The following is a 461,373-nucleotide window of genomic DNA, read 5'->3' as shown; positions in this document are numbered from 1 at the left end:
TGTACTCGTCCGCCGAGATACAGGAGAGAAACATACGGTCTCAATCGAAAACTTACAATCGCAAATTCAAGAAATCTTAGCTGCAATCCAACAAAGCCTATTTGAAAAAGCGAAAAAACACCGCGAAGAGAAAACGTCGGTTGCTGTTACTTTCGATGAATTTAAAGAAAGTCTTACAAACAATGGTGGTTTCATAAAGGCAATGTGGTGCGGGGAAGAGGCATGCGAGAACTTCATTAAAGATGAAACAGGTGCAACATCACGCTGCATGCCGTTTGAACAAGAAAAGCTCTCGGACAAATGCGTGTGCTGCGAACAAGAAGGAAAGCATCTTGTCTACTGGGCGAAGGCTTATTAATTCAACGTCTATCGTACAAAAAAAAGGGGGGACAGACCCGAGTCTGTCCCCCCTCTTTTTTTTTCACTCCCTCTATGCAAAAAATTATTTCTGTATAAAATAGATAGAGTGACAATGAATCTAGTAAGGGGAGTAGTTTTATGAAAAATACGTGGAAAGCTTATCGTTCTCCGATCATTTTACTCATTGCGATAATAATCGGAAGTGTGATCGGTTCAGTGATGGGCAAGGATGCGGCGGTTCTTAAGCCGTTTGGGGACTTATTTTTAAATGTTATGTTCATGATCGTTGTTCCGCTTGTTTTCTTTTCGATCTCAGCGAGCGTCGCGAACATGGCTGGAGCAAAACGATTTGGCAAGATCATAAGCTCAATGCTGATCGTTTTTACGTTAACAGGTACGATCGCTGCCGTTACAAGTATGGCTGGAATCAAGCTGTTTCCTCCGTCTGAAGGTGTTAATATTGATCTCGTTAAACCTGATGCGGCAAATGAAGATGTTTCGATCGGTGATCAATTAGTCAGCACAGTTACGGTGCCTGATTTCGTTGATCTTTTGAGCCGTGCGAACATGCTTGCACTTATTCTTTTTTCTGTATTATTAGGACTTGCAACATCAAAAGTAGGAGAGAAGGCTAAGCCTCTAGCAAATTTCCTCACAGCGGGAAGTGAAGTAACTCTTCAGATGGTGAAATACGTGATGTATTATGCGCCAATTGGTCTTGGGGCTTACTTCGCGGCACTCGTTGGAGAATTCGGACCTACGTTGCTAGGTTCCTATTTTAAAGCAGTACTATTCTATTATCCATTTTCCATTCTGTACTTCTTTGGTTTCTTTACGCTTTATGCTTGGATGGCACAGGGCAAGCTTGGTATTCGAGTGTTCTGGAAAAACATGCTTTCACCGTCAGTTACAAGTCTTGCAACATGCAGTTCAGCTGCAAGTATACCGGTTAACTTAGAAGCGACGAAAAAGATGGGTGTTCCTGATGATATTGCAGAAACAACAATTCCGCTTGGTGCAACGCTTCATAAGGATGGATCAGTCATTGGCGGCGTGCTTAAAATCACTTTCCTTTTTGGGATTTTCGGGATGGATTTTTCGGGGATCGACACATACTTCCTTGTTGGTGCGGTAGCGCTTTTAGTAGGTATGGTAATGGGAGCGATTCCTCAAGGCGGACTGATCGCTGAGATGCTGATTCTGTCGTTGTTTGGTTTCCCGGTTGAGGCACTCCCGATTATTGCTGCGATTTCTGCTATTATTGATCCTCCCGCAACATTGCTGAACGCAACGGGTGACAATGTAGCAAGCATGATGACAGCGCGTTTAGTGGAAGGGAAGAACTGGCTTGCAAAGAAAGTTTCTCCGTTAAAGGAACAAAAAGGCGCGTAAAAATATAAGACTGTTTTTTTAAAGTCTGTTTCTCAAGGTTGTTGTTGATTTCCGTTCCAGGAGTCTCGCTTTCCGCGGGGCGTCCGGAAAGCCCCCTGCCACGTTGCGCCTTAGGGGTCTTACCTGTCCTGCTCGTCCCGCAGGAGTCTCGATCCTTGCACTCCAATCAACCATCTAAGAAGTGACTTTACAAAAAACATCACAACAAAGCCCTCCAACTCAGGATATGAGTGAAGGGCTTTTCTTTATAACATTCTCTCTTCCGCAAGGATGCCTCTTAAGTGTCCTGCATCACCATATTTGCAGATACGCAGATACTCACCCCACACACGAGATCTTCCTTCGGGTGTCAGATGCCAGTTATCTCGCGTTATCCCCTCACCGCTGTAAACAGCCGGAAATCCAAAGGGAACAAATCGAACTGTCTCAGGCAAATGTTTCTGCAGCGTACGAATCTGCCTGCCGGCTCCATGTTCTTTCGTTATAACAAGCAATGAATTTATCATTGTAAAATCGAATTCATCAAGTGCATATATAACATTTTCCATAGAGTTACTGGATCGATCTTCAAAAAAAATGCTTTCTTCAGGCACTCCGGCTTCCATTATTTTTCTCCTGATCACATGTGATTCCGGTGCTGTTCGTTCTTCCCATGATGCATGCTTTTTTCCGGTCGGACTGACTCCGCCGGTTACAACAAATGTGCTGCTTAATCCCATATGATAAGCTTCAATCGCTTTTTCCCAATGTCCTGGATGTGTTCCGCCAAAAACAAAAACAGCGTCACACGGCTCTGGCTTGTCATCATAATAAAAAGCAATATCAGTCAGCCAATCGATCTGCTTCTTCGTAAATTCAGGTACACTTTTCGGTTCTTTCGCAATAAGCGGATTCATTCTATTCCTCCTAAGCCGTTGCTTTCACAGCAGTTTTAGTAGCATAGAACCTTGTGAATGCCATCTGGAACAGAAACATACCCATAATTCCTGACAATAGATACAAACTTCCCATCGTCCAAGACGGTAAAAACGCTCCGATCGTAAGGCCGAGTGAACCAGCGATTTTTGCCGCTTGAAAAACAAGACCGTTCATCGCCATATACGAACTTCTCTTCGTCTCATCCGCCAAATCTGCCAAGAAAGCCTGGCGGATCGGAACGTAAAGCAGTTCGCCGATCGTGTACAGAAGAACAGCACTCATCAGAATGCCCATAGAGTTGGATGCACCAACAATAGCGTAGCCTACAGAATACAGTGACAACCCAATAAAGAAAACTTTCATATCATTAAACCGTTTCATCTGTTTAGTGAGCCATATGGTTAATAAAACGACAAGCACTGTGTTTTCAGTAGAAAGCCAGCTCAGCATTCGAATACCTGTCATTTCAAACGAAAAGCCATTCCAGAAGGTTAGAGTACGGACTGCAAACTCTTGATCCAGCCGGACGCCGATATAGTTATGCATCTGGAACTCTAATGACATAATACAGATGCTGCCTGCAACATATAGCATGAACGTTTTATCATGCATGACAGACCGGTAGTTTTCAATCACTTCACGCAAAACATTTCGTTTTTCAGAACTCACCGCAGCACGTTTTGTCTCAAACGACTCGGTCATCCAATACGTAACAAGAATCCATGTGAAAACAGAAACAAAAGTTAGCACTAAAAACAGTTCGAAGCGATGAGATTTAAACAGCAATCCGCCTACGATTGCTCCTAAAGCAATCGATAAATTGATAGACCAATAGTTTAAGCTGTACATAAACTTCCGGTTTTCAGGTGTGCTCACATCGATCAGCATGGCTTCAGCTGCCGGATTCATCAGTCCCGAGCTGACACTGGAAACCAACATCATAGTAAATGTCAGCCAGACTGAATCAAGAAACGGCGAATTGGCCAGTGCCATAACAGCAAATGCAGCAACCTGAATGCCCTGCGCTGTTACCATCACTTTTTTCCTGCCGACCCTGTCAGCAATATAGCCTCCATAAAAACTAACAAATAGTGAAACTAACACGTTAACGATTAAAAGAATACCAGCTAATACTTGGCCGACCTTCATAGAAAAGTAGATCGCCATGAATGGAAATATCATCGTGCCAACAATCCTCGTTAGAAAGGATGTTATGATCCGGATCTTTATATTCCGGTGTAATTCTCTAAAACCCATAAAAAGTCACTCTCCTTATTTCCAATTTTATCTAGAAAAAGGAGAAGAAAAAGGGTAAACTTTTTATTATTATTTCCCCTTTTAATTGTTTGGAGGTAACCCTATGAAACTGCTGGAATATTATGTGAGTCTTCGGCTGCATCAAAAAGAAAATGACTACACAGACACAATGAAGATAACCGTTCAAGAACTTGCTGATGTTTTGTGCTGTACAGAACGAAATATTAAAATTCTTTTGAAACGTATGACAGCAGAAAACTGGCTCACTTGGAAACCTGGAAGAGGGAGGGGAAACACTTCAACTCTCACTTTCCATCATGATATACGTACTGGGATTCTTGAAATATTTCATCAAATGCTGGAGAAAGAGGACTTGAACGCGGCTATTAATCTATTAAAAGAAAATCTTTCAGAGGATATTAAAGAGGAACTTCACCACACGCTCAACACTTATTTTGGCTATCAGGAGAAAGGACCAGAAACCGCGAAAGATGTTCTCAAGATTCCAATGACCCGAAAGCTATCCACACTAGATCCAGCTTTTGTATCTGTATCTTCTGAATCACACTTTGCACGGCAGATCTATGATACGCTTCTGCAGTATGATGAGAACGAAAAAAGATTTGACGCACATTTAGCTCATGATTATGACGTATCAGCAGACGGCAGGACAATAACCTTTTACTTAAGAAAAGGTGTAATGTTTCACAATGGCAAACACATGACTTCTAAAGATGTACGGTATACCTTTCAACGGTTAAAAGACCAGAACGCGAACTCGCCATGTCAATGGCAGACAGCACTTGTATCAGATGTTAGGTGCATGGGGCCGTACACGATTCAGTTTTTCTTAAAAAGGAAAACGAGGATGTTTCTTCATTTCGTGAGTTCGATCTCAATGGCTGTTCAGCCTGAAGATGAAACAGAATTGATCGGAACCGGTCCGTTCTCTGTCACAGAATATCGTGAGGATGTTCTCGTATTAGAGGCGAATACTCATTATTTTAAAGAAAGAGCATGGCTTGACCGAATTGAGATCTGGCAGATTCCTCAGAATTCAAAAGTTGATCTTCATTATGAACTGCCGTCTTCGGCAAATGAACAGGCAGGTGAAGCGGTTGACCTCTTGCAAGTTGGCTGCAACTATATCACGTTTAACTTAAACAAAGATTCCATCGTTCATAACTGGCACTTTAGAGATGCAATCTATCAATTGTTTGATATTCAGTTGATGATAAAAGAGTTAAAGAAAGACAAATTGCTGGCTGCAACCAGTCTTTTTCCTGAAAAGAGCATTGAGAATCCGCCTGCTGAAAAAACATTACAACAAGCTGCAGAATCCCTTCAAGCAACAGGCTACAACGGAGAGATCCTTAAAGTGAGTTTTTTTGATATGAAATACAGCAAGGAAGATGCAATGTGGCTAAAGAAGAGGGCGGAATCCATTGGTCTGAATCTGATGCTGCATCCTTTTCCACTGACTGAATATTACAACGAGGAAGTGACAGCAGACTCAGATATGATTATTATGGGGGAGATGTTTGAGAACAATATTGTCCTTGCATTCATTAATTTTTTTAAACATAAAGCAAGTTTCGTTAATCGTTTTTTGGCAGGGAAAGAAGGAGAGCATGTTCAGCGAATCGTGGGTCTTCTTATGGATGAAGAGGATGAGGAGAAACAAAAGAAGTACATGGACGAAATAGAACATGATCTGCACGAAAGGAGACTTGTACTGAACAGTTATCATACATACCGAAAAAAGAATTTCCCTGCGAGCCTGAAGAATGTTTCAATGAATACGTTCGGTTGGGCGGATTTCAGAAAGATCTGGATCAAACCTGCGGTAAAATAGATATACTGCTCCTGAATTTGATGAAGCCAGCTGAATTCGGCTGGCTTTTTCTTTTAAAAGTTCTTTATCACATAAAAAACGGAAAAATCACATAATTAACCTTTTTATGGAATGCGGACAACCTGTAAACAAAAAAGAAGCTCGGTTTCCCGGGCTTCTTCTCTTATTTAGAAAAATAAATTTAAAACAAAATATGATAATGCAGCAAGTGTTGCTGAGATCGGCAATGTAATACACCAAGTGATCAACATGGTCTTAGCAGTTCCCCACTTAACGCCTCTTAAACGATGAGAGGCGCCAACACCAAGAATGGAAGATGTAATTACGTGAGTTGTACTAACAGGAATCCCAAGAACTGATGCTCCAAGGATTACGGATGCACCCGTTAAATCAGCTGAAACACCGTTAACCGGACGAATCTTCATAATCTTTCCGCCAACTGTTTTGATGATCTTCCAACCGCCGACTGAAGTTCCAAGTCCCATTGCAAGAGCACAGGAAACCTGAACCCATAACTGAATATCTGTACTATCTGTGTAGCCGTTCGCGATTAAAGCCATTGTGATGATACCCATCGCCTTTTGAGCATCGTTTGTACCATGTGAATAAGCTTGGAATGCAGCAGTTACAACTTGAACTTTTCGGAAATTATTATTTGTTTTTGTTAAATTGGCATTTTTAAAGATACGTTTAATTGCATGATAAAATACAAATCCAACTGCAAATGCCAAAAGTGGAGAAAGCAATAAACCATAAATAATTTTAAGAAAACCAGAATAATGCAAAGCTTCAAACCCTGCTGCCGCAATTGCAGCACCAGCGATCGAACCGATAATCGCATGTGATGAAGAACTTGGAATTCCGTAGTACCAAGTAATCAAGTTCCAAGCGATCGCCGCAATTAGTGCGGCTAAAATTACTACTGATCCGTTTTGAAGAGTAAATGGATCTACGATGTCTTTCGTAATCGTTTTTGCTACACCTGTGAATGTCATAGCTCCGACAAAGTTCATGACAGCAGCCAGCAGAATGGCTTTTCTAGGTGTTAGGGCTTTGGTTGATACAGATGTCGCAATCGCATTGGCTGTATCATGGAAGCCGTTGATAAAGTCAAACGCTAATGCCCCAAATACGATTAGAATGGTAAGAATTAATATAGAATCGAATTCCATACCGTCACCCGTTACGCGTTTTTCATGATAATGGATTCAAGTGTATTTGCAACGTTCTGGCAGCTGTCGGCGATGCCTTCAAGTACTTCATACATTTCCTTGTACTTGATTACTTTGATAGGATCTGTTTCAGTTGCGAACAATTGACGCTGTGCTTCACGATATAGATCGTCACATTTTGATTCATAATCTTTGATCTTGATCGCATGTTCACGCATATCAAGAAGTTTTTTATCAGCAAGAAGATTTACTGTTAATAAAATCTCATCTGCACTTAATTTAATGTTTTCGACAAATTTAACCATGTACTCGTCAGGGTTTGTGATGGCATAAATATCAAATAGTGCAGAAGCCTGTTCGATGCCATCTAAAATATCATCCATGCTCATAGCAAGTGATAAGATGTCTTCTCTTTCGATAGGTGTAATAAATACTTTGTTCAATTCCATGATTACGGTATGAACATAAGAATCGCCCTTTGACTCAAGTTCTTTCAAATGATCGGCAAACTCACGCAAGTCATCTTCATTATTGATCTTGAAATCGTAGAAATAACCAGCAGATTCTTTAAGGTTACTTGCAATATCAGTAAGCATTACAGCAAACTTATCCTTTTTCTTAGTAAACATAAGTACCCTCCAAAAGAAATGTCTTTAATCCTTTTTCTTTAACCTTTTTATCCAGCAGTTATTTATGACTTTTTTAACCACCCAACACATTATACAAAAAATATGTCGAAAAAGAATGAATTGTAATCAAAAATTTACAAAATTTTTATTGGTTCATTGTTTCTTTTTACTTTACCCTAATAAAAATAGTATAAGCAGCTTTACTTTACCCTAATAAAAATAGTATAAGCAGCAAAAAAGCTTTCCTATCGAAAGCTTCTTATAAGATCTTGTTATAAAGTTGTTCTTTTATGTGGTGAGCTCTTTTTATGCTTTCTTTTAAAATAGGTCCAGTGTTTATATGATTCATCACTTCGTTTGTAGTTAACCAAAAAACACCCTCAACTTCGTCTTCGCTTTTAGAGTGTGCAACTCCGCTTTCATGCTCCGCTAACATGACAACATCCACTACTCTTTTTTCTGAGTCAGAAATAAATGAAGTGCTATGTACATAATGTAGTGTATCTTTTACGATCACACCTGTTTCTTCAAAAACCTCACGGATAGCGGTACGTTCGAGTATATCTGATGAATTCCCTTCATCTTCAACCTGTCCGCCGACAAGTGAGAGTGCTCCTGCAGCGTGCTCCTCTTTTAAACTCCTCTGGATGATCAGCCATTTATCATCTTTAAATACTGCAGCTTCAACATTAACTACAAACATTAAAAAACCCCCTATTTACTTATACGTTACTTATATCGGCAAGTTAAATCCCGGATTAAAAGCGATTCCGGACTTTTGGATTCGAGCCCAAAACTCATGGATAACCGAATGGATTTACAAGTTCGTCTATTCATTGGGCTGTGATAATCCATAGAAGAACATTTGGAAAATATCTGACGCTAATTTTTTTCCGTTTTCAGCTGTAATCATGGATATGAGCATATCGTTATTAAAAAGCTGGATATATAACATGATTGATTGCTCAGAAAGTTCTGGATTGATTTCTCCCGTTTTTTGCGCGTCCTTGATTAATTTCATAATCATAGGGATGGCATAGGACGATTGAAATTCAGTTAGATAAGATCTTAATTCCTCGTCATTTAACATCATTTCTCTAATGACTTCTGGATGAATATTAGCTACTTGCTTCGTTTTATGAAGGATGCTTGTCTTCATTTTTTCGTGAAATGAGATGTCTTTATCAAACAGTTCTTTATGAAATTCATATTGTTCGATGGTGTAATCTTTAATAACTTCCCGGAATAAAGCTTCCTTGCTGCCAAAATGGTTGTAGATCGTAACTTGTGAAACGCCAGCTTCTTTAGCGATGTCTTCGATTTTAATATCTCTAACGCCTTGCTGTTGAAATAGGGTAAAAGCGGCTTTTTTTATAGCTGTTTTCTTTTGTTCTTTTCGGCGTTCATATCCGTTCAAAACACTTCACCTCAATAATAGGATAAAACATTTTTTGAAAAATAACAAACATCATATTTCAAAAACTTCTTGCCAAAATGTTGTTACGGGTATATGATAATTTTGAAATATACGTATATAAATATTTCAAAAAGAGGGTGTGTCTTATGATAAAAGTTAAAAATTTGACCAAACGTTTTACACCAGAAAAAGGTTTGTTTGATTTGAATTTTGAAGTAAAAAAAGGTGAAGTGTTTGGCTATATCGGACCGAATGGAGCAGGCAAGTCTACCACGATCCGCCATTTGATGGGGTTTATGAAACCGGATGATGGAAGTTCCATTATCAATGATTTGGATTGTTGGGCAAAGTCAGCAGAAGTTCAAAAGCTGATTGGATATCTCCCTGGTGAAATTGTTTTTTTAGAAGGAATGAACGGGCTGGATTTTTTAAACCTTATGCAAAAAATGAGAAAACATAAGATGACTCAAAAAAGAGATGAGCTGATCGAGCGATTTCAGCTGGATGTAAAAACCCCTATCCGCAAAATGTCAAAAGGAATGAAGCAAAAAGTGGGAATCATTGCAGCCTTCATGCATGATCCAGAGGTGCTGATCTTAGACGAACCAACTTCAGGACTTGACCCGCTTATGCAGCGGGTATTCATTGACTTGATTTTAGAAGAAAAAAAGAAGAACAAAACGATTCTGATGTCATCGCACAGCTTTCAGGAGATCGAGCGCACATGTGATTCAGCTGGAATTATTAAAGATGGCAGACTTGTAGCATTAGAAGATATTTATTCACTAAGAACCGTGCAAAGAAGGATATTCGAAGTAAAAGTAAAAAAAGAATCTGACATTGAACTCATTCATCAATCCCAGCTCCAAACGGAGATCATGGGGGAAAAGACGGCTCATATCACCGTGCAAGGAAACGATCAGGAGTTTATTCAGCTTCTTAGCCGCTGTGAAGTGGAGCACGTCGATACGAGACCACAGGATTTAGAAGATATATTCATGCATTATTACGACAGAAGGGAAGTGGCGCAATGAGCTGGTCTCTCTATCTTTCGATGATGAAAAGCCATGCGAAAATGCTCGGTGGTTTCATTTACGGTGCAGTCGCTTATATTGTATTGATCATCTGGATCTACCCTTCTATAGCTGACATGAAGGGGTTTAATGACATGATTAATGCGCTCCCAGAGGGTATGCGCAAGCTAATCGGCATGGAAAATGGGATCAATTCACTGGCTGATTATATTGCAGGCGAATTTTATGGCATGCTGTTTTTAATCATCCTTATGGTCTATGTTATCTTAACTTCTACCCGGCTAATGGCTCGTCTAGTAGATCAAGGTTCCATGGCATATCTGCTTGCTACACCGAATTCAAGGGTTAAAGTTGCAGCTACCCAAGCTGCAGTGATCATTACCGGGTTAGCGTTGATTGTTGCTTTTACTACACTTAGCGGTATCGCCGCAAGTGAATGGCTGATTTCGGGTTATGAGCTTGATGTTCCATCATTTATTACATTTAATGTATTAACATTCCTCATCTTTCTGGTGATTGCCGGATATTGTTTCTTCATTTCATCTTCGTTTAATGATGAGAAAAAGGCACTTGGCATATCTGCAGGGCTAACGCTTTTCTTTTATATGCTGAACATGGCAGGAAAGCTGAGTGAAGATACAGAATGGTTATTGAACTTTACTATATTTAAATTATATGACCCTATTAAAATGATTAATAATGAAACAAATGCCCTGTTAACCGGTTCGATGCTTGGAGTGGGTGCACTCCTTTTATTCGGAGGAAGTTTAATTATCTTTAAGAGAAGAAATCTTCCTTTGTAAATTTAGCTTGTAGATCATTACTAAAAGCTTCTGAAGCGGCAATCAACCCTTTCAATTTTTCTAAAAACCTGAAGCGGAATCAACCACTTTCAGATAGCCACTTTCATTTCATTCTTTGAAACAAAGAAGTATAATAAAAATAACATTTTCCGTGTCACTTTTTTGAAAGGTCCCACATAGAATAATAGGGCTAGGAACCGAATATTGGATAGTTTTCAGGCTGCTGTCGTTTAGACGGCAGCATTTCTGCTTTTATAAGGGTAATGAGGATGATTGTTATTATCAATACGTAGGAGGGAAGTTAAATGGAACTCTCTGCACGGACTCAGCTTATACTCGCAACCACGGCTGGATGTTTGATTCTATCTGCCTGGCTCGTCGAAACGTATACCCAGTCACCATTCTATGTGCTGTTCTATATACTGGCGTTTATTGTAGGCGGTTATGCAAAGGCAGTTGAAGGCATACAAGCAAGCATCGAGGAAAAACAACTGAATGTTGAACTATTAATGATGTTTGCTGCGATTGGATCGGCTACAATTGGCTACTGGGGAGAAGGCGCTGTCCTCATACTGATTTTTGCATATTCAGGTGCACTCGAAAGTTACACACTTCAAAAAAGTGATAAAGAAATCAAATCATTGATCTCCCTGCAGCCAGAAGAAGCATGGCTTATCTCAGGAGATAAAGAAACACGGGTAAATGCAGCCAGTTTAGAACCTGGTAATCTGATTAAAGTCAAACCTGGTGAAAGAATTCCAGCAGATGGCGTAGTAATGAAGGGAAAGTCTTTTGTGAACGAATCAGCTTTAACAGGAGAATCATTAGCAAAAGAGATTGAGCTATCTTCAGAAGTATTAGCTGGTACTCTAAATCAAACTGGACTTCTCGAAATTTCCGTAACGAAGCATATGAAGGATTCCGTTTTTCAAAGAATGATTGACCTTGTGAACAGGGCGCAAAGCGAAGCGCCGCCGGTTCAACGGAAGATCGAAGAATTTGAAGCGAAATATGTCTTATTTGTATTATTAGCTGCAGCATTAACGGTGCTGGTTCCGGGTTCGACCGGTATATGGAGTTATTCAGAATCGTTGTACCGTGCGTGTGTTTTACTGGTCGTAGCATCACCATGTGCACTTGTTGCCTCGACTATGCCCGCATTGCTTGCTTCACTCTCAAATGCAGCCAAGCAAGGGATTCTTTTCAAAAGTGGGATTTTCCTTGAAAAGTTAAGTATGGTAAATGTGATTGCCTTTGATAAAACAGGAACACTTACAGAAGGTAACCCATCTGTAACGGCGGTAAAGTACGTACATCCTTCGATAAAAGAAGAAATTTTGATTCCAATTATATATACGATAGAAAAAAACAGTACGCATCCATTAGCAAAAGCGATATTAAACAAATTAGAGCCGGATTATAAAGATAACAAGAAAGAGCTCATCTCTTATGAAGATATTCCTGGCTTAGGGGTTAAAGCGGAAGCTGCTGGTATTCAATGGAAGATTGGCAGCAGGGAAATGACTGGAATAACTGAAAAAATCGAGTCAAAGTTAATCGCAGATCTAACGAAAGATGATGAAGTTACAGGTCAGACGGTAGTTTATGTCACCGCTGATGATGAACTCGCAGCGGTTTTTTTAATAGGGGATACTGTTCGCGATGAGACAATCGATGCTATTAAGGCTCTGAAACAAAAGCAAATATTAACGCTCATGCTGACCGGAGATTCGAAGCGAGGAGCCGAAATGATAGGCAGACTTGCAAAAGTAGATGAAGTGGGCTACTCCTGCATGCCTGAAGATAAAGTGAATACGGTCAAAAGATGGAAAGAGCGTCACGCTGTAGTGGCTATGATTGGTGATGGTGTAAATGATGCTCCTGCTCTGGCTGTTGCAGATGTGGGCGTCGCGATGGGAATGGGGAGTGACGCAGCGATAGAAACAGCTGATGTGGTGCTAGTGAAAAATGATCTAAGCAAGCTGTTATACGCCATGCATCTATCAGAGCGGTTAGCAAAAATCGTTAAACAAAACATCGTGTTTTCAATTGGTGTTATCCTTTTCTTGCTGCTAGCAAATTCCTTTCAAGTTTTAACACTGCCTTTTGGGGTGATCGGACATGAAGGGAGTACAATACTTGTCATTCTAAACGGACTTAGGCTTTTGAAAGGATAAGAAAGGGACTGCTAAAAGTAAGTTTAACTTACTTTTGGTAGACCAATGTTTAACAAAATAGTCATTAAAAAAGAGGCATGACTCAAAAATATGAGTCATGACTCTTGTAGTCTACATCAAAATTTATTATTTACATCACTTTGCTTTTTCTCATAGGACGTGGAATCTGTTCCAGTCATTGTACGTGGTTTTACAACAGCAGTGTTTTGTTCTGAAGACTGAGTGCTGTATCCGTCTTTTTCAGCTTCTTTTTTTGCTTCATTAATCGCTGTTTTTGTTTCACTCTTTGCTTCTTTAACCGTATTTTTCGCTTCCTGCAGCTTTTGTCGGGCAGAAACTGACATGCTGCTGGATTTATCTTTCATAGATTCAACTGCGTCTTTTGCGTCCATCTGGCCAAGCTTGGCTTTTAGCATCGTCTCATCTTTCTTTTGCATTGTACGCTCTTTCAGCTTGATAGAAGTGTCACGTAAATCGTTTCTGAACTCATTGCCTTTCTTTGGTGCATATAGAAGTGCTGCAGCAGCACCTACTAAACTCCCGACTACAAGTCCAGTTGCGAACCTAGATCCAGAACCCTTTTTGTTATCATATGTTTCACGTGTTTGGAAATCGGAATGCGTAAATACCGGCTCCGCTGTTGTAGTATGTGTTGTGTAATTATTTTCGTTATGCATTATCAATTCCTCCTTTTATGCTTGTATACAAATCGTACCCGGATGTGCAAAAAGTTAAACACTTTCGCCGTAAATGTCTTGCTAGATAAAGGAGTTTGTCCGAATGAAGACATAGAAAAAGCCGGGCTATACCCGGCAGGTTTTCTATTTATTTCATTAACTCTTAAGTTCAGGAAGCATTCGGATTTCCTCATTCATTGATGATTTACAAATGGGGCATTGAGGTTCTTTTTGCAAAGAAAAGTCAGCGCGCATCCAGCATGAGCAGCCGTCACTCGTGCATGCCCACACCTTCGTTTCTACGTCTGGAATCGGCTCTGCAGGTTGTTTTGAAAAAAAAGCCATAGATATCCCCCTTTTCTGTTCTACTTATAGTATACGCCTAAAAGAGGAAAAATATGTATCATTTTGATTACATATTTAAAATTAGTTCACTTTTTGCTGAGATTTCTTTCGCCCAGCGAGCGTGAATCACCTTTATTTCATTGGGTGAATGAATGGTTATGTCTGATTTTAAGTACCATAAATAGTCTGCTATTTTGTTAATATGATTTAATAAAACACGCCCCTTAAGCATGATCGTGCCATCATCAAGTTTAACGATAAACTGCTTAAGAAAAGGATGCGAGATGCAGTAATCCGTTTTTTTAGGTTCAATTTCAGCAACAAGTTCTACATAGGAACGCGGAGTGATTTTCGCTGCCCAGTTATGGATTGTAATATCAGTAAAGTCTTTAATATCCATAGGTTCATAATTAATGACGGCTTGGTGGATATCTGAAAGATTAAATACATGAAAATCTGTCAGCGAGTAGCAATAGGCAGGACAGAACCACTCTCCATCTTCATTATAGATCCCGATAGGCTGGATGTTGCAGTATGTTTTCGAACCTTGAATATGGTAAAGCACTGTAACGATCTTTTGCTTTATTGCCGCTTCAAGCATTACTGGTGCATGTAAACTTCGCTCAGGAAGGGGGAATTGAACAGAAATGCGTTTTTGAACGTGTTCCCAGTTATCTTTAGCATCTGCTGGCAAGTATTGTAGAAGTTTATTAGAGACAGATCTGCTTTGAATTTGAAAAGGAAAACTTTCTGATCCGTAGGAGTGAAGACCATATAAAATTGCAGAGGCTTCCATCTCAGTGAACCCAATAGGCGGAAGTATCCGGTCGTTTTCAATCCGATATCCGCCATGAGGACCGAACTCGGAAATGATCGGCAATCCCATCTCCATAAGTCTTAATAGATCACGCTGTATGGTACGGGTAGAAACTTGAAATTCTACCGCTAATTCTTTTAAGGTAAATTGTTTTTTAGTATTAATAGATAGTAATAATCTTTCTAATCTTTTTATCTTTGACATGTTTGACCCCTATGTGTTGTATTCAAACTTTTGTACTACTCGGTTGTTTTTTATATCGTACATAATTACTGAATTGTTAGTGTTTCACCGAATAAAGTCGAAATAATAGATTAAAAACAAAATAACACGTTATCCATTGCAGATAACGTGTTAAGTGTAAGTATGAAAAGTAGTAAGACTAAGCTGCGATTAATTGTTAGGGGCAGGGTGTTTGAGGTATTAGTTTTTTACGATTGAAGAAAGATGTTCAATACATTCAACCATATCAGCTAGCTGTTTTTCAGTAAGCTGGGACATGTATTTTGTTAAAACACCATTTCTCTTTTCCTGAATCATTTCAAAAGCATCTAAACCAGCTTGGTTAAGATGAACATAAACAATTCGGCGATCTAATTCCGAACGATACCGGTCAACTAATCCTCTTTTAACAAGTCTGTCAATGATGACGGTAGTAGCACTTGCACGAACTTTCATAGCGTCGGCAATTTCAGAAACGGTCCATTTCTCACGAGTAGAAAGTGTCTTCAAAATTTGAAATTGTGTAGAGGTAATCTCTTCTTCTTCCCAAATTTCGGGTTTCAACACGTCCATGATTTCTACAAAAGCCTTCTCTATCCGCTCTACTTCTATTAAAACATTTCTACTTTCTGCTACCACTTTCACAGTACTGCCTCCTTAGCTTACATTACTCCTATTTTAATATAAATTTCCGATAAGTTCCATTAATATGTAGTATAAAGTATCTAGTTCCCGATGTGTATCTCTGCGCTAGTATTTAAACTATTGAAATATAGATTTAATTTAGCAATAAAAATATATTACTGCCGTATTAGAGGATTTCTTTAATGAATATCTAATAGAAAAAAAGAGAGAAAAAAGGGGGAAGAAAAATGGCACGTATTGCTTGGATTACGGACAGTACAAGCTGTATTACACAAGAAGAAGCGAAGCAGCTTGGCATACATATTATACCTGTATCGGTCATATATGGAGAAGAGGTATACAAAGATGGTGTTGATATCACACCAGATGAATTTTATACAAAATTGGAAAAAATTACCGAACTTCCGAAAACAAGTCAGCCGACAGTTGGTGAGTTTTCTGATTTCTATGAAGTTCTTAAGCACGATTATGACTGTGGGATCGCTGTACATGTGTCAGAAAAATTCAGCGGTACGATCAACGGATCAAGGCTAGGATCAGACATGGCAGATTTTCCTGTACATATCGTAGATTCGAAAATCACTTCTGAAGCTATGAAACAGCTTGTGTTAAAAGGAAAACGTTTAGAAGAAGAAGGGCTTGCTCCAGAAGAGATCGCTTCACGATTAAGAGAATCTGCAGATCATGTTAAAGGGTATGTGTGCATTGGAAGTTTAGAGCAGCTGAGACGTGGAGGCAGATTATCTGGTGCAAGTTTCTTGGTGGGAAACCTCCTGCAGATTAAACCTATTCTAACATTTGACGATGGATCTCTCGTACCGTTTGAAAAAATTAGAACTCTAAAAAAAGCAGAGTCGCGAGTACTCGCCCTTTTTGAAGAGGCAGCGGCAAGAACATCTGTAAATGGAGTAAGTGTTGTTTATAGCGGTTCATCCGAAAAAGCAGAAGACTGGCTGCAACTTTTGAAAGAAAAATATCCAGACATTACGATAAACCTGGGACAGCTTAGTCCAGCGATCGGTGTGCACGTTGGAGCAGGCACTCTTGGCATCCTATGGTTTGAGGAATAAGGTTATTCAGGTAAAGGTGTAAAAAGTAACAGGGGACAGACCCGGGTCTGTCCCCTGTTGCTTTTTTATGATTTTTTACGGACTGCTGCCACGATTAGTATAAACCAAATGAGCAGCAGGGGAAGCAGGTAATGCATTTCCTGGAACAGCTCCAAAGAAAAAAATTCTTTTAATATGGTACGAAGGTTTGTCAGGATAATAATCCCGCCGGCAAGCACACCTACTAAAGCTGGTTTTAAATGTTTTACAAGCCATGCGGCAAATGGAGCAGCAATGACACCGCCGACCATCATGGCAAGTACGATTTGCCAGTAAAGGGTTTCCCATCCGATGAACAAAAAGAAGCCGATCGATGCTGATAAGGATACTGCGAATTCGCTAAAGTTCACAGATCCGATCGCCATGCTTGGTGTCAAGTGTCTTTGGGTAAGAAGCAGTGGTGTCGTCAAAGGACCCCAGCCTCCGCCGCCTGTTGCATCTAAAAATCCGGCAGCAAACCCTACTGGTCTATAAAGTTTCCCTCTTTTTTCAGACTCTTCTTTATCAACAGGCACTGCTGAAATTTTTAACATTAGAAATCGGAATATAACATAGATGCCTATTCCAAGTAAAAATAAAGAGATGTATGGTTTAATAATCACAGCTGGTATATAGCTTAAAAAGGCAGCTCCTGAAAAAGCACCGATAGCTCCAGGAAGCACTAGTTTTTTAACAATATTCATATCAACGTTTCCAAACTTAAAATGAGAGTATCCTGAAGCAGCTGATGTTACAACTTCAGCTAAGTGAACAGAAGCGGATGCGATCGCAGGAGAAAGTCCGACCATTAAAAGGAGAGTTGTAGATGTAACACCGTATGCCATTCCGAGTGAGCCATCGATCAGCTGTGCCATCAGACCGATTAAGGCGAGCACTATTATTTTTTTCACGTATTTTCCTCCAGTAAACCGATATCCTATAGATTATGTGGACAAACGTAAATCTGTTTAGGCAAATCCCGGTGAGTCATAAGATTCCTTGTAAAATAGATAAAACACCCGCAAAACATGATTAAATAATTGTTTTTTTGATCATTTTTCGATAAGGTAGTAGACAGTGTTGCAAGTAAAGGTTAAGAGCCTTTATTTTGTGGAATAATACAAAAAAGTACGAAATACATAAAATGGAGTGATATGAACAATGGAAATCGGATTGATCGGCCTAGGTAAAATGGGCTTTAATATGGCATTGAACATGAACGATAAAGGTTATACCGTTATCGCAACTGATGTTAACAAAGACACAGTAAAAGAGATTTCTGAACAAGGCGTAAAAGGTGTAGAATCCGTAGAAGAATTAGCAAATTCATTCTCTGGAAGAAAAGCAGTTATCCTTCTTGTACCTGCAGGTGAAATCGTTGACCAAGTAATCAGCGAGCTTAAACCGCACCTTACTGAAGGGGATATTATCATTGATGCCGGAAACTCCATGTACAAGCATACACTTCGCCGCTACGAAGAGTTAAAGGCTGACGGTATTCACTTTGTGGACGTTGGTACTAGCGGCGGAACGGACGGAGCTCGCTATGGTCTTTGCGCGATGATGGGCGGAGATGATGATGCAGTAAATTATCTTGCTCCTTTATATGAGAAAATCTGTGTTGAAAAAGGATTCTTAATCACAGGCAGAGCAGGTTCTGGACACTTCTTGAAGATGGTTCATAACGGCATCGAGTACGGAATGATGCAAGCGATCGGAGAAGGTTTTGAAATCTTGGACAAGAGTGATTTCGATTATGATTATGAGGCCGTTTCGAGAGTATGGAACAACGGATCTGTAATCCGAAGCTGGCTCATCGAATTGATGGAGAACGCGTTCAGCAAACAGCCTAACCTGGAAGATATCCGCGGCGTTATGAATTCATCAGGTGAAGGAATCTGGACAATTGAAGCTGCACTTGATTATCAAGCATCAGCTCCAGTAATTGCACTTTCACAATTCATGCGTTTCCGCTCATTGGAAGATGATACGTTCCACGGCAAGGTAGTTGCTGCACTGCGTAATGAGTTCGGCGGACATGCTGTCGTGAAAAAATAATTCTTTATTAACGCTCTATTCTAAGATTGTTGCAACTGAGAGATATCGTGGAAACTTCTTCATTGAATAGTTAATTGGAGCGAAAGGACGAGACTCCGGCAGGATGAGTGGGACAGGTGAGACCGCTCATGTCGCGAGGCCACGAGGGAGCTCACCGAACACCCTGCGGAAAGCGAGTTCTGTAGCGGAAATTAACTTCTTACAAAAGCAACAAAGTTTACGAATACAGCATTTGTTTAAAGACCTCTGTGCCAGGGTAAAAAAGCAGAGGTCTTTTACTATTTTTTATTAAGAAAAACATATACTATCAATGACCTGAAAGGGATAGGAGTTTAGATTATGGAAAACAAATATGTACGTGAGTCTCGCACTGTTAAATCTTCAGTTGTCCTGCCTCCTGACACAAACAATCATGGAACACTCTTTGGAGGCAAGCTTATGGCTTATATTGATGATGTTGCAGCCATTTCTGCCATTCGTCATGCGCGCAAACACGTTGTTACAGCCTCGACGGATTCGGTTGACTTTCTGCAGCCGATTAAAGAGGGTTATTCTGTTTGCTTAGAATCATTTGTGACTTGGACGAAGACCACTTCGATGGAGGTTTTCGTGAAAGTTATCGCTGAGAACTTGTTAACAGGAGAGCGTAAAGTTTGCGCCGTTTCTTTTTTAACGTTTGTTGCCATGGGGGAGGATGGAAAGCCTACACCTGTGCCAAAAGTCATACCTGAAACAGAAGAAGAGAAATGGTTGCATGAACACGCACCAGAACGAGCGATTGCCAGAAAGAAACGCCGTGAAGAAAGCAAAAAGCTAGCAAAAGAATTTGGTGTGAAAAAGCCGTGGGATTCAATTTGAGCATAAAGATATATTTTTAAAAATTATAGATGTTAAGATTCGCAAAATGAGAATAAGGTGATATAATAAAGTTAACCTTTTTCCAGCCAGGGATACAGAACCCTGGCATTAATCTTGTTAAATTGTTTGAAGCCCCTAATTTGTTGAAAAACGAATTAGGGGCTTTTTTGTGCTGTAAATTTACATAACCATGGACCGTTCCGCAAATGCTAAGAAAAGATTGGAAAAAAGGCGGATGGTTATGCGGAATAGAAGAAAACGCCCTATTATCAAAACCCATAAAAAACTATCTGATATGATTGCGGATAAAAAAAGCGGCGAAAGTTCTTCTCTTCAAACGAAGTCAGTTGCATCAGAAGTTCAAATTCGAGCATTCAATGATAAGCAGCAACCAGTGAAAGTAGGAGAATTGAGCCCAGCCTTACATATCAATGTTGATAGAATTAAACACCGTCTTGGTAATCCGACGGACCTCATTGTCCGGGAATTTGAGTTTGAACTTGAACAGAAGGTAACAGCAACACTTATATTCCTGGAAGAGATGAACGATACACAGCTCTTAAGTGAATTTATTTTAGAACCACTGATGAATCTAACATCCGAAAAACAATCATCTCCAGTTCCCATAAACCATGCACTTCATTACATTAAGCAGAATGCACTTGCTTTAGGAAGAGTGCTAGATGTCGAAACAGAAGACGAATTGCTGGAAGCGCTGCTTGCCGGATTGAGTGTCCTATTAGTCGAAGGTAATACGAAAGGCCTAAAGATGGGCACTAACGGCGGAAAAATGAGGAACATTGAAGAGCCGACATCTGAGGTTGTTATTCGCGGTCCGAAAGAAGCTTTCACGGAATCAATAAAAACGAACATTTCATTAATCCGAAGAAAATTAAGATCACCAGATTTGCGAATTGAAAAGTTTATAGTCGGTGATATCACTAGAACAGATTTAGCCATTGTATATATGGATAACATCGTAAACCCTTTAATCGTAAAAGAAATAAAAGAAAGAATTGAACAGGTAAAAACGGATGGCCTACTTGAAACGGGCCAGCTCGAAGAATTCATACAAGACGAGACGGTTACTGTTTTCCCGCAATTGATGAGTACCGAAAGACCTGATGTGGTTATCGGAAATATATTAGAAGGACGGGTAGGCATCATTGTAAACGGAACACCATTTTCACTTATCGCACCTACGCAATTTATTCAGTTCTTTCAATCATCTGAAGACTATTACATGAGATATGACATCAGTACTTTTTTGAGACTGCTTCGTTTTTCCGTTTTTATTATTTCATTGATCGCTCCATCCATTTATATCGCACTTACAACCTTTCATCAGGCTATGATTCCAACTACATTGCTTTTTGGTATTGCTGCTCAGCGTGAAGGTGTACCTTTTCCAGCTATAGCGGAGGCACTAGTTATGGAGATTACATTTGAGATATTACGTGAGGCGGGAATTCGGATGCCCCGTGCAGTTGGTGTAGCCGTATCGATCGTTGGTGCACTTGTATTAGGACAGGCAGCTGTTCAGGCAGGACTCGTATCACCTGCTATGGTTATCGTTGTTGGGATTACAGCAGTTGCCAGTTTTGCAATTCCTTCATTTGCTGTCGCAACATCAGCCCGTTTACTCCGGTTTCCTCTGATGATTATCTCTTCAGTGTTTGGTTTTTATGGGTTAACTCTTGCACTGATCGTAATCGTTGCTCATTTAACAAGTCTGCGGTCATTCGGTATTCCATACTTAAGTCCGTTTGCTCCGATACAAACACAGGATTTAAAGGACAGCTTATTCCGATTTCCTGTCACTCATTTATTTAAGCGGCCAGAAAAGCTGGCAAAGAAAAATGCAACCCGTACGCTGCCTTATGAAGTTAAGAAAAAGAGAGAGGAGGAAACAACAAGATGAGTTTCTTGAAATGTTTCGTTCCTTTCTCCCTATGTCTTCTTTTTCTGACAGGGTGCTGGGATCAGAATGAGCTAGACGAGCTTTCAATCGTGATGGGGATGGGGATCAATATAGATAAAAAAGGGGATTTGATAGTCACATATCAGGTAGTGAACCCAACAGAAGTCGCACCTGGGGTTTCGGGCGGTGGTGGCGGAAAACAGCCTGTATTTACGGTTTATGAAACAAAAGGAAAGAATTTGATGGAAGCAACGAGAAAAGCTACTAAACAAACTTCGCGCCGTCTGTTTTTTGCACATGCCCGCATGGTTGTATTCAGCGAGAAACTAGCAAAAGAAAATATTTATGAAGCACTCGATATGATGTCGCGCGATCCGGAAGTACGTTCTACGATACAGGTTTTGATTGCAAGAAATACAACACCTTCTAAAATATTAAGAACGTTTACGGCTATAGATAAAGTGACTTCAGATGAAGTGGCTGCAATCTTAAGAATATCTGAAAAAAACTGGGGGGAAAATGTTCAGCAGGATATAAATGAAGTACTTCAATCTATTATCAATGAAGGCGGAGAACCTTTAATTAACGGAATTGAAATTACGGGTGATAAAGACCTAGCTGTTACAGCTAAAAACTATGAAGTAGGAGATCCCGCGAGAGTGAAAGTGTCAGGGATGGGTGTTTTCAAAAAAGGTAAATTAAAAGGATGGCTGGATGGACCTGAAGCAAGAGGCATTCTCTGGTTAAGAGGAAAAATTGTAAGCTCCGTTGTAACTGTACCTTGCAAAGGCAATAAAAAAGGGTATGCGATTGAAGTTGTCCGTTCCAATACTGAACTCTCAGCTTCCACTAAAAGAGATGTTCCGACAATAAATGTTGAGGTTTTTCCTGAGACGAATATCGCGGAAACAAATTGCCCGGTTAATCTTGAAAAGCCATCTGAAATATTAAAAATTGAAAAAATGTTCAACAATGTGATTGAGAAAGAAATAACGAAAACGATAAAGGCTGCACAGAATTTCAATAGTGATGTAATCGGATTTGGTGAACTGCTGTACCGGGAAAACCCTGAAAAGTGGAATCGCGTTTATAAAAAGAACTATAATCGGATTTTTCCTGAGATCCAGGTCAAAGTTAAAGTAGACTCACGGATCAGAAGATCGGGAATTCGAACTTCTCCATTTTTATTTGAGAAAAATCAAGAGAATAAGGAGGAAGTTGAATCCTCATGAAAACGTATAAGATCGATCTTCAGCAGTATTTTATTCTTATCGTGTTGTTTGAACTTGGTAGTGCTATTCTTGTCGGACTTGGGATGAATGCTGGCAGAGACGCATGGATTGCCATTTTGTTTGGTATGTTTGCAGGAATGATCTTGTTTGCAGGGTACGTCTTTCTGTATAAACAGTTTCCTGAAATGTCCTTAACGCAATATATACAAGTGTTATTCGGGAAGTATGTAGGAAAGTTTTTTGGATTTTGCTATATGCTGTACTTTTTGTACCTTGCTTCCAGAGTGTTGCGTGACTTTGGAAGTTTGCTTCTGTCAGCTGTTTTTGTACAAACACCGATTATCGTAGTGAACACCTTAATGGTCGCAACGATTGTTTATGTCTTAAAGCTTGGATTTGAGGTCCTGGCTCGAACAGGAGAAATATTTTTTGGGTTGGTTGGCTTGGTAGGAACTACATTGGCGGTATTAGTTTTATCGGCAGATCTTATGGAATACAACTACTTGCTTCCTATATTTGGAGATGGAGTTATACCTGTATTAAAAGCCGCTTTTCCAGTAACGCCGACGTTTCCTTTTGGAGAGATGATTGTTTTCACTATGCTGCTTCCTTATTTAAAAGTGAAAAACAAAAATAACGCTTTAAAGGTAGGTTTATTAGGAATGGGAGTAAGCGGTATAGTATTAAGTACGACGATTGCAATGGATATCGCCGTTCTAGGTGGACACGTCGCAACTCATGTTTACTTTCCTCTTTTAGCAGCTGTAGCGAAAATCAATCTCGGAGAATTTATACAGAGACTTGATGCATTAGTTGTATTTACATTAATCATCGGTGGATTTTTCAAGGTTGCCGTCTTTTTATATGTATCTGTAAAAGCTGCACAGGATGTATTTGGAGTTAAGGAAGAAACCACAATCATCGGACCGATAGGAGTTGTTGTCATTCTATCTTCGATTGCGATTGCATCTAATTACGTAGAACATATTAATGAAGGGTTGAATATTGTGCCTCAATTTATTCACATTCCGTTTCAGGTTGTTTTACCTGCAATCTTTATTATTGTATTCTTAATTAGAAAAAAGCAACTTAAGCATTTTGCTTCTTCTTCATCCAGCTAGACCATAGGTAAGTGACCATTGGAAGAATAAATAAAACGATTACCAGGAAGAATTCGACTTTATCCACATATTTAAAAAATGAAAAAAAGGATCGTTTGAAGATGGTTAAAGGCGGAGTGCCCATAAACCAGTCAATGCCAATTAATACGGCAATCATAGCAGTCAGTGTTATCAAATAGATGGATATAGGGTTTTTCATTTGAATCGCCTCCTGAAGAATAGTTTTAACAGTATTCTTCCTCTTATCCATCATTATAAGGGAGCGGGGAAAATGTGCGGCAGGTATTTTCTTTATTATGACAAGGATTTTATCATTGATGCTTTTAATATTGTAAATGAGTTCGATTATGAAGACCGGTTTAACATTGCTCCCGGTCAGGATGTGCTAGCGGTTGTTAAAGGAAGTATAGGGAATCGGGCAGGGTATATGAAATGGGGGCTTATCCCAAAGTGGGCGAATGATCCTAAGATCGGAAACAAGCTGATTAATGCCAGAAGCGAAACGGTTGAAGAAAAACCAAGCTTTAAAGAATCTTTCTATCAAAAAAGATGCCTGATCCCAGCAAGCGGTTTTTACGAATGGGTAAAAGAAGGCGATAAAAAACAGCCTTATCAGTTCACTATGGAAGATAACGAGCCTTTTGCTTTTGCAGGCATCTGGTCCAGGTGGAATCAGGAACCTGCTGGTGCGGGTACTGAGAAAATAACATGCTCGATATTAACAAAGGAATCTAATTCGTTCATGGGCAACTACCATCAGAGGATGCCGGTGATGCTGAGGCCAGACGAAGGGGAATTATGGCTAGAGCGCGGAACCGATAAGGACATACTATTAGCGATGCTAAGTGAAAATAACCCAGAACTTTCAGCAGAACCAGTGACAAGAGATTTAAGTACGAGATAATACCGGCTTTTTAAGGCTAATTAGCTTTAGGGGATGCCGGTTTTTTTGTTCTTTCAGAAAAGCTGTTTTTTCGTATACATTGTTGCTTTTAAGTAGTTGATTTCCGCTCTAGGCTGCTCGCTTTCCACGAGGCGTGCGGTGAGCCTCCTGCCGCTTTGCTCCATTAGAAGTCTCCACCTGACAAGATTGGAAGCTTTTGCGCTCTAAAACAGCCTGCAATGATGAAAATAGAAAGAGCTAAAAGCAACAAAGCCTTTAGAAATGAATTTAGCATTTAATAGTCCCGAAATCGGGACGGTAATTTTGGTAAAACAGAACTATATTGTAAATTCTTTGTAAGTCTTTCTAACTGTTTTAACATAAAACTAACAATTGAACCGACAAACTTGTGTTATATTCTTCATGGATTTACTAAGTTTTACATAATAAAACATAGGCAGGTGGACGGTTGTGTTAAAAAGAAAGACGAAAAAACTCACAAATATAAGTATCATCTTTGCTATGGTAATCAGTTTAATATTACCTATGCAGCAAGCATCAGCCGCTGACGTAATTTCCGTAAGCGAGGCTATTGCGAATAACAATGGTACTGCGACTGTTGAAGGTTATATTGTTGGGATCGTTAAAGCGAAAAACAGTATTCAGCATCAAGGTCCATTTTCAACAGATACAAATATTGCGATAGCAGACACACCAAATGAAACAGATACAGCAAAAATATTGCCTGTTCAACTTCCAAGTGGAAATGTTCGAACAGAACTAAATCTAAAAGCAAATCCTGAGAATTTAGGTATGAAGATTCAAATTACAGGTAGTTTAGAACTTTACTTCTCAATGCCAGGGCATAAGAGTGCAACTTCTTTTAGCTTTGTAGATGCAGCACCTCCTGAACCTCAAGTAGAAGAAGTTAAGGCATCTGTAGAAGGACAAGTTGTTTCTAAAGGAACTCAAGTAACACTTTCTTCTGCTACACCTGATGCAGCAATCTATTACACGGTAGATGGTTCAAACCCAACTGCGGATAGCACGCTTTATACTGCTCCAATCACGATAAATGAAGATGTAACTCTTAAGGCGATTGCTGTAAAAGAAGGTCTTAAGAACAGCAGCATTGCTGAATTTAAATATCAAGTAGCACTTTCAGGACTTCGAATTCATGATATCCAAGGTGCTGGTCACGATTCACCAGTGGCAAATAAAGTAGTTGAAGGTGTAGAAGGCATCGTTACAAAAGTAGTTGATGACAGAAACTTCTACATGCAAGATCTACAACCAGATAACAATTCTAATACTTCTGAAGGAATCCTTATATATCAGCCCAATCATGGACAAACGGAAGGCAATGTCGTTTCTGTAAATGGCCAAGTTAAAGAATGGGTGCTAGAAGGATACTCAGATAAATTGAAAACTGATTTAGCAATGACTGAAATCAATGCTCAATTCGGAAGTATCTCAATTTTAGAAGAACACCATGTACTTCCAAGTGCTTTAATTATCGGCATGTTCGGTCTGCAACCGCCGACAAAAGTTATTGATAACGATAAATTTGCAGAGTTTGATCCTCAAGAAGATGGAATCGACTTTTATGAAAGTCTAGAAGGTATGCTTGTAGAAATTAACAACCCGACTGTTATTGCGCCGCAAAAGTACGGCGAGCTTGTTGTTCTTCCAGATCGTGGAGAATACAGCAGACTTAATTCTGCTGGTGGATTGAACATTACTGAATTTGATTACAATCCTGAACGTATTTTCGTTGACATGGGCGATGAAAGTTTTGTTGCCAAATCAGGTGATTACTTTGAAGGTGCTATTACTGGTGTTGTAAGCTATGGTTTTAGCAACTATAAAGTTTTAACCGATGCAGAGGATCTTCCTGTTTTTGTTGAAGGGAACACAGAACCTGAAACAACTCGTATCCATGAAAAACATAAAGAACTAACTATTGCGAGCTTTAACGTTGAGAATTTTTCAGCGAATGAAAATGGAACTTCAGATGAAAAAGTTAGCAGAATTGCTGGTTCTATTGTAAATAACTTAAAATCCCCTGATATCGTAGGCCTTGTAGAAATGCAAGATGGTAATGGTTCTACAAATGATGGGACTACTGATGCAAAAGAAAGTGCTGACCGCTTAATAGCTGAAATTACAGCTCAAGGCGGACCAGAATATGTTTACACAGATATTGCTCCGGAAAACAATCAAGACGGCGGACAGCCAGGGGGTAACATTCGTGTAGGATTCATCTATAATCCAGAACGTGTTTCACTAGCTGAGGGAACAAAAGGGACGGCTACAGAGGCTGTGGATTACGAGAACGGAAAACTTACACTTAACCCAGGACGTATCGATCCAATGAATCCTGCGTTCGATGACAGCCGTAAACCTGTAGCTGCACAATTTGAGTTTAACGGTGAAGATGTAATCGTGGTTGCAAACCACTTTAACTCAAAAGGCGGTGACCAGCCGCTGTTCGGTAAGAACCAGCCTCCTGTTTTAGGAAGTGAAGTTCAGCGTAAAGAAATCGCAGCAATCGTAAACGATTTTGTTAAAGATGTAAAAGAAGAGGACAAGAATGCAAAAGTAGTTCTTCTTGGAGACTTCAACGATTTTGAATTTACAGATTCACTTGAAATATTAAAAGGAAACGAGCTTACTAATATGATTGAAAAAGTGCCGTTTAATGAGCGCTACACATACTCATACCAAGGTAACGCACAAGTACTTGATCATATTTTAGTAACGAACAACATGGCGAAGAAAACAAAGGTTGATATTGTTCATATCAACTCACAGTTCATGGAAGAACACGGACGTGCGAGTGACCATGACCCTGTGCTGATTCAAGTAAAGCTAGATAAAGTAAAATAACAATGAAACTGACCGAACAGGTAGAAATACTGCCTGTTGGTCATCTTTTTTGTCTATTTATTTTTTAATACAGTGAGAAAGTTCTGATTTCAACGAAGATAAGCGACTGTTTCTATCTCATCATTTGCATGTTGATTGGAGCGCAAGGTGCGAGACTCCTGCGGGACGAGCGGTCAGGTGGAGACTTCTAATGGCGCAAAGCGGCAGGAGGCTCACCGCACGCCCCGCGGAAAGCGAGCATCCTGGAGCGGAAATCAACTACTTTCAAAAGCAACAATGTATGCGAAAACAGCCTAAATAAAAAAAACGTACCGTGAAAGTTCAGATATCCTAAAATATGAAAAGGACTGACTCCTAGGAGTACAGTCCAGTTTTAATTAAAAAATTCGCGATTAGCGACGGTATCCGCCACCTAGTTGCTGCTCAGCCATTTGAACAAGACGTTTAGTGATTTCACCACCAACAGATCCATTCGCACGGGATGTTGTGTCTGGTCCTAGTTGAACACCAAACTCAGAAGCGATTTCATACTTCATTTGATCCAAAGCTGCTTGTGCTCCAGCTACTACTAATTCATTAGAGTTGTTGTTACGTGCCATATGTATCACCTCCTTGTAATACTAGTTTGTATATCTTTTGCAAAAATATGCATCTATTGGAAAATATTTTTATATGTCATCAATTAGATAGGTATTCGCATATTTTTTGAATAACCGACACAAAAACCATAGGATTTCGTATGATACATCATCCCCCTATTTTTATTTTCAAGAAGAGCACTGTACTGGTTTCCAGTCAGTGTTTTTCTTTCGCTCTTTTCTAAAGGATTGTTGCTTTTGCATTTTCGATTCTCATCATTTGCAAGTTGATTGGAGCGCAAGATGTGAGACTCCTTGAAAATGACAAATCACATTTTCTTCGTGCGATGTAATGCGGTCGTTGCCTTCCTTGTCCTAAGGGGCGAGCGGTCAGGTGGAAACTCCTAATGGCGCGTAGCGGCAGAAGGCTCACCGCACGCCCCGTGGAAAGCGAGCACCTGGAGCGGAAATCAACTACTTTCACTAGCAAATATTTTGAACATGCTATTTTAAGATTTTGGATTTATAATAGAGAAGGAATTTTACAGATAAGCATAGAATATCGATGCATTTAAGAGAGCGGGTGGAGAGATGGGACTTAAGAACAAAGAAAACATCATAAAATGGAAAGGAATTGCATTAGCTTTAGCTGGTGCTTCACTTTGGGGATTTTCAGGAAATGCTGCAGAGTGGATCTTCTCTCATACCGCAGTAACAGCGACATGGCTTGTATCCGTTAGAATGGTGATGGCAGGGTTGCTGCTTTTAATCTTAGTCTCCTTTAATCATAATATTTTTTCAGTTTGGAAGAACAAAAGAGACCGCATGGATTTGCTTGTTTTTTCGTTAACCGGAATGCTTGGTGCACAGTTGACGTTTTTCTTAAGCATTGAGGCTGGAAACGCACCAACAGCGACGCTTCTTCAATTTCTAGGTCCAGTATTTATTACGATTTATTTTGCATTAAAGTTCTTGAAATGGCCGAAGCGTAAAGAATGGATTGCGGTATTGATGGCACTGACAGGGACATTTCTCTTATTAACAAATGGAAAGCTGGATTACATAACTGTTTCTAAAGAAGCGATTTTCTGGGGTGTGCTTTCAGGTGTTTCAGTTGCCGTCTATACGGTATATCCAGTTAGATTATTAAAACTTTATTCATCGGCAGCAATTACGGGCTGGGCGATGCTTTTAGGCGGTTTAGCTGTTTCGATAGGGACACAGCCTTGGGAAGCAGGGTTCATAGTTTGGACCCCATCGCTTTTTTGGATGCTCGGATTCGTCGTTATATTTGGAACGCTATTGCCGTTTTATTTATATTTAGATAGTTTGAAATACATTTCTTCAACCGAAACAAGCTTGCTTGGAAGTGCTGAACCATTAGTAGCCACCATTGTTTCAGTTGTTTGGCTCGGTACCGCTTTTGGCAGTTTCCAATCGGCAGGGGGTATGCTGATCATATTAACTGTGTTTCTATTATCAATGCCGGAAAAAGGAATACTCAAAATTAATCAGACGGTCAATAAGTAGCTTTTTTGTATCACATCATTTGACTTTTTTTCTGAATCGTACCACTATGGTAGGGTACGACTTACAACAGGAGTAGATGCAAAATGAACGATAAGATTGTATTTTTTGATATAGACGGAACATTAGTAAACGATGAAAAAAAAATTCCGGAAAGCACGAAAGAAAGCATAAGCCAGCTGCAGAAAAATGGTGTGCATGTAGCTATTGCTACCGGACGCGGTCCTTTTATGTTTGAACCTATTCGAGAGGAACTTGGTTTAGATTCATTTGTAAGTTTTAACGGCTCATATGTTGTTTTTAAGGATGAAGTGATCCATAAGACACCACTGCCCGCAGAATTCATTACTAAAATTGAAAAAGAAGCAGATCGTGCAGGACATCCTCTTGTATATCTTGACCACCAAAAAGCAACATGCAATGCTGATGACCATGAGATTATAAAAAGCTGTACGTTCAACCTTATGCCGAAGTATCCGCTCTATCAACCTGGCTTCTATAAAGACAATGAAGTGTATCAGGTGCTATTATTCTGTCAGGAGCAGCATGAAAAAGCTTATCGGGAAGGCTATAAAGGAACATTTGATTTTATCCGCTGGCATGAAGATGCACTGGATATCCTGCCAACTGGCGGATCCAAAGCAAAAGGAATCGAAGCCTTTATTAAGCAGATGAATATGAAGCCTGAAAATGTATTTGCATTCGGCGATGCTTTGAATGATATTGAGATGCTGAATGCTGCAGGAACAGGTATTGCGATGGGGAACGGAATGAAAGAAGCGAAAGAAGCAGCTGACTTTGTAACAAAATCAGTTGATGATGACGGAATTTATCATGGACTCAAACATTTTGGACTCATATAATAGCAGGTAAACCCCCTTGTAGATGCAAAGGGGGTTTTTTGTGCTGCAGATTTAGGTCATACCATGCAACCTATCAGGCATTTTGAGCTAAAACTGCTGATCCAATCAACTATACAACGAAAGCGGATTTTGTTGAAATATATAGAAAAAAGTATAAATTTTGGTAAATGTGTTGAAGGGTTTTCTCCTATTTTGGCGAAAAAAGGCTTTATAGAAGCTGGAGCAGTGTCGATATAAGCTATACAGCAAGTAAAGACGTCCATATAGGAGTTGAAACAGGTGAAAGCAAACGGTAAACTGGTTAACTTGATTTTGTGTACCATCCTCATACTTTCAATGATTCCGGCTATATCAGCATCTGCCGAGAGTACGGCGACTGTAAATGCTACGAGCTTAAACGTTCGTTCAGAGCCAGCTCTTTCAGCCAAAAAGATAGGGTCATTGAAAAACGGCGACACTGTAATTGTACTGAAAACGGAAAAGGGATGGGCAAACATAAACTTCAATGGCAAAAAAGCATGGGTGAGCGCAGAATTTTTGAAGCCGAAAAAGGGTTCCGCACCAGCAGCCCAGCCGACAAATACAGAGAAACCTGCAGTTAAACAAGCTAAGGTGACAGCTACATCACTAAATGTTAGAAAAGGGCCTAGCCTTCAGCATGCTGTTGTAGGATCACTTAAGAACGGGACAGTCGTAACGATTCTAAAGCAAGATGGCAAATGGTCATCGATTACATATGGAAAGGTATCCGGCTGGGTAAGCAGTGCTTATCTCTTGGAGCAAACTTCACAGCCTCCAGCTGCCCAAAAACCGATCAATAATAATTCTGGAAACACTAGCAATAGTAAAAATGGAAAATGGGGGACGGTAACAGCAACTTATTTAAATTTCCGATCTTCTGGAAACTTAAATGCACCTATCATTGGTTCATTAAAGTATGGGACAGCGGTTCAAATTTTATCTGAATCAAACGGATGGTCTTCTGTTCAAACTTCAGATGGAAAAAAAGGATGGGTATCCTCTAAATATATTTCTGTACAAAGCGGGAGCTCTCCAGTGACTGCAGCACCTAAACCAGAAGCAAAACCACCTTCTGCACCACCTGCTTCTGTGCTTAAAAAAGTAGTGGTAATGACTGATGGAGTAAACATTCGCCAAGGTCCATCGACAGCTTATCTCATTGTTGGAAAAGCCAATCAAGGAGATGAGTATGCTTATATTCAATCAAAAAATGATTGGGTACAGCTAAAACTTCCTAACGGCAATACCGCATGGATAGCAGGCTGGCTCGTAGCCGTTCAGCAGAAGTCGTCTTCACCTAACAGCAATTCAGGAACTACAGCTCCTAAACCTTCAACGAGCGGATTAAAAGGAAAACGCATCGTTATCGATCCAGGTCATGGCGGGCATGATCCAGGTGCTCTTGGGAAAGTTCATGGAACGCACGAATCCGAACTTACCCTCATGAGTGCAAGACTCTTAGCAACAGAACTGAGTAAAGCAGGTGCTGTAGTTATTCTTACACGCAGCGACAGCAATTATATCTCACTTAACAAACGCGTTGAGATCAGTCATTATCATTTCGCAGACGCTTTTATAAGTCTCCATTATAATTCAGCACTGGATACAAGAGCATCAGGACTTATAACATTCTATTACGGTCAAAAAGACATCAAACTAGCAGATTCCGTTCATTCTGGACTTCTTAAAGCAGGTACAGGACTTCCGGGCGGGAGTGTCAGATTTGGAAACTTCCATGTATTGCGCGAAAATAAACAGCCATCTGTACTAGTTGAGTTAGGATTTCTTTCAAATTCTTTCGACGAAATGACAGTTAGAACGGACTCCTTTCAATCTAAGGCAGCTTCAGGTATTACGAACGGACTAGCAACCTATTTTCAATAACTCATGCAGCAGCTGTCTCTAACTTTGGAGACGGCTTTTTATATTTAGACTTATCACTGGATTTTACAGGCGGATTTTTTCTATAATTGAAAGCACAAATAATAAAGTAAGTTAACAATAGGTGGTGAAGGGTTTTGGAAAACTCCGGATTAATTCTTGAAGGCGGGGGAATGCGCGGTGTTTATACAGCCGGTGTTCTCGATGTATTTATGGAAAACGATCTTTATTTTCCATATGTGATCGGGGCTTCAGCAGGAGCTTGTAATGCAGTGTCCTATTTATCAAGACAACATGGAAGAAACCGTACGGTGAACCTGGAGTATAGCTCGCACCCTGAGTATATTTCTTATAAGAACTGGCTGTTTAAGAAAAAAGGTCTGTTCGGTATGGATTTTATTTTCAATGAGCTTCCCAACCGTCTTGTTCCATTTGATTATGAAGCGTTCAAAAAATCACAAGAAAGATTTGTGGTCGTCGTTACGGACTGCAGAACAGGTGAACCAGTTTACTTGAACAGAGAAGACTACAGTAAAATGGACATCTCCATGGTACTAAGAGCATCCTCTTCCATTCCTTTCATTGCGCCTATGGTTGAGCTCGAAGGCAAACATATGATGGATGGCGGCATCGCTGATCCGATCCCTGTTCATAAAGCGATGAAAGATGGAGTTAGAAAAGGTGTCGTCGTTCTTACTCAAAATCATGGCTACCGAAAGAAAAAGCCTAAAATGACGTGGGTGACTAAGCGGTTCTATCCAGAATACACAGGTTTGGATGAAAGTTTGCGAGGACGGTACATCAAATACAACGCCACACTGGATTATATTGAAGAAGAAGAGAAAAAAGGAAACCTGTTCGTACTGCGACCTTTAGAAAAGATGAAGGTAAAGCGGATAGAGCGTGATCCGAAAAGGCTCGGAGTTCTTTATGAACATGGCAGAAAAGACGCAATCGATCAGCTGGACAACTTAAGAAACTGGTTAAACAATTAGTGCTCATGATAGTGGTTGATTTCCGTTCCAGGATGCTCGCTTTCCACGGGGCGTGCGGTGAGCCCCCTCTGCGCCATGCGCCGGTAGGAGTCTCACCTGTCCAACTTCAAAGATATATCTTTGCTCCTGCGTCTACAAGTTATAGCTAGCGATGCGAGCTTCCTCGTCGCATGCCTAACGAGAAGCTTCTCAAGTGGTAGGCACGCACCTTGCACTTCAATCAACTTGTCAATGAAGCAAGGTTGCAAAATATTCAGATGTAATAATTTTATAAAGAGTGATTAAAGAAAGCTGGAATGCGGGGTTTCTCACAGAACCTTGCAGCCAGCTTTTGCTATTCTTAATATATTTTCTGTATCACTTCTTCTATATCCGGTTCTTTCATCTGAATATCAACTGGTTCGCCCCACTTTGAAACCACTTGAAGCAAAGAAGGTGAAGAAAGGACAGACCGGTCATACATGAGTATAAGTTTGTCATCTTCCCAGCGCATCTTTTCGATACCGTCAAATTCAGCCGGTAAATGCTGAGGCTTTTCCCTGTATTGCACTTCTATCACACTTGGCAACCCGATATTATGCCTTAAATCTGTAATAGAACCATCAAGTACAATCTGTCCATGATTGATCACAATTACCCGGCTGCAGAGCTGTTCGATATCATCCATATCATGTGTTGTTAAAAGGATGGTTTTCTTTTCCTTTCCGTTTAGTTCTTTTAAGAAAGACCGGATGCTTGTTTTTGCATTTACATCGAGACCGATTGTAGGTTCATCCAAAAATAAAACATCTGGGTCATGAATCATAGCCGCAGCAAGATCTCCCCGCATGCGTTGTCCCAGTGAAAGCTTTCGCACAGGTGTGTTCATAAACTGTCCGATCTGAAGCATATCGTCATACAGCTTTAAAAAAGCATGATATTTTGCATCAGGTACTTTGTACATTTCTTTTAAAATATCAAAAGAATCCCTTAGCGGGAGATCCCACCATAGCTGAGTCCGCTGACCGAATACGATTCCAATCTTTTTTGCCACTTCTTTTCTTCTTTTTTGAGGGCTAAGTCCAGCTACCTCGATGCTTCCGCCAGTTGGATGCAGGATACCAGAAAGCATTTTAATCGTTGTTGATTTCCCTGCACCGTTCGGTCCGATGTAGCCGACAAATTCGCCTTCTCCAATGTTAAAAGATATATCGTTTACAGCTTTTACAACATGATGTTTGGTAGATAGAAGGGAAGTAAATGAGCCGATGAATCCTTTTTTCGTTTCATAGATTTTAAAGTGCTTGTTTAATTGATCTGCAACTATCATAAGTTCCTCCTTAACTGCCTGTACTGTGGTAGTGCCGAATTCCGAAATGCCAGAAGCGCAGCGATAAGAATAAAAAACCGAGAGCAACTGCTGGCGGCCATGCCAGGTTCCATATGCTGCCGCCTTTATCTAATAAGAATAGGATAGGCGTGTAGTTCATAAACCCGACTGGAATAACGGTGAAGAAAATAATCTTTAACCACCCGGGATAGATATTCATCGGATAGTTTGCTGCGTTAAAGGGTGCATAAAGTGTGAATGTCTGAAAATCCTTTATTCTTTGCGTCCAGAATGCAAAAGTTGCTGTCAGAAGTCCAAGGGAAAAACAGATCACGACACCTGATGCAATAGAAATAGGCAAGTACAGCAGCAACAGAAACATATCAAAACTATCCAGGCTGAGTCCGATAATAGAAATAACAAGAATGATAACACCTTGAGCGGTCCCTCCGATTCGTGAGAGGTCAAGGTTCTTAGTTAAGAGCAGTGAAAGTGGAGAGACTGGGCGAATGAGGAGACTATCAAACTCTCCTTCTACCATATATCTTTCAAAATTATGAATCTCTACACCAAACACTCTATAAAGTGTTATGGCTACTGAAGAAATGCCATAAAGCAAACCTACTTCATAAAGATTCCAGCCTTTCACATCATTAAAACGCTGCAGGATCGCAGCGAGCAGAACGAAATCAACGGCCATGATCAATCCATAGGAAAGCGAGGATACGAGAAAATTCATTTTATATTGCATACGGGAACGCAAACTTCCTGATAACAGCTTCAAATAAAGATTCATAGCTTAACCTCCTTGAATCTCTAATTTTTGGCGTGCTCTTTCTGTAATCCATAGATTTAGCAAAGTTAATACTAAAGCCCAGAAAAGCTGAATCCAGATGACATCATTGGATGCTTTTTCAAGGAAAACCATGACTGGATAATAGATGGCACCTGCAAAAGGCAAGTACTGTGTCAAAGTCGACAAAGGTGCCGGTAGAAAATCGATAGGTACCATCTGTCCGCCAAGGCCAGCCAATAGGGTGAAGTTTACGAAATGTGCCCAGGCGACTTCCGTTGTCCAGCAAGCACTAATTCCTACCAGATAGTGTAAATTAATAGATATAATAATAGCAAGAAGTACTGAAATACATATGAATAGATAGCTTGAAAAATGTTGAGGTACATAAAAGCCAACGGTTAATGCAAACACGAGTCCGATCGGAACCGAACGAAAGAAGAAATTATAAACGAGCCGGCCGGCTTCTTGTGAGGTAACGTACAGAAAAAAGTTTGATGGTCTGGCAAGTTCAAATGAGATAGCTCCGTTTCGGACACCGTTTTGAATATTAAGTCCAGCTGTTAAAAATCCGGAAAGCCAAAGAATGCATTGTGAAGCAGCTATGTAGTATGTCATGTCCATTACATCATAGGGACTGCTTTGTTCTTTTCCTTGCAAAACACCAGCCCAGATTGCAATGAAAACAAAGCCAAAGATTGCACTGGCCGCATTGTTGATGAGATGGGCAACCTTATATTGCAAATTCGTCATAAAGCTTTTTTGTATAAGAATCCAGTAAACCATAAGTCCCCCTTTATAAAGTTGTCATTTTAGAGCGCAGAATTATAAAATAGCAAATTTTACAAAAGTTTGCAATTCTTTTTTTGGAGGTTTTTTTATGTCTTGTTCGCAGTGTCGTCCAGCAGGTGTATTTCCTAGTGAAGGTACATTTCACATCCGGACGGATCATCCTGTACTTTTACAAAGTTTGCAGCAATTTTTAGAATCACATGAATGTAACGCTAGCGTAAACCCAGAAATGGTGTCTGCAGACTATAAAAATCTTCCAAGCTTGCAAACTCTTCTTGAAGGCATGAAGACAGAGTTTAACAAGCAGGCATTACATTCTTTCTTTTGTTCAATAGAAAATGCGTCAGTTGAATCAAATCCATTCAAATCCTGGATACCACTTGGTCATCTTTATGAAAGAATTGCACAACCTGAGCTTCATCAAGTGATTCAGCAGCAATTATTTACGACATATTCTCAGCCGATCATTCATTTAGCATCCAATGAGATTTACGGATACGAATTTCTTCTCCGTCCTTTGGCAGATGGTACTGACTTCAAACCTTATGAACTTTTTCAGATGGCAGAACGATCAGGTCTTCAAGCTCTCTTAGACGGAAAAGCACGTATAGCTTCTATCCAAAATAGTGCAGATGCCGTACCTCCTGGTGTAAAAAGATTCATCAATTTCTTGCCGTCATCTATCTATGATCCAAAACATTGTTTGGCGACGACTTTTAAAGCAGCTACTGAAGCAGGAGTCGATCCACAGGATCTGGTGTTTGAAGTAGTAGAGACTGAAGAGATTGCAGATATCGATCATTTGAAAAATATTCTTGCTGCTTATCAGGAACAGGGGATGAAAGTGGCTCTTGATGATTTAGGAGCAGGACACTCGACACTATCTGTATTAAAGGAACTGCGTCCGGATTATGTAAAGATTGACCGGAAAATCGTTTCGTTCTGTGACGAAGATATAGAAAAACAACAGATGATCAGACAAATTGTGCAGGTGGCAAATGAAATAGGGGCGATCGTTTTAGCAGAAGGTATCGAGAGAAAAGAAGAGGCAGACATTGCTCGTCATTATGGAGTACAGCTTGCACAAGGCTACTATTTCGGTAAACCTGGCCCAACGGAAAAATTTATGATTTTAGCTAAATAAAGCACGCCAAAACCTTATCAAAAAAAGATAAGGTTTTTTTCATGAATATGTTGGAATTTTGTTCAACATCTAGTAATCTATACATAGATGCTTTTGTAATATAATTGTAAAATTAACGGGAAAATTTCCAAAAGGAGCGGAATGATGGTAACGAAAGCGGATCCGGAAAGAAAGAAGAAAAAAACGCAAGTACCCTTTCGTTTAAATGTCTTGTTTTTAATCGTGTTTTTTCTATTTTCCATTCTTATTCTCAGGCTTGGTGTACTCCAGATCGTGAACGGAGAAGAAAAACGATTGGAGTCTGAGGCTGTAGAAGAAGTTATTGCTAGAAAAGAAGCCCCGCGCGGCAAGCTGCTCGACAGCAACTTTCGTGAAGTGGTAGGAAACAAACCATTTTTTTCTCTCACATATACGAAGACAGTAGATACAAAAGCCGATGACACGATGCGTATCGCAAAGTGGCTCGCTAAAAGACTAGATGTAACGAAAGAGCAGGAGAAAAAGATAACAGAACGCGATAAAAAAGATTACTTTATCGCACAACATGATATTAAAGAATTAATGGAAGAACGGCTGAGCAAGAAAGAGAAGAAATTAGATGACAAAGAGCAATACAAAGCGCTTGTTGATAAGATTACTGAGGAAGAAATCGAGAATCTTTCAGCAGAAGATTTAAAAGTTCTAGCATATAAACGTGCAATGGATTCAGGCTATGCATACTCAGCTCAAAGAATTAAAACAAATTTAACGAACGAAGAGGTTTCCATCATATCAGAGAACCTTGGGGATCTGCCAGGTATCGATATCATGGCTGACTCAAAACGAATATATCCTTATGGGGAATCAGCGATATTTGGTGCGGTAAAACAAATTCCTAAAGGCAAAATGGAGTATTTCTCGAGTCTCGGCTATGACAGGAGCGACCAAGTAGGAGTCAGTGGTCTTGAAGTTCAGTATGAACAAGTACTTAGAGGGATGAAGGAGAAGTCTGTTTATCTAACAAACCCTAAAACGGGGCAAACGATTGGAGAACCGAAATCAATCGCTGGTCAGCGTGGAAAAGATATCGTTCTGACGTTGGACATGGAACTTCAATTTAGATTAGAGCGTATTTTAGAAGAAGAAATCTTAAAAGCTAAACCATTGCCAGGCAATGAGTTACTTAAGTCGGCCTATATCGTTATGATTAATCCGAAGACCGGAGAAGTTAAGGGTATAGCTGGTAAAAGATACGAAAATGGTAAATTCATCAACGATGAATACGGTGCATTGTTTAATTCCTATGAAATGGGCTCGACCGTAAAGGGAGCAACCGTATTATCAGGCTTGCAAAAAGGTCTGGTCAGTATGGGAGAACGAATTTACGATACGCCTTACACAAAATATGGTATGAATAAATCATCTTGGAAGAACATGGGAACGATCAATGATTTAGATGCCTTAAGAATGTCTTCGAACGTATATATGTTCAATATCATGGACAGGATGATCGGCCCTGAACATTATACTGATACGTATGCAGAAGCACGCTATATGTATAATCAGTTCGGATTAGGAGTCAAGACGGGAATTGACTTTCCAAATGAAGCAACCGGATATGAAGGAAAACCGCCAGAAGGTGAAATGGGTACCCTTTTTGACTTAGGAATCGGACAGTTCGATACATATACAACGATGCAACTCGTACAATATGTATCAACGATTGCAAATGGCGGATATCGTGTAAAACCTCAGCTAGTTAGAGAAATACGTGAACCTGCTACAGATGAAGATAAAGAAGGAAAATTACTGAAACGATTTGAACCTGTCATCCTGAACAAACTCGATGTTGATGAAAAATATATCAAACGCGTGCAGCAAGGATTCTGGCAAGTAATGCATGCGCCAGGCGGGACGGCAAAAAGTTATTTTGATGATGTTGAAAAGTATCATAACCCTGCAGGGAAAACAGGAACAGCCCAGCGCATTATCAAACACCCTCAAACAGGACAGCTGACAGAAAAACATAACTTAACACTAGTTGGATACGCTCCATTTGAGAACCCTGAGATTGCATTCGCAGTCGTGGTTCCTGAGGGCACACCGCGTAACGGTAACCAGCGAATTAATAAATTTATCGGTCAGCGTGCGTTAGAGGCTTATTGGGAACTAAAGAAAGAATACGGTGAAAACGCGGCTACCGTGAACGGAAATATGGAAAAAGAAAAAGAAGAAGCAGAAGGCTCAGCACAATAATGCTGAGTTTTCCTTTTTATTTAGACAAAAAGCTGTTTTCGTATACATTGTTGCTTTTGAAAGTAGTTGATTTCCACTCCAGGATGCTCGCTTTCCTCGGGGCGTGCGGTGAGCCCACTCGTTGCTTTGCGACATTGAATGGTCTCACCTGTCCCGCTGATCCCGCAGGAGTCTCGCACCTTGCGCTCCAATCAACTTGCAAATGATGAGAATAGAAAAAGCCAAAAGCAACAACCCTTTAAAAAGAGTCAAAAAAAAGCCGGACGAATCCGGCTTTTTTCCTGTTTGCTATTAGCAGAAGCAAGCTGCCCCTACAATAATCAATAGAATAAACAACACTACTACCAACGCAAAAGAATTGCCATGAGCAAAACCCATCGATTTTTCCTCCTTTAATTCTTGCAATTGTTAATTCCATACATTCTATGCCTGTTTTTATTTTCGAAGTGGGCAGGAGCGGAGAATACAGCAAAATAGGCATAAAATGTATGTTTATCACTGAAAATGTCAACGATTTGTAAAGACTGAATACTTGTGAGGGTATTCCATCTTTGTTTAAATGTAGATAGAAAGAAAATTTTTTTACAGGGAGCCAATTATGAAAAAAACGGTCTTAACCTTTCTTTTTTTATTTGTGATTGCATTTAATCTGCCTTTATCCGTATTTGCTCACTCAGATCTTGAGTCTGCGACGCCAGCAAAAGGGGAGAAGGTTACCACAGATCTTGAAGCAGTGGTTTTAACGTTTTCAACTAAAATTGAATCGTTAAGCACCATGAAATTAAAAAATGACAAAGAAGAAATTCCGCTCCAGATTAGTATTGAAGACAATCAAATGACAGGGAAAATGAACAATCGGCTTGAAAACGGTAATTATAAAGTCGAATACAAAATAATTGGAGCAGATGGTCATGTGATCGAGGGGAACTATTCGTTCTCGGTAGATCGGCCGGAACAGGCTCAGCCAAAAGAAGAACCAGAAGAAAATCAGGATAATACAGAACAAATCTTGCCAGAACAAGATAAGAAAGAACAGCCTGGAAATCCAAGCTATTTTGGGCCATTGACGATTGGATTAGTTATTGTAATTGCGATCGTTTCTTTCTTTGCTTTCAGAAGAAAAAGATAAGCAAAAAGCCTCGAATAATTCGGGGCTTTTTTGTATAGGTTAAAAGATTGAAATTAATTAACAAAGTTTATTGTTAACAAATACACTTTTTTAAAAAACTCGAGCAAATGTATAGTTTTTTCTAACTATTCTGGTATATGATGTATATTGTCTTTTATTTTTCAGAAGGGGGAAGGTGAAGATTTGGATACGTTTAAAAGACTAAAAGACTTTTATTGGCCTTATAAAAAATACTTTTACTGGTCGATCCTGACTTTGATTCTCGTCTCGGCCATTACGGTTGTGTATCCGATGGTTCTGCAGTTTACCATCGATGAAATCATTATAAAAGGTGAATACTCATACGTTCCTTATGTGGCAATCGGTTTTATCGTACTAATGGGAATAAAAGGAGCAGCTACATATTGTCATCAATATTTTGGAGATTTGTTTGGCATCAGCTCCGTTTTCCAGCTCCGAGAATCTCTGTATGAGAAGCTTCAATTTTTGCCTTTCAGTTATTATGATAACGCTAAGACGGGAGATCTCATGTCCCGGTTAACTGCAGATGTAGAGGGTTTTCGGTTCTTCCTTTCATTTGGATTTTCACAGCTTATCAATTTCGTTCTAATCATAGCATTCAGTCTTTCCGTTATGTTCTTCTATTCGATCCCGCTGGCAATCATCACACTTTGCATGATGCCGTTCCTCGCAATCGTTGTTTACAAGTTTGATAAAGAAGTACATCCCGCATTCAGGGGAATACGAAAATCAATGGCTAACCTTAACACAAAGGTTCAGGAAAACATAAGTGGAATCAACACGGTTAAGTCATTATCGAGAGAAGATTTTGAGATTAATAAATTCGATACGTCGAATGAAGACTACAAATCTCAGTTTCTGAACACATCACATATTTGGGCGAGATATTTTCCGATCATGGAGCTGATCGGGAACCTGTCAGTTGTTCTTTTGCTCGCGTATGGCGGTTATCTGGTTATCAACGGTGAACTTACTGCTGGAGAACTTGTGGCTTTCTTCAGTCTTGTATGGTACATCATGGGTCCTATTATGAATCTCGGGTTTATCATGAATACGTTCTCACAGTCAAAAGCTTCTGGGGAGCGTCTGCTTGAAGTATTAGATGAACCTCTTGAGTTAGAAGGTGAAGACCGTGATACAGCCATGGTTCGACTGGATGGAGAAGTTGCGTTTGAAAATGTAACTCATCGTTATAAAAATGAAAAAAAGGATGCTTTAAAAGATATTTCTTTTACGGTAAAACAAGGTCACACGATAGGACTGATCGGTGCGACTGGCTCTGGTAAGACGTCCATCACCCAGCTTTTATCCAGATTTTATAAGCCGGAGTCTGGAAGAATTTTAATCGATGGGAAGCCTTTAGAAAAATACTCGCTTAATACGTTAAGAAAAAATATCGGAACTGTCCTTCAGGAGTCATTCCTCTTTTCATCGACGATCAGGGACAATATTTCCTACGGTAATCCTGACGCTGATATGGATGAGATTGTGGATGCTGCCAAACGAGCACAGGCTCACGATTTTATCATGGAACTGCCAGATGGTTATGATACGATCCTTGGGGAGAGAGGACTTGGTCTTTCTGGAGGACAAAAGCAGAGGATTTCCATCGCAAGAGCTATCCTTATCGACCCTGCTATCCTCATTTTAGATGATGCAACAAGTGCGGTTGATATGGAAACTGAGTTTAAGATTCAGCGTGCTTTAAAAGAGGTCATGGATGATCGTACGACTTTTATTATTGCTCATCGAATTTCATCTTTAAAACATGCTGACGAAATATTAGTTCTTCATGAAGGGGCAGTCGTAGAGCGAGGAACTCATGATGAACTTATCCAGAAAGAATCAGGCAACTATCGCAGAATCTATGACATCCAATATCAAGACAGAAATAAAGTGTTTCAAAACAACGGGCAGGGGGTGTAGAAATGGATAAGAGAAAAAAATCAGCCCGTTTCCGTTATTCCTCTGAACAGGTGATCGACAAACCGTTTAACTGGAGTCAGATCATCAGGCTGTTCGGCTATATGAAACCATACAGCAAGAACCTGCTTCCTAAAGCGTTTATAGCGATGATGGTCACCACTGCTGTCAGACTTGCTGTTCCTGTATTCATCGGTGTGCTGACGTTTGATCATGCGATTAAGAACAAGGATACTTCACTTCTTATTACATTAATTATTGCTATATCGGCTCTATATCTCGTTTCATGGGGAGCAAATACACTCCGGATACGATGGATGAATTATTTGGGCCAATATGTGATCTATGATATTCGACAGCATCTTTTCAAACATATTCAGCGTCTGTCTCATCGTTTCTTCGATCAGCGGTCAGCAGGATCGATACTCGTGCGTATCATTAACGATGTTAACTCCCTGCAAGATTTATTTACAAACGGTGTTATTAACGTGCTTATGGATGTAATCATGCTGTTTGGAATCATCGTGATCATGTTTGTTTACAGTCCAGAGCTGACTTTGGCAATAATGGTGATTTTACCGCTAATGTTCTTCATTTCTACAAGCCTAAGAAAGAAAATAAGACGTTCGTGGCAGGTTGTCCGCATTAAGCAGGCAAAGCTGAACTCCCACTTGAACGAAAGTATTCAGGGCATAAGAGTTACAAAGTCTTACACGCAAGAAAAAGAAAACATGAGCTTTTTTAACGGCGTAAATAATGAGACATACGACAGCTGGAAAACGGCAACACAGCAGAATGCCTTGTTCCGTCCATTTGTAGAAATGTCTAACGCGATTGGTACAGCGATATTATTATGGTTTGGAGCATACCTGATCCAAGGTGAAGCTCTGGAAATTGGTGTTTTTGTTACTTTTGCCTTCTATTTAGGCATGTTCTGGGAGCCGATCTCTCGTTTAGGTCAAGTGTATAATCAGCTTTTAGTAGGGATGGCATCATCTGAACGAATCTTTGAATTCTTAGATGAACAGCCTAATGTTCACGAGAAAAAAGGTGCTTTCCAGTTTTCAAGAATTAATGGAGAAATTGAGTTCAAAAATGTTGAATTCTCTTATGATGATAAACGAAAAGCATTAAAAGGAATCGACCTAACCATTGGTGCTGGCCAGACAGTAGCTCTTGTGGGTCATACAGGCTCTGGAAAAACCACGATCGCAAACCTTGTGAGCAGGTTCTACGATCCTACATCAGGTGATGTCTTGATCGATGGGGTGAACCTGAAAGATGCAAGTTTGGGAAGTCTGCGTGAAAAGGTAAGTGTTGTTCTTCAAGATACTTTCATCTTCTCAGGAACGATCATGGAAAATATCCGGTTCGGCAGACCTGGTGCGACAGATGAAGAAGTCCAGAACGCTTCAAAAGCGGTAGGTGCACATGCCTTTATCGAAAAACTTTCGAATGGTTATGAAACCGAGGTTGAAGAGCGAGGGAATGTTTTATCAGTAGGAGAGAGGCAGCTGCTTTCCTTTGCACGTGCTTTACTCGCTGACCCTGATATTCTAATTCTGGATGAAGCGACTGCAAGTATTGATACAGAATCTGAACAAAAAATCCAAACGGCTCTAAAGACTTTGCTGAATGGAAGAACAGCAATCATAATCGCGCACAGACTTTCCACAATCAGGGAAGCGGATAACATCGTTGTCTTGGATCATGGAGAAATCATTGAGCAAGGGAATCATAACACACTCATGGATGATGAAGGAGTCTACTATCACCTCGTAGTATCCCAATTTAAAATGCTTGATGCGATATAAAAAACGCCTGGGAAATGATTCCCGGGCGTTTTGCTAATTATTGAAGCGCTTTTGATAGTGTATTAATATTTTCTTTCATGATGGATAGATAATCACGGTCTTTCTTTATATCATCTTTGGTTAGTGTTTCTAGATTGTGCAGCGTCAATGTTTTGGCTCCGACTTCTTTATTGATCATCTCAGCCACTTTGTTATTAACATTTTCTTCGAATAAGATATAACGGATCTGGTCTTTCTTAGCGCTTTGAATGATTTTTTCGATCTGATGCTGACTCGGTTCATGAGATGGTGAAAGTCCGCTGATCGCAATCTGCTCTAAATGATAACGCTCAGCCCAATATCCATAAGCTGCGTGAGATACGATAAAAGAGTTCTTAGGAGCTTCTTCAACTTTACTCTTAAATGAGGCATCCAATTCTTTTAAATCCTTAATCAATGCATCATGATTCTTTTTGAAATCATCTTTTGCGTCAGGTTTGATTTTCACTAGACCTATATAGATATTTTCCGCCATTTTTTGAGCGAGAACCGGGTCTAGCCAAATATGAGGGTCCTGTGTGCCATGTTCGTGATGCTCTTCTTCCCCGTGAGATTCTTCATCTTCATCATGTGCACCTTCTTCTTCATGCTCTTCCATGTGTGCAAGTTCAACATCCTTAGCTGCATCTACAATTGGCACATTTTCTTCTTTTAACGTATCCGCAACTGAAGAAGAGAACTCATCGGATTCCATCTTGTTGTAAACAAACGCATCGCCTTCTGTGATCTCTACCATTTTCTTAGTCGAGGGCTCATACGTATGTGCATCTGCTCCTGGTGGTATAATGGACGAAACCTCAACATGCTTTCCGCCAATTCTTTCTGTAAAATATTCTAAAGGATACATCGTTGTATATATATTTAATGTTCCATCATTTTTATCGGCACTTTTGTTCCCGCAAGCGGCTGTTGCAATCAAAACAAAAATCATGCCTATCAAGCCAAGTCTTTTCATCGGTTTTTCTCTCCTTTCAAACAATCCTTTATTATTATAAACGGAATCATTACGATTTGCAAAAAAAATTAAGAATCTATTTGCAAATTTATTTTTAAAGGATTTCTTCTCTTGAGAGATTTTGTCTAAATTCTTCATTGAATAGTTAATAGAAGCGAAAGGCCGAGACTCCTTCAGGATGAGTGGGACAGGTGAGACCACTCAATGTCGCGAGGCGACGAGATGGCTCACTGCACACCCTAAGGAAAGCGAGTTCTGTAACAGAAATTAACCTCTTACAAAAGCATCAATGTTTTACAAAAAAAGCCTTTTTAAAAGCCTTGCACAAAGAATCCGTTGAATGTAAGAGAAGAATTTAAAATAAGACAATGGTTTAATAAAGCAGACCAAGTTCCTTTTTGATATAATGAAGTAGGTGTTAGAAAAAGCGTTTAAATAAGCGTGAATCATGCTTAAAAAGGAGAGCGCGTACCAACATGAATATTGCTTTTTATTTGTTGCCGAAAGATGAAGTGAAGTACTTGAACCCTGAAGCAACTATGAGGCAGGCATTAGAGAAGTTATCTTATCACAAGTATACTTCAGTGCCGCTTGTATCAGAAGAAGGACGCTATATTGGAACGCTGACTGAAGGCGATCTTCTATGGAAGCTTAGGGAAGCATTCGAAAAAGGTTATGATGAAGTTTTAAAGACAAAGTTAACTGATGTGCCGCAGCGTATAAATAACATATCTGTATCAATCAACTCAAATATGGAAGACCTTATTACTTTGTCTACTGACCAGAACTTTATTCCTGTTACCGATGATGATGGTCATTTCATCGGTATCATAAGAAGAAGAGATATCATCAAGTATTGTTCAAATTTAATTTGGAAAAAAGAACTGACAAAAGATTAAGGCATGTGTCTTAATCTTTTTGTACATACAGGAGGAATTTTATAGGGTGAAAATCGCAGCTATAGCAGCCGGTGGTATGATTGGAGCTGTTCTCCGGTTTTGGATCGGTATTCTTCTTTATCAGCCCCATGCGCAATTTCCATTCCCCACCTTGATGATAAATCTCATCGGCAGTTTTATTCTAGGATGGTTCATTGTTCACGGATCTCAGCTGGTAAAAAATAAAACACTCGTCTTAGGGATCCAAACCGGATTTTTAGGATCTTTTACTACATTTTCAACCTTTAATGCAGAGATTGTTCTGCTTATAGATCATGGACTTTATTCGGTAGCTATCCAGTATTTCTTGATTAGTGCTGCAATGGGTATTGGAGCGGTGCTGCTTGGGATGAAATACGGTTCAGTACTTCTAAGGAAAGAAGGTGCTGAACAATGATTTTAAGCTCTATTGCTGTTGCTGCCGGTGGTGCAGCAGGAGCACTCGCTCGATACTTTGTGAGTCAGCGATTAAATAGAGAATTTCCTTGGGGAACGTTTTATGTTAATATTTTCGGATCGTTCTTGTTAGGCTGGTATGTTACAAATGAAGGGCGGGACATACTAGATTCACTGTACGCAGCCGGTTTTCTAGGAGCTCTCACGACATTCTCGACACTTCAGTTTGAGATTGTTACCCTTTATAAAAAAGATAAAAGAAAAGTTCTTCTTTATTTAGTTCTGACATACACATTAGGATTGATAGCTGCTTGGACAGGCTTTTTGGCAGCAGCAAAAATATAAGTAGAGGTTAAGGAGATACAATGAAGGAATTAGTGATTTCACTGCTTGAATGGATTATGAGTTTAGGTCATTTAGGAATTGCACTTGGATTAATGATTGAGGTCATTCCGAGTGAACTTGTTCTGTCTTACGGCGGGTACATGGTTGCCAAAGGACATCTGAATTTCACCTTGGCTGTTATTGCCGGAACAATTGGCGGAACACTGGCACAGCTGTTCTTATATTGGATGGGCTATTATGGAGGACGGCCATTTTTAGAAAAGTACGGTAGGTATATTCTAATCTCTAAAAAGCAAATTGACCTTTCAGAAAAATGGTTCAATAAATATGGTACTGGTGTTATCTTCTTTGCTCGATTTATTCCGGTTGTAAGACATGCGATCAGTATTCCAGCCGGCATTGCAAAAATGTCATTTGCGAAGTTCACCTTATTTACAACACTTGCCGTTATTCCATGGTCGATCTTTTTTATCGAATTAGGAAGCAGACTTGGAAGCAACTGGGAAGACATCAAAACAATCGCTGCCCCATACACAAGAGGAATTATGATCGCAGCAGTCGTGATCATCTTCCTGTTTATCTTGTATAAAGTGAAAAAGAAATAAGAATATGATATTGAATGAGCCCGCTTAATAAAAGCGGGTTTTATTTTGTTTAAAGGACATATTCTAAGCAAATTCGTCCAAATCATATATATCCCTACTGCGAAAAAATTTCTAAAGGAGGGAAGGGATATGGATACTTTTATTAAAAATTATCATGAAACCTATAATGCAGCAAAAGTAAACGAACTTTTGTTGCGGATTAAAGCTCATAATGAAAGATCAAATATGACAGCAAAAGTCTCGGAAGCGATGCGGAACTGCGGTTTTAACAGCGGCGACATCGAGCAGGTGCTCAAACAGCTGAGGGGGGACAGTCCCGGGGACAGACCCTAGTCAAATACACTTTAGCTTATTTTGTTTGTTTGGGGCGGACATTCGCGACCAAGGCTCATAAATCTACACGAAGACTCATAAAAAAGAACACTGCCGCTTCACATTAGGAACTTCCACTAATGAGAGCGGCTTTTCCTGATTATTTGAATGAAATTCCCGCTTAGGACAAGCATTTTCTTCACGATTTAGGCAAAAATACGATATACTACACATGAAGAGGTGATGGTTGTGGAAATTACATTAAGCGCAAAAAAGTATATTGAAGAAGTGCTTGAAATGAATAACGCAAACGGAATCCGAGTTTATTTCGCAGGTATGGGCTGAGGAGGTCCAAAGCTTGGCCTGGCTCTGGATGAGCCGGAAAACTCAGATGTTATAGAAGAAATTAACGGAATTCGTGTTGCCTTTGACCAGAGAATTAAAGATCAGACAACTGCATTAAAACTTGATTTTGAAGATTCTCAGCAAGGTTCTGGATTAATAATGGTCGGGCAGGATGAATGCTGCTAAAAACAAAAACCGCTGTCAGGTACTACGCCTGACAGCGGTTTTACTATTATTGCTGAGACTTCCGAAATCCAGCATCTATTGCTTCTTGCTCGGTGCAGAACCATTCTTCTGGTTTAGTAATTTTATAATATCTTCCGCTTTCAACATGATAGATTTTTTCTCCTGAAGAATTAATATTTCCTTTAATCGTACATTTTGAGTCAGCAGCCTCCTCAATGGGATCATCTGCTTCTTTAGATGTTTCTTCAGAAATATAACCATCCTCCTGTGAATAGTCCTCTAAACTCCAAATGCCAATCCCTTCTTGCTGAGCTTGCTTTTGAATCTTCTCGTAGTCATCCACATATTTTGTGTTTGGCTCAAAAACATATGCAACTCGAGCTAATCCTTTTTCAAGCAGTGATTTCTGAACACTTTCTCCATCTGCATACACGTATGCTAAAAGTCGTCCATACTTGTCACGTTCACCGATTCCTAGCTCGAGTTCAACATCCGATCCACTCAGCATTTCCTCAGTATGTTTGCTCGCTTCTTTACTGAAAGGCTGAACGGGTTTATTTGGATGGACACTCTCTGGGGTGTCCACTAGTAAAAATCGAACGGTTTCACTTTTGCCATCAACCTCTACTTTTATCGTGTCACCATCCACTACGTCTAGAACTTGAACGGGAATTCTATTTTTTTCAGACGATTGCAAAAGGCTGCATCCTGCGAGAATCAAGAGAATTGAAGAGAGGATCAGCCAAACTTTAAAGCTAAATTTCATATGTATCATCCTTTAATAAGCCGATTTATTGTATATGAGTTATCTGTATCTATTATAATAAAAGATAGATTGAAGAAATTATAGAATATCACATTATATGAAAAAAGTGGCGGTATTCAAGAAAGGAGATTGCCTTGAAAAAGATACATAAATTAGTTGTGATCTGTTTGGCAGTAATTTTAACACTGGCAGCGGCAGGCTGCGGGAATGACTCTAAGCTGAAAGAAGCGAAACTGGAAAATCAGAACGGTGAACCGGTAGCCGTTTTTCCTTCAGACAAACCGTCATTAATTTTCTTATTTACAACAGCTGGCTGAGGACTCTGTCAAGCTCAGCTGGTTCAGCTGAAAGAGAATGTAAATAAGTTTGAAGATATGGATGTTAACATGTATGCAGTGAGTTCTGATACGGTTGAACATTTGTCAGCACTTCACCAAGAAATGCAGCCGCCTTTCCCGTTTTTGTCCGATCCTGAATTTAAACTGATCAACCATCTGGATATGAAAGGTGAAGGCGTAGCAAAACGCGGCTATGCATTAGTCGATAAAAAAGGGAAAGTCATATTCACAAAAGTAAACGACCACTGGGGAGAGCAGATAGACCAGACGTCGAAGGAAATTCATGAAGAATATAAAAAGATAGAAAAGTAGTCTGGTGATTATCACCGGGCTTTTTTCTTTGTGACATCTGTCACAGATTCTCCATACTAGATGCACTAAAATAGGGTTATAATTACATTAGAAAGAATCAAGGAGGCAGTTCAGATGTTGAAAAAATCATTGTGGCTTGCGGCAATCGCAATACTAGCTATCGGTATCTTGGCAGCTTGCGGTGGAGGTAAAGATAAAGAAGAAGGTTCTAAAAAAGCAGAAGAAACTGTAACGATCGAAGCTAAGAACTTTGAGTTTGATCAAAAAGAATATAAAATTCCTGCGAATAAAGATGTTGCTCTAAAACTAGAAAACGTTGACGGGAATCATGCCCTTATGATTGAAGGTGAAGATGTAAACATCGCAGGTGGATCATCTGATGTTGTTAACTTAAAGCCAGGTGAATATACACTTCGCTGCAGCATTCCATGCGGAAACGGACATGCAGATATGGTTTCAACGCTTGTAGTTGAATAAAAGATAAAGCCCTCCAATCTTTGAGTTGGAGGGCTTTTTGCTAATTTAAGAAAGTGGTTGAATTTGTATAAGTTCTTTGTTGTATGGCAGTTCTTTCATGGTTGAAGCCCATAAGTTTCCGAGGAGACGCGGCATCATCTGATCGGAAGGAATGGTACCATTGTGATCGAGAAAATAAGAAAAATATAATAAATACAGCCAAGATGAAATGGGCATTAAAATATCATCAGCAAAATCCCTGCTCTCTGTAATCGTAGCAAAAGAGTGAGATTCCCAGCCAGAGATAAAACGAGAGCGCTTGCCATCAAGTTTAGATTCAATAAAATGCAGTGAATGAGCTACTTGAGGGTCATCATCTCCATCCGCATGGGCTAAACGGGACTGCACCTCTAAAGGGATTTCCTCGAGTTTATCAACTTCTACAATTACATGGCACAATGCTTTATCATAATGAGCATTCATGGGTACCCAATCATTCTTTTCCAATATCTCTACGAACGAAAGCTCTTCATCAGGAATCTTCTTATACGGTGGGCGGAATGTTTGTCTCCCATATTTAACGTTATGCAAAGAATCTTTTACAGTATAAGCTGCAGCATACCATTGATCGTTCTGATCTTTAAATAATCTTTCCCCGGAAGAAAGGGAGTAGGCGGTAAATAAGTCTTTTTTATTAAACTCATAATCCGAGAGTTTTTCTTGAACCAACGAGTCAATTACTTCGTCCTGTGGGGTTTCTATGGCTGCCAGCACAAATGTATGAATACGCAATACTGTCACGATCCTCTAGTTTTTTATTTTGTGAATGGTATCTTTTACTTCAGCAAATCCTTCTTTTACTGCCAAAAAGCTGTTCTTTTTCTGATAAAGATCATAACGAAGATAATCCTTTTTCTCCTGCAGAAGCTGCTGCTGTGTTTTTACATCGTTCATACGGGCAGTGATACTATCTCCTGTACTTTTCATTTGTTGAACCGTAGTCATGGATTCCTTTATTGCTTTGAACCCTGGAATCAAAAAGAAAACAGCAACACCTGCACAGGCTGCTAAAAATAGAAATAACCACATCATCATCAAACGCCTCCAATCATCTTTTCTTTACTAAAGTACCCGGAATTAATTAAGAAAAAACAAAAAACCAGGATATCTTTCATCCTGGTTTTATCTCTTAGGACAAGTTGAACAGCAAGTCCCGTTTTCAGTTTTGTAATAAAGGCAGCACGTTTTCCGGATTTTCGTTGGTCCACAGCCTAAAGGAGCCATAAATCGGTGAAATGGATTCTTTGTTAATCCAAAATGATAAGCTTCTGCATCCATGAAAAATGCATAGTCCTCTTGAATGCGCTGTTTCATTTCATCCGAATGATCCTCACTAAGCCATGTTTCATAAATCCAGCGTATGTATATCCAAGCATTTTCCCAAAGTGTTGCTTTAGAGATACGTGCAGATTTTGCCACGTGGTTAAGCATCACTGAAATATTTTCTTTAAAAAGAGTTTCAATCACACTTGAGCGCCAGTCTTCTCTTGATTGTGAGGAGAGCTGTGCAGAAGCATCTTTTAATGTGAATGAGGGAAGCCACATGGCATCAGAGTTATGATCGATTAAGTATACGTTCTCAATATTCATGTCAAACGATTTATTTAACATAGTCATTCCGTACAGAGAAGAGGTAAGACTGCAGTAAGCATAGCGTTTAAAAAATAGTGATGCTGTAACGGGACGCTTACTAGAGCCAATTCGCGGTCCAGTTTGATCCAAGAAATCCAGCAAATTGTCTTCGCTCAATAACTGTCCTGCAGAAATTACAGCTTCGTTCTCGAATGGTGCCTGAAAAGAAAATCGGTAGTTTGAACTGATATGCTTTTTTTCATCTGCCGTCCATCCGTTAGACTTAGGCGTACTGAGGAGTATTGACATGTCGTACAACTCGCCCCTTTCCGTATGGGATACACATTGGTGTTCCGAATACCGGATCCGGAATCACGGTACTGGACATCTGAAAGACATCTTCAACTAACTGTTCCGTCAAGATTTCTTCTGGTGCACCTTGTGCGTAAACTGATTTATCTTGAATCGCTACAATATGGTGTGCATACCTGCAAGCTAAGTTCAAATCATGAAGAACCATCACTATTGTGCGCTTTTCCTTTTCGTTTAACTCAAATAAAAGGTCTAGAATTTCTACTTGGTGTGTCATATCCAAATAGGTAGTTGGCTCATCCAGCAGAATTGTGTCAGTGCCTTGTGCGAGTGTCATAGCAATCCAAGCACGCTGGCGCTGTCCGCCTGAAAGAGAGTCTACAGGTGTTTCCATAAAAGGAAGCAGGTTTGTTGCTCTTAAAGCATTCATTACTGCTTTTTCATCTTCTGGAGACCATTGGTGAAGCCATGACTGATAAGGAAAACGACCTTGTTTCACGAGCTGCAGAACAGTCAATCCTTCAGGTGCCACTGGTCCCTGAGGGAGGATCGCAAGCTCTTTTGCTACTTGTTTTGTGGAGCGCTTTGCAATGTCTTTTCCGTTTAATAGTACGTTTCCTGATTTCGGATTTAATAGACGTGCCATAGAACGTAACAGGGTGGATTTACCGCATCCGTTGCTTCCGATAAAGACTGTGATCTTACCCTTTGGAATCTGAAGGTTTAATCCATCGATGATCGGTTCTTTTCCATAAGCTAACGTAAGGTTTGAGGTTGTTAATACAGCCATCTGTTATCCACTCCTGTTATTGGTTTTTAAATAAAAGATAAATGAAGTACGGTGCACCAATTGCTGCTGTGAAAACACCAGCCGGCACTTCTAATGGTGAGAAAAGAGTTCTGCCAGCTAAGTCCGCTAACACCACCATAATTCCGCCGATTAAAGCTGAGGCAGGGAATAATCCTCCAAATGATGATCCCGTGATTCTTCTGGCAATATGCGGTCCGATCAATCCGACAAATCCCATTGCTCCTGCAAAGGCGACAGCAGATCCTGCTAAGGCTGTACATACCATTAAAAGCATAAATCGTTCACGGTGAACCGAAATTCCTGCACCAGTTGTAAGGTCATCTCCAAATCCTTGAATGTTTAATCGCCTTACGAGAAAAATGAGAATCGGCAGCATTCCTAAAAACCAGGGAAGCATCGCCTTTACTTCTTTCCATGAAGTACCGTAAACCGTTCCTGTCAGCCAGACCGTTGCCTGGCTTGCCCGATAGATCGGTCCCATAAGCATCATTAAGGTTGTTAATGCTTGAAAGAGAGCCATCAGCCCAATGCCGATCAATATGAGTCTTATCGGTGTTACACCGTCTTTCCAAGCTAACCCGTATATTAAAAAAGCAACGATTGTCGCCCCGGCAAAAGCAAACAAAGGCAAATAATTAATACTTAATAACAAGTTGTTGCTATCGTCACTGAACATGGTTAGAAAGGCAACTGCCGCAAATCCAGCTCCGCCTGTAATACCAATCATGTCGGGTGAAGCGAGGGGATTTCTGATTACTCCTTGGAGGATAGCCCCTGATAGCGCAAGGGACGCGCCCGCGATAAAGGCGACCAATACTCTCGGGAGTCTGAACTCCGTGATGATCAGCTGATTCATTTCAAGACCTGATCCAAATAATGCTGTTAATACTTCGAATGGTGCGATGTACAGTTCACCAACGCCTATACTGACAAGCATTGAAATGAACGCTGCTAAGGCTAAAATTAAGATCGCTAATGTTGTTTTTTTATCAATTAAGTAAGAAAATGATTTTCGCTGTATTACCCAATACTTTCTCATCTATGAAAAATTCCTTTGCGAACAATGTAAATAAAGAACGGTGTACCGAGTAAAGCGGTAACTACTCCAACAGGAGCTTCTTCCGGCATGATGATGAAACGTGCCCCAATGTCAGCGAGAACAAGCATAATTCCGCCTGTTAGTGCTGAAAATGGGACGATCCATCGGTGATCGCTGCCGACTAGGTATCTTGCAAAATGCGGAACTACTATTCCTATAAAGCTGATCGGTCCGGCGATAGCAACCGAACCACCAGCAAGCAAAACAACCATAAGTGCTGCTGCGAATTTAAATATCACAGTCTTCTGACCTAAGCTGACTGCCACATCTTCACCCAGTGCAAAAGCGTTCAACTGGCGCGAGAGGAGGATGGAAACAATCCAAGCGATTAAGAGAGCAGGCATAACTTCTGCAAGCATAGAAAGCTTTCTTCCTTCAACAGAACCTGCCAGCCAAAACAAAACTTCATCAAGTGCTTTTTCGTTTGTAACTAGCATTCCTTGTGTAAGGGAAGCAAAGAGTGCTGCCATAACCGCTCCTGCTAAAGTCAGCTTAACAGGTGTTAAACCGCCTCTTCCTGCAGAGCCAAGAGCATATGCAAGACTGGAAGCTACTGCAGCTCCCAAAAAACCAATCCACATAAATTGTTGAATAGAGGTGATGCCTAAAAATGTAACACCAAATACAATGAAAAATCCTGCACCGGCATTGACCCCGAAAATATCAGGTGATGCGATTGGATTGCGGGTAAGGGCTTGCATAAGTACGCCCGCAATTCCTAAACTAATTCCTACTGCCATTCCGACAAGTGCGCGAGGAACTCGGGAAAGGTGAATGATTAAATGTTCATTTGAGCCGTTAAAAGCGGTGTATGCTTCAATTGCCATTGATAGTGAAGTGTCTGTGTAACCTAAAACAACACTCAGTACCATCGCGATTAAAGATATAAAAACACCTAAGATTAATGCGGCTGTTCTAATTTTATTACCTTGTAGTATTCCGTTCATCAGAGCCTCTTTTAATAATGAAAAATATTCTCATTTACAGTTTAAAAGTAAAATAGGTATCTGTCAATGACTTTGAAAATCATTATCAATTAGTTATTGACAACGTATACATCCTCGTATTATGATACGAATTGTAATTGATTCTCATTATCATTTACATAATTGAGAAGGGGAGAGACAACAGAATGAAAAAGACTACATACAAATGGCTAGCTCTTGCAGCCGTACTTACATTAATGCTTGCATTAGCAGCATGCGGCGGAAAAGAAAAAGCGAAAGAGGAAGAAAAATCAGGCGGATCTGATTCTTCATATAAAGTTGAACACGCAATGGGGACTACAGAAGTGAAGAGCAACAAACGTGTTGTTGTTTTGACGAATGAAGGAACTGAAGCTGTTCTAGCACTTGGCGTAAAACCAGTTGGAGCGGTTAAATCATGGTTAGGCGATCCTTGGTATGACCATATTAAGGACGATATGGATGGCGTTGAAGTAGTTGGTGACGAAAGCGCGGTTAACGTTGAGAAAATTGCTGCACTAAAACCAGACTTAATTATCGGTAACAAAATGCGTCAAGAAAAGCAGTACGATGAGCTTAATAAAATCGCACCAACTGTATTTGCTGAAGATCTTCGCGGTGACTGGAAAATTAACTTCGAACTTTATTCAAAAGCATTAAACAAAGAAGAAAAAGGTAAAGAAGTATTAGCTGCATTCGATAAGCGTATTGAAGATTTTAAAGCAGAAGCTGGCGACAAGCTGAAAACAGAAGTATCAATGGTACGTTTCATGCCTGGTAAATCTCGTATCTACCATCAGGATTCATTCTCTGGTGTAATTCTTAAGCAGATCGGATTTGCTCGTCCTGGTGATCAAAACAATCCTGACTTCGCAGAAGAAGTAACACAAGAACGCATTCCTGATATGGATGGCGACATGCTGTTCTACTTCACCTATGAAACAGGAGACGGAAAAGCAACTGAAACAGAAAAAGAATGGACAAACAACCCGCTTTGGAAAAATCTTGGAGCTGTAAAAGAAGGAAATGCACACAAAGTAAGTGACGCAATCTGGAACACAGCCGGCGGAGTAAAAGCTGCTAACCTTATGATTGATGATCTTGAGAAGTACTTTTTAGAAAAATAATACGAGACAGACATAGAGGGAGCAAACGTGCTTCCTCTATTATTTTACTTTCTTTCTAAAACTCTTTTCAAAAAGATATATGCTATTTATTTTTTCTCCTTTCTTCTTTGAAAAGTTGATTGGAGTGTAAGGTGCGAGACTCCTGCGGGATTAGCGGGACAGGTGAGACTTCTAATCGCGCAAAGCGCCGAGAAGGCTCACCGCACGCCTCGCGGAAAGCGAGTACCTGAAACGGAAATCAACACTTACATGGCAATTTGAATCGCAGAAACAGCTTTGTTGTAATAAAATATTAAATCAATGATCGTTTTCCTGTCTGAATTTTCCTATAATGAGTTTAGATAGATAAAAGGTCAGGAGATTAATGGTTATGAAGCTTTCAGGGGAGATTTTTCGCAATAAAAGTTTTTTGTATTTTTGGTTTAGTTCAATCTTAACAGCCATGGGCGACAGCATTTTTATGATCACATTAATGTGGCTGCTCGTTCAGATTTCAGGCTCACCCGTCATTGTTGGTACGTACATATTGCTTGTAACGCTGACGAAATTTTCATTTGTTTTGTTTGGAGGAGCAATAGTAGATCGGTTCTCAGTAAAGAGAATATTGATTGGATCAGCTATTGGAAGAGGCAGTATTTTGCTGTTATTGTTTGCTGTTATTGCAGCTGGAGACCCTTCTATTTATTTCTTTTATATAACGGGTGTACTTTTCGGCTTGATCGATGCAGTTAGTGAACCAGCAGGTATAACCTTCCGGACACGGCTTGTTCCAGAAAAACATTATACACAGTCTATGAGCCTTCTCATGATGGCTGGTCAGGCCGCCAGCGTTGTAGGTCCAGCTCTTGGCGCACTGCTGTATGCCATGTATGGAGCTAAAATAGCTTTCCTGTTAAATGGAATTGCATTCTTTACAGCTGCAGGTTTATTTATTTTTATTAAGATGAATGAAGAGGAGCCAGAAGAAAGAACAACTTCCTTTTTTGCAGGAATTAAAGAAGGATTTTCGTTCTTCGTTGGTGCTCCTGTTCTTGCAACAATGGCGGTCTTCGCCTTTTTTGCAAATGCAGCGGTGGGTGCTGTAATGGTAAGTCTGCCTTTTTTAATGAAGGATTTAGATTTTGGAATTAAAGGGTACGGCTGGGCACATACGTCACTTGCGGTTGGAAGTGTTGTGGCTGCAGTCATTTTTTCTTTATTTGTGATTCATAAACCTAAGCCTTATATGACGTTATTAACGTGTTTCCTGCAGGGGGCAAGTATTTTCCTGATCGGTTTCTTTTCAAAAGAGCTGGCGGTTCTTCTGCTTTTGCTTTCCATGGTCGGTTTTCTTGAAGCAGCGGTTAATGTTATCGCTCCGAGCGTAAATCATGCTTTAATTCCGCCAAAGCTGTTCGGCCGTGTAATAGGAATCATGGTCATTATTATGGGAATTTCTGAACCCATTGCAGCAGGAACCGCGGGACTTCTCATTGAAAAGATAGGAGCAGCAGATGTATTTGTGTGGGGAGGTTCAATGGAGATGCTGGTGGCTTTACTCGTGTTCTCACTCCCTTTCATCAGAAACTTTAAAGGTGATGAAAAGAGTTCGTAATTTTTTCACAATTTCGCTACTAATCTGACATAACTCGTACAAGGCAAATGGAAAAGTTTACATAAACTATATAGTAGAAGTAAATTTATTCCTGGAGGTTTTTACAATGAACAAAAAACCGTCTTATGAAAAGGAACTGCAGAAGCGAGAAATTCTAATGAAGGACGAGCAGACAAACGCCTGGTACTATGAAGATCATATTACAGCGATCGTGAATCGTGCGCGTAAGGAAGGGGCTTTTGATAATCTGGAAGGTATGGGCAAACCGCTAAATATTGATGAAGATCTTGTCTACAATCCCGAAAAAAGGCTGCACAAAGTAATGAAAGATAATAATGTTTTGCCCAATTGGGTGAAACTTGGCAAAGAGATAGACGTATTGAAAGAAGAGCTAAAAACGTACACGGTTGAATATAACATCAAAAAAACAGTAGAGTCCATTAACCAAAAAGTGTTTCAGCATAACTTGACCTGTCCGCCTACTGCACAGCGGATGAAAGTGAATCTGGAGGACGTTTTGAAGAAGTAATTGGAGGATGTATGTCTAAAATAAGCACGTTAAATGCTGAACATTATCAATGGGGGAATGCATGTGATGGATGGCATCTCCTTAAACAGGATGATCTTAGTATCATCCATGAGAAAATGCCTCCGCAGACAGCAGAGGTTAGACATTACCATGTGTTTTCCCGTCAGTTTTTCTTTATTTTAAACGGAGAAATCGTCATCGAAAAAGACGGTGAAGAATGCGTGCTCAGCGCTCATCAAGGAATAGAGATCCCCGCGGGCACACCTCATCAAGTACGAAACGAAAGCGGTGTTCCAGCTGAGTTTCTTGTCACATCCCAGCCCCCTGCACATGGAGATCGTGTCGTCGTCAAAAAAGTAAAAAGTATCAGTCATGTGACCCTTTAGCAGCCCTTGCTTAAGGGTCTTTTTCTTCTTACGCCATGTCCATCATGTCTCCGCACGAGGCTTGCACGCGGATTTTTTCTGCTGATTCTTCGTGAAAAATACAAAAGATTTTGAGACCGAACAAAAATTTCGGATAACCGAACAAAAATCAAATCTAACCGAACAAAAAAGTGCGATAACCGTACAATTTCTCTTCTCAACCGAACAATAAAAAATTACATCTAAAAATGTCCGGCTTAAAAAGTTATGTTCCATTAAAGTGAAAATGCCTTCTCATTACACTCGCATCAACTCTCTAATTAAACAATAATCCTTTTGTTATGCTGAATCGTTTCATAGGGAAAGCTACTGAAAAACGGACTGGAGCAGATGTAATGCTGAAATACTTAAAATCGAAGAACGAAACGGTCAGGCTCAAGCATTTTGAAGTTCCCGATCAGGGTGAAACGGTCTGGCTATTTTATGATTCTCCTGAAGACATGCAGCACGACTCTATTCTTGAAAGAATTGACCTTCATCATCTAGCAGTTTCTGCATTTACCACGTTTCCAGAACATCCGAGTATAAACGTGTATGCAAAACACGCTGTTGTTTCTACCTTTTACTTAGAAACGGAAAGTCTAGAACCAATCAGGATTAATCTTTTAATTGGTGAACAATATTTGATTGTGATGTCTGAACGGAAGATTCCGTTTCGAGAAGCGCTCGTAAAGGACTTTACAGAAAATCCGGAGCATATGCAGGACATCAGCTATATGCTTTATTATTTCATGAAAGATATCGTCAATTCTTATCTAGAAGTGGTCGATCAGCTTTCTAATGAATTTTTAGAGCTCGAAAAAAGTGTGTTTGTTGATCCGTTAAAACGTGAGATCGGTCATAAAGTATACCGGTGGAAAACCCGATTACACAAGTTAAGGCAATACGTGGAGGCTGAAGAGAGTATCATACAGAAGATGGGTCATGATGATTTTGAATTTGCTAATGAGGAATCAGGATTTTACTTCAAGGATCTTCTCTCAGCATTCTCAAGAGTGACAACCGCATTTGACAGTTTTAAAGAGAACTTAAAGGGTGTTCTAGATCTTCAGATGTCATTAAAATCGGATCACATGAACCGTATTATGAAGACACTTACCCTAGTAAGCGCAGTCTTTGTCCCTCTTACTTTTATCGCCGGTTTATATGGAATGAACTTTGAATATATTCCTGAACTGAAATGGCGTTATGGCTATTTCTATGTATTAACGCTTTGTTTAGCTTTAGCTGTAATGGTAATAGGTTATTTTAAGAAAAAAAGATGGTGGTGAGTTTTACATCAGGCTTTGTTGCTCTTGTAAGTCTTTAATTTCCGCTTCAGGACTCGCTTTCCGCAGGGTGTGCGGTGAGCCCATTCCCCGCTCTGCGTCATAGAATGATCTCACCTGTCCGACTCATCCTGTTGGAGTCTCGCCCTTCCGCTCCAATTAACTATTCAATGAAGAGCTTATTATATTCTTTCTGCAGCAACAATCTTTTAGTAAAGAGCCTTACATAAAAATAAGCGAGTAGCGGAAAATATAGAAAAAAGGAGGGCGTCACTTGGAGAAAAGACCTTATTATGTGAACGTTGAGAGCGGAGAGATCTTGCCTATAAAGACTGCATCAACTTTTCAGTTCGAGATATCAGCTTCAGATGAAGATGTAAGAAAACTCGAAAAAAAGTTCAGTGAGCTGGATAGTACAGCGAATGACACGTTTGTAAGAACCCATTTGCCATATGTACCTTACTCGAATGACTCTGACAATGACAGATACGATCAAAAATTAAAAGAAGCTTACCAAATTATCCATGATCTCGGTCAAGAAGAAACAAGAAAATTTATTGAAACGATGAGCTTTTGGAATCCAGAAAAACCGCAAGATCTTGAAAAAAGGCCTAAAGACGAATAGTCTTCAGGCCTTTTCATTTTATTAATAAACGAAGAATGCGATGTAAATAATGATAATGACTACTACTGTAAACCCGGCGTACGTAATAAAAACAGGGTTAAGAACCGCTGGATGTCTTGAAACAGCAGGGTTTACTTCGTCTTCAGTGTAGACTTTTTGTTTCTTTGCAACTTTCATTGTCCACCATAATCCAGCTGCAGCAACTAGGACAGCCATTGAGATAAAGAATAGTGTAAACAAAATGTTCACTCCTTAAAGCTTGTTTGTCCATATAGTGTTTGTGAATTTAGCGGGTTTCATGCATAACAACAGAATGCTGCTCAACAGCATCGAGACGCTTAAGCTCATTTCTAACAAGTGCCATAATTTTATCCTGATCATTTTTGTCAAAAATATTGTATTGGTCACTCTCGATCATCAATACAGGGGTCTTATTGTATGCTTTAATCCAGTCCTTATACTTTCCATGAAGAGTTTTGTAATAAGCTAGAAGTTCAGGGTTTTCTTCAATTTGCTCATAAGAACGGCCTCTTTGTTTAATCCGGTTTAAAACGGTATCCAGATCACTGTCTAAATAAATGAGCAGATCTTGGCGAGACTTAGGAGTTTTATCGATTTCGTTCATCATTGTTTCAAGCAGATCTTTATACGTATCAAATTCAAGCTGTGTCATATTTCCAGAGTCAAAATTCAGTTCAGCGAAAATCAAGTCTTCATATAAACTGCGGTCCAATACATTATCGGGACTTGTTCTAGCTTGGCGAATCGTTTTAAAACGTGTATTTAAAAAATAAATCTGAAGCGGGAAAGCCCATCGCTTCGGGTTTTTGTAATAATCGGGTAAAATAGGGTTATCAACGACGCTTTCGTAAAAAATCTCGCTGCTTAGCTGTTCGCTCAGAAATTCAGCATACGTAGATTTGCCTGTTCCGATCATACCTGCCATTAAAATCACGGTATATCCTCCTAAAATGAAATGCTAAAACACAATGGTGCTAAAGCGAAGAGTGGTTCATATGTATGTAAATCAATATATGGTATGTATGGCTTGTAAGCCCTTCTAAATATATCACGTATTGCAAAAGGTGAACAGAGAATGTTTGTCGGGATTATGGAGAATCACGCTTAGGGTTTAATAAATATGAAGAAATAAGTAATGGGAGGGAAGATGGGATATGACTATAAAGATTAAAGTTTATTCAGATTTCGTTTGACCATATTGTTTTTTAGCGGAGGCTCCGCTATTAAAGGCCACTAAGGATAAAGATGTCGAAATCGAATGGATGCCATTTGAATTGCATCCTTATCCAGAAGAGACGTTAAAGCCCGAGGGAAATTATATTCAGCGGGCATGGCAGGAATCTGTACTTCCACTCGCACAAAAGATGGGAGTAAAAATGATTTTGCCGAAAGTATCACCTCAGCCTCATACACACCTGGCACATGAGGGTCTTTTATATTCTAAAAAGCATCATAAAGAGCAAGAATATGCACATCGTGTCTTTATCAGTTTTTATCAAGAGGGTAAAGACATCGGAAAGATCGAAGTGCTTCGCAGTATTGCTGAAGAGTCTGGACTCGATGGAGAATCCTTTGAGCAAGCACTCGTTTCACGTGAATTCAGCAGCGAAAGAGAAGAATACTTACGGCAAGCGTTTGAAGAAGTGCAAATTACAGCTGTTCCTACAATGTTTATCGGAGATAGAGTATTAAAAGGACTGCACCCGCAGGCAAATATTGAACGTGCTCTTAGAGGAGCGATCAGGGACGAGAAGATGGAATTTTGTGATGGCGATGAATGTGAATAAAGAGCAGAAAAAAGAGCGCTTAGAAGGAACTCCTTCTTTGCGCTCTTTTTCGTTCTTAACAATGAAAAAAGGGGGTTGTTGATAGGGATGTCTATAATATAGCAAGTCTCAAAAAAATTATAAGGAATATGTGATTTTTTTGATAAACGTTATCACTTTGTGACAAAGTCGCGTTGACGGACTAAAGAAAAGCTATTATTCAAAAAATCTCGCAAGTCTCCCTCAATGCGTTGTAGCTTTTGAATGAGGTTAATTTCCACTTCAGGACTCCCTTTCCGCAGGGTGTGCGGTGAGCCCATTCGTCGCTTTGCGCCATTGAATGGTCTCACCTGTCCCACTCATCCTGCTGGAGTCTCGTCCTTCCGCTTCAATTAACTATTCAATGAAGGAGGTTCATAAAAAACTTCTTTGTAGCAACAATTCTTTAGAAAAGATCGTTTATTTTAGAAAATAACCTATAAAAAACAAAAAGAAAAAAGCCCATGTAAGGGGAGGGCTCTTTTCCGGGAAAGGGGGGTACACCTATATCAGACGAATCAAATAAAAGAAAGTTTCAAAAAATGTAAATTTTCTTTTCAATCTAACAAAAAAAAGTGATAAAGTTATAAAACAGAATAGACGAGAGAAGGAATGGAGATGAAAGGATTTTTTGCAAAGTGGCATCCAGCGGTCATTGTAATCATAACAGGAACACTCTTTACGCGCGCAGCATTTTTTATGACGATGCCATTTTTAGCGATCTATTTGTACAGCGAAAAAGGAATCGAACCTGCTATGGTAGGTTTGATTATCGGTGTCAGTGCCCTTACTGGAACTTTCGGAGGATTCTTTGGAGGGTATCTCTCTGACAGAATAGGCAGACTTCCAGTGATGACAGCTGCTATCTTAACATGGAGTATGGTTTTTGCAGGTTTTGCAATCGCTGAACAGTTATGGCACTTCTTTTTGCTGAATATGTTAAACGGTCTCTGCCGATCATGGTTTGAGCCGATTTCAAGAGCATTGCTTGCAGATGTTACTACGAAAGAAAATCGCTTGCGGGTTTTTAATGCCCGTTATTTTGCTATCAATGTTGGAGCTGCGATCGGGCCTGTTGCAGGGACATACCTTGGAACGAGTTCTTCAACGAGTGCATTCTATATCACTGCTGCAGCATATCTCGTATACGGGCTATTGATTATCGTTACGCTAAAAGGTTATTCGGCAGAATTAAAAGCCGGTGAAGAAAGGAAATTTTCTATTAAATCTGCATTGACGGTCCTGTCAAAAGATAGAATCTTGGCATTTTTTTTAATAGGAAACACAATTGTGATGATGGCACAGTCACAAATGGATACAACACTTGCGCAATATATAGGGAATGCCCCACAATTCGAAAACGGTGTTAAATTGTTTGCGTATCTAGTCGTTACAAATGCCATAACGGTGCTGATATTACAGTTTCCGGTTACGAACTATGTTCAAAGGTTTCAGCCGATGAACGCACTTCGTTTTGGAAGCATTGCCTTTAGTCTTGCTTTACTAGGATTCGGGTTATCGACAAACTGGTTTTTCCTCGTAATAAGCATGGTGTTTCTAACTGTAGGAGAAATAATCGTTTTTGTAATGAGTGACGTATTACTAGACGACCTTGCTCCAGACCATATGAGAGGTACATATTTTGGAGCGATGTCGTTTCGCTCAATCGGATTCAGTGCAGGTCCGTGGATCGGCGGTCTCCTTTTAGATGCTTTCGGTTTTGAACACGGATTCTATGTTTTTGGGAGCCTCACACTAATTTCATTATTGTCTTTGCCGTTTTTTCAATATGGGGAATCTATTCGTAAGAATTTAGCAGGTGAACAATCTGTTTCAACATAAGAGAGGAGTTTGCACACATGATTACAGGAATTGAACATACGGGGATTATGGTAACGAACATGGAAAAATCACTTTCATTTTATACGGAAATTTTAGGATTAAAGCTGCTTGATCGTTTTGATCATACAAGCGTCCCAGTAGAACTAGTATTTTTAGGATTAGAAGAGAAGGTGCTAGTTGAATTGATCGCTGGCTATCCAGAAGAAGTAACGAATGAAGGGAAAGTTCATCATCTTGCTTTCTCCGTGACGAACATCGAAGAAAAGTTCGAGATCTTAAAGGGAAAAGGCGTTCAGTTAAAAGACAATGAAATTACTGAACTGCCAAACGGAAAATACTTCTTCTTTTACGGTCCTGATGAAGAGTCGCTTGAATTCTTTGAAAGAAAATAAAATGGAGGCTGCGGAGAAATTCTCTGCAGTCTCTTTTTTAAATTGTTTGTAAAGTTTATTGAGTTCTAAAGGGAAGGAATACGAACAAAAAGAATTCTTAGTTTAAATACCAGGCAGTGTTTCCTTTAAATATTGATTAGAGCAGTATTCGACTCCGTATTTGTAGTGCCGTTCTCTTATATTTCTAGCCTTTTTAGGATCGATAGGAATTCGTTTTATTTCTGGATAAGCCTCCATGATCTTTTTCGCGATTTTGTCACCAGGCTCATCAGGGTCTGTTAATACATACACCTCATTACAAATTGTTAATGCTTCTTCAATCGCTCTTCTTTCTTTATGACGAAATGAAATGCCATTCAAAATAACAAAATGAGCATGCGGATCTACACTTTGTACTCTCAGTTGATCACTTTTTCCTTCAACAATGTATCCGGTCATAGCGCCTCCTGTAAAACTTGGATTCACTATGATTTTATGGAGTGCATATTGATAATAGTACAACTTCTAGAAATTACTCAAAAAAGGGGATTATTTATTTTGAACAGGCTTTATCTTATCACTAAAACTTTTGGTCACTGCATATGCTTGTTGTTACTGATTTATGGTTTGTTTCTATTAACGGATCAAATATTAGGAATATTACTCGGTGTGATCTTGATCGTTTCAAGTATTAAATTTTATTTGGCTAAGAGGTTCATTAAATCTAAAGCAGAAAGAATCAGACTTATATGTATCGTTATAACTGTTATTTTATCCTCAGCTCTTTTTTCTTCATTCAATTTTTTCCTTCATCATACCTTAACTCCAGATTTACCTGCACGGGCTAAAAATCAGTTTTATACAAAATCCCTTTTTTTTGATAATCAATTCTTATTTAAGAGAATTGACTTCCTTCAAACCCTTAACGTTAAATCATCGAAAGAGGCAGTAGTATTCTTTAGACCAGGAGATGAACATTTCGCAAACCTCGCCATAAAGCATATAAGAAAAGTTATCACAATGAATGAAAAGTTGATTGATGTCCACCAGCCAGTTCCGGTTACGGTTATTCTATATAGAAATCCAGAGAACTTTCAAAAACAGCTGCCCATTCATTCCTATGAAAATTTACATGGCATGTATGTTCCGACAGAAGAAACGATACATCTTTTACTTACAGATCAAATGGAAGAGAATGATGAACCTTTTTTAGAACTAACCGCACATGAGTATACTCACCATTGGATTGTAAGCTATCTGGGACAAAGGGGACTTGTTAACGGGCATTTACCTCGATGGTTTGAAGAAGGTATAGCTGAGTACGTTGGATGGGCAAGTATTGAAAAGATCCCCAGTTTTATTCCGCTTCATTTCATTCCATTTAAACGAATCCAAAGTGTAAGTGAATGGGCAAATGAAAACCGCAGAAATTCTCCGCATCTTCCATACCGCCAAAGCTATTATGCAATAGATCAGCTAGTAAGAGACGGCAATCAGTCAAAAATTAAGAATTTACTGCTGGAAAGCAATCAAAACTTCTATCGAACGTTCCAAAATGAGCTCGGTGAATCCATGGTAGAGTTTGAGGTGCGTTTCTTAAGGGATGAAATGAGGATATATAGGGAGAACAATGACTGATAGAGACTTGGAAGCAGTTAAAATGTCGGTCATTTGAAATCAATCCAAATAAAACCCTTTTTAATCCACGAGATTAAGGCATGAATCCAAAAGTTTTACCATTTTATCCACGAGTTTTAACTGCATACCCACGAGTCTGCAATCCTTGACAATTTTCGGGGATTAATCACTGTACTGCCATCCAAACAACTCCATAAAAAAGACCCAGTGAATATGGGTCATTTCTTTATCTGCTTTTAAGTTTTCGTTTTATAATCGGTAGTAATCTCTTTTTTCCTTGCTTAATCAAATAGGCAATTGCCATTCCTTTTATACCTTTACTAATGCGTCCCATGATATCAGCCTCCTTAATAACAAAGATGTTTCCTGTAATATACCCTAAACAATAGAACAGCAATCCTATTTATTTGGAATTACGGGATACTTGTCTATACGTTTGGGTTACTAGATGAATAAGCTAAATTGAGCACAAACAATATATACAGGAGATGAATATTTTGACGCAAAGATATTTTCCTTTCTTTCCGGGTCAAGGCGGAGGTCAAGGCGGAGGCCAAGGGTTTGGACCTCCAGGCGGCGGACAGGGATTCGGACCACCTGGACCTCCTCCAGGCGGACCGGGCGGTAAAGGACCAGGCGGAAAAGGCGGACCTCCAAGCGGCGGGGGAGGCGGAACGGCACCAACATCACCGCCTCCAGGTTTTACTCCTTCACAATCCCAGGCTTACAGCTTACACGGTGGAGGCGGCGGCCAAGTTGGTGCTTACGCAGTTGCACCAGTTACATTAAGGTATTGCCTGTTTCGTTACGTTTACATCTGGCCAACGTGGGGACCAGGTTTCTGGGCATGGCTTATATTCGTAGGCAGAGGTACTGCTGCAGGATTCCGCTGGACAGGACGCCGCTGGGTATACTTCGGGATGGACACTCGCCAGATCAGTTCGTTTTATTGCTATTAAAAAAGCCGCCTTTGGCGGTTTTTTTATTTGTATCTTGGATGCTGCAGAACTTCCCATGTTTGATAAGACTTTCTTTCAGCTGGTATCTTTTTTTCTAATAGGTAGTTTGCGGCTTCAATGACAAGGGGAGAACACCAACCTTCTTTTATAGATTCAGAATCCATCCATAGAACACCATCAGAATCTTGGTCAGGAATTTCAGCTAAAATTCTCTTTTGGTTTTCATCCACCGTACATAAAAAATAAACAGCCGTATGCTGAGAATACGTCCATTGTTTGTATGTCCACGGAAGTTCATAGCATCTTACACCGATTTTAATAGCGGTAAGAACCTTATAACCGGTTTCTTCTAACACCTCCCGCACAACGGTTTCAATCTCTGTTTCACCACTTTCAGGGGTACCGCCAGGAAGGTCAAGCCGGTTTTTATAAGGACCACCGTTCTTTTCTACAGTGAGCAGGTGACCATTGTCATTTGTGCAGATACAATAAATACCTTTATGTGTATGCATGATAACCTCCTTAAAAATACCTTTTCACGGTAACATGAAAAGGCATTTCGGACATTTATTCTTTTACAAGTTCATTCAATTCGGCTGTTAACGATTCTAATTTGTTGAAACTCGCAACGACTTCTTCCACACATCTGTGCTGCTCTTCTACACTTGCTAAAACTTCTTCAACAGCACCGCTTGATGTTTCTGCAGTCCCAGAAACAGATTGGATTTCTCCAACGATGTAACCTGTTGATTCATAAAGCTGATTGATCAATGTTTGTACTTGAGAGGATTGAGCAGCTACTTGATCTGTATTTATTAAAATACGCCCGAAGTTGTCCGCTGTTTTCTGGGTTGCTTCAAGACTTGAGCTAACAACACCTTGGGAGCCGTCCACAAATTGTGCAGCCTGTTTGGCTTTATTGCGTATATCACCAAGGATACTGGCAATTTGCTTAGTAGAGTTTTGTGAATCTTCAGCGAGCCTGCGAACTTCATCAGCAACAACCGCAAAACCGCGACCTTGTTCCCCAGCACGTGCAGCTTCAATGGCTGCATTCAGTGCAAGAAGATTTGTCTGTGAAGAGATTTCTTCAATGGTCGTGAGAATTCCTTCAATAGATTCGCTTTGGTCGTTCAGTTCGTGCATTAATGAGTTCGTTTGGTGCATGAGTTCACTGACTTCTTCCATCTTGGCCGACAGTTCCGAAACTTGATTTTCTCCTGCCTTAGTAACTTGTGCTGTTTCTTCAGATAATTTTTTCATATCGTTAGAGTGCTGGTATAGTCCTTTTGCAACATCGTTTGTGTTCGTTACAGACTCGTTCATCCCGCCAACACTAACTGCCTGAGACTCAACTCCTTTAGCGACTTCGGTAAAGGCGTATGTGATGTTGCTTGAGATCTCTCCGGTTCTTGTAACGTTTTCTCTAACAGACTTGCTGAAGATGTGCAGATTTTCAGTCGCTTCTTTAACCTTTGCCAATAAATGTTCAAGCATAACCTTACCATTTTCGGCCTGCTTTTCAGCTTTTCGAATATTTTCCTGCATACGCTGACCCATTTTTGCCTGGGCAACAAGAGCCCCCGTAATGACAATTAGAAAAACATTTAGTGAAATGATGATTTTAGGATCTTGCCCAGCAAACATGGAATCTTTATATTGAAAAAAGAAAAAATTGGTTAACAATACTCCGCTTACACCCGATAGTAAGATAGAAATGTAATTATGGTATAGCGTTATAACGGCAAGTGATACATAAGTCATCAAGTATGTGGATATTTTCGGATTCGAGTGTGCCATGACAACGGTTAAGATGGTTAAACCAATAACAACGTAATATTGAACAGCATGAGGCGCCCATTTTCGGTAAGTCCAAATCGTGAGTGAAAGAAGAATTACTAACCCTGATATACCGTAAAACATAACGCTGTTAATGGTTTTTGTACTCGCATATGTACTTCCGAGACCAAGAAAGTACATTCCCCATAACATTTTGGTCACAAGCTTGTTCGTTTGTAAATTTGAGGCAAATGATGGATTCAAAATTATTCATCTCCGTTTTAAAATGGTAAAGTACTTGTCTTTATATCGACATATTTTTTTAACTATTAAAGGCGTTATTGCCAGGATGTAACAATTTTTTTGTAAGTGTCGTCTAAATTAATGAGGTGATGAGTCATGACAACAAAGACATGGTTGAAGAGCTTTATTTTAGCGCTTGCGGTAATATTATCCGCCTGCAGCGGAGAAGCAAAGAATACAGAGAAAAAAGAAGCGACTAAAGAGATATCAGAAAAGGTCAAAGTCACAGATCAAAAAGAAGAACCAGCAGCAGAACCAGCTGCATCCATTGAAGAGGAAGGTACTTACATTGGACAGATCGACAATAATTCTATTGAAGTAGAAGCAGCGGGTGATACGCTTGTCCTACGATTGACTGATGAAGTACGGGATACTGTTGCAAATTTAGAAGATGGATCAAAAGTTTCGATCGTTTATAAGAAAACGAAAATGATCAATGGATTCTCGAAAAGATTACAGCTGCTGAATCTGGAACAGGTGAACCGGCTGCCTCACAAACTCTTAAATATGATGTCAATGGAAACCCGATTGAGAAGGAAGCTGCTCTGACAGAGAGTGAACAAGATTACTACTTTTATAAAATAGATGATTTTGAGTTTACTGCTGAAGAACCGCGAAAAGACGTAATGTTTGCTACAGAGTTCGCAGAAACGTTCGTCAGAATAGAACCTCTCTCAGAAGATGCATCTATCGAAGATCTTAAAAAATGGGCGCACGATGAGCTTGAGGCTGTTGGAGAAGTAAAAGAGGTAAACGGAGTCGAAACGGCAGGTCCGGCATTTGAATCTACTGAACTCTTTATTACAGCGTCAAAAGATTCCTTTAAGAAATTTATCGTTATCCAGAAGCTCGAGAGCGGAGATAAAGTGAAATACACAATCAATCTTCCAAAACATAAAAAAACGGCTGAGTGGGAGCAAGCGATTTGGGCAATGCTTTCTACTTTAAAAACAAAATAAGTGAAATAAAAGCGTTCTTATATGAGCGCTTTTTTTATTTGTCTCAGCCCAGTTAGTAGAGGATTTTTGTAAAAGATAAAGAATTTAAAGAATATACATTGAAAAAATTAAAGAACGGGGAGGGTAAACTCTTGAAAACTAAATTACATGAACTTTTATTAGGTAATAAAAGTGCACATTTGCTCTATGCCTTTAACAGTATGGATAATTACATGAAAACGGTCGTCCGTTATATCCTGGATGGGATTGCAAAAGATCAATCTATTATTCTGATTGAAAATGAGAAGTATTTACCTTTTGTAATGAGAGAGTTGAAGATTCATTTAACTGATAATGAACTAGAGAAAATTCATATCGTAAATAACTTCGATTTTTATTTTTCTACCGGAAGCTATCACCCTCCAGCAATTCTTGGTCATATAGAGAAAATGTACAAGCCTTTATTGGATCAGAACAAGTCCATACGCACCTGGACACATGTAGAATGGAGCACGATAGAGGGACCCCTCGCTATAGTGGAAGAACTTGAAAAGGTAGTCGATAAACTTTCAGCCGACTTAGGCTTGACCATAATGTGTGCGTATGAAGAAGAAGGAATGCCTGAATCACTCAGGTTATCACTGCTTAGGACACACAAATTCATACTGAATGATGATGGAGTGGATTACTCAGATTATTATGACATGGAAAATATAATCGAGATTTAGAATCATTAAAGTAGCATATGGCATATAATATTTGCAAAGGATAAAAAAGTTTCCTTAAGGAAAGATAGGTGAATGCCATGTGGTACAAAGAAAGTTCTTTATTTAAACTGCAGCAATATACACTGATTCTGCATAAGCTCGGTATATTTTCACAGGAAGATAAGGTAGATATACTGGGGAAGATCGAAAACTATAAATCAAAGATTGGGTTTAAAGAGTAGAGGTCCTCATCCGAGGAGCCTCTACTTTTTATTTAAGGTTCTTTTATAGAAGTTTATTGCTTTTAGTTTTTGTCACTTCTCTTCATTGATAAGTTGATTGGAGCGCAAGATGCGAGACTCCTGCGGGATCAGCGGGACAGGTGAGACTCCTAACGGCGCATAGCGCAGAGGAGGCTCACCGCACGCCCCGCGGAAAGCGAGCATTCTGGAGCGGAAATCAACCACTTCCAACAGCACCATAGTTAATGCAAACAGCCAAAGAAAAAAACCGGCAACAATATGCCGGTTTCATATATAAGTTATACTTATTTTTTAGTTACGTTAGCTGCTTGTGGTCCGCGAGCTCCGTCAACGATTTCGAATTCTACTTCTTGACCTTCATCAAGTGATTTGAATCCTTCAGATTGGATAGCTGAAAAGTGTACGAATACGTCGTCTCCACCTTCAACTTCGATGAAACCAAAACCTTTTTCTGCGTTAAACCATTTTACTTTACCTGTTTGCATGTGAATGCCTCCTAGAACGTTTGCACATTTGTGCCGTAATTACCAAACAACTTTCAAACTCTTTTTTAAGATGTAATCCAGTCCAATGGTTGTCACAAATATATCACAAAGTGGTTTGTCTCGCAAGGAACTATTCTGAAAAATAGGAATAAAGAGACACGTGTATTTTCTTAAAAGTTCTTCTCAAATAAAGATTGTTATTTGAGAGGAATTTTGTTCGGTTTTCTCCTTTGAGAAGTTGATAGGAGTGCAAGGTGTGAGACTCCTGCGGGATGAGTGGGACAGGTGAGACTCCTAACAGCGCAGAGCGCTAGGAGGCTCACCGCACACCCCGCGGAAAGCGAGCATCCTGGAACGGAAATCAACCCTTTCAAGACCAGCAAGTTTGCTTAAATAGCTTAATTAGACCAAAGAAAAAACCATCTTCTACTCTTCTGAGAAGGATGGTTTTAAATCATGTGAAGGACGCGTTGCTACGATGCCTGTTGCCTTAACGATCTGGTTAAGAATATTTACCCGTGATTGGTCATCAAAGTTTTGTGCTTTAACGTAAGCATAGCCATCTTCGTTTGATATATACCGGGGAGGCAAGTTGTTGAGTGTAATGGCAAAAACGTCTGCTTTACAAATCTCACATTTGCAAGGAAGCTGAAGTTGTCCCCAATAATTACGTAATGCTTCATCTACTAGTATTTCCATTGCATTTTTCACATTCATGGGTTGTTTACCCCTTTATACACAATCTATATGAATAGAATAGCTTATTCTTACTATATGTGTAAACTTTTAAATCATTTAACATGACCTTTAGACTAGTGAAAATTTTATTATATCCTGAAAACATTACTTTATTACTAAATTGACAATAATATATGATTTTTCTGAAAATATACTTGAAATCATATATGATTTGAGATTAACATAGGATTATGAATACTCTACACAAACCCAATAAACAGCAATATGCTTATCAAGTCATCCGTTCCCGCATCCTAGATGGAAGATATCCGCCAGGTCACAAGCTTGTTATTGATCAGTTGGCAAGGGAGCTTCACACGAGTGCCATTCCTGTTCGTGAGGCGATTCGGCTGCTCGAAGCTGATTCCCTAATATCTTTCAAGCCTTATTCAGGAGCGATTGTTACCCCATTTGATGAAGAAGCATATTTAGAGACGTTGTCTGTACTAGCCGTACTAGAAGGTTTTGCAACCGCAGAATCATCTAGATCCTTTCCTCATGAAAAACTCGACGAACTAAGAGCGTACACCAAGTTAATGGAAGAAGCACTTGATTCATTTGATTTTTCTCTTTTCTCCAACTACAACAAAGAGTTCCACAAACTGACCTACAAATATTGCTCAAACCGATTCTTAAAGGAACAAATTCATTCAACTTGGGAGAGACTTGGTACAGTCCGAAAGAGCGGTATGACAATGAAACCTTCCAGAATGAAACGATCCATTGCTGAACATTACCTGCTTATTGAAATGATTGAAAAAAGAGAAGATCCTGAGAAAATTGAGTCTTTTACCCGTAATCACAAGTTGAACACGCTGAAAGCTTTTCTTGAGGACAAATCCAGTCAGCCAAAACAGATCAATTATTAAGGAGGAAAAAAATGAATATTGAAGAAGTTAAAAAAACACTTCGCGGATCTATCGCGCCGATCATTACCCCGTTTCACGATGATGAGGCACTAGACCTCGATACACTTAAAAGTTTGATAGACTGGCATATTCAGTCAGGGAGTCACGGTATTTCTGTAACCGGAACAACAGGAGAGCCTTCCTCACTTACATTGAAAGAACGCGAACAAGTGATGGAAACAGCTATTAAGGCGGTGAACAAACGAGTACCGATTGTTCCCGGAACAGGCTCAACCAACCACCAAGAATCACTTCACCTTACAAAACTCGCACAAGAAATGGGAGCAGATGCTGCGATGGTTATCGTCCCATACTACAATAAACCTTCACAACATGCTCTTTACAAACATTTTAAGACCATTGCAGATAGTGTGGATATTCCGCTAATCATCTATAACATTCCTGGGAGAACAGCCGTTAATCTTGAAGTGAAGACACTTGCCCGGCTCAACGAAGATTGCCCGAACATTATCGGAGTAAAAGAATCAAATAAAGACTTTGAACACATTAATCGTGTGCTATTACACTGCGGACGTGACTTTTTGCTGTATTCAGGGATCGAACTGCTTTGTTATCCAATGCTTGCAATTGGCGGAGCGGGATACATATCTGCTACAGCAAACGTGCTTCCGTCAAAAGTAGCTGAAGTATATAACGCATGGGAAGCAGGCAACGTGGAAGAAGCAATGAAGCTTCATTACGATCTTATGCCATTGAACGATGTTCTCTTTAAAGACACGAACCCGGCACCTTTAAAAGCTGCACTTGGAATGATGGGTAAAATCAATCCAACTTTAAGAATGCCGATGGACTTGCCGGCAGAATCCTTGCAGAAGGAAATTAGATCTGTACTTGCTGACTATGGATTAGTAGAAAAAATAGGGAGTGAAGCGTAAATGAAACATGCACGAGTGATATATGAGGGAAGAGAACAAAAAGGAACAGTGACCGATGATGTAATTACGTTTTCATCAGGAAAAACGGCAAATATAAAGGACATTGATACATGGCTTCCTCCTTTTCACCCAAATAAGATGATCGGTCTCGCTCTGAACTATGCGGACCACGCAGATGAACTGGGTTTAGAGAAGCCTGCTGAACCCGTTCTGTTTATCAAACCAAATTCATCTCTAGTCGGACATAAAGGGCAAGTGTTCTATCCAGACGGTGCAACTTACATGCATTATGAAAATGAGCTTGCCGTTGTGATCGGTAAAGAAGGAAGAAATATTAAAGCAGAAAATGCGATGGAATTTGTAAGCGGTTACACGATTGCGAATGATGTAACGGTACGTGACTTTGTTAACAACTGGTACCGTCCGCCGGTACGTGCAAAGGGGCACGATACGTTCGGTCCGATGGGTCCATTTTATGTGGATGCAGCGGATATTCCTGATGTAACAAACCTCGAGCTCCGCACATATGTGAACGGTGAACTGAGACAGCAAGGCAACACGAAAGATTTGATGTATTCCATTCCAGAAATCATTGAGTTCGTGTCTTCATTCATGACACTTGAGCCGAACGATGTGATTTGGACTGGGACTCCAAAAGGAATTTCACATGTGCATCCAGGAGATGTTGTAAGGCTTGAAATCGACTATCTTGGAGCATTGGAAAACACGATTGTTGATGGACGTTCAGAAAAGGTGCCAACAGGAGGGAAGGACAATGAAGCCAGAAGTTAACGAGACGATCCGTCATTATATAAACGGACAATTCGTTTCAGGCCACACCGGTGAATTCTTTGTAAACTTGAACCCTTTTACGAATGAAAAGATCAATACAGTCAGTGAAGGAACAAAGGAAGATGTTAATCTAGCTGCCAAAGCCGCAAAAGAAGCTTTCAAGCAAGGGCCATGGGGCAAGATGAAGCAAGAAAAGCGCCTTCAGTACATCTATAAGATTGCTGAATTAATCGATCGCGATGTTGAAGAGATCGCCTTGCTGGAATCCTATGATACAGGTCTGCCGATTGCACAAACAAGAAAGATGGTCGGCCGTGCAGCAGATAACTTCAGATTTTATGCTGAGATGGTAAAAAATCGCATGTCAGGTGAAGCGTATCATGTGGACGACGAGTTCATGAACTACACCATCCAAAAGCCTGTTGGAGTCGCAGGGCTTATCACACCATGGAATGCTCCATTCATGCTTGAAACGTGGAAGATCGCTCCAGCTCTAGCAACGGGGAACACGGTTATTTTAAAACCTGCCGAGTGGTCGCCGCTGACAGCTAACAAACTAGCAGAACTGGTTGATGAAGCAGGATTGCCGCATGGTGTCTTCAACGTTGTTCACGGTTTTGGTGAAAAAGCGGGAGCTTCACTTGTAGCCCATCCTGATGTGCAGCTCATCTCTTTTACAGGAGAGACGAAAACAGGATCAGAAATTATGAAGAACGGAGCGGATTCATTAAAACGCTTCTCGATGGAACTTGGCGGCAAATCTCCTATTATCGTATTTGATGACTGTGACATGGAACGCGCGTTGGATGCTTGCGTATGGGGAATTTTCTCTTTCAACGGTGAAAGATGTACCGCTAACTCCCGCTTGTTTGTACAGGAATCTATTAAAGACGAATTCGTTGCAAAGCTGAAAGAGAGAGTAAACAACATAATCGTAGGTGACCCATCTGATCCAGATACAGAAGTGGGACCGCTTATTCATAATGATCACTATGAAAATGTGAAACGCTATTTGAAAATCGCAGAAGATGAAGGTGCTGAAGTTTACAGCCAGCAGCTCTCTGAATCTCATAAAAAAGGAAACTTCGTAGCCCCTACTCTTCTACTGAATGTGAAGAATGATATGACCGTTGCGCAAGAAGAAATCTTTGGTCCGGTACTATCCGTCATGACCTTTAAAGATGAAGCAGAAGTAATCGAATATGCAAATGACATCAAGTACGGTCTTGCCGGCTATGTCTGGACAAACGATATGAAAAAAGGACTTCGTGTGGCCAACGCTATAGAAGCGGGGATGCTGTGGGTGAATTCACAAAACGTACGTGATCTTCGCATTCCTTTCGGTGGATCCAAAAATTCCGGAATCGGCCGTGAAGGCGGACACTATGCGTTTGAGTTCTACACGGAAATGAAAGTCGTGCATGTTGCACTGGCTGATCATCACATTCAGCAGTTCGGAAAGAAAAAACAATCGCTTCAGACCGAAGCAAAACACTAAGGAGGGATTTCTTTGCCTGCACGCACGGGGGAACAATATATCCAAGGAATTACCAAGGCAAAAAATAACGTTTGGATTCATGGTAAAAAAGTGGATGACGTACCTTCTCATCCTGCGTTTAGAAACATTGTGAGATCCATTGCCAACCTGTATGACCTCCAGCATGAAAAAGCAGACAAGATGTTATATACCTCAGAGAAAACAGGTGATCAGGTAGGACTATCCTTCATCGCGCCAAAAACGGTAGAGGACCTGATCCGCCGCCGCGAGATGATTTCAGAATGGGCAGGATATACAGGCGGAATGATGGGACGCACGCCCGATTACCTGAATACAAGTGTGATGGCGTTCGGTACATCTGGAAGCTTTTTTGCTCAAGATGATCCGATGTTTGCTGAAAACGCCAAAAAGTATTATGAATATTGCAGGGAGAATGACATCAGCTTAACGCATACGCTCATTCACCCGCAAACAAACCGTTCGAAAAAGCAGTCCGAACAAAAAGACCCTTATCTATCAGCGCGTATCGTTGAAAAGAACAAAGATGGAATCGTTGTAAAAGGAGCGAGACTTCTTGCAACACTTGGCGGAGTTACCGATGAAATCGTTGTGTTTCCATCGACGTTAAATAAGGCATCCTCTGAGGATGATCCTTACGCAATGGCATTTGCGATTCCGAACAATACGGAAGGTCTTAAGTTCTTATGCCGAGAGTCCTTCGACCAAGGCAGGAGCCAGTGGGATCACCCGCTTAGTTCACGTTTTGAAGAGAGTGATGCTATCGTTGTTTTTGATAACGTACTAGTTCCTTGGGAGCGAGTATTTGTCAGCGGCAATTCTGACATTTGCAACCGCACTTATGTGGAGACGAACGCGATTGTTCATATGGCACATCAGGTTATTGCGAAGAATACTGTAAAAACAGAATTTGTTCTTGGTGTTATCTTGAATATGATGGAATCCATCGGGATCGATGTGTTCCCGCATGTTAAGGAAAAAGCGTCTGAAGTGATGCTGATCTTAGAGACGATGCGTTCTCATCTATACCGTGCAGAACACAATGCGTCGATTGACAAGTACGGCAATATGACACCTGACTTCGCTCCATTAAACGCAGCGCGTAACTGGTACCCGAAGATGTATCAGCGCATTGTGGAGATCGTGAAAATTCTTGGTGCTTCTGGCTTAATGGGAATCCCTACTAAAGCAGATTTCGATGCTGATGATATCGGCGAACTCGTTCATCGCTATACACAAGGTGCGAATATTGATGGTTATGAGCGTACACAATTATTCCGATTGGCTTGGGATATTTCGATTAGCACGTTCGGCGGACGCCAAGCTCTTTATGAATATTATTTCTTTGGCGACCCGGCGCGTATGTCGAATATTTATTATGACCAGTTCAACAAAGAGCCTTATAAAGCAATGGTAAAGGACTTTTTGAACCGTGTGAAATCCTCAAATCATAATTATACAAGTGTATAAGGAGGTGCAGACGTTGGATTTTAACATTATACGAATCGCGCGAGTGGTCATGAATGTAACTGATCTTAACTCTTCTCGTGATTTTTATGTAAATGCTCTAGGTTTCATTGAAACGGCATCCACCTCAGAATGGATGGCTTTAAGGGGATTAGAAGAACATTGTCATCATAGCCTTCTTTTGAAAAAAGCTGACAAGCCTGGTGTGCATGTCGTGAGTTATAAGGTTTGGGAAGAGGCACATCTCGATGCTTTAGAATCTTTTTTTAAAGGAAAAGGAGCTAAGGTCCTTTGGAAAGAAGCCGATAAGTCAGTTGGAATCGGCAAAACGCTATGTGTGGAAGACCCATCAGGCATTCCGGTAGAGTTTTTTGTGGAGATGGAAGGGGCTGAGCGCTGTATTCAAAAGTATGATTTGTACCGCGGGGCAAGAGTCCAGCGTATCGATCATATTAACTGTATGGTACCTGATGTGGAAGCAGCTGTAGCATTCTATACAGATGAACTCGGATTCAGAGTTTCAGAGTATACTGCAACAGAAGATGATAAGACGTGGGCTGCCTGGCTCCATAGAAAACCAACCGTTCACGATGTAGCGTTCATGAACGGTGAAGGTCCACGTTTGCACCATGTAGGTTTCTGGCTTTCAGATCCGATGAGTCTCATCCACTGCTGTGATGTAATGGCGAGTATGGGCTATGCAGATAATATCGAACGCGGTCCTGGCCGCCACGGATTATCGAATGCCTTTTTCCTATACATTCGTGACCCGGATGGAAACCGGATCGAACTTTACAATGGAGATTACTTAACGAGTGATCCGGACTTTAAACCAGTCAAGTGGGATATTAATGATCCCCGCAGACAGACGTTTTGGGGACATAAAGCGCCCGACAGCTGGTTTAACGAGGCGACTTCATTTTTAGATATGGAAACGGGTGAACCTGTAAAGCAAAAAAGCCCGACTTTGGCACAGCGCAAGCCAGACTTTGTAACTTGATCTATTAAAAAAACGAAAGCTGACTCGTTGTGAGTCAGCTTTTGCTCATCCAGCGAGATTTATGCCCGCCATACGGTTTTTACGAGCAACATATACATTGAGTCCACAAAAATTCGCAGCAGAAGTAAATTTTCCATTTCCCTTTATGAACGGTTTCCTTGATAATAGATTTATTATTAGAAACCATGCATTTTAGATATAGGTAAGAAAAAGGACTGATTTCATGTTTACATTGATTAAAGGCGGCGAGGTATATGCGCCTCATTATCTCGGTAATAAAGATATCCTCTTAGCTGCAGGGAAAATCGCAAAAATCTCAGACCACATCGAATGGCCATCATCTAATATTGATATCCATGTAATCGATGGGGCAGGGAAAATCGTTGCACCAGGATTCATTGATGCTCACGTCCATATTACAGGCGGCGGAGGAGAAGGCGGATACAGAACAAGAACACCTGAAATCTATTTATCCGATGTAACTCTTGCTGGTGTCACGACTATTGTGGGAGTCATTGGTACGGATGGAACGACCCGTACGATGACAAATTTAATCGCAAAAGCAAAGGCACTTAAAGAAGAAGGAATTTCATGTTTTGTGCACACTGGTTCTTATCAAGTACCTGTAAAAACGTTGACCGGAAGTATCGAAACTGACATCATGATGATTGATGAGGTTATCGGAGTTGGAGAGATTGCTATTGCTGACCATCGATCTTCTCAGCCCGATGTTCACGAACTTGCAAGGCTAGCTTCTCAAGCGCGTGTTGCAGGAATGCTGTCAGGGAAAGCTGGTGTAGTTAACATCCACCTCGGTGATTCAAAAAGCATGCTTTCGTTAATTGAAAAGGTAATAGAAACAACGGATCTCCCGGTGTCTCAATTTTATCCGACACATATCAACCGAAATTCTTATGTATTTGAAGCCGGAATCGAATACGCCAAAAAGGGTGGATATGTAGACTTTACGACCAGTACAACAAAACAGTTCATAGAAGAAGGCGAAGTAAAGTGCAGCGCTGGTTTGAAACGAATGCTTGACGCTGAAGTGCCTATTGAACGCATTACATTCACGTCTGATGCACAAGGAAGTTTGCCTGCTTTTAATGAACGAGGTGAATTTACCGGGCTTCGCATCGGTAAAGTGAATTCGCTGTATAAAGAAGTAAGAGATGCCGTCCTTCATGAGGGGATACCGCTTGAAACCGCCTTGCAGACAATTACAAGCAACCCAGCGAGAGTACTTAAGCTTAAAGAAAAAGGAGTCCTCGCTGAGGGCCTTCATGCTGACCTTATTCTTATGAATAAGGAAGATCTAAAAATCGATTCTGTTATAGCACTTGGGCAAGTTATGGTTCAGGACGGAAAAGCAGTTATAAAAGGAACGTTTGAGTAAAGAGGCTGACTCAAAAGTATAAAAACTTTTTAGTCATGCCTCATTTTATTCAAACCTATTTAGATAACGTACATCGTTATAAAATAGTAGATTTTCTAATAAACTCGATTAGATAACTAAATTTTGGAGATTTTATTTATTTTTTATTTTGACAAAAATAAAAAATTAGGGGCTGCCAATAGTAAGTTTACCTTACTTTTGGGACAGCCCCTTTTTCATTTTTCTGTCTGAGAAAAATATGGTAAAATTAACTGCATACATACAAAAAAATTAAGGTGGCGATCACATGGCGAAACAGGAAACACCAACAAAGTTAAGTCCTGAATTGTTTGAACACCTCCAAGGCGAGCAGCTTGTATTACTTGGTACGGTTGACGCAGAATCCAATGCTCCATCCGTGAATGCAATTTCCTGGGTAAAGAGTTTATCAGAAGAGAAAATTCGTTTTACAGTCACAAACAATTCCCGAATCGTTACTAACATTCAAGCCAATCCTAACGTAGTGATGACTGTTGTGGGGCTGGAAACCGTGTATTCGATTAACGGAAAAGCAAATATCCTAGAAAACGCTATGGCGGATGTACCTCTTAAGCTTGCAAAAATTGAAGTGGATATTGAACACGTATTTGAGAGCATGTTCTGGGGTGCTAAAATCGTCCAAGAACCCGTTTATGAAAAAACGTATAACGAAAAGAAAGCGAAAGAGCTAGATGAGCAGGTATACGCTGCTCTTATGAAGTAACTATACAGAGTAATGGGGATCAGCAGAAACCGTCTTACAGCATGTTAAGGCGGTTTTTATTATACCGAAAAGAGGGGGAGTGAAATGACCGCTGCCTGGCGTATACTGCTATTATCCGGATTGATATCTGTCTTTACCGGTATTTTCTTTGTGACGGACTTATTAAAAACGAAATCAGCGGCAGGAATGGGATTATGGGGCTACTTTCTTTTATTTTGGGGTATAGCTGCTGTCATGATCTCGCTTAAACGGCTGCCGTTTTTGGGGTTGATAAAAGTTTTAGCGGGAGCAGGTATTCTGCTTCATGGATCACTTTTTTTATACTGGCTCCTGTTTCCAGAGGGGCTTGGGCAAGAACTTGGTAAGGAAAATTCATTTTATGGAATAACTTCAGGGCTTTCAGCTGTTTTTTGCATTTTAATAATAGGGACAAAGACAAAGAAAAAAATCCGCGAGCATTCAATTTCTAAATAGTGTGCTTTTTTGAATTATGCTAAAATTATAGGAATGAAAGACTCCTTGTTTTTCCTCGATTCAGTTTTAAATGTGTTAACGATGGCAACGATGAGGGTATGAGGAAGAAAAGGGTGAGCGAACGATGGATTGGAAAAATTGGCAGCAATATTTTACAGAAGAAAACATACTTAAGTTACTTGAGCAATACCGTGATCTTGGCTTTTTGCCAGGCATTCTATTACCGATGCTTGAATCATTTATTCCAATCTTGCCATTGTTCCTTTTTGTAGCGGGCAATGCCGCTGCATACGGATTTTGGCTAGGATTTCTTTATTCATGGATCGGAGTTTGTTTAGGCTCAGCCATTGTCTTTTTGCTGGTTCGCAGATACGGCCAAAAACGATTCTTAAACTTCTTAAACAGGCATACTAACACAACTAGGATGCTGAGCTGGGTGGAACGACATGGATTTGGCATGCTTTTCTTGATCTATTGTTTTCCGTTTACGCCTTCAGCATTAGTTAATGTTATTGGAGGACTTTCTCGGATTAATATAAAAACGTTTTTTTTAGCCTTAGCACTCGGTAAACTAGTCATGATCGCAATCGTATCATTCATTGGCTACGACTTTGTCGATGTTTTGAAAAGTCCGCTAAAATTAGGATTAATTGTGTTCGGTATATTTGTCCTATGGCTAGGCGGCAAAGTAGTTGAATCCAGATTAAAACAATCAGAACATCAGGCTTGATTTATAGCCTGGTGTTTTTTACTTATGGGCTCTTCTAAAAGAGTGCAACTTAGAGTGGAAAAAAACCACTTCCAATAGCAACTATGCTAAACATTCCAAATCTTAATTCAGGCAATTTTTCACGCAGAACTTTTCCTCCGAATATAGTTTAAATGAGGAGAAGGGAGAGGGCGGTTTGGTTGAGATTAAATCAGATAAACAAATAGAAAAAATGAAACTTGCGGGAACGATCCTTGCTGAATGTCACAAAGCTTTAAGTAAAATGATCTTGCCGGGTATCACAACGACAGAAATTGATCAATTTGTGGAGCGCTTTCTTCACGAGAGAGGTGCGAAACCTGAGCAAAAAGGGTATATGGGCTATCCTTTTGCAACGTGTTCATCTGTAAACAACGAGGTCTGCCATGGTCTTCCTAATCGGAAACCATTAAAAAATGGTGATATTCTTACAGTCGATTTTGTTGTGAATCTTGATGGCTGGCTTGCTGACTCAGCATGGTCATATGGAGTTGGGAAAATAGCACCAGAATCTCAACGGTTATTGAATGCCACTAAAAAAGCATTGTATAAAGGGATTGAACATGCGCAGCCCGGTAACCGGATAGGAGATATTGGGTACGCTATTGAAACTTATGCTAACAAAAAAGGCTATTCAATTGTGAGAGAGTTCATCGGTCATGGTATTGGACGGAAAATACATGAGGAACCACAAGTACATCATGTTGGCGAACGAAATTCAGGCATTAAATTAAAAGAAGGTATGGTCATAACGATCGAGCCCATTTTTAATCAAGGGCTGCCTTTTATAACGATGGGTTCAGACGGATGGACGGCATTGACGTTCGATGGAAGCTTGTCTGCCCAATACGAACATACTGTTGCCATCACAAGAAATGGACCGATTATTTTAACGGAACAAGCTTAAAAATGTATTTGCCGCATATTCTTTATAAAAGGAATGCGGTATTTTTTTTAATTTGCAATTATTTTTTTAAAGTTACTTGACATAGACAAGTTACATATCGTAATATACTAACATAAAGTAAGTAAAATAAACTTAAGAAAGAGGGAATTATATTATGCTATCTTTAGGATTACTCATTATTCGTCTAGTTGTGGGTCTGGCTCTTGCAGCACATGGAGCGCAAAAATTGTTTGGCTGGTTTGGAGGCTATGGTTTAAAAGGAACAGGAGGCTGGCTAGAATCTATTGGAATTAAACCCGGCTATACGATGGCACTAATTGCAGGTCTTGCCGAATTTGGCGGGGGATTGCTTTTTGCAGCAGGACTCTTCACAGAAGTAGGAGCGATATTAATTGCAGCTACCATGTTAGTAGCCATCCTTAAAGTTCATTTGCAGAACGGTTTTTGGGTGACTGCTAACGGATACGAATTTAATCTAGTCCTTATAGCAGTAGTGGTAGGAGTGGCGTTAACAGGCGCAGGTACTTATTCACTGGATTATTTATGGATGAAGTAGGGAAATAGAATAAAACTAGAGAGGAAACCATCTATTTTAGGTGGTTTTTTCTTTATGAAAAACGATATGCTATGAATAAGGTTAAAACATATTGGTACATCATTTCTTTCATAGTCACACATGAAAAAATCACTTATAATGAATGAGTATTTTATAAGGAGGTGACGTTCCTTGTTTAAAGAGATGTCAGAGAACCAGATTTTATTGTATATTATTAAAAACCTGAAAGAGCTTAGAAAAAAAGAATTTCAGCTGCTTATTGATGAACTTCATCCTTATGACATTGCTAATGTATATAAGAACTTGCCTGAAAAGCATAGACATAAGTTTGTAACGTTTTTGACAACCAGACAGATTGCATCACTTATTCAAGAATTAGACAGTGACCTGCAGATGGAGATTCTGCACAAATTAGGCATCGAACGGTCATCTCATATCATGAATTTAATGGAAAATGATGACCTTGCTGACTTGCTTGGTAATTTGGATGTAAATGAAATTCAGGATTTCTTATCTTCAATGAAAGCGGATGAATCAAAAAGTGTACAGAGCTTGATGCAATATGACTCTGACACTGCCGGTGGAATTATGACCAACCGCTTCGTCTGGATTCCGAAAGTATATACGGTTCGGGATGCGGTCGAAAAACTAAAAACGTTCGCTGGTTTTGCTGAAAACATCTATTATCTCTATGTTATTGATGAAGAAAAAAAGCTGGTAGGGGTTGTTTCGTACAGAGATTTGCTGCTGGCTGAAATGGATGAAAAGATTGAAGAGATCATGTATAGCAGGGTCATTGCTGTACCTGCGGAAACGGATCAGGAAGAAGTAGCAAGAACGATTGAGCGATATGACTTTATCGCAGTTCCGGTAATTGATGAACAGGAGCGGCTGATTGGGATTGTAACCGTCGATGATGTTCTTGATGTCTTAATTGAAGAAGCAAATGAAGACATCGAAAAGCTATCAGCAACCGGTAAATCAATTGACTTTCAGACAAGCGCGATTGTAGCATCATATCGCCGTCTTCCTTGGCTGATCCTGCTCCTCTTTATTGGCATCTTATCAGGAAGCATCATCAGTACATTTGAAGGCACCATTGAAAAAGCGGTTGCCTTGACCTATTTTATGCCGATGATTGCTGGGATGACGGGGAACACAGGTACACAGTCACTTGCCGTTGTTGTCCGCGGATTAGTATCGCATGATATTGACCGGGCAACGATCACAAAGCTGATCATGCGTGAGTTTGGTGTAGGCTTTATTATCGGAATCACTTGCGGGATCTTAATTGCGATTGTCGCTTTCTTATGGAAAGGCAACATCATTTTAGGTCTGGTGGTAGGAAGCTCTCTATTTTTCACATTAATTATTGGGACGCTTGCTGGTACACTGATTCCCTTACTGCTATATCGCTTTAAGGTGGATCCAGCTGTTGCATCGGGACCTCTGATTACTACGCTGAATGATATTTTCTCGTTATTTGTTTATTTTGGAACAGCAACTATGTTTTTATCTCATCTCTTATAAAATGCTCTTTAGCATCCTTGAACGGAAATCAGCAACTTTTAAAGGCAGCATAAACATCGAAAATAGTCTTTATAAACGGTGTAGTTATTTGGTACTATGTGAATTTACGTCTTTCGTTCAATAGAAACCCTTTAAATGAAGTGCGATAATATGTAAAAACATTTTGGTTTTTCCGGAATTGGTCAGCGACGGATGTCATTCGACTAATTTCGGTTTTTTTACGCTCTATTTATAGTGGCACATTCCCCAAATTTTGGAGGAGAATGTATGCTAAATAGCTATGTTATAATAAAATAACTGAATTTTTATAAAAATGAGGTGGAAAAATGGGCTTGAATCGGGAGGCAACTGCGAGCAAGTTTGTGTCTACCATAATCCTAATAGGAATGATTATTTGGGTTTATAGCGCATTATCTATTACAAAATTTCCAGAATTGCTTATTTTTTTCACATTATTATTGTTTCTGTTTATCACTGAATTTTATCCCATTCCAATCTGGAAAGGACTTAGTGCACTTAGTTTTCCTTTGCTTTATACAATAGAAATTCTTTATGGTTGGGGAATTGCAATATTTGTGTTTGGGGGAATGGCAGGGCTTGTACAAATTTTAAACCATCGGCCGCTTCGAATCATTCTTTTTAATCCATCTCAGCTTCTGATCAGCTTTTTTGCTGCAGTTCATCTGACAGACCTCATCATGACACTATTCGAACCGGGAATGAGTGCGATATGGTATGCAGAGATAAGGATGATACTGGTTGTTATTTTATATTATGTTTTCAATAATATAATAGTAGATGCAGTTTTACTTATACGTCCGCAACTATACTCGTTTAAGATATGGAAAATAAAAACGATTTCAGAGCTGGCAGTAACACTCTTTTCCATTTTGTATATCACGTTGATGTTTATGTTAGGAAGCCAAAACCGTGGTGTGGTAGATGTGTTTTCTTATATCTTCTTCTTTTCTCCACTTGTGGCGATCGCTCTCATTTCTTCTTTTATTGCGAAATTACACCAAGAGCAGAACCGACTAAAAGCTTTATACCAAATTAGTACAACCTTTAATGCACAGCTTCCATCAAAAAATTGGCTCGAGCAGGTAGAACTACCTTTTTTAGAGTTTTTAGGGACAGATGCCGTTTTATTATTTCTAAACGATGGACGTTCATGGAGAATCGCATATGAAAACGGTGGGTACTCTTTTGTAAAAGATATTTCTGCGGATTTCATTGAACAACTTGAATCCGATCCAGTCATGCACTTATTTAATAAAAAAAATGAAGTTGATTCCTGGGCATTTTCTTATTTTAATAACGCTATTAAATCAGTGATGCTTGCTCCATTTATGGCAGAAGATGAAGTTATAGGCGTATTGATTACAGGAAGAACAAGGGCACATTCCTTTTCTGCAGTGGAGACCCAATCAATGGCGACCCTTGTAAATCAGCTTGCTGTTGCATGGAAAACGAAGCTCCTTCTATCAGAACGAGAAAAAAGGGTACTATTGGAAGAACGAAACCGCATAGCACGTGAAATTCATGACGGTATTGCACAGACTCTTGCGGGATCAGTCATGCAGCTTGAGACAGCACAACGTATTTTTTCTGTTAAACCAGAGAAGGCAAAACAATTGGTAGCCTTTAGTACAGAAAAATTAAGAGGCAGCTTAAAGGAATTAAGGGAATCCATTTATGCATTGCGCCCCTATCCAACTGAGCGTATAGGTCTTCATCATGCGATCAAATCAAAAGTAAAGTCCATTGAAAAAGATGGACACAATATTCAAATTCGTTTTCAGGAGAGAGGAACTCGAAGAATTCTCAGCACAATGGTGGAAAAAGTCATTTTCGACGTATTTCAGGAAAGCCTTCAGAACGTTTTAAAACATGCTGAGGCAACAAAAGTGGATATTCTTTTAAGCTATTCAAATGATCAGGTCTTTTTTAGAATCAAAGATGATGGGAAAGGTTTTTCTCTATATGAATCTATGATTAAAGCCCAGCAAGAACCGCATTACGGGATTTTAAACATGAATGAACAGTCTGACAGCCTGGGTGCATCGCTTCACATTGATTCAGCTAAAGGGAAAGGAACGGAAATAAAGCTTCAAATACCCCAAATAGAATCTAAGGAGGCAAATATAACATGATTACAATATTGCTTGTGGATGACCATGCTATTTTAAGAGACGGATTGAAGAATATACTGTCATTTGAAGATGACATGAAAGTTGTTGGAGAAGCGATTTCAGGAGAAGAAGCAATAAAACTCGCTGAGGAATTAGCGCCAGATGTTATCATCATGGATATTAATCTTCCAGGTATTAACGGGGTAGAGACAACAGCGATTATTAAATCGAAAAATCCCAATGCCCGCATCCTTGTTCTAACGATGTACACACACGATGAATATTTGCTATCTGCACTAAAAGCAGGTGCAGATGGATATTTATTAAAAGATGCACCATCAGAGCATGTCGTTGATGCCATTAATACCGTGTTCCGTGGAGAGTCTATGATTACTCCGAGGATGACGAAGAAACTGGTTAATATTCATCTACAGCAAACTCAATTTAAAAAAGACGAGTCGAACCTCACAGACCGTGAACAGGAAGTACTAATTGGACTCGTTGAAGGACTGAGCAATAAAGAGATTGCTGAGAAATTATTTATCAGTGACAAAACTGTAAAAATACATGTCAGTAAGATTTTTAAAAAATTAGAAGTAAAGAGCAGATCACAGGCCGTTATTTATGCGGTCCAAAATCAGCTTGTACCTATGAGATGATTGGAAAGACACTCTATGGAGTGTTTTTTTTTTAATACAAAAGCACTATAAAAATAAAACTTATCGTGAATAGAAATGCTTCAGAACAGCTGAGATAATAACAGAAACTGTTAGAAAATTCTATTAATAGGAGTGTGAACCCATGAATTTTAAGAGAATAATAACTTCTGTCATTATTGCAGCAAGCTTAATTTTGCCTTCTGTATTGCCAACACATGCTGAACCGATTCATCGTTCTCCTGCATTAGACAAAAGACTTTTACAAAGATTAACGACGGATACAGCTGTTGAAGCGATTGTCACTTTTGATAAAGAAATGAGCCAAACGGAGATTAAAACCTCATTAAAAGAAGCAGGTGTTCAAAATGGAATCATTATGAATGCTTTGCCGATTGCTGGTGTAGTGATTTCTGTAACGCAATTAGAAATATTGAAAGATAATTCGAAAGTACTTTCCGTTTATTATAACGCGCCTTTAACGTATGATAATGAAGATTCTACTGATTTAACTGGTGTTGACCGAGTTAGAGAAGATGCTGATTTTCAGAAAAAAAATGGCGGGCTTCCTGTATCCGGTAAAGGAGTAGGAGTCGTTATTAATGATAGCGGTGTTGACGGATCTCATAAAGATCACGAATTCGGAAAAAATTTAGTTCAGAATGTTGCCGGACAAGTTAACCTGCATGCGTTACATGAGATTTTACCTGTTCAGTATGTTGAAAATGTCCCTGCAACAGATAACAACTCTGGTCATGGAACGCATGTTGCAGGTATCGTTGGCGGAACTGGCGTAATGTCTGGCGGGAAATATGAAGGAGTAGCACCGGGCGCAGATTTAATCGGATATGGGAGCGGTGCAGGTCTAGCTATTTTAGACACAATCGGTGCATTTGATTATGCTCTAACACATCAAGCACAATATGGTATACGCGTAATTACAAATTCATGGGGTGATACTGGAGACATGGGGACACCATTTGATCCTGAACACCCAGTAAATATAGCTACTAAAATGTTGTATGACCGAAATATTGTTACTGTGTTCTCTGCAGGTAATTCAGGTCCAGGGGAAAATACAATAACCGGAAATTATAAAAAAGCACCATGGGTTATTACCGTAGCTGCAGGTGTAAAAGATGGCACATTAGCTGATTTTTCATCAAGAGGAACTCGAGATGTTGGTGGTTCTACAATCGTTGATGGAATGGAATTTTTATGGCGTGACCAACCGACGATTACCGCACCTGGAAAAGATATTGTTTCAACACGTGTTGCGTCTCCTGTAGGATTTCTCGGAACACCACAAGATATTCAAACAATCGATCCAGCTCATTTGCCTTATTACACAACACTAAGCGGAACTTCTATGGCTGCACCGCATGCTGCTGGGGTTGTGGCACTAATGCTGGATGCAAATCCTCTATTAACACCAAGTGATGTTAAACAAATTCTAGTAAACTCAGCAACTTCTATGAATAGTTATGAATCATGGGAAACGGGAGCCGGTTATATAAACGCTTACGACGCTGTCACGGCTTCCTTTCTAGCAAAATAAAATGAAGAGCTAGATCAGTTACTTATGCTGGTTTAGCTTTTTTGGCTTAATGTAATATAGCTGCCTATCATAGTTAACTCTTTTGTACTATATGCAAATAGTTCCAGTTTTATAGAGTTTTACAACCGATGGTGAATAGTTTTCAAATTTTACTTTTGAGATAATTTGACTAAGCGGAAAATTCAGAAAACGAAAGGAGAATTCACTTTGAGAAAAAGTATTAAAGTATTGTTTGCCTTACTTATGGTATTATCGCTTGCTCTGCCTATTAATCAACCTGGGAGGGCATCTGCACAAACGCATTCTGCGGTTATTGGAAAGTCACTTCAGAATAAATTAATTTCAGGTATAAACTCATTGGAGGTAATCGTAACGTTCCATGGGACAGGTGCACCAAAACTAGAACAGCTCGCATTATTAAAAGGAGTGGGCATTAGTAATGCGGTTACCCTAAAAACACTTCCTATGGCTGGGGTAAAAGCAAATCCAGATCAGATTCAGCAACTTGCTAAATCAAGCCAAGTTCGTTCATTGTTTTTAAATGAAAAATTAAGCTACTTTAATGCTGATGCAACTGCACTTACAGGCGTTGATAAGGTAAGAACAGACAGCTCTATGACGAAAAAAAATGGCGGTCTTCCTTTTACAGGAAAAGGTATTGGGGTTGTCGTAAATGATAGTGGTGTAGACGGTACACACAAAGACCATGAATTAGGCAAGAATTTGGTGCAAAATGTAATGGCTTCAGCAAACCTTCACTCCATCTCTGGTGTATTGCCAATCAGCTATCAAGAAAACGTCCCGAACACAGATACGAATTCAGGACATGGCACACATGTTGCCGGAACAGTTGGTGGTACTGGGGCTATGTCTGGAGGAAGATATGAAGGAGCAGCACCAGGAGCTGACTTAATTGGATATGGTTCTGGGGCAGCACTGTTCGTTTTGGATGGTATTGGTGGATTTGATTATGCGATCTCACACCAGGCGAAATATAATATACGTGTCATTACGAATTCCTGGGGGTCCTCAGGTGATTTTGAACCTGAGCATCCAATCAATATTGCTAGTAAATCCGCATATGACCGTGGTATTACCGTATTGTTCGCAGCAGGAAATTCTGGTCCTGGTGAAAATACTCACAATCCTTATTCAAAAGCACCTTGGGTTATTTCCGTAGCGGCAGGTGAGAAATCAGGAAAGCTTGCAGACTTTTCCTCTCGAGGAACAAAAAATACTGGCGGAACATTTGAAATGGATGGGAAAACATGGACTTGGAAAGACGAACCATCGATAACTGCTCCTGGAGTGGATATTGTTTCAACACGTGTTATTGCTCCAGTTTCCTCATTAGGTGCCGCAGAGGATGCAGAAGGAATTGAGCCTGCTTATGTTCCTTATTACACAACGATGAGCGGAACATCCATGGCAACACCTCATGTAGCAGGTATTACAGCGCTGCTGCTTGAAGCTGATCCAACCCTCTCTCCTCAAGAAATCAAAGCCATTCTTCAGCAAACGGCAACAAACATACCGGGTATGGAACCTTGGGAAGTTGGCGCAGGATATGTAAATGCATATGCAGCGATGGATGCAATCGTACATTCTGGTCAATATGGACAAACCGTTAATGCTGCGAGAACATTTAACAGCAATATTGAGATGTCATCTTCTAAGGAAAAATTCGCCTTAACGTATGACCCTTCAAAGTTAACGTCAACGAACCAGCATAGCTTTACGGTTAAAGAAAACTTAACAACGCTCGTTGCACAAATTCATGCAAATGGAATTGACGAAGAGACAGGGAATCCGATCAATCTTGTTTTAATTGATCCTGCAGGCAATGAGTTCAGTTCAGGCATTTCATTATTGTTCCCGTTAGAAGCGGATAGGACTGTTGTTGTAGATGCACCGAAAGCAGGAGAGTGGAAGCTTGAAATACGCGGTCTGCGGGGCGCGCAAGAAAACCCTACAGGTGGAGCTGGACTGCCGGAAGAAGTTGATGGAACCATAACGTATAAAACAGCAGGCGGATATACAGGTCTGTCCGATATTAACGGACATCCAGCAGCAAATGCGATCCAAACAGCAGTAAGTGAACGTCTCGTAGATGGGTATGCCGATGGAACATTTAAACCTGACCAGATGTTAACTCGGTCTGAACTTGCTAAATTTTTAGTGGCAGGTACGGAAATTCGTCAAAGCATTGATTCTAAGACAAATGACTATACAGATGTAACAGCTTCTGACGCGCCTTTTATCAACGCAGCAACTGCTCGTGGCGGTGCATTTAGAGATGCTAACCAAACTACAAAAGGAGTTATTTTGCCTAAAACTGCTACTGAGTTTGCTCCAAACGGCTCAGTAAACCGGGCAGAAATAGCTTATTCTCTTGTTCAAGCGCTCGGTTTAGAAAAACAGGCAGGGGAAGTTCAAACAGAAACATTGTCTGTACAATATGGAGAAGCACGTATTCCGCTTGATGATGCGGACAATATTCCTCAAGAGTTAAAAGGATACGTACAGCTCGCATTAGATTTAAACATGCTGAATGCATATTTCTCCGTGGAACAAGGACCTTACGATTTAGAACCTGTTGTACATGCAATATTCAAACCGGCGAAAGCAGTTTCCCGAGGCGATTATGCGGTTGCAGCAGTTCGCTATCATCACGCTTTCTTAAAATAAACGATTTGGTGATCGTTCGAATCCTGCAGGTTCTGCTGCAGGATTTTTTTGTTTTTGATAAGAATAAAATTGTTGCATTTTTCCATATTGGAGCTAAAATTAATAGGAATATAGGAGAGGGGACAGGAAAATGATTGTTAAAGCAGATCAGACAATGCATGAGAAAGTGATGAATTATTTGAGTGATGAACCTGCTCTTAATCTATTTATCATTGCGGATATTGAGAATTTTGGCTATGAAACTGATTTTCAGGAAATTTGGATAGAGCTGGATGATGAAGAACAAATACAAGGGATTCTTCTGCGCTATATGGGGAACTATTTGCCATATGCTAAAGGAACCATTAACGCAAAGGATTTTTCAAAGATCATAAACAAAGACACCAAATATGAAATGCTCTCTGGAAAAAAGGAGATTACTGAACAGTTCCGTCCGTATGTTAAGTTTGAACGAACAAAAGAAACGTATTTTGCTGAACTTAAAGATAATAGCTTGTTAAATAAAAACAGCAGCCGAGAGGGAATTCAGCAAGCTGGCCTTCAAGATGTGGATTCTTTAATAGAACTGAAACTGCAGATAAAAGAATTCACGATTAGAGCGACTGCAAGACAAAGTTTGGAGCAGGCTCTGAAAACAAAAACTGGACGTACTTATTTTATGAAAGAAGGTAAAATTGTCGTGTCATGCGCCTCAACAACTGCAGAAAATTCATTATCCGCTATGATCGTTGGTGTATGTTCACATCCCGAAAAAAGAAACCAAGGTCTTGCAACCCAATGCATGGAGGCACTTTGTCACGATGTTCTTTCACAAGGAAAAGCACTTTGCCTTTTCTACGATAATCCAAAAGCAGGTTCCATTTATAAAAGACTTGGATTTAAAGATATTGGCATGTGGAGTATGAATTTCCCTGTTCATATGACTGTTTCTGAAAACAACATAACAAAAGAACCACTGATAAAATAAGACAGCTTTTTAGCTGTCCCACTAATCCTAGCGGCAATCTTCTGGCTTCTTTGATTTTAAAGCTGCTCATTCTTCGTGAAGTGTACAAATGGATCTGTGACCGAACAAAAATCATGGCTAACCGTACAAAAAAGTGGGACAACCGAACAATTTCTCTTCTTAACCAAACAAAGTATATTTTGCACGAAAGAATGTCCACCTGAAAAAGACGCATCATGCGGAAGTGACAAGAGTATCCTTAATGCACTTTGCGAACACCATCTTTAGAAATGAAAAAGACGGCAAATTCCTGCGTCTTTTCTTTATGCGGATTGATCTTTTAATTCTTCTTTGCTTTCGTTTGATGTTCTTAGCGGTATTTCTTTTAAGAAGAAGAACGTAAGCAGCAGGGCAGTTCCGATCACGAGTGCTCCTGTCAGGAAGACGCCATTTAACGCATAGCTTAACGATTCTCGCAGGATCTCCATGACTTGTTTTAAAAAAACAACAGATTCTGGAGGCAAGCTGCTGAACTTTGCCATCACAGCTTCTTGATTCAACAGTACTTGAGGATTCGCCAGTTCCTTAATTTGTTCATTCATCTGAAAAGTAACATTTGGAGTGGAAGCGATCAATTTTTGGGAATTTTCGCTGAAGTGATCAGCCAGTGTGTTGTTCATTACACTTCCCATGATTGAAACACCGATTGTTCCTCCTAACTGACGGAACAACTGTACAGAGGAAGTGGAAACCCCTAAATATTTATGTTCAACTGCATTTTGAACCGTTAACGTAAAGATAGGGAACGTGATTCCAAGACCTGTTCCAACTAGAATCATATTTAGAGTAGCTGTCATATTCGTAGTTTCCGTGTCCATGAAATGCATACTCGTCATTCCGCTTGCCATGATGAATAATCCCAGCATGGCAAGTTTTTTATATTTGCCGGTCTTTGTAACAATCTGGCCGCTGATCGTACTTCCGGCAACCATCGCAAGTGTCAGGGGCATCATAACAAACCCTGATTTTGTAGCTGACGTGCCCATTACGCCTTGGATAAAGAACGGCATATACATAATTGACCCAAACATTCCTGCACCTAAGAATAATCCGATAATGTTTGAGATAGTAAAAACTTTATTTTTAAACATTTCAAGCGGAAGAACAGGACTCTTGACACGTTTTTCTGTACGGATAAACAAAATGAATGCAACGATTGTTACCCCAAAAAGTCCTATGATCTCAGGTGATAGCCATTCATATTGATTTCCGGCCCATGTGAACGAAAGCAGCAGTGGAACTACTGTTATCGTTAAAAGCAGCGACCCGGTATAATCAATAGATTCCTTTTCTTTTCTTTGTACTGATGGAAAAAGAAAATAAATAGCTGCAAAAGCTACTAACCCGAACGGAAGAAAGATCCAGAAAACCCAATGCCAATGGAAATGATCAACGATATAGCCGCCAAGGGTTGGTCCGAAAACGCTTGCCAATCCGAAAACACTGCTCATGATCCCTTGCCATTTTCCGCGCTCACGTGGAGGGAAAAGGTCGCCTACAGCTGTAAAAGCTGTTGACATGATCATCCCTCCGCCAAATCCTTGAATACCGCGGTATAGGATTAGTTCAAGGATGCTGTCTGAAACACCACAAAGCAGTGAACCGACAGTGAATACTCCAATACCTATAAGTATAAAAGGCTTGCGGCCGTATATATCAGAGAGTTTTCCTACAAGTATAGCTGTAATGCTGGATGTTAACATGAAAATGGTAAACACCCAGCTATAATATTCAACGCCGCCAAGATCTGCGATTATTCTTGGCAGTGAAGTCCCTACGATCGTCTGATTTAGAGCTGCAAAAAGCATGGCAGCCATAATAGAAATCATGATTATGATTTTTCGCCGGAGTTCGAGATGTTCCATAATCTGTTTCCCCCTATTCATCTAACAAATAATTAATAAAGTGAAGTATTTAAAAAAAGCAAAACTGCCTATCAATCAAGCAGTTTTGTAGAAGCAGCTACCATGAGCTTCATTTCTTCTTCTGATAAATGAGTAAACTTTTTAGCTAAATACTCATTTTTAATTTGATCCATCTCATCTGCAATCTTCTTGCCGTCTTCAGTAATTTCGAGATAAACGATTCTGCGGTCAGAATCGGAACGTACCCGCTGAATATAGTTTTTTCCAACAAGCCGGTCTGTAACAGCTGTTATATGGCTGGATGAAACTTTTAATTCATTGGCGATCTCAGAAGCCATTAGAGGACTGTTCTTGTGAAGAGTCTGCAGAACTGCAAATTCATTGCTGGGAATATAATCGGTATAAACTTCATTCAAACCTTTTCTGAGTGTCCGAAAAAGTCTGCGTAAACTCATTTCCAATTCGCGTTCTAAATTATTTCTTGATTGGGATTGCTCGTTAGTTTCCATATTAACACCCTTGCTTTTTGTTTCTTCTCTAAGTATATGATAATTTATATTTAATAAGAAAGAAAGTAAAAGGGTTAAGGGGAATACTAGATGAAGAATTCAACATTGTTTTTTGTACTTCTTGGTTTTGGTTTTTTAGTAGGTATCGCTTACTGGATTTGGGCAATCACAACTCAATCGCCGCCGGGCGGAATGTGAGAATAGCCTTTTCTAAAAAGTTGTAGCTTCAGGTATTTTGTTACGTTTTTTCATTGACAAATTGATTGGAGCGCAAAGTGCGTGCCTACTACATGATAAGCTTCCCGCAAGGCATGCGACGAGGAATTCACATCGGTAGCATTAACTAGACGCAGGAGCAAGGTTCCTTCTATGAAGTGGGGCAGGTGAGACTCCTTAAGGCACAAAGCGCCATGAGTCTCCCACCGCCCTCCCCGTGGAAAGTGAGCATCCTGGAGCTATAATCAAACACTAACAAGAACACCGAAGATCGCAAAAACTGTAAAAAAGTTGAGCCGTTATGGCTCTTTTTTTATGCAGAAAAACATTTATAAATGAAGGTTATTAATTTGGAGGTGTAGCTTTGAAGGAGAAATACTTGATTACAAACCAGCATATCAAAAAGGAACTTAAGCAGCGTCCAGGCGGAAACCGGACTCCTCGTTATGCAGTTGCTCATGATACAGGAAACCCAGGTTCAACAGCCAGGCAAAATTTTAACTATTTTAACAGCAGACCATTGGAAGCCTCTGCACATGTGTTTATTGACGATAAAGAAATTCTGGTTATTATCCCACTGCATGAAAAAGCCTGGCATGTTCGATCAAATGTTTCAGATGCCAATGAATGGGCGATAGGAGTAGAGTTGTGCTATGGGTCATCAATTAATTTTTCAGAAGCTTACAACCGCTATGTTTGGTTTTTTGCTTATTTGTGTGAGAAATATCAATGGAATCCAGAGATCTGCATCAAAGGACATTTTCAGCTGGATCCGAAGAGAAGAACAGACCCGCTGAACAGTTTCCATCAATACGATAAAAGCTTTCCTTTTTTTATTGAAGATGTTAAATATGAATTAAAAAAAAGGCTGGTCAATCATGATGAATTCAAAGAAACAGCAACTTCACCAGACAATCTTTTTAAAGTGCAGATCGGGGCGTTTTCATCCAGAGAGAACGCACAAAAACTTGCAGCCAAAGCTAAAGCTGCTGGTTTTGCTGTTTACATTGAACATAACTAGATGATCTGCTGTTCTTTTTTCCACGTATAATACACTAAGCCAAACCCTGCTATAACAAATAATGGTTCTAGCACAATTGCTTCAGGCCCGCTCGTTACTCTGTGCAGCTGAAAAACCCAATGGAACAAAATGTTGTCTACTGTTAAAAACAATCCTATTGCAGCAATAAATCCATGAAAAAATGAAGAATGATATCGTTTATAGATAGACAGTAATATGAATAACAAAATAATAACTCCCAAACCAACAGCCCCAATGCGTTCACTCATCGTTTCGGCCTTTAATTCCCAGGCAAAAACATTTGTGGACCAATGAGACATTGCAAAAATACCTAATATAAACCCAAACCAAATCTTCATAGTACCTCCTTACTAGTAAAAGAACAAAATCCGACATAAAATTCTAAAAACAGGTTTAACTCATGTATAATAATGGTATATAGATAAGTGGTATGCAATCATTTTTTATTCTATAGGGGGATTATAGATACGATGGAACGACAATTGCATGAATTGGGGCAAAAGATCCTTACACATAAATACGATCTTGCCAGAAAAATTGATGAAGTTAAAGCTGAGTATGGTGAACCTGTATCAGAGCTTACTGACCAGGTTTTGAAGCTTCGAGGAGATTTATTTAGTTATTTTGGGGAAGCACTTTATCAAAAAATGGAGGATGTTGAACCTCGGTTTATTGCGTGGGGAAAGATGAGCGGCGAACTTGCCGTTCAATACGAATTTCCTTTGGACATGGCTTTGAAAAGCACCCGATTCTTTCGGATTGTATTATGGGATTTCATCCGTAATGAGATTCATAATGAAAGTTTTTCAGTAGAGACCGTACTTAAAGCAGCTTCTGTTATTGATCCTTTATTAGATGAAACAGTTCATGCTTTCAGTGTTGCTTATGTTGAAAACAACAACAGAGTCCTTGGATTAGCACGTGAGGCGATTGAAGAGCTTTCTGTTCCTGTTGTCAGATTAACAAGAACTGTAGCTGTACTGCCTCTTGTCGGTACAATTGATACACACCGCTCTAAATTAATCATGGAAACGTCTCTTCAGAAATGTACAGAATTGCAAGTTGAACATTTATTTATCGACCTATCAGGCGTTCCGGTCATTGATACGATGGTTGCTCACAACCTGTTTAAGGTTATCAATTCACTTAAACTTTTAGGGGTAAAAGTTACATTGAGTGGAATGCGCCCAGAATTAGCACAAACAGTTGTATCATTAGGAATCAGCTTTGAAGGTATCTCAATTTCAGGAAATCTTTATCAGGAGCTTGAAGCAATGGGAATCGCTCAACAGCCGATTTAAGAATAAATACCTGCCATTTTATGGGCAGGTATTTTTTTCTTGTATAAAAAGAACGTTTGTTCGCATATAATAAAAAAAAGGAGGTTTTTTTAATGACGAACATGTTGTTAAGATGCATCCAGGAGAGGGCAGCCATCGAGATGATCTACTTATCAAAGAAAGGTGTGATCAGCCACAGACTTATTACTCCATATTCTTTTGACGGCAAATTAATAATAGCCTATTGCGCAGTCCGCAAACAACTTAGAACATTCGAGCTGAAAAATATTTTATCTGCGCAATTCAAATTTTTGCCTTCGTAGAATGGGGGGATAGACATGCAATATGGAAATGAAGAAGAACGTTCACTCATTGAAAAATTTGTGATGTATCCGATTATGCTTACTCTATTTGACAGAGATTTAAAAGTTGTGAATCGTTCCCCATTTAAAATAAAACGGCCTTATATTGCATTGTTGGAACAGATTATGAATCAAGTGAGCAAGGATCTTCACGATGTCCGCATTGAACTTAAAAAAAGAAAAATTAAAGTGATGGATGGACGAAGAGATCATGATATTACTGAATATGAGATATTTATCAGGGGTTATCGTGAAATTATGCGATTTCCAAACGTTCACTTAAAAAACAAAGCAGAAACCCTCATGCTGTCATATCTTCGAGTAGCATCAAAATAATCAGTACTGCTTTTATTTAGGCTCTCTTCTAAAGCGTTTATGAAGACTCTTCATTGACAAGTTGATAGGAGCGTAAGATGCGTGCCTACCACATGTTAAGCTTCTCGTAAGGCATGTGACGAGGAAGCTCACATAGGGTAGCATTAACTTGTAGACGAAGAAGCAAGGTTCCTTCTATGAAGCTCACCGCACGCCCCGCGGAAAGCGAGCATCCTGGAGCGGAAATCAACATCTTTCAAATCGCAACAAAATTAAAGAAAACAACCTTGTTTAAGTTTCCTTTTTGACTCTGTCTGTATACAATAAACGTAATGCAGAATGATATTATTACTGAAGAATATCAGAAATTGAGGAAACACATGGAACGTTTTATCCAAATGGCACGACAATTGAATAGAGAGATTATGATCGAAAGCCGCAACCCGTTTGACCCAGTATGTCCTGTGAATATACCTTTTCCGTGGAGAATACTCGGCTGCGGCAATTATGCCGCGGTATTTTATCATCCTGACTACCCGTCTTATGTGGTGAAGATCTATGGCAGAGATGAGCGTGGGCTTCTGGAAGAAAAGAAGGTCTATGAACGTTTAGGTGAACATCCGGGCTATTCGGTTTGCTATTATACAGAAAAAAGATTTTTGATTTTAAAGAGAATAGAAGGGATCACACTTTATGATTGTGTTCATAAAGGGGTCAAAATCCCTGAAAGTGTCATCCGAGATATTGATGAGGCTTTGTATTACGCTGAAAAAAGAGGACTGTTTCCGAATGATGTACATGGAAAGAACGTCATGATTTCAAAAGGAAAAGGTATAATAGTAGATGTTTCTGACTTTTATAAGAAAGTACCTTGCCGAATGTGGAAGGATTTACGAAAGGCTTATTTCAAGGTTTATAAGCCTGTTTTTTATCGTTTTCCCATTCGGATTCCGTATTTTGTTTTAAATATGATCAGAGTTGGGTATAGGTACTATCGTAAGTTAAAATTATCCATAAAAAAGGGTAATAAATAATAGTATTAAAGTCCTATAGAAAATATTGGCACAATTTACCTTGATAGGATATAATATCTATAAACGAATAGAAAACCTTTGTTTAAAGGCAAACCTGTTGAAAAACTGGGACGCAAAGCTATGGGCCTAAAGTATGAAGAAACATACAATGGCAGCCGGTTGCCAAAGGGGAACGGATATTATTGATGTTTTAAAGGTGATAGGATTTAATCTGACAAGACAGGATGGAAGTATCATGAAAACAATTCACCACCTGATATTATTGGGTGCAACTCACAGTTTTCATAAAGACTTCGCTTGTCACTGTAGATGAGTTCCGACGCTTGTCAAACATTAAATTAATATTTTAATGTTATTAAACATTAAAAGCCATTTCCCTTTATTTAAGGGTAATGGCTTTTTGTATGCAAATTTTTGAGATTTGAGGGGTTGCAATAATGGAAAACTTCCAACTAGAATTACGCACACTCAAAAAGAGCTTGTTTAAGGAATTTAAGAAGTCGATTCCAACGATGATACATACACATAAAGAACATTTAAGCCAGTTTGATGACTTCAGCTCATTTATGAACGGTTTTGTTGAACAATATGAAAAGATATTAGAGAAATTTTTGCGTGGAATCGTACATGCAGTATTTTTGCAGGAAGAACGTTTTCAGAATTTCTTGAAGCAAGCTGAACAGAAAGCATTCCGCTCAGGCATTCATTTCTTAAGGCACCAGAGAATTCCTCATCAAGCACTAGCTTGTTTTTCTACAAGTATAAGAGAATCCGTTCTGAAAGAAATGAAAAAAGTAACCGTTACCGACTCGCTGCAGGTGCAGCTGTTTATGCTGGACCGCTGGAACACGGTAGCACATCGTGCGATTACAGGTTTCTTAAGCGGGTTTTCATCTCAGCAGTTTAAAGATTTAAAAGAGATCAGTATTCGTGATCCGCTTACAAATCTATATAATCGCCGTTACTTCTATGATTGTCTTGAAAAAGAAATTAGCAAAGCTCAAAAACAAGAGGTGCCGATTACACTCGTCATGTTTGATATAAACAACTTCAAACATATCAATGATGAATATGGCCATCATGCTGGAGATGAGCTTTTACAGCAGATTGCAGAGTTATCTAAGCGATTAAAACTTTTATCAGGGTTCCGGTTTGGTGGAGATGAATTTGTATTTTTGCTGCCGGGAATAAAAGAAGAAGCCGCATACAAACTGGTTGAAAAGATGGAAAGCCAGCTGATGGCATGGAATAAATCTATTTCATTAGCATATGGTGCAATCGAACTGTTAGACGATGCTTGTGAAAATATTGACTATTACCTGCAGCTTGCTGATGAACGGATGTACAGCAATAAAAGAGAAGTTAAAGCATAGCTTCTGAGACTTATGTATGATTTTTATTAAATGGAATTTTAAGTAATATTAAGCAAGAAAGACCATGTGCTATAATTTCCTGATTATAGCAACTAAATGCAAAGGAAGATGGCAGCATGAAAGACTTATTTGTTATCACTGAACATCGTTCTGAGACCATCTCCTCACTTTTGCGATGGTTCTTTCTTATCATTTGTATACCGCTTTTTTATTACAAACCGATCGCAGATGTTTTGGATTTTAACAAAGAAACATTCCCGATCCTTTTTACAATAGGAATCCTTTACATGACATCGACACAAATTGTTTTAAACAGAGCTCCTGAAAAGTCTTTTTATTACCTCATTTTTACTAGAGGCGGAATTCTTTTCGATTATATTGCGTATGTTTGGCTCATGCAGCTGACTGGAGGCTCGGAAAGTCCATTTATGCCTGTAGGATATTTGATTGTTATTCATGCCGCCCTTTACTGGAGATTAAAAGGTTCTTTTATTCTTGGCGGTGCCAGTTTTATTGCTATTCTATACTTCTTTTTAAGAGATGGAGGATATCAAGAGACAGCACAATTTTTTCAGTTCTTTATGAATACGTCATTTTTATGGCTGATTGCTCTATATGGAGGGGTAATCGCATCTAAAGAAAGACAGTATTATTTCGAAAAAAATATGTACCAGCTGCAATCTCTCCAGGATTATCTAACAGGGTTATTAAACCACCGAAAGTTCCAGGAAGATGTTTTAGAGAAAACGAAAAAGAATGACCTATTTGCGCTGGTTCTTTGTGATATTGATCATTTCAAAGAATTTAACGATAAACACGGACATGTTATAGGTGATGAAGTCCTTAAACTTGTTGCTGCAGCATTCGAGCGATATTTACCCGCAAAAGAAGGTAAAGCTTATCGATATGGAGGAGAAGAATTTGCGTGGATCATGGAAACCGCATCTGAATATGAAGTGACACAAACGATCCTGCAGGTTAATACCCACCTTCAAATGTATCCGTATATACATAAGGATGGAGAACTTCCCGTTACATTAAGTTATGGAATTGCTTTTTATCAAAAGGAAGAACGTCCGGCAGATATTATACATCGAGCAGATACGCTCCTTTACGAAGCAAAAGCAGCAGGGAGAAACACATTAAAACTAGAACAGCAAAAAAGCGAGGAAAAGCAGCTGACCATTTAGCTGTTTTTCTTTGTTTTTATGCTCTTATTTAATAGATTGTTGCTTTTGATTTTTTCTATCTCATCTTTTGCAAGTTGATTGAAGCGCAAGGTGTGAGACTCCTACGGGACGAGCGGTCAGGTGGAGACTCCTAATGGCGCAAAGCGGCAGGAGGCTCACCGCACGCCCCGTGGAAAGCGAGCAACCTGGAGCGGAAATCAACTACTTTCAAGAGCTGCCAGGTTCACTGAAAAGCCTTTTCTTTAGGTATCCTTTAAATACCAGCCGTATTTCGTACGTTTTGAGTATACTAGCCTTTGCCCTGCTAGTAGATTGTGAGATAATAAAAGCAGAATTTGTGTTCGGAACAGGGGATGAAAAATATGAGTTTGCAATTTATTTTGGGACGATCCGGCAGCGGAAAGTCCCACTCTGTCTTTCAAGAGATACGTGAAAAACTTGCAGAAGATCCGATGGGGAGTCCTATCATCTACTTAGTGCCAGATCAGATGACCTTTCAATCTGAGTATAAGCTTGCATCAACTCCCGGATTAAATGGGATGATTCGTGCCCAGGTTTATAGTTTTTCACGTTTGGCTTGGCGCGTTCTTGGTGAAACAGGCGGAATGACAAGGATGCACATCACAAGCACTGGTGTAAGAATGATGCTCCGCAAAATAATTGAAAGCAAAAAAGAAGAACTTAAGATTTTTAGAAAAGCTTCTGAACAGAGCGGTTTTTATGAATTGCTCGAGCTTATGACAACAGAATTAAAGCGGTATTGTGTGTCATCAGAAGATCTTTCATGGAATGCAGAAACGCTGCTTTCACTTGGTCAAAAAGAGAATAACAAAAAAGTGCTCAAAGACAAGCTGTCTGACTTAAGCATCATTTCAGGCGCGCTTGAAAAAGCTCTTGCTGGAAAATACTTAGATTCTGAAGATTATTTAAAACTTCTGCAGGAGAAAATTCCTTATTCAGATACGATAAAGGATTGCGAGATTTACATAGATGGTTTCCATTCTTTTACTCCGCAAGAACTTGAAGCAGCGGCTGGTCTCATGGAGCATGCAAAGAAAGTGACAATTGCCCTGACTTCAGAGGAATCGTATCATCCGGACACTGAACCGCATGAACTGGATCTCTTTTATATGACAAAGAAGACAGCACAAGTTTTCACCCAAAAAGCAAAAGAGATGGATGTGGAGATAGAAGAGCCAATCGTGCTCTCGCAAACGCCAAAATTCACTTCTCCTGCGATTGCACATATTGAAAAACAATATGATGCGAGACCTGCGATCAGCTATTCAAACCCTGAGGGGATACATTTAGCAGCCGCAGTTAATTTAAGATCAGAAGTTGAAGGTGCAGCCAGAAAAATTATTGAACTTGTTCGTGATGAAGGATACAGATACCGGGATATTGCAGTAACCGTAAGAAATACCGGCAGTTATCAGTCTCTTATTGAAACGGTATTTTCTGATTATGGCATACCGGTTTTCTTAGACCAAAAAAAATCAATGCTTCATCATCCGCTTATTGAACTGATCCGTTCCTCATTGGACGTTGTTTTAAAGAATTGGCGGTATGAAGCTGTATTTCGTGCTGTAAAAACGGATATGCTCTATCCGCTCGATGAGATGAGAAAAACAACATCAGAGATTAGAAGTTGCATGGACGAACTGGAAAACTATGTGTTGGCTCTTGGTATTCAAGGCAGCAGATGGACAGATTCAAAGCCTTGGAAGTATAAAAGATTCAGAGGATTTGAAGCTGATGATTTTGGGAAAACGAGCCGGGATGACGAAAAAGAACAGCTGATCAATGATCTTAGAGATATGATTGTGTCACCTCTCAAAAGACTTTCAAGAGATCTATCCAAGAGTGAAACCGTAGCAGATTTTTGTACATCACTTTATAAATATTTAGAAGACCTCTCCGTTCCTATGAAACTTGAACGCTTAAGGCTTCATGCTGAATCTGAAGGGAAACTTAGAGCTGCACGTGAACATGGACAGGTATGGAATGCAGTGCTTGGCCTTTTAGATGAAATGGTAGAGCTTACTGGGAACGAGAAGCTTTCCAAAGAAATATGGATGCAGATGCTTGAGACGGGTCTTGAAAGTATGAAATTTGCTCTTGTTCCGCCATCACTCGATCAGGTACTTGCAGGAACTTTGGAGCGTTCCCGTTTTACAGATGTGAAGATTAATTTTCTATTAGGAGTTAACGACGGCATCATTCCTCTTAAACCAAAAGATGATGGTTTGTTATCTGAAGACGAAAGAGAAGCGCTTGAAAGAAATGGTGTTATGCTGGCACCTTCTGCAAGAAGAAAGCTGCTGGACGAACAATTTATGATCTACCTGGCATTAACAAATGGCAGTGACCGGCTGTTCGTGTCCTATGCGCTTGCTGATGAAGAAGGAAAAACTTTGCAGCCATCTATGGTCATCCAAAGGATGCGGGATCTATTTCCTGATCTGAAAGAGCATCTTTATCAAAATGAACCTGGTGTTGAAGAAGACCTATCTTTTGTTCAGCATCCTGTGAAAAGTGTGTCCTATTTAAGTGCACAGCTTCGGGAATGGAAGAAGGGATATCCGATCTCACCTGTTTGGTGGGATGTCTATAATTGGATCATTACTGATGATCAGTATGACCACTATGCAAAAAAAGCGATATCGAGCTTGTTCTACTTTAACCGTGAAGCACCTTTGAGCGCTTCTGTATCAAAAGACCTCTATGGTGACAGCATCTTAACGAGTATTTCGCGCATGGAGTTATTTCAGTCTTGTCCGTTTTCTCAGTTTATGTCATACGGACTGAAACTGAAGGAGCGTCAGATGTACAAATTGGAAGCGCCAGATATCGGGCAGCTGTTCCATGCTGCGTTAAAACAGATGAATGATGCACTGCAGCAGAGGAGAGTCCAGTGGAGCGATCTTTCAAAAGGTGACTGTTACCGGATGGCAGGGGATATCGTTGATCTCTTGGCTCCTCAGCTTCAGCATGAGATTCTGCTCAGCTCTAACCGCCACCTTTATATTAAGAAGAAGCTGAAAGAAGTTGTGGGCAAGGCTTCGCATATTTTAAGCGAACATGCAAAAGCGAGCGGATTTACTCCAGCAGGACTAGAGCTGGCATTCGGAACAGGCGGGACGCTGCCGCCATTAGTCTATAAACTGCCGAACGGCACAACGATGGAGGTAGTCGGACGTATCGACAGAGTGGATACTGCCGCAAGTTCAAAAGGCCTATTAATGCGTGTTATCGATTATAAATCAAGTTCAACAGGCTTAAATCTTGCTGAGCTGTATCATGGCATAGCTCTTCAGATGCTCACATATCTGGATGTTGCAGTCGCTCATTCTGAGAAATGGCTAGGACAAGAATCTATTCCTGCTGGTGTGCTCTATTTCCATGTTCATAACCCTCTTTTAAATCAAAAGAAGCTTTTGACTGCTGAAGAGATAGAAAAAGAAGTGCTGAAGAAATTCAAGATGAAGGGTCTTGTTTTAGCAGAAGAAGAGGCCGTGCAATTAATGGACAGCACGATGGATAAGCGTTCGAACATAATTCCGGTAGCACTTACGAATAACGGATTCCATAAGTCTCATTCGTCCGTTGCGTCGGCTTCCCATTTTGAAACGATGAGACAGCATGCGCGAAAAATGGCTGTCAGCTCCGGAACAGGTATTACCGACGGAGTGATTGATATCTCGCCTTATGAAATGAAAAAGAAGGTGCCTTGCACGTTCTGTTCCTATAAACCAGTTTGCCAGTTTGATCAGACACTTGAGGAAAATCAATACCGTCAGCTGAAACCAGAAAAAGATGAAATCATTTTAGAAAAAATGCAAGAGGAAGGAGGCAGCCTCATTTGAAAACATTAATTCCAAAACCGGAAGGATCAACCTGGACGGATGAACAATGGCAAGCAATCCAGGCACGAGGAGAAAATATACTTGTTGCAGCAGCGGCAGGTTCTGGGAAAACAGCCGTTCTCGTTGAAAGAATTATTACGATGATAAGAGAGCAGTCTGCAGATGTAGACAGATTGCTCATCGTTACCTTCACAAATGCCGCAGCTGCAGAAATGCGCAAGCGGATTGGAGAAGCGATTGATAAGGAGCTGACTCAACATCCTTCTTCTTTGCATCTTAGAAGACAATTGAATTTATTGAACAAAGCTTCCATCTCTACCCTTCATTCCTTTTGTATTGAAGTTTTAAGAAAGTATTATTACGAAACAGATCTTGATCCAGGGTTCAGGGTAGCTGAAGAAACAGAAGCTGAACTAATTCGACAGGAAGTGATCGAGGAGCTTTTTGAAGAAGAGTACAGCAAGGGAGAAGACCATACTTTTTATCAAGTGGTTGACGCCTATAGTTCAGATCGGAATGATATGGATCTTCAGAAACTTGTTCTCTCACTCTATGATTTTGCAAGAAGCCATCCAGACCCTGAAGGCTGGCTCGATCAAATGGCAGATACCTACGAGATCAATGCTTCATCAATCGATGACCTTCCTTGGACAAAAGAACTGCTTGCGGATATTTCCCTGCAGCTAGAAGGACTGCAAGCGATGGCAGTTCGTGCGTGTGACCTCGCGGAAATTCCAGGCGGGCCGCTCCCTTATGCAGCAACTCTCGAAGAAGATCTGGAATTTTTAAAGTCGCTGAATCATGTGAAAGAGAGCTGGCGCCAATTATACGAGGTTTTCCAAACGTATGAACCTCCAAAGTTAAAAGCGGTCAGAGGAAAAGATGTTGATGAAGAATTAAAGAATAAAGTAAAAGCAATGAGAGACACCATAAAAAAGAAAACGAGCAGTTTAAAAGAAGAATTCTTTGAACGCCATCCTGATTCGTATGTTGCACATATTGAAGAGATGGCACCGATCGTAAGAGAGCTATCATCTCTTGTAAAAGCATTCGGACGCAGATATTCATTGGCAAAGCGAGAAAAATCACTCGTCGATTTTGGAGATCTTGAGCATTATTGCCTGCAGGTATTAAAAGGTGAAGGTTCAACGATGGAAAATCCAGTTCCTTCTGATGCAGCAGCTGAATACCGCGAGCGCTTTGTAGAAGTTCTTGTGGATGAATATCAAGATACAAACTTTGTTCAGGAATCCATCGTCCGTCTTGTTTCGAAGGACGCTGGTTCAGGAAACATGTTCATGGTCGGTGATGTGAAGCAGTCTATCTACCGCTTCAGGCTTGCTGAACCGCTTCTCTTTTTATCAAAGTATAAACAGTTCACAAAAGAAGGCGGGAACGGACTTCGAATTGACCTTGCCAAGAATTTCAGAAGCCGTAACGGCGTTCTTCAGGCTACAAATTATTTGTTCAGGCAAATCATGAATGAAACAGTCGGAGAGATCGAATACAGCGAAGATGCTGAGCTTAAATTAGGTGCAGACTATTACCCGGAACAGCCCGGTAATGAACCAGAACTGATTTTGATTAATAAAAGCCAGCCTGTCATGGATGAAGAAGGTCTTGAGAGCGGTGAGCTCGAAAAATCGGATCTGGAAACCGTTCAGCTGGAAGCGCGTGTGATCGCTGAAAGAATTAAAGAAATCGTCGGGACAACAGGGAATTCTCCGCATCATGTTTTTGATAAAAAAACGAAGATGATGCGGCCTGCAAAGTACAAAGACATTGTCCTGCTTTTTAGAGCCACTTCTCAATGGGCGCCTGTTATCTTGGAAGAATTTAAACAGCAAGGAATTCCTGCACATGCTGAACTTTCAACTGGATATTTTGATGCGACGGAAATCCATGTGATGATGTCGCTTCTGAAAGTAATCGATAACCCGCTTCAAGACATCCCGCTTGCGGCGGTTCTCCGGTCTCCGGTAGTAGGTCTGACAGGTGAAGAGCTTGCAATCGTGCGGCTCATTCAAAAAAAGGACAACTATCTTGGAGCAGTCGAGCTGTACAGTCAAGAAGGAGAAAATCCAGAGATCAAAGAGAAACTTTCTTTGTTCTTAAAAAAGCTTGAATCATGGCGTCATCAGGCTCGTCAAGGGCCATTGGCAGATCTGATCTGGGACATTTATAGAGAAACGGGTTACTTTGATTATGTTGGCGGTCTTGCTGGAGGTAAACAAAGACAGGCAAACTTAAGGGCGTTATACGATCGTGCAAAAATGTATGAGAGTACTTCTTTCCGCGGGCTGTTTCGTTTCCTGCGTTTTATCGAAAGGATGCAGGAACGCGGCAAAGATCTTGGAGCAGCAAGAGCACTCGGTGAACAAGAAGACGTTGTGCGCATAATGACCATTCATAAAAGTAAAGGTCTCGAGTTTCCGATTGTTTTTGTCGGAGGCTTAAACAAGCAGTTCAACACGCGAGACCTAAAAGAAAAAGTACTGCTTCATAAAGAGCTTGGTCTCGGAACGCAATATATTAATCCGGTATATCGTGTAACCTATCCGACACTTCCCCGGTTGGCAATCATCGGCAGAAAAAAGATGGAGCTTATCGCAGAAGAAATGCGTGTCCTGTATGTTGCACTGACTCGTGCAAAAGAAAAGTTGTATCTGGTCGGAACAGTGAATGACATTGAAAAATCTGCTGAAAGCTGGAGTGATTCTCTTTATGAAGAGAACTGGCTGCTTCCTGACCATGAGCGTGCAGGAGTGAAAAGTTACCTGGATTGGATTGGACGTGCAGTTATCCGGCATAAAAATGCAGGTCCTCTATTATCCGTACTAGGTACTGCTGAACGAGGAAGAGGAGAAGTTTTCATAGATGAAACAGATTGGAAGATTACGATTCTTCCAGCGAGTTATTATGAAGAACTTGAGACAGCACAAGAGCAGAAACAAGAAGAACTGCTTTTAAGACTGCAACAATCCGAACCAGTTGAGATCTCTAGTGATGCAAAAGAGGAGATCAGCCATCGTCTAAAGTGGCAATATCATCACAAGCCTTCAACTGTAACGCGCTCCAAGCAATCTGTTACAGAGTTGAAAAAACAGTTTCAGACAGCAGATGAATACAGCAGTACTGATCTTGTAAAAGCAGCCCAGCCTGCGATCCATGAACGTCCACGATTCATGCAGGATTCTCAGTTGAATGCTGCTGAAGCCGGTACCGCTATGCATATGGTTATGCAGCATGTGGAATTTAAGAAATCTCAAACTCTGGAAGACTTGCAGGAACAGGTTGCCATGATGGAAACAAGAGAGCTTCTGACATCGGATCAAGCCCGTTATATCCAGTTAGAGCAAATAAAAGAATTTATAGATGGCCCCCTCGGACAGAGAGTCATAGAGAACGTAAACGTAAAGCGGGAAATTCCGTTCAGCATGGCACTTCCCCTTTCTGAAACAAGGGATAACTGGGGCGGGGAAGAAGAGCATGTACTTGTTCAGGGTGTTATCGACTGCCTGATAGAAGATGAAGATGGATTTATTTTAATCGACTATAAAACAGATAAGATACAGAACAGATTTACCAATGGATTTTCAGGAGCGAAAGAAACGCTCTTAAACAGATATGAAATGCAGCTGACATTGTACGCAAAAGCAATTGAAAGAATTTTAAAGAAACCGGTAAAAGAGAGCTATCTCTATTTCTTTGACGGTGGACACATTCTGCAAGTGAAATAGGGGGGATACGATGCGATTGCTTCACACCGCTGACTGGCATTTGGGACGTTCATTGGAAGGGCGCAGCAGGCTGGAAGAACAGCAAGCTTTTTTAGACGAACTAGTAGAGATTGTGTCCAGAGAAAAAATTGATGCAGTTGTTATGGCAGGGGATGTATTTGATACGGTAAATCCCCCTGCAGCTGCTGAACAGATGTTTTATGAAACACTTGCCCGGATCAGCCGAAAAGGTGAATGTCCTTTTATTGCGATAGCTGGAAACCATGATCATCCAGACAGACTCGCAGCTTCATTTCCGCTAGCGAAAGAGCTCGGCATAACGCTTGTCGGGCTTCCAACTTTAGAGCTGCAGAGGGTACCGATCAAAAGAACGGGAGAGATGCTAGAGATCGCAGCACTGCCTTACCCGTCTGAATCCCGATTGAAGATGCTGTTAAGTGAATCAGTTGAAGAGCTTGACGTTCGCAGCCAGTATGATGATTGGGTAGATTCCTACTTCAAGGAAATAACGTCTAGATATACACCTGGAAATGTGCACCTCGCAATGAGTCATCTATATGTTGCAGGAAGCAAGGAGAGCGATTCAGAGCGTCCCGTACATATTGGGGGAGCTTACACGGTCGCAGCAGAAAGTCTTCCTGCTGCAGCTCAATACGTAGCGCTTGGCCATCTGCACAGACCGCAAATCATAAAGCGTGCTAAATCAGAAGCACGTTATTCAGGATCTCCGCTATCGTACAGCTTTTCTGAGAGCGGTCAATCTAAATCTGTAACGATTGTTGATGTTGAACCAAATCAAAAAGCAAAAGTAGAAGAGATCCACTTAACATGCGGCAAACCTCTAGTAGCATGGGAAGCAAAGAACGGTGTTTCTGAAGTCTTTCAAGGCATTCAAGATGGTCTGCATCACAATTGCTGGATCGATCTGTCGGTTCATGTACAGGATGCTCTATCGATGGAGGAGATTCAAAGACTCAGAAAAGCGCATGATGGTATTGTTCATATCAAGCCGGTTTTTACAGAAACGTTAGGTGAACAGATCAGTGTTTCTGCACAAAAGCTTCCGGTAGATGAGCTTTTTACGACTTTTTATAAACGTCAGACTGGTGGAGCTGTACCTGATCCAGAACTGATTTCACTTTTCCTCGATCTCGTAGGCGAAGAAGATGGGGAAGGAGAGAATGCAGGATGAGACCACTACATTTAAGTGTTTCTGGACTCCAAAGTTTTCGTGAACCACAGACCATACCCTTTAGTGAACTTTGTTCGGGAGGCGTGTTCGGGATCTTCGGTCCAACAGGAAGCGGAAAATCAACAATTCTGGATGCAGTAACACTAGCGCTTTACGGTAAAGTGGAGCGCGCTGCTGGCGGAACACACGGAATCATGAACCAGGCTGAAGATAAACTCTCTGTTTCATTTTCTTTTCAGTTAGGTCAGGGTGATGCCGAAAAAAACTACACGGTTGAACGTTCCTACAAAAGAACAGGTGAACATACGATTCGAACGAGTACTTCTAGATTGATTGAGTCCATTAATGGTGAATCTATTGTACACGCGGACAAAGAAAGAGACGTTACAAAGCTCGTTCAAGAACTTTTAGGGCTTACGATAGAAGACTTTACTCGTGCAGTTGTACTTCCACAAGGAAAATTTGCTGAATTTTTATCGTTAAAAGGTGCAGATAGAAGACAGATGCTTCAGCGTCTTTTTCAGCTAGAAAAGTATGGCGACGTTTTAAATCAAAAGCTCAAGAAAAGAGCTGATGAACAAAAGAATCGTCTGAATGAGATTACAGCAGAACAAGCTGGATTAGGGGATGCTTCACATGAAGCATTACAGGAAGCGGAGTCGCGGCTCAAAGAAAAAGAACGAGTTCTGCTTAACATTTCAGAACTTTTAAAAACAGAAGAAGAAACATATAAACTGAAAAAAGCATTTTGGGAAACACAATCAGAAAATGAAAAACTTCTTTTAAGTCAAAAAGAGCTGGACTTGCAATTACCTGAAATGGAACAGCTGAAGCAACTTCATAAAAAAGCAGTAATGGCAGACCGTCTTACACCATATGCAGAAGAATGGCTTGAATCCAACAGGGTTAAAAAGGAACTTAGCACGGAAAAAGAACAGCTTGAACAAAATGCCGAAAAGCTCAAAAAGCTTTCTGTTGAACATGAGAAACAGTACGAACAAGCGAAAGATACAAAAGAAAAAGAAGAGCCAGAATTAATTAGAAGACTCAGCGTATTAGAAGAAGCTTTTCAGTGGGAAAAAGATCTTAATGAAAAGGAAGCAGCACTGCAGAAAGAAACTGTAAAACTTTCTGAGATGGAAAGCTCTTATTCTCTTGGGAAAAAATCAGAAGATGATGCGATCGTCTTGCTTGAAAAAGGAAAGAAAAAACAAAGTTCTTTGAAAGAAGAATTAACGACTATTGAGATCAGTCAAAGAGAACGTGCGGTAATGCAGTCTGCTCTATTGCTCTCACAGCGTTATCAGAGCTTTCATAACGAAGAACAAACCATTCAAAAAGAGCTTAAACAAGCAGTAGAAAATTTGGAATCGATGAATCAAAACATAGTACATGTAAAGGGCAAGATCAGCACGTGCGTAGAAAACTGGAAGACTCTATCTGATGATGTTTTGACTATATATAATGAAGTGCAAAATGCGATAAGAGAAAATGAAAGTCTTTCTCTATCATTGCAGGAAACACTCAAAAGAGAAAAAGAGTACCAGGAAAAATGTAAGGTTCATCATCTAGCTGCCCAGCTATCTTCGCAGTTGGAAGAGAACGAGCCATGTTCGGTTTGCGGCTCGACTGTTCACCCTTTTCCGTTTAATGAATCAAATAATGACCTAGACAGTAACGATGACAAAGTAGAATACTTAGAAGCTGCAAAAGTTACATTGCAAAACAAGCACCGTGATTTAATCCATCTTTCAGAAACGCTTGAGAAATTATCAAATAAAATCTGGTCAAAGATGAATGTGCCAAGCGAGGAAACTGCTGCAGCGCGTGATGCTGCAGTAACTGAAAGTGTAAAAACAGACAAAACCTTTGATGATGAGAAATTAAATGATCACTCCACTAAAGTAAAAGGGGCGATCCAAGATCAGCTCTCACTCGAAGACCGGTTTGAAGCACTCACATCGCGCTTTGACGAACAGCAAAAGCAGCTTGAACATTTAACGTATAACTGTGAATATACTGAAAAACAGGTAAAAGATTTACAGCGAAAAATCAAGGTCAACAAAGTGTCTGAAGAAGAGATTGCTGCTGAATGGAAAGAAGCAGAAATATCTTTTGAATTAGAGAACCTGAATGAAGTAAAGAAACAGTTTGAAAAGCGTGAAACAAGGCAGAATGAGATTCAAGAAAGTCTTAAAGTAGCTGCAGATTTTCTTGAAAAGCAAAATAGTAAAATTGAAAAAACAAAAGAAGATAACAGAAAGCTTGAATTCACCATAAATACAAGTAAGAACCAGCTCAAAATTCTAAATAAAGATATACAGCATCTTAAAGAAAAGCTGGTAGAACGCTTAGGTGATAAAAAAGCAAGTGAACAATATGAAGCCGTCAATAAACAGCTGAAAACAGTTGCGGCTTCATATAAGGATTCTGTAGAGCAATATGAGCGTTCACGAAAACTATTTTTGGAAGCTGACAAGGCATTTCATTCCACGTTGCAGCGCTTTGAAGATGCACTTAAAAGAAGCGAAAAAGCTAATGTCCAATGGAAAGAGAAACTGCAAAATTCAATTTTTAACAGCTATGAAGAGTACTCAGAATCTGTAAAAAATGAAGCTTCACAGCAACTATGGGAAGAGCAGCTGACGATTTATTCTGATCAGTGCAAAGAGGTAAAAGCAGCTATTGAAGGATTAAAAGCAAAACTTCCTGAAAAACCAATTAGTGAAGAAGAAATGCTTCAATACCAAACAGCTTTGAATGAACGGAAGCAAGAAGCTGATGCGGCGAGGGAAGCTGTAGGACAGGCAAAACAGAATTGGATTACAATTGAAAAAAACCACGCTCGTTTTAAAGAGCTCGAGAATGAAAAGCTAAAAGTGTTAGCACTTCTGGAACAAATCGGAAAGCTTCAAAGTGTGTTTAGAGGTAACGCGTTTGTTGAGTTCATGGCTGAAGAGCAGCTCATTCATGTTACGCGTGATGCATCAAGCCGGCTTTCTAAGCTCACAAGGGGGCGTTATGCGATCGAAGTTGATTCCAACAGCGGTTTTGTCATTCGAGATGATGCCAACGGCGGAATTAAAAGGCCGGTTACTTCTTTATCAGGAGGAGAAACTTTTCTGACTTCACTTGCGTTAGCACTATCCTTATCCGCACAAATACAGCTGAGAGGAAAGTTCCCGCTTCAATTTTTCTTCTTAGATGAAGGATTTGGAACGCTGGATCAAGAACTTCTCGATACTGTAGTAACAGCACTCGAAAAAGTTCAGATGGAAAACTTTGCGATTGGTGTCATATCACACGTACCTGAGTTAAAAGCAAGATTAACGAAGCGTCTTATAGTAGAACCTGCTCAACACTCTGGCAATGGGACTAGGGTAAGGCTGGACCAGTTATAAAAGAAAAGGTTCAAGGCAATTATGCCTTGAACCTTTTTTTATTCGATGATACCATGTCCGATCACATCAACATCAATCGAGGCTTTAAAATCAATTTTCGGATATACTTCTTTCCAGTTTAACTTCTCCCAAACTGGATAATGGTAGGCCATCACATGTCTGCCGACTCCGAACGGATCGCTGTTCATTTTTTGGAGTTTAACGATTACTTTCTGTGCATCTTTTGTAAGCTTTTTAGAAAGCCGTTTTTCAACATTTTCCACTTCTCCAGGTGTACCCAAGTTATCGCTAGGATACTCCGTAACGATAACTTTCATTTTTAATTTTATTTCTGCAGAAACTTTTCCTTCTGGTGTTACATCGACATCGAAAGAACGCTTATTCTTTTTAACCTTAATCGTCACATAATTCATTAATTCTGGTTTTTTGTTCTTAAAGATTTTCTTTGTTGTATTCATGGCGATTGTATGTTTTTCTCCGGTTAGCATCGTATATGTCACAGACAATGGTTCTCTTATTGTTCCGACCATCTTATGTTCATGGAACAAAGCTACACCACGAATACTTACTGTTTTTTTCAAAGGCTCTAGATAAGGGAGAGCAAAATCTTGACCAGGATCAAACATGACGGGACATACCGTCTGTATATTTTCTTTTGGAACGGTTGCAGATTCTTCGGCACTTATAATCGAATCTCTTAAGTATTCCCCAACGCCACTCGACATTTTAGGTTCTTCAAACCGGGTACTGATCACATCAGACGCTTTACCTTTTGCAACGGCTAATTTTGCATTCAAAGCGGATTTAGGATCTCGGTAAAAAACATCTAAAAGCTGATAAATATCTTTTTTTGCAGCATCTTCTCCGAAAAGAATGATCTGATTCTTGGAAGCGTCCAGCCTTTCTGCTACTCTTCTATCTAGTCTTAACCGGCTTTGCCGAGCTGTGTTGCCTGAAGCAGAGAATATTTGATTTACAATGTTCCCTTTTCCCGCTTCTGCAGCAACAGATTGAGGAACAGCTGCTGTAGTTAACACTTTTCCATCCTTTGTATAATCGAAGCCGCCAGCTGTTATAAGTTTAGTTTGATTAAGCATTGCTTGATCCCAGCAACCAGTTAGAAGAAGCAGAACGGGAAGGACAGTTAATATTTTTTTCATGAAGAAGCCGCTCCTTTCTCCTGCTTTTTCCTGAGCATGGCGATCAGTAGTAGAACGATTGGAAACATTGCAGAAAAAATGAGCGATGTAAGGCTTATATATTTATTCCAGATCAATACTTCTAGCTTTTCATTCGGAATGATTGCGATCATGGCACAAAAAATAGCTACATAAGGTGCTCCTTTTTGATGATCTTTTAGTTTAAAAAGAGTTTGTACACCTTTTGCTGTGATAAAGAGATAACTGATGAATGAAGTAGCCACTGATATGATCCACACTGATAGAAAGATCAAGTCGGTTCTTTCAATAATCGAAAACGAAAACGCTTTGAGCATATACAAGACAGGTTCAGGCACAATCACAATTTCCTCAGGGTTAAAATAAATATAAGTGGTAAAAACGATAAACGCATAAAGGACTGTTATACAAAAAGATGCAAACGAGATGACTTTTATTTTTTTGGCCGGCGTGCCGGTCGTATAAGCTAAAAACACAAGTGCCACATCAAATCCAAGAAGGGCTACTACAGCGTCAGAAGAGCTCTTAATAATGGTAAGTATTCCCGCTTGTCCGACTGGAAAAAGATAAAGAAAATGAACATCTGTATATGCGTACAAGATGAAAACGAACAAAATGAGAAGCAGTGGTGTAACAAGTACAAAAAATCTTACAATTTCTCTTGGGCTACTTGTAATAAAATAATATCCTGCGGCGGCCATAATAAAAATAATCACCCAATGAGGTGTTTCAAACAGAATCCATTTACCAACAATGCTGTTATACATGATTAAGATTAGAATTGAGATGAACGCAAAATGCATCGTGTAAATAAAGTTGAACACGAGACCTAAGTTTTTACCCATGATTTTTGGAAGAATCTCGTAAATCGTGTTCTGCGGAAATCTGTCACATAATTTCCAGATTGCCAATATTGAAAATTGAATCAACAAACCGGCAATGATCAGCGAAATCCATCCATCAATCTTAGCTTTAGTAAATAAAGAAAAGGGCAGAGATAATACACCTACACCGATTTGTGTCTGAACAACCAAAAAGAATAGCTGTCTATGCGTGATCGTATGACTATTCATGATTTATCCCACTTTCGTGTATGGTTAGCATTATCCACTTTTTGAGCAGTTACATCTTTAGGACGAGTGTTTTGTTTCCAAAACGGAGCACGTATGAACGCATCCTTTAAATCTGCTAAGTTCAAAGGAGCGATTGGGGCGAAGTAAGGCGATCCGAACGTGTAAAGTCTGCATAAATGAAAAATTAAGATCAGAAACCCGAAAACTATTCCCAAAAAACCTAATGTAGCTGCTGCAACCATGAACGGAAAACGTAAAATACGAACTGCAGCACTCATTTCATTTGACGGAACAATGTAAGCCGCAATGGCAGTAATCGCCACAACAATAATCATTAAATTTGATACAAGTCCTGCTTTAACGACAGCATCACCAATTACGAGACCACCAACGATTGCGATTGTGGAACCGATCCTGGTTGGAAGTCTTATAGATGCTTCCCGGATTAATTCAATCGTCAGCTCCATCAGAAGTGCTTCAAATAATGGGGGATAAGGGATATCCTCAAGTGAACTTTTTATCAGCAAAATGAGGCCGAACGGAATGACCTCAAAATGAAATGAAACGATAGCAATATATACAGCAGGTAATCCCATAGCAATAAAAAAACCCATGATTCGGACAAAACGGAAGAAGGAACCGATATGCCATCTTTTATTGTAATCATCTACAGATTGATAAAACGAAAAGAAATTTACAGGCATGACGTGCGCTGTAGGTGATGTGTCGTATATAAGGGCTACTCTGCCTTCCATTAAGTTTGCTGCAACACGATCTGGCCGTTCTGTACTGAGCATCTGCGGGAAAAAACTGAACGGTTTGTCTTCAATGCTCTCCTCAATATTTCCCGGAGTATAAACTGCATCAGCTTCAATGGATTTTATTCTTTTATCAACTTCCTTTACATGTTCAGGGTCACAAATATTGTCAACATATAATAAAGCGATTGTAGTATGAGTCTCTTTACCAACTTGGAGATATTTAACAGTCAATCTTGGTGTTTTTAACCGTTTTCGTACAAGTGCCAGATTCATTGACAGGTTTTCTATGAAACCTTCATGAGCACCGCGAATGATGGTTTCATTATCTGGTTCTGTTATATCTCTCTGTGTCTTCACTGGTGTTGACATGGCATAAAAACAAGATGTATCTTCAGTAAAAATAAGCGTGTTTGATTGCAGTAGCAGTTCCTGTACTTGTTTTATTTCAGTGTGCTTCTTTAGATCAATGCTCGCCATCTGTTTAAAAGAAGCAAAGTTGATTTCTTTATCAGTCACAAACAAAGGATTTAAGATCATGCTCTGGACGAGCTGTTTATCTACAATGGATTCAATATAAAGAAGAGCTATCCGGCTTTTATCAGAGGGAAGCTCAATCTCATGTGTCAATAAATCTTCAGTTGCAGAGAAAGGTTCTTTAACCTTCGTTAACATTTCATCTAGACTAAGCTTTTGAACCGTGACAGACTCGTTATCTTTCGAATTATCCTCTTGAGGGCTATCTTGCTGTATCGGAGCTTCTTTTTCTTGTATTAGCTTTTTGGGTTTCTTAAAAAAAGTCATAAAAACCTCATCCCGATTCTTGTGTAGTTTGCGTTAGTTTTTGCGGAATAAAAGCATTTATACGGAGATGTGCCTATTTTTGAAAAAATGAGTCAGAAATTGTCATTATGAGTAAAAATTTGTGATACGATATACAGATAAACAGAGAGAGAAGGGGGAGGCCGTATGACAGGAAGAGCTCAATTTATTCCTGCTTTAACAAAGCCTTATACATATTTTTCATTTTATAAAGAGTGGAAAGAAAAAGAAGGATTCTGGATTAGGTTTATTGCGATTTTAGCGGTCAGCGGATTGCTTCATGCATTATCCTTTTTTGCAGCATTTCCATCTTTTAAAACCATTTCATTCGTAGAAGCAGCAAAACTATCAGGAACAGAACAAGAACTTCTCAGATTTTTAATTTCTTTAGCGGGTGGAGTTTGGGGTATTATTGTACCGTTTCTCATTCTGCAAGCTGGAACACTATTTCTATACGCATTCTTTCGAGATATCGGCTACAAAGCTCTTTTTTATGTAATGAGTGTTGTGTATGTGCTTTTTTTAATTGGATTAGCATTCGAGCTGCCGTTTCAATTTGCTATAGGTGCTGAAGAAGTTGTTCAGCCGTTAGGTTTTGGATTTGCAGGTGTTCTGTTTTTTAAGTATGGTTTTTGGCAGGAATTGTTAAATTTAATCAATGTATTTACCCTATGGGGCTCAGTTGTCATTTACTTTGCATTAAGACAGTTATCATTTAAAGCAAAAAGCTACTGTTTAGCCGTTACAATCGGCGGATCTGTTTTCTGGATTATTTTATATTCCATATATGCTGCATTAGTCAGCGGACAATTGGTGTAAGGGGGCTAGCAAATGAATAAGTTGAAGTGGATAGCGACTGGCATAATAATTGTCCTCCTGCTTGTGATGAATTTATTAATTTTCGATAAAAAAGAGTCTTCAGCAGTTGTAGCACCAAGACTTGAGACTACACTTTCCAAAGAAAGAGATTTTTCAAAAAAACATGAAGTAACAGGAATTGCTTATTCCAAAAACACTTTCGATATTTATCAAAATGACTCATTAGGATCGATAAAAGAAATAATGGTGAACCCGGGTGATACGGTTTCTGCTGGCCAGACACTTGTTACATACGAAAACAATGAGATAGAACAAGAACTTCGAACCCTAAAAAGGGAAAAAGAAGCTGCAGATGTGCGTGCAGATCATTATTCTAGTCAGATAAGCGAATGGGAAAGTGAACTATCAAGCTTTGACGAAGAGAAAGACAGTGCTGATGCGAAAGTCAGAATTCAAGAGCAATTGAGCAATGCTGAACTTCAAGAAGAGCTTGCAGAAAATGAAAGCTCAGTAATATCCGATGAGATCAGCGATTTGGAAGATCGTCTTGATGCTCTTTCAGTAAAAAGTCCTGCAGATGGAGTAGTTTCAGAAGTTAATGGCATTCAAGACCAAAAGCCCGTTTTGACAATTGTTGGACAAGGGAACTTTGAATTGAAAGCTGCAGTTAAACAAGAGATTGCTGGTTTCGTAAAAACAGGAGATTCTGTCCAAATTGAGTCACCTGGTATTAAGAAAAAGCTTAACGGAACTGTTCAAACGGTTTTGCCAACAGACGAGGATCAGACTTTTACGTTAACAGTTCTTGTAGAGGATGAAGCTGCTTGGGTAGAGGGGCAGACTGCGAAAATCATCGTTTCTGAAAAATTAGCGGAAAACGCAGTAAGTGTTCCAAAGAAAGCTGTCTTGAAAGATGATGGTAACAAATACGTGCTAATTATCGTAAAAGAAAAGCTGTACAAGATGAAAGTTGAGACTGGTATTGAGCAAAACGGTTTCGCTCAGATAAAGAAAGGTCTTAAAAAGGACCAAGCTATCGTATTAAATCCTTCTCCAGTATTTGTTTCAGGGCAGCCGGTGTTTAAAAACTAGGACCCTTTTAGTAAACTTTGTTGGTATTTGAAAGAGTTGATTTCCGCTCCAGGATGCTCGCTTTCCACGGGGCGTGCGGTGAGCCTCCTGCCGCTTTGCGCCATTAGGAGTCTCCACCTGACCGCTCGTCCCGTAGGACAAGGAAGGGTTCGACAGCTTGACATCGCACGAAGAAAATGTGATTTTTCATTTTCGAGGATCTCGCACCTTGCGCTCCAATCAACTTGGTCAATGAAGTGTTTTTAAAATACAGCAAAAAAAATAAACAAAAAAGGGATGCGGATTACGCGTCCCTTTTTGCATGTATAAGTGATTTTGGTGCTGTGAAAATCTGTGTGTTTTGCTGTTTTGGGTCAAACAGAGCAATCAGCAAATATGATGTTTCTGGATGATGTACAATTTGCTCTGATAATGGATCGATGGCGGTTTCTGTAACAAAAGCATGCTTATAAATGTCTTTTTCAGAAAGTACCGGGAAACCTTCAATCAACTCAGGTGACTGCGCTAGCAGTGATAAAACCTTAGATGTTTCTTCTTTGTTTTGTGTATTTTCCCACCATGGCTTGCGTGGCTTAAACTGCTGGCGCTCCAGATAGTCAAGTTTCATAAGGCTTTCAGCTGCCGGCAAAGCGTGCGGTGCAGATTCTTTTAAGAATGCGATCAGTCGTTTATATAGATCTTCAAGCTGATGACCGATTCTGGACCACCCTCTTGTCTCCCAATACGTTCCGAACTCCTGGAAAAAATCAAATGGCGATTCAAACACATGGTTGATCAAATATTTTACCGTGTGATCCATTCGATGATCGTTCCAATATTTCTCCAATACGTCTTCTACTTGCTTAATGCGGATGATTTCGTCAAACGTCAGGACGTTGTTTCCTAGAATTTCATATGGAGAATGATCCATATAAACGTAATCGTGCTTCTCAGCTGTGAGACGAAGTCCTGTACCGCGAAGCATTTTCAGGAAACCTAACTGTACTTCCTCAATCCCAAACGCAAAAACATCGTTAAATGTTTTACGGAACGAACTGTAATCTTCTTCAGGCAATCCAGCGATCAAGTCTAAATGCTGAACGATCTTGCCACCGTCACGCACTGTAGTAACGGTACGGGTAAGTTTCTCGAAATTTTGTCTGCGCTGAACAAGCTCGTTTACCGCATCATTGGTTGATTGAACACCGATTTCAAATCGGAACAATCCTTTCGGAGCATGTTCATTTAAATAATCGATCACTTCTGGTCTCATAATATCTGCTGTGATCTCGAACTGGAACACGACACCAGGCCTGCGGTTCTCGATTAAAAAGGAGAACATTTCAAGCGCATAATCACGGCGAATATTGAAGGTTCTATCTACGAACTTAATAATTTTCGCTCCGTTATCCATCAAGAAGATCAAGTCATCCTTAACAAGATCAGGATTAAAATAACGGACACCTACTTCGATTGAAGATAAGCAGAATGCACATGAATAAGGACAGCCGCGGCTCGTCTCAAAATAGGTGATGCGTTTGGAAAGAGATGCTACGTCTTCCTCAAACCGAAATGGTGAAGGGACAGTTTTTAAATCCAGCTTTTCACGCGGTCCATTGATTTTCGGTTTACCATCTTTTCTGTATGCAAGACCAGCTACAGTTTCGAACGACTCGTTATTCTGAATCTGACCAAGCAAGTGTTTGAATGTTTCCTCGCCTTCATTCACAACGATAAAATCGACTTCTGGAATACGATCTAGCCAGTATGCAACATCATAAGAAACCTCTGGACCGCCGAGGACGATCTTCGTTTCAGGCTTGATCTTCTTAAACATCTGAATAACCTTGATGGTTTCTTCAATGTTCCAGATATAACAGCTGAAACCAAGGACATCTGGCTGCTGGCTGTATAGGTCTGTCACAATATTCAGCGAGGGGTCTTTTATCGTGAACTCGCGGATCGTTACAGGAAATTCAGGTTCACTGTATGCTTTTAAATATCTTAAAGCAAGACAAGTGTGTATATATTTTGCATTTAACGTACTTAGTACAGTTTTCATGGTTTCATTACCTCATTACGTTTACCCATATAACTGGGTGATTTAGATGACACACTATTTTACCATATTTTAAAACGAAGAAAAAACTAGATCTGTCTGGAATTATTAACAGCAAATTTCTTTACGGTACAAAGCCAGGAGCTATATAGTAGAACTAATCAACATGAAAGCGTTTTTTAAGAGGAGGAGTTTAGACAAAATGAAACTTGTGTCTGCAGTTCAAAATGGATATTCATTTATAGGAATGGTAAAGGATGATGCTGTAATCAATGTATCAGCTCTAGCAGCTTCAATGGAAAAAGAGATGCCTCATACCTTATTAAATGGGATTCAACAAGGAGAAGAATTCACTTCTGCTGTTCAAGATCTTGTGAATTCTGCAAAAGCCGCAGATTATACATATCCTTTGGAGGAGATTCAGCTATTAGCACCGATTCCGCGCCCTTCTAAAAATGTTTTTTGTATTGGAAAAAATTATCGTGACCATGCGATAGAAATGGGCAGCGAAGCAGATATTCCTGAAGATATCATGGTATTCTCCAAAGCTCCAACAGCAGTTATTGGTCATGGGGAGGGTATTCCGAGCCATGCGAATATTACGGATCAATTAGATTACGAAGGAGAGCTAGCCGTAGTTATCGGCAAAACGGGAACAGGAATCAGTAAGGCAGAAGCCATGGATTACGTGTTTGGCTACACAATTATCAACGATATCACAGCACGTGATCTGCAGCAGAAACATAAGCAATTTTTGCTCGGAAAAAGCTTAAATGGTACATGTCCGATGGGTCCTTGGATCGTACATCATTCTGAGATCTCAAATCCAGAGAATCTCATGATTGAAACGAAAGTAAATGGGGAAGTGCGTCAGAAAGGGAATACATCTGACTTTATTTTTGACATACGGACGATGATCGCTGAACTATCAAAAGGTATGACACTTGAAGCAGGAGACATTATCGCAACAGGGACGCCGGCTGGTGTAGGAAAAGGAATGAAACCCCCAGTGTTCCTCAAAGCCGGTGATACGATTGAAATCACAATAGAAGGAATCGGGACGCTTCGTAATGAAATAGTAGAATGAGGTCGAATTTTACTAGTTACATAGAGGAGGAATTCACATGGAAAAACTGCTTTATATTAACGGTTCATGGACAGGAAACTCTCTTGAAAAAATAGAGGTATTTAACCCTGCTAATGGCGAAGTTGTCGGTACAGTGCCATCATGCGGAAAGGAAGAGACGGATGCTGCAATTGATGCAGCTCATGACGCTTTTGCAGGATGGTCTAAACTGACTGCCTATGAGCGCGCTGACTACCTCATGAAACTTCATGACTTGATGATTGAAGAAAAAGAAGAAATCGCGGAACTGATGACGTTAGAAATGGGAAAACCATTAAAAGAATCTGTAGGTGAAGTGATGTATGCAGCTTCTTTTATCAAGTGGTACGCTGAGGAAGGCAAGCGTGTTTACGGCAGAACGATTCCCTCAAGCGCTGGAAATAAAAGAATGCAAGTATTGCGTCAGCCAGTTGGAGTAGTAGCGGCAATCACACCGTGGAACTTCCCGGCTGCCATGATCACGAGAAAGCTTGGTCCGGCACTTGCAGCAGGCTGTACATTTATCGTGAAGCCGCCAAAAGAAACCCCTCTAACCGCTATAAAACTAGTAGAACTCGCAGATAAAGCAGGCTTTCCAAAAGGGGTTATCAACCTTGTAACAGGTTCATCCTCTATTATCGGGAAAGCCATCATGGATTCTGAAAAAGTAAGAAAAGTAACATTTACGGGCTCAACAGAAATCGGGAAAAAGCTGATCGAACAAAGCGCGGCAACAGTTAAAAATGTATCGATGGAGTTAGGCGGCCATGCACCTGCAGTCGTACTTGATGATGCGGATCTGAAAAAGGCAGTAACAGGAATCGTAGCTTCAAAGTTTCGTAATGCAGGTCAAACGTGTATCTGTATCAATAGAGTTTATGTTCAGGAAAACGTATACGATGAGTTTGTAGAACTCGTTGCAGCTGAAGCAAAAAAACTAAAAGTAGGAAACGGGCTTGAAGAAGGTACAGATATCGGGCCGATCATCAATAAAGACGGCTACGAAAAAATATCTGAGCATGTGGAAAACGCTGTTAACGCCGGAGCAGAATGTGTTACTGGCGGAAAAGGAAAAGCAGAGAACGGGGCGTACTATTACGAACCGACTGTGCTGAAAAACGTAACGCAAGATATGCTTATTATGAATGAAGAGACATTCGGACCGGTTATTCCGATTCACAAGATCAGTTCTATTGAAGAAGGGATCACTCTTGCTAACACGAGTCCATTTGGCTTAGCAGCTTACGTGTACACCGAGAACATGTCAAAAGGAACTCAAATTGTTGAGGGATTAGATTACGGAATCATCGGCTGGAATGATGGGGTGCCATCAGCTGCTCAAGCACCATTTGGCGGTATGAAAGAAAGTGGCCTTGGACGTGAAGGCGGAGTCGAAGGAATGGAAGCTTACCTTGAAACGAAATATGTGAGTTTTGTTCTATAAATCTGTATAGAAACCAGGTGATTTTGATGGATTTAGGATTAAAAGGTAAAAATATACTCGTCCTTGCTTCAAGTAAAGGACTTGGTAAAGCGTGCGCATTGCAGTTTGCCAGAGAAGGTGCGAACGTCATGCTCACAAGCAGAGATGAACAGCAGTTATCACAAACCGCTGAAGAAATAAAAAGCGAAACAGGAGCAGATGTACATTATAAAAAGTGTGATATCACACAGCGGAATGAGATCGATGAACTCGTTGCAGAAACAGTAGAGAAGTTCGGAAGCATCGATGTTTTGGTGAACAATGCCGGCGGTCCGCCAGCTGGTAACTTTAACGATTTTGAAGATGAACACTGGCAGGGAGCGTTTGAACTTACACTCTTGAGCCTAGTGCGGACAGTGCGTGCGGTTACACCTAATATGAGAAAAAGTGGCGGCGGACGCATCGTCAACATTGCCTCATCTTCTTTTAAACAGCCGATCGATGGTCTGATTTTATCTAACACATTCCGTACAGCGATCAATGGCTTATCGAAGAGTCTTTCCCAAGAACTTGGAAAAGAAGGAATCCTAATTAATACGATTGGTCCAGGGCGCATCGGCACGGACCGAGTAGGTGAACTCGATCAAATGGCTGCAGAGAAGAAAGGTGTCTCTGCGGAAGAAGTGAAAGCAGCAATGGAAAGCGGCATTCCGCTAGGACGATATGGTGAGCCTGAAGAGTTTGCAAAGATGGTCGTGTTCTTGTGCTCTGGCGCTAACACGTATGTTACAGGGCAGTCATTATTGATTGATGGTGGTATGGTTAAAGCGTTGTAATATGGAAAGAAGCAGCGGCGGCTGCTTCTTTTTTGTCTAATTGAGGGGTATACAGCATGCTGAAAATGTCGAGGATTGTAGACTCGTGGATAAATGTCCAAAACTTTTTGATTGAGGGTCAAAACTCGTGGATAAACAGGTGAAACTTTTGGATTGGACCCCATTTTTTTTGGATTCAACCACTCAGTTAACGCTTAATACCCCTGACGGTATAACGTACGGCCGTTTCGGAACCTCAAACTAATGGCTTTCCATCCCATAAAAACGAAAAAGCTGACTCCATAAGAGTCAGCTCTCCATATCAATTAAACAGAAAGTACGTTTTTAATGCGCTCGATCGCCCAATCTAAGTCTTCTTCAGAAATGATCAGCGGAGGTGCGAAGCGGATGACGTTTTCATGTGTTTCCTTACATAATAAGCCTTGCTCTTTTAATTTTTCACAGTGAGAACGAGCTGGTTCGTTCAGCTCAACTCCGATAAATAACCCTTTTCCGCGAACTTCTTTAATCGCTGGGTTATCAATCTTCTTAAGCTCGCCTAGGAAATACTCACCAAGCTTTAATGAACGCTCAACCAAGTTCTCCTCAACCAGTACTTCAAGAGAAGCTACAGAAACTGCGCAAGAAAGCGGGTTTCCTCCAAATGTTGATCCGTGTGATCCAGGGTTGAATACACCAAGGATTTCGCGGTTAGCTGCCACACAAGAAATCGGCATTACGCCTCCGCCAAGTGCTTTTCCTAGAATGTACATGTCTGGCTCAACTTCTTCCCAGTCACAAGCGAACATTTTACCAGAACGGCCAAGACCAGATTGGATTTCATCCGCTACAAAAAGAACATTATCAGATTTACACAGTTCAAGAGCTTCCTTCAAGAATCCTTCACGCGGTATAACGATTCCTGCTTCACCTTGGATCGGTTCTAATACAAAAGCAGCAGTGTTAGGTGTAATCGCAGCCTTCAATGCATCTAGATCGCCGTAAGGAATTACTTTGATTCCTGGTAGCATAGGACCGAATCCGCGCTGATAATCGGGATCAGAACTCATGGATACTGCAGTCATCGTACGGCCGTGGAAGTTTCCTTCGCATACGATGATTTCCGCTTGGTTGTCAGCAACGCCTTTTACATCATATGCCCATCGGCGAACCGTTTTGATTGCTGTTTCAACAGCTTCAGCACCAGTGTTCATAGGAAGCACCATGTCTTTTTTCGTCAGGCTTGATACTTTTTCATAAAAATCACCCAGCTGATCGTTGTGGAATGCACGAGACGTAAGTGTTACTTTGTCTGCTTGATCTTTAAGAGCCTGGATGATTTTAGGGTGGCGGTGTCCTTGGTTTACCGCAGAATATGCACTAAGCATATCCATGTAACGGTTTCCTTCAGGATCTGTTACCCATACCCCTTCAGCTTTTGAAATGACGATCGGCAGTGGATGGTAGTTTTGTGCACCATACTGCTCCGTTTTAGAAATAACAGTTTCTGTGTTTTTAGTCTGTGTCTGTTTCATAGGAAACACCTCTATTCTGCAAAATTTCTCACAGTGCTATTATACCAATGAAAGTGCTTACTTTACAGGGGGAACTCTTTTGATTGTCTTGTTGGATCGACTTCGTGGTATATTAATATGGAGAATTATACATAGGAGGATATATTTATGATTCATGCACATGTTACATCTTGGTTTCTGGCTCTCATTTTGTTTTTTGTAACGTATATGCTATACAAAAAAAATGCCGGAAAAAAATCTAAAATTTTTCATATGATTCTGCGAGTTTTGTATCTAGCAATACTTGCAACAGGGGGACACTTGCTAGCTGGCTATCTTACAGATCCGGGAATTGTAAATAAAGGTCCGCTTATTATTAAAGGGACTTTAGGCTTAGTAATGATCGGATTGATGGAAATTATTCTTGTTCAACGTAAACGCGGAGAAGGCCGTTTAATGAACTGGGTGTTTTTCTGGGTATCATTGGTATTAGTATTATTCTATGGTTATATCGTACTTGGATAATTGTTTTAGAGGAAATCGTCTGATCGTATATCAGACGATTTTTTTATATGGTAAAAATAACCACCAATAGTCCTGTTAAAATATTGAACGTTGCACCGATATTAATAATGGCATTATGCCCAAAGCGATACGATTGTTCTTTTAGCAGATGAGGTGTAATCATGAGAACCATCAATTATATAGATAAAAAAGAAATTGAAATAAAGTTAAAAATGACGGAGCAATCACAAGAAATAGATGACCTCTTAGCGATGTCACACTTGGTTCAAGCGAGCGCGAAAGAAATGGAGCAGTTGAATAATACACTCCTCGAGTCTGAACAGCGGTACAAATCGTTATTCGAACACAATCCTGATATGATCTATTCAATGAATATGAACGGATATATTACGAGTGTGAATCCGGCACTTGTACAGACGTTAGGATTTTCTGAAACAGATATGCTCCAGGCTCATGCTTTAAATTTCGTATGTAAAAAAGATCATAAGCGAGTTGTTGAACATTTTCGACTTGCTATACATGATAAACCGCAGACTTTTGTTACGAGTATCAGGAAAAAAGACGGCAGCGAAATTGTTTGCAGCATTACAAACATACCGATCGTTGTGAATCAGTCTGTTGTTGGTGTGTACGGAATAAGCAAAAATATAACGTGGCAGAAAAATGCAGAAGAAAAGATTGAAAGACTTGCTTTTCATGACTCGCTTACGGGCTTGCCGAACCGAAGTCAATTCGAGAAAAGACTTCGTGAGTTTGTAGAAGAAAACCAACACACCAAGAACAAACTAGCTGTCATGTTTATAGATATTGACCATTTTAAAATTATTAATGAAAGTCTAGGTCACCATATCGGCGATGTTGTATTAAAGCATGTTAGCAAGCAGCTTAGACAGACGATTAAGGGGGAAGACCTTTTATGCCGTTTTGCAGGAGATGTGTTCACGCTTATCCTGCCAACGCTCGATAAGCCTGGAGAAGTGATAGACACAGCGAACAGAATTGGAGAAGCACTAAAAATGCCGATCTACTTAGACGGACAAGAATATACCGTCAGTGCTTCGATCGGAATCAGCATCTACCCAGACGATAGTATGGACGCGGATGTATTGATAAAAAATGCTGACATTGCCCTTCACAAGGCAAAAGAAAAAGGACGCGGCAAGCGTGAGTTTTTTACTGGTGAAATGAACGCATTTACACTTGAACGCCTTAAGCTCGAAGGCTATTTAAGAAAAGCTATTCAAAAAGGAGAGCTCCAGCCTTACTTTCAGCCGCAGCTTTGTATGAAGACGGAAAGAATTACAGGTTTCGAAGCCCTTCTACGATGGAATCACCCGGAACTTGGTCTAGTCTCACCGATGCAATTTGTTCCGCTTGCAGAAGAAATAGGATTGATAGATGACATTGGAAGATTTGTTCTCTTTGAATCTTGTAAACAGCTAAGACGCTGGCACGATGAAGGTGCACACCATCTTTCTATATCTGTAAATGTTTCAGGAAGACAGTTTCAGAGATTGTCTTTCGTGTATGAAGTAAAAGAGGCGCTGCAAACGTCAGGTATACCCGCTGAGTGTTTGCATTTGGAGTTAACCGAAAGCACGATGATTCACAATGTGCAATACAGTATAAGCATTATGCAAGAATTAAGAGAACTCGGTGTAAAGCTATCGATTGATGATTTTGGCACAGGCTATAGTTCACTCAGCTACTTAAAAGATTTTCCTGTTGATTCACTTAAAATCGATCAAAGCTTTATCCGTCACTTGAGTGATGATTTTTTCAATACAAGTGATGCTGCTATCATCAAAGCTATTATTATGATGTGTGAAGGATTATCGTTAAGCACAGTTGCAGAGGGTGTTGAAACATACGAACAGCTGAAGCTTCTTCGTGAATATGGCTGCCACACAGCACAAGGATATATCATCAGTAAACCAATGCCTGCTAATGAGGCTCAACTTTTTTTAAAAGAATTTCTTAAAATGAAAAACAGCACATCCTAATGATCCAGAGGGTGTGCTGTTTTGTTTATTAGTTATTTTCCTTCTTGAGCTCAGCTAGAGAATCTTTGTAATTATGCCTGACAATACCTTTTTCCGTAATAATAGCTGAAATATACTCAGCGGGTGTTACGTCAAAAGCAGGGTTGAATACTTTAATTCCTTCAGGTGCAATACGGATACCATTTATATGGGTGACCTCTTCTTCAGGACGCTCCTCGATCGGAATATCTTCACCGCTTGCTGTTCCTAAATCTAAAGTAGACAAAGGGCAAGCGACATAAAAGGGAATACCCAATGCTTTAGCTTGGAGAGCTAATCCGAATGTTCCGATTTTGTTCGCGGTATCTCCATTAGCAGCAACCCGGTCACAGCCGACGATGACGGCTTTAATGTTTTTTGTTTTAAGAGTATGTGCTGCCATATTGTCTGTAATCAGCGTTACATCTATATCATTTGCCTGCAGCTCCCAAGCTGTTAGACGAGATCCTTGGAGAACAGGGCGTGTTTCGTTCGCATATACGGAGAGATTCCAGCCTCTTTCTTTTGCCAGATGAAAGGGAGCAAGTGCAGTACCGTATTTACTCGTTGCAATCGCGCCAGCATTACAGATCGTCATTACTGCATCACCATCTTGTAAAAGTGAAAGAGCATATTCACCAATCTTGCGGCACGTGTTTTCATCTTCTGTCTGAATGTTAATCGCTTCTTGCTCGATCTTTTCTTTAGCATCTTCTACCGAAACAGCTTTAGATGCCACAAGAACTACACGGTCGAGTGCCCAAAATAAGTTAACAGCTGTTGGCCGGGAAGAGCCAAGGTAATTTCGCTGAACTTGCAGGTTTGATAAAAATGATCCAAGGTCATTTTCTTTCTCGCTGTTGCTCCAAAGAACAAGTCCAAAAGCCGCCGCGATGCCGATTGCAGGTGCACCCCGCACCTTAAGTTTTGAAATAGCGTCCCACACATGTTCAATGCTTGTCACATTCAAGTAAACAGTGTGATGGGGAAGCTGCTGCTGATCTAAGATAAGAAGGTGGTCCGTCCGGTATCGAACAGAAGGGACCCATTTTTCAGCTACCGTCATTCTTTATGCACCTCTAATCCAGTCCGTTAATTGAGTGATACTTGTAAACTTTCTTTGGTTTTTTATGAGATAACTTCCTAATTCAAGCGCTTTTTTCTTATAAAAAAGCTCAATATCTTTCTGTTCGATGGAATCAAGGTCGGCAACATGTGCAAGGCCGATCGTTCTTCGTATCATTTCACATCCGGCAAATCCAATCGCTTCTTGCAAGGTGTGCTGAAGGAAATTCTCAAGGACTCCTTCTGTTTTTGTAAAAGGATCTGATGACTTCTCTTGCCATAGTTCTTTAAAAGTTTTCGTGTATGTCTCCCAAGTTTTTTCGATCGTTTGAAGCAGGAAAGACTGTACAGATTCACGATGGAACGGTTCTTTTGCATGTGCGTTTTGTGAAAGGTGATTCAGAGCCAAATTCGCAAAAAAGTGCGCAAGATCAAAACCGGCTGGACCATAGAAAGCAAACTCAGGATCAATCACTTTTGTTGAGTTTTCTTTTACAAAAATACTTCCTGTATGAAGGTCGCCATGGAGGAGAATCTCAGCTCTCGTTAAGAAAGAGAATCGGAGTTGAGCGACTTCACGAAGCAAATCTTGATCTGCCCAGATTTTTTCAACATCCTTTTGAAGTTCAACAGGAAAATCGTTTGTGTCATGGTCAAAAAAAGGATCAGTAAATACTAAGTCCTCAGTTATCTTGCAAAGTTCTGGGTTAGAAAATTGCTTCACCTGTTCTTTTTTATCAAAAGGGTGCAGGTAAAAATCACTTGAATAAAAAGCGGTGTTTGCTGCAAATGTTCCGATATCATCTGCAAGTTGCGGATACGTATTCCCTTCAATCAAACCTTTTCGCAAAATGACATGGTCTGAAAGGTCTTCCATCACTGTTACAGCTAAGTGTGAATCAGAGTAATAAACTTTTGGTACGAGATGCGGAACAGACGCAGCCTCTTGCAATAAAGCATCACTTTCGATTCTGGCTCTGTCTAGGGTGAGCGGCCAGCTTTCCCCGACTACTTTTGCATATGGTAAGGCTTGTTTTACGATTAACGCTTTATTGGATATAAGATCCTCAATATGAAATACAAGATTTAAGTTGCCATCGCCTATTTCTTTTACAATGAGTTCATTTACTGCTGACTCATCGAAAAAGTTCAAAGACTTTACAACATCAATTACTGTTCGTTCGTTCAACGGTTCATACACAGATTTTACTTCAACGCTCATTTTTGTTCCCCCCGGAATGATTGAAAAATAAAAAGGACCTCTTTTCGTATAAGAAAAGAGGCCCGGAAAGACAGTTGTCCCGTGCCTCTTATCTTAGCAAAACGATCTGTTTTGCTGGAATTAGCACCGTGCCATACGCTGATTTAAGATAAAAATTCAGCGGCTCCCCTTAATAATGCGGGCGCCCCATCTCACAATGGTATTACGGTCGGTTGCTGGGTTTCATCGGGCCATATCCCTCCACCTGCTCTTGATAAGAGACCAATTATTCAGTTCGTTAAAAGCGAAATAATATTCGCGCAATTCATAATCGTTATACTACAATGTTTGGAAAGGTTTTGTCAAACTTTTTTTTGATAGCTGTTCTCGTAAATCCTGTTAGTATGAGAAGGGTTGATTTCCGCTCCAGGCACTCGCTTTCCGCGGGGCGGGCGGTGAGCCTCCTGGCGCTTTGCGCCTTTAGGAGTCTCACCTGTCCCACTTCAAAGAAGTTCTTGCTCCTGCGTCTGCAAGTTAATGCTAACGCAGTGAGCTTCCTCGTCGCATGCCTTGCGGAGAAGCTTCTCAGGTAGCAGGCACGCACCTTGCGCTCCAATCAACTATTCGGCGATGTACATTCAAAAAAGATCGACAACAACAAACCTTATGATAATGGGGAATGCTCGATTTCCCCAACGGGTAAGTTAAGCTAGCCAAATGCTCACTTAGTAAAGATCCACACGGCGGTCCTTAAATACAGGAACCTTCGCGCGCACTTCATCAACCAATTCAGGAGAGATCTCAGCAGAAAGAATTTCTTCTTCTGAAACGGAGGCCTCTGTGACAATATCGCCCCAAGGATCGATGATCATCGATTGACCTGCAAATGTGTTGTTCGGATCGCTTCCAACACGATTACAAGCTATAACATAGCATTGATTTTCGATAGCCCGGGCAATTAAAAGAGCTCGCCAGTGAGTCTGCCGTTGGATGGGCCATTGAGCAGGAACAAATAAAACTTTTGCGCCTTTTATAAAAGGCATGCGTATCCACTCAGGAAAACGGATATCATAGCAGATTGCTGCAGAAGACATCATTCCATCAACAGTGAAAATACAGCTTTCTTTGCCAGGAGCGATATATTTTTCTTCTTCCATAAGCGTAATAAGGTGTGCTTTTGAGTAAGTTCCGATATGCTGACCGTTTCTGTCGAAGCTCAGCATTGTATTATAAACATCATTACCTTTACGAAACGCTACAGATCCGCCAACAATGTTAATTCCAAATTCTTTGGCAAGTGAACCAAGCCGGTTTTTTGCTTTTTCGCCGTTTTCATCACTAATTTCGTCTAGCCGGGTCAGATCATACCCTGTATCCCAAAGTTCAGGAAGTACAATGGTGTCAGGGTTGTGAAGGATAACCGCCTCGCGAATTTTTTTCTCGATATGCTTCATATTTTTTTCGGGATTTCCGAATTGGACATCCACTTGTATACATACTATTTTCACAAAAAACACTCCTATCTGACTTGAAAATACCAAAAAAAGTCTTTACAGAATTTCCTTAAGCGTATAACATAACTGATTAGAATTTCAAGAACATTCAAATTAGACTGGAAGTGATCGTTTGAAACGTTTTGAACAGGCAGAGGTCATGGGGAAACTGCCGGAGCAATTTTTTGCTAAACTTGTAAAAAAAGTAACTCATTACGTGGAGCAAGGCTATGACATTATTAATCTGGGTCAAGGGAACCCGGACCAGCCTACACCAAGTCATATTGTTGAAGCGTTAAAAGAAGGGGCAGGCAATCCTGCATATCACAAATACTCACCGTTTCGCGGACATTCTTTTTTAAAACAGGCCGCAGCAGATTTTTATAAAAGAGAATACGGAGTAACTCTGGATTCGGAAAAAGAAGTGGCTGTATTGTTCGGAGGTAAAACGGGTTTAGTAGAGTTATCACAATGCTACTTAAACGCAGGTGACACTGCACTTGTACCAGATCCCGGCTATCCAGATTACTGGTCAGGAATTGCAATGGCAGGGGCGAAAATGGAGACAATGCCACTGTTAGCAGAGAATGCTTTTTTACCCGATTATAATCGTTTAGATGAAAATGTGCTGCAAGATGCTAAGCTTATGTTTTTAAACTATCCAAACAATCCGACCGCAGGCGTCGCTACGAAAGAGTTCTTTGAAGAGACTATTGAACTTGCAAAAAAATATGATATTTTAGTGTGCCATGATTTTGCGTACGGTGCGATTGGATTTGAAGGCAAAAGGCCAGTCAGCTTTTTAGAGGCTGATGGGGCAAAGGAAGTTGGCATTGAAATCTATACACTTTCCAAAACGTACAATATGGCTGGCTGGCGTGTCGGCTTTGCAGTCGGAAATGAGGAAGTCATTGAATCTATCAACCTTCTTCAAGATCATTTTTATGTCAGCCTATTTGGAGCAGTTCAGCATGCAGCGGCCGCTGCACTTAATGAATCCCAGGAATGCGTGCATGAGCTGGTTGCGACATATGAAAAAAGACGCGACGCTTTTATCGGCAGGTTAAAAGATAACGGGTGGAACGTTCAAGCTCCAAAAGGGTCGTTCTTCTGCTGGCTGCCAGTTCCTGAGGGATACACGTCAGAAACGTTTGCGGATCATTTACTAGAAAAAGCGCATGTTGTCGTTGCTCCAGGTATCGGATTTGGGAAAGAAGGAGACAAATACGTGCGTGCTGGATTGCTTACTTCAGAAGAAAGACTGATTGAAGCAGCTGACCGGATCGCAAAAGTCATATAAAAAATAGGTTGACAGAATCTTCATGCGCTGTCATAATCACAATTAATATTATATTCTAACAATTTGCACTCTTATTAAGAGCAGGTGGAGGGACTAGCCCGATGAAACCCGGCAACCATTCAGCTAATGATTTAGCTGAAAACGGTGCTAATTCTTGCAGTCAAATAGACTGAGAGATGAGAGGAAGCGGAACTAACGTTTATTAGCGCCCCTTCCTTTTGGATGGGGCCTTTTTATGTGCTTGAAAGGAGTTTATAAATATGGGAAAAGTAACAGCGACCTATTTGGTTCATGATAAAAAAGGAAATTTAAATAAAAAAGCGGAAGGCATTGCACTGGGATTGACAGTAGGATCTTGGACGGATCTGCCGCTGCTTGAGCAAGAACAGCTTCAAAAACATAAAGGTGTTGTAGAAAGCGTCGTTGAATTGGAGCGTGACGAAGCCACAGATCGGTTTTTAGGGAGTCAGCGTACAAGAGGATTGCTGAAGATCTCTTATCCTTCTGCAAATTTTTCTAACGATATTCCAGCGATTTTAACAACTGTCTTTGGCAAGCTGTCTCTTGATGGAGAGATTAAGCTCGTAGATTTGGAGTTTGATAAACAGCTGGAATCGAGTTTTCCGGGACCGAAGTACGGAATATCTGGAATACGTGAGATTCTAAGCGTCCAAAACCGTCCGCTGGTGATGAGTATTTTTAAAGGAGTGCTGGGAAAAGATCTCTCATTCTTTAAACAACAGCTTTATGAACAGGCAGTTGGCGGCGTCGATCTAGTGAAGGATGATGAGATTCTTTTTGATAATCCGCTGACACCTTTCGAGGATCGCATTAAAACGGCTAAAGAAGTACTGCAGCAGGTGGAAGATCGCACTGGTGAAAAAACGCTGTACGCTGTTAACTTAACGGGGAGAACAAGTGACCTGCGTGATAAAGCTAGGCGTGCAGCTGAATTAGGTGCAAATGCATTGCTCTTCAATGTACTTTCATATGGACCTGATGTGCTTCAGGAGCTGGCAGAAGATAACGAAATACCTCTTCCGATCATGGCACATCCTGCATTGTCGGGAGCATTCGGTTCATCTTCTCTTTATGGAATCGGTTATTCTGTATTGCTCGGAAAACTTTTGCGCTATGCAGGAGCAGATTTAGTATTGTTCCCTTCACCATATGGAAGTGTGGCACTTGATCGAAATGAAACACTAAACATTGCAGAAGCTTTAACGACAGAAGATATTGCGTTGAAAAAATCATTCCCGGTTCCATCAGCTGGAATTCACCCAGGATTAACGCCTGTATTGTTTAACGATTTTGGATTGGACAGTGTTATCAATGCTGGGGGAGGAATTCACGGTCATCCTGATGGAGCTGCAGGCGGGGCACGAGCATTCCGTCAGGCTGTAGATGCAGCAGCTTCAGGAAAAGATCTTGAAAACTATGCCGAGAAACACCCGGAACTTCAAAAAGCTTTGGAGTTATGGGGCGGAGTGCCTGTAACATGACACGTAAAGTAATCTTCTGTGATTTCGACGGAACTGTAACTGAGAGGGACAATATCGTAGCCATAATGGAAGAGTTCGCTCCAGATGGATGGCAGCCGATTGTAAACGATATCTTAAACGAAAGCATTTCAATTCGAGAAGGAGTAGGAAAGCTTTTCTCGCGGATTTCTTCAGACAAGAAGGAGGAAATCATTAATTTTGTTCTAACCCGTTCCAAAATTAGAGATGGTTTTCAAGAATTTATCGATTTTACGAAGCAAGAAAGCATTCCGCTTTATATCGTTAGCGGAGGCATTGATTTCTTTGTTCATCCAGTACTGAAAGATAAACTGAATCCTGAACAAATCATCTGTAATCATAGTGATTTTTCCGAAGAGCAAATTAAAATTACATGGCCAAACAAATGTGATGGACTTTGCCAGAATGATTGCGGGTGTTGCAAGCCTTCCTTTATCAGAAAGGTAGATAATCAGTTTTCCGATTATCAAAAAATAGTAATCGGTGATTCAATAACGGATCTTCAAGCGTCTAAGCTTGCTGATGTAGTTTTTGCAAGAGAATATCTAATTGAAAAATGTGAAGAAAACAATATTCGATACACACCTTTTGAAACATTCTTTGATGTGATCCATGCATTGGAAAAAGAGGAGGTAAGAAGTTGACGATACATGAACAACGCTGGAACGAACTGGCCGATGTGAAAGATGAATTAGCTGCAAGAAACTGGTTTCCTGGAACAAGTGGAAATGTATCGATAAAAGTTGAAGAGAGCCCGCTTACCTTTTATGTTTCTGCCAGCGGCAAAGATAAAACAAAACGTACGTCAGAAGATTTTTTACTCGTTGATGGAGAAGGAAAAGCAGTCGAGCAGACCTCACTTAAAGCTTCTGCAGAAACCGGCATTCACTGTGAAGTATATCGTTTAACAGATGCAGGCTGCTGTCTGCATGTTCATACCGTCGACAATAACCTGATCTCTGAGTTGTATGGAAACGAAGGCGAGATCACATTCCAAAGACAAGAACTTATTAAAGCTTTTGGTATATGGGATGAAGACGGAAGCATTACGGTCCCTATCGTTGAAAACTATGCTGATTTGACTAAGCTTTCTAAAACCGTTGCCGATGTCATTAAACCGGATACTAAAGCAGTGCTGATCCGCAATCATGGAATCACGGTTTGGGGGAAAAATGCATTTGAAGCGAAAAAACATTTAGAAGCTTTTGAGTTTCTTTTTTCTTATCATTTAAAACTTCAAACATTATCTTTTTTAAGCAAAAAATCGAAAAATAAATCATTTGGGGGCGTTAAATATGGCACAATTAAGATTTCATGACAACAACGAAAGAATCGAAAACCAAAGTGAAGTAGAAGCTTACTTAAATTCACAGGAAGTCATCTATGAAAAATGGGATATCGAAAAACTTCCTCAAAACCTTCGTGAAAACTACTCTTTAACGGATGAAGAAAAAGAAGAAGTGCTTCAGAGGTTCCAAAGCGAAATTAATGATATTTCGGAGCGCCGAGGCTACGTAACTTCAGACGTTATCTCATTGTCTGATGCAACACCAAACCTAGATGAACTGTTAAAGAACTTCCTAGCTGAGCACCATCACACAGATGATGAAGTCCGCTTTATCGTATCTGGTCATGGAATTTTTGCGATTGAAGGACCTAACGGCAGATTCTTTGATGTAGAGCTCGAGCCAGGTGACCTTATTTCTGTACCTGAAAATTACCGTCATTACTTTACGTTGCAAGAAGATCGAAAGGTAGTAGCTGTACGAATCTTCAAATCAAAAGAAGGCTGGGTGCCGATTTACGATAAGGAACCTCAGGAAGCAAAGTAATCTTAACTAAGACACATCATTTCAGATGAAATGGTGTGTTTTTTCTATATTCGGTGTTAGTAGAAGTGAGATGATGCGCGCTCGGGTAGGATTTATGCCGCTCGGGAAGATTTATGCGCGTTCGGGGAGGGTTTATGCGCGTTCGAGGAGATTTATGTGCGTTCGAGGAAATTTATGCGCGCTCGGGAAGATTTATGCGCGTTCGAGGAGATTTATGCGCGTTCGGGAAGGGTTTATGCGCGCTCAGGAAGATTTATGTGCGTTCGGGAAAATTTATGCGTGCTCGAGAAAGATTTATGCTCCTCGAAAAGATTTAAACAGTTAAACAAACGATGTCCAAGAATTATCAGCTCCAAAAAAAGAGCACCAGGACCCATCCGGTGCTCTTTCCTCATCCTTCTATCTTCTTTTCTCTTCTTAAGTTAATCAATCTGTACGTATGCAGAACGACAACCTTTAACACCGCGTAGACAGGAACCGCTAAGATTAAACCAAGCAGTCCGCCAAGACTTCCTGCAACGAGCAAGATAGAAATAATCGTAAGCGGATGGATATCAAGTTTTTTACCCATAACTTGCGGGGAGATAACATTTCCTTCAATCTGCTGTGCAATGACCATGACAACGAGGACTTTGATGACCATAGCAGGTGAATCAACAACTGCTACAATCAGCGCAGGTACAACTCCGATAATCGGACCCAAGAACGGTATCACGTTCGTAAACATGGCGATGATTGCAAGAATTAACGAATATTCGATCCCTATAATTAAATATCCGATATAAAGCATTGTTCCTACACATACACTGACTAAAATCTGTCCCTGGATATATGAGCTTAGTGCGATATCCATATCTTTTAAAATTTTTGTGCCGTTATTACGCTGCTTTTCAGGAAGTGTCTGCAGCACCATCTGAGGTGCTTTTTCACCTTCTTTTAGCATGTAGTAAAGAATAAAAGGTACGGTTACGAAAATCATGATGATGTTGGTAATGATTCCAATAAAGTTGGCGATGTTCGTTCCAATCGTTTGAACACTATTAGATAAGTAAGCAGTAACTTTATCAGAGATTTCTTTTACATCAAATTGTTCGCTTTCCTGGAATCGGTTTACCCATTCGTTCTGCTGCAGATCGTTCAGCTTTGAACGGATCGCATCAATTAACGCAGGTGTGTTCTCTACCAAGTTGCTGACCTGTCGCTGCAAGACAGGACCAATTGAATAGAACAATAATACAAACAAACCGATGGCAAGTAAGTAAATCAGCAAGATCGATAATACTTTAGGGACATTGCGTTTATGTAAAAACTGAACAACGGGCCTAAATAGATAGTACAACACTCCGCCTAATAAGAAAGGGAAAAAGAGCGTTTGTACAAGAACAACAATCGGTCTGAAAATAAAATCAATCTTTGTTCCAACTAAAATTATGAGAAAAATGAGGAGCAATCCGTAAGCGATACGAAAAAACTTCGACTGTGGCATTTAATGATCACCTTTATCTTCTGAAATATAGATTCATTATATACAAGATGGAAGAACTTGCACAAATATTTCATAACACCCGTACAAGGATAAAAGCATATGTTAAGTATTGGGCATACGCAATAGACTCGCAGTTTGCATAGAAAGGATGAAACCAATGTGCGGAATAACAGGTTGGGCAGATTGGAATCGAAACCTCATCAATGAAAAAAATGTACTTTTAAAAATGGCCACAACTTTATCCAAAAGAGGGCCTGATGCATTGAATGTCTGGAGCACAACACATGCAGGATTTGGTCACGCCCGGCTGGCTGTAGTAGATATTGCAGGCGGCGTACAGCCGATGAGCAGAAAAAAGAACAACAACAACTATACACTTTGCTATAACGGAGAACTCTACAACACGGAGGACATCCGTAAAGAGCTCTTACAGCGAGGCTACACATTTGAAGGTCATTCTGATACAGAGGTTCTCCTTGTTTCATATATAGAGTGGGGAGAAGCCTGCATTGAAAAGTTTAACGGGATATTTGCATTCGGAATATGGGATGAAGAGAAGGAGAGTTTGTTCGTCGCAAGAGATCGTTTAGGCGTTAAACCCTTCTTTTATTCAGAAAAAGGCGGTCGTTTTCTTTTTGGATCGGAACTAAAAGCGATTCTGGCTCATCCTGAAATGAAGGCAGAAGTTGATCGGGAAGGGCTTCAGGAAGTATTTGGACTCGGTCCATCCAGAACACCAGGCAATGGTGTATATAAAGGAATAAAGGAGCTGCGCCCGGCACATGCAGCAACCTATACAAAGAATGGACTGAAAATCTGGCGTTATTGGAATGTGGAAAGCAAACCTCACGAGCATTCGCTCGAAGAAACGGTTGAGAACGTAGGGAGGCTTGTAAAAGATGCTGTTACCCGTCAGCTTGTAGCAGACGTACCGGTTTGTACCTTTTTATCAGGCGGATTGGATTCAAGTGCGATTACTGCAATCGCGTCCAATCATTTTAAAGAAGAAGACAAAGGCGAACTTCACACGTTCAGCATTGATTATGAAGACAATGAAAAATATTTCAAAGCCAGCGACTATCAGCCAAACTCAGATGGTTTCTGGATTAATAAGATGGTAGTGGCAACAGGATCCACTCACCATAGCTGTGTGATAGATAACGAACTATTAATCAACCATTTGCGTGAAGCTGTCACGGTACGAGATCTTCCGGGAATGGCAGATGTGGATTCATCATTATTGTGGTTCTGCCGGCAGATTAAGCCTCAGTCTACAGTTGCTCTGTCAGGCGAATGTGCAGACGAAATTTTTGGTGGATATCCATGGTTTCATAAGGAAGAACTCATGAACCGGGATATGTTTCCTTGGATGCGCTCAACAAAAGCAAGGCAGAATCTTCTTCAGGATTCATGGGCAGATAAACTGAATCTCGCATCCTATGTCCAGCAAAGGTATGAAGAAACAATTAAAGAAACACCTGTCCTTGAAGGAGAAACGAGATTAGAAGCGAGAAGAAGAGAAATTTTTTATTTAAATATGCTATGGTTTATGACTACACTTCTTGACCGTAAAGACCGAATGAGTATGGGAGCAAGTTTAGAAGTGAGGGTGCCGTTTGCTGATCATAGAATCGTAGAGTATGCATGGAATATCCCTTGGGAAATGAAGATGCTTGCTGGAAGAGAGAAGGGGATACTGAGAAAAGCATTGACCGGTATGCTTCCAAATGACGTTTTGTATCGTAAGAAAAGTCCATATCCTAAAACCTTTCATCCGGAGTATACGGACGGCGTAAAAGACTGGCTGCAATGTATTGTAAATAAAAAGAGCTCGCCGCTTTTTGAAGTGCTGAACCGTGAGAAAGTTCAGAAAATCATAGATACGAACGGGGAAACATTCAAAGAACCTTGGTTTGGGCAGTTAATGACTGGCCCGCAGCTTATGGCACATCTGGCACAAATCGATAGCTGGCTGAGTGACTATAATGTGAATATCATAGATTAATAAAAAAAGCGGGCAAACTCAGAAGATTCCTCTTTTGAGTGACCGCTTTTTTTATATTTGCATTTCTGTGGAAGACATTTAAAACAAACTGTCCGCGTGGAATAATCATTAAAAAATAATCCCACGGTAAATCAGTTTTATCCCACGTTAAATTAATTTTTCCCACGAAAAGTGGATAGGATCCCACGAAAAATGACTTTAATCCCACGATAAGTTCTTTACACCATTTATGCGGTTTCCTCATTATTCCGCACCATATATTTATTCTGCCATTTTCGCTTTTTCCACCGTGCCAGCATAAAAAGACCGCGCAGCCATTCGTCTGCAATAAAGGCAATCCAAATACCTGCCAATCCAAGTTCGAAGACGATTCCGAGGAGGTAGGCGAGGGTTACACTTACACCCCACATGGAGATAACGCCCATCACAACCGGGAACTTAACATCACCAGCAGCTCTTAAGCTTGAAATAATGACAAGATTAAACGAACGGCCTGGTTCAAGCAAAAGTGTTAAATACAACAAAATTGTTCCATCTCTTATTACCTCAGGATTATCTGTAAAAATGGAAAGGAGAGGCTTTGCAAAAAGAGAAGCAACTCCAGCCATTAAAAAGCTGATGATCATGGCGTATGTCTGGCTTTTTATACAGGTTTTATAAGCAGAGTCATATGACTTCGCACCTATCATATGGCCAATTAAAATTTGTGTCCCCTGACCGATCGCAACAGCGAATAGGAAGATAAACATCATTATGTTAAATGTGTACACTTTTGTAGTAAGTGCAGATGTTCCGAGCAGTGTGATGAAAAAAGTAATCACCATTTGAGAACCGCTGTAGGAAAGGTGTTCACCTGCAGACGGAAGCCCAATTCTCAATACGCTTTTAATATGAAACGGAATCAGCTTGATTGAACTTGCAAAGGGCAGGGGAATAGAAGACCTCTTGAATAATAGATACAAAATAATAACCAATCCTAAAAAACGGCTGAAAACAGTGGAGATGGCGACACCCTCAACACCAAGAACAGGGAATCCAAATGCTCCGAAAATGAATAGGTAGTTTCCGATCACATTTAAGATATTCATCCCGATCGTTACATACATCGCATCCTTCGTGAACCCGTAGCTGCGAATAGCCGCACCGATTGTCATAATGACAGATTGGATAAAAGAGAAACCCCCAACGATCAGAAGATAGCTGGTCGCCTCTTTCATCAATTCAGGCGGAGTATTCATCCACTTTAAGAATGTGTCACCCCATATAAGCAGTGCTCCGCTTAACAGCAAACCAAAAAGTAAATTTGCCATAATTGACACAACGGCAACCTCGGCTGCCGTTTTTTCAAGCTTCGCACCTATAGCTTGTGCAATAACCACACTTGCACCTGTTGCAACAAAACCGAACATAACAATTACGACTGATAGCAGCTGATTTGTAAGGCCAACAGCAGCGACCGAGTGATCTGAATATTGACTCAGCATAAGAGTATCAGCGTTCCCCATCAGCATGTGAAGCAAAATCTCTATAAAAATGGGCCACGTAATGGCAAAAAGGGAAAGCTTAGCGGCTTTACTTCCATTCATGTAAATCCCTCTCCATCTAGGTGTTTAGAATATTTTCCTATTGTAGCAGAAAATTGAACGCGTGAAAGGAAATCCCCTTACTTTTTTAGTAAGGGGACGGTTTTAATTCTTTTTATACATGCTGAATCCATAAGGCAGTATTACTTCAGATGCATCATTTCCGAATAGTAATTCATAACCTTCTGGGACAACAAATGCTTTTTCAACAGGTTCATCTCCAGCGTTAAGGAGAATCATTATGCTTTCATCATAAGAAGATTTTTCATAAACGAGTGTTTTGTTATTTGCCGTGATGAATGATAGCTTGCCTTCATTCGCTAAAACTTTGTGTTCTTTGCGAAGAGAAAGGAGCGACTGAATATGATTGAAAAGATCCAAATCTTGTTTTTCTTCATCCCATTCCATGCACTTTCTGCATCCAGGGTCAGTTTCCCCAGTCATACCGATTTCATCTCCATAATAAATACAAGGAGTACCTTTGAAAGTCAGCATAAGAAGGAGGAGGAGTTTCATTTTGTCCTTATTTCCATCACAGAAGTTTAAAACCCGCTTCGTATCATGTGAGCCAAGAAGGTTAAACGCTGCTTCATTCACATTTTCAGGATACATATGCATAACAGCGGTGATTTTTTCAGAAAATACTTTTGCATCAATTGTCTCTTTTGCAACAAACTCAAGAGCTGCATTTGTAAAAGGATAGTTCATTACGGCATCGAACTGGTCACCTTGCAGCCAGTTCATCGAGTCGTGCCAGATCTCGCCTAAAATATATGCTTCAGGTTTCACGGATTTTACAGCGGTCCTAAACTCCCTCCAGAAAGAGTGGTCCACTTCGTTCGCTACATCGAGTCTCCAGCCATCAATATCAAACTCTTCAATCCAATAGCGTGTTACCTTCAGTAAATATTCACGAACTTCAGGGTTTTCCGTATTCAGCTTAGGCATCGTTTTTTCAAAAGCAAATGTATCATAATTTGGACGTGGTTCTGTCATGATTGGAAATTCTCTTAAATGAAACCAATTTTTATAGCGAGATTTCTCTTGATTTTTTAGTACATCCTGAAATGGTTCAAAATAGTATCCGCTATGATTAAATACTGCATCCAGCATCACCTTAATGCCGTTTTCATGACAAACTTTCACGAGTTTCTTAAACGTTTCCTTATCTCCGAATTGAGGATCGATTTCTAAGTAATCGATTGTATCGTATTTGTGGTTAGACTTAGCCTTAAATATAGGCGTGAAATAAATACCTGAGACACCAAGCTTCACTAGATGATCGATGTGATCGATCACACCTTGAAAATCCCCGCCAAAGAAGTTGTTTAACTTGGGTTCTTCACTGCCCCATGGTACAGCACCTTCAGGGTCGTTGCTTGTGTCACCATTCGCAAAGCGCTCCGGGAATATCTGATACCATACCGTATCTTTTACCCAGGAAGGTGCGCGAAATACATCAATCGCATTCAAGAAAGGGAAACAGAAGTAATAGGCAGTATCGTCAAACGGTGCTTCTTCATAAAAACCTTTTTCGGTATACACTACTGTTTCATCACCGTTTGAAATTTCAAAGCCGTAACGCAATCTGCGAAAAGGCGGCTGAATCTCAATAAGGTAATAATCAAACCATTCATCTGTTCCGCTTAGAGACATAGGGGAAGAAGAGGTTTGCCAACCGTCTTCCGTCCAGTCGTAAGGATCGCCATAAATTAAGGTAACTTTATCAGCATCTCCTTTTTTTGTGCGCAGACGGATATGGAGAGTCTTTTCATCATAAGCATACGCATAATTATTTCCTGCTCTGTGGTAGATCGCTTCTTTTAACATATCTTTTCTCCCTTCATTTAAAAACTTAAAGTAAGTAGTTGATCTCCCTCCAGGTAATCGCTTTCCGCGGGGCGTGCGGTGAGCCTCCTCGACGCTTTGCGTTCTTAGGAGTCTCACCTGTCCAGCTTCATGGGAGTATCCTTGCTCCTGCGTCTACAAGTAAATGCTATCGATGTGAGCTTCCTCGTCGCATGCCTTACAAGTAGCTTTTCAGGTGGTAGACACGCACCTTGAGCTCCAATCAACTTATCAATGAAGCAAATTCAAAACCTTTTAGAAACCAATAGAAAACAAACTTTCTGAAAGAAATGAAAAAAAAGGGCACAACCTATAAACTACCTAGGTTGTACCCCCTAACGCTGTACATTGCCTTCATATTGTTGAAAGTAGTATAAACCGCTTACAACTTGAAAATCAAGCAAAATGAAAGCGAATCCAAAAAAAATTAAAAAACTATTGTAAAAATTTTAAGCCAAGGTATAATGAAATTGAGCAGGTAATGCAATCGTTTTCATAAACGACAAAAAACTATATAATTCAACAGAGTTATATTTTTTTGTCAGTCTGTGCAAACGTTTGTATGCTTTGAATTTTTATATCTTATGGGGGGTACAATTCATGAAAAAGTTATTAGCATTGCCTTTAACTTTTGCTCTTGCTGCAAGTGCTCTAGCTGCTTGCGGACCGCAAGAAGACAGCACTTCAACTGGCGGTAAGAAAGAAGCTTCAAGCAAAAAGCCAGAGAAACTGGTTATCTGGGAAGACCAGGAAAAAGGTATGGGAACGAAGGATGCCATCAAAAAGTTTGAAGAGAAACACGGTATCAAAGTAGAACTAAAAGAAATTCCTATGCTTGACCAACAAGAGAAACTTCGTCTTGATGGACCAGCTAAAAAAGGACCAGATGTTATCACAACACCGCATGACCGTATCGGACCTTTAGCAATTGAAGGCTTAATTGCACCACTCAAAGTTTCTGACGATGTGACAAAGCTTTACACAGAATCATCAATTAACGCATTAACATATGACGGAAACCTTTACGGACTTCCAAAGTCAACTGAAACACCAGTATTCATCTACAATAAAAAGATGATGGATAAAGCACCTGAATCTTTAGAAGACTTAATGGCTTTCTCTAAAGGCGACAAAGGTGGAGCTCAATACGGATACCTTGCAAACTGGACAGACTTCTACTTTGCACACGGTGTACTTTCTGGATTTGGCGGATATGTATTTAAAGATGACAACGGTACATTAGATCCTAAAGACGTTGGTCTTGCGAACGAAGGTGCTGTTGAAGGATTAGATTACATCACTAGCTGGTACAACGAAGGATTGTTCCCGAAAGGTATCATTGGTGAAAAAGCTGGTTCTACAATCGATGGACTATTCACTGAAGGTAAAGCAGCGTCAGTAATGAACGGACCTTGGTCTTTCCAAGGCTATAAAGATGCTGGAATCGACATCGGTGTTGCTCCAATGCCTAAGCTTCCAAACGGTGAGTATGTAAAAACATTCATCGGGGTTAAAGGTTACAATGTAAGTGCTTTCTCTGAAAACCAAGAATGGGCTGCAAAGCTTGTTGAGTTCATTACAAACGAAGAAAACTCTAAAGTTCGTTATGAAAAGACAGCAGAAATCCCTCCAGTTGTATCTCTAATGGAGGACCCAATCATTGCAGACAACGAAGCTGCTAAAGCTGTAGCTGTTCAATCAGAGCGTGGTGTTCCAATGCCTAACATCCCTGAGATGGCAGAAGTTTGGGCTCCGGCTGCAAACGCGCTTCAATTATCTGCAACTGGCAAATCTAAGCCTCAAGCGGCATTAGACAGTGCAGTAAAAACAATCGGACAAAACATTGAAGCAAACCACAGTAAATAATATGCAATAAAAGGAAAGCGGTACCCAGTCGTCGCGGGTACTGCTTTCTCTCACTATTGTGTATGTTGGAAAGGTTTCGCTAAAAAGAATGGGTCCTGAAATCTTTCGAACTATACACAATAAAGTAAGTGGAAAAAGGAAAGGGGAAAACCTGTAATGACACACCGTAAGACGGCAGCGCTGCTGTCCATCATTCCAGGATTAGGGCAATTTTATAACAAGCAATGGGTAAAGGGGTCTGTATTTTTATTCTTGGCAGCTTGTTATTTTATTGCGTTTCTGGATTTTCTAAATATTGGACTTTGGGGAATTGTAACTTTAGGTACAGAAGTGCCAAGAGATCATTCTATATTCTTGCTTGTAAATGGTGTTATCTCATTGATTGTAGTTGCAATCGGACTGGGCTTTTATGTTTTAAACTTTTATGATGCCTATCAAAACGGCAAAAAGCGGGACATGGGGCTGCAGTTAAATACACTTCGTGAACAATATCATAACGTGATCGACAAAGGTTTTCCTTACCTTATGGTGGGACCTGGATTCTTGCTTTTAGTTTTCGTAGTTATTTTCCCGATCATATTTATGCTTCTTCTTTCATTCACGAACTATAATTTATACAACTCACCGCCTAACAAACTTGTAGACTGGGTTGGTCTTCAGACATTTATTGAAATGTTCACATTGGATATTTGGCGTGAGACGTTTATCTCTGTATTCGCTTGGACAATTATCTGGACGTTTACGGCTACAACTTTGCAAATCGGTGTGGGGATATTCCTTGCCGTACTACTTAATCAGAAAGACCTTAAGTTTAAAGGTTTAATGCGTACATTATTGATTCTCCCTTGGGCAGTACCAGCGTTTGTATCTATTCTTATCTTCTCTGGATTATTTAATGATACTTTCGGAGCAATTAATAACGATATTTTAGCAGCTGTTGGAATCGATTCCATACCTTGGATGACAGATCCGTTCTATACAAAAATTGCATTGATCTTTATTCAATCCTGGCTTGGTTTCCCGTTCGTTATGGCAATGACAACAGGAGTTCTTCAATCCATTCCTGGTGAGCTTTATGAAGCTGCTACGGTTGATGGGGCATCTACTTGGGATAAATTCAGAAAGATCACCTTGCCTATGATTCTATTTACGACAGCACCAATCTTGATCACACAATATACGTTTAACTTTAATAACTTTAATGTTATATATCTCTTCAATAATGGGGGACCTGCAGTTCCAGATCAGAATGCAGGGGGAACTGATATATTGATCTCCTGGATTTATAACTTAACGATGACATCCGCTCAATACAGCAAAGCTGCAGCGGTAACAGTAATGCTATCCATCATTATCGTTTCAGTAGCACTTTATAACTTCAGAAAGACCAAATCATTTAAGGATGAAGGAATGATTTAATATGAGTATAAAAACAGCAAATAGAATTCGTTTAACTCTGTCGTATCTTATTCTTTTAGGTGCAATTGCTGTTGTAATCTACCCGATCGTTTGGGTAGTCGGCTCTTCACTGAATCCAGGCAACAGCTTATCAAGTTCGACGATTATTCCCGAAAATGCTACCTTGGATCACTATAGAAAACTTTTTGCGGAAACAGAATATTTAACATGGTACTGGAATACGCTTAAGATCTGTTTTATTACAATGGTGCTTTCAGTGATCTTTATCGGTCTTACTGCTTATGCCTTTTCAAGATATAAGTTTGTTGGACGCAAGAACGGATTATTATTGTTCTTGATTCTGCAGATGATTCCGCAGTTCGTAGCTATTCTTGCAATCTATATTCTTGCATTCCAAGTAGGATTGTTAGATACACATCTGGCATTAATCCTTGTGTACGTTGGAGGATTAATTCCGATGAACACTTATTTGGCGAAAAACTATTATGATACGATTCCAAAAGAGCTGGATGAATCTGCACGTATTGACGGTGCCGGTCACTTCCGTATCTTCTGGCAGATTATTTTGCCGCTTTCTAAACCAATTTTAGCGGTAATTGCGTTATTCAGTTTCATATCGCCATTTGCAGATTTTATTCTGGCTTCCATTCTTATCAGCTCTGACGATAAACAAACGCTGGCAGTTGGACTGTTTAACATGATCTCAAATAAATTTGGAAATAACTTTACTCTTTTTGCGGCAGGTTCTGTATTAGTTGCGATTCCAATCGGATTGCTTTTCTTGTCGCTGCAGCGTTACTTCATCTCTGGATTAACAGCAGGCGGAACAAAAGGTTAAAAAGTATGCAACAGGAGGAACGGCGATGGGCAAAAGATTAATTTTCTTGGCTATGTCGTTTCTTCTTTTTTTATCTGTTCAAAATAAAGCGCTTGCAGAAAAAAAGGAAGAGCGGTCATGGAAAGACGAAACCATCTATTTTATTATGGTAGACCGGTTTCATAATGGTGATAAAAATAATGATTTTGAAGTTGATACATCAGACCCTGCTGCTTACCATGGCGGAGATTTTAAAGGGATTACAGAAAAGCTTGATTACCTCAAAAAACTTGGTGTAACTGCTATTTGGTTGACACCCGTTGTGAAAAATGAGGAACGTGGCTACCATGGTTATTGGACAGAAGATTTTTATGAAACCGAAGAACATTTTGGAACAAAGGAAGAACTTAAGAAGCTTGTAAAGGAAGCACATGATCGTGACATCAAAGTAATATTGGATCTTGTTGTGAATCACACTGGCTACAAACATTCTTGGCAGAGCGATCCTGAAAAAAAAGACTGGTTTCATCCCCAGGAGGAGATCAGCAATTGGGATAATCAGCAAAATGTTGAAAACGGTTGGCTAGCGGGATTGCCGGATTTAAATACAGAAAATCCAGAAACGAGAAACTACTTGCTGGACATGGCTGAATATTGGATAAAAGAAACAGATATCGACGGTTATAGACTAGATACGGTTAAGCATGTTCCAAAAGATTTTTGGATAGAGTTTTCTGAAAGAGTAAAAGAAGCCAAGTCTGATTTTTATTTGATTGGTGAGGTATGGCACAACGATCCTCGGTATATTGCAGAGTATAACAAAGCGGGAATTCAATCTTTTGTAGATTATCCTCTTTTTAATGAGATGGTAAGAATTTTTAAACAAAGCGGTCAATCCCTTTCAGAACTACACTCCGTGTGGGAAAGAAACAAATATTACTATGAAGATCCCTATATGTTAGGTAATTTCATCGATAATCATGACAACATCCGTTTTGTACGAGAAGCGCTGCTTAAACAAGAGAATCCAGAAAAAAGACTTAAGATGGCCTTGACCTATCTTTACACAGCTCCAGGAATTCCAATTCTCTATCAAGGGACAGAACATATGATGGACGGTGCGAAAGATCCTGACAACCGCCGTATGATGGACTTCAGCCAGAACAAAAAGATGGAGACCTTTACAGCAAAACTCGGTAACTTGAGACAAAAGCATCCAGCACTTCGCAGCGGAGATTTTTCCATGATAAAAGATGATGGAGCAAAAGCTGTATTTAAAAGAACGCATAAAGATGAAACGATTTATATCGTATATAACAACGATAAAAAAGACGCTGAAATCACTTTCAATGACAAGGATTTGAAAGGACATAAACTAGTTGATCTATTGAACGAAGAAGAAGCAAAAGTAAAAGGTAACAAGATGGAACTTCAAGTAAAAGGGGAAACGGCGCATATTTTCCTTTTACAAATAGATCGTTCAAACCCTTATCTCTACGCTGCAATAGCTGCAGGAGGTATTCTCGTGATCTTGTTATTGGTCTTTCTATTTAAAAAGCGAAAGTAATTATAGATAATGCGAATTCCAAAGGCTTTTCTCTATAAGATTGTTGCTTTTGAATAACTTTTCATTCTCTTCATTGACAAGTTGATTGGAGCGCTAGGAGGCTAAACGCACGCCCCGCGGAAAGCGAGCAACCTGGAGCGGAAATCAACCACTTTCAAAAGCAACCTGAAGAATCATATATCTTTTTTCCTAAGAATTCTATACAATTATGTTGGATTAAGAAAGCGTATACAGCCAGAGTATTAGTCTGAAAGGAGGACTCCCATTATGTCAGTTACCATTAAAGATGTAGCGAAATTAGCAGATGTTGCTCCTTCAACGGTATCAAGGGTTATTGCTAACAACCCGCGTATATCAGAAAAAACAAAACGAAAAGTGAAAGAAGCAATGGATTACCTTGGCTATCATCCTAACTTTAATGCTAGAAGTTTAGCTAACCGCAGCACTCAGGCAATCGGACTCGTTATGCCGAGTTCTGCAGATAAAGCTTTCCAAAACCCTTTCTTCCCGGAAGTGATTAGAGGAATCAGCACGATGGCGCACGAGCAGGAGTATGCGTTATATATGTCCACTGGAAAAACGGAGGATGAAATTTTTGATGGTGTTGTCCGCATGGTGCAGGGACGGCGTGTTGACGGTATCGTTATGCTGTATTCGAGAGTGGATGATCGGATCATGTGCTATCTGCAAGAACAGAACTTTCCTTTTACAGTAATCGGAAAACCTTTTAAAAATGCAGAAACGATTACACATATCGATAACGACAACTTTAAGGCTGGTCAGGAAATGACAGAGCACCTGCTTTCACTAGGACATGAACGTATCGGTTTTGTTGGAGGAGATTTAAATCTCGTCGTAACGATCGATCGTTTATTAGGTTATGAAAAAGCAATACGAAATGCAGGACTGCCGCATAAAGATGAATATATCGTGCACGAGGAGTTCTTAAAAGAAGGCGGTCAAGAAGCGGTAAAGGAACTGCTAGGATTAAAAGACCCGCCAACTGCGCTTCTCGTTATGGACGATCTTATGTCGTTTGGTGTTTTAAGTACATTAAACGATCTAGGTTTAAGTGTGCCAGACGATATCTCTTTATTAAGCTTCAACAATGTAATGCTTTCAGAACTTTCTTCACCTGCCTTAACTTCTGTTGATATCAATATTTTTCAGCTTGGTTATGAAGCAGCAAAAGGATTGCTCGAATGTATTCAAACACCAGGAAAACCAGCAAAACGTGTTACGGTACCATTTGAACTTGTTGAAAGACAGTCTTGTAAAAATAATTGAGTATTAAAAAAGCCTTTATCTGATGGAGTTCATTCAATCAGTTAAAGGTTTTTTTCTTTTAATGCTTGAATAACATGGGAAATAGGTTGTTTATTTTTTGCAGAGAAAAACTCTTTAAAAGGATCGCCAACTTCTTTAATTCGGTCTTGAATTACAGTTAACGGGAATAGCTCAGGACGCAGTTCTTGGGTTACTTCATGCCAATAGAGCGGGGCAGCAACGAGTGCATCTTCATTTCCTCTTACTGAATAAGGAGCAATGATGGTTTTGCCTTCCGCATGCTGGATGTAATCGATATAGCATTTGTTGCCTCTGTTCTTTTTTAGTCGTTCGATTGTGAACCAGCGAGGCTCTTTTTCAATTAAATAGTGCGCAAGGAATTCAGTGAAAAGCCGTGACTCATTAAATGTTAGTTGATCATCAGGCAATGGAATATAGATCTGCATCCCTTTATTTCCGCTTGTTTTAATAAAAGTTGTCAGGCGGAGGTTATCACAAACTTCTTTAATCATTAGTGCCGCTTCGATCGAAAGCTTAAATTCTTTCCGGGAAGGAGGATCTAGATCCATAACAATTTCTGACGGAAAAGACGTATCAGATGTCCGGTAAGGAATATGAAATTCAAAAGCAAGCTGATTTCCAAGCCATAAAAGGGTTGGCAGGTTATTGCAAACAATATAATTGATATCCTCTTCTTGAACCGTTTGAACATAATCTGGCGCATAGTCCGGACAGTTTTTTTGATAGAACCGTTCATCGCCAACTCCGTGCGGATATCTGATTACTGTTAGTGCGCGGTTCTTAAGGAAGGGAAGTATGTACGGTGCTATTCGTGTCAAATAATTGATGTATTCGACTTTAACTATATTTTGTTTTGGCCAAAGAGGCTTATCAGGACTTGTCAGTGTAACAATCTCTCCATTAACTTGGAGGTTTAGCTGTTCTTTTGCAGGCTTTCCCATGTACAATCCTCCCAGTCTACGTCAAAACGAAAACGGACAAAGCGCGGCTGTCTTAACTGATTTTTATAAACCTCTAAAAAAGAAAGCTCCACACACAGCGATGGTTCTATCATAATGATCGAGTCTGATATTCCGCTATGATTTTTTTTGACGATCTGAATAAGAGCTTCCTTCTCTTCAGGTGAGATTCCGTGTGAAAACAACCCGACAAACATGATTTGACGTTCTTTTACCACTCCAACATGGAAGAAACCGTTTTCTGTATCGTACCCTGTCAGAATAAAAGTGCTGTATTTAAGATTTTTTACCTTTACCCAGTGATTCGTCCGAGTCCCTGAAGACCACTTATTTTTAATGTTCTTCGCTACGATACCTTCGCTTTTGTTATTAATGACAGTTTGCTCAATATACTCTTTATCCTTTGTAAAAGATATAAAGTTCATAAAAGATGAGGGTATGACTACCTGGGTATCGACATCTAATGCTTCCATAAAATCCGAAAGCATTTCTTTTCTTTTTAAAAAGTGCTCGTGATAGATGTATTGTCCTTTAACAGCTAGTAAATCAAATGCACAAAAAGAGGAGGGATACAGCTTAACAGCTTGTTTGATTCTTTCGCCTTGTTTTAGCCTGCCTCTTTTTTGAATCTGTTCAAAGTTTGCTTTAAAAGGATTTTCTAATATGCATAACTCGCCATCAATTAATAATGGAAACAAGTGATCCACTTTATTTTCAAGGTTCTTTAAAAAGTCAGGAATTTCTGGAAATGTTGAGTGCAGGTAATGACCATTTCTGGATGTCAAAACAATCTTGGAATGATCCCAATAAAGAAGACAGCGGAAACCATCGTACTTTACTTCATATACCCAATCCTCTCCAACCGGAAGTTTATCAGAAAGAGAAGGGAGCATGGGTTTTAGAAAAGCAGAAATCATTAACTTGAAGCTTTCTTCTTAGCTGTCGATTTTTTCTTCTTCGTTTTCTTTTCGTCATCTGATCTTTTCTCAGATGTTTCTTTTTGTTTCTTTGTTTCTTTTTTCTTTGGTTCTTTGCCTTTACTCTCGTTGATTGAAGCTTGCAGGGCCTCCATAAGATCTACGACATTTGTCTTTGGTTTTTCTTTTGCCACTTTAACTTCATCACCAGAAATCTTACTGTTGATCAGTTCAAGAACAGCTTCACGATATTCGTCTTCATATTTGTCAGGCTCAAATGGAGCAGTTAGCTGTTCGATTAGCTGTTTAGCCATTTCAAGCTCTTTTTCGTTCAGTGAAACTTCGTCAGTTAACCCAGGAACATGGTCAACATTGCGTACTTCGTCAGGGTAAAAGATTGTTTCTAGCACCAATCCGTTTTTATACACACGTACTGCAGCAAGATGCTCTTTAGATCGGAGCGTAAACTTTGCAAGACCGATTTTGCCCGTGTCTTCCATCGCTTTTTTTAATAGAGCGAAAGATTTCGTTCCGTTTTCTCCAGGGCCAATGAAATAAGAGCGGTTGTAAAAAATCGGATCAATCTCTTCTAATTGAATGAAATCAATAATTTCTATCGACTTATCAGATACGCCAGCTAGTTCATCCAGCTCATCTTTTTCTACTACAACAAACTTTCCAGGTTCATATTCATACCCTTTCACAATTTCTTTAGTATCAACTGTTTCTTCACATACTGGGCATATCTTTTCATATTGAACAGGGCTGTGGCACTTTTCATGTAAATATCTCATCTTTATATCTTTATTTTCTGTAGCAGCAAACAGTTTAATTGGGATATTTACTAGTCCGAAGCTGATTGCACCTTTCCACATCGTATGCATGGTAACCCATCCTTTCAGGAATCGTTTACTACATAGTGTTTGATTTTCCATTAAAATAAACATCATGTATATTTTTCCAACTTTTATACACATTTCGACAATGCATTGTAGAATCATGTAAAATCCTTCATAATGGATGGCAGAGATTGATTATTTAAAGGGTGATTACTAAATGGAAAGCAGTACACATGAACAAATAAATAAGAAGCTGGCTTCGTTCCTTAGCGAGCAGAAATCGAGCATCGTTGAAAAATGGCTTGAAAATGTACTGTTGCCGCAGAATGATCCTTTTTATGAGGAAGTCAAAAAGAACGGCTATCAAACGATCGTAGAACTGATCTGTTACTTAGAAACTGGTTCACTCGACAGAGTAAGCAGTCTTACAAACAAAATGGCCAAAGAGCGAATTGAAGCAAAGGCAAACATCGGAGATTTTGTACATAACATAAATATCGGGCGGAGCATAGTATACGAGCTTTTAATGTGTTCTTTATTAAACGAACATGAAAAAGGCGAAGGTGTCCTTATGATGCAGCGTTATTTTGATCACCTTCTATTTTTAAGTGTGAAAGACTATACGGCCTTAAAGGACTCTATCATAGATAGAAAAAATCAGTTTATCCAAGAAATGCACCACGACAGGCTAACAATGCTTGGGCAGATCGCAGCAAGCTTTGCACATGAGTTCAGAAATCCGCTGACATCAGTAAAAGGATTTATTTATTTGCTTCAAAGAGAACTGAAGAAAACGGATCAATCAGATTATTATTTTGAGATTATCGAGAATGAGATACAGAGTCTGGAAGAAAAAATCACTCAGTTTCTTTATTTATCCAAAATGAGAGGTCTTGAAGATAAGCTTGTGAGTGTACCTTTAACTACACTCTTAAAAGAGATGATTGAATTTATGTATCCTCGATTCACCGAAACGAATATCATCATTCATGCTGATTTGGGTGAAGAAGTATATATTGAGGGAGACAGTTCACAGATCAAACAGGTCTTATTGAATATTCTCGTGAACGCAGTTGAAGAATTAAGTGAGTGGAACGGCGAACGTAATATAGAAGTAAAGCTGAAAAGGACTTTAGATGATAAGGCTGAACTTTCTATATGTAATAACGGAAATCCAATCCCTGAATATTTGCTGGAGAACGTATTCGAGCCTTTTGTAACAACCAAATCCCTTGGGACGGGTCTGGGATTATCTGTTTGCAAGCAGATTGTAGAAAAACATAACGGTTCAATCGAAGTAAGTTCCAAAGAAGATTTCACATGTTTTACGATAAAATTTCCAATCATATAAAAAAGCTCCCGGAACGTTCGGGAGCTTTTTTCATGCTAAAGATGGTCGGGCTTTTTTGAGTAAGGCTGTTTGCCTTTTTGTTTTATCTCATGTTCAGCTTCGTTTTTAAGCTGGTTCATCGCCTGATTATCTTCTGGTCGTTTATTATCGTCTTTTGTATACCTGTGTGTCATATAGAATCCCTCCTGTCTCTAACATCTGTCAGAAGGAAATCGATTATGCATCATGTTTCAATAAACTTTTTTAGGTGTATTTAAAAAGAATAACGCAATTGTTCCTGGTCCTGCATGTGCACCAATCGCACAGCCGATCATCGTGATTAAGATGTTTCGGTTGTCTGTTTCTGCGATTATCAATTCTTTAAGTGCTTGTGCCGTTTCTGTATCATCAGCATGGCTGATTCCAATCGTTATATCATCCAGTGACTCAGCACGTTCCTTCATAAGTTCGACCATACGTCCTAAAACTTTCTTTTTTCCTCGCAATTTTTCAAGCGGGAATAGCTTGCCGTCTTCCATATGCAGAACAGGTTTAATCTTTAGAAGAGCACCCATAACTGCGGCTGTTTTACTAACCCGGCCGCCCCGTAATAAATATTCAAGGTCATCAACGGTAAAAATAGATTCAAGATGTTTCTGATAATGCTGCAGGGTATTCAGGATTTCCTTCATTGTTTTTCCTGCTTTAGCTTCTTTGGCTGCCTCATAGACCATAAGTCCATAGCCAAGCGATGCAGCCTGACTGTCAAAAACTTCGATTTGTGCGTCAGGATATTCTTCTAGTACTTCATTTTTCATGAGGACAGCTGTTTGATACGTGCCGCTGATTCCTGAAGATAAGGTTATGTAGATGGCTTGTTGTCCATTTTTTGCATAGGAACTTAATGTTTCTTTAATAAGAGCAGGAGGGACTTGTGCTGTTTTCGGTACTGCTCCATCTTTCATATATGTATAAAGCTGTTTTGGTTCAATGTTTGACCTGTCTAAATATTCTTCATTGTTTATCTGTACGACTAATGGAAGCATTGAGATATCGTATTCATCCAAAAGTTGTTTGGGCAGATCTGAACCTGTATCCGTTATAATATGAATCATTTCATTTCACCTGCTTGGCTTTTTCTATAGTTTAACGTGTGATGGAATGAAAAGGCAATCATCATCTTTATAAAAAGGTTAATTTAGCTATTGACGGTGTTCTGCTTTTTCTGTTAAAAATGAATCTTGGACTATGAAAGGAGGACTCTCATGATCAAAGAACGTTTTCGTATCTCTGAACTAGGGATAAATGAAATGAAGACAATCTTTTTTATAATAGTAGGGGCAATCTTAAACGCAATATCACTGAATATGTTTTTGATTCCTGCAAAAGTATACGCAAGCGGATTTACTGGCGTATCTCAGCTTATTTCGTCACTGCTTGAAAATACGGCATTTCCTATTTCAACTGGTATTTTATATTTAATCTTTAATATTCCGGTTACGGTTCTCGGCTGGATGAAAGTAGGCAAGTCGTTTACGATTTACAGTTTCTTAAGCGTACTCATGATTACTTTTTTCTTAGAAATAATTCCTATCACTGTAGTTTCAACAGACATTCTACTGAACGCCGTTTTTGGTGGTGTAATTGCTGCATTAGGTGTAGGGGTTACATTAAAATATGGTGCATCAACTGGTGGATTAGATATTATTGCCATGGTTCTTTCAAGAATGAAAAACAAACCAATCGGCGGTTACTTTTTCATATTAAACGGATTAATCATTATGGCAGCAGGTTTCTTATTCGGCTGGGAAAAGGCATTGTATACGTTAGTTGCTCTCTATGTATCTTCACGTGTCATCGACGCAGTACATACTCGCCATGAAAAGCTTACTGCAATGATTGTTACGAAGAAAGGGAAAGAGATACAAGAAGCCATCCACGGACGTATGGTGCGAGGGATTACAATTATTCCTGCAAAAGGAGCTTTCTCTAACCATGATAAAGAAATGCTCATGATTGTAATAACACGCTATGAATTATACGACCTTGAGCTGGTCCTAAAAGAAGTGGACCCTAATGCTTTTACGAATATCATTCATACTCAAGGCATCTATGGATTCTTCCGCAACGACTAGGGGACAGACCCCATAAACATACAAATACACTGATTTTGTCCACACGGCACGGACATTGTCCTGGCCGTGTTTTATTTATGAATCTTTTCGTTAAAATCACCATATAAAGGTAAAAATGAATGAGAAGGTGGTGATTTGCTTGGTACAAAAATTAAAGCAAATGTTGTTAGTAATAATTACTTCATTACTCATTTTTTCGACCCTATTTGCATGCAGCAAAGAAGAGAATAAAGTTACTGGAAATGAAAGTGTGAGTTCACAGCTTAATCCTGTTATTTCTGTTCAACAGAGAAACGATGGAGTCGACTTTTTGGTAGCTTTAGAGAACCAAAGCAATCATACAGTAACACTGAACTTTAAGAGCTCTAAAATGTTTGATATTACGGTTACAGATACAACGGGAAAAGAGAATTATAGGTATTCTAAAGGCAAGAAGTATAAACAGCAGACAGTGAAGGTACAGATAAAGGCAGGAGCAAGCCATTTATGGAAGGCAAAGTGGAAGCTTTCGCCAGAGGACAGAAAAGCTGGAATATACGAAGTAAAAGCGGTATTCAACCCGAGCAAAGTCACACCAGGGAAGATTAAAACAGAAAACCTGACTGTTATAGAGAACTTGACCTTGCAATCAGGAATAGCAGATTTGAAAAATAACTCATTTAGAAATATTCACTTCACAGGGACCGATGGGGAATATAAAGTTTCTGGTGAAGCAAGAGTTTTTGAAGCGTCATTTGCCTACTTAGTTACAGAAGGTCATGAAGTGTTGGTTGAAAATCATGCCCAAACTGCAGAAGGAGCACCCGCATGGGCACCTTTTTCGTTTGAAATCAACATCCCTGAAGAAGACTTGCCGATTAATGGTACCTTGATGCTCGAACTGTTCTATTTTAGTCCGAAAGATGGCGAGAAAACAGATGTATTAGCTGTGCCGTTGGAGACATTTAAATAAAAATAGGTAGATATTGATAAGTGCATGTATTATTGCGTGCTTAGGAAGGTTTATAAGCGTTCACGAGAGATTTGTGCGCGTTCGCGGAGATTTATGACCGCCCCCGAAAATTATACCGCCGAAGTAAAACCCATAATTACAAAATGAGTACAATTAGAATCAAAAAACCAGCCCATCATACATTGGCTGGTTTCATAATTTACATATTAAGCATTTTCATTTAAAGCTTTTTCAATTTCAGGCATAAGCTGATTCCAGTCACTGTCGATTGTTTTGTTGACTGTGATGAAATTTTCAAAGCCAAAGATTGATTCTACACCGTCGATCGACAATAGCGCTTTTGCAAGAGGTGAGTCTGTATCGTCACCAACACGTGCTGATAATCTTCCTTCTAGAAACTTTTCAGATGCGTCAAACTTAATTGCGTTTGGATTTGGTGTAGGATGGATCGAAAATTCAATTGCCATAAAAAACACTCCTTCGTTTATTAAAAATTAAATGCGTATCTCTTTGAGATGATATCATGAAAATCCAATGAGTTATACAAATGCTTCGTTACAGAGTTGTTGATTCCTGTTTCTAATTCAATTGATTTTATTCCATCACGTTCGGCCCAGTAGATCAAATGAAGAAGCAGCTTGCGGGCAATCCCCTTATTTCGGTACCCTTCATGTACATACAGTTCATTGAGCCATAAATAAGGACCACCGATGCGAATGCTTATTCCCAAATTAAAAAAAGCAAGTCCGATAATAGCATCGTTTTCCTGAGCAACAATGATCCCGCTCTTATCGGGATTTTCCAGAGCAAGTTTAACTCCTGCAAGCGTTCGGGAATGTTCCTCAGGTTCACCATCCATTGTGCGCTGCTGAATAAAAAGGTGCGCAATTTCTTCGATTATATGGGATTCAGCGTCATTCGTTACTCGATATATTTTCATTTAAAATGCCCCCAAAATTACTCTTAAAACATTAAATTTAAACATAACATAACACATTATAACAAATTTATTGATGCTATGACGTTTGATAAATGGAAATTTCTTTCGAATAACTATAAAAATAGACAATAAAAAGGAGATGGGTGGGATTGAAGACTCTTGTATGTTTTGGAGACAGCATCACTTCGAAAGAAAAGAGTAAAGATGGCTCATTGCGGCTAACATCCCGATTAAGGCAGGAATTAACAGAATGGGTAGTTATGAACGCTGGTATCCCTGCTGAAACAACAAGGGCGGCTCTTGTCAGACTGCAAGATGATGTTTTGAGGCATAAGCCCGACTTTGTAACGATTTTGTTTGGTGCCAATGATTCAAGTGACCACAGACTCATCCCTTTAAAAGAATACGAAAAAAACCTTACGTACATGGTAAATAAAATCGGTGCAAAAAAAGTAATTCTGATTAGTCCTGCACCAGTTGATGAGGAAAAGCAAAAAGCAAGAACGAATGAAAGAATGAAAGCGTACGCACAAACAGTTAAAAAAGTAGCCAAGCACGAGGGGACTGCCTATGTACCTCTTTTTGAAATACTTAATGAGATGGAAATTGGCAAGTATGTTATTGAAGACGGTCTTCATTTCAATAAATATGGTTATGAAGAATTAAGTGAACTTGTTTTAAGAAAAATTAATACACTAACCGCCATAACATTTCCAAAAAAACAGCTTTCTCCATAAAAGAGGAAGCTGTTTTGTGTGTTACTGCAATTTATTTTGGTTTGAGTCTTCTTCTAGAAGATTTTGAGCATCTTCTAAGCTTAAGCCAGTTGCCTGAGAGAAGGATGAAGGCTGCCCTGTTTGAGCAGAAGTGCCAGCATGATTTGAATGAGCATCAAGTTCCTGCTGAAGTTCAGCAAGCTGAGCGCGTTCTGCATCAGAAGAATTCGCCATAGCTGAGGATAAAGCATTTTGAGCAACCTCCATATCATGGCTCGAAAGGTTCGTGTGTGATGTATGACTATTCGTGTGATTATTGTTATTCATCATCTCATTAGCTGAATTTTGAAACTTTCCAACAGCCTGCTGAACAGCATTTCTTGCCATTTGATATAATTTATTTGCCATCTTTATATGCCTCCTAGAGAGTTTCTTTCTTCTTTTTCACGCTTGCGGTCTTCTTGTTCATTTTTGCTGAATGCCATGGTCGTTTCTTGACTCACCATATCAGCACCTTGTTTAATGGTACGTTTTGAACGGCTTTTTTTACTCATTTAAAATACCTCCTTTTCTCCCGTATGTTTAGTTTTAACCGTGAAGATAACATTATGTAAAAAGAAGATGAAACAGCATATAAAAGTAATGGAAAAATAAAAAACCTCTGGAATCCCAGAGGTTTTCGGTAAACTACACCAGTTCTAATACATTTTTCAAATAGTGCGCAATTCCTTCTTCTTCATTTGTTTTCGTAACATAATTCGCCCGCTCTTTAAGTTCATCAATTGCGTTGCCCATCGCAACACCATGTCCTGCATATTCGATCATTTCAAAGTCATTGTCCTCATCACCAAACGCAATGATTCGTTCTTGTGGAATATTGTAATAAGCTGCAACTTTTTCAAGACCAGTTGCTTTATTTATTCCGGAACGAATGACTTCGATGATGTTCCATGGAGCCGCCCAGACACGCTGATCAACTACTTCGGCATGCTCCAGTTCCAGCATTTTTCTAAGATCAGCAATATGATGATCTTCAGGATGAACAAGAATTGCTGTTGGGTCCTCGGTTAATGTTTTTTGAAGATCTCCGATTTGAAGAGGATTTTCATTCATTATGAACGTATTAACAATAACTTCATCGTGTTTTCTTAAATAAACTTCATCAAGAACTTCTACCATGATGTTTTTTACCTTAAAGGTTTCACATGCTTTAATAATTCTTTGTGCGACATCGAGCTCCAAAGGTGAATGGTGAATACCGAAAGAAGCATCATGCGGATGGTGAACAAAAGCACCGTTAAAATTTACGATAGGAGTTTTTAATCCAAGCTCTTCATAATACATGTTTGATGAACGATAAGGTCTGCCAGTTGAAATGCAAACATGGTGGCCTTTTTCGATCAGTTCAAAAAGCAATGCTTTTGTCTTGCGGGGAATTTTCTTTTCATCTGTCAATAAAGTTCCATCAAGATCAAGTGCAATTAAGTATGGTTGTGTCACAAAAGTACCTGCCTTTTTATTATGCTTTACGTAAAGTGTAATATTTTCCCTTAAAAAAGTCTATTCATATAGGTCTTCATTCATGAAAATGAAGCGTGTCTCGTGATAAGATGGAAAAAAAGAGAAAGAGGAGATACATTTGGTTTCAATTCAAAAAGGAAGGATAGGGGATATCCCTTTTTTAATGGCTGAAAAAGAAGAAAATAAAGGGATGCCGCTGCCGCTCTTTATTTTTGTACATGGATACACAAGTGCAAAAGAACACAATTTGCATTTTGCATATACGCTTGCTGAAAAAGGTCTTCGTGTCATTTTGCCAGATGCTCTTTATCATGGTGAACGAATTTCTCCCAACCCTCCAAAAGTTATGGAATATGAATTTTGGAACATTGTTCATCAAGGTATTAAAGATGTAGACGACATCATAGATTGGGCAAACGAAAATAATTTGGTTTCGAATGGAGAGATCGCGGTTGGCGGGACTTCAATGGGAGCCATTATAACGTATGGTTCGCTTGTAAACAATCAGGATATTAAAGCGGGATGTGCATTAATGGGAACTCCTTCGCATGAAGATTTCGCCAGATGGCAAATCGAAAGGATCGAAAAGGCGGGGTATAAGCTGCCTCTTTCAATAGAAGAATTAGATCGATCATATGAATTAATCAGTAAATATGATCTTGTTCAAAATATGGATAAACTGAATAACAGACCATTATTTATCTGGCATAGTGAGATCGATGCCGTTATTCCATATGATTTTGCAAAGCCTTTCGTGGATCGTCTTACTGAAAATAACAGCATGTCAGTTTACATGAATGACAAGACATCTGGTCATAAAGTTTCGCGTCCTGCTTATTTGAATGCTGTTGAATGGATCGCTAAAAATATTAAAGCAAAAAAAGAAACGGTGTAGTCATTACCCCGTTTCTTCTAACTTAAGGCGATATGTTCTTTTTGGCTGGTACATATGATCAATTTCGTCAATTTGCTTTTGAAGTGAATGCATGATGCGGAGTGTCCAAACACCCTTCTCGTTAAATTCTTCTGGGATGTCGGTAATGGTTACTTTATTGCCGCTGCGGTGGTAATATTCATAAGAAACCTTCATAAATCAACATCCTTTCTATAATTTAAAAAAATAATAACAAATTTAAATAAAAAAGTAAACTGAAAAGTGTTTATTTTCTGATAATTTAAAGGAGGTACTATTTTGCCTGTTGCAAAAAGAAATCCGATTCCTGTTTCAGAAGCAATAAAAAGCATCATGAATCATACCCGTGTCTGGGGAACAGAAGAAGTCCCATTAACGGAATGTGACAATCGTATATTGGCACAAGACCTTTCTGCCACGCATGATGTACCGCCTTTTAACCGTTCACCTTATGATGGATTTGCAATTCTTTCAAAAGACACAGCAGATGCATCTGATACTCAACCCGTTAAACTTCAAGTTTTAGAAACGATAGGTGCAGGTCATGTTGCAGGTAATCAGGTGAATAGCGGAACAGCTATAAGAATCATGACTGGAGCAAAGATTCCGGATGGTGCAGATGCTGTAATTATGCTTGAACTTGTAAAAGAATTGGATGAAAATGAAAACTCCTTTATCGAAATTAAACGTACCGTAAAAGCAAACGATAATATTTCATTTAAAGGTGAAGATACAAAAGAAGGAACATTGCTTGCTGAAGCAGGCACTCGAATAACACCAGGTTTAATCGCAGTTCTTGCAACGTTCGGTCATCATACCGTCTCTGTTTTTAAAAAGCCTGTAGTGGGTATTTTATCTACTGGAACTGAACTGCTGGACATAAACGAGCCATTACAGCCCGGTAAAATTAGAAACAGCAATGCATATATGGTGGCAGCACAAGTCAGAGCAATGGGTGCAGCGGTCAAATTGTATCAACATAGGGAAGATGATTTTGAATCCCTATATGAGAATGTAAAAGAATGCTTGAAAGAATCAGATCTCTTAATTACAACTGGCGGAGTATCGGTTGGCGATTACGACTTTCTTCCCGCGATTTATGAAAAGTTGGGAGCTAAAGTTTTATTTAATAAGATTGCAATGAGACCTGGAAGTGTTACAACAGTTGCCGTTCATGAAGGCAAATGGCTCTTTGGCCTTTCAGGAAATCCTTCTGCATGCTTCGTTGGATGCGAGCTTTTTGTCAGACCTGTCATATTATCTGGGATGAAAGTAAAGAAACCACACTGTAAAGCAATTAAAGCTGTTCTTGGTGCGGACTTTCCAAAGCCTAATCCTTTTACCCGTTTCGTAAGAGCTGTTTTGACAGAAGGGTTTGATGGGAACGTTGTTACTCCGGCTGGTCTTGATAAATCTGGATCGGTTTCTTCACTTTTGAAAGCTAACTCACTCATTGTACTGCCTGGAGGAACAAGAGGGTGGGAAAAGGGAAATGAGGTTGGCGTACTATCCTGGAACGGTGAAGGGAGTGAGTGGCCATGGGATTCCCCGTTATTCTTCAAGTCGCCGGTTACCAGAACAGCGGTAAAACAACAGTCATAACAAAACTGCTGAAGCAGCTATCACAACAAAGCATAAAAACTGCGGTCATAAAGCATCACGGGCATGAAGATACACTTGACTTTAAGGATTCTGGCAAAGATACTGAAAGTCACAGAAATGCAGGGGCTTTTATTACCGGAATTTCTTCTTTAGGAGGCACTATTTTTTCAATGAATCATGAAATGCCTCTTGAAAAAGCAATTGAGATATATAAATTATTGGATATAGAGTGTGTATTAATAGAGGGTTATAAAAAAATTCAATACCCTCGTGTCCTGCTTTGCCGAAATCAAAATGACAGTGACCTTATTATAAAATCCAGTGAGCCTATTGCTGTAATTAGTGAAAAACAATTAAAGGCCGTCAGCAGTTTGCCGTATTTTTTAAGATCGGAAGAAAACATGTGGCTAGAATTTTTAATGGAGTATATAACAAGCCGGGTGAATGAGGAGAGGGCTTATCATGAAACTGTTTAATATCACAAAAGAACCGATCAACAATCAAGAAGTCATTGATAAAGTGATTCATCATAACGCAGGTGCAGTGTCCGTTTTTATTGGAACGGTAAGGGAAATGACTGGAGAAAAGCAGACACGTTATTTGGAATATGAAGCATATGTACCTATGGCAGAAAAACAGCTCGAAAAAATTGGGGATGAAATTCAAGAAAAATGGCCGAGTGCAAAAACAGCAATCACACACAGGATTGGAACACTTCAAATCTCTGATGTTGCAGTTGCGATCGCAGTTTCAACACCTCACAGACAGGATGCTTTTGAAGCTAGCCGACATGCAATCGAACGAATTAAAGAAATCGTACCAATCTGGAAAAAAGAACATTACACAGATGGGGAAGAATGGGTAGGAAATCAAAAAGGAACTAAAAAGTATCCAGAAGGCCGTCCGGAAAGGATTGAGAAATAGATGGTGCAAATTTTGCTGTTCGCAAGCCTCGCACAACAAGCGGGTACTCAAAAAGTATCATTGGATTTAGAGACACCAGTTACTGTTGAAAAGGTTAGAGACCACCTTCAAAATCAGCTCGGAGAACTTAACGGAATAGAAAATGCGCTCGTTGCTGTAAATGAAGAATATGTTGATCTTACAGTTGAAATAAAAAATGGTGACACAATCGCGTTTATCCCTCCTGTAAGCGGAGGCTAATAAATAAAAATGAAGGAATTTAACGAAAGATTATTCGTTGGATTCCTTTTTTTCTTCTATATAACATGAATAACAAAAAAGCTTTCCTGACGGGGCTATTTCACCTTGGAAAAATCCATCCATACAGAATAAATCTTTCTTACAGCTCTCACACGATCCAACATGTTCCTTCATATTTATTTTCTCCTCCGTTTAAGCCGGTTTGATTTTTTCATACGTGGCAATGAGGTTGCGGGTTGTTTTCTTAACCAGCTGATAAATTTTTTCATTTCAGGTGCATCCTTTAATGAATCCACTGTAGAATAGAGCGCTGCTAGTTCTGTATTTGTATATAGAAAGTGAATCTGTTTATGACAAGGTATACATATATGTGCGGTATCTAAAAAACGACCGCCTTCTTCTTTAGGGATTAAATGATGGACGGTTAATTCAACGGGCTGCCGTTTGCAAAGTTCACAAATACCTTTCTCCATCATATTATCAAACCCTTCTTAATTGTAGATAGTTTGCGCAAACTTTGCTGATCTTGAAAGTGGTTGACTCCCGCTCCAAGTGCTCGCTTTCCGGGGGGCGTGCGGTGAGCTTCCTCTGCGCTTCACGCCGATAGGAGTCTCACCTGTCCCGCTAATCCCCCAGGAGTCTCGCACCTTGCGCTCCAATCAACTTGCATAGAGGGGAGCAAAAAACCACAATCTTTTGAAGTAATCCGTATTGTATAAACGGGACATTGAACCAACTTCTTTTTCTTTGAATAGGATGAGTTAAAAGGAGGGCATATTATGTATCCAAATCAATTTGAAGGACAGAATCCCATTCAGCAGGCACTTGGCATAAACAAAAATCCATTTAAAAAAATATATAAAACCTGTATGAAAAACAGAAACCAGCATGTTCAGCTGATGTTGATTGATGGAATGACTTACTCAGGGTTTATAGAGTACGTAGATCAGCAAAATGTTTACTTTGCGATTCCTTATGTGGAAAATAAACCAAACGAATCTCGCAGCACCCAATCGCAATATAACGTTGCCGGTTATCAGTTATACAGATGTATGTTTCCGCTTCAGGCAGTGGCAGGAGTTTCAGGGGCATTTTAAACTTTATCCAGTATGTGAATCTTTTCTTTTTTTTAGCAAGTGTTATCACGCAAACCGCGGGTAACCTATAAAAGAAAGGAGGTTCATTAAATGGGACAGCATAAGCATTTTACACATGGTCAAAAAGCACCAAATAACGGCATTTATGTTGAGATTGGCGAGACTGGAAGCATGGTCAATGATCCTCAGCAGATTCACTTGTCAGCAGGTGACCGGTTTCCGGAAACAACAAATCACAACCGTGTATGGACATATAAAAGAAAACCATAAACATAAACAAAAACCCGGCATTCCGCCGGGTTTTCATTTTATATCTCTTCGCTTTGAGCTGGCAATAATTCACCAAGTACAGAAATTACGACTGTAAAGATAACGCCGAAGATCGATGCTTTTACAAAATCGAATGTTCCGCCTTGCATAGAGACTAGTACATAAAAAATCATATTACTTAACAATAAAGACCAGATTAACGTCCAAATATAACGCATGCTACATTCACCTCTTTATGTAAACGAATTCTTTACCCTACTGTATAGTAACAAAAGTTGAGGCAAAGGAAAAGATTCTTTACAAGAATTTATACTCGTTGTGCAAGAAATAGCAAAAATTTTCATAAAATGTTCATGCTTAACAGGATTGACAGTCATAAATAAAGAAAGGAATACATATACGTGCACTGCTGATACTTTAAATAACTATTTTAAAGAGGGGGCCGCGATATGGAGCAAAAGTGGGAAGAACTTAAAGCGTTGGAAGAACAAGACGAGAAGAACCTTACTTCGGAAGGAAAAGAGGCTCTAGAACAGCTGAAAAAAGAACTCAATTCATAAAAAACATAGGCAGATAACTTTAGCTATTTTTTTCCCTTGCATACATTAGTTAAGAAAAGCTAATGCGAGGGGAGAAATGTGAGTATCGATAAACGCACTTTCCAAATAGACAATCAATGGAATATAATCCATCTGCCAGAGCGCCCAAATGGATTTGCAGTTATGATCATCGGTGATTGCAGCCATTACGTTGACGCTCACACCAGTCTTTGGAAACAAAGCACTGAACGCGCCCATCTAATTCAATCCCTCAAAGAACAAGGCTATACGATCTTCTATTCCAACCTTTATGGACGGCATTGGGGGAGTCCAAAAGCCGTGACCCTTGCGAAAAGGCTATACCATTATGTCATGAAACACGAAATCTTAAATCCAAACATACATCTAATTGCAGAAGGCATGGGTACTTTAGTTGCACTGCGGTTAATGGAAGAAATGGAACTTCATATACGCTCTGCCATTTTTATTAATCCTTGTTTTGACTTGAAGCATCACTTTAACCACGAAATGCAAAATCGTCTTTTCTTTAAGCGGCTAGTGAGGGAAATCAGCTCTGCTTACAATGTAGAAGAACTTAAAGTCGCTCCGCTTATTGATCAACTTTCAGAAATTAATGATTTACACGCAAAAACACCGGTGAAAATATGGCATGCTGCAAGAGGAGTTTCCTTTAATTTTCGTGACCATAGCAGAATTTATGAAAAGAGAAGACTAGAAATCCGAGCTCCAATATCACTTTTAATCCAAGTACCAGAAAATACATTCAATCCCGCTAAAGCCTTTAGGGAATTTTTTAGAGAAAATGAAAAAGTGCTTTAACCCCACTGTTTCTTTTTAATAAGGCAGTGGGGTTTTTAATTGCAAAAAAAGTATCGTATTCTTAGCTTTCCTCCCATAGGATAATAAGAAGAGAAAAATGAAACTGGAGGCTCATACATGAAAAAGGCATTTGTTACAGGAGCAGCAGGTTTTATCGGTTTTCATTTGTGCAGCCGTTTGTTGGATGAAGAAGTTGATGTTGTCGGGATCGATATGGCAGAGTCGCCAGACCGTATCGATTATATTGCACGTCATGCTGGTTTTCAATATCTCCCACACGATATAAATGAAACAGATCTGCAGCCCTATACAAAAGACTGTGATGTTATCTTTCACCTTGCTTGTTCTATTAAACCTGCGGCACCGTGGGCAAATATTGAAGATGAAGTTCAAAGGCATGTTTCCGTTCTAAAAAAAGTTGCTTCGTTTGCTAACCCGCAAACTAAGCTAATATATGTTTCTTCATATGATGTGTATGGAAAGAGACAAGGAGAAGTACTCGAAAACTCTCCAAAAAATCCTGAAACACTGTTTGGCCTCATAAAATTGACAGAAGAAAATATGATAAAACAATTGGCTGAACAGCATGACTTTCCATTTGTTATCATGCGATTGCCAACAGTATACGGACCAGGGCAGCCGGAACATCACACCTATCAGCAAGTGATATCCAAGGAGGATAAACGACAAGAACAAATATCAAAAGATACCGTTACTGAAGATGTTTTGTTTGTAGAAGATGCTGCAGAAGCATTGTTTTTAGCTGGGAAAGCACCCGCCAAAAATGAAATCTACAATATTTCAAGCGGAAAACCAAATCATTGGCTCGAGGGGCTTACAGAATTGAAAGCAGAAAAGCTGACTTTCACAGAGAAAAGGAAAATGCGCATTAAGGGAGAGAAAGCTGAGCTTGAACTCGGCTTTCGAGCAAAAACTAAGATCAAAGAAGGCATACAAAAACAAATTATGTATTTTAAAAATAAAAAATCAAAGCCAAAATCAAATGAAATCTAAATTTGAAGGTGGTTCCAGACAATTAAGAAGTCTGGACCACCTTTTTATTTGGTTAGTCCTAATAAAGAGTTTCTTGAAGTGTCTATTTTCTCTATAATATAAAAGGGACAATTTTATTGCCCATTTTACATAATGAGGAGGCAGCTATACGATGAACAACGAACTTAACATGAAATTTATGCAGATTGCGATGTCTCATTTACCAGAGGCAAAAGCTTTTCTAGAGCAAAAGGGGATTGAGCTGGGAATGGAAGATATTCAGCCAATGCTTCAGCTTTTAATGAACGTCATGAATGACGCATATGAACTAGGAAAAGAAGAAAACAAATAGTATGTAAGCAAAAAGCCAACCTGAGCGGGTTGGCTTTTTTTACTTCTTTTTAAACGCAGAGAATATTGGAGATATCTGCTGAGCAACTTTCACGGATTGATCAATTACGGCAAAAATCTTATTGTAGTCCAAAGATCCTTCCTGCGTTCTGAAAGAATGTAAAAATGGGCGAGGCGGAAACGGCTGCTGAAAAGGCGCAGGCATTCCTCTAAATCCAGGCCCGCCAAAGGCTTGAGGAGGCATTCCCTGTCGCATATGAAGGGGCTGCTGCTGCCCATGAACCATCGGATAACGTCCAGAAAACTGCGGAGGATACATTGGCTGTTGTTGATGCAGAGGATTGTGCATTTTGAACCACTCCTAATATCAATTTCACCAAACTTACATTTTTCTTCTTTACAGGATATGCCCTAAGCCCTGTATTGGTGAAAGAAAACAACTTTAACTAGACAAAATAGCGGAATTGACTTAAAATTAGTACCAGGTCATAATATTTGATGTTAATTTTTATTGCTTTTTTTCGCAAGCTTTTGAAATTAGTTGATTTCCGTTACAGGATGCTCGCTTTCCGCGGGGAGTGCGGTGAGCCCACTCGTCGCCTTGCGACATTGAATGGTCTCACCTTCAAAGAAGTATGGGTGCTCCTGCGTCTACAAGCAAATCCAGACGCGGCGTGTTCCTCGTCGCATGCCTTGCAAGAAGTGTATTCAGGTGGTTGGCACGCACCTTTCACTCCAATCAACTTGTCAATGAAGAAAAGATAAGAGCCAGATCTTTTAAAAACTTAAAACAAAGGGGTAATGTTATGAATGCAGGAATCATTGGGATGGGCAGTTATATCCCGGAAAAAATTCTGGCGAACTCCGACCTTGAAAAAATGGTAGATACGAATGATGAATGGATAAGAACTCGTACCGGAATCGTAGAACGCAGAATTGCGGAAGAATCTGTGAAAACTTCTCATATGGCAAAACATGCTGCTGAAGAAGCAATGCAGGATGCGGGAATTACTGCTGAAGAGATTGATATGATTGTTGTAGCAACAGTCACACCCGATAATCCTTTTCCGTCAGTTGCTTGTCAGCTGCAAGATTATTTAGGAGCAAAAAATGCGGTTGCAATGGATGTAAGTGCAGCTTGTGCTGGATTTATTTATGGATTAGTAGTTGCAAAACAATTTATAGAAACTGGAACTTATAAGAACGTATTAGTAGTTGGGGCTGAAAAGCTATCCAAAATTACGGATTGGAAAGATAGAAATACGGCTGTTTTGTTTGGTGATGGAGCAGGTGCAGCCATCTTGTCACCAGTAAGCGAAGGAAGAGGAATTCTTTCGTTTGAACTTGGTTCTGATGGTACGGGAGCAAAGCATCTTTACCAGAATGAATTTATTCATATGAACGGACGGGAAGTTTTTAAGTTCGCTGTAAGACAGATGGGAGAAACATCGTTGAGTGTTGTTCATAAAGCAGGTCTTTCAAAAGAAGATGTAGACTTTCTGATTCCACATCAGGCAAATATAAGAATCATGGAAGCATCCAGAGAAAGACTGGAGCTCCCGAAAGAAAAAATGATCATGACCATCGATAGGTTTGGTAATACATCTTCTGCCTCAATCCCGATGGCATTAAAAGAAGCACTAAAAGATGGTAAGATAAAAGAAGATCATACAATTGTACTTGTTGGTTTTGGCGGAGGATTGACCTGGGGTGCAGTTGCACTTCGATGGGGACGATAATTGAAAATCAACAATGCTGAATAAAGGAGAGTAGGTTTTACAATGAAAAAAAGAGTCGTCGTAACTGGTTTGGGAGCCGTAACTCCTCTTGGTAATAGTGTAGAAGAAACATGGAAAAAGATTGTAGAAGGACAAAGCGGGGTAGGACCGCTAACAAGAAGAAACGCTGAAAAGTTTCCGGTAAAAGTTGCTGCAGAAGCTACTGAATTTGATCCAACTGAATTTATGGATAAACGCGATGCTCGCAGAATGGACCGTTTTACACAATTTGCAGTAGCTGCATCACTAATGGCAGTTAAAGATGCAAACCTGGATATTACTGAAGACATCGCACCTCGCGTCGGCGTATGGATTGGTTCAGGTATTGGCGGAATGGATACGCATGAAGAACAGTTTAGAATTTTTGAAGAAAAAGGCGTTAGGCGTGTTAGTCCGTTCTTTGTTCCGATGATGATACCTGATATGGCATCAGGCCAGGTTTCAATTGCAATCGGTGCTCAAGGAATGAACTCTTGTACAGTAACTGCATGTGCTTCAGGTGCAAACTCGATCGGAGATGCGTTCAAAGTTATTCAGCGCGGAGATGCAGATGTTATGGTAACTGGCGGAACTGAAGCGCCCATTACAGATATGGCATTAGCAGGGTTCTGTCAGGCAGGTGCGCTATCAACAAATCCAGACCCGAATACAGCTAGCCGTCCTTTTGATAAGAACCGAAGTGGTTTTATTATTGGAGAAGGTGCAGGTATTCTTATTCTTGAAGAATATGAATTTGCTAAAAAGCGCGGAGCTAAAATCTATGCCGAAATCGTTGGATATGGAGCAACTGGAGATGCCTATCACATCACTCAGCCAGCTCCTGGCGGCGAAGGTGGTGCGCGTGCAATGAGGCAGGCGGTTGAGGACAGCGGTCTTGCTTTAGAGGACATCTCTTACATCAATGCACATGGCACAAGTACTGATTTCAACGATAAATTCGAAACAGCTGCGATTAAAGCTGTTTTTAATGAGCAAGCATACAAGATCCCTGTAAGTTCAACTAAATCAATGACAGGACATCTGCTTGGTGCTGCAGGCGGTATTGAAGCTATTTTCTCAGTAAAAGCGATTCAAGAGAACATTCTGCCTCCAACAATTAACTATGAAACACCTGATGAAGAATGTGATCTTGATTATGTGCCAAACAAAGCAAGACAAGCGGAAGTGAAAGCTGTACTAAGCAATTCACTAGGTTTTGGCGGACATAATGCGTCACTCGTATTTAAAAAAATAGAAGAATAATGAATATGAACCCCGTTTTCATTAAGGAAACGGGGTTCTATTTTTCGATTTGCGAATTGCCTTATTTTAGAATAAAAAGGACAACCTCTGACTATACTGATTTTAAATACAAATCGGTAAAAAAGTGAGGGGTACAAATGTTATACTTACGTGATGTTTGGGTCAACTGGTTTGAAGGAGAAGAGAATGGCTATAACGTTTGTGAGTTCCATGAATGGAGAAAAGACGACTATATCGAGCTGTTGGATCAAGTACCCATTATCAAGATTGAATCAACACTTTTTCATTACATCGAAAATGATTTAAACGATCTTCCAGATGCATTATTAGAAGAAGTGCATCAAAAAGCGTATGTCAGAAAGAACAACCAGCGCGTACAGCTAGAACATTGCTTTATTATAACGGATGAGAAAAAATCGTTGATTGTAGATACAATGGGTTATAGGATACCAATACGAAAGAGCAGACTCATTCCGAGACAAGAACAGCTCGTTTTCGAAATGGCTGAGCAAACTGAAACAAAAGTTTACACATTCAGCGCAAAGCAGATGAGCAAAGAATATCACATTTTGTCACCGAATCCAGACAGCATGAGAGGGCTGACAAGAAAAGAAAGACAGTTAAAACAACTGCTCTTCATGGCCCTTGATCAATTGCATTCGACAAAAAATGTAGCTGAAATGAGATATTGGTGCACAGAGTGGATGCCTGAGCAATACGGGAAAATTCAAAGAATGGATTTTAACGAAGCATGGGACGCACTATATTGCGAATTAAAGAGCGGCTGGTCGAAGCAGCATTTAGATATGTGCGAAAGACTTGTAAAAGGCCAGCCATACTTTGAAAAGATATGGGAACTTGAAAATGGAACTCATGTAAACTGAAAAAACCAGCGGATTTTAGATTCCGCTGGTTTTTTGTATTCATTTTAGTTTTATAGAAGAACGTCGCAGTAGTCTGCTCGCTTTTTGAAAAAAAGCTTTGTTACGGTACGTGTTGTTATATCTATTAACCGTTCGCGCAAAAAACATGTACTTTTACGCATAGTGATGCCAGTTTCACGCAGGATAGCATGAATTCCACGCTGAATCTCACTGCGGTCACGCAAAAACGAAGTAGTTTCACGCACAAGATAAAGCTTCAAGTAACTTTATACACGTTTTCGAGCCAATCCCATAGCACGTTCAGCCTTATTCAGAGTTTTGTTTGCAACTCGGTTCGCTTTTTCTGCACCTCTATCAAGAATAGCATCCAATTCGTCAGACTCTAGATATTCTTTATAGCGTTCTTGTATTGGTTTTAAAGTGTTGATAATTGCTTCAGCTACACCTTGCTTGAAATCTCCGTAACCTTTTCCTTCGTATTTTTCTACAAGTGATTTAATGCTCTCACCAGTAAGCTGCGAGTAAATAGTCAGCAAGTTTGAGATACCTGGCTTCTTTTCTTTGTCATAAGCGACAACTCCATCAGAATCTGTAGTTGCTCGCTTAATCTTCTTTAAGATAACAGATTCGTCGTCCAGCATGGAGATAAAAGAATTCTGGTTCGGATCTGATTTGCTCATCTTTTTCTCAGGATCAACGAGTGACATGATTCTTGCACCTTCAGAAGCAATACGCGGTTCAGGGATAACGAAGACTTCCCGGTATTTCTTATTAAAACGTTCGGCAATATCACGTGTCAGCTCAATATGCTGTTTTTGGTCATCGCCAACTGGAACGATACTTGTATTATATAAAAGAATATCTGCTGCCATCAGTGGAGGATAAGTTAATAAGCCAGCAGAGACAGCTTCCTTGCCAGAAGACTTATCCTTAAATTGTGTCATGCGCTCCAATTCACCGATGTAGGATACGCATTGCATCATCCATCCCATTTTTGTGTGCGCCGGCACTTCTGATTGAATAAAAATAGTTGAAATTTCCGGATCAATTCCAGCTGCTAAATAAAGAGCAGCTAAATTTCGGCTGTTTCTCTTTAGCTCAACAGGATCTTGTGCAACGGTAATTGCATGCTGATTAACTACGCAAAAATAACAGTCGTGCTCATGCTGAAGCTCAACAAAATGTCTCATAGCTCCAATGTAATTGCCGATGGTTAAATTACCGCTCGGCTGTATGCCTGAAAAGATTACAGACATGATTCATCTCTCCTTTTTCTTTTGAAATCAATATAAAAAGGCCCACTCGTCGCCTTATGCAAGGGACGAATGGACCGCGGTGCCACCCTTATAATTCTCATTAAAATGAAAATCACTCGAATACGTACAGGAAATTCCGATACGCTGTCCATTTATATCGTGCGGACATCTACACGTCTGAGCCTACTAAAAGGTTCGGTCAGAATGCTCCAAAGCCCATTCCATTATGATCCACTGCCTGTTTTCACCAGTCACAGGCTCTCTGAGAGTTTTTCATAATGTACTCTTCTTCATCATCACATTAGTCATTTATTTTTAAGTAGTATACACAAATTACAATACATATGCAACGGCGATTGAAAGAAATGTTAAAAATAATCCGCTATATAAGAAAGATTTCATATAAGAAACATTTACTCTTTCTGATAGGTGAAAGTTGGTTTTAAAAGATACTTCGTCATGTACGTCAGGTGTTCTGGTTAAAGCTTTGGCTACTTTTTTAAAACTGTATGAAAAAAAGTCAAAGAATCCGCCTTTCACTACATATAGAGCAATACCGATCAAAGCAATAGAAAGTGCAAAATAAAAAAGAGTATTTACGTATTTTTCAAGGGTAAATGGTCCAGAAGATAAAAGAGCAATGATCAAAGCAATGATAACAGGGAATGCAGAAATAATTAGGATTCTTCTTTTGTGTACGTTCATTAATTAAGCCTCCAAATAGTAAAAAATACACCATGAACATCTAAAAATGTACCACGAAATTCAAAATATGCCGTCAGACTATACTCCCATTGTAACAAATGAAATATAAAATTGACGAATTATAATTCAAAACTAGGGTTTGTCTATCTGCATAGGAAATCGAGAATGTAATATTCATGCTAGTTTACATATAATTTTGGTAAAATTTGTAGAATAATCAGAAAATACACTCTCACACATTATGGGTCTTTGTGCCTATTTTTTGTTAAGGAAAAGTAAATATCATGGGCTTTTTGTAAAACTCTTAAAAAAAATAATTCCACAATTGTTTGAAAACTTGTATAATCGAACTTGTAGATGAAATGTCTGATAATTCTTGAGACTTTCGTCTGCTAACAAATTAACAGGATAAAAAGGGGAGGTCGACTCATGAAGAAGTCAAAATGGTCATTGCTTCTTACGCTAGTTCTTGTTCTTAGCATGTTCTTAGCTGCTTGTAGTGGCGGAGAAAAGAAAGAGACTGGCGAAAAGAAAGGCGGCAACGAAGGCGACAAGACTGAAAAGCCAGCTGAGCCGCAAGTACTTAACATCCTTGATGGAGAAGAAATTCCTTCAATGGACTCTTCACAAGCAACAGATTCAGTTTCATTCGAAGTAATGAACAACGTAATGGAAGGTTTATATCGTCTTGATAAAGACAACAAACCAACTCCAGGTGTTGCTCTTGAGCACAAAACAAATGAAGATGGTACAGTTTATACTTTCACATTGAACCCTGAAGCTAAATGGAGTGACGGATCTAAAGTAACTGCTAACGATTTCGTTTACTCTTGGAGAAAAGCTCTACACCCAGATACTCTTTCTGAGTATGCTTACATTATGGGACCTGTAAAGAACGCTAACGCGATCCAAACTGATGGTGACCCATTATTCGGTAAAGTAGAAGAGCTAGGTGTTAAAGCTGTTGATGAATCAACTCTTGAAGTAACTCTTGAAGCTCCAGCTCCTTATTTCTTAGGACTAACTGGGTTCGCAACATTCTATCCGCAAAAAGAAGAGTTTGTTAAAGCACAAGGCGACAAGTACGCTTTAGAAGCTAACACTCTATTATACAACGGTCCTTTCGTACTTAACGAGTGGAAACACAACGAAGGATGGCAGTACAAGAAAAACGATAACTATTGGGATAAAGACGCAGTTAAGTTAGACGAAATTAACGTTAAAATCGTTAAAGACGTTGCTACAAGCGTAAACCTATATGAAACTGGTCAAACAGATATCACTGGTCTAAGCATGGAATATGTTGACCAATACAAAGATCACGAAGATCTTTACACTCGCGGAGAAGCTACAGTATTCTTCTTGCGTTTAAACCAAAACTCTAAGAATTCTGATGCTCTTAAGAACGCAAACATCCGTAAAGCGATCGACATGGCTTATGACAAGCAATCAATGGTAGATGTACTTCTTAACAACGGATCTACACCTGCTTACTACCTAGTTCCTGGTGAGTTCACTCCAGGTCCAGACGGAGAAGACTTCCGTAAAACAAACGGCAACTTCGGTGGCTATGATTTAGAAAAAGCTAAAGAACTTTGGGCTGCTGGTCTAAAAGAACTTGGCAAAGAAACTGTAGAACTTGAGCTATTGAACTACGATTCTGATGGCGCTAAGAAGATGGGTGAGTTCTTCAAGAACCAACTTGAAAAGAACCTTCCTGGAATCAAAGTTTCTATTAAAGCACAACCATTTAAGCAAAAGCTAGAGCTAGAATCTAAAGGTGAGTATGACTTCTCTTATGCTGGTTGGGGTCCTGACTACCAAGATCCAATGACGTTCCTAGATATGTTCGTAACTGATGGAGCTCATAACCAAATGGGATACTCTAACCCAGATTATGACAAGTTAATCAACGATGCTAAGAAAGAAATGGATCAAGAGAAGCGTTGGGAAATGATGCTTGAAGCTGAGAAAGTTCTTTTCGAAGACCAAGCAATCTCTCCACTATACCAACGTGGTGTAACTGGCCTTCAAAAGCCATACGTAAAAGACTTGGCTCATCACTTATTCGGAGCTGATGTTTCTTACAAGTGGGCTTACATTGAAGGAAAACAATAAGCTCTATTGAAAAATAGTAAATAGTTTTTCTCAGGAGAGTACATGTGTTCCTGACATGTACTCTCTTTTTTGCTTGTAAACAATGATGGGATATATTGTGTGATTAAGAAAGAAATCAGAAAATGTCGAAAAAAAAATATTTTCTATTGATATAAAATATTTTGTCCCTTAAGATAGATATTACAGAAAGATTTCAGAACATTAAGTTTGAAACATTTGGGGGAGGTGTTTGTAATGTTGCGCTATATAACTAAGCGAGTGTTTGCGATGTTTTTAACACTGCTGATCATTGCAACGATTACATTCTTTTTAATGAAATTATTACCTGGTTCTCCTTTTAACAACCAAGAGAAGTTAACTGAGTCCCAGCGCTATGCACTTAACGAAAAATACGGGTTAAATGACCCGGTGCCTGTTCAATACATTAATTATTTAGGGAAATTGGCACAGGGTGATTTAGGATATACGTTCCAGTTTGATGGACGTACCGTTAATTCTATGATTGCAAACGGTATGGGCCCATCTGCAACAGTCGGGTTTGAAGCACTGGTGTTCGGAACATTAGTTGGCTTGATATTAGGGATCGCAGCAGCATTAAAGCATAACTCGTTTATTGATTACGGGGCTATGGTCATGGCTGTATTTGGAATAGCAATACCGTCCTTCGTATTTGCAGGACTTTTGCAATACTACGTTGGGGTTAAGCTTGGATGGCTACCAGTAGCATTCTGGAATGGTCCTGAGTATCACATCATGCCAGCATTCTCTCTATCCGTAGGAGTAATTGCTACAGTGGCACGTTTTATGCGTACAGAAATGCTTGAAATTTTAGGGACAGATTATATTTTAATGGCTCGATCTAAAGGGATCAGCAAACAAGCAGTTATTATTAAGCACTGTGTACGAAACAGTATGATTCCAATCATTACAATTCTTGGACCTATGGCAATCGGTCTGATTACTGGGTCACTTGTAATTGAAAATATTTTTGCAATACCTGGTATTGGTGAACAGTTCGTAAAAAGTATCAACCTAAATGACTATCCAGTTATTATGGGAACTACTTTGTTCTATAGTTTCTTAATTATTGTAATCATCTTAGTTGTCGATATCCTTTATGGAATCATCGATCCTCGTATTCGTGTTGCGGGAGGTAAATCATAATGAGCATGTCAGAACGAAAACTAACACCTGATTTATTTCGCCCTGCAAATTTAGGTACAGGTAAAGGCGAAGAAATTACGAAGCCAAGCTTAAGTTTTTGGCAGGATGCTTTTAGACGATTAAAAAAGAATAGAGCAGCGATGCTTGGACTTTTTGCAATCGTATTCATTATTGTGTTTTCACTTATTGCACCATCGTTAAGTAAGTATGGCATGGACGATCAAGAACTAATGCGTGCAAACTTACCTCCTAAAATTCCTGGATTAGAGAAGATTGGATTCCTTGGGGTAGACGGAGTAGATATTCGCGGCGTAGATCAGTATGAAATGAAGAATGTACCAGCTGAAGATAAATTTTGGTTTGGTACTGACCCGCTTGGTCGTGACCAATGGGTACGTGTTTGGAAAGGTACACAAATTTCTCTTTATATCGCATTTTTAGCAGCAACAATCGATTTAATCGTAGGTGTTGCTTACGGTGGAGTTTCTGCCTTTTATGGTGGAAGAGTAGATGACGTGATGCAGCGTGTAGTAGAAGTATTAGTAGGTATTCCGAATCTGGTTGTAATTATTTTGTTTATTATCATACTTGATCCAGGGATACTCTCAATCACACTAGCTCTCGTTATAACCGGCTGGATAGGAATGTCGCGTATCGTACGTGCGCAGATTCTTTCATTAAAAAACCGTGAATTTGTATTAGCATCAAAAACATTAGGTTCAACAAACGGCCGTTTAATTACAAAACACTTATTGCCAAATACACTTGGTGCAATCATTGTAACAAGTACATTTACAATTCCAGGTGCTATTTTCTTCGAAGCGTTTCTTAGCTTTATCGGTTTAGGTATACAGCCGCCGACTGCTTCGCTAGGTGCTTTGATTGCAGATGGATTTAGATCTTTGCGTATCTATCCTCACTTAGCGATCTATCCTGCATCCATCATGTGTATCTTGATGATCAGCTTTAACCTGCTAGGAGACGGGTTGCGTGATGCACTTGATCCGAAAATGAGAAAATAGTACAGGAAGGAGATTTTATAAATGGAAAAACTTTTAGAACTAGATAACCTTCATGTCTCCTTCCAGACGTATGGGGGAGAAGTTAAAGCAGTTCGAGGTGTAAGCCTATCTTTAGATAAAGGGGAATCACTTGCAATCGTAGGTGAATCCGGTTCTGGTAAATCAGTTACTTCAAAAGCAGTAATGAGACTTTTACCGAATAAAATTGGTTCAATTAAAGAAGGTGCAATTCGCTTCCAAGGCAAAGACCTTGCGAAAGCAACTGAGCGTGAGATGGAAAAAATTCGCGGTGCTGAAATCTCTATGATCTTCCAAGATCCGATGACATCATTGAATCCAACGATGACAATCGGGAAGCAGATCATGGAAGGATTGCGTAAGCATCAGAACATGAGCAAAAGCGAAGCAAAAGAGCGTTCGATTAATCTATTAAAGCTTGTAGGTATTCCAAATCCTGAACTCCGTGTGGATGAATATCCTCACCAATTTTCAGGCGGAATGCGCCAGCGTGTTGTTATCGCGATTGCACTAGCGTGTAACCCTAAAGTATTGATCGCGGATGAACCGACAACAGCACTTGATGTAACGATTCAAGCTCAGATCTTAGACTTGATGCGAGACCTTCAAGATAAGACAGGAACTGCAATCATCCTTATCACGCATGATTTAGGAGTAGTTGCTAACCTTGCTCAGCGTGTAGCCGTAATGTACGGTGGTATGATCGTTGAGACTGGTACTGTTGATGAAATCTTTTACAAGCCGAAACATCCATATACATGGGGGCTGTTAGCTTCCATGCCAAAATTGAATTCAGATTCAAAAGAATTATTAGCTATACCAGGAACACCGCCTGATTTAATGAATCCTCCGAAAGGATGTCCGTTTGCAGCGCGTTGTCCATATGCGATGGAAGTATGTTTGGAACATATGCCAGAGGCTACTAACGTTTCTTCATCGCACAAAGCTGCTTGCTGGTTGTTAGATGAGCGAGCACCAAAAGTTGAACCGCCTGAAGCGGCAGTAGTTGGGGGTGCTCGATAATGGCAGTTGTAGAGAGAGAAAAGTTACTAGAAGTTAAAAATCTTAAAAAGTATTTCCCAGCTGGAAAAAAGGGCGTTTTACAAGCAGTAGATGATGTATCATTTGATATTTATAAAGGTGAAACACTTGGTCTAGTAGGAGAGTCCGGATGCGGGAAATCTACTACAGGACGTACAATCATCAGACTATATGATGCAACGGATGGAGAAGTAACCTATGAAGGTGAAGACGTTCATGGAAGAAAATCCCGTTCAGAATTAAAGAAGTTCAATAGAAAAATGCAGATGATCTTCCAAGATCCATATGCATCATTGAATCCTAGAATGACAGTCAAAGATATCATTGCTGAAGGCATCGATATCCACGGCTTGGCAAAAACAAAGAAGGATCGTGACAACCGTGTTTACGAACTTCTTGAAACAGTAGGTTTGAACAGAGAGCACGCTAACCGTTATCCGCATGAGTTCTCAGGCGGTCAGCGTCAGCGTATCGGAATCGCTCGTGCACTTGCAGTAGATCCAGACTTCATCATTGCCGATGAGCCTATCTCAGCACTTGACGTTTCCATTCAAGCACAGGTTGTAAACCTAATGATGGAACTACAAAAGGAACGCGGACTTACTTATCTATTTATTGCCCATGATCTATCCATGGTTAAACATATTTCTGATCGTGTAGGTGTAATGTATTTAGGAAATATCGTAGAACTTACAACAAGTGATGAGCTATATGAAGAGCCTCTGCATCCTTATACACAAGCTCTTTTATCAGCGATTCCTGTTCCGGATCCTGAATTAGAAAGAAGCCGTGAACGAATCATCCTTGAAGGTGACGTTCCTAGCCCGATCAATCCTCCAAGCGGATGCCGATTCCGTACACGCTGCCCACATGCAATGGATGTATGTGCAGCTGTTAAGCCAAAATGGCAGGAAGCAAGAGAAGGACACTGGGTAGCTTGTCATCTATATGATGAAGAAGCTGTAAAACAAAACAATTAACACATTTAAAGCGGTCTCCGTCATTTCAGGAGATCGTTTTTTATGTTAAACTAAATTGAGTGTGTAAAGCGTATACAATATTATCGTTACACATCCCTACTATTGATTGAGAAGCAGAAAAGGGGTAAATTCATGGAACTAAGTTTTATCGTTGATAGCGCTAGTGATTTAAAAATAAATTCTGAAATAACGGAGATTCCATTAACGATTGTCCCTCTAAATGTACAGTTTGGAGAAGATCACTATTTAGATGGAGTTAATATAACAGAAGATGAATTCTATAGAAGAATGTCAAGTGAACCGGAGCTGCCTAAAACAAGCCAGCCATCACCACAATCATTCTTTGAGGCATTTCAAAAAGAGTTAAACAAAGGAAATGAAGTTTTATATATCGGTATTTCTTCAAATTTAAGCGGTACTGTTCAAAGTGCAACAATTGGCAAAAGCATGCTTTCGGAAGAGGAACAACAAAGAGTAACGATTATCGACTCTGGGATTGCTTCTGGCGGTGTACAGATCTTATTGAATGAAGCAATCGAGATGTCAAAAAATGATGTTTCCTTAAATGAAATTGTTAGTCAACTTGAAAAAACAAAAGCAGGTATTAAAGCATATGTACTTCTTGAAACACTGGAGAACCTAAAAAAAGGCGGAAGAATTTCTGCTGTTCAAGGTGCGATTGCTGGCATGCTGAATATTAAACCAATGATTTCTATTATTGATGGAGTCGTTGAAACAATAGGCAAGTTCCGTGGAAGCAAAAAAGGTTTAACGAAAATGAAAGAAATCATTTTAATTTGGAAATCGGAAAACCCTGAGAAAACACTTTATTTAATTCATAGCTTTTCTTCTACAGAAGAAGTTAAAAAAGAATTTAATGAGTTATTTGAATTAGAGAGTTTCCCAAAAGTAATCTATACCCGATTTGGAAGTACAATTGGAACGTATTCCAGTGAAAAAGCTATTGGTTTTGTAGCTTATTAATATGTAAAATGGCAAAAACACTCTTTTCCTTCTTAGGAAACAGAGTGTTTTACTTTTTCTTCTTCATTATACTCATCTACCATTTCATCTAATTTTTTGATCATGGTTAATGCTTTTATATCGCTAACAGTGCGATAGTGATGTGATCCGCCTGGTTCTTCGTCTGCTTCATCAGCAAGAGCAACAACTTTCTGCAGTGGATTTAAATGTAATGACCCAGTCGGCAGATAAGAATCTGTATGAAGTAAAATAGCCAAGGCAATCTCTTTTGCTTTTTTACGGTCTTCTCCCAATGAGACTAAAATACGGTGTGCACGTTCGGCGCCCTTTATAGCATGAATATCATTTTCCTTATACATGTCATAGTCCCAGTGGCCATTTTTGTACCATGTATAGTGTCCGATATCATGAAGAAAAGCTGCCTTAGTTGCCATATCAGGATCTACACCATGTTTCACTGCTAAACGATAAGCATGGTAAGCGGTTGAAATGGCATGTACCATACCTGAGCGCTTCACGTATTTTTGTACATTGGAATGTTTGTATAAGTCCGTTAAAGTAATTTTTCTCATAAGCGATTTCTCCTTTCCTCAAAAAATGTATATTGTTAAATACTTTACCACCCTTTGGACAATATATCAACATTTAAAATGCAAAAAAGAAGCGTGAAAACGCTTCTTTTATTTAGGGAAATATTCATTCCATCTTTCAGTTACTTTTTGATCAATATCGGGACGAGTTTCAACAACATCTGGATAGAATGGCTTCATTCTTGCATCAATGATAATCGTTCCTTCATACTTAATACGGTTCCGGTCGATCGTACTCTTAGCATAAACATCATATGCCGGATCAAAGCGTGTAAAGGTTGTCCATAAAAATTCTGCTTGAGTTGCTGCAATGGAGGCATCGTCCACTAAAAACACGAGTGGCCATTCCTTAAAGGAATCATGGCTATTAGACAACAGGTGTTCAGCAAAATCAGGAGCTTCATCAAAAGATGGCCCGCTCACAGTTAAACAGCCTCCGCAGAAAACACCAACATCATTAATCCCAGATATCGTTCCGCCTTCATAGCTTCTTTTTAACTGACGAACGGGTTCCCCTAGACCTGTCATGATGGCTTTTGAGCCTGTATTAAACTTTCGTCCTGTATAATCTAGTGTATCCATGGAAGTATCATGTATAATTAGCAAATCGCGCTCAGGAAGGAATCTCTCTAGAACCCCTTCAGCTAATTCAGCGAAATTTTGCAGGTTAACAGGTTTGTTCGTTACCATTAAAAACTTGGTTAACGTAAGCTGACCCTCTCCCATAATACGGAATGCATGTGCCAGACCTTCCTTATAATAGGATTCACGAACGACTGCACCTGCTAAAGCGTGGAATCCAGTTTCTGCATACGTCCATAAATCACGCACGCCATTCATGACTACAGGGAATAAAGGACTCATCAAACGCTGCAGATATTCTCCGATAAAATAATCTTCTTGCTTTGGTTTTCCTACTACTGTAGCAGGATAGATTGCATCTTTTCGCTTCCACATTTTATCTACGTTGAAGACAGGGAAGTCATGTGCCCATGAGTAATATCCATAATGGTCTCCAAATGGTCCTTCAGGTTCACGAACATGTGGCGGGACCACTCCGCCAAAAGCAAATTCAGCTTCTGCGATTAACGGATGAGGGTGCCCATCAACATGTGCAAGGCTTAGTTTTTCTCCCATAAGCATAGATGAAAACATGAGCTCAGGCACTGCTTCTGGAAGAGGAGCAATCGCACTGATCATTAAAGAAGGTGGGCCGCCTAAGAATAACGTAACAGGCAATGCTTGATTTTTTTGCTCTGCTTCATAATGATGGAAACCGCCGCCTTTATGAATTTGCCAGTGAATTCCGGTTTTATTCTCTTCTTTAATCTCAATCCGATACATCCCAAGGTTGTGTTCGTGTTTATCGGGATGCTCTGTATAAACGAGCGGTAAAGTAACAAAAGGATTACTGTCAAGATGCCATCCAGTCAAAGCCGGAAGATCTTTCATATTGACGTTCGTCGTAAATGTTTCGAGTATAGGTGATTTATTCTTGCCAACTTTTTTTGTTCCTAAAGATAGAACGTCCTTGATCATACCTTTTTTCTTCCATAGAACAGAAGGGGAAGGAGGCATGAGTTCATCAATAGATGAGACAAGATCTTTAACTAATTGTTCAGGCTTTGGACCGAAAGCCATATCTACACGTTTTATTGTTCCAAATAAATTTGTCACTACAGGTGTGTTTTTACCTTTAACATTTGTAAAAAGAAGAGCAGGACCTTCTTCTGCAATGATACGTCTGTGAATCTCAGGGATCTCTAAATATGGATCGACTTCTGCATGTATCTCAATAATTTCGTTTTCTTCTCTTAATTGACTCATAAAAGTTCTAAGGTTTCTATGCATTTGTACACCTCTATTATGTATGTTACCCTTGTATTATAAAGCAGTTCGGGGAAAAAATGTGAAAAAACAACCCGAAAGTTCCAGGTTGTTTCCGTTTAATTTCTTCTTTTAACTGGATTCCAGTTTTGCTGAAAAGACTTCGATTTATCCACGAAATGTGATACTTTCTTGCCGCCGAACAATTTTACCGCGATGACTTGGGAAATCGTTCCCATCAATGCTGTAATACCAACCACACATAAAGCTAACAACGTTAAATCGGTAAAGAATGATATCAAAGAGGATGCCTCCTTTTTTTACAACTCGTTCACCACGTACTTCTTTCTCTATTGTATCCCATGATAACAAAGGAAGAAAGAGGGAAAACTATATAAAATTAAAACTTAAGGAGCTGATGGGGAAACAATGAATTGGTATGAGAAGTTAAATCAATATTTTCCGATTGAAGAAATGAAATCAAAAGAACATATGGAACTTCTGCTGGATGAAAAAAGTGATATCTATCATAAAGATGAAGGAAAACATCACGTACTGATGTACGTTGAACTTCCAGACTTTGTTTTCATTGATTACTTATTTGTTTCTAAAGATGCAAGAGGTCAAGGCTTGGGCCATAAGCTTATCGAGAAATTAAAAGCAAAAGGTAAACCGATTATCTTAGAAGTTGAGCCGGTAGACTATGAAGATACAGACACTGAGAAACGACTGCGCTTTTATACACGTGAAGGATTTGAACACGCATCAAGCATTGGATACAGAAGAAGGTCTCTAGCGACTAACGAAGTGAATGAGATGGAGATCTTATTCTGGTCACCTACAGAAGAATCTGAAGAAACTATTTATGAAAACATGAAAAAGACGTATAATGAAATACACACGTACAAAGATAGTGAATTGTACGGTAAGTCTTATCAGCCAGCAAGTGAAGTGCTCACCTTGGATACAGAACCAGCGGCTCCTAAGCCAGAAATGGTAAAAGATGAGTCTTCTGAAACGCCAAGGGAATCCGCTTCCGAATAATTATTACTATTTTCCTTGTTAAAGGAGGAGCAGGCATTATGAAACAAAAAGATAAGAAGAAAAAAACAAAGCGTGAATTATGGAAAGAGATGCTTAAGAAAAACCTGAAGAATCTTAAACCAAGTATTCCGCGAAAAGGACCTGCATCACAAGTAAATAAAACAATTGCCTAAAAAGAGTGGTTAAATCCACTCTTCTTTTATTTCAGAATGTATTGTCAAAAGAGCATGCAAAGTCTGGTTTAATGGAGAGTGTCTTTGTTAGGCGTACATATTTGTATATGATTAAAAATTTTTGTACGGTGGCGAAGGAAAATTGTACGGTCATTCCACTTTTTTGTACGGTCAGCTACAATTTTTGTACGGTCATAAACCAATTGTTCTTTTCACAAAGAATTAGTAGTTAGATTTAAAGTAAGACGCTGCAATTAGATAAAATGGAGCAGAAAAAGTGTCGAAGCAACTCCATTTCCCATACATAAATGATTTCTTGCTAGGGTGGGTTCATCGCAACTTCCGCGATAATTGAACTTACTTACACCAATCAAATCTTACAAAATCAATAATGGTTATAAAAACAATCTTTTTTATGTTTTATGAAACTTATCTTCGGGTAATACGTCTATATATATGTAGAAAAATTATCGGATAAGTTGTGTAAGACAATCTGGAGATGTATTACATTTGTATGACAATTTCGTAAAAATGTACAAAAGTCTGTATAACCTCTACCGAAAATGTAAAATGTGTAGTATACTATGAATGATGATTTAATAACTTTTTTAAAGTACCTAAATCAGAGAGAGGGGAAGGAGAGTTCCAATATGGTCACACTATTTACTTCGCCGAGCTGTACATCATGCCGAAAAGCTAAAGCATGGTTAAAAGAAAATGAAATTCCTTATCAAGAAAGAAACATTTTTTCGGAACCTTTATCAATAGAAGAAGTTAAGCAAATCTTGAGAATGACAGAGGACGGTACTGACGAGATTATTTCTACTCGTTCAAAAACGTTCCAGGAACTTAACATTAATCTTGAATCCATGCCTTTGCAAGATCTATATCAATTGATTGCTGATCACCCTGGATTGTTGAGAAGACCTATTATCCTGGATGAAAAGCGTCTGCAAGTCGGCTATAACGAAGATGAAATTCGCCGTTTCTTGCCAAGAAGAGTACGTACTTTTCAGCTTATGGAAGCACAGCGTCTTGTAAATGAATAAAAGAAAAACTTCCGCTGTCAAAAGTGCGGAAGTTTTTTTATGTTCACTGTTAATAGTTATACTGTTGATTTCACCGCTTAGCCGGGACTGAAAAATGAAAATCATCTTTTATTCGTGCGGTACAGTTTTTGCTTTAGAGATCTTCTTCATTGCTTAGTTAATTGGAGCGCAAGGATGAGACTCCTGCAGGATGAGTGGGACAGGTGAGACCATTCAATGACGCAAAGCGGCGAATGGTTTTACCGCACACCCTGCGGAAAGCGAGTCCTGGAGCGGAAATTAACTTCTATCAAAAGCAACCAAAACAATCATAAAAATAATCCTGCCAGCATCTACCGGCAGGATTATTTTTCTTTACTTTGCTTTTCTTTTAATGGAATTCGTCAAAATACCTGCAAATAAGACACCGATGATTAAGAATAAATATAATCCATATTCAAGCATAGTATTATCTGCAAAAACCGTGTGAAGCATTTTTTCTTCAATGATCATACCTGCTGCGGTAAAAGCGAGTACGCCCGAACCAATATAAATTAATACAGGAAAACGTTCCATGAAGTGCAATATTATTTTACTTCCCCATATAATGATTGGTACAGATACTAATAAACCAATCACGACAAGAATAATATTTCCATGTGCTGCCCCGGCTATTGCTAAAACATTATCAAGACCCATAGCAATATCTGCGAATACAATAGTTTTAACAGCATCAGATAAATTTTTTCCTGCTTTTACATCAAGTTCTTCATCTTCTTCCAGAATAAGCTTGTACGCTATGATTAGAAGTAAAATACCGCCTGCTAGGTATAAGAATGGAATATTTAATAAATAAACAGCTACAATGGTTAATACTACACGCACTACTATAGCCAGTCCAGTTCCCAAGAATATGGCTTTATTTCTCTGTTTCTCAGGTAAGTTTCGGCTAGCAAGGGCTATAACAATAGCGTTATCGCCGCCAAGCAGAATATCAATCGCGATAATTTGTAAAAGGGATATCAGAAAATCTGTTTCCAAAAGTAAAACCCCCGTATGTAATGAAATTTCAAGTGAGTTATGGTACAATATGTTAACCTTAAAGACCATTGAATTATAGTCCAGCTTGACCATCTCCGTCAAGCAGCAGCAGTTTTTTTATAATAGATCTAGGCACAAAAAAGGGCAGTAAATACGGGCCTTTTTTATTTCCAGATTAGCTGTTTTGTCATAGAATAAGGTACAAGAGGTTTAATTGTGATTGATGTAATTTTAGTTGGGGAATAAAAGGTAATAAGCATTGCTTTTTTCTAGGGGTATTTATCCCTTCACGAACAAACCGGAGAGAAGGGAGAGAAGCAGAAATGGAAATTGAAAGAGTGAATGAGTTCACCATTAAATTTTTCATAACGTACAGAGATATTGAAGATCGCGGATTCGACCGTGAAGAAATATGGGCTGACCGCGAAAGAGGAGAAGAACTCTTCTGGGAGATGATGGACGAAGCCCACCAGCAAGAACAGTTTCCATTAGAAGGTCCTCTTTGGATTCAAGTGCAGGCTCTGGATAAAGGTCTTGAAATTATTGTGACTCGTGCACAAATGTCTAAGGATGGTAAAAAGATTGAACTTCCAATAGGTGATGATAAGTTAGACTTGCCTGTTGATCAAAATATTGAAAAATTGCTGGATCAGCAATTTCAAACAGACGAAGAAGAGTTCGATGAACTGGAGGAAGCTGAAGATGATTATTTATCTTTCTTAATTTCTTTTGGAGATTTTGAAGATGTTATTCTTCTCAGCCATACCATTGATTCTTCCTCATTTGAGAATTCGCTGTTTCACTTTGAAGGCAAGTACTATCTGTATGTGACATTCAACCCGGATGCTCCTGACAGAGAACAAGACGATCTATTAGCTCAGCTTCTGGAGTACGGCAATGACTCAGATTTGTCAGTATACCGAATTGAGGAATATGGCAAAACCATTGTTTCTGAGGCTGCTTTGGAACATGTACAAAAATATTTCAAATTATAAGTTATAACCGATTTCAGTAATATTTGAAATCGGTTATTATTTTTTTCTTTAAAGAGTATTCTCGATTTCTAATGTTTTAAAGAATAATTTTTAGAAAAGCTTAAAATGTTTTTTATGCTTCTTTCCCACATTATTAATGTAGATGTGAGGGGAGTGGTGACAAAAATGCTAGTGGCTCTATATGAAAATCAATTTGTTGATATGACTGGAGAGACTTCAAAGGAAAAATGGTACTCAATAATGAAAACTGGATTGCTTTTATGTCCCGTTTGTAAGAATAAAGTAATTCCTAAGTGCGGTCCTAAAAATGTTTGGCATTTCGCGCATCAGTCGCAAGATGCTTGTGATGGCTTGCATGAAGCGGAAACAAACTATCACTTAATGGGAAAAAAGAGTCTTTTCCATTGGTTTAAGAGAAAAGAGAAAAACCTATACTTAGAACATTATCTTCGTGATATAGCCCAAAGGCCGGATATTTACTTGGATGAAGATAAACAAGCGATTGAATTCCAATGTGCAACCTTGAATGTTGATATGTTTACTAGCAGAATTAATGGCTATCAATCAATTGGCATTGAATCTGATTGGATTTTTGGCATGAAAAGAATTAATAAGAAAAGAGAGAATTTATATTCACTGCAGATGACAGATCTTACGGCTGCCAAAAGAGACAAAACAGGAAAGCTATATTTAAATTATTTTTGTCCTTTACAGCAGCAGTTTCTTCTCCTAAGAAATATTCTACCAATCTCACAAAGAAAAGTATTAGCAGATGGATATTCATTTTCTGCAAAAAATCTGGATTTGACCATGATGTTTGATACATTAAACAGTAAAAGTTATGAGTATCGAAACCTATTGTGGAACAATCAAAAAAAGACATGGAGAATGACAGCCTATAGAAATGTCTCACCTTCAATTATGTATGTAAAGAAAGTTATGTATTTTAATCACAGGTCAATAACCTTATTTTCCCCCTTAGCAGGAATGCCTTCCTATAACTATTACTTCTTTGAGACTTCACCTTTTATTTGGCAATCCTATCTATTGTTTTTTATTGATAAATTATCTTCAACCTTTACTCTGAATCAGCTTGAAAATGAGTGTAGAAGATTAATGGCAAAACGGATCTTGTTGGAAAGAAAACTTCCTTATATAAAAGGAAGTTTTCAATGTGCCATAAAAGGATATTTAAACTTTCTGGAATCTGAACAAATTATTGAGCAAATGAATGACATTCATTATAAAAAAAAGAGACCCATTCCATATCCTAAAACGCTTGATGAAGCGTTCAAACAAGACAAAATTTTCAGTGAAAAAGCCGTAATTTTTGACTTTGTATAAGCATTTTCTGGTAATATGTAGATATACATAAGGAGAATGTTATGCATTTTCTTTAATTTTATATGGAGGTGTTTGTATGTCTCAAACAAAAACAAAATCATTGCCTAAGCGTAATGAAGTTGCCGTAGAAGATACGTGGGATTTAGAAGCAATTTACGCGTCGGATGAAGTTTGGGAAAAAGAATTTGAGGAAACGAAGCAGATGCTTCCGGAGCTTAAATCCTTTCAAGGTAAATTAGGGGAATCGGCCGAAACACTTTATACTTATCTGCAAAAACAAGATGAAGTAACTAAAAAGCTTGGTAAGCTTTATACATATGCTCATATGAGATATGACCAGGACACTACCGACTCCTTCTATCAAGGATTGAACGATCGTGCTTCTAACCTTGCCACGCAAGTAAGCAGCACTGTTTCTTTTGCAGTGCCTGAAATTTTATCTCTTTCTGAAGAAGCACTTAGTCAGTTCCTTCAAAGCTATGAGCCTCTTGCACTTTATAAACATGCACTAGACGAGATCAACCGTCAGCGTCCTCATGTGCTTTCTAAGGAAGAGGAAGCACTTTTGGCAGATGTCAGAGAGGTTGCTAATACTTCAAGCAATACTTTTGGTATGCTTAACAACGCTGATTTGAAGTTCCCTGTTATCAAAGACGAGAATGGAGAAGATATTGAAGTTACGCATGGCCGCTACATCCGTTTTCTTGAAAGCTCTGATCGCCGTGTAAGAGAAGATGCGTTTAAAGCGGTGTATGGAACGTATGATTCGTATAAAAACACTTTTGCAAGCACACTTGCGGGTACGGTAAAACGCGATAATTTCTTTGCGAAAACTCGACATTTTGAATCAGCTCGACAAGCAGCTCTAAACAACAATAATATTCCTGAAGCGGTATATGATAACTTAGTAAAAACGGTTAATGATAATCTTCACTTGCTTCACCGTTATGTCCGCCTTCGTAAAAAAGCTTTAGGTCTTGATGAGCTCCATATGTACGACTTGTACACGCCACTCGTAAAAGATGCAAAGATGGAAGTGAGCTTTAAGGAAGCACAGCAGCTTGTGTTGGACAGCTTGGATCCTATGGGTGAAGAGTATAAAACAATCGTTAAAGAAGGCTATGAAAAGCGCTGGATTGATGTTCATGAGAATGCTGGAAAGCGCAGTGGAGCGTATTCTTCTGGTGCTTATGGTACAATGCCATACATCTTAATGAACTGGCAAGACAATGTAAATAACTTGTTCACACTTACGCATGAGATCGGTCACTCCGTGCACAGCTACTATACACGTGAAAACCAGCCGTATCCGTATGCTGATTATTCTATCTTTGTTGCAGAAGTGGCATCGACATGTAATGAAGCCCTTCTAAACCATTACATGCTGCAAAAAACGACGGATAAGAAAGAAAAGCTATATCTTCTAAATCACCACTTAGAAGGATTTAGAGGTACTGTTTTCCGTCAGACGATGTTTGCTGAGTTCGAACAGGAAATCCATGTTCGCGCTGCAAAAGGTGAGCCTTTAACACCAGAACTTCTAACAAAGATCTATTACGATCTTAATGTGAAGTACTTTGGAGAAGACCTTGCGATTGATAAAGAAATTGGATTAGAATGGGCAAGAATTCCTCATTTCTATTACAACTTCTATGTATATCAATATGCTACAGGATTCTCTGCAGCTGCTTCTTTATCCAAACAGATCCTTGAAGAAGGAAAACCTGCAGTAGACAGATATCTGGAATTCTTGAAAGCAGGAAGCTCAGATTATCCGATAGAAGTATTGAAAAAAGCTGGTGTTGATATGACGACTCCAGAACCAATTGAAGATGCTCTTAAAGTATTTGAGTCTATTTTAGACGAGATGGAAGAGTTGTTGTTCGAGAAATAAAACGAAGGCTCTACAAAAACAACCTTTTTTAACCAGCTAAAAAAATCCTGTCCGGTATATCGGACAGGATTTTCTAATTTTATAAAATTCTTTTAAGTTTTGAACGGTAATTGTAGCACAGCATCGTTATCAATATGGCGATAAACAGACTTGGAACGGCCACAATTTTGGGAGCCATATTTAATAGGGAGAGTACAAAATAATAGAAACTCCCAGCTAACGAAATCAAACTAACAATAATCAGTATTAAAAACATTCAATCTCCCTCCTTGGTACATGTTATTCGGTTTTTAAGGAGGATATGCAAGCACGTCCAGAAAGAAAAAAAGAAGAACAAAACCTTTGGCCGAAACGAATAACGTTCTTTGAGCTGATCAATTTTTTTCCATACGTTTCTAGAGAAATGAGCAACAAAACAGCAATTTAGAGTGGATTCACTCCAAATTCGTTCACAATTAAGCAATTTGGCTGACGCCAAGCTTTTTTTTATGGAGTTCAAACTCTATATTTCCTGAACTTTTAGTATTAATCCCGCGAGTTTCATGGATATTCCCGCGAGTATATACAATAATCCCGCGAGTTCAGCACATATTCCCGCGAGGATGTAATTTCTAACATTTCGCTTGCTTTTACTTTCATCTCCAACGAACAAAAACAACAATCCACCAGACAAGTCAAATATAATTCCTGCAATGAGAAAAACCCGCTGATGATCTCAGCGGGTTTGAATATATCTCCAGAAAGTTCCGTACTTTACAGGGACTCGTTCAACTTTTTGCTGTAAAACAAGTCTCTTTAATTGTTTTTCAGCTTCTTCACAGCTGATTTGATAAACAACAGAAACTTCTTTCGTAGCGACAAAAGCGTAATTAGCAAGAAATTCTTCTAAGGCAGGAAGCGGTGCTGGTTCAATCGCTACTCCAGACATTTCTCTTAGGATTTCAACATAAACATCATAAGAATAACAACCGGAAATTTTAATTCCGTCATCATCTGTTTTGTCATTGAAGACAATGAGAGTAGGGATTTGAGTTACATCCATCTCTTGAGAAAACTTCAAATCGCATCTAAGCGCTTTAATAGCAGCTTCTGAAGATAAATCATTTAAGAATTCTTCTTCATCAAGGCCGACAGAACGGGCAATCTCCAATAGAACTTCCTCGTTGCCAATGTTTTGTTTGTTTAAGAACAGGTTCTCTCTAAGTTTTCTAAGAAACTTTATCCCTTGCTGTTTGCCTTGTAGTTCCGCTGCTTTAATAGCTAATGTAGCTTTATGCGGAGATGAGATGGGGTTTTCCAGCCATACATCACCATCACAGCTCATTCCTGATAATGATGCTGTTTTTTCCCATTTCTCAGCAATATGTTCAGCCGTTTTAACCCTTTCTTTTCGGTATATAGGTATTTAAAGACTCAAGACTGCCACTTACAAAATTGCGAAGTCTGAAATAGTGTCCATATTCTACTTGCAGTTTCTTAAGAACAGGTTCCAATGACCAGCATTCTGGACAAAACGGATCGATGACAGAATAGATTTCCAATGGCTTTTGACATGCTTGACTTTTGTTGGTCTCTTGATCGTCATAAAAGGAATTGGAATTATACAGTGTCAGCATTCTCGCCCCTTTCTGAATCTTCGTTCGTATTTACCATATGATAAGCTGTCATTTTTAGGCGGCTTAGTAAAAACTCTTGTAGTTCAGGTTGCAATTTTTCAATTGTCATCGCACGCTCCATACAGTTTATCCAAGCTTTTGCATGAGTATTAGTGATTGGGAACGGCATGTGACGAGCTCTAAGCATAGGATGTCCGAATTCTTCTGTATATAACGGCGGTCCGCCAAAGAACTGACTTAAAAAACGGGTCTGTTTATAAGCAGTTTCGGTTAAATCATCTGGAAACAGAGGTGACAGCATAGGATCTTTACTTACCAAACTGTAAAAAGTGGTTACAAGCTTTTCGAGTCCTTGCTTTTCTCCTAAAAGATAATATGGTGATTTTGTTTCATCAAACATGGTGCAAAAGCTCCTTGCGTTAATTTGTAAGTTTATTGTAGCAAGGTTCATGAATTGTAAGCAAACAATATGAACATTAGGAATTTTAACGCTAGAAAATGTAAGTCGAAATCTTTGTTGATCGTGGGTGGTGATTTCCGCTCCAGGAGGCTCGCTTTCCGCGGGGCGTTCGGTGAGTCTCCTATGCGCTATGCGCCGTTAGGAGTCTCACCTGACCGCTTCAAGGAAGTATCCTTGCTCCTGTGTCTAAAAGTAAATGCTAGATGTGAGATTCCTCGTCGCATGCCTAGCGAGAAGTTTCTCATGTGGTAGGCACGCACCTTGCGCTCCATTCACCTAGTCAATGAAGAAGAGTAAAAAAACTAGCATTCTTAAAGGTAGTCTTAAAGAAAAAGAAAACCCTCCATAATGGAGGGTTAAGCGAACGTCTTATATGTATTCATAACCTTTTTTACATAAGCAATGGTTTCTTTAAAAGGTGGGATGCCATTATATTTATCCACGTTTCCTGGTCCTGCGTTATAAGCTGCAAGTGCGAGCTGTTCGCTGCCATTATATTTTTCAAGCATCATCTTTAAATACTTAGTCCCAGCTTCAACGTTTTGAACAGGATCAAAGGAATTGGTGACGCCAAGACTTTTAGCAGTGGAAGGCATTAATTGCATAAGTCCTTGTGCACCTGCATGGCTTTGGGCTGTACTTTTAAAATTCGACTCATGTTTAATGACAGACCGGATTAAATTTGCGTTCACACCATATTTCTCGGCAGTGCGTTCAATCAAATCATCAAGACTTTTTGAAGGTATGTTCATTTTACCCGATGCTTGTAAAACAGGATCCACTGTACTTCTATTTGATAGATCAGAAGCAAGAGGGAATACCACAGGTACTGGACTGCTCATTAGTGCAAATTGATCCATGTTTAGTGCAGTGGCAGAGCTTACGCCATCTTTCGAATAAGCTTCATTCAGCAGTGCGGCAAAGGGGCTGGAACCTGACCCATTGTTATCGGATGAAACAGAATTTATATTGAGCTGCTGCAGAGCTTGGATTTCCATAAGTGCTTTAAAAGACTGGATATTCAAGAGGTTTCCTCCTAATAGGAATACTAATAAGGACCACATAGATAATATATGATTCCAAAATGGTTATTTTAATGAAGACTTTTCTGTAAAGAACCGATGAATCTTGCTTTTTGTTTCACGTACTGGGATGTTTTTTGATTTTAACAGCTCGAGAAATATTTGCTGTCCTTTCTTATAATCGGCAGATTCGTATTCTAATTCATAGTCGATTTTACCTAAATAATGATTTTCATCTAGAACGAGTAAACCCACTTGGTAAGGAATTTCGACCCTGTTCGTTGTTAATTCTCCTAAAAATTTTATTTCAGCAGTATCAATTTTCAGCTTGCGGAGAACTTCTGTCACTTCTCCTTCCGGCAGCGGCATTCCTCTAAGAACTTTGGGGAAAATACCATTATCTATAGTCTGATGGGTTTCAAGTATGTGTTCTTTAAACTGCTGTTTTAAAGTAAGTGTGTATGTATTCTTTTTAAAACGAATTCTTAACGCGCTCTTATGATTCTTTAATTGAAAATCTTCTGTATCAAAATAATAGTTCGTCTGATTATTAAAATCTGGTTTTTGGACCTCCAATTCACTTATGAGCTGCAGAAATTCTTCATATGTTAATAAGTTTTTAAACTCAATCTCTATTTCTTGTGACACTGTTCGATTCCTCCTGGTGCAAAATTAAGTTAAACACATTATCTCATAGCAAAACCCGCTTCTCAATTTCTTAATAATTTCTATTTTGTGTTACACTATTAGTGAAGAAACAGGAGGTTTTTATGATGATGCCACTACGAATGAATGTGCAGTCAACTGCATGGGAGCAAAACAAACTAAATTTAAATGTATCAGATGAAGTGAGCCAGCAGCTTTCCGATTGGAAAGACAGTGAAAGAATGCTTGTAGACTCTGATGGATTAGCATTTATTTATGTACTCGAGAACAAAGAAGGTTTTATCCATATCTCAATAGGGAGCAGCCATTGGGTAAATGTAAAAAAAGCATTGTTGGAAAAAGCTGTTGTCGTGGTTCGCAACGGAAAAGGAGAAGAGCTTGAACTAACTGCTTTCTCTAGCGAAATGGATTATTTGACTGATAATATTCAAGGTAACGCAAACTATGGTCAGCAAATGGAAGAAGAAGTGATTAAGATATTTGGTACAGAGGAAAAAGCTCAATGAGTATGGATTGGGAAGCTCTATTAATTCCGTATAAGCAAGCTGTTGATGAACTGAAAATTAAGTTTCGCGGGATCCGCGAACAATTTGAAAGATCAAACCAGCATTGTCCTATTGAATTTGTAACAGGAAGAGTGAAGCCCGTTAAATCGATTGTTAACAAAGCGTATCAAAAAAATATTCCAGATAAAAGTTTGGAGCAGGAGATACAGGATTTAGCTGGTTTAAGAATCATGTGTCAATTTACTGATGATATTACGACTGTTATCAATCTGCTCAGACAGCGTAACGATTTCAAGATTGTAGAAGAGAGAGATTATATTACACACAAAAAGCCAAGCGGCTACAGATCTTACCATCTCGTTATTGAGTATCCTGTCCAAGTATTAGACGGGGAGAAAAAGATATTAGTGGAAGTTCAAGTAAGAACACTTGCGATGAATTTCTGGGCGACGATCGAACACTCAATGAATTATAAGTATCAAGGACAGATTCCGGAAGATATCCGTCAACGCCTGCAAAGAGCAGCAGAAGCGGCCAATCGTCTCGATGAGGAGATGTCTCAGATCAAAGGTGAGATCCAAGAAGCGCAGTTAGTGTTCTTGGAACGCAACGATAAATCCAGTGAAACCAATCTAGGATCATAAAGGATGAGAGAGAATGAAGTTTGCCATCATTTCAAAAGGCGATAACAAATCGAATATCTTAACCGAAAAAATCCGTTCGTATTTAGAAGAATTCGAATTAGTTTATGAAGAAAAGGAACCTGAAATCGTTATTACAGTCGGCGGTGATGGAACATTGCTTCATGCTTTCCATCATTATGTACACCGCATTGATAAAACAGCGTTTGTTGGTGTTCATACTGGACACCTTGGATTTTTTGCAGATTGGCTGCCTGAAGAGGTAGAGAAGCTCGTCATACATATTGCAAAAACACCTTTTCAAATTGTGGAATATCCTCTATTGGAAGTGACCGTTCGGTACATTGATGGAATTGATGAAAAAAGATATTTGGCGGTCAACGAATGTACAGTCAAAAGTGTTGAAGGTTCACTCGTTATGGACGTTGAGATCAAGGGTGAAAAGTTTGAAACCTTCCGTGGTGACGGCTTATGTATTTCTACACCTTCTGGGAGTACGGCTTACAATAAAGCTCTTGGGGGTGCAATTATCCATCCTTCTCTTGCGTCAATCCAGCTGTCAGAGATGGCATCGATCAACAACCGCGTGTTTCGTACGATAGGTTCGCCGCTAGTACTGCCTCAACACCATACATGTATTTTGAAGCCGGTAAACGATGTTGATTTTCATATTACGATTGACCATTTATTTTTAGTGCAGAAAAAAGTAAAGTCGATTCAATATCGGGTTGCTGAAGAAAAAATAAGATTTGCTCGATTCCGCCCGTTTCCATTTTGGAAGAGGGTCAAAGAATCGTTTGTCAGTGAATAACATGAAAAACTTCTTTGAAATTTCATGGGTTGTAACTGAAGCTGAGGAATCTGTCTTATTAAGAGAGTTTTTGAAGACTAAACAAATATCTAAAGCAGCGCTGACCGATATTAAGTTTCACGGCGGCGCTCTTTTTGTGAATGAAAAAGAAGTAACGGTAAGAACTCCTCTATCAAAAGGGGATGTTGTAAAAGTTCACTTTCCACCCGAGAAACAAAGTGAATCTATGGAAGCTGAAAATATTACACTCGATATCGTTTATGAAGATGAGCATTTTCTGGCAGTAAATAAACCGCCTGGAATGCCTACTATTCCATCACTATATCAGCCGAGAGGATCGCTTGCAGCAGGCGTTTTGTTTTATTATCAGCAACATGATATTCCAGGAACTTTTCATGCTGTTAACAGACTGGACAAAGATACATCAGGCATCGTCCTTGTTGCTAAACACCGGTTTGCTCATTCATTGATGTCCAAGCAGCAAAGAGAGAAAACAATCCAACGTGAATACATTGCACTCGTTCACGGAGAATTGGAGCAAGATCTTGGGACGATAACCAGTCCGATCGGAAGAAATCCAGACAGTATTATTGAACGTATCGTAAGAGAAGATGGACAGCCGTCCATCACTCACTTTGAAAAAATAAATTATCTTTCGGATCATCATATTTCAGCCGTCAGACTTAGGCTTGAAACTGGAAGAACACATCAGATCAGAGTGCATATGGCCTCCATTGGTCATCCATTAATTGGAGACGACCTGTATGGTGGCAGTCGAGACATAATTAAACGCCAAGCTCTCCATAGCGAGACTGTTAGATTCATTCATCCATTCTGTAATGAAGAGGTCATGATTAAAGTGGATTTGCCAGATGATATGAGAAAGTTAGCTATAATATAAATTAATTTTTGCTCAAAGATACAAGCAAAGCAAGCCCCTGATTCATTTACTAGTAATGAATGGGGGTGAAAACCATGTCTGATTTACAAAAGAAAAAAGAAGAGGCAATTCCAGGTCTGATTGCAGAACCAATTCCATTGTTTCATAAGGAGTTTCCGATCATCTTCTTCTGGAACCCAAAGTGTGGATGTACAACTTTGGTGAAATGGTTTTACTTTCAAATCGGAATCTTAGATCAAGCCAATAAATATTCTGAATGGATTCATACTTATAGAGAGAACGTCTATGAATTGCAACCCAATCATAAACTCAATTTACGAAATGAACTTATGAATCTAAAAAAGGATACTTTTAAGGTAATTAGAAACCCATATAAAAGGGCAGTGAGTTCATATATTGCAGCATTAGCAATGCCTGAAATCATGAGACAGATTGCTCCAGATGTTAAAGAAGGTTTTTCCTTTAGGCAATTTTTATACAGGCTCGAGGAGATTGGTGTGGAACGGGAGATCGTTAACTCTCATGTTGCTCAGCAGTATGTAAAAGGCGAAGAGCTTTTTGTTCAAAACTATATCAAACTCGAAGATCTCAATTCTAAGTTGAGAAACATTGAAAGTAAATATAAGCTGTTGCAGTCACCATTAGATGTTCTCACTCAATCACATCATCATATTGCTCAAAAGATGAATACAACTGCAAAAGAATCTTTTGCTGATGTGAATTTACATTCATACATTCGAAACAGTACACTGCCGCCTTATCAAAATTTCTATGATGGTGAAACAAAAAAGCTAGTGTTCGAAATTTATGAACAAGATTTTATCATGTTAGGCTTTGATCCAGATCAGTTATTATAAATAAAAGGAGTGTAGTTTCATGAAAAACTGACACTCCTTTTGTTTTAATCATCAAATGAACGGAATTTCTCAGGAACAAACGGCATCGTGGAAGGTACACTAAACACTTCCATCTCGGGGTACCGTAGCGCGCTAAGCTTTCCGCCAAATACGCATCCGGTATCGATATTCCATGTGTTTTTAATATGGCGAACGTTTTCTACAGGGGTATGGCCATAAACAATTGTTAGATCACCATGGTGTTCCTTCGCCCAATCTCTCCTCACTGGTGTTCCATCTGGATTGGTTTCACCCGTAATATCTCCATACAAAACAAATGTTTTTACTTTTTTGCTCGTCTGTCCTACATAATCGGCGCGAATGCCAGCGTGGGCAACTACCAAATCACCTTTATCTAGTTCTAAATAAAGAGGAGCATTTTCGTACAGTGTGCAAAAACGTTCACTCACTGTTTTACGCAACTTATCATCAAGTGCTTCTAGTTCTGCAACAGTAGTTTCTAAGCCATGCTTCACCTGCACATTTCTTCCTAGTAAATATCGGTATAGTTTATTGCAATGATTGCCTGGAGTGTAAAATGCTAAATTTTGTTTAACAAGTTCAAAGACATGTTCCATCACTTTTATAGATTCAGGACCTCTGTCTGTGAGATCTCCCAGGAAAACGAGTTTTCTGCTTTCTTTGTGTCTAGGCAATCCCTCATTCCAATCATAGCCCAATACTTCTGTAAGGTTCCTGTATTCAGTAAAACAGCCATGGATGTCGCCGATGATATCATACTTCATATTTTTCACCTCATTCACTCTTAGGATACTTCAATGACATAAGAAAAACACCTGAAAAATCAGGTGTTATTCAAACATATATTTGGTTGTTCTCGACCTTACATTTAAAACGAGTCCAAAAGCGATCATGTATGCAAGTATCGAGCTGCCTCCATAACTGATGAACGGAAGCGGAATACCGGTGATCGGCATTACTTGTATGTTCATACCAATATTTTGGAACACTTGGAACGTAAGCATTCCGATCACTCCAGCACATAAATAACTGCCGAAAGCTTCGTTGCTCTCAAGTGCCGTGTTAATCATTCTGTATACCATCAAGAAGAATAATGAAATGACGATACTCGTTCCTAAAAATCCAAATTCCTCACCAATAATCGAGAAAATAAAGTCAGTCTGGGCTTCAGGGAGATAAACGGAACCTTCCGTGAACCCTTTACCGAAAAGCATGCCGCTGCCAATAGCAAGTAGCGCGTTACGAGTATGATATCCAGCATCTTTATGTTCGTAAGGTTCCAGCCAAGCATAGAAGCGATTCAGTTGATATTGATCAAGGATATGATCCACGAAAAACTGTGGAAAAGTGAAATATATCCATACTAGGATTGATATGAACAGAATAAAGGAAAGAATAAGGAATAGAATAATTCTCCATCTCACACCAGATACAAGTAAAAGGCTGCCTGTGATCGCCATAAAGACGAGACTTGTGCCAAGGTCGGGCTGCATGAGAACCAAAAGAGTAGGGAAGCCGGCAATTAGGGCTATTTTCCCAAGCAATAAAAGGTCTTCATGCATCGTACGGATAATATACTTTTCATTATGTGTAGCTATTGTATTTGCAATAGCAATAACAAGTGAAACTTTTACAAGTTCTGACGGCTGCAAGGCAAAAGGACCAAATCTGTACCAGCTCTGTGCACCGTTAATGTTAGGAACAATGCTCTCTGGGGCAGCAAGTATGCCGAGAAGCAGTAGTATTCCCAGTCCGTATAAATACCAGGAAAGCTTTCTGAACTGATCGAAATCTAATACCATTACTCCTACAACAGCGATACCGCCAATGAAGTACCAAACTAGCTGTTTAATAACAAAGTTGCTTCCGTATTGATCCATCATTTGAGCACTGTAGATGGCAATACAGCTTGTAATGACCATGAGGAACAAAATGAACAAAAGATTGTAATCAAGCTGCTGCCATGGAGATTTATGGTTATTCTGCATGTGGAATCGACTCCTTAAAGTAAAACAATAACATGTATTATCTTACCTAAAAACACAAGCTTTGCAAATCATTTTGAGCACAATCGTTTGACTTTTCTTTTTGAGGTTTAATATAGTAAACCAATAATAATTATGGAAATTACGGAGGTCCTATGGAAGAACATGCTTCTTTTACTTCATTAGTATTAGTTATTCTTACTGCATTTTTTATTCCGATATTACTTAGTAAGTTCAAATTGCGCGTTATTCCTGTTGTGGTAGCGGAAATCATTGCGGGAATTATCCTTGGTAAAAGCGGCTTTAATATCGTCCATCCTGATGCATGGCTGGAGATTCTATCAGTCCTTGGCTTTATCTTTTTGATGTTTTTAAGCGGTCTTGAGATTGACTTTAGCATTTTTGCTGGCGGCAATAACAAAAAGAAGAATAAAGAAGAAAGAAAAGAACCAAACCGTATTTTCGTTTCATCGGTAATTTTCCTTTTTATTCTCATCCTTTCATACGGATTATCCCTATTGTTTGTCTGGGGAGGATTTGCAGAAAGTGCGTTCTTTATGACACTTGTCATATCGACCATTTCATTGGGTGTTGTGGTACCAACACTTAAAGAAGAAAAGCTGTCTAAAACGACAATCGGACAGATCATCTTATTAGTCGCTGTAATTGCTGATCTCGTTACAATGATTTTGCTCGCTCTGTTTGTATCAATGCAATCAGGAGACCCGGGCAGAATGTGGCTGCTGCTCATTCTATTTGCAGCTGGAATAATCTTATACTTTGTTGGAAAACAGATGAGGCATCAATCATTTCTTGAAACCATGTCTAAAGGAACCATACAGCTTGATACAAGAGCTGTATTTACTCTGATCATCGTGTTAGTCGGTTTATCTGAAACAGTAGGCGCAGAAAATATCCTAGGTGCCTTTCTAGCCGGTGTACTTGTTTCTCTTCTATCACCAAATAAGCATCTTGTGCACAAGCTTGATTCATTTGGTTATGGATTCTTAATTCCTATCTTTTTTGTAATGGTAGGTGTTGAGCTTGATATCCGATCTATTTTTTCAGATTCTAAAGCACTGGCATTAATACCATTGCTGCTCGTTGCTTTATTAATTTCAAAATTTCTTCCGATTCTGTACTTGAGAAAATGGTATGATTGGAAAACGGTAACTGCAGCCGGATTTTTATTGACTTCCACGCTGTCACTCGTTATCGCCGCTGCAAAAATTGGTGAACGTATTGAAATTATAGATGCGAGAACATCTTCTGCACTTATCTTAACAGCAGTGATCAGTGCAATCATCACACCAATTTTCTTTAAAAAGTTTTTCCCGAAAAAAGAAGAGGGAGAAACAGCAAAAGAACAGCTTGTTATTGTCGGAGCTAATCAATTTACCTTGCCTTTAACATCTGAGCTCGACACAACAAGATTTGTGCAAAGAATCTATCACACAAAACAAGAAGAAAAAGATCAAAAGCAATTAGAAAGCTTCAATATAAAAGAACTTGAAAATTATGAAGAAAACACACTAAAGAAAGCAGATGTATTTAACACAGACGTTATCATTTGTGCAACGGGAAACGATGAAACGAATGAAAAACTTGCACTCCTAGCAAAAGAAGAAGGAGTTAAAAGAATTATTGCTCGAATAGAAGATCCTTCAAAACGTGATGGTCTTAAGGACGAAGGAATAGAAGTTTACTCTGTTTATTTCTCTTCTCAAGTTCTATTAAAAGCATTGATTGAAAATCCTGCTGTAGTTGATATTCTCACGACTCAAGATAACAGCTTGAATGAAATCATCGTTAGAAACAGCTCGTACCACAGAACGGCGTTAAGAAACTTCCCATTCCTAGGGGACAGTATTATCGTAAGAATCTATAGAGGAAAAGATTCCATCAACCCTCACGGTGACACAGAAATCATGCTGGGAGATAAGATGGTTGTTACAGGAAGCAAACAACAAGTTCATCAGATGAGAGAGATTCTTTCATAATAAAAGTGCTGGCAAATGCCAGTGCTTTTTATTTTTGCAAAAATGGAGCATGCTAGTAATAAAACAATAGAAAGGTGAAATCAAATATGATTCCAATTGTTTATTGCCCGAATTGTGAGGCACAGCATAATCTTAATGATGAAATACTTATTGCTCAATCGAACCAGAATGTAATTTACCGATGTCATGCATGTGGTTTTGAAGTGAAAAATATTGAGACAAGCAAAGGTTAACTAGTGAATTCTTCCTTTTTATCTGTTATACTAATTAGGACTTGGTACTAATAACAAATACTAATACTTAATTTAAAGAAACATAGACCATGGGGAGGAGATTTTTTATGTATCAACTATCATTACAAGATAAAACGTTTGTTGTTATGGGTGTTGCTAACAAAAGAAGCATTGCCTGGGGAATCGCTCAATCTCTATCAAAAGCAGGGGCGCGACTTGTATTTACATATGCAGGTGAAAGACTTGAAAAGAATGTACGTGATCTTGCGGAATCGTTAGAAAGAAATGATTCTCTTGTTTTACCATGCGACATCACAAATGATGAAGAAATTAAAAAGACCTTCACGACTTTAAAAGAAGAAGTTGGAGTAATCCACGGGTTAGCACACTGTATCGCATTCGCTAATACTGAAGAACTTAAAGGCGAATACCTGAACACTACTCGTGAAGGGTTCCTTTTGGCTCACAATATCTCTTCTTACTCCCTTACAGCAGTTGTTAAAGAAGCTCGTCCATTAATGACCGAAGGCGGAAGCATTGTTACTTTAACATATCTTGGCGGAGAAAGAGTAGTCTCCAACTATAATGTTATGGGAGTTGCAAAAGCTTCTTTAGATGCTAGTGTGAAATACTTGGCAAGTGATGTAGGAAAAGACGGAATCCGTGTTAACGCGATCTCAGCAGGTCCAATTCGTACATTAGCGGCAAAAGGGATTGGTGACTTTAACTCTGTACTAAAAGAAATCGAAGAAAGATCACCACTACGAAAAGCGAACACGCAAGAAGAAGTAGGAGATGCTGCACTTTTCTTGATGAGTGATTTGGCTCGCGGTATCACGGGTGAGATTCTTCATGTCGACAGCGGCTACAATACTATTGCACGTTAAAAGATAATAGACAAAACCCCGAATGCTCTCAATGGGATTCGGGGTTTTTTTCGCGTCCTGGACTGTATCCTATACTCTTCAGTCCTATAAAATGTTGTGGCTGTATCCTTTACTTATCAGCCTAGTACTGAAGGGGCAGTCAAGCCATTGCGAGATGGAACACAGACAATACCACAGATGCAGCGACAGTCGAATACAGATGTAATTGTATCGTTGCCCTCTCTGTGAGTTACGACTAAACAGCATGTTTTAGGGTCAAAACTTACGATTGTAAATTCTGTTGCAGGACCGCCTCCGCCTGTAACGTCAAGCCCTCGATCCGCACCTTTTAGTACAAGCCGAACTACTTGCTGTGCACCCATAGCGCATAAGTTGCCGTTCATTCTGTTATTAGCCAGCTGGTTTAAAAGTTCACAAACACAGCCAGTGCACTTTGACTTTTCTCTAGTCGTGCCAGCAGTGTCACCACCGCAACATGAGCTATTATTGAATAAACTCAATGTATTTCCTCCTTTGAAATAGATACATGTACCTGATTCCTCTCGTCTATCAGGTTAATATACTATATGGATAGTCGGACAAATGTGTAATAGGGTAATAAACCATTTTTCTTTAAATAGGCACATGGAAAAATGTTTAATCTTCCTTAAAAAGCTCTTTTCTAAAAGTTTGTTACTACAGGGAGGTTTGATGAAGTTCTTCATTGAAAAGTTGATTGCAGTGGAAGGTGCGAGTCTCCTGCGGGCCTGGCGGTCAGGTGAGACACTTAAAATGAAATGTTCGAATGTGGCTCACCGCCTGCCCCGCGGAAAGCGAGCAACCTGGAACGGAAATTAACATCTTCCAAAAACAACAAAGTTTACGAAAATAGCCTTAAAAAAAGACGTTTGTCCAAACCAAAATAAATGAGCGGCATATATTAAAGTAGGGCTTATCTATTGCCCAAGTTTTAAAGGAGTGTTTAATCTATGGCGTTAGTACATTTTGGTTTATACCGTGATTTCTTTATTAGATATTTGAGAGAACAATATGTAATAGCAGAAGTGTTTCTTGTGAATTCCAATCAGCCTCCAGGTACACCTGATTTAACGGGTGTAAGAGTTGTTGAAGTTGGTGGAGATTTTGTAGTTTTCTCACAAGCTGGTTCTGCTGGTGCTGGTTTATATGTTGTACCACTAGACAAAATATTACTTGTTGAGCTTTAGAATCAGGACTCCATGCGAAAGCATGGAGTTATTTAAATAGAAGGAAAGGAGAGTAAGATGAAAAAAATTAATCTTCTCTTTATTACAAAAGACCGTTCCCAACAGCTTGAAAGGAGCAGTTTTTACTTAGAAAACGAACTTGCAAAACTTACAAATCTCGTTGTCTGGCATGGTGACGGATACATTTTGGACATTGTTAACCAACTGCCTGCCAAACCCGATTTCATTCTGTTAAATGATTATAAGCCTGAGTATCGGCCTTTTATTAGAGGGTTAAAGGATCTTACTATCCCCCACGGTACATTAATGCATGACTTGCATTACAAGCTTTCAAAACGAAATTTTTTAATCCATCAGGAGAAACCAGCTTTAATCTTTTGCCATTATAGAGATGCGTTTAAAATGTGGCTTCCTGATCACATTAGCCGAATCATCTGGTTTCCTCATCATGTACCTTCCGATATCTTTCACATTCAACCCATTTCTAAAGATATTCCACTATTAATGATCGGTGCTGCTTATCCACACATTTATCCCTTCAGACACAAGATCGCACAGCATTATTTTAGAGATCGACGTTTTGTTCAAAGATCCCACCCTGGGTATGGAGTTGTAAAGAACGGACTTTCAGGTGAAAAATATGCCAAAGAGATCAGCAGAGCACACATTTTTTTAACATGTGATTCTATTCATCATTTTCCGTTGCTAAAATATTTTGAAGTATTGGCATGCGGTACACTTCTCGCTGCACCGGGCTCCCAAGAGTTAACAGATTTAGGCTTTGTCGATGGAAAAACGTTCGTTGCTATAGATGAGACCAATTTCAAAGAAAAAGTGGAGTATTATTTACAAAATGAAGCACTTCGTAATCAAATCGTAAAAAATGGCCTAGCTTTAATCCAACAAAGGCATACGACTGAAATAAGAGCAAAAGAAATGATCAATGCTATTCAACAATTCTTACAAAATAACAAGTAAGGAGGTATTAGTTCGCATTGAACAAAGTTTCCATCATTATTCCATTTTACAACTGTCCTTACATTTCTTTTGCTATCGAAAGTGCCATAAATCAAACGTACACGAATATCGAAATCATAGTTGTAAATGATGGTTCATCACTGCATAAAGAAAAAGTAACACCTTATTTAAATAGAATCAGATATATTGAAAAACAAAACGGTGGTACTGCCTCGGCTTTAAATATGGGAATTCAGCATGCAACAGGGGATTACTTTGCCTGGTTAAGTTCTGATGATGTATTCCATCCTTTAAAAATCGAAAAACAGCTGCATTATATGAAATCTATTAATGCTCACGCAAGTTATTCAAATTTTTATTTGATCAATGAGTCTGGAAAAATTGTTTCTTCACCTCAAGGAATGGGTTTTCCGAACACAGTTCATTTTCTAAAAAGGATGAGAAGAGGCTGCGTCATTAATGGCTGTACGGTCATGTTACACATGAATCTATTTAAGGAATTTGGTTTGTTTGATGAAACATTGCTCTACACACAAGATTATGATTTTTGGTTAAGAATACTATCAATATACCATTTTCACTATTATCCCGAGCCGCTCGTGCACTACAGAGTCCATAGCAGAATGGGTACGAAACAGCACCGAATAGATATTCGAAAAGAAATGCAAATAACTACTCAGCGACACATGGATAAAATGAATGAACTGATTAAGATTGCCATGCAAAACAGGTTTTAAAAATACACATAAAAAAAAGCCTCTTAAGAATAAGCGGCTTTTTTACTTTAATAATTTCATAAATTCATTGGCATATACGTCTAAGTTGAATAAAGAAAGATGATTCAATGCATGTTGGATGATCTCATTTCGTAATTCATGATTGTCAGTAAGCTCTATCGCTTGTTTAACCGCTGACCCAATATTACTATTCTCGTAGAATTTTCCAGTGACATTGTGGATAATGAACGCTTTTACGCCGTCTGAATCTGAAGTAAGTACAGGACATCTGCAGCTCATCGCTTCAATGACCGCATAACCAAACCCTTCTACCTTTGAAGTAGATAGCAAGAAACCGCCGCTATCTCCAATCATAGAGAAATATTCAGCCATCTGCTTATGGGGAACGTTAGCGTGAATGACTACAGAATCTGTTAGTTTATATCGGTTTATTAATTTATAAAATCTTGCCTTTTCATGATGATTCCCAAGCGTATTATCAATAAACATCCAAAACTTCGTATTCGGTTTTATTTTAGTGTACCGCATGGCAAACAACAGAAAGTCATCCCAATTCTTATTCAGTTCTAATCTTCCTACCCAGCCTATAACAGGTTGAGTCAGTCTTTGAGTTGATCGATAGCTAAATTCTTCCGTATCAAAGCAGTTATGAAAGCAAAACTTCGGATGCGCAGGATAATGAGCCTCGATCAAACTGATTAGATGAGGTGTTTGGGGATAAAGAATGCCATCTGAGAAATTCATTACAAAAGGCTTTGCCTGTGTCAGAATTTTTTCGGCGTCCTTATAACTACCCAGTCCCTGGACTTCAAAGAACAATTTACCCTTGTAACCTAAGTTTCGTATTCTTTGAAGCATCTGCATATCAGAACTTACAAAAATGGCATCAAATTGGTGATTTTTTAATATTTTCTTTATTTCACTATCATGATTCGTTATATAAGTAGGAATTTGTGAAATATTTTGCATCCCAGTTCCGTTCTGCATATACAAAAGGTGACACTCTATATCATGTTTTACGAGTGCTTTGCAGCGCTGGCGATTTAGTGTTTCCATGCCTCCGCTAGGTAAATAAAATACAAATAGAATCTTGGTTTTAGACATACGATAGCTCCTTAAAAACCCTTATAAGCTATAGTATGAAGCTTGTTTAAAAAAGTTCGGGATTTCATTTACCGCCTTTTTTTTATGAAAAGGGTAGGGGTCTAGTCCACTTTAACTTTAAAATCATAGTTTAATATAAAGTCTTAATGTTTATTAAGAAAGGAGAGTTTCATTGAAAATAGTAACTATCCTTGGGACAAGACCAGAAATTATCAGGTTAAGCTTAATTATAAAAAAACTTGATCGACTAGCAGACAAACATATTTTGGTTCATACTGGACAGAATTTTACTTATTCATTAAATGATGTGTTTTTCCAAGAATTCAATCTTAGACAGCCTGACTATATTATAATGAGACAGCAATTTTCTTTCGGAAATCAGATCGCTCATTTGTTTTCAGAACTTGAAAAGATACTGATTTATGAGAAGCCGGATAAGGTACTTGTCTTAGGTGACACCAACAGTGCGTTATCTTCGATTGTTGCCGAACGTCTAAATATACCTGTCGTTCACATGGAAGCAGGAAATCGGTGCTTTGACCTTTCTGTCCCTGAAGAAAAAAACAGAAAAGTCATTGATGCTATATCTACATTTAACTTACCGTATACGAAATACAGCCGCGAGAATTTAATCAAAGAGGGCGTACCAGTAAATAGAATCATGGTTTCGGGGAATCCAATTTATGAAGTTTTAACTCAATTTAAAGAATCAATCGATAATAGTGACATTTTGAAAAAACTTACTTTATCAGCACGAAAATACATGCTGGTAACTGCACATCGTGCGGAGAATGTGGACAATCCTAATCACTTAAAAGAAATCTTAACAGGATTGAATCTAGTCGCAGAATCTTTTCAAATGCCTGTAATATGTTCCATTCATCCAAGAACAAAATCAAAAATAATAGAAACGAACAAACTGGAGATGCATCCATTCGTACAATTTCATGAACCATTTGGTTTTTTTGACTTTGTGAAGTTGGAAAAGAATGCTTATTGTGTACTTTCTGATAGTGGGACAGTTCAAGAAGAATGCTGTTTGTTTCAAGTGCCAACTGTGACCATGCGGAATAGTACGGAGAGACCAGAAACCGTAAAATGTGGAAGCAACTGTGTATCAGGGGTTACTGCACAGCAGATCTTATCTTCAGTAAAGGTGATGACTCATGAAGAAAAGCATTGGTCAATTCCAGAGGGATATGGTGATCTGGATGTTTCAGATCGCGTAGTAAAGTTTATCTTAGGAGGAAATAGTATTGTTAAATAAAAGAATATTAATTACGGGAGGCACAGGCTCTTGGGGTCATGAACTCGTAAAGCAGCTGCTGCCAAAGGAGCCAAAAGAAATCATCGTTTTATCCCGTAATGAAGCTAGCCAGGTTGCCATGCAGAGACAATTTGATTACAATCCAAAGCTTACCTTTATGATTGGAGATATTAGAGACAAAGATTCTCTCATGAGAGCTAGTGAAGGAGTCGATTACATTTATCACCTTGCTGCTCTTAAGCATGTGCCAATCTGTGAATTGCAGCCATACGAGGCTTTAAAGAGCAATATTCAAGGGACTCAAAACGTTATTGAAACGGCAATCCATCATAAAGTTACGAAAGTTATTTATATATCAACAGACAAAGCTGCTAACCCATCTAATCTATACGGTATGACAAAAGCGATCGGCGAGAAATTAATCATTCATGCAAATCTTCTTAGCAAACATACACGGTTTGTTTGCGTAAGGGGAGGTAATGTTTTAGGAACCAACGGCAGTGTAATTCACGTATTCAAAAGCCAGATTGAAAAAAAAGGACAAGTTGGTATTACGGACTTTGAAATGACAAGATTCTTTTTAACACTTGAAGAAGCGATCAGTTTATTGTTTAAAGCTACCTTTGAAAGTGTTGGAGGCGAGATTTTTGTTATGAAAATGCCTACATGCAAAATCACTGATCTAGCTCAAGTTCTTATTGATGCTTCTGGGAAAGAAGGCATAACAATGGTTGAGCTTGGGAAGCGGCCTGGTGAGAAGCTTCACGAGATTCTGCTCTCCGAATATGAGAGCGCTACAACGGTGTACTATGATAATGAATATTTTGTTATTTTGCCAACAATTGATATAGAAGGGCTGAACCAGCATTATTCTGCTTATGAAAAAGTTGAATTAGAGAGCTATAGCTCTGAAAAAGACTTAATGACAAAAGAAGAAATCTATACAATGTTAACTGAAGGCGGTTTTCTGTCTTGAAGATAATGATAACAGGGGCAAATGGAATGGCGGGGCATATGATTGCCTCCTATTTCAAAAATAATTCACCATACGAACTGATATTAACATCCAGAGATAAAACGGCTGGCCATATTATGCTGGATGCAACGGATTTAAACCAAATTAGGGAAGTGGTTCAAACCCACAAACCGGATATCATTATCAATTGTATAGGCCTATTAAATGAATATGCAGCTATCCATCCACGTGAAGCAATTCTGGTAAATAGCCTCCTTCCTCATGAATTAGCTAAACATTTAAAAGAATACGGCGGAAAATTGATTCATATTAGTACGGATTGTGTTTTTAGCGGACATGAAGGAAACTATAACGAAGCATCTATTCCCGATGGTGTATCGATGTATGCCAAAACAAAACAGCTTGGTGAAATGAAAATGGACCCCCATTTAACCATAAGAACTTCTATAATCGGTCCAGAATTAAAAGATGGAATCGGATTGTTTCATTGGTTCATTAACCAGAAAGGGGTTATAAAGGGCTTTACCCATGTGAAATGGAATGGAGTAACTACATTAGAACTTGCTAAATTTATACATCATGCTATTGAGAACCCTCTAACAGGCCTGTACCACTTAACCGCTCCTGAAATTGTCTCCAAATTTGAACTGCTCACCCTAATAAAGCGCATCTTTCAAAAAGATAATGTTGATATTATACCTCATACAGATCCCCGAATAGACCGTACTCTTTTTAACTCCAGACAAGATTATCAGTACAAAGTTGTCCCTTATGAAAAACAGCTTCAAGAATTAAAAGACTGGTTGTCATGAAAACGATCCTCATTACAGGTGCAGCAGGTTTTACGGGTTTGCATGCCTGTCATTATTTTTCTGAAGTAGGTTATCGGGTTATAGGTACTTCAAGAAAAACGGCTAAGCATTTGAAATGGGAATTGGAGACATGTGATCTCTTAGATAAATTTCAAATTTCAAATGTTATTAAGAAATATAAACCTGATTATTGTTTGCATCTGGCAGGAGTGAATTCAGTCTCCCAGTCATGGGATGATCCATTAAATACTATTGAGATTAATGTAATTGGAACACTTAACCTTCTTGAAGCTATCCGAGTGGAAAAGCCTGATTGCAAAACGCTAATAGCCGGTTCTGCACTTTCCGGAATAAATCATCCTTACGCTGTAAGTAAACAATTTCAGCAAAACCTTTCTTTAAATTGGTGCTCTTTGTTTAAACTTCCTGTATTAGTAGCTAAACCATGTAACTTAATAGGACCAGGTCCTTCATCTGGATTCGTATCTGTGTTAGCAAAACGAATTACATTAATGGAAAAAGAAAAAAAGGCAGAAACTATTGCGATCAGTCACTTTGAGAATGCAAGGGAATTTTTAGATGTTCGGGATGCCGTTTCTGCGTATGAGATTTTATTAAATAAAGGAACAGTTAACACTACCTACGAAATTGGATCGGGGCAATGGAGTTTATTATCCGATATCACAGCAATTTATCAATCTTTGACTCAATTAGATCTAACTTTTACATCCACAAACTCCTTGCCAGATAAACCGCCAGATTTGATGAATACTGAAAAAATTAAAGAATTAAATTGGCAGAATTTTTTTTCTTTGAAAGAATCAATTGCTCACACCCTTTCCTATTACAGAACCTTAGTAGATTAAAAAAAGTGCGCTTTTAATCTTTTGAAGGGAGGTGAGAAGATGGCAAAGTTTTTAGACTTAAGAACAAGTCAAAATGCAAGTTATGCAAACTCTATTTCTGTACCTATTCTCGTAATCAATGAACCTCAGCTTATTGGCCGTATTGGATTAGCTACCCAAAATGCAGGGAGTAATATTCGTGTGGAATTGCAAGGGACTGTTTCTCTTCAGTTGCCTTTAATACCAGTCGCTACCACTGTTAATATCACTATTGTTAGAGGAACAAGCTCTAATTCACCATTGGTCTATTCTGCAACTCAATCTATGAATATAAGCGTTGTAGGTCCTCAAGTATTTACAATAAATGCATTGGATTTCAATCCAGCAGCTGCTGTGCAACTCACATATTCAATGTATGTATCTGTAACTGCTCTAGGTGTTACTCGGGTAGGACCAGAAAGTTTTTCAGGTATAGCAGCAAGCGATTAACAAAAGAAAAGAGCGTCTCCAGAGTGGGGGACGCTCTTTTTAAAATTATATACGTTTATGATAGAGAGCCATATTCATCCAATGTGTGTTGTTATTTTTTCGATTTAATTGAAATAAATGATCTTCTACTAGAGAATCAGCAGCTGTGTTGAAATCCTTTTTTAAGGAAGAACTTCTATATAGGACAGCATATGGCATATTAATTTCTATTGACGGCAATGAGCTATAAGATTGACCGGTTATGATGGGACCCGAAACCAGCCTGCCTCGGCGATTGTACCAAATCTTATGATTGGATAATAACAAGTCTGTATTTAAAGGTAAGGAATTCATTCTTTCAACCATCAAACGAAGAGCTTCAGGATCGAGCCAGTCCTCCCCCGTCATAAAAAGAACGTATTCCCCTATACAGTATTGAAGTGCGATTTCTAAGGATTTTGTTTTCCCTCGGTGTTGAAGGAGGAGGGGAACCATTCGGGAGTCATGTGTGGTATGAATAGCATCTGGTGAATGGTCTGTCGACCCGTCATCTATCACGATCAGCTGGAAATCACGATAGGTTTGCTGCTGTAAAGTTTGAATAGCGTATTTAATCGTATTTACATGATTGTGTGAATACAAAATAACACTTACTTTTGGCAGTTGTCCAATCATCTTTCGAACATCAACACTGCTTGCCATACTTTCCATTGTCAACTGTTCGGGTGGAATATTTGTTGTAAGTGCATACTTGCCGTTAAATCGATATTCCATAATATACTCTCGTAATAAGAAGAAATCGCCGTACTGCAGCAAGCGGATCCAAAAATCATGGTCTTGTACGTTCGGAAATTTATCACGATAGCCTCCTGCTTTGTTGAATGCTTCTCTTTTAAAGAGAAATGAACAGCCGATGAAACAGTTTTGAAAGATTTCTTCTTTTGGTCTCGTCATAAAATATTCTACATACTCATACCAAGCTTTCGTATAGGTGATCGGTTTCCCGTTTTCATCGATTCGTCTATAAAAGGAATAGACTAATACCGTTTCTGGGGTTGCCTGATCCATCGCGGCAACAAGCCGCTCCAGGAAGTTTGGATCATGTCTATTATCACTCGATATCCATGTAAGGTATGGGCAGTCTTGTAAAAGCTGAAAGCCCTCATTTAATGTTGGCGAGATGCCTCTGTTTACTTTACGGTCTATTATTTGATAGGGAATTGTTAATAGTTTGCTTGCTTCTTTTATAGCACTTACAGTTTCATCGTTCGGACCATCAAGTACAATCACAAGTTTATAGTCACGAAAAGTTTGTTTCTCCATTGATTCGATACATTCAAAAATATATTCCCTTTCCTGGTGATACACAGGGAGAACAACGCCTACTTTCACTAAGTTTCCTCCTAATTTGAATTGCTCTATGAATATTCATAGTGCGATACAAACATTTTATTCGTACAACACTTAAATGGACATGGTTATTCTGGCAATTAATTTCGATCAAGAGAAGAGGAGTCTATTATTCATAAATCTGCTCACGGTTTCTAGTGGGACAACATAAAATAATAAGAGTTAGCGTAAAGCTAACTCACTAATTTTCGAGGTGAAAGCTATGACCATACTTCCCCATGGCGGAAGTCTAGTAAACAGGTATATTCCTCAGGAAAGTTACCAGTTTAACGCACGGATTGATTTGGATCCTGTTTCGTTATCTGACCTGGAATGTTTGGCAATCGGGGCATTTAGTCCGCTTGATTCTTTTATGGATCAAGCCGATTATTTGTCAGTCCTTCACCATATGCGCTTAAGCAATGGACTGCCTTGGTCTCTGCCTATTACTTTGCCAGTTTCAGATGAATTAGCAAAAAAGCTAAAGAACAGTGAAGAAGCTGCTCTTTGCTATCATGAACAAATATATGGAAAGATTGAAATAAAAGAAATATATAAACCAGACCTTACGTTGGAATCACAACTGGTTTATAAAACAGAAGATGATTCGCATCCGGGAGTAAAGAGATTGAAAGAGAGGGGAAGCTGGTATGTAGCAGGACGTATAACAATGTTCCAGATGCCTGAACGAACAGTTGAATCCCAATATTATTTAAGTCCTGAGACGACGAGACAATTTTTTCGATTAAAAAAATGGGACAAGGTTGTTGCTTTTCAGACGCGAAATCCGATCCACAGAGCTCATGAATATCTTCAGAAAACGGCATTAGAAAACGTGGACGGCCTATTTTTGCATCCGCTTGTCGGGGAAACAAAACAAGATGATATTCCTGCCGTCGTGAGAATGAGATCCTATAAGGTTTTATTGGATCAATATTATCCGAAAGAACGCGTTGTGCTAGGAGTATTTCCAGGATCGATGAGATATGCTGGTCCGCGTGAAGCGATCTTTCATGCGCTGGTCAGGAAAAATTATGGCTGCACTCACATTATAATCGGGCGAGATCATGCAGGTGTGGGCAATTACTATGGGCCGTACGATGCTCATGAAATTTTTAGTCATTTTGAAAAAAAAGAGATTGGAATTACACCGTTATTTTTTGAGAATAGCTTTTATTGCTCTAAATGTGGTTCAATGGCAACGGTAAAAACCTGTCCTCACGATGATAAAGACAGGCTTATCTTATCAGGAACTAAAGTCAGAGAGAAGCTGCGGAATAACGATCTCATTCCAGGCAATTTCAGCAGACCAGAAGTCATTTCTGTGTTACGGGATTATTATGCAGATTAGCTAAGGATAGGAAGTTACGAAATTATGAATCAGCAACAGAAAAATATTAAATGGCACGGAACACGTGTAACAAAAGACATGAAGAAAAAACTTAATGGCCATAAGAGTTTTGTCCTTTGGTTCACTGGGTTATCCGGATCGGGAAAATCTACTATCGCCTCTGAAGTTGAACATATTTTATTCCAAAAAGGTTTGTCTACAGTTTTGCTCGATGGAGATAATGTAAGGCATGGCTTGAATCGAGATCTTATGTTTTCTGAAGAGGACCGGAAAGAGAACATAAGGAGATTGGGAGAAGTCGCCAAGCTTTTTGTGGATAATGGTGTCATTGTATTAGTAGCAGCGATATCCCCTGTTGAAGAAGACCGTCAGGCAGTAAGAAAGATGCTTGGCAAGGATGAATTTATAGAGATCTATGTAGACTGCAGTCTTTCTGAATGTGAGAATAGAGATCCAAAAGGGCTATACAAAAAGGTTAGGAATGGGCTGATCACAAATTTCACAGGCATATCTAACCCTTACGAAATACCATCTTCTTCTGAGATTGTGCTTCAAACCGAGTTAAAAAATATTGAGGATTGTACAAATTCTGTTATAGAATACTTGATAAAAAATAATTATATCTATTAATATAGAAAGCTGCCACCAGATAAATTTGGTGACAGCTTCTTTTATTTTGCTTTATTCGGTTTCCAAGTTACTTTTCCGCAAGAACCGCAGCCCTTTTTAACAGGGGGCTGAATAAGATTATTCTTTCCGGCATTCTTGGCTTTGTTTGCTTTGATTTCAGAATATAACTTCTGAAGATCATCCTTATTCACTTTCCATCTCTCCTCTGTCTAAATATCCTGGATGCATTGTTATTATATTCTCTTTTACGGTTGCGGTGTTTTATTTTGGCTTAAATGGACGTATGACGTTTTTTCCTTTTTCATTATTATTGTGGGGTTTAAAGGGTTGTATAGGATGTTCTTTTTTTGCAACGGATTTGAAAGGATTAATGGGCTGTGCGTTTCTTGAAGTGAGCTGACCGTGGTCATAGGTTTTTGGCACTTGTCTTGTAATGAGAGATCCTGATGAAGAAAATGGACGGATCGGGGGAACCGTAATTTTTGGTCTGTTTAGACTTTTTACAGCAGGCATTGTATTAGATTCTTCATAAAAAGAATCACCTTTAGCTTTTTTGCTCTGCTGTGTATCCTGCTTTTCAACTATATTCTCTGATAGATCAGGAGTTCTTTTTTTTATATTTTTGTGAGGCATTTGTACAGCTGCAAAACTGGGATTTATATGACTTAATACTTTATCAGCACACGACATAAATGTTGATTCTGATATGGAAGTCAACGATTCAAAAGAAAAACGCAAGAAGGATTGTATGACTAAATAGCTGATCCATTCTGTAACTTTTTCCTCAAAAGCGGGCTGTACTGCTAAGAATAGCGGGCCATCTTTGCGTTTTAGAGTAATTCCTTTATGGATGCCAGATTGTACTGGTAAACGGAAAGAAGTAGCAGGATTTAAGTAATAGAGCTGTTTATCTGGTGTATTTAATGCTAATGGCATAGGGTGGGAGGCATGGTAATCCACATATAAACGCTGATCGCATTTTACATGATCCTCTGTTGTAATACTTATCCCCGTATGCATTAAAAGTTGAACCAGCTCTTTAACTTTTTGCTGTGATAGACCTTGAATCCCTAACATAAAAGTGGAGAGAGCACCTGTTATTGTTTCTTCGTCATCAGAGATCTGAAGTCCCCAGTAAGGTAATAAAAGGCAAAGGGATTCATATTCTATTGGTGTCAAATCACACACATTATTATTGTTATACCAAACTGATTTCATAAATGATCCTCCTTGAATTCGTTACTTTAAAAATAGGCTTTCGTTCTTGTGTCATAACCCACTCTATTCCCATAGTATGTATGGAATCTTCAGATCATGATGAGGAAAGGAAGGGAAACAATGGGAAACAATCATAAACACTTGCAGGATGAGTGTATCCGCGTTCAAAAAGTTTACGACTGGGTGACAGATACACTAAACGTAAGAAAAACTGTTTCTTTTACTCCTGAACAAATTGCTGCAATAGAAGAAGCGTTGGATGATCCTTCTAAGCGTCCCCTAAGGATCGTAACCAAAGTACCTAAAACTTCACAAGCTAACGAAAACGCTGAAGCTTGCGCTGAAAATTTCTTATGCGAACAAGTAGGAGATAAAAGAGAATGTACCGTTGCGCTTAATGGAGGTTTTACAACTGCGCAGTTAGTTGAACTTCTGTTTACAACGGACATTAAAGTTCAGGTAGTAGACAGAAGCGGTGAAATTGTAACAGAATTAATAGTGAATGCTTCTGTATTTGAATCATTTGTACTGTGCTATCCAGACGGAACAGATCTTTATTGCCGTATTACAAAAATATTTGCACGCGTTCCATCGGGCACTGTTTTGTTGAACAGCCCGGCTCCGACTTCTTTTTCAATAGATATTACATTCTGCGTAGACATTCAAGTTGAAGCAGAAGTAAAACTTGAGGTACTCGCTAAATTCTGTTCTCCTCGTGAGAATGATTTAATTTGCGAAGGAAGCGAAGGTGAAATGTGTCCGGAGGCATCGTTCCCGCAACAATGTCCAGACATATATCCCAGGCCAGGCTGCATGTGTAGAGCCACAGGAAGCGCAAGCGGATTAACTGGTGATGAAGCAACAGAAGCAGGGCGTGTAGCTGTATTAGTTGACATTTGTCCTAATTATCATCTGTCAGGCAGCTCATTCCGTTTAAGTTATACCGGTACAGAAGATCAGGGAGCTTTTCAATACACAGCTACCGAATTTACTCAAGACTCACTCTGCTGTGACGAATATTCCGACGGATGGAAAATGATAATCTCCGGAAGAGGGACTGATGATTCAACTGGTGAAAATTATAATTTCAATTTAGCTATCGTACAAACAAGTGAAGGCAATCAATTTGAGGCTGAACTGATTAATTCAAAAGGCGATAGAGAATTTACAACAGGTGTTGTAACAACTGACACTGGAGAAATCACAGTCGGAAATTGTTTGCAGCACAGCTAAGGATTGATCTGAAGAAGAAGACCGCTGGTAATTAATCAGTGGTCTTTTTTGATTTTAGAAAAAGCTCATTTCTAAAAAATTGTTACTTATGGGATTTTTTGTGGAGTGCGCTTCTTTGACTATTTGATTGTTGCGTAAGGTGCGAGACTTCTCGAAAATGAAAATCCACATTTTCTTCGTGCGATGTAACGCTGTCGAAGCCTTCCTTGTCCTGCGGGATCAGCGGGACAGGTGAGACCCCGATACGCTGATTTGCCTAGGGGCTCACCGCACGCCCCGCGGAAAGCGAGCATCTTGGAGGCAGAAATCAACATCTTTTCATAGCAACAATGTTTACGAAAACAGCTTAAAAAAAAGTGAACGATTGGATAGGGTTTACATAGAATAAGGAAAGAGCCTATTTTTGCAAGGGGGAAGATGTATGGGTACAAAAGACAAACTAAGCTACGAACGGCTCATTTCCAGGATTGAGTATTACAAAGAAAAAGCCCTTGATCTAGAAAAGAAGCTTCTATTTGCAGAAGAGAAGATCGAGAATTTAGAAAATGAGATTAACAGCAATGAGTCAATTCGTCTCATTGAGGAAAAGGAAAAAGAACTTGTTAATCTGAGAGCTCAAGTCGAAGATTTTTCGAAAAAGATTAGCAGATTACAAGATCATGAGATGGAAAAAAGAATGAATGGCTACGAAGAACTTCTTAAGAATATACAAGATGAATTAAATGAAAAAGATCAACAGATTGATTTGTACCAGCAGAGGATTAAAAGTATGGAAAAAAGAATTAATATCAACCGCTCACCTGAACCTATTGTAGATGAGAATATAAATGTAGATGAAGCTAAATCTGCTGCACCTGGAAAAAAAGAAGAAAAAAGCTGCTTGAGTTACTTTGATTACTCTGTCATTTTCACAAAAGAAAAAACAGGATTTGTCAGGGGGAACTTTTATCTTGAAAACACAGGAACTGAAACTTTGGATAATCCATATATCTGCTTTCGTTTTCAGCCTGCAGAAGCTTCCTCATTAAAAGGGAAGATTATTTCGTTACTCACTTCACCTTCTCAGGAAGAAATGGCACAATCCGTATGGATGTTTATGGATAACGAATGGGCATTAGAAGCAAAAGATAGAGGAGAAATCTGGATCTGCCCATTGAGAGAAACTAAGATTAATAGTGGCGGGAAGTTAACACTTGACGATTTTCAAATACCTATTAGAAGCAAGATTGATGAAAATATCACAGTAGAAGCTTTTGTATATTTTCATAAGCAAAATTATCGAGCCAAAGCAGTCAACCATATTGCAATAAACTTTTAGTGAGACAGCCTATAACCAACTCGTAAGGCACGCATAAGATGTACTATACGAGGAGGTTGAAACATGGAAGATTGTTTTTACTGTAAGAATAATAAGAAGTATAAAAAGATTTATGCAGATAAAGTAATTATTAAAGCAGGTAAAATCATTATCCATGAAGATGAACATCATTGGGAATCTTCTAGCTCAAGCTCTCATAAACATGAATCCAGCCACAAAAAGCATGAATCTTCTTCTAGCTCCAGCTCCGGCGAATATTATGATCCATGGGAATAAGCAATTCACATGTTTATAAGAGTGCCCTTTAAAGGCGCTCTTTCTTTATTTAATAGGCTTAACTTAGAAGGAAAAGGGAAAAGAAAAAAGGAATAGATAATAAAGGAGATGTTGCAGATGGGTTATATATTACCTTATATACCAATCCAAAGAATGCAATATGCTAGTCGTATGGAAAAAGGTGAACCTGGTCTTCCTGTTGTTTCAAGTGTTCCTCCCATTCATAATGACACGGTTCATACATCTTCAAACCCAAAAAGTAGTTATACAGTCGAAGAAAAAAAGAGGTTCCACCAAGTCTTAAGTGAAATAGAAGGAAAAGGATTGATAATTAACGAAACCATTTAATAGGTTTCTTTTTTTTTGCTCTTTTTGCAAATGAACAATACTCTATCTGAGGTGATCCAGTTGGAATTTATTGAGATTAAAGAGGGTTGCTATTATTTTAAAAGTGCTGTCAATATTGGTTACATCATAAGCGAGGATAGAAGTTCAGGTATGCTGATCGACGCTGGTCTTGAGTCAGCTTCAGCCAAAAAAGCCATTCAAGTGCTGCACGATAAAGAGTTGCCGCTCACGCATTTATTTATCACACACGCTCATGCTGACCATTTTGGAGGCGCGCAATATATACAAAAAAATTATGAAGTTCACACAATAGCTCCTTCACTTGAGGAAGCGATTATGAGATATCCAGTTCTTGAGCCTATATACTTGTTTCATGGTAATACACCATTAAAAGAGATGCGGAACAAATTTTTAGAAGCTCCTTCCATACATATCGATGAAATCTGCGAGTCAGGAATTTGGAGGAATGGTTCGTTTGAAGTTGAATTTATTCATTTGCCTGGTCATAGTCATAACCAATACGGGATTTTATACAATGAGATACTTTTTGCAGCTGATGCGTTTCTCGGCAAGGAAGTTATAGAAAAACATAAGATTCCTTTTATTGTTGACTCGGCTTCAAATTTCACAACACTTGATTATCTTCTTCATGTAAAAGTAGACGGAATGCTCCCGGGACATGGTGCTTTTTTAGATAAATACGAGGATACGATTACAACGAATATCGAAGTCCACCAAAGACTATTGAGCCAACTGAATAACTTTTTGATCGCTTGCGGCACCCGCGGTCTTTCAATGGAAGATTTGGTAGCAAAAATGCTTATTAAACATGAGATTGAGCCTCCCAATCTTGGGATGTATTCTCTGTTCCGGACGGCAATTACAGCATACTTGATTCAGCTTTTTGAAGAACGGAAAGCAGTATATACGATGAAGGAAGGTCGGCCAGTTATTTTTTCGGGTCAGCCATCGGCATAATTAATAGTTTACCTTCTGACATTTCTGCATAAAGCACATCTTCAACCGATTTATAACCATGTTCATGAATCTGATTTAATAGTTTCTTTTTTGATATTCCAGCGGTAGAAAGATTATCCATATTTATTTCTCCATCTAGTATTAATGTAACGGGCAGCTCGGGCTGTTGATCGGTATGCATGTTCAAGTCTTGCCTATTTGGTGACCCGTATTGATATTTAGGCAATATGCTTAGTGTACCGTTTGTTTCTAGAATGGCATATTCTACTTCGCGAAGACTGAAATATCCTTTTTGACGGACTAAATTTTGAAGCTGATTGATATCAAGCTTGCTTTTCTTAAGCTGATCTCGGTCTAAATATCCTTTGCGAATAACAATAGTCGGCGCGCCTTCTAGCATTTTACGAGTACCTTTGAATTTTTGTGAGATGATCTCTATCAAATAAACGAGAGAACCCCATATTAAAATAGCGTATAAAATGACAAAAATAGAAGTCTCGTCATCATACATTGCATTACCCACTAATTCACCTAAAAAGATGGACGAAATAAAATCAAATGGAGTAATCTGTGAAATTTGTGTTTTTCCTAAAATTTTTGTAAGGATAAAAAGAGCTAGAAAGCCCACAATCAGTTCTGTAGTTAGTTGTCCCACATGTATGTCCATCAACCGTATCTCCTCATAATAAAAGTATTACTGTTTAGTTTTGACGAGATAAGGCGTTTATAAACTAAAAAAGTATTGATTCCGTCACTTGGACGAATTCAATACTTTTTTCATGGCTACATGCGGTATGTTGGCATCTAGAAATGGCTCAGAGGAGGTGGTTTCATACCCTAATTTTTTATAAAAGTCTTCTGCCTGAATTTGTGCATATAATATAAGGCTCGAAAAAGATTGATCAATAGCCGTCTGTTCCATAGCTCTCATCAATTCTTCACCTAATCCTTTTTTCCGGTGTGAAGAAAGGATGCAAACCCGTTCAACTTTTCCTTCTCCCTTTACTTCACGAAGTCTGGACGCTCCAACAGGCTTGCTATTTTCATCGTATAACACAAAATGAACGGCGGAATCTTCGAAATCATCGATCTCTTCGCTTTCGTCAATTTGCTGTTCCCGTACAAATACATCTCTTCTAACTTCTATTGCATCTTTGTAGCCTTGTTCATCGGATGTATACTTTTTAATCAAATTTTTTAGACACCCTTTCCAAGACGAAAAGTTTCATATACTGTCCAGTATCCATTCTCCAGCTGGTATAGAAGCTGGAAGCGATCAATTCGTTCTTCGTGTTCAATGTCAATCATACGAAGACGCTCCAATACATCTGAATGCTCTTCGTCAGATAGTTTTTGCCCCAATGTTAGATGGGGAACGAAATTATAAGGCTGCTGGTGTTCAAGCGGACCTGAGTACAACTGATCATGCAGTGACTTTAATTCTTCTGCTTCGTTTACTTTTAGGTAGATTGCATTATTAACAGGATGGAAGGAGCCCACCTTGTTAATCTTTATTGAAAACGGATTAATGTTCTGAGCAACAGAAGAGATATAGGAAATCTGATCCTGAAGCTCTTCTTCGGTCGCCTCAAAAGGTTCTTTTAATGTTATGTGAGGCGCGATAAGGGCATAGTGTGGATCGTACCTTTTTCGGTAGGAATTTACTTTATCTTGTAGATTTTTTGATGGAAAAATAGCAATACCATATTTCATAATTCTTCCTCCCTCATCTTTTGAAATAGTATACCAAATATTCTTTTTATTTCCCACAGTTAGCGATTATTGTAAAGAAATGTTAATGCTGGCACTAAATCTTTTTGCCAGTTTACCCAAAGATGGTTACCCTGAAACTCTGAGTATTCATAATCCAGCGCGAAATTCGTTAATAGCTTGTTCATCCTGCGGTTAGGTTCCAGAAAATCTTTTGTTATTCCTTCAGGGTTAGTGAAGCTATGTTCTTCATCGCCAATGGAATGATAGATCGTCAATGTTTGCATCTGTTCGATAGATTCAACGGTTTGGAGCAGTTCCTCTGGAATATAAGGCGATTGTACAATCACTTTTCCAAATGTATTCGGATATAAGAGACCAAGTTTCATAGCGACATATCCGCCAAGTGAATCTCCTATTAATCCCATGCCTGCGCCTAGTTGTAAGGTGTTGAATTTTTCATTTAGATAGGCTGTCAATTCATAGGTCATAAACCTTAAATAATTCTCGTGTTTTTCACCTGTTGGATCATATTTTGCTTTTCTGTCTTCAATTCCTTTATGGTTCACACCAATAATAATACAATCTTCTATTTGATGTTCTTCCATTAAGCGGTCAGCCGTTTTTGCCAGCTTTCCTAATTGAAAGTAATCCCTGCCATCCTGTGCGATTAGTATTGGATATTTTACTAATGGAGTGAAACGTGAAGGAAGATAGATAAGTAAATCTATTGTTTCATCTAAATATTTGCTTTGAATTTTATCGTCTGTAATGGTTCCTTTAAGAATGGCCATAAACGGACCTCCTTTGCTGACAGCATATTAAGTAAAAGCGTTTTCATTCGACTCGTATAATTGTAACATATAATGCTATAATGAAAGAATCAATACGAATGACGATTAGTAGTGAACATAAAGATGAGGTGAAGTCTGTTGAAAGATAGAGTGCACAGTAGGGAAGTCGAAGCGGCTGCTAGAAGGCTGCTGAATGAAAGAGGCGTCACCATTCCTGAGATCGCAGAAATCGTTTATGAAATGCAGATTCCATTTTCACCGGGACTTACTAAAGAAGAATGTATAGAGAGCGTTGATGCAGTCTTAATGAAAAGAGAAATTCAACACGCTATTTTAGTAGGTGTTGAACTCGATATATTGGCAGAGCAAAAAAAGCTCTCAGAACCACTGCAGAGTATCGTTGAGCAGGATGAAGGATTGTTCGGGGTGGATGAGACGATTGCCCTCGGCGCTGTATTTGGATACGGAAGCATAGCTGTTACAACTTTTGGCCACTTGGATAAATTTAAGATGGGCATTATTCAAAAGTTAGATACGAAGATAGCAAACGGTAAAGTGCATACTTTCTTAGATGATCTGGTTGCAAGTATCGCAGCCAACGCCTCAAGCCGCCTTGCACACAGACTTCGCGATAAGCAAGAGCGGCTGACAGCTGAAGAAATCGCACAGCATGAAAATGAAGAAAAAATAGGTTAATAGAGAGCCTCCGGACTGCCGGAGGTTTTTTTGTATACTTTTAAGCGGGAGTTTGTCGAAAAGTCTATAAATAGATTTGAAGGACCAAAAAAAATTTGAAGGCTCATAAAAATTGTTGGAGGACCATAAATTTTTTTGAAGGATCTTAAAAATAGTTAAAGACTCATAAATATTTTTTCAGTCTCATTAAGTCAATTTTTTATTGACAGACTAGCTGCCCTGTCGTATATTTTTAATTGTTCCGCAAAAATAGAGATCCGATAGCTCAGCTGGGAGAGCGCCACCTTGACAGGGTGGAGGTCGGGGGTTCGAACCCCTCTCGGGTCACCATAAAACATATGTATAAACCCTTGTTTACAAGGGTTTTTTTATTTTTTATTCACATGAGGTAATATTTAAAGTCCAACCACCAGCTAGACTCCCCACATCAGCTCCTGCATCATCTACGATATATAGACTCCATGTACCATTTGGATTGGTTCCATTAAATATACTCAATGCTGAACCTCCTGCTGGAACAGGAGCTGGAGCTGGGAAAGAATCACCGCCACCATAATTCGCCGGCTGGAAAGTACCCGAAACTAGAGGTGATCCGTCGGGTAAAGGAGTAGGTGCATCATCGTCTAATAAAAGGGTGACGTTAACTGCATCCCCGCTACTACCTACCTCAGACATGATGATTGCATTTTGAGAAGTTGTTGGGCCCACTAGAAGAATATCAATATCATCTGGAAAAGTATGAGAAAGATTATTTAATTGCACTGTAACTTTAATAATGGTACCCGTTAAACCTGCAACTAATATATTTGACGGATATGGAGTAGCTGTTCCGGAATCTGGGATGGTAATAGAGGCTGGATTTGAGAAGGTTGTAGTAGATTCAGTACAAGTAGTAACAGGAATTACTGCGCATATACAATTACAATCGATAATTGCAGGTGATCCGTTCCTTAATCCCGTTACGCAATGACCGTTAAATTTCAGAAAAGTAAAGGGAATTGCTGAAGATGAACCTTTTAATAGAAGTAAAAGAGAAGTTTCTGGGTGTAAATTACAGAAAACTTGACATATACAATTGTCTTTTATAAAAATAACCTCCAATCATTAAGAATATATTATTTTATGTTGTCCAAAGTTCTTTTGTGTAGGTTAAATGAACTTCTTTCTCGTCTGGTCTTAGAAACTATAAATTCTTTCTCGTATAAAATGGACGAACTTTTTAAGTCGTCCTACATAAAATATAGTGAAAAGTGATTTAAGATTTTTGAAAGGAGAAGTCTTTTTGTTTAAACGCCCTCGTATTTTCCCTAAAAAGGGAATGGGAAAGGGGCCAATCGGTCCAACAATGGGTGCCATGGGGATGGGACCAGTAATGGGAGCTATGGCACAAATGCCTCAAATGGGTGGTTGCGGATATCCTGCAGTTTCACCATCTCAATATTATCCTCCGCAAGTTTTGCCTGCACAATATAGTCCTACTAATCAACAGATGCAATATAATCAGCAAGACGTATATGTACCAATGGTTCATCCTACTCAAACAACACAGGTGAATCAGACAAACTATAAATATGTCCATTATTTCCCTCAAAGCACGAATGTTATTAACCAGGCTACTCAGCAGAACCTTTGCGGAACTACCTCGCCAATAATGGCTAATCCTTGTCCGCCTCCATGTGTTCCCTGTCCTCCGCGTCCACCATGCGGCTGGAGAAAGAAGTAAATCAGAAGCTGCCTGCACCATCGGCAGCTTTCTTTTTTTGATTCTATGGAAGTAAATTAGGGAAAGAATAGTAGTGTAAAAAATGAGCGGAGGGTTAATCATGAATTCTAATAAAAGGATTGTACTTATTACTGGAGCGGCTCAAGGAATCGGAAAACAATTAGCTGTTGATTTTGCAAAAGCGGGATGGATTCCTTCTCTTATTGATTTTGATCAGCAAGAGCTTGAGAAGACTTTAGCCGAAATACGGCTGATCGAAGCAAAAAGTATTTCTATTTTTTGCGATGTAAAAAATCCAGAAGAGATTATAAAAGCTGTATCTGAAACAAATGATAAATTAGGCGGAATACAATGTGTCGTTAATAACGCAGGAATTTCAAAATGGAAATCTCCATATGAAATATCAGTAGATGAATGGGATGAAATCATTCAGACCAATTTAAGAAGCGTTTTTTTATTTTCTAGAGAAGCAGCAAGATATATGACAAAAACAGGCGGTGGGGTAATTATTAACATGGCATCAACGCGTGCTTTCATGTCAGAACCCCATTCTGAAGCATATGCAGCAACGAAAGGCGGAATAGTAGCACTTACACATGCTCTTGCAGCCTCTTTTTCAGAGGATCATATTACCGTAAATTCAATTAGTCCCGGCTGGATCCATACGGGAGATTATTCTGAGCTAAGAAAAATCGACCATGAACAGCATCTTTCAAAAAGAGTAGGGAAACCATCTGATATTTCCAGGGCTTGCTTGTTTCTTGCAGACCCCAAAAATAATTTTATCACCGGTGAAAATTTAACAATCGATGGCGGAATGACGAGGAAAATGATTTACGAACACTAAATGTTTCCTATAGGGAAAAAGATTGCTCTAGACCCACCCGGAAACCATTCTTTATGATGAAAAAGGTATTAAATATGAAGGAGAAAAGAGAATGCAGTCTGATCAGCAAAAAAGAGTGGAACGCGGTGTTTACTACAGTTTAGGAGCATATATTTTTCTATCAATCGTGAAGCTTGTCTCAGGATTCGTTTATAGTTCTGATGCACTTATTGCTGATGGATTGAATAACGCCACTGATATTATCGCATCTATCGCGGTTTTAATCGGTTTGAAAATTTCAAGAAAGCCAGCAGACGATGATCATCCTTATGGGCATCTTCGTGCAGAAACGATAGCCTCAATGGTAGCATCTTTCATAATGGTTGTAATCGGAATAGAAGTGTTGATTTCCTCCATTAAAAAAATGTTTAAAGGTGTTGAAACAGAGCCCTCTTTAACAGCGGCTATAATCGCGTTATTTGGTGCAGCAGTTATGCTGGGAGTTTACTTTTACAATATGAAGGTTGCCAGAGAAACGGATAGCCAGGGACTAAAGGCAGCAGCACTAGATAATCGTTCTGATGCATTTGTAAGTATAGGAGCTGCAGTAGGCATTCTAGGTGCACAGATCGGAATGGCTTGGCTTGATCCTGCCGCAGCTGTTTTAGTAGGCTTAATCATTATTAAAACTGGATGGGAAATTTTCACCGAAACTTCTCATAACCTTTCAGACGGTTTTGATTACGAAGAAGGCAAAGAGATGGAGCACAAGATTTTAGATGTCGATGGTGTTGAAAACGTAGGCGATTTAAAGGCAAGAAAGCATGGCAACCGTGCGATAATAGATGTAACAATAAAGGTCGATCCTTCTCTGAATGTAGTGGAAAGCCACGAGATTACTGAGAAAATAGAGGATGCGATTAAAGAAGCTTATAATGTTGAAAGTATACAAGTTCATGTTGAACCCGAAGATGGAAAGAACAAATAAATTATTCAGGTTCAATAAACTCGATTCTATTGCCAAAAGGGTCACGAATGGAAAAGCGGTTATAACCCGGAATAGGCAGCTCTTTTTGAATGGTGATTTCTTGAGATATTAAGTGATCTTTTAAATCATTCAAACCCATCACATAAAACGCTGGATGATGTTTTCCTTTGAACACTTGATCTTCTACACCAATATGAAGTTCTTGGCTGCCGACCTGAAACCACATACCTCCGTTTTTCTTAAGAGCTTCCGGCTTAGGTATTTCCTTTAATCCAAGAACTTCTTTATAGAAAATTCTTGCTTGTGCTTCTTTGTGTGCAGGAATACATAGCTGTACATGATGGATACCTGAAATATTCATTAATATTACCCCCATTGAATGATTAATTGAAGAATGAGCATAACGGTTACAGTCCTCATTAGGATTGTAACTTGTTTTGTTTTTAGCTTAGGTGCAAGTTTAATGGCAACTTGTGCACCGCATATACTTCCGATTGTAAGAGGAATTGCAACATCCCACATATAATGACCTGCGAAAAAATAAGTAACAACAGCACCCGTACAGCTTAAGAAAGTGTTGAATCTAGTAAAAGAGACGGTGCGGATGTAAGAAAAGCCATTTCTTAAGAAAAGCTGCATCTGCATAGTGCCTTGCCCTGGACCGAACATGCCGTCATACGCTCCGATTCCAAAGAGAAATGGGTATTTTCGTGCAGGAAGCTGTTTTGCTTCGTTTTCAGGACTATTATCTTTTTTTGTTTTAATGAAAGTTAAGAATAATGCTCCGCTTAATAAGAGTAAAGCGATAATCGTTAAGTTTTCTCTTGAGATCGCTGATGCAATTAAGCCTCCGCTGATTCCGCCTAATAAACTAATAGCACCTGATAAAAAGTAAGGTTTAAGTTTTGCGTCATTTTTTCTTAATAGCACAAAAAAGCTTGAAAACGAACTGAACATGTTGGCAAACTTATTAGCAGCTATAGCTGAATGAACAGGAATTCCTAACAAAAGCATAATTGGAAAGTTGATCATTCCGCCGCTGCCAGAGAGAGTACCGATAAAAGTAGCAAAAAAACCGACTACTATCAGGATATACATGGCGACACATCCTTTCATTTCTGTTTACATATATATCCTATGTTACGGTATACTTAAATTAAATTACATAAATTGGACCAAGGTCTATAAGTAAAACTTATTGATTGAAAGAAGGCTCAACATGCAATTATCCGAGTTTCGAATTTTACATGTACTGGCAGAAGAACTAAATATGAGAAAAGCATCAGAAAGACTGTATGTATCGCAGCCGGCATTAAGCCAGCGGCTGCAATCCATTGAAAACAGTTGGGGCACCATTATATTTATCAGATCGCAAAAAGGGTTGACGCTTACTCCAGCGGGTGAAAAAATAATCTCATATGTTAATGAAGTGCTGCAAAAAGAGGAAGCGGTTAAAGAAGAACTGCAATCCCTCTCTGAGCACGTACATGGCACACTTAAATTAGCAGTAGCTTCAATCATCGGCCAGTATTGGCTGCCGCATGTTTTGAAGGAATATGTGAATCTTTACCCCCACGTTAATATTTCTCTAATTACCGGCTGGAGCTCTGAAATCATCAAGCATTTATATGAAGATCGGATTCATTTGGGAATTGTCCGAGGAAATCCCGAGTGGCGCGGCAGTAAAGAGCATATTTTATCAGATCATCTATACTTGGTTGATACTTCGATTTCATCTATTGAAGAGTTATCAGAAACATCGAAGCCTTTTATCCAATTTAAAAGCCATTCCACTTATTATCAAGAGATTCAGGATTGGTGGCACAGTCACTTTAAGACCACTCCGCAAAAGACGATCGTAGTGGACCAGATTGAAACTTGCAAGCAGATGGCATTGAACGGAATCGGCTATGCTATTTTGCCATCGATCAGCCTCAGACCAGAGGATGAGGTATTTAAAATACCACTTACAGACAAAAGAGGAAATGTACTTAAAAGAGATACGTGGCTGATCCATCATGGGATGGGTTCTGAACTGAAACAGGTAAACGTGTTTATGGAATTGATTCAGAAATTAACAAGAGAATAACGTTTGAATGTTTCTATATTTAGTGGTTTAATACAATACAGAATGACTTTTAAGGAGGACATAACAATTATGAAAATGATGGATGCAAACGAGATTATTTCATTTATTCAAAACAGCACAAAATCTACACCTGTAAAAGTTTATGTAAAAGGAAATCTTGACAATATAGATTTCGGAAGCGAAACGAAAGTATTCCCTTCAGGCAATACAGCAGTATTATTTGGGGAGTGGAAAGATATCGAAACTGCGATCCGTGCAAACGAAAGCAGCATCGAAGACTATGTAGTAGAAAATGACCGCCGCAACTCTGCGATTCCTTTATTAGATATGAAGAACATTAAGGCGCGTATCGAACCTGGTGCGATCATTCGTGATCAAGTTGAGATTGGTGACAACGCAGTTATCATGATGGGTGCTTCTATTAACATCGGTTCAGTAATCGGAGAAGGCACAATGATCGATATGAACGTTGTTCTTGGTGGACGTGCAACTGTAGGGAAGAACTGCCACATTGGTGCAGGTACTGTATTAGCGGGAGTAATTGAGCCTCCATCAGCTAAGCCGGTTGTTGTTGAAGACGATGTAGTAATCGGTGCAAACGCAGTTGTACTTGAAGGTGTTACAGTTGGTAAAGGGGCAGTTGTAGCTGCGGGTGCTATTGTTATCGAAGATGTAGAACCTTACACAGTTGTTGGAGGTACACCAGCACGTGTTCTTAAGAAGATTGATGAAAAAACAAAATCAAAAACAGAAATCAGACAAGAGCTTCGTCAATTAAACGACTAAAACATTTAGGGGATGAGTGAAGATGAAACCATTAATTGAGATCAGAAAAGACCTGCACCGTATACCGGAGCTTGGCTTTCAGGAATTTAAGACTCAAAGGTATCTGCTTGAACTCATCTCCACTTTTAAACAGGATAATCTGGAAGTTCATACGTGGGAAACGGGTATCTTTGTAAAAGTAAAAGGTAAAAATCCCGAAAAAACGATTGCTTATCGTACAGACATGGATGGACTTCCTATTACTGAAGAAACTGGCTATGAATTTTCATCCAAGCATGATGGACTGATGCATGCTTGCGGACACGATCTTCACATGACGATCGCCCTTGGTCTGTTATCCTGTTTTGCAGAAGATCCGGTAGATGATAATTTGCTGTTTATTTTTCAGCCAGCAGAAGAAGGACCGGGCGGAGCATTGCCTATGCGTGAGAGTGAGCTGTTTCAACATCTGAAGCCAGATCAGATAACGGCGCTTCATATCGCACCGGAATATCCAGTTGGAACTATTGCTGTTAAAGAAGGATTGCTATTTGCCAATACGTCAGAACTTTTTATAGATCTAACAGGAAAAGGCGGTCATGCTGCTTACCCGCATTTAAGCAATGACATGGTAGTCGCAGCAAGCCATCTTGTTACACAGATGCAGTCGATCGTTTCTCGTAATATTGATCCGCTGGATTCAGCTGTTGTTACAATCGGGAAGATCACCGGGGGAACAAAGCAAAATATCATTGCTGAAAAAGCAAGACTCGAAGGTACAATTCGAACGTTGTCTCCTGAAGCAATGGATAAAGTTAAAAAGCGGATTGAAGCACTTGTCGAAGGTATTTCTCGCGGTTTTGACTGTGAGATGGTGATCGATTATGGTTCGAACTATCGTCAAGTAGATAATGAGCCAAGCCTGACTAGAGAATTCATGGAATTTGCAAAGCAGCAAGGGACTGTGAATGTTATTGAATGTAAAGAAGCCATGACAGGGGAAGACTATGGATATTTTTTAGAAAAAATTCCTGGTTTCATGTTTTGGCTAGGGGTAGATACGCCATTCGGTCTTCATCATTCAAAATTAAAGCCGCAAGAAGAAGCTATTCAGCTTGCGGTAGACCTATTAATTCAATATTTCATCTTTAAAGGGAATAGAAATTAGGAAAACGGCCGCTGCGGTCGTTTTTTTGTTACTCGTTGGAGCAAAAAATCTATCTCAATTCAAAAATTATAGCTGCCAATCCACATATTTTTGCCCTCAATCCAAAAGTTTTTGTGATTTATCCTCGAGTCGACACAGCCACCCATAAACCGACCTGTTGCAATCACTTGATATGTCATTACATATTCCCTCTCTGAGTTGGAAACATTAACAAAAGTAAGGAGGTGGGAATATGGCTAGAATTGGTGTTGAACAATCATTAACGAATGTTTCTGATGCTCTAAGAGCTGCAGGGCATGAAGTAGTGGAACTTCGTCAGGAACAAGATGCAAACGGCTGTGATTGCTGTGTAATTTCCGGACAGGATGAGAATGTTATGGGCATGCAAAACGCGGTGACACAAGGGTCTGTCTTGAATGCTCATGGTATGTCAGCAGATGAAGTGTGTCAGGCTGTTGAAAGCAGATTACAATCGTAGCATTCCCGGGGACAGCCATGCTGCCCCTTTATTTCTGTTTAGCGTAAGTTTGAAAAGGGAATTAGTTGAGCAATCTCAATAAAATGTAATGTAAATAAAGATGGGGAGGATCTTATGCCAATCTTCAATGTACTCATGATCATTTTACTCATCATTCTAACGGCATTTTTCGTTGTGACTGAATTTGCAATCGTAAAAGTTCGCAAAACGCGGATTGACCATTTAGCTTCAGAAGGGAACAGCAAGGCATTAGCCGCTCAGAAAGTGCTGGGAAACCTGGATGGGTATCTTTCAGCCTGTCAGCTTGGGATAACGATTACTGCATTAGGTCTAGGGTGGCTTGGGGAGCCGACTGTTGAAATATTTTTAAGGCCGCTTTTCGAAAATGCTGGATTATCTGAAGCGTTAACCCACACGTTATCATTTTCAATTGCCTTTTTTCTTATTACATTTCTTCATGTTGTTTTAGGTGAGCTCGCACCAAAAACGGTGGCGATTCAAAAGGCTGAAACCATCAGTCTTGCAACAGCTAAGCCGATAATTATGTTTTACAAAATCATGTATCCGTTTATTTTTTTATTGAATGGATCCGCAAACATGCTGACGCGTTTATTTGGAATCAGTCCAGCAAGTGAGCATGAGGTTGTACATACAGAAGAAGAATTAAGGCTAATCCTTTCTGAGAGCCTTCAAGGCGGAGAAATCAATCAGTCTGAATATAGGTATGTTAACCGTATCTTTGAGTTTGATGATCGAGTAGCTAAAGAAATTATGATACCTAGAACAGAAATGGTCTGTTTGTTTATAGAAAATACATGTGAAGAAAACTTAGCCATTATGCGTGAAGAAAAGTTCACAAGGTACCCTGTAGGGAAAGATGACAAAGATCACATTGTTGGTCTTGTTAATATTAAAGAATTTTTTAATGAACATTTCAGTAATCAGCAGTTTGAACTAAAAGATTATATTCGTCCTATCATCACTGTTCATGAAACGATACCTATTCAAAAATTACTTGTGAAAATGCAAAAAGATCAAACGCATATGGCTGTTTTAGTTGATGAATACGGCGGTACAGCTGGTATAGTTACCGTAGAAGATATCTTAGAAGAAATTGTCGGGGAAATTAGAGATGAGTTTGATGTAGATGAAGAACCTGAAATACAGCAGATTTCAAAAGACAAAACTGTTGTAGATGGAAAAGTTCTGCTTTCACAAATTAATGATATGTTTGCACTAGATATTGATAACAGAGAAATCGATACAATCGGCGGGTGGGTTTTAACGAGATCCATCGATTTAGAAAAAGAGCACTCATTTAATTATGAAAGCTACCGTTTCACGATTTTAGATTTAGAAGGCAGACAGATTAAGAAAATCGGCATTGAAAAATTACCTGATTCAGAAGTTGATGAAAGCATAAATAAAGACTCCTGAGCTAATCAGGAGTCTTTGCTTTTCCATTCACCATCTTCATCTTTTTCATATTTGTTCTTTACAGCACTCCAGGCAACTTTATGCGCTGTTTCTTCTTCTTTATATTCTTCCAGTGCAGAGTTGAATGCTTCTTTATAGATTTCTTGACCATGGTGAGGGAGGTTATCCCTGACTCTTTCCGGTAAATCTTTTAATGAATCATACGGCATTAAAAATGCACCTCCTTACTGTATGATTTCCCAAGCAATCCTCAATTTAAACACTGTTATTGAGAATGTAAACATGTTATTTTGAGCGGATGATTTCACATTTTGCGTTTAACTTGCTATGATTAAGGAGAAATTAAGAAGTGGGGACAAGAACCTTATTTAAATTAATTATTATTTAATATTGACTAAAAATAAGGCTTGTACTATAATGAACCATGTAAAAAAATTAGTTTTTGGAGGGATATTTACCTATGGCAGAACGTATGGTAGCAAAACAAGCACCTCGATTTGAAATGGATGCAGTATTACCAAATAAAGAATTTGGAAAAGTAAGTCTTGAAGAGAACATGAAGAACGACAAGTGGACTGTTCTTTTTTTCTATCCAATGGACTTCACATTTGTATGCCCTACAGAAATTACATCTTTAAGCGATCGTTTTGATGAGTTTGAAGATCTTGATGCTGAAGTTATCGGTGTTTCTACTGATACAATCCACACGCACAAAGCTTGGATCAACACTCCGCGTGATATGAACGGTCTTGGAGAGTTAAAATATGCTTTGGCAGCTGATACTAACCACACAGTAGCACGTGACTACGGTGTTCTAATTGAAGAAGAAGGTATCGCACTTCGTGGTCTTTTCATCATTTCTCCTGAAGGTGAATTGATGTACTCTGTTGTTAACCACAACAACATTGGCCGTGACGTTGATGAAACATTACGTGTACTTCAAGCACTTCAAACTGGCGGACTTTGCCCAGCAAACTGGAAACCAGGTCAAAAAACTCTAGAAGTTTAATAAAAACTATTATAAGAATAACCCAGGACATGTTCTTGGGTTATTTTTCTATATTAATTTTTTTCAAGCAGGGTTATAGGAAATGGTTATAGAAGTTTCCTTTATAAATGAAATACATATGATGCTTTTAAGCTGTGTTTTGAAATGAATAATATATGGTAAAATAAGGCTAGGACAGGAAACGGAGTGATTCATTTGAAAAAACAATTTGCTGTTATTGGTCTGGGTCGTTTCGGGGGAAGTATGTGCAAGGCTTTGTCAGATCAAGGCATGGAAGTCTTAGCAATTGATATTGATGAAGACCGAGTAAACGAATTTTCAAATATTGTAACACATGCTGTAATTGCTGACTCAACAGACGAAGGGGTATTAAAAAGTCTTGGGATACGAAACTTTCAGCATGTTGTTGTTGCGATAGGTGATAATCTTCAATCCAGTATACTGACGACACTGATTTTGAAAGAGATTGGTGTTGAAAAAATCACTGTAAAAGCACAAAATGATTATCACGAAAAAGTGCTGCGAAAAATTGGAGCAGATAAGATTATTCATCCCGAGAGAGACATGGGTGTCCGCATTGCTCACCAGATTGTTTCTAACAACGTCTTGGATTATTTGGAGTTATCTGATGAACATAGTATCGTAGAACTGGTAGCAACACAGAAAATGGATGGAAAGACTTTAATCGAACTAGATATACGAGCAAGGTTTGGATGTAACGTTGTAGCAGTGAAAAGGGGAAAGGATATTTATGTCTCCCCGCAAGCTGACCAGTCGATCAGGCAGGGCGATGTTTTAATTGTGATTGGCGGAGATAAGGATATAAACCGGTTAGAAAAACAAATGGCAAATGAAGAATAAAAAAACCGTTTCCCTCTAAAAAGGGGTAACGGTTTTTGTTTGTCTATTAGATTTCCATTATGATCGGCAAGATCATAGGACGTCTTTTTGTTTTTTCGTATAAGAACGGTGCTAATGTGTCTGTAATTTCATTCTTGATTTCAGACCATTGAGTCGTGCGTTTTTCACTCATGATGTTCTGTAGATGCTTGCTTAACAAGCTTTGAGCATCATGGATAAGATCACCGGATTCACGCATATATACAAATCCGCGAGATATGATGTCTGGACCTGCTTCAATCGTGAATTCTTTCATATCCATACTTACAACAACAACGACAAGACCTTCTTCTGAAAGAATCTTGCGATCGCGAAGTACGATGTTTCCGATATCGCCAATTCCGCTTCCGTCTACATAGACAGAGCCAGACGGTATTTTTCCTGCGATCATAGCATCGTTTTGAGAAAGAGCTAATACTTCGCCGTTATCCATAATAAATGAATTTTGAGGCGGTACATCACAATCAGCAGCAAGTTTAGTATGCATTTTCAGCATTCTGTACTCACCATGGATCGGAAGGAAGTATTTAGGCTTCATTAAACGAAGCATTAATTTTTGTTCTTGCTGTCCGCCGTGACCTGAGGTATGAATGTCATTAAGTGAACCATGAATAACTTCTGCACCGGCGCGATACAATTGATTGATTGTCTTACTTACGCTAAGAGCGTTTCCAGGAATAGGTGAAGAAGAGAAAACAACTGTATCTCCTGGAATGATTTGAATCTGACGGTGAGTTCCGTTAGCGATTCTTGAAAGTGCCGCCATAGGCTCTCCCTGGCTTCCTGTACATAGTATCGTTACCTGATTGTCAGGAAGACGGTTGATCGAATTCGCGTCTACAAATGTGTTCTTAGGTGCTTTAATAAACCCAAGTTCTTGACCAACTGTAATTGCCGAGTCCATGCTTCGTCCAAATACAGCGATTTTGCGGTTGTTAGCGACAGATGCTTCTACAACTTGCTGCAATCTATGAATATTGGAAGCGAACGTAGCGAAAATAACTCGGCCTTCCATTTTTCTGAAAATATCTTGGATGCTTTCACCAACACGTCTTTCAGATAAAGTAAAACCAGGAACTTCACTGTTGGTGCTGTCAGAAAGCAAACAAAGCACGCCTTCTTTACCGATTTCAGCCATTTTCGTAATGTTCGCAGGTTCACCTACTGGCGTAAAATCGAATTTGAAGTCACCTGTATGAACGATATTTCCTGGAGGTGTCTTCACTACGATTCCATAAGCGTCAGGAATACTGTGAGTTGTTCTGAAAAAGCTCACAGACGTTTTTCTGAACTTAATCACATCATCCTCAGTGATTTCATGCATCTGTGTGCTGCGGAGAAGACCATGTTCTTCTAATTTATTTTTAATTAGTGCAAGTGCGAGTTTACCGCCATAGATCGGAATATTCACTTGTCTTAATAAATAAGGGATTCCGCCAATATGATCTTCATGTCCGTGAGTGATGAAGAGTCCTTTAATTTTTTCCTCGTTTTTTACTAGATAGGTGTAATCAGGGATTACGTAATCAATTCCAAGCAATTCATCTTCAGGAAATTTAATTCCTGCATCGATAAGGATAATTTCATCCTGAAATTGAACGGCATACGTATTTTTGCCGATTTCCCCTAAACCACCGAGGGCGAAAACGGCGGCTTGATGATTTTTTACAAATTTCATATGTTACACATTCTCCAATTCCAATGAGTTCGTTTCTTTTTCATACTCAAGAAATTTACCGTTAATTTCTTGTATGTATTCAATATTGTACTTGCGGTCAGCTAGTTTTTTACGAACATCATTTATAGTTTCTGCTTCTACGTAAACCGATTGTGTATGTTCACGGATTGGTACTTCAGTTAAGCTTGTTTGAAAAAATACTTTGAAAATCATGTTTCATGTCTCCTTACCGGTCTTTAGTATTTGAGTATCTTCGTTCTATTATAAAGGAAAGTGACATGTTTTTCATGTGTTTTTCATTACTCTTCGTTTTTGACGATGAAAAGTGAAAAATATTTACTGTCCGGGATGAGACTTTTACCCTTATAATGACAATAAGAATGGTTTATTAGTTAAGGATGAGTTTTCCGTTATTGTTTTGCTGCTTTACCCACTTTTTAAATTTCTTTAATAAACGTATTCTCTTTTTCATTTATTGCCCTCCGTTCCATTTTTTATTACTTAGTATGTGTAAAATAGAAGTTATTCAGAGAGGGAAATTGTGTCATTTTATTTGGCTGTTTTCGTATACATTGGTGCTCTTGAATGTAATTGATTTCCGCTCCAGGTTGCTCGCTTTCCACGGGGCGTGCGGTGAGCCTCCTGCCGCTTTGCGCCATTAGGAGTCTCCACCTGACCGCTTCAGGGAAGTATACTTGCTCCTGCGTCTACAAGAAAATGCATCGATGTGTGATTCCTCGTCGCATGCCTAACGAGAAGCTCCTCATGTGGTAGGCACGCACCTTGCGCTTCAATCAACTTGCAAATGAAGAAAAGAGCCTATAGAAACAATCTTTTATATTTTTATCCGCAGGAGGATTACATGAAACTTTATACAGCACTTTTTGTTTTAAGTTTAATCTGGGGAATGTCTTTTCTGTTTATTAAGGTACTGCTGGATGTATTTGATCCTTGGCAGATTGTATTCATAAGATGTGTGCTCGGCATAATTACGATAATTCCGCTTTTTCTCTTGAGTAAACAAAAACTCAAGTGGAGAGGACTGCCTCTTAAGTCTTTAATTATTGTTGGATTGCTGAATGCTGGTCTTCCATGGGGTTTGATCGCTTGGAGTGAAACTTTCTTAGACAGCGGCTATACCGCGATATTAAATGCAACAACTCCTATATGGACAGCGATGATGGGTGTTTTATTTTTTTCTGTTAAAATGCAGTGGAAACAATGGATCGGCGTCATGGTCGGATTTATAGGAATTATTTTTTTAATGGATGCCGATGCACCAGGTTTAACTCAAGAACAACTCCTTCTAGGATTTGTTCTTATGCTCATTGCTACTTGCTGTTATGGTTTCAGTTCACAATATGCTAAAAAACATCTTCAAGAAACGACAGTTTGGATTACAGCTTCAACTACTCTGTTGACAGGTTCGGTTTTAAGTGGATTAATCATGAGTTTTACAGGAGGATGGTATCTGCCAGACAATGCTTTAGAAGGAAACGTGATTTTGTCTTTAATAGGACTGGGGATGTTTGGTTCAGGCTTAGCGTACTTGTTGTATTATTACATGATCTCAGCAGGCTCAGCCGAATTTGCTACTCTCGTAACTTATCTAGTACCAGTTTCAGCAGTGGTATGGGGAAGTGTCCTTTTAAATGAGAAGATTCCGACGATTGCTTATTTTGGTTTATTTTTGATCTTTTTCGGTGTTTATCTGACTGGGAGAAAAAAGCGTAATTCAACAATTAAAATAAAGCAGAACCGTACAGCGTAAACACTCAGTTTAAAATTGAGTGTTTTTTTCTTTGTGTGTTATAATGAAAACGCATTCAAAAATGCATCTTTGTTTGAACAAAAGGAGGGAAAAGGTTGGTTACATTCTTAATTTCTATTGTTTTATTAGTTGTTGGATATTTTACGTATGGGAAATATGTTGAAAAAGTTTTTGGAATAAAGCAAGAAAGAAAAACACCGGCTTATGCACAAGAAGACGGTATTGATTACGTTCCGATGGGAACTAAATCGAATTCCCTCATTCAGTTATTGAATATAGCAGGTGTTGGTCCGATCTTTGGACCGATTTTAGGAGCTTTATATGGGCCAGTTGCATTTCTTTGGATTGTATTAGGTGCAATTTTCGCAGGTGCCGTCCATGATTATTTGACGGGTATGATTTCTATACGAAACCGTGGTGCGCACTTGCCTCAATTAGCAGGGAAATTCTTAGGAAATATTATGAAGCATGTAGTTAACGGATTTACTCTTTTATTGCTTCTTTTGGTTGGTACAGTTTTTGTAAGCGCTCCCGCTGCACTCATTCATAATCTAACCGGGAATTGGATGAGTTTAAGCGTTATCGTAGGTCTTATATTTGTTTATTACATTTTGGCAACTCTATTGCCAATTGATAAAATCATAGGACGGGTTTATCCGATTTTCGGTGCACTTCTTGTAATAAGTGCGATTGGAATCGGTGGGGGTCTTGTGATTACAGGGGCACCAATTCCAGAATTAACCCTTGAAAATATGCACCCAGATAATGTTCCGATCTTCCCGTTATTATTCTTAACGATTTCTTGCGGTGCTCTTTCAGGTTTTCATGCCACACAGTCACCAATCATTTCAAGAACAACAAAAAATGAGAAGGCTGGAAGAAAAATCTTTTATGGCATGATGATTGCTGAGGCAATTATTGCTATGATCTGGGCGGCAGCTGCAATGAGCTTGTTTGACGGGAAATCTTTATCAGCGATAATTGCTGACGGAGGTCCAGCTGCTGTAGTAAGTGAAGTTTCAGTAACGATGCTTGGAGCAGTTGGTGGAACGCTTGCTGTAATAGGAGTAATCATCTTGCCGATAACATCAGGGGATACTTCGTTTAGAAGTGCAAGAATGATTTTAGCTGATTACTTTAACATTGGGCAGAAGAAATTTTCTTCAAGACTTTGGATTGCAATTCCTATGTTTGTAGTTTCATTCCTTTTAACAAAGATTGATTTCACTTTATTATGGCGTTACTTCTCGTGGGCTAACCAGTCTACTGCAATGCTAGCATTATGGGTTGGGGCGATGTATCTGAAGCGTTCAAGAAAAAATCATTGGATTGCTACAATCCCTGCGATCTTCATGACAGTCGTAACCACAACTTATATATGCAATGCTCCAATTGGATTAGGATTGTCGATGAATGTATCTTATCTTATTGCTGGGATAGTAACTGTACTCGTAACTGTACTGTTCTTTAGAAGTAAATTTGATGAAAAAGAAGCATTAACAGTCGACGACGATCGTGAGGTTGCTTAATAATAACGAAAAAGCTGAATTCTGCCTTTTACGGGCAGAACTCAGCTTTTTTATTTGACTCTTTTTCTTTTAGATCATTTAGATTATCTTCATTGACATGTTGATTGGAGGTGTGAGACTCCTAACAGCGCAAAGCGCTAGGAGGCTCACCGCACGCCCCGCGGAAAGCGAGTACCTGGAGCGGAAATCAACCACTTACAAAAACATCAATGTTTTATCTAAAAGTTACTAAGTTTGAAGGAGGCTCAAATGGCTGTTTTTCATTGATTCGATCATAGAACATAATTCCATCAAGGTGATCTAGTTCATGTTGGAAGCAAATGCCCGGGAGTCCTTTTAATTTCAATTCAACGAGAGAACCATCGGGTGTAAAGCCTTTTACAGTTACTTTTGCATAACGAGGTACTAATCCTGGGACATCTCTGTCAACAGACAGACAACCTTCGCCCCCATCTAAGTACGTCATTTGCACCGAATGGCTGATTATCTTTGGGTTTAATAGAGCATAGCTGTACAGTTGTCCCTGTTCATCTGTCAAATGCATTGCAAATATTCGTTTTGAAACTCCGATTTGCGGAGCAGCTAGACCAATACCTGGCCTCAAATTATATTTTCCGGCAATCTCAGGATCCTGACTGTTCTTTACAAACTCCAAGAGCTTTTTAGCTGTTTCAATATCTTCTTCAGAGAATGGTGAGGATACCTCTGCAGCTTTTTGCCTAAGAACCGGATTTCCTTCCCTGACAATATCTTTCATCATTAACACAAGCAAAACCTCCGTGCCTAAAAAATTCGTTTATTCGTTTAATAGTAATTTCCTCTTATCATAACATAGAGAAAATTTATAGAAAAAGAACTGAAATTAATTTATAGGGTTATTTTTTGTGGCTATATATTGTTTACTTTCGAGAATATCGTTCGTTTCAACTACCGACTGATACAGGGAGTCGTATTTAATGAAACAGTTATGTTTTACAATGATTACAGGAATAGGAAGCCATAGCTTTAAAGTAACTGTAAACTACAATGATTCTATAGATTGACGGCATTTAACAGGTGGTGTAAACTAATTTACGTGAAAAGGGTTGTTGTGTTACTATAAATACATATTTAAGTAATACAGTTAGGATGCCATATGATGGTTTAGCTCCTGAATACAAGGGAAAACTTGAGTGGGGACACAAAGGTACGCCTAATGGCCTTTTAAAAAATATAATCCTGTCTTAAAAATGTGGCACTTTGGGCAACCTGTTATGTATGTGTGTGTTTTTAAGATAAGGGTAAATTGACAGGGTAAAAGAAAGGAAGAGGTGACTTTTCATGACGAAAACAATTGATGCTGTTCAAGATCAATTTGAAACGTTTCAGATTCTTTCTGAAGATGGAGAAGTAGTTAACGAATCAGCAATGCCTAAGTTGTCTGATGACCAGCTCCAAGAATTAATGCGCCGTATGGTTTATACGCGAATTTGGGATCAGCGTGCAATCTCTCTAAACAGACAAGGACGTCTTGGTTTCTATGCTCCAGTTGCTGGGCAAGAGGCTTCAATGCTAGGGAGTCACTTTGCATTAGATAAAGAAGACTGGATTCTTCCAGGATACCGTGATATTCCTCAAATCGTATTTCATGGTTTCCCATTATATCAAGCATTCTTATGGTCACGTGGACACTTCCAAGGCGGACAGATTCCTGAAGGTGTAAACGTATTAATGCCGCAAATTATCATCGGGGCTCAAATTATTCAAGCTGCTGGTGTAGGATTTGGTTTAAAGAAACAAGGCAAGAAAAACGTTTGTATCACTTACACAGGTGATGGCGGAGCATCTCAAGGTGACTTCTACGAAGGATTAAACTTTGCTGGTGCATATGCTGCTAACGCAATTTTTGTTGTTCAAAACAACCGATTTGCGATTTCAGTTCCAGTGGAAAAGCAATCTGCTGCAAAAACCATTGCACAAAAAGCAGTTGCAGCTGGTATTGAAGGTATTCAAGTAGATGGTATGGATGTACTTGCTGTTTACGCAGCAACACAACAAGCTCGTGAGCGTGCGATTGCAGGTGAAGGTCCAACATTAATCGAGACTCTTACTTACCGTTATGGTCCTCATACGATGGCAGGGGACGATCCTACACGCTACCGTACAAAAGATTTAGACAGTGAATGGGAGAAGAAAGATCCTCTAGTTCGTTTCAGAAAGTTCTTAGAAAAGAAGAACCTTTGGTCTGAAGAGCAAGAAAACAAAGTGGTAGAAGAAGCGAAGGAAGATATTAAAGCTTCTATTAAAAAAGCTGATGGAGCGCCTAAGCAAAAGGTTACTGACCTTATCAACTTTATGTTCGAAGAGCTTCCGTACAACCTTCGCGAGCAATTAGAACAATATACAGCAAAGGAGTCGAAATAATATGGCTCAAATGACTATGATTCAAGCAATTACAGACGCAATGCGCAATGAATTAAAAAACAATGAAAACGTACTTGTTTTCGGTGAAGACGTAGGTCAAAACGGCGGAGTTTTCCGTGCGACTGAAGGTCTTCAAAAAGAATTTGGAGAAGATCGTGTTTTTGATACTCCGCTTGCCGAGTCTGGAATTGGGGGACTGGCGATAGGTCTAGGGCTTACAGGTTTCCGTCCAGTAATGGAGATTCAATTCTTTGGATTCGTATTCGAAGTGTTTGATTCAATTGCTGCTCAAATGGCTCGTATGCGCTATCGTTCTGGAGGAGTTTATAACTCTCCTGTTACAATTCGTTCTCCATTTGGTGGAGGAGTTAAAACACCAGAACTTCACGCAGATAGCTTAGAAGGATTAATGTATCAAACTCCAGGGATTAAAGTAGTAATTCCTGCAACTCCATATGACGCAAAAGGGCTATTGATTTCTGCAATCCGTGACAACGACCCTGTTGTTTACTTAGAGCATATGAAATTATATCGTTCGTTCCGTGGTGAAGTTCCTGAAGAAGAATACACGATTGAACTAGGTAAAGCGGATGTGAAACGTGAAGGTAAAGACGTTTCCATTATTACTTATGGTGCTATGGTTCACGCTTCATTAAAAGCTGCTGATGAGCTTGAGAAAGATGGCATCTCTGCTGAAGTTATCGACCTTCGTACGATCAGCCCGCTTGATATTGACACAATTATTGCATCTGTTGAAAAAACAGGCCGTGCGATTGTTGTTCAAGAAGCTCAGAAGCAAGCAGGTATCGGAGCGTTTGTTGTAGCTGAAATTAATGACCGCGCTATTTTAAACCTGGAAGCTCCTGTACTGCGTGTAACAGCACCAGATACAGTATTCCCATATGCATCTGCAGAAGATGTTTGGATTCCAGATCATCGTGATATTGTAGACAAAGCAAAGAAAGTCTACAATTTCTAAAATATAATTGAATGTCAGCTGAAAGGGTAGTTATTAAAGACTGCTTCTTTCAGCCTTTTCACATAAACGAGTAAAATAGATTGAAAAATTGGAGGCGTTAATCGTGGCATATGAATTTAAGCTTCCCGATATTGGTGAAGGAATTCACGAAGGTGAAATTGTAAAGTGGTTTGTAAAAGCAGGGGACGCTATTAAAGAAGATGACATCCTGCTTGAAGTCCAAAATGACAAAGCCGTTGTTGAAATTCCTTCTCCTGTAGACGGTAAAGTTTTAGAGTTGAAAGTAGATGAAGGTACTGTATCTGTTGTAGGTGATGTCCTTCTAACGATTGAGGCAGAAGGTGAGATTCCTGCAGATGCACATGGCGGAAGCGAAGAAGCACCAGAGCAGCCGAAAGCTGAAGAAGAAAAAGAAGTTACAGCTGACCAAGCAAAAGAAAGCGACAAACCTGAAGCTAAAACAGATAATACTGAAGACACTGCTAAAGAAGAGCCTGCTGATGATACAAAACGTGTAATCGCTATGCCTTCTGTTCGTAAATATGCTCGTGAGAAAGAAGTAGATATCCGTAAAGTACAAGGCTCTGGAGATAACGGACGTGTACTTAAAGAAGATATCGATAAGTTTGTAAGCGGCGGTGGAGAAGCTGCAGCAGAAGCACCAGCAGCTGATAAAGAAGCACCTAAGGCGGATGCTGCTAAAAAAGAAGCTCCTAAAGCTATTCCTGCTGGAGAAATGGAAACACGCGAGAAGATCAAAGGCATCAGAAAAGCGATCTCAAAAGCGATGGTTAACTCCAAACATACAGCTCCACATGTTACACTTATGGATGAAGTGGACGTTACTGATCTTGTTGCACACCGTAAGAAGTTCAAACAAGTAGCGATGGATAAAGGTATTAAACTTACTTATCTTCCGTATGTGGTGAAAGCATTAACATCTGCACTTCGTGAGTTCCCAGTGCTCAACGCATCAATCGATGATGCGAACGAAGAAATCGTTTACAAGCACTATTACAACATCGGAATTGCTGCAGATACAGATAACGGATTAATGGTTCCCGTTGTAAAAGAAGCAGATCGCAAGTCTATCTTCAAGATCTCTTCTGAAATCAACGAATTGGCTACAAAAGCACGTGATGGTAAACTTTCTGGAGAAGAAATGAAGGGCGGATCTTGCACGATCACTAACATCGGATCTGCTGGTGGACAATGGTTCACTCCAGTAATTAATCACCCTGAAGTAGCTATCCTTGGTATCGGCCGTATCGCTGAAAAAGCAGTTGTTAAAGATGGAGAGGTAGTTGTAGCTCCAGTATTAGCTCTTTCTCTAAGCTTTGACCATCGTCTGATCGATGGTGCAACTGCACAAAATGCATTGAATCACATTAAGCGTTTGTTGAACGATCCACAACTATTAGTAATGGAGGCGTAATTCGATGGTAGTAGGAGATTTTCCAATTGAGTTAGACACACTTGTCATTGGTTCAGGTCCTGGGGGATATGTAGCGGCAATTCGCGCTGCACAATTAGGACAAAAAGTGGCTATTGCGGAAAAGGCAGAAATGGGAGGCGTTTGCTTAAACGTTGGTTGTATTCCATCTAAAGCTCTTATTAATGCAGGTCACCGTGTTGAACATGCTAATCACTCAGAAGATATGGGTATTACTGTTGAAAACGTAAAAGTTGATTTCAGCAAAGTTCAAGAATGGAAAGCTGGCATCGTTAAGAAGCTTACTGGCGGTGTTGAAGGGCTTTTAAAAGGAAACAAAGTTGAGATTATTCGTGGCGAAGCTTATTTCGTAAATGAAAACACAGTTCGTATCATGGACGAGAAGAACTCTCAAACATATACGTTTAAAAATGCAATTATTGCAACAGGTTCTCGTCCTATTGAAATCCCAGGATTCAAATGGAGTGACCGTGTAATTTCTTCCACTGGTGCACTAGCTCTTAAGGAAGTTCCTAAGAAGCTTGTTGTTATCGGCGGCGGATATATTGGAATGGAGCTTGGAACGGCTTATGCTAACTTTGGTACTGAAGTAACAATCCTTGAAGGCGGAAAACAAATCCTTCCAGGGTTCGAAAAGCAAATGAGCCAAGTTGTTTCTAAGCGCTTAAAGAAAAAAGGCAATGTGGAAGTATTTACTGAAGCAATGGCTAAAGGCGTAGAAGAAACAAAAGACGGTGTTACGGTAACAGCTGAAATCAAAGGTGAGTCAAAAACTTTTGAAGCAGATTATGTACTTGTAACAGTTGGACGCCGACCAAACACTGAAGAACTTGGTCTTGAGCAAGTTGGTGTTGAAATGACTGAACGCGGTCTTATCAAGATCAACAAAAAAGCTCAAACAAGCGTTAGCGGCATCTATGCAATCGGTGATGTAGTAGAAGGTCCAGCTCTTGCTCATAAGGCTTCTTATGAAGGTAAAGTAGCAGCTGAAGTAATCAGCGGACATGCGGCTGAAATTGATTACTTAGCGATTCCAGCAGTCGTATTCACAGATCCAGAACTAGCTTCTGTAGGTTATGATGAAAAGTCAGCAAAAGAAGCAGGGTATGAAGTGAAAGCTTCTAAATTCCCATTTGCAGCTAATGGACGAGCACTATCTATGAACGAAACGGATGGCTTCATGAAGCTTATCACTCGTAAAGAAGATGGACTTGTTTTAGGTGCACAAATTGCTGGCGGAAACGCATCTGATATGATCGCAGAACTTGGATTAGCTATTGAAGCAGGAATGACTGCAGAAGATATTGCTATGACAATTCATGCGCATCCAACTTTCGGAGAAATTTCAATGGAAGCAGCAGAAGTTGCGATCGGACTTCCTGTTCACATCGTAAAATAAAACATTTAAAACCCCTTGTATCCGCGGAAGCGGCTTACAAGGGGTTTTTTTGATTTCTACATATAAAACAAATCTGTTCATAACATTTAGTATAAAGATATACGTGGAGGATGCTATGAATGTATTTTTGTGTATTATCATTCAAATTCTGGTATGGTGCGGATATTCGCTAGTTCTTTATCTGTCACATCATGATCATTCATTTTATGAAACCGTACTCTTAGTAATGTTTTCTTATTTTAATTTTCTTATTGCTGTGAGATTTATTTCAAATAGGACAATTGGTATACATGTAACGATTTTATTTACAGCAATTTATGTTGCAGGAAGAATTGTGTTTTTATGATTTAGGTTTTTCTTCTGACAGAGCTTTTTGCAGAGAAATCATCATGAATATCATTACAAATGCAAATGGAAAAGCTGCAATGATAGAAGCTGTCTGCAATGCTTCAAGTCCCCCGGAATAAAGTAATATAGCCGCTGCAGCCGCTATAACCATACCCCAGACAAACTTCGTCTTAGAAGAAGGATCTAATCTACCATGACGTGTTTGCATCCCCAATACAAAGGTTGCAGAGTCTGCTGATGTGATAAAAAATGTACTGATTAAGAAAATAGCAAGCAGAGACATAATCATCCCGAAGGGCAGATTTTCAAATAAGGCAAATAACGCAACTTCAGTACCTTTGTCTGTAATAATTTTATTAAGCGCAACATTGTTAAAAATTTCAAGGTGCAGTGCTGCGCCTCCGAAGATCGAGAACCAAAGTGCTCCAAATAGAGTAGGGACAAGCAATACGCCTAAAATGAATTCCCGAATTGTTCTTCCTTTTGATACACGTGCTATAAAAGTACCGACAAAAGGTGCCCAAGCGATCCACCAAGCCCAATAGAAAACGGTCCAGCCTTGTATCCATCCGGCTTCACTAGGTCGGAAAGGACTTAGTTTTAAACTCATACTAGGTAAATATTGCAGATAATTACCTAAAGATTGTACAAAAACATCCATGATGAAATTAGTAGATGATGCGAACAGCAGAAACACCATCAATACTACAGCGAGCATTATATTCAGGTTGCTCAAATATTTAATTCCTTTATTAAGTCCTGTTTGTGCGGAAAGTGTAAACAAAACGGTTACTACAGCAATAATTATAAGTTGTGTAGTGAAATTATTCGCGATGTCCGTCACATAAGAAAGTCCGCCGCTTATTTGTACGGCGCCAAGTCCAAGAGACGTAGCAACACCGAAAATCGTTGCAAATACAGCGATGATATCAATTGTCTTTCCTATTGGTCCATTAACTTTATCTCCAATTAAAGGAGTAAAGATTGCACTAATAAGACCCGGTGCACCTTTTCTAAATTTGAAATAGGCTAGAGACAATCCGATCAGCGTATAAATTGCCCAAGGGTGCAGACCCCAGTGAAAAAAGCTGTAGCGCAATGCTGCTTGTGCTGAGGCTGCATTTCCGCCTTCACCGCTAGGCGGGGTATAGAAGTGGCTTATAGGCTCTGCTACGCCCCAAAAAACGAGACCAATACCCATTCCGGCACTAAATAACATCGCAAACCAGGTAATCGTGCTGTAATCTGGTTGGTCATCCGGCTCACCCAGCTTAATTTTTCCAAATTTACTGAATGCCAGATATAGCACGAAAATTAAAAAGCTAGTTGCTGAAAGCAAATAGAACCATCCAAATTTTTCTTGAAGAAAATTTTGAACCGTCGTCGCTCTTGCTTGAAATTCTTCTGGAAATAAAAATCCTATGACAATAAAAACAATTGAAATGAGTAATGAAACGATAAAAACAGTATTCGTTTGTTTTTTCATTCCTTCACCAACCTTTCTGAGTATGTATCTTTTTTATTTTTCCCTAAGGGGCCGAAAGTTTACATTGTAGTTGAAATAAAATAGGAAGTCCAATCATATGATTGAACTTCCTAACGAAATGCAAGTCTTAAATGATAAGCCTTTATTATTTTTTAGGATAATAATACATAACCCTGCCGTTAAAAAGATGAAGTTCACCCTTTAATTTTGCAGCTAAGAACTTACAAAATTCATTCGCTTTTCCTTTGTCGCCATGTGTTGAGATATCTGTAAGTTGTACTTGGATATAACATTGCTGATTTTCTGAAGAGTCTGTTTCGGAATATTTTTGTTCAAAGCCGACTCCAATCAGAATATATCTGTTTTTTCTTGAATCAATTCCTTTTAAATAGAACCATTCATTGTTAGCTTCTTCTTTCTCCTCAATCGTATAAGGAAAAGCTGCTTCGGAGTATCCCCATGAAAGCTGTTCTCCTGTTTTACTAGTAATTGATTTGTAATAATGGAACATGTCTTTAATTTCTTCTATTGTAATTATTTGTTTTTCGGATGCAGGAACAAGCTTTATGTATGCATTTTGGGACATTCGGACTCACTCCAGTTAGTCATTTTTAACAATATTTGTTCATACAATAGTTTATCATATTTCAAGAAGATTTTGACAATATAAGTTTGAAATTCATTACAAAAGGGAATTGCTCTTACATCAATTTTGAACTTAACAGGATATCAAGTCATTAAACGGCTAGGTTTGAACAACCCGATCGATGAACAATGTTTTATCATACGAGGAGGGATAACATGGAATGGTTTGAAAAATTGTATGACGAGAGTGAGTCCGTTAAGGTTAGGTTTGTAGGTTTTACAACAGATACGGTGAGATATGATTTTGGTATTGTGTACACAAATATGTTTTTCGGAAAACCGATGGTCGTGTGTATGCAAACTGGCAGATCAGCGCTGCTTGACTCGAATGATATGAGAAATCTTGAATATATTAAACAGGTATTTCATATAAAGAGCCTGAAAGAAGCTGAAGATTTAGCGCTTTTCTTTGAAGAAGCTGTTCCTCATCTTCCGGTTATCGAACAATATGATTAATGAGCACATTTTTTTAATGTGTTATACTAAAAGTGTTGACAAACGAATTGTGACATAATATTATACAGATATAAACGTAAGCGCTTTCAAAATGCGAAGGGAGATGGAACGGATGGGAGTAATCATTTGCCAAACGTGTGAGACAACAATTGAACATTTTGAAGAGGAAAAGGTAACAACATTGTATTCTAAAACATGTCCGCATTGCCAAGAGCAAGCTAAATTAAACAAATAAAAAGAAGACCTTCTGGGGTCTTCTTTTTTTGTACTATCGTATCGCTACTTGTTCTTGAATCACTTTAAGATAATTTAAATTGGCATCCTCTGGACCTTGAACAGGCAAGCCTGCCTCAAGGTTCTCTTTTATATATGCAAGGTTTTCTTTTGTAATGATTTCTCCAGGAATGAAGATTGGAATCCCTGGCGGATATACCATAACAAATTCTGCGATGATTCTACCAGCTGATTCTTCGAAAGGAACACTTTCTGTATTTGCATAAAAAGCATCACGAGGAGAGAGGGCAAGAACCGGAATATCAGGAACATGTACCGGCAAGGATTTAATCTCTTCCGTTTTTGAGGAGCTTTTTTCATTTGAAAGCTTAGTTAATGCTTCAACCAGAATCATAGTGTCTTTTTCATGGTCAGCAGTAGTAATCAGACACAAAATGTTATATAGATCCGACAATTCTACCTCGATGTTATAATGATCTCGAAGCCAAGTTTCAGCTTCATAACCTGTAATTCCAAGATCTTTTACTGAGATTAGGAGTTTAGACGGGTCGTAATCAAAGGTAGCAGAAGTACCAAGCTTTTCTTCGCCTACACAATAAAGCTTTGGTATTTCGTTTATTTTTTCTCTCGTTTGGTTTGCAAGGCGGATTGTTTTTTCAATTAGTGTATACCCTTCTGTTGCTAAACGTCTGCGTGCAGCATCCAAAGAAGCTAACAGGATATAAGAAGTAGATGTTGTTGTCATCATACTTAATATAGTTTGAACACGTTCTGGCGAGACAAGTCCTTCTTTAACATTTAAAATAGAACTGCCTGTAAGTGAACCCCCAAGTTTATGGACACTTGTTGCAGCCATATCGGCACCAGCCTGCATAGCTGACAGTGGCATATGGTCATGAAAATGGATAAGGACGCCATGTGCTTCATCTACAAGAACAGGTACATTAAAACGGTGAGCAACATTAACAATACCTTTTAAATCTGCTGCAAATCCAAAATAAGTCGGGTTAATTACAAGAACCGCTTTTGTCTCTGGGTGCTGGTTCAACGCTTTCTCTACGCTGTCAGGTGTAATCCCATGTGAAATCCCTAATTCAGGATCGATTTCCGGGTGGATAAATATAGGTGTTGCACCTGAAAATACGATGGCCGTCATAATAGATTTATGCACATTTCTCGGTACAAGAATCTTATCTCCAGGAGATACAACAGACATGATCATCGTCATAATCGCTCCGCTTGTACCTTGAACAGAGAAAAAGGTATGATCCGCACCAAACGCTTGTGCAGCAAGATCTTGAGCTTTTTTTATCATGCCTTTCGGGTGATGAAGGTCATCGAGTGGTGTGATATTTATAAGATCGATTGAAAGAGCATTAGGTCCAATGAAATTCTTGAACTCTTCATCCATTCCTTGGCCTTTTTTATGACCGGGAATATGGAATTGCAATGGATTTTTATTTGCATGTTCACGCAAGCCAGTAAATAAAGGAGTTTCATGTTGAGACAATTTTTACTACACCTCATCTATAATTAACTAAAATCAAAATCAATTATTTATAAAACAAAAGAAGTATAACAGAAAATGCATGAAGATGTAAGTAAATGATTTGATTTTCAGGAGGAGAGATCTTGTGTTTAAAACTCGTGTAACAACTTTGTTAAATATTGATTTACCAATCATTCAAGGGGGTCTGGCATATTTAGCATATTCAGACCTTGCTGCCGCCGTTTCTAATGCAGGAGGACTGGGACAAATTACAGCTATGTCACTTCCAAATAGTGATGCATTGAGAATCGAAATCAAGAAAACAAAGCAGATGACAACCCGGCCATTTGGAGTGAATTTTGCAATTGGTCAGCACGGCAGAACTTATGAGGAACAAATGGAAACAGCTATTGAAGAAGGTGTAAAGGTTATTAGTATAACTGGCGGGAATCCAGCACCTGTTTTAAAAAGATTGGAGAATACAGACATAAAGACTCTTGTATTGGTCTCAAGTAAACGCCAAGCGCTAAAAGCTGAACAGCTTGGAGCTGATGCGGTAATGGCTGTTGGTCAGGAGGGTGGAGGACATATTGGAAAAGAGGATACGGGTACCTTCGTTTTGATTCCCGAGATAGCTGAGGTCTTATCGATACCCGTTATCGGATCTGGGGGGATCGTCGATGGAAAAGGGATGATGGCTGCACTTGCTCTTGGTGCAGAAGGGATAGAAATGGGGACAAGGTTCATTGCAGTGAAAGAATGCGTGCATGCTCATCCAGCCTATAAAAAATGGATTCTTGAAAGTTCCGAAAACGATACGGTTGTGATCAAAAGAAAGTTAGGTATGCCAGGCAGGACACTTAATACACCTTTTGCATTAAAGATTGTTGAAGAAGAAAATAAAAACGGTTCTTATGAGCATCTAAAGGATTTTATCAGCGGGGAAGCGAATCAGAAATTCATTTATGAAGGTAAAAGTGAGGAAGGATTCGGCTGGGCTGGTCAAGGAGCTGGGAGGATCAATGAAGTTATATCTGTCAGTGAATTGTTCCAGCAAATAAAAGAAGAAGCAAAAGCTGTCCATCAAAAATGGAACAGCCTTTTCTAACACTTTTCTTACAATAGTGATACATACCCATACATTTAAGCAGTACGGCAATATACTAGTGGTAAGAAGCAGCTGAACTTCTGCTTCCTGCCACTTTTTTATTACAGTTGTTTCTTCAAGTTATAAAGAGGTAAAAGGGTTTTAAATGTTTCAGAAATACGTGTATACCATTCCTCTTCCGTCATAGCAACAGCTTCATCTTTTAAGATATGAACACCGCAAAGCAATTCAGCTTTTTTAACAGAACTTAAACGTTCAGCCATTTCCTTTAATCTTTTCTTTTTTACTTCGCTATGTTTATAGCTATCTGGTTTTGTGTGATCGTCAGACCAAACAAAGGTATCGGGAATCTCCTTTTTTATCTTACTAAGTTTCTTTAGAAATGTTTTGCCATACGAATCTTTTATTGGTGACTCATATATAAGAGCAAACCAGATAAAAACATGTGTTTCAAATAATCCAATCTGAAAATGTGGCAGCATTTTGTATCCTCTTTTATTCGGAGCAAAGGCTACCCATGTATCTTTTGGCGGATTTACTGTACGTCTTGCGTGTTTTGCTACATGATAGAACATTTCCTCTCCTGTTAAACCTGTAAGTTCATCAGCATACTTATCGCCAAGTGCCTCGAGTTTAGGCCGTATATGGGTAATGATTTGATCCATACGCTGCTCAAGACCATCTGTCTTAAAAACATTAAAATCCTGCTCTTTAAATCCAGTGAATGTCATGAATGGTTCCTCCTGATTAGAAAACGATACAAAAAAGTTTATCACAGAAGCTAATTTTTAAAAAAATGTTTGCATTAGATTCCGCAAAGTGCCGTTTCAATATACCTTAGTCATTCATAAAATATATAAAACATGAAAACGAAAAAAGAAAGGATGTGCCAGCGATATGAAACAAGTAATGAATACATTAAAAAGAACGGATGCAGAAAGAAGAATTCCAGTTTTAAAACTTGAGATCGACTATGAATTAGCTACCTTGTTTGATGCCTTAAAATCAAAAGATCAGAAACAAATCAATGATTCTAAACGTAAGCTCGAAAGATTAAGGCTGGAGCTCGTGAGACTTGAGGCATGATTCAAAGAAATAGCGGGTAGCAAAAACGAATCCATCATGAACGGATGGTTCGTTTTTTTGTGAACAAACCCGAATTGACATATACTATAGGAAAGGCAAGGAGTGAGACGATGGAAAATGAAAAGTGGAGAAAGATAGAACAGTTAGCTAAAGCTTGGACCGTTGAAGCCGCAGAACTATTACAGAAGTCGTTTGAAAATACACTGACGATTACATATAAATCACATATTGCTGACCTTGTCACTAATATGGATAAGAATATCGAGAAGTTTTTTATTGATAAAATACAAAAAACATTCCCTGAACACAGAGTACTAGGTGAAGAAGGGTATGGAGATGATATTCAAGATATGTCGGGTATTATTTGGATTATTGACCCGATTGATGGAACGACAAATTTTATCCATCAGCAATCAAATTTTGCAATTTCTATTGGCATCTATGAAAACGGTTCGGGAAAAATGGGTTTGATATATGATGTAGGCAGCAGAAATCTCTATTTTGCTAAAAATGGAGAAGGTGCATTTTTAAATGATTTGAAGCTCTCTAAATTAGACGAGGCAACGCTTTCTGAAGCGGTTGTGGGAGTGAATGCTACTTGGGTAGGTCCCAACAAAAGAATTAATCACGAGAACGTACAGGAAATCGTAAGGAAATCTAGAGGGACACGTTCGTACGGTTCTGCTGCAATCGAACTTGCATATGTGGCATCCGGTAAACTGGATGCTTATATGACAATGAGATTGTCACCCTGGGATTTTGCAGCGGGTCTAATTCTACTGAATGAAGTTGGAGGAATTGCGACAAATACAGATGGCAAACCGATCCAGCTGCTGAAACAGAACAGCATCCTAGCTGCAAAACCTGGTTTGCATGAAGAGATGTTAGAACATCTCATTAAATAAATGGTTGTTCTCGAAGGCTTTGTTCTTCAATGAAAAGTTAATTGGAGTGGAAGGATGAGACTCCTCGAAAATGAAAATCATATTTTCTTCGTGCGATTTATCGCTGCCGGAGCCTTCCTTGTCCTGCAGAATGAGTGGGACAGGTGAGACTATTCAATGTCGCAAGGCGATGAATGGGCTCACCGCACACCTGCGGAAAGCGAGTTCTGCAACGGAAATTAATCACTTACAAGAGCAACAAAGCTTATGAAATCAGCCTTTAAAAAAAGCCAAAAAGAAAGAGAGCTTTCTTTATGAACGCTCTCTTTGTTTTTTCTTTAATGAAAATCCATATCCCATCAAAATGAAAACAGAAATGATGGATATGATAAAAATAAGTAAACTTTTTTCGCCGATAGCCACACCCACTCCGCATATAGCAAGAGCTGTTAGAAAGGCAATAATAAAGAAAACTCCGTTCATAATGACCTCCAAATGTAAATAAATCACTCGATGCTGCATAATAAGTGTAACGAATTTACATAAAAAGAAAAAGCCTTTAAATAAATTTGTGATATAATAGTCAAGTTGAACAAAAAAAGATAAGAAAAAGAGATAGGATATAAGGAGAGAATAATTTTGAATATAAGAGATGATTTACGCAATATAGCGATTATCGCCCACGTTGACCACGGAAAAACAACTCTGGTTGATAAACTGCTTCATCAATCAGGAACTTTCCGTGACAATGAGCAAGTACATGAACGTGCAATGGACTCAAACGATTTAGAACGTGAACGCGGTATTACAATCTTGGCGAAAAACACAGCCATTAATTATAACAACAAACGCATTAATATCATGGATACTCCTGGACACGCTGACTTTGGCGGTGAAGTAGAACGTATCATGAAAATGGTAGACGGTGTTTTATTAGTAGTTGATGCTTATGAGGGCTGTATGCCTCAAACACGTTTTGTACTAAAAAAAGCGCTTGAGCAAAAGTTAACACCGATCGTAGTAGTAAACAAAATTGACCGTGATTTTGCTCGTCCTGAAGAAGTAGTAGACGAAGTAATCGATCTATTTATCGACCTTGGAGCAGAAGAAGAACAGCTTGAATTCCCGGTTGTTTATGCGTCAGCATTAAAAGGGACAGCTTCTATGGATCCAGATCCAAACAAGCAAGATGAAGATATGACAGCATTGCTTGATACAATTATTGAAACGATTCCTGCACCAGTAGATAACAGTGCTGATCCGCTTCAATTCCAGATCACAATGCTTGACTATAATGACTATCTTGGCCGTATCGGTATCGGACGTGTATTCCGCGGTACAATCAAAGTTGGACAAGCAGTATCACTTATGAAGCTTGATGGTTCTGTGAAAAAGTTCCGAGTAACTAAACTTTTCGGTTTCTTAGGGCTGAAGCGTATTGAGATCGAAGAAGCAAAGGCAGGAGATCTTATCGCAGTTTCTGGAATGGAAGAAATCAATGTTGGAGAAACAGTATGTCCTGAAGGTCAAGAAGAAGCGCTTCCGGTACTACGTATCGATGAGCCTACACTTAAGATGACGTTCTTGGTTAACAACTCTCCATTCGCTGGCCGTGAAGGTAAATGGGTAACTAGCCGTAAGATTGAAGAACGTTTAATGGCAGAATTAGAAACTGACGTAAGTTTACGTGTTGAGAATACAGATTCACCAGATGTATGGACAGTATCAGGACGCGGTGAGCTTCACCTTTCAATCTTAATCGAAAACCTCCGACGTGAAGGATTTGAACTTCAAGTATCAAAACCTGAAGTAATCATCCGTGAAATTGACGGAGTGAAGTGTGAGCCTGTTGAACGTGTTCAGATCGATATTCCTGAAGAATACACAGGTGCGATCATGGAATCTCTTGGAGACCGTAAAGGTGAAATGCTAAATATGATCAACAATGGGTCAGGACAAGTTCGTTTAGAGTTCATGGTTCCAGCTCGTGGATTGATCGGCTACACAACTGAATTTTTAACACAAACTCGCGGATACGGAATTCTAAACCATACATTCGACAGTTATAAGCCAATGGTTGCTGGAAATGTTGGCGGACGCCGTCAGGGTGTTCTTGTTTCAATGGAAAACGGAAAAGCATCTCAATACGGAATCATGGGTGTTGAGGATCGCGGAACAATTTTCGTAGAGCCTGGTACAGAAGTTTACATGGGAATGATCGTTGGAGAACATACTCGTGAGAACGATATTACTGTAAACATTGTAAAAGTGAAGCAGATGACTAACATGCGTTCAGCGAACAAAGATCAGACTGTAACAATGAAAAAGCCTCGTGTTATGACGCTTGAAGAAGCATTAGAGTACTTGAACGATGATGAGTATTGCGAAGTAACACCAGAGAGCATCCGTCTTCGTAAGAAGATTCTAGATAAGAACGAACGTGAAAGAGTAGAGAAGAAAAAGAAACTTGCTCAAGGCTAAACTTAACTTTTAAGAAGCGGGAGTGGGAATCGTGAAAGAACAAGAAATTATGAAAGCGACAGGTGAAGATTCATCCTCAATGGCTTTGCTGCTGGGGATTGAAAATGACCCTGTCAGAGCTTTCTTGCTGTTGTATTTAATCATTACAGTGCTTAGCATTATTGTTTTTAAATTAGGATTCGCAAAAAAACTGCCGCCTTTAAAATCAGCATTGATCTATTTGTTTTTAATAATCGGCTGTATGCCTTTAGCCTTCTTTGGAATAGGCCTTCCCGTTGCTGAAGGATTGATTGTGGCTGCGCTCATCTTAATTATTTACAAAGTAAGATTATATCAAAGCAAAAAAGAAAACGGCTAAAACAGGAGGTTCAACATGAAACTCACAGATGCTCTTTCCAACTGGCTAAGCATTAAAAAAGTACATGAAGAACGTCCCAATGATTTAGCTGCAGAAGATACTTTTGAATTTTTTAGTGAGATATTAAGAGAAGATCACCGGGTAAACATACAATCTGTTTCCGTTCAAGGACCTTTCTACATCGTCTTATTCGAGGTAGATGGGGTTGAATACACAGAACGATTCTTTGTTGACGCAGTGGATGCTTTATACGAAGGAATTCAAAATGAACCAAGGTTTAACGAGGAGTGCTGATTAGTCAGCGCTTCTTTTTTTATGGAGAAATGAAACAAAATATCCAATTAAGACAGCAAATAAAAGGTGTCCGATAAACCAAAGTAAAAATGGCAAGATAAATGGGGGGTGAAAAGGCTTTGTGACAGCGACATGATAAAGAGGAAAAAAGGTAAAGGACATAAAAGCGTTTATGATTACAGAAATAAGGTATGGGTGATTAAATGCTGCAGACAAAATATCAACTAAAGCAATCAAGATCACAGAAATCAAAATATGCGATACGAACTGGATCAGTAAAGAATAAATAATGTAATCAAGTAAAGGCAAAAAGTCAATATTCACTAAAAACGTATAAAGGTTTATTCCAAATCCTCGTTCTATTGTATAAAAAAAACAAGCCAGCAAGGTGCCGGCAATTGTACCATAAAAAGTCCAATCCAATAAACGGTTACCAGTCATTGTTCGTATCTGGACTTTTGTATAAAGTAAAATTACCTGTAGCTTCCCGCTGGGCAGTTTTTCTAGTGATTCGCTCTTTGCATGGTTCGCACATAAAGGTGTGTATCGGTCTATTTCGCAATTTCTTTGCAAGTGAACATTCATTTTCAATAACTTCAATATTATCGCATAATACGCATTTTACACGCATCGTATTTCACCTCTTTCAAACAGTATACCATAAAGAAAAATGTAAATTAAGTAAAGGAATTGGAGCACTGTAGTGGAGCTTGGTGGTCACTGTGTTTTCCAAGAGGACTCTAACAAAAGATGTACGACTTAAAAAGACAAACTATTTTGAATATGCAGTACTTTTTAATAATCGCACGTTAATTTGGAAAATCGCACGTTAAATGATAAATACACGATTTTCGACAAAAGCCACACTAATCAAGATAAAAAAGACTGACATGGGAATTCCCTCATCAGTCTCATTAATTTCAGCTTTCATTCAAACGCTGCGGCTGGTTTTTATCTGCTTTTTCTTGCTTTTGCTGGTCATTTTTCAACTGGCGCTCCTCTTTTTCAGAAAGCTGACTGTTATTTGTTTCAGTTGGAGAAGGTTTATCCGTTTGAAGGCTGTGCGGAACTTGCGGCATTAAACGGCCGACAATCCCTGCTAGTTCTTTAGCGATTCCCCCGATCGGATGTCCTTGTCGAATCTGTCTTCCCATTTGACGGAGTCTTTCAACAACATCAGGGTCGGCAGTTACAACTGCATTTTTGCCATTAGGATCGTTTTTAAGAGCTTCAGCAACGGAATATTTAATCGAACCAACTCGTGAATTATCAAGCTTACGGTCTACATCTATACCTACAACAGCATATGGGCCTAAAACAACAGCTGTAGCATCTTCAACACCAGGAATTCCTGTAGCTAATCCGACGAGATGACGTGATATTTCTTGAGAGCCTTTTGGCTGATCTGGTTTTTTACTTTCTGCCGTTTGATTTACTTTAGTAAGACGTGGCGTATTTTTATCAGCTTGCTGAGCATTATCGTTATTATTTTCATTCATGCAGCCAAATAGAACAAAGATTGCACTTAAGACTGCAACTATTCGTAATGTTTTCAATGAATATCAGTCCTTCCAAGTCATTTCCGTTATTTTTTGTTCATTCTTCTAACTTTATTCCTTCAAACATACATTTTTAATAGGCAGTCCATAAAAATGCACTTAATAGATAGGATTACATTTAAGTCAGGAGGCTGAATGTTGAATAAACGATACGTCCTAGATACAAACGTGCTTTTGCAGGATCCTTATTCCATACAATCTTTTGGAGACAGTGAAGTCATAATACCTGCCGTAGTTTTAGAAGAAGTGGATTCCAAGAAACGTTATATGGACGAAATTGGAAGGAATGCAAGAGAAGTTTCCCGTTTAATTGACCGTGTAAGACAGAATGGAAAACTGCATCAAGGTGTTCCTCTTGAAAATGGAGGAAAACTTCGTGTTGAGCTTAACCATAAATCTTTTCAGAGGCTTCAGGAAACGTTTGTTGAACCCACAAACGATAATCGCATATTAGCTGTTACTTTGAATTTAAAACAAGAAGAAGAGGCAAAAAAAAGCGGCATGAAAGTGATATTAGTTTCAAAAGATGTATTGGTCCGTGTTAAAGCAGATGCTCTTGGTATAGAAGCAGAAGATTTTTTAAGCGACAGGGTTATCGATAAGAATGACCAGACGTATACAGGGTATAAAGAAATTTATGTACAAGGTGAACTTCTGAGTAAATTTTATGAGAAGAATGAACTGCAGCTGATCGAACTTACAGGGCACTCCTTTTATCCCCATCAGTTTGTGATCTTAAAGGATGTATTCAGGTCGTCCGTTTCGGCTCTTGGGAAAGTAGACGAGTTCGGTAAGACTCTAAAACCCTTGCGTTATGATTCTGAGCAGATATGGGGAATCCGGGCTAGAAATGTTCAGCAAAAAATGGCATTTGAACTTTTGCTTCGAAAAGACCTTCCCCTGGTTACACTGATTGGAAAAGCAGGCACTGGTAAAACACTTATAACACTGGCTGCAGCATTGCTTCAGACAGAAGACTTGAAGGATTATATCAAATTATTTATCGCTCGTCCGATTGTACCAGTAGGAAAAGATATCGGTTATCTGCCAGGGGAAAAAGAAGAAAAGCTCAAACCTTGGATGCAGCCTGTCTATGATAATCTTGAATATCTGTTCAATACAAAAAAACAAGGTGAACTGGAAAAAATTCTAGCTGGCATTGGTTCTATACATGTTGAAGCACTCACTTACATCAGAGGAAGAAGTCTGCCAGATCAGTTTATCATTATAGATGAAGCTCAAAACCTGACTAAACATGAAGTGAAAACCATTCTTACAAGGGTAGGGGAAGGAAGCAAAATTGTTTTGCTCGGTGATCCTCAGCAAATTGATCATCCTTATTTAGATGAATTTACAAACGGATTAACATATGTGGTGGAAAAATTTAAAGATCAGGCAGTCAGCGGTCATGTGCGACTGGAAAAAGGTGAACGATCTTCATTGGCACAAATAGCAGCAGATCTGCTTTAAACGAAAAAGACAGCTCCGAAAAGAGCTGCCTTTCATTATTCCAGATAATTTTTTATAGAAGAGTGTTTATAGAAGAGTGATAGATGTAATGCGCTTAATTGGATTTTCTTTGTTTCGTCCATCTCCAAAATAAAAGTGAACAGGTCCATCTGTTTTTAATGGTTTGCCGTTTTCAGAAAAAGCCAGGTAACCATCTTGAGCTTCTTTAATTGTGATTTCAACATTTCCGTCCCCTGATTCAATGAGTACTCTTTCTGCGTCAGGGTGCGGTTGTGCATTATAGATAAAATAAGATAAAGATATAGCGAAAGAACTTGTAAGAAGAGTTTCTTTTAAAGTCGTCTTAGGTTTTTGCTTCTCTTTTTCAGATGGAGGGACAGCACCTTCCTGCAATTCTCTGTCCCAGTGGGCAGAAACGTCTTTTAAGTATTTCTCTTGCTCGCTTTCTTTGTCTCCTTTCTTATCGAACAACGTGTCCAGATCTTCTTTTCTATCATCAAAAATCCAAACACCAGGATCTAAAGTAAGCGGGTAGTTTACTTTCCCGTTAAGTGCAACTATGAATTCCATATGTACCTCCTTGATTTGAAAACGCTATTAAAAGCATAGCATGATTATGTGAATACTGTAATATGTTGATTTTTTTTAGACAAACCTTTATATTTAAAGGTAGAAATTCGTGCGAACGGAGGGATGATCATTGTCAGCTGAGATGGCAACTGGACATCGGGAAAGGGCATTTGAACTCTTAAAAGCAGATGCAGATAAAATCCTGAAATTAATTGAAGTTCAAATGGAAAACTTAACAATGCCACAATGTCCCCTCTATGAGGAAGTATTGGATACGCAAATGTTTGGTTTATCCCGTGAAATAGATTTTGCAGTCCGCTTAAATCTGGTAGAAGAAGAAGCGGGGAAACAATTATTAGAGTCGCTCGAAAAGCAGCTTACTGCATTGCACGATGCATCGATGAAAAAATGATACACAGCCAGTCCGAAAAACATTTGGACTGGATTTTTTTATATTTATGAAGAAATCTTTATTTTTAATCAAAAACTGATACAATGTTACGAAATAATATGTTTAAGAGAATGTCTCCGGGCTGAATCAATAAGAAAAAAGGTTTTATGTGTTACAATATCTAATAATTATGAATTTAGAGAGGAGAAAGGTGGAAAACGTGAAAAAAGCAGTAAGACCCTATGACTATTCTCTTTTAGTGGCCGTACTTTTGTTGTGCAGTTCTGGTTTAGTCATGATCTACAGTGCAAGTATAGGGGTAACGATAAATAAATACGATTATAGCAGCAGTTTTTTCTTTACTAGACAGCTCATCTTTTTAATTGCAGGGCTGCTTTTCATGTACTTTACAATGAGATTCAATGTACAAATCTATAAAAAAATGATGCTGCCTATCGTACTGGTGTCCATTGGAGTGCTAGTTGCCGTTTTAATTTTTGGCCGGGAAGTAAATAATGCAAAAAGCTGGTTATACATAGGACCTGTCGGAATTCAGCCTGCAGAGTTCATTAAATTAACTCTTGCCATTTATTTGGCTGCGATCTATTCAAAAAAGCAAGGCAAAATGCATGACTTTAAAAAAGGAGTCATTCCTCCTCTTAGCATCTTTGCCATAATGTTTATTTTGATCATTTTACAGCCGGATCTAGGAACGGCGCTAATTGTCGCAGGAGTAGCAGGAATTATCCTTTTCTGTTCAGGGATTAAATTTAAACATATCTTTTCAATGGCAGCTTTAGCCGGAATCGTGGGGCTCGGCATTTATTTTCAGCTGAGCGAGGAACAGCTTTCACGTTTTGATGCCGCGTATGCACCCTTTAAAAATCCAGCTGGTGATGGATATCAACTCGTTAACGGCTATATTTCTATAGCAGCTGGGGGTATTACGGGAAGCGGTCTAGGACAAAGCATTCAAAAGTACGGCTTTTTGCCTGAACCCCATACCGATTTCATTATAGCGATCATTGCAGAGGAATTAGGTTTCATAGGAGTGTTTTTAATTATTGCTCTTTTGGGGTATATCGTATTGAGGGGATTCTGGATCGGTATGCAGAGCGACGATACTTACACGAGCCTCCTAGCTTTCGGAATATCTGGAATGATCGGTATTCAAACAGTTGTTAACTTAGGAGCTGCAGTAGGTTTATTGCCTATTACTGGTGTCCCGCTTCCTTTTATATCTTATGGTGGATCTTCCCTTCTCTTGTTTCTGACATCGATGGGGATTCTAATAAATATTTCTGCAAAAGTAAAACTGAATAAGAAAGTGCCTGAAAAACAACCGAGTGTAAAGAACAAAAGCTTAAAAGCAATCTTGTAACGGTAAAAGGAGAGGAACTTGTATGAGCAGAAAAATTAGCAAAGTCTTAGTAGCAAACCGAGGAGAAATTGCAATCCGAATTTTCAGAGCATGTACAGAACTGGATATTCGAACAGTAGCAATATATTCAAAGGAAGATACTGGTTCCTACCATCGTTATAAAGCAGATGAAGCCTACCTTGTCGGGGAAGGAAAAAAACCGATAGATGCTTATCTCGATATCGAAGGAATTATTGAAATCGCAAAGGCAAATGGAGTAGATGGAATTCATCCGGGTTATGGTTTCTTATCAGAGAATAAAGAGTTTGCAGAGCGATGCCGTGAAGAGGGAATTATCTTTATCGGACCAGAAGAAAAACATCTGGATGTTTTCGGGGATAAAGTTAAAGCAAGACAAGCAGCTATTGATGCGAACATTCCGGTTATCCCAGGAAGTGATGGTCCTGTTAACTCTTTAGATGAGGTAAGGTCTTTTGCAGAACAACATGGTTTTCCAATAATTATTAAAGCATCCATGGGCGGCGGCGGCCGAGGTATGCGAATCGTAAGAAGTGAGAATTCATTAGCTGAAAGCTTTGATAGAGCAAAATCTGAAGCAAAAGCCGCTTTTGGTAAAGACGAAGTTTATGTTGAAAAATTCTTAGATAAACCAAAACATATTGAAGTACAGATCCTTGGAGACTATGAAGGAAATCTCGTTCATTTATATGAGCGTGACTGTTCCGTTCAGAGAAGACATCAAAAAGTAGTCGAGGTAGCACCAAGCGTTTCATTGACCGAGGAATTGCGCCACGAAATTTGCGAATCAGCCGTTTCCTTAATGGAGCATGTTGGATACGTGAATGCAGGCACTGTAGAGTATCTTGTTACTCCATCCGGTGAGTTTTATTTTATCGAAGTAAATCCCCGTGTACAGGTAGAGCATACCATTACTGAGATGGTAACAGGTATTGACATTGTACAATCACAAATTCTGATTGCTCAGGGCTTCTCTCTGCATAGTAAAGAATTAGGAATCCCGCAGCAACAGGATATTTATTGTCATGGTTATGCCATTCAATCACGTGTTACTACAGAAGATCCAGCAAATCAGTTCATGCCAGATACAGGAAAAATCATGGCGTACCGTTCAGGCGGCGGTTTTGGAGTAAGACTCGACGCAGGCAATGGCTACCAAGGTGCAGTCATCACGCCATTTTATGATTCGTTGCTTGTGAAAGTTTCAACATGGGCGTTGTCCTATGAACAAGCTGCATCTAAAATGTTAAGAAATTTAAAAGAATTCCGTATTCGCGGGATCAAGACTAACATAGCTTTCCTTGAGAACGTTGTAACTCACCAAAAATTCTTATCGGGAGACTATGATACTTCCTTTATTGATACGAGCAGTGAATTATTTGTGTTCCCTAAACGCAAGGATAGAGGAACAAAGATGCTTTCATATATTGGAGCGACAACGATTAATGGATTCCCTGGTCTTCAAAAACAAGAGAAGCCATCGTTTGATCAACCACGCATACCGAAAGTAAAAAATTCTGAGCCAATTCCTAATGGCACTAAACAATTGCTGGACAGTGAAGGCCCGGAAGCAGTAGCTCAATGGGTTAAAGATCAAAAGAAGCTGCTGCTTACAGATACTACATTCCGAGACGGGCATCAGTCGCTGCTGGCAACACGTGTTAGAACGAATGACCTCCTTCATATCGCAGAGCCAACTGCAAGACTTTGGCCAGATATGTTCTCAATGGAAATGTGGGGTGGAGCAACGTTTGATGTTGCATACCGTTTCTTAAATGAGGATCCGTGGGACAGGCTTTTAAAGCTTAGAGAAAAAGCTCCAAATGTATTGTTCCAAATGCTTTTAAGGGCATCGAATGCAGTCGGCTATAAAAATTATCCTGACAACGTCATTGAAGAATTTGTTAAAAAATCTGCAATGGCCGGGATAGATGTCTTTAGAATCTTTGACAGTTTAAACTGGCTTGAAGGCATGAAAGTTGCTATTCACGCAGTTCGTGAAACAGGTAAAATTGCCGAAGCAGCTATTTGCTATACAGGTGATATTCTAGATGCAAGCCGTACGAAATATGATCTGAACTATTATGTGAATCTTGCCAAGGAACTTGAACAAGAAGGAGCACATATTCTTGCTATTAAAGATATGGCAGGTCTGTTAAAGCCGCAGGCTGCTTATGATCTTGTTTCGGCCCTGAAAGATTCAATTAACATTCCAATCCATCTGCATACGCATGATACGAGCGGAAATGGTATTTATACCTATGCGAAAGCTGCAGAAGCGGGTGTAGATATTGTGGATGTTGCAGTAAGCTCAATGTCAGGTCAAACATCACAGCCAAGCGCTAACTCTTTATATTACGCTTTAACTGGAAACGAAAGACAGCCTGACTTAAACATTCAAAGTGCAAATCAGCTTTCCGCATATTGGGAAGATATCAGAAAGTATTACTCTGGCTTTGAAAACGGTATGAATGCTCCAGATCCTGAGGTATATGAACATGAAATGCCTGGCGGCCAGTTCAGTAATCTTCAGCAGCAAGCGAAAGCTGTTGGTCTAGGAGAACGCTGGGATGAAGTGAAGCAGATGTACAGAAGAGTTAATGACATGTTCGGCGATGTTGTTAAAGTTACACCGTCATCTAAAGTAGTGGGGGACATGGCACTTTATATGGTTCAAAACAACTTAACCGAGGATGAGGTGTATGAAAGAGGAGAATCACTGGACTTCCCTGATTCAGTAGTGGAATTCTTCCAAGGTCACCTCGGTCAGCCGTATCAAGGATTCCCACGAGAACTTCAGCAGATTATCTTAAAAGGCAGAGAGCCATTAACTGTAAGACCTGGCGAAACACTTGAAGCTGCTGATTTTAATGACATTAAAGAGACGTTATTCCATAAGATCAACCGCCAAGTTACAAGCTTTGATGTTCTCGCCTATGCTTTGTATCCGAAGGTTTTCTTAGACCGTGAGAAGATGTATGCTCAATTTGGAGATATATCTGTGCTGGATACTCCGACATTTTTCTATGGCATGACATTAGGCGAAGAAATTGAAGTTGAAATTGAACAAGGAAAAACCCTTATCGTAAAACTGGTTTCGATTGGGGAAGCTCAAAGTGATGGATCTAGAGTTCTCTATTTTGAGCTTAACGGACAGTCACGTGAGATTGTAGTAATTGACGAAAGTGCAAAAGTAACCGTTACAGCTAAACAAAAGGTAGATCCTTCAAATCCTTCACAAATCGGTGCTAGTATGCCAGGAACAGTAATTAAAGTGCTGGTTGAGCAAGGTGAAAAAGTGAAGAAGGGTGATCATTTGATGATTACGGAAGCCATGAAAATGGAAACAACCGTTCAAGCACCATTCGACGGCCGCGTTAAATCCATTTCTGTACAAAATGGAGAAGGCATCAGCGCTGGAGACCTATTGATCGAATTGGAAAAATAATCACTAAAAAAGGCGTCTCAATAAGAGACGTCTTTTTGTTGTATGTAGGGTGATTTTAATAGGGGGATGTTGTGAAATTTCCACGTTCGTCAATATATCTTGTTAATGGGTGAAATTATTGCCCTAAAGGGTGAAATTATTACAATAATTGGTGAATATATTCGCAGATTTCTTCAAATTGCGTTTAAAAATACCTCTGATAGTAAGTGAATAGTACAAAAAAGCTGACAGAAAAGTCCTTAAAAAGAACCTCTGTCAGCTTTTTAATAATTATTTTCGATAAACGATTAAAGTTACGAAACTAAGTGCTCCGAACAAGAAAGAAATAATTAATCCGTGTGATAATGCTACAAATAAGTTTAAGTTTGATAAGACGATCATTGCGCCAGAAACCCCTTGAAGTAAAACAAATAGTGCAGCAAACTGTAAACCTTTATTTAATGCTTTTTGATTTCTATAATGCTTCCTAGCGTGGTACCACGAGTATACGATCCACAGGAATAATACGATAGCTGCAATTCGGTGGAGAAGATGTATGCTCGCTTGAGAACCAAATTCAGCTATTGTACCGCTGCAGGACGGGAACTCTGGTCCGCATCCCATGCTTGAGCCTGTGTGCCTTACTAGCGCGCCTGTATAAACTACTGCATATAGGTAAGCAAAGAGCCAATAAAGATTCTTTTTAAATGCTGTAGAAACTCTTGCCACAAAGGGATCTTCACGTTTCTCAAAAGATAGCAGTGCAAGAAGCACCACACTGGCAAATGATACGAGTGAGAAACCAAAATGAGAAGCAAGTACAGCTGATGACTGACTCCATATAACTGCTGCGGCTCCTAGAAGACCTTGAAGAACAATGAAAAACACAGCAGATCCAGCCAGTATTTTAATTTCTTTTCTATGTGGATCTCTTTTCCACGCCCATATTGCTAAAATGATAACTAAAATTCCTAGCCATGCAGATACATAGCGGTGACTGACTTCAATGATCGTTTCAAGCTTAGGCTGAGTCGGCAGCAATTCACCATAGCAAAGGGGCCAAGAATTACCGCAGCCGTCGCCTGAATCTGTTTTTGTGACAACTGCTCCCATAAGTAAAACGAGCAGCATACCGAATGATGTAATAATAGAGAAAATTTGATAAGCTCTTTTCAATTTCATTCACCTGCTTTAGAGTTCTATAAACTTCACAAAATTGTAAAAAAATTTGCTGGTATTCATGTCAGCCTGATAGTACAAATAATATAAGGTACTGTCAGTATTAGTCGAAGTATACAAAGTACATGTTTTGTTTTATAATGTTAAAGGACATTTTCTTTACTTTCTTTGTATAATCTTATCCTATCATATGGGTAAATCAATCTACTTTACATATTGTGAACAGATAGAGACAATTTTTAACCGTTGATTTTACTTACAAGCCCATATAGAATGAATGAGGGCTTATCTTACACTTGAAGAAAGAATTGGAACTGAATTTTTCCTTAGAAGGAGGTGTATCTGTGTTGAGCAAAACACCAACTGCATATGAAGCCGCTAACAAGGTTATGGAACCAGGACCTCTTTCAGAAGCAAATCCAACGGGTACTTGGAAAGATTTTTTAACCATCGCCAAACTCGGTATTGTAATGAGCAATCTGATTACAACTTTTGCAGGATTCTTCCTGGCCCTAAAGTATAACGGTTATTTGTTTACTGACAACATTCTTACATTAGTATTGTGTATACTTGGTGCTGCTTTAGTTATTGCCGGAGGATGCTGTTTAAATAACTATATTGACAGAGATATCGATCAGCTTATGGAAAGAACAATTGAAAGACCAACTGTTACAGGCCGTATTTCTGCGAGTCAGGTCCTTTGGGTGGGAATTATTCTATCAGCTATAGGAACTGTAATGCTTGCAATGACAACGCCCACAGCTGCAGTAATTGGATTAATCGGACTCTTTGTATATGTTATCGTATATACATTGTGGCTGAAGCGCACTCACTCAATTAACACGGTTGTTGGAGGGATTTCGGGAGCAGTACCTCCGCTAATCGGCTGGGCTGCAGTAGATGCTAACCTTCATTGGGTAGCATGGATTCTATTCCTTATCATGTTCTTATGGCAGCCGCCGCATTTTCTGGCACTTGCCATGAAACGCTGCGAAGATTATCGAAAAGCAGGCATACCAATGCTTCCAGTAGTATCCGGTTTTGGGATTACTAAGCGTCAGATGATCTGGTATGTAGCTGCATTGCTTCCAGTATCTCTTTACTTATTTGATTTTGGAATGTTATATCTAATTTTGGCAGCTGTATTAGGTACAGGATGGCTAATCTTAGCACTTTCAGGATTAAAAACGAAAGATGATATGAAATGGGCCCGTATGATGTTTGTTTATTCATTGAATTACATGACAATCATGTTTGTCGCTATGATTCTAGTTAATATATAAAATCTTTGTTTACTCTCTGGAACAGCGTAAATCTGCGCTGTTCCTGTAATTGCCTTTACATAAAAGGGCTTTCAAAAAGCTATTTAGCTATTTCCATTCAAATATAATTATTTGAATTGAATAGAAAGAAGATCAGTCAAGACAGACTACAACGAGAAAGTGGGGTATATGTAGTGATGAAAAAATGGCTACAAAAAGGACGTCTGGTTTCCTTATTTGCCATGTTGGCACTCTTATTGATGGGGTGCGGAGATCCGACTCTATCGGCGTTAATTCCGCAAGGTGAAGTTGCTGACAAACAGTTCCAGCTAATGCTGATTTCAATTAGTATTATGATTCTGGTTCTAGTGGTAGTTTTCGTTCTTTATGCATTTGTATTATTAAAGTTTAGAAAGAAAAAAGGAGATACTTCAACACCTAAGCAAGTGGAAGGTAACCACATGCTTGAGTTGTTATGGACAGTGATCCCTATTCTTTTGCTAATCATTTTAGCGGTGCCAACTGTTATGAGAACGTTTGAATTTTCTGCAGATGCGAAACCAGCTTCAAAAAATGAATTGAGCATTAAAGTAACTGGACACCAATATTGGTGGGAATTTGAGTATCCAAAAGAAGAGTTAATTACTTCACAGGAATTAGTACTTCCTGCAGATACAAAAGTTCACGTGGAACTATCTTCAGCTGATGTTATCCACTCATTCTGGATTCCGTCATTAGCTGGTAAAACAGATACAAACCCTGGGGATAAAAACAAGAACTATATGTGGTTTGATACTGGAAGCAAGACAGATGTTGTTTACAAAGGTAAGTGTGCCGAGCTTTGTGGTGCATCACATGCTTTAATGGATTTCAAAGTAAGAGTTGTTTCTAAAGAAGACTATAAGAACTGGGTTGCAAGCTATAAGGCTGCAGACGGTAAATCTTCTGCTAATGCTAATGGACAACAAGTCTTTGAAAAGAACTGCTTATCTTGCCACGCTGTTGGACAAGAAGGCGGTAACACAGGACCAAGCTTAACTGGTTTTGGTGATAAAGACCGTGTAGCAGGTATCTTAGAACATAACAAAGAAAATCTGAAAGCATGGATAAAAGATCCTCAAGAAGTGAAACCAGGCAACAACATGCCAAAAGTGAACCTTTCTGATGAGGAAATTGATGCTGTTTCAGATTACTTGTTAGGTCTTAAATTGAAATAGTCTTAAGCATTGAAAAAAGGAGGTTACACCGTGGCAACTCACGAAAGTCACAAAAAGAGAAGTGGGCTAATGGATTGGCTCACTACCGTTGACCATAAAAAAATCGGTATTTTGTATCTTTTGGCTGGCGGGTTCTTCTTCTTAATCGGAGGACTTGAAGCCATCTTAATGCGTATTCAGTTAATGGAACCAGATAGCAAAATCTTCACTGGTGAACTTTACAATCAATTATTAACGATGCACGGAACAACGATGATCTTCTTGGCAGCGATGCCGATCATCTTTGGTTTTATGAACGCGATCCTTCCATTGCAGATCGGAGCGCGTGACGTAGCATTCCCATTTGTGAATGCAGTAGGTTTTTGGTTATTTTTCTTTGGCGGTCTATTGCTGAACCTAAGCTGGTTCTTAGGCGGAGCACCTGAAGCTGGATGGACAGCTTACGCACCATTGTCAACTGTTGCGGAAGATACTGGAGTGGATTTCTACGTACTGGGTCTTCAGATTGCAGGGGCAGGGACACTTGCTGGGGGTATTAACTTCCTGGTAACTGTTATTAATATGCGGGCACCTGGTATGACATTTATGCGTATGCCGTTGTTTACATGGGCTTCATTCGTAACCTCTGGACTTATTTTGTTCGCATTCCCTGCTTTGACAGTAGGTATTTTCCTACTCATGTTTGAACGTGTTTTTGATGCTAATTTCTTTAATGCGGACATGGGCGGAAACGTATTAATCTGGGAGCATATTTTCTGGATATTTGGACACCCAGAAGTATATATTTTGATCTTACCTGCATTTGGTATTATCTCTGAAATCGTATCTACCTTCTCTAGCAAACGTTTGTTTGGTTACAGTGCAATGGTATTTGCGACAGTACTCATCGGTTTCTTAGGATTTATGGTATGGGTCCACCACATGTTTACTGTTGGTCTTGGACCGGTTGCGAACTCAATCTTTGCAGTAGCAACAATGGCAATTGCGATTCCTACAGGTGTTAAGATCTTCAACTGGATCTTCACGATGTGGGGGGGACAAATCCGTTTTACAACAGCCATGCTGTTCGCAGTTGGCTTTATTCCTACGTTCGTTATGGGTGGAGTTACAGGGGTTATGCTATCTGTTCCCGCGGCAGACTATCAGTACCATGACAGTTATTTCGTAGTAGCTCACTTCCATTATGTTATCGTTGGAGGTTTGATTTTAGGATTGTTCGCCGGGTTATACTACTGGTATCCAAGAATGTTTAACCGTGTACTGAATGAAACTCTTGGAAAATGGAACTTCTGGTTGTTCTTTATCGGATTCCACCTAACGTTCTTTCCACAGCACTGGTTAGGATTGATGGGTATGCCTAGACGTGTATATACATATATGTCTGGTCAGGAACTAGATGGAGCAAACTTCGTTAGTACGATCGGTGCTATTCTTATGGGTGCTGGAACAATTGTACTATTAATTAATATCATTATTTCTGCTTCATCTAAATATGCAACAACTAAAGATCCTTGGGATGGGCGTACGCTTGAATGGGCAATGCCAGTTCCAACACCTGAATACAACTTTGCACAAACACCGCTTGTTCGTGGTCTGGATGCATTGTATGTAGAAAAGGCAGCTGGCAATGGTGAAATGACACCAGCTGAACCTGTAGGAGAAATTCATATGCCAAATGGCTCGATTCTTCCGTTTATAATGTCATTAGGTTTGTTTATTTCTGGTTTTGGATTTATTTATGCGAACTGGATTGTTGCCGGGGCTGGTTTAGGATTAGTATTAATCACAATGTTCCTTCGCTCTGTTATAGACGACCATGGATATCATATCCATAAAGAAGAAGTTGAAGCTGACATTAAAGGGGGTAGAGCTTAATGAATGCTGGAGAACGTTTAACAGATGCTAATTTTCCTGCACACCCGGAAAAAGCTACCCTTGAAGGTAAAAATAAGTTTGTAGGATTCTGGCTTTTCCTAGGTGGAGAAACTGTCCTATTTGCTACTCTTTTTGGAACGTATCTTGGTCTTAGAAATATGCATTTAGATGGTCCGTCTGGTGAAGAATTATTTTCACTGCCATTAGTATTTCTTGCAACCATGCTGCTTTTAACAAGCTCACTTACAAGTGTATATGCAGTTCTTTCATTAAAACAAAACAAAGTACGTTCTTTGCAAGGATGGTTTATCGTAACATTACTATTAGGACTTGGATTCCTGGGCCTTGAAATTTACGAGTTCATCCACTATGTTCACGAAGGACATACATTTACCAGCTCCGCATTTGGTTCTGCTTTCTATACACTAGTTGGGTTCCACGGAGGACACGTACTATTCGGGATCTTATGGATTTCTACATTATTAGCTAGAAACTGGAACAGAGGCATCACATTAGCTAACGCACCTAAGTATTATTTGTTTGCACTATACTGGCACTTTGTCGATGTTGTATGGGTATTCATTTTTACAGTTGTTTATCTAATGGGAAAGGTGGGGTAAGCAATGGCTGATCACCATAAAACTACTGAACCAACCGTACATCGTCATGAGGAGATTCAGCGTAAACTTGCCTTAAAAGAGGAACGAAAGCACCATAACGTTTCCTTTGTTATGATGATTCTTCTTACGATCGTTGCGTTTTTCGCGATTTGGAGTGACAAGATCAGTGATTCATTCGCTGTCATCTTTATCCTTACTTTGGCTGTTGTGCAAGTGTTCTTCCAGCTGTATATCTGGATGCACTTAAGCCACAAAGGCCATGACTTCCCAATTTGGGGAATGGCAAGCGGTGTTTTAGTTGCAGCAATTACAGTAGCATCCTTAATGGGAATGATCTGGACATCGTAATAATCAATGGGGCTGCTTAAATGCAGCCCTTTTTTATTTGTTACAAAATTAAGAATTGTTTCTGTATTGACATTACAAGGCTTCTAAATACTGTTATAGTTAAGACGAGCAGTACCCCTAAAGGAGATGACAAAATTGCATCATAATCATCATATGCCTTCAAGTTTAAGTGAGTTTAGCTGGAGTGAGCTTTATCCGCCATCTGTATATATCATTTCAATCCTGCTTGCCATACTTTATTTCCGATGGATCATGAAAGGAAAAGACGGAAGTAATATCGCGACTAAGTGGAATATAGCTGCAATGGTATCAGCTATTGTTCTATATATAGCTATAAAAGGAACGCCTATTCAGATATTAGGGCACCATTATCTCTTTAGTGTTCATATGGCACAAATGGCTGTATTATACCTGATGATAGCACCTTTGGTCATATTGGCTGTTCCAAAACAAAAATGGAAAAATTGGCTAGATAGAAGCCCTTTGATTTTAAGTGTTTTTAAAGCACTCACAAAACCTTTAATAGCATTGTTAGTATTTAATACTCTTTTTTCTTTTTATCATATACCGGTAGTATTTGATGCTGCTGTATCAAATGTATTTCTGCATTATACTTATCACTTTGTTCTTATCGTGACTGCTTTCACGATGTGGTGGCCGGTTCTTTGTCCTGTAAAGGAGCTTGATACGCTTTCGGATATAAAGAAGGTAGGATATGTTTTTGCGAATGGAGTTTTGATGACACCAGCCTGTGCATTGATCATGTTTGCTGATTATCAGCTATATGAGACATACAGAAATGTTCCTCAGCTTTACGCTGCAATGACTCCATCCGAGGATCAGCACGTTGGCGGTGTTACCATGAAGATTTTCCAAGAAGTCATTTATGCATTTGTATTGGGCTTAATATTCTTCAGATGGGTGAAAAAAGAACGAGCCCGTGATAAAGCCGATTTAGAAATGATAAAAAGCCAAAATAACAGACTTAATCCCGAGATGAAATAACCAGCCTATGTTCTGGTTATTTTTTTGTCAAAAAAAATGAAACGGCATGCTTTATGTAGAATGATATATAGAAGCCAATTGTGAAGGAGAAGAAAATTATGAGAATCAGCGCAAGACAGGCAGCAAGCAAATTTATAGAATCTTATTTTCCAAACTGTGAAATAGCATATTTGGCTGGCAGTGTCGTCAGAGGAGAAGAAACGGAAAGTTCCGATCTGGATATCATTATTATCGACAGCACGGTTGGAGAATCGTATCGCCAATCTCTTTTTGAATTTGGTTGGCCCATAGAAGTATTCGTCCATAATATGTTTACTTATAAAAATTTTTTCAAGGAAAATATTGATAGAGCGAGGCCATCTCTTCCTCAAATGTGTGCAGAAGGCATCATTCTTCGTGATACGGGACATGCTTCCCGGATAAAAAATGAAGCGCTCCAGATTTTAAAAGCAGGACCCACACCGTGGAAATCAAATGAAATTGAGAAGGCAAGATATCATATAACAGACCTACTAAATGATCTTGAAGGATCCAAAAATGAGATTGAGGATCTATTTATTGTGTCAAAGCTAGCCGACTTAACGCATGAATTTGTGCTTAGGGTCAACGGTCATTGGATTGGAGAAGGTAAGTGGATTATTAGGGCATTAAAGGAGTTCGATGAATCATTTGCAGATGATTTTGCCGAGGTTTTTAACCTTTATTATAGCAGCCGTGAAAAAGCAGGTGTGATTCAATTTGTTGATGAAACAATCTCTCCATACGGCGGCAGGCTTTTTGAAGGTTATTCCTCACATGCACCTGAAATCGCAGCTGAATAGAAAAAAATCCCTCATGATCAGAGGGATTTTTTTATGTTATACATGGAGTTCATTATGAAGTGCTTCAATCAACTTGTTGCATTGGTTAACGACATGTTTTGGAAACTCTTCATCATATTCGACACCGTGCGGATAATAATGCTTGCCTAAATATGGAGTGCCAAGTTCAATCTTAGCATGCGGTGTTTCAGTTTCTCCTTCAACCACATGGCAAGGAAAACGGAAATAATAAACATCGCCGTTTGTCATGTCTTCAAATTTGTAATCGTATGTAATACGGTCATAGTCCCATTGCCCTGCGCGGATCATTCCGTGGCTGTCCATGACATGTTCTAAAAGTGAGAATTCAATTACCTTCCCGTTTAAGCCGCTTTCTTCAAATTTCATTGTGAAACCTCCTAGGAAAATTCAATAAAAAATAACAATCACTTCTTAATGATATTATGAAAGCGCTAAAGATGCAATCATTGTCAAAAACATGCATATTTGTCCTTCTAACGCAAAAGATAAAAGGTATCAATATTAATATAAATGGAGGCAATATTCATGAAAAAATTAAGTGATATTATGACTAGAGATGTAGACTTTGTAACGCCTTTGGACAATGTTTACGAAGTAGCTGTAAAAATGAAACAAGATAATGTAGGTGTTATCCCAGTTTGTGAAAACGAACAGATAATAGGGGTAATTACAGACCGCGATATCGTAGTAAGAGGCGTAGCAGAGAAACGCCCAGGCTCTACTCAAGTTTCTGATATCATGAGTGAAGATTTGTATACGGGATCACCTGAAATGAGCGTGAAGGAAGCTGCTGAGCTTATGGCAGATAAACAAATCAGAAGACTTCCGATCGTAGAGAACAATAAATTGGTAGGAATCATTTCTTTAGGTGATATTTCTCTTAATAAAGAAAGTGATAATGCGGCAGGACATACTTTAAGTGAAGTTTCAGAACAGAGAGATCAATTGCAATAAAATGGGACTATCCCAAAAGTAAGGTAAACTTACTTTTGGCAGCCGCTAATTTTTTATTTTTGTCAAAATAAAAAATAAATAAAATCGTCAACATTCTAATCGAGTTTATTAGATAACCTGCTATTATATAACAATGTACGTTATCTAAATAGGTTTAAATAAAATGAGGCATGACTTAAAAGGTTTTTAATTTTGAGTCAGCCTCGTTTCTTTTATTAACCCTGTAAATCCCTCTATATGCTAAACTATAAGGAGATGAAAGACACAGGGGGAACCATTATGCGTGGATTGGTTACTTTTTTTCTATCTGTAGTGATCTTGATTGGTTTGTTTTTTTATGATGTACTGCCGGAATTTTCACTTGAAAAAGAGCCATCTGAAACTAAATTAAAATACGTAGAAGAACCATTAAAAATTCCAGAAGAAGCTTTATCTAATTGGCTTGGCAAAGATGTAGACACTTTTAAAAAGCAATGGGGGGAACCTGAAAGAGTTGACCCGTCAGCATATGATTATGAGTGGCTGATATATGGCAGCAGGAGTCCTAAAGGATACATGCAGGCTGGCGTTCAAAATGGCAAAGTAGTTACCATTTTTGCTATTGGTTCTGAGTTGAATACGAAACCTTTCACAATTGGCGATTCTTCTAACAGCATCATTCAGCAATTTCCTATTGAAAGTGACGTTACGATTAACGATGGCGCAGATTTTTTCAGATTCGAACTTTCCGAACAGGAAGTTATGCTTAGACCGCTTATTAATGTTGGAGAAGATATGTGGGTGCAATTGTACTTTGATAAATTTACAAATAAATTATCAAGTGTTAGATACACCACCTCCGATATTTTATTAAAACAAAAGCCATATTCTATTGTTTACAGGGGAGACCTTCCAGAAACTGCTGAAATATCTGAAGAAAAACAAAATAAAATTGATCATTCAGAAGAACAGCAAATTTTTGAACTGACGAATATTATCAGATTAAAATATAGTAAGAACCCGCTGCAATGGGATGAAAGTGCATCGGATGTTTCCTTCTTACATTCTAAGGATATGTTGGACCAGCAATATTTTTCACATGAGAGCAAAGATGGAAGAACTCTTTCTGACCGGCTGCAAGAAGGAAATGTTGAGTTTCAGCAAGCTGGGGAAAACATTGCTGCAAACTACACTGATGGCATCGCAGCAGTTGAGGGCTGGATGAACAGTGAGGGACATCGAAAGACAATGCTCAACGATGAATATACCCATTTAGGGGTAGGAGCTTATAAGAAGTACTATACGCAAAACTTCCTTATTCCTGCTGAATAATAAAGAAGAGCTGACTTGATGTCTCAGCTCTTCTTTATTTACGAGGTTTCATTCTGGAAGCTTAAAGAATGTTCCAGAAGCTGAAGCTATTAAGTTGCCTTTTTCATTTCTTACTTTCCCTTCCATTCGCACCAATTGACGTCCATTATGAACCACTTCGGCTCTGCAAATGAATTTTTCACCAATACCTGGGCTTAGATAATCGACTTTTAACTCAACAGTTACTGCTCCCTTTTTATTTCCAGGGACATGGCTTGCTAAAGTGCCTAAGGCTGTGTCAAGCAATGTTGCAGTAAGTCCGCCGTGAACAATTCCAATAGAGTTATCAAGCAAAGGTGAATTTGGCATTTCCATTTCCAAAGTTTTCTCATCTATAAGTGTAGTTTTGAATTGCAATAAGGAAGCGATATGAGTAAGGTTTGTATTTTCTCGTTTAGCTATCAGGCTGTTTAAAAATATTTTCATAGCCTTTTTTTCTTGATCGCTGCTTTCATCAATAAAACGGTTCAATTCGTCTTTAATATCCACAGATGCATTCCCTCAATCTTTTTTTGGCCATTTTCTAAAGAATGTTGCTTTTGTTTTTGCACTTCTTTGATATGTTGATTGGAGCGCAAGGTGCGAGACTCCTGCGGGATCAGCGGGACAGGTGAGACTCCTGATGGCGCAATGCGCAAGGAGGCTCACCGCACGCCCCGCGGAAAGCGAGCACCTGTAGCGGAAATCAACCTCTTCAAATTGCAATCTTTTAGAAAACAGCCTTTTATTTTTATTGTACCTTTTTAGGCACTGCGGAATAAAGTAAACAGAATCAACTTATAAATTTTACGAAAAATGGGCGCACCAATTACTGGGCATTTATGTATCATGTAGTAAAACATGATTCGTCAGTGGACGGCTGGGGGTGGATTCTGTGGTAAAGACTGATATCGAAAGTTTTAAGGAATTTGTGCACAAACATCCTGAATTAATAAAAGAAGTACAAAAAAATAAACGGCCTTGGAAAGAAGTTTATCAGGATTGGATTGTGTTAGGAGAAGAGCATGAAAGCTGGAATCAATATTCTAAGGAAAAGAAAAAACAGCATGATAAACGGACTTCATCTGCAAAAAAGATGAAAGCAGAGCTAACGATCGGAGATATTATCGCTGGGCTTAGCAAACTTCAAATCAACGATGTTCAGAAATACTTATCCCAATTTGGCAGTTTAATGGACGCGGTTCAGGAACTTTTACAGCAGTTTAATAATCAGTCTGACAGACCAAACCAGCTGCCGGAAAAAAAGATAAATGATTATCCTTCTTACAAAGATTAAAAGGATGTGTGTGTTGTGCGGAGAGAAATCCAGGATTACTTAAATACAAGACCTGACCTCAAATACTATATTAGAGAAAAACCGGAATGGTATAGAAAGTTAAGCCGCAATCCTTTTTCGGTGGCAGAACTGGAAGAAAGCGCGAAAGTATTTTACGGCCGTACATTTGGCCAGAGAGTAGACCGGTTTCACCAGCAGCTGCAAAACTTTGGACTTTTAATGGAATTAATCTCTGTTATGGGGGAGACGTCAGATGATGCAATGCAGCCAGATGGATTTAATCCTCCTATGCCTGAAGGGTAATCAAACAACAGGCGGATAATATAATAAAATTTGGAAAAAACTATTCCTATAAGGAGTGGTTTTTTTATGAATAAAAGAAAGGCAATGTTACTAGCCGCCTGTTTCATATTTATTGTATCTATAGTTATATTAGGGTTTAACTATAGAGATTCTGCAAAGCAAAATGAGTTAGATAATTTTGAAGCAGTTGAAGCATCAGGTGTATATCCGTTGATGGAGAAAGACTGGGCTATTAACTACCGTGTAAAAAAACAGCACATCTATGTAGAAAATATTATTCCTCGATTTTCTTTTCAAGAGAATGCTTCAAAAGGTATGGATCGTTTGAATGGGTATATGGCTGTTTTTGTAGATGGGAAATGGACGATGAATGCAAATAAGTCTATCTTTGTATTGAAAAATATGAGCGTGGGTAAACATACGATTACACTTCAGCTTAAGAAAAAAGACGGATCAGATTACGGAATTAAAAAAAATATATATGTTCATATTCGCTGACTCTTCTATCCGAAGGGTTTTTTTGTTTGGGTCTTGTAAGTTGTTAATTTCCGCTCCAGTATGCTCGCTTTCCGCAGGGCGTGCGGTGAGCCCCTTAGGCTAATCAAGCCTGCCAGGGTCTCACCTGTCACGCTGATCCCGCAGGAGTCTCGCACCTTGCGCTCCAATCAACTTGTCAATGAAGAAAGGTAACAAAATACTCAAAAGCTACAATCTTATAGAAGAGAACAGCCTTTTATTTACTTCAAATAGACGCCTGTGCTTTTAACTAGAATCATTATCCGCTATAATGTAAAAGAAACCTCATACCTAAAGGGAGGTGTGTTGTATGAGTTTAGATCAAGTTGTATTGCTGGAAGAGTCTTTAACATTAGCCGAAATGGTTTCGAGTTCCAGCGTTGCATCAGAATATAAAAAATCCAAATATATTTTGGAACAAGATAAACAAGCTCAGGAGATGATATCACGCTTTGCAGATATGAAAGAGAAATATGAAGAAGTACAAAGGTTTGGCAAATATCATCCTGACTTTCATACAGTTTCTGCACAAGTGCGTACGCTTAAAAGGGAACTTGATTTTCATGAGAACATAGCAAACTTTAAGAAGGCTGAAAAAGAGCTTGAAAAGCTTCTTATTGAGTGCAGCAGAATAATCGCCCACAGTGTTTCGGAGCAGATTAAAGTACCGACAGGCAATCCGTTTTTTGATGAGAGTTCTTGCAGCGGAGGCTGTGGATCTGGGGGATCTTGCGGGTGTGCATAGGTTTTTAAGGATTCCTTAGTCTGATACAATCAAAACATAAGTTGCCGCAACAGAACATTTTTTCCTGCGGAACCAGGAAACGCATGCGGAAAATATATAGATTTTCTTCTGATCTTACAAAATTCAGTTCCAGGGTCAGACGTTTTCCTTTCATTGATTTTACTGCATGTTTTTTCAAAATATCTGTTGCGGCTTCAAGTGATGTGTTTGGAACAACTGATACATATACAAAAGGGATGCCTGCCATAATTTTTTTTTCAATATTGATAACTTCAGGGTCTGGTTTGGTACGATTTAAAAAATCTTCCCATATGATATTTAAGTCCATACATCATCACATCCTTATTCAAGAAGTATTAGGGTAAAATATATTATCTCTGTTTTACTAATGTGTGTGTAATTAAAGAAGGTATGAAATTTTTATAAAGGGGCTTATGTTATGATTGGTAACCGTCGTGGACTTTCTGTCTTTCTCCATTCATTAAAATTCTCTAAGCAGCTGCGGCGCTACGGAAATGTTCATTACGTTTCCAGAAGACTTAAATATGCTGTTTTATATTGTGATGGAAATAAGGCAGATGAGATTGCAGCTAAGCTTGAATCACTGCACTTCGTAAAAGAAGTTAAAAAATCGCACAAACAGGAAATCAAAACTGAGTATGAAAGTAAAATTGCTGATAAAGCCAAAGAATATGATTATAAAATGGGTATTTAAAAAACAGGCAAGCAAAGCTGAATAGCTGCTGCCTGTTTTCTTTACGTTAAAGGCGGGATTAAATAGTTAAGCCTCAAGATGCCGGTCAGATAATGGAAATAGAGCTCGGTTTCAGCAAAATCTGTTGATGGTTTAACGTCAAAAGATATAATCTCCTTATTGATTTCAGCCGCTTTTGCTTCAAACAGGCTGTAGCGTTTCGAAGGTATAGGAATTCCTTCACGGCATATGTATAAAGGCTGAAATTTGCCCTCTGATGCAGGATTAAGAACTGCTGCAACTGATGCATATTCTTTGTCTTCTTTTTTTACCCTCAAACACAAAAGCTGTGAAACTCTATTTTGATTTGTTTCCATAATTTCAAAAAGCTCATATAAATCAGAATACCCTTCGCCAAGCTCAATAAATCGTTGAATCATATTAGATTGCTCCTTTCTCCTTCCTCAATGTAGCATAACAAAAAGCCGTTATAAAGGGATTTATGCATGAAAAAAAACCTGCAGCATCTGCTGCAGGTTGCCTTTAAAACAAAATCACTTCTGTTCAAAGGCGATGGGAGAGGAGAAACCGGATGAAGAACTTATGGGGAGTAAGTCTTCTCCGCGGTTGGCAACAACATCGTTCGTGATGTTGTTATATGTAGTATGACCTCTTTTATTTTGCTCTATACTTATTAGTAAAAGATTTGATTGTTTGATTACGTGTTTACTTGTGATAGGATAGGTAATGGAAAAAAGGATAAAAAGAATCAGGTGAAAAAACGTGAGAGTAATAGCAGGAGAATGCAAAGGAAGACCACTTAAGGCTGTACCAGGAACAAATACGAGACCGACTACAGATAAGATTAAGGAATCCATTTTTAACATGATCGGTCCTTTTTTTGAGGGGGGAACAGGTCTTGATCTTTATGGCGGAAGCGGAGGTCTTGGACTTGAAGCATTGAGCCGCGGTATGAATCATTTCATATTCATTGATAAAGACCAAAAAGCTATACATACTATTAAAGAAAATATTAAACAATGCAACTATGAAGAAAAAACTGAAGTATTTAGAAATGATGCAAAACGTGCGTTGAAAGCGCTTCATAAAAGAGAAGTTCAATTTAACATGATATTTCTCGACCCTCCATATGCAAAACAGATGCTAATGAAAGATATAGAAGAAATTGATAAGCTTGAACTGCTTGCAGATGATGGAAGCATTGTAACGGAACATGGATTAGACGTTTCACTGCCTGAGCAGGTTGGCAGCTTTCATTGTATAAGACAGGAAACCTACGGGAAAACGACGACGATTTCTATTTATAGACGCATTTAAGAAAATATGAGGTGAAGATTATGCCAACGACTGCAGTGTGTCCTGGAAGCTTTGATCCTGTTACAAGAGGTCATCTGGACATTATTAAACGCGGAGCAAAAGTATTCGATGAGGTAATTGTAGTAGTAGCCAACAACCAGAGCAAAGATCCTTTGTTTACAGTAGATGAAAGAATCGCTTTATTAAATGAAGTTACACAAAAGTTTCCTAATGTTAAAGTAGATTCTTTCAATGGCCTTTTGATCGATTATGTTAAAAGTATTGGTGCGAATGTCATCTTAAGAGGACTAAGAGCCGTTTCGGATTTTGAATATGAAATGAAAATAGCATCTATCAATAAAAAATTGGACGATGAGGTCGAAACATTCTTCATGATGACCAACAACCAATATTCCTTCTTAAGTTCAAGTATTGTAAAAGAAGCAGCAAAATATCATGCTAATGTATCCGATTTAGTTCCAGAAGTTGTAGAAGAAGCTCTTAAAGAAAAATATAACAGCCCCCGTTAGTAACGGAGGCTGTTTTTCTTCATATGGTTTCGATGCCAAATAAATATGGAAAGCAATAAAAACCCGAGAGTAACATAGTGGCTATGTGCCAGAATTGTCATACCGTAATTTCCAAAATCAACACTTTTATCTGTAATGAAGGCAAATGCTGGAGCAGCTCCGCTTTTAACGTGGTACAAATAAGGGAATACTAAAACACAAATAATGGCAGACAAAAATCCATGCATGATTCTCGCAATAAAGAAAGGTTTAAACTTTATATCCGTATCTGCAAGAATACTGGCAACTTGTGCCTGTACAGAAAAACCGCTAAATGCCAGGATGAAACTTGTAATCGCAGCCTGCTGTAAAATAGAGGACTGAGCAAGGCTTGTTAAATTGCTGCCAAGGGTAATTTCAAAAATTCCTTTTATTAATGGAAGACTTAATGTTTCCGATAGTGAAAACAGAAGGAAGATATAGCTCATGAGCTTTGATAAAAGATCTGCAACATGCAGAAGATCCATCATGCGGCTTAATACCGAAAACAGAATGATAAAACCGCCTATCATTAAAAGGGTTTTAGTGGATTGCTGAACCGCATCTCCTAGTAGCTGACCTATAGGGCGGTTATCAGCCAACCTTGCCTCATGCATGTGTTTAAAAGCATTTTTGATTCCTTTCCCGCGATAAGTATCAGTTTGGGTTCTTTCGTCTTTTTTCCAGCCATGAAATCTCATGATCAAGCCAACTATGAAATTGCCTAAATAATGACTGACGGCAAGAACAATGCCAAGAGCAGCATTATGGAAAAAGCCAACAGCGATTGCACTGAACATAAAAAGAGGGTTTGAACAGTTAGTAAAAGAAACGAGACGTTCTGCTTCTAAGGTAGTAATTTGTTTTTGATGCCATAGTCGGGCTGTTAATTTCGCGCCTGCAGGAAAGCCTGATGAGATCCCCATCGCCCAGACGAATCCTCCAGAACCAGGTACTCGAAAGAGAGGCCGCATGAGAGGTTCAAATAAGACACCAATAAGATGTACGACACCAAAACCCATCAAGACTTCTGATAAAATAAAAAAAGGCATTAGAGAAGGAAAGACAACATCCCACCACATTTTAAGTCCGGTCACGGATGCCATATAGGTATCTTTTGGGTATATAATAATGGAGAAGGCAATAATGATTGCTGATACAGCCAGTATTAATGATTTTAAATGTGCTTTATTCATAAGGGAGGTACTCCTCTCACCAAATATTACGCAATGCTTACTTGTCCTCATCCTTATTTATACGTATAGCGAATCTCTTTAGACCATATGTTAAAAAAAGACGATGCTTCCAAAGGAGGAGCAAAGGATGACTGAACCCAAAATCGGACTTGCTCTAGGATCTGGCGGTGCCAGAGGCTTTGCGCATCTTGGAGTGGTAAAAGCGTTAAGAGAAGCTAGAATTCCAATTGATATGGTAGCTGGAAGCAGTATGGGAGCACTTGTCGGTGCAATGGTTTGCATAGGACAAAGTGACGAAAACCTATATAAAATGGCAAATCTTTTTAAGCGGAAATATTATATGGACTACACGGTTCCTAAAATGGGCTTCATTACAGGCAAAAAAATTAAAGAATTAATAAACCTTCTTACAAAGCAAAAACATATCGAACAAACGGAAATTCCTTTGGCGATCGTAGCAACAGACTTGCTGCATGGTGAAAAAATAGTATTCAGAACAGGTCCTATAGCTGACGCTGTAAGAGCGAGCATATCTATTCCTGGAATTATGGTTCCTGAAAAGATAAATGGAAAGCTGTTAGTGGATGGCGGGGTAATTGACCGTGTGCCCGTATCTGTTGTTCGAGAGATGGGAGCAGATTTGGTTATTGCGGTGGATATATCTCATTTTAAAGCTGAGCATGAGGTATCATCTATTTTCGATGTGATTATCCAAAGCATAGATATCATGCAGCGCGAAATGGTCAGGTGGCATGAAGTATCTGCCGATATTATGATACGTCCAATGGTAGAGCAATTCAGCTCCACGGCGTTTAAAGATGTTAATGACATTATTGCTATAGGAGAGGAAGCTGGCAGAAAGCAGGTTCCGAAAATATTAGAAAAGATTAAGACGTGGAAGGAGTCATCGAATGACCATCAATAGAGAAGAGAAGAAGAAAAATTTTTTCTCGCAAAATAAGTTTGTAATCTTGTTTTTAATCGCATTTGCATTCATCGCTTTTTATCCTCTTCCTTACTACATTACTTCTCCTGGAGATGCAAGGGAGCTGGATCCGATCATCCATGTAGAAGATGGTGATGAAGATGAAGGGGTCTTTATGCTTACAACCGTATCGGTCGGAACAGCAAATATACCACAGTACATATGGGCAAAATTCAGCGATTACCGAGAAGTAATACCTGCAGATCAAATCAGAAGCGAAGATGAAACAGATGAGGAATATAACCAGAGACAGCTGCAAATGATGGAAGATTCTCAGCATGCTGCAACCATTGTTGCTTATCAAGAAGCAGGAAAGAAAGTCGACATAGAATATCATGGTGTGTATGTGACTGGAATCATGTCTGGGATGCCAGCAGAAGAAAAATTAAAAGTTGGAGATAAGATAGTAGCAGTTGACCATAAACCTGTTATGGAAACTAAAAAACTTTTAGAAGTGTTAAGTCCGAAAAAAGCAGGGGACAAAGTAGACCTGACTATTTTACGCGGTGACAAAAAGATGAGAGTCGCTTTAAACATTGAAGAGTTTCCAAAAAAGTATGTGCAAGATGAGGGTCCAAAAGCAGGACTTGGAATCACTTCACCTGTAGCAGATGTATCAATCGTAACGAATCCTATAGTTAAAATTGACACTTCTCAGATCGGAGGACCGTCTGCTGGTCTTATGTTTACTCTTGAAATCTTAGATCAGCTTACAAAAGAAGATTTAACTCATGGCAAAAAAATTGCTGGAACAGGCACGATGGACCTTCAGAGAAACGTAGGTCCAATTGGAGGGATTCAGCAGAAGATAGTAGCTGCTGACGATGCCGGAGCAGAAATATTCTTTGCGCCTGTTGAAGCCAACAACTATCGTGATGCTGTTAAAGCGCAAAAGGACATCGGTTCGAAGATGAAGATCGTGCCAGTAAAGACTTTAGATGATGCTTTGGAGTATTTGGAGAAGCTTTAATTAAAAAAAGGATGCAGGGTTCGATTTGATGGGAACTGCATCCTTTTTTATTGTTATTGGGGTTTTTTAATCGTATAAAAGAATAAGTAGCTCGTTTAGCAGGATTTATCCTAGCTAAACGAACGCCATAAGAAATTTATGAGCGATATTACTTCACCATCACCGGCGGAGTATTATACTCTTCCTTCTCGGCATCTAGCCTGTTTAATGATGCTCCTTGAGCATATACAAGGGAAGTTTTCGCCTCCATCTTTAAACCTTCAAAATCATGTTTCGAGACCGTCGTCACCAAAGGCAGTTCTAAAGATTTTTTCACTGAACCGAGATATTCCCGTCCTGTTTCTGTCATCCCTAAGATTCGCAGGTATGCAGGAGGGGCATCCAATATACGATGCATATCATCTTTCTGAATCTTATTCAGCACATGAAGACATGCTCGCTGCAGTCTTGTCCATGTATATCGCTTTGTTTTCAACCGGGTCATGAACGATTGAAAGCTTTCAGATTCCTTCATTGCCTCGATCATTCTATTTTCTAATCCTTCTTCCACTTCATAAAACCTGTTTAATTCACAAGGACTTGAAGATAATAGTTGATAACGAAGCAACGGGTAAAAACGTTCCCAGTTCATCAAAGCACCCTTATTCTGTTTTTCTTCTTTAACTAAGTCAAAGGTGAAAGCAGGCATATAGCTAGCGGCCTTTTCAATATCATGAGAGAATACAGCTTCCCGGATAGCAGTTGCACTTGCGATGTCTCCTTTTCCTAGAACAACATCATGATAATCCGCATTTTTTCGTTTTATAGTAAACGGCTTTATGGCTGAACCTAGTTCCCGGCTTGCACGTATGTATTCATACCCTAATATATTATTTGGCTTGCTGAGGTCAAGGGTCAGTGGTATATTAAGCTGTCCATAAGCTTTGGCAGCAGCTGAAGGATAGGAAAAGCCTTGTGACATATATTCGCTTACATTTGCTTGGTAATCTTGGTCTTGAGAATTTGCTAAATCAAGCGTTTCATGAAAAACCGAGACATTGCCAGATTCACTCCCAAAACAGAAGGAATCAGCACCTGCAGCCTGAAGCAAAAAGATGCTTCCGAAAGCAAACCGTGGTGCGTGGCTTGTGGCATAAGCATAAGGAAGCTCAATCACAAGATCAGCGCCTCCTAAAAGAGCCATTTTCGTTCTTTTCCATTTAGAAAGAAGAGCAGGTTCCCCGCGCTGAAGAAAATTTCCGCTCATAACCGCGATAATACAGTCAGCTTGTGTTATATTCCTGGATTCCTGCAAATGATAATAATGACCATTGTGAAAAGGGTTATATTCTACAACAACACCGGTAGCTCTCAATATTTCCACTCCCTTTAACAGACCTTGAATCTTTTACGTTTACATTGTACTAAAAACAGTTTAAAATCAAAAGCATCACTGTAAAGATATAATATTGACATTTTATATTTTGACCGATATAATTACTACTGTTGCCTTGAGGTGATAAAGACATGAAATGGTCACTACAGGAATTAAAGAATTTTTACCGTAAACCGTTAACGTTTGAACAAAATGTTGATGCGAGCGGTGTGATGGAAAAAGACCCGGAGATCAGAAGCATTGATCCTGTTTACGTAGAAGGACATGCAGATGTTACTCAACAAAAAGCCACTTTTTATTTGACCATAAAAGGAAAAATGGTGCTTCCTTGTGCAAGCACATTGGTGGATGTGGAATTTCCATTTTCGGTAAAAACGACGGAAATTTTCATTTTCGACCCGAATTACACGGAATTTGAAGATGAAGAAAGCCTTCATAAAGTCGAAGGACATTACGTTGATCTTCTCCCTGTCATCGAAGAGCATATTCTGCTTGAAAAGCCGCTGAAAATAACGGCTGGAGATGTCACAGATGGTCCTGCTCCCAAAGAGGGAAAAGGATGGCAAAGGATAACGGATGAAGACCGTCAAAACCGGGTTGACCCGAGATTGGCTGGTCTGGCTAATTTTTTTGACAAAGACAATGAATGAAAGAATAGGTTATAATGATTCTTTCAAGACCTTTAAGGAGGTGGATACAAAATGGCAGTACCTTTTCGCAGAACATCACAAACTCGCCAAGCGAAGCGTCGTACACACTATAAGCTTTCCATGCCTGGTATGGTAAAGTGTCCACAGTGCGGAGAATACAAGTTATCTCACCGTGTTTGTCGTGAGTGTGGATCTTACAAAGGAAAAGAAGTAGTTAGCAAGTAATGAAAAACAGGAAGCCTTATGCTTCCTGTTTTTTCATATACATAAAAAGAAGCGCTTTCTTTTGGAGGTGTAAAAATGAGTGAGCAGACTGTACTTTGGCATAAAGCAAATAATATAGGATGGATAACGATAAACCGGCCTTCCGTAAGAAATGCAATTAATTTTGAAGTGATGGAAAAACTATCAGCACTTTTGAATACAGCAAAAATGGATGATGATGTAAAAGTACTGATTATTACGGGAGCAGGATCAAAAGCTTTTTGTTCCGGCGGGGATCTAAGTGCTTTTCACTCATTAAAAACAGAAGAAGAAGCATTTGGGATGCTCTCTAAAATGGGAGATGTACTGGATAAAATCTTTTTCTTTCCGAAACCAACAGCAGCTCTAATAAATGGGTCAGCTGTTGGCGGAGGCTGTGAGATTGCTGCTGCTTGTGATATCAGACTAGCGCGGGCTGAATCAAAAGTTGGTTTTATACAGGGCAAACTTGGAATTACAACTGGCTGGGGTGGAGGCAGTTATCTCTTAGAAAGAATTGGTCAGCCGGAAGCAATGGATCTTCTCTATAGTTCCTCTCCAGTTACAGCTAAACAGGGAATGGACCTCGGATTCTTACAATATGTAATTAAAGGAAGCAGTAAAAAGGAAACAGAACGTTATTTAAAGAGATACACGGCTCAGCCTCTTAGTGTCATCACTTCATATAAAACCCTGCAGCTAAGTAGGCTTGACCAGCAGAAAATTAAGCAAAATGTGCAGCATGAAATAAGAAGATGTGCAAAGCTCTGGGCTTCTGATGAACATCATAGAAGAGTAGAGGCTTTCTTAAAGAAGGCTAAAATCTAAAAGATTGTGAATAAACATCTTTGAATAATTGATTGGAGCGAAAGGTGTGAGACTCCTCGAAAATGAAAATCATATTTTCTTCGTGCGATGTAACGCTGTCGAAGCCTTCCTTGTCCTGCGGGATTAGCGGGACAGGTGAGACCACGACAGGCTTGAATAGCCTAGGGGGCTCACCGCACGCCCCGCGGGAAGCGAGCATCCTGGAGCGGAAATCAACATCATCTAGCAGCAAAATAGGTTAAGAAAACAGCCTTTAAAAATAAACTTCCCCCTATTTTAGTAGAATAAAAAGTCTATCTTTTCTAGCACTAGCATATTCATATTACAAACCACTAAAATGGGGGGATCATAATGACCAATTTGCGCCAGGATGCCTGGACAAAAGACGAAGATGCGATTCTTGCAGAAGTTACACTAAGGCACATACGTGAAGGCAGTACACAGCTTGTTGCGTTTGAGGAAGTGGGAGAGAAATTATCAAGAACTCCTGCCGCCTGCGGTTTTAGATGGAACTCACTAATACGTAAACAATATGAAAAGGCGATTGCAGAAGCGAAAAAGGTTCGCAAAGAACGCAACAAGAGAAAAGGTAAACAGCTAGTTTCACAATCCGGTGATAATTCATTTTCTTTCAATACAGATGTCTACAGCAGAAATGAAGGAGAGAATAGTCTCTCACTGAATGAAATCATTTTATTTTTACAGCAGCTTCAATCAGAAGGGCCATCCGCAAAAAATTTAGAAGCAGAAAACAAAGCCCTGCTTTCAAGACTGCAGCATATGAAAAAAGAAAACGGCTCACTAAAAAATAAACTGGATAAGATTAATAAAGATTATGAATCTGTTTGCCGTGATTATAAAGAAATACTGCAGCTCATGGAAAGAGCAAGAAAAATGACGGAAGTACCTGTTAGAAATTAAAAAAAGATGGCATATGCCATCTTTTTTGCATTTTATGCAAGTCTCTGTTCACTTACTCCAGATGGATACCATACATAAGGGTTTTGTCCGCGGTCACGGTCTTGATTATATGTTACTGCCTCAAATCCCATCTTCTCCCAAAAGCTGCCTGATTGCTGTCTTCCGTTGGTTTTGATAGGCAAATTAAACGTTTTGGCAAACTCCACAAGTGCTCTTCCAAGTCCTTTTGTCTGGTAATGCGGAAGCACTTCCAGTTTCCAGAGCTCCAAATAATCTTGAGGTGGATCAAAATATTGATCATATGCCGCTTCAATCTGATATAAACTCATTCGTGCGACTAACTTATCACCGTAATAAATTCCATAGAAAGGGGACTCGCTGTCGTTTTCGATCATATTTTCTTGAAGGTCCTCGAGCATTGACAGTTCTTGTACACCATATTCTTTGAACTGTTTAAACTCTTCCAATGTTTTATAGTTAACTAATAATTTCTTAACTTCATATTGAAACATCTTCTCTCCCCCAGTCATTCTGTACTTTTCTCTATACTTATAGTATATACTAATTAGGCTAAAAATTCTTTAAAAATAAAATATTCGTTTAGTTTGCGCTTTCAAAAAAGGAAAAAAAGCCTTTTTGTCGAAAAAGGTAATGTTGACAACAGGAAGGAGGATTAACATGAAAAAAATCTTAATCGCTAACCGTGGAGAAATTGCACTACGAATTATTCAAACGTGTAAAGAAATGAATATTGAAACAGTTGCCGTTTATTCTGATGCAGACAAAGACCTCCCTTTTGTAAAGGCTGCTGATGAGGCAATACATATTGGGGAGTCACCGGTTGCCAAATCTTATTTGCAAAGTGATGCCATTTTAAAAGCCGCTATCGAGCTAAAAGTGGATGCTGTACACCCTGGGTATGGCCTTCTATCTGAAAATGACGAGTTTGCTAAAAAAATAGAAGAAGCAGGTATTAAATTTATTGGCCCCTCACCTCAAACGATCGAGTGGATGGGTGACAAAATCATGGCACGCAAAACGATGCAGCAAGCACGCGTTCCTATCGTTCCGGGTACTATCGAACCGATCGAGGATGTCGAAGAAGGCGTGAAACTAGCTGAACAGATCGGTTATCCTGTAATGCTTAAAGCAAGCAGCGGGGGTGGCGGAATCGGGATGGTAAAATGTGAAAACAAAGAAGATCTTCATAAGCATTTCGTTTCCTCGCAACAGCGGGCAAAGAACTATTTTGGCTCGGGAAGAATGTTTATTGAGAAATGCATTGAAAACGCAAGACATATCGAAGTTCAGGTGATGGGTGATACACATGGAAATATCGTTCACCTCTTTGAACGCGACTGCAGCATCCAGCGCCGAAATCAGAAAGTGGTAGAAGAATCTCCTTCACCTTTTTTAACTGAAAGTCTGCGCTCGAAAATTACAGAAGCTGCGGTTGAAGCAGCAAAAGCTGTTAATTATGTGAATGCAGGAACAGTTGAGTTTGTTGTAAGTGAGAACGGAGATTTCTACTTCCTTGAAATGAATACACGTCTTCAAGTTGAGCATCCCGTGACAGAATGTATTACTGGGCTTGATTTAGTCAGATGGCAGATTCAGATCGCACAAGGTGAAGCTTTGCCGCTTGCTCAAAATGAAATCGTGAGCAAAGGGCATGCGATGGAATTCAGACTGTATGCTGAAGATCCAGTTACCTTCTTCCCAGCGCCAGGTAATATTGAAGAATTGGTATGGCCAGAGATGGAAAACGTGAGAATTGATACAGGGTATGAAAGCGGAAACCAAGTTACACCTTTTTATGATCCAATGATCGCGAAGATTATTGTAAGCGATTCCAATCGTGCTGAATGTCTAAAAAGTGCAAAGCATTTCTTTGACAGCATTCAGATTAAAGGGCTTAAAACAAACATACCCCTTTTTCAGCAGCTTTTAGAAGAAGATGGATTCAGAAAAGGGAACTACACAACAGATTTCCTTAGCAAAAGATCAGTAAGTAAACCGTAAACAAAAAAGGAGAGAGAAACATGAAAGAAATTACAGCATCTATGGCAGGAACAGTATGGCAAGTATTAGTTAGTGTAGGCGAAGAAATTACAGCGGGACAAACTGTTATTATTTTGGAATCTATGAAAATGGAGATTCCGGTTGATGCTGCAGATGCAGGAACAGTAGAAAGCATCAAGTTTGCATCTGGAGATTTTGTAAATGAGGGAGACGTACTCGTTACGTTAAAATAAAAGTTATGCCTACATTCTGAGCGAGCGCTCACTCTCTTGAAGGAGGTACACGATGGTAGCAAAATTAGAAAATCAGCTAAAAGAGAAAATTGAACAGATAGAAGCTGGAGGAGCACAAAAGTATCATGAAAAAAACAGTGCTCAAAACAAAATGTTCGTCCGTGACCGTCTAAAACAATTATTTGATAATGGTGAATACACAGTAGAAGATGCCAAGTTTGCCAACAATCAAGCAGGTGATCTTCCTGCAGATGGTGTTGTTACTGCTATCGGAAAGATTGGCGGAAAAACAGTTTGTGTTATGGCAAATGATTCTACAGTAAAAGCGGGGTCTTGGGGAGCTCGAACTGTAGAAAAAATAATCCGAATTCAAGAAACGGCTCAAAAACTTAAAGTGCCTATGCTGTATCTTGTTGACTCAGCTGGTGCAAGAATAACTGATCAGATCGACATGTTTCCAAACCGACGCGGAGCAGGGAAAATCTTTTATAACCAAGTAAAAATGTCTGGGATGATTCCTCAAATCTGTATCTTATTTGGCCCTTCTGCTGCAGGCGGAGCTTACATTCCAGCATTCTGTGATGTCGTTATCATGGTTGACCAAAATGCTTCTATGTATTTAGGAAGTCCGCGAATGGCTGAAAAAGTTATTGGTGAAAAAGTAACTCTTGAAGAAATGGGCGGAGCAAGAATGCATTGTTCAATAAGTGGATGCGGTGATGTTCTGGCTCTCGATGAGACAGAAGCTATAGAAGAAGCTCGCCGTTATCTTTCTTATTTTCCTAGCAACTATAAAGAAAAAGCGCCGGTTTCCGAAGCTCTTTCTCCAAAAGCAGGAAGAGAGCTAGAGGAGATTGTTCCAGAAAATCAAAACGTTCCTTTTGATATGTACGAGTTTATTGATGGTTTGATTGATGAAGGCAGCTTCTTTGAGATGAAAAAGCTGTTCGCGCAAGAAATTGTTACAGGATTTGGACGTATTGACGGAAAGCCTGTTGGTATTATTGCCAATCAGCCGAAGGTGAAAGGCGGCGTATTATTTGTAGATTCAGCCGATAAAGCTGCACGTTTTATTACTCTCTGTGATGCTTTCTCCATTCCGCTTCTTTTCTTATCAGATGTTCCTGGCTTCATGATTGGGACAAAAGTTGAGCGAGCAGGAATTATCAGACACGGAGCAAAATTGATAGCTGCGATGAGCGATGTGACGGTTCCGAAAATCTCAGTAATCGTTCGTAAAGCATATGGTGCTGGCCTTTATGCAATGGCAGGTCCTGCTTTTGAACCGGACTGCTGTTTGGCGCTTCCGACAGCGCAGATTGCCGTCATGGGACCAGAAGCAGCAGTAAATGCGGTTTATTCCAATAAAATTAACGAGATTGAAGATGTGAAAGAGCGAATTCAATTCGTCCAGCAAAAACAGCAGGAATATAAAGAGCATATTGATATTTACAAGCTTGCATCAGAAATGATCATTGATGATATCGTTTCGCCTGCATCACTTAGAGACGAACTTAAGAACCGGTTTAGTTTCTATGAAAACAAAGAAATGATTTTCAGTGAACGCAAGCACCCAGTTTATCCTGTATAAAATGCACCCCTCCTTTTGAAGGAGGGGTGTTTTTAAGTAATCTACGAAGTTCTTGGAAGTGATTGATTTCCGCTCCAGGTTGCTCGCTTTCCGCGAGTGGTAAGGTGAGCGTCCTCGTGCTTTGTGCGTTCAGGAGTTTTATTTCAAGCAAGTAAATGTACTCCTGCGTCTACAAGCGAATTCTGACGAGACATGGTCCTTGTCGTTATGGTAATTACTTTTATATGGTAAAATCATACTAAGAAAATTGAAGGCAGGGAGGCATTCTATGGAAGTCGGTGTGATTGGCGGGGGCGCAATTGGCTTATTAATCTCTTATTTCCTCAAATTAAACGGGCAAGAACCTGTTATATATACACGAACCACTGCACAAGCTAAATTTTTAAATCAAAATGGAATTACATATAGGAATCAATCAAGCAATGAAAATAAAGTTAATGTTCAAGCGCGCTGCGTGCAGGAATATTCAGGTGAAGAAGCGTACTGTATCGTTTCGGTGAAACAAACTTCAATCTCGGAATTATTCTTTTTAAAAGATGAAAAATTCGAAGATGTATCATATTTGTTCTTACAGAACGGAATCAGCCATTTGAAATTCTTAGAAAGTCTTCCCCAAAAAAACCTCTCAGTGGGAGTAGTGGAGCACGGAGCACTTAAAGATGGATACTCATCTGTTAATCACCTGGGAGAAGGCAGAATTAAAGTTTCATCTTTTAAAGGTGATTCATCATCTGAGTGGGTTGAAATCCTTCACGCATTAAATTTTCCTGTCACTGCAGAGAGAGATTGGAAAGAAATGCTATACATAAAATTAATAATGAATGCCTGTATAAATCCATTAACTGCAGTCCTTAGAATACCGAACGGTCAATTGATAGAAAATGAATATGCTCTTTCAATTATGAAAGAACTTTTTGAAGAAACAATCTTAGTTTTGGAGATGAATAATAATCGAGAAGAATTATGGAAGGAATTGTTAGTCCTTTGCAGAAATACTTCCTTTAACCGTTCTTCTATGCTAAAGAGCGTCGAAAGTGGACAGCAAACCGAAATAGACAGCATAACAGGTGAAATTATAGAGCGTGCAAAAAATAGAAACATACTGGTTCCATGTTCTATGCATATGTTTAAAACTGTTAAAGCATTGGATTGGAGAGGATGAGTAATTGTCTAGTGTTTTAGGTGCGGTTATTGCTACATTCATAACTGTACCGTATCTAGTCTTTTTTGTGGTTAGAAAAAGCATCTTTAAAGTAACTAAGAAGAAAAGAAAAGCTTTTAAAGTTAGTACGGATGTAACAACCTTTTTCTTATTTCTTTCCATCGAAAGAATGACAGTTGAAATTTGGGGCCAATCTTATTATTGGGTATTAATCTTATTGTTTCTATCCGGCTGTGTAATGTTCACATTATTTATCTGGAAAAATGATTTGGACCTGTCGCTGGGGAAAATCATCAGGCTGAACTGGCGACTGCAGTTTTTAATCCTTACATTTGTTTATTTTTCACTCATGACATATGGAATAATAGATCGCATACTTGAGGCTTAGAGCATATCTTTTATAACCATAGCTGTTTCTTTGCTATACTCGTTAAGGATGTAATTGATATGCAGAAAGGAAGTACATGAATGAGACTGGAGGAAATAAAACTTCAGACATCGCCATTTCTAGAGAAGTACTTGAATGGAGATGAAGATGCTGCCAGTTTTTTTGATTATAAAGAGCCTTTTAACAACAGAGAATTTTTAGCTAGACAGCAGGAGTTAAAGAATTATACTTTTCCAAGAAACGAACTGACTGAATACTTGTATTCATACAACCGAAAGATTGGTACTTCAGACAAAACAATTAATAATATAAAAAAATTAAAAAGCAGTAATGGTTTAGCAGTGGTCGGAGGCCAGCAAGCAGGTCTTCTTACCGGACCGCTTCTCGTAATTTATAAATGTATAAGCACCATTCAGTTAGCCAAGCAGGCAGAAAAAGAGCTTGGGGTTCCTGTGGTTCCTGTATTTTGGATAGCAGGTGAAGATCATGATATGGATGAGATTAATCATGTTATGGTACCTAAGAATGATACTGCTAAGAAAATTTCATTAAAAGCTGCGTCATCAGTAAAATCATCTGCTTCACTGTGGCAATGGAATCCTGATGATGTGAAGCCTTGGCTCCAAGATGTTTTCCGTTCGTTCGGAGAAACTGCTTTCACGAATGATTTCCTTGCACAAACTGAACGTTTTCTTTACGAATCAGACTCTATCGTAACCTTTTTTGCAAAGCTGCTTTCACACTGGTTTTCAGAAGAAGGATTAATACTACTGGATTCAGGTGATTCCGAATTTAAAAAGCTTCAATCCGATTTTCTTGAACAGATGATACGCAACAATCTTGATATCGATCAGGCTTTTAGATTACAGACAAAGAAACTGAACGAGAAGGGATTCAATGATCCGATTGAGGTTCAAGAAAACAATGCTCATCTTTTTTATACAAAAAACGGGGAGCGTATTCTGTTATTTCGAGATGAATTTGGCTTCACTTCTAAAGAAAAGGACTTTATTATTTCTGAGGATGAATTACTGAAAGAAGCTGAACTTTATCCAGAAAAATTCAGTAATAATGTTGTTACTCGTCCTTTAATGCAGGAGTTCTTGCTGCCGACACTATCTTTTATCGCAGGTCCAGGAGAGATATCCTATTGGGCTGCACTCGGGAAGGTATTCCGTCATTTTGACCGTAAGATGCCTGTGTTGATGCCAAGATTGTCTATAACACTTATTCCGCAAAAGATTAATGGACTCTTATCTTCTAAAAATCTTAAAGCAGATCAGGTTTTAGTGGAAGGGACCGAAAAGTACAAAAGAGATTGGTTCAATGAAAACAGACCTGTTGAGACGAACGATTCAATAGAGACTGTTAAATCCGATATTGCAAAGTCATATTCTCAGCTGGTAAAGCTTGCTGAAGAAATAGATCCTAAACTGCTTCCCGTCGCTGAGCAAAACTTGAACCGTATATTATCTGAGGTTGATTATATCGAACAGAAGATGGAACAGCGTGTTAGAAAAAAAGTAAAGATTCCGCTAGCTGAATTTGATGACATAATGCTGCAGTTAAAACCAGGCGGAGTATTGCAAGAAAGAGTCTGGAACGTTTATCAATATATGAACGAAGAAGGTTCAGATTTAATAAAATGCCTCTTAGAGTTCCCTTATAGTTTCAATGAAAAACATAAAATTGTCTTCTTATAAAAAATAAAAAATAATTAAGAAAAAATCCTGTGAGACAGCAGGATTTTTTTTTTGTAAACGAATAATACTTGTAGTGGTGAAAAGTGGAGCGTTGTGGTAGATTTAGGGGAGAAAGTGGGGTGATCATATGTTCATGGGAGAGTATCAGCACAGCATCGATGAGAAAGGACGTATGATCATCCCCTCCAAGTTTCGTGAAGAACTTGGCACAGAGTTTATTTTGACTCGCGGATTGGATCAATGTGTATTCGGCTATCCTTTAAGTGAGTGGAAGATCATTGAGGAAAAATTAAAAGCTCTTCCGTTCACTAAAAAGGATGCCCGGGCATTTACACGGTTTTTCTTTTCTGGAGCTGCTGAATGCCAGCTTGATAAACAGGGAAGAGTGAACATTGCATCCCCGCTCAGAGACTATGCAAAACTAGAAAAGGATTGCGTAGTTATAGGTGTGTCGAATAGAATTGAGATTTGGAGCAAATCCGTTTGGGAAGAATATTTCTCGAAATCTGAAGACTCTTTCGGAGAAATTGCAGAGAGTCTTATGGACTTTGATCTATAAACCCTTAAGTTTACAGCAGAAAGGAATTTTCCATTGTTTGACCATATAACCGTTTTAAAACAAGAATCAGTAGATGCATTAAACATTAAACCAGATGGAATTTATGTTGATTGTACGTTGGGAGGGGCAGGCCATAGTGCACTTATTCTGTCCCAATTAGAAACAGGGCAATTATATGCTTTTGATCAAGATGACAAAGCGATCGAAAATGCACGGCAGGTGTTGAAAGAATATGAAGGAAAGTTCACGATCGTCCGCAGTAATTTCCGGTACATAAAAGAAGAGCTGAACCGCCTTGGGGTGCATGAAGTAGATGGGATTCTTTTCGATCTTGGGGTTTCATCACCGCAGCTTGACGAAGCAGACAGGGGATTCAGTTATCAGCATGATTCTGAATTAGATATGCGAATGGATCAGACTAGTGAACTTACAGCGAAACAAATTGTAAATGAATGGTCTTTTAACGAGTTGATGAAGATTATTTCTCGATATGGCGAAGAGAAGTTCGCTAAGCAGATTGCTAGGAAAATTGAAGCGGCTAGAGAGAAAAAAGAGATTCAAACAACCGGTGAACTTGTCGAAATAATAAAGGACGCTATACCTGCACCTGCAAGAAGAACAGGTGGCCATCCGGCAAAAAGGACATTTCAAGCCATTCGCATTGCAGTTAATGATGAACTGAACGCCTTTGAAGATGCACTTAAAGACTCCATTGAACTATTGAATATCGGTGGACGTATTGCGGTCATCACGTTTCATTCACTTGAAGATCGTGCGTGTAAAAATATACTAAAAAGAGCGAGTACTGGCCCGGAACTCCCTCCAGGGCTGCCTGTCATACCAGAGGAATACAAACCAACTTTAAAACTGATCACACGGAAACCAATAGTGCCAACAGAAAACGAGCTTGAAGAGAACAGAAGATCTCGATCAGCGAAACTTAGAATTGCCGAAAAGCAGAAATAGAGAGGAGAAATAGTATTGAGTAATTTAGCATACCAAGTTCAAAAACAACAAATACAAACACAATCACAGCCGCAAAGAAATCCTAGACCGGTCGAACAGCCATCACGCAAGCTTTTTACAAAAGGTGAAGTAATCCTGTGGGGAATGATGGGAGTTGTTCTAGTAGCTGGTCTTGTATGGCTTATTTCACTATACGCATCTGTATATCAAACAACTGCTAAGGTTGAAACCATCCAAAGAGATATAGCTGCTGAAACAAAGATCGTAGAAGATTATCACCTACAGGTAACAGAATTAAGCAACCCTGAGCGCATCATGAAAATCGCTAAGGAACAAGGTTTCATTTTCGATGATAAAAACGTAAAAGTTGTTCAGGACTAAAAAGCAGGTGTTGTTATGAAGCTGAAAAGAAAAAATGTGGGAGCGGGTATTCTTATGTTTTTGTTTACCGTGCTCTTTTTTGTTTTAACAAGCAAGTTCTTTCTCGTGGCATCTTCTCAATCTGCTGAAGGTGTAGATTTAATAGAATATGGTCAACGAAAATGGATGAAGAGCGATGTTCTTGATGCGAAGCGAGGGACGATGTTTGACAGGAATGGTGAGGTAGTTGCACAAGATATTCCTTCTTACAGTGTTATCGCGATCCTTGATAAGAACTATCCAAATCACATCAAGGATCCAGAAGAAGCCGCAGGAAAGTTAGCCAAGGTTCTGGACACTGATAAGGAAAACTTAGTTGAACTATTAAGCAAAGAAGGACGATTTCAGGTTGAGATTCCTTCAGGACGGAAGGTTTCTTACCGTAAAAAAGAACAGATTGAAGACCTGAAGATACCTGGAATTGATTTTCTGAGAGAATCCAGACGCTATTACCCGAATCAAACATTTGCCTCCCATGTTATCGGCTATACAGGAAATGGAGGAAAGGGCGTTCAAGCTGGCTTGATGGGTCTTGAAAAATCATTGAACAACTATTTGCAGGAAAAAGACGGGAAAATCACGTTTCTTGGAGATGCTTTCAGCCGGGCGATTCCTGCGAATAAAGAATCGGTTGAGAAGCCTAAACATGGTCAGGATGTCTATCTGACAATTGATGAAAAAATACAGCTATACCTGGATGAAGCTATGCAGGAAGCGGCAAAAGAATATGAACCGGAAAAAATCACAGGTATTGTTGCAGATCCTAAAACGGGAAGAATTCTGGCGATGAGCAACTACCCGGCGTTTAATCCGAATGAAAAAGATATTAAAAACTATACAAACTTTGCGGTTTCGTATCCTTTTGAACCAGGATCCACCATGAAGATCTTCACATTGGCAGCAGCTATTGAGGAAGGCAAATATAACGGAAATGAACAGTTCCAATCGGGTTCATACAAACTTCCGAATATCGGACGCCCGATCTATGATCATAACCGGAAGGGCTGGGGAACGATCACTTACAATGAAGGGGTTCAAAACTCTTCAAACGTAGCATTCTCAAAATTAGTGCGGGAAAAATTAGGCTATGAAAAATTTAGAAGCTACATCTCTAAATTTGGTTTGGATCAAAAAACAAACATTGATCTTCCTAATGAGAAGAACGGTTCTATCCTATATAACTATGAAATTGAAAAAGTAACAACTGCGTTTGGACAAGGTTCTACCATTACACCAATTCAACAGATACAGGCAGCAACAGCGATTGCTAATGGCGGCAAGATGATGCAGCCATACGTAATCGATAAAATTATGAACCCTGAAACCAAAAAGGTGGTTCTAGATAATGAACCTAAAGTTAAAGGGAAGCCAATTTCAGAAGGCACTTCCAAACAAGTCAGAGACATTTTAGAGACAGTTGTAACGGAAGGAACAGGTAAGCCATACATGATTGATGGCTATAGTGTTGCAGGTAAGACAGGTACTGCTCAGATTCCAGGGAAAGATGGAAAATACATTTCAGGATGGGGTGAGAATGTCTTTTCCTTTATTGGGATGGCGCCGAAAGATGACCCAAAACTACTAGTCTATGTCGCAGTCGAACGTCCAAAGGTTGAGTTTCCGGAAATGGGCTCTACACCAACGGCGAATATTTTTACAAGTGTTATGAAAAGCAGCCTGCAATATTTAAATATCCAGCCGGAAGCGAAAGAAAAACAAAATAAATCCAAAATGAAAAAAACATACGGCAAGGAATTGGATGATTACACAGGAAAATCTGCTAAGGAAGCTAAATCCGAACTTGAAAAGTTAGGCATGCAAGTTTCAGTTATTGGCTCTGGAGATGAGGTCATAAAGCAAGAGCCATATGAGGGAGCTTATGTCATCAAAGGAGAGCGTGTTATTTTGCGAACCTCTGGCGATGCTAAAATGCCAGATTTAACAAACTGGTCCTATATGGACATACTTCGACTGAGCAAACTTATAGGACTGAAAGAAACCATCACAGGCAGCGGATTTGCTGTCAAACAAAACGTTAAGGCAGGAAGTCCGGTAAAAGCAGGAGATTTCCTAGTGGTTCAGCTTGAAGCGCCAAAGGAAACAGAACCTGAATTAGAAGAAGATAGTGAAGAGACAGAACAGAACGGTGAAGGAACGGAACAAAACAGCGAAGAGGAAACCATAGTAACCGACTAAGTGACTATATGTTCTATGCGCTTGTGTACAAGCATATATTTGAAACGAACCATACAGAGGAGGTATTGTATGTGCGAGTTTCAAATGTAACAGTACGCAGGCGCTTAATTTTTGTTCTTGTATTTGGACTAGCATTCTTTTTTGTAATATCGGTCCGTCTTGGATATGTACAGTTCGTTTTAGGGAATATGCTTACAGATCAAGCGCTGGATTCATGGAGCCGGAATATTCCTTTTGAACCTAAGCGAGGTAAGATTCTTGATAGAAATGATGTTGTACTCGCTACTAATATCAGTGCTCCAACAGTATTTGTTGTGCCGAGGCAGGTGAAGGAGCCGGAAGAAACAGCTGGAAAGCTAGCGGCAGTCCTGAATATTTCAAAAACCGAAGTTTATAAGAGAATTACTAAAAAAGAATCGATTGTAAGAATTGATAATGGCGGCAGGAAGATCAGCAACAACAAAGCGAAAGAAGTAGAAGCATTAAATCTTTCAGGGGTGTTTGTAGCTGAAGACAGCAAGCGTCATTATCCTTACGGAGCCTATCTTTCCCATGTGCTGGGATTTGCAGGTATTGACAGTCAAGGCTTAACAGGTCTGGAACTATATTATGATGATCAATTAAATGGTAAAAAAGGACATGTTTCTTTTTTCTCTGATGCCCGCGGCAGGAGAATGCCCTCTTTATCCGATAAATATGAAAAGCCAAAAGACGGGTACGATCTGCGTCTAACAACAGATTCAAGAGTTCAGACAATCATAGAGCGAGAATTGGATATTGCACAAGCCACTTACAATGCAGATGGAGCGATCGCAATCGCTATGAACCCTAACACGGGTGAAATTTTAGGTATGAGTTCTAGACCGGATTTTGACCCGGAAGAATACAAACGTGTAGCTCCTGAAGTTTATAACCGCAACTTGCCGGTTTGGGCTCAGTATGAGCCTGGTTCCACTTTTAAGATTATTACACTTGCAGCTGCACTAGAAGAAGGGAAAGTAGACCTTGAAAATGATCACTTTCATGATCCGGGCTCTATTGAAGTTGCAGGGCGAAAGCTTAAGTGCTGGAAAGCAGGCGGCCATGGCAGCCAGAGCTTTTTAGAAGGTGTTCAAAACTCTTGTAACCCAGGCTTTGTTATTTTAGGACAGCGATTAGGAAAAGATAAACTATTCTCGTATATAAAAGATTTTGGATTTGGCGAAAAAACGGGGGTTGACCTTGCAGGTGAAGGAAAAGGGATCCTATTTTCTATTGATCGTGTGGGTCCGTTAGAACTAGCAACAACTGCTTTCGGTCAAGGGGTTTCCGTAACACCTATTCAGCAAGTTGCTGCCGTTTCTGCGGCCGTAAATGGTGGTTACTTGTACGAACCATATATAGCTAAAGAGTTAGTAGACCCTGTAACGGGTAAAGTAGTCAGTAAGCAAACTCCAAAACTTAAAAGAAAAGTAATTTCAGAAGAAACATCCAAAGAAGTCAGACACGCACTAGAAAGTGTAGTTGCTCAAGGTACAGGGAAAAATGCATTTGTTGATGGTTACCGTGTCGGGGGTAAAACAGGTACTGCACAGAAAGCAGAAGGCGGCGTCTATTTAAAAAATAATCATATCGTTTCCTTTATAGGATTGGCACCTGCGAACAAGCCTGAGATTGTCGTATACGTTGCGATTGATAACCCGAAAGAAACATTGCAGTTCGGGGGGATTGTAGCGGCTCCAATCGTTGGTAATATCATTGAAGACAGTCTTTCCGCAATGGGCGTGGAAAAACAAAAAGGGCAGATCGAGAAAGAAAAGACATGGCTGGATGCCCCTGAAGTGATCGTTCCTAATTTAGTAGGAAAGAAAACAAAAGAGCTGACAAATCTATTATACAATTTAAAAATTGAAACATCTGGCAAAGGGAATTACATCGTGCAGCAGGCTCCGCAACCAGGAGTAAAGCTTCAAGCAGGAAAAACGATCCGTTTATTTTTGGGTGACAAAAAAGATGTGGAAGATTAAAATGGAAGATGTACACATAGCCAAGCGCGTAATCTTGCCTTGGCTTATTTTTCTTAAGAAGTAGGTTTTATCTAGGGGCACTTTTCTGAACGATTATTGTCTTTGGCTTGGATTGCTCATTATCTTCATTGAGAAGTTGATTGGAGTGTAAGATGCGAGACTCCTGGGGATTTGCGTTCCAGGTGAGACACAGCAGGTGCATAGCGCCAAAGTGGCTTACCGGACGCCCCCCGGAAAGCGAGCATCTGAAACGGAGATCAACTACTTCCAAGAGCAACAAGGTCTACGGTAAAAGCCTTAAATTACTTTTTAACGATGATTAGAGGAGAGATCAGGATTAATGGAATTAAGAGAATTGCTTACATATTTAGTGAATTATGAAATGGATATTGAAGCCAATCCTGAAATTACCTCTGTTGAAATGGACTCGAGGAAAGCGGGGAAGGGCTGTCTGTTTGTTTGCATTGAAGGAGTAATATTTGACGGCCATAATTTTGCTGACACTGCTGCTAAAAATGGTGCAGCGGCTATATTAGCTGAGAAGGATATAGATGTTAACATTCCTGTAATTAAAGTTAAGAACTCTAAAAAGGCGCTCGCTGTTTTGGCAGATGCTTTTTATGGACATCCCTCACAAAAATTGCACTTAATCGGAATCACTGGAACAAATGGCAAAACAACAACATCACATCTTATTGAAAAAGTATTTCGTGATGCAGGCAGAAGTACGGGTATGATCGGTACGATTGAAATGAAAATTAAAGATCAAAGCTTTAAAGTAGCGAATACTACACCTGATTCATTATTTCTTCAAAACGCTTTCTATAGAATGACTCAGGAAAAAGTTGATGCAGCAGTAATGGAAGTATCTTCACATGCTCTTGATCAGGGACGTGTATGGGGATGTGACTTTGATATTGCCATCTTTACGAACCTTACACAGGACCACTTGGACTACCATAAGAACATGGAAGAATATCAGTTTGCTAAAAGTCTTTTGTTCTCTCAAATGGGCAATACTTATCATAAAGCAGATCGTAAGGTTGCCGTTCTTAACAACGATGATCCAGCTTCTAAAATTTTTGAGAGAGTTACATCCGCTCAAGTGATTTCTTACGGAATCGACAATGATAGCGATGTTCGTGCCTCAAACATAACGATTGGCTCACATGGAACTTCATTTACCTTGAATACTCCGAGAGGTTCTAGGGAAGTTAAGCTTAAACTTATCGGAAAATTTTCCGTTTATAATGTACTAGCAGCTATTACAGCATGCTTATTATCAGGGTTAGAACTTGATCAGATTATTTCATCTCTTGAAGAAGTAACTGGCGTTTCAGGCAGGTTCGAACCTGTAATAGCAGGGCAGGATTTTACTGTTATAGTTGACTATGCACATACACCTGACAGTTTGGAAAATGTCCTAAGAACGATCAAAGAATTTGCAAAAGGAAGTATCACCGCGATTGTAGGCTGCGGAGGCGACCGGGACAAAACAAAGCGTCCTTTAATGGCAGGCATTGCTGCAGACTTAGCGGACTCAGCTATTTTCACGAGTGATAATCCGCGCACAGAGGACCCGCTTCAGATTCTAAGGGATATGGAAGAGGGAGCAGACGAAGGAAGTTATGTGACGATTCCTGACCGAAAAAAAGCAATCGAATATGCAGTTGAGCGTGCAAAAACTAATGATGTTATACTTATAGCCGGTAAAGGCCACGAGACTTATCAAATAATTGGAAAAGACGTGTTTGAATTCGATGATAGAATCGTTGCACGTGATGCGATTAAGGCGGTGAAAAAATGAAACTGGATATTAAGGAACTGGTCGCATTAGCGGACCGCTCATCCGGTAAAAAAGAAAATATTGTATTAGAAAGTGTTTCAAAGGATACGAGACAAAAAACTGAAAACGCACTATACCTGCCAATAGCAGGAGAGCGGTTTGATGGACACGACTTTTTAATGGATGCTATTAAACAAGGGTGCATCGCTACAGTCTGGCAAGAGGGTAAAGAACTTCCTGCCGGGCTTCCAGAGGAATTCCCTGTACTTTACACAAAAGATACAATAGATTACTTGCAAAAAATATCTAAGTATTTCTTGAAAAAAGTTAATCCTGTTGTAGTTGCTGTAACGGGCAGTAATGGTAAAACTACAACTAAGGACATGATTGAAAGCGTGTCTTCTACAAATTTCAAAACATTTAAGACACAAGGAAATTATAACAATCATATTGGTCTTCCTTTAACCATCCTCGCTATGGAAGAAACAACGGAAGTTTTAATACTCGAAATGGGAATGAGCAATTTTGATGAAATTTCCCTTTTAAGTAAAATTGCTGAACCAGATGCTGCAGTTATTACAAACATCGGCGAGAGTCATCTTGAACAGCTTGGCAGCCGAGAAGGCATTGCAAAAGCAAAACTTGAGATTGCTGACGGGTTAAAGCAAGGCGGTCTGCTCATTATTGATGGTGATGAACCGCTTCTTTCACATGTAAAAGGTGAAAATGTTCTTAAAGTCGGTTTCGGAGATTCATGTACGCTTAAATTATCCAACTTGCATACCGACGCACAAGGTGTATCTTTTACATTAGAAGAGGGTACATCTGTGTATCGAATCCCAATGCTTGGGCGCCATAATATTAAAAATGCGGCATATGCAATTGCAATTGGGCATTACTTAAATATAGAAGAAAATAAGATCCAAGAAGGACTTGAAAACCTGAAAGTTACTTCAATGAGATTAGAGATGAAAAAGGGCCGAAATGGTACGCTCCTGATTAACGATGCGTATAATGCGAGTCCCACGAGTATGATAGCTGCACTTTCAACGCTTGCAGAATTAAATGATATCTCCAACAAAGTTGCTGTACTCGGAGATATGTATGAACTCGGTTCTGCTGAAGAGGAAATGCACAGAAAAGTAGCCGATCATGTTGCTCCTTCCATTAAGCATGTGATTACCATAGGAGAAAAAGGCGGCTGGATCGCAGATGAATTAAAGGAACAAAAACGAGAAGACCTTGAAATTGTTCAATGTCTGACAAAAGAAGAAGCGCAGGAACCAATTGAAAAGCTCTTATCGAAAGACACTGCTATTCTTTTTAAAGCATCAAGAGGGATGATTTTAGAAACCCTAATTTCTACATTTACAGAAGAAGAACAGGAGTCGAAAAAATGATTGAGCAAGTTTTACTATTTACATTAGTTTCATCCTTTTTAATAGCGGTATTAAGCTCACCTTTTTTTATACCTTTTTTAAGAAGGCTAAAGTTCGGACAAAGCATTCGGGATGAAGGACCGAAATCTCATCAGAAGAAACAAGGAACACCTACCATGGGTGGAATTGTTATCGTATTAGCTCTAATTGTTGCTACATATGCGATGACTGCAAAGTTTTTTACGATTACAACGGAAACACATCTTCTTCTGCTTGTTACTTTTGGCTATGCACTCATAGGATTTTTAGATGATTTTATTAAAGTTGTAAAGAAAAGAAATCTAGGATTAACTTCTAAGCAAAAGCTTATCGGACAGCTTATCATTGCGGCCCTTTTCTATTTAGGGTTAAAATTAATTGATTTTTCGACGGAAGTTGAAATTCCAGGAACAGAAATTTCGTTTGACCTTGGGTGGTTTTATCCAATCTTTGTATTATTTATGCTGATTGGTGCTTCTAATGCTGTAAATCTTACAGACGGCCTTGATGGTCTTCTTGCGGGAACGGCTGCTATCGCATTCGGAGCATTTGCAGTATTAGCTTCAACAATGCTTCAATTTGAAGCGGCAATCTTCTGTGTTGCAGTTGTTGGTGCGGTTTTAGGATTCTTAGTTTTTAATGCTCATCCTGCAAAAGTGTTTATGGGTGATACAGGTTCACTTGCACTAGGTGGTGCTATAAGCGCGGTTGCAATTTTAACGAAGATGGAAATTTTGCTTGTTATCATTGGTGGAGTTTTTGTAATCGAAACGCTTTCCGTTATGATTCAAGTCACTTCTTTTAAGCTTACAGGCAGAAGGGTCTTTAAAATGAGCCCGCTTCACCATCATTATGAACTATCCGGCTGGAGTGAATGGCGCATCGTTGTTACTTTCTGGCTTGTTGGACTTGTTTTTGCTGCTTTAGGAATTTATTTAGAGGTGTGGATTTAAATGAAAAACAAAGAGTTTTTTAAAGGTAAAAACATTTTAATCGTTGGATTGGCCAAAAGCGGTTTTGCTGCAGCAAAACTGCTTCATTCTTTTGGGGCGAATGTTGCAGTAAACGACAGACAGCCAAGAGAAGGAAATGCGGAAGCAGAAATGCTCGAGCAGATCGGTATTTTTGTAGAGTGCGGCGGACATCCATTAAGCCTGCTTGACGATGACCTTGATTTTTTAGTAAAGAATCCTGGTATCCCTTATGAAAATCCCATAATTGCGGAAGCTGTAAAACGCAATATTCCAGTATATACAGAAGTAGAGATCGCGGGTCTTATTTCTGAAGCATCTATTATTGCCATAACAGGATCTAATGGAAAAACAACAACTACGACACTTATTGGAGAGATGCTAAAGAACAGCAATAAAACACCAGTTGTTGCGGGCAATATCGGCACAGTATTCTCAGAGGTTGCTGCAAAATCAACTCCTCAAGAGATTTTGGTTGCTGAATTATCAAGCTTTCAGCTGATGGGTACTGAAAAATTCAAACCGCAGATCTCTGTCTTTTTGAATTTATTTGAAGCGCATTTGGACTATCATGGCTCAGTTGTTGAGTATGGAAAAGCTAAAGCGAAGATTACCGAGAATCAAGATCAGAACGATTTTGTTATCTACAATGCCGATGATCAGCGTGTAACAGAGCTTATGAAACATTCAAGAGCAAAGCATATTCCTTTTTCGGTTAAAAAACAGCTGAAAGAAGGAGCGTATATTAACGAAGATGCTCTTTATTTCCAGGATAGAAAGGTCATTGAACTGAAAGAAATCGTACTACCTGGAGACCATAACTTATCAAATATTATGGCGGCAGTTGCAGCGTCTATGCTTGCAGGTGCATCAACAGAACAAATTGGTAAAGTGTTAACAACCTTTACTGGTGTAACTCACCGTCTTCAATATGTGGGAGAGGTTGATGGAAGGCGTTTTTATAATGACTCAAAAGCTACGAATATATTAGCAACAAAAGCCGCACTTTCAGCTTTTGAAAAGGATGTTATCCTCCTGGCTGGAGGTCTTGACAGAGGAAATTCATTCGATGATCTCATTCCATCTTTGAAAAATGTAAAAGTACTTGTCACATTCGGTCAGACGGCAGAAAAAATGGCTGATGCAGGAAGACAAGCAGGAATAGAAACGATAAAACGTGCTGATAATGTGGAAGATGCTGTTCCCATGGCATACAGCCATTCAAAAGATGGTGACGTTATATTGCTTTCACCTGCTTGTGCAAGCTGGGATCAATATAAGACTTTTGAACAAAGAGGGGACATGTTTATCAACTCCGTGCATAAACTTAAATAAGGTTTGTACAAATAACAAGAGTTGAGGTGTTTCCCTTTGCCTGCAACGAGATCAACCCCTGATATGATCATGATTATTGTTACACTTATGCTGTTATCCGTAGGAATCATAATGGTCTATAGTGCTAGCGCAGATTTGGGACAGTATAAGATGGATGATTCATTCTTTTTTGTGAAACGGCAAATGTTATTTGCTGGAGTTGGAATTGCAGCGATGTTCTTTATTATGAATATCAACTATATGACTTGGAGAGTATGGTCGAAAATTCTTCTTATCATTTGTTTTTTCCTATTAATCGCTGTATTAATTCCAGGTGTAGGAATGGTTCGCGGAGGTGCAAGAAGCTGGATCGGCGTTGGTGCTTTTTCTATTCAGCCCTCTGAATTTATGAAGTTAGCCATGATTGTCTTTTTGGCAAAATATTTATCCGAACACCAAAAAAAGATCACATCACTTAAAAAAGGGTTGCTTCCTACGCTTTCATTAGTGATGGTCGCCTTCGGAATGATCATGCTTCAGCCTGATCTCGGTACAGGTGCAGTTATGGTTGGAACGAGTATTGTTATGCTTTTCGTTGCCGGTGCTCGAATCTCTCATTTCGTTGGAATGGGGCTAATAGGATTGATTGGCTTTGCAGGATTAATTATTTCAGCTCCGTACCGAATTAAACGGATAACCTCATTTTTAGATCCTTGGAGCGATCCATTAGGCAGCGGTTTTCAGATCATTCAGTCACTGTATGCTCTGGGTCCAGGGGGACTGTTAGGACTAGGTCTGGGACAGAGCAGGCAAAAGTTTGGATATTTGCCAGAACCGCAAACTGATTTTATTTTCGCAATTATATCAGAAGAACTAGGGTTTATCGGTGCTGTTTTTGTATTAATCCTGTTCAGTTTGCTTTTATGGAGAGGTATTAGAATTGCGCTTGGAGCACCTGACCTTTTTGGATCCTTTTTAGCAATTGGCATCATAGGAATGGTCGCAATTCAAGTAATGATCAACATTGGAGTTGTGACAGGACTTATGCCGGTAACCGGGATTACCCTTCCATTTTTAAGCTATGGAGGCTCTTCCCTGACCCTGATGCTTGCCTCGATCGGAGTAATATTGAATATCAGCCGCTACGCGCGGTATTAATACTTGAGTTTCAAAGGAAATTCTCTTATTCTAAACATAGTGAAGATTCAAGGCTACCCTGTCGCATATGACAGGGTATCTTCTTTTTCTTAAGTGTCTTTTTTAAAAGATTCCAGTTATTGGATATTTTTTCAAGATGCTTCTTTGATAAGTTGGTTGGAGCGGAAGGTGCGAGACTCCTGGGGGATCAGCGGGACAGGTGAGACTCCTATCGGCGCAAAGCGCAGAGGAGGCTCACCGCACGCCCCCCCGGAAAGCGAGCATCCTGGAGCGGAAATCAACTACTTCCAATATCATTTCTTAAGACAACATAGCAATAAACATAATTCTTATTTCGAATACTACTTTGTTGATGTTTATCAATCGTTTAAACATTGAAAAGAATAGTGCATAACATATAAATAGAGTTATGCGTGATGAATGTAGGGGGTTTTAGCATGTTAAACCAATTAGCAGATAAGTTAAAGAATGAAGACTTAGGAACCGTATTATTAAATGAACCGTTAAAGAACCACACAACACTAAAAATCGGCGGTCCAGCAGATCTTTATTTCGAACCGAAGAATATTGACGCTCTTAAAAAAGCAGTTGTTTACTTAAAGGAAGCAAATGTTCCTATTCGTGCAATCGGAAGAGGTTCTAATCTCCTTGTCGCAGACGGCGGTATTGAAGGTGCAGTCATCAAAGTAGGGGAGGGGCTGAATCACTTAAAACAAGATGATAACAAGATTACAGTTGGAGGAGGATACTCTTTAATACCTCTTGCTACTTTAATGTCCCGAGAAGCTTTTACAGGACTTGAATTCGCTGCAGGGATTCCTGGCTCTGTAGGCGGTGCTGTATTCATGAATGCGGGAGCGCATGGTTCTGATATGTCTCAAATCGTTGAAAAAGCACTTGTTCTTTTTCCTGACGGAGAACTGAAATGGCTGTCGAACGAAGAACTAGGTTTTTCATATCGTACATCTGTGCTTCAGGAAACAGGCGGAATCTGTGTTGAAGCTGTTTTGGTGTTAGAAAAAGGCGATAAGGAAACAATTATGGCTGAACTTAAAAAGAATAAAGATTATAGAAGGAATACACAGCCTTGGAATTTCCCATGCTGCGGAAGTGTTTTTCGGAATCCTCTGCCTAATTACGCTGGTCAGCTGATTGAATCGTCAGGTCTTAAAGGTACGAAGATCGGCGGTGCGCAAATATCTGAAATGCATGCTAACTTCATAGTAAATACCGGTGATGCTAAAGCACAAGATGTTCTGGAACTTATTCGTTTTATCCAAAAGACAATTAAAGAAAAGCATGGAATTGACATTGAAACAGAAGTTGAAATCATAGGGCGAAATGAATAACAAAAAATTGGATAAATAGTGCTAAATTGGGACTTATCCGTGCTATAATACAGAGAACAAGAGAAAAATGACCAACGACGTTGTAAGCGAAGAATCAGTTTCGTTTAATCCTGATAAATCGGCTGTATATGAAGCCTTTATATGTAGGGCTTGGCGTCTTTAGCCAAGTTCTTTTATTTGATTAAGATTGTTGGGCATTTGGTTTTTTCTTGTACTATATGATAAAACGGAGGAAGAGGATGGACAAGGTGAAGGTTGTCAAGATTGAGGACCGAATTCCGAAGCTGAAAGAACATCGTAAACAAAAAGCGAATCGCCGCCTGATATATTACTTGTCCTTTTTCTTCCTGTTATTAGTGGTCGTTGTATATTTTCAATCTGATTTGAGCCATGTTAAAAAAATCACGGTTTCAGGAAATTACTTTGTAACGGATGATGAGATTTTAAAAAAGAGCCAGATATCAACCAATACAAAGTACTTAAATATATCGGAAGAAAACATACAAAAAAGAATTGATTCAATTTCTGAGATAAGTTCTGTTTCCATTGAAAAGAAATTCTTTAATCATGTTGTGATCAATGTTAAAGAATATCAGCGGGTTGGTTATTTTAAAAAAGACAATACATATTATCCGATGCTGCAAAATGGAAAGATGCTTGAACCTCTTAATAAAAATGAGCGGCCGGTAAATGCTCCTGTTATTGTAAGCTGGAAAGATCCTGAGCAACTGGAGACGATGGCACAGGAACTGCAAAAGCTGCCAGAGGGAATCATTCACCGCATTTCAGAAATTACTCATACGCCTGAATCGGACAACCCTAGTAAACTGACATTATTTATGACAGACGGAAATAAAGTAGTTACTTCAATTTCTAAGTTTTCTGAAAGAATTTCTGCTTATCCTTCTTTGATAAGCGAAATAAAGCCAGATGAAAAAGGTACATTTTACTTAGGAATAAGTACGCGATTTGAACGATACAACCGAGAAGTTACGGAGGAAAAAAATGAGGAAAATTAAAGGGATGCATCTCTTTTTGTCTCTTATCCTTCTAGTTACCGGTTTCATTTTATCCTTCTCCTACCAGAGAGCTCAAGAAGAACAGAAGGAAGCCGTTCAAACTGACGAGTGGAGAAAAGAAGATTCTTTACGCAGCCAAATATTAAATCTTCAAAAAACAAACCGTGAACTGGCAAATGAACTTAAAGGTTTGCAGCAGAGCGTTGAAAAGAAAGAAAATAAATTTGCTGATCAGGAAGAGATCTCTTCTAAACTCGTAGAAGAATTGAAAGAACTGCGAATGGTAGTAGGGAATGTAAAAGTGAAAGGGGAGGGTGTAGAAGTAACACTTCAAGACTCCTCTTATATTCCAGAAGGTGAGAACCCGAATAATTATATTGTCCATGAAGAACATATTAGAAGTGTAATAGATGAACTTCATGTATCAGGGGCAGAAGCAATTGCAATCAATGGCCAGAGAATTTCACATGATACTTATATTGCTTGCATTGGACCTGTTGTAAGTGTTGATGGAAATCAGTACCCAGCACCATTTGTTATTACAGCCATTGGTAACTCATCCGCACTGGATAAATCTCTAAATCTATATATTGTAGATAAAATTGTAAATGATGGTGTGGAAGTAAGAGTGGAACAGGAAAGCGCGATCGAGATGGAGCCATTTATAACAGAAGAGGGATGAGTAAGTTGAAAGATAAACAATTTATGTTTGCAACTATTGCCCTCATTATAGGCGGAATGCTGGCGATCCAGTTTGAGACCACAAATAATCCGATCACAAGAGACACACGAGATCTTTGGGAACTAAGAGCTGATCTGGAGAAAGAAAAACAGCGTCAGCAGGAGCTTAATGAGGAACTACAGCGTTATAGCGAGCTTTTGAATAAGTATAAGACTGAAGGAAAAGACGAAAAAATCGAAGCAATGGAAAAAGCTTTGGCAGATTTAAAAAAACAGGCAGGATTAACTACAGTGAGCGGTCAAGGAATCGTAATGACTATCGAACCTTTTAATGACGAGCTAATTGGAGTAGATCGCCCTCTGCCACAGATTGACCCTGATATGCTTAGAAGACTTGTTAATGAATTGAATAGATATGACGCGAGAGAGATCAGCATCGATGGACAGCGCATTGTATCGAAAACACCGATCCGGGAAGTAAATGGTGACATTTACATAAACAACGAGCCTATTTCAACTTTTCCTATAGAAATCAAAGTACTGGCTAAAAACAATGAGAAACTGCATCAAAAGATTATTGCTTCGCTTGCTGTTGAAGAGTTTATAAGGGAAGACTTCCTTGTAGAATCTGCTCCGGCAGAAAAGGTAATACTGCCAGCATTTGATAAAGAAATAAAGGTGAAGTTTATGAAACCGGCAAAGGAGGAAACATAAGATGTGGTTACCGGTACTTGGACTTTTACTTGGTCTATTATTAGGTTTCATGTCTGATATCCGGGTCCCTCCTGAATACTCAAACTATTTATCAATAGCTGTGCTGGCAGCATTGGATACATTGTTTGGAGGTATCCGTGCTCATCTCCAAGGCAGTTTTGAAGATAAAGTGTTCATTACAGGTTTTTTCTTCAATATTTTACTGGCTGCCGGTCTGGCTTATCTAGGTGTCCACTTAGGTATTGACCTGTATCTAGCTGCAATTTTTGCATTTGGAGTAAGGCTGTTTAACAATATCGCTGTTATCAGGCGACTATTAATCTCAAAATGGTCAGACTCACGTAAAAAGGCCTAAAAAATTTGAAAAAACGGTAAAAAAAAGAGGGATAACCCGTTGTTTGTGGAATTTATTCCATAAATAAGCGAAAATGAAGGAATTTTGTTCATCTTTAACAGATGAAGATTTAATGGATGAAAGGTTAGGAGGTGCCACAGAATGAACAGCAATGAAATTTATGTAAGTTTAGACATCGGTACATCCAATATTAAAGTGATTATTGGAGAAATGACCAGTGAATCCTTTAATGTTATTGGTGTTGGCCATGCGAAATCAGCTGGAATCCGAAAAGGTTCCATTGTAGATATTGATGAAACTGTTCGTTCCATTAGAAAAGCCGTTGAACAGGCAGAAAGAATGCTAGGTATCCCAATTAATGCCGTTATCGTAGGTGTTAAAGGAAACCATATCCAGCTTCAGCCTTGTCACGGAGTTGTTGCAGTATCGAGAGAAGATCGTGAAATTGGCGATGAGGATATTGCTAGGGTAATAGAGGCAGCTCAGGTCATGTCAGTGCCTCCAGAAAGAGAAATCATCGATGTTATTCCACGGCAGTTCATTGTTGATGGAACAGATGAAATCATTGATCCAAGAGGAATGCTTGGGGTACGATTGGAAATGGAAGGAACGGTTATTACCGGTTCTAAAACCATCTTACATAACTTACTTCGATGTGTGGAACGAGCAGGACTTACAGTAGCTGATATTTGTCTTGAACCGTTAGCTACTTCATCAATCGCTCTTTCACGCGATGAAATGGAGCTTGGTGTGGCACTGATTGATATCGGCGGTGGTTCAACTACGCTTTCCGTTTTCGATCAGGGGACGATGCAATTAACTTCAGTTCTTCCGATTGGCGGAGACTTTATTACAAAGGATATTTCAATCGGTTTAAGAACATCTGCTGAAGATGCAGAAAAAATTAAACTAAAACACGGTCATTCTTTTGTCGATTATGCTTCTAAAGATGAAACATTCACCGTGTCGCAGATTGGCTCTTCACAAGAACAGGAAATTTCACAATATGAGCTTTCATTAATCATCGAGGCGCGTATGGCTGAAATTTTTGAAATGATTGATGATGAATTGCATCAGCGCGGATATTCTGAACTCCCAGGCGGTTTTGTCATTACTGGTGGAGTTGCAGCTATTCCAGGAGTATTGGAATTAGCCCAGGATATATTCCAGCAGAATGTAAGGGTTTCATTACCTGATTACATCGGTGTAAGAGAACCGAAGTTTACTGCTGGAGTTGGGCTGATACAATTTACCCACAAAAATATTAAAGTACAAGGAAAAGAAGTTGCTTCTGCATTAGCTGAAGATGCAGGGGAGCCTTTGCCAAAGAAAAAACAGTCCAGCCAGAAGCCGGCACAAGAGAAACAACCCGGCGGAATGAAATCAAAAGTGAAAGACTGGTTTGGTTTATTTTTCGAATAACTTAAGGAACTAGTCATTAGGAGGAACGCTCATGTTAGAGTTTGATATGAATATGGATCAATTGGCAACGATTAAAGTTATTGGTGTTGGCGGCGGCGGAAGCAATGCTGTTAACCGAATGATTGAACACGGAGTACAAGGTGTAGAATTTATTTGTGTGAATACAGACGCTCAAGCTTTGAACCTTTCAAAGGCGCCTGTAAAAATGCAGATTGGCACAAAGTTAACAAGAGGACTTGGAGCAGGAGCAAATCCTGATATCGGTAAAAAGGCTGCTGAAGAAAGCCGCGAACAGATCGAAGAAGCTCTTGCTGGGGCAGATATGGTGTTCGTAACGGCTGGAATGGGCGGAGGAACTGGAACAGGTGCAGCGCCAGTAGTTGCTGAAATCGCTAAAGATTTAGGCGCATTAACAGTTGGTGTTGTAACGAGACCTTTTACTTTTGAAGGCCGTAAACGTTCTACGCAGGCAGTTGGAGGAATTTCTGTATTAAAAGAAAAAGTGGATACACTTATCGTAATTCCGAATGATCGACTATTAGAAATCGTTGATAAAAATACACCAATGCTTGAAGCATTCCGTGAAGCAGATAACGTACTTCGTCAAGGTGTACAAGGTATCTCTGACTTAATCGCTGTACCAGGTTTGATTAATCTGGACTTTGCAGACGTTAAGACAATTATGACTGAACGCGGATCTGCACTGATGGGTATCGGTGTTGGCACAGGTGAAAACCGTGCAGCAGAAGCAGCAAAAAAAGCCATTTCATCTCCGCTTCTTGAAACGTCAATCGACGGAGCAAAAGGTGTATTGATGAACATTACTGGTGGAGCTAACTTAAGTCTCTACGAAGTAAACGAAGCTGCTGATATTGTTTCATCAGCATCCGACCCAGAAGTAAACATGATCTTTGGTTCTGTAATTAACGAAGAATTAAAAGATGAAATCCTTGTTACTGTAATCGCAACTGGTTTTGATGAGAACGAAAAGCTTGTGAACAATCAGCAAAGAGCTGAGCGTCCAAGAATGCAGCAATCTCCGGCATCTAATCAATCTCATTCAACCCAAAGCCAGCCGCAATCACAAGGTCAGTCTCAATCACAGTCACGTGAGGAAAGCCAGTCTGAATCAAGAAGCAATAACTCTTATTCAAATGCTGATTCAGATACGTTGGATATCCCGACATTCTTGCGTAACCGCAGCCGTAACAGAAGAAGATAGATACAAAAATAAAAGCATGTTCTCTTCAATAGAGAGCATGCTTTTTTTATTTTTAAAACCACTTATCTAAAAGAAGTCTTCGTATTCATGGTTGTTTTGTTAGTAGTTGATTTCCGCTCCAGGTTGCACGCTTTCTGCGGGGCGTGCGGTGAACCTCCTCCCGCTTTTCGCCATTAGAAGTCTCCACCTGACCGCTCGTCCGGCAGGAGTCGGCAACCTTGCGCTCCAATCAACTTGCATAAGAAGAAAACAAAAATACAGTAAAAATTTAGAAGTAACAATCTTCTAGAAGATGATGATAAAAAGATCGTTGCAACAAAGAGATATGTAAGAAGTTCCTCTTTGAAAGTTAATTGGAGCGGAAGGGCGAGACTCCAGCAGGATGAGTGGGACAGGTGAGACCATTAATGACGCAGAGCTGCGAATAGGCTCACCGCACACCCTGTGGAAAGGGAGCCCTGGAGCGGAAATTAACCTCATTCAAGAACAGTAAGGATTACAAAAATATTCTTTAGTATTTGTCATATTCTTGTCCCAAAAACGTATATCTAGCATATAAGCTTTTTTGACAAAAAAAGAGAAAATAAGAACAATACTTCTCTCATAAACTGACAGACTTTCAAACAACCTATACGTTATACTAATTTCAAAATTAAGAAAGGAGAAAACCAATGACCCTATATTTGGATGTCATTTGGTTTCTTAATTTCTGCATTGATTATGTATTGATCTCGTTAACAGCCTATGTTTTAAAACGCAATGCATCGAAAAAGAGAATCCTTCTTGCCTCTCTTCTTGCATCCAGTTACGTCGTTTTAGTTGTCTATCCAGAACTGTTGGTTTTCTCACAGCCTTTAGTAAAGTTTATTTTGTCTATAGCTATCATGATTACTGCTTTTGGCTTTAAACGTATTCGATTTGTGGTGAAAAATGTAGCGATGTTCTATTTTGTTTCCTTTGTAACGGGTGGCGGAATTTTTGCACTTCACTATTTTATGCAGAGTGATGCCGTGATTATGAATGGTGTGATTTCAACCAAAAGTACAGGAATGGGTGATCCGGTAAGCTGGTTATTTGTAGCGGCAGGTGTACCAGCTTTATGGTATTTTTCTAAGAAAAGAGTGGATGACATTACTGTGGAAAAAATGGATTCCAACAGTCTTGTCAAAGTGAAAATCTCTATTGGAGAAATCATTATTTACGCAAATGGACTTATTGATACAGGTAATAAATTATACGATCCCATTTCAAAAATGCCCGTTATGATTTTAGACATGAACATCCACAGTTCTGAATTTCCAGACGCCATTCAATCAGCTGCAAAAGATGTGATGTCAATTGGTACTGAGGATGATGATCATCCTTGGATCAGCAGATTGCGAATCGTTCCGTATCGTTCTGTAGGACATCAGCAATTTCTTGCGTGCTTAAAGCCAGATCGGATTGAAATTGAAAAAGATGATATTACAGTTTGCTCACCGCCAGGCCTTGTTGGATTAAGCTGGACTTCATTATCAAGCGAGGGCCAGTTCGATGCCATTGTGCATCCGAAAATGTATCTTCAACATGTACAAGCGTCATAGAAATCACTTGATGTGAAAGGGGAGTAAAAATGATCAGCAAATTGCGACTAAGGGTAACGATGTTTTGGTATAAGCTTTTATTTAAGCTTGGCTTAAAATCAGATGAAATTTATTACATTGGCGGCAATGAGGCGCTGCCTCCTCCATTAAGTAAAGAAGAAGAAGCAGTTTTGCTCGAAAAACTGCCTTCAGGTGATCAAGCTGCCAAGTCTCTTTTAATCGAAAGAAACTTGCGTCTTGTTGTTTACATTGCCAGAAAGTTTGAAAACACAGGAATAAATATCGAGGACTTAATAAGTATAGGTACGATAGGTTTAATTAAAGCTGTAAATACGTTTAATCCAGAAAAAAAGATAAAGCTTGCCACATATGCCTCCAGATGTATTGAGAATGAAATATTGATGTACCTGCGGCGAAATAACAAAACACGTTCTGAAGTATCCTTTGACGAACCTTTAAATGTGGATTGGGATGGCAATGAACTGCTGCTTTCAGATGTTCTGGGGACTGAAGACGATATTATTACGAGAAGAATCGAAGCAAATGTTGACCGGAAACTTTTATTAAAAGCTCTATTTACACTCAATGACAGAGAGAAACAGATCATGGAACTCCGATTCGGCCTCTCAGGTGGAGAAGAAAAAACACAAAAAGATGTAGCGGATATGCTGGGTATTTCTCAATCTTATATCTCTAGGCTAGAGAAGAGAATTATTAAAAGGCTACAAAAAGAATTTAATAAAATGGTTTAGACATTATTCTATATAGGTTATTGAATCATTAACTACTTTAATCAAATTTACAATTGCATAAATTTCCCTCCATTCGGTGATACTTAATTTGAAATTAGCTCCCGGCAGGAGGGAAAAGACTTGACAAGAAATAAAGTTGAGATTTGCGGAGTTGACACATCAAAGCTTCCTGTTTTAAAAAATCCAGAGATGCGGATCTTGTTTGATAAAATGCATAAGGGTGATCCCGATGCGCGAGAAACTCTGGTGAATGGAAACCTCAGGCTCGTACTGAGTGTGATTCAGCGATTCAACAACCGCGGAGAGCATGTTGATGATTTATTTCAAGTAGGGTGTATTGGCCTCATGAAGTCAATTGACAATTTTGATCTTGGTCAAAATGTTAAGTTTTCTACCTATGCTGTACCGATGATTATTGGTGAAATTCGGCGTTATCTTCGGGACAATAACCCAATACGTGTTTCGAGAAGCTTAAGAGATATTGCTTATAAAGCATTGCAAGTTCGTGACCAGCTCATGAATAAATTATCCCGGGAGCCAACAGCACAGCAGATTGCAGAAGCACTGGATGTACCAAAAGAAGAAGTCGTTTTTGCACTTGATGCCATCCAAGATCCTGTATCATTGTTTGAACCCATCTATAATGATGGAGGAGATCCAATTTTTGTAATGGATCAGATCAGTGATGATAAAGCGAAAGACATGCAATGGATCGAAGAAATCGCTTTAAAAGAAGGTATGAGACGTTTAAACGACAGAGAAAAAATGATATTAACTATGCGGTTCTTTCAAGGGAAGACACAGATGGAAGTGGCAGATGAAATTGGCATCTCCCAGGCCCAAGTGTCAAGACTTGAAAAAGCAGCGATATCACAGATGAACAAAAATATACAAAGCAGCTAAAACCCGTAGATTTACGGGTTTTTTTTATTACTGTGAACATGAAACTGCTTGGTCCTTCATATAATGAAAACAGAAAGGCGGGTTGTGACATGAACAAAATATCAGACTTTCAAGTTAAAGACGTTGTTAACGTAGCAAACGGAAAAAAACTAGGTCATATTGCTGATCTTGAAATTAATTTAAATACAGGAAAGATTGACGCAATCATCATTCCTGGTGCAGGGAAAATGCTTGGCTTTTTTGCAAGAGAAAATGATATTGTCATTCCATGGCGCAACATCGTTAAAATAGGTGCAGACGTAATACTCGTCAGGCATATGGAAGCAAGTGAATTAAACGAATACGTAAAAGAGCCGTTTGATCAATTGAAATAAACGGTTCTTTTTTTCTTTATTCGTTAAAATTGTGGTAAAATAAAGATAAAACTTTCCAGGAGGAATACATAGAAATGAAGACATTTAAACAAACTGGAAAGCACCTTGTTATAGAAGAATGGCAAAAAGAGAATTCATTTATTACCGCTGGTTTCACGATGCGTGATGGAGGGTATAGTCCAATGCCTTTCAACTCATTGAACATGGGATTTCATGTTAATGATGATCCCCGCTATGTACAAGATAACCGCAAAGCATTTGCCGATGAAATTAATTTCCCGGTTCAATATTGGGTAGGTTCAAAACAGGTTCATGGCACTCATATTGAAAAAGTTACAGAAGAAGACCGAGGCAAAGGCTCAATGGATTTTGAAACTGCTATCTCAGATGCGGACGGTTTGTACACAAAAGATGAGAACGTACTATTAACTTCTCTATATGCTGATTGTGTTCCGCTGTACTTTTATTCACCAAAAAACAACTTGGTCGGTCTTGCTCATGCTGGATGGCGTGGGACAGTTGGGAAAATCGGCCCTAAAATGGTCGAGCTTTGGTGTGAAAAAGAGAATGCAGACATTCATGACATTAGGGCAGCAATCGGCCCAGCAATAGGTGAATGCTGTTATGAAGTGGATGAAAAGGTTATTCGTGAAGTGAAAGAAGCATTGAAGAAAGATGAAGATCCTGATGTATTCACAGCAAATAATAATGAAAGATATCAATTAAACTTACAAAAATTAAATGAGATCCTACTTTTGCAAGCCGGAGTACTTCCAGAAAACATCATAGTCTCCCAGCAATGTACGAGCTGTGAAAATTCTTTGTTCTTTTCACACCGGAAAGATAATGGCAAGACGGGCAGAATGATGAGTTTTATAGGCAGGAAAGGAGTTAAGTAATCGTTTGAACATATTAGAAAATAAAGAAAAGATATTAGATAAGATTCAAGCTGCATGCATGAAAAAAAACAGGTCTTCAAAGGGCGTTAATCTAGTTGCAGTAACGAAATATGTAAGTAACGAAACGACGAAGAATGCTGCATTGGCAGGCGTGGAACATATCGGTGAGAACCGTATTGAAGGATTGATTGAAAAAAAGGAATATCTGGCAGACATGAATGTGAAATGGCATTTTATCGGCACACTTCAGTCTCGTAAAGTAAAAGACATTATTAATCATGTTGATTTTATCCATTCCTTAGACCGGCTCAGCTTGGCAAAGGAAATTCAAAAAAGAGCTGACAAGACGATTTCCTGTTTTGTACAAGTTAATGTAGCTGAAGAAGATTCAAAACATGGTCTAGCAGTAAAAGAAGTGATTAGTTTTGTCGATAAACTAAAAGACTACGATAAAATTAAAGTTGTAGGCCTTATGACAATGGCACCTTTTACAGAAGATGAATCGGTCGTAAGAAATGTATTCTCAACGTTAAAACAATTGCAAATAGACATTCAAAATAAAGATTTTTCTCATGCACCATGTGAGGAGCTTTCTATGGGAATGTCAAATGACTATGTGATAGCAGTTGAAGAAGGAGCAACCTTTGTTCGAATTGGAACAGACTTAGTAGGAAAAGAATTTTAGGAGGTGGAATCGATGGGAATCAAAACAAAGTTTAAGCGTTTTTTTGATCTAGAAGATGATTATGAATATGAAAATGAATATGAAGAAGAGTCTTTGGCTGAAGAGGAAGAGATTACACCATCTCATACGAAAAAAGGCAAGCCGAATGTTGTGAGCTTGCAAAGTATCCAGCAGCAGGTTAAGGTTGTTCTTGTTGAGCCGCGCGTTTATGCTGAAGCTCAAGATATAGCAGATCAGCTGAAAAATCGAAGAGCGGTAGTTATGAATTTGCAAAGAATTCCGCATGATCAAGCAAAACGAATCGTAGACTTCTTATCAGGGACTGTTTATGCGATAGGCGGAGATATCCAAAAGCTCGGACCAAATACATTTTTGTGCACGCCTGAAAACGTAGATGTTTCCGGTACGATCTCAGAAATGATGGACGAAGACTAAATCAGGCAGGTGAAATTTATTGGTATACGAAATTGCAAACGTAGTTCAGACGCTTATACAAATCTACTATTACATGATAATAGGGTACATACTTCTATCTTGGTTTCCAAACGCTAGAGAGTCTTCAATCGGTCAAGTTATTGGAAGGCTTGTAGAACCTTATCTCTCTCCGTTCCGAAAGATTATTCCGCCTTTAGGGATGATTGACCTTTCACCAATCGTAGCGCTGATGTCACTTCACTTTGCACAATATGGTGTAAGAGCTGTTGCTAGAATGCTCGCTGGCTCCTTTTAAGGCTTCTTTATGAGCATTTATCAGCACTACCGGCCAGAGGAACATGAGTTTGTTGATCGTGTAATGAGATGGAAATCGGAAACTGTGGAACGATACAGTCCGAAGCTGACTGATTTCCTTGATCCGCGTGAACAGGAAATTGTTAAAACGATCGTAGGAAACGATTCAGACGTACGCCTCTCTTTATGGGGAGGCTCTTCTTTTTCCGAACGAAAAAGAGCACTTCTTTTCCCGGAGTATTATGAAGCAGCACAAGATGATTTTCAACTCGTCTTTTATGATATTGTCTATCCATCAAAGTTCACTCAAATCGAGCATCGCGACGTACTTGGCGCTTTGATGAATATAGGAGTAAAAAGAGGCAAGTATGGCGATATCCTTATAACCGGAGATAAGGTGCAATTTGTCTGTGCAGCTGAAATATCAGGTTTTATCGAACTGAACCTTACCAAAATTGGTAAATCAGGAATTAAGCTGCATCATATAAAAAGTAATGACTTGATGGAAATTAAAACAGATTACGATGAAAGAAATGGAACGGTTTCTTCTCTCCGGTTGGATGTTATTGTTGCAGAGATCTATAACCTGTCACGTTCTAAAGCATCGCCTTTAATACAGCAAGGCCGCGTTAAATTAAATCATAAAATTACAGACCAGGCTGCGGCAGAAGTAATGGAAGGTGATGAACTCTCAGTAAGAGGTTTTGGCAGGAGTAAATTATTCGCTATTGAAGGTATGACTAAGAAAGAAAAATGGCGGATCCGGTACGGACTTTTAAAATAATTTCTGGGAATAGAAGGAATGACAGACATTTTGTCGAAATTAGGTAGAAAATAATGCATCTATGGAGGTGGCTGTTTTGCCTTTAACGCCGTTGGATATTCATAATAAGGAATTTACAAGAGGTTTCAGAGGGTATAGTGAAGATGAAGTGAATGACTTTTTAGATCAAGTCATCAAAGATTACGAAGCGGTTATTCGTGAAAAGAAAGATTTAGAGGAAACAGTTTCCAAGCTTGAAGAAAAGATTTCATACTTTAAAAACATTGAAGAAACGTTGAATAAATCCATTCTAATTGCACAAGAAACTGGTGAAGAGGTTAAGCGTACAGCTTCAAAAGAAGCACGTTTGATCGTAAAAGAAGCCGAAAAGAACGCTGACAGAATTATCAATGAATCGTTATCGAAGTCTAGAAAGATTTCAATGGAAATCGATGAATTGAAGAAGCAATCATCTGTATATCGCACACGATTTAGAATGTTGATCGAAGCACAGTTAGAGATGCTAAAGAATGATGACTGGGATTCTTTAAACGCTCCTGAAAATCTTGAAGGCTATGAACTTCAGGAAGTAAAGACAGAAGCTTGACATTCATTTAAAAAATCGCATATACTTTTGTAAGATTAATATGTGACGAAGACGGGGACAGTAAGATACTTTTCTCTATTTATAGCGAACCAGGAAAAGGTGCAAGCCTGGTATAGAGTGGTATTTGAAGATCACCCCTGAGTTCCTGTACTGAAAAACATTAGTAAGTTCAGGCGCTTCATCCACGCTACGGATGACTAAGCGGGTTTTGACTAATCAGAGCCTATTAGGGTGGTACCGCGGGTTAACCTTCTCGTCCCTACTGTAATAGTAGTGGGCGAGAAGGTTTTTTATTTGGCTCTTTTTCTGAAAAATAGTTGCGAAGTATTTTGTCACTTTTCTTCATGGGCAAGTTGATTGGAGCAGAAGGATGTGAGACTCCTGCGGGATCAGTGGGACAGGTGAGACTCCTAATGGCGCAAAGCGCAAGGAGGCTCACCGCCCGCCCCGCGGAAAGCGAGCATCCTGGAGCGGAAATCAACCACTTACAAGGACAACATATATTGCGGAAAACAGCCTTTTATTTTTACGGTAACGATATTAAGGAGGAAAAGCAATGAATTATAAAGACACTCTTTTGATGCCTAAAACGGAGTTCCCTATGCGCGGAAATCTTCCGCAGCGTGAACCTGTTGTTCAGGAGAAATGGAATGAATTAAATATCTACGAAAAAGTTATGGAAAAAACGAAGGATCTGCCGCCTTTTATCCTTCATGATGGTCCTCCTTATGCAAATGGTGATATTCATATCGGCCACGCTGAGAATAAGATTTTAAAAGATATCATCGTCCGTTTTAAATCGATGACCGGCCACTATTCTCCATATGTTCCTGGATGGGATACACATGGGCTGCCGATTGAAACGGCTCTGACAAAGAGCGGAAAAGTAAAAAGAAAAGAGCTCACAGTTGCTGAGTTCCGTAAACTTTGTGAAGAGTATGCATTAAAGCAAGTGGATCATCAGCGTGAACAATTTAAACGTCTAGGTGTTCGCGGTGATTGGGAGAATCCTTATATCACGCTTAATAAAGGATATGAAGCTAGACAGATCGAAGTTTTTGGTGAGATGGCTAAAAGAGATCTTATTTACAAAGGATTAAAGCCTGTTTACTGGTCGCCTTCATCAGAATCAGCGTTAGCTGAGGCTGAGATCGAGTATCAAGATAAGCGTTCTGCTTCCATCTATGTAGCATTTGATGTGAAAGATGGAAAGGGAGTTTTGGATGCAGATGAAAAACTCGTGATCTGGACAACTACTCCATGGACGATTCCTGCAAACCTAGGTATTTCTGTTCACCCTGAATTAGATTATGTTTCTGTTCAAACAGAGAACGGAAAATATGTTGTAGCTGAAGCTTTAGTAGAATCTCTTAAGAAAGAATTTGAGTGGGAACAAGCTGAAATTGTTAAGCGATTTAAAGGTGCAGAAATTGAACATGCGATTGCAAGCCATCCGCTTTATGGACGTGATTCACTTGTTATGCTTGGTGATCACGTAACAACTGATGCAGGTACAGGGTGTGTTCATACAGCTCCAGGACACGGAGAAGATGACTTCCTTGTAGGTAAACGCTACGGATTAGACGTATTATGCCCTGTAGACGACCGAGGTGTAATGACAAAAGACGCTCCTGGTTTTGAAGGTCTGTTCTATGATGAAGCAAATAAACCAATTACTGAGCAGCTGCAGGAAAAAGGTGCATTATTAAAGCTTTCGTTTATCACTCACTCCTATCCTCATGACTGGAGAACGAAGAAACCAGTAATTTTCCGAGCAACTGCTCAATGGTTCGCTTCTATTAAAGGAATTCGTGATGATATGCTTCGTGCGATTGAAGAAGTGAACTGGGTTCCTACTTGGGGTGAGACTCGACTTCACAACATGATCAAAGATCGTGAAGACTGGTGTATTTCCCGTCAGCGTGCATGGGGTGTGCCGATTCCGGTATTCTATGGTGAAGATGGCGAAGCGATCCTTACTGAAGAAACGATCGCTCACGTTGTAGAACTGTTTAGAGAGCATGGTTCTAACGTGTGGTTCGAAAGAGAAGCGAAAGATCTTCTTCCTGAAGGGTTCACTTCACCTCATAGTCCAAATGGCCGTTTTTCTAAAGAAACAGATATCATGGATGTTTGGTTTGATTCTGGAACATCACACTGGGGTGTTCTAGAAGAAAGAGAGAACTTAGTTCGTCCGGCAGACCTTTATCTTGAAGGATCTGACCAATATCGCGGCTGGTTTAACTCGTCACTTTCTACATCTGTTGCGATCACTGGAAAAGCTCCTTATAAAGCAGTACTCAGCCATGGATTTGTTCTCGATGGTGAAGGAAGGAAGATGAGTAAATCAATCGGTAATACTTTGGATCCGATCAAGGTGATGAAGCAGCTAGGTGCTGATATCATCAGACTTTGGGTTTCTTCTGTAGATTATCAGTCAGATGTGCGTGTATCTGATGATATTTTAAAGCAGGTAGCTGAGGTTTACCGTAAAATTAGAAATACACTTCGTTTCTTATTAGGAAACCTGCACGGATTTGATCCAAAACAGCATGCAGTTGCATTTGAAGATATGCCTGACCTTGAAAAATATATGATGGTTAAGCTGGATCAAGTCGTTGCAAAAGTTAAAAAAGCTTACGAAGAGTATCAGTTCATTACTGTTTATAATACGATCCATAACTTCTGTACGATCGAGTTAAGTTCTTTCTATCTGGATATGGCAAAAGACACGCTTTATATCCAAGCTGAAGATGATCATAAACGCAGAAGCATTCAGACTGTGTTATATGAGTCACTCATGGCTTTAACAAAACTTTCTGCACCTATTTTATCTCACACTGCAGATGAAGTTTGGGAATACATTCCTGGAGTTGAAGAAGTGAGTGTTCAACTGACTTCTGTGCCAGAAGAGAAGAACTACAAAGGTACTGAGCAGCTTGAAAAAGATTGGGATCTGTTTATGGATGTGCGTGATGAAGTGCTAAAAGCTCTTGAAGAAGCGAGAAGCCAAAAGACGATCGGTAAATCACTTACTGCATCTATTACGCTTTATCCAACTGAATCGCTTAAGCCTTGGCTTAAGAGCGTTGAAGATTTAAATAAATTATTTATCGTTTCAAAAGCGGAAGTTGGCGGCGTGAAATCGGAAGCACCAGAAAATGCGTCTTCCTTTGAACATGTGGCTGTATCAGTAACTTCAGCGGAAGGTGAAACATGTGAACGCTGCTGGGTTGTTTCAGAAGAAGTTGGCAAAAATGACAATCATCCAACACTTTGTGCAAGCTGTGCAGAAATCGTTGAAAAGAATTATGCATAACTGTTAAAGAAATCCCGCGCTAGCGCGGGATTTTTCTTTTTAAGATAGTGCAGAAATAATCCGGTGAATGGGTAAATTAAATTGTAGAACATCCGATGGCTGTGCTACAATTCAAAAAGACATATTTAATATATCGGAGGAGTTCTATTGTTTTATTATCTTTTGGCCTTGTTAATGTTCGCGGCTGATCAAGCGACAAAATGGATGATTGTTAAAAAAATGGACCTCGGCCAGTCTATACCTGTCATTGATCAAGTATTATACATAACCTCACATCGAAACAAAGGGGCTGCATTCGGTATTCTACAAGATCAGCGGTACTTTTTTATTATCATAACGATTATTGTAGTCGGAGCTGTCATCTATTATTTACAGAAGCATGCTACTGACAGATTGCTTAAAACAGCACTTGCCCTTGTTCTTGGAGGCGCATTAGGAAACTTTATCGATCGTCTTCTTCGCGGAGAAGTCGTTGATTTTGTTGATGTATATATCGGAAGCTATGATTTCCCAATTTTTAATGTGGCAGACAGTGCCTTAGTAATCGGTGTAGGTTTGATTTTTATTCAAAGTTTTATGGAAAGCAAACAGAAGGAGACAGAAAATGAGTAAATTTGAATATACGGTAACCACTGAACAAGAAGGGAACCGTATTGATAAAGTTTTATCTGATGTCCAGGATGAATGGTCACGGTCTCAGATTCAAAATTGGATTAAAGATAAAATTGTATTGCTGAACGATAAACCCGTTAAATCAAATTATAAATGTGTAACAGGTGATATTGTTGAAATCGAAATTCCTGAACCTCAGGAACTGGACGTTGTTCCAGAGGAAATGGATCTTGATGTTGTTTATGAAGACTCAGATGTCCTTGTTGTGAATAAACCAAGAGGGATGGTTGTACACCCTGCGCCAGGACACTATAACGGTACACTTGTTAATGGTCTGATGGCACATTGCAAAGATTTATCTGGTATCAACGGTGTTCTGCGCCCTGGTATCGTACATCGTATTGATAAGGATACATCAGGATTATTAATGGTTGCCAAAAATGATATGGCCCACGAATCACTCGTTAGCCAGCTTAAGGACAAAACAACAACAAGAATTTACAAAGCGATCGTTCACGGGGTTATGCCTCATGATCAAGGAACAATTGATGCTCCGATCGGCCGGGATAAAAGTGACCGCCAAAAAATGACCGTAACGGATGACAATAGCCGAAATGCTGTTACACATTTTAATGTTATAAAACGATTTACTAACTATACATTTGTTGAATGCCAGCTTGAGACTGGTAGAACGCACCAGATCCGTGTTCATATGAAGTATATTGGTTTCCCATTAGCAGGAGATCCGAAATACGGTCCATCTAAAACACTTCCAATTGAAGGACAGGCACTTCATGCTCAAACTTTGGGCTTCAATCACCCAAGAACAGGTGAATATATGGAATTTGAAAGAGAAATTCCTTCTGAAATGAGCGAGCTATTGGATTTGTTAGAGAAAAGAAGTTGACAAAGGGAACACTGTTTGTCATAATCAATGTAACTTAAATAGTCCTTTAACTTTAGTCCCGTGAGGCTGAGAAGGAAACGTTGTTAAAGAGAATCCAACAGGGATTACTCTATCCTCTCGTCATGCGTGACGGGGGGATTTTTTTATGCAAACGATGACTGTTAAAGGGATCTTGGAAAAAAGGAGGGGGCATTATGTCAAAGACAGTTTTAATGGATGACCAGGCAATCAGAAGAGCGTTGACTCGAATCGCTCATGAAATTATCGAGCGAAACAAAGGAGTCAAGAACATTGTATTAGCCGGCATAAAAACCCGTGGCGAGTTTCTTGCAAAAAGACTTGCTGAAAGAATCGAGCAAATTGAAGGCAATGCAGTTTCAGTAGGTGTGATTGATATTACGCTTTACAGAGATGATCTGAGAATCAAGACAGAAAATCAGGAGCCTGAGCTAAAAGGAACTGATATTCCTGTAGAAGTATCAGACAAAAAAATTATCTTAGTAGATGATGTTCTTTATACAGGAAGAACCGTAAGAGCTGCAATGGATGCAATTATGGATCTTGGACGAGCTTCCAGCATACAGCTTGCCGTATTAATTGACAGAGGACACCGGGAACTGCCGATCAGAGCAGACTATGTTGGCAAAAACGTTCCAACTTCAAGTGAAGAAGTTATTTCAGCTTCACTGATCGAAGTGGACGGACTTGATGAAGTAGCAATCTCAACAAATAAATAATTGACCCTTTAAATTCAGTCCAGAGAGGCTGGCAAGGGAGGTAATAAAACACGCACTGAAAGATCTGTGTGTGCGTGTGCCTCCACGGCCTCTTTTGCTAAAGCAAGAGAGGTTTTTTTATGGAAAGAATGCTTTTAAAAATGGGAGGTCATTCATAATGGATAACAATACAAAGGCAATTTTAGATGTACATGAAAAACCATCACCGGTTCAATGGCTTACATTAAGCCTGCAGCACTTGTTCGCAATGTTTGGTGCAACAGTGCTTGTACCGTTCTTAGTAGGACTTCATCCTGGAGTAGCACTTGTATCAAGCGGACTGGCAACACTTGCGTACCTCCTTGTAACTAGAGGGCAGATTCCTGCCTACCTCGGATCGAGCTTCGCATTTATAACGCCGATCTTAACTGTTAAAGCATTTGGGGGTCCTGAAGCAGCTATGCTTGGAAGCTTCCTTGCAGGTCTAGTATACGGAGTGGTCGCACTGCTCATTAAAGGTTTCGGATTTAAGTGGCTGATGCGTATTCTGCCTCCAGTAGTGGTCGGACCTGTCATTATCGTAATCGGACTTGGACTTGCAAATGTTGCTGTAGGAATGGCAATGAATGTACCCGGAACTGAAAACTACAGCTTAACTCACTTTACGGTTGCCCTATTTACACTGGCAGTGACAATCATTTGCTCCATCTTTTTTAGAGGAATCTTAGGAATCATTCCAATCTTAATCGGAATTATCGCTGGATATACATTCGCTTACTTTAGAGGCCTTGTTGATTTTACAAAAGTAGCAGAAGCAAAATGGATTCAAGCTCCTGATTTCATCGTACCGTTCGTATCGTACACTCCTGACTTTTCATGGAGTATCGCGATGATCATGATGCCTGTTGCAGCAGTAACGATTGCTGAACATATCGGACATCAGCTTGTATTATCAAAAGTAGTCGGACGCAATTTTATTGAAAAGCCAGGACTTCATCGCTCTATTTTAGGAGATGGACTTGGAGTCATGATTGGTTCCATGATCGGCGGACCGCCAGTAACGACTTACGGCGAGAACATTGGAGTATTAGCAATCACTCGAGTTTACTCGGTTTTCGTAATAGGAGGTGCTGCAGTGACAGCTATCCTGTTCGGATTCTCAGGGAAAGTAACAGCCTTAATCAGCACGATCCCAACTGCTGTAATGGGCGGAGTATCGATTCTCTTGTTTGGAATCATCGCTTCATCTGGATTAAGAATGCTTGTAGATAACAACATCGACTTTGGAAATAAAAGAAACCTGATTATTTCATCTGTCATTCTTGTGACTGGAATCGGAGGAGCGGCACTTAAGATTAATGCAAACTTTGAGATCGCTGGAATGGCACTCGCAACATTGATCGGAATCTTCTTGAATCTGGTACTGCCAGGCAAAGAAGATGACAATGAGTTAATGAATAAAATGTTTAAAACGAACGGTAACGACACAGCTGCATAATACACCTTTTAATTAAGTACGAGAGACTTAAAAGGGTGAACTTTAATAAGAGAACGTTGATTCTTTTGTTAAGAGCACCCTGAAAAAACTTTCAGGGTGCTATTTTTATGTAAAAGGAGAGTTTTGGATGAATCATCTGCTATCAATGAATGAATTGTCTATAGAAGAAATCCAGTATATTTTAAATCTTGCTGAAGAATTTAAAGGCGGTAAACAAGAGAAAGCCTTTGATCAGAAGCTGATCGCAAATTTATTTTTTGAGCCAAGTACGAGAACAAGGTTTAGTTTTGAAGCTGCTGAACACAAGCTTGGTATGAAGCCTATGAATGTTGAAGTAAGCGGATCAAGTGTTCAAAAAGGAGAATCACTTTACGACACGTTACGAACACTTGAGGAAATTGGAGTTTCCGGGTTTGTAATCAGACATCCCGAAGACCGCTACTTTGATGGCTTAGCTGAAAAAATAAACGTGCCGATTATCAATGCAGGTGATGGATGCGGCAATCATCCGACTCAATCACTTTTAGATCTGTTAACGATTCAACAAGAATTTATCGTCATACAGGGCTTAACTGTGGTCATTGTCGGAGATATTCTTCACAGCCGAGTTGCTCGCTCTAATGCGGAAGTTCTTCGGAAAATGGGTGCGAGAGTGCTATTTTCTGGACCTGAAGAATGGTTTGTTGATGAATGGAAAGATGATTTCATTCCGATGGATGAAGCAGTGGAAGCGGCTGATGTAGTAATGATGCTAAGAATACAGCATGAAAGACACAGTGCAAGCATGCTGCTGACAAAGGAAGAATATCACAAGCAATATGGTTTAACGGTAGAACGCGAACGAAGAATGAAGGAACATAGCATTATCATGCATCCAGCTCCAGTAAACCGCGGAGTTGAAATAGCGGATGAACTTGTGGAATGTGATCGCTCCAGAATATTTAAGCAAGTTCAAAATGGAGTCTTCATCCGGATGGCTGTACTTAATTGGTCACTACAATCAAACCAGGAGGCGGTAAACAATGGGTTATTTATTGAAAAACGCTAGTATTTTAGACGGGAATAACAAATTGATCAAAACAGATATCCTGATTGAAAAAGATGTGATTAAAAAAATTGTAGTGAACATTCCACCTGATCAGCATGAAGTTGTCGAAGCAGAAGGAAAACTTGTTACACCTGGTTTTGTAGATCTGCATGTTCATTTAAGAGAGCCCGGCGGTGAAAATAAAGAAACGATTGAGACTGGAACAAAAGCGGCTGTAAAAGGCGGGTATACAACGCTGGCTGCCATGCCGAATACACGGCCAGTTCCAGATACGATTGAAACGATGGAATTTGTTCAGCAAAGAATTAAAGAAACGGCGAGCTGCAGAGTTTTGCCTTATGCTTCAATCACTACTCGCCAGATCGGCAAAGAATTAACCGATTTTAGCGGGCTATTAAAAAAAGGAGCCTTTGCATTTACAGATGATGGAGTAGGAGTTCAATCAGCAGGTATGATGCTAAAGGCGATGAAAGAAGCAAAAAAGAACAATGCTGTAATCGTTGCGCATTGTGAAGACAATTCACTCCTGCCAAAAGGAGGAGCATTTCATGAAGGACATTTCACTGAAAAGGAAGGGCTGCCTGGCATACCATCTGTAAGTGAATCTGTGCATATCGCGCGTGATGTTCTGCTAGCTGAAGCAGCAAACGCAAGGTATCATGTCTGCCATGTAAGTACAAAGGAATCCGTAAGAGTAATAAAAGACGCAAAACGTGCCGGTATTAAAGTGACGGCAGAAGTAACACCTCATCACCTCATCTTAAGTGATAAAGATATTAAGAGTAATGACACTCATTATAAGATGAACCCGCCTTTAAGAAGCGAAAGTGACCGCGAGGCACTAATACAAGGCTTAAAAGAAGGAACGATTGACTTTATCGCAACTGATCATGCTCCGCACAGTGCTGAAGAGAAAAAACAGGATGTTGAACTTGCACCGTTCGGTATCGTAGGACTCGAGACTGCTTTTCCGCTTCTATACACGGAGCTTGTTTTAAACCAAGGCATTTTAACACTGCAAGAGCTGGTTGACATGATGACCAACAAACCTGCTGAGAGCTTTAATCTTCCATACGGAACACTTTTAGAAGGAGCAAAAGCAGATTTAACAATTGTTGATTTAAATAAAGAAGAAGCAATTGATGCAAAAACATTTGTTTCTAAAGGTAAAAATACACCATTTGATGGACGAGTATGCAAAGGATGGCCGGTCGCAACAATTTTTGAAGGAAAGCTTGTTTACAACAAGGAGGAGAGCTTCGTATGAAACGTTACTTAATCTTAGAAGATGGCACAATTTTTAATGGTTTAGCATTTGGATCAAACCGTGAAGCGAACGGAGAGGTTGTTTTTACAACAAGTATGACAGGCTATCAGGAAGTTCTGACAGATCCTTCATACTGCGACCAAATTATCACTTTCACTTATCCGCTAGTAGGGAATTATGGCATCAATCGTTCTGATTATGAATCCATTCGCCCGGCGGCAAGCGGAATCATTGTAAATGAACATGCGGAATTTCCTAACCATCATGAAGGAATTCAATCCTTAAGCAGCTGGCTGACGGCTAAAGATATTCCAGGGCTATACGGAATAGATACAAGAAAATTAACAAGAAAAATCAGACAGCACGGAACGTTAAAGGGAAGATTGTCCAATACGATTGAAAATGCTCAAAAAATCATCGACGAAATGAACTCAGCCCCTTTAACCACTGATCAAGTATCAAAAGTTTCGGCTAATTCACCATATCACCTTCCGAACAGCGGAAATAGAGTGGTTGTAGTGGATTTTGGAGTAAAGACAGGTATGCTGAGAGAATTATCAAGAAGATTATGCGACGTTATCGTAGTACCGTATAATACGCCTGCAGCCGATATAATCCGTCTTCAGCCAGACGGTGTTCTTTTGAGCAACGGACCTGGAGATCCAAAAGATGTCCCTGAAGGCATCACGATGATACAAGAGCTTTTAAACTACAACATCCCGATTTTAGGAATCTGCCTAGGTCACCAGCTTCTAGCCCTAGCTTGCGGCGGCAATACTGAAAAGCTGAAGTTTGGACATCGCGGATCGAATCATCCTGTAAGAGATCTTGAAACAGGTAAGATTGCCCTTACTTCACAAAACCACGGATACGCAGTTACTGAAGATTCATTAATGAACACTTCTTTGGAACTTACTCATCAGGCTGTAAACGATGGAACAGTTGAAGGGTTGAAACATAAAGTGAAACCCGCGTTTTCTATCCAATATCATCCCGAAGCGTCACCTGGACCGCAAGATTCTAATCCGATCTTTGATGACTTCATGAATATGATTAAAACAACAAAGAAAGAAGGTTTGATGCAGAATGCCTAAACGACATGATATCCGAAAAATTTTAGTAATTGGATCAGGACCGATTGTAATTGGACAAGCAGCGGAGTTTGATTATGCAGGAACACAGGCTTGCCAAGCATTAAAAGAAGAAGGATATGAAGTTGTACTTGTAAACTCAAATCCGGCAACCATTATGACAGATCCGAACATGGCGGATAAGGTATACATCGAACCTTTAACACTTGAGTTTGTATCAAGAATTATCCGTCAGGAACGCCCGGATGGTCTTCTTGCAACACTTGGGGGACAAACTGGCCTAAACATGGCCGTCGAACTCGACAATTCCGGTATTTTAGAAGAATATAACGTGGAACTATTAGGTACAAAACTGCCTTCAATTCAGCAGGCAGAAGACCGTGACCTGTTTAGAGAGCTAATGAGAGAGCTGAATGAACCAGTTCCTGAGAGCGCGATTGTCCATAACATGGATGAGGCTAGGGAGTTTGTTGAAGAACATGGATACCCGGTGATCATCCGACCTGCTTTCACACTAGGTGGAACTGGGGGCGGTATCGTAAACGATGAAGAAGAGTTCTTAGAAATCACACCGGCAGGGCTGCATGCTAGTCCGGTTGGACAAGTATTGATTGAAAAGAGTATCGCAGGATTTAAAGAAATTGAATATGAAGTGATGAGAGATAAGAACGACACTGCAATCGTTGTATGCAACATGGAAAACATTGATCCAGTGGGGATCCATACAGGAGATTCAATCGTTGTTGCACCTAGTCAAACGTTAACAGACCGAGACTATCAGCTGCTGCGCAACGCTTCATTAAAAATTATTAGAGCATTAAAAATCGAAGGCGGATGCAACGTTCAGCTGGCACTTGATCCAGATAGCTCACAATATTATGTAATCGAAGTAAATCCGAGGGTAAGCCGTTCATCAGCCTTAGCATCCAAAGCTACTGGTTATCCAATCGCAAAGCTTGCAGCTAAAATCGCTGTCGGCTACACGTTAGATGAGGTTAAAAACCCAGTAACAGGTACCACATACGCTTGTTTTGAACCTGCACTTGATTACATCGTAACGAAGATTCCAAGATGGCCGTTTGATAAGTTCGAAGGTGCGAACCGAAAACTTGGAACTCAAATGAAGGCAACAGGAGAGGTTATGGCAATCGGGCGCAACTTTGAAGAATCACTTTTAAAAGCAGTTCGTTCGCTTGAAATCTCGGCTTTCCACCTGGAAGTGAAAGAAAATCACCTTACAGAATCAGAAGTCGAAGAAAAAATTCTAAGAGCGGATGATGAAAGATTATTCTATATCGCAGAAGCATTCAGAATGGGAATCACAGTTGAGCAAATTCAAGAATGGACGAAGATGGATCTCTTCTTCCTTGAAAAATTGCACGGTATTATTTTACTGGAAGACAGGGTGAAGGAACGTAAGCATGATGCTGGAATCTTACAAAAAGCTAAGGAAAAAGGATTCAGCGACAGATGGATTGCAGAAGCTTGGGGAATGGATGAATACGACCTTTATAAATTCAGACAAAATGAAAAAATCATGCCAGTTTTTAAAATGGTAGATACTTGTGCAGCCGAATTCGAATCAGCTACACCCTACTACTACGGAACATATGGTGATGAAGATGAGTCGGTCATCACAGATAAAAAGAGTGTAGTTGTACTAGGCTCAGGGCCGATCAGAATCGGGCAGGGAATTGAATTCGACTATGCGACTGTTCATACAGTATGGGCGATTCAAGAAGCAGGTTATGAAGCAATCATCATTAATAATAACCCTGAGACGGTTTCTACAGACTTTAGCATGTCTGACAAGCTTTATTTTGAGCCATTGACTGTAGAAGATGTTATGCATGTCATTCAGCATGAAAAGCCGGAAGGAGTTATCGTCCAGTTTGGGGGACAAACAGCGATCAACCTTTCTGAAGAGCTTGAGAGAAGAGGAATCAAAATTCTTGGAACTTCGCTCGACAGTATGGATTTGGCAGAAGACAGAGAACGTTTTGAAAAAGTGATGCAAAAGCTTAACATTCCTCAGCCTGCAGGAAAAACCGCTTTTTCAGTAACAGACGCGGTAGCTATAGCATCATCAATCGGTTATCCGGTGCTCGTTCGTCCATCTTATGTACTTGGCGGACGTGCGATGGAGATTGTTTATCAGGAAAGCGAACTCCTGCAGTACATGGAGAATGCAGCAAGAGTTAATCCAGATCATCCCGTTTTAGTAGATAGATACCTTGAAGGAAAAGAGATTGAAGTTGACGCGATCTCTGACGGAACAGACGTCTTTATCCCAGGAATGATGGAGCATATAGAACGCGCAGGAGTTCACTCAGGTGACTCGATCGCCGTTTATCCTCCTCAAACACTTCCTGAAGAGATTAAACAAAAAATTATAGACAGAACGATAGCTATTGCAAAAGGCTTAAATATAGTCGGTCTTTTGAACATCCAATTTGTATGGCATAAAGATGAAGTTTACGTACTTGAAGTGAACCCTCGTTCCAGCCGCACAGTTCCATTCTTAAGCAAGATCACTGGTGTGCCGATGGCGAACACAGCAACAAAAGTGATCTTAGGTGAAAGCCTGAAGAAACAAGGGTATGAAACGGGTTATCAAAAGGAAGCAGATGAGGTGTCCGTTAAAGTTCCAGTGTTCTCATTCGCAAAACTGCGCAGGGTCGATACGTATTTAGGACCTGAAATGAAATCAACTGGGGAAGTAATGGGAAGAGATAAGAATCTTCAAAAAGCGCTTTACAAGGGTCTTATCGCATCTGGAATGAAGATTCCGGCATACGGAACTGTGCTCTTTACGGTTGCTGATAAAGATAAAGCTGAAGCACTTGATATGGTTAAAAGATTTTACGAAATCGGATACACCATTATGGCAACAGAAGGAACAGCAAGCATTATCGAAAAAGAAGGGATTCCTGTAGATGTAGTCGGCAAGATCGGTTCTGAAGGAAGAAACCTGCTTGATGTTATTCGAAAAGGTGAAGCACAGTTCGTTGTAAACACACTGACTAAAGGAAAGATCCCGGCAAGAGACGGATTCCGAATCCGAAGAGAGTGTGCTGAAAACGGAGTAGTTTGTCTGACAAACTTGGATACTTCAGTAGCACTGTTAGAAGTTCTTGAATCTATTTCATTCTCAGCTCATGCTCTTTCATCCTTCACAAAAAATGAAAAGGTGCTCGTATGAAGAAACATTTGCTAAGCATTACTTCTAATACGGAAATTGCACGAAACATCTTTGAGATGAAACTGACTGGCCCCGGTACAGCAACAATGACTGTACCTGGTCAGTTTCTCCATGTCAGTGTCGGAAAACATACATCAAAACTGCTGCGCCGTCCCCTTTCAATTTGTGATGTTGATCTTGAGAAAGAAGAAGTCACACTTTTGTACAGAGCACAAGGAGACGGAACAAAGCAACTAAGCCAAAAACAAACTGGTGAGATTGTTGATGTATTAGGACCATTGGGAAACGGTTTTTCTCTTGAATCCATTGATGAAAGTAAAACAGCATTGCTAGTCGGAGGCGGCATAGGTGTACCTCCACTCTATTATCTAGGCAAGAAATTGAGAGAAAAAGGGATGAAAGTTACATTCATTTTAGGTTATCAATCTCTTGAAGACAGCTTTTATATCGAACAGTTTCAAGAGATAGGAGAAACAATCGTTACGACCGTTGATGGATCTCTCGGCATTAAAGGATTTGTAACAGATGCAATGAATCAGCTTACTTCAGAGGAACCAGTTATCTATTCGGTTGGACCTGCTGTAATGCTCAAAGCAGTTGAACAAAAAGCACCGGGATTAAATGGATTCATCTCTTTAGAAGAAAGAATGGGCTGTGGAATAGGAGCTTGTTTCGCGTGTGTCTGCCCGACTGAAACCAGACAATCAGGCTACGTGAAAATTTGCAGCGATGGGCCAGTCTTTAAAATGGGGGAGGTTGTTTTATGAGCCGGTTAAGTGTTTCGTTGCCAGGATTGAACATGAAAAATCCAATCCTCCCAGCATCAGGCTGTTTTGGGTTCGGAAAAGAATACGCAAAATGGTATGACTTAAGCCTTTTAGGCGGGATCACGATAAAGGCTGCAACTTTAGAAGGAAGGTTTGGAAATCCTACACCCCGTGTAGCGGAAACCGAAAGCGGTATGCTGAATGCAATAGGACTTCAAAACCCGGGGGTTAAAGGAATTATAGAAAATGAACTTCCTGCGTTAGAGCCTTATAACATTCCCATCCTTGCAAACATTGCGGGATCGACTGAAGAAGAGTATATAGAAGTGACGAAGCAAATCTCAGCTTCACCACTAGTATCTGCGGTAGAATTGAATATTTCTTGTCCCAATGTTAAAGAGGGCGGAATCCAGTTCGGAACTCATTATAAATCTGCTGCTGATTTAACTAGAAAAGTGAAAAGTGTCTCTGAAAAACCTGTATACGTTAAGCTTTCTCCGAACGTATCAAATATTACAGAAATGGCTGAAGCCGTTGAAGAGGCAGGAGCTGACGGTTTATCTATGATCAACACGCTTGTGGGCATGAAGCTTGATTGGAGAACAGGAAACCCTATTTTGGCTAACAAGACAGGCGGTCTTTCAGGACCCGCGATTAAACCGGTAGCAATCCGCATGATCTATGAAGTGAGTCAAAAAGTTTCGCTGCCAATCATAGGGATGGGCGGTGTAAGTTCAGCTGAGGATGTTATGGAAATGATGTCAGCGGGAGCTTCCGCTGTTGCAGTTGGAACGGCAAACTTTGTAAATCCATATGTGTGTCCGGAAATTATTGAGAAACTTCCCAAGCTGTTAGATGAAATAGGCGTCGAACAAATCAGTGAAATGACTGGAAGGAGTTTGAGGCAATGGAAAACCCCGTTATCATCGCGTTAGACTTTGAGAATGCCGATAAAGCAAAAGAGTTTCTATCAAGTTTTGAAGGACGATCACCATACGTAAAAGTAGGAATGGAACTTTTTTATGCAGAAGGACCATCGTTTATCAAATGGCTTAAAGAAAGAAACTTTCGTATTTTCCTGGATTTAAAGCTTCATGATATTCCGACTACCGTTCATAAAGCAATGAAAGTCCTTGGAGGGCTGAAGGTAGATATTGTCAACGTACATGCTGCAGGGGGGACTGCGATGCTGAAAGCTGCTAAGGAAGGTCTGTTGGCAGCTGGTGCTCATCACACGAAATTGATCGCCGTTACTCAGCTTACGAGTACTACTGAGAAAGTACTGAGCGATGAACTTTTAATAAAAGATACAAGCTTAAACGATTGTGTTGCTCATTATGCAAAGCTGGCAAAGGATTCAGGATTAGACGGAGTAGTTTGTTCTGTTCAAGAAGCAAATTCTATTAAAAAAATTTGCGGAGACGATTTTTTAACAGTAACGCCAGGCATCAGACCTCAAGGCGCAGATACTCACGATCAGGCGCGAATTGCTACACCAGCAGAAGCAGCTAGAATGGGTTCGGATTTTATGGTTATCGGAAGAAGCATTACACAGTCGAATCAGCCAGTTAACACATATAAAGAAATTTTAAACGAATGGAGAGAAAGCTATGAAAACAACAATCGCAAAACATTTGCTTAATATCAAAGCTGTTACACTTTCACCAGAGGAACCATACACGTGGTCTTCAGGAATGAAATCTCCAATCTATTGTGATAACCGGTTGATTCTGGCTTATCCTGAACTGCGCAAACAAGTTGCTGAAGAGTTAGTATCACTGATCAAGAGGCATTATCCTGAAGCCGATGTTATTGCTGGTACAGCTACTGCTGGAATCCCGCATGCTGCATTCGTTGCAGATCAAATGAATTTACCGATGTGCTACGTAAGATCAAGTGCTAAAGCGCATGGTAAAGGAAAACAAATTGAGGGTCTAACAGAAAAAACGAAAAAAGCAGTTGTTGTCGAAGACTTAATATCTACAGGCAAAAGCTCGATTCAAGCCTGTCAGGCACTTCAAGAAGCTGGAGTGGAAGTATTAGGTGTAGCAGCAATATTCAGCTATGGACTTGAAAAAGGGTCTGAAGCTTTTGAAAAAGAAGGTCTTTCCTTTCAAACGGTCACAAATTTTAGTACATTAATAAAGGAAGCACAAGAAAGCGGTACGATTAGTGAACAAGGTCTTTCTTTATTAAAAGAATGGCAGCAAGACCCTGAGAATTGGGGAGCGGCCACTTTTTCCAAATAGTTTTCTAAGGAGAATACGATTTTGAGAAAAATGAACGGTGAAGAATTTGATGAGCTAGTATCATTTTTTGACAGCATGGCACGAACATCTTGGCTAAAAAGTGTTCATGATACTTTGAAAGAAACGACAGGATCTTGGGAAGATAAGGACATTTTAGATGTTGGTTGCGGAACGGGCAGGTTGTTGCTGCGAGGGGCACAAGAAGCAAATAAACTTGTAGGGGTTGATCTTTCATCAGAAATGGTGAAAGCGAGCATTCAGCAATTTTTCTATCATGATCTAAGCGGAAAGAGCGAGTTTTTAGTAGCGGATGCAGAAAACCTGCCTTTTGAAGATGATTCTTTTCATCTTGCATTGTCTACTTGCGTAATGTTTTTATTGCCTGATCCATCAAAAGGTATCAAGGAAATAAATCGTGTGCTCAAAAAAGACGGATATATCGCCATGCTTAATCCAAGCGAAAAGATGAGTCAAGAAAGTGCTGCTCAGTACACAAAAGAAAATGATATTTCTGGTTTCGAGAGAACTGCTCTATTGAAATGGTCGAATGTCAGTACAAGAAGACACCGATATACGGCGGATGAAATGACTGCATTGCTGGAAGAACTTCATTTTTCAGAGGTAACACATAAAGAAGTACTCGGCGGACTTGCCATTATAAGCAAGGCAAAAAAAGAGCAGGACAGCTAATCAATAGCGGTCCTGCTTTTTTGATTTAATGATTGTAACGAAAACACTTCATTGACAAGTTGATTGGAGCGCAAGGTGCGAGACTCCTGCGGGACGAGTGGGACAGGTGAGACTCCTAACGGCGCATAGCGTCAGGAGGCTCACCGCCCGCCCCGCGGAAAGCGAGTGCCTGGAGCGGAAATCAACTCTTTCAAATACAACATAGTTTTAGCAAACTTACTTTTTTAACTTGAAAACGAGATCTTCATCAGGTGTTACATACAATGTCTGCTGATTATCATAAATAACAAATCCCGGTTTTGCTCCGCTAGGTTTCTTAACATGCTTCACAAGCGTGAAATCAACTGGTACTGAACTGGAGTTTTTTGCTTTGCTGTAAAATCCAGCTAAGACTGCAGCCTCTTTTATATCTGTTTCACTAGGTTCAGTTGAACGTATTAGCACATGCGATCCAGGGATGTCTTTTGTGTGAAGCCATGTTTCGTTTGCGCGAGATAGTTTGAATGTTAAGTAGTCGTTTTGTTTATTGTTCTTTCCGACTAATATTTCTGTTCCATCACTGGAGATGAATTTTTCAGGCTGTGGTGTTTGGTTTTGTTTTTTCTTTTGCTTGCTCTGACGATGTTTTAAATAACCGCCTTCACCAAGTTCTTCTCGTATTTCTTCAACATCTTTCATCGATGCAGAATCCATCTGAACGATGAGACGCTCAAAATAGAGAAGTTCGTTCTTGGATTTTTCGATCTGATCTTTTATGATAGATACCGATTTTTTAAGCTTTCCATATTTTTTAAAATAGCTCTGGGCATTTTCAGCTGGTGTTTTTAAAGGATCAAGTTCAATTTTAACTAGAGGCTGGTCTTTACTAAAGTAATCCTCAACTTCAATTGCTTTATCGCCTTTTTTAGCCATGTACATATATGCAGTGAGAAGTTCTCCTTTACGCTGATATTCTTCAGCATTGACGGTTTGTTCAAGTTCGCGTTCTAGTTTTCCGATCTTTTTGATAATCTTTTCATATTCATTAGAAAGATATTTCTCAAGGTCGTTCGCTTGTTGTTTTATTCGATCGCGGTCAGCTTTTCCATAAAAGAAACGGTCCAGCAGTTTACTGACGGTTTCAAACGGTCGAACTTCACCCTCAATATGGGTTAAAGAAATGACCGAAAAGTATTCTTTCTTCTCATTTGTTATCATCTGCGGTTCATAACGTTTTTCAGCCAATTGATTCATCACTGATAAAAAGGCGTCAGCTACTTGTTCTTTAATAGATAAGCCGGCACGTTCTAGTATTTCTTTTGCGATTAAAGGCGAGAGACCGCTGAATCCTGCAACAAGCTGTTTGTCCAATTTTCCTTCATTCCAAGATATCTTAGTAATAAATTCTTCTTTCTCAGAAACAGAAAAGGGGTCTATTTTTTCCTGTGCAGGAGGAAGTACATACGTAAAACCAGGCAAGATGGTTCTATGCCTGTTCTGGAAACTAGGAATATGTTTGATGCTGTCTATTATTTTCTCAGACATTTCATCAGTCAAAATAATGTTTGAGTGCCTTCCCATAATTTCCACATAAAGTACTTTTGTGGTCTCATCTCCAATTTCATCCCTGTTTTTTACGGTGATCTTTATTATTCGTTCCACATCAAGCTGTTCGATTTTTTCAATAAAAGCACCTTCTAGATGTTTTCTGAGCAGCATACAAAACATAGGTGGAGTGTCAGGATTTTCGTATTGGTGTTCTGTTAGATGTATCCGTGCAAATGATGGATTTGCGGATATCAATAGTTTATGATTTTTCCCGTTTGAACGAATGGTAAATACAAGATCTGTTTTATGCGGCTGATAAACTTTTGAAATTCTTCCGGATGTTAAAGTCTCCTGAAGTTCAGCAGTTACAGCACGTGTCATTATTCCATCAAAACTCATGATAAGTTCACCTCTTATTTCTGATTCATAGTATAGCATTTTTGCGGACATGCCTGCATATAAATGGCTTTAACTAATCTTATTAGAGGTGGAAGCTATGAATTGGTACCAGCTGCCGCAAGACGAAATTGAATCAATACTCAACAGCAGGTTAGATGAAGGTCTAACGAAGAATGAGCAAGAAAAGCGATTGAAGCTTGATGGACCCAATCAGCTAGAAGAAGGTAAAAAGCAATCAGCTATCCTGATGTTCCTTGCACAGTTTAAGGATTTTATGGTGCTCGTGCTTTTGGCAGCAACATTGCTTTCTGGTTTTTTAGGCGAGTATCTGGATGCGATTGCTATAATCTTAATCGTTGTGATGAACGGAATTCTAGGGTTTATTCAAGAAAGAAAAGCAGAGAAATCCCTTGCTTCTCTAAAAGAATTATCCGCTCCGACTGCACAAGTTTTAAGAGAAGGTAAATGGGTTTCGATCGCAGCAAAAGATGTGGTTGCAGGTGATGTAGTTAAAATTAAAAGTGGAGACAGAGTTGGGGCAGACATTCGCTTGCTCAAAACATCAGGCCTTCAAATTGAAGAGTCTGCTTTAACGGGTGAATCCGTTCCTGCCCAAAAGCATAACAATATTTTAACTGCAGACGAGCTTACACTTGGAGACCAGGATAACATGGCATTTATGGGAACCATGGTAACTCGCGGAACCGGACAAGGAATCGTAGTAGCAACTGGCATGAAGACTGAGATGGGGAAGATCGCGCACCTAATACAATCGGCTGAGAACTTGGCAACTCCCCTTCAGATGAAACTTGAACAGCTCGGGAAAATATTGATAGCTTTAGCATTGCTGTTAACAGTCCTAGTTGTAATAGCTGGGGTTTTGCAGGGGCACGATCTATACAGCATGATTCTAGCAGGGGTTTCACTAGCTGTAGCAGCTATTCCTGAAGGGCTGCCTGCTATTGTTACGATTGCTCTCGCGCTAGGTGTGCAAAAGATGATCCGTAAACGAGCGATTGTACGTAAGCTTCCTTCAGTTGAAACACTTGGATGTGCTACTGTGATCTGTTCAGACAAAACAGGAACACTTACACAAAATAAAATGACGGTAAGCCGTATCTGGTCACAAGGCAGAACCTGGTCCGTCACTGATGATGGTTTTGAAGTCGCAGGATCAGGAATTAATGAAGACGGTAAACGAGGAGATAAGCTGACGGAAGTTTTAGCTTATGCTGCTCTTTGTAATAACGCTACACTTGAAGAAGGAAAGAATGGTTCGTTTGTAGAGGTTGGTGATCCGACAGAGACGGCATTATTAGTAAGCGCCTATAAAGCTGGAATTACAAAAGAATCTTTAAGTGAACAGTTTACAATTCAGCATGAGTTTCCTTTTGATTCAACAAGAAAAATGATGAGTGTCATTGTTCAGGATACAGAAGGAAATCAGATGCTCGTTGTAAAAGGTGCTCCTGACGTATTAATGGAAAAAAGCGATTATATTGTGTGGGATGATAAGAAACAGTTAATCAAGCAAGCGCACAAAGAGCGAATTAAAGAAGCGATATACGCACTAGGAAGCCAAGCTCTGAGAACGATTGCTGTTGCTGTCCGTCCTCTAAAAGAGGGGGAATATTACGCACAAGCCTCCTTTGCAGAGAGAAGCCTGACTTTTATCGGACTTCAAGGAATGATGGATCCCCCTCGTCCAGAGGTAGAAGATAGTATTAGAGACTGTCAGACTGCGGGCATTAAAACCATTATGATCACAGGTGACCATGTAGTAACTGCAGCGAGCATCGCCAAAAAGCTGAACATGCTCCCTGAAGGCGGCCGAGTAATGGAAGGTGCAGAGTTAGCACAGCTTAATGATGAAGAACTGGACAAAGTTTCAGAGAATGTTTACGTATATGCACGAGTATCTCCTGAACATAAATTAAAAATCGTAAAGTCTCTGCAAAGAAAAGGCCATGTGGTTGCGATGACAGGGGACGGCGTGAATGACGCGCCTGCCATTAAGTCTGCTAATATCGGAATTGCTATGGGGATCACCGGAACAGATGTAGCGAAAGAAGCTTCTTCTCTTGTATTGGGAGATGATAACTTTGCAACCATTCGTTCGGCCATTGAAGAAGGAAGAAACATCTATGAAAATATCCGTAAGTTTATTCGATATCTATTGGCTTCCAATGTAGGAGAAATTCTTGTAATGCTTTTTGCGATGATCATGGGACTACCTCTCCCGCTCGTACCGATCCAAATTTTGTGGGTAAACCTCGTAACAGACGGACTCCCTGCAATGGCGTTGGGTGTGGATCAGGCGGAAGAAGACGTAATGAGACGAAAACCGCGGCAGGCAAAAGAAGGGGTTTTCTCAAGAGGCCTTGGATGGAAGATCGTTTCTCGTGGGTTTTTAATCGGTGCAGCAACCATCCTAGCATTCTGGGTAACGTTAAAAGAAAATCCAGATCAGCTGATCGTGGCACAGTCAGTGGCATTTGCTACACTAGTAATGGCACAATTAATTCATGTATTTGACTGCAGAAGTGAACGTTCGGTCTTCCACAGAAATCCTTTTCAAAACGGATATCTTGTTCTAGCAGTTATCTCATCTGTTTTATTGCTGCTTGTCGTAATGTATGTTCAGCCGTTACAAGAGATTTTCCACACTGTACCGCTTTCACTGAGACAATGGCTGCTTGTACTAGGCATGGCATCTATACCAACATTTGCATTAGCAGGTTTTCAGCTGTTTAAAAGAGAAATAAGATAAAAAGAGAGCTGGCTCACTATTTTTAGGAGCTAGCTTCGTTTGTTTTTATAAAAACAAGCAAATTCTGAAAAGAATTTGCTGATTTATACGCGGTCGGGAAGATTTATACGCGCTCGGGAAGATTTATACGCGGTCGGGAAGATTTATGCGCGGTCGGGAAGATTTATGCGCGGTCGGGAAGATTTATGCGCGGTCGGGAAGATTTATGCGCGGTCGGGAAGATTTATGCGCGCCCGGGGAGGTTTATGCGCGCTCGGGAAGATTTATGCGCGCTCAGGAAGATTTATGAACGGTTCTCAGGATTTACGAGCGCTTTTTAAAATATACGAGCGATTTTCTAATATTACGAGCGATTCATAAGCGTTACTGCGTTCAACGAAATATAGGGGCTTTCACGGACCACTCCACCAAAGAGTCCCTTACTAATTTTCACGATATTTCCTCAAAATAAGGGAAAATAGTTTAGATTCTCGATTTTGTGTGCTAAAATATAGGAACATGTGTACAGTTTTTCACAATATCGTGCAATTAGCGTATGACCCGTTATTCCATTTGGCTAGAATAGTAGCAGGTTAGGGGCGGTTAAAGATGAAATTAATTAATATTGGTTACGGAAATATTGTTGCTGCTCACCGGATTATTGCGGTAGTCAGTCCAGAATCTGCACCGATAAAACGATTAATCACGGTCGCAAGAGAGAAGAACATGCTGATTGATGCTACATATGGCCGCAGAACGAGAGCGGTCGTTGTGACCGACAGTGATCATGTGATTCTGTCGGCTGTACAGCCAGAAACTGTGGCTCACAGACTGATGTCAGTTGATGAGGGCTCAGAAGAAAGTTAGGTTGTGGAGGTTTATATGGAAAAAGAAAGAGGCATTCTGTTTGTGCTTTCCGGCCCTTCTGGTGTAGGAAAGGGTACTGTTTGTAAGGCGCTCCGAGAACAAAAGCTGGACATTCAATATTCAGTTTCAGCAACTACAAGGCAGCCGCGTGAAGGCGAACGACATGGGGTAGAATACTTCTTTAAATCAAAAGAAGAGTTTTTACGCATGATTGAAAATAAAGAATTGCTTGAGTGGGCAGAATATGTCGGCAACTACTATGGAACGCCGATCGAATATGTGAACCGCACACTTGATGAAGGCAAGGACGTTATTTTAGAGATTGAAGTTCAAGGTGCACTTCAAGTGAAAAATATTTTTCCAGAAGGTGTATTTATCTTCTTAACACCACCTAGTCTTGATGAACTAAGAAACCGTATTGTCGGACGGGGCACTGAAACCGAAGATTTGATAAACAATCGCATGTCAGTGGCCAAAGAAGAGATCGAGCTTATGAAGCACTATGACTATTCTGTAGTAAATGACGAGATTGATTCAGCTTGTAACCGTATTAAAGCGATCATTACAACAGAACATTGCCGTGTAGACAGAGTTCGTCCGAAATACCAAAAAATTTTAGGAGATGACCAATAATGCTATATCCATCCATCGATTCTCTTATGGAAAAGATAGACTCAAAATACTCTCTTGTAACACTTAGTTCAAAACGTGCGAGAGAAATTCAAAAGCATGGCAACCAGCAGATTGCTAAACCTGTATCACATAAGTTTGTTGGTAAAGCACTTGAAGAAATTCAATCTGGTATCTTAACAAAAGTTGGGGAAACACCTGCTGATTAATATATAGAGCCTGAAAAAATATACAACCTTGTCTAAAGGTTGTTATTTTTTTGTTCTGCTTTCAGAAAATGTACATTGCTAGCATGAGGTTGGTAGTATAAAAAAGCAACAACTAAGGCTGACGCGAAATGCGTGGCATCATCAACGTTTTCTTTATAAAAATCCATAAAGTTTTTTAATACATATAAATGCTGTAAAATAGATGTGAATTGTTAAGCAAATGAGCGGCGGAAGGGGTTTATTATGGAAAAGAAAAAAATATTGCTTGCTGTTTCAGGCGGAATCGCTGCCTATAAAGCAGCACCTGTGGCAAGTAAATTATATCAAAGCGGATATGATGTGAAGGTTATACTCACAGAGTCTGCTCAGAAATTCATTACACCGTTAACCTTTCAAACGCTGACAAGACAAGCCGTATATACAGATACGTTTGAGGAAAAAGAACCTGCAGTTGTTAGTCATATCGATATCGCAGATTGGGCAGATCTTGTACTGATAGCTCCTGCTACGGCAAACGTTATCGGGAAACTGGCAAACGGCATCGCGGACGATATGCTCTCAACTACATTACTTGCAACAAAAGCAGATGTGCTGATTGCACCTGCTATGAATGTAAATATGTTTAATCATCCAGCTGTTAAAAAGAACATGCAAACCCTTGCTGGGTTCGGGTGGAGATTTATAGAGCCGAATGAAGGGCTGCTTGCCTGCGGATGGATTGGCAAAGGAAGGCTTGCTGAACCAGAGGAACTCATAAATGCTGTTCATATGTATTTTAAAGAGAACAGAGAAGGTCAATCTCTTCCTCTTAAAGGAAAGAATGTCATGGTAACAGCCGGTCCGACAAGGGAGGAACTGGACCCAGTCCGTTATTTTACAAACCATTCCTCAGGTAAGATGGGTTATGCGATTGCTTCTGCAGCAAAAAAACTTGGAGCAGACGTAACATTAGTAACGGGTCCTACATCTCTTGAAGTACCATCAGGAGTACAAGTTGAAAGAGTCATTTCTGCAAAAGAAATGTTTGATAAAGCAATCAGTCTTTATGGAGAACAGGATATTGTCATTAAATGTGCAGCTGTAGCAGATTATACACCTGTTACAGTTCATTCAAATAAGTTCAAGAAAAAGAATGATACGTGGACGATTGAACTTAAGAAAACAGATGATATTTTAAAAGAGCTCGGTGAGAGAAAAGAACATCAAATTCTTGTTGGATTCGCCGCCGAAACTGAAAATCTTGAAGACTATGCAAAAGATAAATTAGTAAGAAAGAATTTGGATATGGTAGTTGGAAACGATGTATCAAAAGAAGGATCAGGGTTTGGGAGTGATACAAACGAGATTGTTATGATTAAAAAAGATGGTTCCATTCGTCCGCTTCCAATTCTTTCAAAAGAACAAGCAGCGAATGAAATACTAGAAGAAGTGATGGAACTGATGAAACGATGATCGCGGCAGTCGTTGTTGATGTCCCTTCAGGAAGTGTCAATAAGACGTTTGATTATAAGGTTCCTCATGAGTTGGAGAATTGGGCAGAGCCGGGTATGCGTGTTATCGTTCCATTTGGACCAAGAAAACTGCAAGGATTTATTTTAGCTCTTAAGGAATCGTCTTCTGTAAAAGGTACAAAAAACATCACAGAAATACTTGATCCTCTTCCTGTCCTTACACCGGAACTAATAGATCTAGGTCAATGGCTGGCAGAAAACACACTAAGTTTTTATATCACTGCTTATCAGGCGATGCTTCCTGCAGCAATGAAAGCGACGTATGAAAAATTTTTCACAGTCCTTAAGCCTGAAATTTTATCTAGTGAAGTGTCTGTTCTTTTCTCGGCAAGTGGAGAACTTAGTTTAAACGAAGTAACAAAAAATCACTCTCATCTGCTTAAGGAACTTCAGGAACTGACAAAAACAGGTGTCTTGGATGTTGTCTATAAAGTAAAAGATAAAGCTAATAAAAAGAAAGTTAAATTTGTTTCACTGACAGACAAAACGAAAGCCGAAGAGCTCCTGAAACAGAATGGGAGAAGAGCCGAAAAACAAAGAGCTGTAATTTCAGAGCTTTTAAGCAGACCGCCAGGCGAATACTCCCTGCAGGAAATTCTTCATGAGACAGGTGCTTCTTTATCTTCCGTTCAGTCGCTTTGTAAAAAGGGCGCTGTTTATATGGAAGAAAAGGAAGTATATAGAGACCCTTTCCAAGGGAGAAACATAAAACAGACACAGCCGCTTCCTTTAACGGAAAACCAGCAAAACGCTATCACTCCGATTTTAGATTCTATCGAAAACAATGAACATCAAACCATACTTGTTCATGGAGTTACAGGTAGCGGAAAGACAGAGATCTACCTTCAATCTATTCAGTCTGTTTTAGATAAAGGGAAGGAAGCAATCGTTTTAGTTCCTGAGATCTCGCTCACTCCTCAGATGGTCAACAGATTTAAAGGGCGTTTTGGAAGTTCTGTTGCAGTATTGCACAGTGCTTTGTCTATCGGAGAGAAATACGATGAATGGAGAAAGATTCTTCGAAAAGAAGTTTCTGTAGTTGTTGGCGCTCGTTCTGCTGTTTTCGCTCCTTTTGAAAATTTAGGGATCGTCATCATAGACGAAGAACATGAATCAAGCTATAAGCAAGAAGATCATCCGCGATATCATGCTAGAGATGTAGCGATATGGAGAGGAAAGTATCATTCTTGTCCGATTGTACTTGGGAGTGCAACACCGGCTTTGGAAACTTATGCTAGAGCCCAAAAAGGGCGGTACAAACTTGCTGAACTAAGCTCCCGTGTTCATTCAAATCCGATGCCAGAAGTGACCATTGTGGACATGAGGGATGAGTTGAAGAACGGAAACCGCTCGATGTTTTCTAATGAATTAATGGAAAAACTAAAAGCGGGAATTGAAAAAGGAGAGCAATCTGTTCTTTTTCTTAACCGGCGCGGTTATGCCTCATTCATTTTGTGCAGAGATTGCGGATATGTAGCACAATGTCCGCATTGCGATATTTCTTTAACCTATCATAAAAGATACGGTGAATTAAAATGCCACTATTGCGGCTATAAAGAGATTACCCCTTCAGCATGTCCTTCGTGTTCCTCAGAGCACATTCGTTTTTTTGGAACAGGTACACAAAAGGTGGAAGAAGAGCTTGCTAAAGTTTTGCCTGAAGCTAGAGTGATCAGGATGGACGTAGATACAACTTCAAAAAAAGGAAGCCATGAAAAACTGCTAACTTCTTTTGGGAATGGTGAAGCAGATATTTTGCTTGGCACACAGATGATCGCAAAAGGACTTGATTTCCCAAAAGTAACATTAGTAGGCGTTTTGGCTGCTGATACGATGCTGCATCTACCTGATTTCAGAGCGTCAGAAAAAACATTTCAGCTGCTAACACAAGTGAGTGGCCGTGCAGGGAGGCATGAGCTGGAAGGGAAAGTTATTGTTCAAGGATATGACATAGAACATTACAGTATCCAGTTAGCTTCACAGCATGACTATCTCAGTTTTTATAATCATGAAATGAAAACAAGAAAACTGCATCAATATCCGCCGTTTTATTATTTGGGCCTTCTAACCTTCAGTCATTTGGAATTGATGCAGGTTGTTGAAGCAAGCGAAAAGGCAGCAAGCTTTCTATCAAAAAGACTGTCATCTGAAAGTCTCATGCTTGGTCCTGTTACATCACCGATAGCGCGTGTGAAGGATAGATATCGCTACCAGGTAATGATAAAATACAAAAATGAACCAGAGCTGAGAAGCTGGTTTGAAGAAATAATAGCTCATTTTCAAAAAGATAAAAGTATTAAAGATCTGCAGATTACTGGAGAGTTAAATGCCCAGACACTCATGTAGCAGTTAGGAGAATACGATGACAATTCTAAAGATTGTAGAACACCCAGATCCAGTTTTAGAAACAGAATGTAAACCGGTAACAGTGTTTGATAAAAAACTAAAAAAACTTGTAAACGATATGTTTGATACGATGTACGATGCAGAAGGAGTAGGGCTTGCAGCCCCTCAGATCGGGATTGCTAAACAGATTGCAGTTGTAGATGTTGGTGATGAAAAGGGGCAGATCGTGTTGATCAATCCGGTAGTAAAAGCATCATCCGGAAGCCAGACGGGACCAGAAGGCTGCTTGAGCTTCCCGGGTCTTTTCGGTGAAGTAGAACGCCCTTTTGATGTAACGGTAAAAGCACAAGATGAGAACGGAAAAGAATTTACTATAAAAGCAAACGATTTTCTTGCCAGGGCACTTCTCCATGAGATTGATCATCTGCACGGTATTTTGTTTACATCTAAAGTTATCGCATATTACGAAAACGAGGAAATGGAGAGATAGGATAACATGAAGATATTATTTATGGGAACACCTGACTTTTCCGTACCCGTACTTCGTCAGTTAGTGGAAGATGGCTATGACGTTATTGGCGTTGTTACACAGCCGGACAAGCCAGTAGGCAGAAAAAAAGAAATTAAGCAGACACCTGTTAAAGAAGAAGCGATCAAACATGGCATTCCAGTGTATCAACCCGTAAAGCTGCGTGAAAGCTATGAAGAGATTCTGGCTCTTCAACCTGATCTGATTGTTACGGCCGCTTATGGACAGATTCTGCCTAATGCAATTTTAGAAACACCTCAACATGGCTGCATCAATGTCCATGCCTCATTGCTACCGAAATACAGAGGCGGAGCGCCGATCCATAAAAGTATAATCGACGGAAATGATAAAACTGGCATCACGATTATGTACATGGTTGAAAAATTAGACGCAGGTGATATACTTACCCAAGTTGAAGTACCGATCGAAGAAAATGACCATGTAGGTTCCATGCATGACAAATTAAGTGCTGCTGGTGCAAAATTGTTATCAGAAACCATACCTTTGCTTGTTGAAGGGAAAATTACCCCAGTCCCTCAAAAGGAAGATGAAGTAACTTTTGCCTGGAACATAACTCGAGAACAGGAGAAGATCGATTGGACCCGCTCAGGGGATGAGATCTATAACCATATTCGCGGTCTCCATCCGTGGCCTGTTGCTTATACGTTATTAAACGGTCAGCCTCTTAAAGTTTGGTGGGCAGAAAAGCAAAAAACGAATGCATCTACAGAACCTGGTACTGTTATCGGCATACATGAAAATGGACTTCAAGTTGCCGCAGGAGACCAAACAAGCATTATAATTACAGACTTACAGCTTTCTGGGAAAAAGAGAATGCTTGCAAGTGATTATCTTAAAGGAGCAAGCATACCACAAGGCTTGAAATTAGGTGAATAAAGTTGGAAAACAACATACGGGCAATCGCCCTGGACGTTTTAATCAAAATAGAACAAAATCAGGCTTACTCAAATTTACAGCTGAATCAGGCGCTTCAAAAAGCAAATGTAAAAGATATTGATAAAGGTCTTTTAACGAGCATCGTTTATGGTACGATTCAGCGTAAAAACACGATCGATTTTTATTTGGATCAACTGCTGAATAAACCAATTAAGAAAAAAGACCGCTGGGTTCTATCATTGCTCAGATTGTCTATTTTTCAGATGCTTTACATGGACCGTGTTCCTGATCATGCAATCATCCATGAAGCAGCAGAAATCGCTAAACAAAGAGGACATCAAGGTCTAGCAGGTCTTGTAAACGGTATTCTGCGCAAATTACAGCGTGAGGGAACAGCTGAGATGGATAAAAAAGCAGGTGCCGGTTCAGAAAAATCGGCTTTAACTTACAGCATGCCACAGTGGCTTTTTGAACGCTGGAGCTCTCAGTTCGGAAATGAAGATGCAGAAAAAATGGCAGAATCAAACCTTTTGCCGTCACCGGTTACAGCGAGGGTAAATACGATGCTGACAACAAGAGACGAAGTTCTTCAGAAGCTGAAAGAAGAAGGAGTTTCTGCAGAAGAAGGAGAATTGTCTCCTGAGGGTATCATAATAAAAGACGGCTATCTTCCCGGAACAGAAGTATATGATAAAGGATTTGTTACGATTCAGGATGAAAGCTCTATGCTTGTTGCAAGAGTTGTCGCTCCTTTACCTGGAGAAACCATTCTCGATGCATGTGCTGCTCCAGGCGGCAAATCAACCCATATGTCAGAAATGATGAATGGAAATGGGAAAGTTGTTTCTCTGGACCTTCATGCCCATAAGATTAAATTGATTAATAAACAAGCAGAAAGACTGGGACTTAAGAATATCGAGGCTTCAGTTTTGGATGCTAGAAATGCTGGAGAAAAATTTGATGCTGCATCTTTTGACAGAGTTCTTGTTGATGCCCCCTGCAGCGGTTTTGGGGTAATACGCAAGAAACCGGATCTTAAATGGTCTAAAACAGAAGAAGATGTACTAAAGCTTGCTTCTATTCAAAAGGATATATTGGAATCTGCCTCTCAAATGGTGAAAGCTGGAGGCACCCTTGTCTACAGCACTTGTACTGTAGATCAGGAAGAAAACAGTGAAATAGCAGAATGGTTCCTGCAAAATCACCCGGAATTTGAATGGGATTCTGATTTTTCCGAAAAGATGCCAGAAAATGTGAAAACCTTTATAATAGAAGGACGATCAGATCTGCAAATTATGCCTCATTATTTTAATAGTGACGGCTTTTACATTGCGGCTTTCAGAAAAAAGACAACAGGTGGTGAGAAACATGCTTAAACCGTTAACAGATAAACAGACAAAGCCTAATATTAAACCTTCTATATTCTCATTGGAGCTTCATGAACTTGAAGCTTGGCTGACGGATATTAGAGAGCCTAAATTCAGAGGCAAACAAATCTTTGAATGGCTGTATAAAAAACGTGTGTCTTCTTTTGAGGAGATGACAAACCTTCCAACAGGTTTACGTGAGAAGCTGGAAAAAGATTTTTATATCAAACCATTAAAAGAAGTGGTACGCCAGGAATCAGCCGATGGCACGATCAAATTCTTATTTGAACTGCAAGATGGCTATTCAATCGAGACTGTACTTATGAGACATGAGTATGGAAACAGTATTTGTGTAACAACACAAGTTGGGTGCCGACTTGGCTGTACCTTCTGTGCGTCTACTTTGGGTGGATTGAAGCGCAATCTGCAAGCAGGTGAAATTGTTGCCCAGGTTCTTCAGGTTCAAAGAGCTCTAGATGTAACAGAAGAAAGAGTAAGTTCTGTTGTTGTCATGGGAATTGGAGAACCGTTTGATAATTATGAAGGACTTATGTCATTCCTTAAGATTATCAACCATGATCTTGGCCTTAATATAGGAGCGCGCCATATCACGATTTCAACAAGCGGTGTGGTTCCTTATATTTATAAATTTGCTGATGAAGGAATGCAGATTAATTTTGCCATCTCTCTTCATGCGCCGAACACAGAAACAAGAAGCCGCTTAATGCCAGTAAACAGAATGTATCCTTTAAACGAATTAATGGATTCTATTCGTTATTACATTAAGAAGACCGGCAGACGCGTAACATTTGAATATGGGTTATTTGGAAAAGTTAACGATACAGTGGAACACGCAAATGAGCTTGCAGATCTTATTAAAGATATCAAGTGCCATGTTAACTTGATTCCCGTTAACTATGTACCAGAAAGAGATTATGTAAGAACACCGAAAACACAAATATTTAAGTTCTTAGAGACGTTAACCTCAAGAGGCATTAATGCCACCATCAGAAGAGAACAAGGACATGACATTGACGCAGCATGCGGTCAGCTGCGTGCGAAGGAACGTAAAGAAGAGACGAGGTGACGGGGATATGCAAATTGCCTTTCAAACGGATGTTGGAATGGTAAGGAAGCATAATGAAGACAGCGGGGAAGTGTTCACAAAGGGTGAGCACTTTCTTGCAGTTATTGCTGATGGTATGGGCGGTCATAAGGCGGGGGATATCGCAAGTCAGGAAGCCCTTAAAGTGATTAAAGAAGCTTGGGTTCATTTTGAAGAAAACGTAGGAAATATAAAAGATTGGATTCAAAATGTACTGAGCGATACAAATAAACACATTTTTCAATTTTCTCAAGTTAACCCTGAGACTAGAGGCATGGGTACAACGATTGTAGCTGCCTTGGGAACGAAGAGTGAGATTACAGTTGCTCACATTGGTGACAGCAGATGTTATTTGTATTCAAAAGGTGAATTAAAAAGGGTTACAGACGATCATTCTCTTGTTCAAGAGCTCGTAAAATCAGGTCAGATCACAGAAGATGAAGCTGAAATTCACCCAAGACGAAACATGATTATGAAAGCTGTTGGAACCGATGAAACCGTTGAGGCAGAATTAAATGTGATCACTTGGAACTCTGGTGATTATCTCTTGCTTTGTTCAGATGGATTATCAGACAAAGTTTCTTTTAAAAAAATTAAAGAAGCATTGGATAACTCAATGGAAACCGTTGTCGAAAAGGTTGAAAAACTAATAACCTGGGCAAAAGATGCGGGTGGAGAAGATAACATAACTGCTATCCTTATTCAAAATAGTTCTGACACAGAAACAAAAGGGGAAGCAAAAGCATGATTGGAAAAAGAGTCAGTGGCCGCTACAAACTTTTAGAAGTAATTGGTGACGGCGGAATGGCCATCGTTTATCGAGCAAAAGATTTAATTCTCGATCGGGATGTTGCTGTAAAAGTTCTTCGTTCAGAGTTTAATAAGGATGAAGATTTTATTAGACGTTTTAAAAGGGAAGCAGAATCAGCTACAAGTCTGGACCATCCGAACATTGTGAGTATATATGATGTCGGAGAAGACGAAGAGATCTATTTTATTGTTATGGAGTACGTGCAAGGAAAGACACTTAAACAATACATAAAAGAACATGGGAAAATATCTGTAGAAGAATCCTTGCACATTATGAAGCAAATTGTTTCAGGTATGGCAGTTGCCCATGATCATGGAATTATTCATCGTGATATTAAACCGCACAATATCTTAATTACTGAAAATGGAACAGCGAAACTTACTGATTTCGGGATTGCGCTGGCTATTACTTCTGCAACCATTACACATACTAATTCAATATTGGGTTCTGTTCATTATTTTTCTCCTGAACAAGCTCGCGGTGGAATTGCCAATGCAAAGTCTGATATTTATTCGTTCGGAGCAGTTTTATATGAAATGGTTACAGGCAGAGTACCGTTTGTTGGTGAATCTCCGGTTTCGGTTGCGTTAAAACACCTGCAGGAAAATGTGATAGAGCCACGCAGGCTTAATCCTGAGATTCCTCAAAGTGTTGAGAACATCATTTTAAAAGCATTGGCAAAAAATCCTCTAAAAAGGTATAACAGTGCACAAGAGCTATTAATTGATATGAACTCTGCACTTTTGCCGGAACGAATGTATGTGCAAAAATGGAATGAGGACAGCGATGAGGATGAAAAAACTAAATTCATCCCACCAGTAGTTCCACCTCCTGTTGAAGAAAAACCAGTTATCAATGAAGAAGTGAAAACGCCACAAAAGAAGAAAAAGAAATGGTGGCTGATTCTTTTGATTACCTTTCTTTTACTAGGCGGAGCGGCAATCGCTGCATTTACCATATGGTCATCTGTATTTTCTGTACAAGAAGTCAATGTTCCAGATGTAGTTGGAGACGATTATGAGGATGCATTTGATCAATTAAAAGCAAAAAATCTGGATGTAAAGCGCGAAGAAATTTTTGATCCTGAAGTTGAAGACGGCCATGTAATCCGGCAGAATCCTTCTGGTGGAACGGTTGTAAAAGAACATGCAGTTATTACACTTCATGTTTCAAAAGGTCCGGAAAAGGAAGATATGCCTGATGTAGAAGGCTACAACATCGAATCAGCACAGGCACTTTTAAAAGATAAAGGATTTACGGATATTGATATCAATTATGAGGAATCTGATTCAGAGCCAGAAGGGACGGTGCTTACTCAAAGTCCTGACAGAGATGAGAAGGTAACTCCTGCTGAGACTACCGTTACTTTAACAGTCAGTTCGGGTACACCGACGGTACAAATTTCGAATTTAATCGGATTAACTCAGCAGGTTGTTCAAACATTTGCAGATAATGAGGGATTGATAGCTGAATTTACATCTGAGTATTCGGATACAGTAGAAAAAGGAAAAGTTATTTCTCAAGACCCAGCTCCTTTTACACAAGTTGAAAAGGGAGCAACGATTACTGTAGTTCTATCCGATGGCCCTGATCCAAATAAAGAAGAAGAGCCAGCTGAATCTGATGAAACTTCAGGAGACCGAACCACCACGGAAAAGATCGAAGTTAAGCTAGGCAAAAAAGAGAAAAAAGAGCCTGCCCGAGTAAGAATTGTTTATTCAGACAAAAATGCAGCAAATGAAGTTTTTGTGGAAGAAGAAATAACAGAATCAAAGGAGTATACTCTTCCTTTAACTATTGCTGAAGGCGGCACAGCTTCTTATGTTGTTTATATAAATGAAAAAGAAGCAAAGAAAGAAACAATAAATTATGATGATATTCAGGAAGGGGACGATGGTGATTAAGCATGCCTGAAGGAAGAATCGTTAAAGCGCTGGCTGGTTTTTATTACGTAAAGGAACAAGGCAAGACTGAAGTTTTCCAATGCAGGGGAAGAGGAAACTTTCGAAAGAAGAAAGTGAACCCGCTTGTTGGTGACTGGGTAGAATATGAATCCAGCAATGTTACGGATGGCTATATTCTTGATGTGAAAGAAAGAAAAAATGAATTAGTCCGTCCGCCCATCGCAAACGTAGACCAGGCAATACTCGTTTTTTCGGCAACCGAACCTGATTTTAGCACGCTTCTCTTAGACAGGTTTCTAGTTCATATAGAGGCAAATGATATTTTGCCTGTAATCTGTATTTCGAAGATGGATCTCGTCCAGGGTACTGATGACCTGGACGAGATAAACAAATATATTGAAACATATAAAAAATTAGGCTACGATGTGTTTCCGACTTCTACAAAAACAGACGACAGTCTGGAGATGTTCTACCCGCTTTTTAAAGATAAAGTAACGGTATTTGCGGGGCAATCAGGTGTCGGAAAATCGTCGTTATTAAATGCTATTAATCCAGAGCTTATGCTTGAAACGAACGAGATATCAAGTCACTTAGGACGGGGGAAACATACAACTCGCCATGTTGAGCTTATCTTGTTTGGCAACGGTCTTGTCGCTGATACACCCGGTTTCAGTTCCTTGGATTTCATGAACATTGAGGCTGAAGACTTGTCTATGTATTTTCCAGAGATGAATGAGAGGCGCGGAAATTGTAAGTTCCGCGTGTGTTCACATACTTCAGAACCTAAATGTGCTGTCAAACAGGGTGTCGAAGAAGGCGCAATTCCACAATTTCGATATGACCACTACGTGAGCTTTTTACAGGAAATAAAAGATCAAAAACGGAGGTACTAAATGGTTAAAATAGCTCCTTCCATTTTATCAGCTGACTTTTCAAAGTTAGGCGAAGAAATAAAAGCGGTTGAGATGGCCGGTGCCGATTACATCCATGTAGATGTTATGGACGGACATTTTGTACCGAATATTACGATGGGTCCTCTCGTTCTTAAAGCAATACGTCCATTGACTGAACTGCCGCTGGACGTTCATTTAATGATAGAGAATCCCGATTCATATATTGAAGAATTTGCTGATGCAGGAGCAGATATTATTACTGTTCATGTTGAAGCGGCAACTCACCTTCACAGAACGATACAACTGATTAAAGCTAAAGGTGTTAAAGCAGGTGTTGTATTAAACCCAGCTACACCAGTTGATTTAATAAAACATATCATTCATGATATCGATATGGTATTGCTTATGACCGTTAATCCTGGATTTGGCGGACAGTCATTTATCCAAAATGTTGTCCCTAAGATCAAAGAAGTTTCTGAACTAGTACAGACTCATGGGCTTAATGTAGAAATTGAGGTGGATGGCGGTGTTAATGCAGAAACTGCGCCATTATGCATTGAAGCTGGTGCCAACGTTTTAGTAGCCGGATCTGCCATATATGGGAAAAAAGATTTAAAAGATGCAATAAGCGTCATACGTGGTGTATAATTAAAGTGTTAATAAAATAAGTAACCACAGGGGGAGTCCTATTAATGGGCTGAGAGGGGAGTGTTCTCCCGACCCTTTGAACCTGAAGCTGGATAATGCCTGCGTAGGGATGTGGAGTCGTATGACTTTTTGCATTCAGATGATATGAATCTTAAAGCAACCGCACTCACATGCCGGTTGCTTTTTTTATTTTCTTCAAAACTATAAAAGAGGAGGATAAATATGAAAAACAACAACGTTGCACTATTAACTGAGATTGCTATTATGGCGGCACTTTCATTGATTTTAGGACTTATAAAATTTAATGGTGTCTGGCCGCAAGGGGGTTCTGTTTCTCTAGAAATGGTGCCGATTTTTCTTATCGCATTCAGAAGGGGATTAAAAGCTGGTGTTTTTACAGGATTAGCTGTAGGCTTGCTTCAATTGCTTGTGAACCCATATATTGTTCACCCTGCTCAGCTGATTTTAGATTACCCGCTTGCTTTTGCCTTAGCAGGTGTTGCAGGTGCATTTGCGCCTTCAATCACACAAAATAAGACGAAAAGAACCTTACTGATGGTTACAGGAATCTTTATTGGATGTGCATTGAGACTTACTTCGCATGTATTATCCGGTGTTATTTTCTTTAGTGATTTTGCCGAAGAGATGAATGTATGGCTTTATTCAATTATGTACAACGGTTCGTTTATGGTTGTCATTTTTGGTATTACATCTCTCATCGTAATTTTTATAACTAACACTGCTCCACGATTATTGCATGCGGCAAGAAAGGGATATCATCAAGCAGCATGAAAATAAGAATTGTTGCCGGTGGTCCAGATCATCTGATTCCAGAACTTAAAAGCTTTGGAACCTCGTCCGAAGATCTGTGGGTTGGCGTTGACAGAGGTACATTCATAATTTTAGAAAAAGGGATTAAGCCTGATTATGCATTCGGTGATTTTGATTCGGTTTCTGCAGCAGAAAAAGAGATAATACTAAAGTCAGATATCGCTTTAAATCAATATCAGTCAGAAAAAGATCAAACTGATATGGAATTAGCACTACAATGGGCTATGGATCAAAAGCCGGAAGAAATACTTTTGTTTGGGGCAACTGGAGGAAGGCTGGATCATGAGATGATGAATATCCAGCTGCTCTATAGAACGATAACTAGCAATGCTGAAGTGAAGATAATAGATATTAAAAATGAAATCTCGCTAAAGCTGCCTGGAACATATACGATTGAAAGAGAAGACCATTACACCTATATTTCTTTCTTAGCATTTCAGGGAGAAGTTAATGGCATCACACTTAATGGATTTAAATATCCTTTAGAAAAAGCTTCCTTGATGATGGGCTCTTCGCTCTGTATATCAAATGAGCTTGTAAATAAAAGTGGTACTTATTCTTTCGACTCTGGCATAATATTGATGGTAAAGAGCCATGATTAATTAAAATCATGGAAAACAGGCCCCGAGACACCTTTTTATAAGACGGGGAATATTGTATGTTAGGTTTTTGCTCTTATCATTTTTTATGGGCCTGGAGGAGGGGTAAGATGAAATTTTATACCATTAAACTTCCTAGATTTTTAGGAGGATTCGTACGTGCCATCTTAGGTTCTTTTAAAAAAGGATAACAAACAAAAAAAGCGCCCTGTGCGCTTTTTTTGTGTAGATAAAGATATTAGGAGAGGATGCTACGGTACGTGTTCTTAAATTTATTACACGTTCGCGCAAAAACACTGCGTTTCCACGCAAACAGTTCTTTGCTTCACGTAGAAACTAATAAATTTCACGCGGAATCTCTTTATGACCACGCAGTACTGGTCTAGTTTCACGCACGATATGTAATTAATATCATAAATCTGCACTAAAAATTGTACGGCAGCCACATATTTATTGGAATAAAAAAAACAGCAGCTTCTGCTGCCGTTCTTTTATTAAACGCGTTCTACTTTACCTGATTTAAGTGCACGAGCAGATACGTATACGCGCTTAGGCTTTCCGTCCACAAGAATGCGAACCTTTTGGACATTAGCTCCCCAGCTTTTCTTTGATTTGTTCATTGCGTGAGAACGCTTGTTACCAGTTTTAGGTCCTTTTCCAGTAATAAAACATTTACGAGCCATAGTAGATGAACCTCCTTTACAGCAAAAAAGCTTTGCATCAATTCAATCGTATGTTAAATACTAAATAATATTAGCATGACTCTCGGAGCATTGCAACATATTCATTATGGTTTTCAAGTAAATTTCCTTGACAATACTTTTTACATAGTGTGAAATGTAGTAGTCCTTTCAAAAAAACTTAATGTATAGTAAAATATTTGTTAGCCATTTAACAATTTAAAGGGGGATGTAAGCATGTCCATTGAAATGAAAACAACCTATGGTCAAATTGATATTTCTAATGAAGTGATTGCTACTATCGCTGGCGGTGCAGCAATTGATTGTTACGGAATTGTTGGCATGGCATCAAGAAAGCAATTAAAGGATGGATTAACTGAACTTTTAGGACGTGAAAATTTCTCCCGAGGGATCGTTGTCCGACAAGAGGAAGATGAAGTACATATTGATATGTATATCATTGTAAGCTACGGAACAAAGATTTCTGAAGTGGCTCATAATGTTCAGAACAAAGTGAAATATACCCTGGATCAAATGCTTGGATTGGCGGTTGACTCAGTCAATATCTATGTTCAGGGTGTCAGGGTGACAACCCCTTAGTTAGGAGGAAGTTTTGTGTCTTTAAAAGTATTAGACGGAAAAAAGTTTGCAAAAATGGTGCTCGAGGGTGCTTCAAACTTATCAAGAAATGCAGCAATGGTCGATGCACTTAATGTGTTTCCTGTACCAGATGGTGATACAGGGACAAACATGAACTTAACGATTACATCTGGTGCAAAAGAAGTTGAGAAAAACACTTCAAGTCAAATTGGCGCTGTAGCAAACGCGTTCGCTAAAGGGCTTTTAATGGGAGCAAGAGGGAACTCTGGCGTGATTCTATCTCAGTTGTTCAGAGGTTTTTCTAAAGCTATTGAAGGCAAAGAATCCATTACAGCTGCAGAGTTTGCTAATGCGTTTGACAAAGGTGTAGAAACTGCATACAAAGCTGTTATGAAGCCTGTCGAAGGTACCATTTTAACAGTTGCAAAAGATGCTGCAAAAAAAGCAGTTAAAGAAGCAAAAAAATCAGATGATGTCCTTTATATTATGAAGGAACTCGTTAAAGAATCTAAAGCTTCCTTAAACCGTACGCCAGATCTGCTTCCTGTTTTAAAAGAAGTAGGGGTAGTAGATTCAGGCGGACAAGGTCTAGTCACTGTATATGAAGGCTTTTTAGCTGTATTAGAAGGAAGAGAGCTGCCTAAAGTTTCAGTAAATGCTCCTTCCATGGGTGAACTTGTCAACGCAGAACATCACAAAGCTCAAATTCACATGAAAACGGAAGATATCCACTTTGGATACTGCACAGAGTTCATGGTTAAATTTGAAGGAAACAAGATTAAAAACAATCCATTTGATGAAACGAATTTCCGAAACGAGCTTGCTGAGCATGGAGATTCTCTTTTAGTTGTTGCTGATGATGATGTGGTTAAAGTACACATTCATACAGAACAGCCAGGTAACATGCTAACACTCGCTCACCGTTACGGAAGTTTGATCAACATAAAGATTGAAAATATGCGTGAACAGCATTCGGCAATCTTAGAAAGTGAAAATGAAGTAATTCCTTCATATTCTCAGACTGCTGAGAAAAAGAAAGAATACGGAATTGTTACAGTAGCTATGGGAGAAGGAATCGAAGAAATGTTTTCTTCTATGGGAGCATCCGTTATCCAAGGCGGACAAACGATGAACCCAAGTACGGAAGACATCGTACGAGCAATTTCTGAAGTGAATGCAGAAAAAGTATTCATTCTTCCTAACAACAGCAATATCATCATGGCTTCTGAACAGGCTGCAAGCGTTGTTGATGAAGAAGTTGTCATCATCCGCACGAAGACTGTTCCACAAGGCATCGCTTCTATCTTGGCGTTCAACCCTTCTTCAGACATGAAGGAAAACGAAAAGAAAATGAACGAAGCTATTACTTCTGTAAAGTCAGGGCAAGTAACTTATGCTGTAAGAGACACATCAATTGATGGTGTTGAGATTGCTAAAGGTGACTTTATGGGAATATCAGAAGGTAAAATCATCTCTTCAAAGAAAAATAAGCTAGAAGTAACGAAAGAGCTTTTAGAAAAAATGATGGATGAAGATTCAGAGATTGTAACCCTCATTTATGGTGAAGATTCTTCAGAAGATGAAGCACAAGAGCTTGCTGATTTCATCGAAGAAAAATTCCCGGATGCTGAAGCTGAGATCCATGACGGAAAACAGCCGATCTATTCATTTATTCTTTCAGTTGAATAAATTCTAATATCTTAGTCTAAAAGATTGTTGCACACGAGTGGGACAGGTGAGACTCCTGATGGCGCAAAGCGCTAGGAGGCTCACCGCCCGCCCCGCGGAAAGCGAGCATCCTGGAACGGAAATTAATTTCTTACAAAGCAACAAATTTGTGATACAGACAAAATGAAAGTATTCTCTCTTAAACTTAAAGTGTGATAAAGTTAAGAGGGAATACTTATTTTAATGGGAAAAAACGCAATCGAAGGAGATCGTCATGAAATATAAAAGTGTTTTTGATATTATCGGTCCCATCATGATTGGACCATCAAGTTCACATACAGCCGGTGCTGCTAGAATTGGAAGAGTAGCAAGACATTTATTTGGCAGAAAGCCGGAGTTTGCCAAGATTTCTTTTTATGGCTCATTTGCGAAAACATACCGCGGTCACGGAACTGATGTTGCTATAGTCGGCGGAATATTAGATTATGACACCTTTGATACCCGGATTGTGGATGCGCTTACAATAGCGAAGCAAGAAGGTATTGAAGTGTCGATGACTGAAGAGGACGCAGTCACAGACCACCCAAATACAGCACGAGTCATTATTGGTGATAAGGAAGGCCAGATTGAAGTTGTAGGAATTTCAATTGGCGGAGGAAAAATCGAAATCACAGAATTGAACGGATTCAGTCTGAGGCTGTCAGGCAACCATCCAGCACTTCTTATCGTCCATAATGATAAGTACGGAGCTATCGCAGGTGTTGCGAATATATTAGCGAAGCATGAGATTAACATTGGACATATGGAAGTTTCACGCAAGGAAAAAGGAAAAGAAGCATTAATGGTGATTGAAATCGATCAGAATGCAGATGAAGTGATCATCAATGAATTGAATTCTCTTCCTATCGTCCAGCAAGTCGTAAAGATACATGATTAAGAGGTGAGGAACGAATGTTTCGTAATGTAGCTGAATTAATAGAATTAGCTGAATCAAAGAAATGTAAAATTGCAGATATTATGATTGAACAAGAGATGGAAGTAACAGGCCGTTCAAGAGAAGAAGTTACTTCGTTCATGGACCGGAATTTAACTGTTATGGAAGAGGCGGTTTTACGAGGGATTACAGAAGACGTTAAGTCTCATTCTGGGTTAACTGGAGGAGATGGAAAGCTTTTGCAGGAATACATTAAGTCCGGCAAGTCCCTTTCCGGAGATCTGATGCTTGATGCTGTAAGTAAAGCAATGGCAACAAATGAAGTAAATGCTGCAATGGGAACAATCTGTGCGACGCCGACTGCCGGGTCTGCAGGAGTTGTTCCAGGAACTTTATTTGCATTAAAAGGAAAGCTTAATCCTACAAGGGAACAGATGATTGAGTATTTATTTACAGCAGGAGCTTTTGGATTTGTTGTAGCTAATAATGCATCTATTTCAGGCGCAGCAGGTGGCTGTCAAGCAGAGGTTGGGTCCGCAACTGGTATGGCAGCGGCGGCAATTGTAGAATTAGCTGGCGGAACACCTTCACAGGCAGCTGAGGCAATGGCCATTGCTTTGAAGAACATGCTTGGACTAGTTTGTGATCCAGTAGCAGGACTTGTAGAGGTTCCGTGTGTAAAAAGAAACGCGATGGGAGCAAGCAATGCAATTGTTGCAGCAGACATGGCTTTAGCTGGTATCGTAAGCAGAATTCCTTGTGATGAAGTAATAGATGCTATGTATAAGATCGGTTTGTCAATGCCTTCAGCACTTCGTGAAACCGCTCAAGGCGGTCTTGCTGCTACACCAACTGGAAGAGAGCTTGAGGCAAAAATATTCGGCATTCCACTAAACGAGAAGTAATTATGATTTTGGAGCCAATAACTGCTGTTCAAGGAATCGGTGACAAAAAAGCAGAAGAATTAGCAAGTATGGGCATTTTTAATGTCCAGGACTTAATTGAGTACTTGCCTTATCGATACGAAGATTATCAGAAAAAGGATTTATCAGAGATCGCACATGACGAAAAAGCTACTATTGAAGGGAAGGTTCATTCTGAGCCTTCTTTGCGTTATTTTCCGAAGAAAAAATCAAGACTCTCATTTCGTATGCTGATCGGCAAGTATTTAATTACTGCTGTAATCTTTAATCGTCCATTTTTAAAAAGTCAAATAAGCCTCGGGCAATCCTTAACCATTACAGGTAAATGGGACCGAAATAAAATGACGTTAACAGTGAGCGATGTTCATTTTGGGACATTTTCCGAAGACAGAAAAATAGAACCTGTTTATTCTGTTAAAGGTACATTGCATGGAAAAACCATGCGGAAATTCATTTTTCAAGCGTTCAAGCAATTTTCCGGCCAGATTCCAGACCCTTTGCCAGAAAAACTGCGTGAAGCCTATCGTTTGCCTGAAAAAGAAGCTGCATTAAAAATGATGCATTTTCCTGAGAGCTTTCAAGTGCTAAAGGCTGGTAGGAGAAGGCTTGCTTACGAGGAGCTTTTATTTTTTCAGTTTAAGATGCAGATATTCAGAAAGTGGAACAGACAGCAATCTGAAGGTGCTTCTCTTTTATATGAGAGGTCTAAAGTAGATCTGTTTATTCAGTCGCTTCCATTTCAGCTTACAGAAGCACAGCAGCGGGTGGTAGAAGAAATATTAAAGGATCTTTCTGATACGAGCAGAATGAATAGACTTTTACAAGGTGATGTCGGTTCCGGAAAAACCGTAGTCGCTGCGATTGCATTATATGCTGTTGTCACTGCAAACAGACAGGGTGCACTGATGGTACCTACTGAAATCCTTGCAGAACAACATTTTCAATCTTTAAAAGAGCTTTTTAAGCCATTTGGCATAACCGTCGCTTTGTTAACAAGTTCAGTGAAAGGAAAACTTCGAAAAGAAACACTTAGCTTGTTAAGTGAAGGTGAGATTCAGATCATGGTAGGAACACATGCCTTGATTCAAGAAGAAGTGAATTTTAAAAATCTCGGATTGGTCATAACTGATGAGCAGCATAGATTTGGTGTGAACCAGCGAAGAGTTCTTAGAGAAAAAGGAGAAAAGCCGGATGTACTCTTTATGACGGCTACTCCTATACCTCGTACACTCGCCATATCTGCGTTCGGCGATATGGATGTTTCTACAATTGATGTTATGCCAGCAGGAAGAAAACCTATCATTACGCATTGGGCAAAGCACGGAATGTTAGAACGTGTTCTTGATTTTATTAGAAAAGAGATTATCAACGGCCGACAAGCATACGTTATTTGTCCTCTTATAGAAGAATCAGAAAAAGTAGATGTTCAAAACGCGATTGATGTACATGCACAATTAAGCCAATACTTTCATGAATACGAAGTTGGGTTAATGCATGGCAGACTACATTCTTCGGAGAAAGATGAAGTGATGCGGCAGTTCGCTGCTAATCAATGCCAGATCCTCGTTTCAACAACCGTCGTTGAAGTAGGTGTTAATGTACCTAATGCTACGATTATGGTCATATATGATGCTGAAAGATTTGGTTTATCACAGCTTCACCAGTTACGAGGAAGGGTAGGCCGCGGCAGTGAACAATCATATTGTGTGCTTATCGCTGATCCTAAAACAGAAGAAGGCCAAGAACGCATGAGAATTATGACCGAAACGACAAATGGTTTTGAGCTTTCGGAAAAAGACTTAGAACTTCGCGGACCAGGAGATTTCTTTGGCAATAAACAAAGCGGTTTGCCAGCATTTAAAGTTGCCGATCTTGTACATGATTATCGGATTTTAGAGACAGCGAGAAATGATGCTGCTAAACTCGTAAATTCAGATGAATTTTGGACAGACGATTCATATGCATTAATAAGAGAGATACTTACCGATGAAGGGGTGCTGGATAAGGAAAGACTTGATTAATTCTTGAAAGATGGATACTGATACTATATACTACTATTAGTACCAGCTCTTAATAGCGGAAAGAACATACAGCAGGTACGCCAATACAAATGGCGCCTGCTTTTCTAACGCCCTTCATTTGCAGAGAGAATATCTTTCTCATAAATGGGACCTTTTTAACGGAAGAAGGAAAGTATTTATGAAAAAAACAAAACGGGAGCGGCAAGAGCTGCTAAAGGAAACGATAAAACAAACCCCTTTTATTACTGATGAGGAACTTGCGGACAAATTCAGTGTAAGTGTACAGACAATACGTCTTGACCGACTGGAACTTTCCATACCAGAGCTTCGGGAGAGGATTAAAACTGTAGCCGAAACGAAGCTGGATGATGTTAAAGCATTGCCTCTTGAGGAAGTAATCGGTGAGATTATTGATCTTCAGTTAGATGAGTCAGCTATCTCAATTCTTGATATAAAAGAAGAACATGTATTTTCACGCAACAAAATAGCGAGAGGACACCATGTCTTTGCCCAGGCGAACTCGCTTGCAGTTGCTATTATTAATGATGAACTCGCTTTAACTGCCAGGGCAAACATTCGCTTTTCGCGTACTGTAAAAGTTGGCGAAAGGATAGTAGCAAAAGCGAAAGTTACAGAAAAAGGCTCAGAACGGACAACCGTTGAAGTTAATAGCTATGTAGAAAAAGAGCTTGTTTTTAATGGTGAGTTTACGATGTATAGATCAAAACAAGATTCAAAGGAAGGAAGTTAAATCAGCATGATTATCGCAATAGATGCAATGGGCGGTGACAATGCACCGAAGGAAATAGTAAAAGGTGCATTGCTGGCTGTTGAACAATATCCTGAGCTAAAGATTACCTTGGTTGGTGACCAAGATAAAATCAATGAACATTTACCTAGCGATCATTCTTTTAAAATTATCCATACAACAGAAGTGATTGAAACAGCTGAGGAGCCAGTTCGTGCTGTACGCCGAAAAAAGGATGCTTCGATGGTATTGGCAGCAAATGAAGTGAAGACTGGCAATGCAGATGCTTATATTTCTGCGGGAAATACGGGAGCACTGATGGCAAGCGGTCTTTTTTATGTGGGAAGAATTAAAGGGATTGAACGCCCAGCGTTGGCTCCAACGCTTCCTACACTCGATGGAAAAGGATTCTTATTCCTAGACGTAGGCGCAAACATGGATGCAAAACCAGAGCATCTATTGCAATATGCACTGATGGGATCAGTCTACTGTAAGGAAGTTAGAGGAATCGATAACCCACGTGTAGGACTGCTTAACGTTGGTACTGAAAGTGAAAAAGGCAATGCTTTAACTAAAGCTGCTTTTCCTTTGCTCCAGGAAGCAAACATTAATTTTGTGGGTAACGTTGAATCTAGAGATCTTTTAATGGGCGCAGCAGACGTTGTCGTATGTGATGGTTTTGCGGGCAATCTTGTCTTAAAGTCTATTGAAGGTACTGCGATGAGCATATTCTCAATGATAAAAGAAACTCTTACATCAAGCTTTACCAGCAAAATTGCAGCAGGTGTATTAAAACCGAAGCTTAAAGGAATTAAAGATAAACTTGATTATACAGAATATGGCGGAGCAGGATTGTTCGGATTAGCCGCACCAGTTATTAAAGCACACGGTTCATCCAATGCAAATGCAATGTTAAACGCAATCAGACAAACTAAAGATATGGTAGAAAAAAGTGTTGTTAACACTATATTGAGCCATATTCAGCCTGACAGCCAAAAGGAGGAATAACTTATGGGTAAAATCGCCTTTCTTTTTCCTGGACAAGGTTCTCAATTCGCGGGGATGGGAAAACAATTAGCAGATCAAGAAACGCTTGCAAATGATATTTTTAATAAAGCAGACGAAGTTTTGAAATACGATCTTTCAACTATCATTTTTGAAGGTCCTGAAGATCTGTTAAAGAAAACAGAGAATACTCAGCCAGCATTGCTGACGGTTTCAACAGCTGTACTTGAAGTTTTTAAAAAGCATGGTATCTCTGCTGATTACACAGCAGGTCATAGTCTTGGGGAATACTCAGCACTTGTTGCAGCTGAAAGTATTTCGTTTGAAGATGCAGTTTATGCTGTTAGACACCGCGGGCTCCTAATGGAAGAAGCTGTTCCTGCTGGTGTAGGAACAATGGCAGCGGTCATCGGTTTCGATCAAGAACGTCTTGAGGCAATTACTGCAGAAATATCAGGGTCTGGAGACAGTGTACAAGTGGCTAATTTAAATTGTCCTGGTCAAATTGTTATTTCTGGTACTGTAAAAGGTGTTGAAGAAGCAGGCAGCAAAGCAAAAGAAGAAGGCGCAAAGGTTATTCCTTTACAAGTCAGCGGTCCCTTTCACTCTGCATTAATGAAACCCGCTGCGGAAAAATTTGCAGAAGTTTTATCAAAGATTACAATACATGACGCGAAAACGCCTGTAATCGCGAACGTTACGGCGAAACCTGTTACATCGAAAGAAGAAATTAAGTCCAAGCTGATTGAACAGCTATATTCTCCTGTACGCTGGGAGGAAACGATTAGAGAATTAATGGATTCGGGTGTTGATACATTCATTGAGATCGGACCTGGTAAAGTTTTATGCGGTCTTGTAAAAAAGGTAAATCGCCGAGCTAACGTATTCGCAATTGGAGATATGGATTCAATGATGCAAGCTTTGGAAAAACTGAAAGGAGAATCTGTTGATGCTTAAAGATAAATCTGTGTTAATAACAGGTGCTTCACGAGGTATTGGACGTGCAATTGCCCTTTATTTTGCAAAAAATGGCGCGAAAGTAGCGGTCAACTATTCTGGAAGCGAAGCAAAAGCCAATGAGGTAGTTGAAGAAATTAAAGCAAACGGCGGAACTGCCTTTGCGATTAAGGCTGATATTTCAAGTTCAGAAGACGTAACGAACATGGTTAAGTCTGTCTTAGGTGAATTTGGAAGCCTTGATGTACTTGTGAACAACGCGGGAATTACGAGAGATAACCTTTTAATGCGAATGAAGGAAGAGGACTGGGACGCAGTCATAAACACAAATTTAAAAGGTGTATTCTTAACAACAAAAGCTGTTACAAGACAGATGATGAAACAAAGAAACGGCCGTATTATAAATATTGCTTCAATCGTCGGTGTTTCAGGAAACGCAGGGCAGGCAAACTATGTAGCAGCTAAAGCAGGTGTTATCGGGCTTACAAAAACAACAGCGAAGGAGCTCTCTTCAAGAGGAATTACGGTTAACGCAATTGCTCCTGGTTTCATTGAAACAGATATGACAGGCAAGCTTGAAGAAGGTATTAAAGAAGATATGCTAAGAAATATTCCGCTTGCTCGCTTCGGTCAGCCTGATGATATCGCAGCCGCTGCAGCGTTTCTAGCAAGTGATTCTAGTTCATACATTACAGGCCAGACACTTCACGTTGACGGCGGAATGGTGATGTAATCCTGCTGGTTAACTTGATAATTAAGAGGCTTTTACAAAAGGATAGTCTCTGAAAAATTATTGCTTTGTCTTGACTTTTTTCTCTTCATTGAAAAGTTGATTGGAGTGCAAGGTGTGAGACTCCTGGGGGATCAGCGGGACAGGTGAGACCAAGCAATGTCGCAAGGCGACGAGTGGGCTCACCGCACGCCTCCCGGAAAGCGAGCACCTGGAACGGAAATCAACCACTTTCAAGGGCAACAAAGTCTACCCAAAACACCCTTATTTTTAGAACGAATCCCTCTAGTTTTTTTAGAGGAAAAAGCATATACTATTGAAAGGAGGTGACACACAAAATGGCAGACGTTTTAGAAAGAGTTTCAAAGATTGTTGTTGACCGTCTAGGTGTTGACGCGTCTGAGGTTAAGCCTGAAGCTTCCTTTAAAGAGGATCTAGGTGCAGACTCTCTTGATGTAGTGGAACTTGTTATGGAACTTGAGGACGAGTTCGAATTAGAAATTTCTGATGAAGATGCTGAGAAAATTGCAACTGTTGGTGACGTTGTAGATTACATAAACAGCAAACAATAAGGTTTTACGGATAAAGTCCCGTTTATAAATGCGGGGCTTTCTTCCCTTTCTGGGGAGAAAACAGCAAATAGCCCTTTTACGAGATTTTTGGAGGAAGTTTATGAAAGGTTCAAAACATCAATCAACTCAAAAGAAAACAGTTAAAAACCGGTTTAAATCGGCTTCCAAAAAGGGCATGGATGACAAATTGCGCATTCAGAAAGTAGCCCCTCTTCAGGACCGTTTAAACATTCAATTTGAAAATGTAAAACTATTAGCACAAGCTTTTACGCATTCATCATATGTGAATGAGCATCGAGGAAGAACGTTCGAGGATAATGAAAGACTGGAATTTCTAGGCGATGCTGTTCTAGAACTGACAATTTCTCAATATTTGTACAGCAAGTTTACAAGCATGAGTGAAGGTGAGCTCACAAAACTTAGAGCGGCTATCGTTTGTGAACCATCATTGGTGCTGTTTGCTAACGACCTGCACTTTGGTGACTTTGTACTATTGGGAAAAGGAGAAGAAAACACTGGTGGACGCTCACGGCCTGCCCTTTTAGCGGATGTCTTCGAGGCATTTATAGGAGCGCTGTATCTTGATCAAGGACTCGACAAGGTAAAAGAGTTTTTAAATCAGTACGTTGTACCACGGATTAACGAAGGTGCTTTTTCTCATGTGATGGATTTTAAGAGCCAGCTGCAAGAATTTGTTCAGCGTGAAGGGTTAGGTCATATCGATTATAAAATCGTACAGGAAAAAGGACCTGCGCATAACAGGGAATTTGTTTCTGAGGTCAGATTAAATGATGCTGCTTTTGGAATCGGATATGGAAGGTCTAAAAAAGAAGCCGAACAGCACGCCGCACAAGAAGCGATTGAAAAAGTTACTAAAAATGCCAATGAATAATGAAAACCCCCTTTAAATGGCGATTGCCAGGCAAGGGGGTTTCTGTTATTTCTTTTTAAGAGAAGCAAGTTCTTCGACGATGCCTTCCATATCTCTGATGCTGAATGAAGGCATTTTCATTACCATGTCATATAGTTCTTTAATATCGTCGTATTTGTTCAGTTCGTAATCTTCAGGCTGGATTAAACCGCCGTTAACCAGCTGCAGTTTCTTTTTTAAGCTTTCAATCATAAAAGCTAGATTTTCATGATTTTCATTCGTTAAGTCCATAGTGAAGCTCCTTTAGCATGTATTTAGTGAAAACTAATATTTGTGTCTGAGACCGTTCAAATAACTTTCTCTATTTTAGCATACTGTAATCTTTGTGACTATGAGAGAGTAAATCTATGATAAAATAAAACAGTTAAAGAATTTTTTTTACATAATTTAAGAATTTGAAGTTCCTTCGACGATAAGTTGATTGGAGCGGAAGGTGCGTGCCTACCACCTGAAAAGCTTCTCGTTAGGCATGCGACGAGGAAGCTCACATCGATAGCATTACTCATAGACGCAGGAGCAATAATACTTCCATGAAACAGACAGGTGAGATCATTCAATGTCATAAAGCGACGAATGGGCTCACTGCGCGCCCCGTGGAAAGCGAGCACCTGAAGCGGAAATCAACCACTTCTATAAAAATACTGAAATAACCGTTTGAACACGAACGCTTATATAAAGCATGAAAAAAGGGGGATTTAAAGATGTTCCTCAAACGAATTGATGTAGCAGGATTTAAATCATTTGCAGAGCGGATCCAAGTAGAATTTGTTCAGGGCGTAACTGCTGTTGTTGGCCCTAACGGAAGCGGAAAAAGCAATATATCAGATGCGGTAAGATGGGTGCTTGGCGAACAGTCTGCCAAGTCGCTTCGTGGCTCTAAAATGGAGGACATCATTTTTGCCGGCAGTGATAACCGCAAAGCGCTGAATGTTGCTGAAGTAACGCTCACTTTAGATAACGAAGACCAGCATCTTCCTCTTGATTATAATGAGATTTCTATTACAAGAAGAGTTTTTCGCTCAGGTGATAGTGAATACTTAATCAATAAGCAGCAATGCCGCTTAAAGGACATTGTTGAATTGTTCATGGACTCTGGACTTGGAAGAGAAGCTTTTTCTATTATTGGACAAGGCCGAGTAGAAGAAATCTTAAGCAGTAAATCTGATGAGAGAAGAAAGATTTTTGAAGAAGCAGCAGGAGTTTTGAAATATAAAACAAGAAAACAAAAGGCTGAACAAAAACTATTTGAAACTCAGGAAAACTTAAACAGAGTTGAAGACATCCTTCATGAACTTGAAGGGCAGGTTGAACCTCTAAAAATACAAGCATCAATTGCAAAAGATTATCTAGAAAAGAAACAGGAATTAGAAATCGTTGAGACTGCTGTTCTCGTTCAGGAGATAGAAGACCTTCATGAACGCTGGGAAAAACAAAAAACTTGGGTGGCAGAATTACAGAAACAAGACTCTGCACTTTCTATTAAAGTTAAGCAGGGTGAATCTGCGATTGAAAGAGCCCGACTTGATATGCAGGCAATGGATGAATCTATTGATGAACTTCAAGGTGCTCTCCTCTCAGCAAGTGAAACGCTGGAAAAACTTGAAGGGAAAAAAGAAGTTTTAAAAGAGAGAAAGAAAAACTATGATCAAAATAAAACTTCACTTTTAGAGCAGATTCAGCAGCTGAAAGTAAAAAAAGAGCAACTAGAAACACAATTGCTCTCGGAGAAGAGTATTTTAGCAGATAAAGAAAAGCAATTAAAAACGGTTCGAAAACAAGTTGCTGAGGAAGAAAGCCGTTTGAGTGTCCTTGAAATGGATGTGGAAGCAGAGCTTGAAAAACTAAAAAGTGATTATTTTGAACGCCTAAATGAACAAACGACTATCAAAAATGAAATGCGTTATATTGAAGATCAGTCTAAACAGCAAAACTTCAAAAGCAGCAGGCTGGATGAAGAGAACAATAGATTTCTTCAGCAAAGGGAAGAATTAAAGAATAAAAAAGAACTGGCAGAAAAGAGCTATAAAGAAGCTGAAACTCAACTGAAGAAGAAACAGGAAGAGTACCAGGACTTAAAATCTGCTGTATCTTTAGAAGAACAAGAAAGCCGTTCAAATCAGGAGAAATTGTATCAAGCTTATCAGTATATTCAGCAATTTAAATCGAAGAAAGAAATGCTGGAATCGATGCAAGATGAATATGCCGGCTTTATGCAAGGAGTAAAAGAAGTACTAAAGTCAAAGGAGACGCGGTTAGCTGGAATTGAGGGTGCCGTGGCCGAACTTCTTTCAGTTCCGCCTGAGGTTGAAACTGCTATTGAGACAGCCTTAGGTGCTTCCATGCAGCATGTTGTTGTCGATCATGAACAGAACGCAATGAAAGCCATCCAATTCTTAAAACAAACAAGAGCTGGAAGAGCAACATTTTTACCGTTGAACGTCATTAAAAGCCGCAATGTTTCAAGTGCGGATGTTCATAATGCACGCTCAGTTGATTCTTTTGTTGGAGTCGCAGCTGACCTCGTTCAATTTGATCAAAAGTATAAGAACATCGTTGGCAACTTATTAGGTAATATTATTATTTCAAGGGATCTGGCTGGAGCAAACGCGATTGCAAAGCAAGTGAACTATCGCTATCGAATCGTTACCCTCGAGGGGGATATTGTCAGCCCAGGCGGGTCAATGTCGGGGGGGAGCCTTAAACAGAAGAGTTCATCTCTTTTAAGCAGACAAAGAGAAGTTGAAGTCCTGACTGAAAAATTAGCTGCAATGGAGAAACAAACTCTTAGCTTAGAAGAAAAAGTTACTAATCTAAAAGCAAAAGTTACAAAAAACAAAGAAGCTTTAGACAGTCTTCAAGCTGAAGGTGAGCAGTTAAAGGAACTTGAACAAGAACTCAAAAGTAATCTCCGTGAGCTTGAGATCCAAGAAAAAAGTTTGAACGACAGGCTGCAATTGTATGATCGTGAAAAACATACGTTTGAGTCTGAGCGATCGGCCGCTGACACAAGATTAATGGATCTTAAGAAGAGGCTTGATAAAGCAGTGAAATCTGGTATTGAACTAGAGAAAACAATCGCTGATTTGACAGAAAAGAAGAAGATGCATCAATCTTCTAAAGAAGAGCTCAGAGAAACTTTGACACAATTAAAAATTAAAGCTGCCGAACTTGAGCAGCAAGTGTCAAATCAAAAAGAAAAAAGTCTGCGGTTCGAAGAAGAGTTTGCAGGTGTCCGTGCTAAAAGCAAGGAAACAGAGGAAGATTACTGGCTCCTTGAAGAAGAGATGAACTCAAGCTCGTCTGGCGAGGATTCTCTCGATGAACAGATTAAGCAAAAGAGACACGAAAAAAATACTGCATTACAACTGATAGCTGAACGCAGACAAGAAAGAACAGAGTCATTCCGTTCTATCGAAGCAATGGAAGTTGAGCTTAAAGAAGCGAAACGCCAATACAAACAGTTAAGTGATGGATTAAGAACAGAAGAAGTAAGCATAAACAGACTTGATGTGGAGCTTGAAACCCGCCTGACCCATCTTCGTGAAGAATATGAGCTGTCATATGAAGGTGCTAAACAAAAACACAAACTTGAGATGCCATTAGAAGATGCTAAACGAAAAGTAAAGCTGATCAAAATGGCAATTGAAGAGCTTGGTGTTGTAAACATTGGTGCCATTGAGGAATATGACAGAGTCAGTCAGCGTTTTAATTTCCTTACAGAACAAAGGGATGACCTGACGGAAGCTAAAAATACACTGTATGGTGTAATCTCAGAGATGGATGAAGAAATGAAGAATCGTTTTGAGGAGACCTTTACAGCCATCCGATCGCATTTTGGGGTCATTTTTAAAGAGTTATTCGGCGGCGGCCGCGCAGACCTTGTTTTGACACAGCCAGACGACATGCTTGCAACAGGTGTTGATATCATGGCGCAGCCTCCTGGTAAAAAGCTTCAGCAATTAGGGCTGTTATCTGGAGGAGAGCGTGCTTTAACTGCAATAGCATTATTGTTTGCCATCCTTAAGGTGCGTCCTGTTCCGTTTTGTATTTTGGATGAAGTCGAAGCAGCATTGGATGATGCAAACGTGAACCGTTTTGCAAAATACTTGAGGGCATTCAGTAAAGAAACACAGTTTATCGTTGTAACCCATCGAAAGGGTACAATGGAAGAAGCCGACGTATTGTATGGGGTGACCATGCAAGAATCTGGCGTTTCAAAACTTGTTTCAGTACGCTTAGAAGAAACAAAAGAACTGGTAACATCGTAGGGAGGAAATAAAGTGAGTTTTTTAAAGAAGCTAAAAGAAAAATTTTCGAATCAGCCAACAGAATCCTCTTCTGAAAAATTTAAGGATGGATTAGAAAAAACAAGGAGTTCTTTTTCATTTAAAGTAAATGACCTTTTAAAAAGGTATCGTAAAGTAGATGAAGAGTTTTTTGAAGAACTTGAAGAGATCTTAATCGGTGCAGATGTGGGAGTGCATACAGTTCTTAATATCATTGATGAACTTAAAGATGTAGCCCGCACAAGAAACATTAAGGATCCTCAAGAGCTTCGTTCAGCAATCACAGAAAAACTTGCTGAGATGCTTCAAAAAGATGATGGTGACAACAAGCTAAATTTACAAGCAGATGGAATGACAGTCATATTGTTCGTTGGTGTTAACGGAGTGGGGAAGACAACTACGATCGGGAAACTGGCCCACCAACTCAAAAATGACGGCAAGAAAGTTATTCTGGCTGCTGGAGATACGTTCCGTGCAGGTGCGATCGACCAGCTGGAAGTATGGGGAGAGCGTGCGGGTGTAGATGTTATCAAACATCATGAAGGTGCCGATCCAGCCGCGGTAATCTATGACAGCATCCAGGCAGCAAAATCAAGAAAAGCGGATGTGCTTTTATGTGATACAGCCGGGCGTCTCCAAAATAAAGTAAACTTAATGAACGAACTTTCAAAAGTAAAACGAGTGATCGAACGCGAAATACCAGGTGCGCCACACGAAGTGCTGCTAGTTGTAGATGCGACGACCGGACAGAACGCGATGAACCAAGCTAAAACATTCGGTCAATCAACAGATGTTACGGGACTTGTTTTAACAAAACTTGATGGAACAGCAAAAGGTGGAATCGTACTAGCGATCCGCCACGAATTGGATATCCCAGTAAAATTTGTTGGACTTGGAGAAAAAATTGATGACCTTCAGGAATTCGATCCGGAACAGTTTGTGTACGGATTATTCGCTGGAACAGAAGAGGAAGAAGCAGAGTAATCTCTGCTTTTTTCTTTTGGGAAGACAAAAAAGCAAAAATTTCATCTGAGGAAGACATATTTCGAAAGGGAAATTAATAATCGCATAAAAATGGAAATTAATTATGATCGTTGTTTATCTCATATAAACTACAGCAGCTAGCAACAATCTTTTCTGTTAAGAAAAAAACTTGACATCTTTTTTTTCTGGTTGTATAGTATTCACGTAAAGGCATTTCACTTAACAAGGGTTGTGAAAGTATGCTTGATAAAACGATGAGAATTAATTATCTTTTTGATTTTTACCAATCACTGTTAACCCCTAAGCAAAAGAATTATATGGGCTTATATTATTTAGACGATTATTCTCTCGGTGAAATTGCTGAACAATATAATGTCAGCCGCCAGGCCGTTTATGATAATATTAAACGGACAGAGGCGATGCTGGAAGAATACGAAGAGAAGTTAGGGCTTTTTGCAAAGTTTCAGGAACGTGAACAGTTGCTGTCATCTTTAAGAGAGCTGCTGAAAACTGAACCTGATAACGTAATTGCAATTATCGATCGCCTTGAAAATATGGAATAGGAGGCGTTCAGTGAGATGGCATTTGAAGGTTTAGCCGACCGTCTTCAGAACACTTTACAAAAAATCCGCGGAAAAGGGAAAGTAAATGAAGCGGATGTAAAGGAAATGATGAGGGAAGTACGCCTTGCTCTTCTTGAGGCGGATGTTAACTTTAAAGTGGTAAAGGATTTTGTGAAAAAGGTATCTGAACGTGCAGTTGGTCAGGAAGTGCTAAAAAGCCTGACACCTGGACAGCAAGTTGTAAAAGTGGTTAATGATGAACTTACAGCTTTGATGGGCGGAGAACAGAGCAAAATTGCTGTTTCTAACAAGCCCCCGACGGTTATTATGATGGTTGGTCTTCAAGGTGCAGGTAAAACAACCACTACAGGAAAGCTTGCGAATCATTTGCGTAAAAAACAAAATCGCAAACCGCTTCTTGCTGCAGCTGACATATACCGTCCCGCTGCGATAAAGCAGCTAGAAACACTCGGGAAACAGCTTGATTTTCCAGTACATCAATTGGGAGACCAAGTTAGCCCTGTAAAAATTGCTGAAACAGCAATTGCGAAAGCGAAAGAAGAGCATCATGACTATGTGCTCATTGATACAGCGGGGCGTTTGCATATTGATGAAACGCTCATGGATGAATTGAAGCAGGTTAAAGAAACAGCAAAACCTGATGAAATTTTCCTTGTTGTTGATGCGATGACAGGTCAAGACGCAGTAAATGTTGCAGAAAGTTTTAATGAGGCACTTGGTATTACAGGTGTGATTCTTACGAAGCTTGATGGTGACACACGCGGTGGTGCCGCGCTTTCAATTAAAGCTGTTACAGGACTTCCTATTAAATTTGTAGGTCTTGGTGAAAAGATGGATGCTCTAGAGCCGTTCCATCCGGATCGAATGGCTTCCAGAATATTAGGAATGGGCGACATGCTGACACTTATTGAAAAGGCGCAGTCCTCAGTAGATGAAGAAAAAGCTCGCGACCTTCAAAAGAAGATGCGTGATATGTCGTTCACATTTGATGATTTTCTTGATCAGATGGGACAAGTAAGAAATCTTGGCCCATTAGATGAAGTGCTTGGCATGCTTCCTGGCGCGAACAAGATGAAAGGCCTTAAGAACGTCCAGATCGATGAAAAACAAATCGGTCACGTTGAAGCTATCATTCGTTCGATGACTCTTCATGAAAGAGAACAGCCGGAGATTATCAATGCCAGCCGTAAAAGACGTATCGCTAAAGGCAGCGGACGTTCAGTACAAGAAGTAAACCGCCTTATCAAACAATTCGAGGACATGAAGAAAATGATGAAACAAATGTCCGGAATGATGAATGGCAAGAAGAAAAAAGGTGGATTTAAATTCCCTTTTATGTAAACTGAATTTTCAGGTTTACAAACCTGTCAATTTATACTATCATATTATTTTGTGTGAACAATTTTCGGAGGTGCAAGTTATAATGGCAGTAAAAATTCGTTTAAAACGTATGGGTGCTAAAAGAGCTCCTTTTTATCGTGTAGTAGTAGCAGATTCTCGTTCTCCTCGTGATGGACGTTTCATCGAAGAGATCGGAACTTACAACCCAGTTGCTAACCCAGCTGAAGTTAAAATTAACGAAGAAAAAGCTCTTGAGTGGATGACAAACGGTGCGAAGCCATCTGACACAGTTCGTAACCTATTCTCAAAAGCTGGTCTTATGGAGAAATTCCATAACGCTAAAAGCCAAAAATAATTTTGACGAAGGGGAACTGATATGACAGAGTTGATCGAAGCGATTGTGAAAGCTCTAGTTGATCACCCAGAAGAAGTTAGCGTCAAAGAGGTAAAAGAAGGACATCGCCTTGTTTATCAATTATCCGTGAACCAGACTGATATGGGGAAAGTAATCGGAAAACAAGGCAGAGTGGCCAAAGCGATTCGTACCGTTGTGAATGCAGCAGGCACGAATCAAAATAAAAGGATTTCAATCGAAATCGTCTAAAAAAGGATGAGGGACTCCCTCTTCCTTTTTTTATCTTTTAAAAAGACTCTTATCTAAAAGATTGTTGCTTTTGATCATTTTTAAATTCTTCTTCATTGAAAAGTTGATTGGAGCGCAAGGTGCGAGACTCCAGCGTGCCAGCCACCTGAAAATACATCTTGCAAGGCATGCGACGAGGAACAAGCTTCGATGTTGTTTTGCTTGCAGACGCAGGAGCACATATACTGCCTTAAGGGTGAGACTCCTGAAGGCACAAAGCGAGCATCCTGGAGCGGAAATCAACTACTTTCAAAGAGCAACAAAGCTTATGAAAAAAGTCATTTAAAAAGTATACATATCTCCATTTATGATAAACTTTAGACTAGATAATAATATGAATAAGACGTACGAGAGAAGGTTTTTAAATGACAGACAAATGGCTAAATGTCGGAAAAATTGTTAACACACACGGAATAAGAGGAGAAGTGCGTGTTATTTCTAGAACAGACTTTCCGGAAGAACGTTATAAGACAGGTAATACATTGTATGTAGAAAAAGATCCAGGAAATCTTATCCCTGTAACAATTGAATCTCATCGCAAACATAAACAGTTCGATCTCTTAACGTTTGAAGGTCTAAATAACATTAATGATGTTGAACCCTTTAAAGGATATTTGTTAAAAGTACCAAAAGAACAGCAAGTGTCTTTAGAAGAGGGAGAGTTCTTTTATCATGACATCATTGGGTGTGCTGTTTATACGGTTGATGGGGAAGAATTAGGGAAAGTGAAAGAAATTTTGTCGCCAGGTGCAAATGATGTGTGGGTGGTTAAACGCAAAGGGTTTGGCTCCGACATTTTAATACCTTATATTCCGTCAGTTGTTAAGACGGTTGATTTAGACTCTAAAAAGATTTCAATCGAACCTTTAGAAGGACTTTTCTAAATGAAAATAGATGTATTAAGCCTGTTCCCAGATATGTTTTCAGGTGTTTTTGGCCAGTCTATTTTAAAAAAAGCACAAGAAAAAAGTGCCGTTCAGTTTCAGGTACTCGATTTCCGTGAATTCTCAACAAACAAACATAGAAATGTTGATGATTACCCTTATGGCGGAGGAGCTGGGATGGTGTTGACTCCCCAGCCGTTATTTGATGCAGTTGAAACCATTACGAAAGAAACCTCTGAGAAACCAAGGGTCATACTGCTTTGTCCACAAGGCGAGAGGTTTTCTCAAAGAAAGGCGGAAGAACTTTCTAAAGAAAAGCACCTGATCTTTTTATGCGGCCATTACGAAGGCTACGACGAGCGAATCAGAGAACATTTAGTTACAGATGAGATTTCAATCGGAGACTATGTCTTAACAGGCGGAGAGCTTGGTGCGATGGTAGTAATTGACGCTGTAACAAGATTGCTTCCTGGTGTGCTTGGAAAAGAAGAATCACATCTTCAGGATTCATTCAGTACAGGTCTTTTAGAACACCCTCAATATACGAGGCCGGCAGACTTCAGAGGTATGAAGGTTCCTGATGTTCTTATGTCTGGGAACCATAAAAATATTGAAGAATGGCGAAAGAAAGAGTCTTTAAAAAGGACTTATGAAAGACGTCCTGATCTCTTGAAACACATAGAGTTAACCAAAGAAGAAGAAAATTGGCTGAGAGAAATAAAAGATAATAAAACAACTTGATACTCGTCTGATTTATATGGTATTATATTGTTTGTGGCTTATGCCCGTTTAATCCGGTGTTCCGCTGCTTGATAATCACGCAAGAACATCCATGGGAAGGGAGGCAATAAACTATGCAACAGCTTATTGCAGATCTTGCAAAAGATCAATTAAAATCAGATTTACCAAAATTCCGTTCAGGTGACACTGTACGTGTACACGTGAAAGTAATCGAGGGTACTCGTGAGCGTATCCAGCTTTTTGAAGGTGTTGTTATCAAAAAGCGTGGGTCTGGGATTTCTGAAACGTTTACTGTTCGTAAAATTTCTTACGGTGTAGGTGTGGAGCGTGCGTTCCCTGTACATTCACCTAAGATTGCGAACCTTGAAGTTGTACGTCGCGGTAAAGTACGCCGTGCTAAGCTATACTACTTGCGTGCACTTCGTGGTAAAGCAGCTCGTATTAAAGAAATTCGCTAATAATTCTCGAAAGGAGCTTGACTTACTCAAGCTCCTTTTTCCATATTATAAGTAAGGAATTTCTACAGATGGTGAGGATTAAGAATGGCTCGTACAAAAAACGAAACGTGGGAATGGATTAAAGCATTAGCTGCAGCATTGTTATTGGCAGGTATCATCCGGTTCTTCCTTTTTGCCCCTGTGGTAGTAGATGGACAATCAATGATGCCGACTCTTCATGATGGAGATCGATTAATTGTTAATAAGTTCAGCTATATGATTGGAGAACCAAACAGATTCGATATTGTAGTCTTTCACGCTACAGAAGAAAAAGATTACATAAAAAGAGTAATTGGTTTGCCAGGAGATACGATCGAGTATAAAGATGATACTCTTTATGTGAATGGCAAAAAGGTGAAAGAAGAATACTTAGAAGCATATAAGAAAAAAACAAAAGACGGAAATTTCACATATGACTTCACTTTACTGGAAGTGACCGCTAAACAAAAGGTTCCAGAAGGCCAATTGTTTGTTCTAGGTGATAATCGCCGGAACTCCAGTGACAGCCGGAACATCGGTACTGTTAGTGAAGATGAAATCTTAGGAAAAGCATCATTCCGTTTCTGGCCGTTATCGGATATAGGATTTGTAAAGTAGGGTGAACTAACATGACCATTCAATGGTTTCCGGGCCATATGGCAAAAGCGCGCCGGGAAATAACTGAAAAACTAAAAATGATCGATGTCGTTTTCGAACTTGTAGACGCCAGAATTCCATTAGCATCACGTAACCCGATGATAGATGAGATACTTGGAGAAAAGCCGCGAATTGTTTTATTAAACAAAGCAGACTTGGCAGATCCAAAAGTAACCTCGAATTGGCAAAGCTATTTTTCAGATAAAGGAATTCCATCTCTGGCAATAAACTCACAAGACGGAAAAGGGATTAAAAAAATAGAACCTATTGCACACGAACTTGTAAAAGAAAAGTTTGATAAAATGAGAGCAAAGGGAATCGTTAAACCGCGTGCTGTTCGTGCTTTAATCGTTGGAATCCCTAATGTCGGGAAATCTACAATTATTAATAGGATGGCAGGTAAGAACATTGCTGTTACTGGAGATAAGCCAGGCGTAACAAAAAAACAGCAGTGGATCAAAGCAGGTAAGACTCTTGAACTCCTGGACACACCAGGTATTCTATGGCCGAAGTTTGAGGATCCGTCGATAGGTCTCAAGCTTGCTGTAACAGGAGCGATTAAAGAAACTTTATTTGATTTTACAGAAGTTGTTTTGTTTGCTGTGAAATATTTAAATGAACATTATCAAGAACGCCTGATTGAGCGTTATAAATTATCAGACATACCCGATGATCCTCTTCGTTTATTTGAAGAGATTGGAAAAAAAAGAGGTTGCATCATGAGTGGTGGTGAAGTTGATCTCGAAAAAACGGCAGAGATTGTGCTTCGCGACCTTCGTTCAGAAAAATTGGGCCGCTTGTCTTATGAGCTGCCATCAGCAATAACTGAATAATTTGGGGTACAGGCACGTATATTCTATGTGCCTGTTTTCTTTGACTCGATAAAGTCTTTAAAGACAGTTTAGCGTGCCGATAAATAATACATAAAGAGTGTGAAAAAAATGAAGCTTTCCTTAAAAGAATGGAATCAGAAATTAAGAGACAGTTCTATCGAAGAAATAAGCGGGCTTCTTAAGCTTCTTGCTTCAGATGAGAGACAAGGTGCTAAAAAATTATTTAAAACTTATACAAGCCGTTTGTTAGAAGCGGAAGCGGAATTAAGAAGACTTGAAATCATGTGCAGTTTTGAAAAACAATGTGCAGCAAACGGCAAAAAATTAATCGCTGGTGTGGATGAAGTTGGCCGTGGCCCGTTAGCAGGACCTGTAGTAGCTGCTGCCGTTATTTTACCAGAAGGCTATATTCTAGAAGGTATAAATGACTCCAAAAAGCTCTCGGAGAAAAAACGAGAAGATTTATATAAAAGAATCGTAGAAGATGCTGTTTGCTACAGTATTCATTTAGTTCAGCCTGACAAGATCGACGAAATCAACATCTATCAGGCATCTAAACTAGCCATGTCTGAGGCAGTTTGCAAGCTAAAGGTAGAGCCAGATCAGCTTTTGATCGATGCTATGGAAATCGCTCTGCCGATCGATCAGTTAAAAATTATAAAAGGAGATGAAAAAAGCATCTCTATTGCAGCAGCTTCTATAATTGCAAAAGTTACACGGGATCGATACATGAAAAAACTAGACCAAATGTATCCTCATTATGGTTTTAAAACAAATATGGGCTACGGCACAAAAGAGCATCTTGAAGCGCTGAGAACATTCGGTGCAACTGAAATACATCGCAAAACGTTTAGTCCAGTGGGAGAAATTATTAAGTTTACCGGGAGTGAATAAGGTGTTATCGATTAACAACATCATCAATCCACAGCCGCTTACACAAAATTCAGCAACAGGTATCAATCTGAAACTAAACCAATTGTTAACTGCAAAAATTTTAGAGATTTTTCCCGATCAAACGGCAAAGATTTTATATAATGGAGCAGCTTTGCATGCCAAATTAGAGGCTCCTTTAAAGAAAGGGAACCATTATTTGTTCGAAGTTGGAGATAAGAACGGAACAATAATCTTAAAAAAAATAGATGTAGATCCCTTAAAATCAACGACTGAACAAATGCTGCAAAAGTTAAATCTTCCTCAAACCGAAAGTAACAAAAAAGCTGCTGAGTTTGTTGTCTCAGAAAAAATGCCAGTAACAAAAGAAAATGTTAAACAGGTTTCTGATATTCTTCAGCTTGCAGCAAATATTCCCTTTAAAGAGAAGAAAGAAGTCATTCATAGGATGCAAGAACTTCAGCTTCCAGCTAAGCCTGCTTCGGTTAATGCGGTCATAGCTAGTATTCAAAATAAACCAGATCAACCTGAGATGAAACAATTGTTCGATTCTCTTAAACCGTATGTACATAAAGATAAAATCATAGCAAAAACGGTTGATTTGCTTCAAAGCTTATATGGTTTTAAAACCAATCATTCAGTTTCAAAAGAAAGTCCACAAGTATCTGCCAGCTCGACAAACACAATACACGTATCAAAAGAACCTATCGTTCAGCCTGGAAATTCTGGTATAGAAATAAAAGGATTGCATAAAGAACCTAAAGATGAAGTGAAAACAAGCCAAATAAACCAGCCTCCGGCACAAAAAGCGGAAGCTTCAGTTAATGATACAAAACGCCAAGTTTCAAATGATTTCTTACAAGCTGTTCAAAAATGGTTTCAAAAATCAGGGCTGCTGCACGAAAGGAATTTTTTGAAAGATCCCTTTCAAGTAACACAAACAGAAACCTTAAAATCACACATTATGACTTTAAAACAAAATTTAGAATCACTTGGACTGCCTGAAAGTATCTCACTAAAGGCTGAACAAGCGCTCAACAAACTTACGAGTCAGCAGATTCAAAACATTCCAGCTAACGAACACCTGCATCAGTTTGTTTTGCAGATTCCACTTGGGCAGAATGAAAACCCAAGAGAGATTTCAATCCGATGGGAAGGAAAAAAACAAAACGGTCAATCATTAGACCCGGACCATTGCAGAATGGTGTTTTGGCTGGAGATGAAAAATTTAAAAGATATTGCTGTTGATGTTCAGATTCAAAACAGAATTTTGTCTTTAAAGGTTTTCAGCGGTCATCCACAAATCGAGAATCTTTCAAAAGCATTTCTTCCATCATTAAAGAAAAGCTTAAGTGAAATGAACTATACGCTATCTTCAATAACTTTTGCACAAAAACCAAAAAATGAAATAAAAATCCCTGAGTCGAACACAGGATATAAAGGGATGGATTTGCGCATATGAGGAAAAACATAAAAGAAGCTGTAGCACTTAAATATAATCCCGAAGAATCAAGTTCTCCCATAGTAACGGCCAAAGGAAAAGGTGAAACAGCAGATCGGATCGTTCAAACTGCATCAGAGCACAATATTCCGATTCAGGAAGACCCTTCACTTGTGCACTTATTATCAAAATTAGAAATCGATGAAAGCATACCAGAGGAGCTGTATGAAGTCGTTGCAGAACTTTTTGCTTTTATTTATCAAATCGATCAAGAAGCAAAATGATAAACATAATTCTTGTTTAAACGGGCATTGCTAACATAAAGGAGTGTGCACAATGCCAAAAAATAAACTTGTCGTACAGCAATCTGAGCAATTAGTTAATCAATTTAGAGAAGAGATGGCTGAAGAATTTGGACTGTACCGTCCTGCTGCGGAAAAAGAAGCGATTACACCAAAGCTTATTAAAAAACAGGAAAACGAGAAAAACAAATGAAATAAGCTTTGGAAGCTCCTATTTTCCAAAGGTAAAAAGCAGTAAAACCAAAACCGTAGCATGAAGGTTTTGGTTTTTTTATTGGCCATAAATCCTGAATGCGCTTGCAATTTTCTGAAGAATAGTAGACATAAGACGCTTGGTCTTATACAATGATAACGGTACTTTAAGTTTTCACCATGATAGGAGGATGGAGAGTAAATGAATATCCACGAATACCAAGGTAAAGAGATACTTAGAAAATATGGTGTGGCTGTTCCAAACGGAAAAGTGGCATTTTCAGTTGAAGAAGCTGTAGAAGCTGCTAAAGAACTGGGGAGCGCTGTATCTGTTGTTAAAGCACAGATTCATGCAGGCGGCCGCGGTAAAGCGGGTGGCGTAAAAGTTGCCAAGAATATTGATGAAGTGCGTACATACGCAAATGAAATTTTAGGTAAAGTTCTAGTCACTCACCAAACAGGCCCAGAAGGTAAGGAAGTTAAGCGCTTACTTATCGAAGAAGGCTGTGACATTAAAAAGGAATATTACATTGGTCTTGTGCTTGATCGTGCAACTTCAAGTGTAGTAATGATGGGATCTGAAGAAGGCGGTACTGAAATTGAAGAAGTGGCAGAAGAAACACCTGAAAAAATCTTCAAAGAAGTAATCGACCCTGCGATCGGTCTTCAGGCATTCCAGGCAAGACGTTTAGCTTATAACATTAACATTCCAACGGAACTAGTAGGTAAAGCTGTTAAGTTCATGATGGGATTATATACTGCATTCGTAGAAAAAGACTGCTCTATCGCTGAAATTAATCCATTAGTTGTTACTGGAGACGGAAACGTAATGGCACTTGATGCGAAAATGAACTTTGATTCAAATGCTTTATACCGTCATAAAGACATCTTAGAATACAGAGATTTAGAAGAAGAAGATCCAAAAGAGATTGAAGCTTCTAAATATGATCTAAGCTATATCTCACTTGATGGAAATATCGGCTGTATGGTTAATGGTGCTGGTCTAGCTATGGCGACAATGGACATCATTAAGCATTATGGCGGTGACCCTGCTAACTTCCTTGATGTTGGGGGCGGCGCTACAACTGAGAAAGTAACAGAAGCTTTCAAGATTATTCTTTCCGACAAAAATGTTAAAGGGATTTTCGTTAACATCTTTGGAGGTATTATGAAATGTGACATCATTGCAAATGGTGTTGTGGAAGCTACGAAACAAGTTGGTCTTGAACTGCCTTTAGTCGTTCGACTAGAAGGTACAAACGTTGATCTTGGTAAAAAGATCCTAAAAGAATCCGGTCTTAATATTACAGCTGCTGATTCAATGGCTGACGGTGCAGAAAAAATCGTCGCATTGGTTAAGTAACAAAGAAAACATTGCAGGAAGGATGGGAATTTAAAGCATGAGCATTTTTATTAATAAAGACACAAAAGTCATCGTTCAGGGTATTACAGGTTCCGTTGGTCTTTTCCATACGAAACAAATGCTTGAATATGGTACGAAAATTGTGGGCGGAGTTACACCTGGTAAAGGCGGAACTGAAGTTGAAGGACTTCCTGTATTCAACACAGTTGCTGATGCAGTTAAAGAAACTGGAGCTAACGCTTCTGTTATTTATGTTCCTCCAGCATTTGCTGCCGAAGCAATCATCGAAGCTGTTGATGCAGAACTTGATCTAGCTATTTGTATTACAGAAGGTATTCCTGTAATGGATATGGTTAAAGTTAAGCGTTATATGGAAGGCAAGAAAACTCGCTTAGTTGGACCAAACTGCCCGGGTGTTATCACTCCTGAAGAATGTAAGATTGGTATCATGCCTGGCTACATCCACACGAAAGGACACGTAGGTGTTGTTTCCCGCTCTGGAACATTAACATATGAAGCTGTTCATCAGCTCTCAGAGCGCGGAATTGGACAATCTACAGCTGTTGGTATCGGTGGAGACCCAGTTAACGGTACGGACTTCATTGACGTTCTAAAGGCGTTTAATGAAGATGAAGATACGTATGCAGTCATCATGATTGGTGAAATTGGCGGAACTGCAGAAGAAGAAGCTGCAGAATGGGTAAAAGCTAATATGACTAAACCTGTTGTTGGGTTCATCGGCGGACAAACAGCACCTCCTGGAAAACGTATGGGTCATGCCGGTGCGATCATTTCTGGCGGTAAAGGTACTGCAGACGAAAAGATTAAAACAATGAAGGCATGCGGAATTAAAGTTGCAGCAACACCTTCAGTAATGGGTGAAACTTTAGTTGAAGCACTTAAAGAAAACGATCTTTACGATGTTTGTGTAACAAACAAAGAAAAAGCATCAAAAGCATAAATACCATAAGAGGTGTGTACTGCATCTCTAGCAACGTGAGAAGCTCCCAGCAATAGGGAGCTTTTTCACTTTAATTAACCATTGGTTCATGAGGAGGAAAAGAATTTGGATTATGAACGCTTAATTTTTCTTCATCATTGTGAGGGTCTTACATGGAATCATTTCAAGAATATTTTAACAGCCGATCCGGAATTAGCTGATATATTTAAAATGGATGTCAAGAGCCTGATGATGTCATTTGCGTTAAGCGAGAAAATGGCAGTACGTCTTTATACCTTTATGAATCAAAAAAACAGTACATACATAATGAATGTTTTAAAGAAAAATTCAATAACTGCATTACCTTATTTTCATAAAGATTATCCTTCTAGTTTGAAAACAATATTTGATCCCCCTTGGGTACTTTATGGAAGAGGAGATTGGAGTACGCTGAAACAGGATAAAATAATAAGTGTGGTAGGGACGAGAAACCCGAGCTCTGATGGATTGGGTGCCTTAAGCAAAGTTCTTACTCCTCTGCTGAAGAATAAATGGGTAGTAGTAAGCGGGCTTGCAAGAGGGATAGATACATATGCACACCGGCTTTGTCTATTAAATGGGACGCGAACGGCTGCAGTATTAGGTTCTGGAATAAAATGCGTATACCCCACCGAAAATAACAAATTGGCAGAAGAAATTAGCAGTCAAGGTATTCTTATTTCAGAGTTTCCGCCTTATGTTCAGCCAAAACGCTGGCATTTCCCATTGCGTAACCGTATAATTAGCGGTCTCGGCAAAGCAACTCTTGTTGCTGAAGCGAGAACGAAGAGCGGGTCGCTCATTACAGCCGATCAAGCTCTGGAACAAGGAAGAGATGTCTTTGCCATTCCAGGTTCAATCCTTGAAGATTGTGCAGCAGGTACAAATTTTTTGATTCAGAACGGTGCGAAACTCGTAATGTGTGCAGAGGATATAGCAGATGAATGGACTAAACCGTTTTCATTAAATTAGGAAACAGTTTGACAAAAGCAGATACATTATTTAATAATAGGGAAGATTTCACTAAACCCTTAAAGGGGGATAAACTGTAAATGGAAAAATACTTAGTCATTGTTGAGTCTCCCGCAAAAGCAAAGACGATAAAAAAATATTTAGGGAGCAAATATGACGTAAAAGCATCTATGGGACATGTTCGTGATTTGCCTAGAAGCCAGACCGGCGTAGATGTAGATGCAAATTATGAACCTAAATACATTACTATCCGAGGAAAAGGTCCAATATTAAAGGACTTGAAAACAGCAGCCAAAAAAGCGAAACAAATCTTTCTCGCAGCTGACCCGGATCGTGAAGGTGAAGCAATCGCATGGCATCTTGCTCACAGTTTAGATATGGATTTAGATTCTGATTGCCGAGTTGTATTTAATGAGATTACTAAAACCGCGATAAAAGATTCATTTAAGAAACCAAGAAAAATCAATATGGATTTAGTAGATGCTCAGCAAGCCAGAAGAGTTCTTGACAGACTTGTTGGGTACAAAGTCAGTCCGCTATTATGGAAGAAAATTAAAAAAGGTTTAAGTGCAGGACGGGTTCAGACTGTAGCAGTCCGCTTGATTGTTGAACGCGAAAAAGAAATTGAAGCTTTTCAGCCAGAAGAATATTGGAAGATCAAAGGGATATTCAGTGCTTCAGGCGAAGACTTTGAAGCCCAGTTCTATGGGCTTAACGGCAAGAAACAAGAGCTCTCTAATGAAGAAGAAGTAAAAGATATCCTGAGTAAAATTAAAGGGAAATCTTTTACGATTGATTCCGTACAGAAGAAAGAACGGAAAAGAAATCCTTCTCCGCCTTTCATTACTTCTTCCCTGCAGCAGGAAGCTGCTAGAAAGCTTAACTTCAGAGCGAAGAAAACGATGATGCTCGCACAGCAGCTATATGAAGGGATTGACCTTGGGAAAGAAGGTACAGTCGGTTTAATCACTTATATGCGTACTGATTCTACCCGGATCTCGGATACTGCAAAAGGTGAAGCTTCAGAGTTTATCGCAAATGAATTTGGAAAACAATACGTGAACACCTCAAGAGCTGAAAAGAAGTCAGGTAAGAATGCTCAAGATGCACATGAAGCTATTCGTCCTACCTCAGTCATGTATCATCCAAAAGATTTGAAAACTTATTTATCCAGAGACCAGCTCCGTCTTTACAAGCTAATATGGGAACGTTTCCTTGCAAGTCAGATGTCCTCTGCAGTACTGGACACAATGACTGTAGACCTTCAAAACAATGGTGTAACATTCCGTGCAACAGGGTCAAAAGTAAAGTTCCCTGGATTCATGAAGGTTTATGTAGAGGGCAATGATGACGGTAAAAAAGAAGAAGACCGCATCCTTCCTGATGTACAAGAAGGTATGAAGGCTGATAAGAAAGATTTAGAGCCCACACAGCACTTTACCCAGCCGCCGCCGCGCTATACCGAAGCTAGATTAGTACGGACGATGGAAGAATTGGGGATAGGCAGACCTTCTACTTATGCTCCGACTCTCGATACGATTCAAAAGAGAGGCTATGTTGCTTTAGACGACAAGAAATTCGTTCCAACTGAGCTTGGAGAACTTGTATTAGAGATGACCCTTGAGTTTTTCCCTGAGGTCTTTAACGTCGAATTTACTGCCAAGATGGAAAGTGATCTCGATGAAGTTGAAGACGGAAATATCGATTGGATCAAGATCATTGACGAATTCTATAAAAATTTTGAGAAGAAGCTTAAAATTGCAGAAGAAGAAATGCAAAAAGTAGAAATTAAAGACGAGCCAGCAGGGGAAAACTGCGAGAAATGCGGACATGAAATGGTCTATAAGATGGGCCGCTTCGGCAAGTTCATGGCATGCTCCAATTTCCCGGATTGCAGAAACACCAAACCAATCGTTAAAGATATTGGCGTCGAATGTCCTTCTTGTCATAAAGGATCAATTGTCGAACGAAAAAGCAAAAAGAAACGAGTTTTCTATGGCTGCAACAGATATCCTGACTGTGAGTTCGTTTCATGGGACAAACCAATTGCAAGAACATGTCCGAAATGTAATAGTATGCTAGTAGAAAAGAAAACGAAAAAAGGAAAAGTCGTTCAATGCGTGTCTTGCGACTATTCCGAAGAGGAAGCAAAGTAAGGAGTTTACCATGAGCCATCAACATGTTAACGTAATCGGAGCGGGTCTTGCCGGCAGTGAAGCTGCTTGGCAGATCGCAAGCCGAGGAATAAAAGTTAAATTATATGAGATGAGACCGGTTAGACAGACCCCGGCTCATCACACTGAAAAATTTGCAGAGCTTGTATGTTCAAACTCATTGCGGGCGAATACATTAACAAATGCTGTTGGTGTATTAAAAGAAGAAATGAGAAAATTGAATTCTGTTATCATTTCATCTGCAGATGATTGTGCAGTTCCTGCAGGCGGCGCATTAGCTGTCGACCGTCACGAGTTTGCAGGGCTTGTAACAGAACGCGTAAAGAATCACCCTAATGTAGAAGTAATAACAGAAGAAGTAACAGAAATTCCTGATGGTCCGACAATTATCGCAACCGGTCCTTTAACTTCTGATCATTTATCAAAAGCTTTAAACTCTTTAACTGGCGAAGAATATTTATATTTTTACGATGCTGCAGCTCCTATCATTGAAGTGGATAGTATCAATATGGATAAGGTCTATTTAAAATCTCGCTACGATAAAGGTGAAGCAGCTTATTTAAACTGTCCGATGACTGAAGAGGAATTCGATCGTTTTTACGAAGCTCTTATTTCTTCTGAAACTGTTCCTTTAAAAGAGTTTGAAAAAGAAATCTTTTTTGAGGGCTGTATGCCTGTTGAAGTAATGGCTAAGCGAGGTAAGAAGACTCTCCTTTTCGGACCGATGAAACCCGTTGGCCTAGAAGATCCGAAAACTGGAAAGATCCCATATGCTGTCGTTCAGTTAAGACAAGACAATAGTGCAGGAACGCTATATAATATTGTAGGGTTTCAAACTCACTTGAAATGGGGACCTCAAAAAGAACTTATTCAGCTTATTCCCGGTTTAGAAAATGCAGAGGTTGTGCGTTTCGGTGTTATGCACCGGAATACATTCTTAAATTCCCCTAAACTTTTAAGAGACACATATCAGCTAAAAGAAAGAGATGATCTTTTCTTTGCAGGGCAGATGACAGGTGTTGAAGGATATGTGGAAAGTGCTGCATCAGGATTGATCGCTGGCATAAATGCGGCAAAACTCGTAAAAGGCGAGGAGTTAGCTGTTTTTCCTAGAGAAACTGCAATCGGAAGTATGGCATATTATATTACGACTGCCAACCCTGATAATTTCCAGCCGATGAATGCAAACTTTGGCCTGCTGCCCTTGCTCGAAACAAGGATTAAAAATAAGCAGGAAAGAAACAAGGCAATCGCAGAACGAGCATTGGAAACAATTCAGAATTTTATAACAAATTTGTGAACATCTATTGCTTTAGCCCCTAAGTTGTGATACGATTTAGGGGCTTTGTGAGGTGTATGAAATGGAATCAGAACGCCAGCTCGTGGTGGATTTTCTTAATTACTTGATGATTGAGAAGAACAGTTCGCCATATACGATCGAACACTATGAAAAAGATATTAATGATTTTACTTCTTTTTTGAAACAGCAAGCAATCGAAGGATTCGCTGCTGTTTCTTATGTTTTAGTTAGACATTATCTCGTGACGCTTCATGAAAAGAAGTATGCTAGAAATACCGTTGCTAGAAAGATATCTTCCATGAGAAGTTTTTACCGTTTCTTAAATCGGGAAAAAGTCGTGGAACAAAATCCTTTTGCAATGGCCTCTTTGCCTAAAAAAGCAAAAATGCTTCCTCAATTTCTTTATGAAAAAGAGTTGGAGAAGCTTTTTAATGTGTCTGACGTCAGTACGCCAATCGGACAAAGAAATCAGGCCATTCTCGAATTGCTCTATGGTACGGGTATACGTGTGAGCGAATGCTGCAAACTGCAATTGAAGGATCTTGATCTTTTTGTAGAGGCTGCATTAGTCAAGGGTAAAGGGAAAAAGGAAAGGTATGTTCCTATCGGTTCTTTTGCCAAAGAAGCATTAGAAAGATATATTAGCGATGGGCGTAAACTTTTACTAGAAAAAACAGAAAATAAAACGGATTCCCTGTTTTTGAATTATAAAGGGGAACCTTTAAGTGCGAGAAGCGTAAGAAACATATTGAATAAAATCATTGAAGAATCGTCGCTCAATATACATATCAGTCCACACGTTTTAAGGCATACTTTTGCGACACACATGCTCAATGAAGGTGCAGATTTACGAGCAGTTCAGGAACTTCTGGGACATTCACAGCTCTCATCAACACAAGTTTACACACACGTTACGAAAGACCATTTAAAAAAAATCTATAATAATGCGCATCCTCGAGCATAAAAAACAAAAAGGGAGGGATTTTTCGATGTCAACTTTTCATGCAACCACAATCTTTGCAATTCAGCACAATGGGGAAGCAGCAATGACTGGAGATGGCCAGGTAACGTTCGGCAATGCAGTCGTAATGAAACATACGGCTAAAAAAGTAAGAAAGCTGTATGGCGGGAAGGTACTTGCTGGTTTTGCCGGTTCTGTAGCAGATGCATTTACTCTTTACGAAAAGTTTGAAAGCAAACTTGAAGAGTACAGCGGCAACTTACAGCGTGCATCTGTTGAAATGGCAAAAGAATGGCGTACTGATCAAGTCTTAAGGAAACTCGAGGCATTGCTGATCGTAATGAACAAAGAGCATATGCTGCTTATTTCAGGAACAGGTGAAGTCATTGAACCTGATGACGGCATTCTAGCTATTGGCTCAGGCGGAAATTATGCGCTAGCTGCAGGAAGAGCATTGAAAAATAATGCTTCTCAGCTTTCTGCTAAAGAAATAGCGCTTGCTTCATTGCAAACAGCCGGCGAGATTTGTGTTTACACAAATACGGAGATCGTATTAGAGGAACTGTAAAATCCTATATAAGGAGTGATTTTGTTTGAACAGTCAACTAACTCCAAGGCAGATCGTTGAAAAACTCGATCAATACATTATTGGACAAAAAGATGCTAAAAAAGCAGTGGCGGTGGCTCTCAGAAACCGTTACAGAAGAAGTCTCCTGGATGATAAACTTCGCGACGAGGTATCTCCAAAAAATATTTTAATGATTGGTCCGACTGGTGTCGGTAAAACAGAGATTGCAAGAAGACTTGCAAAACTTGCTCAAGCTCCTTTTATTAAAATAGAAGCTACGAAATTTACTGAAGTCGGCTATGTTGGTCGTGATGTCGATTCCATGGTTCGTGATCTGGTTGAAACATCTGTAAGGCTTGTTAAAGAGCTTAAGATGAATGAAGTCAAAGACAAGGCCGAGCAGAATGCGAATAAGCGTCTAGTCGAACTTCTCGTCCCTGGTAAAAAGACAGAAACAAGCTATAAAAATCCTCTAGAAATGTTTTTTGGCGGAGGTAATCAAAACCAGGAACAGTCATCAGAGCAGGATGACGAAGGGAACTTAAAGCAAAGACGAAACCAAATGGCTCAAAAATTAGCTCTTGGGGAAATGGAAGATCATCTAGTAACAGTAGAAGTCGATGAGCAAAACCCTTCAATGCTTGATATGTTTCAAGGCTCTGGTCTTGAACAGGTAGGCATGAATATGCAAGACATGCTAGGTGGGATTATGCCTAAGAAAAAGAAAAAAAGAAAGCTTACAGTACGTGAAGCGAGAAAAGTTCTGACACAGGACGAAGCAGCGAAATTGATCGATATGGATGACGTAACGAGTGAAGCTGTTTATAAGACAGAACAAACAGGTATTATATTTATAGATGAGATTGATAAGATTGCCGGAAAGAATCAAAACTCTGCAGATGTCAGCAGAGAAGGTGTTCAAAGGGATATTCTTCCCATCGTAGAAGGATCCACTGTCATGACGAAATATGGCTCGATTAAGACTGATCATATTCTATTTATTGCAGCAGGAGCTTTTCACATGGCAAAACCTTCAGATCTCATTCCCGAGCTTCAAGGAAGATTTCCGATCAGAGTAGAATTAAATAGCTTGTCTGTTGAAGATTTTACACGTATATTAATAGAGCCTGATAATGCGATTGTAAAACAGTACAAAGCTCTATTAAGTACAGAAGGTATAAATGTTGAATTTTCTGACGATGCTATTGCTAAGATTGCAAGTATCGCATTTGAAGTCAATCAAGACACCGACAATATAGGTGCAAGAAGACTTCATACCATATTGGAGCGCTTACTCGAAGACTTGTCTTTTGAAGCGCCAGATATCAGTTTAGATCAAATTACCATTACACCCGAGTATGTAGAAGAAAAACTGGCTAATATCGCAAAGAATAAGGATTTAAGCCAATACATTTTATAGGATGCACTAGGAGGAAGAAATACAATGAATTTATTAAACAAAGCAAGAAGCATTAACTCAATGCTGCAGCAAACAGGTGGAAAACAAGTAAACTTTAAAGAAATGGCTGAAACACTTAGCTCAGTAATTGGTGCTAACATATTCGTAGTCAGCCGCAGAGGAAAATTATTAGGAACTGCTCTAAAACAGGATATTGAAAACGAGCGTATGAAAAAGATGATTCAAGATCGTCAATTTCCTACTGATTACACGAAGAATCTTTTTAACATCACAGAATCAATGGCTAACATTGATGTTGAAAGTGATTACACAGCTTTCCCTGTTGAGAACAAAGATTTATTCTCTACGGGCTTAACGACAGTGGTTCCTATTGTTGGTGGCGGAGAAAGATTAGGAACTCTTATTTTATCCAGACTGTCAACATCGTTTGAAGAAGATGATCTAGTATTAGCAGAGTATGGTGCAACAGTAGTTGGTATGGAGATTCTTCGCGAGAAAGCGGAAGAGATTGAAGAAGAAGCTAGAAATAAAGCTGTTGTTCAAATGGCGATCAGTTCATTATCATATAGTGAGCTTGAAGCGATCGAACACATCTTTGAAGAATTGGAAGGTAATGAAGGCTTGCTTGTAGCGAGTAAAATTGCTGACCGTGTGGGGATTACAAGATCAGTAATCGTTAACGCGCTTCGCAAGCTGGAGAGTGCGGGAGTTATCGAGTCTCGTTCACTTGGAATGAAGGGAACGTACATTAAGGTATTAAATGATAAATTCTTGCTTGAACTTGAAAAATTAAAAACTTCTTAATCATAAAGATCAAAAAACCAATCCAGACAGGGTTGGTTTTTTTATTGGACTTTTTTGCAATTCAAGCAGTTCTTGAAAGTGGTTGATTTCCGTTCCAGGATGCTCGCTTTCCGCGGGGCGTGCGGTGAGCCCACTCGTCGCTCTGCGACATTGAATGGTCTCACTTGTCCCGCTTCATGGAAGTATCCTTGCTCCTGCGTCTACAAGTAAATGCTACCGATGTGAGCTTCCTCGTCGCATGCCCAACGAGAAGCTTCTCAGGTGGTAGGCACGCACCTTGCTCTCCAATCAACCTGTCAGGAAGAGAATAAAAAAGATAGAAAGCAATTCTATAAAGAAAATAAAAAAGAAAGCAGAGCTATCTTTTAGATTAGAGCCTGCTGAATCCTTGTTGCTCTTAAAAGTCATTGGTTTCCAGGATGCACGTTTTTCAAAGATGTACATTATAAATAATCCCAAAATCAACATTCATTCAGAAAAAAGCCTTCTTTTGTTAAGACATGGACATTTTTGCTTATCTGTTAAAAAAAATGTCGATAAAAAAAGATTAGTAAAGTTGTACTGTTCGGCTAAATACGACAGGGATTTTATTACTAGATGCAGAATTAGGTATAAAGTCACGGTCGAAACATAGTGCTTTCTATCGAAAAAAGTCATTTTGGGAAAAAATACATAGACACTTTTTGGATATATCACTTAAAATATGATATAGCGGTAAGATTTAACATTAATTGAAACATCTATAGTAAAAAAGAGGGAAGTGATCAACTTGTTCTCTAGCCCTGTCATGAAAAACTTGGAAATGGCATTAGATGGATCAGCGTTAAAACAGAAAACCATTTCAAATAATTTGGCTAATGTGGACACTCCTGGATATAAAGCGAAAGAAGCCGTTTTTAAACAGGAATTTGAAAGAAGCTTAAATGCATACCGTACAAATCAGCGCCATTTTACTTTTAGTACGGATAGACCATCCTCTTTTTATGTAAAAGAGCAAGGCGGCACAACTATGAACCATAACGGAAATAATGTGGATGTTGACAAAGAGATGGCTGAACTGGCAAAGAATCAATTGTATTATCAGACACTTGTACAGCGAATAAACGGAAAGTTCAATTCAATTAAGATGGTTGTTAAAGGCGGGAGATAAAATATGGGTATGTTTGATGCACTGAATTTTTCTGCATCTGGATTAACAGCACAGCGATTGAGAATGGATGTAGCTTCTTCCAACATGGCAAATGTTGATTCGACAAGAGGCAGGTTATTAGAAAATGGGGAGTGGGAACCCTATAGACGAAAAATGGTGGTGCTGGGTTCAGGAGAGTCCAGTTTTAAAAGCATGTTTAATAAAGCAGTGAATCATAATGGAAATCTTAATGGTGTTAAGGTAAGTGAAATTAAAAATGATGAGACACCTTTTAAATCTGTTTATCAGCCAGATCATCCGGATGCAGGAGAAGATGGATTTGTACAACTTCCAAATGTGGATCCTCTAAAAGAGATGGTTGATTTAATGAGTGCGACACGTTCATACGAAGCAAATGTTACAGCATTGAATGCAGCAAAAGGAATGTATTTAAAAGCCCTTGAAATCGGCCGTTAGGAGAGGTAGCACATGGATAAAATTTCTTTAGGAACGATTCAAAGCATGAACAGTATATCTCCATCTGTAAAAACAACACCTTTTGAAGCTCAAGAAAGCTTCAAAAATTATCTGCAGGGTGCATTGGAGAATATAAGCGAGACACAAGCACAGTCTAACGCAGCTACACAAGCGTTGATGAATGGCAAAATGGATAATCTTCATCAAGTCATGATAACGGCAGAAAAAGCGAGTGTAACATTGCAGACCACTCTTGAAATTCGCAATAAAGTGGTTGAAGCGTACCAAGAAATCATGAGGATGCAAGTTTAATAGCTAATACATAATTCGAAGTGTGCATTCTATTTTGGGGGTAGCTTCAAAAAAATTTTTATTGTGTTTATCGGGGGAAAAAATGAAAGAAAAATGGAAACAAGTCACCAAGCAAATCACTGAACGTTTCAAATCGCGTTCTAATACACAAAAAGGACTAATTCTTGGCGGGATATTCATTTTTATAGCAGGCTTTATTTTTCTGACCGTGATGATGTCCAGTCCGAATCTTGTACCTTTATATACGAATCTTTCTCCGCAAGAAGCTGGGCAGATCCAAGAGAACTTAAACAGTAAAGGGATTGCCAATGAAGTACAGGATGGCGGGAAAACAATACTGGTTCCACAAGAGCAGGTAAATAATCTTCAGGTACAGCTTGCTGCTGAAGGTCTTCCTAAAAGCGGAAACATAGATTTTTCTTACTTTGGAGAAAAATCGGGTTTTGGAATTACAGATAAAGAATTCGGAGTGCTTGAAAGAGAAGCAACACAAACGGAAATTGCTAACTTAATAAAGAGTATTAATGGAGTGGATGATGCAAGTGTAATGATTACACTTCCGGAGAGCAGTGTCTGGGTGAATCAGGAAGAAGAAAAAGCATCTGCTTCTGTAGTTCTTTCATTAGGTGCTGGGGCTCGGCTAGATGAAGAACAAGTGAAAGCGCTGTATCACCTTGTATCTAAAAGTGTTGCAGATCTTCCTATGGAAAATATCGTCATCACAGACCAATACTTTAATTATTATGATTTAAACTCAGTGAACTCTACTTCTTCAGCATCTAAATATGAAGAGCAAAGAAAAATTAAACAGGATGTAGAGAGAGACCTTCAGCGCAGAGTGCAGCAAATGCTAGCTACGATCATGGGTCAGGGGAAAGTTGTAGCAACTGTAACTACTGATATTGATTTTACTGAAGAGAAACGCGAAGAAACCTTAATAGAACCTGTAGATAAAGAAAACATGAAAGGCATTGAAATAAGTGTTGAACGCATTCGTGAAACATTTACCGGCGAGGGTGCGGCTGCAGGGGGGGTATCCGGAACAGGTGATCAGGAAGTGCCAACTTACCCTGGGTCAGCTGCTGGATCTAACGGAGATTACGAAAAAGTAGAAGAACGTATCAATAATGAAGTAAATAAGATCCGAAAAGAAATTGTGGAGAGTCCTTATCAGATTCGCGATTTAGGAATTCAAGTAATGGTCGAACCTCCTAATCCAAAACAACCCGATTCATTGCCGCAAGAAAGATTAGATGATATTGAACAGATTTTGAGTGCGATCGTTAGAACGAGTATTTCAAAAGATGTTAATAGCGAGTTAACAGAAGAGCAGATTCAAGAGAAGATCTTTGTTTCTGCACAGCCTTTTAACGGCAAGCCAGACATGGAGACTGTAAAAGCTGGTATTCCATTATGGATCTATATTACAGGCGGTATCCTGCTGATCATTATTATTCTATTAATCTTCTTGCTGACACGAAAAAGAAGAGCGGACGAAGATAAAGGCACGATAGAAGAGTACGAGATGGAAGAACAGCAGACATATTATGTACCTGATGTGAATAAAGAGCAGGGTTCAGAAGGCACCGTGCGCAAAGAACAGCTAGAAAGAATGGCTAAAGAAAAACCAGAAGAGTTTGCAAAACTAGTACGAACGTGGTTGTCAGAGGAATAGGAGGTAACGAACGATGGCAAAAGGTGTAAAAGAGCTGTCAGGAAAAGAGAAAGCAGCGATCCTCGTTATCTCTTTAGGTCCTGATGTAGCAGCTCAAGTGTACAAGCATTTGAGCGAAGAAGAAATTGAAAGATTGACTCTGCAGATCTCTCAAGTGAGAAAAGTAGATTCAACCTTAAAAGAAGAGATTATCACTCAGTTTCACCAATTGGCGCTTGCGCAAGACTATATTACTCAAGGTGGTATTGGGTACGCCAAAACGGTTCTGGAAAAAGCAGTCGGCAAGGATGAAGCGATGCAGATTATTAACAGGCTTACTTCCACACTGCAAGTTAGACCGTTCGACTTTGCACGCAAAGCTGATCCTGGTCAGATTCTTAATTTTATTCAAAATGAGCATCCGCAGACGATTGCACTTATATTAGCTTACTTAGATTCATCACAGGCAGGGCAGATCTTATCTGAATTGCCGCAGGAAATGCAGGCTGATGTTGCAAAAAGAATCGCACTGATGGACAGGACTTCACCGGAAGTGATCAATGAAGTTGAACAGATCTTGGAGAGAAAGCTGTCAGCTACAGTAACTCAAGACTTCACTCAGGCAGGCGGTGTAGAAGCTGTTGTTGAAGTGCTCAATGGTGTTGACCGCAGTACAGAAAGAACGATACTTGATGCTTTAGAGATTCAAGATCCTGAACTTGCAGAAGAAATTAAGAAGAGAATGTTCGTATTTGAAGACATTGTCACACTCGATAATCGTGCGATTCAGCGCGTAATACGAGAAGTGCAGAACGAAGACTTGCTTCTCGCTCTGCGTGCATCTAGTGAAGAAGTGAAAGAAGTTATGTTTAAAAACATGTCACAGCGTATGGCTGAGAACTTTAAAGAAGAGATGGAATTCATGGGTCCTGTACGTCTGCGTGACGTTGAGGAAGCTCAATCTAGAATTGTTGGAACGATCCGCAGACTTGAAGAAGCAGGAGAACTGGTCATCGCTAGAGGCGGAGGAGATGATGTGATTGTCTAAGGTAATAAAATCTTTTAACAATCGCACGGCTAACAAAAAAGAGATCGAAACTGATGTCGTAATAGGTATCCAGCCTGTTTCTATATTTACTGCTCCATCGAGCAGTCTTATTGAAGAAGATGATGAAGCCAAGATTCAGCGATTAAAAAAAGAGGCAGCTGATCTTCTAGAAAAAGCAGAGAGCGAAGCAGACATAATAAAAGCGGAAGCTGAAATGCTTCTTCAGGAACAACAAAAAAGACTTGCAGCAGAAGAACAAGAATGGCGCTTAAAGATGGAACAAGAACTTGAGATGGCGAAACAAGAAGGCTATGAAAATGGTTTTCAGAATGGTGTAAACCAAGGGCTTGAAGATTGGAAGAAACAATTGGAAGAAGTAAAGCAATTTATTGAAAAGACAAAACAAGACTATTATCAAGTTTTAAGTGAAGCAGAACCACAGATAATTTTATTAGCGATGAAAGCAGCAGAAAAGATTATCGGACAAAAGCTTGAGGAGACACCTCAAACGTGGATATCGATCGTAAAGCAGCTTGTTAAAGAAGCACGTGAGTTTGAAGAGGTAAAATTATATGTTCCGGTTAATTGGTTCGATTTGACTCTCCAACATCGTGATGAATTGAAAAATGTGCTTCAATCCACTGCTTCTCTATTCATCTATCCTGATGAAACATTAAAAGAAAATGGAGCTGTTATTGAATTTCCGTTCGGAAAAATTGATGCCACTCTTGATGTGCAGCTGAAAGAGATAAGAGATAAGCTGCTGGAACAAATTGAGGTGACAGAAAATGAACGTTGATTACCTGCTGGAATCATTGCAATCGCTAGATTCTTTTAAAAGATACGGAAAGGTGATCCGCGTTATCGGTCTGATGATCGAATCTAAAGGACCGAAAACTTCCATTGGCGATGTTTGCTATATTCATACGGCTAATGGCAGAAAGCAAAAAATAAAAGCAGAAGTAGTCGGATTCCAAGAAGAGAATGTGCTGTTAATGCCTTTTACATACGTGAAGGATATTACCGTCGGCTCTCTTGTTGAGGCAACAGACAGACCTTTAGAAATTAAAGTGGGTCAATCATTAATCGGCAAAGTTTTAGACGGGATGGGCGTCCCGCTGGATGGAGCATCTCTTCCTAAAGGATTATTCCGGTATCCTACAGAGAATGAGCCGCCAAATCCGATGGAACGTCCTAGAATTCATGAGAGCATTCAGTTAGGTATACGTTCCATTGACAGTCTTTTGACAGTAGGCAAAGGACAGCGAGTAGGGATTTTTGCTGGAAGCGGTGTAGGAAAAAGTACTTTGCTTGGTATGGTGGCGCGAAATTCTACAGCGGATCTGAACGTGATAGCCCTTATAGGTGAACGAGGCCGCGAAGTTCTGGATTTTATCGAAAGAGATCTCGGTGAAGAAGGGTTAAAACGATCGGTTGTAATCGTTGCTACTTCTGATCAGCCAGCGTTGATGCGAATAAAAGGTGCACAGACAGCTACAGCTATTGCTGAATACTTCAGAGATCAAGGGAAGAATGTCATGCTCATGATGGATTCGGTAACACGTGTAGCCATGGCGCAGCGGGAAATCGGGCTTGCAGTAGGTGAGCCTCCTACAACAAAAGGCTACACACCAAGCGTATTCGCTGTCCTTCCTAAGCTGTTAGAGCGCTCAGGAACAAATAGAAAAGGCACGATTACAGCTTTTTATACAGTGCTTGTAGATGGAGATGACTTTAACGAACCGATTTCTGATACGGTCCGCGGGATATTGGATGGGCACTTTATCTTAGATCGGAACCTTGCAAATAAAGGTCAATTCCCGGCAGTGAATATTTTGAAAAGCATCAGCCGGGTTATGAATGATATCGTATCAAAAGAACATCGGCATGCTGCAGACCGGTTTAGAGAATTACTCTCATCCTATGTTGATGCAGAAGATCTCATTAGCATTGGAGCGTACAAGAGAGGCTCTTCTAAATCAGTCGATGAAGCCATTCAGATCTACCCAAGCATTTTAACATTTTTAAAACAGCAAGTAGATGAGGATGTAAGTTTTGATGAAGCCGTTGGGAGGCTTCTTATGGAATTCGGAAAGGATGATCTGTAATGTCGTTTCAATTTTCAATGGAAAAAGTTCTTTCAGTTAAACAAAAAGAAAAAGAATCCATTGAACTTGAGCTTGGTGAAGCCGTTCAGGCATTCGAGAGTATTGCAGAAGAAATTTATAGTCTATTAAAACGTAAAGAAGATATTGAAAATCTCTCAAATCAGCAGTTCCAGCAAAGAATCGTCGTCAATGATCTTCAAAATACGCAGCGTTTTCTTCTATCTATGTCAAATAAGATTAAAGAATTGCAGCCGGTTCTGCAAAGGGCCAGAGAAAGAATGCAGGTCATCCAGCAAAAACTGCTTCAACAGACGATCGAAGTGAAAAAGTATGAAAAATTAAAAGAAAAACAATTGAATACCTATGAAATGGAACTGACTTGGTATGAAAACAAACAGAATGATGAATTCTCCGTATTGCGCTATGCGAAGTCGTGAAAACAGGTGAGCTTATGAAACAAAATGAAAAATCAAGCAAGTTTGTATGGTTTCTCCTCGTTATTGCTGTTCCGGCAATTTTCGCTGTAACAGTATTTGGAATAGTTCTTTCTTTTATGGGAGTAAACGTGATTGAAGAAGCCAAAAACAGTGGGAAGAAAATTCCGATTGTGAAAAATGTTTTTAACGATGAAGCGCCAGCAGTTTCTGTAAGTCAGAATACTGAAAATCAATGGGAAGGTAAGTTCAAAGAGCAAGAAGAGTACATTAAAATTCTTTCCGCTGACCTTCAAAAGAAAGAAAAAGAAGTCACTGCTCTAAAGAGTGATATTGCTTTGCTGGAAAAACAAGTAGAGGATGCTGAAACGTCTGTTAAAGCAGATGAGGATGAGCAATTAAAAAAATTGTATGAAGCTATGTCAGCAAAAGATGCTGCAGCCGTAATGACTGAGATGAACAATAATGAAGTACTCGGGATTCTCACACTATTACAAGCAGAAACACAAGCTGCCATACTAGCAAAGCTTGATGCGAAAAGAGCTGCAGAGTTAACCGTATTAATGGCAAGTAATTCTCTTTAAAAGGAGGTGAAAAGCATGCAAGTGATGATGGCGCAAGTTTCAGCACCGGTTCAAATGACACAAGGCAGCAAACAAACTAGCAGTACACAAGCTCTTTTTTCGCAGTTTCTGTTAGTTCCAGAACAAATGCCAACCAACACGAGTGACGCGGCAGGCGGTAACTTAGCTGAAATTATTGCGAACCTGTTCTCAAGTATGGAAGAAATAGAGCAATTCTGGAATCCTGAAGCAGCTGAGGATCAAGATGTACAAGCATTGTTGAACGAACTGCCTGCAGAAATAAAAGAAATGATTGAGGCATTGATTAATGAACAGATCAACGATACAGAAAATATTTACACCCCTGCACCTGAGATGAAAATAGCTTTCCTTATACAAGCAATGTTCAATGACCAGCAGCACTTGTTATCACAGCCGCAGAAAAAAGAACTTACTCAGTTGATTGAAAAATGGTTTCCTGCATTAAAGCTGGAAAACAAAGATTCCCTGCCGAAACAAGTTGAGCAAATTTTTAACAACGTAAAAAAGCTGATGAATGAGAGTGGTTCAGCAGATAAAAACAATTTTCACAAAATCATGGAACAGCTTTCCACTGTGAAAAAAGTGCAGACTTTTGCTGAACAAGCATTTCAGAGATACGTACCTGTAAAACAGACAGAACATGTATCAAAAGAGTTTCAAACTGTCCAAAGTCCGTTATCTCCATTAGAACAGTGGACGTTAAAAGTACCTGCTTCTTCGGAAGAAGGACAAAAGCAGCAATTCGTTCGAGAAATACAGCAGATCATTACAAGAGGAAAGCTGATGGTAACTGAAGCTGGTTTTACGAAGATGCAGATTAAGCTGACACCAGAAAATCTGGGCACGATTGAAATTCAGCTGATTCAAAAACATGGTGAGATCGCAGCAAAGATTATAGCATCCTCTCAGGCAGCGAAAGATGTGCTGGATGGCCAGCTTGCTCAGCTGAAACAAGCTTTTGCAGGTCAAAATATTGAGTTCGAAAAGCTTGAAGTTATTTTTCAAAAGGAAGAGCAATCATTTCAATTTCATGATCAGGAAAGACAAAACCATGAAGAGCAGCATCAGCCAAATGATAAAGGAACGGATGACTCCGATAACAGCAATCTTTCATTTGAAGAACAGCTCTCGCAAATGGTTTTAAATGAAGAGGTGTGATGAATAGTGTCGAAAGTATCAGAAAATCTCATGTTATCCAACTACCAGGCTAAGACAAAACAAACAGGATCAAATATTTTAGGGAAAGATGATTTTCTTAAGATTCTTATTACCCAGCTGCAAAACCAAGATCCGACTAGTCCTATGCAGGACCGGGAATTTATCGCTCAGATGGCGAGTTTCTCCTCACTTGAGCAGATGACAAACATGAACCAGACGATGCAGCAATTTCTAACATTCCAGACAGAATCATCACTTCTTCAGCAAAGCCAGATGATTGGGAAGCAAGTGACATTTGAATCGGAAACTGTAGATGAAGAAGGCGAAAAAGTGCTAGAAGAGAAAAAAGGCACTGTTAAAGCTGTATTGTTTGAAAAAGGCTCTGTCATGCTCGAAATGAGTGACGGATCAAAGATAACGAGTTTCCAAGTTATTAAGATTACAGACCCAGCAAAATAAGAGGAGTTGATGCTATGAGCGAACGTATAACCGCTCATCAATTGTACCAGCCAACCCTTTACCCAGCACGAGCTCAACAACAGCAAGTTAGTCAAAATTCGTTCAAGTCACTTTTTGATAAAGAGTTAGATTCATCACTCACGATCAGCAAGCACGCAAAAAAGCGGCTGGAAGACAGGAATATAGAAATAACTGACGTTAACTGGAACAAAATTGGTGAAAAGATAAAAGAAGCGGGCAAAAAAGGCGTAAAAGACTCTCTTGTGATATTGAGAGATGTAACCCTTGTAGTAAATGCGCCAAACCAGACCGTGATCACAGCTTTAGGAAGAAATGAATCCGCATCCCAGATCTTCACAAATATAAATGGTGCCATCGTAATAGACGATTAAACGAGCTGGACCTTTACAGGAGGCTCACAAAAACTGCCGATTGATTGAAGCAGTTTACTAAACCAAGTAAGGGAGATAAAAACAAATGTTACGTTCTATGTACTCAGGAATCAGCGGTATGAAAAATTTTCAGGTAAAGCTTGATGTAATCGGAAACAACATCGCAAACGTAAATACATATGGCTTCAAAAAAGGCCGTACAACGTTTAAAGATCTAGTGAGTCAGCAGATTGCTGGGGCAAGTGCTCCAACTGCAGGCGCAAATGGAAGAGGTGGAGTGAATCCTAAACAAGTAGGATTGGGTTCCCAAATGGCTACAATCGATACAGTTCATACACAAGGAAGCTTACAAACAACAGGACGACCACTTGATTTAGGAATTTCTGGGGATGGTTTTTTTATAGTAAATGATGGAACTAATGACTACGTAACAAGAGCAGGAAACTTTTATTTAGATAAAAGTGGAAACTTAGTTAATTCAGATGGAATGTTTGTGATTGCAGCTGAACCAAATGCAACAAATACTGGGGTTTTAGGAACAGCAGGTAAAATTGCAATTCCAACAGATGCTAAAAGTTTCAGTATCGGACCGGATGGGATGGTGACATATATAGAAGAAGGTACAAGTACACCATTAGTAGCGGGTCAAATTTTATTAGCGAAATTTGCTAATACAGGTGGTTTAGAAAAAGCAGGCGGTAATTTATATAGAGAAACTAGTAACTCTGGAACTATTAAAAATGGAGCTGACTATACAAATGTTGCTCCTCCTGGATCTGCAGGTGCCGGTGAAGTAGTAGCCGGCGCACTCGAAATGTCCAACGTCGACTTATCTGAAGAATTCACTGAAATGATCGTGGCTCAGCGTGGATTCCAGGCGAATACTAGAATTATTACAACATCTGATGAGATCCTTCAAGAACTGGTGAATTTAAAACGCTAATGAAGGGAGGAAGGGTTAAGCATTCAGCTGCTTAGCCCTGAATTCATATGATTTCTTTAACTCAGCTAAATGGTAATACGTTTACTTTAAATGCAATTTATATTGAGCAAGTTCAATCGTTTCCTGATACGACGATTACCTTAACCACAGGGAAAAAATTTGTTGTGAAGGAAAGTGAAGAAATAGTTGCTCAAAAAGTTGCCTCATTTTACAGAGGTATCACATTGCTGCCTCTGAATGGCAATAAAGTGGAGGGTCAATAGATGGGTAAAAATAAAGCGGTAACGATCATGCTTTCCATGGTTGTAGCTATTGGCCTTGTAGGCGCAGCTGGATACTTTGGTTTTCAATACTTCTCACCTAAAACCGAAGCTTCTGAACCAACTGCTGAAGAGCTTGATAAGCTGATGGTCGAAACAGATGAGATCACGACTAATTTGGCTGATAAGTCTTATGTCAAAATCAAGTTTAAGATTCAAGCAGATAATAAGGATGCTAAAAAGGAACTTGAAAAAAGATTGTTCCAAGTTAATAACCTGATCATCTATGAAATTTCAAACAAGATAACAGAAGAACTTTCAGGACAAAAAGGGTTGATCTCACTGGAAAACACCTTGAAAACAGAGATTAATAAAGTGATGCAAGATGGGAAAGTAGTAAGAGTCTACACTACTCAAAAGATCATTCAATAATCATTAAATACGAGCATGAAAAGAGGTGAGACTCTTGGTAGATGTTTTGTCGCAAAACGAAATTGATGCTCTTCTATCCGCCCTTTCTACAGGTGAAATGGATGCAGAAGAGCTGAAAAAGGAAGAGTCAGAGAAAAAAGTAAAAGTTTACGATTTTAAAAGAGCCCTTCGGTTTTCGAAAGAGCAGATTCGAAGTTTAACTCGCTTGCATGAAAATTTCGCAAGATTGTTAACAACGTATTTTTCAGCACAGTTAAGAACATATGTACAAATCGGAGTGGCTTCAGTTGATCAGCTGCCATACGAAGAATTTATCCGGTCGGTTCCAAAGATGACTCTTTTAAATGTGTTTGAAGCTCACCCATTTGAAGGCAGAATTTTGATGGAAGTGAATCCGAATATTGCATATGCAATGCTGGACAGAGTAATGGGCGGCAGCGGTACTGGTATGAATAAGATCGAGAATTTGACGGAAATCGAAACGAGAATTATGAGTCAGCTCTTCGAAAATACGCTTGATAGTTTTAGGGAAGCGTGGACAAGCGTTATTGAATTGGATCCTTTCATGCTTGATCTGGAGGTCAATCCGCAATTTTTACAGATGGTTTCCCCAAACGAAACAGTGGTAGTGATTTCACTGAATACGACGATCGGAGAGACGAGCGGTATGATCAATATTTGTTTGCCGCATGTTGTGATTGAACCGATCATTCCAAAGCTTTCTGTAAGCCATTGGATGCAGAACAAGAAGAAAGTGCGGACTCCCGGTGAATCAGAGTTTATTGAACAAAAATTAAAAAATGCATTTCTTCCTTTTAAAGTTGAATTAGGGTCTTCAGAGATGTCGATCGAGGAATTTCTTCATCTTGCTCCAGGAGACTGCATTGAACTGGACCAGAGGATCGGACAGCCGCTTGTTATTAAAGTGGAAAACAATCCTAAGTTTTATGGTCAGCCTGGAAAGGTGAAGAAAAAGCTAGCTGTACAAATATTAGAAACCATTAAGGAGGATGAGGATCAATGGTAAGTGGAGATATGCTTTCACAAGATGAAATTGATGCTTTGCTGAATGGTGGAAGTCCTTCCTCGTCCGGAACGACAGAAACCGAAGACTACTTATCTACTATTGAACAAGATGCATTAGGTGAAATCGGAAACATCTCATTTGGAAGTGCAGCTACCGCGCTGTCAACACTTTTAAATCAAAAAGTAGAGATAACGACACCTACTGTCAGCGTTGTGAAAAGAACAGAACTAAAAGACGAATTCCCAATTCCGCATGTTGCCGTGCAGGTTACATATACAGAAGGTATTGAAGGCGCAAATCTATTAGTTATTCGCAAGTCGGATGCACAGATCATCGCAGACCTCATGCTTGGCGGTGAAGGGACTAACCCTTCGCCAGATTTTGGAGAACTGCAGTTAAGTGCAGTTGGTGAAGCAATGAACCAGATGATGGGTTCTGCATCTACATCTATGTCAACGATCTTTAATAAAAAGGTAGATATTTCTCCGCCAAAGATTGATTTTCTGGATGTTGAATCGAACACGAGCTTGATACCAGATGAAGAAATTCTAGTGAAAGTTTCGTTCCGTTTAAAAGTAGGAGAATTAATAGATTCTAATATCATGCAATTGATTGATGCTGAGTTTTCAAAGGACCTTGTACACAAATTGATGAATCCTGAACCTACAGCCGAACAGGCACCTGTTGCAGATTATAAGCCTCAAGAGGATAAGCAGCCTGTTAAACAGCCTTCTTTACAGGATCATGAAGAATCTTATGTACAAAGGGAAACGAGACCAGAACCTTCACCATCTTATAAGCCGCAGATGAGAGATGTTTCTGTAAAACCTGCAAGTTTTTCAGATTTCAGCGATTTTGGTTCCAGCCAGACTGAAACGAAGAACCTGGATATGCTTTTAGATATTCCGTTACAAGTAACGGTGGAATTAGGACGCACTAAGAAAACGATTAAGGATATTTTAGAGATGTCAGCCGGATCCATTGTAGAGCTGGATAAGTTAGCAGGAGAACCAGTAGATATCTTTGTGAATCATAAGATGATAGCAAAAGGTGAAGTAGTTGTAATAGATGAGAATTTTGGAGTTCGTGTAACCGAGATTTTAAGTCAGCGTGATCGTTTAGAAAAACTGAAATAAACAATGGAGGTAATTGAAATGGGAGAGCGTATTTTAGTTGTTGATGATGCAGCATTTATGAGAATGATGATTAAAGACATATTAGTGAAAAATGGTTTTGATGTAGTAGGAGAAGCTGCTGATGGAGCTCAAGCTATTGAAAAATTTCAGGATCTGAAACCTGATTTAGTTACAATGGATATCACAATGCCTGAAATGGATGGTATTACAGCATTAAAAGAAATTAAAAAATCACATCCTGATGCAAAAATCATTATGTGTTCTGCTATGGGCCAGCAAGCAATGGTTATTGATGCGATTCAGGCTGGAGCGAAAGATTTCATCGTTAAGCCTTTTGCAGCAGACCGTGTAATTGAAGCTATAAAGAAAACCTTGGGATAAGCAGCATACCGATGTCGAAATGGATTATATGTTTGTTTGCAGCAGTTTGCCTTTCGTTTGTACCTCATAGCGTACAAGCGGAAGGCAGCAGTCAAGGGAAAACCGTATGGGATACAGTAAATGATTCTAAGAAAAACGATAAAAAGAGTGAAAACAATAGTCCAGAAATTAATGAGCCGTCTGAGAATGAAAGTACATTTTTCATGCTCGTTAAACTTATCTTCATGCTTGGGATCGTCCTTGCAATCTTGTTTTTCGTCTTGCGATTTATTCAAAAGAAATCAGTCAGCTTTCAAGATGGTAAGAATCTTCAATCGCTCGGGGGGATCGGGGTCGGTCAAAACCGGTCTGTCCAGCTGATAAAGACAGGGAATTCTGTGCTGGTAGTAGGTGTTGGAGATACCGTTACCTTATTAAAAGAAATAACGAATGAAGAAGAAGTGAAGATGATGCTTGAACAGCGTCCTGCCCAACAAGTAAGTTCAATGGCAATTCAGCTGAAATCAAAATGGTTGAATCGCGAGGAATCATTACATAAGCCAGATGAGGTTTCTAAAGATCAAACGGTGAACTTTAAGAATTTACTGGCTTCGCTAACAAACGAAAGAAAAGAACAGCGTAAAGAAATACAGAAGGCGTTTGAGGAAGGTAAACATCATGAATGAATTTATTCCAGGTCTAGATTTGGATTTTATCAATAATAGCGATCCAGCAAACATGGAAACAACGATTCAGTTGCTGCTGCTCTTAACGGTTCTTTCACTCGCGCCAAGTATTCTTATCCTGATGACTTCTTTTACAAGAATCATAATTGTTCTTTCATTTGTAAGAACTTCACTTGCAACACAGCAGATGCCGCCGAATCAGGTATTAATCGGAATTGCACTTTTTCTTACATTTTTTATCATGGCACCTGTTATGCATGATGTGAATAAAGAAGCCATACAGCCTCTTGTGAAAGGTGAAATAACACAAAAAGAAGCTTTTAATAAAGGAAGTCTTCCTATAAAAGAATTTATGGCAAAACATACAAGGCAGAAGGATTTGATGCTATTTCTGGAATATTCAGGAGCGAAGAAGCCAGAGAGTATTCAGGATATCCCTTTAACAACACTCGTACCTGCGTTTGCGATCAGTGAATTGAAAACGGCTTTTCAGATGGGCTTCATGATTTTTGTGCCGTTTCTGATCATTGATATGGTCGTAGCTTCTGTATTAATGGCGATGGGGATGATGATGCTGCCGCCTGTTATGATTTCACTGCCATTCAAAATATTGTTGTTTGTGCTGGTGGATGGCTGGCATTTAATCGTTAAGTCATTGTTATTAAGCTATTAAAACGGGCAGGTGGAAACATGGATTCTCAATTTGTTATATCTTTAGCAGAAAAAGGAGTATACATAACACTTCTCTTATGTGGACCTTTGCTTGCTTTAGCATTAGTCGTCGGTTTGATCGTCAGTATCTTTCAAGCAACTACACAAATACAAGAACAGACTCTTGCATTTATTCCTAAGATTGTCGCCGTTCTGGTAGGTCTCGTTTTTTTTGGGCCATGGATGTTATCACAAATCCTTGCGTTTACAGCGAATATTTTTCAGAATCTGCATACGTACATAGGTTTATAACATGATAGATTTACTTTCTTTTCCGGCATTTTTATTAATACTAACTAGAGTATCGGCATTTTTTTTAACGATTCCTGTGTTTTCGAATAAAAATTTACCGGTTATGCACAAAATCGGACTTTCTCTTTTCTTATCATGGATCATGCTGTACGCCATCAGTCCAGATCCTGTCCCTATAAACGGTTTCTTTCTTCTTCTTGTCATTAAAGAGGCCATGATAGGGCTATCGATCGGATTTATTGCAGCTGTCGTCTTTTACGCACTTCAAGTAGCAGGAGGATTCATAGATCTGCAGATGGGATTTGCGATGGCAAACGTTTTTGATCCTCAGACAGGCATTCAAACGCCCTTGATGGGGAGATACCTTTATACATTTGCCATGCTCTTTCTGCTGGCGGTAGACGGGCATCATATGCTTTTAGATGGAATCTTTTATAGCTATAACTTTCTTCCGCTGGAATCACCGATCGCCAATTTCGGGAACGGAAGTATGACTAAATTTGTGGTCAGTGTCCTTTCCGGGATGTTTCTAGTAGCACTGCAGATGGCTATACCGATTGTCGGAACGCTGTTTTTAGCGGATTTGGCACTGGGAATCGTGGCAAGGACGGTTCCGCAGATGAACATCTTTGTTATCGGTCTTCCGGTAAAAATATTGATAGCTCTTGTTTTATTTTTAGTTGTTATGCCCGCCTTTTTTGTGTCGATTCAAATGCTGATCGAACAGATGCGAGATACCATGGTTAATTTAATGGAATTGTTAGGGGCTGCTTAGTCAGATGAGATACCAAATGAATTTACAGTATTTTTCACAAGAAAAAACAGAAAAAGCGACCCCGAAAAAGCGTCAGGAAAGCCGGAAAAAAGGACAAGTAGCAAAAAGTGCTGATATTAACGCTGCAATCGTATTATTTGTGTCTGTCATGTTTCTTTCATTCATGGGCGGCTGGATGGGCGAAAGATTAAAGCACCTCTTCACACATAGCCTGGACAAAAATCTTTTATATGACGTAACAGAAACAAGTATCCCAAAGCTGTTTTGGGAATTGTCGATCGAAGTTGCAATCATTCTGGCTCCGGTAATGATAGCGGCAATGGCGGCTGGTGTCATTGGAAACTACCTGCAGGTTGGATTCTTACTTTCAACCGAAGCGATTCAGATGAAACTCGAACGCATCAACCCCTTGTCAGGTTTTAAAAGGATTTATTCGGTGCGTGCGCTTGTTGAACTGTCAAAATCATTATTGAAGATTTTGCTGATTGGCGGTGTGACCTTTTTCGTCTTATGGATGGAGCGGGATGTTTACTTAAGAATGTCACTTGTAAGTATTGAAGCCTCACTTCCTGTTTTTGGCGGACTGGCCATTAAGATGGGATTTGCTGCTTCGCTCGTTTTACTGTTTCTTGCGTTTCTCGATTATATGTATCAAAAATACGACTTTGAGAAAAACATTCGAATGTCTAAACAAGATATAAAGGATGAATACAAAAAGTCTGAAGGTGACCCGAAAATCAAAGGAAAGATTAAGGAAAAACAAAGGCAGATGGGAATGAGGCGGATGATGCAGGAAGTACCAAAAGCAGATGTGATCATCACGAACCCTACTCATTACGCAATTTGCTTAAAATATGATGATTCTGGAATGGATGCACCTGTCGTTGTAGCAAAAGGTGTTGACTTGATCGCACAAAGAATTAAAGAAATCGGCAAAGAACATAATGTCGTGACAATTGAAAATAAACCTTTAGCTAGAACGCTTTATGCCAGGGTCGACATCGGGCACGTGATACCAGAGGATCTGTTTAAAGCCGTTGCAGAGATTTTAGCCTTTGTTTATCGCATCAAGAAAAAAGTGTAAGGAATGAATAGGAGAGTATACAGATGAAAGCTAGAGACATAAGTGTATTAGCGGGTGTAATCTTAATTATCGCCATGCTGGTCATACCAATGCCGACTTTTATGTTGGACTTCTTTATCATAGTAAATATTTCTCTGGCACTTTTAATTATATTGATTGCCATGAATACAACACAGCCTCTCCAGTTCTCTATATTCCCGTCATTACTTTTATTGGTGACACTTTTCAGGCTAGGGCTGAATGTTTCAACAACAAGAAGCATCTTATCTAAAGGAGATGCCGGAAATGTTGTTCATACCTTTGGAGAATTTGTCGTCGGAGGAAATATTCTCGTAGGTATAGTCGTATTTTTCATACTTATAATCATTCAATTTATCGTTATTACGAAAGGATCGGAACGTGTATCCGAAGTGGCAGCAAGATTCACACTTGATGCCATGCCTGGTAAACAAATGAGTATTGATGCTGATTTAAATGCCGGTATGATATCAGATCGGGAAGCGAAAGAAAGACGCGAAACGATAGAGCGCGAAGCGGATTTTTATGGAGCAATGGACGGTGCAAGCAAGTTTGTAAAAGGAGATGCGATTGCTGGTATTATCATCGTTCTGATTAACATGCTCTTTGGAATTATTATTGGAATGGTTCAAATGGGTCTAGGCTTTGGTGAGAGTGCGGAGATGTTTACCCGTATGACTGTTGGTGACGGATTAGTGTCGCAAATACCAGCACTTATCATATCTACTGCCACAGGTATTATCGTTACACGCGCAGCATCAGAAGGAAATCTTGGTTTCGATATCAGCAAACAGCTTCTGGCTTATCCAATCATGCTTTTTGTAGCTGGCGGAACGATCATAATGCTTGGACTTTTCACACCAATCAATGATTTTTTCACCATTACTATCGGAGGATTGCTGTCAGTTGGAGGATATTTACTCTTAAAAGCAGAGCGGGAACAAAAAGAAAAAGAAGAAGTTGTGGAAGAAGATATTCAGACAGAACAGCTTAAGAGTCCAGAGTCCGTCGTTAATCTTCTGCAGATCGACCCGATCGAGTTTGAATTCGGGTACAGTTTAATACCGCTCGCTGATACGTCTCAAGGCGGTGACTTGTTAGACAGGATCGTGATGATCAGAAGACAGCTCGCGCTGGAACTCGGAATGATCGTACCGGTTGTCAGAATCAGAGACAACATCCAGCTTCAGCCGAATGAATACAGAATAAAAATTAAAGGCAGCCAAGTCGCAAAAGGTGAGCTGCTGCTTGACCATTATCTTGCGATGAGCCCAGGTATCGATGATGAAGAAATCACAGGAATTGAAACTGTAGAACCTGCTTTCGGCCTCCCAGCTATCTGGATTGGTGAGGAAATGAAAGAAAGGGCAGAATTCTCGGGCTATACAGTTGTTGATCCGCCATCTGTGGTGTCTACTCATTTAACTGAAATCATTAAGAAGCATGCACATGAACTAATTGGAAGACAGGAAACGAAACAGCTTGTAGAACATCTAAAAGAATCCTATCCGGCGATCGTGGAAGAAGTTACTCCAGATGCACTGACGATCGGAGAAATTCAAAAAGTTTTGTCCAAATTGCTTAAAGAGCGCATCTCAATACGCAACCTAGCCATAATTTTTGAGACTTTAGCGGATTTTGCCAAGATGACTAAAGACACAGATCTTCTAACGGAGTATGTCAGACAAGGATTATCCCGGCAAATTTCTAAAAGCTATGTAGCAGAAAACGAACCGTTGCATGTTATTACGCTTGGGGGATCAGTTGAAAAAAAGATAGCAGATTCTGTTCAGCAAACCGAGCACGGCAATTATCTGTCACTCGATCCGCATGATTCACAATCAATCTTTGACAGCATCACAAGGGAATTAGAATCTGGAAGAAGCTTTGATCAGTCGATCGTCATTTTGTGTTCTCCAGCGGTAAGGATGTATGTCCGCCAGCTGATCGAACGCTACCTCCCGGATGTAGCAGTATTGTCATATAACGAATTAGAGCCTGAACTTGAGGTCAAAAGTGTTGGGGTGGTGAATATTTAATGAAGGTTAAAAAGTATACAGCAAACAGCTTGCCAGAAGCTATGAAACTAGTAAGAGCAGATCTTGGAAGCGGCGCAGTCATATTAAATACAAGGGAAGTCCAGGCTGGAGGGTTCCTTGGATTTTTTACAAAAAAGAATATCGAGATTTTTGCAGGCTTAGATCAAGACATAGATTTCCATGCTCCAAAAAAGCCAGCCGCAATAAGTATTGAACCTGTTCAAACTTCCGTTAAAGATGAAGAACTTACAGAGGAAATTCGTCAGCTGAAAAAAATGGTTCACAACATGACTGTTCAGAACAAGAATAGTGAGCCATTACCCGAATTCGCTGAAGAATGGCGATCTTTTCTCCAGCTTCAAGAACTTGACACGAGTATTTCAGAAGACCTTATAACCCAATTAACCAGCAAATATCGTTCGTTTGAATCAGATGAAGCACTAGGTTATGACTGGAATAAATGGATGACAGACTGGCTCAGTTCGCGTATGAAAAAAAGTGATTTTGGCGGTTTTCATTATGAAACGAAATTTCTAAATTTGATAGGACCTACAGGTGTTGGTAAAACGACCACAATCGCTAAAATTGGGGCAAAAGCGGTTCTGAAGGACGGCAAAAAAGTTGCTTTTATAACAACTGATACATATAGAATTGCAGCGATTGAGCAGCTGAAAACGTATGCTGAAATCTTAAACATTCCTTGTGAAGTAGCTTATACAGCTGATGACTTTAAAAAAGCAAAAGAAAAATTTAATGATTATGATTTAGTACTTGTTGATTCAGCAGGAAGAAATTTCTTAAACCGTTTTTATATCGAAGAGCTTCAAAGAATCGTTCATTTTGATAAAGATATGAAAAATTATCTCGTATTGTCGCTTACTTCAAAATATAAAGACATGGAAACAATATACAGTCAGTTTAAGAGTCTTCCTGTTCATAAAGTGATTTTTACAAAAAAAGATGAAACGACAACATTTGGTGCTATTTTAAATCTTTCCATCAATCATGGCGTTCCAATCGGCTATATAACAAACGGACAAAATGTGCCAGATGATATGTTTGAGGCAGACGCAGAAGAACTGGTCGAGATGCTATTAAAGGAAAAGCTGAAACATGATTGATCAAGCCGAGAGTCTTAGAAAGCAGTTAATGGTATCATCCGCTGAAAGCGCAAGGGTTATATCTGTTGTAAGCGGAAAAGGCGGAGTGGGCAAAACAAATATCACGGTGAACCTGGCTCTCTCCCTTATAAAAATGGGGAAAAGAGTACTCGTTATGGATCTCGATGTTGGAATGGGCAATGTGGATTTAATTTTAGGGAGAAGAGCTCCTAAGCATATTATGGATATGCTTCAAAATCAATTGTCAGTTTGGGAGATCATAGAAGAAGGCAAAGAAGGTTTGCATACGATTGCCGGGGGCAGGAATTTTGGTTCGCTTGCCCATATAACAGATGAAATGCTGGATCATTTTCTTAGTCAGCTTGAAGAACTTGAAACATTCTACGACTTTATCTTTCTTGATATGGGAGCCGGGGCTACTGAATCTGGATTGAAGTTTATTCTGTCCAGCCATGAAATACTAGTGATTGCGACGCCTGAAATCACATCTATTACAGATGCATACTCGATGATGAAGTTCATTCATGCGAAGGATAGTTCTCTTCCATTCTATCTGGCGGTTAACCGCTGTGAAAATGAGGATGAAGGGCGAGAAACTTTTCATAGATTAATGAATGTATGCAAGCAATTCTTAAATAAAGAACTTATGCATTTAGGAATGATCCCGTTAGACCAATCAGTGCTGGAATCGGTAAAGAAACAAGTTCCATTCACCTTAAATAAGCCGGCTTCTCAAGCATCACGTGCAGTTGCTGATCTAGCAAGAACTTATACAGGAGCAGCACAGCAGCAAAAAGCATCCTATAAATCATTTATCAGCAGGTTAAAGTCATTATTTAGTGAGAGGTAGATGCTAAAGTGAAACAAATTTCGGTTCTTGTAGTTGATGATTCTGCGTTTATGAGAAAGCTGATCAAAGAATTTTTATCAGAAGACCCGAGGATAAACGTTTTAGATACAGCGAGAAATGGTCAAGAGGCCATTGATAAAATCAAAAAACTAGAGCCTGATGTTGTGACGATGGATGTGGAAATGCCTGTCTTAAATGGGATAGAAGCAGTGAAAATAATTATGAAACAGCATCCTGTACCGATTATTATGCTTTCAAGTACAACAAAAGAGGGCGCTGAAAATACGATTTTAGCAATGGAAGCTGGTGCAATAGATTTTATTGCAAAACCTTCTGGAGCAATCTCACTGGATCTTCACAAAGTAAAGGCTGCATTAATTGAAAAGGTCATTACATCGTCACAAGCTAAGCTCAAACCAGTAATACAAGCGCGTATACCAAATAAGAATAGAACGAAACAGCGCATAGAAATGAAAGAGAAAAACAATCTTTCTAATCTTGTATTAATAGGAACTTCCACTGGCGGACCACGTGCATTGCAGGAAGTGATTTCTAGTCTACCGGCACATATTGATGCACCAATAATTGTTGTTCAGCATATGCCGCCGGGCTTTACACAGTCGTTAGCCAACAGGCTTGATACACTTTCTGAAGTGAAGGTGAAAGAAGCGGAACAAAATGAATCTATAAAAAAGGGAACCGTTTATATCGCACCTGGAGGGTACCATGTACGCCTGCAGGAAAAGCTGGGACAAGCATATCTCACCATCGATCAGGAACCCCCGGTAGGCGGGCACAGACCAGCTGTTAACGTGCTGTTTGAAAGCGCTGCAAAACTAAAAAACTACCATAAAGTAGCAGTCATTATGACAGGTATGGGATCTGACGGCACGCTTGGTATCGAAGAGTTAAAGAATTCGGGTCAGACAACGGTCATAGCTGAAGCGGAGGAATCGTGCATTGTATACGGAATGCCGAAAGCAGCTGTGCTGAGTAAAAAAGTAGATGAAGTCGTACATCTAGATTCAATTGCCCGTGCTATTCAGAACAATTTGTAAAATGGGAGGGTTTTAACAATGGAAATGACTCAATATCTAGACATATTTATAGAGGAAAGCAAAGAACACCTTCAAGCTATTAATCAGCAGGTGCTTCTGCTTGAAAAATCACCTGAAGAATTATCAATCGTTAATGAAATTTTTCGTTCTGCACATACGCTAAAAGGGATGTCGGCAACGATGGGTTATGAAGACCTGGCAAACTTAACACATTGCATGGAAAATGTGCTTGATGCCATCCGCAACAAAAAAATTATAGTGACTACACAAGTACTTGATGTACTGTTCACATCACTTGATCACTTAGAAGCAATGGTAGTTGAGATTTCAGAAGGGGGCAGCGGAAAGCGTGATGTCTCTGAAACCGTCAGGGATCTGGAAGCTCTTGAAAAAGGTGAAATAACAATGTCTGCGGCTCATCAAGATGATAAACCTGCTGCTTTGTCTCAGTCATTTGATCAATACGAAAAACAGATCATCTTACAATCAAAAGAACAAGGCTTTCACGCATACGAACTTTCTATCAGTCTTCGCAAGGACTGTATTTTAAAGGCAGCCAGAGTTTATATGGTATTTGAAGTGATAGAGCAAATCGGTGAGATTATAAAATCCATCCCATCTGTAGACATGCTTGAAGCAGAACAGTTTGAATCAGACTTCAAACTCTCAATTCTTACTAAAGAAAATGGAGAAGAATTAAAACAGCGGATTTTGAAAGTTTCTGAAGTTGCGGAAGTGGTTGTTTCAGAGATAAATACGGAAAGGCTTAACGACTCCGTACTTACTGAAAGTGATCATTCCTCAGAAAAACTTAACGCTGCACCAGAAGCAAAAAAAGACGACGCTTCAGCCACCAGTGCTGGCGGTTCAGCTGCTGGAAAAACAATCAGGGTTAATATTGAAAGACTTGATCAATTAATGAACCTTTTTGAAGAATTAGTTATCGACCGCGGACGCCTTGAAGAAATTTCTAAAATGCTGAAAAGTACAGAACTTAATGAAACTGTAGAACGGATGTCTCGTGTTTCAGGGGACTTGCAAAATATTATCCTTACAATGCGCATGGTGCCAGTTGAACAAGTATTTAATAGATTTCCACGCATGGTTCGCGGTCTTGCAAAAGACTTGGGCAAAAACGTAAACCTGGAGATTGTTGGTGCAGAAACAGAATTAGACCGTACTGTGATAGATGAAATCGGTGATCCTCTCGTACATTTACTGCGTAATTCTATAGACCATGGCATTGAGAAGCCATCAGTTCGAAGCGCATCAGGAAAAAGTGAAACAGGAACGATCTACTTAAGGGCTTATCATAGCGGTAACCACGTCTTTATTGAGATTGAAGATGATGGAGCAGGTATCAATCGTCAAAAAGTATTAGAAAAAGCTTTAGAAAATGGAATTATCACAAAAGAAATGTCTGAAAATTTGAGCGATAAACAGTGTTTTGAATTATTGTTCGCTTCAGGCTTTTCAACAGCAGAAGTTATTTCTGACATTTCTGGGCGCGGAGTAGGACTGGATGTTGTTAAGAACAAGATCGAGTCATTAGGAGGTTCGATCTCTGTAGATTCAACAGCAGGGTTTGGTACGATTTTTTCCATTCAGCTTCCTTTAACACTATCGATCATGTCGGTCATGCTTGTTGAAGTTCAAAAAGAAAAATATGCTATTCCGCTTTCTTCTATTATCGAGACGGCAATTATTAAAAAGGATGAGGTATTATCTGCCCATAATCAAAAGGTAATGGATTTCCGCGGAAGAGTTGTACCTTTAGTATTTATGAAAGAAATATTCGAAGTGCCATCTGCAATGGAAGCGAGTGAGTATGTTCCGGTAGTTGTAGTGAGAAAAGGGGATAAAATGGCAGCTCTTGTTGTTGATTCGTTCATTGGACAGCAAGAGATCGTTCTCAAATCTCTCGGTCAATACCTGTCATCGGTGTTCGCTATATCTGGTGCAACCATACTGGGTGATGGACAAGTAGCATTAATTCTAGATTGCAATGCACTAATCAAATAATTAGGTGGGTGTCCAAATATGTTAAACGAGCAAAAAGTAATCATATTTCAATTAAAAGATGAAGAATATGCTGTACCTGTTCAAGAAGTAAAGTCCATTGAAAGAATGCAGCATATTACAAGGATTCCAAGGACAGTTTCTTTTGTAAAAGGAGTCATCAATTTACGGGGTGTAGTAACTCCTATCATTGATTTACGTTCACGCTTTGACATAGAGGAAACCGGTTATACCGACAGAACACGAATTATCATCGTATCAGTGGGTACTATTGAAGCTGGACTTATCGTAGATTCTGCAAATGACGTTATAGATCTTGAAGCTGATTCAATAGAACCTCCTCCCGAAGTTGTTGGAGGGGTAGATGCTGAATATATACAAGGAGTTGCCAAGATAGAGAAACGTCTTCTTATCTTATTGAATCTAACTAAAGTGTTAAATCCCGAAAAGCTTGCTGTGCTTCAACCTTTAGAAAGCGGAAAGTAATATGGATTTTACAAAAATTAATCATATTCATCTAGATATTCTTCGGGAGATTGGCAACATTGGAGCGGGACATGCAGCAACTGCTTTGTCTACCATGCTGAATAAAGCGGTTGATATGAAAGTACCTTCTGTAAAAGTTATTTCTTTCGAGGAAATAACGGAGATGGTTGGCGGTTCCGAAAATATTGTAGCATCTGTTTTTTTGAGGATTGTTGGAGATGCACCAGGTTGTATGTTTTTTATGCTTCCTATTGAACAAGCTGAAAAGCTTTTAGGGGACCTATTAGGGGGAGAAGTTGTCCAGTTAACTGAAGGAGTACACTCAGAAATGACAATTTCTGCTCTTCAAGAAGTAGGCAATATCCTTTCAGGGTCATACCTTACATCATTTTCGGATTTTACAGGACTCAATCTGCAGCCATCTGTTCCGGCAACGAGTATAGATATGGCTGGAGCAATCCTTAGTTTTGGGCTTTTAGAAATATCTGCAGTAAGCGATTTTGCAATTGTAATTGATACAGCTTTTACAGATATAAAAAAATTGGATGAAGTAAAAGGACACTTTTTCTTATTGCCTGATCCTGAGTCATTCGCAAAAATTTTTAATGCACTGGGAGTTCCGATGGATGAGTGAAATTATAAAAGTTGGGATAGCGGATATCAACCTCGTATCCCCTCCCGACACAATAAGAACAACAGGTCTTGGTTCTTGCGTAGGAGTTATTATATACGATGAAGGCAGAAAAATAGCCGGAATGGCACATGTGATGCTTCCTGAATCTGCTTTGATCAAATCAAATACCACTAAATTAGGAAAATTCGCGGATACCGCTGTAAACGCACTATATGACATGCTTATAAAAAAAGGTGCTTCTGCAAAAAGCATTAAAGCGAAAATTGCGGGAGGAGCTCAAATGTTTCAATTTTCTTCGGGAAGCGAAATGATGAGGATCGGTCCTAGAAATGTTGAAAGTGTAAAGCTTCAACTTAACCAACTTGGTATTCCGCTTATATCAAGTGATGTCGGGGGAAACAGCGGGAGAACAATTGAATTTAATCCGGCAGATTATCAATTGACAATAAAAACAGTAAACAAAGGCACAAAAATTATCTAAGCCGAGAAAATCGGTAATAAAACGAGGAGGATTACCATGACGGAGTCATCTTTAGTAGAAGAACAAACTTGCTGGGAAAAGTGGAATACTAGCCGTGATCGAGAAGCAGGTGACGAATTGCTTCGTGCCTATCTGCCTCTTGTTAATTATCATGTTCAAAGAATATCGGTTGGACTGCCAAAAAGCGTCAATAAAGATGAACTCCGGTCCCTCGGGATGCTCGGTTTGTATGATGCTCTAAAGAAATTCGAGCCAGAGCGTGATCTGAAATTTGATACTTATGCTTCCTTTCGAATCCGGGGAGCAATATTAGATGGTCTTCGAAGAGAAGATTGGCTGCCACGCAGTCTTCGGGAGAAAACAAAAAAAGTAGAAGCTGCAATAGAAAAACTAGAACAAGAGAATCTTCGTTCTGTAAGTGCGAAAGAAGTTGCAGATGAGCTCGGTCTCTCAGAGAATGATGTTACAACCGTAATGTCCGAAAGTTTCATGGCTAATGTATTATCCATTGATGAAGAAAACAAGGAAACTGAGAGCAGGGAAAAAGTAAGTTATACAATAGAAGATAAAAAAGCAATAACTCCTGAAAATAGTTTGCTTCAGGAAGAACTTCACGGTGAACTTGCTCTCGTTATAAAAGAACTATCTGAAAAAGAGCAACTTGTTGTAAGTTTGTTTTACTTTGAGGAGTTAACTCTGACTGAAATTGGACAAGTGCTTGGTTTATCTACATCAAGAATTTCTCAAATTCATTCAAAAGCACTTTTTAGAATCAGGCAGGTTCTACAACGATACATGTAAGGGGTTAGAGTAATGGATCAGTGGTTCACTATAAAATTTTTAGAAAAAGATACGATAGCGATTTTAGTAAAAAAGAGCGACGTTGAAATTAATCCTGAAGAAGTAACCTATGATCGTCTAGCCGCCTGGATTAAATCAAAGAAAATTAAGCACGGTTTGAAGAGTGAGATCATTCATGAGATTGCAGGAAATATCGAGACCGTATACTTTCCATTGGAGATTGCAAAAGGAATACTTCCTGTTCATGGTAAACCTGCCATGTTGATTCCTGCTGCAGAGGCGGAATCATCTATAAATGATTCAGAAAATGCGAAGGTTGATTTTAAGCGTCTTTTCACAATTCCAACTGTTTCATTTGGACAGCTGATTGCGCGGAAACGAAAAGCTTCTGATGGTACACCCGGGATTACTGTTTTTGGTGAAACTATTCCAGCCAAAAGAGGAAAAGACTTAAAAGTTAAAAATGGGGAGAATACCGTTTTTAATGAAGACAATTTAGGAGTTTATGCAGCCGCGAGCGGTGAAGTGAGTTATAGATCAAACTGTGTGAATGTTTTTCCCGTTTATAAAGTGGACGGAGATCTGTCATTGAAAACGGGACACATTGATTTTGTTGGAAATGTTCATGTTACAGGTGATGTACCGTCGGGCTTCAAAATTAATGCACAAGGTGATGTGAGGATAGAAGGATTAGTTGAGGCAGCAGAAGTTACAGCTGGCGGCAATATTGTCGTGGGCGGCGGGGTACTCGGTCAGGGAAAAGGATCAATACGCTGCGGAGGAAACTTCACTAGTCTGTATATTAATCAAGGGAACATAATGGCAGGCGAAAATATTGAAGCTGTCCAATCTATTTTGCACAGTTACTGTGAAGCAGGAAAAAGCATCATTTGTGTAAACGGAAAAGGGAACATAGCAGGTGGTACATGTATCGCCCAGAACATGATAACTGCTAATGAAATTGGAAATGAAACGTATTCAAAAACGTTGATATATATGAAATTGCAGGAACCGCAACTCAATCAAGTATTTATTGATGATGAAAAAATAAATGAATTGCAGACTAACCTTGAAAAGCTGCAGCAGCTAAAAGATGCTTTGATCAGACAAGCAGGAAATAGTAATAGAATAGATCAGGCAACGGTCGGTAAAATAGACAATACGATCAATCAAACTTCTGCAAAATTATCAGACCTTTATATAGAGAAAAATAACTTTGCTATAAAAGATCACAGTAAATCGTCTTATGTCATAATTAAAGGAACATTGCATCCAAATGTAGAAATTAGTATGGGGAAATATAAACGAAGAGTTCAGTCTCCATTTCAATCAGCGAAAGTTTATATGGAAGAGAAAGAAATAATTATTAATTCCTTATAAAGAACGGGTGTTGAATATGAGCTTGAAATTAATAGAACTTCAAGTAGCAATCCCGCGAACTATGGATGCTGGAAAAGCCGCTTCTGATTTAGCGCAAAGAGGCATGATTCACCAAGCTCAACTTTTAGAACAAGATCGTAAAAAACAATTAACTGAATCCAGAAGGGTCTCTGCAAAAGAACGAACAGAGAATAGTGTTTTGCACACGGGGGAACATCAAACAAGTAAATCAACCCCGATGTATGCAAAGCATCCGTTTAAAGGGCAGGAAATTGATTATTCAGGATAGGTGAAAAGCTGTGAACGGTATTATATTTATTAGTCTATTATTAAATGTTGTCTGTATTTATTTAATATATTTACTTTGGAAAAAGCTTGATGAGAATCATAAAAACGCTGAATCAACTGATCATATTGAAGAGATGCTGGAGCTTTTTTCACAGGAGATGCGATACGAGAATGAGCAGCTCTACAAACTAATCTCTGACTTTAGCAGCAAAAATGAGCAGGATAAACGTGAAATTCAAGAAAAAACAAATGAAATAGGAATTGAAGCTATTAACAGTATGGCATTAAAGAATGAAAATAATGATCAAATTGATGAAGTACATAATCAGTCAGAAACAAAAACTGATACAAATAAGGTGATTATTTTAGCAAAGCAAGGTTATAATGCAGAACAAATAGCTAAAATGCTGAATAGGGGAAAAGGTGAAGTTGAGCTGCTTTTAAAATTTTATGCTTAACATGCCAAAATGACTTGCAGAATTAACGCGAAATATGTTATATTATTTCTCGGTGTTAATCACACACGTTTGCGGATTTGAACAATGTGGTGCTGCAATAAATGCAGTTATTGTTCAAAGGTGAAACAAACGGAGGGAAAAAACCTAGGAGGTGCCATTATGGCAGTAATTTCAATGAAACAATTGTTAGAAGCTGGTGTACACTTTGGTCATCAGACTCGCCGTTGGAATCCGAAAATGTCTCGTTACATTTTCACAGAAAGAAACGGTATCTACATTATCGATCTTCAAAAGACGGTAAAGAAAGTAGAAGAATGCTACAATGTTATGCGTAACATCGCAGCAGACGGCGGAAAGATTCTTTTCGTTGGTACTAAAAAGCAAGCTCAAGATTCAGTGAAGGAAGAAGCTGAACGTTCTGACATGTACTACATCAACCAACGCTGGTTGGGTGGAACTTTAACAAACTTCGGTACAATCCGCAAGCGTATCAACCGCTTGAAGGATCTTGAAAGAATGCAGGAAGACGGTACTTTTGATGTTCTTCCTAAGAAAGAAGTAATCCTTCTTAAAAAAGAAATGGAACGTCTTGAAAAGTTCTTAGGCGGAATTAAAGAAATGAACAAGCTTCCTGATGCATTATTCGTAGTTGACCCTCGTAAAGAGCGTATTGCGATTGCTGAAGCTCGTAAATTAAACATTCCGATCATCGCTATTGTTGATACTAACTGTGACCCGGATGAAGTAGATCACGTTATTCCTGGTAACGACGATGCTATCCGTGCAGTTAAACTTCTAACTGGAAAAATGGCTGATGCTATCATCGAAGCTAACCAAGGCGGAGAAGAAACAGCAGAAGCAGCTGAAGAAGAAACAACTGCTTAATTAATTTAATGGAATGCTCAAGGGTGGTAGAGGGGATGACCCTTTATCACCCTTTTTAATGTAAAAGCTTGTTGCTTAGGTCATTTTCTCTTCGTTGACAAGTTGATTTGAGTGCAAGATGCGAGACTCCAGCGGGATCACCGCACGCCCCGCGGAAAGCGAGCATTCTGTAACGGAAATCAACTACTTTCAAAAGCAACTTGTTAAAACAGCCTAATGTTTAAAAAGCACTACATATCACACAAGGAGGCAAAACACATGGCTATTACAGCTCAAATGGTTAAAGAATTGCGTGAAAAGACTGGCGCAGGTATGATGGATTGTAAAAAAGCACTAACTGAAACTGATGGAAACATGGAAGCAGCGGTAGACTACCTTCGTGAAAAAGGAATCGCTAAAGCAGCTAAAAAAGCCGATCGTATTGCAGCAGAAGGTTTAACTTCTGTTATCGTTGACGGTGACAAAGCGGTTATTCTAGAAGTAAACTCTGAAACGGATTTCGTTGCTAAGAACGAAAACTTCAAGAACCTTATCTCTGAATTAGGTAACCACTTACTAGCTACAGAGCCTGCTTCTGTTGAGGATGCATTAGCTTCTGATTACAACGGCACTACAGTTAATGACTATATTAACAGTGCAATCGCTAAAATTGGTGAGAAGATTACCCTTCGCCGTTTTGAAATCTTGAAAAAAGGTGAAAACGCAGCATTTGGTGCATACTTGCACATGGGTGGACGAATCGGTGTTCTTTCTGTAGTTGAAGGAACGACTGACGAAGAAGTTGCTAAAGACGTAGCAATGCACGTAGCAGCTGTAAACCCTAAGTATATCTCTCGTGATGAAGTTAGCGAAGAAGAAGTTTCTCGCGAGCGCAAAGTGTTGACTGAGCAAGCTCTTAACGAAGGAAAGCCTGAAAACATCGTTGCTAAAATGGTTGAAGGACGTCTTGGTAAATACTTCGAAGATATCTGCTTAAACGATCAGTCTTTTATTAAAGATCCAGATCAAAAAGTAGGTAAATATGTAGCTTCCAAAGGTGCTACTGTTAAAGCCTTCGTACGTTTTGAAGTTGGAGAAGGTCTTGAAAAGCGTGAAGACAACTTTGCTGAAGAAGTTATGTCTCAAGTGAAAAAGTAAGCACAAGGATTAAAAAGAGGGGAGCACGTTGTGTTCCTCTTTTTTTACAGAAATAACCTGGGTTTTTAATAACTCTACTTTAAAAGGTTGTTGCTTAAGCTTGTTTTTAAAAGACATCATTGACTAGTTGATTGGAGTGTAAGGTGCGAGACTCCTGGGGGATCAGCGGGACAGGTGAGACTCTTAACTGCGCAAAGCGCTAAGAGGCTCACCGCACGCCCCCCGGAAAGCGAGCACCTGAAACGGAAATCAACACTTTCAAGAGAAACGAAACATTATACAAAATAGCCTTAAAAACCAAGTAAATACATTTTTTAGGTGATGGAGGGACAAATGACTACTTCAAAATATAAACGAGTTGTCTTGAAACTTAGCGGAGAAGCGCTAGCTGGTGAACAAACATCTGGAATCGATCCAAAGATTGTTCAATCCATAGCTGAGCAAGTGAAAGAAATTGTAGAATTAGATGTAGAAGTTGCTGTAGTTGTAGGTGGTGGAAACCTATGGCGCGGTAAAACAGGCAGCGAGATGGGCATGGACCGTGCATCTGCAGATTACATGGGCATGCTTGCTACTGTGATGAATTCATTGGCTCTTCAAGACAGTCTTGAAAATATCGGGGTTCAAACAAGAGTACAGACATCAATTGAAATGCGACAGGTTGCTGAACCTTATATCAGAAGAAAAGCCATTCGTCACCTTGAAAAAAAGCGAGTAGTTATTTTTGCAGCTGGAACGGGGAATCCTTATTTCTCTACAGATACTACTGCAGCACTTAGAGCGGCTGAGATCGAAGCAGAAGTTATTTTAATGGCTAAGAATAATGTTGATGGTGTTTATTCAGCTGATCCAAAACTAGATGAAAATGCAGTTAAATATACAACGTTATCATATCTTGACTTGTTAAAAGACGGATTAGCCGTGATGGATACAACAGCTTCTTCTTTATGTATGGATAATGATATTCCTTTAGTTGTATTCTCGATCATGGAAGAAGGAAACATTAAACGTGCTGTCGCTGGTGAAAAAATTGGAACGGTAATAAGGGGGAAAAACTAAATGGCTAAAGAAGTTTTAACTCAAGCTGAAGAAAAGATGCAAAAAGCAATCGGAGCATTAAGACGTGAATACTCTACGCTTCGTGCAGGAAGAGCAAATCCTTCATTATTAGACAGAGTTCAAGTTGATTATTATGGTACACCAACTCCGATCAATCAATTAGCGGGTGTGACTACTCCAGAAGCAAGACTGTTAGTGATCCAGCCTTATGATAAAACTGCAATGGGTGATATCGAAAAGGCGATCTTAAAGTCTGATCTTGGTCTTACTCCTTCAAACGATGGTCAAGTGATTCGTATTGCTATTCCGGCGCTTACTGAAGAAAGAAGAAAAGAATTAGTTAAACTAGTTAAGAAGTTTGCAGAAGAAGCAAAAGTTGCACTTCGCAACATTCGCCGTGATGCAAACGATGATTTAAAGAAGCTTGAAAAAGAAGCAGAGATCACTGAAGATGAACTTCGCCGCTACAACGATGACGTTCAAAAGCTTACTGACAAGTATACAGCTGAGGTTGACTCTGTAAGTTCAAATAAAGAAAAAGAAATCATGGAAGTATAAAGCTTTTCCATGTACAATTAAATAAAAAAAGCCCTCTATAAAGGGGGCTTTTTTATTAGACTATATCAACGCAGCGGCAGGAATAAATGATTCCTGGCTAGTTGTTGATTTCAGCATTAAAGAGATCCTGACCCGGCAGAATGCTTTTATTTAAATAGCCGCTGGTTTCTTTATGAAGTCTGGAAAGATGGAGGCTTATACATGCTTGACAAGCTTTTCTTTAGAAAAAAAAGTCATGAACAGAAATGGGATCTTTACACAAATATTCCATCACATGTAGCAATAATAATGGATGGAAATGGCCGCTGGGCTAGAAAAAGAGCATTGCCGCGAATCGCAGGCCATCATGAAGGCATGAAAACCGTCAGGAAAATCGTAAAAGAAGCGAATAGAATCGGAATTAAAGTCCTTACCCTATATGCTTTTTCAACTGAGAACTGGAAAAGACCTCGTGAGGAAGTGGACTTCCTTATGAAGCTTCCCGGTGAATTTCTGAACACGTTTTTGCCAGATTTGATTAAAGAGAATGTACAAGTGAGAATAATGGGTAAAAAAGAATTGCTGCCAATGCATACTGTAAAGGCAGTCGATCAAGCAATCAGCCAAACCGAAAGCAATACAGGGCTAATTTTGAACTTTGCTTTAAATTATGGAAGCAGAGATGAAATCACCGCTGCAGTTAAAGCGATTGGGAAGGAAATTAAAAATGGAACGCTTGATCCCTCTCATATTAATGAATCTACTATTGAAAATCATCTAATGACGCAAGGACTTAGTGATCCAGATCTACTAATCCGTACGAGTGGTGAAGTACGCTTAAGCAACTTTATGCTTTGGCAGCTGGCTTATTCGGAATTCTGGTTTACTGAAGTTTATTGGCCAGATTTTTCAGAAGATCATTTGCGAGAAGCTGTGTCACAGTTTGCTCAGCGAGGCAGAAGATTTGGCGGGGTTTGATTAAGGAGGACTTATGAAACAACGGATTATTACAGGTGTAATCGCAGCCGTTTTATTTATTGGGATTACCCTTTACGGCAGCTGGCCATTCTCATTATTAATCCTTTTACTTGCAGGAATCGGCATGTACGAACTGTTGCGAATGAAGAGAATGGAACGGACATTTATCGGGTTGATCAGCTATTTATTGACGATCGTAATTGCTTTGCCCGAACAATGGATGAAAGCGATTGAGCCATTTACTAAAACAGATGCAATTATACTTGCAGTGCTGTTGCTATTAGTTGTAACGGTCATTCATAAAAACAAAACGGAATATAATGATATTTCATTCGTTTTGTTTAGTTCGCTTTATGTAGGATTTGGTTTTTTCTATTTAGTTGAAACTAGAATATTAGAAAATGGTGTCGAGTTGTTGTTCTTTATTCTATTTATGATTTGGGCAACGGATTCTGGTGCTTATTTCGTAGGGAAATCAATGGGGAAACGAAAGCTGTGGCCTATTATTTCACCAAACAAAACGATAGAAGGGGCGGTTGGCGGCATATTCTTCAGTATTTTAGTAGCAATTATCTATTATGCTGCAAGTTTTGTTGATCTGTCTCTTTTACCAATACTAATTATTTCTGTATTAGTCGGAGTCTTTGGTCAGATTGGAGACTTGGCTGAATCTGCGTTTAAAAGAATATATGATGTAAAAGATTCGGGCAGCCTTCTGCCAGGACATGGGGGAATCTTGGACAGACTGGACAGTGCATTGTTTGTATTCCCTTTGCTGCACGTACTCCACTTGTTAGGATAACATTAAGGGGGATCATATGAAGTTTGTTAGTTTATTAGGTGCAACAGGGTCAATCGGTAAACAGACTCTTGATGTTATTGCTTCCCATCCAGAACAATTTCGATTAAGTTCAATGTCAGTCGGGAAAAATATTGAGGCAGCTGAAGAAATCATCCGGACATTCAAACCTGAAATCTGTGCGGTACAGAACGAAGCTGATGCTCAGACACTAAAGGAGCGAGTAGACAACTCAACAAAGGTTGTTCATGGGATGGAAGGACTAATAGAAGCTGCGGTTTCTACTAAATCAACTGTAGTCGTTAACTCTGTTATAGGCAGTGTCGGACTATTGCCCACCTTAAAAGCCATTGAAGCTAATAAGACGATTGCTTTGGCGAATAAGGAGACTCTCGTTACTGCTGGTCATCTTGTAATGGAAAAAGCTAAAAAGCACAATATTGCCATTTTGCCTGTAGACTCAGAGCATTCTGCTATATACCAGTGTCTGAATGGTGAAGATATAAACCGCGTAGAAAAATTGATTCTCACGGCATCTGGCGGGAGTTTTAGAGATAAAACACGTGATGAGCTGAAAAACGTTACCGTTAAAGAGGCTTTGAATCATCCAAACTGGTCGATGGGAGCTAAGATTACCATTGATTCAGCGACAATGATGAACAAGGGACTAGAAGTAATTGAAGCTCATTGGCTATTTTCCTTTGATTATTCGAAAATAGACGTCATTTTACATAAGGAGAGTATCATACACTCTATGGTAGAGTTTGTTGATACAAGCGTGATCGCACATCTTGGACAACCTGATATGCGTGTGCCGATTCAGTATGCTCTTACACACCCTGAAAGACTTGAATTAGTAAATGGGAAAAGGTTAAACTTATGGGAAGCCGGCAAACTCCATTTTCAGAAGATGGATTACGACCGTTTCAGATGTTTGAAGTTAGCATTTGAAGCAGGAAACATGGGCGGCTTAATGCCAACTGTATTAAATGCTGCAAATGAAAAAGCAGTGGAATTATTTTTAGACGGAAAAATATCATTCCTGGAAATTGAGGAAATGATTGAACGTGCAATGCTGCAGGCGGAAAATATAAACAAGCCTGAATTGGATGCTATCCAAGAAACGGATAAAAGGACTCGTGATTTTGTAGAGTCACTACTAAACAAAGGCAGGTAATGGAAATGAACACTGTGATAGCCATTATCATCATTTTAGGGGCTTTAATATTCTTTCATGAACTAGGACATCTTTTGCTGGCAAAAAGAGCTGGTATTCTATGCCGGGAATTTGCAATAGGATTTGGCCCGAAAGTGTTTGCCTTTAAAAAAGGAGAAACAGTCTATACGATTCGTCTGTTGCCTCTTGGAGGATTTGTACGAATGGCTGGGGAAGATCCTGAAGGCATCGAGTTGAAGGCAGGTCACAGAGTTGGTTTAATTTTTAATAATGCAAATGAAGTAGAAAAGATAATTGTTAATCATCGTGAAAAATACCCGGTGCAAAAAACCATTACGATCGAAAAAGCAGATCTTGAACGTGAATTATACTTAACCGGATTTGAGAACGAAGAGTCCGGACCAGCTACTTATAAAGTTAAAGAAGATGCTCTATTTGTTTCAGATCATCAAGAAATGCAGATCGCTCCTTATAACCGTCAATTTGGATCTAAGACAATTATGCAAAGAACGCTTGCGATCTTTGCAGGTCCTGCGATGAACTTCTTGCTTGCGTTCATTATTCTTGTTGCATTTTCTTTAATGCAAGGTATTCCTACAAATGAATCAAGACTTGGAACACTTCAGGAAGGCGCTGCTGCAGATAAAGCAGGTTTAGTTGAGGGAGACAAAATTATAGCGATCCAAGGAGAAAAAATGGATGACTGGAAAGAACTTGTTTCAGTTATTCAGCAAAATCCTGGAGAGAAATTGATGTTCACCATTAATCGTGGTGGAGAAGAAAAAGTTGTTCCGGTAACTTTAGGTTCAAGAAAGGGACCTGACAACAAGAATGAAGGATTTATTGGAGCTCATCCATTTACTGAATCTTCATTTGTGGGATCACTGGAGTATGGTGCGAAACAAACATGGTTTATGACCACTGCGATCTTTACAGGTATCGGCCAGCTTGTTACAGGCCAGCATGGTATTGATCAGCTTTCTGGACCGCTTGGTATTTATGAGTATACAGATCAAGCAGCAAAAGCCGGTGTTTATATGCTGCTGCAATGGGCTGCTATATTAAGTATTAACTTAGGGATTTTTAACCTTCTGCCTTTGCCTGCATTGGACGGAGGAAGACTTCTTTTCTTAGGTGTTGAAGCACTTAGAGGGAAGCCGATCGATCCTCAAAAAGAAGGATTGGTCCACTTTATTGGATTTGCTTTCTTAATGCTGCTGATGCTAGTAGTAACATGGAATGATATACAAAAAATATTTCTTAGTTAATTAGGGATTTTTTGAGGAGTAGAGAATATGAGACAAAGCCAGTTGTTTATGCCGACACTAAGAGAAGTGCCAGCAGATGCAGATGTAAAGAGTCATCAGCTGCTTTTGAGAGCAGGGTTTATCAGACAAAATGCAGCAGGAATCTATTCATTTTTGCCTCTGGGGAAAAAAGTACTTCATAAAATTGAAAACATTGTACGTGAGGAAATGAACCGTGCCGGTTCTCAGGAAATGATGATGCCGGCCCTTCAGCTAGCCGAGCTATGGCAGGAAAGCGGCAGATGGTACAGCTACGGACCAGAACTGATGAGACTAAAAGATCGTCACGATCGGGACTTTGCGCTTGGTGCTACACATGAAGAAGTAATTACAAGCATTATTCGTGACGAAGTTAAATCATACAAAAAGCTTCCATTGAATCTTTATCAGATTCAAACTAAATTCAGAGATGAAAAACGTCCTCGTTTTGGACTATTGCGCGGGCGTGAGTTTATTATGAAAGATGCTTATTCCTTTCATGATAAACAAGAAAGTCTGGATGAAACTTATGAAACAATGAAAGACGCTTATTCTGCTATCTTCAGCCGATGCGGCTTAAATTTCCGGGCCGTTTTGGCAGACTCCGGAGCTATCGGCGGCAAAGATAATCATGAATTCATGGTTTTATCTGAAATTGGAGAAGATTTAATTGCCTATTCTACTGAGTCAGATTTTGCTGCCAACATTGAAATGGCTCCTGTAGTATTAAAGGAAGAAGCATCATCTGAAAGTCCGTTAGATCTTGAAAAGGTAGAAACACAGACAGCCAAGAATATAGAAGAAGTTTCAGCATTTTTAAATGTTCCTTCTTCAAAAATTATTAAATCTCTTCTCTATATGGCAGATGAGGAGCCAGTACTTGTCTTGGTACGCGGTGATCATGAAGTTAATGAGATTAAATTGAAAAATGAGTTATCAGCTTCTGAAGTAGTCATGGCTAGTGAAGAAGACGCACTCAAGTGGCTTAATACTAAACCAGGTTCAATCGGACCAGTTTCAGTTTCAGACGTAAAGGTAATTGCTGATCAAGCTGTTCCTCTTATGGCTAATGCTGTATGCGGTGCTAATGAAGAAGGCTATCATTTTGTGAATGCGAACGCAAACAGAGACTTCAAGATCGATCAGACAGCAGACCTTCGTTTTGTAATTGAAGGAGACATTTCTCCAGATGGAAAAGGTGCAATTGTTTTTGCAAAAGGTATTGAGGTAGGTCATGTATTCAAACTCGGAAAAGTTTATAGTGAACCTATGAAAGCATCATACTTAGATGAAAACGGAAAGAATCAGATTATGTCAATGGGCTGCTATGGCATCGGAGTTTCCAGAACGTTAGCTGCAGTAGCAGAAGAAAATAACGATGAAAATGGCTTAATTTGGCCTTTATCGCTAACACCATATGATGTTCACTTAATTGCTGTTAACAGCAAAAATGCCGAACAATCTGCTCTTTCTGATGAATTGTATGAACAGCTGAAAAGTGAAGGGTACGATTGTTTATATGATGATCGTCCGGAACGTGCCGGTGTAAAATTTGCAGACAGTGATTTAATCGGTTTACCTATTCGTGTTATGGTAGGTAAGAAGGCAGCTGAAGGTATTGTAGAAATGAAAATCCGCAGAAGCGGTGAATCATATGAAGTCCCTGTTTCAGAACTGAAGAGTGTCTTAAAGCGTGAATGGGATAAACTCGTTTAATTATATCCAGGTGCCTCTTTTATGAGGTGCCTTTCCTATTTAAACGAAATATATTTTTCTTAATGATCTTTGCTTTTGAGTTGGTATTGAAAACGCTACATTGATTAGTTGATTGGAGCGCAAGGTGCGAGACTCCTCGAAAATGAAAAATCACATTTTCTTCGTGCGATGTAACGCTGCCGAAGCCTTCCTTGTCCTGCGGGACGAGTGGGACAGGTGAGACTCCTGATGGCGCTAAGCGCCAGGAGGCTCACCGCCCGCCCCGCGGAAAGCGAGCATCTGGAGCGGAAGTCAACACTTCCAAAAGCTGCGAAGTTATGAAATAGTTAAATAAACCCCTTAAAAAAGGAGGTTCTTATGAGCGGTAATGATCAGCAAATCAGACAAGAACGTCTGTCGCTTCTTTTAGAACAACTTGGAATTCCTGACGAGATGAAAACTGGCTTTTTAGGTGGAACGATTGAAAAACTGACCATTGATAAGGCGAATAGAAGCTGGCATTTTTTAATTGGAATTAAACGTCCTTTATCTTCTAACAGCTATGCTTGGTTCAGTTCAAGTTTACAGCAAACATTTGAGCATATTGCAAAAGTTACTTTTTCCATACAATGTACAGAAAGCTTTCAGTCTGAAGAACTGCTTGCTTATTGGCCATTGTGCAAAGAACAGCTCGTAAATACAGCTGGTCCGAGTCTCGGAAGTATGCTTTCAACACAAGAACCTTCAGCGGAAGGTAATTTTTTATGTCTAACTGTAAGAAATGATGCAGAAGAGGCACTTGTACATCGAAAGCTATCTCCAATCATAAAAGATATGTACCAACAGTTTGGGTTTCATTCTGTCCTTTTAAAAACTGAAATTAATCACTCTGAAGAAGATTATCAGAAGTTTATAGAACAAAAGAAACAAGAAGACGAACATAAAATTATGGAAGCTCTTGTAGAAAAAGAGAAAGCTTCTAAAAGAGCCGACTCGCCTGCTGCTAGAACTGACATTATGATCGGCTATTCGATCAAGGATGAACCAGTCCCGATTCAAACTATACAAGATGAAGAACGAAGGATCACCATTCAGGGATATGTATTTCATTCTGAAACAAGAGAACTTCGCAGCGGAAGAACACTATTAACGTTTAAGATTACAGATTATACAGATTCGCTTCTTATTAAGATTTTCTCACGTGATAAAGAAGATATTCCGATTCTGCAGGGTATTCAGAAGGGAATGTGGCTAAAGGTTCGCGGAGGCATTCAAAATGATACGTTTGTCAGAGATCTGGTAATGATCGCAAACGATATAAATGAGATAAAACCTGAAACAAGGAAAGATCTTGCTGAAGAAGATAATAAGCGTGTAGAACTTCATATGCATACACCGATGAGTCAAATGGATGCAGTATCATCAGTTTCTGCGCTGGTTGGACAAGCTAAGAAGTGGGGGCATCCAGCGATCGCCATTACTGACCATGCAGGTGTACAGTCCTTCCCTGAAGCATACAGTGCAGGGAAGAAAAACGATATCAAAATTTTGTACGGGCTCGAAGCGAATCTAGTAGATGATGGAGTGCCGATTGCTTATAATGAAGCACCTAGAAAGCTTTCTGAAGAAACATATGTTGTGTTTGACGTAGAAACAACGGGTCTGTCAGCCGTTTATAATAAGATCATTGAACTTGCAGCAGTTAAGATTAGAGGTGGGGAGATCGTTGACAGATTTGAAGCTTTCGCGAATCCGCATGAATCTTTGTCTCAGACTACTATTGAATTAACAGGTATTACTGATGATATGGTGGAGAATGCTCCTGAGATCGAAGAAGTCCTTCGAGATTTTTATACGTTTATGGGTGATGATATCCTTGTTGCGCATAATGCAAGCTTCGATATGGGCTTCCTGAATGAAGGTTTGCGCAAGATCGGCTTAGGAGAAGCAAAGAACCCTGTAATCGACACACTAGAACTTGCCAGGTTCTTGCTGCCTCAGTTAAAGAATCATAGATTGAACACACTCTGTAAACGGTTTGATATTGAACTTACACAGCATCACCGTGCCATCTATGATGCTGAAGCAACTGGCTATCTTTTATGGAAACTTCTTAAGGAAACCTTTGAAAAAGAGATCTTTTATCATGACAGGCTGAACGATAATATGGGACAAGGTGGTTTCCAGCGTTCACGTCCTTTTCATTGTACGCTGCTCGCTGCTACCCAAGAGGGATTGAAGAACTTATATAAGCTAGTTTCAGAGTCTCATTTATCGTATTTCTACAGAACACCGCGTATTCCGCGGTCTCGTTTAAGCAAGCTTCGTGAAGGGATATTAGTAGGCTCCGCATGTGATAAAGGCGAAGTTTTTGAGGGCATGATGCAAAAACCGATAGAAGAAGTAGAAAAGATTGCTTCCTTTTATGATTATTTAGAAATTCAGCCGCCAAGCAATTATTATCATCTGATCGAAAGAGAGCTTGTATCAGATGAGATGAACCTGAGAGAGATCCTTTCAAATATCGTACAGCTAGGTGAGAAATTGGATAAACCGGTGGTTGCCACAGGTAATGTCCATTATTTGAACCCGGAAGATGCGATATACAGGAAAATCCTAATATCATCTCAAGGCGGAGCCAACCCGCTGAACAGACAGACACTTCCTGAAGTTCACTTTAGGACGACAGATGAAATGCTGAATTTGTTCTCTTTTTTGGGTGAGGAGACTGCAGAAAAAGTAGTTTGTCACAATACTAGACAGATAGCAGATTCAATAGCAGAAATTAAGCCGATTCCGGATGACCTCTATACTCCAAAAATTGAGGGAGCAGATGAAGAAGTCCGGTCAATGAGTTATAACCGTGCGAGAAGCATCTACGGAGAAAGCCTTCCTGAACTAGTGGAGAAGAGGCTCGAAAAAGAACTTACAAGCATCATCGGTCATGGTTTTGCAGTAATCTACTTAATTTCGCATAAGCTTGTTAAAAAGTCATTGATTGACGGATATCTTGTAGGATCACGTGGATCAGTAGGATCTTCATTTGTTGCTACTATGACTGAAATTACAGAAGTTAATCCTCTGCCGCCGCACTATGTTTGCCCAAGCTGCAAAGAGTCGCATTTCTTTAACGATGGATCAGTCGGCTCTGGCTTCGACCTGCCAGATAAAGAATGTACGAAATGTAATGTTCTATATATTAAAGACGGACAGGACATTCCCTTTGAAACATTCCTTGGCTTTAAGGGGGATAAAGTACCTGATATCGATTTGAACTTCTCAGGAGAATATCAGCCAAGAGCACATAATTATACGAAAGAGCTTTTCGGTGTCGATTATGTATATCGTGCAGGTACGATTGGAACTGTTGCGGAAAAAACAGCATATGGCTATGTAAAAGGGTATGCAAGTGATAATAATCTCACAATCCGATCGGCGGAAGTAGATCGTTTAGTGTCAGGATGCACAGGAGTAAAAAGAACCACTGGACAGCATCCTGGCGGAATAATTGTAGTACCTGACTACATGGATATATATGATTTTTGTCCAGTTCAGTTCCCTGCTGATGACAGTTCATCTGAGTGGAAGACAACACATTTTGATTTCCATTCTATCCATGATAACTTGCTCAAGCTGGATATATTAGGACACGATGATCCGACGGTGATCCGTATGCTTCAAGATTTAAGCGGAATTGATCCTAAAACAATTCCTGCTTCCGACCCTGAAGTTATGAAAATCTTTTCAGGTCCTGAAGTGCTTGGGGTAACCGACGAACAGATAATGTGTAAAACAGGAACATTAGGAATCCCTGAATTTGGCACTAAGTTTGTAAGACAGATGTTAGAAGAAACAAAGCCAAGCACTTTCTCAGAACTCGTACAGATCTCTGGATTGTCACATGGTACCGATGTTTGGCTGAATAATGCAAACGAACTTATCGCAAATGGTACATGTGTCTTAAAAGACGTTATCGGCTGCCGTGATGACATCATGGTCTACCTGATCTACAAAGGACTGGAGCCATCCCTCGCTTTTAAAATTATGGAGAGCGTCCGTAAAGGTAAAGGTCTTCCAGATGAATGGATCGAAGAAATGAAAAACAACGATGTACCTGACTGGTATATCGGTTCATGTCTTAAGATCAAATATATGTTCCCGAAAGCCCATGCTGCGGCTTATGTATTAATGGCTGTGCGGATCGCATATTTTAAAGTGCATTATCCAATCTGGTTCTATGCAGCATACTTTACGGTAAGAGCGGATGACTTTGACGTTGAGTCTATGATTCGCGGTTCAAAAGCTCTTCGTGCAAAAATTGAAGAGATCTCTGCAAAAGGTCTTGATGCTTCAACGAAAGAGAAGAACTTGCAGACAGTATTGGAACTTGCGCTTGAGATGTGCGAAAGGGGTCTTTCATTCCAAAAGATAGACTTATACCGCTCAAGTGCTACTGATTTTCTAGTAGAAGGGGATACTCTGATTCCGCCATTCAATTCCATTGCTGGACTTGGAACAAACGCTGCTCTAAATATTGTAAAAGCTAGAGAAGACGGAGAGTTCTTATCTAAAGAGGATCTTCAGCAGCGTGCAAAATTATCGAAGACCATTATTGAGTATTTAGATGACCAGGGATGTCTGGAAGGACTGCCCGATGCAAATCAGCTTTCTCTCTTCTAGCACAAGGGTTTGAGCAGGAAGAAAGTTGCAGTATTTTATTGGTTATGGTATAGTATTTTTGGAAATACTGTTGAATGAATAACTGTCGGCGAAAGAGTGGGGCTCCCCACTCTTTCGTTACGTTTTAAGGTCATTCAGCCAGAAGGAGGGCAGCAATGAGTCAGAAGATTACAGAGCTCACGACCGAGCTTGTAACCCCAATCGTTGAAAAACTAGGACTTGAACTTGTTGACGTTGAATTTGTTAAAGAGGGTAAAAACTGGTTCCTCCGTGTTTATATCGACTCAACCGGCGGTGTTGATATCGAAGAATGCGGAACCGTCAGTGAACAGTTAAGTGAAAAATTAGATGAACTTGATCCGATTGAACAGCCCTACTTTTTAGAAGTATCTTCTCCAGGAGTGGAAAGACCGCTTAAGAAGCCAGAAGATGTGAAAAATGCAATTGGCAAAAATGTAAACATAAAACTTTATGAGCCTATTAATGGTGAAAAAGTATATGAAGGACTTTTAAAAGACTTTGACGGTGAAACGCTGTTTATGGAGATTAAAGTAAAAACCCAAGTCAAGAAGGTAGAGTTGCCATATAAAAAAGTGGCAAACGCTCGTCTTGCGGTTGTTTTTTAATGAAGAGGGGAGTAAAAAAATGAGTACCGAGCTTTTGGATGCACTTACATTACTGGAAAAAGAAAAAGGGATCAGCAAAGAAGTAATTATTGAAGCAATTGAAGCAGCCCTTATTTCAGCTTATAAACGCAATTTTCATCAAGCGCAAAATGTACGTGTGGATTTTAACAGAGATACTGGCAGTATCCGTGTGTTTTCTAGAAAAAACGTGGTTGCTGAGGTTGAGGACGATCGTCAAGAGATTTCAGTTACTGAAGCACAAGCGATCAACCCTGGTTATGAGATCGATGATATTGTAGAAGAGGAAGTAACACCAAAGGATTTTGGACGTATTGCCGCTCAAACTGCTAAACAAGTTGTTACACAGCGTGTACGTGAAGCAGAACGAGGAATCATCTTCTCAGAATTTATCGATCGTGAAGAAGACATTATTACAGGTATCGTACAGCGTCAGGACCATCGTTATATGTATGTCAGTCTTGGACGTGTTGAAGCATTATTACCTGCAGCAGAGCAGATGCCTGGTGAATCCCACACTACGAATGACCGCATTAAAGTATATATCACCAAAGTTGAGAAAACGACTAAAGGACCTCAAATCTTAGTTTCACGTACTCACCCTGGACTTTTAAAACGATTGTTCGAACTTGAAGTGCCGGAGATTTATGATGGTACTGTTGAGATTAAATCTATTGCTCGTGAAGCGGGAGACCGTTCTAAAATTGCTGTTCATGCAGCAGATCCAGAAGTTGATCCTGTAGGTTCATGTGTTGGGCAAAAAGGTGCACGTGTGCAAACGATCGTTAACGAACTTAACGGGGAAAAGATTGATATTGTCCGCTGGAGTGAAGATCCTGTCGTTTACGTCGCAAACTCTTTAAGTCCTGCAAAAGTATTAGAAGTACAAGTGAACGAAGAAGATAAGATGACGACAGTAATCGTACCTGATTATCAGCTTTCACTCGCAATCGGCAAACGTGGCCAGAATGCACGTCTTGCTGCCAAGTTAACAGGTTGGAAGATTGATATTAAAAGTGAATCAGAAGCAGTAGAGTCAGGTGTCTATAACCCTGCCAATTCAGCAAATGATTCTTTTTATAACGACTCTGTCGAGGATGAAGAGTAAGAGAAGACGAGGTGGAGACAATGAAAACCCGCAAAATTCCAATGAGAAAATGCGTAGCCTGTCAAGAGATGAAGGCGAAAAAAGAATTAACACGTATTGTCCGCTCACCTGAAGGGGAAGTCTCTGTCGACTCAACCGGAAAAAAATCCGGAAGAGGAGCTTATCTTTGTCATGAACTTGTTTGTGTTGAACAAGCAAAAAAGAAAAAGATCCTAGAGACACACTTGAAATCGAAAATTCCGGCTGAATTATACGAACAGCTTGAAAAAGGAAGTCATACATCTTGAAAACAAGCCGGTGGGAAAACTTTCTTGGAATAGCAGCTCGTGCTGGAAAAGTAATATCTGGTGAAGAGCTTGTCGTAAAAAGTATACAAAAACAGAATGCAAAAATCGTTTTATTATCAAAAGATGCTTCTGAGAACACAAAGAAAAAGGTAACAGATAAGTGTCTTTTCTATAAAGTCGATTATTTTTGGATAGAAGATCGAAATGTTTTAGGCAAAGCAATCGGAAAAGAACAGCGAGTTGTAGTTGCTGTCAATGATCAAGGATTTTCAAAGCGTTTAAAGGAACTTCTTGATCACTAACACGGGGGTGAACATATGAGTAAAATACGCGTATACGAATATGCGAAACAGAAAAATGTTCAAAGTAAAGACATTATCGAGAAGCTAAAAACAATGGATGTCCATGTGGCGAATCATATGTCTATGATCGATCAGGCTGCTTTAACAAAGCTCGATGAAGCTTATAGTTCAAAAGCAAAAAAAGATCAGCCTAAAAAACCAAAAAATCAGAATCAACTCCCTAAAACAGATAAGAATAGAAACAACTCTGGTAACGACACCAAATCTAATAAAAAGGAAGTTCAAAAAGAGAGTAATATGAAAATTAAAAAAGAGACCGATAATCGTAACTCATCACAATCAAAAAGCCCGCAAACTCAAGGGGCGAAGCCAGGCAATTCAAATAGCCAAAATGCTCCAAAGAATAACAATGCTAAAAACAGCAATAACAGAAACCAGAATAACAACAACAGAAATAACAATAACCGAAATAATAACAACAAGAACCAGAACAGAAATAAGCAAAACAGAGGCGGAGGCAGTCAGCAGCAAGCTCCTCAAAAGAAGGTTCTTGAAACTCCGAGCAAAATCACTTTTACTGATACACTTCAAGTAGGTGAACTTGCGAAAAAGTTAAATAAAGATACTTCTGAAATCATCAAAAAGCTTATGGGTCTTGGCATCATGGCAACGATCAATCAAGAGCTAGATAAAGAAGCAATTGAACTAATCGCCGCTGATTATGATGTTGAAGTGGAAGAAGAAATTATCGTTGATGAAACCGAGTTCGAAAATTATGAAGTTGTTGACGATGAAAAAGATATGCAAGTACGTCCGCCGGTTGTAACAATCATGGGGCACGTTGACCATGGTAAAACTACGCTTCTTGATGCTATTCGAAACACGAAAGTAACTGCAGGAGAAGCTGGTGGTATTACTCAGCACATCGGTGCATACCAAATCACAAACAACGGAAAACAAATTACATTCCTTGATACACCAGGCCATGCTGCGTTTACAACTATGCGTGCACGCGGAGCTCAAGTAACGGATATTACAATTCTTGTTGTAGCTGCTGATGATGGTGTAATGCCGCAGACAGTTGAAGCGATCAACCATGCAAAAGCCGCTGAAGTACCGATTATCGTTGCTGTTAACAAAATGGATAAAGAAGCTGCTAACCCAGACCGAGTTATGCAAGAACTTACTGAACATGGACTAGTTTCTGAAGCATGGGGCGGAGATACAATTTTCGTTAACGTTTCAGCTATCAAAGGTGACGGAATTGATGACCTTCTTGAAATGATCAACCTTGTTTCAGAAGTAGAAGAATTAAAAGCAAATCCTAACCGAACTGCAGCTGGAACGGTAATTGAAGCACAGCTTGACAAAGGCCGTGGTTCAGTTGCAACGCTTCTAGTTCAGTCAGGTACATTAAATGTTGGAGATCCTATCGTAGTTGGACATACGTACGGACGTGTTCGTGCGATGGTAAATGACCTTGGTCGCCGTGTTAAATCTGTGGGACCATCTACTCCTGTTGAAATTACGGGATTAAATGATGTTCCGCAAGCTGGAGACCCATTCATGGTATTTGCTGATGAGAAAAAAGCTCGCCAAGTCGGAGAATCCCGTTTTAAGAAACAACAGGATGCTCAGCGTAAAGAATCTTCTAAACTTAACCTTGATGACCTCTTTAATCAGATTAAAGAAGGTGAGATTAAAGATATCAACGTCATCATTAAAGGAGATGTACAAGGTTCTGTAGAAGCACTAGCAGGTTCTCTTCAAAAGATCGATGTTGAAGGTGTTAAAGTTAAAATCATTCACTCAGGTGTTGGGGCGATCAACGAGTATGATATCATGCTTGCTTCTGCTTCAAATGCAATCGTAATCGGTTTTAACGTTCGCCCGGATGCAGGTGCCAAACGTACTGCAGACGCTGAAAAGGTTGATGTACGCCTTCACCGCATCATCTACAACGTTATTGAAGAAATCGAATCAGCGATGAAAGGTATGCTTGATCCTGAATTCGAAGAAAAAGTTATCGGCCAGGTTGAAGTCAGAACAACCTTTAAAGTGTCTAAAGTTGGTACGATCGCCGGGTGTTATGTTACAGAAGGTAAAATCACGAGAGATTCCACAGTACGTTTAATCCGTGATGGTGTTGTTTCTTACGAGGGCAAGATTGATGCGCTTAAACGATTTAAAGATGATGCCAAAGAAGTTTCTGCTGGGTATGAATGTGGTATTACTCTTGAAAAGTTCAATGATATTAAAGAAGGCGACATCATTGAAGCTTATATTATGGAAGAAATTAAAGTAAAATGATCGGATTATTAACGGTTGAGTTTTTCATATATGAAGCACAGTCGTTAAAAGATAAGCGTTCAGTTGTTCAAAAAGCGGTTAACAGACTTCGGCAGCGCTTTAATCTTGCTGTTTCTGAAACTGGATTCCAAGATTTATGGCAGCGGGCAGAAATAAGTATGGTAACCGTTTCTTCGGACAAAATAATAGCAGAAAAAGAATTGCAAAGAGCACTTGCAATGATTACATCTATTACCGAATTGGAAGTAACCGATTCTAAAGTGGAGTGGCTATAAGGCAAGTGGCAAGAAACGGGGTGTATAAATTATGGGCACAATCCGTTCCAACCGTGTTGGGGAACAGATGAAAAAAGAGCTTACAGATATTATTGGCCGGAAACTTAAAGATCCCCGCGTTGGTTTTGTAACTGTTACGGCGGTTGATGTAACTGGTGACCTGCAGCAAGCGACTGTATACGTTTCTGTTTTTGGCGACAGTGAACAAAAGGAACAGACTTTGCGCAGTCTTGCTAAAGCTACTGGTTTTATCAGGACTGAGATTGGAAAACGTATTCGCATGCGTAAAACACCAGACATCTTCTTTAAATTTGATGAATCTTTAAATTATGGAAGCAAGATCGAAAGTCTTTTATCTGAGATTAAACGAGATGACGAAGACAGCGAAGAAAACGAAGATCATCCGAAACCATAATAGCAAATGGATAGGCAATTAAATAAATTGTCTATCCATTTTTTGCTTGAATGCAGGTATGTAAAAGGAGAAATTGATATGACTGCTAGGCAAGGAATTTTAGCACTGAAAAAACCTGCCGGAATGACATCACATGACTGTGTAGGAAAAATACGCAGAATCTTTTCAACCAAAAAAGTGGGACACACTGGAACCCTCGACCCGGAAGTTACGGGAGTGCTGCCTATCTGTATTGGAAGAGCGACAAAAATTGCTGAATATATGTCTGACTTCGGTAAGGAATATATTGGAGAAGTAACACTTGGCTTTTCAACTGAGACCGAAGATGCACACGGCGAAAAAGTAATGGAAAAACTGGTAGAGGAAGATATTGATTTTGGGAAAATAAAAGAGATAATAAAGTCTCTTACAGGCGAGATCGAACAAGTTCCTCCCATGTATTCAGCTGTTAAAGTTAATGGTAAAAAACTTTATGAATACGCAAGACAGGGAATTCAAGTTGAAAGACCTAAACGGAAAGTCACGATATATGAGCTTGAACTGCTTAATAAAGAGGATATTTTACGTAAAGAAAATCCTGTATTTTCATTCAGAGTCAAATGTTCGAAAGGGACTTACGTCCGAACTCTCGCTGTTGCGATTGGTGAAAAGCTAGGTTACCCCGCTCATATGTCTTCTCTTATCAGAACAGCTTCTGGTCCATTTACTTTAAACGATTGCGTAACCTTTGAAGAACTGGAAAACACAGAGTCGTCATTTTTGGATAATTACTTATTTCCTCTAGAGGAAGGAATTACGCATTTTCCAAAATGGACAGTGGATGAAGAGACTGAAGCTCAAGTTAGAAATGGATCAGTGCTTCCAAAACCAAAAGAGTTGGAACAAAGCCCATTTGGTGTTTATAATGAAGAAGGAAAATGTCTAGCCATCTATCAGCTGCATCCTTCTAAACCTGGTTTGATAAAACCAGCGAAAGTGTTAGCCATTGAATAACGAAACAGGTTAGTAGGTGAGTTTTTGGAAACGATCGTCATTAATCATCCTCATTATTATAAAAAAGAGAGTCTCCCGCCATTAATCTTGGCATTAGGCTATTTCGACGGAATCCACATCGGACATCAGCGTGTGATCAATACAGCTGTTGAACTTGCAGAAAGAAATGGAGCAATTCCAGCTGTAATGAGTTTTCATCCACATCCTTCTGTAGTTTTAGGAAAAGCCGATGAAACTTGGACTTATATCACACCACTTGAAGAAAAGAAAAAGATTTTAGAAGGTATGGGAGTTAAACGTTTTTATCTTGTGAAATTCGATCTTGATTTTGCTTCACTCTCTACGAAGGAATTTGTTGACCAGTATATTATCGGTTTAAATGTAAAGCATGTTGTAACAGGTTTTGATTTTACATACGGAAAGTATGGAAAAGGGAATGTGGAAACATTGGTTCATGAAGCTGATGGTAAGTTCGGTCAAACCGTAATTGAGAAGATCGAAGAAAACGGCCAGAAAATAAGCTCTACCCTTATTCGACAATGCCTTAGAGAAGGCCTAGTTGAGAGCATCGTTCATTATCTCGGTAGAAGATATAAACTCAATGGTACTGTCATACATGGAGATAAACGCGGCCGTACAATAGGTTTTCCTACAGCAAATCTTGACACGGATGTCTATACCCTTCCAAAAGTAGGGGTTTACGCTGTTGAAATTAGTGTTGATGATGAAAAGTACTATGCGATGGCAAATGTAGGGTATAAGCCGACTTTTAAAAATGATCAAAAAAGGCCTTCTTTAGAAGTCCACATTTTTAATTTTCAAAAAGAAATTTATGGGAAAACGATAAGTGTCACTTGGCTTAAACGGATTAGGGATGAAAAGAAATTCAACTCTATTGAGGAATTGATCGAACAGCTAAAAACAGATAAGAACGAGACATTATCAATCATACAGTCAATGTGTTAAAAAAACTTGCAATTATTTCTTAAACAAGCTATGCTAATACATGTACATTTTTAATGTACTAATAACCGTTGCTTGGCAAGTCGAGTCACCGACGCTTGCTCGGTAATAGGTGTTTCTAATATTAAGGAGGTGAAAAGGATGGCTATTACTCAAGAGCGTAAAAACGAACTAATCAGCGAGTATAAGGTACATGATACGGACACTGGATCTCCAGAAGTTCAAATCGCTATCCTTACTGAACAAATTAATGAGTTGAATGATCACTTGCGTACACACAAGAAAGATCACCACTCACGTCGTGGTCTATTAAAAATGGTTGGTAAGCGCCGTAACTTGTTAACGTACCTACGTAACAAGGACATCACGCGTTACCGCGAATTGATCGGAAGACTAGGATTACGTCGTTAATCCAACAAAAGCGGGATTTAATCCCGCTTTTTTTATTGCAAGCAATACGATATCGGACATATTAGAAATGTTTTAAACGGGTTACTAAATTCTTTACAGTTTTTCTTTTTAGGAAGGACTACGTTAGGATATAATAGAACCATAAAATACTAGGATTTTTTAAGTGTTGAGAGGAGTACCAAGTAAAATGGATCAACAAAAACGAACTTTTACCATGGACTGGGCGGGCAGAACGCTTACGTTCGAAATTGGAGAATTAGCAAAACAAGCAAATGGTGCTGTTATGGTCAGATATGGTGATACTGCAGTACTTTCTACTGCTGTAGCTTCAAAACAGCCCAAAAATTTAAGTTTTTTCCCACTGACAGTAAACTACGAAGAACGTTTATACGCAGTTGGTAAAATCCCTGGTGGATTTATTAAACGTGAGGGCCGTCCAAGTGAAAAAGCTGTGTTGGCAAGCCGCTTGATCGACCGTCCGATCCGTCCTTTGTTTGCTGATGGTTTCCGTAACGAAGTACAAGTTGTCAGCACTGTAATGAGTGTTGATCAAAACTGTTCTTCTGAAATGGCCGCAATGATTGGATCATCTCTTGCATTGTCTATTTCCGATATTCCTTTTCAAGGACCCATCGCGGGTGTTACTGTCGGGCGTATTGACGGAGAGTTTGTTATCAATCCGACTGTTGAACAAAATGAAAAAAGTGATATTCAATTAATTGTAGCAGGAACAAAACATGCGATTAACATGGTTGAAGCTGGTGCAGAAGAAGTTTCTGAGGAAGCAATGCTTGAAGCAATCATGTTCGGTCATGAAGAGATCAAGAAATTAATCGCTTTCCAAGAAGAGATCGTTGCTGAAATCGGCAAAGAAAAGATGGAAGTAGTTCTTCATGAACTTGATAAAGATGTTGAACAAGAAGTCCGTGAATTTGTCGGAAACGATGTAAAAGAAGCGGTTAAAGTTGTTGAAAAGCATGCACGTCAAGAAGCTCTTGATGCCGTAAGTGCAAACGTAGCTTCTCGTTACGAAGAAGATGAAGAAAAAGCAAGCGAAGCTAAAGAAGTTTTACATAAACTTATCAAGGAAGAAGTTAGACGCTTAATTTTGAAAGAAAAAGTACGTCCTGACGGAAGAAAAACAGATGAAATTCGTAAACTTTCTTCAACAGTAGGCATTTTAGCAAGAACTCATGGTTCAGGTCTATTTACACGTGGACAAACTCAAGCGCTAAGCATTTGTACATTGGGAGCACTTGGCGATGTTCAAGTTCTTGATGGTCTTGGTGTGGAAGAGTCTAAGCGCTTTATGCACCAATACAACTTCCCTCCGTTCAGTGTTGGAGAAACGGGCTTTATGCGCGGACCAGGCAGACGTGAAATCGGCCATGGGGCATTGGGAGAACGCGCTTTAGAACAAGTAATTCCTAATGAAGAGGAATTCCCGTACACAATTCGTCTTGTTTCGGAAGTATTAGAATCAAACGGTTCTACATCACAAGCCAGTATTTGTGCAAGTACGCTAGCATTGATGGATGCTGGTGTACCGATTAAAGCACCAGTTGCTGGTATTGCGATGGGTCTGATCTCAGATGGCGAGGATGTTACTGTTCTTACAGATATTCAAGGTATGGAAGATCACCTTGGAGATATGGACTTTAAAGTAGCAGGTACACCAAACGGCATCACTGCTCTTCAGATGGATATTAAAATTTCAGGTATCAATCGTGAAATCCTTCAAGAGGCACTTACACAAGCCAAAGAAGGCCGTATGATTATCTTGAAGTCCATGCTATCTACACTTTCTGAGTCTCGTACGCACTTATCTCAGTATGCTCCAAAGATTTTAACAATGAAGATAAATCCTGACAAAATCCGTGATGTTATTGGACCAAGCGGGAAAATCATTAATAAAATCATTGAAGAAACTGGAGTTAAGATCGACATCGAACAAGATGGTACAATCTTTATTGCTTCAACTGATGAGCCGATGAACAACAAGGCGAAGAAGATTATTGAAGATATCGTAAGAGAAGTTCAAGTTGGCGAATACTACATGGGCAAAGTGAAGCGTATTGAAAAATTCGGTGCTTTCGTAGAACTGTTCAGCGGCAAAGATGGGTTAGTCCATATTTCAGAACTGGCTGAAGAGCGTGTAGGTAAAGTTGAAGATGTGGTGAAGCTTGGTGATGAAATCCTTGTAAAAGTTATGGAGATCGACAACCAGGGCCGTGTAAACTTATCACGCAAAGTTGTATTAAAAGAAGAAAAAGCGAAAAATGAACAGCAGCAAAATGTTTAATATTATTTGAACTAACAGCCAGCCTTGAATCAAGGCTGGCTTTTTTCATGCACTCTTAATGTTCCAATAACGTTCTAACTTGTACAGGTTGTACATAACTTGATTACAGGGAGGGGAGTTATGTGAAAAAATCAATTCTTCACTGGTCCGTCATCGTGTTAATCATTACTGCAACTGCTATTTCGGTGCATAACCCATTTACGAGCACTTATATCGAAAGTATTAAAGCTCAGAGTACGGCTGTTTCACAAATGAAATCAAATTCAATCTATGCACAGATTAAAGAAAAAGCTAAGGAATTAAACAAGCCGCCTAAGAACGCTGAAATCGACCCTGTATGGAAAGCCACTCCCGGCTACAATGGACTAGTTGTAGATATGGAAGAATCATTTAAGGCGATGAAAAAAATAAATAAATTCGATGAAAATAAATTAGTAGTAAAACAAATAGAACCAACCATACATTTAGAAAACTTGCCTGCTTCTCCCATCTATCGAGGAAATCCGGAGAAACCTATGGTAACTCTTCTTGTAAATGTAGCTTGGGGCAACGAGCATCTGCCGGGTATGCTGCAAACAATGAAGAAGAATAATGTGCATTCAACATTCTTTCTGGACGGTTCATGGGTTAAGAAAAATCCTTCTCTGGCAAAAATGATCGCTGAAGAAAACCATGAAATTGGCAACCATGCATATTCTCATCCGGATTTGAAAAAAATGACGAATACGAGGATTACTGAAGAACTCAAACAAACAAATGAAGTCATAAATGCTACGTTGGATAAGTCACCAAAATGGTTTGCACCGCCAAGCGGAAGCTACCGGAACGATGTTGTTCAAATAGCTGCTGACCTTAATATGAAAACGATTCTTTGGTCTGTGGACACAGTAGACTGGAGGAATCCAAATCCTGATGAGATGGTTGAAAGAGTTCTAAATAAGGTACATCCTGGAGCCATGATTCTTATGCATCCAACAGCCTCATCAGCCCAGGGGTTAGATAAGCTGATTAAAGGAATTAAAGATAAGGGGCTCAGCATCGGAACTGTCTCAGATCTCATGGATGAAAAAAGACTGCTGCCAAAATCAATCAAGTAAAGTTGTATAGGAGTTATGATAATGGTATATTGTTCCTATGATTAATAGTGGCAGATTTGACAGCTAGGGGGAAACAAGTTTGATTAAAAGACATACATGTTCAAACGGCGTCCGCGTCGTTTTGGAGAATATTCCAACCGTACGTTCGGTAGCGATAGGGGTATGGATTGGAACAGGATCCAGGTTTGAAAATACGAAGAACAACGGTATTTCTCACTTTTTGGAGCACATGTTTTTCAAAGGGACAAAAACAAGAACAGCTAGAGAAATTGCTGAATCGTTTGATAGCATAGGCGGTCAAGTGAATGCATTTACTTCAAAAGAATATACATGTTATTATGCAAAAGTTCTTGATACACATGCTCCATATGCGCTTGAAGTGTTAGCTGACATGTTTTTTAATTCAACATTTGACGAAGGTGAATTGTTAAAAGAAAAGAATGTTGTATTAGAAGAGATAAAAATGTATGAAGATACACCTGATGATATCGTTCATGACATGCTAAGCCGTGCAAGCTTCCAAAACCATGAACTCGGTTTTCCTATCTTAGGTACGGAAGAGACGCTTCATACTTTTACAAATAATACTTTGCGTGATTATATGAATACACATTATGTTCCCGAAGAAGTTGTTATTTCGGTAGCTGGGAATATTGATGAATCTTTTATTAAAGATGTAGAGGAATTTTTCGGCAGCTACAAGACGAGTTCCATAACTAAAGCTGAAATGAATTCTCCAATATTCCATCCTGAAAAATTGGCTCGGAGGAAAGAAACGGAACAGGCTCATTTATGTTTAGGCTTTCCTGGCCTTTCTTTAAAAGATAAAAGAAGCTACAGCTTGATCATACTTAACAATATTTTTGGCTCGAGCATGTCTAGCCGGCTTTTTCAGGAAGTGCGAGAGCAAAAAGGTCTGGCATACTCTGTCTTTTCCTATCATTCCGCGTTTCAGGATAATGGAATTTTCACAATTTATGGCGGTACCGCACCTCATCAACTCGATGAATTGTATGAAACAATCACAAATATCGTCGATGACTTGAACGAAAATGGGATCACTGACAAAGAATTAAAAAATTCCAAAGAACAGATAAAAGGAAACTTAATGCTAAGCCTAGAGAGCACGAACAGCCGCATGAGCCGAAACGGCAAACACGAGCTTATCTTAGGCTATCATCGTACATTGGACGATATGGTAGAATCTATCGATAAAGTTTCAAAAGAAGATGTTAACCAGCTGATTCATTCTATTTTCAATGAAGGCTGCTCAGCATCACTTGTCAGTCCTTCAGGAGAGCTGCCGAAGGGATTGCAATAAAATAACGAATACATTTTAGAATCCGGGAACCTTTCTCGGATTTTTTATTTTTGTCTCTGTTTTTAAAAATTTTTGCTAATGATTTTTTTGAGTAAAGAAACTTCATTGACAAGTTGATTGGAGCGTAAGGTGCGAGACTCCTGGGGGATCAGCGTGCCATCTACCTGACTATTCTTCTCGCAAGGCATGCGACGAGAAAGCTCGCTGCTGTGAGATTTTCTTGTAGACGCAGGCAGCATTTCACATCTTTCACTGAGGCTCACCGCACTCCCCGGAAAGTAAGCATCCTGAAGCGGAGATCAACTGCTTTCACAGGCAAGTTCTTTACAAATAAAAATGGGCGTTGCGTTTAACTAATGCCCCAAACAAGGCAGATACTCCTGAATATAATGATGTTGATTGATACCAATAGTTCGTAAAAATTATAATTTGTGACCGTAATGATAAAAGTAATGCCGTTGTAAAATGGGGTTTTGAGTAACCAGATAGGCGGAGCGTTCATATTATGATGAACGTGGAAAGCAATTCCCCTGCAGTAAAGGAACAACGGAGAAAGGGGAGAAAGAATGTTAACGGATTTGCATATCGCTGTATTTGGCGGCGATGCGAGGCAGCTAGAAGTAATCAGGAAGTTAACAGAATTAGACGCGGCACTTACACTTATTGGCTATGACCAGCTCGATCATGGTTTTACTGGCGCATCAAAAATGGATATAGATGAAGTTGATTTCTCAAAGTTAGACAGCATTATATTGCCTGTAAGTGGAACGGGGCTGCAGGGAGAGATTGATACTATTTTCTCAAACCGGAAAATTGTTTTAACAGAAGATATGCTGAAAAAAACAAAGAGTCATTGTCAGGTTTTTTCAGGCATAAGCAATTCTTATCTTGATACGATCACAGCAAACAGCAATCGTAAGCTTACAAAATTGTTCGAAAGAGACGATGTAGCTATCTATAATAGCATTCCTACTGTTGAAGGTACGATCATGATGGTAATCCAGCATACGGATATAACCATACATCAATCCAACACGGTTGTACTTGGATTCGGCAGAGTTGGTATGAGTGTAGCAAGAACTTTTCAGGCATTAGGAGCACATGTAAAAGTAGGAGCAAGAAAATCGGAACATATGGCAAGAATTTCAGAAATGGGAATGATTCCTTTTCATTTAGATGATTTGAAGAATGAAGTTTATGAGACGGATGTATGCATTAACACGATTCCTACACAGATTGTAAATGCAGATGTCATATCAAAATTCCCGTCTCATACGTTAATTGTTGATTTGGCTTCAAAACCAGGCGGTACAGATTTCCGGTATGCGGAAAAGCGAGGTATTAAAGCTTTGCTGGCTCCGGGATTACCTGGAATAGTAGCTCCTAAAACAGCAGGGAAAATTGTCGCTAATGTACTTTCGCAGCTGTTAATCAATGAATTTTATAAGCGGAAGGGGTAGTTTTTATGGATTTTAATGGGAAGCATATCGGCTTTGGATTAACCGGTTCACATTGCACCTATGACGCGGTTTTTCCTCAAATCCAAAAGCTTGTGAACCTTGGTGCAAAAGTGACGCCTTTTTTCACGCATACTGTAATGCAAACGACTACGCGTTTTGGTGCAGAAGGAGAATGGGTTGAAAAAATCAAAGAAATTACGGGCAATGAACCTGTGGACTCTATTGTAAAAGCTGAACCGTTTGGACCAAAGACTCCCTTAGATTGTATGGTTATTGCTCCTCTTACTGGAAACTCCATCAGTAAATTTGCCAACGCAATGACAGATTCTCCAGTACTTATGGGAGCGAAAGCAACGCTAAGAAATCAAAAGCCTGTAGTTCTTGGCATTTCAACAAACGATGGTTTAGGTTTGAACGGTGTTAACATAATGAGACTTATGGCAACTAAAAATATATATTTCATTCCATTCAGCCAGGACGATCCCGTTAAAAAGCAAAATTCATTGGTTGCACATATGGATACATTAATAGAAACAATTGATCTCGCTCTGCAAGGTAAGCAGCTTCAGCCTGTACTCAGGATGATAGATTAATACAACAGAAGAAAATCCGTTCATAACAGCCCAGTTTATGATAAAATATGATAAATTATATGGATTAACAAGGAGAAACCATAAAATTGTGTTTCTCCTTCTGTTGTAGCTTGCTTACCTTAAACAATAAAGGAGTCAATAAAAGATGAGCCAAAAATCATTTCATGTAGCCGTAGTAGGTGCGACTGGAGCAGTCGGCCAGCAAATGTTAAATACTTTAAGTGAAAAGAATTTTCCGATCGGCAAGTTATCGCTTCTTGCTAGTAAAAGGTCTGCAGGACAGGTCGTCACATTTAATGGGGAATCCCATACGATACAGGAAGCAACGCCAGATGCATTCGAAGGGGTTGACCTTGCTTTATTTTCTGCCGGTGGATCTGTTTCAAAGCAGCTTGCCCATGAGGCAGTGAAGAGAGGTGCGATCGTTGTAGATAATACGAGCGCATTCCGTATGGATCCAAATGTGCCCTTGGTTGTACCTGAAGTTAACGAACAAGATCTATTGAAGCATAATGGAATCATCGCAAATCCAAACTGCTCTACTATTCAAATGGTAGTGGCGCTTCAGCCCCTTCATGAAAAGTATGGACTAAAAAAGGTGATCGTTTCTACTTACCAGGCTGTTTCAGGAGCAGGTGCTAAAGCAGTTGAGGAATTAAAAGAGCAATCTAAAGCGGTTTTAAACGATGAACCTTTTGAAGCGTCAATCATGCCATGTGCTTCAGATAAAAAACATTATCAAATCGCGTTTAATGCAGTTCCTCAGATCGATAAATTTGAAGAGAACGGCTATACATTTGAAGAATTAAAAATGATGAATGAAACAAAGAAAATCATGCACTTAGAAAACTTGGAGATCGCTGCCACTTGTGTAAGACTGCCAGTTGAAACAGGGCACTCTGAATCTTTATATGCAGAGTTTGAAAATGGCAACCCATCTGTACAGGAAATAAGAGAAGTATTAAAGTCAGCACCAGGTGTAACAATGCAAGATCAGCCAGAAGAACAGATTTATCCGATGCCGGCTCTAGCAGCAGGATTGCCAGACGTATTTGTAGGCAGAATTCGTAAAGACTTAGACCGTGATAACGCATACCATATGTGGGTAGTGTCAGATAATCTATTAAAAGGTGCTGCATACAATTCTGTACAGATCGCAGAAAGTTTGATCAAGTTAAACTTGCTTTAATTTCATAAAGAAGGTGCATTCATGAAGATTATCGTTCAAAAATTTGGAGGAACTTCTTTAAAAGAAGATACGGGCCGCTTAGAAGCAGTCCGTCATATAAAAAAAGCAGTTGATGAAGGCTATAAAGTAGTATGTGTGGTTTCTGCAATGGGAAGATTTGGTGACCCTTATGCAACTGATACTTTGTTAAGCCTGTTAGGTGATAACAACAAAATATCCAATCGTGAACAGGATCTGCTTTTATCTTGCGGAGAAATTATTTCTTCGGTGGTATTTTCAGGTCTGCTGAATGCTTCAGGCTTATCTGCTTCTGCATTAACAGGACCGCAGGCAGGTTTCCGTACTAACGATGATTTTTCTAATGCGAGAATCATTGATATGAAATGTGAGCGAATAAGAGCAGAACTTGAAAATTATTCTGTAGTGGTTGTAGCTGGCTTTCAGGGTCAATCAAAGAGCGGAGATATCGCAACTCTTGGAAGAGGAGGCAGTGATACGAGTGCTTCAGCGCTTGGTGCAGCTCTTCAAGCGGAATTCATTGATATCTTTACTGATGTAGAAGGAGTTATGACAGCTGATCCAAGACTTGTTAAAGATGCAAGACCTCTTTCTGTTGTGACATATGCCGAAATCTGCAATATGGCGTATCAGGGAGCAAAGGTTATCCATCCAAGAGCCGTGGAGATTGCTATGCAGGCGAAAATTCCGCTCCGGATCCGTTCTACCTATTCAGACCTTCCTGGGACTCTTGTAACCTCTTCATTAAAAGGTCCGGCAGGAAAAGACGTGCAGGAATCAATCATTACTGGAATAGCACATGTTTCAAACATTACACAGATAAAAGTTTATGCAAATGATGGCCAGTATGATCTCCAGACAAAGGTATTTAAAGCAATGGCGCAAGAACAAATTTCAGTCGATTTTATTAACATCTCTCCAAAAGGTGTTGTCTACACGATCATGGAAGACAAAACTGAGTTGGCGCTGCGTAAACTAAAAGAGATCGGCTATGAACCTGATGTAACAAGAAACTGTGCAAAAGTATCAGCGGTAGGTGCTGGAATTGCAGGTACCCCAGGTGTAACAGCTGCAATCGTGGAATCTCTTTCGAGCAGGAATATCCAGATTCTCCAATCTGCTGATTCCCATACAACGATCTGGGTATTGGTTAAAAAAGAAGATTTGATTGAATCCGTAAATGCTCTTCATACAACTTTCCGCTTAAATGAAGAAGGGATTACCACAAACTTGCAAGAAATTGTACAGCAGCAGTTTAATGAGTATTGAGGAGTGAAAGTAATGAATTTTGGAAGTATTAGCACTGCAATGGTTACACCTTTTGACAGTAAAGGGAATGTTGATTTTGCAAGAACAACAAAGCTGATTAACCACTTGATAGATAACGGCAGTGACAGTCTGGTTGTTGCAGGCACTACTGGAGAATCACCAACACTTACAACAGAAGAGAAAGTTGCGCTCTTTAAGCATGTTGTTAAAGCTGTAAACGGCAGGGTACCTGTAATTGCTGGCACAGGCAGCAACAATACAAAAGCTTCAATCGATCTTTCCAAGAAGGCAGAAGATGTTGGTGTTGATGCCATCATGATTGTTGCTCCATATTACAACAAACCAAGCCAAGACGGTATTGTTGCACATTACAAAGCTATCGCGAGCTCTGTAAGCCTCCCTGTCATGGCATATAACATTCCAGGAAGATCTGTCGTTTCGTTTGCGGCAGATACTGTTCTAAGATTAGCTGAGATCCCAAACGTTACTGCTTTAAAGGATGCGGGCGGCAACTTGGATTTCATGGCTGAAATCATTGAGAAAACACCTGATGACTTTTTACTGTACAGCGGAGATGATGGTTTGACATTACCATCCTTAGCAATCGGCAGTGCAGGGATCGTGTCTGTAGCATCACATGTAATCGGAAATGAAATGCAGTCGATGATCAGCAGCTTTAAAAATGGCGAAAACCTTGAAGCTGCACGTATTCACCGTAAGTTGCTTCCGGTAATGAATGAGTTGTTTAAAGCTCCGAGCCCAGCTCCTGTAAAAACTGCATTACAGTTAAAAGGTCTTGATGTCGGAGGAGTTAGACTTCCATTATTGCCGTTAAATCAAGCTGAGAGGGCTTCACTCGCTGCACGTCTAAATGAACTGTAAAAAAA

At 39.5% G+C, this 461,373-nt stretch carries 467 protein-coding genes, 1 tRNA gene, 3 pseudogenes, 4 riboswitches and 2 other annotated features (1 of these 477 only partly in view); of the genes and pseudogenes, 363 read left to right on the top strand and 108 right to left on the bottom strand.

Annotation, left to right across the window (positions count from 1 at the left end; all coding sequences use genetic code 11):
- On the top strand, positions 1-358 hold the final stretch of the coding sequence (gene proS / locus UN64_RS09425) for a proline--tRNA ligase (protein WP_077362035.1). 1,073 nt of this gene lie to the left of the window's left edge; only the last 358 of its 1,431 coding nucleotides appear in the window; its start codon lies off the left edge, out of view; the stop codon is at positions 356-358.
- A gap of 140 nt (positions 359-498) precedes the next feature.
- Positions 499-1,752 carry a dicarboxylate/amino acid:cation symporter gene (locus UN64_RS09420; RefSeq protein ID WP_077362033.1) on the top strand — a complete coding sequence of 418 codons (1,254 nt, stop codon included), beginning with the start codon at positions 499-501 and terminating at the stop codon, positions 1,750-1,752.
- Between the two features lie 245 nt (positions 1,753-1,997).
- On the opposite strand, the gene UN64_RS09415 is transcribed toward UN64_RS09420, so the two are convergent.
- Positions 1,998-2,648, bottom strand: a complete 651-nt coding sequence (locus UN64_RS09415; RefSeq protein WP_077362031.1) for a YdcF family protein — start codon at positions 2,646-2,648, stop codon at positions 1,998-2,000.
- Between the two features lie 10 nt (positions 2,649-2,658).
- Positions 2,659-3,927 carry an MDR family MFS transporter gene (locus UN64_RS09410; protein ID WP_077362029.1) on the bottom strand — a complete coding sequence of 423 codons (1,269 nt, stop codon included), beginning with the start codon at positions 3,925-3,927 and terminating at the stop codon, positions 2,659-2,661.
- A 103-nt stretch (positions 3,928-4,030) separates the two neighbouring features.
- Here UN64_RS09410 and UN64_RS09405 point away from each other — a divergent pair, with 103 nt between their 5' ends.
- Entirely contained in the window at positions 4,031-5,782 is a 1,752-nt protein-coding gene (locus tag UN64_RS09405) for an ABC transporter substrate-binding protein (RefSeq protein WP_077362027.1), read from the top strand.
- 167 nt (positions 5,783-5,949) lie between these two features.
- Here UN64_RS09405 and UN64_RS09400 read toward each other — a convergent pair whose 3' ends face one another.
- From UN64_RS09400 to UN64_RS09385, 4 genes are all read right to left on the bottom strand, one after another.
- A complete protein-coding gene (locus tag UN64_RS09400) occupies positions 5,950-6,954 on the bottom strand; it encodes an inorganic phosphate transporter (RefSeq protein ID WP_077362025.1) in 1,005 nt (334 codons plus the stop codon).
- 11 nt (positions 6,955-6,965) lie between these two features.
- A complete protein-coding gene (locus UN64_RS09395) occupies positions 6,966-7,583 on the bottom strand; it encodes a DUF47 domain-containing protein (RefSeq protein WP_077362023.1) in 618 nt (205 codons plus the stop codon).
- 259 nt (positions 7,584-7,842) lie between these two features.
- The gene (locus UN64_RS09390) at positions 7,843-8,286 is read right to left on the bottom strand and encodes an NUDIX hydrolase (protein ID WP_077362021.1); all 444 of its coding nucleotides are present in this window, start codon (positions 8,284-8,286) and stop codon (positions 7,843-7,845) included.
- 126 nt (positions 8,287-8,412) lie between these two features.
- A complete protein-coding gene (locus UN64_RS09385) occupies positions 8,413-9,000 on the bottom strand; it encodes a TetR/AcrR family transcriptional regulator (protein ID WP_077362019.1) in 588 nt (195 codons plus the stop codon).
- Between the two features lie 146 nt (positions 9,001-9,146).
- On the opposite strand from UN64_RS09385, the gene UN64_RS09380 reads away from it, so the two are divergent.
- The 3 genes from UN64_RS09380 to UN64_RS09370 all read left to right on the top strand — a co-directional run bounded on the left by UN64_RS09380 (position 9,147) and on the right by UN64_RS09370 (position 13,014).
- Entirely contained in the window at positions 9,147-10,034 is an 888-nt protein-coding gene (locus tag UN64_RS09380; RefSeq protein ID WP_077362017.1) for an ABC transporter ATP-binding protein, read from the top strand.
- Positions 10,031-10,837, top strand: coding sequence for an ABC transporter permease (locus UN64_RS09375; protein WP_077362015.1), 807 nt, complete (start codon positions 10,031-10,033; stop codon positions 10,835-10,837). The genes UN64_RS09380 and UN64_RS09375 overlap by 4 nt, the downstream gene beginning before the upstream one ends.
- A gap of 305 nt (positions 10,838-11,142) precedes the next feature.
- Entirely contained in the window at positions 11,143-13,014 is a 1,872-nt protein-coding gene (locus tag UN64_RS09370; RefSeq protein WP_077362013.1) for a heavy metal translocating P-type ATPase, read from the top strand.
- A 116-nt stretch (positions 13,015-13,130) separates the two neighbouring features.
- Here UN64_RS09370 and UN64_RS09365 read toward each other — a convergent pair whose 3' ends face one another.
- The 4 genes from UN64_RS09365 to UN64_RS09350 all read right to left on the bottom strand — a co-directional run bounded on the left by UN64_RS09365 (position 13,131) and on the right by UN64_RS09350 (position 15,720).
- Positions 13,131-13,691: a YtxH domain-containing protein gene (locus UN64_RS09365; protein ID WP_077362011.1), complete on the bottom strand. Its 561-nt coding sequence runs from the start codon at positions 13,689-13,691 to the stop codon at positions 13,131-13,133.
- Between the two features lie 156 nt (positions 13,692-13,847).
- Positions 13,848-14,036, bottom strand: coding sequence for a cold-shock protein (locus UN64_RS09360; RefSeq protein WP_077362009.1), 189 nt, complete (start codon positions 14,034-14,036; stop codon positions 13,848-13,850).
- Positions 14,037-14,103: 67 nt separating this feature from the next.
- Complete coding sequence (locus UN64_RS09355) at positions 14,104-15,057, bottom strand: helix-turn-helix transcriptional regulator (protein ID WP_077362006.1); 954 nt, start codon at positions 15,055-15,057, stop codon at positions 14,104-14,106.
- A 219-nt stretch (positions 15,058-15,276) separates the two neighbouring features.
- Positions 15,277-15,720, bottom strand: coding sequence for a MarR family winged helix-turn-helix transcriptional regulator (locus UN64_RS09350; protein WP_077362004.1), 444 nt, complete (start codon positions 15,718-15,720; stop codon positions 15,277-15,279).
- A 227-nt stretch (positions 15,721-15,947) separates the two neighbouring features.
- Between UN64_RS09350 and UN64_RS09345 the strand changes: the two genes are divergently transcribed.
- Complete coding sequence (locus tag UN64_RS09345; RefSeq protein ID WP_077362002.1) at positions 15,948-16,790, top strand: DegV family protein; 843 nt, start codon at positions 15,948-15,950, stop codon at positions 16,788-16,790.
- 65 nt (positions 16,791-16,855) lie between these two features.
- Here UN64_RS09345 and UN64_RS09340 read toward each other — a convergent pair whose 3' ends face one another.
- Complete coding sequence (locus UN64_RS09340; protein ID WP_077362000.1) at positions 16,856-17,719, bottom strand: sulfite exporter TauE/SafE family protein; 864 nt, start codon at positions 17,717-17,719, stop codon at positions 16,856-16,858.
- 250 nt (positions 17,720-17,969) lie between these two features.
- Between UN64_RS09340 and gnd the strand changes: the two genes are divergently transcribed.
- The 5 genes from gnd (at position 17,970) to UN64_RS09315 (ending at position 23,998) form a co-directional block, all read left to right on the top strand.
- Positions 17,970-18,866 carry a phosphogluconate dehydrogenase (NAD(+)-dependent, decarboxylating) gene (gene gnd / locus UN64_RS09335; protein ID WP_077361998.1) on the top strand — a complete coding sequence of 299 codons (897 nt, stop codon included), beginning with the start codon at positions 17,970-17,972 and terminating at the stop codon, positions 18,864-18,866.
- A 339-nt stretch (positions 18,867-19,205) separates the two neighbouring features.
- Positions 19,206-19,724 carry an acyl-CoA thioesterase gene (locus UN64_RS09330; protein ID WP_077361996.1) on the top strand — a complete coding sequence of 173 codons (519 nt, stop codon included), beginning with the start codon at positions 19,206-19,208 and terminating at the stop codon, positions 19,722-19,724.
- Positions 19,725-19,965: 241 nt separating this feature from the next.
- Positions 19,966-21,645 (top strand): spore germination protein, encoded by a 1,680-nt coding sequence (locus UN64_RS09325; RefSeq protein WP_171978847.1) that lies wholly within the window; start codon positions 19,966-19,968, stop codon positions 21,643-21,645.
- Positions 21,642-22,877, top strand: coding sequence for a Ger(x)C family spore germination protein (locus UN64_RS09320; protein ID WP_077361992.1), 1,236 nt, complete (start codon positions 21,642-21,644; stop codon positions 22,875-22,877). The genes UN64_RS09325 and UN64_RS09320 overlap by 4 nt, the downstream gene beginning before the upstream one ends.
- Positions 22,874-23,998 carry a GerAB/ArcD/ProY family transporter gene (locus tag UN64_RS09315; RefSeq protein WP_077361990.1) on the top strand — a complete coding sequence of 375 codons (1,125 nt, stop codon included), beginning with the start codon at positions 22,874-22,876 and terminating at the stop codon, positions 23,996-23,998. Before UN64_RS09320 ends, UN64_RS09315 begins: the two co-directional genes overlap by 4 nt.
- Here the strand turns inward: UN64_RS09315 and UN64_RS09310 are convergent.
- Positions 23,967-24,197, bottom strand: coding sequence for a YczF family membrane protein (locus UN64_RS09310; protein WP_077361987.1), 231 nt, complete (start codon positions 24,195-24,197; stop codon positions 23,967-23,969). The genes UN64_RS09315 and UN64_RS09310 overlap by 32 nt on opposite strands.
- Positions 24,198-24,269: 72 nt before the next feature.
- Here UN64_RS09310 and UN64_RS09305 point away from each other — a divergent pair, with 72 nt between their 5' ends.
- Together UN64_RS09305 and UN64_RS09300 are read left to right on the top strand one after the other, a co-directional pair.
- Complete coding sequence (locus UN64_RS09305; protein ID WP_077361985.1) at positions 24,270-24,902, top strand: SOS response-associated peptidase; 633 nt, start codon at positions 24,270-24,272, stop codon at positions 24,900-24,902.
- A 450-nt stretch (positions 24,903-25,352) separates the two neighbouring features.
- Complete coding sequence (locus UN64_RS09300) at positions 25,353-27,770, top strand: DUF6359 domain-containing protein (RefSeq protein WP_077361982.1); 2,418 nt, start codon at positions 25,353-25,355, stop codon at positions 27,768-27,770.
- Between the two features lie 392 nt (positions 27,771-28,162).
- Here the strand turns inward: UN64_RS09300 and UN64_RS09295 are convergent, their stop codons facing one another.
- On the bottom strand, positions 28,163-28,369 hold the full coding sequence (locus UN64_RS09295; protein WP_066288466.1) for an alpha/beta-type small acid-soluble spore protein: 207 nt from the start codon (positions 28,367-28,369) through the stop codon (positions 28,163-28,165).
- Positions 28,370-28,939: 570 nt separating this feature from the next.
- Between UN64_RS09295 and UN64_RS09285 the strand changes: the two genes are divergently transcribed.
- The 4 genes from UN64_RS09285 to UN64_RS09270 all read left to right on the top strand — a co-directional run bounded on the left by UN64_RS09285 (position 28,940) and on the right by UN64_RS09270 (position 33,635).
- On the top strand, positions 28,940-29,878 hold the full coding sequence (locus UN64_RS09285) for an EamA family transporter (RefSeq protein ID WP_077361977.1): 939 nt from the start codon (positions 28,940-28,942) through the stop codon (positions 29,876-29,878).
- A gap of 83 nt (positions 29,879-29,961) precedes the next feature.
- The gene (locus UN64_RS09280; RefSeq protein WP_077361975.1) at positions 29,962-30,738 is read left to right on the top strand and encodes a Cof-type HAD-IIB family hydrolase; all 777 of its coding nucleotides are present in this window, start codon (positions 29,962-29,964) and stop codon (positions 30,736-30,738) included.
- Positions 30,739-31,017: 279 nt separating this feature from the next.
- Positions 31,018-32,643 carry an N-acetylmuramoyl-L-alanine amidase family protein gene (locus UN64_RS09275; protein ID WP_077361973.1) on the top strand — a complete coding sequence of 542 codons (1,626 nt, stop codon included), beginning with the start codon at positions 31,018-31,020 and terminating at the stop codon, positions 32,641-32,643.
- Between the two features lie 134 nt (positions 32,644-32,777).
- On the top strand, positions 32,778-33,635 hold the full coding sequence (locus UN64_RS09270) for a patatin-like phospholipase family protein (protein WP_077361971.1): 858 nt from the start codon (positions 32,778-32,780) through the stop codon (positions 33,633-33,635).
- Between the two features lie 340 nt (positions 33,636-33,975).
- On the opposite strand, the gene UN64_RS09265 is transcribed toward UN64_RS09270, so the two are convergent.
- The 3 genes from UN64_RS09265 to UN64_RS09255 are packed head-to-tail and all read right to left on the bottom strand — an operon-like array spanning position 33,976 to position 36,523.
- Positions 33,976-34,944: an ABC transporter ATP-binding protein gene (locus UN64_RS09265; protein ID WP_077361969.1), complete on the bottom strand. Its 969-nt coding sequence runs from the start codon at positions 34,942-34,944 to the stop codon at positions 33,976-33,978.
- Between the two features lie 10 nt (positions 34,945-34,954).
- A complete protein-coding gene (locus UN64_RS09260) occupies positions 34,955-35,740 on the bottom strand; it encodes an ABC transporter permease (RefSeq protein ID WP_245801993.1) in 786 nt (261 codons plus the stop codon).
- Between the two features lie 3 nt (positions 35,741-35,743).
- Positions 35,744-36,523: an ABC transporter permease gene (locus tag UN64_RS09255; RefSeq protein ID WP_077361967.1), complete on the bottom strand. Its 780-nt coding sequence runs from the start codon at positions 36,521-36,523 to the stop codon at positions 35,744-35,746.
- Positions 36,524-36,617: 94 nt separating this feature from the next.
- Here UN64_RS09255 and UN64_RS09250 point away from each other — a divergent pair, with 94 nt between their 5' ends.
- Together UN64_RS09250 and UN64_RS09245 are read left to right on the top strand one after the other, a co-directional pair.
- The gene (locus tag UN64_RS09250) at positions 36,618-37,673 is read left to right on the top strand and encodes an EAL domain-containing protein (protein WP_077361965.1); all 1,056 of its coding nucleotides are present in this window, start codon (positions 36,618-36,620) and stop codon (positions 37,671-37,673) included.
- A 144-nt stretch (positions 37,674-37,817) separates the two neighbouring features.
- The gene (locus UN64_RS09245; RefSeq protein WP_171978846.1) at positions 37,818-39,908 is read left to right on the top strand and encodes a peptidoglycan D,D-transpeptidase FtsI family protein; all 2,091 of its coding nucleotides are present in this window, start codon (positions 37,818-37,820) and stop codon (positions 39,906-39,908) included.
- A gap of 291 nt (positions 39,909-40,199) precedes the next feature.
- Here UN64_RS09245 and UN64_RS09235 read toward each other — a convergent pair whose 3' ends face one another.
- Positions 40,200-40,286 (bottom strand): YjcZ family sporulation protein, encoded by an 87-nt coding sequence (locus tag UN64_RS09235; protein WP_077361959.1) that lies wholly within the window; start codon positions 40,284-40,286, stop codon positions 40,200-40,202.
- Positions 40,287-40,506: 220 nt separating this feature from the next.
- On the opposite strand from UN64_RS09235, the gene UN64_RS09230 reads away from it, so the two are divergent.
- The 3 genes from UN64_RS09230 (at position 40,507) to UN64_RS09220 (ending at position 44,795) form a co-directional block, all read left to right on the top strand.
- Positions 40,507-41,037: a copper resistance CopC family protein gene (locus tag UN64_RS09230; protein ID WP_077361957.1), complete on the top strand. Its 531-nt coding sequence runs from the start codon at positions 40,507-40,509 to the stop codon at positions 41,035-41,037.
- A 183-nt stretch (positions 41,038-41,220) separates the two neighbouring features.
- Positions 41,221-42,984 (top strand): ABC transporter ATP-binding protein, encoded by a 1,764-nt coding sequence (locus tag UN64_RS09225; protein ID WP_077361955.1) that lies wholly within the window; start codon positions 41,221-41,223, stop codon positions 42,982-42,984.
- 2 nt (positions 42,985-42,986) lie between these two features.
- Entirely contained in the window at positions 42,987-44,795 is a 1,809-nt protein-coding gene (locus UN64_RS09220) for an ABC transporter ATP-binding protein (RefSeq protein ID WP_077361953.1), read from the top strand.
- 37 nt (positions 44,796-44,832) lie between these two features.
- On the opposite strand, the gene UN64_RS09215 is transcribed toward UN64_RS09220, so the two are convergent.
- Complete coding sequence (locus UN64_RS09215) at positions 44,833-45,789, bottom strand: metal ABC transporter solute-binding protein, Zn/Mn family (RefSeq protein WP_077363687.1); 957 nt, start codon at positions 45,787-45,789, stop codon at positions 44,833-44,835.
- A 476-nt stretch (positions 45,790-46,265) separates the two neighbouring features.
- Here UN64_RS09215 and UN64_RS09210 point away from each other — a divergent pair, with 476 nt between their 5' ends.
- The 6 genes from UN64_RS09210 to UN64_RS21490 all read left to right on the top strand — a co-directional run bounded on the left by UN64_RS09210 (position 46,266) and on the right by UN64_RS21490 (position 48,916).
- On the top strand, positions 46,266-46,688 hold the full coding sequence (locus UN64_RS09210) for a CBS domain-containing protein (protein ID WP_077361951.1): 423 nt from the start codon (positions 46,266-46,268) through the stop codon (positions 46,686-46,688).
- Positions 46,689-46,734: 46 nt separating this feature from the next.
- On the top strand, positions 46,735-47,124 hold the full coding sequence (crcB, locus tag UN64_RS09205; protein WP_077361949.1) for a fluoride efflux transporter CrcB: 390 nt from the start codon (positions 46,735-46,737) through the stop codon (positions 47,122-47,124).
- Complete coding sequence (locus UN64_RS09200; RefSeq protein ID WP_077361947.1) at positions 47,121-47,468, top strand: fluoride efflux transporter FluC; 348 nt, start codon at positions 47,121-47,123, stop codon at positions 47,466-47,468. Before crcB ends, UN64_RS09200 begins: the two co-directional genes overlap by 4 nt.
- A gap of 20 nt (positions 47,469-47,488) precedes the next feature.
- Positions 47,489-48,073, top strand: a complete 585-nt coding sequence (gene uptA, locus UN64_RS09195) for an undecaprenyl phosphate transporter UptA (protein ID WP_077361945.1) — start codon at positions 47,489-47,491, stop codon at positions 48,071-48,073.
- A 129-nt stretch (positions 48,074-48,202) separates the two neighbouring features.
- Positions 48,203-48,406, top strand: a complete 204-nt coding sequence (locus tag UN64_RS09190) for a hypothetical protein (protein ID WP_077361943.1) — start codon at positions 48,203-48,205, stop codon at positions 48,404-48,406.
- A gap of 228 nt (positions 48,407-48,634) precedes the next feature.
- A complete protein-coding gene (locus tag UN64_RS21490; RefSeq protein ID WP_369073178.1) occupies positions 48,635-48,916 on the top strand; it encodes a HesB-like (seleno)protein in 282 nt (93 codons plus the stop codon).
- A 46-nt stretch (positions 48,917-48,962) separates the two neighbouring features.
- Here UN64_RS21490 and UN64_RS09185 read toward each other — a convergent pair whose 3' ends face one another.
- Positions 48,963-49,682, bottom strand: coding sequence for a thermonuclease family protein (locus UN64_RS09185; protein WP_077361941.1), 720 nt, complete (start codon positions 49,680-49,682; stop codon positions 48,963-48,965).
- Positions 49,683-49,816: 134 nt separating this feature from the next.
- On the opposite strand from UN64_RS09185, the gene UN64_RS09180 reads away from it, so the two are divergent.
- The 3 genes and pseudogenes from UN64_RS09180 to UN64_RS09170 all read left to right on the top strand — a co-directional run bounded on the left by UN64_RS09180 (position 49,817) and on the right by UN64_RS09170 (position 50,809).
- Positions 49,817-49,999 (top strand): hypothetical protein, encoded by a 183-nt coding sequence (locus UN64_RS09180; RefSeq protein WP_077361939.1) that lies wholly within the window; start codon positions 49,817-49,819, stop codon positions 49,997-49,999.
- Between the two features lie 15 nt (positions 50,000-50,014).
- Positions 50,015-50,332, top strand: a pseudogene (locus UN64_RS09175) (redoxin domain-containing protein); the annotation flags it as partial.
- A gap of 114 nt (positions 50,333-50,446) precedes the next feature.
- Entirely contained in the window at positions 50,447-50,809 is a 363-nt protein-coding gene (locus UN64_RS09170; protein ID WP_077361935.1) for a cupredoxin domain-containing protein, read from the top strand.
- A gap of 45 nt (positions 50,810-50,854) precedes the next feature.
- Here the strand turns inward: UN64_RS09170 and UN64_RS09165 are convergent, their stop codons facing one another.
- The 6 genes from UN64_RS09165 to UN64_RS09140 all read right to left on the bottom strand — a co-directional run bounded on the left by UN64_RS09165 (position 50,855) and on the right by UN64_RS09140 (position 55,589).
- Positions 50,855-51,580, bottom strand: a complete 726-nt coding sequence (locus UN64_RS09165; protein ID WP_139343071.1) for a hypothetical protein — start codon at positions 51,578-51,580, stop codon at positions 50,855-50,857.
- Between the two features lie 15 nt (positions 51,581-51,595).
- Positions 51,596-51,883, bottom strand: coding sequence for a hypothetical protein (locus tag UN64_RS09160; protein WP_077361931.1), 288 nt, complete (start codon positions 51,881-51,883; stop codon positions 51,596-51,598).
- Between the two features lie 87 nt (positions 51,884-51,970).
- Complete coding sequence (locus tag UN64_RS09155) at positions 51,971-52,729, bottom strand: IucA/IucC family C-terminal-domain containing protein (RefSeq protein WP_077361930.1); 759 nt, start codon at positions 52,727-52,729, stop codon at positions 51,971-51,973.
- Positions 52,704-53,522 (bottom strand): ABC transporter ATP-binding protein, encoded by an 819-nt coding sequence (locus UN64_RS09150; RefSeq protein WP_077361928.1) that lies wholly within the window; start codon positions 53,520-53,522, stop codon positions 52,704-52,706. The genes UN64_RS09155 and UN64_RS09150 overlap by 26 nt, the downstream gene beginning before the upstream one ends.
- Positions 53,523-53,538: 16 nt before the next feature.
- Positions 53,539-54,582: a FecCD family ABC transporter permease gene (locus UN64_RS09145; RefSeq protein WP_077361926.1), complete on the bottom strand. Its 1,044-nt coding sequence runs from the start codon at positions 54,580-54,582 to the stop codon at positions 53,539-53,541.
- Positions 54,579-55,589 carry a FecCD family ABC transporter permease gene (locus UN64_RS09140; protein ID WP_077361923.1) on the bottom strand — a complete coding sequence of 337 codons (1,011 nt, stop codon included), beginning with the start codon at positions 55,587-55,589 and terminating at the stop codon, positions 54,579-54,581. The genes UN64_RS09145 and UN64_RS09140 overlap by 4 nt, the downstream gene beginning before the upstream one ends.
- A gap of 185 nt (positions 55,590-55,774) precedes the next feature.
- On the opposite strand from UN64_RS09140, the gene UN64_RS09135 reads away from it, so the two are divergent.
- From UN64_RS09135 to UN64_RS09110, 6 genes are all read left to right on the top strand, one after another.
- On the top strand, positions 55,775-56,734 hold the full coding sequence (locus UN64_RS09135; protein WP_077361921.1) for an ABC transporter substrate-binding protein: 960 nt from the start codon (positions 55,775-55,777) through the stop codon (positions 56,732-56,734).
- Positions 56,735-57,104: 370 nt separating this feature from the next.
- Positions 57,105-58,328 (top strand): MFS transporter, encoded by a 1,224-nt coding sequence (locus UN64_RS09130; protein ID WP_171978845.1) that lies wholly within the window; start codon positions 57,105-57,107, stop codon positions 58,326-58,328.
- Positions 58,329-58,434: 106 nt separating this feature from the next.
- Positions 58,435-58,857, top strand: a complete 423-nt coding sequence (locus UN64_RS09125; RefSeq protein ID WP_077361917.1) for a DnaJ family domain-containing protein — start codon at positions 58,435-58,437, stop codon at positions 58,855-58,857.
- A gap of 11 nt (positions 58,858-58,868) precedes the next feature.
- A complete protein-coding gene (locus UN64_RS09120) occupies positions 58,869-59,243 on the top strand; it encodes a cupin domain-containing protein (RefSeq protein ID WP_077361915.1) in 375 nt (124 codons plus the stop codon).
- Positions 59,244-59,617: 374 nt separating this feature from the next.
- Complete coding sequence (locus UN64_RS09115; RefSeq protein ID WP_171978844.1) at positions 59,618-60,553, top strand: magnesium transporter CorA family protein; 936 nt, start codon at positions 59,618-59,620, stop codon at positions 60,551-60,553.
- Positions 60,554-60,824: 271 nt separating this feature from the next.
- Positions 60,825-61,175 carry a hypothetical protein gene (locus tag UN64_RS09110; RefSeq protein WP_077361911.1) on the top strand — a complete coding sequence of 117 codons (351 nt, stop codon included), beginning with the start codon at positions 60,825-60,827 and terminating at the stop codon, positions 61,173-61,175.
- Between the two features lie 21 nt (positions 61,176-61,196).
- Here UN64_RS09110 and UN64_RS09105 read toward each other — a convergent pair whose 3' ends face one another.
- Both UN64_RS09105 and UN64_RS09100 read right to left on the bottom strand, forming a co-directional pair.
- Entirely contained in the window at positions 61,197-61,415 is a 219-nt protein-coding gene (locus UN64_RS09105) for a hypothetical protein (protein WP_077361909.1), read from the bottom strand.
- 46 nt (positions 61,416-61,461) lie between these two features.
- Positions 61,462-62,121 (bottom strand): deoxynucleoside kinase, encoded by a 660-nt coding sequence (locus tag UN64_RS09100; protein ID WP_077363685.1) that lies wholly within the window; start codon positions 62,119-62,121, stop codon positions 61,462-61,464.
- Between the two features lie 280 nt (positions 62,122-62,401).
- Between UN64_RS09100 and UN64_RS09095 the strand changes: the two are divergent.
- The 3 genes and pseudogenes from UN64_RS09095 to UN64_RS09085 all read left to right on the top strand — a co-directional run.
- A pseudogene (locus UN64_RS09095) lies at positions 62,402-62,983 on the top strand (DsbA family oxidoreductase); the annotation flags it as partial.
- Between the two features lie 636 nt (positions 62,984-63,619).
- The gene (locus tag UN64_RS09090) at positions 63,620-64,843 is read left to right on the top strand and encodes an MDR family MFS transporter (protein WP_077361905.1); all 1,224 of its coding nucleotides are present in this window, start codon (positions 63,620-63,622) and stop codon (positions 64,841-64,843) included.
- A gap of 17 nt (positions 64,844-64,860) precedes the next feature.
- Positions 64,861-65,235 carry a VOC family protein gene (locus UN64_RS09085; protein ID WP_077361903.1) on the top strand — a complete coding sequence of 125 codons (375 nt, stop codon included), beginning with the start codon at positions 64,861-64,863 and terminating at the stop codon, positions 65,233-65,235.
- A 102-nt stretch (positions 65,236-65,337) separates the two neighbouring features.
- On the opposite strand, the gene UN64_RS09080 is transcribed toward UN64_RS09085, so the two are convergent.
- Complete coding sequence (locus UN64_RS09080) at positions 65,338-65,673, bottom strand: ribonuclease M5 (RefSeq protein WP_077361901.1); 336 nt, start codon at positions 65,671-65,673, stop codon at positions 65,338-65,340.
- A 561-nt stretch (positions 65,674-66,234) separates the two neighbouring features.
- Between UN64_RS09080 and UN64_RS20865 the strand changes: the two genes are divergently transcribed.
- Together UN64_RS20865 and UN64_RS20860 are read left to right on the top strand one after the other, a co-directional pair.
- Positions 66,235-66,852 (top strand): hypothetical protein, encoded by a 618-nt coding sequence (locus UN64_RS20865; RefSeq protein WP_171978843.1) that lies wholly within the window; start codon positions 66,235-66,237, stop codon positions 66,850-66,852.
- Positions 66,853-67,349: 497 nt separating this feature from the next.
- Positions 67,350-67,811 (top strand): hypothetical protein, encoded by a 462-nt coding sequence (locus UN64_RS20860; protein WP_171978842.1) that lies wholly within the window; start codon positions 67,350-67,352, stop codon positions 67,809-67,811.
- Between the two features lie 23 nt (positions 67,812-67,834).
- Here the strand turns inward: UN64_RS20860 and UN64_RS09065 are convergent, their stop codons facing one another.
- Complete coding sequence (locus tag UN64_RS09065) at positions 67,835-68,323, bottom strand: NUDIX domain-containing protein (protein WP_077361895.1); 489 nt, start codon at positions 68,321-68,323, stop codon at positions 67,835-67,837.
- Positions 68,324-68,378: 55 nt separating this feature from the next.
- A complete protein-coding gene (locus UN64_RS09060) occupies positions 68,379-69,854 on the bottom strand; it encodes a methyl-accepting chemotaxis protein (protein WP_077361893.1) in 1,476 nt (491 codons plus the stop codon).
- Positions 69,855-69,989: 135 nt separating this feature from the next.
- Between UN64_RS09060 and UN64_RS09055 the strand changes: the two genes are divergently transcribed.
- The 4 genes from UN64_RS09055 to UN64_RS20855 all read left to right on the top strand — a co-directional run bounded on the left by UN64_RS09055 (position 69,990) and on the right by UN64_RS20855 (position 71,780).
- Positions 69,990-70,442, top strand: coding sequence for a hypothetical protein (locus tag UN64_RS09055; protein WP_077361891.1), 453 nt, complete (start codon positions 69,990-69,992; stop codon positions 70,440-70,442).
- 77 nt (positions 70,443-70,519) lie between these two features.
- Positions 70,520-70,852: a hypothetical protein gene (locus tag UN64_RS09050; RefSeq protein ID WP_077361889.1), complete on the top strand. Its 333-nt coding sequence runs from the start codon at positions 70,520-70,522 to the stop codon at positions 70,850-70,852.
- A gap of 131 nt (positions 70,853-70,983) precedes the next feature.
- On the top strand, positions 70,984-71,559 hold the full coding sequence (locus UN64_RS09045; RefSeq protein WP_077361886.1) for an MEDS domain-containing protein: 576 nt from the start codon (positions 70,984-70,986) through the stop codon (positions 71,557-71,559).
- A gap of 77 nt (positions 71,560-71,636) precedes the next feature.
- Entirely contained in the window at positions 71,637-71,780 is a 144-nt protein-coding gene (locus tag UN64_RS20855; protein ID WP_171978841.1) for a hypothetical protein, read from the top strand.
- Between the two features lie 305 nt (positions 71,781-72,085).
- On the opposite strand, the gene cspD is transcribed toward UN64_RS20855, so the two are convergent.
- The gene (gene cspD, locus UN64_RS09040; RefSeq protein ID WP_066237152.1) at positions 72,086-72,286 is read right to left on the bottom strand and encodes a cold-shock protein CspD; all 201 of its coding nucleotides are present in this window, start codon (positions 72,284-72,286) and stop codon (positions 72,086-72,088) included.
- Between the two features lie 426 nt (positions 72,287-72,712).
- Positions 72,713-73,003: a late competence development ComFB family protein gene (locus UN64_RS09035; RefSeq protein WP_077361884.1), complete on the bottom strand. Its 291-nt coding sequence runs from the start codon at positions 73,001-73,003 to the stop codon at positions 72,713-72,715.
- A gap of 212 nt (positions 73,004-73,215) precedes the next feature.
- Here UN64_RS09035 and UN64_RS09030 point away from each other — a divergent pair, with 212 nt between their 5' ends.
- The 18 genes from UN64_RS09030 (at position 73,216) to UN64_RS08945 (ending at position 93,957) form a co-directional block, all read left to right on the top strand.
- On the top strand, positions 73,216-73,893 hold the full coding sequence (locus UN64_RS09030) for a GntR family transcriptional regulator (protein ID WP_077361882.1): 678 nt from the start codon (positions 73,216-73,218) through the stop codon (positions 73,891-73,893).
- 11 nt (positions 73,894-73,904) lie between these two features.
- The gene (gene hpaI / locus UN64_RS09025) at positions 73,905-74,828 is read left to right on the top strand and encodes a 2,4-dihydroxyhept-2-ene-1,7-dioic acid aldolase (protein ID WP_077361879.1); all 924 of its coding nucleotides are present in this window, start codon (positions 73,905-73,907) and stop codon (positions 74,826-74,828) included.
- On the top strand, positions 74,829-75,620 hold the full coding sequence (locus UN64_RS09020; protein WP_077361877.1) for a fumarylacetoacetate hydrolase family protein: 792 nt from the start codon (positions 74,829-74,831) through the stop codon (positions 75,618-75,620).
- A complete protein-coding gene (gene hpaE, locus UN64_RS09015) occupies positions 75,604-77,118 on the top strand; it encodes a 5-carboxymethyl-2-hydroxymuconate semialdehyde dehydrogenase (RefSeq protein ID WP_077361875.1) in 1,515 nt (504 codons plus the stop codon). The genes UN64_RS09020 and hpaE overlap by 17 nt, the downstream gene beginning before the upstream one ends.
- 12 nt (positions 77,119-77,130) lie before the next feature.
- Positions 77,131-78,606 (top strand): 4-hydroxyphenylacetate 3-monooxygenase, oxygenase component, encoded by a 1,476-nt coding sequence (gene hpaB / locus UN64_RS09010; RefSeq protein ID WP_077361873.1) that lies wholly within the window; start codon positions 77,131-77,133, stop codon positions 78,604-78,606.
- Between the two features lie 13 nt (positions 78,607-78,619).
- Positions 78,620-79,603: a 3,4-dihydroxyphenylacetate 2,3-dioxygenase gene (hpaD, locus tag UN64_RS09005; RefSeq protein ID WP_077361871.1), complete on the top strand. Its 984-nt coding sequence runs from the start codon at positions 78,620-78,622 to the stop codon at positions 79,601-79,603.
- Positions 79,604-79,826: 223 nt separating this feature from the next.
- Entirely contained in the window at positions 79,827-80,999 is a 1,173-nt protein-coding gene (gene iadA / locus UN64_RS09000) for a beta-aspartyl-peptidase (RefSeq protein ID WP_077361869.1), read from the top strand.
- 286 nt (positions 81,000-81,285) lie between these two features.
- Positions 81,286-81,741 carry a pyridoxamine 5'-phosphate oxidase family protein gene (locus tag UN64_RS08995; RefSeq protein ID WP_077361867.1) on the top strand — a complete coding sequence of 152 codons (456 nt, stop codon included), beginning with the start codon at positions 81,286-81,288 and terminating at the stop codon, positions 81,739-81,741.
- Between the two features lie 84 nt (positions 81,742-81,825).
- Positions 81,826-82,215, top strand: a complete 390-nt coding sequence (locus UN64_RS08990; protein ID WP_077361865.1) for a hypothetical protein — start codon at positions 81,826-81,828, stop codon at positions 82,213-82,215.
- A 124-nt stretch (positions 82,216-82,339) separates the two neighbouring features.
- Positions 82,340-82,945, top strand: a complete 606-nt coding sequence (locus UN64_RS08985) for a TVP38/TMEM64 family protein (protein WP_077361863.1) — start codon at positions 82,340-82,342, stop codon at positions 82,943-82,945.
- Between the two features lie 175 nt (positions 82,946-83,120).
- Positions 83,121-83,870, top strand: coding sequence for a type I methionyl aminopeptidase (gene map, locus UN64_RS08980; protein ID WP_077361861.1), 750 nt, complete (start codon positions 83,121-83,123; stop codon positions 83,868-83,870).
- Between the two features lie 154 nt (positions 83,871-84,024).
- On the top strand, positions 84,025-84,426 hold the full coding sequence (locus UN64_RS08975; protein WP_077361859.1) for a DoxX family protein: 402 nt from the start codon (positions 84,025-84,027) through the stop codon (positions 84,424-84,426).
- 171 nt (positions 84,427-84,597) lie between these two features.
- The gene (mgtE, locus tag UN64_RS08970; RefSeq protein ID WP_171978840.1) at positions 84,598-85,956 is read left to right on the top strand and encodes a magnesium transporter; all 1,359 of its coding nucleotides are present in this window, start codon (positions 84,598-84,600) and stop codon (positions 85,954-85,956) included.
- 326 nt (positions 85,957-86,282) lie between these two features.
- A complete protein-coding gene (locus UN64_RS08965) occupies positions 86,283-88,109 on the top strand; it encodes a GAF domain-containing sensor histidine kinase (RefSeq protein WP_077361857.1) in 1,827 nt (608 codons plus the stop codon).
- Positions 88,106-88,747, top strand: coding sequence for a response regulator (locus UN64_RS08960; protein WP_077361855.1), 642 nt, complete (start codon positions 88,106-88,108; stop codon positions 88,745-88,747). The genes UN64_RS08965 and UN64_RS08960 overlap by 4 nt, the downstream gene beginning before the upstream one ends.
- 142 nt (positions 88,748-88,889) lie before the next feature.
- Entirely contained in the window at positions 88,890-90,302 is a 1,413-nt protein-coding gene (locus tag UN64_RS08955; protein WP_077361853.1) for a S8 family serine peptidase, read from the top strand.
- Between the two features lie 207 nt (positions 90,303-90,509).
- The gene (locus UN64_RS08950; protein WP_245801991.1) at positions 90,510-92,990 is read left to right on the top strand and encodes a S8 family serine peptidase; all 2,481 of its coding nucleotides are present in this window, start codon (positions 90,510-90,512) and stop codon (positions 92,988-92,990) included.
- A 130-nt stretch (positions 92,991-93,120) separates the two neighbouring features.
- A complete protein-coding gene (locus UN64_RS08945) occupies positions 93,121-93,957 on the top strand; it encodes a GNAT family N-acetyltransferase (RefSeq protein WP_077361851.1) in 837 nt (278 codons plus the stop codon).
- A gap of 302 nt (positions 93,958-94,259) precedes the next feature.
- On the opposite strand, the gene UN64_RS08940 is transcribed toward UN64_RS08945, so the two are convergent.
- A complete protein-coding gene (locus UN64_RS08940) occupies positions 94,260-95,861 on the bottom strand; it encodes an MDR family MFS transporter (RefSeq protein WP_077361849.1) in 1,602 nt (533 codons plus the stop codon).
- Between the two features lie 71 nt (positions 95,862-95,932).
- A complete protein-coding gene (locus tag UN64_RS08935; protein ID WP_245801990.1) occupies positions 95,933-96,370 on the bottom strand; it encodes a MarR family winged helix-turn-helix transcriptional regulator in 438 nt (145 codons plus the stop codon).
- Between the two features lie 580 nt (positions 96,371-96,950).
- Between UN64_RS08935 and UN64_RS21375 the strand changes: the two genes are divergently transcribed.
- Positions 96,951-97,607 (top strand): peptidoglycan recognition protein family protein, encoded by a 657-nt coding sequence (locus UN64_RS21375; protein ID WP_077361847.1) that lies wholly within the window; start codon positions 96,951-96,953, stop codon positions 97,605-97,607.
- Here UN64_RS21375 and UN64_RS08925 read toward each other — a convergent pair.
- A complete protein-coding gene (locus tag UN64_RS08925) occupies positions 97,604-97,966 on the bottom strand; it encodes a hypothetical protein (protein WP_077361845.1) in 363 nt (120 codons plus the stop codon). The two genes, UN64_RS21375 and UN64_RS08925, sit on opposite strands and share 4 nt — an antisense overlap.
- Positions 97,967-98,098: 132 nt before the next feature.
- Between UN64_RS08925 and UN64_RS21370 the strand changes: the two genes are divergently transcribed.
- The 10 genes from UN64_RS21370 (at position 98,099) to UN64_RS08875 (ending at position 115,381) form a co-directional block, all read left to right on the top strand.
- Positions 98,099-98,929 (top strand): STAS domain-containing protein, encoded by an 831-nt coding sequence (locus UN64_RS21370; protein WP_077361843.1) that lies wholly within the window; start codon positions 98,099-98,101, stop codon positions 98,927-98,929.
- Between the two features lie 92 nt (positions 98,930-99,021).
- A complete protein-coding gene (locus UN64_RS08915) occupies positions 99,022-99,231 on the top strand; it encodes a WYL domain-containing protein (RefSeq protein WP_077361840.1) in 210 nt (69 codons plus the stop codon).
- A gap of 15 nt (positions 99,232-99,246) precedes the next feature.
- A complete protein-coding gene (locus UN64_RS08910; protein ID WP_077361838.1) occupies positions 99,247-99,606 on the top strand; it encodes a YhjD family protein in 360 nt (119 codons plus the stop codon).
- A gap of 359 nt (positions 99,607-99,965) precedes the next feature.
- Positions 99,966-100,619 carry a serine/threonine-protein kinase gene (locus UN64_RS08905; protein WP_139343069.1) on the top strand — a complete coding sequence of 218 codons (654 nt, stop codon included), beginning with the start codon at positions 99,966-99,968 and terminating at the stop codon, positions 100,617-100,619.
- Between the two features lie 77 nt (positions 100,620-100,696).
- A riboswitch (cyclic di-GMP riboswitch) is annotated at positions 100,697-100,786 on the top strand.
- A gap of 270 nt (positions 100,787-101,056) precedes the next feature.
- The gene (locus tag UN64_RS08900; RefSeq protein WP_077361834.1) at positions 101,057-101,992 is read left to right on the top strand and encodes a GGDEF domain-containing protein; all 936 of its coding nucleotides are present in this window, start codon (positions 101,057-101,059) and stop codon (positions 101,990-101,992) included.
- Positions 101,993-102,108: 116 nt separating this feature from the next.
- Entirely contained in the window at positions 102,109-103,182 is a 1,074-nt protein-coding gene (locus UN64_RS08895; protein ID WP_077361832.1) for a GGDEF domain-containing protein, read from the top strand.
- A 362-nt stretch (positions 103,183-103,544) separates the two neighbouring features.
- Entirely contained in the window at positions 103,545-107,048 is a 3,504-nt protein-coding gene (gene addB, locus UN64_RS08890) for a helicase-exonuclease AddAB subunit AddB (protein WP_077361830.1), read from the top strand.
- Complete coding sequence (gene addA / locus UN64_RS08885) at positions 107,045-110,788, top strand: helicase-exonuclease AddAB subunit AddA (protein WP_077361828.1); 3,744 nt, start codon at positions 107,045-107,047, stop codon at positions 110,786-110,788. The genes addB and addA overlap by 4 nt, the downstream gene beginning before the upstream one ends.
- A 10-nt stretch (positions 110,789-110,798) precedes the next feature.
- Positions 110,799-111,980, top strand: a complete 1,182-nt coding sequence (locus tag UN64_RS08880) for a metallophosphoesterase family protein (protein ID WP_077361826.1) — start codon at positions 110,799-110,801, stop codon at positions 111,978-111,980.
- On the top strand, positions 111,977-115,381 hold the full coding sequence (locus UN64_RS08875; protein WP_077361824.1) for an AAA family ATPase: 3,405 nt from the start codon (positions 111,977-111,979) through the stop codon (positions 115,379-115,381). Before UN64_RS08880 ends, UN64_RS08875 begins: the two co-directional genes overlap by 4 nt.
- A 38-nt stretch (positions 115,382-115,419) precedes the next feature.
- On the opposite strand, the gene UN64_RS08870 is transcribed toward UN64_RS08875, so the two are convergent.
- From UN64_RS08870 to UN64_RS08860, 3 genes are read right to left on the bottom strand one after another with little or no spacing between them, the layout of a single operon-like run.
- Positions 115,420-116,541, bottom strand: a complete 1,122-nt coding sequence (locus UN64_RS08870) for a Ger(x)C family spore germination protein (RefSeq protein ID WP_077361822.1) — start codon at positions 116,539-116,541, stop codon at positions 115,420-115,422.
- Positions 116,538-117,632, bottom strand: coding sequence for a GerAB/ArcD/ProY family transporter (locus UN64_RS08865; protein ID WP_077361820.1), 1,095 nt, complete (start codon positions 117,630-117,632; stop codon positions 116,538-116,540). The genes UN64_RS08870 and UN64_RS08865 overlap by 4 nt, the downstream gene beginning before the upstream one ends.
- Positions 117,629-119,065 (bottom strand): spore germination protein, encoded by a 1,437-nt coding sequence (locus tag UN64_RS08860; protein WP_425590112.1) that lies wholly within the window; start codon positions 119,063-119,065, stop codon positions 117,629-117,631. The genes UN64_RS08865 and UN64_RS08860 overlap by 4 nt, the downstream gene beginning before the upstream one ends.
- A 294-nt stretch (positions 119,066-119,359) precedes the next feature.
- Here UN64_RS08860 and UN64_RS08855 point away from each other — a divergent pair, with 294 nt between their 5' ends.
- Both UN64_RS08855 and UN64_RS08850 read left to right on the top strand, forming a co-directional pair.
- Positions 119,360-120,031: a hypothetical protein gene (locus UN64_RS08855; protein WP_077361816.1), complete on the top strand. Its 672-nt coding sequence runs from the start codon at positions 119,360-119,362 to the stop codon at positions 120,029-120,031.
- A gap of 12 nt (positions 120,032-120,043) precedes the next feature.
- Positions 120,044-121,123, top strand: a complete 1,080-nt coding sequence (locus tag UN64_RS08850) for an efflux RND transporter periplasmic adaptor subunit (RefSeq protein WP_077361814.1) — start codon at positions 120,044-120,046, stop codon at positions 121,121-121,123.
- A gap of 283 nt (positions 121,124-121,406) precedes the next feature.
- Here UN64_RS08850 and UN64_RS08845 read toward each other — a convergent pair whose 3' ends face one another.
- Entirely contained in the window at positions 121,407-123,164 is a 1,758-nt protein-coding gene (locus UN64_RS08845) for a B12-binding domain-containing radical SAM protein (protein ID WP_077361812.1), read from the bottom strand.
- A gap of 199 nt (positions 123,165-123,363) precedes the next feature.
- Between UN64_RS08845 and UN64_RS08840 the strand changes: the two genes are divergently transcribed.
- From UN64_RS08840 to UN64_RS08830, 3 genes are read left to right on the top strand one after another with little or no spacing between them, the layout of a single operon-like run.
- Positions 123,364-124,248, top strand: coding sequence for a fumarylacetoacetate hydrolase family protein (locus UN64_RS08840; protein ID WP_077361810.1), 885 nt, complete (start codon positions 123,364-123,366; stop codon positions 124,246-124,248).
- A 37-nt stretch (positions 124,249-124,285) separates the two neighbouring features.
- A complete protein-coding gene (locus UN64_RS08835) occupies positions 124,286-125,710 on the top strand; it encodes an NAD-dependent succinate-semialdehyde dehydrogenase (RefSeq protein ID WP_077361808.1) in 1,425 nt (474 codons plus the stop codon).
- A 26-nt stretch (positions 125,711-125,736) separates the two neighbouring features.
- A complete protein-coding gene (locus UN64_RS08830) occupies positions 125,737-126,525 on the top strand; it encodes an SDR family oxidoreductase (RefSeq protein WP_077361806.1) in 789 nt (262 codons plus the stop codon).
- Between the two features lie 305 nt (positions 126,526-126,830).
- Here UN64_RS08830 and UN64_RS08825 read toward each other — a convergent pair whose 3' ends face one another.
- Positions 126,831-128,039, bottom strand: coding sequence for an ornithine--oxo-acid transaminase (locus UN64_RS08825; RefSeq protein WP_077361804.1), 1,209 nt, complete (start codon positions 128,037-128,039; stop codon positions 126,831-126,833).
- Positions 128,040-128,186: 147 nt separating this feature from the next.
- Here UN64_RS08825 and UN64_RS08820 point away from each other — a divergent pair, with 147 nt between their 5' ends.
- Positions 128,187-128,543 (top strand): YisL family protein, encoded by a 357-nt coding sequence (locus tag UN64_RS08820; protein WP_077361802.1) that lies wholly within the window; start codon positions 128,187-128,189, stop codon positions 128,541-128,543.
- A 161-nt stretch (positions 128,544-128,704) separates the two neighbouring features.
- Positions 128,705-130,546, top strand: coding sequence for a bifunctional diguanylate cyclase/phosphodiesterase (locus UN64_RS08815; protein WP_077361800.1), 1,842 nt, complete (start codon positions 128,705-128,707; stop codon positions 130,544-130,546).
- Between the two features lie 28 nt (positions 130,547-130,574).
- Here UN64_RS08815 and mtnA read toward each other — a convergent pair whose 3' ends face one another.
- The 3 genes from mtnA to UN64_RS08800 all read right to left on the bottom strand — a co-directional run bounded on the left by mtnA (position 130,575) and on the right by UN64_RS08800 (position 134,338).
- Positions 130,575-131,630 (bottom strand): S-methyl-5-thioribose-1-phosphate isomerase, encoded by a 1,056-nt coding sequence (mtnA, locus tag UN64_RS08810; RefSeq protein WP_077361798.1) that lies wholly within the window; start codon positions 131,628-131,630, stop codon positions 130,575-130,577.
- Positions 131,631-131,633: 3 nt separating this feature from the next.
- Entirely contained in the window at positions 131,634-132,851 is a 1,218-nt protein-coding gene (gene mtnK, locus UN64_RS08805) for an S-methyl-5-thioribose kinase (RefSeq protein WP_077361796.1), read from the bottom strand.
- 85 nt (positions 132,852-132,936) lie between these two features.
- Positions 132,937-133,111, bottom strand: a riboswitch (SAM riboswitch).
- Positions 133,112-133,555: 444 nt separating this feature from the next.
- A complete protein-coding gene (locus tag UN64_RS08800; protein WP_077361794.1) occupies positions 133,556-134,338 on the bottom strand; it encodes a carbon-nitrogen family hydrolase in 783 nt (260 codons plus the stop codon).
- A gap of 118 nt (positions 134,339-134,456) precedes the next feature.
- Here UN64_RS08800 and UN64_RS08795 point away from each other — a divergent pair, with 118 nt between their 5' ends.
- The 5 genes from UN64_RS08795 to UN64_RS08775 all read left to right on the top strand — a co-directional run bounded on the left by UN64_RS08795 (position 134,457) and on the right by UN64_RS08775 (position 138,975).
- A complete protein-coding gene (locus tag UN64_RS08795; protein WP_077361792.1) occupies positions 134,457-135,623 on the top strand; it encodes a pyridoxal phosphate-dependent aminotransferase in 1,167 nt (388 codons plus the stop codon).
- A gap of 68 nt (positions 135,624-135,691) precedes the next feature.
- Positions 135,692-135,806: riboswitch (SAM riboswitch) on the top strand.
- A 77-nt stretch (positions 135,807-135,883) separates the two neighbouring features.
- Positions 135,884-137,125: a 2,3-diketo-5-methylthiopentyl-1-phosphate enolase gene (locus UN64_RS08790; protein ID WP_077361790.1), complete on the top strand. Its 1,242-nt coding sequence runs from the start codon at positions 135,884-135,886 to the stop codon at positions 137,123-137,125.
- Entirely contained in the window at positions 137,122-137,787 is a 666-nt protein-coding gene (locus UN64_RS08785; RefSeq protein WP_077361788.1) for a 2-hydroxy-3-keto-5-methylthiopentenyl-1-phosphate phosphatase, read from the top strand. Before UN64_RS08790 ends, UN64_RS08785 begins: the two co-directional genes overlap by 4 nt.
- Positions 137,784-138,461, top strand: coding sequence for a methylthioribulose 1-phosphate dehydratase (locus UN64_RS08780; RefSeq protein WP_077361786.1), 678 nt, complete (start codon positions 137,784-137,786; stop codon positions 138,459-138,461). Before UN64_RS08785 ends, UN64_RS08780 begins: the two co-directional genes overlap by 4 nt.
- Positions 138,439-138,975 carry a 1,2-dihydroxy-3-keto-5-methylthiopentene dioxygenase gene (locus UN64_RS08775; RefSeq protein WP_077361784.1) on the top strand — a complete coding sequence of 179 codons (537 nt, stop codon included), beginning with the start codon at positions 138,439-138,441 and terminating at the stop codon, positions 138,973-138,975. Before UN64_RS08780 ends, UN64_RS08775 begins: the two co-directional genes overlap by 23 nt.
- A 391-nt stretch (positions 138,976-139,366) precedes the next feature.
- On the opposite strand, the gene UN64_RS08765 is transcribed toward UN64_RS08775, so the two are convergent.
- Positions 139,367-140,461 (bottom strand): AI-2E family transporter, encoded by a 1,095-nt coding sequence (locus UN64_RS08765; protein WP_077361780.1) that lies wholly within the window; start codon positions 140,459-140,461, stop codon positions 139,367-139,369.
- A gap of 157 nt (positions 140,462-140,618) precedes the next feature.
- Here UN64_RS08765 and asnB point away from each other — a divergent pair, with 157 nt between their 5' ends.
- On the top strand, positions 140,619-142,466 hold the full coding sequence (gene asnB, locus UN64_RS08760; RefSeq protein WP_077361778.1) for an asparagine synthase (glutamine-hydrolyzing): 1,848 nt from the start codon (positions 140,619-140,621) through the stop codon (positions 142,464-142,466).
- Between the two features lie 227 nt (positions 142,467-142,693).
- On the opposite strand, the gene UN64_RS08750 is transcribed toward asnB, so the two are convergent.
- Positions 142,694-144,052: an MATE family efflux transporter gene (locus tag UN64_RS08750; RefSeq protein ID WP_077361774.1), complete on the bottom strand. Its 1,359-nt coding sequence runs from the start codon at positions 144,050-144,052 to the stop codon at positions 142,694-142,696.
- A gap of 102 nt (positions 144,053-144,154) precedes the next feature.
- Positions 144,155-145,879 carry a glycoside hydrolase family 13 protein gene (locus UN64_RS08745; RefSeq protein ID WP_077361772.1) on the bottom strand — a complete coding sequence of 575 codons (1,725 nt, stop codon included), beginning with the start codon at positions 145,877-145,879 and terminating at the stop codon, positions 144,155-144,157.
- Positions 145,880-146,497: 618 nt separating this feature from the next.
- On the opposite strand from UN64_RS08745, the gene UN64_RS08740 reads away from it, so the two are divergent.
- The 5 genes from UN64_RS08740 (at position 146,498) to UN64_RS08720 (ending at position 152,853) form a co-directional block, all read left to right on the top strand.
- Positions 146,498-147,763 (top strand): extracellular solute-binding protein, encoded by a 1,266-nt coding sequence (locus UN64_RS08740; RefSeq protein ID WP_077361770.1) that lies wholly within the window; start codon positions 146,498-146,500, stop codon positions 147,761-147,763.
- 156 nt (positions 147,764-147,919) lie between these two features.
- Entirely contained in the window at positions 147,920-149,182 is a 1,263-nt protein-coding gene (locus tag UN64_RS08735; RefSeq protein WP_077361768.1) for a sugar ABC transporter permease, read from the top strand.
- A 1-nt stretch (position 149,183) separates the two neighbouring features.
- Complete coding sequence (locus tag UN64_RS08730) at positions 149,184-150,020, top strand: sugar ABC transporter permease (protein WP_077361766.1); 837 nt, start codon at positions 149,184-149,186, stop codon at positions 150,018-150,020.
- A 25-nt stretch (positions 150,021-150,045) separates the two neighbouring features.
- Complete coding sequence (locus tag UN64_RS08725; RefSeq protein ID WP_077361764.1) at positions 150,046-151,566, top strand: alpha-amylase family glycosyl hydrolase; 1,521 nt, start codon at positions 150,046-150,048, stop codon at positions 151,564-151,566.
- A gap of 267 nt (positions 151,567-151,833) precedes the next feature.
- Positions 151,834-152,853, top strand: coding sequence for a LacI family DNA-binding transcriptional regulator (locus UN64_RS08720; RefSeq protein WP_077361762.1), 1,020 nt, complete (start codon positions 151,834-151,836; stop codon positions 152,851-152,853).
- Positions 152,854-152,894: 41 nt separating this feature from the next.
- Here UN64_RS08720 and ligD (UN64_RS21265) read toward each other — a convergent pair whose 3' ends face one another.
- From ligD (UN64_RS21265) to ku, 3 genes are read right to left on the bottom strand one after another with little or no spacing between them, the layout of a single operon-like run.
- Positions 152,895-153,815 (bottom strand): non-homologous end-joining DNA ligase, encoded by a 921-nt coding sequence (ligD, locus tag UN64_RS21265; protein ID WP_245801989.1) that lies wholly within the window; start codon positions 153,813-153,815, stop codon positions 152,895-152,897.
- On the bottom strand, positions 153,788-154,750 hold the full coding sequence (gene ligD, locus UN64_RS21260; protein ID WP_245801988.1) for a non-homologous end-joining DNA ligase: 963 nt from the start codon (positions 154,748-154,750) through the stop codon (positions 153,788-153,790). Before ligD (UN64_RS21260) ends, ligD (UN64_RS21265) begins: the two co-directional genes overlap by 28 nt.
- Complete coding sequence (gene ku, locus UN64_RS08710; protein ID WP_077361760.1) at positions 154,750-155,634, bottom strand: non-homologous end joining protein Ku; 885 nt, start codon at positions 155,632-155,634, stop codon at positions 154,750-154,752. The genes ligD (UN64_RS21260) and ku overlap by 1 nt, the downstream gene beginning before the upstream one ends.
- A 172-nt stretch (positions 155,635-155,806) precedes the next feature.
- Between ku and UN64_RS08705 the strand changes: the two genes are divergently transcribed.
- Positions 155,807-156,940 (top strand): histidine kinase N-terminal domain-containing protein, encoded by a 1,134-nt coding sequence (locus UN64_RS08705; RefSeq protein WP_077361758.1) that lies wholly within the window; start codon positions 155,807-155,809, stop codon positions 156,938-156,940.
- 35 nt (positions 156,941-156,975) lie between these two features.
- Here the strand turns inward: UN64_RS08705 and UN64_RS20845 are convergent, their stop codons facing one another.
- Positions 156,976-157,113, bottom strand: coding sequence for a hypothetical protein (locus UN64_RS20845; protein WP_171978839.1), 138 nt, complete (start codon positions 157,111-157,113; stop codon positions 156,976-156,978).
- Positions 157,114-157,170: 57 nt separating this feature from the next.
- Entirely contained in the window at positions 157,171-158,034 is an 864-nt protein-coding gene (locus UN64_RS08700; protein WP_077361756.1) for a DegV family protein, read from the bottom strand.
- Positions 158,035-158,229: 195 nt separating this feature from the next.
- Between UN64_RS08700 and UN64_RS08695 the strand changes: the two genes are divergently transcribed.
- Together UN64_RS08695 and UN64_RS08690 are read left to right on the top strand one after the other, a co-directional pair.
- Positions 158,230-159,054: a YitT family protein gene (locus tag UN64_RS08695; RefSeq protein WP_171978911.1), complete on the top strand. Its 825-nt coding sequence runs from the start codon at positions 158,230-158,232 to the stop codon at positions 159,052-159,054.
- A gap of 139 nt (positions 159,055-159,193) precedes the next feature.
- The gene (locus tag UN64_RS08690; protein ID WP_171978838.1) at positions 159,194-160,006 is read left to right on the top strand and encodes a BsuPI-related putative proteinase inhibitor; all 813 of its coding nucleotides are present in this window, start codon (positions 159,194-159,196) and stop codon (positions 160,004-160,006) included.
- 206 nt (positions 160,007-160,212) lie between these two features.
- Here the strand turns inward: UN64_RS08690 and UN64_RS08685 are convergent, their stop codons facing one another.
- Positions 160,213-160,473, bottom strand: a complete 261-nt coding sequence (locus UN64_RS08685) for a NifU N-terminal domain-containing protein (protein ID WP_077361750.1) — start codon at positions 160,471-160,473, stop codon at positions 160,213-160,215.
- Between the two features lie 20 nt (positions 160,474-160,493).
- Positions 160,494-160,946: a GNAT family N-acetyltransferase gene (locus tag UN64_RS08680; RefSeq protein WP_077361748.1), complete on the bottom strand. Its 453-nt coding sequence runs from the start codon at positions 160,944-160,946 to the stop codon at positions 160,494-160,496.
- Positions 160,947-161,095: 149 nt separating this feature from the next.
- Here UN64_RS08680 and UN64_RS08675 point away from each other — a divergent pair, with 149 nt between their 5' ends.
- Complete coding sequence (locus UN64_RS08675) at positions 161,096-161,683, top strand: GDSL-type esterase/lipase family protein (RefSeq protein WP_077361746.1); 588 nt, start codon at positions 161,096-161,098, stop codon at positions 161,681-161,683.
- A gap of 21 nt (positions 161,684-161,704) precedes the next feature.
- Here UN64_RS08675 and UN64_RS08670 read toward each other — a convergent pair whose 3' ends face one another.
- The 3 genes from UN64_RS08670 to UN64_RS08665 form a co-directional block, all read right to left on the bottom strand.
- Complete coding sequence (locus UN64_RS08670; protein WP_077361744.1) at positions 161,705-162,070, bottom strand: DUF3813 domain-containing protein; 366 nt, start codon at positions 162,068-162,070, stop codon at positions 161,705-161,707.
- 2 nt (positions 162,071-162,072) lie between these two features.
- On the bottom strand, positions 162,073-162,216 hold the full coding sequence (locus tag UN64_RS20840) for a hypothetical protein (protein ID WP_156774253.1): 144 nt from the start codon (positions 162,214-162,216) through the stop codon (positions 162,073-162,075).
- A 133-nt stretch (positions 162,217-162,349) separates the two neighbouring features.
- A complete protein-coding gene (locus tag UN64_RS08665; protein WP_077361742.1) occupies positions 162,350-163,162 on the bottom strand; it encodes a Cof-type HAD-IIB family hydrolase in 813 nt (270 codons plus the stop codon).
- A 139-nt stretch (positions 163,163-163,301) separates the two neighbouring features.
- Here UN64_RS08665 and UN64_RS08660 point away from each other — a divergent pair, with 139 nt between their 5' ends.
- Positions 163,302-164,078: an alpha/beta fold hydrolase gene (locus tag UN64_RS08660; RefSeq protein WP_077361740.1), complete on the top strand. Its 777-nt coding sequence runs from the start codon at positions 163,302-163,304 to the stop codon at positions 164,076-164,078.
- A 3-nt stretch (positions 164,079-164,081) separates the two neighbouring features.
- Here the strand turns inward: UN64_RS08660 and UN64_RS08655 are convergent, their stop codons facing one another.
- Positions 164,082-164,273, bottom strand: coding sequence for a hypothetical protein (locus UN64_RS08655; RefSeq protein ID WP_077361738.1), 192 nt, complete (start codon positions 164,271-164,273; stop codon positions 164,082-164,084).
- 102 nt (positions 164,274-164,375) lie between these two features.
- On the opposite strand from UN64_RS08655, the gene UN64_RS08650 reads away from it, so the two are divergent.
- From UN64_RS08650 to moaD, 4 genes are read left to right on the top strand one after another with little or no spacing between them, the layout of a single operon-like run.
- Positions 164,376-165,698: a molybdopterin molybdotransferase MoeA gene (locus UN64_RS08650; protein ID WP_077361736.1), complete on the top strand. Its 1,323-nt coding sequence runs from the start codon at positions 164,376-164,378 to the stop codon at positions 165,696-165,698.
- Positions 165,635-166,174, top strand: coding sequence for a molybdopterin-guanine dinucleotide biosynthesis protein B (gene mobB, locus UN64_RS08645; RefSeq protein ID WP_077361734.1), 540 nt, complete (start codon positions 165,635-165,637; stop codon positions 166,172-166,174). Before UN64_RS08650 ends, mobB begins: the two co-directional genes overlap by 64 nt.
- A complete protein-coding gene (locus UN64_RS08640; RefSeq protein ID WP_077361732.1) occupies positions 166,161-166,622 on the top strand; it encodes a molybdenum cofactor biosynthesis protein MoaE in 462 nt (153 codons plus the stop codon). Before mobB ends, UN64_RS08640 begins: the two co-directional genes overlap by 14 nt.
- Positions 166,623-166,862 (top strand): molybdopterin converting factor subunit 1, encoded by a 240-nt coding sequence (gene moaD, locus UN64_RS08635; RefSeq protein ID WP_077361730.1) that lies wholly within the window; start codon positions 166,623-166,625, stop codon positions 166,860-166,862.
- A 176-nt stretch (positions 166,863-167,038) separates the two neighbouring features.
- On the opposite strand, the gene UN64_RS08630 is transcribed toward moaD, so the two are convergent.
- A complete protein-coding gene (locus UN64_RS08630) occupies positions 167,039-167,338 on the bottom strand; it encodes an HNH endonuclease (protein ID WP_425590100.1) in 300 nt (99 codons plus the stop codon).
- Positions 167,339-167,641: 303 nt separating this feature from the next.
- On the opposite strand from UN64_RS08630, the gene UN64_RS08625 reads away from it, so the two are divergent.
- Both UN64_RS08625 and UN64_RS08620 read left to right on the top strand, forming a co-directional pair.
- Positions 167,642-167,959, top strand: a complete 318-nt coding sequence (locus UN64_RS08625; RefSeq protein WP_077361728.1) for a hypothetical protein — start codon at positions 167,642-167,644, stop codon at positions 167,957-167,959.
- A 90-nt stretch (positions 167,960-168,049) separates the two neighbouring features.
- Positions 168,050-168,229, top strand: a complete 180-nt coding sequence (locus tag UN64_RS08620) for a YjzC family protein (RefSeq protein WP_077361726.1) — start codon at positions 168,050-168,052, stop codon at positions 168,227-168,229.
- Positions 168,230-168,267: 38 nt separating this feature from the next.
- On the opposite strand, the gene UN64_RS08615 is transcribed toward UN64_RS08620, so the two are convergent.
- On the bottom strand, positions 168,268-168,447 hold the full coding sequence (locus tag UN64_RS08615) for a YjzD family protein (protein WP_077361724.1): 180 nt from the start codon (positions 168,445-168,447) through the stop codon (positions 168,268-168,270).
- Between the two features lie 420 nt (positions 168,448-168,867).
- Here UN64_RS08615 and UN64_RS08610 point away from each other — a divergent pair, with 420 nt between their 5' ends.
- The 3 genes from UN64_RS08610 (at position 168,868) to UN64_RS08600 (ending at position 170,953) form a co-directional block, all read left to right on the top strand.
- On the top strand, positions 168,868-169,608 hold the full coding sequence (locus UN64_RS08610; RefSeq protein ID WP_077361721.1) for a hypothetical protein: 741 nt from the start codon (positions 168,868-168,870) through the stop codon (positions 169,606-169,608).
- Between the two features lie 117 nt (positions 169,609-169,725).
- Complete coding sequence (locus UN64_RS08605; protein WP_077361719.1) at positions 169,726-170,622, top strand: NAD-dependent epimerase/dehydratase family protein; 897 nt, start codon at positions 169,726-169,728, stop codon at positions 170,620-170,622.
- A gap of 151 nt (positions 170,623-170,773) precedes the next feature.
- Positions 170,774-170,953: a ComZ family protein gene (locus tag UN64_RS08600; RefSeq protein WP_077361717.1), complete on the top strand. Its 180-nt coding sequence runs from the start codon at positions 170,774-170,776 to the stop codon at positions 170,951-170,953.
- A gap of 39 nt (positions 170,954-170,992) precedes the next feature.
- On the opposite strand, the gene UN64_RS08595 is transcribed toward UN64_RS08600, so the two are convergent.
- A complete protein-coding gene (locus UN64_RS08595) occupies positions 170,993-171,301 on the bottom strand; it encodes a YppG family protein (RefSeq protein WP_077361715.1) in 309 nt (102 codons plus the stop codon).
- A 457-nt stretch (positions 171,302-171,758) separates the two neighbouring features.
- Between UN64_RS08595 and UN64_RS08590 the strand changes: the two genes are divergently transcribed.
- The 3 genes from UN64_RS08590 (at position 171,759) to UN64_RS08580 (ending at position 174,856) form a co-directional block, all read left to right on the top strand.
- Entirely contained in the window at positions 171,759-172,691 is a 933-nt protein-coding gene (locus tag UN64_RS08590) for a beta-ketoacyl-ACP synthase III (RefSeq protein ID WP_077361713.1), read from the top strand.
- Positions 172,692-172,733: 42 nt separating this feature from the next.
- Positions 172,734-173,972 carry a beta-ketoacyl-ACP synthase II gene (gene fabF / locus UN64_RS08585; protein ID WP_077361711.1) on the top strand — a complete coding sequence of 413 codons (1,239 nt, stop codon included), beginning with the start codon at positions 172,734-172,736 and terminating at the stop codon, positions 173,970-173,972.
- Positions 173,973-174,109: 137 nt separating this feature from the next.
- Positions 174,110-174,856: a YjbA family protein gene (locus UN64_RS08580; protein ID WP_077361709.1), complete on the top strand. Its 747-nt coding sequence runs from the start codon at positions 174,110-174,112 to the stop codon at positions 174,854-174,856.
- A 266-nt stretch (positions 174,857-175,122) separates the two neighbouring features.
- On the opposite strand, the gene trpS is transcribed toward UN64_RS08580, so the two are convergent.
- Both trpS and UN64_RS08570 read right to left on the bottom strand, forming a co-directional pair.
- Complete coding sequence (gene trpS, locus UN64_RS08575; RefSeq protein ID WP_077361707.1) at positions 175,123-176,112, bottom strand: tryptophan--tRNA ligase; 990 nt, start codon at positions 176,110-176,112, stop codon at positions 175,123-175,125.
- A gap of 58 nt (positions 176,113-176,170) precedes the next feature.
- Positions 176,171-176,418: a binding site (T-box leader), on the bottom strand.
- Between the two features lie 27 nt (positions 176,419-176,445).
- Positions 176,446-176,817: a DUF3899 domain-containing protein gene (locus UN64_RS08570; protein WP_077361705.1), complete on the bottom strand. Its 372-nt coding sequence runs from the start codon at positions 176,815-176,817 to the stop codon at positions 176,446-176,448.
- Positions 176,818-177,246: 429 nt separating this feature from the next.
- Here UN64_RS08570 and UN64_RS08565 point away from each other — a divergent pair, with 429 nt between their 5' ends.
- The 6 genes from UN64_RS08565 (at position 177,247) to UN64_RS08540 (ending at position 184,144) form a co-directional block, all read left to right on the top strand.
- Positions 177,247-178,935 carry a peptide ABC transporter substrate-binding protein gene (locus tag UN64_RS08565; RefSeq protein ID WP_077361703.1) on the top strand — a complete coding sequence of 563 codons (1,689 nt, stop codon included), beginning with the start codon at positions 177,247-177,249 and terminating at the stop codon, positions 178,933-178,935.
- Between the two features lie 234 nt (positions 178,936-179,169).
- Positions 179,170-180,099 carry an oligopeptide ABC transporter permease gene (opp3b, locus tag UN64_RS08560; RefSeq protein WP_077361701.1) on the top strand — a complete coding sequence of 310 codons (930 nt, stop codon included), beginning with the start codon at positions 179,170-179,172 and terminating at the stop codon, positions 180,097-180,099.
- Positions 180,099-181,121 carry an oligopeptide ABC transporter permease gene (gene opp3C, locus UN64_RS08555; RefSeq protein WP_077361699.1) on the top strand — a complete coding sequence of 341 codons (1,023 nt, stop codon included), beginning with the start codon at positions 180,099-180,101 and terminating at the stop codon, positions 181,119-181,121. Before opp3b ends, opp3C begins: the two co-directional genes overlap by 1 nt.
- A gap of 21 nt (positions 181,122-181,142) precedes the next feature.
- Positions 181,143-182,162 (top strand): ABC transporter ATP-binding protein, encoded by a 1,020-nt coding sequence (locus tag UN64_RS08550; protein WP_077361697.1) that lies wholly within the window; start codon positions 181,143-181,145, stop codon positions 182,160-182,162.
- Positions 182,162-183,160 (top strand): ABC transporter ATP-binding protein, encoded by a 999-nt coding sequence (locus tag UN64_RS08545; RefSeq protein ID WP_077361695.1) that lies wholly within the window; start codon positions 182,162-182,164, stop codon positions 183,158-183,160. The genes UN64_RS08550 and UN64_RS08545 overlap by 1 nt, the downstream gene beginning before the upstream one ends.
- Before the next feature lie 132 nt (positions 183,161-183,292).
- Positions 183,293-184,144, top strand: coding sequence for a DegV family protein (locus tag UN64_RS08540; RefSeq protein WP_077361693.1), 852 nt, complete (start codon positions 183,293-183,295; stop codon positions 184,142-184,144).
- A gap of 32 nt (positions 184,145-184,176) precedes the next feature.
- Here UN64_RS08540 and UN64_RS08535 read toward each other — a convergent pair whose 3' ends face one another.
- The 3 genes from UN64_RS08535 to UN64_RS08525 form a co-directional block, all read right to left on the bottom strand.
- Complete coding sequence (locus UN64_RS08535; protein ID WP_077361691.1) at positions 184,177-184,716, bottom strand: HD domain-containing protein; 540 nt, start codon at positions 184,714-184,716, stop codon at positions 184,177-184,179.
- Between the two features lie 108 nt (positions 184,717-184,824).
- On the bottom strand, positions 184,825-186,585 hold the full coding sequence (locus UN64_RS08530) for a UbiD family decarboxylase (protein WP_077361689.1): 1,761 nt from the start codon (positions 186,583-186,585) through the stop codon (positions 184,825-184,827).
- A gap of 95 nt (positions 186,586-186,680) precedes the next feature.
- Positions 186,681-186,863, bottom strand: a complete 183-nt coding sequence (locus tag UN64_RS08525) for a hypothetical protein (RefSeq protein WP_077361687.1) — start codon at positions 186,861-186,863, stop codon at positions 186,681-186,683.
- Positions 186,864-186,990: 127 nt separating this feature from the next.
- On the opposite strand from UN64_RS08525, the gene UN64_RS08520 reads away from it, so the two are divergent.
- The 3 genes from UN64_RS08520 (at position 186,991) to spxA (ending at position 188,827) form a co-directional block, all read left to right on the top strand.
- Positions 186,991-187,605, top strand: coding sequence for a GNAT family N-acetyltransferase (locus UN64_RS08520; protein WP_077361685.1), 615 nt, complete (start codon positions 186,991-186,993; stop codon positions 187,603-187,605).
- 38 nt (positions 187,606-187,643) lie between these two features.
- Positions 187,644-187,778 (top strand): hypothetical protein, encoded by a 135-nt coding sequence (locus UN64_RS21365; RefSeq protein ID WP_281249401.1) that lies wholly within the window; start codon positions 187,644-187,646, stop codon positions 187,776-187,778.
- Between the two features lie 650 nt (positions 187,779-188,428).
- A complete protein-coding gene (gene spxA / locus UN64_RS08515; RefSeq protein ID WP_066288819.1) occupies positions 188,429-188,827 on the top strand; it encodes a transcriptional regulator SpxA in 399 nt (132 codons plus the stop codon).
- 354 nt (positions 188,828-189,181) lie between these two features.
- Here spxA and UN64_RS08510 read toward each other — a convergent pair whose 3' ends face one another.
- Positions 189,182-189,847 (bottom strand): TerC family protein, encoded by a 666-nt coding sequence (locus tag UN64_RS08510; protein WP_066288821.1) that lies wholly within the window; start codon positions 189,845-189,847, stop codon positions 189,182-189,184.
- 323 nt (positions 189,848-190,170) lie between these two features.
- Here UN64_RS08510 and mecA point away from each other — a divergent pair, with 323 nt between their 5' ends.
- The 3 genes from mecA to pepF all read left to right on the top strand — a co-directional run bounded on the left by mecA (position 190,171) and on the right by pepF (position 194,080).
- A complete protein-coding gene (gene mecA, locus UN64_RS08505) occupies positions 190,171-190,842 on the top strand; it encodes an adaptor protein MecA (RefSeq protein ID WP_077361683.1) in 672 nt (223 codons plus the stop codon).
- Positions 190,843-191,007: 165 nt separating this feature from the next.
- On the top strand, positions 191,008-192,186 hold the full coding sequence (locus UN64_RS08500) for a competence protein CoiA (protein ID WP_245802030.1): 1,179 nt from the start codon (positions 191,008-191,010) through the stop codon (positions 192,184-192,186).
- A 76-nt stretch (positions 192,187-192,262) separates the two neighbouring features.
- Complete coding sequence (gene pepF, locus UN64_RS08495; RefSeq protein ID WP_077361679.1) at positions 192,263-194,080, top strand: oligoendopeptidase F; 1,818 nt, start codon at positions 192,263-192,265, stop codon at positions 194,078-194,080.
- Positions 194,081-194,159: 79 nt separating this feature from the next.
- Here pepF and UN64_RS20835 read toward each other — a convergent pair whose 3' ends face one another.
- Complete coding sequence (locus tag UN64_RS20835; RefSeq protein WP_171978836.1) at positions 194,160-194,336, bottom strand: hypothetical protein; 177 nt, start codon at positions 194,334-194,336, stop codon at positions 194,160-194,162.
- 45 nt (positions 194,337-194,381) lie between these two features.
- Here UN64_RS20835 and UN64_RS21360 point away from each other — a divergent pair, with 45 nt between their 5' ends.
- Complete coding sequence (locus UN64_RS21360) at positions 194,382-194,507, top strand: hypothetical protein (RefSeq protein WP_281249400.1); 126 nt, start codon at positions 194,382-194,384, stop codon at positions 194,505-194,507.
- 288 nt (positions 194,508-194,795) lie between these two features.
- On the opposite strand, the pseudogene UN64_RS08490 reads toward UN64_RS21360, so the two are convergent.
- From UN64_RS08490 to UN64_RS08475, 4 genes and pseudogenes are all read right to left on the bottom strand, one after another.
- Positions 194,796-195,696 (bottom strand): annotated as a pseudogene (locus UN64_RS08490) (ClpXP adapter SpxH family protein).
- Complete coding sequence (locus UN64_RS08485; protein WP_077361677.1) at positions 195,680-196,096, bottom strand: globin domain-containing protein; 417 nt, start codon at positions 196,094-196,096, stop codon at positions 195,680-195,682. The pseudogene UN64_RS08490 and the gene UN64_RS08485 overlap by 17 nt, the downstream one beginning before the upstream one ends.
- Before the next feature lie 416 nt (positions 196,097-196,512).
- The gene (locus UN64_RS08480) at positions 196,513-197,181 is read right to left on the bottom strand and encodes a lytic transglycosylase domain-containing protein (RefSeq protein ID WP_077361675.1); all 669 of its coding nucleotides are present in this window, start codon (positions 197,179-197,181) and stop codon (positions 196,513-196,515) included.
- A 63-nt stretch (positions 197,182-197,244) separates the two neighbouring features.
- Positions 197,245-197,826, bottom strand: coding sequence for a CYTH domain-containing protein (locus UN64_RS08475; RefSeq protein WP_077361673.1), 582 nt, complete (start codon positions 197,824-197,826; stop codon positions 197,245-197,247).
- Positions 197,827-197,948: 122 nt separating this feature from the next.
- Here UN64_RS08475 and UN64_RS08470 point away from each other — a divergent pair, with 122 nt between their 5' ends.
- From UN64_RS08470 to UN64_RS08450, 5 genes are all read left to right on the top strand, one after another.
- Positions 197,949-198,350 carry a UPF0738 family protein gene (locus tag UN64_RS08470; RefSeq protein WP_171978835.1) on the top strand — a complete coding sequence of 134 codons (402 nt, stop codon included), beginning with the start codon at positions 197,949-197,951 and terminating at the stop codon, positions 198,348-198,350.
- Positions 198,347-198,994, top strand: coding sequence for a GTP diphosphokinase (yjbM, locus tag UN64_RS08465; protein WP_425590099.1), 648 nt, complete (start codon positions 198,347-198,349; stop codon positions 198,992-198,994). The genes UN64_RS08470 and yjbM overlap by 4 nt, the downstream gene beginning before the upstream one ends.
- Before the next feature lie 13 nt (positions 198,995-199,007).
- Entirely contained in the window at positions 199,008-199,802 is a 795-nt protein-coding gene (locus UN64_RS08460) for an NAD kinase (protein WP_077361669.1), read from the top strand.
- A complete protein-coding gene (locus UN64_RS08455) occupies positions 199,795-200,703 on the top strand; it encodes an RluA family pseudouridine synthase (RefSeq protein ID WP_306460368.1) in 909 nt (302 codons plus the stop codon). Before UN64_RS08460 ends, UN64_RS08455 begins: the two co-directional genes overlap by 8 nt.
- A 74-nt stretch (positions 200,704-200,777) precedes the next feature.
- The gene (locus tag UN64_RS08450; protein WP_171978834.1) at positions 200,778-201,560 is read left to right on the top strand and encodes a sulfotransferase family 2 domain-containing protein; all 783 of its coding nucleotides are present in this window, start codon (positions 200,778-200,780) and stop codon (positions 201,558-201,560) included.
- Positions 201,561-201,604: 44 nt separating this feature from the next.
- Here UN64_RS08450 and prpE read toward each other — a convergent pair whose 3' ends face one another.
- The gene (prpE, locus tag UN64_RS08445; protein WP_077361663.1) at positions 201,605-202,345 is read right to left on the bottom strand and encodes a bis(5'-nucleosyl)-tetraphosphatase PrpE; all 741 of its coding nucleotides are present in this window, start codon (positions 202,343-202,345) and stop codon (positions 201,605-201,607) included.
- A 66-nt stretch (positions 202,346-202,411) separates the two neighbouring features.
- Entirely contained in the window at positions 202,412-203,569 is a 1,158-nt protein-coding gene (locus tag UN64_RS08440) for an FtsW/RodA/SpoVE family cell cycle protein (protein ID WP_077361661.1), read from the bottom strand.
- A 152-nt stretch (positions 203,570-203,721) separates the two neighbouring features.
- Here UN64_RS08440 and UN64_RS08435 point away from each other — a divergent pair, with 152 nt between their 5' ends.
- Together UN64_RS08435 and fabI are read left to right on the top strand one after the other, a co-directional pair.
- On the top strand, positions 203,722-205,566 hold the full coding sequence (locus UN64_RS08435; protein ID WP_077361659.1) for a monovalent cation:proton antiporter family protein: 1,845 nt from the start codon (positions 203,722-203,724) through the stop codon (positions 205,564-205,566).
- 340 nt (positions 205,567-205,906) lie between these two features.
- Positions 205,907-206,686: an enoyl-ACP reductase FabI gene (gene fabI, locus UN64_RS08430; protein ID WP_077361657.1), complete on the top strand. Its 780-nt coding sequence runs from the start codon at positions 205,907-205,909 to the stop codon at positions 206,684-206,686.
- 116 nt (positions 206,687-206,802) lie between these two features.
- On the opposite strand, the gene UN64_RS08425 is transcribed toward fabI, so the two are convergent.
- Positions 206,803-207,186, bottom strand: a complete 384-nt coding sequence (locus UN64_RS08425) for a hypothetical protein (RefSeq protein ID WP_077361655.1) — start codon at positions 207,184-207,186, stop codon at positions 206,803-206,805.
- Positions 207,187-207,376: 190 nt separating this feature from the next.
- On the opposite strand from UN64_RS08425, the gene UN64_RS20830 reads away from it, so the two are divergent.
- From UN64_RS20830 to UN64_RS08410, 4 genes are all read left to right on the top strand, one after another.
- Positions 207,377-207,523 carry a hypothetical protein gene (locus UN64_RS20830; protein ID WP_171978833.1) on the top strand — a complete coding sequence of 49 codons (147 nt, stop codon included), beginning with the start codon at positions 207,377-207,379 and terminating at the stop codon, positions 207,521-207,523.
- Between the two features lie 131 nt (positions 207,524-207,654).
- Positions 207,655-207,891 carry a hypothetical protein gene (locus tag UN64_RS08420; protein ID WP_077361653.1) on the top strand — a complete coding sequence of 79 codons (237 nt, stop codon included), beginning with the start codon at positions 207,655-207,657 and terminating at the stop codon, positions 207,889-207,891.
- Positions 207,892-207,948: 57 nt separating this feature from the next.
- Positions 207,949-208,869 carry a glycosyltransferase gene (locus UN64_RS08415; RefSeq protein WP_077361651.1) on the top strand — a complete coding sequence of 307 codons (921 nt, stop codon included), beginning with the start codon at positions 207,949-207,951 and terminating at the stop codon, positions 208,867-208,869.
- Positions 208,870-208,886: 17 nt separating this feature from the next.
- A complete protein-coding gene (locus UN64_RS08410) occupies positions 208,887-209,606 on the top strand; it encodes a glycosyltransferase (RefSeq protein WP_077361649.1) in 720 nt (239 codons plus the stop codon).
- Between the two features lie 42 nt (positions 209,607-209,648).
- Here the strand turns inward: UN64_RS08410 and UN64_RS08405 are convergent, their stop codons facing one another.
- Entirely contained in the window at positions 209,649-210,710 is a 1,062-nt protein-coding gene (locus UN64_RS08405; RefSeq protein WP_077361647.1) for a glycosyltransferase family 4 protein, read from the bottom strand.
- 172 nt (positions 210,711-210,882) lie between these two features.
- Between UN64_RS08405 and wecB the strand changes: the two genes are divergently transcribed.
- The 5 genes from wecB to UN64_RS08380 are packed head-to-tail and all read left to right on the top strand — an operon-like array spanning position 210,883 to position 215,099.
- Positions 210,883-211,977, top strand: a complete 1,095-nt coding sequence (gene wecB, locus UN64_RS08400; protein WP_077361645.1) for a non-hydrolyzing UDP-N-acetylglucosamine 2-epimerase — start codon at positions 210,883-210,885, stop codon at positions 211,975-211,977.
- The gene (locus UN64_RS08395) at positions 211,967-212,953 is read left to right on the top strand and encodes a polysaccharide biosynthesis protein (RefSeq protein ID WP_077361643.1); all 987 of its coding nucleotides are present in this window, start codon (positions 211,967-211,969) and stop codon (positions 212,951-212,953) included. The genes wecB and UN64_RS08395 overlap by 11 nt, the downstream gene beginning before the upstream one ends.
- Before the next feature lie 5 nt (positions 212,954-212,958).
- Positions 212,959-213,765 (top strand): dTDP-4-dehydrorhamnose reductase family protein, encoded by an 807-nt coding sequence (locus tag UN64_RS08390; protein ID WP_306460367.1) that lies wholly within the window; start codon positions 212,959-212,961, stop codon positions 213,763-213,765.
- The gene (locus tag UN64_RS08385; RefSeq protein WP_077361639.1) at positions 213,762-214,631 is read left to right on the top strand and encodes an NAD-dependent epimerase/dehydratase family protein; all 870 of its coding nucleotides are present in this window, start codon (positions 213,762-213,764) and stop codon (positions 214,629-214,631) included. The genes UN64_RS08390 and UN64_RS08385 overlap by 4 nt, the downstream gene beginning before the upstream one ends.
- Before the next feature lie 39 nt (positions 214,632-214,670).
- Positions 214,671-215,099 carry a hypothetical protein gene (locus tag UN64_RS08380; RefSeq protein ID WP_077361637.1) on the top strand — a complete coding sequence of 143 codons (429 nt, stop codon included), beginning with the start codon at positions 214,671-214,673 and terminating at the stop codon, positions 215,097-215,099.
- 45 nt (positions 215,100-215,144) lie between these two features.
- Here the strand turns inward: UN64_RS08380 and UN64_RS08375 are convergent, their stop codons facing one another.
- Positions 215,145-216,470 carry a glycosyltransferase family 2 protein gene (locus tag UN64_RS08375; RefSeq protein WP_077361635.1) on the bottom strand — a complete coding sequence of 442 codons (1,326 nt, stop codon included), beginning with the start codon at positions 216,468-216,470 and terminating at the stop codon, positions 215,145-215,147.
- Positions 216,471-216,690: 220 nt separating this feature from the next.
- Here UN64_RS08375 and sat point away from each other — a divergent pair, with 220 nt between their 5' ends.
- Both sat and cysC read left to right on the top strand, forming a co-directional pair.
- Positions 216,691-217,818, top strand: a complete 1,128-nt coding sequence (gene sat, locus UN64_RS08370; protein ID WP_077361633.1) for a sulfate adenylyltransferase — start codon at positions 216,691-216,693, stop codon at positions 217,816-217,818.
- 24 nt (positions 217,819-217,842) lie between these two features.
- Positions 217,843-218,448, top strand: a complete 606-nt coding sequence (gene cysC / locus UN64_RS08365) for an adenylyl-sulfate kinase (RefSeq protein WP_077361631.1) — start codon at positions 217,843-217,845, stop codon at positions 218,446-218,448.
- A 41-nt stretch (positions 218,449-218,489) separates the two neighbouring features.
- Here the strand turns inward: cysC and UN64_RS20825 are convergent, their stop codons facing one another.
- Both UN64_RS20825 and UN64_RS08360 read right to left on the bottom strand, forming a co-directional pair.
- On the bottom strand, positions 218,490-218,639 hold the full coding sequence (locus tag UN64_RS20825) for a hypothetical protein (protein WP_165389422.1): 150 nt from the start codon (positions 218,637-218,639) through the stop codon (positions 218,490-218,492).
- Between the two features lie 70 nt (positions 218,640-218,709).
- Complete coding sequence (locus tag UN64_RS08360) at positions 218,710-219,666, bottom strand: hypothetical protein (protein WP_077361629.1); 957 nt, start codon at positions 219,664-219,666, stop codon at positions 218,710-218,712.
- A 120-nt stretch (positions 219,667-219,786) separates the two neighbouring features.
- On the opposite strand from UN64_RS08360, the gene UN64_RS08355 reads away from it, so the two are divergent.
- From UN64_RS08355 to UN64_RS08335, 5 genes are all read left to right on the top strand, one after another.
- Positions 219,787-220,899 (top strand): BMQ_0737 family morphogenetic spore coat protein, encoded by a 1,113-nt coding sequence (locus UN64_RS08355; RefSeq protein WP_077361627.1) that lies wholly within the window; start codon positions 219,787-219,789, stop codon positions 220,897-220,899.
- A 421-nt stretch (positions 220,900-221,320) separates the two neighbouring features.
- On the top strand, positions 221,321-222,217 hold the full coding sequence (locus UN64_RS08350) for a magnesium transporter CorA family protein (RefSeq protein WP_077361625.1): 897 nt from the start codon (positions 221,321-221,323) through the stop codon (positions 222,215-222,217).
- Positions 222,218-222,280: 63 nt separating this feature from the next.
- Positions 222,281-222,493 carry a hypothetical protein gene (locus tag UN64_RS08345; RefSeq protein WP_077361623.1) on the top strand — a complete coding sequence of 71 codons (213 nt, stop codon included), beginning with the start codon at positions 222,281-222,283 and terminating at the stop codon, positions 222,491-222,493.
- Between the two features lie 117 nt (positions 222,494-222,610).
- Positions 222,611-222,841, top strand: a complete 231-nt coding sequence (locus UN64_RS08340; RefSeq protein ID WP_077361621.1) for a hypothetical protein — start codon at positions 222,611-222,613, stop codon at positions 222,839-222,841.
- Between the two features lie 60 nt (positions 222,842-222,901).
- On the top strand, positions 222,902-223,819 hold the full coding sequence (locus tag UN64_RS08335; RefSeq protein ID WP_171978832.1) for an MBL fold metallo-hydrolase: 918 nt from the start codon (positions 222,902-222,904) through the stop codon (positions 223,817-223,819).
- Here UN64_RS08335 and UN64_RS08330 read toward each other — a convergent pair.
- From UN64_RS08330 to UN64_RS08315, 4 genes are all read right to left on the bottom strand, one after another.
- Positions 223,791-224,486 carry a DUF421 domain-containing protein gene (locus UN64_RS08330; protein ID WP_077361617.1) on the bottom strand — a complete coding sequence of 232 codons (696 nt, stop codon included), beginning with the start codon at positions 224,484-224,486 and terminating at the stop codon, positions 223,791-223,793. The two genes, UN64_RS08335 and UN64_RS08330, sit on opposite strands and share 29 nt — an antisense overlap.
- 84 nt (positions 224,487-224,570) lie before the next feature.
- Positions 224,571-225,011 carry a GNAT family N-acetyltransferase gene (locus UN64_RS08325; protein WP_077361615.1) on the bottom strand — a complete coding sequence of 147 codons (441 nt, stop codon included), beginning with the start codon at positions 225,009-225,011 and terminating at the stop codon, positions 224,571-224,573.
- A gap of 5 nt (positions 225,012-225,016) precedes the next feature.
- Entirely contained in the window at positions 225,017-225,532 is a 516-nt protein-coding gene (locus UN64_RS08320) for a YjcG family protein (protein WP_077361613.1), read from the bottom strand.
- A 59-nt stretch (positions 225,533-225,591) separates the two neighbouring features.
- Positions 225,592-226,323, bottom strand: a complete 732-nt coding sequence (locus UN64_RS08315; protein WP_077361611.1) for an alpha/beta hydrolase — start codon at positions 226,321-226,323, stop codon at positions 225,592-225,594.
- Between the two features lie 138 nt (positions 226,324-226,461).
- Here UN64_RS08315 and UN64_RS08310 point away from each other — a divergent pair, with 138 nt between their 5' ends.
- The gene (locus tag UN64_RS08310; protein WP_077361609.1) at positions 226,462-227,019 is read left to right on the top strand and encodes a phosphatidylglycerophosphatase A family protein; all 558 of its coding nucleotides are present in this window, start codon (positions 226,462-226,464) and stop codon (positions 227,017-227,019) included.
- A gap of 254 nt (positions 227,020-227,273) precedes the next feature.
- A tRNA-Val gene (locus tag UN64_RS08305) sits at positions 227,274-227,349 on the top strand.
- Between the two features lie 45 nt (positions 227,350-227,394).
- Here the strand turns inward: UN64_RS08305 and UN64_RS08300 are convergent.
- On the bottom strand, positions 227,395-227,694 hold the full coding sequence (locus tag UN64_RS08300) for a hypothetical protein (protein WP_139343067.1): 300 nt from the start codon (positions 227,692-227,694) through the stop codon (positions 227,395-227,397).
- Between the two features lie 100 nt (positions 227,695-227,794).
- Between UN64_RS08300 and UN64_RS20820 the strand changes: the two genes are divergently transcribed.
- The 4 genes from UN64_RS20820 to UN64_RS08280 all read left to right on the top strand — a co-directional run bounded on the left by UN64_RS20820 (position 227,795) and on the right by UN64_RS08280 (position 230,556).
- Complete coding sequence (locus UN64_RS20820) at positions 227,795-227,989, top strand: hypothetical protein (protein ID WP_077361605.1); 195 nt, start codon at positions 227,795-227,797, stop codon at positions 227,987-227,989.
- Between the two features lie 312 nt (positions 227,990-228,301).
- Entirely contained in the window at positions 228,302-228,742 is a 441-nt protein-coding gene (locus UN64_RS08290) for a CotD family spore coat protein (RefSeq protein ID WP_139343066.1), read from the top strand.
- A 100-nt stretch (positions 228,743-228,842) separates the two neighbouring features.
- Positions 228,843-229,589, top strand: coding sequence for an SDR family NAD(P)-dependent oxidoreductase (locus tag UN64_RS08285; RefSeq protein WP_077361604.1), 747 nt, complete (start codon positions 228,843-228,845; stop codon positions 229,587-229,589).
- Between the two features lie 91 nt (positions 229,590-229,680).
- Positions 229,681-230,556, top strand: coding sequence for a cation diffusion facilitator family transporter (locus UN64_RS08280; RefSeq protein WP_077361602.1), 876 nt, complete (start codon positions 229,681-229,683; stop codon positions 230,554-230,556).
- A 1-nt stretch (position 230,557) separates the two neighbouring features.
- Here UN64_RS08280 and UN64_RS08275 read toward each other — a convergent pair whose 3' ends face one another.
- Positions 230,558-230,917, bottom strand: a complete 360-nt coding sequence (locus UN64_RS08275; RefSeq protein ID WP_077361600.1) for a VOC family protein — start codon at positions 230,915-230,917, stop codon at positions 230,558-230,560.
- Between the two features lie 5 nt (positions 230,918-230,922).
- Complete coding sequence (locus UN64_RS08270; RefSeq protein WP_171978831.1) at positions 230,923-231,654, bottom strand: sulfite exporter TauE/SafE family protein; 732 nt, start codon at positions 231,652-231,654, stop codon at positions 230,923-230,925.
- 121 nt (positions 231,655-231,775) lie between these two features.
- Here UN64_RS08270 and ccpC point away from each other — a divergent pair, with 121 nt between their 5' ends.
- The 5 genes from ccpC (at position 231,776) to UN64_RS08245 (ending at position 236,493) form a co-directional block, all read left to right on the top strand.
- Positions 231,776-232,645, top strand: a complete 870-nt coding sequence (gene ccpC / locus UN64_RS08265) for a transcriptional regulator CcpC (RefSeq protein WP_077361596.1) — start codon at positions 231,776-231,778, stop codon at positions 232,643-232,645.
- A 69-nt stretch (positions 232,646-232,714) separates the two neighbouring features.
- On the top strand, positions 232,715-233,431 hold the full coding sequence (gene dapD / locus UN64_RS08260) for a 2,3,4,5-tetrahydropyridine-2,6-dicarboxylate N-acetyltransferase (RefSeq protein WP_077361594.1): 717 nt from the start codon (positions 232,715-232,717) through the stop codon (positions 233,429-233,431).
- Positions 233,432-233,453: 22 nt separating this feature from the next.
- Positions 233,454-234,578, top strand: a complete 1,125-nt coding sequence (locus UN64_RS08255; RefSeq protein WP_077361592.1) for an N-acetyldiaminopimelate deacetylase — start codon at positions 233,454-233,456, stop codon at positions 234,576-234,578.
- 232 nt (positions 234,579-234,810) lie between these two features.
- Positions 234,811-235,056, top strand: a complete 246-nt coding sequence (locus tag UN64_RS08250) for a YkuS family protein (RefSeq protein WP_077361590.1) — start codon at positions 234,811-234,813, stop codon at positions 235,054-235,056.
- Positions 235,057-235,170: 114 nt separating this feature from the next.
- On the top strand, positions 235,171-236,493 hold the full coding sequence (locus UN64_RS08245; protein ID WP_077361588.1) for a hemolysin family protein: 1,323 nt from the start codon (positions 235,171-235,173) through the stop codon (positions 236,491-236,493).
- Positions 236,494-236,498: 5 nt separating this feature from the next.
- Here the strand turns inward: UN64_RS08245 and UN64_RS08240 are convergent, their stop codons facing one another.
- On the bottom strand, positions 236,499-236,702 hold the full coding sequence (locus tag UN64_RS08240; RefSeq protein WP_077361586.1) for a ChaB family protein: 204 nt from the start codon (positions 236,700-236,702) through the stop codon (positions 236,499-236,501).
- 251 nt (positions 236,703-236,953) lie between these two features.
- Between UN64_RS08240 and UN64_RS08235 the strand changes: the two genes are divergently transcribed.
- Complete coding sequence (locus UN64_RS08235; RefSeq protein ID WP_077361584.1) at positions 236,954-237,502, top strand: peroxiredoxin; 549 nt, start codon at positions 236,954-236,956, stop codon at positions 237,500-237,502.
- A 195-nt stretch (positions 237,503-237,697) separates the two neighbouring features.
- Entirely contained in the window at positions 237,698-238,363 is a 666-nt protein-coding gene (locus UN64_RS08230) for a potassium channel family protein (RefSeq protein ID WP_066288980.1), read from the top strand.
- 46 nt (positions 238,364-238,409) lie between these two features.
- On the opposite strand, the gene rnjA is transcribed toward UN64_RS08230, so the two are convergent.
- Complete coding sequence (rnjA, locus tag UN64_RS08225; protein WP_077361582.1) at positions 238,410-240,080, bottom strand: ribonuclease J1; 1,671 nt, start codon at positions 240,078-240,080, stop codon at positions 238,410-238,412.
- Between the two features lie 3 nt (positions 240,081-240,083).
- Entirely contained in the window at positions 240,084-240,293 is a 210-nt protein-coding gene (locus UN64_RS08220; protein ID WP_077361580.1) for a DNA-dependent RNA polymerase subunit epsilon, read from the bottom strand.
- Positions 240,294-240,942: 649 nt separating this feature from the next.
- Here UN64_RS08220 and UN64_RS08215 point away from each other — a divergent pair.
- Together UN64_RS08215 and UN64_RS08210 are read left to right on the top strand one after the other, a co-directional pair.
- Positions 240,943-241,851, top strand: a complete 909-nt coding sequence (locus UN64_RS08215) for a DMT family transporter (protein WP_077361578.1) — start codon at positions 240,943-240,945, stop codon at positions 241,849-241,851.
- 95 nt (positions 241,852-241,946) lie between these two features.
- Positions 241,947-243,380 (top strand): carbon starvation CstA family protein, encoded by a 1,434-nt coding sequence (locus UN64_RS08210; RefSeq protein WP_077361576.1) that lies wholly within the window; start codon positions 241,947-241,949, stop codon positions 243,378-243,380.
- Between the two features lie 214 nt (positions 243,381-243,594).
- Here UN64_RS08210 and def (UN64_RS08205) read toward each other — a convergent pair whose 3' ends face one another.
- Positions 243,595-244,146 carry a peptide deformylase gene (def, locus tag UN64_RS08205; RefSeq protein WP_077361574.1) on the bottom strand — a complete coding sequence of 184 codons (552 nt, stop codon included), beginning with the start codon at positions 244,144-244,146 and terminating at the stop codon, positions 243,595-243,597.
- Positions 244,147-244,700: 554 nt separating this feature from the next.
- On the opposite strand from def (UN64_RS08205), the gene pdhA reads away from it, so the two are divergent.
- The 4 genes from pdhA to lpdA all read left to right on the top strand — a co-directional run bounded on the left by pdhA (position 244,701) and on the right by lpdA (position 249,614).
- Positions 244,701-245,783 carry a pyruvate dehydrogenase (acetyl-transferring) E1 component subunit alpha gene (gene pdhA / locus UN64_RS08200; protein WP_077361572.1) on the top strand — a complete coding sequence of 361 codons (1,083 nt, stop codon included), beginning with the start codon at positions 244,701-244,703 and terminating at the stop codon, positions 245,781-245,783.
- A gap of 1 nt (position 245,784) precedes the next feature.
- A complete protein-coding gene (locus UN64_RS08195) occupies positions 245,785-246,762 on the top strand; it encodes an alpha-ketoacid dehydrogenase subunit beta (protein ID WP_077361570.1) in 978 nt (325 codons plus the stop codon).
- Positions 246,763-246,865: 103 nt separating this feature from the next.
- Positions 246,866-248,197 (top strand): dihydrolipoamide acetyltransferase family protein, encoded by a 1,332-nt coding sequence (locus UN64_RS08190; RefSeq protein ID WP_077361568.1) that lies wholly within the window; start codon positions 246,866-246,868, stop codon positions 248,195-248,197.
- Between the two features lie 4 nt (positions 248,198-248,201).
- The gene (gene lpdA, locus UN64_RS08185) at positions 248,202-249,614 is read left to right on the top strand and encodes a dihydrolipoyl dehydrogenase (protein WP_077361566.1); all 1,413 of its coding nucleotides are present in this window, start codon (positions 248,202-248,204) and stop codon (positions 249,612-249,614) included.
- A 340-nt stretch (positions 249,615-249,954) separates the two neighbouring features.
- Here the strand turns inward: lpdA and UN64_RS08175 are convergent, their stop codons facing one another.
- Both UN64_RS08175 and UN64_RS08170 read right to left on the bottom strand, forming a co-directional pair.
- The gene (locus tag UN64_RS08175) at positions 249,955-251,448 is read right to left on the bottom strand and encodes a glycine betaine uptake BCCT transporter (protein WP_077361562.1); all 1,494 of its coding nucleotides are present in this window, start codon (positions 251,446-251,448) and stop codon (positions 249,955-249,957) included.
- A 145-nt stretch (positions 251,449-251,593) separates the two neighbouring features.
- Entirely contained in the window at positions 251,594-252,034 is a 441-nt protein-coding gene (locus tag UN64_RS08170; protein WP_077361560.1) for a DUF1885 family protein, read from the bottom strand.
- A 215-nt stretch (positions 252,035-252,249) separates the two neighbouring features.
- Here UN64_RS08170 and UN64_RS08165 point away from each other — a divergent pair, with 215 nt between their 5' ends.
- Together UN64_RS08165 and UN64_RS08160 are read left to right on the top strand one after the other, a co-directional pair.
- Positions 252,250-252,549, top strand: a complete 300-nt coding sequence (locus tag UN64_RS08165) for a DUF3055 domain-containing protein (protein WP_077361559.1) — start codon at positions 252,250-252,252, stop codon at positions 252,547-252,549.
- Positions 252,550-252,661: 112 nt separating this feature from the next.
- Complete coding sequence (locus UN64_RS08160) at positions 252,662-252,784, top strand: GapA-binding peptide SR1P (protein WP_077361557.1); 123 nt, start codon at positions 252,662-252,664, stop codon at positions 252,782-252,784.
- A 33-nt stretch (positions 252,785-252,817) separates the two neighbouring features.
- Here UN64_RS08160 and UN64_RS08155 read toward each other — a convergent pair whose 3' ends face one another.
- Entirely contained in the window at positions 252,818-254,293 is a 1,476-nt protein-coding gene (locus UN64_RS08155) for an aminotransferase class I/II-fold pyridoxal phosphate-dependent enzyme (protein ID WP_077361555.1), read from the bottom strand.
- Between the two features lie 124 nt (positions 254,294-254,417).
- Between UN64_RS08155 and UN64_RS08150 the strand changes: the two genes are divergently transcribed.
- Complete coding sequence (locus UN64_RS08150; protein ID WP_077361552.1) at positions 254,418-255,380, top strand: NAD(P)H-dependent flavin oxidoreductase; 963 nt, start codon at positions 254,418-254,420, stop codon at positions 255,378-255,380.
- Between the two features lie 101 nt (positions 255,381-255,481).
- Here UN64_RS08150 and UN64_RS08145 read toward each other — a convergent pair whose 3' ends face one another.
- Positions 255,482-256,111: a YktB family protein gene (locus UN64_RS08145; protein WP_077361550.1), complete on the bottom strand. Its 630-nt coding sequence runs from the start codon at positions 256,109-256,111 to the stop codon at positions 255,482-255,484.
- A 166-nt stretch (positions 256,112-256,277) separates the two neighbouring features.
- Here UN64_RS08145 and UN64_RS08140 point away from each other — a divergent pair, with 166 nt between their 5' ends.
- A complete protein-coding gene (locus UN64_RS08140) occupies positions 256,278-256,466 on the top strand; it encodes a hypothetical protein (RefSeq protein WP_066289027.1) in 189 nt (62 codons plus the stop codon).
- A gap of 110 nt (positions 256,467-256,576) precedes the next feature.
- Positions 256,577-257,371 (top strand): inositol monophosphatase family protein, encoded by a 795-nt coding sequence (locus UN64_RS08135; RefSeq protein WP_077361548.1) that lies wholly within the window; start codon positions 256,577-256,579, stop codon positions 257,369-257,371.
- A 291-nt stretch (positions 257,372-257,662) separates the two neighbouring features.
- Here the strand turns inward: UN64_RS08135 and UN64_RS20815 are convergent, their stop codons facing one another.
- Positions 257,663-257,833, bottom strand: a complete 171-nt coding sequence (locus UN64_RS20815; protein ID WP_171978830.1) for a DUF5325 family protein — start codon at positions 257,831-257,833, stop codon at positions 257,663-257,665.
- Positions 257,834-257,989: 156 nt separating this feature from the next.
- On the opposite strand from UN64_RS20815, the gene typA reads away from it, so the two are divergent.
- From typA to UN64_RS08120, 3 genes are all read left to right on the top strand, one after another.
- Positions 257,990-259,831: a translational GTPase TypA gene (gene typA, locus UN64_RS08130; RefSeq protein WP_077361546.1), complete on the top strand. Its 1,842-nt coding sequence runs from the start codon at positions 257,990-257,992 to the stop codon at positions 259,829-259,831.
- 79 nt (positions 259,832-259,910) lie between these two features.
- The gene (locus UN64_RS08125) at positions 259,911-260,189 is read left to right on the top strand and encodes a YlaH-like family protein (RefSeq protein ID WP_245802029.1); all 279 of its coding nucleotides are present in this window, start codon (positions 259,911-259,913) and stop codon (positions 260,187-260,189) included.
- 15 nt (positions 260,190-260,204) lie between these two features.
- Positions 260,205-260,483 (top strand): hypothetical protein, encoded by a 279-nt coding sequence (locus tag UN64_RS08120; protein WP_077361544.1) that lies wholly within the window; start codon positions 260,205-260,207, stop codon positions 260,481-260,483.
- Positions 260,484-260,913: 430 nt separating this feature from the next.
- Here the strand turns inward: UN64_RS08120 and UN64_RS08110 are convergent, their stop codons facing one another.
- Both UN64_RS08110 and UN64_RS08105 read right to left on the bottom strand, forming a co-directional pair.
- On the bottom strand, positions 260,914-261,114 hold the full coding sequence (locus UN64_RS08110; RefSeq protein WP_077361540.1) for a YlaI family protein: 201 nt from the start codon (positions 261,112-261,114) through the stop codon (positions 260,914-260,916).
- Positions 261,115-261,403: 289 nt separating this feature from the next.
- Positions 261,404-262,039, bottom strand: a complete 636-nt coding sequence (locus UN64_RS08105) for a YhcN/YlaJ family sporulation lipoprotein (RefSeq protein WP_077361538.1) — start codon at positions 262,037-262,039, stop codon at positions 261,404-261,406.
- Between the two features lie 138 nt (positions 262,040-262,177).
- Between UN64_RS08105 and UN64_RS08100 the strand changes: the two genes are divergently transcribed.
- On the top strand, positions 262,178-263,512 hold the full coding sequence (locus tag UN64_RS08100) for a PhoH family protein (protein WP_077361536.1): 1,335 nt from the start codon (positions 262,178-262,180) through the stop codon (positions 263,510-263,512).
- A 66-nt stretch (positions 263,513-263,578) separates the two neighbouring features.
- Here the strand turns inward: UN64_RS08100 and UN64_RS08095 are convergent, their stop codons facing one another.
- The gene (locus tag UN64_RS08095; RefSeq protein ID WP_077361534.1) at positions 263,579-264,082 is read right to left on the bottom strand and encodes a hypothetical protein; all 504 of its coding nucleotides are present in this window, start codon (positions 264,080-264,082) and stop codon (positions 263,579-263,581) included.
- Between the two features lie 142 nt (positions 264,083-264,224).
- Here UN64_RS08095 and UN64_RS08090 point away from each other — a divergent pair, with 142 nt between their 5' ends.
- The 3 genes from UN64_RS08090 to pyc all read left to right on the top strand — a co-directional run bounded on the left by UN64_RS08090 (position 264,225) and on the right by pyc (position 269,320).
- The gene (locus UN64_RS08090; RefSeq protein ID WP_413466112.1) at positions 264,225-264,494 is read left to right on the top strand and encodes an Fpa/YlaN family protein; all 270 of its coding nucleotides are present in this window, start codon (positions 264,225-264,227) and stop codon (positions 264,492-264,494) included.
- A 199-nt stretch (positions 264,495-264,693) separates the two neighbouring features.
- A complete protein-coding gene (gene ftsW, locus UN64_RS08085; RefSeq protein ID WP_139343065.1) occupies positions 264,694-265,854 on the top strand; it encodes a putative lipid II flippase FtsW in 1,161 nt (386 codons plus the stop codon).
- A 22-nt stretch (positions 265,855-265,876) separates the two neighbouring features.
- Positions 265,877-269,320, top strand: a complete 3,444-nt coding sequence (gene pyc / locus UN64_RS08080) for a pyruvate carboxylase (RefSeq protein ID WP_077361530.1) — start codon at positions 265,877-265,879, stop codon at positions 269,318-269,320.
- Positions 269,321-269,590: 270 nt separating this feature from the next.
- On the opposite strand, the gene UN64_RS08075 is transcribed toward pyc, so the two are convergent.
- Positions 269,591-270,481 carry a COX15/CtaA family protein gene (locus UN64_RS08075; protein ID WP_077361528.1) on the bottom strand — a complete coding sequence of 297 codons (891 nt, stop codon included), beginning with the start codon at positions 270,479-270,481 and terminating at the stop codon, positions 269,591-269,593.
- A 386-nt stretch (positions 270,482-270,867) separates the two neighbouring features.
- Between UN64_RS08075 and cyoE the strand changes: the two genes are divergently transcribed.
- The 7 genes from cyoE to UN64_RS08040 all read left to right on the top strand — a co-directional run bounded on the left by cyoE (position 270,868) and on the right by UN64_RS08040 (position 277,626).
- Positions 270,868-271,761: a heme o synthase gene (gene cyoE / locus UN64_RS08070; RefSeq protein WP_077363667.1), complete on the top strand. Its 894-nt coding sequence runs from the start codon at positions 270,868-270,870 to the stop codon at positions 271,759-271,761.
- 176 nt (positions 271,762-271,937) lie between these two features.
- Entirely contained in the window at positions 271,938-272,957 is a 1,020-nt protein-coding gene (coxB, locus tag UN64_RS08065) for a cytochrome c oxidase subunit II (RefSeq protein WP_066289058.1), read from the top strand.
- A 30-nt stretch (positions 272,958-272,987) separates the two neighbouring features.
- Complete coding sequence (gene ctaD, locus UN64_RS08060; protein ID WP_077361526.1) at positions 272,988-274,832, top strand: cytochrome c oxidase subunit I; 1,845 nt, start codon at positions 272,988-272,990, stop codon at positions 274,830-274,832.
- Positions 274,832-275,452 carry a cytochrome c oxidase subunit 3 gene (locus tag UN64_RS08055; RefSeq protein ID WP_077361524.1) on the top strand — a complete coding sequence of 207 codons (621 nt, stop codon included), beginning with the start codon at positions 274,832-274,834 and terminating at the stop codon, positions 275,450-275,452. The genes ctaD and UN64_RS08055 overlap by 1 nt, the downstream gene beginning before the upstream one ends.
- A gap of 3 nt (positions 275,453-275,455) precedes the next feature.
- Positions 275,456-275,800, top strand: coding sequence for a cytochrome C oxidase subunit IV family protein (locus tag UN64_RS08050; RefSeq protein ID WP_066289065.1), 345 nt, complete (start codon positions 275,456-275,458; stop codon positions 275,798-275,800).
- Between the two features lie 135 nt (positions 275,801-275,935).
- On the top strand, positions 275,936-276,805 hold the full coding sequence (locus UN64_RS08045) for a cytochrome c oxidase assembly protein (protein WP_171978829.1): 870 nt from the start codon (positions 275,936-275,938) through the stop codon (positions 276,803-276,805).
- Between the two features lie 98 nt (positions 276,806-276,903).
- Complete coding sequence (locus UN64_RS08040; protein WP_306460358.1) at positions 276,904-277,626, top strand: nucleotidyltransferase domain-containing protein; 723 nt, start codon at positions 276,904-276,906, stop codon at positions 277,624-277,626.
- A gap of 36 nt (positions 277,627-277,662) precedes the next feature.
- Here UN64_RS08040 and UN64_RS08035 read toward each other — a convergent pair whose 3' ends face one another.
- The gene (locus tag UN64_RS08035) at positions 277,663-278,013 is read right to left on the bottom strand and encodes a YugN family protein (RefSeq protein WP_077361520.1); all 351 of its coding nucleotides are present in this window, start codon (positions 278,011-278,013) and stop codon (positions 277,663-277,665) included.
- A 159-nt stretch (positions 278,014-278,172) separates the two neighbouring features.
- Between UN64_RS08035 and UN64_RS08030 the strand changes: the two genes are divergently transcribed.
- Together UN64_RS08030 and UN64_RS08025 are read left to right on the top strand one after the other, a co-directional pair.
- A complete protein-coding gene (locus UN64_RS08030; RefSeq protein ID WP_077361518.1) occupies positions 278,173-278,601 on the top strand; it encodes a CBS domain-containing protein in 429 nt (142 codons plus the stop codon).
- A gap of 279 nt (positions 278,602-278,880) precedes the next feature.
- Positions 278,881-279,912, top strand: coding sequence for a CAP domain-containing protein (locus UN64_RS08025; protein WP_077361516.1), 1,032 nt, complete (start codon positions 278,881-278,883; stop codon positions 279,910-279,912).
- A 48-nt stretch (positions 279,913-279,960) separates the two neighbouring features.
- Here UN64_RS08025 and UN64_RS08020 read toward each other — a convergent pair whose 3' ends face one another.
- A complete protein-coding gene (locus UN64_RS08020; protein WP_077361514.1) occupies positions 279,961-280,440 on the bottom strand; it encodes a PaaI family thioesterase in 480 nt (159 codons plus the stop codon).
- A gap of 385 nt (positions 280,441-280,825) precedes the next feature.
- On the opposite strand from UN64_RS08020, the gene ylbD reads away from it, so the two are divergent.
- The 4 genes from ylbD to UN64_RS08000 all read left to right on the top strand — a co-directional run bounded on the left by ylbD (position 280,826) and on the right by UN64_RS08000 (position 282,791).
- On the top strand, positions 280,826-281,227 hold the full coding sequence (gene ylbD, locus UN64_RS08015; protein ID WP_171978828.1) for a spore coat protein YlbD: 402 nt from the start codon (positions 280,826-280,828) through the stop codon (positions 281,225-281,227).
- 15 nt (positions 281,228-281,242) lie between these two features.
- Positions 281,243-281,530: a YlbE-like family protein gene (locus tag UN64_RS08010; protein ID WP_077361510.1), complete on the top strand. Its 288-nt coding sequence runs from the start codon at positions 281,243-281,245 to the stop codon at positions 281,528-281,530.
- 66 nt (positions 281,531-281,596) lie between these two features.
- Positions 281,597-282,028: a hypothetical protein gene (locus tag UN64_RS08005; RefSeq protein WP_077361508.1), complete on the top strand. Its 432-nt coding sequence runs from the start codon at positions 281,597-281,599 to the stop codon at positions 282,026-282,028.
- A gap of 328 nt (positions 282,029-282,356) precedes the next feature.
- Entirely contained in the window at positions 282,357-282,791 is a 435-nt protein-coding gene (locus UN64_RS08000) for a YlbF/YmcA family competence regulator (protein WP_077361506.1), read from the top strand.
- Positions 282,792-282,795: 4 nt separating this feature from the next.
- On the opposite strand, the gene UN64_RS07995 is transcribed toward UN64_RS08000, so the two are convergent.
- Positions 282,796-283,119, bottom strand: coding sequence for a hypothetical protein (locus UN64_RS07995; RefSeq protein ID WP_077361504.1), 324 nt, complete (start codon positions 283,117-283,119; stop codon positions 282,796-282,798).
- A 111-nt stretch (positions 283,120-283,230) separates the two neighbouring features.
- Between UN64_RS07995 and UN64_RS07990 the strand changes: the two genes are divergently transcribed.
- Positions 283,231-283,506 (top strand): YlbG family protein, encoded by a 276-nt coding sequence (locus tag UN64_RS07990; protein WP_066289093.1) that lies wholly within the window; start codon positions 283,231-283,233, stop codon positions 283,504-283,506.
- Between the two features lie 41 nt (positions 283,507-283,547).
- Here the strand turns inward: UN64_RS07990 and UN64_RS07985 are convergent, their stop codons facing one another.
- Positions 283,548-283,925, bottom strand: coding sequence for a DUF7147 family protein (locus UN64_RS07985; RefSeq protein WP_077361502.1), 378 nt, complete (start codon positions 283,923-283,925; stop codon positions 283,548-283,550).
- 343 nt (positions 283,926-284,268) lie between these two features.
- On the opposite strand from UN64_RS07985, the gene rsmD reads away from it, so the two are divergent.
- Complete coding sequence (rsmD, locus tag UN64_RS07980; protein ID WP_077361500.1) at positions 284,269-284,823, top strand: 16S rRNA (guanine(966)-N(2))-methyltransferase RsmD; 555 nt, start codon at positions 284,269-284,271, stop codon at positions 284,821-284,823.
- Positions 284,824-284,843: 20 nt separating this feature from the next.
- Positions 284,844-285,332, top strand: coding sequence for a pantetheine-phosphate adenylyltransferase (gene coaD / locus UN64_RS07975; RefSeq protein ID WP_077361498.1), 489 nt, complete (start codon positions 284,844-284,846; stop codon positions 285,330-285,332).
- Here coaD and ylbJ read toward each other — a convergent pair.
- Complete coding sequence (ylbJ, locus tag UN64_RS07970) at positions 285,329-286,546, bottom strand: sporulation integral membrane protein YlbJ (RefSeq protein WP_077361496.1); 1,218 nt, start codon at positions 286,544-286,546, stop codon at positions 285,329-285,331. The two genes, coaD and ylbJ, sit on opposite strands and share 4 nt — an antisense overlap.
- Positions 286,547-286,673: 127 nt before the next feature.
- Between ylbJ and UN64_RS07965 the strand changes: the two genes are divergently transcribed.
- Positions 286,674-287,471, top strand: a complete 798-nt coding sequence (locus UN64_RS07965) for a patatin-like phospholipase family protein (protein ID WP_077361494.1) — start codon at positions 286,674-286,676, stop codon at positions 287,469-287,471.
- Entirely contained in the window at positions 287,458-288,501 is a 1,044-nt protein-coding gene (locus UN64_RS07960; RefSeq protein WP_077361492.1) for a SepM family pheromone-processing serine protease, read from the top strand. The genes UN64_RS07965 and UN64_RS07960 overlap by 14 nt, the downstream gene beginning before the upstream one ends.
- A gap of 148 nt (positions 288,502-288,649) precedes the next feature.
- Here the strand turns inward: UN64_RS07960 and UN64_RS07955 are convergent, their stop codons facing one another.
- On the bottom strand, positions 288,650-289,855 hold the full coding sequence (locus UN64_RS07955; protein WP_077361490.1) for a nucleotidyltransferase: 1,206 nt from the start codon (positions 289,853-289,855) through the stop codon (positions 288,650-288,652).
- Between the two features lie 152 nt (positions 289,856-290,007).
- Between UN64_RS07955 and UN64_RS07950 the strand changes: the two genes are divergently transcribed.
- The 4 genes from UN64_RS07950 to UN64_RS21355 all read left to right on the top strand — a co-directional run bounded on the left by UN64_RS07950 (position 290,008) and on the right by UN64_RS21355 (position 292,518).
- A complete protein-coding gene (locus UN64_RS07950) occupies positions 290,008-290,526 on the top strand; it encodes a YceD family protein (protein WP_077361488.1) in 519 nt (172 codons plus the stop codon).
- 51 nt (positions 290,527-290,577) lie between these two features.
- Positions 290,578-290,751, top strand: coding sequence for a 50S ribosomal protein L32 (gene rpmF, locus UN64_RS07945; protein WP_066240492.1), 174 nt, complete (start codon positions 290,578-290,580; stop codon positions 290,749-290,751).
- Positions 290,752-290,826: 75 nt separating this feature from the next.
- The gene (locus UN64_RS07940; protein ID WP_077361486.1) at positions 290,827-291,597 is read left to right on the top strand and encodes an enoyl-CoA hydratase/isomerase family protein; all 771 of its coding nucleotides are present in this window, start codon (positions 290,827-290,829) and stop codon (positions 291,595-291,597) included.
- Positions 291,598-291,948: 351 nt separating this feature from the next.
- On the top strand, positions 291,949-292,518 hold the full coding sequence (locus UN64_RS21355) for an RsfA family transcriptional regulator (protein WP_077361484.1): 570 nt from the start codon (positions 291,949-291,951) through the stop codon (positions 292,516-292,518).
- A gap of 32 nt (positions 292,519-292,550) precedes the next feature.
- Here the strand turns inward: UN64_RS21355 and UN64_RS07930 are convergent, their stop codons facing one another.
- Positions 292,551-293,030: an N-acetyltransferase gene (locus tag UN64_RS07930; protein ID WP_077361482.1), complete on the bottom strand. Its 480-nt coding sequence runs from the start codon at positions 293,028-293,030 to the stop codon at positions 292,551-292,553.
- A gap of 166 nt (positions 293,031-293,196) precedes the next feature.
- Between UN64_RS07930 and UN64_RS07925 the strand changes: the two genes are divergently transcribed.
- The 48 genes from UN64_RS07925 (at position 293,197) to UN64_RS07685 (ending at position 343,834) form a co-directional block, all read left to right on the top strand.
- Complete coding sequence (locus UN64_RS07925) at positions 293,197-294,540, top strand: acetyl-CoA carboxylase biotin carboxylase subunit (protein ID WP_077361480.1); 1,344 nt, start codon at positions 293,197-293,199, stop codon at positions 294,538-294,540.
- Positions 294,541-294,560: 20 nt separating this feature from the next.
- The gene (locus tag UN64_RS07920) at positions 294,561-294,773 is read left to right on the top strand and encodes an acetyl-CoA carboxylase biotin carboxyl carrier protein subunit (protein WP_077361478.1); all 213 of its coding nucleotides are present in this window, start codon (positions 294,561-294,563) and stop codon (positions 294,771-294,773) included.
- A gap of 52 nt (positions 294,774-294,825) precedes the next feature.
- On the top strand, positions 294,826-296,364 hold the full coding sequence (locus UN64_RS07915) for an acyl-CoA carboxylase subunit beta (RefSeq protein WP_077361476.1): 1,539 nt from the start codon (positions 294,826-294,828) through the stop codon (positions 296,362-296,364).
- A gap of 268 nt (positions 296,365-296,632) precedes the next feature.
- The gene (locus UN64_RS07905; protein ID WP_077361472.1) at positions 296,633-297,526 is read left to right on the top strand and encodes a 2-dehydropantoate 2-reductase; all 894 of its coding nucleotides are present in this window, start codon (positions 296,633-296,635) and stop codon (positions 297,524-297,526) included.
- A 4-nt stretch (positions 297,527-297,530) separates the two neighbouring features.
- On the top strand, positions 297,531-297,914 hold the full coding sequence (locus tag UN64_RS07900) for a DUF3397 domain-containing protein (protein WP_077361470.1): 384 nt from the start codon (positions 297,531-297,533) through the stop codon (positions 297,912-297,914).
- Between the two features lie 80 nt (positions 297,915-297,994).
- Positions 297,995-299,617, top strand: a complete 1,623-nt coding sequence (bshC, locus tag UN64_RS07895) for a bacillithiol biosynthesis cysteine-adding enzyme BshC (protein ID WP_077361469.1) — start codon at positions 297,995-297,997, stop codon at positions 299,615-299,617.
- Between the two features lie 127 nt (positions 299,618-299,744).
- On the top strand, positions 299,745-300,176 hold the full coding sequence (mraZ, locus tag UN64_RS07890; RefSeq protein WP_077361467.1) for a division/cell wall cluster transcriptional repressor MraZ: 432 nt from the start codon (positions 299,745-299,747) through the stop codon (positions 300,174-300,176).
- Between the two features lie 33 nt (positions 300,177-300,209).
- Positions 300,210-301,142: a 16S rRNA (cytosine(1402)-N(4))-methyltransferase RsmH gene (gene rsmH / locus UN64_RS07885; RefSeq protein WP_077361465.1), complete on the top strand. Its 933-nt coding sequence runs from the start codon at positions 300,210-300,212 to the stop codon at positions 301,140-301,142.
- Positions 301,143-301,157: 15 nt separating this feature from the next.
- Complete coding sequence (ftsL, locus tag UN64_RS07880; protein ID WP_077361463.1) at positions 301,158-301,523, top strand: cell division protein FtsL; 366 nt, start codon at positions 301,158-301,160, stop codon at positions 301,521-301,523.
- Between the two features lie 15 nt (positions 301,524-301,538).
- Positions 301,539-303,758, top strand: a complete 2,220-nt coding sequence (locus tag UN64_RS07875) for a penicillin-binding protein (protein ID WP_077361461.1) — start codon at positions 301,539-301,541, stop codon at positions 303,756-303,758.
- A 71-nt stretch (positions 303,759-303,829) separates the two neighbouring features.
- On the top strand, positions 303,830-305,764 hold the full coding sequence (locus UN64_RS07870; RefSeq protein WP_077361459.1) for a stage V sporulation protein D: 1,935 nt from the start codon (positions 303,830-303,832) through the stop codon (positions 305,762-305,764).
- Positions 305,765-306,104: 340 nt separating this feature from the next.
- Positions 306,105-307,571 (top strand): UDP-N-acetylmuramoyl-L-alanyl-D-glutamate--2,6-diaminopimelate ligase, encoded by a 1,467-nt coding sequence (locus UN64_RS07865; protein ID WP_077361457.1) that lies wholly within the window; start codon positions 306,105-306,107, stop codon positions 307,569-307,571.
- Entirely contained in the window at positions 307,568-308,950 is a 1,383-nt protein-coding gene (locus UN64_RS07860; protein WP_077361455.1) for a UDP-N-acetylmuramoyl-tripeptide--D-alanyl-D-alanine ligase, read from the top strand. Before UN64_RS07865 ends, UN64_RS07860 begins: the two co-directional genes overlap by 4 nt.
- A complete protein-coding gene (mraY, locus tag UN64_RS07855) occupies positions 308,947-309,921 on the top strand; it encodes a phospho-N-acetylmuramoyl-pentapeptide-transferase (RefSeq protein ID WP_077361453.1) in 975 nt (324 codons plus the stop codon). The genes UN64_RS07860 and mraY overlap by 4 nt, the downstream gene beginning before the upstream one ends.
- On the top strand, positions 309,922-311,274 hold the full coding sequence (murD, locus tag UN64_RS07850; protein WP_077361451.1) for a UDP-N-acetylmuramoyl-L-alanine--D-glutamate ligase: 1,353 nt from the start codon (positions 309,922-309,924) through the stop codon (positions 311,272-311,274).
- Positions 311,275-311,337: 63 nt separating this feature from the next.
- Complete coding sequence (gene spoVE / locus UN64_RS07845; RefSeq protein WP_425590111.1) at positions 311,338-312,411, top strand: stage V sporulation protein E; 1,074 nt, start codon at positions 311,338-311,340, stop codon at positions 312,409-312,411.
- A 437-nt stretch (positions 312,412-312,848) separates the two neighbouring features.
- Positions 312,849-313,760 carry a UDP-N-acetylmuramate dehydrogenase gene (murB, locus tag UN64_RS07840; protein WP_077361446.1) on the top strand — a complete coding sequence of 304 codons (912 nt, stop codon included), beginning with the start codon at positions 312,849-312,851 and terminating at the stop codon, positions 313,758-313,760.
- Between the two features lie 239 nt (positions 313,761-313,999).
- On the top strand, positions 314,000-314,779 hold the full coding sequence (locus UN64_RS07835; RefSeq protein ID WP_171978827.1) for a cell division protein FtsQ/DivIB: 780 nt from the start codon (positions 314,000-314,002) through the stop codon (positions 314,777-314,779).
- Positions 314,766-315,461, top strand: a complete 696-nt coding sequence (locus UN64_RS07830; RefSeq protein WP_077361442.1) for a DUF881 domain-containing protein — start codon at positions 314,766-314,768, stop codon at positions 315,459-315,461. Before UN64_RS07835 ends, UN64_RS07830 begins: the two co-directional genes overlap by 14 nt.
- Positions 315,462-315,466: 5 nt before the next feature.
- Complete coding sequence (locus tag UN64_RS07825; protein ID WP_171978826.1) at positions 315,467-316,174, top strand: DUF881 domain-containing protein; 708 nt, start codon at positions 315,467-315,469, stop codon at positions 316,172-316,174.
- A 1-nt stretch (position 316,175) separates the two neighbouring features.
- A complete protein-coding gene (locus UN64_RS07820; RefSeq protein WP_066289181.1) occupies positions 316,176-316,529 on the top strand; it encodes a small basic family protein in 354 nt (117 codons plus the stop codon).
- Between the two features lie 141 nt (positions 316,530-316,670).
- Positions 316,671-317,951: a cell division protein FtsA gene (ftsA, locus tag UN64_RS07815; RefSeq protein ID WP_077361438.1), complete on the top strand. Its 1,281-nt coding sequence runs from the start codon at positions 316,671-316,673 to the stop codon at positions 317,949-317,951.
- 31 nt (positions 317,952-317,982) lie between these two features.
- Positions 317,983-319,173 (top strand): cell division protein FtsZ, encoded by a 1,191-nt coding sequence (ftsZ, locus tag UN64_RS07810; RefSeq protein ID WP_077361436.1) that lies wholly within the window; start codon positions 317,983-317,985, stop codon positions 319,171-319,173.
- Between the two features lie 671 nt (positions 319,174-319,844).
- On the top strand, positions 319,845-320,756 hold the full coding sequence (gene spoIIGA / locus UN64_RS07805) for a sigma-E processing peptidase SpoIIGA (RefSeq protein ID WP_077361434.1): 912 nt from the start codon (positions 319,845-319,847) through the stop codon (positions 320,754-320,756).
- Between the two features lie 32 nt (positions 320,757-320,788).
- Positions 320,789-321,508 (top strand): RNA polymerase sporulation sigma factor SigE, encoded by a 720-nt coding sequence (sigE, locus tag UN64_RS07800; RefSeq protein WP_077363663.1) that lies wholly within the window; start codon positions 320,789-320,791, stop codon positions 321,506-321,508.
- Positions 321,509-321,628: 120 nt separating this feature from the next.
- Positions 321,629-322,411 (top strand): RNA polymerase sporulation sigma factor SigG, encoded by a 783-nt coding sequence (gene sigG, locus UN64_RS07795; protein WP_066240567.1) that lies wholly within the window; start codon positions 321,629-321,631, stop codon positions 322,409-322,411.
- A gap of 89 nt (positions 322,412-322,500) precedes the next feature.
- Positions 322,501-322,785, top strand: a complete 285-nt coding sequence (locus UN64_RS07790; protein ID WP_066289211.1) for a YlmC/YmxH family sporulation protein — start codon at positions 322,501-322,503, stop codon at positions 322,783-322,785.
- Between the two features lie 74 nt (positions 322,786-322,859).
- The gene (gene pgeF, locus UN64_RS07785) at positions 322,860-323,684 is read left to right on the top strand and encodes a peptidoglycan editing factor PgeF (protein ID WP_077361432.1); all 825 of its coding nucleotides are present in this window, start codon (positions 322,860-322,862) and stop codon (positions 323,682-323,684) included.
- A 4-nt stretch (positions 323,685-323,688) separates the two neighbouring features.
- Positions 323,689-324,369 (top strand): YggS family pyridoxal phosphate-dependent enzyme, encoded by a 681-nt coding sequence (locus UN64_RS07780; RefSeq protein ID WP_077361430.1) that lies wholly within the window; start codon positions 323,689-323,691, stop codon positions 324,367-324,369.
- A gap of 12 nt (positions 324,370-324,381) precedes the next feature.
- A complete protein-coding gene (locus UN64_RS07775; protein ID WP_077361428.1) occupies positions 324,382-324,804 on the top strand; it encodes a cell division protein SepF in 423 nt (140 codons plus the stop codon).
- A 19-nt stretch (positions 324,805-324,823) separates the two neighbouring features.
- The gene (locus UN64_RS07770; protein WP_077361427.1) at positions 324,824-325,099 is read left to right on the top strand and encodes a YggT family protein; all 276 of its coding nucleotides are present in this window, start codon (positions 324,824-324,826) and stop codon (positions 325,097-325,099) included.
- 9 nt (positions 325,100-325,108) lie between these two features.
- Positions 325,109-325,882 (top strand): YlmH family RNA-binding protein, encoded by a 774-nt coding sequence (locus UN64_RS07765; RefSeq protein WP_077361425.1) that lies wholly within the window; start codon positions 325,109-325,111, stop codon positions 325,880-325,882.
- 76 nt (positions 325,883-325,958) lie between these two features.
- Positions 325,959-326,468, top strand: coding sequence for a DivIVA domain-containing protein (locus UN64_RS07760; protein WP_066289220.1), 510 nt, complete (start codon positions 325,959-325,961; stop codon positions 326,466-326,468).
- Between the two features lie 39 nt (positions 326,469-326,507).
- Positions 326,508-326,732: a binding site (T-box leader), on the top strand.
- A 149-nt stretch (positions 326,733-326,881) separates the two neighbouring features.
- Positions 326,882-327,028, top strand: a complete 147-nt coding sequence (locus UN64_RS20810; protein ID WP_171978823.1) for a hypothetical protein — start codon at positions 326,882-326,884, stop codon at positions 327,026-327,028.
- Positions 327,025-329,787, top strand: coding sequence for an isoleucine--tRNA ligase (ileS, locus tag UN64_RS07750; RefSeq protein WP_077361421.1), 2,763 nt, complete (start codon positions 327,025-327,027; stop codon positions 329,785-329,787). The genes UN64_RS20810 and ileS overlap by 4 nt, the downstream gene beginning before the upstream one ends.
- A gap of 132 nt (positions 329,788-329,919) precedes the next feature.
- Positions 329,920-330,399, top strand: coding sequence for a signal peptidase II (gene lspA / locus UN64_RS07745; protein WP_281249440.1), 480 nt, complete (start codon positions 329,920-329,922; stop codon positions 330,397-330,399).
- Entirely contained in the window at positions 330,392-331,306 is a 915-nt protein-coding gene (locus UN64_RS07740) for an RluA family pseudouridine synthase (protein WP_077361417.1), read from the top strand. The genes lspA and UN64_RS07740 overlap by 8 nt, the downstream gene beginning before the upstream one ends.
- Before the next feature lie 194 nt (positions 331,307-331,500).
- Positions 331,501-332,043, top strand: coding sequence for a bifunctional pyr operon transcriptional regulator/uracil phosphoribosyltransferase PyrR (gene pyrR, locus UN64_RS07735; RefSeq protein WP_066289231.1), 543 nt, complete (start codon positions 331,501-331,503; stop codon positions 332,041-332,043).
- Positions 332,044-332,200: 157 nt separating this feature from the next.
- Positions 332,201-333,520 (top strand): solute carrier family 23 protein, encoded by a 1,320-nt coding sequence (locus UN64_RS07730; RefSeq protein ID WP_077361415.1) that lies wholly within the window; start codon positions 332,201-332,203, stop codon positions 333,518-333,520.
- A gap of 127 nt (positions 333,521-333,647) precedes the next feature.
- On the top strand, positions 333,648-334,568 hold the full coding sequence (locus UN64_RS07725; protein ID WP_077361413.1) for an aspartate carbamoyltransferase catalytic subunit: 921 nt from the start codon (positions 333,648-333,650) through the stop codon (positions 334,566-334,568).
- Entirely contained in the window at positions 334,543-335,835 is a 1,293-nt protein-coding gene (locus UN64_RS07720; protein ID WP_077361410.1) for a dihydroorotase, read from the top strand. Before UN64_RS07725 ends, UN64_RS07720 begins: the two co-directional genes overlap by 26 nt.
- A complete protein-coding gene (locus UN64_RS07715) occupies positions 335,832-336,929 on the top strand; it encodes a carbamoyl phosphate synthase small subunit (RefSeq protein ID WP_077361408.1) in 1,098 nt (365 codons plus the stop codon). The genes UN64_RS07720 and UN64_RS07715 overlap by 4 nt, the downstream gene beginning before the upstream one ends.
- Complete coding sequence (gene carB / locus UN64_RS07710; protein WP_077361406.1) at positions 336,922-340,128, top strand: carbamoyl-phosphate synthase large subunit; 3,207 nt, start codon at positions 336,922-336,924, stop codon at positions 340,126-340,128. The genes UN64_RS07715 and carB overlap by 8 nt, the downstream gene beginning before the upstream one ends.
- Positions 340,125-340,895, top strand: a complete 771-nt coding sequence (locus UN64_RS07705) for a dihydroorotate dehydrogenase electron transfer subunit (protein ID WP_077361405.1) — start codon at positions 340,125-340,127, stop codon at positions 340,893-340,895. The genes carB and UN64_RS07705 overlap by 4 nt, the downstream gene beginning before the upstream one ends.
- Complete coding sequence (locus tag UN64_RS07700; RefSeq protein ID WP_077361403.1) at positions 340,892-341,830, top strand: dihydroorotate dehydrogenase; 939 nt, start codon at positions 340,892-340,894, stop codon at positions 341,828-341,830. Before UN64_RS07705 ends, UN64_RS07700 begins: the two co-directional genes overlap by 4 nt.
- On the top strand, positions 341,803-342,537 hold the full coding sequence (gene pyrF, locus UN64_RS07695; protein ID WP_077361401.1) for an orotidine-5'-phosphate decarboxylase: 735 nt from the start codon (positions 341,803-341,805) through the stop codon (positions 342,535-342,537). The genes UN64_RS07700 and pyrF overlap by 28 nt, the downstream gene beginning before the upstream one ends.
- Entirely contained in the window at positions 342,506-343,144 is a 639-nt protein-coding gene (gene pyrE / locus UN64_RS07690) for an orotate phosphoribosyltransferase (protein ID WP_077361399.1), read from the top strand. The genes pyrF and pyrE overlap by 32 nt, the downstream gene beginning before the upstream one ends.
- A gap of 30 nt (positions 343,145-343,174) precedes the next feature.
- Positions 343,175-343,834, top strand: coding sequence for a class I SAM-dependent methyltransferase (locus tag UN64_RS07685; RefSeq protein ID WP_245802026.1), 660 nt, complete (start codon positions 343,175-343,177; stop codon positions 343,832-343,834).
- A 216-nt stretch (positions 343,835-344,050) separates the two neighbouring features.
- Here UN64_RS07685 and UN64_RS07680 read toward each other — a convergent pair whose 3' ends face one another.
- Entirely contained in the window at positions 344,051-345,760 is a 1,710-nt protein-coding gene (locus UN64_RS07680) for an Rqc2 family fibronectin-binding protein (protein ID WP_077361395.1), read from the bottom strand.
- 97 nt (positions 345,761-345,857) lie between these two features.
- On the opposite strand from UN64_RS07680, the gene UN64_RS07675 reads away from it, so the two are divergent.
- The 17 genes from UN64_RS07675 to spoVM all read left to right on the top strand — a co-directional run bounded on the left by UN64_RS07675 (position 345,858) and on the right by spoVM (position 363,847).
- Positions 345,858-348,530, top strand: coding sequence for a calcium-translocating P-type ATPase, SERCA-type (locus tag UN64_RS07675; RefSeq protein WP_077361393.1), 2,673 nt, complete (start codon positions 345,858-345,860; stop codon positions 348,528-348,530).
- Positions 348,531-349,118: 588 nt separating this feature from the next.
- Positions 349,119-349,376, top strand: coding sequence for an extracellular matrix/biofilm regulator RemA (gene remA, locus UN64_RS07670; RefSeq protein ID WP_066240628.1), 258 nt, complete (start codon positions 349,119-349,121; stop codon positions 349,374-349,376).
- Between the two features lie 15 nt (positions 349,377-349,391).
- On the top strand, positions 349,392-350,009 hold the full coding sequence (gmk, locus tag UN64_RS07665) for a guanylate kinase (protein ID WP_077361391.1): 618 nt from the start codon (positions 349,392-349,394) through the stop codon (positions 350,007-350,009).
- Positions 350,009-350,215: a DNA-directed RNA polymerase subunit omega gene (gene rpoZ, locus UN64_RS07660; RefSeq protein ID WP_077361389.1), complete on the top strand. Its 207-nt coding sequence runs from the start codon at positions 350,009-350,011 to the stop codon at positions 350,213-350,215. The genes gmk and rpoZ overlap by 1 nt, the downstream gene beginning before the upstream one ends.
- Before the next feature lie 240 nt (positions 350,216-350,455).
- Positions 350,456-351,667, top strand: a complete 1,212-nt coding sequence (gene coaBC, locus UN64_RS07655; protein ID WP_077361387.1) for a bifunctional phosphopantothenoylcysteine decarboxylase/phosphopantothenate--cysteine ligase CoaBC — start codon at positions 350,456-350,458, stop codon at positions 351,665-351,667.
- Positions 351,664-354,072 carry a primosomal protein N' gene (gene priA, locus UN64_RS07650; protein WP_077361385.1) on the top strand — a complete coding sequence of 803 codons (2,409 nt, stop codon included), beginning with the start codon at positions 351,664-351,666 and terminating at the stop codon, positions 354,070-354,072. The genes coaBC and priA overlap by 4 nt, the downstream gene beginning before the upstream one ends.
- A 16-nt stretch (positions 354,073-354,088) precedes the next feature.
- Positions 354,089-354,562, top strand: a complete 474-nt coding sequence (gene def, locus UN64_RS07645; RefSeq protein ID WP_077361383.1) for a peptide deformylase — start codon at positions 354,089-354,091, stop codon at positions 354,560-354,562.
- Positions 354,563-354,568: 6 nt separating this feature from the next.
- Positions 354,569-355,498, top strand: a complete 930-nt coding sequence (gene fmt, locus UN64_RS07640) for a methionyl-tRNA formyltransferase (protein ID WP_077361381.1) — start codon at positions 354,569-354,571, stop codon at positions 355,496-355,498.
- A gap of 2 nt (positions 355,499-355,500) precedes the next feature.
- Positions 355,501-356,874 carry a 16S rRNA (cytosine(967)-C(5))-methyltransferase RsmB gene (gene rsmB, locus UN64_RS07635; protein ID WP_077361379.1) on the top strand — a complete coding sequence of 458 codons (1,374 nt, stop codon included), beginning with the start codon at positions 355,501-355,503 and terminating at the stop codon, positions 356,872-356,874.
- Positions 356,867-357,952 (top strand): dual-specificity RNA methyltransferase RlmN, encoded by a 1,086-nt coding sequence (gene rlmN / locus UN64_RS07630; protein ID WP_077361377.1) that lies wholly within the window; start codon positions 356,867-356,869, stop codon positions 357,950-357,952. The genes rsmB and rlmN overlap by 8 nt, the downstream gene beginning before the upstream one ends.
- 7 nt (positions 357,953-357,959) lie before the next feature.
- On the top strand, positions 357,960-358,718 hold the full coding sequence (locus UN64_RS07625) for a Stp1/IreP family PP2C-type Ser/Thr phosphatase (protein WP_171978825.1): 759 nt from the start codon (positions 357,960-357,962) through the stop codon (positions 358,716-358,718).
- Positions 358,715-360,685 carry a Stk1 family PASTA domain-containing Ser/Thr kinase gene (gene pknB, locus UN64_RS07620; protein ID WP_077361373.1) on the top strand — a complete coding sequence of 657 codons (1,971 nt, stop codon included), beginning with the start codon at positions 358,715-358,717 and terminating at the stop codon, positions 360,683-360,685. Before UN64_RS07625 ends, pknB begins: the two co-directional genes overlap by 4 nt.
- Positions 360,686-360,687: 2 nt before the next feature.
- The gene (gene rsgA / locus UN64_RS07615; RefSeq protein ID WP_077361371.1) at positions 360,688-361,578 is read left to right on the top strand and encodes a ribosome small subunit-dependent GTPase A; all 891 of its coding nucleotides are present in this window, start codon (positions 360,688-360,690) and stop codon (positions 361,576-361,578) included.
- The gene (gene rpe, locus UN64_RS07610) at positions 361,579-362,226 is read left to right on the top strand and encodes a ribulose-phosphate 3-epimerase (protein ID WP_077361369.1); all 648 of its coding nucleotides are present in this window, start codon (positions 361,579-361,581) and stop codon (positions 362,224-362,226) included.
- Between the two features lie 19 nt (positions 362,227-362,245).
- Positions 362,246-362,353: riboswitch (TPP riboswitch) on the top strand.
- 95 nt (positions 362,354-362,448) lie between these two features.
- A complete protein-coding gene (gene thiT, locus UN64_RS07605) occupies positions 362,449-363,018 on the top strand; it encodes an energy-coupled thiamine transporter ThiT (protein WP_077361367.1) in 570 nt (189 codons plus the stop codon).
- On the top strand, positions 363,015-363,659 hold the full coding sequence (locus UN64_RS07600; protein WP_077361365.1) for a thiamine diphosphokinase: 645 nt from the start codon (positions 363,015-363,017) through the stop codon (positions 363,657-363,659). Before thiT ends, UN64_RS07600 begins: the two co-directional genes overlap by 4 nt.
- Positions 363,660-363,766: 107 nt before the next feature.
- A complete protein-coding gene (gene spoVM, locus UN64_RS07595; protein ID WP_066240671.1) occupies positions 363,767-363,847 on the top strand; it encodes a stage V sporulation protein SpoVM in 81 nt (26 codons plus the stop codon).
- Positions 363,848-364,150: 303 nt separating this feature from the next.
- Here spoVM and rpmB read toward each other — a convergent pair whose 3' ends face one another.
- Entirely contained in the window at positions 364,151-364,339 is a 189-nt protein-coding gene (gene rpmB / locus UN64_RS07590) for a 50S ribosomal protein L28 (RefSeq protein WP_066240673.1), read from the bottom strand.
- Positions 364,340-364,573: 234 nt separating this feature from the next.
- Between rpmB and UN64_RS07585 the strand changes: the two genes are divergently transcribed.
- The 11 genes from UN64_RS07585 to rnc all read left to right on the top strand — a co-directional run bounded on the left by UN64_RS07585 (position 364,574) and on the right by rnc (position 375,386).
- A complete protein-coding gene (locus UN64_RS07585; protein WP_066289314.1) occupies positions 364,574-364,936 on the top strand; it encodes an Asp23/Gls24 family envelope stress response protein in 363 nt (120 codons plus the stop codon).
- A gap of 15 nt (positions 364,937-364,951) precedes the next feature.
- Positions 364,952-366,625 carry a DAK2 domain-containing protein gene (locus UN64_RS07580; RefSeq protein ID WP_077361363.1) on the top strand — a complete coding sequence of 558 codons (1,674 nt, stop codon included), beginning with the start codon at positions 364,952-364,954 and terminating at the stop codon, positions 366,623-366,625.
- Positions 366,626-366,878: 253 nt separating this feature from the next.
- The gene (gene sdaAB, locus UN64_RS07575; protein WP_077361361.1) at positions 366,879-367,541 is read left to right on the top strand and encodes an L-serine ammonia-lyase, iron-sulfur-dependent subunit beta; all 663 of its coding nucleotides are present in this window, start codon (positions 366,879-366,881) and stop codon (positions 367,539-367,541) included.
- Between the two features lie 14 nt (positions 367,542-367,555).
- Complete coding sequence (gene sdaAA, locus UN64_RS07570; protein ID WP_077361359.1) at positions 367,556-368,443, top strand: L-serine ammonia-lyase, iron-sulfur-dependent, subunit alpha; 888 nt, start codon at positions 367,556-367,558, stop codon at positions 368,441-368,443.
- A gap of 2 nt (positions 368,444-368,445) precedes the next feature.
- A complete protein-coding gene (gene recG, locus UN64_RS07565; protein WP_077361357.1) occupies positions 368,446-370,482 on the top strand; it encodes an ATP-dependent DNA helicase RecG in 2,037 nt (678 codons plus the stop codon).
- Between the two features lie 178 nt (positions 370,483-370,660).
- Positions 370,661-371,233, top strand: a complete 573-nt coding sequence (gene fapR / locus UN64_RS07560) for a transcription factor FapR (protein ID WP_077361355.1) — start codon at positions 370,661-370,663, stop codon at positions 371,231-371,233.
- 6 nt (positions 371,234-371,239) lie between these two features.
- Positions 371,240-372,238 (top strand): phosphate acyltransferase PlsX, encoded by a 999-nt coding sequence (plsX, locus tag UN64_RS07555; protein ID WP_077361353.1) that lies wholly within the window; start codon positions 371,240-371,242, stop codon positions 372,236-372,238.
- A 3-nt stretch (positions 372,239-372,241) separates the two neighbouring features.
- Positions 372,242-373,192, top strand: coding sequence for an ACP S-malonyltransferase (gene fabD / locus UN64_RS07550; RefSeq protein ID WP_077361351.1), 951 nt, complete (start codon positions 372,242-372,244; stop codon positions 373,190-373,192).
- Complete coding sequence (gene fabG, locus UN64_RS07545) at positions 373,185-373,925, top strand: 3-oxoacyl-[acyl-carrier-protein] reductase (protein ID WP_077361349.1); 741 nt, start codon at positions 373,185-373,187, stop codon at positions 373,923-373,925. Before fabD ends, fabG begins: the two co-directional genes overlap by 8 nt.
- A gap of 335 nt (positions 373,926-374,260) precedes the next feature.
- Complete coding sequence (gene acpP / locus UN64_RS07540; RefSeq protein ID WP_066289334.1) at positions 374,261-374,494, top strand: acyl carrier protein; 234 nt, start codon at positions 374,261-374,263, stop codon at positions 374,492-374,494.
- Between the two features lie 175 nt (positions 374,495-374,669).
- The gene (rnc, locus tag UN64_RS07535; protein ID WP_245802025.1) at positions 374,670-375,386 is read left to right on the top strand and encodes a ribonuclease III; all 717 of its coding nucleotides are present in this window, start codon (positions 374,670-374,672) and stop codon (positions 375,384-375,386) included.
- A gap of 45 nt (positions 375,387-375,431) precedes the next feature.
- Here rnc and UN64_RS07530 read toward each other — a convergent pair whose 3' ends face one another.
- Positions 375,432-375,656, bottom strand: a complete 225-nt coding sequence (locus UN64_RS07530) for a DUF1128 domain-containing protein (RefSeq protein WP_066289337.1) — start codon at positions 375,654-375,656, stop codon at positions 375,432-375,434.
- Between the two features lie 470 nt (positions 375,657-376,126).
- Here UN64_RS07530 and smc point away from each other — a divergent pair, with 470 nt between their 5' ends.
- The 87 genes from smc (at position 376,127) to dapA (ending at position 461,368) form a co-directional block, all read left to right on the top strand.
- A complete protein-coding gene (gene smc / locus UN64_RS07525) occupies positions 376,127-379,693 on the top strand; it encodes a chromosome segregation protein SMC (protein WP_077361345.1) in 3,567 nt (1,188 codons plus the stop codon).
- A 12-nt stretch (positions 379,694-379,705) separates the two neighbouring features.
- Complete coding sequence (gene ftsY, locus UN64_RS07520) at positions 379,706-380,695, top strand: signal recognition particle-docking protein FtsY (RefSeq protein WP_077361343.1); 990 nt, start codon at positions 379,706-379,708, stop codon at positions 380,693-380,695.
- A gap of 239 nt (positions 380,696-380,934) precedes the next feature.
- On the top strand, positions 380,935-381,258 hold the full coding sequence (locus UN64_RS07515; RefSeq protein ID WP_077361341.1) for a putative DNA-binding protein: 324 nt from the start codon (positions 380,935-380,937) through the stop codon (positions 381,256-381,258).
- A gap of 15 nt (positions 381,259-381,273) precedes the next feature.
- Complete coding sequence (ffh, locus tag UN64_RS07510) at positions 381,274-382,620, top strand: signal recognition particle protein (RefSeq protein ID WP_077361339.1); 1,347 nt, start codon at positions 381,274-381,276, stop codon at positions 382,618-382,620.
- 82 nt (positions 382,621-382,702) lie between these two features.
- Positions 382,703-382,975: a 30S ribosomal protein S16 gene (gene rpsP / locus UN64_RS07505; RefSeq protein ID WP_077361337.1), complete on the top strand. Its 273-nt coding sequence runs from the start codon at positions 382,703-382,705 to the stop codon at positions 382,973-382,975.
- A 21-nt stretch (positions 382,976-382,996) separates the two neighbouring features.
- On the top strand, positions 382,997-383,224 hold the full coding sequence (locus UN64_RS07500) for a KH domain-containing protein (RefSeq protein WP_077361335.1): 228 nt from the start codon (positions 382,997-382,999) through the stop codon (positions 383,222-383,224).
- 404 nt (positions 383,225-383,628) lie between these two features.
- Entirely contained in the window at positions 383,629-384,147 is a 519-nt protein-coding gene (rimM, locus tag UN64_RS07495) for a ribosome maturation factor RimM (RefSeq protein ID WP_077361333.1), read from the top strand.
- Positions 384,148-384,888: a tRNA (guanosine(37)-N1)-methyltransferase TrmD gene (gene trmD / locus UN64_RS07490; protein WP_077361331.1), complete on the top strand. Its 741-nt coding sequence runs from the start codon at positions 384,148-384,150 to the stop codon at positions 384,886-384,888. It abuts the gene before it with no gap.
- Between the two features lie 113 nt (positions 384,889-385,001).
- Positions 385,002-385,346, top strand: a complete 345-nt coding sequence (gene rplS, locus UN64_RS07485; protein ID WP_066289359.1) for a 50S ribosomal protein L19 — start codon at positions 385,002-385,004, stop codon at positions 385,344-385,346.
- Positions 385,347-385,430: 84 nt separating this feature from the next.
- Positions 385,431-385,982, top strand: a complete 552-nt coding sequence (lepB, locus tag UN64_RS07480) for a signal peptidase I (protein ID WP_077361329.1) — start codon at positions 385,431-385,433, stop codon at positions 385,980-385,982.
- A gap of 11 nt (positions 385,983-385,993) precedes the next feature.
- Positions 385,994-386,854, top strand: a complete 861-nt coding sequence (ylqF, locus tag UN64_RS07475; protein ID WP_077361327.1) for a ribosome biogenesis GTPase YlqF — start codon at positions 385,994-385,996, stop codon at positions 386,852-386,854.
- 108 nt (positions 386,855-386,962) lie between these two features.
- Positions 386,963-387,748, top strand: coding sequence for a ribonuclease HII (locus tag UN64_RS07470; RefSeq protein WP_077361325.1), 786 nt, complete (start codon positions 386,963-386,965; stop codon positions 387,746-387,748).
- 1 nt (position 387,749) lies between these two features.
- A complete protein-coding gene (locus tag UN64_RS07465; protein ID WP_077361323.1) occupies positions 387,750-389,207 on the top strand; it encodes a DUF6240 domain-containing protein in 1,458 nt (485 codons plus the stop codon).
- Complete coding sequence (locus UN64_RS07460; protein ID WP_077361321.1) at positions 389,204-389,470, top strand: EscU/YscU/HrcU family type III secretion system export apparatus switch protein; 267 nt, start codon at positions 389,204-389,206, stop codon at positions 389,468-389,470. Before UN64_RS07465 ends, UN64_RS07460 begins: the two co-directional genes overlap by 4 nt.
- Before the next feature lie 52 nt (positions 389,471-389,522).
- The gene (locus UN64_RS20510; protein WP_139343058.1) at positions 389,523-389,681 is read left to right on the top strand and encodes a small, acid-soluble spore protein, alpha/beta type; all 159 of its coding nucleotides are present in this window, start codon (positions 389,523-389,525) and stop codon (positions 389,679-389,681) included.
- Positions 389,682-389,882: 201 nt separating this feature from the next.
- Entirely contained in the window at positions 389,883-391,043 is a 1,161-nt protein-coding gene (sucC, locus tag UN64_RS07455; RefSeq protein ID WP_066289373.1) for an ADP-forming succinate--CoA ligase subunit beta, read from the top strand.
- A 37-nt stretch (positions 391,044-391,080) separates the two neighbouring features.
- Complete coding sequence (gene sucD, locus UN64_RS07450; RefSeq protein WP_066289375.1) at positions 391,081-392,004, top strand: succinate--CoA ligase subunit alpha; 924 nt, start codon at positions 391,081-391,083, stop codon at positions 392,002-392,004.
- Positions 392,005-392,109: 105 nt separating this feature from the next.
- On the top strand, positions 392,110-392,994 hold the full coding sequence (dprA, locus tag UN64_RS07445; RefSeq protein ID WP_077361319.1) for a DNA-processing protein DprA: 885 nt from the start codon (positions 392,110-392,112) through the stop codon (positions 392,992-392,994).
- 80 nt (positions 392,995-393,074) lie between these two features.
- Positions 393,075-395,150, top strand: coding sequence for a type I DNA topoisomerase (gene topA, locus UN64_RS07440; RefSeq protein WP_077361317.1), 2,076 nt, complete (start codon positions 393,075-393,077; stop codon positions 395,148-395,150).
- Positions 395,151-395,160: 10 nt separating this feature from the next.
- Positions 395,161-396,468: an FADH(2)-oxidizing methylenetetrahydrofolate--tRNA-(uracil(54)-C(5))-methyltransferase TrmFO gene (gene trmFO, locus UN64_RS07435; protein ID WP_077361315.1), complete on the top strand. Its 1,308-nt coding sequence runs from the start codon at positions 395,161-395,163 to the stop codon at positions 396,466-396,468.
- Between the two features lie 61 nt (positions 396,469-396,529).
- Positions 396,530-397,432 (top strand): tyrosine recombinase XerC, encoded by a 903-nt coding sequence (gene xerC / locus UN64_RS07430; RefSeq protein WP_077363659.1) that lies wholly within the window; start codon positions 396,530-396,532, stop codon positions 397,430-397,432.
- Positions 397,433-397,457: 25 nt separating this feature from the next.
- The gene (gene hslV, locus UN64_RS07425) at positions 397,458-397,997 is read left to right on the top strand and encodes an ATP-dependent protease subunit HslV (protein ID WP_077361313.1); all 540 of its coding nucleotides are present in this window, start codon (positions 397,458-397,460) and stop codon (positions 397,995-397,997) included.
- 25 nt (positions 397,998-398,022) lie between these two features.
- Positions 398,023-399,417, top strand: coding sequence for an ATP-dependent protease ATPase subunit HslU (hslU, locus tag UN64_RS07420; RefSeq protein ID WP_077361311.1), 1,395 nt, complete (start codon positions 398,023-398,025; stop codon positions 399,415-399,417).
- Positions 399,418-399,441: 24 nt separating this feature from the next.
- Positions 399,442-400,221, top strand: a complete 780-nt coding sequence (gene codY / locus UN64_RS07415) for a GTP-sensing pleiotropic transcriptional regulator CodY (RefSeq protein WP_066289397.1) — start codon at positions 399,442-399,444, stop codon at positions 400,219-400,221.
- A 763-nt stretch (positions 400,222-400,984) separates the two neighbouring features.
- A complete protein-coding gene (flgB, locus tag UN64_RS07405; protein WP_077363657.1) occupies positions 400,985-401,371 on the top strand; it encodes a flagellar basal body rod protein FlgB in 387 nt (128 codons plus the stop codon).
- A gap of 3 nt (positions 401,372-401,374) precedes the next feature.
- Complete coding sequence (gene flgC, locus UN64_RS07400) at positions 401,375-401,827, top strand: flagellar basal body rod protein FlgC (RefSeq protein ID WP_245801987.1); 453 nt, start codon at positions 401,375-401,377, stop codon at positions 401,825-401,827.
- Between the two features lie 12 nt (positions 401,828-401,839).
- A complete protein-coding gene (gene fliE, locus UN64_RS07395; RefSeq protein WP_077361306.1) occupies positions 401,840-402,139 on the top strand; it encodes a flagellar hook-basal body complex protein FliE in 300 nt (99 codons plus the stop codon).
- 82 nt (positions 402,140-402,221) lie between these two features.
- A complete protein-coding gene (gene fliF / locus UN64_RS07390; RefSeq protein WP_077361304.1) occupies positions 402,222-403,814 on the top strand; it encodes a flagellar basal-body MS-ring/collar protein FliF in 1,593 nt (530 codons plus the stop codon).
- 13 nt (positions 403,815-403,827) lie between these two features.
- A complete protein-coding gene (gene fliG, locus UN64_RS07385) occupies positions 403,828-404,841 on the top strand; it encodes a flagellar motor switch protein FliG (RefSeq protein ID WP_066289406.1) in 1,014 nt (337 codons plus the stop codon).
- Entirely contained in the window at positions 404,834-405,640 is an 807-nt protein-coding gene (gene fliH / locus UN64_RS07380; protein ID WP_077361302.1) for a flagellar assembly protein FliH, read from the top strand. Before fliG ends, fliH begins: the two co-directional genes overlap by 8 nt.
- Positions 405,630-406,949, top strand: coding sequence for a flagellar protein export ATPase FliI (fliI, locus tag UN64_RS07375; protein WP_077361300.1), 1,320 nt, complete (start codon positions 405,630-405,632; stop codon positions 406,947-406,949). Before fliH ends, fliI begins: the two co-directional genes overlap by 11 nt.
- The gene (gene fliJ / locus UN64_RS07370) at positions 406,949-407,386 is read left to right on the top strand and encodes a flagellar export protein FliJ (RefSeq protein ID WP_077361298.1); all 438 of its coding nucleotides are present in this window, start codon (positions 406,949-406,951) and stop codon (positions 407,384-407,386) included. Before fliI ends, fliJ begins: the two co-directional genes overlap by 1 nt.
- A 14-nt stretch (positions 407,387-407,400) precedes the next feature.
- The gene (locus UN64_RS07365; protein ID WP_077361296.1) at positions 407,401-407,967 is read left to right on the top strand and encodes a MotE family protein; all 567 of its coding nucleotides are present in this window, start codon (positions 407,401-407,403) and stop codon (positions 407,965-407,967) included.
- Between the two features lie 15 nt (positions 407,968-407,982).
- Entirely contained in the window at positions 407,983-409,146 is a 1,164-nt protein-coding gene (locus tag UN64_RS07360) for a flagellar hook-length control protein FliK (protein WP_077361294.1), read from the top strand.
- Between the two features lie 6 nt (positions 409,147-409,152).
- Entirely contained in the window at positions 409,153-409,605 is a 453-nt protein-coding gene (gene flgD, locus UN64_RS07355) for a flagellar hook assembly protein FlgD (RefSeq protein WP_245801986.1), read from the top strand.
- Between the two features lie 14 nt (positions 409,606-409,619).
- Entirely contained in the window at positions 409,620-409,997 is a 378-nt protein-coding gene (locus UN64_RS07350) for a TIGR02530 family flagellar biosynthesis protein (protein WP_077361290.1), read from the top strand.
- Positions 409,998-410,082: 85 nt separating this feature from the next.
- Complete coding sequence (gene flgG, locus UN64_RS07345) at positions 410,083-410,940, top strand: flagellar basal body rod protein FlgG (protein WP_077361288.1); 858 nt, start codon at positions 410,083-410,085, stop codon at positions 410,938-410,940.
- Between the two features lie 47 nt (positions 410,941-410,987).
- Positions 410,988-411,203 (top strand): flagellar FlbD family protein, encoded by a 216-nt coding sequence (locus UN64_RS07340; protein WP_077361286.1) that lies wholly within the window; start codon positions 410,988-410,990, stop codon positions 411,201-411,203.
- Positions 411,204-411,632 (top strand): flagellar basal body-associated protein FliL, encoded by a 429-nt coding sequence (gene fliL, locus UN64_RS07335; RefSeq protein ID WP_077361284.1) that lies wholly within the window; start codon positions 411,204-411,206, stop codon positions 411,630-411,632.
- 34 nt (positions 411,633-411,666) lie between these two features.
- Entirely contained in the window at positions 411,667-412,659 is a 993-nt protein-coding gene (gene fliM, locus UN64_RS07330) for a flagellar motor switch protein FliM (RefSeq protein ID WP_077361282.1), read from the top strand.
- Positions 412,653-413,795, top strand: coding sequence for a flagellar motor switch phosphatase FliY (gene fliY / locus UN64_RS07325; RefSeq protein ID WP_077361280.1), 1,143 nt, complete (start codon positions 412,653-412,655; stop codon positions 413,793-413,795). The genes fliM and fliY overlap by 7 nt, the downstream gene beginning before the upstream one ends.
- 18 nt (positions 413,796-413,813) lie before the next feature.
- On the top strand, positions 413,814-414,176 hold the full coding sequence (locus UN64_RS07320; RefSeq protein ID WP_077361278.1) for a response regulator: 363 nt from the start codon (positions 413,814-413,816) through the stop codon (positions 414,174-414,176).
- Positions 414,177-414,187: 11 nt separating this feature from the next.
- Positions 414,188-414,841 carry a flagellar biosynthetic protein FliO gene (locus UN64_RS07315; protein WP_077361276.1) on the top strand — a complete coding sequence of 218 codons (654 nt, stop codon included), beginning with the start codon at positions 414,188-414,190 and terminating at the stop codon, positions 414,839-414,841.
- Positions 414,834-415,514 (top strand): flagellar type III secretion system pore protein FliP, encoded by a 681-nt coding sequence (fliP, locus tag UN64_RS07310; protein ID WP_077361274.1) that lies wholly within the window; start codon positions 414,834-414,836, stop codon positions 415,512-415,514. Before UN64_RS07315 ends, fliP begins: the two co-directional genes overlap by 8 nt.
- Positions 415,515-415,531: 17 nt before the next feature.
- Positions 415,532-415,804: a flagellar biosynthesis protein FliQ gene (gene fliQ / locus UN64_RS07305; protein WP_066289449.1), complete on the top strand. Its 273-nt coding sequence runs from the start codon at positions 415,532-415,534 to the stop codon at positions 415,802-415,804.
- A gap of 1 nt (position 415,805) precedes the next feature.
- Positions 415,806-416,579, top strand: a complete 774-nt coding sequence (fliR, locus tag UN64_RS07300; RefSeq protein ID WP_077361272.1) for a flagellar biosynthetic protein FliR — start codon at positions 415,806-415,808, stop codon at positions 416,577-416,579.
- Positions 416,580-416,583: 4 nt separating this feature from the next.
- A complete protein-coding gene (gene flhB, locus UN64_RS07295) occupies positions 416,584-417,663 on the top strand; it encodes a flagellar biosynthesis protein FlhB (protein ID WP_077361270.1) in 1,080 nt (359 codons plus the stop codon).
- A 23-nt stretch (positions 417,664-417,686) separates the two neighbouring features.
- The gene (gene flhA, locus UN64_RS07290) at positions 417,687-419,720 is read left to right on the top strand and encodes a flagellar biosynthesis protein FlhA (RefSeq protein WP_077361268.1); all 2,034 of its coding nucleotides are present in this window, start codon (positions 417,687-417,689) and stop codon (positions 419,718-419,720) included.
- On the top strand, positions 419,720-420,841 hold the full coding sequence (gene flhF / locus UN64_RS07285; RefSeq protein ID WP_077361266.1) for a flagellar biosynthesis GTPase FlhF: 1,122 nt from the start codon (positions 419,720-419,722) through the stop codon (positions 420,839-420,841). The genes flhA and flhF overlap by 1 nt, the downstream gene beginning before the upstream one ends.
- Complete coding sequence (locus tag UN64_RS07280; protein ID WP_077361264.1) at positions 420,834-421,691, top strand: MinD/ParA family protein; 858 nt, start codon at positions 420,834-420,836, stop codon at positions 421,689-421,691. Before flhF ends, UN64_RS07280 begins: the two co-directional genes overlap by 8 nt.
- An 8-nt stretch (positions 421,692-421,699) precedes the next feature.
- A complete protein-coding gene (locus UN64_RS07275; RefSeq protein ID WP_077361262.1) occupies positions 421,700-422,749 on the top strand; it encodes a protein-glutamate methylesterase/protein-glutamine glutaminase in 1,050 nt (349 codons plus the stop codon).
- 18 nt (positions 422,750-422,767) lie between these two features.
- Complete coding sequence (locus tag UN64_RS07270) at positions 422,768-424,771, top strand: chemotaxis protein CheA (protein ID WP_077361260.1); 2,004 nt, start codon at positions 422,768-422,770, stop codon at positions 424,769-424,771.
- A gap of 18 nt (positions 424,772-424,789) precedes the next feature.
- On the top strand, positions 424,790-425,254 hold the full coding sequence (locus UN64_RS07265) for a chemotaxis protein CheW (RefSeq protein ID WP_077361258.1): 465 nt from the start codon (positions 424,790-424,792) through the stop codon (positions 425,252-425,254).
- 1 nt (position 425,255) lies between these two features.
- On the top strand, positions 425,256-425,888 hold the full coding sequence (locus UN64_RS07260) for a chemotaxis protein CheC (RefSeq protein ID WP_077361256.1): 633 nt from the start codon (positions 425,256-425,258) through the stop codon (positions 425,886-425,888).
- Positions 425,881-426,369, top strand: coding sequence for a chemotaxis protein CheD (locus UN64_RS07255; RefSeq protein ID WP_077361254.1), 489 nt, complete (start codon positions 425,881-425,883; stop codon positions 426,367-426,369). Before UN64_RS07260 ends, UN64_RS07255 begins: the two co-directional genes overlap by 8 nt.
- 36 nt (positions 426,370-426,405) lie before the next feature.
- The gene (locus UN64_RS07250) at positions 426,406-427,170 is read left to right on the top strand and encodes a FliA/WhiG family RNA polymerase sigma factor (protein WP_077361252.1); all 765 of its coding nucleotides are present in this window, start codon (positions 426,406-426,408) and stop codon (positions 427,168-427,170) included.
- 12 nt (positions 427,171-427,182) lie between these two features.
- Positions 427,183-428,550 (top strand): flagellar assembly protein A, encoded by a 1,368-nt coding sequence (locus UN64_RS07245; RefSeq protein WP_077361250.1) that lies wholly within the window; start codon positions 427,183-427,185, stop codon positions 428,548-428,550.
- Positions 428,551-428,566: 16 nt separating this feature from the next.
- Positions 428,567-428,839 (top strand): hypothetical protein, encoded by a 273-nt coding sequence (locus tag UN64_RS07240; RefSeq protein WP_077361248.1) that lies wholly within the window; start codon positions 428,567-428,569, stop codon positions 428,837-428,839.
- Positions 428,840-428,849: 10 nt separating this feature from the next.
- Positions 428,850-429,296, top strand: a complete 447-nt coding sequence (locus UN64_RS07235; RefSeq protein WP_077361246.1) for a DUF6115 domain-containing protein — start codon at positions 428,850-428,852, stop codon at positions 429,294-429,296.
- 159 nt (positions 429,297-429,455) lie between these two features.
- A complete protein-coding gene (gene rpsB, locus UN64_RS07230; RefSeq protein ID WP_077361244.1) occupies positions 429,456-430,181 on the top strand; it encodes a 30S ribosomal protein S2 in 726 nt (241 codons plus the stop codon).
- A 258-nt stretch (positions 430,182-430,439) separates the two neighbouring features.
- Entirely contained in the window at positions 430,440-431,318 is an 879-nt protein-coding gene (gene tsf / locus UN64_RS07225; RefSeq protein ID WP_077361242.1) for a translation elongation factor Ts, read from the top strand.
- Positions 431,319-431,651: 333 nt separating this feature from the next.
- Positions 431,652-432,377, top strand: coding sequence for a UMP kinase (gene pyrH, locus UN64_RS07220; RefSeq protein WP_066240860.1), 726 nt, complete (start codon positions 431,652-431,654; stop codon positions 432,375-432,377).
- Positions 432,378-432,935: a ribosome recycling factor gene (gene frr / locus UN64_RS07215; protein WP_077361240.1), complete on the top strand. Its 558-nt coding sequence runs from the start codon at positions 432,378-432,380 to the stop codon at positions 432,933-432,935. It begins immediately after the preceding gene.
- A 201-nt stretch (positions 432,936-433,136) separates the two neighbouring features.
- The gene (gene uppS, locus UN64_RS07210; protein ID WP_077361238.1) at positions 433,137-433,892 is read left to right on the top strand and encodes an undecaprenyl pyrophosphate synthase; all 756 of its coding nucleotides are present in this window, start codon (positions 433,137-433,139) and stop codon (positions 433,890-433,892) included.
- Between the two features lie 13 nt (positions 433,893-433,905).
- Positions 433,906-434,694 (top strand): phosphatidate cytidylyltransferase, encoded by a 789-nt coding sequence (locus tag UN64_RS07205; RefSeq protein ID WP_077361236.1) that lies wholly within the window; start codon positions 433,906-433,908, stop codon positions 434,692-434,694.
- 16 nt (positions 434,695-434,710) lie between these two features.
- Positions 434,711-435,868: a 1-deoxy-D-xylulose-5-phosphate reductoisomerase gene (gene dxr, locus UN64_RS07200; RefSeq protein ID WP_077361234.1), complete on the top strand. Its 1,158-nt coding sequence runs from the start codon at positions 434,711-434,713 to the stop codon at positions 435,866-435,868.
- A gap of 5 nt (positions 435,869-435,873) precedes the next feature.
- Positions 435,874-437,136, top strand: a complete 1,263-nt coding sequence (gene rseP, locus UN64_RS07195) for an RIP metalloprotease RseP (RefSeq protein ID WP_077361232.1) — start codon at positions 435,874-435,876, stop codon at positions 437,134-437,136.
- Between the two features lie 27 nt (positions 437,137-437,163).
- Entirely contained in the window at positions 437,164-438,870 is a 1,707-nt protein-coding gene (locus UN64_RS07190; RefSeq protein ID WP_077361230.1) for a proline--tRNA ligase, read from the top strand.
- Positions 438,871-439,227: 357 nt separating this feature from the next.
- The gene (locus tag UN64_RS07185; RefSeq protein WP_077361228.1) at positions 439,228-443,529 is read left to right on the top strand and encodes a PolC-type DNA polymerase III; all 4,302 of its coding nucleotides are present in this window, start codon (positions 439,228-439,230) and stop codon (positions 443,527-443,529) included.
- A 155-nt stretch (positions 443,530-443,684) separates the two neighbouring features.
- Positions 443,685-444,155, top strand: coding sequence for a ribosome maturation factor RimP (rimP, locus tag UN64_RS07180; RefSeq protein ID WP_066289524.1), 471 nt, complete (start codon positions 443,685-443,687; stop codon positions 444,153-444,155).
- A gap of 19 nt (positions 444,156-444,174) precedes the next feature.
- A complete protein-coding gene (gene nusA, locus UN64_RS07175) occupies positions 444,175-445,281 on the top strand; it encodes a transcription termination factor NusA (protein ID WP_077361226.1) in 1,107 nt (368 codons plus the stop codon).
- A gap of 20 nt (positions 445,282-445,301) precedes the next feature.
- Positions 445,302-445,568, top strand: coding sequence for an RNase P modulator RnpM (gene rnpM, locus UN64_RS07170; protein WP_077361224.1), 267 nt, complete (start codon positions 445,302-445,304; stop codon positions 445,566-445,568).
- Complete coding sequence (locus UN64_RS07165; protein ID WP_066289530.1) at positions 445,565-445,870, top strand: YlxQ family RNA-binding protein; 306 nt, start codon at positions 445,565-445,567, stop codon at positions 445,868-445,870. The genes rnpM and UN64_RS07165 overlap by 4 nt, the downstream gene beginning before the upstream one ends.
- Positions 445,871-445,885: 15 nt before the next feature.
- Positions 445,886-448,180: a translation initiation factor IF-2 gene (infB, locus tag UN64_RS07160; RefSeq protein WP_077361222.1), complete on the top strand. Its 2,295-nt coding sequence runs from the start codon at positions 445,886-445,888 to the stop codon at positions 448,178-448,180.
- Positions 448,177-448,455, top strand: a complete 279-nt coding sequence (locus UN64_RS07155) for a DUF503 domain-containing protein (protein ID WP_077361220.1) — start codon at positions 448,177-448,179, stop codon at positions 448,453-448,455. The genes infB and UN64_RS07155 overlap by 4 nt, the downstream gene beginning before the upstream one ends.
- A gap of 31 nt (positions 448,456-448,486) precedes the next feature.
- Entirely contained in the window at positions 448,487-448,870 is a 384-nt protein-coding gene (gene rbfA / locus UN64_RS07150; protein ID WP_077361218.1) for a 30S ribosome-binding factor RbfA, read from the top strand.
- A 78-nt stretch (positions 448,871-448,948) separates the two neighbouring features.
- Entirely contained in the window at positions 448,949-449,863 is a 915-nt protein-coding gene (truB, locus tag UN64_RS07145; RefSeq protein ID WP_245801985.1) for a tRNA pseudouridine(55) synthase TruB, read from the top strand.
- A gap of 24 nt (positions 449,864-449,887) precedes the next feature.
- Complete coding sequence (locus tag UN64_RS07140) at positions 449,888-450,829, top strand: bifunctional riboflavin kinase/FAD synthetase (RefSeq protein ID WP_077361214.1); 942 nt, start codon at positions 449,888-449,890, stop codon at positions 450,827-450,829.
- Between the two features lie 138 nt (positions 450,830-450,967).
- A complete protein-coding gene (gene rpsO, locus UN64_RS07135; protein ID WP_066240919.1) occupies positions 450,968-451,237 on the top strand; it encodes a 30S ribosomal protein S15 in 270 nt (89 codons plus the stop codon).
- Positions 451,238-451,424: 187 nt separating this feature from the next.
- The gene (pnp, locus tag UN64_RS07130) at positions 451,425-453,539 is read left to right on the top strand and encodes a polyribonucleotide nucleotidyltransferase (RefSeq protein WP_077361212.1); all 2,115 of its coding nucleotides are present in this window, start codon (positions 451,425-451,427) and stop codon (positions 453,537-453,539) included.
- 122 nt (positions 453,540-453,661) lie between these two features.
- Positions 453,662-454,636, top strand: coding sequence for a polysaccharide deacetylase family protein (locus tag UN64_RS07125; RefSeq protein ID WP_077361210.1), 975 nt, complete (start codon positions 453,662-453,664; stop codon positions 454,634-454,636).
- Positions 454,637-454,715: 79 nt separating this feature from the next.
- Positions 454,716-455,957, top strand: a complete 1,242-nt coding sequence (locus tag UN64_RS07120; protein ID WP_077361208.1) for a M16 family metallopeptidase — start codon at positions 454,716-454,718, stop codon at positions 455,955-455,957.
- Between the two features lie 566 nt (positions 455,958-456,523).
- Positions 456,524-457,417, top strand: coding sequence for a dipicolinic acid synthetase subunit A (dpaA, locus tag UN64_RS07115; RefSeq protein ID WP_077361206.1), 894 nt, complete (start codon positions 456,524-456,526; stop codon positions 457,415-457,417).
- Between the two features lie 5 nt (positions 457,418-457,422).
- Complete coding sequence (gene dpaB / locus UN64_RS07110; protein ID WP_077361204.1) at positions 457,423-458,010, top strand: dipicolinate synthase subunit B; 588 nt, start codon at positions 457,423-457,425, stop codon at positions 458,008-458,010.
- Positions 458,011-458,155: 145 nt separating this feature from the next.
- The gene (gene asd / locus UN64_RS07105) at positions 458,156-459,199 is read left to right on the top strand and encodes an aspartate-semialdehyde dehydrogenase (protein ID WP_077361202.1); all 1,044 of its coding nucleotides are present in this window, start codon (positions 458,156-458,158) and stop codon (positions 459,197-459,199) included.
- 21 nt (positions 459,200-459,220) lie between these two features.
- Positions 459,221-460,486, top strand: a complete 1,266-nt coding sequence (gene dapG, locus UN64_RS07100) for an aspartate kinase (protein ID WP_077361200.1) — start codon at positions 459,221-459,223, stop codon at positions 460,484-460,486.
- A 12-nt stretch (positions 460,487-460,498) separates the two neighbouring features.
- Complete coding sequence (gene dapA / locus UN64_RS07095) at positions 460,499-461,368, top strand: 4-hydroxy-tetrahydrodipicolinate synthase (protein ID WP_077361198.1); 870 nt, start codon at positions 460,499-460,501, stop codon at positions 461,366-461,368.
- The last annotated feature ends 5 nt before the right edge of the window (positions 461,369-461,373 follow it).

It is taken from the genome of Fictibacillus arsenicus (genome assembly GCF_001999465.1).
Classification (GTDB): Bacteria; Bacillota; Bacilli; order Bacillales; family Fictibacillaceae; genus Fictibacillus; species Fictibacillus arsenicus.
Note: the sequence above shows the minus strand (reverse complement) of the source record. Positions and strands in the feature narration are given on the sequence as shown.

Coding starts and splice junctions, on each gene's coding strand:
- UN64_RS09420 (WP_077362033.1), top strand. CDS start 499: ATGAAAAATACGTGGAAAGCTTATCGTTCTCCGATCATTTTACTCATT.
- UN64_RS09415 (WP_077362031.1), bottom strand. CDS start 2,648: ATGAATCCGCTTATTGCGAAAGAACCGAAAAGTGTACCTGAATTTACG.
- UN64_RS09410 (WP_077362029.1), bottom strand. CDS start 3,927: ATGGGTTTTAGAGAATTACACCGGAATATAAAGATCCGGATCATAACA.
- UN64_RS09405 (WP_077362027.1), top strand. CDS start 4,031: ATGAAACTGCTGGAATATTATGTGAGTCTTCGGCTGCATCAAAAAGAA.
- UN64_RS09400 (WP_077362025.1), bottom strand. CDS start 6,954: ATGGAATTCGATTCTATATTAATTCTTACCATTCTAATCGTATTTGGG.
- UN64_RS09395 (WP_077362023.1), bottom strand. CDS start 7,583: ATGTTTACTAAGAAAAAGGATAAGTTTGCTGTAATGCTTACTGATATT.
- UN64_RS09390 (WP_077362021.1), bottom strand. CDS start 8,286: ATGTTTGTAGTTAATGTTGAAGCTGCAGTATTTAAAGATGATAAATGG.
- UN64_RS09380 (WP_077362017.1), top strand. CDS start 9,147: ATGATAAAAGTTAAAAATTTGACCAAACGTTTTACACCAGAAAAAGGT.
- UN64_RS09375 (WP_077362015.1), top strand. CDS start 10,031: ATGAGCTGGTCTCTCTATCTTTCGATGATGAAAAGCCATGCGAAAATG.
- UN64_RS09370 (WP_077362013.1), top strand. CDS start 11,143: ATGGAACTCTCTGCACGGACTCAGCTTATACTCGCAACCACGGCTGGA.
- UN64_RS09365 (WP_077362011.1), bottom strand. CDS start 13,691: ATGCATAACGAAAATAATTACACAACACATACTACAACAGCGGAGCCG.
- UN64_RS09360 (WP_077362009.1), bottom strand. CDS start 14,036: ATGGCTTTTTTTTCAAAACAACCTGCAGAGCCGATTCCAGACGTAGAA.
- UN64_RS09355 (WP_077362006.1), bottom strand. CDS start 15,057: ATGTCAAAGATAAAAAGATTAGAAAGATTATTACTATCTATTAATACT.
- UN64_RS09345 (WP_077362002.1), top strand. CDS start 15,948: ATGGCACGTATTGCTTGGATTACGGACAGTACAAGCTGTATTACACAA.
- gnd (WP_077361998.1), top strand. CDS start 17,970: ATGGAAATCGGATTGATCGGCCTAGGTAAAATGGGCTTTAATATGGCA.
- UN64_RS09330 (WP_077361996.1), top strand. CDS start 19,206: ATGGAAAACAAATATGTACGTGAGTCTCGCACTGTTAAATCTTCAGTT.
- UN64_RS09325 (WP_171978847.1), top strand. CDS start 19,966: ATGCGGAATAGAAGAAAACGCCCTATTATCAAAACCCATAAAAAACTA.
- UN64_RS09320 (WP_077361992.1), top strand. CDS start 21,642: ATGAGTTTCTTGAAATGTTTCGTTCCTTTCTCCCTATGTCTTCTTTTT.
- UN64_RS09315 (WP_077361990.1), top strand. CDS start 22,874: ATGAAAACGTATAAGATCGATCTTCAGCAGTATTTTATTCTTATCGTG.
- UN64_RS09310 (WP_077361987.1), bottom strand. CDS start 24,197: ATGAAAAACCCTATATCCATCTATTTGATAACACTGACTGCTATGATT.
- UN64_RS09305 (WP_077361985.1), top strand. CDS start 24,270: ATGTGCGGCAGGTATTTTCTTTATTATGACAAGGATTTTATCATTGAT.
- UN64_RS09295 (WP_066288466.1), bottom strand. CDS start 28,369: ATGGCACGTAACAACAACTCTAATGAATTAGTAGTAGCTGGAGCACAA.
- UN64_RS09285 (WP_077361977.1), top strand. CDS start 28,940: ATGGGACTTAAGAACAAAGAAAACATCATAAAATGGAAAGGAATTGCA.
- UN64_RS09280 (WP_077361975.1), top strand. CDS start 29,962: ATGAACGATAAGATTGTATTTTTTGATATAGACGGAACATTAGTAAAC.
- UN64_RS09265 (WP_077361969.1), bottom strand. CDS start 34,944: ATGATAGTTGCAGATCAATTAAACAAGCACTTTAAAATCTATGAAACG.
- UN64_RS09260 (WP_245801993.1), bottom strand. CDS start 35,740: ATGAATCTTTATTTGAAGCTGTTATCAGGAAGTTTGCGTTCCCGTATG.
- UN64_RS09255 (WP_077361967.1), bottom strand. CDS start 36,523: ATGGTTTACTGGATTCTTATACAAAAAAGCTTTATGACGAATTTGCAA.
- UN64_RS09250 (WP_077361965.1), top strand. CDS start 36,618: ATGTCTTGTTCGCAGTGTCGTCCAGCAGGTGTATTTCCTAGTGAAGGT.
- UN64_RS09245 (WP_171978846.1), top strand. CDS start 37,818: ATGGTAACGAAAGCGGATCCGGAAAGAAAGAAGAAAAAAACGCAAGTA.
- UN64_RS09235 (WP_077361959.1), bottom strand. CDS start 40,286: ATGGGTTTTGCTCATGGCAATTCTTTTGCGTTGGTAGTAGTGTTGTTT.
- UN64_RS09230 (WP_077361957.1), top strand. CDS start 40,507: ATGAAAAAAACGGTCTTAACCTTTCTTTTTTTATTTGTGATTGCATTT.
- UN64_RS09220 (WP_077361953.1), top strand. CDS start 42,987: ATGGATAAGAGAAAAAAATCAGCCCGTTTCCGTTATTCCTCTGAACAG.
- UN64_RS09215 (WP_077363687.1), bottom strand. CDS start 45,789: ATGAAAAGACTTGGCTTGATAGGCATGATTTTTGTTTTGATTGCAACA.
- UN64_RS09210 (WP_077361951.1), top strand. CDS start 46,266: ATGAATATTGCTTTTTATTTGTTGCCGAAAGATGAAGTGAAGTACTTG.
- UN64_RS09200 (WP_077361947.1), top strand. CDS start 47,121: ATGATTTTAAGCTCTATTGCTGTTGCTGCCGGTGGTGCAGCAGGAGCA.
- uptA (WP_077361945.1), top strand. CDS start 47,489: ATGAAGGAATTAGTGATTTCACTGCTTGAATGGATTATGAGTTTAGGT.
- UN64_RS09190 (WP_077361943.1), top strand. CDS start 48,203: ATGGATACTTTTATTAAAAATTATCATGAAACCTATAATGCAGCAAAA.
- UN64_RS09185 (WP_077361941.1), bottom strand. CDS start 49,682: ATGAAATTTAGCTTTAAAGTTTGGCTGATCCTCTCTTCAATTCTCTTG.
- UN64_RS09170 (WP_077361935.1), top strand. CDS start 50,447: ATGTTGAAAAAATCATTGTGGCTTGCGGCAATCGCAATACTAGCTATC.
- UN64_RS09160 (WP_077361931.1), bottom strand. CDS start 51,883: ATGATGATGTGGTTATTTCTATTTTTAGCAGCCTGTGCAGGTGTTGCT.
- UN64_RS09155 (WP_077361930.1), bottom strand. CDS start 52,729: ATGTCAATACTCCTCAGTACGCCTAAGTCTAACGGATGGACGGCAGAT.
- UN64_RS09150 (WP_077361928.1), bottom strand. CDS start 53,522: ATGGCTGTATTAACAACCTCAAACCTTACGTTAGCTTATGGAAAAGAA.
- UN64_RS09145 (WP_077361926.1), bottom strand. CDS start 54,582: ATGAGAAAGTATTGGGTAATACAGCGAAAATCATTTTCTTACTTAATT.
- UN64_RS09140 (WP_077361923.1), bottom strand. CDS start 55,589: ATGAACGGAATACTACAAGGTAATAAAATTAGAACAGCCGCATTAATC.
- UN64_RS09135 (WP_077361921.1), top strand. CDS start 55,775: ATGAAAAAGACTACATACAAATGGCTAGCTCTTGCAGCCGTACTTACA.
- UN64_RS09130 (WP_171978845.1), top strand. CDS start 57,105: ATGAAGCTTTCAGGGGAGATTTTTCGCAATAAAAGTTTTTTGTATTTT.
- UN64_RS09125 (WP_077361917.1), top strand. CDS start 58,435: ATGAACAAAAAACCGTCTTATGAAAAGGAACTGCAGAAGCGAGAAATT.
- UN64_RS09120 (WP_077361915.1), top strand. CDS start 58,869: ATGTCTAAAATAAGCACGTTAAATGCTGAACATTATCAATGGGGGAAT.
- UN64_RS09115 (WP_171978844.1), top strand. CDS start 59,618: ATGCTGAAATACTTAAAATCGAAGAACGAAACGGTCAGGCTCAAGCAT.
- UN64_RS09100 (WP_077363685.1), bottom strand. CDS start 62,121: ATGGCAGGTATGATCGGAACAGGCAAATCTACGTATGCTGAATTTCTG.
- UN64_RS09090 (WP_077361905.1), top strand. CDS start 63,620: ATGAAAGGATTTTTTGCAAAGTGGCATCCAGCGGTCATTGTAATCATA.
- UN64_RS09085 (WP_077361903.1), top strand. CDS start 64,861: ATGATTACAGGAATTGAACATACGGGGATTATGGTAACGAACATGGAA.
- UN64_RS09080 (WP_077361901.1), bottom strand. CDS start 65,673: ATGACCGGATACATTGTTGAAGGAAAAAGTGATCAACTGAGAGTACAA.
- UN64_RS20865 (WP_171978843.1), top strand. CDS start 66,235: ATGAATGAAAAGTTGATTGATGTCCACCAGCCAGTTCCGGTTACGGTT.
- UN64_RS09065 (WP_077361895.1), bottom strand. CDS start 68,323: ATGCATACACATAAAGGTATTTATTGTATCTGCACAAATGACAATGGT.
- UN64_RS09055 (WP_077361891.1), top strand. CDS start 69,990: ATGACAACAAAGACATGGTTGAAGAGCTTTATTTTAGCGCTTGCGGTA.
- UN64_RS09050 (WP_077361889.1), top strand. CDS start 70,520: ATGTTTGCTACAGAGTTCGCAGAAACGTTCGTCAGAATAGAACCTCTC.
- UN64_RS20855 (WP_171978841.1), top strand. CDS start 71,637: ATGTGGTACAAAGAAAGTTCTTTATTTAAACTGCAGCAATATACACTG.
- cspD (WP_066237152.1), bottom strand. CDS start 72,286: ATGCAAACAGGTAAAGTAAAATGGTTTAACGCAGAAAAAGGTTTTGGT.
- UN64_RS09035 (WP_077361884.1), bottom strand. CDS start 73,003: ATGAATGTGAAAAATGCAATGGAAATACTAGTAGATGAAGCATTACGT.
- UN64_RS09030 (WP_077361882.1), top strand. CDS start 73,216: ATGAATACTCTACACAAACCCAATAAACAGCAATATGCTTATCAAGTC.
- hpaI (WP_077361879.1), top strand. CDS start 73,905: ATGAATATTGAAGAAGTTAAAAAAACACTTCGCGGATCTATCGCGCCG.
- UN64_RS09020 (WP_077361877.1), top strand. CDS start 74,829: ATGAAACATGCACGAGTGATATATGAGGGAAGAGAACAAAAAGGAACA.
- hpaE (WP_077361875.1), top strand. CDS start 75,604: ATGAAGCCAGAAGTTAACGAGACGATCCGTCATTATATAAACGGACAA.
- iadA (WP_077361869.1), top strand. CDS start 79,827: ATGTTTACATTGATTAAAGGCGGCGAGGTATATGCGCCTCATTATCTC.
- UN64_RS08995 (WP_077361867.1), top strand. CDS start 81,286: ATGGCGAAACAGGAAACACCAACAAAGTTAAGTCCTGAATTGTTTGAA.
- UN64_RS08990 (WP_077361865.1), top strand. CDS start 81,826: ATGACCGCTGCCTGGCGTATACTGCTATTATCCGGATTGATATCTGTC.
- UN64_RS08985 (WP_077361863.1), top strand. CDS start 82,340: ATGGATTGGAAAAATTGGCAGCAATATTTTACAGAAGAAAACATACTT.
- UN64_RS08975 (WP_077361859.1), top strand. CDS start 84,025: ATGCTATCTTTAGGATTACTCATTATTCGTCTAGTTGTGGGTCTGGCT.
- UN64_RS08965 (WP_077361857.1), top strand. CDS start 86,283: ATGGGCTTGAATCGGGAGGCAACTGCGAGCAAGTTTGTGTCTACCATA.
- UN64_RS08960 (WP_077361855.1), top strand. CDS start 88,106: ATGATTACAATATTGCTTGTGGATGACCATGCTATTTTAAGAGACGGA.
- UN64_RS08955 (WP_077361853.1), top strand. CDS start 88,890: ATGAATTTTAAGAGAATAATAACTTCTGTCATTATTGCAGCAAGCTTA.
- UN64_RS08945 (WP_077361851.1), top strand. CDS start 93,121: ATGATTGTTAAAGCAGATCAGACAATGCATGAGAAAGTGATGAATTAT.
- UN64_RS08940 (WP_077361849.1), bottom strand. CDS start 95,861: ATGGAACATCTCGAACTCCGGCGAAAAATCATAATCATGATTTCTATT.
- UN64_RS08935 (WP_245801990.1), bottom strand. CDS start 96,370: ATGGAAACTAACGAGCAATCCCAATCAAGAAATAATTTAGAACGCGAA.
- UN64_RS08925 (WP_077361845.1), bottom strand. CDS start 97,966: ATGAAGATTTGGTTTGGGTTTATATTAGGTATTTTTGCAATGTCTCAT.
- UN64_RS21370 (WP_077361843.1), top strand. CDS start 98,099: ATGGAACGACAATTGCATGAATTGGGGCAAAAGATCCTTACACATAAA.
- UN64_RS08915 (WP_077361840.1), top strand. CDS start 99,022: ATGACGAACATGTTGTTAAGATGCATCCAGGAGAGGGCAGCCATCGAG.
- UN64_RS08910 (WP_077361838.1), top strand. CDS start 99,247: ATGCAATATGGAAATGAAGAAGAACGTTCACTCATTGAAAAATTTGTG.
- UN64_RS08905 (WP_139343069.1), top strand. CDS start 99,966: ATGGAACGTTTTATCCAAATGGCACGACAATTGAATAGAGAGATTATG.
- UN64_RS08900 (WP_077361834.1), top strand. CDS start 101,057: ATGGAAAACTTCCAACTAGAATTACGCACACTCAAAAAGAGCTTGTTT.
- UN64_RS08895 (WP_077361832.1), top strand. CDS start 102,109: ATGAAAGACTTATTTGTTATCACTGAACATCGTTCTGAGACCATCTCC.
- addB (WP_077361830.1), top strand. CDS start 103,545: ATGAGTTTGCAATTTATTTTGGGACGATCCGGCAGCGGAAAGTCCCAC.
- UN64_RS08880 (WP_077361826.1), top strand. CDS start 110,799: ATGCGATTGCTTCACACCGCTGACTGGCATTTGGGACGTTCATTGGAA.
- UN64_RS08875 (WP_077361824.1), top strand. CDS start 111,977: ATGAGACCACTACATTTAAGTGTTTCTGGACTCCAAAGTTTTCGTGAA.
- UN64_RS08870 (WP_077361822.1), bottom strand. CDS start 116,541: ATGAAAAAAATATTAACTGTCCTTCCCGTTCTGCTTCTTCTAACTGGT.
- UN64_RS08865 (WP_077361820.1), bottom strand. CDS start 117,632: ATGAATAGTCATACGATCACGCATAGACAGCTATTCTTTTTGGTTGTT.
- UN64_RS08860 (WP_425590112.1), bottom strand. CDS start 119,065: ATGTTAACGAAGGTTAAAGAACCTTTCTCTGCAACTGAAGATTTATTG.
- UN64_RS08855 (WP_077361816.1), top strand. CDS start 119,360: ATGACAGGAAGAGCTCAATTTATTCCTGCTTTAACAAAGCCTTATACA.
- UN64_RS08850 (WP_077361814.1), top strand. CDS start 120,044: ATGAATAAGTTGAAGTGGATAGCGACTGGCATAATAATTGTCCTCCTG.
- UN64_RS08845 (WP_077361812.1), bottom strand. CDS start 123,164: ATGAAAACTGTACTAAGTACGTTAAATGCAAAATATATACACACTTGT.
- UN64_RS08840 (WP_077361810.1), top strand. CDS start 123,364: ATGAAACTTGTGTCTGCAGTTCAAAATGGATATTCATTTATAGGAATG.
- UN64_RS08835 (WP_077361808.1), top strand. CDS start 124,286: ATGGAAAAACTGCTTTATATTAACGGTTCATGGACAGGAAACTCTCTT.
- UN64_RS08830 (WP_077361806.1), top strand. CDS start 125,737: ATGGATTTAGGATTAAAAGGTAAAAATATACTCGTCCTTGCTTCAAGT.
- UN64_RS08825 (WP_077361804.1), bottom strand. CDS start 128,039: ATGAAACAGACACAGACTAAAAACACAGAAACTGTTATTTCTAAAACG.
- UN64_RS08820 (WP_077361802.1), top strand. CDS start 128,187: ATGATTCATGCACATGTTACATCTTGGTTTCTGGCTCTCATTTTGTTT.
- UN64_RS08815 (WP_077361800.1), top strand. CDS start 128,705: ATGAGAACCATCAATTATATAGATAAAAAAGAAATTGAAATAAAGTTA.
- mtnA (WP_077361798.1), bottom strand. CDS start 131,630: ATGACGGTAGCTGAAAAATGGGTCCCTTCTGTTCGATACCGGACGGAC.
- mtnK (WP_077361796.1), bottom strand. CDS start 132,851: ATGAGCGTTGAAGTAAAATCTGTGTATGAACCGTTGAACGAACGAACA.
- UN64_RS08790 (WP_077361790.1), top strand. CDS start 135,884: ATGGGAAAAGTAACAGCGACCTATTTGGTTCATGATAAAAAAGGAAAT.
- UN64_RS08785 (WP_077361788.1), top strand. CDS start 137,122: ATGACACGTAAAGTAATCTTCTGTGATTTCGACGGAACTGTAACTGAG.
- UN64_RS08775 (WP_077361784.1), top strand. CDS start 138,439: ATGGCACAATTAAGATTTCATGACAACAACGAAAGAATCGAAAACCAA.
- UN64_RS08765 (WP_077361780.1), bottom strand. CDS start 140,461: ATGCCACAGTCGAAGTTTTTTCGTATCGCTTACGGATTGCTCCTCATT.
- asnB (WP_077361778.1), top strand. CDS start 140,619: ATGTGCGGAATAACAGGTTGGGCAGATTGGAATCGAAACCTCATCAAT.
- UN64_RS08750 (WP_077361774.1), bottom strand. CDS start 144,052: ATGAATGGAAGTAAAGCCGCTAAGCTTTCCCTTTTTGCCATTACGTGG.
- UN64_RS08745 (WP_077361772.1), bottom strand. CDS start 145,879: ATGTTAAAAGAAGCGATCTACCACAGAGCAGGAAATAATTATGCGTAT.
- UN64_RS08740 (WP_077361770.1), top strand. CDS start 146,498: ATGAAAAAGTTATTAGCATTGCCTTTAACTTTTGCTCTTGCTGCAAGT.
- UN64_RS08735 (WP_077361768.1), top strand. CDS start 147,920: ATGACACACCGTAAGACGGCAGCGCTGCTGTCCATCATTCCAGGATTA.
- UN64_RS08730 (WP_077361766.1), top strand. CDS start 149,184: ATGAGTATAAAAACAGCAAATAGAATTCGTTTAACTCTGTCGTATCTT.
- UN64_RS08725 (WP_077361764.1), top strand. CDS start 150,046: ATGGGCAAAAGATTAATTTTCTTGGCTATGTCGTTTCTTCTTTTTTTA.
- UN64_RS08720 (WP_077361762.1), top strand. CDS start 151,834: ATGTCAGTTACCATTAAAGATGTAGCGAAATTAGCAGATGTTGCTCCT.
- ligD (WP_245801989.1), bottom strand. CDS start 153,815: ATGGGAAAGCCTGCAAAAGAACAGCTAAACCTCCAAGTTAATGGAGAG.
- ligD (WP_245801988.1), bottom strand. CDS start 154,750: ATGATTTCTGCTTTTCTAAAACCCATGCTCCCTTCTCTTTCTGATAAA.
- ku (WP_077361760.1), bottom strand. CDS start 155,634: ATGCATACGATGTGGAAAGGTGCAATCAGCTTCGGACTAGTAAATATC.
- UN64_RS08705 (WP_077361758.1), top strand. CDS start 155,807: ATGGAAAGCAGTACACATGAACAAATAAATAAGAAGCTGGCTTCGTTC.
- UN64_RS20845 (WP_171978839.1), bottom strand. CDS start 157,113: ATGACACACAGGTATACAAAAGACGATAATAAACGACCAGAAGATAAT.
- UN64_RS08700 (WP_077361756.1), bottom strand. CDS start 158,034: ATGATTCATATTATAACGGATACAGGTTCAGATCTGCCCAAACAACTT.
- UN64_RS08695 (WP_171978911.1), top strand. CDS start 158,230: ATGAAGACAATCTTTTTTATAATAGTAGGGGCAATCTTAAACGCAATA.
- UN64_RS08685 (WP_077361750.1), bottom strand. CDS start 160,473: ATGGCAATTGAATTTTCGATCCATCCTACACCAAATCCAAACGCAATT.
- UN64_RS08680 (WP_077361748.1), bottom strand. CDS start 160,946: ATGAAAATATATCGAGTAACGAATGACGCTGAATCCCATATAATCGAA.
- UN64_RS08670 (WP_077361744.1), bottom strand. CDS start 162,070: ATGGCAAATAAATTATATCAAATGGCAAGAAATGCTGTTCAGCAGGCT.
- UN64_RS20840 (WP_156774253.1), bottom strand. CDS start 162,216: ATGAGTAAAAAAAGCCGTTCAAAACGTACCATTAAACAAGGTGCTGAT.
- UN64_RS08655 (WP_077361738.1), bottom strand. CDS start 164,273: ATGAAGGTTTCTTATGAATATTACCACCGCAGCGGCAATAAAGTAACC.
- mobB (WP_077361734.1), top strand. CDS start 165,635: ATGGGATTCCCCGTTATTCTTCAAGTCGCCGGTTACCAGAACAGCGGT.
- UN64_RS08640 (WP_077361732.1), top strand. CDS start 166,161: ATGAAACTGTTTAATATCACAAAAGAACCGATCAACAATCAAGAAGTC.
- moaD (WP_077361730.1), top strand. CDS start 166,623: ATGGTGCAAATTTTGCTGTTCGCAAGCCTCGCACAACAAGCGGGTACT.
- UN64_RS08630 (WP_425590100.1), bottom strand. CDS start 167,338: ATGATGGAGAAAGGTATTTGTGAACTTTGCAAACGGCAGCCCGTTGAA.
- UN64_RS08625 (WP_077361728.1), top strand. CDS start 167,642: ATGTATCCAAATCAATTTGAAGGACAGAATCCCATTCAGCAGGCACTT.
- UN64_RS08620 (WP_077361726.1), top strand. CDS start 168,050: ATGGGACAGCATAAGCATTTTACACATGGTCAAAAAGCACCAAATAAC.
- UN64_RS08615 (WP_077361724.1), bottom strand. CDS start 168,447: ATGCGTTATATTTGGACGTTAATCTGGTCTTTATTGTTAAGTAATATG.
- UN64_RS08605 (WP_077361719.1), top strand. CDS start 169,726: ATGAAAAAGGCATTTGTTACAGGAGCAGCAGGTTTTATCGGTTTTCAT.
- UN64_RS08600 (WP_077361717.1), top strand. CDS start 170,774: ATGAACAACGAACTTAACATGAAATTTATGCAGATTGCGATGTCTCAT.
- UN64_RS08595 (WP_077361715.1), bottom strand. CDS start 171,301: ATGCACAATCCTCTGCATCAACAACAGCCAATGTATCCTCCGCAGTTT.
- UN64_RS08590 (WP_077361713.1), top strand. CDS start 171,759: ATGAATGCAGGAATCATTGGGATGGGCAGTTATATCCCGGAAAAAATT.
- fabF (WP_077361711.1), top strand. CDS start 172,734: ATGAAAAAAAGAGTCGTCGTAACTGGTTTGGGAGCCGTAACTCCTCTT.
- UN64_RS08580 (WP_077361709.1), top strand. CDS start 174,110: ATGTTATACTTACGTGATGTTTGGGTCAACTGGTTTGAAGGAGAAGAG.
- trpS (WP_077361707.1), bottom strand. CDS start 176,112: ATGTCTGTAATCTTTTCAGGCATACAGCCGAGCGGTAATTTAACCATC.
- UN64_RS08570 (WP_077361705.1), bottom strand. CDS start 176,817: ATGAACGTACACAAAAGAAGAATCCTAATTATTTCTGCATTCCCTGTT.
- UN64_RS08565 (WP_077361703.1), top strand. CDS start 177,247: ATGAAGAAGTCAAAATGGTCATTGCTTCTTACGCTAGTTCTTGTTCTT.
- opp3b (WP_077361701.1), top strand. CDS start 179,170: ATGTTGCGCTATATAACTAAGCGAGTGTTTGCGATGTTTTTAACACTG.
- opp3C (WP_077361699.1), top strand. CDS start 180,099: ATGAGCATGTCAGAACGAAAACTAACACCTGATTTATTTCGCCCTGCA.
- UN64_RS08550 (WP_077361697.1), top strand. CDS start 181,143: ATGGAAAAACTTTTAGAACTAGATAACCTTCATGTCTCCTTCCAGACG.
- UN64_RS08545 (WP_077361695.1), top strand. CDS start 182,162: ATGGCAGTTGTAGAGAGAGAAAAGTTACTAGAAGTTAAAAATCTTAAA.
- UN64_RS08540 (WP_077361693.1), top strand. CDS start 183,293: ATGGAACTAAGTTTTATCGTTGATAGCGCTAGTGATTTAAAAATAAAT.
- UN64_RS08535 (WP_077361691.1), bottom strand. CDS start 184,716: ATGAGAAAAATTACTTTAACGGACTTATACAAACATTCCAATGTACAA.
- UN64_RS08530 (WP_077361689.1), bottom strand. CDS start 186,585: ATGCATAGAAACCTTAGAACTTTTATGAGTCAATTAAGAGAAGAAAAC.
- UN64_RS08520 (WP_077361685.1), top strand. CDS start 186,991: ATGAATTGGTATGAGAAGTTAAATCAATATTTTCCGATTGAAGAAATG.
- UN64_RS21365 (WP_281249401.1), top strand. CDS start 187,644: ATGAAACAAAAAGATAAGAAGAAAAAAACAAAGCGTGAATTATGGAAA.
- spxA (WP_066288819.1), top strand. CDS start 188,429: ATGGTCACACTATTTACTTCGCCGAGCTGTACATCATGCCGAAAAGCT.
- mecA (WP_077361683.1), top strand. CDS start 190,171: ATGGAAATTGAAAGAGTGAATGAGTTCACCATTAAATTTTTCATAACG.
- UN64_RS08500 (WP_245802030.1), top strand. CDS start 191,008: ATGCTAGTGGCTCTATATGAAAATCAATTTGTTGATATGACTGGAGAG.
- pepF (WP_077361679.1), top strand. CDS start 192,263: ATGTCTCAAACAAAAACAAAATCATTGCCTAAGCGTAATGAAGTTGCC.
- UN64_RS20835 (WP_171978836.1), bottom strand. CDS start 194,336: ATGTTTTTAATACTGATTATTGTTAGTTTGATTTCGTTAGCTGGGAGT.
- UN64_RS21360 (WP_281249400.1), top strand. CDS start 194,382: ATGCAAGCACGTCCAGAAAGAAAAAAAGAAGAACAAAACCTTTGGCCG.
- UN64_RS08485 (WP_077361677.1), bottom strand. CDS start 196,096: ATGTTTGATGAAACAAAATCACCATATTATCTTTTAGGAGAAAAGCAA.
- UN64_RS08470 (WP_171978835.1), top strand. CDS start 197,949: ATGATGATGCCACTACGAATGAATGTGCAGTCAACTGCATGGGAGCAA.
- yjbM (WP_425590099.1), top strand. CDS start 198,347: ATGAGTATGGATTGGGAAGCTCTATTAATTCCGTATAAGCAAGCTGTT.
- UN64_RS08460 (WP_077361669.1), top strand. CDS start 199,008: ATGAAGTTTGCCATCATTTCAAAAGGCGATAACAAATCGAATATCTTA.
- UN64_RS08450 (WP_171978834.1), top strand. CDS start 200,778: ATGTCTGATTTACAAAAGAAAAAAGAAGAGGCAATTCCAGGTCTGATT.
- prpE (WP_077361663.1), bottom strand. CDS start 202,345: ATGAAGTATGATATCATCGGCGACATCCATGGCTGTTTTACTGAATAC.
- UN64_RS08440 (WP_077361661.1), bottom strand. CDS start 203,569: ATGCAGAATAACCATAAATCTCCATGGCAGCAGCTTGATTACAATCTT.
- UN64_RS08435 (WP_077361659.1), top strand. CDS start 203,722: ATGGAAGAACATGCTTCTTTTACTTCATTAGTATTAGTTATTCTTACT.
- fabI (WP_077361657.1), top strand. CDS start 205,907: ATGTATCAACTATCATTACAAGATAAAACGTTTGTTGTTATGGGTGTT.
- UN64_RS20830 (WP_171978833.1), top strand. CDS start 207,377: ATGAAGTTCTTCATTGAAAAGTTGATTGCAGTGGAAGGTGCGAGTCTC.
- UN64_RS08420 (WP_077361653.1), top strand. CDS start 207,655: ATGGCGTTAGTACATTTTGGTTTATACCGTGATTTCTTTATTAGATAT.
- UN64_RS08415 (WP_077361651.1), top strand. CDS start 207,949: ATGAAAAAAATTAATCTTCTCTTTATTACAAAAGACCGTTCCCAACAG.
- UN64_RS08405 (WP_077361647.1), bottom strand. CDS start 210,710: ATGTCTAAAACCAAGATTCTATTTGTATTTTATTTACCTAGCGGAGGC.
- UN64_RS08390 (WP_306460367.1), top strand. CDS start 212,959: ATGATAACAGGGGCAAATGGAATGGCGGGGCATATGATTGCCTCCTAT.
- UN64_RS08385 (WP_077361639.1), top strand. CDS start 213,762: ATGAAAACGATCCTCATTACAGGTGCAGCAGGTTTTACGGGTTTGCAT.
- UN64_RS08380 (WP_077361637.1), top strand. CDS start 214,671: ATGGCAAAGTTTTTAGACTTAAGAACAAGTCAAAATGCAAGTTATGCA.
- sat (WP_077361633.1), top strand. CDS start 216,691: ATGACCATACTTCCCCATGGCGGAAGTCTAGTAAACAGGTATATTCCT.
- cysC (WP_077361631.1), top strand. CDS start 217,843: ATGAATCAGCAACAGAAAAATATTAAATGGCACGGAACACGTGTAACA.
- UN64_RS08360 (WP_077361629.1), bottom strand. CDS start 219,666: ATGAAATCAGTTTGGTATAACAATAATAATGTGTGTGATTTGACACCA.
- UN64_RS08355 (WP_077361627.1), top strand. CDS start 219,787: ATGGGAAACAATCATAAACACTTGCAGGATGAGTGTATCCGCGTTCAA.
- UN64_RS08350 (WP_077361625.1), top strand. CDS start 221,321: ATGGGTACAAAAGACAAACTAAGCTACGAACGGCTCATTTCCAGGATT.
- UN64_RS08345 (WP_077361623.1), top strand. CDS start 222,281: ATGGAAGATTGTTTTTACTGTAAGAATAATAAGAAGTATAAAAAGATT.
- UN64_RS08340 (WP_077361621.1), top strand. CDS start 222,611: ATGGGTTATATATTACCTTATATACCAATCCAAAGAATGCAATATGCT.
- UN64_RS08330 (WP_077361617.1), bottom strand. CDS start 224,486: ATGGACATACATGTGGGACAACTAACTACAGAACTGATTGTGGGCTTT.
- UN64_RS08320 (WP_077361613.1), bottom strand. CDS start 225,532: ATGAAATATGGTATTGCTATTTTTCCATCAAAAAATCTACAAGATAAA.
- UN64_RS08315 (WP_077361611.1), bottom strand. CDS start 226,323: ATGGCCATTCTTAAAGGAACCATTACAGACGATAAAATTCAAAGCAAA.
- UN64_RS08300 (WP_139343067.1), bottom strand. CDS start 227,694: ATGTCTGAGGTAGGTAGTAGCGGGGATGCAGTTAACGTCACCCTTTTA.
- UN64_RS20820 (WP_077361605.1), top strand. CDS start 227,795: ATGGTACCCGTTAAACCTGCAACTAATATATTTGACGGATATGGAGTA.
- UN64_RS08285 (WP_077361604.1), top strand. CDS start 228,843: ATGAATTCTAATAAAAGGATTGTACTTATTACTGGAGCGGCTCAAGGA.
- UN64_RS08280 (WP_077361602.1), top strand. CDS start 229,681: ATGCAGTCTGATCAGCAAAAAAGAGTGGAACGCGGTGTTTACTACAGT.
- UN64_RS08275 (WP_077361600.1), bottom strand. CDS start 230,917: ATGAATATTTCAGGTATCCATCATGTACAGCTATGTATTCCTGCACAC.
- UN64_RS08270 (WP_171978831.1), bottom strand. CDS start 231,654: ATGTATATCCTGATAGTAGTCGGTTTTTTTGCTACTTTTATCGGTACT.
- ccpC (WP_077361596.1), top strand. CDS start 231,776: ATGCAATTATCCGAGTTTCGAATTTTACATGTACTGGCAGAAGAACTA.
- dapD (WP_077361594.1), top strand. CDS start 232,715: ATGAAAATGATGGATGCAAACGAGATTATTTCATTTATTCAAAACAGC.
- UN64_RS08255 (WP_077361592.1), top strand. CDS start 233,454: ATGAAACCATTAATTGAGATCAGAAAAGACCTGCACCGTATACCGGAG.
- UN64_RS08250 (WP_077361590.1), top strand. CDS start 234,811: ATGGCTAGAATTGGTGTTGAACAATCATTAACGAATGTTTCTGATGCT.
- UN64_RS08245 (WP_077361588.1), top strand. CDS start 235,171: ATGCCAATCTTCAATGTACTCATGATCATTTTACTCATCATTCTAACG.
- UN64_RS08240 (WP_077361586.1), bottom strand. CDS start 236,702: ATGCCGTATGATTCATTAAAAGATTTACCGGAAAGAGTCAGGGATAAC.
- UN64_RS08235 (WP_077361584.1), top strand. CDS start 236,954: ATGGCAGAACGTATGGTAGCAAAACAAGCACCTCGATTTGAAATGGAT.
- rnjA (WP_077361582.1), bottom strand. CDS start 240,080: ATGAAATTTGTAAAAAATCATCAAGCCGCCGTTTTCGCCCTCGGTGGT.
- UN64_RS08220 (WP_077361580.1), bottom strand. CDS start 240,293: ATGATTTTCAAAGTATTTTTTCAAACAAGCTTAACTGAAGTACCAATC.
- UN64_RS08215 (WP_077361578.1), top strand. CDS start 240,943: ATGAAACTTTATACAGCACTTTTTGTTTTAAGTTTAATCTGGGGAATG.
- pdhA (WP_077361572.1), top strand. CDS start 244,701: ATGACGAAAACAATTGATGCTGTTCAAGATCAATTTGAAACGTTTCAG.
- UN64_RS08195 (WP_077361570.1), top strand. CDS start 245,785: ATGGCTCAAATGACTATGATTCAAGCAATTACAGACGCAATGCGCAAT.
- lpdA (WP_077361566.1), top strand. CDS start 248,202: ATGGTAGTAGGAGATTTTCCAATTGAGTTAGACACACTTGTCATTGGT.
- UN64_RS08175 (WP_077361562.1), bottom strand. CDS start 251,448: ATGAAAAAACAAACGAATACTGTTTTTATCGTTTCATTACTCATTTCA.
- UN64_RS08170 (WP_077361560.1), bottom strand. CDS start 252,034: ATGTCCCAAAATGCATACATAAAGCTTGTTCCTGCATCCGAAAAACAA.
- UN64_RS08165 (WP_077361559.1), top strand. CDS start 252,250: ATGGAATGGTTTGAAAAATTGTATGACGAGAGTGAGTCCGTTAAGGTT.
- UN64_RS08160 (WP_077361557.1), top strand. CDS start 252,662: ATGGGAGTAATCATTTGCCAAACGTGTGAGACAACAATTGAACATTTT.
- UN64_RS08145 (WP_077361550.1), bottom strand. CDS start 256,111: ATGACATTCACTGGATTTAAAGAGCAGGATTTTAATGTTTTTAAGACA.
- UN64_RS08140 (WP_066289027.1), top strand. CDS start 256,278: ATGAAACAAGTAATGAATACATTAAAAAGAACGGATGCAGAAAGAAGA.
- UN64_RS08135 (WP_077361548.1), top strand. CDS start 256,577: ATGGAAAATGAAAAGTGGAGAAAGATAGAACAGTTAGCTAAAGCTTGG.
- UN64_RS20815 (WP_171978830.1), bottom strand. CDS start 257,833: ATGAACGGAGTTTTCTTTATTATTGCCTTTCTAACAGCTCTTGCTATA.
- UN64_RS08125 (WP_245802029.1), top strand. CDS start 259,911: ATGGCTTTGCTGCTGGGGATTGAAAATGACCCTGTCAGAGCTTTCTTG.
- UN64_RS08120 (WP_077361544.1), top strand. CDS start 260,205: ATGAAACTCACAGATGCTCTTTCCAACTGGCTAAGCATTAAAAAAGTA.
- UN64_RS08110 (WP_077361540.1), bottom strand. CDS start 261,114: ATGCGTGTAAAATGCGTATTATGCGATAATATTGAAGTTATTGAAAAT.
- UN64_RS08100 (WP_077361536.1), top strand. CDS start 262,178: ATGTTGAATAAACGATACGTCCTAGATACAAACGTGCTTTTGCAGGAT.
- UN64_RS08095 (WP_077361534.1), bottom strand. CDS start 264,082: ATGGAATTCATAGTTGCACTTAACGGGAAAGTAAACTACCCGCTTACT.
- UN64_RS08090 (WP_413466112.1), top strand. CDS start 264,225: ATGGCAACTGGACATCGGGAAAGGGCATTTGAACTCTTAAAAGCAGAT.
- pyc (WP_077361530.1), top strand. CDS start 265,877: ATGAGCAGAAAAATTAGCAAAGTCTTAGTAGCAAACCGAGGAGAAATT.
- UN64_RS08075 (WP_077361528.1), bottom strand. CDS start 270,481: ATGAAATTGAAAAGAGCTTATCAAATTTTCTCTATTATTACATCATTC.
- cyoE (WP_077363667.1), top strand. CDS start 270,868: ATGGAACCAGGACCTCTTTCAGAAGCAAATCCAACGGGTACTTGGAAA.
- coxB (WP_066289058.1), top strand. CDS start 271,938: ATGAAAAAATGGCTACAAAAAGGACGTCTGGTTTCCTTATTTGCCATG.
- UN64_RS08055 (WP_077361524.1), top strand. CDS start 274,832: ATGAATGCTGGAGAACGTTTAACAGATGCTAATTTTCCTGCACACCCG.
- UN64_RS08050 (WP_066289065.1), top strand. CDS start 275,456: ATGGCTGATCACCATAAAACTACTGAACCAACCGTACATCGTCATGAG.
- UN64_RS08040 (WP_306460358.1), top strand. CDS start 276,904: ATGAGAATCAGCGCAAGACAGGCAGCAAGCAAATTTATAGAATCTTAT.
- UN64_RS08035 (WP_077361520.1), bottom strand. CDS start 278,013: ATGAAATTTGAAGAAAGCGGCTTAAACGGGAAGGTAATTGAATTCTCA.
- UN64_RS08030 (WP_077361518.1), top strand. CDS start 278,173: ATGAAAAAATTAAGTGATATTATGACTAGAGATGTAGACTTTGTAACG.
- UN64_RS08025 (WP_077361516.1), top strand. CDS start 278,881: ATGCGTGGATTGGTTACTTTTTTTCTATCTGTAGTGATCTTGATTGGT.
- UN64_RS08005 (WP_077361508.1), top strand. CDS start 281,597: ATGAATAAAAGAAAGGCAATGTTACTAGCCGCCTGTTTCATATTTATT.
- UN64_RS08000 (WP_077361506.1), top strand. CDS start 282,357: ATGAGTTTAGATCAAGTTGTATTGCTGGAAGAGTCTTTAACATTAGCC.
- UN64_RS07995 (WP_077361504.1), bottom strand. CDS start 283,119: ATGGACTTAAATATCATATGGGAAGATTTTTTAAATCGTACCAAACCA.
- UN64_RS07990 (WP_066289093.1), top strand. CDS start 283,231: ATGATTGGTAACCGTCGTGGACTTTCTGTCTTTCTCCATTCATTAAAA.
- UN64_RS07985 (WP_077361502.1), bottom strand. CDS start 283,925: ATGATTCAACGATTTATTGAGCTTGGCGAAGGGTATTCTGATTTATAT.
- coaD (WP_077361498.1), top strand. CDS start 284,844: ATGCCAACGACTGCAGTGTGTCCTGGAAGCTTTGATCCTGTTACAAGA.
- ylbJ (WP_077361496.1), bottom strand. CDS start 286,546: ATGAATAAAGCACATTTAAAATCATTAATACTGGCTGTATCAGCAATC.
- UN64_RS07965 (WP_077361494.1), top strand. CDS start 286,674: ATGACTGAACCCAAAATCGGACTTGCTCTAGGATCTGGCGGTGCCAGA.
- UN64_RS07960 (WP_077361492.1), top strand. CDS start 287,458: ATGACCATCAATAGAGAAGAGAAGAAGAAAAATTTTTTCTCGCAAAAT.
- UN64_RS07950 (WP_077361488.1), top strand. CDS start 290,008: ATGAAATGGTCACTACAGGAATTAAAGAATTTTTACCGTAAACCGTTA.
- rpmF (WP_066240492.1), top strand. CDS start 290,578: ATGGCAGTACCTTTTCGCAGAACATCACAAACTCGCCAAGCGAAGCGT.
- UN64_RS07940 (WP_077361486.1), top strand. CDS start 290,827: ATGAGTGAGCAGACTGTACTTTGGCATAAAGCAAATAATATAGGATGG.
- UN64_RS21355 (WP_077361484.1), top strand. CDS start 291,949: ATGACCAATTTGCGCCAGGATGCCTGGACAAAAGACGAAGATGCGATT.
- UN64_RS07930 (WP_077361482.1), bottom strand. CDS start 293,030: ATGTTTCAATATGAAGTTAAGAAATTATTAGTTAACTATAAAACATTG.
- UN64_RS07925 (WP_077361480.1), top strand. CDS start 293,197: ATGAAAAAAATCTTAATCGCTAACCGTGGAGAAATTGCACTACGAATT.
- UN64_RS07920 (WP_077361478.1), top strand. CDS start 294,561: ATGAAAGAAATTACAGCATCTATGGCAGGAACAGTATGGCAAGTATTA.
- UN64_RS07915 (WP_077361476.1), top strand. CDS start 294,826: ATGGTAGCAAAATTAGAAAATCAGCTAAAAGAGAAAATTGAACAGATA.
- UN64_RS07905 (WP_077361472.1), top strand. CDS start 296,633: ATGGAAGTCGGTGTGATTGGCGGGGGCGCAATTGGCTTATTAATCTCT.
- bshC (WP_077361469.1), top strand. CDS start 297,995: ATGAGACTGGAGGAAATAAAACTTCAGACATCGCCATTTCTAGAGAAG.
- mraZ (WP_077361467.1), top strand. CDS start 299,745: ATGTTCATGGGAGAGTATCAGCACAGCATCGATGAGAAAGGACGTATG.
- UN64_RS07875 (WP_077361461.1), top strand. CDS start 301,539: ATGAAGCTGAAAAGAAAAAATGTGGGAGCGGGTATTCTTATGTTTTTG.
- UN64_RS07865 (WP_077361457.1), top strand. CDS start 306,105: ATGGAATTAAGAGAATTGCTTACATATTTAGTGAATTATGAAATGGAT.
- UN64_RS07860 (WP_077361455.1), top strand. CDS start 307,568: ATGAAACTGGATATTAAGGAACTGGTCGCATTAGCGGACCGCTCATCC.
- mraY (WP_077361453.1), top strand. CDS start 308,947: ATGATTGAGCAAGTTTTACTATTTACATTAGTTTCATCCTTTTTAATA.
- murD (WP_077361451.1), top strand. CDS start 309,922: ATGAAAAACAAAGAGTTTTTTAAAGGTAAAAACATTTTAATCGTTGGA.
- spoVE (WP_425590111.1), top strand. CDS start 311,338: ATGATCATGATTATTGTTACACTTATGCTGTTATCCGTAGGAATCATA.
- murB (WP_077361446.1), top strand. CDS start 312,849: ATGTTAAACCAATTAGCAGATAAGTTAAAGAATGAAGACTTAGGAACC.
- UN64_RS07835 (WP_171978827.1), top strand. CDS start 314,000: ATGGACAAGGTGAAGGTTGTCAAGATTGAGGACCGAATTCCGAAGCTG.
- UN64_RS07830 (WP_077361442.1), top strand. CDS start 314,766: ATGAGGAAAATTAAAGGGATGCATCTCTTTTTGTCTCTTATCCTTCTA.
- UN64_RS07820 (WP_066289181.1), top strand. CDS start 316,176: ATGTGGTTACCGGTACTTGGACTTTTACTTGGTCTATTATTAGGTTTC.
- ftsA (WP_077361438.1), top strand. CDS start 316,671: ATGAACAGCAATGAAATTTATGTAAGTTTAGACATCGGTACATCCAAT.
- ftsZ (WP_077361436.1), top strand. CDS start 317,983: ATGTTAGAGTTTGATATGAATATGGATCAATTGGCAACGATTAAAGTT.
- spoIIGA (WP_077361434.1), top strand. CDS start 319,845: ATGACCCTATATTTGGATGTCATTTGGTTTCTTAATTTCTGCATTGAT.
- UN64_RS07790 (WP_066289211.1), top strand. CDS start 322,501: ATGAACAAAATATCAGACTTTCAAGTTAAAGACGTTGTTAACGTAGCA.
- pgeF (WP_077361432.1), top strand. CDS start 322,860: ATGAAGACATTTAAACAAACTGGAAAGCACCTTGTTATAGAAGAATGG.
- UN64_RS07775 (WP_077361428.1), top strand. CDS start 324,382: ATGGGAATCAAAACAAAGTTTAAGCGTTTTTTTGATCTAGAAGATGAT.
- UN64_RS07765 (WP_077361425.1), top strand. CDS start 325,109: ATGAGCATTTATCAGCACTACCGGCCAGAGGAACATGAGTTTGTTGAT.
- UN64_RS20810 (WP_171978823.1), top strand. CDS start 326,882: ATGGCGCAAAGCGCAAGGAGGCTCACCGCCCGCCCCGCGGAAAGCGAG.
- ileS (WP_077361421.1), top strand. CDS start 327,025: ATGAATTATAAAGACACTCTTTTGATGCCTAAAACGGAGTTCCCTATG.
- UN64_RS07740 (WP_077361417.1), top strand. CDS start 330,392: ATGAGTAAATTTGAATATACGGTAACCACTGAACAAGAAGGGAACCGT.
- pyrR (WP_066289231.1), top strand. CDS start 331,501: ATGTCAAAGACAGTTTTAATGGATGACCAGGCAATCAGAAGAGCGTTG.
- UN64_RS07730 (WP_077361415.1), top strand. CDS start 332,201: ATGGATAACAATACAAAGGCAATTTTAGATGTACATGAAAAACCATCA.
- UN64_RS07725 (WP_077361413.1), top strand. CDS start 333,648: ATGAATCATCTGCTATCAATGAATGAATTGTCTATAGAAGAAATCCAG.
- UN64_RS07720 (WP_077361410.1), top strand. CDS start 334,543: ATGGGTTATTTATTGAAAAACGCTAGTATTTTAGACGGGAATAACAAA.
- UN64_RS07715 (WP_077361408.1), top strand. CDS start 335,832: ATGAAACGTTACTTAATCTTAGAAGATGGCACAATTTTTAATGGTTTA.
- carB (WP_077361406.1), top strand. CDS start 336,922: ATGCCTAAACGACATGATATCCGAAAAATTTTAGTAATTGGATCAGGA.
- UN64_RS07705 (WP_077361405.1), top strand. CDS start 340,125: ATGAAGAAACATTTGCTAAGCATTACTTCTAATACGGAAATTGCACGA.
- UN64_RS07700 (WP_077361403.1), top strand. CDS start 340,892: ATGAGCCGGTTAAGTGTTTCGTTGCCAGGATTGAACATGAAAAATCCA.
- pyrF (WP_077361401.1), top strand. CDS start 341,803: ATGGAAAACCCCGTTATCATCGCGTTAGACTTTGAGAATGCCGATAAA.
- pyrE (WP_077361399.1), top strand. CDS start 342,506: ATGAAAACAACAATCGCAAAACATTTGCTTAATATCAAAGCTGTTACA.
- UN64_RS07685 (WP_245802026.1), top strand. CDS start 343,175: ATGAACGGTGAAGAATTTGATGAGCTAGTATCATTTTTTGACAGCATG.
- UN64_RS07680 (WP_077361395.1), bottom strand. CDS start 345,760: ATGAGTTTTGATGGAATAATGACACGTGCTGTAACTGCTGAACTTCAG.
- UN64_RS07675 (WP_077361393.1), top strand. CDS start 345,858: ATGAATTGGTACCAGCTGCCGCAAGACGAAATTGAATCAATACTCAAC.
- remA (WP_066240628.1), top strand. CDS start 349,119: ATGAAATTAATTAATATTGGTTACGGAAATATTGTTGCTGCTCACCGG.
- gmk (WP_077361391.1), top strand. CDS start 349,392: ATGGAAAAAGAAAGAGGCATTCTGTTTGTGCTTTCCGGCCCTTCTGGT.
- rpoZ (WP_077361389.1), top strand. CDS start 350,009: ATGCTATATCCATCCATCGATTCTCTTATGGAAAAGATAGACTCAAAA.
- priA (WP_077361385.1), top strand. CDS start 351,664: ATGATCGCGGCAGTCGTTGTTGATGTCCCTTCAGGAAGTGTCAATAAG.
- def (WP_077361383.1), top strand. CDS start 354,089: ATGACAATTCTAAAGATTGTAGAACACCCAGATCCAGTTTTAGAAACA.
- fmt (WP_077361381.1), top strand. CDS start 354,569: ATGAAGATATTATTTATGGGAACACCTGACTTTTCCGTACCCGTACTT.
- rlmN (WP_077361377.1), top strand. CDS start 356,867: ATGCTTAAACCGTTAACAGATAAACAGACAAAGCCTAATATTAAACCT.
- UN64_RS07625 (WP_171978825.1), top strand. CDS start 357,960: ATGCAAATTGCCTTTCAAACGGATGTTGGAATGGTAAGGAAGCATAAT.
- pknB (WP_077361373.1), top strand. CDS start 358,715: ATGATTGGAAAAAGAGTCAGTGGCCGCTACAAACTTTTAGAAGTAATT.
- rsgA (WP_077361371.1), top strand. CDS start 360,688: ATGCCTGAAGGAAGAATCGTTAAAGCGCTGGCTGGTTTTTATTACGTA.
- rpe (WP_077361369.1), top strand. CDS start 361,579: ATGGTTAAAATAGCTCCTTCCATTTTATCAGCTGACTTTTCAAAGTTA.
- thiT (WP_077361367.1), top strand. CDS start 362,449: ATGAAAAACAACAACGTTGCACTATTAACTGAGATTGCTATTATGGCG.
- UN64_RS07600 (WP_077361365.1), top strand. CDS start 363,015: ATGAAAATAAGAATTGTTGCCGGTGGTCCAGATCATCTGATTCCAGAA.
- spoVM (WP_066240671.1), top strand. CDS start 363,767: ATGAAATTTTATACCATTAAACTTCCTAGATTTTTAGGAGGATTCGTA.
- rpmB (WP_066240673.1), bottom strand. CDS start 364,339: ATGGCTCGTAAATGTTTTATTACTGGAAAAGGACCTAAAACTGGTAAC.
- UN64_RS07585 (WP_066289314.1), top strand. CDS start 364,574: ATGTCCATTGAAATGAAAACAACCTATGGTCAAATTGATATTTCTAAT.
- sdaAB (WP_077361361.1), top strand. CDS start 366,879: ATGAAATATAAAAGTGTTTTTGATATTATCGGTCCCATCATGATTGGA.
- sdaAA (WP_077361359.1), top strand. CDS start 367,556: ATGTTTCGTAATGTAGCTGAATTAATAGAATTAGCTGAATCAAAGAAA.
- recG (WP_077361357.1), top strand. CDS start 368,446: ATGATTTTGGAGCCAATAACTGCTGTTCAAGGAATCGGTGACAAAAAA.
- fapR (WP_077361355.1), top strand. CDS start 370,661: ATGAAAAAAACAAAACGGGAGCGGCAAGAGCTGCTAAAGGAAACGATA.
- plsX (WP_077361353.1), top strand. CDS start 371,240: ATGATTATCGCAATAGATGCAATGGGCGGTGACAATGCACCGAAGGAA.
- fabD (WP_077361351.1), top strand. CDS start 372,242: ATGGGTAAAATCGCCTTTCTTTTTCCTGGACAAGGTTCTCAATTCGCG.
- fabG (WP_077361349.1), top strand. CDS start 373,185: ATGCTTAAAGATAAATCTGTGTTAATAACAGGTGCTTCACGAGGTATT.
- acpP (WP_066289334.1), top strand. CDS start 374,261: ATGGCAGACGTTTTAGAAAGAGTTTCAAAGATTGTTGTTGACCGTCTA.
- rnc (WP_245802025.1), top strand. CDS start 374,670: ATGGATGACAAATTGCGCATTCAGAAAGTAGCCCCTCTTCAGGACCGT.
- UN64_RS07530 (WP_066289337.1), bottom strand. CDS start 375,656: ATGGACTTAACGAATGAAAATCATGAAAATCTAGCTTTTATGATTGAA.
- smc (WP_077361345.1), top strand. CDS start 376,127: ATGTTCCTCAAACGAATTGATGTAGCAGGATTTAAATCATTTGCAGAG.
- UN64_RS07515 (WP_077361341.1), top strand. CDS start 380,935: ATGCTTGATAAAACGATGAGAATTAATTATCTTTTTGATTTTTACCAA.
- ffh (WP_077361339.1), top strand. CDS start 381,274: ATGGCATTTGAAGGTTTAGCCGACCGTCTTCAGAACACTTTACAAAAA.
- rpsP (WP_077361337.1), top strand. CDS start 382,703: ATGGCAGTAAAAATTCGTTTAAAACGTATGGGTGCTAAAAGAGCTCCT.
- UN64_RS07500 (WP_077361335.1), top strand. CDS start 382,997: ATGACAGAGTTGATCGAAGCGATTGTGAAAGCTCTAGTTGATCACCCA.
- rimM (WP_077361333.1), top strand. CDS start 383,629: ATGACAGACAAATGGCTAAATGTCGGAAAAATTGTTAACACACACGGA.
- trmD (WP_077361331.1), top strand. CDS start 384,148: ATGAAAATAGATGTATTAAGCCTGTTCCCAGATATGTTTTCAGGTGTT.
- rplS (WP_066289359.1), top strand. CDS start 385,002: ATGCAACAGCTTATTGCAGATCTTGCAAAAGATCAATTAAAATCAGAT.
- lepB (WP_077361329.1), top strand. CDS start 385,431: ATGGCTCGTACAAAAAACGAAACGTGGGAATGGATTAAAGCATTAGCT.
- ylqF (WP_077361327.1), top strand. CDS start 385,994: ATGACCATTCAATGGTTTCCGGGCCATATGGCAAAAGCGCGCCGGGAA.
- UN64_RS07470 (WP_077361325.1), top strand. CDS start 386,963: ATGAAGCTTTCCTTAAAAGAATGGAATCAGAAATTAAGAGACAGTTCT.
- UN64_RS07460 (WP_077361321.1), top strand. CDS start 389,204: ATGAGGAAAAACATAAAAGAAGCTGTAGCACTTAAATATAATCCCGAA.
- UN64_RS20510 (WP_139343058.1), top strand. CDS start 389,523: ATGCCAAAAAATAAACTTGTCGTACAGCAATCTGAGCAATTAGTTAAT.
- sucC (WP_066289373.1), top strand. CDS start 389,883: ATGAATATCCACGAATACCAAGGTAAAGAGATACTTAGAAAATATGGT.
- sucD (WP_066289375.1), top strand. CDS start 391,081: ATGAGCATTTTTATTAATAAAGACACAAAAGTCATCGTTCAGGGTATT.
- topA (WP_077361317.1), top strand. CDS start 393,075: ATGGAAAAATACTTAGTCATTGTTGAGTCTCCCGCAAAAGCAAAGACG.
- trmFO (WP_077361315.1), top strand. CDS start 395,161: ATGAGCCATCAACATGTTAACGTAATCGGAGCGGGTCTTGCCGGCAGT.
- xerC (WP_077363659.1), top strand. CDS start 396,530: ATGGAATCAGAACGCCAGCTCGTGGTGGATTTTCTTAATTACTTGATG.
- hslV (WP_077361313.1), top strand. CDS start 397,458: ATGTCAACTTTTCATGCAACCACAATCTTTGCAATTCAGCACAATGGG.
- codY (WP_066289397.1), top strand. CDS start 399,442: ATGAATTTATTAAACAAAGCAAGAAGCATTAACTCAATGCTGCAGCAA.
- flgC (WP_245801987.1), top strand. CDS start 401,375: ATGGGTATGTTTGATGCACTGAATTTTTCTGCATCTGGATTAACAGCA.
- fliE (WP_077361306.1), top strand. CDS start 401,840: ATGGATAAAATTTCTTTAGGAACGATTCAAAGCATGAACAGTATATCT.
- fliF (WP_077361304.1), top strand. CDS start 402,222: ATGAAAGAAAAATGGAAACAAGTCACCAAGCAAATCACTGAACGTTTC.
- fliG (WP_066289406.1), top strand. CDS start 403,828: ATGGCAAAAGGTGTAAAAGAGCTGTCAGGAAAAGAGAAAGCAGCGATC.
- fliI (WP_077361300.1), top strand. CDS start 405,630: ATGAACGTTGATTACCTGCTGGAATCATTGCAATCGCTAGATTCTTTT.
- fliJ (WP_077361298.1), top strand. CDS start 406,949: ATGTCGTTTCAATTTTCAATGGAAAAAGTTCTTTCAGTTAAACAAAAA.
- UN64_RS07365 (WP_077361296.1), top strand. CDS start 407,401: ATGAAACAAAATGAAAAATCAAGCAAGTTTGTATGGTTTCTCCTCGTT.
- UN64_RS07360 (WP_077361294.1), top strand. CDS start 407,983: ATGCAAGTGATGATGGCGCAAGTTTCAGCACCGGTTCAAATGACACAA.
- UN64_RS07350 (WP_077361290.1), top strand. CDS start 409,620: ATGAGCGAACGTATAACCGCTCATCAATTGTACCAGCCAACCCTTTAC.
- flgG (WP_077361288.1), top strand. CDS start 410,083: ATGTTACGTTCTATGTACTCAGGAATCAGCGGTATGAAAAATTTTCAG.
- UN64_RS07340 (WP_077361286.1), top strand. CDS start 410,988: ATGATTTCTTTAACTCAGCTAAATGGTAATACGTTTACTTTAAATGCA.
- fliL (WP_077361284.1), top strand. CDS start 411,204: ATGGGTAAAAATAAAGCGGTAACGATCATGCTTTCCATGGTTGTAGCT.
- fliY (WP_077361280.1), top strand. CDS start 412,653: ATGGTAAGTGGAGATATGCTTTCACAAGATGAAATTGATGCTTTGCTG.
- UN64_RS07320 (WP_077361278.1), top strand. CDS start 413,814: ATGGGAGAGCGTATTTTAGTTGTTGATGATGCAGCATTTATGAGAATG.
- UN64_RS07315 (WP_077361276.1), top strand. CDS start 414,188: ATGTCGAAATGGATTATATGTTTGTTTGCAGCAGTTTGCCTTTCGTTT.
- fliP (WP_077361274.1), top strand. CDS start 414,834: ATGAATGAATTTATTCCAGGTCTAGATTTGGATTTTATCAATAATAGC.
- fliQ (WP_066289449.1), top strand. CDS start 415,532: ATGGATTCTCAATTTGTTATATCTTTAGCAGAAAAAGGAGTATACATA.
- fliR (WP_077361272.1), top strand. CDS start 415,806: ATGATAGATTTACTTTCTTTTCCGGCATTTTTATTAATACTAACTAGA.
- flhB (WP_077361270.1), top strand. CDS start 416,584: ATGAGATACCAAATGAATTTACAGTATTTTTCACAAGAAAAAACAGAA.
- flhA (WP_077361268.1), top strand. CDS start 417,687: ATGAAAGCTAGAGACATAAGTGTATTAGCGGGTGTAATCTTAATTATC.
- flhF (WP_077361266.1), top strand. CDS start 419,720: ATGAAGGTTAAAAAGTATACAGCAAACAGCTTGCCAGAAGCTATGAAA.
- UN64_RS07280 (WP_077361264.1), top strand. CDS start 420,834: ATGATTGATCAAGCCGAGAGTCTTAGAAAGCAGTTAATGGTATCATCC.
- UN64_RS07270 (WP_077361260.1), top strand. CDS start 422,768: ATGGAAATGACTCAATATCTAGACATATTTATAGAGGAAAGCAAAGAA.
- UN64_RS07265 (WP_077361258.1), top strand. CDS start 424,790: ATGTTAAACGAGCAAAAAGTAATCATATTTCAATTAAAAGATGAAGAA.
- UN64_RS07260 (WP_077361256.1), top strand. CDS start 425,256: ATGGATTTTACAAAAATTAATCATATTCATCTAGATATTCTTCGGGAG.
- UN64_RS07255 (WP_077361254.1), top strand. CDS start 425,881: ATGAGTGAAATTATAAAAGTTGGGATAGCGGATATCAACCTCGTATCC.
- UN64_RS07250 (WP_077361252.1), top strand. CDS start 426,406: ATGACGGAGTCATCTTTAGTAGAAGAACAAACTTGCTGGGAAAAGTGG.
- UN64_RS07245 (WP_077361250.1), top strand. CDS start 427,183: ATGGATCAGTGGTTCACTATAAAATTTTTAGAAAAAGATACGATAGCG.
- UN64_RS07240 (WP_077361248.1), top strand. CDS start 428,567: ATGAGCTTGAAATTAATAGAACTTCAAGTAGCAATCCCGCGAACTATG.
- rpsB (WP_077361244.1), top strand. CDS start 429,456: ATGGCAGTAATTTCAATGAAACAATTGTTAGAAGCTGGTGTACACTTT.
- tsf (WP_077361242.1), top strand. CDS start 430,440: ATGGCTATTACAGCTCAAATGGTTAAAGAATTGCGTGAAAAGACTGGC.
- pyrH (WP_066240860.1), top strand. CDS start 431,652: ATGACTACTTCAAAATATAAACGAGTTGTCTTGAAACTTAGCGGAGAA.
- frr (WP_077361240.1), top strand. CDS start 432,378: ATGGCTAAAGAAGTTTTAACTCAAGCTGAAGAAAAGATGCAAAAAGCA.
- uppS (WP_077361238.1), top strand. CDS start 433,137: ATGCTTGACAAGCTTTTCTTTAGAAAAAAAAGTCATGAACAGAAATGG.
- UN64_RS07205 (WP_077361236.1), top strand. CDS start 433,906: ATGAAACAACGGATTATTACAGGTGTAATCGCAGCCGTTTTATTTATT.
- dxr (WP_077361234.1), top strand. CDS start 434,711: ATGAAGTTTGTTAGTTTATTAGGTGCAACAGGGTCAATCGGTAAACAG.
- rseP (WP_077361232.1), top strand. CDS start 435,874: ATGAACACTGTGATAGCCATTATCATCATTTTAGGGGCTTTAATATTC.
- UN64_RS07190 (WP_077361230.1), top strand. CDS start 437,164: ATGAGACAAAGCCAGTTGTTTATGCCGACACTAAGAGAAGTGCCAGCA.
- UN64_RS07185 (WP_077361228.1), top strand. CDS start 439,228: ATGAGCGGTAATGATCAGCAAATCAGACAAGAACGTCTGTCGCTTCTT.
- rimP (WP_066289524.1), top strand. CDS start 443,685: ATGAGTCAGAAGATTACAGAGCTCACGACCGAGCTTGTAACCCCAATC.
- nusA (WP_077361226.1), top strand. CDS start 444,175: ATGAGTACCGAGCTTTTGGATGCACTTACATTACTGGAAAAAGAAAAA.
- rnpM (WP_077361224.1), top strand. CDS start 445,302: ATGAAAACCCGCAAAATTCCAATGAGAAAATGCGTAGCCTGTCAAGAG.
- infB (WP_077361222.1), top strand. CDS start 445,886: ATGAGTAAAATACGCGTATACGAATATGCGAAACAGAAAAATGTTCAA.
- UN64_RS07155 (WP_077361220.1), top strand. CDS start 448,177: ATGATCGGATTATTAACGGTTGAGTTTTTCATATATGAAGCACAGTCG.
- rbfA (WP_077361218.1), top strand. CDS start 448,487: ATGGGCACAATCCGTTCCAACCGTGTTGGGGAACAGATGAAAAAAGAG.
- truB (WP_245801985.1), top strand. CDS start 448,949: ATGACTGCTAGGCAAGGAATTTTAGCACTGAAAAAACCTGCCGGAATG.
- rpsO (WP_066240919.1), top strand. CDS start 450,968: ATGGCTATTACTCAAGAGCGTAAAAACGAACTAATCAGCGAGTATAAG.
- pnp (WP_077361212.1), top strand. CDS start 451,425: ATGGATCAACAAAAACGAACTTTTACCATGGACTGGGCGGGCAGAACG.
- dpaA (WP_077361206.1), top strand. CDS start 456,524: ATGTTAACGGATTTGCATATCGCTGTATTTGGCGGCGATGCGAGGCAG.
- dpaB (WP_077361204.1), top strand. CDS start 457,423: ATGGATTTTAATGGGAAGCATATCGGCTTTGGATTAACCGGTTCACAT.
- asd (WP_077361202.1), top strand. CDS start 458,156: ATGAGCCAAAAATCATTTCATGTAGCCGTAGTAGGTGCGACTGGAGCA.
- dapG (WP_077361200.1), top strand. CDS start 459,221: ATGAAGATTATCGTTCAAAAATTTGGAGGAACTTCTTTAAAAGAAGAT.
- dapA (WP_077361198.1), top strand. CDS start 460,499: ATGAATTTTGGAAGTATTAGCACTGCAATGGTTACACCTTTTGACAGT.